Below are 461,373 nucleotides of genomic sequence, written 5' to 3'. Positions count from 1 at the left end.
TTGGCGTGGGGTTGGTCCCTGGGCGGCAGCGGCAACGTGCCGGCCACTATCCATAAGGTGAGGTCGCGGGCGGCCTGTTTCAACCATGGCAGGATCGGGCCTTCACCCAATGCTTCGGCGCGGCCAATGTCGGCCACGTCACGGCGTCCCATGGCGGCGAAGTTCTCCGGCAAAACCGCGAGTTTCGCGCCGTTTGCCGCCGCCTGCTCCAGCAGGCGGCGTGCCTGGGCGAGGTTGGCCAGCACGTCACTCTGGCTGACCATTTGGATTACTGCAAAGGACATGGGCCGACACTCCAGACAAGGCATGGGGCCATGCTACTCCACAGGCTCTCAGTTTGGCTTTTCAAATGGCTTGTCGAAGGTGATTTTCGGATCCTTCCAAGGGCCTTGCACCTTGTACTGCACACTGGCAAAGCGCGAAACCCGATCACCGATCAGCTTGTCGATCAGGAACAACGCACCACCGATGGCCGGCGCACCGACAATCAGCGCCGCGATAGGCAGGTTGTTGGTCACCGGCAACGTGACCAGCAGCTTGGCGTCGACGCGATCGGCGACCAGATCCAGGGTGCCGTTAAGCTCAAGATTGGTCGAGGGTCCGGTCATGGTGATGGGCTCACGGGTCACGAACACACCATTACTGGCGGCCAGCAAGCCCTTGACTCGGTCATAGCTCAAGCCTTTGCCAAACAGGTCGGAAAAGTCCAAACGCAAACGCCGGCCAATGGAGTTGAAGTTAAGCAGGCCAAACACCCGCAATGCCTGGGCGCCCCCTTCCACTTCAACGAACTGACCTTTACGGAATGCCGCATCCAGGCTACCGGAAAAGCGCTTGGGCCCAACCCAGGCCGGTGAGCCCGGCCAACGGCCATCCACGTCCAGATGGAAATCCTCACTGGTCACCGTAGGCGCAAAACCCCAGCCCTTGAGCACATCGGCGATATTTCTGCCATCGAGGCGGCCCTTGTACCAACTGCTGCTGGCGCCCGGCGCGCCTTCCCAGCCACCGGCGCCCTTGAGCAGCATCCCCTTGAGGCCCAGGTCCAGGTTATTGAAGGCCAGGCCCTTGGTGGTCGGACGAATCCGCAGCGACCATGCCCCTATCAGATCGGGGCCCTGGAACAGCTGGTCAATGGCGATGTCCAGTGCCGGGATGCTTTTGGGGTCGATATCGGCCAGCGGGTCCGGTGCGTTTTCGTCGGCCTGCGCTGTCGGGTCCACCGCGGGCAATTTGACGTACTTGAGGTTGATCGCAATCGGCGCGCCCTTGGCATCGGGCAGGTTCACCGTGCCCTTGGCTTGCTGGCTGTCGAGTTGCAGGCCCCAGGCAGCCGGCTTGCGATCAAGCTGCAACTTGACCTGGTCAAACCGGGTACCAAACCCGGTCAGCTTGCCTACCCTGAAGTCGGCGCTACTGAGCAGTTGCTTGGCATTGCCACCTGGGTCGTTACCCGCGTAGCGGTCCACGAGTTTTTTCCAGGGATCGATATCCAGTTCCGACAGCACGCCACGAATGCGCAAGCCCTTGGCCCCGGGCAACAGCGCGTCACCGTCGCCGAGGAACAATTCGCCACGGCCGTTATTGAAGTTGTCCGGCGGCGCCGCAAAGGTGAAATTCGCCAGCTCGCCGTAATCAAACCAGTAACGTCGCTCAGCGCCCTGCAACGTCATGCGAAAGGTGCTGTCACGTCCCTGGCTGGCCGGCATGCCGAACGGCGCCGGCAGATCCACCGCAACACCCTTGAGGTTGGAGTTGACCATCAACTGACTGTCCGCACCGTCCAGAATAACCTGCAACTGGTAAGGAATATCGCCGGATACCGGCAACGGCTGACTGACGTTCAGCCAATCCGTCAGGCGCTTGACCGCCACCTGGCCCTTGGCAGTCACGCGGGTGCTGATATTGCCCGGCTTGCCCTCGGCGAAGATCTGCGCAGTGACAGGTTGCTCGAATGCCCGGGCCGAGATGTTCTGACCGCTCAGGCCCTTGGCGCTATCGAAGCGAAAATCACCCTTGAGCTGGGTGAGGTCCAAGGGCGGCTCAGCCAATTGCAGGCGTGCCTTGTCGGTCTTGAAGTCCACCACGATCTTGGGCTCGGTGCCCTTGGCCAGGGGAACGTCGAGGTCCAGGCTACCTTGCAGGTCACCCTCGCCTTTCCAGCCGGCGAACGTGGACGCGGTACCGATGGGCGCTTCCTGAAGAATTTTCAGGCCATCACCCAAGCCACCGGAAAACCCGCCGGTGAGCAACAGATGACTGTCCTTGCCGGCCGGTGCGTGGGGAATATTGACGTACACATCCTTGACCCGGGTGTCGAGCAACTGCCCCTTGCTCGCCAGGATGCGCACGCCGCTTTCCTCGACGAACACTTCACCATTGACCTTGTTCACATGGGGCCAACCCGGCTGGAAGGCCAGTTCGGCATCATGCACCTTGAAGAACAGGCTGATATTGCGCGACGCAGGCAGGGCGTTGTGGCTCAGCGACCCCTGGTACTGGAAGAAGCCTTCATCCACTGCACCTTTGAGAATCGCCGTACGCAGCCACTCATCCAGCGCCGGGCTCAACACGGCTGGCAAGTATTTGGGGGTAAAACGGCCATCGCCATCGACCATGCCGACCCGCAGGTCCATGTAGTCTTCCTGGCTATGATCAAAATGCAGGCGAATCAGAAAGTCCGCCGCGACCTTGCCCTCTTCGCCCAGCACCTTGATGTACGGAGCGATCAGGGTGAAACCCTGTTTGTCGAGTTTCCAGGTCAGGCGTGCATTGGCCTGGATGTACTGCCAGGGCTTGGCGAAGATGGGGAACAGATGCAGGGAAAAATCCTTGCTGTCCATGCGCAGTTCGCCATGGCCCAGGTCGCCACTGATGCTGCCGGACACATTACGCGCGGCCGGCGCACCGAAATACGCGTCGAAACCGACGCGCTCAAGGTTCGCGGCAAAACTGACTTTCTGGTCGGTGGTGTCCTGAGGGCGGAAATCCACCAGCACATTACGCAACAAGCCAGTGGCCTTGAGATGCTCGACAGTCTTGGCGAAACCTTCGGGCAAGGGCGCCAAGGCATTGAGCAGCGGCGTGATCGGCGTCAGGTCAAGACGATCGGCCTGCAACTTCCACACTTCCTGTTCTTTATCGGTCGCAAGGCTTTGCTGCAATTGAATGCGCGACTCCCAGCGGGTGTCGCCAATGTTCATTGCCAGCGAATCGAACAGCACTTCAAGGCCCCTGTCACTGCGTTGCAGGTAGGCCGTCAGCGCCAGATTCTCCAGATGCACGGGCTTGCGGTCGGCGTAGCTGCCCTTCACTTGCGGCGAGTTGAGGCGAACCGCAGCGCTTTGCACGGTGCCTTTGGCCCAACTGAGCCAAAACTCACCGCCGGCCTTGAACTGCGTGAGTTTCCATTGCTGGGTCAGCCGGGCGGGAATCCATTTGGCCCAGTCGCTTTGCGGCAGGCTCAGGTAGCCGTCGATCTCTGCGTCCTTCCACTGGCTGGCGCGAATACGGCTACGCAGGCTGACAGCAAGCGGCTGGCCATCGGGCAAGGTCAGCCGTGCATCCAGACGCTGATGGCTCATGCCGGTATGCAGGCTCAGGCCTACATAGGTCACGGTCACCGGCGCCTGATCGAAGGGTTGCAAGGTAACTTGACTGTCCAGCACCGACACGCGCTTGATCATTTGCATGCGCGTCAGCAACTGTTGCGGGTCCAGCGGCTGGTCGTCCTGAACCGGCAAGCCTTGCAGCGTCCAGCGGCCGTCCTTGTCTTCCTTGACGCTCAGTTGCAGGCCGCTGACTTGAAGGTGGGCGATGCGCACTTCACGGGCCAACAGGCTGGCCCATATATCCGGCACCACTTCCACCTGGTCCAGGCGCAGGGCACTGCTGCCCTCGCCGACCATCACATCGTGGGCCAGCAATACCGGGGCAAACCCGCTCCAGCGGCCTTCAAGGCTGCCGATATGCAGCGGTGTATCCACTGCAGCCTGGGCCTTTGCTTCGATTTCGGCGCGATATTCGGCGACCAATGGGGTCAATTCACGCCCCAGGCTTACGTACACCGCCGCCAATACCAGCAGCAACGCACACAGGCCCAAGCCCCAGCGGGTCAAAGCGGCAAAAAAGCGTATCAGACGCTCCATGTCAGGCGACCCTCAAAAAACAGTTGGCGGACGGCGGATCAAGGTCCGCCGGTCTCGAATAAGGCAAGCAATTGGGGATCAGAGCAGCACCACGTCGTATTGTTCCTGGGAATACATGGTTTCGACCTGGAAGCGAATCGTGCGACCGATAAAGCTCTCCAGCTCCGCGACGTTCCCCGACTCTTCGTCCAGCAGGCGATCGACCACTTTCTGGTTGGCAAGCACTCTATAACCCTCGGCCTGATAGGCACGTGCCTCACGCAGGATTTCGCGGAAAATTTCGTAGCAAACGGTTTCCGGGGTTTTCAATTTACCCCGCCCCTGGCAACTGCTGCACGGCTCGCACAGCACCTGCTCAAGGCTTTCGCGGGTGCGCTTGCGGGTCATCTGCACCAGGCCCAGCTCGGTGATGCCGATGATGTTGGTCTTGGCGTGATCGCGCTCCAGCTGCTTTTCGAGGGTGCGCAATACCTGGCGCTGGTGCTCCTCATCTTCCATGTCGATGAAGTCGATGATGATGATGCCACCGAGGTTGCGCAGACGCAGTTGGCGAGCGATCGCCGTGGCGGCTTCCAGGTTGGTCTTGAAGATGGTCTCTTCGAGGTTGCGATGGCCCACGAATGCGCCGGTGTTGACGTCGATGGTGGTCATGGCTTCGGCCGGGTCCACCACCAGGTAGCCGCCGGATTTGAGCGGCACCTTGCGCTCCAGGGCTTTCTGGATTTCGTCTTCAACGCCATACAGGTCGAAGATCGGCCGCTCGCCGGGGTAGTGCTCCAGGCGGTCGGCAATTTCCGGCATCAGCTCGGCAACAAATTGCGTGGTGCGCTGGAAGGTTTCCCGCGAGTCGATACGGATTTTCTCAATTTTCGGGCTGACCAGGTCACGCAGCGTACGCAGCGCCAGGCCCAGGTCTTCATAGATGACGCTGGGCGCGCCAATGGTTTTGATCTGTGCGTCGATCTGGTCCCACAGGCGCCGCAGGTAGCGGATATCCATAAGGATCTCATCAGCGCCTGCGCCTTCGGCGGCGGTACGCAGGATAAACCCGCCCGCTTCCTTGATGCCCTCGGCAGCCACGCAGTCGCTGACCACCTTTTTCAGGCGTTCACGCTCGGCTTCGTCTTCGATCTTCAGGGAAATGCCGACATGGGCCGTGCGCGGCATGTACACCAGGTAGCGCGAGGGAATCGACAACTGGGTGGTCAAGCGTGCGCCCTTGGAGCCGATAGGGTCCTTGGTGACTTGCACCACCAGACTCTGCCCTTCATGCACCAGGGCGCTGATGCTTTCCACCGCAGGGCCTTCGCGCAGGGAAATTTCAGACGCATGAATGAATGCTGCACGGTCCAGACCGATGTCGACAAATGCTGCCTGCATACCTGGCAGTACGCGCACCACCTTGCCTTTATAGATATTGCCGACGATCCCACGCTTCTGGGTGCGCTCGACATGCACTTCTTGCAGAACACCGTTCTCTACCACCGCCACGCGCGATTCCATCGGCGTGATATTGATCAGAATCTCTTCACTCATGGCTGGGTCTCGTTCAGGCGTTTTCACAATAGTGACCGATCGCTCAAGGCTTGGCGCTGGAATACGGCGTTCAGCGCACGGTAAGGTTTTGCCAACAGGGTATGCCGAATTGGGCGAGCAGTTGCGCGGTTTCGCACACGGGCAGGCCAACCACCGCAGAATAACTGCCATTGAGGCCGGCAACGAACACCGAACCCAGGCCCTGGATAGCATAGCCGCCGGCCTTGTCCTGCGGTTCGCCACTGTGCCAGTAGGTTGTAGCCTCTTCGACAGAAACCTGGCGAAAACGTACAAGACTGCTTACATATCGAGTTTCGCAGCGCTGGCCGTCGGTGAGGGCAATCGCGGTGAGCACTTCATGCTCGCGGCCCGAAAGGGCCATCAGCATTGCCAGCGCGTCGGCCTGGTCCACCGGTTTGCCCAGGATCTGGCCGTCAATAATCACCGCCGTATCGGCGCCCAGGACACAGGCGCCGGAGGTTTGGCCAAGCGCAATAAAACCCGCCGTTGCCTTGCCGCGTGCAAGACGCTCAACATAGGCAACGGCAGGTTCGTGGGTAAGCGGTGTTTCATCAATCGCGGCGCTGACTAGGGTGAAAGGCACACCGATCTGGGTCAGCAGCTCACGTCGCCGCGGGGAGCCCGAGGCCAGATAAAGCGAAATCATTGCAGCCTCTCCCTGTTGGGTTCGATAACCAGGCAGAGCCTCGCAACCATTCAATTGATTTTATAGCGACGACGCAGCCCACGCAGGCCAAAACTGATCCAGGGCCACAGCAGTGCACTAACCAGGGCCGGCAAGACCAGCGCCAGCGTAGGCTGACGGTTGCCGGTCAAGGCGCTCAGCCACAGTTGTACCAGCTGCGCCAGACCGAAGATCACCAGGATCACCAGGCACTGCTGCCACATAGGGAACATGCGCAGGCGCTGTTGCAACGACAGCACAAGGAAAGTGATCAGGGTCAGGATCAACGCATTCTGGCCCAGCAAGGTGCCATAGAGCACATCCTCCGCCAAGCCCAGGCACATCGCCGTGACCATGCCCACCTTGTGCGGCAGGTTCAACGACCAGAACGCCAGCAGCAAGGCCAGCCAGAGCGGGCGCAGGATTTCCATGAATTGCGGCAGCGGCGAAACGCTGAGCAGCAAGCCAATGGCGAAAGTCAGCCAGACGATCCAGCCATTGCGCGAATGAGTACCGGCCATTATTCCTCCCTCTGCCGTGTGGTGGCCGGAGCGGTTGTCGCAGGCCTCGCAGGCGCGGTGGTCGCCGCCGGTTTAGCCGGGCGTGCACTGTGTGCAGCAGGCTTGGCTGGTGTAGCGACAGGCGCTGCGGTTGCCGGAACGGCCGGTGCGGCCGCAGGCGCAGGCGCAGGTGGCCCGACGAAAGCCGGTTTGGGCACAGTGGCAGGCACGACCGGCAGGGTACCGTTCTGCTTGTCTTCGGCTTCCTGGGCCTGGGCGGCGTCGTTGGCGCGCTCTTCCGGGGTGCGATTGTCGCTGAACACCAGCAGCAGGTAACGGCTGCGGTTAAGGGCGGCAGTCGGCACAGCCCGCACGATAGCGAATGGTTGGCCGGAATCGTGGATCACTTCCTTGACCGTCGCCACCGGGTAGCCGGCCGGGAAGCGCTGGCCCAGGCCGGAGCTGACCAGCAGGTCGCCTTCCTTGATATCCGCAGTGTCGGCAACATGGCGCAGTTCGAGGCGTTCGGGGTTGCCAGTACCGCTGGCAATCGCGCGCAAGCCGTTGCGGTTGACCTGCACCGGAATGCTGTGGGTCGTGTCCGTCAGCAGCAGGACGCGGGAGGTGTAGGGCATCAACTCCACCACCTGGCCCATCAGGCCACGGGCATCAAGCACCGGCTGGCCGAGGACCACACCGTCGCGCTCCCCCTTATTGATGATGATGCGATGAGTGAACGGGTTGGGATCCATGCCGATCAGCTCGGCCACTTCAACCTTTTCATTGACCAACGCGGAAGAATTGAGCAACTCGCGCAGCCGAACGTTCTGCTCGGTGAGGGCCGCCAGCTTTTGCATGCGCCCCTGCAACAGCAGGTTTTCAGTCTTGAGTTTTTCGTTCTCGGCGATCAGCTCGGTGCGGCTGCCAAATTGGCTGGCCACGCCCTGGTAGAGACGTTGTGGCAGGTCGGTGATCCAGTAGGTCTGCATCAACACCAGCGACATCTGGCTACGCACGGGCTTGAGCAGTGCAAAGCGGGCATCGACCACCATCAGCGCGACCGAAAGCACGGTCAGCACCAATAAGCGCACGCCCAATGAGGGGCCTTTGGCGAAAAGCGGTTTAATAAGCCGCTCCTCCCAGGCAAATGTTCTCTTTATTCATACGGCATCAAACCGGCCTGGATGCAGATTGAAGAAGATAAACGCCAACAGGCAGCACTGCAAAGTGCTGCCTGCCGACCAAGCATGAACCATCCAGGCAATCTTATTCGCTGGAGAGCAGGTCCATGGTGTGTTTATCCATCATTTCCAGCGCACGACCACCACCACGAGCAACGCAGGTCAGCGGGTCTTCGGCGACGATCACCGGCAGACCGGTTTCCTGGGCCAGCAGCTTGTCGAGGTCGCGCAGCAAGGCGCCACCACCGGTCAGCACCAGGCCACGCTCGGCGATATCGGAAGCCAGCTCCGGCGGCGACTGCTCCAGGGCACTCTTCACGGCCTGAACGATGGTGGCCAGGGACTCTTGCAGAGCTTCCAGCACTTCATTGGAATTCAGGGTGAAGGCACGTGGAACGCCTTCGGCCAGGTTGCGACCGCGAACATCGACTTCGCGAACTTCGCCGCCCGGGTAGGCGGTGCCGATTTCCTGCTTGATGCGCTCGGCGGTGGATTCGCCGATCAGGCTGCCGTAGTTGCGACGTACATAGGTGATGATCGCTTCGTCGAAACGGTCGCCACCCACACGCACGGATTCGGCATACACCACACCGTTCAGGGAAATCAGGGCGATTTCGGTAGTACCACCACCGATATCCACCACCATCGAGCCGCGGGCTTCTTCAACCGGCAGGCCGGCACCGATCGCAGCCGCCATCGGCTCTTCGATCAGGAACACTTCGCGGGCACCGGCGCCAAGGGCCGACTCACGGATGGCACGACGCTCAACCTGGGTGGACTTGCACGGAACGCAGATCAGCACACGAGGGCTGGGCTGCAGAAAACTGTTTTCGTGAACCTTGTTGATGAAGTACTGCAGCATCTTCTCGCAGACGCTGAAATCGGCGATCACGCCATCCTTCATCGGACGAATGGCAGCAATGTTGCCTGGTGTACGGCCGAGCATACGCTTGGCCTCGGTGCCAACGGCAACGACACTTTTCTGATTACCATGGGTCCGAATGGCCACAACCGATGGCTCATTCAGAACGATACCGCGCTCGCGCACGTAAATAAGGGTGTTGGCAGTGCCCAGGTCAATGGAAAGATCGCTGGAAAACATGCCACGCAGTTTCTTGAACATGGGAAAGGGACCCTAGGCAACGCGTGGGTAAAAAAGTGCGGCAAACTCTAACAACGACAGGGATTTTGGGCAAGGCGCCAATGTGCTAAATTGGCCGACTTTCTGTGCACCAACCCCCACAATCGCGGCCATATGACCGTAGAAATGCGGTAGTGTTCCGACAATCTAACACACGGACGCCTTCCGTTCTGTTTTCCACTGGAGAATCCCATGGCGCTTGAACGCTCCGACGTGGAAAAAATCGCGCATCTGGCCTCGCTTGGCCTCAATGACGCCGATCTTCCACAGACCACCGCAGCCCTGAACAGCATTCTCGGGCTGGTTGACCAAATGCAGGCTGTCGATACCGACGGCATCGAGCCCCTGGCTCACCCGCTGGAAGCCAGTCAGCGCCTGCGCGCAGACGTCGTGACCGAGCGCAATAACCGCGAGGCCTACCAGTCCATCGCGCCAGCGGTCGAAAACGGCCTGTACCTGGTTCCGAAAGTCATCGACTAAAGGGAAAGAGCCTTTCATGCATCACATGACTCTGGCCGAGATCGCCCGCGGTCTCGCCGACAAAACGTTTTCCAGCGAAGAGCTGACCAAGACCCTGCTTGCGCGTATCGCCGAGCACGATCCCAAGGTCAACAGCTTCATCAGCCTCACCCAAGAGCTGGCCCTGAGCCAGGCCAAGGCCGCCGACGCACGTCGCGCCAACGGTGAAAACAACCCTCTGCTGGGCGCCCCCATCGCCCACAAGGACCTGTTCTGCACCCAGGGCATTCGCACCAGCTGCGGCTCGAAGATGCTCGACAACTTCAAGGCGCCCTATGACGCCACCGTGGTCTCCAAGCTGGCCGCCGCCGGGGCTGTGACCCTGGGCAAGACCAACATGGACGAATTCGCCATGGGTTCGGCCAACGAGTCGAGCTACTACGGCACGGTGAAAAACCCGTGGAACCTTGAGCACGTGCCCGGTGGTTCGTCCGGTGGCTCGGCTGCGGCCGTGGCCGCACGCTTCCTGCCCGCCGCTACGGCGACCGACACCGGTGGTTCGATCCGCCAGCCGGCCGCGTTCACCAATCTCACCGGCCTGAAGCCGACCTACGGTCGCGTTTCCCGCTGGGGCATGATCGCCTACGCCTCAAGCCTGGATCAGGGCGGCCCTCTGGCACGCACCGCCGAAGACTGTGCAATATTGTTACAAGGCATGGCAGGCTTCGATAAACAGGACTCCACCAGCATCGATGAGCCCGTGCCGGACTACAGCGCCAGCCTGAATACCTCGCTCAAGGGCCTGCGCATCGGCGTGCCGAAAGAGTATTTCAGCGCCGGCCTCGACCCGCGTATCGCCGAACTGGTGCAAAACAGCATCAAAGAGCTGGAAAAGCTGGGCGCCGTGATCAAGGAAATCAGCCTGCCGAACAACCAGCACGCGATTCCCGCCTACTACGTGATCGCGCCGGCAGAGGCGTCTTCCAACCTGTCTCGCTTCGACGGCGTGCGCTTCGGCTATCGCTGCGAGAACCCGAAAGACCTCACCGACCTGTACAAACGCTCCCGTGGCGAAGGCTTCGGCAGTGAAGTCCAGCGCCGGATCATGGTCGGCGCCTATGCCCTGTCCGCCGGCTACTACGACGCGTACTACCTCAAGGCGCAGAAAATCCGTCGCCTGATCAAGAACGATTTCATGGCCGCCTTCGAAGAAGTCGACGTGATCCTCGGCCCGACCACGCCGAACCCGGCCTGGAAGATCGGCGCCAAGACCGGCGACCCGATCGCCGAGTACCTGGAAGACCTCTACACCATTACCGCCAACCTCGCGGGCCTGCCGGGCTTGTCCATGCCTGCCGGTTTCGTCGACGGCTTGCCGGTTGGCGTGCAATTGCTCGCCCCGTATTTCCAGGAAGGCCGCCTGCTCAATGTGGCGCACCAGTACCAGTTGCACACCGACTGGCACACCCGCACCCCTACCGGCTTCTGAGGAGAACACTATGCAATGGGAAGTTGTGATCGGGCTGGAGATTCATACCCAGCTCGCCACCCAATCGAAGATTTTCTCCGGTAGCGCCACCACGTTCGGCTCTGAGCCCAACACCCAGGCCAGCCTGGTCGACCTGGGCATGCCCGGCGTGCTGCCGGTGCTGAACCAGGAAGCGGTGCGCATGGCGGTGATGTTCGGCCTGGCGATTGACGCCGAAATCGGCCAGCACAACGTGTTTGCACGCAAGAACTACTTCTATCCAGACCTGCCCAAGGGCTACCAGATCAGCCAGATGGAACTGCCGATCGTCGGCAAGGGCCACCTGGACATCCCGCTGGAAGACGGCACCATCAAGCGTGTCGGCGTAACCCGTGCGCACCTGGAAGAAGACGCCGGCAAGAGCCTGCACGAAGAATTCCCCGGCGCCACCGGTATCGACCTGAACCGTGCCGGCACGCCGCTGCTGGAAATCGTCTCCGAACCGGACATGCGCAGCGCCAAGGAAGCCGTGGCCTACGTCAAGACCATCCACGCGCTGGTGCGCTACCTGGGCATCTGCGACGGCAACATGGCCGAAGGCTCGCTGCGTTGCGACTGCAACGTGTCGATCCGGCCGAAGGGCCAGGTTGAGTTCGGCACCCGCTGCGAGATCAAGAACGTCAACTCGTTCCGCTTCATCGAGAAGGCGATCAACAGCGAAGTGCGTCGCCAGATCGAATTGATCGAGGACGGCGGCAAGGTGATCCAGCAAACGCGCCTGTACGACCCGAACAAAGACGAAACCCGCGCCATGCGCAGCAAAGAGGAAGCCAACGACTACCGTTACTTCCCCGACCCGGACCTGTTGCCGGTGGTGCTGGAGGATTCGTTCCTCAACGACATCCGCGCCACCCTGCCGGAACTGCCGCAGCAAAAACGCGAGCGCTTCCAGGAGCAGTTCGGCCTGTCGGTCTACGATGCCAGCGTGCTGGCGTCCAGCCGTGAACAAGCCAACTACTTCGAAAAAGTCGTGAGCATTGCCGGCGACGCCAAGCTGGCGGCCAACTGGGTGATGGTCGAACTGGGCAGCCTGCTGAACAAACAGGGCCTGGAAATCGACGAAGCGCCTGTCACTGCCGAACAATTGGGCGGGATGCTGCTGCGCATCAAGGACAACACCATCTCCGGCAAAATCGCCAAGACGGTGTTCGAAGCGATGGCCGCGGGTGAAGGCAACGCCGACGAGATCATCGAGAAGCGTGGTCTCAAGCAAGTCACCGACAGCGGCGCGATTTCGGCCGTACTCGATGAAATGCTCGCGGCGAATGCCGAACAGGTCGAGCAATACCGCGCCGCAGACGAAGCCAAGCGCGGCAAGATGTTCGGCTTCTTTGTCGGCCAGGCCATGAAAGCCTCCAAGGGCAAAGCCAACCCGCAACAGGTGAACGAGCTGCTTAAAAGCAAGCTCGAAGGCTGATTGCGGTGAATGGTTGGAGCAGACTTCAAGGTCTGGCTCCAACCTGTGTGGGAGGGGGCTTGCTCCCTCTCCACATTTTTTATTGGGGATGTCCTGACAATGAAGCGTCTACTCGGCCTCCTGGCCTTGTCCTCCCTGCTGGCGGGTTGCGCCAGCGGCCTCATCGACCCCAACGGTTACGACGAAACCGGCACCGCCTCCTATTACGGCGCTAAACACCATGGCAAAAGAACCGCCAGTGGTGAACCCTTCAACCAGAACGCCTTGACCGCTGCGCATCGGCGCCTGCCCTTCGGTACGCGGGTCAAAGTGACCAATCTGAACAACGACCGATCGGTCGTGGTGCGTATCAATGACCGCGGCCCGCACACCCGTGGGCGCCTGATCGACGTTTCCCGCAAGGCTGCCGAGCAATTGCGTATGCTGGGCAGCGGCACCGCACGGGTTCGCGTGCAAGCCCTGAACAACTGATTGAGGCCGCCTTGAGTATTTTCGGATTGAACGCCCTTTCGCCCTGGAGCCTGCTCGAACTGGTCGGCGGCTTGCTGCTGTTGATCGTCGGCGCCGAGATCCTGGTACGCGCCGCCGTACGCCTGGCGGCCAGCCTCAAAGTGCGACCGCTGATCATCGGCTTGAGCGTTGTCGCCTTCGGCAGCAGCGCGCCGCAGATGGCCGTCAGCCTCCAGGCCACGCTGGCCGGCAATACCGATATCGCCGTGGGTAGCGTTATTGGCAGCAGCATTTTCAATATCCTCGTCACCCTGGGCCTGTCGGCGCTGATCATTCCGCTGCGGGTCTCGCGGCAACTGGTGCGTGTGGATATCCCGGTGATGATCTTCGCCGGTCTGCTGGTGTTTATCCTGGCCGCCAATGAAGTGCTGACACCGCTCGATGGTGTTTTGCTGCTGGTGGCGCTGGTGGCTTACCTTGGCGTACTGCACCACCAGACGCGTCATTCACGCCGCCCGCGCACCCTGGACACCGTGGCCAAGGCACCCTGGTTGAGCAGCGCGTTGCTGATGTTCGCCGGGCTATTGGTGCTGGTACTGGCCGGGCATTTGTTGCTGGGCGCCGCGGTGGAAGTGGCGGGCGACCTGGGCTTGTCGGAGCGCGTCATCGGCCTGACGCTCATCGGCGTGGGCACCTCGCTGCCCTGCCTTGCCACATCGCTGATCGCCGCCTTGCGCGGCGAGCGGGAAATTGCGGTGGGCAACGTGATCGGCAGCAACCTGTTCAACCTGCTGGGCGTGCTGGGCTTTACCGCGCTGGTGGCGCCGTCGCCGCTGTCGGTATCACCCAATGCCCTGGACTTCGATTTGCCGGTGATGCTCGGTGCCATCGTCCTGTGCCTGCCGGTGTTTTATACCGGCTACCGTGTGACGCGTATCGAAGGGCTGGTGCTGCTGGGGTTGTACCTGGCGTACGGGCTGCACGTAATGGCGTTCACCACCGGTATGCCCCTGGCCAACAAGCTTGAACAGTTGATGCTGTATTACGTCCTGCCGGCGTTGGTGGCTTTGCTGTTGTTCACCTCTGTGCGCGCCTGGCACCGCCAACACAAGAGGGAATCGAAATGACCGATCAGAAAAAACCCGGAGTTGAGGTACGACGCCAAGTCATGGGCGATGCATTCGTCGACCGCGCCCTGGGTAGTGCCACGGCGTTCACCCAGCCGCTGCAGGACTTCGTCAATGAACATGCGTGGGGCGCTGTCTGGAACCGCGAAGGCTTGCCGCTCAAGACCCGCAGCCTGATCACCCTCGCCGCCCTGACAGCCCCCAAATGCCCGCAGGAACTCAAGGGCCACGTGCGCGGTGCACTGAATAATGGCTGCACGGTAGACGAGATTCGCGAAGCGCTGCTGCATTGCGCGGTGTATGCCGGTGTGCCGGCGGCGATTGATGCCTTTCGGGCAGCGCAGGAAGTGATCGAAAGCTACCAGAAAGACGCCTAGATCCAGCCACCCGCCTGCAATACGAAAATCCCGATGTTGGTGGTCACCGCCGCCATCAACGTGGTGATCACGATAATCGCCGCCGCCAGCTCATGATTGCCTTGCGCCGCCCTGGCCATCACGAAGCTGGCCGCGGCTGTCGGCGCGCCGAAGTACAGGAACAGAATCCCCAGCTCCGGCCCGCGAAAGCCCAGCAACCAAGCGCCCAGGGTTGCGATCACCGGCAACCAGATCATCTTCATCAGGCTCGCACTCAACGCCATGTTGCCGCTCTTGCGCAGCGCGGCCATGGACAAGGTGCCGCCGATGCAAATCAACGCCAACGGCAGCGTGGTATCCGACAGGTACTGCAAGGACTTTTCGAACCAGCCGGGCAAGCTGATCTGAAAGTACGCGAACGGCGCCGCAACGATCACGCTGATGATCAGTGGGTTAGCCACCACACTCTTGAAAATGCTCCACGGGTCGGACTTGATCACCGGGCTGTACACCGCCAGCACAATGGTCGACAGCGTGTTGTAAAACAGGATCACCAGCGCCGCGAGGATTGCGCCCAGGGAGATCCCGTAGTCACCGTACATGCTGGCGGCGAGCGCCAGGCCGATCACCCCGTTGTTGCCGCGAAACGCACCCTGGGTGTAAATGCCCCGGTCTTCACGCTTGCAGCGAAAAATCGCCCAGCCCCAAGCCAAAGCAAAGCTCGCCAGGGTGGCGACGGCAAAATAGATCAGCAAACCCGGCTTGAGTGCCGCGTGCAGGTCGGCATGCAGGATGCCCAGGAACAACAGCGCCGGCATGGTGACGTTGAACACCAGGGACGAAGCGGTGTGGATAAAGTTGTCGTTGATCCAGTTGATGCGCTTGAGCAGCACACCAAGAAACAGCATGGCAAACACCGGCGCGGTGATGGTGAGGGTGGTAAGGAAGATTGCCAGCATGCCGGGGAGAACCTTGGTGGGCGTCGTTAGTTGGCTAATGATAAGCCATGCAGCCCGTGTCGTCTGGTCTACCGCTATCGGGAGCAAGCCCCCTCCCACATTTGAACGCATTCATTGTGTTGGAATGCGGACCAATGTGGGAGGGGGCTTGCTCCCGATGCAGGCGACTCGGTCTCAGGTAATCGGCGCCGGGTTGAACAGCGTAATATCGTTGTGCAACTTGTGATGCTCGGCCCACGTCTGCTTCCTGCCACTGGCCACGTCCAGGTAGAAGTGAAACAACTCCCAACCCAGTTCCTCGATGCTCGCGCGCCCGGTGGCAATGCGCCCGGCGTCGATATCGATCAGGTCCGGCCAGCGCTGGGCCAGCTCGGTGCGGGTCGACACCTTGACCACTGGCGCCATCGCCAGCCCGTACGGCGTGCCACGCCCGGTGGTGAATACATGCAGGTTCATCCCTGCCGCCAGTTGCAAGGTGCCACACACAAAATCACTGGCCGGGGTGGCGCAAAAAATCAGGCCCTTGCCCTTCAAGCGCTCGCCGGGGCCGAGCACGCCGTTGATCGCGCTGCTGCCGGACTTGACGATGGAGCCCAAGGACTTCTCGACAATATTCGACAGCCCGCCCTTCTTGTTGCCCGGCGTGGTATTGGCGCTGCGGTCTGCTTCACCCTTGGCCAGGTAACGGTCATACCAGTCCATTTCCCTGACCAGTTCCCGGGCAACCTCCTGGTTCTGCGCCCGGGAAGTCAGCAGGTAAATGGCATCGCGCACTTCAGTCACTTCGGAAAACATCACCGTCGCGCCGGCCCGCAGTAACAAGTCCGAGGCATACCCCAGCGCCGGGTTGGCGGTGATACCGGAAAACGCATCACTACCACCGCACTGCATACCCAGGATCAGCTCGCTAGCCGGCACGGTTTCCCGACGGCGCTGGTCGAGTTTCTTCAAGCGCACCTCGGCCAGCGCCATGATCTGCTCAATCATTTCGGTAAAGCCATGGCTGGAATCCTGCAGGCGATACAACCACGGCTCGCTCAGGTCCACCGAGCTGTCGTTATCGTGCATCACCTGGCCGGCCTGCAATTTCTCGCAGCCCAGGCTGATCACCAGGGCTTCACCGCCCAAGTTCGGGTTGCGCGCCAGGTTGCGCACGGTGCGGATCGGGATATAGGCATCCGTCGCCGTAATCGCCACGCCGCAGCCGTAGCTGTGGGTCAGCGCCACCACATCATCGACGTGGGGATACTTGGGCAGCAACTCATCCTTGATGCGCTTGACTGCGTGGTCCAGCACGCCGGTGACGCACTGCACGGTGGTGGTGATGCCGAGGATATTGCGCGTGCCCACGGTACCGTCGGCATTGCGATAGCCCTCGAAGGTGAACCCCTCCAGCGGTGCCTGGGTTTCAGGCACCTCGGTGGACAGCGGCAAGCTGTCCAGCGGTGGCGCGGTGGGCATGCGCAGCTGATCTTCCTGCACCCAACTGCCACGCGGAATCGGAGCCAAGGCGTAACCGATGGTCTGGCCGTAGCGAATAATCCGGCCGCCCTCGGGGATATCTTCCAACGTCACCTTGTGGCTCTGGGGTATGAACTCCACGGTGACCAGGCCGTCGGGAAATTCAGTGCCCGCCGGCACGCCCTGGTCGTTTACCACGATCACCACATTGTCGCGCTCGTGCAAACGGATCGAGCGCGGCGAGTCGGCATGTTCAATCAACTGCATCACACGAACCTCAGGAATGCGCTTGGGAAAGGTTGGTCAACTCAGGGCCTTTGGCGGGCGGCTCTTTGAGCACCACGCGCTTGATCGGGCCGACAATCACCAGGTAGCTGAACACTGCGACCAGCGCGTTGGCGCCGACGAACACCAGGGCCCATTTGAACGAGCCGGTAGTGCTGATGATGTAGCCAATGACAATCGGCGTGGTGATCGACGCCAGGTTACCGAAGGTGTTGAACAGGCCGCCACTGAGGCCGGCGATCTGCTTGGGCGAGGTGTCGGACACCACCGCCCAACCCAGTGCGCCAACGCCTTTGCCGAAGAACGCCAGGGCCATGAAGCCCACCACCATCCATTCGATGTCCACGTAATTGCAGGCCACGATACTGCTGGAGATCAGCAGGCCACCAATGATCGGCGCCTTGCGTGCAAAGGTCAGCGAGTGGCCTTTACGCAGCAGGTAATCAGAAATCACCCCGCCGAGCACACCGCCGATAAAGCCGCAGATCGCCGGCAAAGAGGCGATAAAACCAGCCTTGAGGATGGTCATGCCGCGATCCTGCACCAGATACACCGGGAACCAGGTCAGGAAGAAGTAGGTGATACCGTTGATGCAGTACTGGCCCAGATACACGCCGAGCATCATGCGGTTGGTCAATAACTGGCGTATGTAATCCCACTTCGGCCCGTCAGTTTTCTTACCCTTGCCCTTGTCCTGATCCATGTCGACCATCGCGCCGTTGGCAGCGATGTGGTTGAACTCGGCCTCGTTGATCATCGGATGCTGGCGCGGGCTGTGGATAACTTTCAGCCAGATCAGCGAGAACACGATGCCGATCACGCCCATCACGATAAACACATGCTGCCAGCCGAAGCGGTAGACGATCCAGCCCATCAATGGCGCAAACAACACCGTGGCGAAGTACTGCGCCGAATTGAAGATCGCCGATGCGGTGCCGCGCTCAGCCGTAGGAAACCACGCCGCAACAATACGGGCATTGCCCGGAAACGAAGGCGCCTCGGCCAGGCCCACCATGAAGCGCAGCATGAACAGCGCAACCACAGCAGTGGAGACGCCGAACTCACCGACATAGCCTTGCAGCACGGTGAACAGCGACCAGGTGAAGATGCTCAAGGCGTAGATTTTTTTCGAGCCGAAGCGGTCGAGCAGCCAGCCGCCAGGAATTTGCCCGGCCACGTAAGCCCAACCGAATGCGGAGAAGATGTAACCGAGGGTGACCGCGTCGATGCCGAGGTCTTTTTGCAGGCTGGAGCCGGCGATGGCGATAGTTGCGCGGTCGGCATAGTTGATCGTGGTCACCAGAAACAGCATGAGCAGGATCAAATAGCGGACATGGGTCGGCTTGGTCGCTTGCATGAAGAGGTACTCCCACTAATTATTTTTTTGCGGGTAATGATTTTTTGTTTTTCCTGTGGGAGCCGGGCTTGCCCGCAATGCAGACACCTCGGTGTGTCAGCAAGACCGAGGTGATGCTATCGCAGGCAAGCCAGCTCCCACATAAAGCCAGTGCCACAGGATGCTGCGTATTACGACCCGATATAGCTGGTCTTCACCACGGTGTAGAACTCTTGCGCATAGCGACCTTGCTCACGCGAACCGTAGGATGACCCCTTACGGCCACCAAATGGAACGTGGTAATCCACACCGGCGGTTGGCAGATTGACCATCACCATCCCAGCCTGGGAGTGGCGTTTGAAGTGGTTGGCGTACTTCAGCGACGTAGTGGCGATACCCGCCGACAGGCCGAATTCGGTGTCGTTGGCCATGGCCAGCGCCGCCTCGTAGTCAGCCACACGCACCACGTTGGCCACCGGGCCGAAGATTTCTTCACGGCTGATGCGCATCGCCGCTTCGCTGTCGGCAAACAAGGTCGGCGCCAGGTAATAGCCTTCGGTGTCGCAGGTCACCAGGCCGCCACCGCTGACCAGCCGCGCACCTTCGCTTTGGCCGATGTCGATGTATTTCATGTCCTGGTCCAACTGGGCCTGGGACACCACTGGCCCGATGTCGGTGCCGGTGCGCAACGCGTGGCCGACCTTGATCGACTTCATGCGCTCAGCCATTGCCGCAACAAACTGGTCGTGAATACCGGCGGTGACAATCAAACGGCTCGACGCGGTGCAACGCTGGCCGGTGGAATAGAACGCGCTCTGCACCGACAACTCCACCGCCTGCTTGAGGTCGGCGTCATCGAGGATGATCTGCGGGTTCTTGCCGCCCATTTCCAACTGCACTTTGGCCTGGCGCGACACACAATTGACGGCGATCTGACGACCCACGCCAACCGAGCCGGTAAAGCTGATGCCATCGACTTTCGGGCTGTTGACCAACACGTCGCCGACGACACGACCGCTGCCCATCACCAGGTTGAACACACCAGCAGGGAAACCAGCGCGAGAAATGATCTCCGACAGGGCCCAGGCGCAACCCGGCACCAGCTCCGCTGGCTTGATCACCACGCAGTTGCCGTAGGCCAGGGCCGGGGCGATTTTCCATGCGGGAATGGCAATCGGGAAATTCCATGGAGTAATCAGCCCCACCACGCCAAGGGCTTCGCGAGTCACTTCAACGTTGACGCCCGGACGCACCGAGGGCACGTAATCACCTGAAAGGCGCAGGCATTCACCGGCGAAGAACTTGAAAATATTACCGGCGCGGGTCACTTCGCCGATGGCTTCGGGCAGGGTCTTGCCCTCTTCCCGGGCCAGCAGGGTGCCGAGCTCTTCGCGACGGGCAAGGATTTCACTGCCGACTTTATCCAGCGCGTCGTGGCGCGCCTGGATACCGGACGTGGACCAGGCCGGGAAAGCGGCGCGGGCCGCGTCAATGGCCGCGTTGACTTGGGCTACGTCCGCTTTGGCATATTCGCCGATGACATCGGCCAAATCAGACGGGTTGATATTGGTGCAATAGTCGGCGCCGGTTACCCATTCACCGTTGATGTAGTTTTCGAAACGCTTTGCTTGGGACACAAATCTTCTCCTGACGCAAAAGGCCGCTGATTGCTCAGCGGCCTTGTGGATAATTTATTGCGCGCCTTGCTTGTCGATCAGCGCGGCCAGGGCTTCGTATTCTTCCGGCAACAGATCGGTCAGCGGCGTACGCACTGGGCCGGCGTCATACCCGACAATTTTCGCGCCGGCCTTGACGATGCTCACTGCGTACCCGGCTTTGCGATTACGGATGTCCAGGTAAGGCAGGAAGAAGTCATCGATGATCTTGTCGACGGTGACGTGATCTTCGCGGGCAATGGCGTGGTAGAAGTCCATGGCGGTTTTCGGGATGAAGTTGAACACCGCCGAGGAGTACACCGGCACTCCAAGGGCTTTGTAGGCCGCGGCGTAAACCTCTGCAGTCGGCAGGCCGCCGAGGTAGCTGAATCGGTCACCCAGGCGGCGACGGATCGACACCATCAGCTCGATATCACCCAGGCCATCCTTGTAGCCGATCAGGTTCGGGCAACGTTCGGCCAGGCGTTCCAACAGCGGCGCGGTCAGGCGGCAGACGTTGCGGTTGTACACCACCACGCCGATCTTGACCGACTTGCACACCGCTTCAACATGGGCAGCAACCCCGTCCTGGCTGGCTTCGGTAAGGTAGTGCGGCAGCAGCAGCAAGCCTTTGGCACCGAGGCGCTCCGCCTCCTGGGCGTACTCGATGGCCTGGCGGGTCGAACCGCCCACACCGGCAAGAATCGGCACGCTGGACGCGCAAGTGTCCACGGCGGTTTTTACCACTTGGGAATATTCGCTGGCAGCGAGGGAAAAAAACTCACCCGTCCCACCGGCTGCGAACAACGCGGTGGCGCCGTAAGGGGCTAGCCATTCGAGGCGCTTGATGTAGCCCGCCTGGTGGAAGTCACCCTGGGCGTTGAAATCGGTCACCGGGAAAGACAGCAGACCGTGGGAGAGGATGGACTTCAGTTCTTGTGGATTCATTATTCGAACACCCTGGGCGAAGACTTTCTGAGGAAAGCGTTGTTGTTGGTTTTGATGATGTCGTACGTCATCGTACAACTATAAAAAGATTCGTCAACTGCAATTCGTTGAGCCTCCGCTCGCACCTGACGTGTGGATTGCAATTCTTGACGTAGGAAATTTCTCACCTATAGTAACTTAAGCTGTATATACATACAGTTAAAAAGGAAGATTTCCACGACATAGCAAGGAGCTAACATGTCAGGTCTTGAACTCGCAGTACCCGAGAAACTCCCGCCAACCCTGCGTTTTGAAGGGGGTGAACACACCGCCATCGGCGATGAAACCCTGCTGCGCTTCGCCAAGGACGCTGCGGCGATTCCTGCACACCAGGTGCAATTGCATCTGCCCAACGGGCTCGCGCTGACCTACGGCCAAGTGATCGCTTTAGGTGGCGATTTCTATGGCATCCCCGGCCAAGCCATCAGCGATGGCGCCTCTGCGGCCGAGCGCGTGCAACGTTTCACTGCAGCCTTCAACTCTCTCGCCGTATTACCCGCCTCACGGGAAGAGGCGCAGAAGATCCTGGCGGTGATGCAAAAGGAAATCAACGCGGTCAAGCAGGCGATCAAGGATGGCAAACAACCCCATGAAGCCTACGACGCACTGGGTGATACGTTGTCGGAGGAGTGGAACCGCATCACGGGTGGCGGCAGCGCTGTTTCGGCCCTGATTCCCTTGGGACGCTACCTCAAGCTGGCAGCGGACAATGCCGATCACTTCGGTGAGTGGGCCTTGTCCGCGTACCTGGCCGGTCACACGACGGCGCTGCAACAAGCGGTTGTGGCCCACCAGACAGGTACCGACCAGGCCCTGGAACTGGCCTATGCGATGAACAGCTTCGCTGATCACTTCTTGACCGACCTGTTTTCCGCCGGGCACCTGCGAGTGCCACGCAAACAGTTGGCAGCCGTTGTGACACCAGGTGAATTGGGTTCGCTGATCAGCCGCTTCATGCACGACGAAGACAGCAAGTTCGGGCTCAAGGTGCGTAATGCCATGGGTGATCAGTGGCATGCCTACGGCGACAAGCGCTACTTCGACAGCATCGACGCCGATAATCGCGTGCAGGTAAAACGTGCGGTGCAGGCTTCGGCAGACGAAATCTTCGAAACCTTCATCAGCGGCGTCGCGCCCTCCCCGGCCAGCTTCAAGGCACCGCTGTATGTGCCCGACCTGAACGCCGCGCAAAACCCGGCGAACAACTTCTCGCCGTTGTTCAAGATGGAGGGGGACAAGGTGCTGCGGCGCAAGGACGTCAATGACCTGAACGACAAACACTGGACCAATGATTGGTGGGGGTGGAGTACGTATCTGTTGCTCAAAGACTACAAGCCCAATCAACCCGCCAGCTAAACAGGCCCGGTATCCAGATAATGGAGGTCAAATGTGGGAGCTGGCTTGCCTGCGATAGCTGTGTGTCAGTCATTGAGTTTGTTACTGAACCACTGCATTCGCAGGCAAGCCAGCTCCCACACGGGATATGGCAAACCTCAGACGCGCTGTGCTTCTGCCTCTTCATGGGCATGGCGCAGCCGCTCACGGCTGTTGGTCAAATGCAGACGCATGGCCGCCCGCGCCGCATCCGAATCCTGGCGGGCAATTGCCTCATAGATTTCTTCGTGTTCGCGGCTCAGGCGGCCCATGTAATGCTGCTGGTCATCATGGGCCAGGCGCGCCGAATTCAAGCGGGTCCGCGGAATGATGCTGGTACCCAGGTGGGTCATGATATCGGTGAAGTAGCGGTTACCGGTAGACAGTGCAATTTCCAGGTGAAAGGCAAAGTCTGACGCCACCGCATCGCCAGCGTGGGCCGCACTTTCATTCAGCGCATCAAGAGCCGCACGCATGGCGGCCAGTTGCGCATCACTGCGACGCAAGGCGGCAAGGCCCGCCGACTCTACTTCCAGACTGATACGCAGCTCCAGAATCGCCAGCACATCACGCAAGGTCACCACGGTGGCCGGGTCAATGCGGAAACCGCTGGGGCTGGGCGTGTCCAGCACAAAGGTGCCGATACCATGGCGGGTCTCGACCTGCCCCGCCGCCTGCAAGCGCGAGATGGCCTCGCGCACCACGGTGCGGCTGACGCCGTGGGCTTCCATGATCGCCGACTCGGTAGGCAATTTATCGCCGCGTTTGAGCTGGCCATCGCGGATCTGCTCGGACAACACCGTGACCAATTCCTGGGCAAGGCTGCGGCGCTTGCGGGGCAGACGTGGAGCGGCGCTGGCGTTTTCCATGATGAACCATCTTTCTCGGCGAACTGAAGACCGCATCATAGCCCATGGTGGTTGTACGATCACCGTTGTGGCGCGACTTTCATCCATATCCTTCACGCAAAAAAATGCCCCGACAAACATCGAGGCATTTTTCACGGGGGGCTGAAGGCAAAATCCGCCTACTTCACCACTTTCAAGCTCGGCCGACCGCTAGGACGCGGCGGCTCGCTGTCCGGTGGCGGTAGATCATCACCGCCTTCACCGTCAATCGTTTCGTCGTCCTCGAAAGGCGACTCCAGATCGAACACCATGCCTTGGCCGTTCTCCCGGGCGTAGATCCCGAGGATGGCACCAATCGGCACGAACAGCGTATGCGGTACGCCACCGAAACGCCCTTCAAAGCTCACCGCTTCGTTGTCCATGTGCAGATGGCGCACGGCACTGGGCGATACGTTCAGCACGATTTGTCCGTCGCTGGCGAAACCCTGTGGCACATCCACCTTGGGAAACTCGGAATTGACCAGCATGTGCGGTGTGCAATCGTTGTCCACAATCCACTCATAGAGCGCGCGGACCAAATAAGGTCGACTGGAGTTCATCAACGGCTCCTTAAGCCTTAGCGCATATCGCGTTCGACACCAGACAGACTCGCCTGGAAAGCCTCACGCGCAAATTGGCGCTCCATGTAATCAAGCAGCGGCTTGGCCGGCCGTGGCAGTTCAATGCCCAGGATCGGCAAGCGCCAGAGTATGGGTAATAGGCAGCAATCCACCAGGCTTTGTTCCTCACTGAGGAAAAAAGGTTTATCGGCGAACAGCGGCGAAACACCGGTCAGGCTTTCGCGTAATTCCTTGCGCGCCTGCACCCGAGCGGCTTCCTTAGAACGCGAATCCAGAATCACATCCACCAGCCCGCACCAGTCACGCTGGATCCGATGGATCAGCAGGCGGCTGTTGGCACGCGCCACCGGGTACACCGGCAGCAAAGGCGGATGCGGGTAACGCTCATCCAAGTATTCCATCACCACGGTTGACTCCCACAACGCCAGGTCACGATCGACCAGGGTGGGCAAGCTGCCGTAAGGGTTCACTTCGATCAGTTTCGGCGGATGACGGCCCGCCTCCACACTGATGATCTCGGCGCTGACACCCTTCTCTGCGAGCACGATGCGTACTCGGTGGGAATAGTGGTCGGCGGGGTCGGAGTAACAGGCCAACCGATTGGTCACGCCCATGGCGGTCCTCCTCGCTTGTTGAAATTATCGAAAGCTCAAAAACGAGCGCGCCCAGAGAGCATCTCTGTAACGTCCGGTCAAACCAGGCGTTACGTGTTCAGAGATGCCGCTGGGCGCGCAAGATTAACAGCAATTGCTTACGGTTGGATCAATGCACATCCTTCCAGTATTCGCGCTTGAGCAGATAAGCGAATACGAAGAAGAAAGCCAGGTACAGCAAGACGTACGTACCGATGCGCTGGTGCTGCAGTTTGACCGGGTTGGCCGAGTAGGCCAGGAAGGTCACCAGATTCTTGACCTTCTCGTCGAACTGCTCTTCGTTCAGCGTACCGGTCTTGGGCACGATGGTCAGTTGATCGCACGCTTCATGAGTCAGCGGCGTGCCGGTCAACGGATCATATTGCTTCTTGCCGTCTTCAACGACCTGAACCTGCTTGCATCCTACCACTTGACGACCCTGCAGGCCGACCAGAACGTTCGGCATGCCGACATTCGGGAAGACTTTGTTGTTCACGCCATAGGGGCGCGCCGGGTCTTCATAGAAGGACTTGAGGTAGCCGTAGAGCCAATCGGTACCGCGTACACGAGCCACCAGGGTCAAGTCGGGCGGTGCGGCGCCGAACCAGGTCTTGGCGTCAGCCGGTTGCATGCCGATGTTCATATGGTCGCCAATCTTGGCGCCAGTGAACACCGCGTGACTGAGCATCACCTCATGGGGAATGCCCAGGTCATCGGCCACACGCTCGTAACGCTGGAACTTGGCGCTGTGGCAGCCCATGCAGTAGTTGGTGAAGGTACGCAGCCCATCCTGCATGGCGGCCTTGTCAGACACATCGATATCGACTTTTTCCAGCTGCGCGCCATGCTCGGCGGCGAAGGACAGTAGCGGCAGAGCCGCAAGCACGAATGCAACGAATAATTTTTTCATCAGCCAGTCACCCTTTCCGGAACCGGTTTGGTCTTCTCGAGCCGGGTATAGAACGGCATCAGAATGAAGTAGGCGAAGTACAGGAAGGTGCAGACCTGCGACAGCAACGTACGCTCGGGGGTCGGCGCCAGCACGCCTAGCACACCCAGGATCACGAACGAAATGCAGAACACCCACAGCCAGATCTTGCTCAGCCAGCCTTTGTAGCGCATCGACTTGACCGGGCTCCGATCGAGCCACGGCAGCACGAACAGCACCGCGATGGCTGCGCCCATGGCGATCACGCCCATGAGTTTGTCGGGGATCGCACGCAAGATCGCGTAGAACGGCGTGAAGTACCAGACCGGGGCAATATGCTCGGGCGTCTTGAAGGCGTTGGCCTGTTCGAAGTTAGGTTTCTCCAGGAAATAACCACCCATCTCCGGGAAAAAGAACACGATCGAGCAGAACACAAACAGGAACACCACTACGCCGACAATGTCTTTCACGGTGTAGTAAGGGTGGAATGGAATGCCGTCGAGCGGGATGCCGTTCTCATCCTTGTGCTTCTTGATGTCCACACCATCAGGGTTATTGGAACCCACTTCGTGCAGTGCCAGGATGTGCAGTACCACAAGGCCCAGGATCACGATCGGCAGGGCCACCACGTGCAAGGCGAAGAAGCGGTTCAGGGTGATGCCGGAGATCAGGTAGTCGCCACGTATCCACTGGGTCAGGTCGTTGCCGATCACCGGGATTGCACCGAACAGCGAGATGATCACCTGGGCGCCCCAGTACGACATCTGGCCCCATGGCAGCAGGTAGCCCATGAAGGCTTCGGCCATCAGCGCCAGGTAGATCAACATGCCAAACACCCACACCAGCTCGCGGGGCTTCTGGTATGAACCGTAGAGCAGACCGCGGAACATGTGCAGGTAGACGACGATGAAGAACGCTGATGCGCCTGTGGAGTGCAGCAGGCGCAGGATCGAGCCGTACTCGACGTCGCGCATGATGTATTCGACGGAAGCAAAGGCCTCTTCCGCCGACGGGGTGTAGCTCATCGTCAACCACACGCCGGTGACGATCTGGTTGACCAGCACCAACAAGGCCAGGGAGCCAAAGAAGTAGAAGAAGTTGAAGTTTTTTGGCGCGTAATATTTGCTGAGATGGTCTTCCCACATTTTGGTGGCGGGGAAGCGCGCATCCACCCAATCCATGAACTTGCTCATCACGCGTTCTCCTTGTCGAGGCCAATGACTATGAGGTCGTCAGTTTCGTAGGTATGCGGAGGCACGGGCAGGTTCAATGGAGCAGGCTGGGATTTGTAGACACGGCCAGCGAGGTCGTAGTGCGAGCCGTGGCAGGGGCAGAAATAACCACCGACCCAATCCTTGCCCAGATCGACAGGGGCCACTTCCGGGCGGAAGGTAGGCGAGCAACCCAAGTGTGTACACAGACCAACCAGCAACAGGATCTCTGGCTTGATCGAACGCATTTCGTTCTTGGCGTAGGCGGGCTGATCGGAATTTTCGGATGTCGGGTCAGACAACTGGCCTTCGATCTTTTTCAGATTCCCCAGGATTTCCTCAGTACGGCGAACAATGAAAACCGGCTGGCCGCGCCATTCAGCAATCATCTGCTGACCTGGCTCGATCTTGCTGACATTCACCTTCACCGGTGCACCTGCGGCTTTCGCCTTGGCACTGGGAAACCATGACCCCACGAACGGGACCGCAGCCCCCACCGCTCCTGCAGCACCCACCACGGATGTGGCTGCTACCAAGAAGCGACGCCGGCCTGCATTCACGCCGTCATTGCTCATTCAGTCCTCTCCCATCAGCTTTTTGGCCTGTTAAATCAGGCGTCTACTAAGTGTTGAATCTTTACTTATAAAAATTTTGACGGATGGTAATGAAAAGCCCCACGTATGACAAGGGAATTGCCCGGGCCTCCGCCCTCAGGCCTTGTAGTATAGGGGGTCTACGGATGTGGCAAGTTGTCACGGCGAAAAATGTGCATAAATCGCAGGCAATAAAAAACGCCCAGCTCCGTGAGGAGGCTGGGCGTTTTCTGGAACGTAAAGCGAATTAACGCTTCGAGTACTGCGGACGCTTACGCGCTTTACGCAGACCGACTTTCTTACGTTCAACTTCACGAGCATCGCGAGTAACGAAGCCAGCTTTGCGCAGAGCGCCACGCAGGGTTTCGTCGTACTGCATCAGAGCGCGAGTGATACCGTGGCGGATTGCGCCAGCTTGACCACTTACACCGCCACCGATAACGGTGACGTAGATGTCGAACTTTTCAACGGTCTCGGTCAATTCCAGCGGTTGACGAACTACCATGCGGGCAGTTTCGCGACCGAAGAAGTTGTCCAGGGAGCGGTTGTTGATCGAGATGTTACCAGTGCCCGGACGCAGGAAAACGCGTGCGGTTGCGGTTTTGCGACGGCCAGTGCCGTAATTTTGAGTCGCCGACATAATGAACTATTCCGTTAAAACTTCAGTTCTTGGGGCTGCTGAGCAGCATGAGGGTGTACAGCGCCCGCATAGACTTTCAGCTTGCGAAACATATCGCGACCCAGTGGGCCCTTCGGCAGCATGCCTTTGACCGCGATTTCGATCGGGGCTTCAGGCTTCTTGGAGATCAGGCCTTCAAAGTTGGAAGACTTGATACCGCCTGGGAAACCGGAGTGACGGTAGTACATTTTGTCTTGCGCTTTGTTGCCGGTAACACGTACCTGCTCAGCGTTGATGATCACGATGTAGTCACCGGTATCAACGTGCGGGGTGTATTCAGGCTTGTGCTTGCCACGCAGACGGCTGGCGACTTCAGTGGCCAGACGACCCAGGGTCTGACCAGCGGCGTCGACGACAAACCAGTCGCGCTGAACTGTTTCCGGTTTTGCAGTAAAAGTTGTCATTCTTTAATAGCCTCAGGGGCCGCCCTGTAAATTAGACGGCGGATCTTACTGAATAGTGCGTACTTTGACAAGTCAAAGGCAGCCGGATACAGACGCTATCGGGGGCTCGGGTCGGCGCGTCCGTTCAACGGCAAGATTCTTCGGCAGGCGGCGCATCACTTCCACTGCAGAAAGAGGTGGGCAATTATGCAGATTGCGAAAAAAAATTCAACCTGCTTTTATGATTGTTTTCCCCTGAAGGAGTACCCGATGGATTACCGACAGCTGGGCCGCACCGATCTGAACGTCAGCGCCATTGCGTTGGGCACCATGACCTGGGGCGAGCAGAACAGCGAGGCAGAGGCTTTCGCGCAGATCGAACGGGCCAAGGGCGCGGGGATCAACTTCCTCGATACCGCAGAAATGTACCCGGTACCGCCCAAGGCCGACACCTATGCCACCACCGAACGCTACATCGGCAACTATTTCAAAAGCCGTGGCGACCGCGCCGACTGGATACTCGCCAGCAAGATCGCCGGCCCCGGCAACACGATTGACTACATCCGCGATGGCTACCTGCGTCACAACCGCAAGCACATCACCCAGGCGCTCGACGCCAGCCTCAAGCGCCTGCAGACCGACTGGATCGACCTCTACCAACTGCACTGGCCGGAACGCAGCACCAATTTCTTCGGCCAACTGAGCTACAGGCACAAGGACGAAGACGACCTCACCCCCCTGGAAGAAACCCTCGAAGCCCTGGATGAACAGGTCAAGGCCGGCAAGATCCGCCACATCGGCCTGTCCAACGAAACCCCATGGGGCACCATGAAGTTCCTCGCCCTGGCCGAAGCCCGTGGCTGGCCGCGCGCGGTGTCGATCCAGAACCCCTACAACCTGCTCAACCGCAGCTTTGAAGTGGGCCTGGCGGAAATCGCCATCCGTGAGCAGTGCGGTTTGCTGGCCTACTCACCGCTGGCGTTCGGCATGCTCAGCGGCAAGTACGAAGGCGGCGCACGGCCGGCCAAGGCGCGCCTGACCGAGTACAGCCGCTTCAGCCGCTACTTCAACCCGCAGTCGGAGGCGGCGTGCAGCCGGTATGTGGCACTGGCACGCGAACACGGCCTGGACCCGGCGCAGATGGCGCTGGCGTTTGTGACGCAGCAGCCGTTTGTGACCAGCAATATTATTGGTGCCACCAGCCTTGAGCAGTTGGACAGCAATATTGCCAGTGCTGATCTGAAACTGTCGAAAGAGGTGCTGGAAGGAATTGAGGCGATTCAAAAGGATCATCCGAATCCGGCGCCTTGATTGACCTTCAGGCCGCCATCGCAGGCAAGCCAGCTCCTACATTTTGATCTGTGAATACCGTCAAATGTGGGAGCTGGCTTGCCTGCGATGAGGCCATCAAGAGCACCAGACAATCAAAGCGCCCGCGCAATAATCTCCTTCATGATCTCATTGGTCCCCGCATAAATACGCTGCACCCGCGCATCCGCCCACGCCCGGGCAATCGGGTACTCCCACATGAAGCCGTAGCCGCCGTGCAACTGCACGCACTCATCGAGCACCTTGCATTGCAGGTCCGTGGCCCAGTACTTGGCCATCGCCGCTGTCGGCACATCCAGCTTGCCTTCCAGGTGCAGTGCCATGCATTTATCCACAAACACACGGCCGATCTGAATCTCGGTAGCCATCTCGGCCAGCTTGAATCGGGTGTTCTGGAAGTCGGCAATCGCCTTGCCGAACGCCTTGCGCTCGCGGGTGTAGTCCAGGGTCCATTGCAATGCCGCTTCGGCTGAAGACAGCGCACCTATCGCCACGGTCAAACGCTCTTGAGGCAGCTCCTGCATCAGGTATGCGAAGCCCATACCGGCCTGGCCCAGCAAGTTTTCCTTGGGCACCCGCACGTCCTGGAAAAACAACTCCGAGGTGTCCTGGGCCTTCATGCCGACTTTCTCCAGGCGCTTGCCCTTGTCGAAACCGGGCGTGCCAGCCTCCACCAGAAACAGGCTGGTGCCCTTGGCGCCGGCCTTGGGATCGGTCTTGGCGACTACGATCACCAGATCGGCCAGGTAACCGTTGGTGATAAAGGTCTTGGAGCCGTTGATGACGTACTCATCGCCGTCCAGCACTGCCGTGGTCTTGACCCCTTGCAGATCGGAACCGGCGCCCGGCTCGGTCATGGCAATTGCCGTGACCATCTCCCCGCTGATCAACTTGGGCAGGTATTTGTGCTTAAGCGCTTCACTGCCGTAATGCAGGATGTAGGGCGCGACGATATCCGAATGCAGGGAAAAACCGATGCCGGTCAACCCCAGGCGGCTGACTTCTTCGATCACTACCGCGCTGTAGAGGAAATCTGCGCCCAGGCCGCCATATTCCTCCGGCAGGTGGGAACACAACATGCCCGCCTCCCCCGCCTGGTTCCACAGGCTACGATCGATATAGCCCTGCTTTTCCCATTGCCCATGAAAGGGCGCGGCGTGTTTTTCGAGGAAGGTGCGCACGCTCTCGCGGAAGAGTTCGTGCTCCGAGCTGAACAAGGTTCTGGGGATCATGAGTCACCTGCGTGGATTGTCGGACAAGGACGAGCCCACAGAGCCTATGCCCCGATGGCGTCACGGGACACTGGACACATGCGACAAAAAATAAGACGATCCAGCCGTCTGGTGACCACTTTCCCCTATAAGAATAAATGAAATTATGTCTAACCAAATCTCCACGCCCTTGCGGCGCGTCAGCATTTTGGCCATTGATCGGGTATTCGCTTCCACCCTCATGCAAGCCAAGGACTTCTTCCATCTGGCCAGCCTGCGTTACGGTAAACAGCAGGGCCTGGGCTTGACCCCAGGGTTCGATACGCGTCTGGTCAGCCCCGACGGGCAGTCAGTGCGCAGCTTCAGCGATGTGATCATGCCGGTGGACGGCGGCCTGGAAGATGCCGATATCATCGTGCTGCCGGCCTTCTGGGACGACTTCGACGCCCTGTGCACCCGCTACCCGCAAGTGTTGCCGTGGCTGCGCGAACAACACGCCCGCGGCGCCGTGCTGTGCGGTGAAGCCACCGGGGTGTTCTGGCTGGCCGAAGCCGGGCTGCTCGATGGCAAGGAGGCGACCACCTACTGGCGGTTCTTCAATGCTTTCAGCGAGCGCTTCCCCAAGGTGCAGCTCAACCAGGACAAGCACCTGACCGATGCCGATAACTTGTATTGCGCCGGCGGCACCACCTCGGCCTGTGACCTCTACATCTACCTGATCGAACGCTTCTGCGGCGCCAACATCGCCCAGGCCGTGGCCCGTGACATCCTCTATGAGGTGCAGCGCAGCTATTCGCCGGGGCGTATCGGTTTTGGCGGCCAGAAGCTGCACCAGGACGTGATCATCCTGCAGATCCAGCACTGGCTCGAAGAACACTTTGCCGACAAGTTCCGCTTCGAAGACGTGGCCCGGGAACACGGCATGAGCATCCGCAACTTCATGCGGCGCTTCCAGACCGCCACCGGTGACAAGCCGCTGCATTACCTGCAACGGTTGCGCATCGAGACGGCAAAGGGCCTGCTCTCAGGCAGCCGCAAGAGCATCAAGACCATCAGTTATGAGGTGGGTTACGACGATGCGAGTTTCTTTGCGCGGTTGTTCAGGCAGCACACGGAGTTGTCGCCGAATCAGTACAGACAGCAATTCCAACAGGCTGCCTGACCTCAGACCAACACAAACCACTGTGGGAGCTGGCTTGCCTGCGATGGCGGTGTATCAGCCAGCCTATAGTTGACTGATACACCGCCATCGCGGGCAAGCCCGGCTCCCACATTGGATCTCCATTGAGCTGGAGATTGATTAAGGCTTGTGTCCGCGCGACAGGAACTCGTGGGACTGCATTTCAAGCAGGCGGCTCAAGGTGCGCTGGAATTCGAAGTTCAAGCGACCGCCGGTGTACAGGTCCTTGAGCTCGACTTCCGCCGAGATGATCAACTTGACGTTGCGGTCGTAGAACTCGTCGACCATGTTGATAAACCGCCGCGCAATATCGTCGGTGGTCACGCCCATCTGCTCGACGCCGCTCAAGATCACCGCGTGGAAGATCTTGCCCAGCTCAATGTAGTCGTTCTGGCTGCGCGGGCCGTCGCACAGTTGGCGGAACTCGAACCAGGCCACGTCATCGCAGGTACGCAAGGCGATGATTTCGCGGTTCTCGATCATCAGCTTGTCGTTTTCCACCGCCTGGGTGCATTCCGGCGTCAGCGCGCGGAAGCTTTTTTTCAGGCTGTCGTGCGCCGCCTGGTTCAGCGGGAAGTGGAACAGCTCGGCTTGCTCCAGGTGGCGCAGGCGGTAATCGACGCCGCTGTCGACGTTGACGATATCGGTATTCTGCTTGATCAGCGCAATGGCCGGCAGGAAGCGCGCACGCTGCAGGCCGTCCTTGTACAAACCGTCGGGCACGATGTTCGACGTGGCAACCAGGGTCACACCGTTCTTGAACAGCTCTTCCATCAGCGTGCCGAGGATCATGGCGTCGGTGATGTCGGAGACGAAGAACTCATCAAAGCAGATCACCCGCGCTTCTTGGGAGAAGCGCTTGGCGATGATGGTCAGCGGGTTTTTCTCGCCCGGCAGGGTTTTCATCTCTTCGTGCACGCGCTTCATGAAGCGGTGGAAGTGAGTACGGACCTTTTCCTTGAATGGCAGCGCTTCAAAGAAGGTGTCTACCAGATAAGTCTTGCCCCGGCCGACGCCCCCCCAAAAGTACAGGCCCTTGACCGGCGTATGGTCTTTCTTGCCAAACAGCTTGCTGAACATCCCCGGCTTGCTTTGCGAGGCCGCGACCAGATCGTCGTACAGGCGCTGCAAATGACGCACAGCATTTTCCTGGGCCGCGTCATGGAAGAATTCAGGGCGTTTCAGATCAGCTTGATATCGTTCTAGGGGCGTCATAATTTCGTTAGCAAGGCAACAAAAACGGGCCGACACTGTAACGACGGCCCTGGAGAATGGCAATCAACCCTTGGTCGGGTTAATCCTCGATTGGAGTCAACGCAGCGCGCAAGGCTTCGATGGCCGCGTCACGCGATGCTTGATCGGCGTACTCGGCACTGTCAGCCACGGCGGCGCCGTCCAGCCATACGCTGAAGCTCAGAGCCTGCGCACGCACGTCCAGCGCATCACCACTTTGCAATTGTTTGGTCACAGCGCCAGCCGCTTTGCCATCGGTAAAGTTGCGCGATAGCAGCAGTTGCTCACCATCAGCGGCCAGCAGGCGAAAGCGGAAGCTGCCATCGTCTTCACGAAAACTCACAAAACGCGCAGCCTTCGCCGCTTTTTTCTTGGTGGCAGCCGGCGCCGCAGCCTGGTTGATGAACGAACGCAGGCCCACTGCTTCACGCAGTTCGGCGAGGAATGGCGCGGCCACGGCACGGGCTTTCTTGGCTCCGACCAGCAGCAGGTCTTCCATATCGGAGGGGCGCGACATCAGTTGGTGGTAACGCTCGCGCGCTTCACCAAGTTGGCCGTCGAGCAGCTGGAACAGACGATTCTTCGCCTCGCCCCAGCCCAGGCCTTGCAGCAGCTCACCACGGAATTCTTCTTCCTGCGCCTTGGTCGCGAACGCCTGGTACAGGGTGAACAGGTGCGAATTGTCCGGGTCCTTGGCTTCGCCCGGCGCACGCGAGTCGGTCACGATCCGCGAGATCGCGTCTTTCATGTCCTTGGCGCTGGTGAACAACGGGATGGTGTTGTCGTAGCTCTTGGACATCTTGCGGCCATCCAGGCCCGGCAAGGTGGCGACGCTTTCTTCGATCAGCGCCTCGGGCATGGTGAAGAACTCTTTACCGTTGCCGAACAAGTGGTTGAAACGCTGGCCGATGTCGCGAGCCATTTCCACGTGCTGGATCTGGTCGCGACCGACTGGCACCTTGTGCGCGTTGAACATCAGGATGTCAGCGGCCATCAGCACCGGGTAGCTGTACAGGCCCATGCTGATGCCCGCATCCGGGTCTTCGCCGTTTTCCACGTTCTTGTCCACCGACGCCTTGTACGCATGGGCGCGGTTGAGCAGGCCCTTGGCGGCAACGCAGGTCAGCAGCCAGGTCAGCTCGGGAATCTCCGGGATGTCCGACTGGCGATAGAAGGTCACACGGTTCACATCCAGGCCACCGGCCAGCCAGGTCGCGGCGATTTCCATGCGCGAGCGCTGGATGCGCTGCGGGTCGTCGCACTTGATCAGCGCGTGGTAGTCGGCCAGGAAGTAGAAGGAGTCGGCATTCGCGTCTTCGCTGGCGAGGATCGCCGGGCGGATCGCACCGGCGTAGTTGCCCAGGTGCGGCGTGCCGGTGGTGGTAATGCCGGTGAGGATTCGGGTACGGGTCGTCATGGGTGATCGCTTGTCATCAATTCGAAAGGCGTGGCAGCACCAGATCCTTGAGATCGGTCAGCTTGCCATGAAAAAAGTGTCCGCATTCTGCCACTTTCAGCAACTCATGGGGGCGTTTCAGGGCGGCGGACCAGTCGTAGACCAGTTGCGGGTCGACCACTTCATCGCTTTCCGGTTGGATCAGGGTCAACGGGCAGCCTTGGGGCAACACATCTGCATCGCCAAGGCGCATCACGGCGGCAGCCACCATAAACAGGTGCGCAAGCTTTTCACCCTTGGCCTCCAGACGGCCGCCGAGACTGGCCGCGACATAGCCACCGAAGGAAAAACCCAACAAGGTGATCGGCAGTTCGGGATGTTTTGCCCGCAGCCAGGTGACGGCCGCTTCGGCATCGTCGACCTCACCACTGGCCATATCGTGTGTACCGGCGCTGGCACCGACGCCACGATAATTGAAACGCAAAGTAATCAAACCGGCATCGCGCGCAGTGCGTTGCAGGGTCGACACCACTTTATTGAGCATGGTCCCACCCTGCACCGGGTTAGGGTGGCAGATCAGCGCCAGGCCACGTGGTTCGGGGTGATCCAGGTACAAGGCTTCCAATTGGCCCACCGGGCCATCGATCAAAACGGGGGTTTCACGCATGAGCAAGGATGAACTCCGTGACCTCTCAAGGGGTCGACTCGTCTAGCTAAAAGTCTGTGCATGGCATCATTGCGAGCTTAATCGCGGTATACAGCGCAGGTTTGAGCCGTTAACGTAAAGCAAAGCCGTTTATAGAGGAAGGACTCGTGGAACACTCGCTCTTAGTTTGGTTGTTGCCGACTCTTGCCCTGGTTGCCGGTGTCGCCATTGGATTCCTGGTTGCCCGCCTGCTGCCGAATGCCGCGCCTAACCGCACGCAGCGTCAGCTGGATGACATTCAGGAACGTTTTGACAGTTATCAGAACGAGGTTGTTACCCACTTCAACAGCACCGCGACCCTGGTCAAGAAGCTCACCCAGAGCTACCAGGAAGTACAGGATCACCTCGCCGAAGGCGCTAATCGCCTGGCCCTCGACGACATCACCCGCCAGCGCCTGCTGGCTGCGCTGCATTCCGATGCACCGCAAACCCCACGGGAACGCCTGACCCCGCCACGGGAAAACCAGGAGCCACCACGGGACTACGCGCCAAAGACGCCGAACGCCCCAGGGATGCTGGATGAGCATTACGGCTTGAAGAAGTAAGTCGTCCTCAAGCAACAAAAAGCCCGGCTGATCGATGATCAGCCGGGCTTTTTTTGGGCGCCACTTCAAGAACAATGCAGATCAATGTGGGAGGGGGCTTGCTCCCGATAGCGGTGGATCAGCCAATGCATCTGTTACTGACAGGCCGCCCTCGGGAGCAAGCCCCCCCCACACTTACCGAGCGTGAGCTTAAGTAAGCTGTTGCTCCTGCAACCGCCCACCCTCGATGCGCACATGCCGCCCATGGAAACGCTTGAGGCTGCTGCGGTGGCCGACGCTGACGATGCTCAATCCCGGCAATTCATCGATCAATGCCTGGTACAAGGTTGCCTCATCTTCTTCATCCATCGCCGAGGTCGCTTCATCCATATACAGCCACTGCGGTGCGAACAACAACGCACGGGCAAAGGCCAGGCGCTGTTGCTCACCCGGCGAAAGCATGCGTTGCCAGTGGTTGGCTTCATCCAGGCGATTGACCAGGTGCGGCAGGCGGCAGGTTTGCAGGACCTGTGCATAACGTTCTGCCGGATAGACGCTGTCGTCTTGTGGATAACTCAGCACCGCCTTGAGCGTACCAATCGGCAGGTAAGGCTTCTGCGGCAGGAACAGGTAGCGCGTCGCCGGCAACCGAATGCTGCCATGACCTGCGGGCCAAAGATGGCCCATCGCCCGCAGCAAGGTGCTCTTGCCGCTACCGGAACGCCCGCTGAGCATCACGCGCTGACCAGGCTCCACGGTCATGTCGGCGTCGGTGAGCAGGTGACGGCCGTCGGCCAGGTCCATGCCCAGATCCGTGATCTCCAGGCGCTCGCCGTCAGGGCGTACATCGATGGCCGGGGCTCGCTGCTCGTTGTCGCTCATGGCTTGCTGGAAACTCAGCAGACGATCACTGGTGGCGCGCCATGTCGCCAGTTCCGAGTAGGCGTTGATAAACCAGCTGAAGTTTTCCTGCACGTTGCCAAATGCCGAGTTGATTTGCATCAGCTCGCCCAGCTCGATCTTGCCGCTGAAGTAGCGCGGCGCGGCCACGATAAACGGGAAGATGATCGCAATCTGGCTGTAGCCGGCGGTGAAAAAGGTCAGGCGCTTGGACACTTTCATGATGTCCCAGAAGTTGTGCCAGACCTTGCCGAAGCGCGTACTCAGGCGCTGCCTTTCATTCGGCTCGCCGTTGTACAGGGCAATGCTCTCTGCATTCTCACGCACCCGCACCATGGAAAAACGCAAGTCTGCCTCGAAGCGTTGCTGCTGGTTGCTCAGGCCGATCAAGCGGCGGCCGATCAGGTGCGTCAGCCAACTGCCCACGGCGGCGTACAGCAACGCGCACCAGAACATATAGCCGGGGATGGTGATGCCAAACACTTCGATGCTGCCCGATACGCCCCACAGGATGATCGAGAACGACACCAGGCTGACCACATTACGCAGTAACCCAAGGCCGAGGCTCAAGGTGCCGGAGGTGAAGTTGTTGAGGTCTTCGGAAATCCGCTGATCTGGGTTGTCGGTATAACCACCCTGTTCCAGCTGGTAGTAATTCTTGTGGGCCAGCCACCGGGTGAAGTGTTGTTCGGTGAGCCAGGCGCGCCAGCGGATCGTCAGCATCTGGGTCAGATAGAGACGGTAGACCGCGCCGAGAATCGCCACCGCCGCAATGCCGCCGAAATAACCTATCAGTTGCCAGAAGGCGGCGGTGTCCTTCTTCTCCAGGGCGTTGTAGAAATCCTTGTACCAGTGATTGATCCACACGGAAATCGCCACGCTGAACAGCGACAGGCCAATCACTGCAGCCAGCAACAGCCAGGCCCTGCCCTTCTCTTCGCTGCGCCAATAAGGCGTGATCATGGCCCAGGTTCGGCGGAAGAATTGCCCACGCACCGCATCGTTGACCGCGCAATATTCAGCGTTCTGATTCATTGTTCAGGCTCGGTAGGAAAACATCACAGGCGTTTGAACCGATCATAGGTGATCGGTTCGTGCATCCGTGCAGCCTGAAGCAGGTTGTTCAGTCGCCGTTCAGCGTCGTACCGGGCGCTTCTGCAACTTGCGCTGCAAGGTACGGCGGTGCATGCTCAAAGCACGGGCAGTGGCGGAGATATTGCCTTCGTGCTCGGTCAGCACGCGCTGGATATGCTCCCATTGCAGGCGGTCCACCGACATCGGGTTTTCCGGTACCAGGGTGTCAAGGTCGGCGTGCTCGGAAAGCAGAGCGGCCAGCACGTCGTCAGCGTCCGCCGGCTTGCAAAGGTAGTTGCAGGCGCCGCGCTTGATCGCCTCGACAGCGGTGGCGATGCTGGAGTAACCGGTGAGGATCACCACGCGCATTTCCGGGTCGAGCTCCAGCAGCTTGGGCAGCAGCACCAGGCCGGAGTCGCCGTCCATTTTCAGGTCGAGGGCGGCGTAGTCGGGCAGGTCGGCCTGGGCGATGGTCAGGCCTTCTTCGGCAGACCCTGCGGTGCTGACGCGAAAACCGCGACGGCTCATGGCGCGCGCCATCACGCGGGTAAAGGTAGCATCGTCATCTACCAGCAACAGGTGCGGCAGTTCTTCGCCTTCGACTTGGATCTCGTCACTCATCGATATCTCCTCGTGCGACACGGGGCAGGCGCAGCTCGGTGAGCGTGCCACCTTCCTCATGACTATAGAGCTTCACTGAGCCGCCCGCGCGGGTCACGCTGGCCTTGCTCAAAAACAGGCCCAGGCCGAAGCCTTTGCCCTTGGTGGTAAAGAAAGGTTTGCCGATCTGCTCGGCAATGGCCAGCGGCACGCCCGCGCCGTGGTCACGAATGCTGATGGTGATGTTTTCGGCGTCCCAGTCCAACTGTACGCCGAGCCCTTCAGGGCAGGCGTCAGCGGCGTTGTTCAGCAAGTTGAGCAGCGCCTGGGTCAGGTCCGGCGGTGGCGCCAGGCGCGGTACATTGCCTTGGCCCAGCAGGTTAAAGCGGTAACTGGCTTCGGGACGCATCAGGTGCCAACGGTTCAGGGCTTCATCGAGCCATTGGGTCACGTCCTGCATCTCAACTGCCAGGCGGCGGTTGGCTTCGGCAGCACGCACCAGTTGCTGCAGCGTCAGCTTGCATTGCTTGACCTGCTCTTGCAGCACACTCAAGTCGTCCTGCAGCGCCGGGTCGTGATGGTCCTGGGTCATTTCCTTGAGCAGCACGCTCATGGTCGCCAACGGCGTACCCAATTCATGGGCGGCACCGGCGGCCTGGGTGGCGACGGCCAGCAATTGCTGGTCGCGCAGCCCTTCTTCGCGGCGAATGGCGCGCAGCTCTTCCTGGCGGCGCAATTCTTCGGCCATGCGCGCGGCGAAGAAGGTGATCACTGCAGCAGACAGGGCAAAACTCAACCACATCCCGTAGATCTGCAGGTTTTCCCGGGCGATGGGGAAGGTCTGCAACGGGTAGAACTGAGCCAGCAACAGGGTGTACAGCGTCAGCGCGATCCCCGACAGCACCACCGAGTAGCGCCATGGCAACGTCACCGCAGCGATGGTCAGTGGCACCAGGTAATACGAAACGAATGGGTTGGTGGACCCACCGGAGAAATACAGCAACACGCTGTGGATAAACAGGTCGCAAGCCAGTTGCAGGGCATATTCCAACTCGGTGACCGGCCAGGTGGTGCGCAGCCGTATGGCGGTGAACGCACACAACACCGTGGAAAAACCCAGGGTCACAGCCAGTTGCAGCCAGGGCAGCGGCAGCAGGTCGAACCAATAGGCAAGCCCGACGGAACCGGCCTGTGCGGCCAATACCAGGGTGCGAATGAACGTCAGGCGCCAGAGGTTCTGGCGAGTGGCGGAAGTCAGTTTTACGGCGGCGAGCATGAGCTCTCCCGATGAGCGCTGCAGGCGGATCGGCACGAGTATAAACGAAGCAGACCGGCTGGCACGGCGCGTGTGGCTCTTTGACGCAGGCCGGCTAAATGACCGTTCGTCGGCGCCCGCATAACTTGTAGGTAATGTGTAAACCCGAAGAACCCGGTGCCAGCGTCTACAGTCTTACCGAGCACGACTACTTCAAGGAGCTTCCATGTCTCGTTTCATTCGCAGTGCAGCCATCATCACTCTCAGCGCCAGCGCCATTGCCAGCCTGCCGGCCATGGCCGCCGATGCACTGAACTACAACCAGATCTCCCTGCGCGCCGAAGTCAGCCAGGAAGTGGCCCGCGACAAGATGATCGTCACCCTCTATACCGAGTCGCAAAACGCCGACCCGGCCAAGCTTGCCGCTGAAATCACCACCACCATGAACACGGCCTTAGGCCAGGCCCGCGAAGTCAAAGGCGTGACCCTGCGCCAGGGCAGTCGTAACAGCTACCCGATCTACGACAACAAGAACCAGAAGATCACCGGCTGGCGTGAGCGCGCCGAACTGCGCCTGGAAAGCGCGGACTTCCCGGCGCTGTCCAAGCTCACCGGCGAGCTGTTGAACACGCTGAAAATGGAAAACATGGACTTCGCCATCGCCGATGCCACGCGCAAGGCCAGCGAAGATGCGTTGCTCAAGGACGCGGTTACTGCGTTCAAGGCCCGTGCGCAACTGGCTACCGATGCACTGGGCGGCAAGGGTTACAAGATCGTCAACCTGAACTTCAACACCAATGGTTACCCGATGCCTTTTGCTCGCGGCGGGATGATGATGAAGGCGGCCATGGCAGATTCTGCACCGACGCCAGACGTTGAAGCGGGCACCAGCCAAGTGAGCATGAGCGCCGATGGAGTGATCGAAGTTTTACCGTAAGTCTTCGCGAGAACACCACTGCGTAACCTTCACCGGTTACGCAGTGGTGTTGCCGCCCACGGAACACTCAGACCGCTACCACACACCAAGTAACTTGATACTACAGCCTTACTCCAATCTATCTAAACCTCGCCCTCACGACACCACTCGTCAAACATTGCGAATGCAGGCCTGGAACTTACGGCACTCAACTTTCCACCCAGGGTTGCCATGCACATCATCTTGAATCAGAACATCGAACAGGTTAATTGCCACACACGGACGTACTGACAACAGAATATTACACATATCGATTTCTTTGTTTCTCGATGAACGGCAGTTATTTACCCAATAATTAATGTGAGTCGATAATGAATATAACGCCGTCTCTCGCTCCCACACTCGTCGTTCCCTCTTTCCCTCCCACACATGATCGCCAGCGTCGAGCGCTTGATGATTTACCCGCAACGCAAACCCGGCAGCAGGCAGAACAAACCTCTTCAAAACATCCAAAAAAATTGCTCGACCACCCCCCGTTTCCCATGCCTACACCCGCCCATGAACTCGATACCTCCAAAAGCATCATCTATGGGTCAGTCAACGTTATTCCGCCAACCGCGGGTTATACACAGCAAGAGCGAATGCATCGTATCGATGCCTATACCGGTCGAGTCGTCGCGCACATTCAACACATCGAAAATGGCAGCGACGCAGAACGCAATATCAGCTTCCAGCAAACTCGCCCGTTTCTAGAACCCGCAGGTTACTTCAGCGGCGGGTTGCTAGCAGCCGGCTACGATCCCCATGAAAAAATCTCGGTGACCTTCCACTCCTATGTAGGAATGGGCAAGCCCAAGGAGGAAACCAACAAAGAGGTACGCACCTATTTTGCATGGGAGATTGCAGCCGGCGCTCTTGCGCACGATCAGGTGTCAAGGGGCGGCCCGTTGAACTTCCAGGACATGCACATCAACCCGCAAGATAAAAACAAGCTTCACGAACTGGATTCCTTGGGCAGCCAGCTCCAAGGCCATTGGGAAAATGAAATAGCGGCGCCCATGCGCGACGCCTCGGGGCAACTGGCGAAGCGATCGGGCAAAGCGGATGCCTATGTGTTGCGAGGAATACTACAAAGTCTGCATGACGACAATTCCAGTAACAAACACCTAACCCCCGCTGCGCGAGCCGCCATTGTCCGCACACTTGAAGAAGACGGAAACGCGGTAATCCCCAACATATATGGTTATCCCTTAGAGGGTTATGCATTTATTCCTTATATCAACTATCACGGTGATTATGACCACCGCCCGAATAAGGGACTAATGATTGACTTAAAGAATGGCTCCGCCCGTGAAATACACGGTGATGACGACTTTGCCAGTTGGGCTAAAAACAATCAGGCTCAATTAGTTAGCCGCTTCAACGCTCGTGACAGGCAAGGCGGTCATGATGCTCACTGGGTAGGGGCCGGGTATGTACTCGATGCATTGATTCAGGATAACCATTCTACGTTTCCAGGAAGAAAAGGTCCGTTCACAGATCAGGCCGTACCGGTCCGGGAGACATTCAATTACACACAATCGCGAGACAGCGATTACTACTTGAAATTTGGCGACCTTAAAAACGGTATTGCCCCCCACTACCAGGCGATAAATGCCAAGAATGCACGCTGGACCGATCAAACCGAGGTCTTTGGCGCCTCCCAACAAAGTTGGAAAGCAGCCAAAGAGTTTTGGGGTAACACGTTTGGTTACTTACCGATCGTAGGCAATGTGGGCAACATTGTCTTCGGCGTACACGATGGCCTCTACGGCAAGACGGCCGATGATCGTGTCGCAGGTAACGCCGCGGCGGTAATTTCCAGCCTGCAACTGGCGCACGAGATTGCCCCCATTGGATTGGAAGCCGGACTTGGGGAGGCGGTTTTGACACCTGGCGCTCCCAGCGCAAAACCCTACAACTGGCGATTCAGTCAGGACACTAGCGATCTTGAACTCGTGCGCACGCCAAAAGCGTTGAGCGAGAGTGATACCAACCCGGTTGCAAATCACTCGGCGCCCCAGGTGAACCCGTTGCGGCCCAGCCACGCGGGGATGATCAGCGAACATGCCATCCCTGACGGCGAGCAGTTGATTGAAAAGGCCGCGCACAACCAGAAGGGCATCTATCAGCTCAAGAACACCGCCACCGGCGAAGATCACTGGTTTATCCGCTACACCGATGGGACAGGCGTCCCTGGCGTATATGAAATAAAAAGCAACTTCAAACCTAGCAATGACTACGTGCAGATTATTGATCGCTCCGGAAAGATTGTATTGACCGTGCATTCAGCCGGTGACGGAAACTGGGTTCGCAATGCAGCCAATGGGGGGGTGAGGTGGCCGTGGCAGCGTTCACCATCGCCAACACCCAGTGAAAATCTGACCCCCCATTTTTCGGACCTGTTCGCCGACGTCGATCAACAGGCCGTGGCGCGAGCCGACAGATTCGACCAATTCATGAAAGTGGATGAGACCAAACCTTACGCCGTATCGACCCGCGGCTATGAAGAAAACGGCGTTGTTAAAAGAAAGCTGAATATTGGCTGGGAGGCCCCCAGGGAGAAGTTCGAAATGTTGCCCTCGGAGCGAGCGGCTCCTTCGCCTCTGAGCGAGACCAATTATTCAGAGCACTTTCTTACCGACCTGAATCGTAACAACTACACGGTCATCAAAAGCTCAAAAGGCGGCGATATCGAATTGCCCCTGGATGCCGTTGGAAAAACGCCAGAGGCTACGAGACTGAACCGTCTCAAACAATTCGAAAAGGCAATTCCCGATGCAGAACTGCGATCCCGTATCTCCGAGGTCGCCCATCAAGGATCAGTATTTCCCGCCCATTGGGAGTTGCTCCAAAGCATGAAAGACGGTTACGGCGTCACAGCAAGCAATGCTTCTTACTTTATTGAATACGACCCGACACGCAATGAAGCCCGAGTCAAAGTCGTCACCACGTGGTTTGTAAGCGATGTCAGCGATCACGTTCCAAAAGTGATTCCGGATTTAGAGGCAACCACCGTCAGAACCTTCACTATTGGCGAGAACAATGATGTGTCCGGCGCCCTTTACACGATTGACGATTACGCTCCAACTCACCTGGAAGTGTCGATCCCCGATGATCTCCCTCAGTAATCAAGGGCACCCTTTGATGCAGATGTCCCTACCTGAGTAACCGGAACGGCGGTAACCTCGGTGACCGCCGTTTTCGTTTAGGCAGCTTTGGTCTGCCTGCCATTTCAGGGGTCTCCATGGAAAGAATCGCCGTCAAGCCACTGCTCCTCGCCGCAAGCCTACTGGCTGTTATGCCGATGGCCCAGGCCGCAACCACCCTGGTCTACTGCTCCGAAGCCAGCCCCGCCGGCTTCGATCCCAGCCAGTACACCAGCGGCACCGATTTTGACGCGTCCGCCGAAACCGTGTTCAACCGCCTGACCCAATTCAAGCGCGGTGGCACCGAGGTAGAACCGGGTCTGGCCACGAGCTGGGATGTATCCAAGGACGGCCTGACGTATACCTTCCACCTGCGCGATGGCGTCAAGTTCCACACCACCGACTTCTTCACCCCGACCCGTGACTTCAACGCCGATGATGTGTTGTTCACCTTCAATCGCTTGCTCGATGCCGACAGCCCGTTTCGCAAGGCCTACCCCTCCGAATCGCCCTACTTCACTGACATGGGCTTGAACGCCACGATCAAGAGCGTCGACAAACTCGACGAACACACCGTGCGTTTCAACCTGAACAATGTCGATGCTTCATTCGTACAGAACCTGGCGATGAGTTTCGCCTCGGTGCAATCGGCCGAATATGCCGCCCAGCTGTTGAAAGAAGGCAAGGCCGAGCAGATCAATCAGAAGCCCATCGGCACCGGGCCGTTTGTGTTCAAGCGTTACCAGAAAGACGCGCAGATCCGGTATGTGGCCAACACACAGTACTGGAAGCCCGAGGACGTAAAGCTCGATAACCTGGTATTTGCGATCACCCCGGACGCCGCCGCGCGCCTGCAAAAACTAAAGGCCGGTGAATGCCAGGTCAGCGGTTACCCACGTCCTGCCGATATCGACGTGATGAAGCAAGATCCCAATCTGCGCGTGCTGCAACAAGCGGGTTTCAATCTGGGCTTCCTGGCCTACAACGTGACTCACCCGCCGCTGGACCAACTCAAGGTGCGCCAGGCGCTGGACATGGCGATCGACAAGCCGGCAATCATCAAGGCCGTATACCAGAGCGCCGGACAATTGGCGCAGAACGCGTTACCGCCGGCGCAGTGGTCTTATGACCCCGGCATCAAGGATGCCCCCTACGATCCGACCAAAGCCCGGTTGCTACTAAAAGAAGCAGGGGTTGCACCAGGTACCACCATCAATCTGTGGGCGATGACCGTACAACGCGCCTCCAACCCCAATGCGCGGATGTCCGCACAAATGATCCAACAGGATTGGGCCAAGGTCGGCATTAAAGCCAACATCGTCAGCTATGAGTGGGGCGAGTACATCAAACGCGCTAAAAATGGCGAACACGACGCAATGATTTACGGCTGGACCGGCGACAACGGCGACCCGGACAACTGGCTCGGCGTGCTCTACAGTTGTGCCGCAGTCAAGGGCAGCAACTATGCCAAATGGTGTAACCCGGCCTACGACAAGCTGGTGCAGCAAGCTAAGGTCAGCAATGATCGCGAGCAGCGTATCAAGTGGTATCAACAGGCGCAGAAAATCCTTAAGGAACAGGTACCTATAACGCCTATTGCAAACTCGACGGTTTTCCAGCCCCTGCGCAAGGAAGTGCGCGACTTCAAGATCAGCCCGTTTGGACTGACGCCCTTCTACGGTGTGAGTCTAGATAAGTAACATCGACGCCCCAACCGAGTGCGCTAGACGCCTCGGCTGGGCTTTTTTGGTGCGCACATTGCACCGAAAAAAACCATCAAATCGACGCTTTTATGGCAAAACTTTCATAATTGCGACATTCCTGTACGTTCGTACCACTGTTTGCCGCTCGTAACCGTTCAGCATCTTGCATTGGGTATGGCGCCTGCATAAGTATCCGCAGGCCGACTCACGAGGTCGCCCTCACCACCAAAAATGACAACAAATCATGAGGCCAACATGCTTAAACACGCAGTCCTTCCGTTATTAGTGAGCGCCGGCCTGATGGCCGCAGCCCCCGTAGCCCTGGCGGCAACTAACCTGGTGTTCTGCTCCGAAGGGAGCCCGGCCGGTTTCGACCCAGGCCAGTACACCACCGGAACAGACTTCGATGCCTCGGCCGAAACCATGTTCAACCGTCTGAGCCAGTTCGAGCGTGGCGGCACCGCTGTCGTTCCTGGCCTGGCCACCAGCTGGGACGTGTCCCCGGACGGCCTGACGTATACCTTCCACCTGCGCGAAGGCGTCAAGTTCCACACCACCCCGTACTTCAAGCCTACTCGTGAATTCTCGGCCGACGACGTACTGTTCACCTTCAACCGGATGATCAACAAAGACGATCCGTTCCGTAAGGCCTACCCCACTGAGTTCCCGTACTTCACGGACATGGGGATGGACACCAACATCAAGAACATCGAGAAAGTCGACGACCACACCGTCAAGTTCACCCTTGGCACCGTGGACGCGGCTTTCATCCAGAACCTGGCCATGAGCTTCGCGTCGATCCAGTCCGCTGAATATGCCGCGCAATTGTTGAAGGAAGGCAAACCCGCCGACATCAACCAGAAGCCGGTCGGCACTGGCCCGTTCGTGTTCAAGAGCTACCAGAAAGACTCGAACATTCGTTACACCGGCAACAAGGACTACTGGAAACCTGAAGACGTGAAGATCGACAACCTGATCTTCGCTATCACCACCGACCCGTCGGTGCGTATCCAGAAGCTCAAGAAAAACGAATGCCAGATCACTCTGTTCCCACGTCCGGCCGACCTCAAGGCGCTGGGCGAAGACAAAGACCTGAAACTGCCGCACCAGGCCGGTTTCAACCTGGGCTATGTGGCCTACAACGTGATGGACAAGGTCAAGGGCAGCGACCAGCCTAACCCGCTGGCTGACCTGCGCGTACGCCAGGCGCTGGACATGGCGGTGAACAAGCAGCAGATCATTGACTCCGTGTACCAGGGCGCCGGTCAGTTGGCCGTCAACGCCATGCCGCCGACCCAATGGTCCTACGACACCAGCATCAAGGACGCCAAGTACGACCCTGAAAAAGCCAAGGCGCTGCTCAAGGAAGCCGGCGTCAAGGAAGGTACCGAAATCGTCCTGTGGGCCATGCCGGTTCAGCGTCCGTACAACCCGAACGCCAAGCTGATGGCCGAGATGCTGCAGAACGACTGGTCCAAGATCGGTCTGAAGGTCAAGATCACCAGCTACGAATGGGGCGAGTACATCAAGCGTTCCAAAGGCGGCGAGAACCAGGCCATGATCATTGGCTGGAGCGGCGACAATGGTGACCCGGACAACTGGCTGAACGTGCTGTTCGGCTGCGACTCGCTGTCGGGCAACAACTTCTCCAAGTGGTGTGACAAGAAATTCGACGGCATCGTGAAAGAAGCCAAGGCCACATCGGATGTCGCCAAACGCACCGAGCTGTACAAGCAGGCGCAACATATCCTCAAAGATGCAGTCCCGATGACACCTATCGCGCACTCGACGGTGTATCAACCCATGCGTAATACCGTACAGGACTTCAAGATCAGCCCATTTGGCTTGAACTCCTTCTACGGCGTTAGCGTAAGCGGCAAGTAAGGATCAATAACGGCGACGTTTCACAACGTCGCCGTTATTCCATCCGCCAGGGCCGTAGGAAACAGACCACATTTGCAAGCGTTGCCGTCCTACAGCAACGAACTGCGCCTTATGTCTCCGTTACCTACAAGTCCAGTCAGAATTGGCGCATTTACTGCAAGGTCCACGTCCCATAACGTCGTAGGACAGCAGAGGCATCACTCTGGGAAATGGCACTTGCTGTGCGTGGGATCAGTGATGTCTCCCTGGCTGTGGCCAGCGGGATGGTTCGCTGTTGATAACTACAAACAAGGATCGGGATCGTCATGCGCCATACCACTGTTCTATCCGCGATGTTTGCCACCAGCCTGCTGGCCGTGGCCACGATGGGCCAGGCCGCCGAAAAGAAGAGCCTGGTGTTCTGCTCCGAAGGCAGCCCGGCAGGGTTTGACACTGCGCAATACACCACGGCCACCGACAACGATGCGGCAGAGCCTTTGTACAATCGCCTGGTTGAATTCGAAAAAGGCGCGACCGACGTAGTACCTGGGCTGGCGACCAAATGGGATATTTCGCCAGATGGCCTGACCTACACCTTCCACCTGCGTGAAGGGGTGAAGTTCCACAGCAACAAGGAGTTCAAGCCGACGCGCGACTTCAACGCCGACGACGTGCTGTTCACCTTCAACCGCATGCTTGACCCCGAGCATCCGTTCCGCAAGGCCTACCCTACCGAGTTTCCGTACTTCAACGGGATGAGCCTGAACAAGAATATCGCCAAGGTCGAAAAAACCGACCTGCATACCGTGGTGATGACCTTGAACACGGTCGACGCCGCGTTCGTGCAGAACATCGCCATGAGTTTCGCTGCGATCCTGTCCGCCGAATACGCCGAGCAGTTGCTCAAGCAAGGCAAGCCCAGCGACATCAACCAGAAGCCGATCGGCACTGGCCCATTTGTGTTCCAGCGTTACCAGAAAGACTCGCAGATCCGTTACGTGGGCAACAAACAGTATTGGGACCCGAGCCGGGTCAAACTTGACCAACTGATCTTCGCCATCAACACCGACGCCTCGGTACGGGTGCAGAAGCTCAAGGCCGGCGAATGCCAGGTCACCCTGCATCCGCGCCCCGCCGATGTAGACGCACTGAAGGCCGACCCGAACCTGCAACTGCTGACCAAGCCTGGCTTCAACCTCGGCTACATCGCCTACAACGTGCGCCACAAGCCGTTCGACCAGCTTGAAGTGCGCCAGGCGCTGGACATGGCGGTGAACAAGCAGAGCATCCTCAACGCTGTGTACCAGGGCGCCGGGCAACTGGCGGTCAACGGTATGCCACCGACGCAGTGGTCTTACGATGACAGCATCAAGGACGCCGCCTACAACCCGGAAAAAGCCAAGGAGCTGCTCAAGGCCGCCGGCGTCAAGGAAGGCACCGAGATCACCCTGTGGGCGATGCCGGTGCAGCGCCCGTACAACCCCAACGCCAAACTGATGGCCGAGATGCTGCAGAACGATTGGGCCAAGATCGGCCTGAAAGTCAAAATCGTCAGCTACGAATGGGGCGAGTACATCAAGCGCACCAAGAACGGTGAGCACGATGTCAGCCTGATTGGCTGGACTGGCGACAACGGTGATCCGGACAACTGGTTGGGCACCCTCTACAGCTGCGACGCCATCGGCGGGAACAACTACTCCATGTGGTGTGACCCGGCGTACGACAAGCTGATCAAGCAAGCCAAGGTCGTGACCGACCGCGAACAAAGGACTGTTCTATACAAACAGGCGCAGCAACTGCTCAAGCAGCAGGTGCCGATCACGCCAGTCGCCCACTCGACGGTCAACCAGCCGTTAAGCGCCAAAGTCGAAGGTTTCAAGGTGAGCCCCTTCGGCCGCAACGTGTTCTCGGGCGTCAGCATTACCCCATAAGAAAATAACCGGATTACGGGGAGCGAAGTTCGCTTCCCGGCAAACGCGCAGGCTTTTGTTGGGAAAATTCCTACGCCAAACGTTTGCACAGGCTTGAACGAGTTCCACACCCAATAGCCGGTTCACCTAAAAAGACCGGCATTAAAAAAGAGAACCAAAGGAGCTTCACCCATGAAACTGAGCAGCAAAGCGCTTCTGGCCTTGGCCATCAGCAGCATCACGGCAACCGCCTATGCTGAAACGCAAAGCCAGGACTTCGTTCCTACCACCTTGGCCGGCACCAGCGCCCAAAGCGAGGCTAAAGGCTTCGTTGAAGACTTCAGCCTTGGCGGCACCACACGTAACTGGTACTCCCATGAAAGCAAATACCGTGGGGGCACCTTCGCGTACCAGAAGCATGGCCAGACCCTGACCGACCGTAACCGTACCAACTGGGTACAGGGCACCATCCTCAACGCCAGCTCGGGTTTCACCCAGGGCACTGTCGGCGTCAAGACCGAAGTGGCGGTTTACAACGCTCTGGTACTGGACCGCAGCAAGCGTGATATCAAGGGCGGCTCCAACCGTACCCTGGCGGACTCCAATGGTGACGCCGTAGACCAGTGGAGCAAACTGGGCCTGGCCAACGTACAGTTCCGCGTGTCCAACACCACCTTGACCGCCGGTCGCCAGAACTTCAGCAGCGGCATCGTCGACACCATCGGCAACCGTGCCTTGCCTTCTAGCTTCCAGGGTGTGAGCTTCAACAGCGAAGAGTTCAGCAACCTGTCGTTCCAGGGCGGCGTGTTTGACCGCGTTTCGCCACGTAGCGAACAGAGCCTGTCGAAATTCCGTACCGAATACGGCAATGGCGCGGAAACCGATAAAGTCTATACCCTGGGCGCGAACTACCAGCCGCTCAAAAGCCTGAAAACCAGCTTCTTCGCCGCCAACGTGAAAGACTTCTGGAACCAGTACTACTTCGGCGCCACCCACGAGCTGGGCGACGCGCAGCAGTTGGGCCTGACCACCGGTTTCAACTACTACAAAACCGTCGATGAAGGCAAAAAAGAGATGGGGGAAATCGACAACGATACCTTCTCCCTTTCCCTGGGCCTGACTCACCAGGCGCATAGCCTGACCTTCGCTTACCAGCAAGTGAACGGTAACGAGTACTTCGACTACCTGCACGAGACCAACGGCATCTACCTGGCCAACTCCCTGACCTCGGACTTCAACGGCCCGAACGAGAAGTCCTTCCAGATCGCCTACGCCATCAACATGGCCGAATACGGCGTGCCGGGCCTGAAGTTCAACGCCTACTCGGCGCGCGGCTGGGATATCGACGGCACCCACTACACCGGCAACGGTGGTCGGGCCAAGTTCGCCTACGACGGCATCCAGTCCCAGGACGGCGAGAAGCACCAGGAATACGGTATCGGCGCTTCCTACGCGGTCCAGAGCGGCCCGCTCAAGGCCACCGCGATTCGTGCCACCTACGTTGAACACCGTGGCAGCGAGTTCCAATCCGACGGCAGCATCAAAGAGTTCCGTCTGGTCACCACCATCCCATTCAACATCCTTTAATTAGCGCCAGGCAGACGGCGGGCTCAGGACGAGCTCGCCGTCTACGCTTTTCTGGTTCCATCGATTGCAGAGGGCTCTGAATGAAAATGCTCCCGCTACAAGCCGCCATGGCTGCCGCGCTGTTGAGCGTGGCGATCGGCGTTTCGGCCAAACCGCTGGTGGTGTGCACCGAAGCCAGCCCGGAAGGTTTCGACCCGGTCCTGTACACCACCGCCGTGACCGCCGATGCCGCCGCTGAAACCATGTTCAACCGTCTGGTGGACTTCAAGCCCGGTACTACCGAGGTGGTCCCTGCGCTGGCTAAAGACCTGCCGGAAATCAGTGCCGATGGCCTGACCTACACCTTCCACCTGCGTGACGATATCAAGTTCCACACCACCGACTATTTCAAACCCACGCGCAACCTGAACGCCGACGACGTGCTTTGGAGCTTCCAGCGCCAGCTGGACCCGAATCACCCTTGGCATAAAAAGTCCCTCGTGGGCTACCCGTACTTCGAAAGCATGGGGTTCAAGGAACTGCTCAAGAGCGTAGAGAAGATCGACGATCATACCGTCGTCTTTACCCTGACCCGTCCTGAAGCTCCGTTCCTGGCTGACCTGGGCATGGCATTCTCTTCAATCCATTCGAAGGAATACGCCGACCAGTTGCTCAAATCCGGCAAGACCGAAGACCTCAATGCCAAGCCCATCGGCACTGGCCCGTTCATCTTCACCCGTTATCAGAAAGACGCCCAGGCACGCTTCAAGGCCAACCCCGACTACTTCCGCGGCAAGCCGGCGGTCGATCCGCTGATTCTGGCAATCACCGTCGATAACAACGTGCGCCTGCAGAAGCTCAAGGCCAACGAATGTCAGATCGCATTGTTCCCCAAGCCGGACGACATCCCAAGCATCAAGAAAGACCCGAACCTGAAAGTCGATGAACTGGCGGCGATGACCACCAGCTATACCGCATTGAACACCACCCGCAAATACATGAGCGATGCGCGGGTACGTCATGCAATCAATATCGCGTTCGACAAGACCGGCTATACCGAAGCGCTGTTCGGCAAAGGCAATGCAGTCGTGGGCACCGGCCCTTATCCACCGACATTGCTGGGTTTCAGTGAAAAGCTGAAAAACCCAGCGCGCGACCTGGACAAGGCCCGTGCCCTGCTCAAGGAAGCCGGCGTGCCGGAAGGCACCGAATTCACCCTGTTCACCCGTAACGGCGGCGGCCCGACCAACCCCAACCCGATGCTCGGCGCCCAGCGTATGCAAGCAGACCTGGCCCAGATTGGCTTGAAGATCAATATCAAGGTCATGGAATGGGGCGAGATGCTCAAGCGTGCCAAAAACGGCGAGCACGACATGGTTTCGGCGGGCTGGGTCGGTGATAACGGCGACCCGGATAACTTCCTGACGCCAAACCTGAGTTGCGATGCAGCCAAAAACGGCGAAAACTACGCCCGCTGGTGTAACAAAGAGTTTCAGGACTTGATCGACAAAGCCCGTGCAGTCGCGGAACCGGCCGAACGGGCCGCGCTCTATGAACAAGCACAGGATGTGTTCGAGAAAGACCAACCCTGGCTTCCCATGGCTTACCCGAAACTGTTCACCGCCCTGCGCAAGAACGTAGAGGGCTTCACCCAAAGCCCTCTGGGTACAAATAACTTCGCCACCACCCAGGTGAAGTAAATAAGAAAAACGCTCGGCACCGTCGACATTGACGGTGCCGAACCTGCCTAACCGGCTGATTGAGGTACACACCAAGATGTTTAGTTTTATTGCCCGCCGATTGGGGTTATTGATCCCCACGTTCTTCGGCATCACGTTGCTGACTTTTGCGTTGATTCGCATGATTCCAGGCGACCCCGTAGAAGTCATGATGGGCGAGCGGCGGGTTGACCCCGAAATGCACGCCCAGGCAATGGAGCGCCTTGGCCTTAACAAGCCGCTGTATGCGCAATACCTGGATTACGTCGGCAAGCTCGCCCAGGGCGACCTTGGCGAATCGCTGCGCACCCGCACCAGCGTGTGGACCGAGTTCACCGCCCTCTTCCCCGCGACCCTGGAACTGTCCATGGCCGCCCTGTTGTTCGCCGGTATCCTGGGCCTGTTGGCCGGGGTGATCGCGGCACTCAAACGAGGATCCCTGTTCGACCATGGGGTGATGGGCATCTCCCTGGCGGGCTATTCGATGCCGATCTTCTGGTGGGGCCTGATCCTGATCATGTTCTTCTCGGTAAGCCTGGGCTGGACCCCGGTTTCCGGGCGTATCGACCTGCTCTACGACATCGAGCCGCGCACCGGTTTCATGCTCATCGACACCCTGCTGGCCGACGAGCCGGACGCGTTCTGGGACGCCCTGCACCACCTGATCCTGCCGGCTATCGTGCTGGGTACCATCCCGCTGGCTGTGATCGCACGGATGACCCGCTCCTCGATGCTTGAAGTACTGCGCGAGGACTACATCCGCACCGCCAAGGCCAAGGGCCTGTCGCCGGCGCGCGTGGTATTCGTTCACGGCCTGCGTAACGCGCTGATCCCGGTACTGACCGTGGTCGGACTGCAAGTCGGCACGCTGCTGGCCGGTGCGGTACTGACCGAAACCATCTTCTCGTGGCCCGGCATCGGCAAATGGCTGATCGAAGCCATTGGCGCGCGGGACTACCCGGTGGTGCAAAACGGCATTCTGCTGATCGCCTGCCTGGTGATCCTGGTGAACTTCGTGGTGGATATCCTCTACGGCTTCGCCAACCCACGCATCCGTCACCAGCGCTGAGATCATGACCATGACTACCTCTACTCCAGTGTCAGCAGTCGATCAGAGCCTGCTGTACCCGTCCCCGTATAAAGAATTCTGGCAAGCCTTCTCCAAGAACAAAGGCGCGGTTGCCGGCCTGCTGTTCATGTTGCTGATCGTGTTCTGCGCGATCTTCGCTCCCTGGGTTGCCCCGCATAACCCCAGCGAGCAATACCGCGACTTCCTGCTGACCCCACCGGCGTGGCTGGAGGGCGGGCAGATGCAGTTCCTGCTCGGCACCGACGAACTGGGGCGTGACTTGCTCTCGCGCCTGATCCAGGGTTCGCGCCTGTCGTTGCTGATCGGCTTGTCATCAGTAGTGATGTCGCTGATCCCAGGCATCCTGCTGGGCCTTTTCGCCGGGTTCTTCCCGCGCTTGCTCGGCCCAACCATCATGCGCTTGATGGACATCATGCTGGCCCTGCCATCGCTGCTGCTGGCCGTGGCGATTGTCGCCATCCTCGGCCCTGGCCTGATCAACACCGTGATCGCCATCGCTATCGTGTCGTTGCCGTCCTACGTGCGTCTGACCCGCGCGGCGGTAATGGGCGAACTGAACCGCGACTACGTGACCGCCGCCCGCCTCGCGGGTGCCGGCCTGCCACGCCTGATGTTCATCACCGTGCTGCCTAACTGCATGGCACCGCTGATCGTACAAGCGACCTTGAGCTTTTCCTCGGCGATTCTCGATGCCGCGGCCCTGGGCTTCCTCGGCCTTGGCGTACAACCGCCAACCCCTGAGTGGGGCACCATGCTGGCTTCGGCCCGTGACTACATCGAACGCGCCTGGTGGGTCGTGAGCCTGCCTGGCTTGACCATTTTGCTCAGCGTGCTGGCAATCAACTTGATGGGTGACGGCCTGCGCGATGCGCTGGACCCGAAACTCAAGAACGCCGCCTGAGGAGATTCCCATGTCACTGTTAGAAATCAAGAATCTCAACGTCCGCTTCGGCGACAAGACCGCCGTACCGGTGGTCGATGGCCTAGACATTTCCGTCGACAAAGGCGAAGTACTGGCGATCGTTGGCGAGTCGGGCTCGGGTAAATCCGTGACCATGATGGCGCTGATGGGCCTGATCGAGCATCCCGGCATCGTTACCGCCGATGCGCTGAACTTCGACGGCAAGGACATGCTCAAGCTGAGCAACCGCCAGCGCCGCCAGATCGTCGGCAAAGACCTGGCGATGGTGTTCCAGGACCCGATGACCGCGCTGAACCCCAGCTACACCGTGGGTTTCCAGATCGAAGAAGTGCTGCGCCTGCATTTGAAAATGTCCGGCAAGCAAGCGCGCAAGCGTGCGATCGAGCTGCTGGAAAAAGTCGAAATCCCAGGCGCCGCCAGCCGCATGGACGCCTACCCGCACCAATTGTCTGGCGGTATGAGCCAGCGTGTTGCAATCGCCATGGCAATTGCCGGCGAGCCCAAACTGCTGATCGCCGATGAGCCGACCACTGCGCTGGACGTGACCATCCAGGCGCAGATCATGGAGCTGCTGCTGGCGCTGCAAAAAGAACAGAACATGGGCCTGGTGCTGATCACTCACGACCTCGCGGTGGTGGCTGAAACTGCCCAGCGCGTGTGCGTGATGTACGCAGGCCAAGCGGTGGAAGTCGGCCAGGTGCCGCAACTGTTCGACATCCCGGCGCACCCGTACAGCGAAGCGTTGCTCAAGGCGATTCCCGAGCACAGCCTCGGCGCCACGCGCCTGGCCACGCTGCCGGGCATCGTTCCCGGCCGCTATGACCGTCCGCAGGGCTGCTTGCTGTCACCGCGCTGCCCGTATGTGCAGGACTCCTGCCGCGCCCAGCGTCCAAGCCTTGACCCGAAAAGCAACAGCCTCGCCCGCTGCTTCTACCCGCTGAACCAGGAGGTGGCGTAATGGCCGTCGTACTTACCGCCCGCGACCTCACCCGTCACTATGAAGTGTCCCGTGGCCTGTTCAAGGGCCACGCCACCGTGCGTGCTCTCAATGGCGTGTCCTTTGAGCTGGAAGCCGGCAAGACCCTCGCGGTGGTGGGCGAGTCGGGTTGCGGCAAATCCACCCTGGCCCGTGCCCTCACGCTGATTGAAGAGCCGTCTTCGGGCTCGTTGAAAATCGCCGGCCAGGAAGTGGCCGGTGCCGACAAGGCCCAGCGCAAGCAATTGCGTAAAGACGTGCAGATGGTGTTCCAAAGCCCGTATGCGTCGTTGAACCCACGCCAGAAAGTCGGTGATCAACTGGCGGAGCCGTTGCTGATCAACACCAACCTGTCCGCCGCCGAGCGCCGCGAAAAAGTCCAGGCGATGATGAAGCAAGTGGGCCTGCGCCCTGAGCATTATCAGCGCTACCCGCACATGTTCTCCGGTGGTCAGCGCCAACGTATCGCACTGGCCAGGGCGATGATGCTGCAACCCAAAGTGTTGGTGGCGGACGAACCGACCTCGGCGCTGGACGTGTCGATCCAGGCCCAGGTGCTCAACCTGTTCATGGATTTGCAGCAGGAATTCAACACCGCCTACGTGTTCATCTCCCACAACCTGGCGGTGGTGCAACACGTTGCCGACGATGTGATGGTGATGTACCTCGGCCGCCCGGTGGAAGTAGGCCCCAAGGAAGACATCTACGCCCGCCCGCTGCACCCTTACACCCAGGCGCTGCTGTCGGCCACCCCGACCATTCACCCGGACCCGAACAAGCCGAAGATCAAGATCGTTGGCGAACTGCCCAACCCGCTGAACCCGCCACCTGGCTGCGCATTCCACAAGCGCTGCCCGTATGCGACCGAGCGATGCAGCAGCGAAGAGCCGCTGTTGCGACCATTGGATAATCGGCAGGTGGCTTGCCACTATGCGGAGCAATTCGTGGCCTGAAGCAACACTGTTCCCCTCTGTGGGAGCAGGCTTGCTCCCAATGGGCACGTGATATCGAGTTCTACCGCCCTTCCCGCCAGATTGCGCATCAGTCTGGCCGGAGGGGCTTTATTTTCGCGCAAACCCAGTGTGGCTCATCCGGGCAATTAAATACTGCTTTTTTTTAACACACTTATTTAGCGCATTATTTTTATTAGCCCATCACAAACGAAACAACGCCTTGAAAGCTTCACTCTCTTTATAGTTTCCGCCTCACTATTGAGACGCCATGACCTTAACTACGCCAACGCTCAGCACAGCACAGCACGGCACGGCACGGCACAGCAACTTAAACGCTATGTCGCACTCACCACAGAAACAGATTATGCCGACAGTCTAAGATACCCCTTTACTGTCCAACTGTTGGTTCCTTGTCTCGTAATAAAGTCAAAAGCAATCACAGCTTTTTTCCTCGAATTACTAAACATCCCACTTATCCTTCCGGAGACAGTCTCCAATGCAACCCCTCTCGAGTCAAACCCGGCAGACACCTCGGGGCTAACAGGCACGTCAAAGTCCGCAAAATCCAAGCGTTTCATAAAAATGATATGTACACCTGTTGCGTATTGACCCGTACTTGTATCGCGACCGACAAAAACAGCATACGGGTCACTCTCCGAACCAAAATACGCAAATTTATAACGAGGGTCTACGTAAGTACCATTATGACCGGTATATATGAATTCGCCTGTGGCATTACGCAAAAAACTTTCCATATCCTTAATCTCTGACATTACCTTATCTCCACCTTCCAGACGGATCAAATGCCGTCCTTGATTTGAAAGTAGGAGGCCTCTACCCAGACGTCAACTGTCAGACTCAACAGTTGACAATCGGCGCCCCCGGTGAAGTTTCACCACGTGAGTGCATTACGCATTCAACATCCTGTTAACACTGCTGTTGATCCAGACTCAGGCATGCGCATCGGTCTTGTCGGGGGGATTTTTCGTTTTTGCGCGGGACAGCGTATCTCAAGCGTATGGCTTTTTAACAAAACACACAGGGAAGAGTCCGCAGTCCTCCGCTCCTGCCCATGAGGGCCTTGAGCCAGAGCCATTTCGAAGTGTATAGATTGTAAATGCAATTTACTTTTGTTTGATAATCAATATCATTTGAGCACCAAGAGAGCGCTGGATGCTGACCCCAAACAAACGCAATTCAGACGCATCTCGTTCAATCGCCCCTCCTAAAGGACTTTGTGGATATGTCGTCTCACTTCAGGCTCAGCCATCTCTCGCTGGCGTTTATCGCTACCCTTTCGTCCCCCGCGCTGCTGGCGGAGGGTATGGAGAAAGAACGCGATAAAGTGCCAATCGAAGCGACAGACCTGCCTGTAGATGGCACGCCCCAGGCCTTGGTGCTGGGCGAGACGCGCGTGCTGGGCACCGCTGCCGAAGAACTCAAGCAAGCACCCGGCGTGTCGATCATCACCGCCGAGGACATCAAGAAACGCCCGCCCAGCAACGACCTGTCGGAGATCATCCGCCGCGAGCCAGGCGTCAATCTGACCGGCAACAGTTCCAGCGGCAGCCGCGGTAATAACCGTCAGATCGACCTGCGCGGCATGGGCCCGGAAAACACCCTGATCCTGATCGATGGCAAACCCTCCACCTCACGCAACGCCGTGCGTTATGGCTGGAGCGGTGACCGTGATACCCGTGGCGAAACCAACTGGGTGCCGGCCGAAGAAGTCGAGCGCATTGAAATCCTGCGCGGCCCGGCCGCCGCTCGTTATGGCTCCGGGGCCATGGGCGGGGTGATCAACATCATCACCAAACGCCCGACCGACCAATTGCACGGTTCGCTGACCGCCTACACCGCCTTCCCCGAAAATGACGCCGAAGGCGCAAGCAAACGTACCAACTTCAACCTCAGCGGCCCGCTGACCGACAGTCTCGCATTCCGTGTCTATGGCGGACTGAACAAGACCGACGCGGATGACGCCGACATCAACCGCGCAGCTCAAGCGACGCCTGATTCTTTGGTCGCTGGCCGCGAGGGCGTGCGCAATAAAGACGTCAATGGCTTGCTGAGCTGGCAATTCACCCCCGAGCAAACCCTCGACCTGGAAGCCAGCTATAGCCGCCAGGGCAATATTTTCGCCGGCGATACCATGCTCAACGGCGGTGGCGCATTCGTTGAAAGCCTGGTGGGCAAGGAAACCAGCGTGATTCAACGCAGCAGCTTCTCGGCCACGCACCGCGGCGAATTTGACTGGGGCTCGACCCTGGCCTCGCTGACCCACGACCTGACCCGCAATGAGCGTCTCAACGAAGGCCTGGCCGGATCCGGCGAGGGCGCGCCTTCGGCCAGCGCCGGGCGTTTCGAATCACGCCTGCGTAACACCCGGGCCACTGCCGAGGTCAACCTGCCCCTGAGCTTGGGTGCCGAACAGGTACTGACCCTGGGCAGCGAATACCTCTACGAGTCGATGAACGATCCAGGTTCGTTGCGCCCGCAAACTTATGACCCGGGCACCGGCGGCGTCCCCGCCATCCCCGGCGTCAGCCGCAACAGCACCAAGACCACCGCATCGAGCTATGCCTTGTTTGCCGAGGACAACATCGAACTGGGCAGCAAGACCATCATCACCCCTGGCCTGCGCTACGACGACCATGAAGAATTCGGCGGCAACTGGAGCCCCAGCTTCAACGCCTCGCACCAGTTGACCGATGAACTGAGCCTCAAGGGCGGTATCGCCCGCGCGTACAAGACCCCAAACTTGTATCAGTCCAACCCGAACTACCTGCTGTACAGCCGTGGCAATGGCTGCAATGCCAGCGAAGCGAATATGGGCGGTTGTTACCTGGTGGGTAATCGCGACCTGAAGCCGGAAATCAGCGTCAACAAGGAAATCGGCCTCGCCTTCGACAAGGGCACCTGGCGCACCAGCGCGACGTACTTCCGTAATGACTACAAGAACAAGATCAATGCCAGTAACGAGGCGGCGTTCCGCCTGGGCAATGGTCGCCGCGTGCTGGAGTGGGAAAACAGCGGGCCCGCCCTGGTCCAGGGGGTTGAAGGCAACCTGTTCGTAAGCCTGCGCAGCGATCTGGACTGGAACACCAACCTGACCTACATGATCGACTCCAAGGACAAGGACACCGGCGAGCCGTTGAGCATCATCCCCAAGTACACCGTCAACACCACGCTGGACTGGCAAGCCACCGACAAGCTGTCCTTCCAGGTCAGCGGCACCTACTACGGCAAGCAAGAAGCGCCGACACTCAACTCACGCAGCGCCAACAGCTATGACCGCAGCGCCCAGCAGGATGTCGACCCGTATGGGCTGATGGGACTGAGCAGTGGTTATGAGTTCAGCAAAAACTTGAGCGTGCGTGTCGGTATCAACAACCTGCTGGACAAGCGCCTGTCGCGCAAAGGCAATGCCGAGGATGCCGGTGCACAGACCTATAACGAGCCGGGCCGGGCTTACTTTGCGTCGGTAACAACGTCGTTCTGATCGCAATACGCGACCAATAAAAATGCCTTGGAGAACGTCTCCAAGGCATTGCTTGAGGCGCTTTCTTGTGAGCTGACCTAAGTCTGGCTATCGCCGTCCTCCGCGTCGTCAGTGGTGGAGTCGTCGTCGCCCTCGCTGCCGCCCTGGCCTTGATCGCCTGGTTCGGCTTCAGACTTGGCTAACTGCAAGTCCATGCTCTTACCACTCTGCTCCATCGCCGCGCTCTGCACCGGGTTATGCGCCCAGGCCGTCGACATCCCCAACGACAACAGCACCAGTACCTTCATCAACAGCACGATTCGCTGAAAAATACTCATGATCGATTCCCTCCACTCAGTAGGATCCCGCAAGGCAGCGGTCTACCGCCGCCAGTGTTTACGCTAGTCCCGACCCCACGTTTTCGCCAGGCATCAAGTTCGTCGTCGTCGAACCTGGCACTGTCGTGCCCTTTGTTATATGGGGTCTGAGCGTCCTCCTTTGGCGCCGGCTGGGCCTATGGAGCCTTACGGGAAAAACCGGTGAGTTCAGCACTTCCCGAAATGTTGACCTGCTCTCCTCCTATCCTATCCATGGCCGTCAACTGGTAGTCGAACTTTATATAAGCGCGCCCCGCCAGGGAGAACGACTTTATAACCAGCGTCCCTTCCGTCGCCGGCCAGCTGGCATGCGCTTCGCCAGGGTTGTACCACGCATAGACTTTATTGCCCTCTGCTATATCGTAGCTGCGCTCTTCGATATTGAAAAAGTCTAAATAGAAAAACACGCCGCGCCGAGCATCTTTGCTGCTCTCCCCACCGAAAGTAAAATCGGAGCCTTCAGAAAAGAAATACAACGTATCTGCGCTGAAACTTGGGCCGTCTTTAACATACGCGTTAAACGTTCCGGTGGTAGCCAACGCTGCAACAGTTCTCAGTGTTGCCGCGCCATCGAATACGAGCACTGTATCATCACCCTGAAATTGCTTCGCATTAAAGTGAAACGTAAAATCCACTCGAGGATTTTCAGGGAAAGAAATTTCTTTAATTTCCAACTCTCCGGCTTCGTCCTGCAGCGCTACCCACGAATAGCCTGCTCCGGCGTTATACCAAACTGAAATTTTACTTTGTTCAGAAATCTTATGAATGCCGGGTTTAATATTTTTATCACCAAATGAAAAATAAAGACTTCGGCCGTCCTCAGAAAATCCCGCCACTACAAAATTTTGCACATCAGATATAAATGAATACTCCACAGCTTTAAAACCATCCTGCCCACCAATACGTGCAGTTAACTCCCCTTCTATATCCGCCTTCGCTTGCCTGATCATGTCAACACCCTCTTTGCATAAAACCAATCAACGTATATGACTGAGCCTACGGTGTTTTATAGCCTGACAAGCAACATCCCACCACTGTCATTTCTGACAGTAAATCGATAAACCTCTGAAAACACATACAGGGGATGGGCCGGTTGGAGAGAGCAACTTAGGGGCGAGCCCTGGAAACTTTCAACTCATCTCATTGATTAAAAAGGGCGAAGCCATTGCAGCTTCGCCCTCTCTCAAACGCTCAGACCTTAGTGGTGCTCGCGGGTTGCGCGGAATTTCACATCCGGCCAGCGCTCTTCCATCAGCGCCAGGTTGACCCGGGTCGGGGCCAGGTAGGTCAGGTGACCGCCGCCGTCGACCGCGAGGTTTTCCACAGCCTTGTTGGAAAATTCCTCTAGCTTCTTTTTGTCGCTGCACTCGATCCAACGTGCGGAATACACCGTGATCGGCTCGTAGGAGCATTCGACCTTGTATTCCTCTTTCAAGCGGCTGGCCACCACGTCGAACTGCAGTACACCGACGGCGCCGAGGATGATGTCGTTGCTGCGCTCAGGGAAGAACACCTGGGTGGCGCCCTCTTCCGCCAATTGCTGCAAACCTTGGCGCAGTTGCTTGGACTTGAGTGGGTCGCGCAGGCGCACGCGGCGGAACAGTTCCGGGGCGAAGTGCGGGATACCGGTAAAGCCCAGCGCTTCGCCTTCGGTGAAGGTGTCACCGATCTGGATGGTGCCGTGGTTGTGCAGGCCGATGATGTCGCCGGCGTAAGCTTCTTCGAGCTGTTCACGCTCGGAGGAGAAGAACGTCAGGGCGTCGCCGATGCGCACGTCCTTACCGGTACGCACGTGGCGCATCTTCATGCCTTTTTCGTATTTGCCGGAGCAGATACGCATGAAGGCGATACGGTCGCGGTGCTTGGGGTCCATGTTCGCCTGGATCTTGAACACAAAGCCGGTGAATTTCTCTTCAACCGGTTCCACGGTGCGCTCGTTGGCGACACGCGCCAGCGGGCGCGGTGCCCAGTCCACTACCGCGTCGAGCACGTGGTCGACGCCGAAGTTGCCCAAGGCGGTACCGAAGAACACCGGGGTCAACTGGCCGTCGAGGAATTCCTGCTGGTTGAATTCGTGGCAGGCGCCCTGCACCAGTTCCAGTTGGTCGACAAAACGGTCGTACTCGTCACCCAGATGGGCGCGGGCTTCGTCCGAGTCGAGCTTTTCAATGATCTTGGTTTCGGTACGTTCGTGACCATGGCCGGCGGTGTAGACAATGATGTAGTCGTCGGCCAGGTGGTACACGCCCTTGAAGTCGCGGTAGCAACCAATCGGCCAGGTAATCGGCGCGGCCTTGATCTTCAGGACGGCTTCGATTTCATCCAGCAACTCGATCGGGTCGCGGATATCACGGTCGAGTTTGTTGATGAAGCTGACGATCGGCGTGTCACGCAGGCGGCAAACGTCCATCAGCGCAATGGTGCGTGGCTCAACGCCCTTACCGCCGTCGAGGACCATCAATGCCGAGTCCACCGCCGTCAGGGTGCGGTAGGTATCTTCGGAGAAGTCTTCGTGGCCCGGGGTGTCGAGCAGGTTGACCATGTGGTCGCGATACGGGAACTGCATGACCGACGTGGTAATGGAAATACCCCGTTGTTTTTCCATTTCCATCCAGTCGGAGGTGGCATGGCGGTCGGATTTGCGCGATTTCACCGTGCCGGCTACCGCGATCGCCTTGCCCATCAGCAACAGCTTTTCGGTGATGGTGGTTTTACCGGCATCGGGGTGGGAAATAATGGCGAAAGTGCGGCGTTTCGCGACTTCGGCGGCCTGGTGGGTCATGGGAAATCGCCTGGCAGGTGAGTCAAAAAAGGGCGGCGAGTATAGCGCAAACGCGAGGGTACAGACCACCGTTGAGCCCATTGGGGGTGGCTAAATGCGCCCAAGTGTGGAACCTTTTAAAAGGTCGAGACGTCCACTCCCCTGCTACCGCACTCGGAACAGGGGCTGAAATATCAGCAAGTTAGCCTGACGAGGCTGCGCTCATGGCTTGATCGCATACTGCATTGCCAGTATCGGCGAGCTGCTTTTCGCGAACCTATTCGCCGACAGCCAGGAATGGCATTGCCGCCGGAGAATGTGTTCGCCGACAAAAGAAAAAAAGGAGTCCGCCTGTGGCTATTCGCTATGGCAAAGGGCTGATAGGAGGCGCGGTTGTCGTCGCGCTCCTGGCCCTGCTGGTCCACTGGATCGGCATCAACACGATCGAACTGTACCGCGACGATTTGTTGTTTTACCTGCAAGCTCACCTGATTCTTGTCCTAGTCTCCATGCTGGCAGCCCTGATTGTGGGCGTCCCCGCTGGTATCCTGCTCAGCCGACCCAACATGGTCGGGCGTGCAGAACGTTTCATGCAGATCTTCAACATCGGCAACACCGTCCCTCCCCTGGCCGTACTGGCCATCGCCCTCGGCGTCCTCGGCATCGGCAGCGGCCCGGCCATCTTCGCGCTGTTTCTCGCCTCCCTCCTGCCCATCGTGCGTAACACCTACGAAGGCTTGAAAAACGTCCAGGGTTCCCTCAAGGAAGCCGCCACCGGCATCGGCATGACGCCGCGCCAGGTGCTGTTTCGCGTGGAACTGCCCAACGCCGTGCCGATCATCATCGGCGGTGTACGTGTGGCCCTGGCGATCAACGTCGGCACCGCGCCGCTGGCGTTCCTGATTGGCGCCAACAGCCTCGGCAGCCTGATCTTCCCCGGCATCGCCCTGAACAACCAGCCGCAACTGTTGCTCGGCGCCGCGTGCACCGCGCTGCTGGCATTGCTGCTTGACGGCCTGGTGACTATGGCCAGCCGCCTCTGGCTGGAACGCGGGTTGCGCCCGTCTTAACGCCAGGAAAGGAATCGACATGAAAAAACTAAGCTTGATATTAGGCTGCGTCCTGCTGTTTGCAGGTATTGCGCAAGCCGCTGAAAAACCGGTGATTCGCATTGGCGCCCGAGTGTTCACCGAGCAGACCCTGCTCGCCGAAATCACCTCCCAGTACCTGCGCACCAAGGGCTACGACGCCCGTGTGACGGGTGGCCTGGGCAGCAACCTGGCACGCAGCGCCCAGGAAAGCGGGCAACTGGATCTGATCTGGGAATACACCGGCGTATCGCTGGTGGCCTATAACCACATCGACGAGAAGCTCGACAGCGAACAGTCATACGCCCGGGTCAAGGAACTCGATGCGAAAAAAGGCCTGGTCTGGCTATCGCCATCGCGTTTCAGCAACACCTACGCACTGGCGCTGCCGGAGAAAGTTGCTGAGGAGCATCCCGAGATCAACAGCATCAGCGACCTCACCAAAGCCATGGCCGAAGACACCAAGGAACACCGCCTGGTCGCGCTGGACACCGAGTTCGCCAACCGCTCCGATGGCCTGGCGGGCATGGTCAAGCTGTACGACATGAACCTGACGCGCAAGAACACCCGGCAAATGGACGCAGGCCTGGTCTACACCGCGTTGCGCAATGGCCAAGTGTTCGCCGGCTTGGTCTACACCACTGACGGGCGCCTCAATGCCTTTAAATTGAAGCTGCTGGAAGACGACAAACATTACTTCCCCGACTACACCGCAGCCCCGGTGATCCGCCAGGAATACCTCGACAAGCACCCGCAGCTGGCCGCAGAGCTCAAGCCTTTGGCCAATCTGTTCGACGACGAAACCATGCGCCAGCTCAATGCACGGGTCGACGTCGACCATGAAAGCCCCTCCGCCGTTGCCGCCGATTTCCTGCGCCAACATCCAATCAACTAAAAAGGAGAAGACATGGAATTTTTGAACGCCTTTTCCCATCTTGATTGGGCCCAAGTCCTGCACCTGACCTGGCAGCACATCACCCTGGTCGGCATCGCCGTGATTCTCGCGATCTTTATCGGCGTGCCCCTGGGTATTCTGATGACGCGCTTCCCAACCCTCGCAGGTCCCTTGCAAGCCAGCGCCACGGTATTGCTGACCGTGCCATCCATTGCACTGTTCGGGCTGCTGTTGCCGTTCTACTCCAAGTTCGGCCAGGGCCTGGGGCCGATGCCGGCGATCACCGCCGTGTTCCTGTACTCCCTGCTGCCAATCATGCGTAACACCTACCTGGCCCTCACTGGCGTTGAACCAGGCATTCGCGAGGCCGCCAAAGGCATCGGCATGACCTTCGGCCAGCGCCTGCGCATGGTCGAACTGCCGATTGCCGTGCCGGTGATCCTCGCCGGTGTGCGCACCGCCGTGGTGATGAACATTGGTGTGATGACCATCGCCGCCACCATCGGTGCCGGTGGTCTGGGTGTACTTATTCTGGCTTCCATCAGCCGCAGCGATATGTCGATGCTGATTGTCGGCGCCGTGCTGGTCAGTCTCCTGGCCATCTTCGCCGACCTGCTTCTGCAATGGCTGCAACGCTCGCTGACTCCAAAAGGATTGCTCAAATGATCGAACTTCAAAACCTGTCCAAGACTTTTCAAAGCAACGGCAAGACTGTCACCGCCGTCAACGATGTAAGCCTGACCGTCAACGAAGGCGAAATTTGCGTATTCCTGGGGCCCTCGGGCTGCGGCAAGAGCACCACGCTGAAGATGATCAACCGCCTGATCAAGCCCTCCTCGGGCAAGATCCTGATCAACGGTGAAGACACCACTGACCTGGACGAAGTGACCCTGCGTCGCAACATCGGCTACGTGATCCAGCAGATCGGCCTGTTTCCCAACATGACCATCGAGGAAAACATCGTGGTCGTGCCCAAGCTGCTCGGTTGGGACAAGCAAAAATGCCACGATCGCGCCCGCGAACTGATGAGCATGATCAAGCTGGAACCCAAGCAGTACCTGCATCGCTACCCGCGTGAGCTGTCCGGTGGCCAGCAACAGCGTATCGGCGTGATCCGTGCGCTGGCGGCCGATGCGCCGCTGTTGCTGATGGATGAGCCGTTCGGCGCGGTCGACCCGATCAACCGCGAGATGATCCAGAACGAGTTCTTCGAGATGCAGCGCGCGCTGAACAAGACCGTGATCATGGTCAGCCACGACATCGACGAAGCCATCAAGCTGGGTGACAAGATCGCCATCTTCCGTGCCGGCAAGCTGTTGCAGATCGACCACCCGGACACGCTGCTGGCGCACCCGGCCGACGAGTTCGTGAGCAACTTCGTGGGTCAGGACAGCACGCTCAAGCGCCTGCTGCTGGTGAAGGCCGAAGACGCGGCGGACAACGCTCCGTCGGTGAGCCCGGAAACGCCGGTGGCCGATGCGCTGGAGCTGATGGACGAGCACGACCGCCGCTATGTGGTGGTCACCTGTGCCGAGAACAAGGCACTGGGGTATGTGCGCCGTCGCGATTTGCACCGTCAGACCGGTACCTGCGGCCAGTACCTGCGCGAGTTCAACGCCACGGCTGCCTACGACGAGCATTTGCGCATCCTGCTGTCGCGCATGTACGAGTTCAACCGCTCGTGGTTGCCGGTGATGGATGCCGAGCGGGTGTTCCTGGGTGAAGTGACTCAGGAGTCGATTGCCGAGTACCTGAGCTCCGGTAAGTCCCGTGGGGGCAAGACCAGTATTGTTTCGCCTGCCGAGACTGCGCTGGCCTGATCCGCCGCTATCGCAGGCAAGCCAGCTCCCACCGTTGAACTGCATTTATCTGTTGGAATGCATTCCCCTGTGGGAGCTGGCTTGCCTGCGATGAATACACCGCAAATCCATCTGATTGGCCCCATCCGGGGAACATCAATCCGTCACACCGGTCGGTTACATAAGTAGCTGGACTGGGTCCCGCGACGAACGCGTGCAAAAACGCGACATTTTTAGTTGATCCCACGCCCATCAAGCCCTAAAGTTCGCGCCGAACGTCCATGCTGGAAACGATCCATCCGGCTCAAGTACTGACGACGAGACAGCAAGGCCAAGGGAAGCTTATCCCGTGGCCTTTTTGCTTTCGGCGACATGCCTTGGGAAGTAGGCGAACCAAAGTGGGGATACGGAGGACGTTCATTTGCACCCATTGCTAATTTCAGTTTGCCCCTAGGAGTCCCCAGCATGTCGATCAACGTCGAAGATTATTTCGCGCGCGCCACCTTTGACAAAATGAAGGCGTTCGCCGACAAGCAAGAAACCCCATTCGTGGTGATCGACACCGCGATGATCAGCCAGGCCTACGATGACCTGCGCGCCGGTTTCGAATTCGCCAAAGTGTATTACGCCGTCAAGGCCAACCCGGCCGTGGAGATCATCGACCTGTTGAAAGACAAGGGTTCGAGCTTCGACATCGCCTCGATCTACGAGCTGGACAAGGTCATGGACCGCGGCGTCAGCGCCGACCGTATCAGCTACGGCAACACCATCAAGAAATCCAAGGACATCCGCTACTTCTACGAGAAGGGCGTGCGCCTGTTCTCCACCGACTCCGAAGCCGACCTGCGCAACATCGCCAAGGCCGCGCCGGGCTCGAAAGTGTATGTGCGCATCCTCACCGAAGGCTCGACCACGGCCGACTGGCCTTTGTCGCGCAAATTCGGCTGCCAGACCGACATGGCCATGGACCTGCTGATCCTCGCCCGCGACCTGGGCCTGGTGCCTTACGGCATCTCGTTCCACGTTGGCTCGCAACAGCGTGACATCAGCGTGTGGGATGCGGCCATCGCCAAGGTCAAAGTGATCTTCGAGCGCCTGAAGGAAGAAGACGGCATCGAGCTGAAGCTGATCAACATGGGCGGCGGCTTCCCGGCCAACTACATCACCCGCACCAACAGCCTGGAAACCTACGCCGAAGAAATCATCCGCTTCCTCAAGGAAGACTTCGGCGACGACCTGCCGGAAATCATCCTGGAGCCAGGCCGTTCGCTGATCGCCAACGCCGGTATCCTGGTGAGCGAAGTGGTGCTGGTGGCCCGTAAGTCGCGTACCGCCGTCGAGCGTTGGGTGTACACGGATGTGGGCAAGTTCTCCGGCCTGATCGAAACCATGGACGAAGCCATCAAGTTTCCGATCTGGACCGAGAAGAAAGGCGAGATGGAAGAAGTGGTCATCGCCGGCCCAACCTGCGACAGCGCCGACATCATGTACGAGAACTACAAGTACGGCCTGCCGCTGAACCTGGCGATTGGTGATCGTTTGTACTGGCTGTCGACCGGTGCGTACACCACCAGCTACAGCGCGATTGAGTTCAATGGGTTTCCGCCGTTGAAGTCGTTCTACGTGTAAGAACGCCGCCTATAAAAAACCCATGACAAGTCATGGGTTTTTTTGGCTTCAGGAAAAGGTCGCGGCACGCTGTTGATAGGCATTGGCCATGGCGCGAATCTGCGGCTCATTGGCCAGCGCCAACGCCTTGTGCGCCGTTCGCAGGAATTTGAGATTCCCATGCGCCAACGCCTTGCGCAGCCACTCCAGCGCAGCGTCGATTTGGCCTCTGTGCGCCAGCACCGCCGCATAACTGAACTGCCCCCGAAAATCCCCGGCTTCGGCGGAGCGCCGGTACCATTCAACGGCTGCCTCAAGATCCTTGGGGCAATACTGCCCATCTTCCAGATAACGCCCCAACAGATTCATCGACTTGGCGTGGCCCTGCTCTGCCGCCTGGCGATAAAGCGTCAGCGCCTGGGCCTGGTCTTGCACAACGCCACGGCCGGTCGCCAGCAGGTTGGCATAGTTGTACTGGCCCCAATCCAGGCCGGCCTCTGCTGCCAGCCGGTATTGCCGCGCAGCTGCCGCTTCATCGACGGCGCAACCCCAACCATGCTCCAGGCAACGCCCGGCCATATTGCGCGCCATCACGTGCCCGCCCTGCGCCGCAATCTGGAACCAGCGCAGCGCCAGCGCTTCATCGCGTGCAATACCGCGCCCTTCCAGCAGGATCTGCCCGAGCAACGCCTGGGCATCGACCACGCCTTCCTTGGCTGCGATCAGGATCGCCTGGGCAGCGCGCACCGGGGAATCATCAAGCATGGACTGCAATTGCTCGACGTTGAGCACTTCCTGGCGACGCAATAAAAAGCCCATTTCAGACCTCGACCCAACGGCGCAGCAGGTTGTGATAGGTGCCGGTGAGCTGGATCAGCGCCGGGTGCTCGGGCACGTCACGGGTCAGTTGCTGGATGGCGCCGTCCATTTCGAACAGCAAGGTGCGCTGGCTGTCTTCGCGCACCAGGCTTTGAGTCCAGAAGAATGAGGCATAGCGTGCACCGAGGGTCACGGCGTTGACCTTGTGCAGGCTGGAACCGGGGTACAGCACCATATCGCCGGCGGGGAGCTTGACCCGTTGCAGGCCGAAGGTGTCCTGGATCTCCAGTTCGCCGCCGTCGTACTCGTCGGGATCGCTGAAGAACAGCGTGGACGACAGGTCGGTGCGCACGCGCTCGTGGCTGCCTTTGGGCTGGCGCACCGCATTGTCGATATGGAAGTCAAAACTGCCACCTGCGGTATAGCAGTTGATCAGCGGCGGGAAGACTTTGTGCGGCAGCGCCGCCGACATGAACAGCGGGTTGCTCCACAACCGCTCCAGCATGGCTGCGCCGATCTCCTTGGCCAATGGGTGGCCTTCGGGCAATTGCAGGTTGTGCTTGGCTTTGGCGGACTGATGCCCGGCAGTGATTTTGCCATCGGCCCATTCGGCCTCTTCCAGGGCTTGGCGAATGCGCAGCACCTCCTCGCGAGAGAACAGGCCGGGAATGTGCAGCAACATGAGGCAATACCTGCGATCAGAGAGGCGCCAATGGTATTGATTCTTATCCGCCCTGTAAAACCCGGGGACGAACGAGAACGCAAAATCCGTAACGAAAAAGTGTAAAGAATGTAAATTCGATGCGAATAGCAATATCTCGTAATTGATACAAACTCTTGTTGGCCCTATATTCCGCGGCCTCACATCCTTGGGGAAGGGACACGTCATGTCGCGCACTACGCTAATAACAACCGCCAGTTCACCACGTATGCTGGCCTCGGCCATCGGCGTTGCCCTCAGCGCCAGCTCTGCCGCCCACCTGGCGCAGGCAGCAGAAAACACCGAGCAAAAAGGCGAGCGCAACCCTATCTCCCTCGGCGCCACCAACATTACCGGCCAGGACCAGGACAACACCTCCTATCAGGTGGAAAAAGCCTCGTCGCAGAAATACACCGCGCCGCTGGTGGACACACCGCGTTCGGTCACCGTGGTGCCGCAACAAGTACTCAAGGACACTGCCGCCACGTCGTTGCAGGACGCCTTGCGCACCGTACCGGGCATTACCTTCGGCGCCGGTGAAGGCGGCAACCCCCAAGGCGATCGCCCGTTCATTCGTGGTTTTGATGCCCAGGGCGACACTTACCTGGACGGCGTGCGCGACACCGGCGGCCAGAGCCGCGAGATCTTCGATATCGAGTCCATCGAAGTCAGCAAGGGCCCGAACTCCTCGTTCGGCGGCCGTGGTTCGGCCGGTGGTAGCCTCAACCTGGTGAGCAAAACCCCACAAGCACGGGACTTCACCAACGGCGGCTTCACCTACGGCTCCGACCAGACCCGCCGCTACGTGCTCGACGTGAACCGCCAGTTCCTCGACGACAGCGCCGCCTTCCGCCTGAACCTGATGAGCCACGAACAAAACGTGGCTGGCCGCGATGCGGTGAATTACGACCGCTGGGGTGTAGCCCCGTCGCTGACGTTTGGCCTGGGCACGCCGACCCGCGTCAACCTCAGCTATTACCATATGGAAAGCGACGACCTGCCGGATTCGGGGATTCCGTATGGCTATGGTTCCTCGACCGCCACCGCCCACGCGCACGACAAACCCAACGACGGCGGCGACAGCAACAATTTCTACGGTTTGAAAAGCCGCGACTTCCGCAAGACCCGCGCCGACATCAGCACGATCTCCATCGAGCACGACCTGAACGACAACATGACGCTGAAAAATACCCTGCGCCATGGCAGCACCGGCCAGGACTATGTGCTGACACAACCGGACGACAGCAAACTCAACGTCAACAAGTTCGGCACCGTATGGCGTCGTGCCAATAGCCGTGTTTCCACCACGACCACAACCACCAACCAGACCGACCTGTTCGGCAGCTTCCAGGCGTTGGGTTTCAAGCACAGCTACTCCACCGGCCTGGAATTCACCGGTGAAGAAACCCGTGTCAGCGGCTATACCGTCAGCCCCAACGCCAACCCGGTGTGCAACCCGGCCAAGGGCAGCCTGGGCGGCCAGTGCACCTCGCTCGGCAACCCGAACCCGGACGATGCCTGGAATGGCAGCGTTGCGCGCAACTACATGGGCACCAACACCAAGGCCACCAGCCGCGCCGCCTATGTGTTCGACACCATCGAGCTCGATCCGAAATGGCTGCTGAACGTGGGTTTGCGTTACGACACCTTCGATACCGAGGCCAACAGCAACGCCGTGGCCGGACGCTCCAAGATCAAGGACGACAGCCAGTTCTTCAACTGGCAGGCCGGCCTGGTGTGGAAGCCGCTGGAGAACGGCAGCATCTACGCGTCCTACGCGACCTCGGCCACGCCTGCCGGTGGCCTGATCGGCGAAGGCTCCGACGGCAACCCACTGTCAGCCGGTGCCGCCACCAGCGACTTGCAGCCCGAAGAAACCGTCAACTATGAACTGGGCACCAAGTGGGACCTGTTCCACGATCGCCTGTCCCTGACCGCAGCTATCTTCCGCACCGAGAAGAAAAACACCCGCATCCTGGTGGACGCTCTCACCTACCAGAACGCCGGTGAATCTCAGGTCGACGGCATCGAGTTGTCCGCCAGCGGCAAGATCACAGATCAATGGCAGTTGTTTGCGGGCTACAGCTACCTGGACAGCGAGCTGGTCAAATCCGGCCTGAACGGGCGTAACGGTGTAGTGAGTGCCGGCTCCAACAAAGGCAACCAGATGCCCAACACGCCGAAGAACTCCTTCAGCCTGTGGACCACCTACGACATCACGCCCAAGCTGACCATCGGCGGCGGTGCTTTCTATGTCGATCAGGTTTACGGCGATGTCGGCAACACCGTGTATGTACCCTCCTACACTCGCTACGACGCCATGGCCAGCTACAAGCTGACCAAGAACGTCGACCTGCAATTGAACGTGCAGAACCTGACCGACAAGACCTACTACGACAAGGCATTCTCCACGCACTTCGCCAACCAGGCGGCCGGTCGTACCGCCCTGTTGACCACCAGCTTCCACTTCTAAACGCAATCAATGCTCGACCCAAGGCCCCACGCATCGGATGCGTGGGGCTTTTGTGTGTAAAACAGAATTTTTCTCGATAACCCACGGCATAATGCGCGCCGTGACATCGATATCCAGATCAGCGAGGCGCTCTGACGTGTTGAAGAAAACCCTATTCCAGTTGCACTGGTTTTTCGGCATCACTGCCGGCCTGGTGCTGGCCTTGATGGGGATCACCGGGGCTGCGTACTCGTTCCAGGATGAAATCCTGCGGGCCCTCAACCCCACAGTATTGAACGTACAGAAACGCGAAGCCGGCGTACTGCCGCCTGCCGAGCTGGTGCGCAAGCTGGAGGCCACCGAAGGCAAGAGCGTCGCGATGCTGTGGGTAGAAAGCGACAGCGGCAATGCCGGCCGGGTGTCCTTCACCCCGCCACCGGGGGAGCGTCGTGGCCAGATGCGCTACTTCGACCCGTACACCGGCGACTACCTGGGCGACGCCGTCGGCCAGGACGTATTCGGCTTTATCCTGCAACTGCACCGCTTCCTCGCCATCGGCGACACCGGGCGCAATATCACGGGCGCCTGCACCCTGATCCTGGTGTTTTTCTGCCTCTCAGGTTTGTACCTGCGCTGGCCGCGCCAGGTAAAAAGCTGGCGCGTGTGGCTGACCCTGGACTGGCGCAAAAAGGGCCGCAGCTTCAACTGGGACCTGCACTCGGTGTTCGGCACCTGGTGCCTGCTGTTTTATCTGCTGGCGGCATTGACTGGGTTGTACTGGTCTTATGACTGGTACAACCAGGGCGTGACCAAACTGCTCTCCGATGCGCCGCAGAACGAGCGGATGCGCAAGCGCGGCCCGCCGCCCACAGGCCCTGCCCCGGTGGCCAACTACGAGGCGATCTGGAGCAGCATCTACAGCAACGCCGGCCCCGACCTGAGTGCCTACAATATCCGTATGCCGGCCGTCGCCGGGCAACCGGCCACCGTGTACTACCTGCTCAAGGATTCACCCCATGACCGTGCGCTGAACCAGATCAACCTGGACCCGGCCACCGGTGAGGTCAAATCCCATGACCGCTATGCCAGCAAGAGCCTCAAGGCTCAACTGCTGACCAGCGTCTATGCGTTGCACACTGGCAGTTATTTCGGCCTGATCGGGCGCATCGTGCTCACCGTCAGCTCGCTGCTCATGCCCCTGTTTTTCATCACTGGCTGGCTGTTGTACCTCGACCGTCGTCGCAAGAAACGCCAGGTACGCGAAGCCCGCCAAGGTTTGAGTGCCCCTCACAGCGGTGCGCCGGCCTGGCTGATCGGGTTTGCCAGCCAAAGCGGCTTTGCCGAACAGTTGGCCTGGCAGACTGCCGGGCAATTGCAGGCCGCCGGCGTTGCGGTCAAGGTGCAGCCCCTGGGCAGCGTCAGCCGCGACGACCTCAGCCAATCGCAACATGCGCTGTTTGTGGTCAGCACCTTCGGCGATGGCGAAGCCCCCGACAGCGCCCGTGGTTTCGAGCGCAGCGTGCTCGGCCAGGACCTGCCCCTCAAAGGCTTGAACTACTCGGTACTGGCCCTGGGTGATCGGCAGTACGAGCACTTCTGTGGCTTCGCCCGGCGCCTGCATTTCTGGCTGACCAACCAGGGCGGCAACCCGCTGTTTGCCCCGGTGGAAGTCGACAGCGGCGACGCAGTGGCCTTGCACACCTGGCAACAGCAACTGGGCCAGCTCACCGGTCACGCATCCGCGGCGGCCTGGCAGGCAGACCCGTACGAAAACTGGACGTTGAGCCAACGCCGCCTGCTCAACCCCGGCAGCGTTGGGGCCGATGTCTACCTGCTCGGCCTCACACCGCCCACGCCCAAGCGTTGGCTGGCTGGTGACCTGGTGGAAATTTTGCCGCGCAATTGCCCGTGGGCCGTGGAGCATTTCCTCGACGGCCTCGGCCTGGCCGGCAGTGACGGCGTGTTGATCGACGGCTTGGCACAAACGCTCGATCAAGCCCTGGCCAACCGTCAACTGCCGGACAACCGTGCACACCTGGTCGGCCTGCATGCCCAAGCCCTGGTGGACGCGCTGGTGCCACTGGGTATGCGCGAATATTCCATCGCCTCGATTGCCAGCGACGGCGTGCTGGAACTGATCGTGCGCCAGGAACGCCACCCCGACGGCAGTCTGGGCCTGGGCTCCGGCTGGCTGACCGAACACGCCGACATCGGTTCGGGTATCAGCCTGCGCCTGCGCCGCAACAGTGCCTTCCACCTGCCGGACGCTCCCGTGCCGTTGATCCTGCTGGGCAACGGCACCGGCCTTGCGGGCCTGCGCAGCCTGCTCAAGGCGCGTATTGCCGATGGCCAGCAGCGTAACTGGTTGCTGTTTGGCGAGCGCAATATCGCCCACGATTACCTGTGCCAGGACGAACTGCAAGGCTGGCTCGCCAGTGGCGACCTGGCGCTGCTGGACCTGGCGTTTTCGCGGGACCAGGAAGAGAAGATCTACGTACAGGATCGCCTGCGCGAATCGGCAGATGTGTTGCGCAAATGGCTGGCGGACGGCGCGGCGATTTATGTGTGCGGCAGTTTGCAAGGGATGGCGACCGGGGTTGATCAGGCGCTGGTGGATATCCTGGGCAGTGAGGCGGTGGAGCGCTTGATTGAACAGGGCCGCTATCGCCGGGATGTCTACTGACCCGTCAGGCAATGAAGATCAATTGTGGGAGGGGGCTTGCTCCCTCCCACAGTTTTAACTGCATTCCAATCAGGCAGGTTGCAGTTTTTGCTCAAACACCGAAACGCCATCGAGATCGCGCAAAATGACGGTCAACTCCCCTGTCTGCCCATCAATCTGCACTTCACCAAAAAACTGAAAGCCAGCAAACGGCGAGGTGTTTTGCGCAGGCGGCGCTTTCTCGAACACCACTTGCGGGCCAAAGGTTTTATCCAACGGATTCGGCCCGAAGCTGCCGGCATTCAGCGGCCCTGCCACAAACTCCCAAAACGGCTCGAAATCCTGGAACGCCGCCCGGTCCGGGTGGTAGTGGTGCGCCGCGCAGTAGTGCACATCGGCCGTCAACCACACATGGTTGCGCACCTTCTGCGCACGCAGAAAGCCAAGCAGTTCGGCAATCTCCAGCTCACGCCCTTGCGCCGGGCCGGGGTCGCCATTGGCGATGGCTTCCCAACGCGCCACGCCGGGGCTGACTTCACCGTCGGGCACGCCCAGGCCGATCGGCATGTCGGCGGCGATCACCTTCCATTGCGCCTGCGACGCCTTGAGTTCGCGCTTGAGCCAGTCCAGTTGCTGGCGACCGAGGAAGGGTTTTTCGCCGCCCAGGTTGTCATCATTCGGCCCACGATAGCTGCGCATATCCAGCACAAACACGTCCAGCAGCGGCCCGTAACTGAGCTTGCGATAAATACGCCCGCCGCCGTCGGCACTCTGGCGGCGCATCGGTGAATATTCCAGCCAGGCCTGCCGCGCACGGCCGACCAGGGTATTGATGTCGCGGGTCTGGTAACGCTCATCCAGTTGCTTGCTGGAGGACCAGTTATTGATCACCTCATGATCGTCCCACTGCCAGATCTGCGGCACCTGGGCATTGAAGCGGCGCACGTTTTCATCCAGCAGGTTGTAGCGGTAATTGCCGCGATACTCATCGAGGGTTTCCGCGACTTTGCTCTTGGCCTCGGTGGTGATGTTGCGCCAGATACGTCCGCCTTCGGTGGTCAACTGCGCGGGCACCGGGCCGTCGGCGTAGATGGTGTCGCCGCTGTGGATAAAAAAGTCTGGCAGGCGCAGGCGCATGGCTTCGTAGATACGCATACCGCCAATCTCCGGGTTGATGCCGAAGCCTTGGCCAACGGTGTCGCCGCTCCACACAAAGCGGATGTCGCGACGCTGTTGCGGCTCGCTGCGCAAGTGACCGAACCAGGGCTCGCTGGCGACGCCGGTCTGGGCGTCTTCGAAGTGAACACGGTAGAAGATCGACTGATCGACCGGCAAACCGGTGAGCTCGACACGGGCAGTAAAGTCGGTGCGGCTGTCGGCCAGGGGGGAAACCAAGCGGCGGGGATTGCTGAACACACTGCGCGTATCCCACTCCACCACCATCTTCGCGGGGCGGTCGCTGCGGCTCCAGATCATCGCACGGTCGCCGAGCAGGTCGCCCGATTGCACGCCATCCGTGAGTTGCGGCCGGTCCTTCACCGAAGCGATCACCGCAGGGGCCAGGCCCGGCAACAACAGGCCGGCGCCCACGGCTTGCATCACGCGGCGGCGGCCGAGATCGAAGTGGCTCATGCAGGTGCCCTCTTGAGTATCAAAAGGGCCACTTAAGCATGATGGGATGAAGCGAAGATGACACCGGCCTTACAAACAATGGAGATCCAAATGTGGGAGGGGGCTTGCTCCCTCCCACATTCTGAATCCCATCAGCCCCTGGCAGCAGTGACCGTCAGCTCCACGGCTTCCGGTCGCTTGAGCAGCGCATACACCAACCCCGTCAACACACTGCCCGCCACAATCGCCAGCAAGTACAACAAAGCGTGGTTCATCGCATTCGGAATCACCAGCACAAACAACCCGCCATGGGGCGCGGCCAACTTGCAGCCGAAGTACATCGACAGCGCACCGGTCAGCGCGCCACCGGCGATGCTGGCCGGGATCACGCGCAGCGGGTCTTTGGCCGCGAACGGGATCGCGCCTTCGGAGATAAAGCACAGGCCCAGGATCATCGCGGCCTTGCCGGCTTCGCGTTCAGTCTGGGCGAACTTGCGCCGAGCCAATAACGTAGCGATGCCCATGCCAATCGGCGGCACCATGCCGGCAGCCATGGTCGCGGCCATCGGTGCGCCGCTCGACGCCGCCAGCAGGCCGACAGAAAACGCATACGCCGCCTTGTTGATCGGCCCGCCCAAATCCACGCACATCATGCCGCCGAGCAAAATGCCCAACAGCACCGCGTTGGTAGTGCCCATGGTGCTGAGAAAATCGGTGAGACCCGTCAGCAAACGTGCGACCGGCGGGCCCACCAGGTAGATCATCACCAGGCCGGTGAACAGGCTGGCCAGCAACGGGATGATCAGAATCGGCTTGAGCGCCTCCAGGCTCTGGGGCAATTGCACCGCACGGCTGATCAGCTTGACGCAGTAACCCGCGACGAAACCGGCCAGGATGCCGCCGATAAACCCAGCCCCCAGCGTCCCCGCCAGCAAGCCGCCGATCATGCCCGGCGCCAGGCCAGGACGGTCGGCGATCGAGTAGGCGATGTAGCCCGCCAGCAGCGGCACCATCAGCAGGAATGCCTGGTCACCGACGCTTTTCAGCGCCGCAGCCAAAGTGCCTGGCTGCTCGAAAGCATGGATGCCGAACACAAATGACAAGGCAATCAATAAGCCCCCCGCCACCACCATCGGCAACATGTACGACACGCCAGTGAGCAGGTGCTTGTAGACCCCGGTTTTCTCCGACTTGGCCGGCGCGCCGCTGGCGGCGTTTTCCACCGCGCCTTCAGCCAGGGCTTTGTTAAGGATGGCTTCGGATTGCTTGAGGGCGATGCCGGTGCCACAGCGGTAAATTTTCTTGCCGGCAAAACGCTCGGTGGCGACTTCAATATCCGCCGCCAGCAACACCACGTCGGCCTCGGCGATGGCTTGCGGGCTCAGCGGTGTGCGGGCGCCGACCGAGCCTTGGGTCTCGACCTGCAAGTCGTAGCCCAAGCGCTTGGCGGTCTGCTGCAAGGCTTCGGCGGCCATGAAGGTGTGGGCCACCCCGGTCGGGCACGCAGTAATCGCGACGATACGCGGCGCATTCTTCGCCGATACCGGGGCGTCACTGGCGACATACACCTGGGCCTCTTCAGCGCCCCGGCGCAATACGCCTTCGACATCCGCCAGCGCTTGGGCCGGTGTGGTCTGGAACACGCGTTTGCCGACAAAACGCTGCATATCCACGGGCGTACTGCTGACCAGCAGTACCCACTCGGCATCATCGATCGTGGCTTGGGACAACTGACGTTCCGGGCGCTGCACATCAACGACCTCGACACTGGTGTGCAAGCACATGCGCTGGGCGGCGGCGTCCAACAAGCGGGCGCACAGCACACTGGTGACCATGCCGTTGGGGCAGGCGGTAACAATGGCTAACTTCATCACAAACCCTCTTATTGTTCTGTCAGCGCGCGTACATCGACGCCGCTTTCCAGGCGCGCCAACTGCGCGTCATCGCTGATGCCAAAACCGATCTGCGTGACGGCCATCGCGGCAATCGCCGTAGCACGGCGCAAGGTGCGCTCGGGGGTATCGCCGCTGAGCAAACCGTGAAGCATCCCGGCCAGCAGCGAGTCGCCAGCGCCCACGGTACTGGCCACCGTCACCTTGGGCGGCGTGGCGTGTAGCGCCGCGCCTGGGCGGTACCAGGTCACGCCTGCGGCGCCGTCGGAGACCACCACATGCTCGACGCCTTGCTGATGCAATTGGCTGATGGCATCGGTGGCGTGACCCAAGGCTTCGGCCAACTCTTCAGTATTGGGTTTGACCAACCACGGGCCCGTCTCCAACCCCAGGCGCAGCGCTTCACCACTGGTGTCCAGGGCGACTTTCAACCCGAGGTCTTTCAACGCCTCCAGCAAACCTTTAAACCACTGCGGGCTGACGCCGCGCGGCAAGCTGCCGGCCACCACCACCGCATCAAACTCCGGGCCAATCATCGCGATCATCTTGAGCAGCGCTTTTTGCGCCTGCTCATCCACCAGCGGCCCCGGTGCATTGATGTCGGTGACACGCCCATCCTGTTCGGCAATCTTGATGTTGCTCCGGGTTTCGCCGGGGACACGGATGAAGGCATCGCCAAACCCGCGGCGCTTGATCAGCGCATTGAAAGCCTGTGGGTTGGCACTGCCGAGGAACCCGCCCACGCTGACGTAATGGCCTAGGTCCGCCAGCACCTGCGCTACATTCACGCCCTTGCCCGCCGCGTGGGTGAGCATCGCTTCACTGCGATTGACCTCACCAGGCTCCAGGCGCGCCAGGCGCACCGTCAGGTCCAACGCCGGGTTCAGCGTCAGGGTCAGAATCTTCGCCATCTACACGGCCTCCACTAGGGCACGCACCTCGGCGGGCGAACCCACCGCCAGTGCTTGTTGCGCCAGGCCCTGGGCCTCGCTCAGACTGAATTCGCGCACCCGCGCCTTCACTTCAGGAATGCTGCGGGCCGACACGCTCAACTCATCCACCCCCAGGCCGACCAGCACCGGCACCGCCAGCGGGTCTGCCGCCAACTCGCCGCATACGCCGACCCATTTGCCGTGGGCATGGGCGGCGCGCACGGTGATGTCGATCAGTTGCAAGACCGCTGGGTGCAAGCCATCGGCCTGGGCCGACAGGGTCGGGTGGCCGCGGTCGATGGCCAGGGTGTACTGGGTCAAGTCGTTGGTGCCGACGCTGAAGAAGTCGACTTCCTTGGCCAGTACCGGCGCCAGCAAGGCGGCTGACGGCACTTCGATCATGATGCCCAGTTGCAAATCGGCGACCGGGATTTCCAGGCGCAAGCGCTCGGTCATGTCGCGGGCGGCACGCCATTCATCCACGCTGCCGACCATGGGGAACATGATGCGCAGCGGCCGGTTATCCGCCGAACGCAGCAGCGCCCGCAATTGCGCTTCCATGATCTGCGGGCGTTGCAAGGTCAGGCGAATGCCGCGCACGCCAAGGAAGGGGTTTTCTTCCTGGGCGATGGGCCAATAAGGCAAGGGCTTGTCGCCGCCCACATCGAGGGTGCGCACCACCAGCGGGCGGCCGCCGAGCCCATCAAGGACGCGGCGGTACTCGGCTTCCTGGGTAGCCTCGTCCGGCGCCTGAGGGTGGGCCATGAAAATCAGTTCAGTGCGCAGCAGGCCAATGCCTTCGGCGCCCTGCTCCACCGCACTCGCCACACCGGCGCTTTCACCGATATTGGCGAACACTTCCACGGCGTGACCGTCACGGGTCAGCGCCGGCTCGTGGCGTTGAGCCGAGGCAGCTTGCAAGCGTTGTTCGCGGGTGTCGCGCTCCACGGTGGCGCGTTGCAGGGTAGCGGCGTCCGGGTCGACATGCAGGCGACCGCGCTGGCCGTCGAGCAGCAGTGGCGTACCGGCGCTCAGCAGCAGCACCGCAGCACCAGCACCGACCAAGGCGGGAATCCCCAGGGCGCGCGCGACGATGGCGCTGTGAGCTGTAGCACCACCGCGGGCAGTCAGAATGCCGGCTACGCGGGCCGGGTCCAGACGCGCAACGTCCGAAGGGCCGACTTCATCCATCACCAGAATGTAGGGCTCGCTGGGCTCCTGGGCGGTTTCGACGCCGCACAACTGCGCCAGCACGCGACGGCCGATGTCACGCAGGTCAGCGGCACGCTCGGCCAGCAAGGCATCCTGCAAGGCCTCCTGCTGCTTGGCGGCGGCTTCGATCACGCTCATCCACGCAGCTTCGGCGCTTTCGCCTTGCTTGAGGCGGGTGTCGACTTCGTCGGTCAGCTCCGGGTCGTCGAGCATCTCCTGATGGGTAATGAAAATCTCGCGGATGGCCTTGGCCTGGCTGCGCTCGATCAGGCCCTGGATATCCTTACGCACATCGCCCAGGGCGGTGTGCAGGCGCTGGCGTTCAGTGGCGGCAGACTCACCGCGCAGGGGGTAATCGAACAGCTGTGGAATCTGGATATGCGCCGGACCGATGGCGATGCCCGGCGCGGCGGCGATGGCCTGGATCTGACTGCCGCTCGATGGCGCGCTGAGCACCGGCTCGATAGCCGCCGGAGCAGACTGGGCGCTCAGGGTCGGCAATGGTTCGACCTCTTCGCCAAGGCCCTCTTCGACCGCGGCCAACAATGCAGGCAGTGCATCGCCGGCAATCGTCGGCTCGGCGACAAACTCCAGCACCTGGCCGCGACGCGCACCGAGGCTGAGCAACTTGCTCAAACTTTTGACCGATACCACGCCCACCGGCCCATCAACGATGCGCACGCGGATATCGCCGTCAAAACTTTTCGCCAGTTGCGCAAGGATCTTGGCCGGGCGTGCGTGCAGGCCGTGGGCGTTGGCCAGGCTGATGCGGGCGCTGGGCCAGTCTGGCGGCAATTCTCCGCCCAGCACTTCCAGCACCGCACGGCTGCTGGTGGCACGCCCCAATTCCTGGCCGCGCCCTTCAATCAACAGGGCACACAAGCGTTCAAGCAAGGTTTGGTGGGCTTCGCCCAGGCTCGCCAGGCAGAACAGGCCGTGCAGCGGCTGGCCGAGGTAGCGCATGGGTTTGTCCGGCGTGACAAACGCCAGGCCCGGACGCTTGACTGTCTGTTCACTGTGCAACCACCACAGGCCATCGCCCAGGGGCAACGCGTCGACCTGTTGCAACACCGCGGCAAAACCATTGCTCACGCAGTCGGCCTGGCGCAGCAGGCGCGCACCGCGCCATACCAGCTCTTCAAAATCATCGGCAGACACGCCCAGGCTGATCATCTGCGCATCCAGCGCCAGTTCCTGGGGCGCACCTTGCAACAGCTTCAACAACGCTTCGGCACTGCCGGCACGGCGCAACGCCTGGCCGAGGTCGGTTTCACCGAGGGCACGGGTCAGCAGCTGCAACAAGCGCAAGTGTTCGTCGGATTTGGCGGCGATGCCAATCGCCAGGTAGACGATCTGGCCATCGCCCCAGTCCACCCCTTCGGGGAACTGCAGCAGGCGCACACCCGTGGTGAACACCTGGTCGCGGGTCTCTGGCGTACCGTGGGGAATGGCGATGCCCTGGCCGAGAAAGGTCGAACCCTGGGCTTCACGGGCTTGCAGGCCGCTCAGATACCCCTCGGCAACCAGGCCATCGGCCACCAATTTGTCAGCGAGCAGGTGCAAGGCAGCAGATTTATCCACAGCCACCTGGCCCATGGATATCTGCTCTACAGTGAGCTCAAGCATGCCGTTCTCCTAGTTAGTGCGATGTGCGCACTAGGTATTGTTTTGAATAAATCAGCGCGAGACGTTCAAAAATAACTGACTGAGTGGTCAATTGGCAGTAGTCAATCAGCGGCGAACATCGTAAAAATACGCTTGCTGAAACGTTTAATCTAGAATTTATGGCAGATTACGCGTTAATTGCGCAAGCTTGAAGCACCACTCGGCACCTGTCGCGAAACATTGGTCGCGGGCTGGAATCGGTTACGATTGGACAAAATGTCGGGGCACGCTCTAAAAAACAAGGAAATCCCGGTTTGAAACTCAGTGATATTGCACGCTTGGCCGGTGTGTCCGTGACCACCGCCAGCTATGTCATCAATGGCAAGGCCGAACAGCAGCGCATCAGCAACGCAACCGTTGAGCGTGTGCGTGCCGTGGTCCAGGCCCATGGTTTTACCCCCAACCCTCAAGCCGCAGGGCTGCGCAGCCGGCATACGCGCACCCTGGGGTTCATCCTGCCAGACCTGGAAAACCCCAGCTACGCACGCATTGCCAAGCTGCTGGAGCAAGGCGCCCGGGCACGGGGCTATCAGTTGCTGATTGCCAGCTCCGATGACGAAGCCGACAGCGAACGCCAACTGCTGCAACTGTTCCGTGCGCGGCGTTGCGATGCGTTGTTCGTCGCCAGCTGCCTGCCGGCCAGCGATGACAGCTATCGCGACTTGCAAGCCAAGGGGCTGCCGGTGATTGCCATCGACCGGGTGATGGAGCCTGACCAGTTCTGCTCAGTGGTCAGCGATGATCACCAGGCCTGTCAGCAACTCACCAGCAGCCTGCTACAACCGCTGCCCAAGCAAATCGCGCTGATCGGCGCACGTCCCGAGCTGAGCATCAGCCAGGAACGTACTGCGGGTTTTCGTGAAGCGCTGCAAGACTTCACCGGCGAAGTGATCATCGAACAGGGCGAAGCCTTCAGCCGTGACTGTGGCCGACAGCTGATGGAGCAACTGCTGCAGCGCCTGGGGCATTTGCCTGACGCGCTGGTGACTACCTCCTACGTGCTGCTGCAAGGCGTGTTCGATGCGCTGCATGACTTCCCGCTCCGGTCGCGGCCGCTGCGCCTGGGCACCTTTGGCGACACCCAACTGTTGGACTTCCTGCCGCTGCCAGTCAACGCCATGGCCCAGCAACATCAACTGATCGCCGAGACCGCCCTGCGCCTGGCCCTGGCGGCCATCGAAGAAGAGCAGTACCAACCGGGTGTGCATGCAATTGGCCGCACGTTCAAGCAGCGCATTCACGAGGCCTGAACGTGGAGCTGATCGACACCCACACCCACCTGGACTTTGCGGACTTCGATCACGACCGCCCGCAAGTCCTCGCCCATAGCCGTGAACTCGGGATACGGCGTCTGGTGGTACTGGGGGTGTATCAGAAAAACTGGCAGCAGCTGTGGGATCTGGTGCAGCAGGACGACGGTTTGTTCGCGGCCTTTGGTTTGCACCCGGTGTATCTCGATGAGCATCGCCCTGCCGACCTGCTGGAGCTGGGTGACTGGTTGACGCGCTTGCACGGCCATCGGCAACTCTGCGCCGTGGGCGAAATCGGTCTGGATTACTTCCTTGAGCACCTGGATCGCGAGCGCCAGCAAAGCCTGTTCGAAGCCCAGCTGAAACTCGCGGCGGATTTCCAACTCCCCGCCTTGCTGCATGTACGCCGCAGCCACGCCGTCGTGATTGCCACGCTCAAGCGCATCCGTCTACCGAGGGGCGGGATTATTCATGCGTTCGCCGGCAGCATTGAAGAGGCCCGCGAGTACATCAAACTGGGTTTCAAACTCGGTCTGGGCGGCGCCGCCACTTGGCCCCAGGCCCTGCGCATGCACAAGGTACTGGCGCAATTGCCTCTTGAAGCCGTGGTACTGGAAACCGATTCGCCGGACATGGCCCCGGCCATGTATCCCAACCAGCGCAATAGCCCGCAACACCTGCCGGCTATCTGCACCGCCCTGGCTGAGCGTATGGGCATCAGCCCTTTATTGCTGGGTGAGACGAGCACACGCAATGCGTGCGAGCTGTTCAATTGGTAGCGGGCTGATGACCTGCAAGTTCAAGGTCATCCTTTGCCGATAACGGGCATAGCGCACGACCAGCAGATGAATCAACACCGCGACCAGCGAAATGTTCAACTGCCCGATCACGCTGAGCAGCCCCAACCACTCTGCGAACAACGCCATCAGCAAGGTCGCGCACGTCAGCATGATCATGCCGGGCCGCACCAGCGCCCATTGGTCCAGGGCGCGAAACTGACGCAACTGCTTGTGGCAGCACAACTGCAGGCCCGAGTGGCAGTACGCGCAGTCAAACGGTACTTCCATGGCGATGGCGTTCAGTTGCCAAGGCTTGAGTTCAAACGTCATGTTGCACTGGGCACAATGCCCTTTGATGCCGATTGCAGCGGCCATCGTCGTATCCCCTCGTGACCGTGACTGATGAAACAAATTCTCACCCATTCACGTTGCGATAAAACACAGCCCGGCAAATCAGGACAAATGCCACGTGATTCATGACCCCGTCCCACAGAAAGTTCTTACACCCGAAACGCGCCAATCAATTGCTTCAACTCAATGACCTGCGCCGACAACTGCCGGCTGGCCGCTTCGGTCTGTTGGGCGCCTTGTGCTGCATGTTCACCGGCGCGGTTGATTTGGACAATATTCTGGTCGATGTCGTGAGCGACCGCCGTTTGCTGCTCCACGGCAGCGGCGATCTGCTGGTTCTGGTCAACAATCATGCCTACGGCACCGAGGATATTTTCCAGGGCGTGCTGGACCTTTTCCGACTGCCCTACCGTGCCACTCGCCATTTCATGGCTACTGCCCATCGCCTTTACCGCTGCGCCGACGCCGCTGTGCAAGCGGCTGATCATTTGTTCGATTTCTCCGGTGGAATGCTGGGTACGCCGGGCCAGGGTGCGCACCTCATCGGCCACTACGGCAAAACCGCGTCCTTGCTCACCGGCACGCGCAGCTTCGATGGCCGCGTTGAGCGCCAGCAAATTGGTTTGCTCAGCGATGCTCTTGATCACCTCCAATACGCTGCTGATGGACTGGCTATCGGCCGCCAACTGATTGATCACCCGCACCGACTCATCGATCTCCAAAGCCAGGCGTGCGATGCCGCTTTGTTGAGATTGCACCAGCGCCCGCCCGCTGACGGTTTCATCATTGACGCTCTGTGCACTGTTGACCGCCGCCGCCGCGCTGCGCGCCACCTCCTGTGCGGTGGCAGACATCTGGTTCATCGCCGTTGCCACTTGCTCGATCTGGCTGCGCTGGCCGGAAACCGCCTGGTTACTCTGTGCCGAAATCGTCTGCACCTGGCTGGCCTGCAACTCGACCTGGCTGACCGTATGCCCGACGCGCTCAATCAGGTCGTGGATCTTGGCCACGGTGCCATTGAATACCTGGCCCAGGTCTCCCAGCTCGTCGCGGCTGTGGGCGACGAAAGTGACCGTCATGTCACCGGCCGCGACTTTGTCCATCATCGCCCCCAGGCTGCGCAAGGTAGTGCGGGTGGAGACAAAGAAACCTGCATACAAGTAGAAGATCAGCGCAAATACCGCCAACAGGGCCGCGACCAGCAACACCATGTGCAGGCGGTTTTGCGCCAGACGCTGCTCCAGTTGCTGGCCGATGAACGCTAAGGTGGCGTCATCGAGTTGATAGGTCTTGGCCATCAGTTGGCTGACGCCGTCGTAAAAACCTTGCCACGGTGTATCCAGGGTCTCGGCCATTACCACCTGTTCTTCGAACAACTCACTGCCTTGCTTGAGGCTGGCCTGGCTGGCTTGCGCCAAGCTATCGAGTGCTGCGTGCGCGGCGTTGCTGGCGCCCAGCGCGTCCTGCAGCTTCAAGCCGTATTCGCCCTGGAGCTTTTCCACCTGCTGCAGTAATTCGTCAAAGCGCGTACTGGAGGAGGAATTGATAAAGCCCTGGCCCAGGGAATACGCGCCCATCGCGCGGCCCTCACCGAGTAGTTGGGTGACCTGTGGGGTGACCGCAGTGACCAGGTCGCTGAGTTGGCGCAGGTCACTCTGCACATCACGGCTCAAGCCGGCTTGGCTGGCGATAATTTGGCTAAGCATCTGGGCCTGGTTGAGTAACTTGCCGATCAACGCCGCTTTGTTGAGCAACGAGGTTTCCTGTTGCTGCGCCTTGAACGCGGCGATCAGCTCGTCGCGCTTGTTTTCAAAAACCTCGACTTGCTCGGGCTGCGTCGCCATGGCGTGCAACCCCTGCAACCGCTCCAGCACACCTTGCTCCAGGGCAGTGATCTGCGCTTCAAGATCAGCCGCCTTGCCGGACTGCCCGAGAATGACGTTGATCTGCACCTGGTTGTTGAGCGTTTCCAACTCACGACGCAATGCCAGGCTGCTGCCAAGCAGGTCGAGACTTTGCAGTTCGACACGGGTGCCCTGGAATTCGCGCCACGAGTCACGCACCAGGTAATAGTTGGTCGCCAGCATCGGCAGCAGAAACAGCACGCTGATCAGGCTGAACTTCATGCCGAAGCTCAGGCGGTTCATCAGCGCAACGGCAGGATAGAGCAAGCTCATCACAGGTGACCTCCCCTTCTTTTATTGTTATTGAGGCGCAGGGCGGCGGCAGATAGCCACTATTTGGCGCTCTGTCTGTATAGCTCAATTCGAAGGGAAGTTTTGTAACGTAAGATTAACGGCAGATCCGGAGAGCACATGTAGGAGGGCTTGCCCCCGTAACCACGATGCGAAGCGAGCCGCTCTTGATCTTGATCTGCTTTTGATCTTGATCTTAAGCGCCCCGTCAAACCACGCTGGCCGGAATTCGACAGGGATTTGGGGGGTAAACCGGCAGGGATGCCGGTTTAGCCGCCCCGCGCCATGGATGGCGCGTGGCGGCGGCCCCCCAAATCACTGGCGGATTACGGGCACACCGAGCCTAAGCGAGGTGCCGAGTGGTGGGGCAAGAGCCCTTTGGTTACTTTGGGGCTCTTTTCCAAAGTGACCCGCTGTAAAAGCGGAACCAACCGTGGCCGTTACCGCAGGAATGGATATGTACTCGGTCTGATCCAGCCCCCTGGTCGGCCCGGAGGCCGCCATCGGGAGCAAGCCCCCTCCCACAAGAGGTGTAGATCCCGGTGGTCATCGGGGACAAGCCCACCTCCCACAGTATTCAGGGCAATACAGTCCAGATGGCAAACCCGGCATACCACAACACCGCCGCACGCAGCAGCAGCTCCCACAACCGATCCAGGCTATTGATGCCGTCAGCCCCCACCACTGGAGGAGGGATTTCAGCCGCGGCCAGCCCGACCTTTTCCATCAACTGCGCCGCGCTGATGTCCCAGCTCAGCAGTTCGTGGAGCATCACCCGACTGACCCCGACAAAGTTGCCCACCAAAGCAAAGCTCGCCGCCAACAGGCGTACCGGCAACCAGTCAAACGCGTGACGCAACTGCGCGGCACGTTCGGCCACCAAGGGATTCTGGCTATGTTCGCTGGCCAGCGCCAACAGCCGGTAGGCCAAAGCCGCCACCGGGCCCAGCAGGAAATACCAGAAAATCACCGCAAAAAAGCTCTGGTACGCCTGCCACAACAGATAGCCCTGGACCCGCTCCAGCAATTGCTCGCCAGTGTCGGCGCCAAGCTTCAGGTCGCGCTCGGCCACATGCTCTGCAGCTTGCAGGTCGCCACGTCGCCAGGCATCACGGAACGGCCCCAGCCCTGCCAATAAATCACCACGGCCCAGGCTATAGATCACCACCAGCATGTGCACCGGTAACGCCAACAGGCCATAGGCCACCGGCTCCAGTACCAACAACAACAGCGCCAGCAACGCTACCGGCAGCAGCACCAGTAGCGTCAGGATCAGCCAGGGTCGCTTGCCCATGCGCGGGCTCGACTCCAGCTTGGCCAGCTCACGCAGCCATCCACCGTCGCGCTGCAACCGCAGGCGCAAGGCCGAGAACTTCTCGATCCACACCGCCAGCACCAACACCAGGAAACTCATTGTTCGTGTCCTCCATCCTGCAGGGCGCCGAGAAAGCGCGCCCAATCAAAAGCGGGGCCCGGGTCGGTCTTGCGCCCCGGAGCGATATCGCTGTGACCACAAATACGTTGGCGAGTGATCTTTGGGTAAGCCTTGAGCAACTGGCGCGTCAGCTCGGTCAGCGCCGCGTACTGGGCATCGGTGAACGGCAGTTCGTCTGTGCCTTCCAGTTCGATCCCCAGCGAGAAATCATTGCACACCTCGCGCCCCTCGAAGCTGGAAATACCGGCGTGCCAGGCCCGGTCCCGGCACGAGACAAATTGCGTCACAGTGCCGTCACGTTCAATCAGAAAATGCGCAGACACGCGTAGGTGGTCGATACCGGCAAAGTAGGGGTGCTCTGACACATCCAGACGATTCTGAAAAAACTCTTGCACCTTGCCCGTGGCAAACTGCGCTGGAGGCAAGCTGATGTTATGCACCACCAACAGCGAGATTTCGCCTTCAGGGCGCTCGTTGAAGTTGGGCGACGGGCAATGACGGATGCCCTGGCACCAACCGCTGGCGGGGTCCAACTGCATACAGGCTCCTGAAATGAGACGAGGTGTTACCAGTATGCCGCGTTCCACCCTGCGGTTGCGATCACTTGCCGCGTTTGAGTTGACGCAGGTCGCCCATCACCGCAGCCAATGCACGCTCGAACAAAGGGCCATCATCCAGCGTGCGCAGCACACCACGCTTGAACGCATGGGCTAACTGGTCGGTAGTTTTTTCCAGAACCTTGAGCCCGGTGCGGCTGACGAAAATACAGGTATTGGCAGGCGGCATGATTGCCGTCAACTTGCAGCGCAGGGTGATTTCCTGATCGTGCTGAAACGCTACCCAGGCGCCGATCTGCAACTGCCTGGCCTTGAGCAGGTCGGGGTCATCATCGGGCAGCGGCGCAACGACGGACGGCGCACCGGTGCCAAGCGTGAAGGACTCACGGACTTCGACCAGCACTTCGGCGCCGTCGCCCCCGCAACACTGAACATGCATGGTCTGCAACCGCCGGAAAAATTCACGGGTGCTGAAAGAGTCGAACGCCGCAGCGGCCAAACCGTCACGCAACGCCTTGAGCAACGCGGGTAGTTGCTCAAGCAAATGCCGGCCCGCTTCGGTGTCTTCCCGCAGGCCGACGCTCCAGATCAACTCATCCAGGGTGCGCAGCGCTGCCTGCCATTGCAGCGACTGTCCGCCATGCTTGAGCATGGCCAATAGCAACACCTGGCTCCAGGCTTGCTGGAGGAATTGCACCACAAACTGCGGCAGAACCTTGCCCGCCAGCCTTCGATCAAGCACCTGCGCCACACGTTGGCGGGCAGCCTCGGTATGCAGGCGCTCCTGCTCGGCCTCTCGGGTATGGCGCTCAAGCAACTCGCTGCGCCTGGATTCATCAGCGGTAAACGCGCTGAATTGGGTCAGTAGCTGGGAGAAAATCGCCGGGTCTTCAACAAACTCATTCAATAAACGCTGCACGACCTGCTCGACACACAGGTACAGAGTATCGCGGGAGGCGTCTTCGGGCGGGCTCCAGCCCATGACGGCGCCCGCGATGTCATTGAGCAAGCGTCGCGCCGGATGGCGCGTGCAACTGAACAGGCTCTTGTCCAGCACGGCGACTTTCAGCAAGGGGATCTGCAAACGGGCGATCAGGCCCTTGAACGCGTCCGGCACGCTGCTATCACCGAGTATGAAGGCGAACAGCATAGCGAACAGATTGATTACATCTTCGTCAGCCTCTTCCAGGACCCGCGACTTGCCACTCTTGACGCTGACTCGGGTGAGCAGCTGTTCAAGCTGGTTACGCAGGTCGAAATCGTCTTCAACCTCGGGCTCGGGGACGTACTGCTGCAAATGCGACAGCAGGCGTAGCAGATCACGGGTGGCAATGGGTTGCGGCTCGGCACTGGCTTCGAGGGTCGGCGCCACGCTGCCACGCACGGCTTGCAGTAACTTCTGCAATGCGCTGAACGCTTGCTGGCCGCTTTTATCGAGCGGCGGGTCGACGATCGGCTGGCTGGCGCGTTGGTGTTCCCGGCTGGCGCGCCCGCCGGGACGACGGGATGGCACGGCCTTGAGTTCAGGCAGTACACCAACGGCGACCAGCAGTTGATTGGCTTCGCCATACAACAGGTCCGCGTCACTGAGCACGTATTTTTCAAAGAGCTTGAGCATGATCAGTTTGACGCGGATTTCCACCCCCAGGCTGCGCCCTGCCTGCAGAAAAAACTCACAGAGCAGTGCCGGGCCCAGTGGGTTCGCCTGGTCATCCAGGCGCCGGCCCAGCAATTGGCTCATGCGCGCGCTTAACTGTCCCAGGGCCAAGCCATCACGATGCCGCACCCGACTGAGCATCGCCTCAAGGGCTACGGCTTTTTCCATGTCGTCGGCACTGGTACCGGATACCGCTTCGTAGGACACCACCGGCACCAGGTGCAGATCGCCGCTTCCGGCCTGGCCCAGATTGGCGAAGGCGACAAACAGCTGCTCCATGAACACGCGTTCGAAGTTCTTGCGCTTGAGGCGCAGGTCGCGCATTGCTTCGAAAAAAATATGATGGTCGACGGTGCTTCGGGCCTTGTCAGCCATTTCGAACAGGGTGTCGTCGGCGTTATCGAACAGTTCCTGCAAACCCTGCTGCAATTGTTGCGCGGCCTTGTCACGCACCTGCAGCAACACCACCGGCAGGCGCGCGAGCGGCGATGGCGTGGCCTGTGCCCTGTTGATAGGCACCACCTTTCCGTCATTGTGCATCCTGGCCTCCTGAAACGGCGGTGTTGAGAGGGGCAAAGAACGGGGCAGACACGGCAGTGCGCTGCATATAAACCGGCTACCACCTCGACGTCAAAGCTATGACGCCAATTGAAAGGCGCGAGATTATCTTGCAAAGGAGGGGGGTTGCGCCAGCAAACTCTGCCTTTACGCTGTAAATGAGCGGCGCGCTGGGTTCGAACGCACGCAGCCCCTATAATCCAGGCACTTTGTTTGTGGAGCCTGTTATGCCGAACCTCCGTCTTGCCGACCTCACCGCCGAAATCGAAGCCAACGTGCGCCGCGCACTGCTGGAAGACATAGGCAGTGGCGATATCACCGCGCAGTTGATCCCCGCCGAACGGCTGGCCAAGGCCACGATCATTACCCGCGAAGCGGCTGTTATTGCCGGTACGGCCTGGGTGGATACGGTATTTCGCCAACTGGACCCACGGGTCGCCGTGCATTGGCAGGTGGCCGACGGTGAACGTGTCAGCCCCAACCAGGCGCTGTTCCACCTTGAAGGCCCGGCACGCTCGCTGCTCACAGGTGAACGCAGTGCGCTGAATTTTTTACAGATGCTGTCAGGTGTAGCCACCCGAGCGCAGTTCCTGGCGGACTTTGTCGCCAGTACCCAGGTCAAGCTGCTGGACACTCGCAAGACATTACCGGGCCTGCGCCTGGCGCAAAAATACGCGGTCACCTGTGGCGGTTGCCACAATCACCGCATCGGGCTGTATGACGCGTTCCTGATCAAGGAAAACCATATTGCCGCCTGCGGTGGCATTGCCCAGGCGATTACGGCCGCCCACAAGATCGCCCCAGGCAAGCCGGTGGAAATCGAAGTGGAAAACCTGGATGAGTTGCGCGAAGCCCTGGCGGCGGGAGCCGACATCATCATGCTCGATGAACTGAGCCTGGTAGACATGCGCGAGGCCGTGCGCTTGAACGCCGGCAAGGCCAAGCTGGAAGCCAGCGGCGGGATCAATGAAAGTACCCTGCTTCCTATCGCTGAAACCGGTGTGGACTTCATCTCCATCGGCGCGATGACCAAGGATGTGAAGGCAGTGGATCTGTCGATGCGCCTGAGTATCTGAGTAGTTGCCAGCTGCAAGCTGCAAGAAGGCTGCGAGACAACTTGCCGCTTGCAGCTTGAAACTCGCGGCTGCTTTTAAACTACAAGATTATTCATCTCGCAGTACTCGTCCCATTCGACGCCCAGCACCTCGGCCGCCTCTTTATGCAAGGCCAACCGCGCAGCTTCGAATTCTTCCGGTGTCGAGGTGTACTTGAGGGTCAACTCCCAAGGCTGGAGGTTCTGGCTCTCTGCCTCGTCCTCGAATGCCCACTGAATCTGATCGCGCTGGTCGTCAGCGCTCAGGTCCTTGATCTCTTCTTTAAGCTGCGGCGACTCCTCAAGGTATTGCTTGAGTGCTTCTTCGTGACGCGCTTGCTGGGTTATCTCAGTCGTGGTCATGTCGTTCTCTTGGATCGAGGAATGGGGATGCATCTGGGTCATCAAGGTTGCGCAGATACAAAAGAGCGAGCACGAATGCCGACTCGTCTGGCCTTCAGAACCATTCTGGGATCATCTGAAAACATTGCCTTTGAAGCAGTGGTGCGCTTTTGCCCGAGACAGGAATCGAACCTGCGACCTTCGCGTTACGAGTGCGCTGCTCTACCGGCTGAGCTACACGGGCGGTGGGCTAAAGCTAGCACTGCATTGGTCATGCAGCAACTGACTCGCTCACCGCCCGGCGCCATCACGCGCCGTTGGCAGAGCAGCCCTTGGCAACGTACTGCGGATCCGCTGTGGTAGCACAGGTCCATCCGCTGGTTGCGTTGCGGGTCAAGGTGATGGTCTTGCCCAGCACGGGCGCTGGCGCATCGAGGATTTCACAGCTGATGGAGCCGGCGCCCGAGGCTACATCTCCTGTCACGTCGATCTTGCAATTGGCAGTGGGGCTGTTGCCACCGATCAACGACACAGTGGGCACAGTGCCCTGGTTGATGACGTCTTCATAACCGGCCTTCAACGCGCTGATTTCAGCCAGCCCCGCCGTAAACTTGGCCTTGGCCTGGTGCTTGGTGTACATGGGCAAACCGATGGTGGCCAAAATGCCGATGATTGCCACAACGATCAACAACTCGATCAAGGTAAAGCCTTTTTGACGCATCTCTTTCACTCTCCAGAATAAAACCATGACAAGGCGCGTCCTGCGCCCCGAAGTGTGCAACGGCGCCAGTGTACCCACCACCACGAAGCCCATCGCCTGCAAGACGCACATTCTGACACTTTATCCCATAACACCAGCCGTCCCGAATCCGCCACCTGACTACGCTATAAATTCTTCACTGCCGGGTGCGCAAACCGATATGAACGACACGTCAACGATCTATGCCTGGGAAGGTATCAACCGCAAAGGACGCAGGGTGACCGGGCAAACCGCTGGCGACAGCCTTGCGCTGATCAAGGCACAACTGCGCCAGCAAGGGATCTGCCCCGAGCGTGTGCGCAAGAGGCCTCGATCACGTTCGGCTTTCACCCCGCGAATCCTGCCAGCCGATATCGCCCTGTTTACCCGCCAGTTGGCGACCTTGCTCAAAGCCGGGATCCCGCTGCTGCAAGCCTTCGACATCATCAGTGAGGGTTTTGAAAACCAGCAGGTGCGTGAACTGGTCAAGGCGTTGAAACAACAGATCGCCAGCGGCAATAACCTGGCCGCAGCGCTACGCCTGCACCCGCGTTACTTCGATGACCTGTACTGCAACCTGGTAGCTGCCGGAGAACAGGCCGGTGCTTTGGAAACCCTGCTGGAGCGCGTGGCAATTCATCTGGAAAAAAGCCAACAGCTCAAAGCCAGGATCAAAAAAGCCATGACTTACCCTGTCGCAGTCCTGGTAGTCGCTACACTAGTCAGCACAGTGCTGTTGATACACGTCGTGCCTCAGTTCCAGCATCTGTTTGCCGGGGTCGACAGCCAACTGCCCGGGTTTACCCTGGGGGTCATTGCCCTGTCCGAGTTCTTGCAACAAGCGTGGTGGATACTCGTGCTGGGCCTGGCCGTGGGGGTGGGCGGGCTGCGCCACGCCTACCGTCGTTACCCTGGCTTTCGCCATTGTCTGCAAGGGCATTTGTTGAAAGCGCCCCTGGCAGGCAAACTGCTGCAAAAAACCGCCGTCGCCCGCTACGCCCGCACGCTTTCGACCACGTTTGCAGCGGGTGTCCCGCTGGTCCAGGCACTGGGCTCGGTAGCCGGAGCCGTCGGCAATGACCCCTTCAAACAGGCAATCGAACGTATGCGCCACGATGTATCCACAGGCATGCAGTTGAATCAATCCATGCACAGCTGCGGTTTGTTTCCCGGCATGGCGATCCAGATGACCGCCATTGGAGAGGAGTCCGGCACCCTGGACCGGATGCTGGAAAAAGTCGCGAACCACTACGAGTCGGACGTCGACACCCTGGTCGATAACCTCACCAGCCTGATGGAGCCGCTGATCATGGTTGTCCTGGGGGCCATTGTCGGCGCGCTGGTGATCGCGATGTACCTGCCGGTCTTTCAATTGGGTACGGCCTTTTGAGCCTGCTGCTGAGCGAGCAGCACTGGGCGTTTGCCTACATGGCACTGGTGCTCGGCCTGATCATCGGCAGTTTTATCAACGTGCTGGTCTGGCGCCTGCCCAAAATGCTCGAACGCGAATGGCGTGCCCAGGCGCATGAGGTCCTCGGTCTGCCAACCGAGCCCGCCGGGCCGGTGTACAACCTGATGCGCCCGAACTCCTGCTGTCCGCGCTGCAACCAGCCGATTCGGCCCTGGGAAAATATCCCGCTGCTCAGCTTCCTGATGCTCCGGGGCCGTTGCGCCCATTGCCGTGAGCCCATCAGCGTCCGCTACCCCCTGACCGAAGTGACGTGCGCGCTGATCACCGCCGCCGTTGCCTGGCATTTCGGCTTCGGCTGGCAAGCCGCTGCGGTGATGTTGCTGAGCTGGGGCTTGCTGGCCATGAGCCTGATTGACCTGGACCACCAATTGCTGCCGGATGTGCTGGTACTGCCGCTGCTCTGGCTGGGGCTGGTCCTCAACAGCGCTGACCTGCTGGCGACACTGCCCGATGCACTATGGGGCGCGGTCATTGGCTACATGAGCCTATGGAGCGTGTTCTGGCTATTCAAGCTGGCTACCGGCAAGGATGGCATGGGCCATGGCGATTTCAAGTTATTGGCATTGCTGGGGGCCTGGGGGGGCTGGCAGATCCTGCCAATGACGTTGCTGATGGCCTCGCTGATGGGCGTGTTTGCAGGGCTGATCCTGCTGCGCTTGCGCAAGGTCCAAACGTCGACGCCGATGCCCTTTGGGCCGTGCCTGGCAATTGCCGGCTGGATTGCATTGCTCTGGGGTGGTCAAATAACCGACTTCTATTTGCAGTCTGTCGGTTTCAGATGACCACTTCTGTCGCAACACCCTGGATTCTTGGCCTCACAGGCGGCATTGGCAGCGGCAAAAGCGCTGCGGCCGAGCACTTTATCGACCTGGGCATCGACCTGGTGGACGCCGATCATGCTGCCCGCTGGGTCGTCGAACCCGGGCGGCCGGCACTGGCGCGCATTGCCGAGCATTTTGGCGACGGCGTGCTGCTACCCGACGGTCAGCTGGATCGCGCCGCGCTGCGCAAACTGATCTTTGAGGTACCGCAAGAACGTCTGTGGCTGGAAGCCTTGCTGCACCCGCTGATTGCCGAGGAAATTCGCAGCCACCTGGCACGCGCCCAGTCGCCTTACGCGATCCTGGTGTCACCGCTGCTGATCGAGTCCGGCCAATACAGCATGACCCAGCGCATCCTGGTGATCGACGTGCCGCAATCGCTGCAGATTCAGCGTACCCTGCAGCGCGATGGCATCAGCGAACAACAGGTGCAGGCGATTCTCAAGGCCCAATCGAGCCGCGAAGGCCGCCTGAACCATGCCGATGACGTGCTGGTCAACGATAAGGACCTTGCCTGGCTGCACGGCGAGGTCGAGCGACTGCACCACTTTTACCTTACTTTGCGTGGAGGCCGATCATGAGCCAACCCTTGACCGTCGACTGCCCAACCTGCGGTGCACCCGTGGAATGGAAAGCGGCCAACCTCAACCGGCCGTTCTGCTCGGACCGTTGCAAACTCATTGACCTGGGTGCCTGGGCCGCAGAGGAACACAAGATCCCCGTGGCCCCGGATGCCGAAGACGAACTGTTTTCCGAAGACCTGCCGCCGCGCCACTAAGGCCGCATAAAGGCATATTCCTGCTGGTCGTCGAGGTTTTCTGCAAGGTATTGCAACTCGTCGGCCAGGTCTTCAAAACTGCGTACGCCCTTGCTTTGCTGCACCACGGCACTGAGCATGGCGCGTAAGGTCAAGCCGGGATCGAAACCGATTTCCTGCGCTGCGTCCTGGCTTCTGCGCAACTCCTGCCGTGCCCACTCGTACACACTCATGATCCGTGCTCCAGAAAAAATTTTGCAGAGCATGGACCTGCGCCGGTGCCCGGCATTTGACCTGGATCAACGCCGTGAATCGTCGTCCTTCCAGGGGGCCGAGAGATAGCGAGTTCGGTTGAAGGTCTCCAGCCATTCCGGGCAAAACACCACCAACGCGCTGACGACCATGCCGTTGATAAAGGCTTCAGGGAAGATGATCAGCCAGAGGTAACCTACAAAGTCCTCCAACCATTCCGGCATCGCAAAGCGGCCGTCGAACCACAACAGGCCCAGGCCGGCCAAAAGACACAACAATGCCGACAGCGCCGCCGCGAAAAAGCCGGAACAGAAAATATACACAAAGGGGTTTCGCGGTTGCGCCCGCTCGACCAACAGCGCGCAGCTTTCGGTGACCAGCACCGGCAACCCGACCAGAAGCAGGCCGTTGACGCCAAGGGCGGCCAGATCCTGGCGCCCCAGCAATATCAAGCCGAACTGGGCAGCAAACCCACCGACGATTGCCAGCGGCCAATCCAGCAACAAGGTCACGGCGGTCATGCCGATAAAGTGGTACGAGACCCCGGTATCGAAATCCCGGCGCACCAGCCACAGCATAAACAACGCGAACACCGTACCGAACAGCAAATGCTGGCGCCGTCGGTCGGCGAACAATTCGACCCAAGGCGAGCGCAACATCGCCCACATCACCACCGGCGCATATAACAGCCAGCCAATGCCGAGGGTCATGGGCGCCAGAACAGCTGCACTGATCACAGATGCACTACCTCTACAAAAAGCTTGCTGCCGAGTGAGCAGTCTACACCTGCGTTTTAACATTGGTCTGGGTCGAAGCGAGATTCAAATGTGGGAGGGGGCTTGCTCCCGATTGCGGTGTGCCAGTCTAAGTAATTTTGACTGACCCACTGCTATCGGGAGCAAGCCCCCTCCCACATTTGGATCTCACTGGCATAGATACCCAGCTGTTTCAGCAGCAACTCGGTGCAAGCAGGACTTCCTGTGGTCATCATTTGAACGCTAAGCTGGGAATATGGATGACTCAGATTATTTGCGCCTGCTCACCGTAGCAGCCGAACAAGCCAATGCGTTTCTGTCCAATGCCCGCAAATGGGAGCGTGAGCGTTGGGTCTGCCAGCGCCTGCTGCAGGGCTTGAATGTGCCCTACCGCGTCGAAGAGTTTCACGCTGCGGGCCAGGAGCCGCCGGATGTATTGTTTCGCGACGCCAGTTTCGAGGTATTTTTCGTGCTGGACGAGGGACGCCGCCTGAACGACGAATGGCGCGATGAATTGCTGCGCAGGCGTAGCGCGTTCTCTTTGAGCCAACTAGTGCGGCGCGAAGCCAAGCCACGACGCATTCCCGCCCATGAGTTTTTGTTGCGCCTGGCACCGACACTGCGCAAAAAAGCACATAACTACAAAGAACGCGGCATGGACCTGGGGGAGTTGGACCTTATCGCTTTCACCAGCCTCAAACGCGAAGTGCTGGACCTCAACAGCCACTTTCCGCCGCCAACTGAATACCTGCGCCAGGGCTGGCGCTCACTGTCACTGGTGGGGCCAACCTTCGCGCGCGTACTGTTCGCACACCCGGACGCGCCGGACTTCTTGCGCAACAACCTGGGCCGCAGCATAGTGTTCGATGTGGGCATCAGCCTTTGAACCCTTGGCTGTAACGTGGCGCCCTTTTGCAACGTCTACCTGACGAGGCCTTTATGACCAGCCGCCTGAACCCCGATGACCAACAGCATGTCCAAGAGTACCTGCAACTCTCCCAGCACAGAGTCGAGCGCAAGCCTTTCCGGCCATGGCTGCTCCTTTGTGTGGTGCTGGTAGTGGTGATCGGGCTCGGCGTGCTGAGCCGCCTATTGAGTTACCTGACGCTATGAGCTGCCTGGCGCTCGCGGGGGTAACTGCTCCGATTTCTTTTAGCCTTGCGAGATATCCCCATGACCCATCGTATTATTATCGTCGGCGGCGGCGCCGGCGGCCTGGAGTTGGCTACCCGCCTGGGTAAGACTCTGGGCAAGCGCGGCAAGGCCAGCATCACGCTGGTTGACGCCAACCTGACTCACATCTGGAAGCCTCTGCTGCACGAAGTGGCTGCCGGCTCGCTGAACTCTTCGGAAGACGAACTCAATTACGTCGCCCAGGCGAAATGGAACCACTTCGAGTTCCAGCTTGGGCGCATGAGTGGGCTTGACCGTGAACAGAAGAAAATCCAGCTGGCCGCCACCCTCGATGAAGAAGGCCGCGAGCTGGTGCCCGCGCGCGTACTGGGCTATGACAGCCTGGTCATTGCCGTAGGCAGCACCACCAACGACTTCGGCACCGAGGGTGCGGCGCAGCATTGCCTGTTTCTCGATACCCGCAAGCAAGCCGAGCGCTTTCACCAACAACTGCTCAACCACTACCTGCGCGCCCATGCCGGACAAACCGATGCCGTTGAACAAATCAGCGTGGCCATCGTCGGTGCCGGCGCCACCGGGGTGGAGTTGGCCGCCGAGCTGCATAACGCAGCCCATGAACTGGCCGCCTATGGCCTGGACCGCATCAAACCGGAAAACATGCACATTACCCTGATCGAAGCCGGCCCGCGGGTATTGCCTGCCCTGCCGGAGCGGATCGGCGGCCCGGTGCATAAAACCCTGGAAAAACTCGGGGTGACCGTGCTGACCAACTCGGCGGTCAGCGAAGTAACCGCAGACGCGCTGATTACCAGCAGCGGCCAAGTGATCCCCGCCAGCCTCAAGGTATGGGCAGCCGGGATCCGCGCACCAGGTTTCCTCAAAGACATCGATGGCCTGGAAACCAACCGCATCAATCAGCTTCAGGTGCTGCAAACACTGCAAACCACCCGCGATGAAAACATCTTCGCCTTTGGCGATTGCGCCGCCTGCCCGCAACCTGGCACAGACCGCAATGTGCCCCCACGGGCCCAGGCTGCGCATCAGCAGGCTTCGTTGTTGGCCAAGTCGCTGAAATTGCGCATTGAAGGCAAGGATCTGCCGACCTACAAGTACACCGACTACGGCTCGCTGATCTCGCTGTCGCGGTTCTCGGCGGTAGGCAACCTGATGGGCAACCTGACTGGCAGCGTGATGCTGGAGGGCTGGTTGGCGCGGATGTTCTACGTGTCGCTGTACCGTATGCACCAGATGGCTCTGTACGGGTTTTTCCGCACGGCGATGCTGATGCTGGGCAGCAAAATTGGCCGAGGCACCGAACCGCGCCTCAAACTCCACTAACACTGTGGGAGGGGGCTTGCCCCCTCCCACAGGGGTTATGCGGAGAATTCAGGATTCGCGCGCGCAAAAAAAATCCCCGTATCTTTCGATACGGGGATTTTTAATATGGTCGGGGTAAGGGGATTCGAACTCCTGACATCCTGCTCCCAAAGCAGGCGCGCTACCGGACTGCGCTATACCCCGGTAAAAAAAAGGCGACCTTTCAGTCGCCTTCTTCGATCAGCGCTTTTGGCCTCTGATCTTAAGATTCGATTCCAGCCTGAACTGGTCTCAAAAATGGTGGGTCGTGTGGGATTCGAACCTACGACCAATTGGTTAAAAGCCAACTGCTCTACCAACTGAGCTAACGACCCAAATATGGTCGGGGTAGGGGGATTCGAACTCCCGACATCCTGCTCCCAAAGCAGGCGCGCTACCGGACTGCGCTATACCCCGATTTGAAATTGGCTCCGTGACCAGGACTCGAACCTGGGACCCAATGATTAACAGTCATTTGCTCTACCGACTGAGCTATCACGGAACTACATATTTCAAATTTACTGCTGTGTAACCTTCTCTTCGACCCTGTCCGTATCGCTACGTTAGCATCTCTGAGGCGCGCTATTCTACAATCTTAAAAACCCCTGTCAACCCTTTAAATTGCTTTTAAGACAATGATTTGCGCTTCTTTCTGATTTCTTCTTGGGGAGAAGAAACCCGTGGGCTGACGTTGCTGCGGGGCGCACTTTACAAGCCTTTGCCTTACAGTTCAACGCCCTATCGAAAAAAAAGGCCTCGCAATGCGAGGCCTCTTGTTATTACACCGGTTGCAGGTCTCAGTGGAAGACGATTTCGTCGTCTTTCACCGTTGCCGTGACGCGAGTGCCCGGCATAAAGCTGCCCGACAGGATCAACTGTGCCAGCGGGTTCTCGATCCAGCGCTGGATCGCACGCTTCAACGGCCGTGCGCCATACACCGGGTCGTAGCCCACTGCGATCAGCTTGTCCAACGCCTCGCCGCTCAGCTCAAGGTCGAGCTCACGCTCAGCCAGGCGACTGCGCAGGCGGCCCAACTGGATTTCGGTGATACCCGCAATCTGATCCCGTGCCAGAGGCTCGAAGATCACCACTTCATCCACCCGGTTGATGAATTCCGGGCGGAAGTGGGTGGTCAAGGCGTCCATCACCGCTGCGCGCTGGGCCTCGCGATCCCCCACCAGTTCCTGGATCTGTGCAGAGCCCAGGTTGGAGGTCATCACGATCACCGTATTGCGAAAGTCCACCGTACGCCCGTGGCTGTCCGTCAAGCGACCATCTTCCAGCACCTGCAGCAAAATGTTGAACACATCCGGATGCGCCTTCTCGACCTCATCCAGCAGGATCACCGAGTAAGGCTTGCGTCGCACGGCTTCGGTCAGGTAACCGCCCTCCTCGTAGCCCACATAGCCTGGTGGTGCGCCGATCAGGCGAGCCACCGAGTGTTTCTCCATGAACTCGGACATATCAATGCGCACCATGGCCTCTTCAGTATCAAAGAGGAACTCGGCCAGGGCCTTGCACAGCTCAGTCTTACCTACGCCGGTCGGGCCGAGGAACATGAACGAGCCGCTTGGACGGTTCGGGTCGGACAAGCCGGCACGGGAGCGCCGTACCGCATTGGATACCGCCACCACAGCCTCTTCCTGACCGATGACGCGCTGGTGCAACAAACTTTCCATTTTCAGCAGTTTGTCGCGCTCGCCTTCGAGCATTTTCGAGACAGGAATGCCGGTCCACTTGGAGACCACTTCGGCGATTTCCTCCTCGGTCACCTTGCTGCGCAGCAACTGGTTCTCAGGCTTGCCGTGCTGGTCGACCATCTGCAGGCTGCGTTCCAGGTCCGGAATCACACCATATTGCAACTCAGCCATGCGGCTCAGATCGCCTTTACGACGCGCGGCTTCCAGTTCCTGACGGGACTGCTCGATTTTCTGCTGGATCTGCGCCGAACCCTGTACTTCGGCTTTTTCCGAGGTCCAGATTTCTTCGAGGTCCGAATACTCACGCTCCAGACGGACGATTTCTTCCTGAAGTTTTTCCAGGCGTTTCTTCGCTGCCTCGTCCTCTTCTTTCTTCAACGCCTGGGATTCTACTTTCAGTTGAATCAGGCGCCGATCCAGGCGGTCGAGCACTTCCGGCTTGGAGTCAATCTCCATGCGAATGCGGCTGGCCGCTTCGTCGATCAGGTCGATGGCCTTGTCCGGCAACTGACGATCGGTGATGTAGCGATGGCTCAGCTTGGCCGCCGCAATGATCGCGCCATCAGTGATCGCCACCTTATGGTGGACCTCATAGCGCTCTTTCAGGCCCCGCAGGATCGCGATGGTGTCTTCTTCGCTTGGTTCTTCCACCAGCACTTTCTGGAAACGCCGCTCAAGGGCCGCATCCTTTTCAATGTACTGACGGTATTCGTTGAGCGTGGTCGCACCGACGCAATGCAACTCGCCCCGCGCCAAGGCCGGCTTGAGCATGTTGCCAGCATCCATCGAGCCTTCGCCTTTACCGGCGCCAACCATGGTGTGCAGTTCGTCGATAAACAGAATGATCTGGCCTTCCTGCTTCGACAATTCATTAAGCAGGGATTTCAGTCGTTCTTCGAACTCGCCACGGAACTTGGCACCGGCGATCAGGGCCCCCATGTCCAGGGACAACAGGCGCTTGCCTTTCAAGCCGTCCGGCACTTCACCATTAATGATGCGCTGGGCCAGGCCCTCGGCAATCGCGGTTTTACCCACGCCAGGCTCACCGATCAGCACCGGGTTGTTCTTGGTGCGACGCTGCAAGACCTGGATGGTGCGACGAATCTCATCGTCACGACCAATCACCGGGTCGAGCTTGCCTTCTTCGGCACGCTTGGTCAGGTCGACGGTGTATTTGTCCAGGGCCTGTCGCGACTCCTCATGGTTGGGGTCGTTCACGGCCTCGCCGCCACGCAGGTTGTTGATAGCGTTTTCCAGGGCTTTCTTGCTCACGCCCTGGCCCAGCAACAATTTGCCAAGCTTACTGTTGTCGTCCATAGCGGCGAGCAGCACCAGTTCGCTGGAGATGAACTGGTCACCCTTCTGCTGGGCCAGTCGGTCCGCCTGATTGAGCAGGCGCGCCAGGTCCTGGGACATATTCACGTCGCCGGTAGGGTTTTGAATTTTCGGCAGTTGGTCGAGCTCTTTGCTCAACTCCTTGCGCAGGCTGTTGATGTCAAAGCCCACCTGCATCAACAAGGGTTTGATAGAGCCACCTTGTTGCTCCAGGAGCGCCTGCATCAAGTGTGCCGGCTCAATCGCCGGATGGTCGAGGCCGACCGCCAGGGATTGGGAGTCCGATAAGGCCAACTGCAATTTGCTGGTTAAACGATCAATACGCATTAGTCACCTTCCTTTTGAGCAGGCCGGAGCTATGAACAAACACATCCTGAATGAAGAAACCTGCCAGATACCCTTATAGATGGGGTGGATTCTGGGGGTTTCAAGCGGCGGACGGTTGATACAGGTCAGGACAGTCTAGCGTTCAAGCCAGATAAGGGAGGCGAATCGGCCCGTACGCGGGCTGCGGCGATAAGAAAAGAAGCGTGGATCGGTCACGGTGCAAAAACCACCACCATATACAGCGGTGACACCGTTTGCTGCCAGACGCAGGCGCGCCAGCTGGTAGATGTCGGCCATGAACTTGCCGGGATTGTGGCTGGGAACAAAGGCTTCAGCGGTGGCCGGCAGTTGCTGCATGAAGGCTTCACGTACTTCCGGGCCGACCTCAAAGGCTTGCGGGCCAATGGCTGGGCCGAGCCAGACCAGGACGTCTTCAGGAGCAGTATCCAGGCTTTCGAATGCAGCCTCCAGTACGCCAGCCGCCAAGCCACGCCAACCGGCATGGGCTGCGGCAACCCGGGTACCCGCCCGATTACAGAACAGCGCAGGCAGGCAATCGGCGGTCATGGATGTGCAAGCGATGCCGGGGGTGCTGGTCCAACTGCCATCTGCCTCGACAGTACGGCCTGGATCGGCCTCAACCACGTGAGTACCGTGGACCTGGCGCAACCAGGCAGGCCGGATATCGAAGGCGCCGCTCAGACGCCGGCGATTTTCAAGGACTGCCTCAAGGCTGTCCTCGACGTGATCGCCCAGGTTAAGGCTGTCGAACGGCGCCAGACTGACGCCGCCCGCACGAGTGGTGACGCAGGCTTTGACCTGAGACGGCGCGGGCCAGTCAGGAATCAGCCAGTCACTCATCCGATAAACGCCTCACGATCCTGCTTGAGCAGCGACAACAACCAGACCAGGTCGTCTGGAAGTGGCGATTCCCAGCTCATGCGCTTACCGCTCGTCGGATGATCCAGTTCCAGGAAGCGTGCGTGCAGTGCCTGGCGCGGGAAGGACTTCAGCGATTCGACCATTGTCTGGCTTGCCGCCGGCGGAATACGGAAGCGCCCACCGTAGGCAGGATCGCCGACCAACGGGAAGTTGATATGCGCCATGTGCACGCGAATCTGGTGGGTGCGCCCGGTTTCCAGCTTGACCCGCACATGGGTGTGGGAGCGGAAACGCTCCAGCACACGGTAGTGGCTAACGGCTTGCTTGCCGCCTTCCATCACCGCCATACGCTGGCGCTGCTGGCCGTGGCGACCAATCGGTGCGTTGATCTTGCCCCCGGCCACCACCACACCGATCACGATGCACTCGTAGATCCGGCTGACGCTGCGACTCTGCAACTGAGTAACAAGCTGCGTCTGCGCCTGAATGGTCTTGGCCACCACCATCAAACCGGTGGTGTCCTTGTCCAGACGGTGCACGATGCCGCAGCGCGGGACATTGATGATGTCCGGGACGTGGTGCAACAGGGCATTGAGCAAAGTGCCATCAGCGTGCCCGGCAGCCGGGTGAACCACCAGGCCAGCGGGTTTGTTGATGACCAGGATGTCGTCGTCTTCATAGACGATATCCAGCTCGATGTCCTGGGCGACCCATTCTCCCTGGGCTTCCTGCTCGGCAGTCAGCTCAAGAATCGCACCGCCATGGACTATGTCTCGCGGGCGGATAACCGCTCCATCCACAGTCAGGCGGCCGTCTTTGATCCAGGCGGAAAGGCGCGAGCGCGAGTGCTCAGCGAATAATTGTGCGGCGACTTGATCGAGGCGTTGGCCGCCCAATTCGGACGGCACCTCTGCGCGAAGTTCAATTTTATCGGACATGCTCAGACTAGGCGTGGCACAGCCTTTGGTTTCGGCTGCGCGCTTGTGGTTAAATACGGCGTCTTTTGCCCCGAGGCTTTCAACGGGGCGCTCATCATAACAGGACGGCCCCGCCCAAGACAGCGGCCGTCATAGGGACGCAAGCCGCCATGCAAGTGAAACACCTGCTGCTGATCGCCATCCTCGCCATGACTGCTGCTTGCTCGTCAACAAAGGACGTCGTCGACGAAAACCTGAGCGAAGTCGAGCTGTACCAGCAAGCTCAGACAGACCTGGACAATAATAGCTACACCAGCGCCACAGCGAAGCTGAAGGCATTGGAGTCGCGCTACCCATTCGGCCGCTATGCCGACCAGGCCCAGTTGGAGCTGATCTACGCCAACTACAAGAACGCCGAGCCGGAAGCTGCCAAGTCCGCTGCCGAGCGTTTTATCCGCCTGCACCCACAGCACCCGAACGTGGACTACGCCTACTACATGAAGGGCCTGACCTCGTTCGACCAGGACGTTGGCCTGCTGGCGCGCTTCCTGCCGCTGGACATGACCAAGCGTGACCCGGGCGCTGCACGCGACTCCTACAACGAGTTCGCCCAGCTGACCAGCCGCTACCCCAACAGCCGCTACGCGCCGGACGCCAAGCAGCGCATGATCTACCTGCGCAACCTGCTGGCCTCCTACGAAATCCACGTGGCTCACTACTACCTGACCCGTCAGGCCTACGTAGCTGCCGCCAACCGTGGCCGCTATGTTGTGGAGAACTTCCAGGAAACCCCATCCGTGGGCGACGGCCTGGCGGTGATGACCGAGGCTTACCAGCGTCTGCACCTGGACACGCTGGCGACCACCAGCCTGGAAACCCTGAAGCTCAACTACCCAGATCACCCAAGCCTGAAAGACGGCCAGTTCGTGCCTCAGGTTGCCGAAGCCGACAACCGTTCGTGGCTGAGCAAGTACACCTTGGGCCTGATCGAGTCTCGTCCGCCACTGCCGCCGGGTGAAACCCGCGCCAACCAGGACGTGATCAAGCAGTACCAGGACGCCAAGGATGCCATCCCTTCGGACCTCAAGCCTCACGACGAGAACGGCGACGTTATCGAAGAAGAGGAGCCGCAGGCCCTTGGCAACAACGAAGACCGTTCGTGGTTCAGCTACATGACCTTCGGTGTGTTCGACTGATTGTTCGACGCAACGCAAAAGGGAGCTCTGAACGAGCTCCCTTTTTTATGAGCGAGTATTTATTGCGCTGTGCGCCTGTGGCCAGCTTGGCTAAACTGGCGCATTCCTTGTCGAGAAACTGCCCATCATGCTTCGTCTACTGTTCTGGATTGCCGTCATTGCTGCCGCGGTATGGTTCTGGCGCAAATTCAAAAACCCTGCAGCCCGCCAGCAACGACCTGCCGAGCCGAACGCAGCGCTGATGGTGCGATGCGCCCACTGCGGCGTGCACCTGCCGCAGGATCGCGCACTGAGTTCGCGCCAGGAGTGGTACTGCACCCAGGCGCATCTGGAACAAGGGCCGAAGTCTATCCAGCGTTGAGGCGACCTGCCGGGGCATAAGGCGCCGGATCAATGATCGGAGCCCGCCCCAACAGCAAGTCGGCGAACAACTGGCAGGAGGCCGGTGCGAGTACCAGGCCATTGCGGTAATGCCCGCAATTGAGCCACAAGCCCTGAAAGCCGGGAACCTCTCCGATATAGGGGATACCTTCCGGCGAACCGGGCCGCAACCCCGCCCAATGCCCGACCACCTCGGCGTCCGCCAAGGCGGGGATCAGTTCCACCGCAGACGCCTTGAGGCTCGCCAACGCAGTTTCGGTCGGCGTCTTGTCGAACCCCTCATGTTCCAATGTGCTTCCAATCAGAATGTGCCCATCGCGGCGGGGGATTGCATAGCGCCCCTTGGCCAAGACCATGCTGGATAAAAAGTCGGACGCGCACTTGTACAGGATCATTTGGCCTTTGACCGGCTCCACGGGAAGGGTCATGCCCAGTGTGCTCAGCAACTGCCCGCTCCAGGCCCCGGCGGCGAGCACCACCTGATCGGCAAAAACCGGTCCCGTCGCAGTGTTCACCCCCACCACGCGATTGTTGTTCTGCACAAAACCCGACACTTCGCAGTGCTCGTGAATCGTCACATCCGGCAACGCCAGCAGCGCCGCTTTCAAGGATTTTACCAGGCGCGGGTTGCGCACATTGGCCACATCGGCCATGTAGATCGCCCGGGAGTAACCGCCTCCCAGCGCCGGCACGGCATCATGAGCCTGGGACACGTCCACCTTGCTCAATGGCCGCCCTTCACGCGCAGCCCAGGCCAGTGCATCAGCTTCATCATCCAGGTCAAGCCAGTACAAACCCGTGGTATGGACCTCGGGATCGACACCGGTCGCAGCAAACAAACGCTGTGCCAGCTGCGGATAGAAATCCTGGGACCAATGGGCCAATGCAGTCACGGCCGGGCTATAACGCCATGGATACAACGGCGAGACAATTCCGCCACCTGCCCAGGAAGACTCCTGCCCAAGCCCCGCACGCTCCAGCAGCATGACTGCCCGCCCTTCTCTGGCAAGGTTGTACGCCGTCAACAGCCCGATTACTCCGCCGCCGACAATCACCACTTGCTGTTGCTTTGCCATCATCTGATCCCGCCGATAAACAGGGAAAGGCGCGCCCGGCGCCCACTCTTCAAGCACTCTCATCACTGCCCCCAGCAGACTTTGCGCGACATTTCAGGCGCCGCTCCCGGGTTGCTTCGCATACCGGTGCTGCTCAAGCTGAAAGCTGCACACGCGTCGTCCGCCATGACTGAGTCCACAGCAGGCGTAGCGAGCAAGTCGAAATCCTGGGGGTTTAAAATCGCACTGATTCTATAGTGATCGTTGCCCGCAATGACGCCGCCCGCATCAATAAAAGTGCCATCTCTGGTATATGCGCGCTCCAGATGCTGGGCTTGCTCGCTCAACAACGCGACGATTTGCGCGCGATACACCTTTTTTACCTGGCCGATGTACCCGGGATACGCAATGCCAGCCAACAACGCAACGATCGCCACGGCGATCAATAACTCCATCAGGGTAAAGCCCTGGCTATCCATGCCCATCCCATTGCTCCTTATTGAAGTTGCCGCCATGAAATCCGTCGAAACCTGACGTTGCCGCCCTCCTCCACCCGGGCATAAACCGACTCCAACACCGTGCGCGATTGGCCTGCAAGGCCCACGGCAGTGATGCGAAAGAGCGCTGCCCGTGTACCGGGCGGCAAATGAGCCAGCCCTGCTCCTTCCCCCAGGGATTGAACGCCATAAAATCCGCCCCTCAAGGCCAACCAGGTGACCGCTGAGACAGGGTTTGCCCCGGCGCCAGTCAAGGAAAATGCTTCATTGGGCGGCGCACACGTAATAACCGAGTGGCACACAGGCATCGCAGGGCCGCCCCTCTGCACAACCGACTCCCCCCGCCGCAAACCGCTTTCAGCAGACTGAAAGGATTGATTACGCTGCCACAGGCTACTCGCGACTTTTTGCTGGGCGACCGCCCCCTGTATCGACGACAGCCCCACCTGCGATAACAACAGCAGGAATACCAGACTGATCAGCAGCACCATCCCGTTCTGCCGTACCCGAATACCGCCTAGCATCGACATCACCCCTAACCCAACCGATTTCGCAGCGCCGCGACGACACTGTAGGTCTGGTCCTTAACCCGCCCAGCTGGGTCTTGCAGAGTCAAGGAGATACGCACACTACGTACCAAAGAACTGTCAGCCGGATGGCTGTCGTAACGCACCACAACCGTTGATGCAGGTTCAGCCGCCAAGCCAAAACTGATGTCGAATGCCCGCACGTTATCAATCAGTACCGCCTTTGCCGGTGCTGCCGGAGTACTGACCTTCAACTGGCCCGATTCATAGGTGTACGTAAGCTGGCGTACGCCAAAGCGGATCAGGCCAGGTGCGGCGGCAGGCGCTGCCCCCTCATACGCATGGGCCGTCTCCTTGCAGTCGGACAACACCGTCCAGTCGGGCTTGCCAGCGCCGTCACCGACGTGCGCGGTGACCAGCGTCAGCGACCTTGAACTTCCCGACGCGTCCCAGCTTATCGGTCGGTCGAAGGCGGCCGGGGCGTTGTCGATAACGGTGGCTGCCAAACATCCCAACATGCCTGCCTGACGAATGTCCTGTGTGATCTTGCCCAGGGCAAGCCGCGCATCATCCTGCAGCACCATGGCGGCCTGCTGGCTGTCGTGAGTCAATCGTGAACTTATGAGCACCTGACTCACCCCCAACACCAGCACCAGCCCGACGGCGAGTGCGAGCAACAACTCCACCAGGCTGAAACCTCGGGCATGGCGATTCATTGCAAGGCTCCCTGCTCACTGGTGACTCGGCTGGTCAGCGTGAAGGTTTCCCGTGCTCCTGGGGTGCCTGCTGAGCGGCGATCCTCCCAACTGATGCTGATGGTGACCTCATGCCCGCTTACCGCCACGGAACCCTTGGCATCCTTGCCAGCAAAACCAATGATATTGGCCTCGAAATCGTGCAGGTCCAGGTCGCGCACACTGGCGGCCGAAGTGTTGGGCGGCCCCGACTCGTCCCTCCCCCACGTGTAATCCGCACCAGCATTGGCGCGAATTCGGTCGAGCATGTCGTAGGCGATAAAGCTGGCTTGGCTGATCATCCTGGCGCTGTCGGTGTACTTGAGCGCGTTGAGCTGAAGCATTGCAGCGCCCATCAGGCCGACAGCCAGGATCAACAGCGCTATCAGCACCTCGATCAGCGTCATGCCGGATTGGTGCCGATGCGCGGAACGCAGAAAAAATCGATTCGGGCGGGCAGGCATTACCGTCGTCATCCATGTCGAAGGCCGGAAAAAAGCAGGCAAACCCTGCTGTGCGATCCAAGACTAGCGGCGGATTTCGAGCAGCGCTGCTGCCGGAACAAAGGGAAATACTTTGGACATAAAGGCCATCACCCAGCATTCGGGGCCAGGCGCTATACCTAGGTCTGCAGCTCGAAGATTCACTCGCGTCCACGGAGGGAACGCACATGTCACAACGAGGGTTCACCCTGATTGAAATGCTGCTGGGGCTGATCGTCACCAGCTGTCTCGCGCAATTGGCCGTACCCGGTTTCAAAGGTTTGCTTGAATCGCAGCAACGACAAAACGTGGCCCAATCACTTGCCGCCGGGCTGCGTTACGCGCGCATGGAGGCCATCACACGCAATCAGGCGGTGGTCATTCATGCAAACGACAGGGACTGGAGCCTGGGGTGGCGCGTGATACTGGATGCCAGTGGACGCGGCCATCAGGACGACGACAACCCGGTGCTGCTGGAGCGCCAGGGCGATGGTCGCGTGCCAGTGGCAGGTAATGGCCCGGTCACGGACCAGGTGCGTTTCAGCGGCTTGGGAGAACCGGTTTTCGCCGGCGGAGGCTTCCGTGCCGGCACCGTGCATGTGTGCGACACGAGCCAGGCACAGAGCCTGTATCAGATCGTGCTGGCCCCCAGCGGTCGCATCAGTCTGCGCAGTGACAAGACCGAGCAGGCATTATGCCGAGCCGATGCCGGCATTGTTGGCGTCAGAGCAGCGAGCGGACCCGCAGTTCCTTCGGCATCGAAAACGTGATGTTCTCTTCACGACCTGCCAGCTCATCGGCGCCAGTAGCGCCCCAGGCCTGCAACTGCTGGATCACGCCGCGTACCAGCACTTCCGGTGCGGAGGCGCCTGCCGTGATGCCGATACGCTCGACACCATCGAACCAACTGCGCTGCATGTCTTCGGCACCGTCGATCAGGTACGCCGGCGTAGCCATGCGCTCGGCCAGTTCACGCAGGCGGTTGGAGTTGGAGCTGTTAGGGCTGCCGACCACCAGCACTACGTCACACTCATTTGCCAGTTGCTTGACCGCATCCTGGCGGTTTTGCGTGGCGTAGCAGATGTCGTCCTTGCGAGGGCCGCCAATGGCCGGGAACCGCGTGCGCAGGGCATCGATTACGCGGCTGGTGTCGTCCATGGACAAGGTGGTCTGGGTCACGAAGGCCAGGCGTTCCGGATTGTGCACCTGCAAGTTGGCGACGTCTTTCTCGTCCTCAACCAGGTAGATAGCACCGCCGTTGCTGGCGTCATATTGGCCCATGGTGCCTTCGACTTCCGGGTGACCGGCGTGGCCGATCAGGATGCACTCACGACCGTCGCGGCTGTAGCGCGCCACTTCGATATGCACCTTGGTAACCAGTGGGCAGGTGGCATCGAACACCTTGAGGCCACGGCCTGCCGCTTCGGTCCGTACAGCCTGGGAAACACCGTGGGCACTGAAGATGACGATCACGTCGTCGGGCACCTGATCGAGTTCTTCGACAAAGATCGCCCCGCGCGCGCGCAAGTCTTCGACCACAAATTTGTTATGGACGACTTCATGGCGCACATAAATCGGCGGCCCGAAGACTTCCAGGGCGCGATTGACGATTTCGATCGCCCGGTCCACGCCGGCGCAGAAGCCACGGGGGTTGGCGAGTTTGATTTGCATGCTGTGCCTCGTGTATTGCAGCCACATTGAGTCGATTTGACACTGACTCAACCGACAATGGAGATCAAAGGTGGGAGGGGGCTTGCTCCCGATACAGGTATATCAGTCTGCACATTTAGCTGATACACCGCTATCGGGAGAAAGCCCCCTCCCACATTTTAGACCGCGTACGGTCGGTTACAGCGCTTTGACGTCGATAATCTCGACGTCAAAGGTCAACGTCTTGCCGGCCAACGGGTGATTGAAGTCGATGGTCACTTGCGCGTCATCAAATGCTTTCACCACGCCAGGCAATTCAGTGTTCGCCGCATCATTGAAGATCACCAGCAAGCCTTCCGACAGGTCCATGCCTTCGAACTGCGAACGCGGGATGATCTGCACGTTTTGCGGGTTGGGCTGGCCGAAGGCGTTTTCCGGCAGGATCTGCAGGGTGCGCTTGTCACCGGCCTTGAAGCCGAACAGCGCCGCTTCAAAACCCGGCAGCAGGTTGCCGTCGCCAACCTTGAAGGTCGCCGGCGCTTTGTCGAAGGTACTGTCGACCGTGTCGCCATTCTCCAGGCGCAGTGCGAAATGCAAAGTGACTTCCGTGTTCTGGCCGATGCGTTGCTCAGCCAATACCTGATCAGTCATTGACGGTTTCTCCGGTTTTCTTGCTCTTGAACATATCCAGCGCCAGCATGATTGCGCCGACGGTGATGGCGCTGTCGGCAAAGTTGAACGCCGGGAAGTAGTGGCGGTTCTGCCAATGCACCAGGATAAAGTCGATCACATGGCCGAGGGCAATGCGGTCGTACAGGTTGCCCAGCGCACCACCCAGCACCAGGGCCAAGGCGATCGCCAGCCAGGTGTCATCACGGCCCAGGCGTTTGAGCCAGACCACGAGTACCGCACTGACCACCACGGCGATCAGGGCGAACAGCCAGCGCTGCCAGCCGCCACTGTCAGCCAGGAAGCTGAAGGCGGCGCCGGTGTTGTAGGCCAGGGTCCAGCTGAAGTAATCCGGGATCACCACAATTTGCTGGAACATTTCCAGGGAGCCCTCGAAGTGAGCCTTGCTGACCTGGTCAATGACCAGGACCAGCAGGCTCAGTACGAGCCAGCCCAGACGTCCGAAACGACTGGCTGCATTAGGCATAGTGGCGAACCTCGCCTTCACCGCTGATGTTGTCGACACAACGACCGCAGATTTCCGGGTGCTCAGGGTTCACGCCGACGTCTTCACGGCAGTGCCAGCAACGAGCGCACTTGGGGAAGGCCGACTTGACCACTTTGAGCTTAAGGCCAGGCACCTCGGTAGCCACCGCATCTGCCGGAGCCTGGGTAAACGGCGCCAGGCTCGCGGTAGAGGTGATCAGCACGAAGCGCAGCTCGTTGCTCAGCTTGGCCAGGTCGGCGGTCAGGCCGTCCTCGGCAAACAGGGTGACTTCGGCTTGCAGGTTGCCACCCACGGCCTTGGCGGCACGCTGGACTTCCAGTTCCTTGTTCACCGCAACCTTGACGGCCATCACGCCTTCCCAGTACTCGCGGCCCAGTTCGAAGTCGGCCGGCAGTTCGGTCAGGCCTTCGTACCAGGTGTTGAGCATGACGGACTCGTTACGCTCGCCCGGTAGGTACTCCCACAGTTCGTCAGCGGTGAATGCCAGGATCGGTGCGATCCAGCGCACCAGCGCTTCGCTGATGTGGTACAGCGCGGTCTGCGCCGAACGGCGCGCCTTGCTGTTGGCGCCAGTGGTGTACTGGCGGTCCTTGATGATGTCGAGGTAGAAACTGCCCAGCTCCTGCACGCAGAAGTTGTGGATCTTGGAGTAGACGTTCCAGAAGCGGTATTCGCCGTAGTGCTCCTGCAACTCGCGCTGCAGCAACAGGGTACGGTCCACAGCCCAACGGTCGAGGGCGAGCATGTCTTCGGCCGGCAGCAGGTCGGTAGCCGGGTTGAAGCCGGTCAGGTTCGACAGCATGAAGCGTGCGGTATTGCGGATACGACGGTAGGCGTCGGCGCTGCGGGCCAGGATCTGGTCCGACACGGCGATTTCACCCGAGTAATCGGTGGAAGCCACCCACAGGCGCATGATGTCGGCACCCAAGGTGTCGTTGATCTTTTTCGGCTCGATCACGTTCTTCAGCGATTTGGACATCTTGCGGCCCGTCTCGTCGACGGTGAAGCCGTGGGTCAGCAGTTCGCGGTACGGCGCATGGTTGTCGATGGCGCAACCAGTGAGCAACGACGAGTGGAACCAGCCACGGTGTTGGTCCGAACCTTCCAGGTACAGGTCGGCACGCGGGCCGGTCTCGTGGCCCATCGGGTGTGAACCACGCAGCACATGCCAGTGAGTGGTGCCCGAATCGAACCACACGTCGAGGGTGTCGCTGATCTTGTCGTACAGCGGCGCTTCGTCGCCCAGCAGCTCGGCAGCGTCCAGCTTGAACCAGGCTTCGATGCCTTCCTGCTCGACACGCTGGGCCACGACTTCCATCAGCTCGACGGTGCGCGGGTGCAGCTCACCGCTTTCCTTGTTCAGGAAGAACGGGATCGGCACGCCCCAGTTGCGCTGGCGGGAGATGCACCAGTCCGGACGATTGGCGATCATCGAGTGCAGGCGCGCCTGGCCCCAGGCCGGGACGAACCGGGTGTCTTCGATGGCCTTGAGCGAGCGTACACGCAAGGTGTCGCCGCTGGTCGGCTCTTTGTCCATGCCGATAAACCACTGCGCCGTAGCGCGGTAGATCAGCGGGGTCTTGTGACGCCAGCAATGCATGTAGCTGTGCTGGATGGCGGCGGTTTGCATCAACGCACCGACTTCACGCAGCTTTTCGATGATCGGCTGGTCAGCCTTGAAGATGAACTGACCACCGAAGAACTCGAGCGAAGGCACGTATACGCCGTTGCTCTGCACCGGGTTGATGATGTCGTCGTTGACCATGCCGTACTTCTTGCAGATCACGAAGTCGTCCACGCCATAGGCAGGCGAGCAGTGGACAATGCCGGTACCCGAACCCAGCTCGACGTAGTCAGCCAGGTACACCGGCGACAGACGGTCATAGAACGGGTGACGGAAGTTGATCAGTTCCAGCGCGGAGCCGGTGGCGGTGGCGATCACCGAGCCTTGCAACTCGTAGCGGGCAAGGCACGACTCGACCATTTCTTCGGCCAGCACCAACAGGCGATCACCGACATCCACCAGGGCGTAGGTGAATTCCGGGTGCACGTTCAGCGCCTGGTTGGCCGGGATGGTCCACGGGGTAGTGGTCCAGATCACGATGGCAGCCGGCTTGGCCAGGCTTGCCAGGCCGAACGCCTCGGCCAGCTTGGTGTCATCGGCAATCGGGAAGGCCACGTCGATGGTCGACGACTTTTTGTCTTCGTATTCGACTTCCGCTTCGGCCAGGGCCGAACCGCAGTCAAAGCACCAGTTCACGGGCTTGAGACCCTTGAACACGAAGCCGCCCTTGACGATTTCAGCCAAGGCACGGATTTCACCGGCCTCGTTCTTGAAGTTCATGGTCTTGTAGGGGTTGTCCCACTCGCCCAGCACGCCCAGGCGAATGAATTCGGACTTCTGCCCTTCGATCTGCTCGGTGGCGTAGGCACGGCAGAGTTCGCGGGTCTTGTCCGCGCCCAGGTTCTTGCCGTAGGTCACTTCGACTTTGTGCTCGATCGGCAGGCCATGGCAGTCCCAGCCCGGAACGTACGGCGCGTCAAAGCCCGACAGGGTTTTGGAGCGCAGGATCATGTCCTTGAGAATCTTGTTCAGCGCATGACCGATATGAATCGTGCCGTTGGCATAAGGAGGGCCGTCGTGCAGGACGAATTTCGGACGATCCTTGCCAATTTCGCGCAACTTTCCGTACAGGCCAATACTGTCCCAGCGCTGCAGGATCTGCGGTTCGCGCTGTGGCAGGCCGGCCTTCATTGGGAAGGCGGTGTCCGGAAGGTTTAGCGTGGCTTTATAGTCGGTCATTTAAGGCTCTTCGGTTAGCGATGGGCGCTAGGTGCGGCTAGTGCACGGGCGGCGGCGACATCCGCATTGATCGCCGTTTTCAACGCCTCCAGGGAGGCGAAACGCTGCTCTTCACGCAGCTTCTGGTGGAAAACCACCGTCAAACGCCGGTCGTATAAATCACCGGCAAAATCCAAAAGGTGAACTTCCAGGTGGGCCTTGCCATCACCTGCAACCGTGGGCCTGACGCCTATATTGGCGACTCCCGGCCACGATTGGCCGTCGATGTCGACGCTGACCAGGTAAACCCCGGTCAACGGTACACGACGGCGCTTGAGTTGCACGTTGGCAGTTGGCGTGCCCAATTGGCGCGCCAGCTTCTGGCCGTGCAGTACCCGCCCGGCAATGCGGAACGGGCGACCGAGCAAACGCTCGGCCAGGTCGAAGTCGGCGGCAGCCAGGGCGTTACGCACCTGGGTGCTGCTCACGCGCAGGCCGTCCAGTTCGACGGTTTGCGCGGCTTCGACGGTAAAACCCTGGTTGACGCCAGCATGTTGCAGGAAATCGAAGTCCCCGACCCGGTCACAACCGAAATGGAAGTCGTCGCCGACTTCCAGGTGTTGTACACCCAGGCCGTCCACCAGGATGCGGTCGACGAACTCGGCGGCGCTGAGGCTGCGCAAGCGCTGGTTGAAAGCCAGGCAGAGGACGCGGTCCACGCCCTCCTCCGCCAGCAGTTGCAGCTTGTCGCGCAAGCGCGCCAAACGGGCCGGCGCTGTTTCCGGGGTAAAGAACTCCCGCGGTTGTGGCTCGAAAATCACCACGCAGCTGGGCACGCCCAACTCGACCGCACGCTCGCGCAACCTTGCCAGGATAGCCTGGTGGCCACGGTGAACACCGTCAAAGTTGCCAATAGTGGCGACGCAGCCCCGATGCTCGGGGCGCAGGTTGTGGAGACCTCGAACCAGCTGCATAACGCGCTTCTTGCTCATAAAGTGGTCGATTATAACCACACCCGGCCCCGGACGACAGGCAACAGCGCAGGCCAAATGGGTCGAATCGATAAAACAATCGTTTTATCGCGGCAAAGTCTCTATCCCAGCGACTTGCGATTGAAATCCCGCAGGCGGAAACCCTGCAACAGCAACATCCCGAAGTACACCACCACGCCCGCCACCACCAACACGCCCAAGCGCATAAAGCGCTCCAGCATATCGCCATCGCCCCAGGCCGGCATCACGTGCATCAAGCCCACCAGCACAGCGGACATCGCAGCCACCGCCACGAGCAACTTGAGGGTAAACATCGCCCAACCCGGCTGTGGTTGATACATATGCTGTTTGCGCAGTTGATAAAACAGCAGGCCAGCATTGATACAAGCTCCGGCACTGATCGCCAGCGCCAGCCCGGCATGGGCCAAAGGACCGATAAATACCAGGTTGAGCAGTTGCGTGACAATCAGCGTGAAAATCGCGATTTTCACCGGCGTACGGATGTTTTGCTGCGCGTAGAAGCCCGGTGCCAGCACCTTGATCACAATAATGCCGAGCAGGCCGACAGAGTAGGCAACCAGCGCGTGCTGGGTCATCAAGGCGTCATGCGCATCGAATTGCCCGTATTGAAACAGCGAGACCGTCAGCGGTTCGGCCAGGATTCCCAGGGCCAAGGCGCACGGCAACACCAGCAGGAAGCACAGACGCAGGCCCCAATCGAGAATGCGCGAATACTCCTGACGATCCTTGCTGGCGTAGGTGCGTGCCAGGGTGGGCAGCAGGATCGTGCCCAATGCCACGCCAAGCACACCGGATGGCAACTCCATCAAGCGGTCGGCGTAGTACATCCACGATACCGAGCCGGATACCAGCAACGAGGCAAACGCGGTGTTGATGATCAGGGAAATCTGACTGACCGATACCCCGAGTATCGCCGGCAGCATATTGCGCATCACGCGCCAGACGCCGGTGTCCTTGAGGTTCAGGCGTGGCAGTACGAGCATGCCGATTTTTTTCAGGTGCGGGAGTTGGTACAGCAACTGCGCCAGGCCGCCGGCCAGGACCGCCCAGCCCAGGGCCATGACGGGCGGATCGAAATACGGCGTAAGGAACAGCGCAAAAATAATCATGCTGACGTTCAGCAAGGTCGGCACAAAGGCCGGTACCGAGAAACGATTCCAGGTATTGAGGATCGCCCCGGCGAGCGAAGACAGGGAAATCAGCAATATATAAGGAAAGGTCACCCGCAGCAGATCAGTGGTGAGCGCAAACTTTTCCGGCGTATTGGCAAAACCGGGCGCCGTGGCCCAGATCACCCAGGGCGCGGCGAGCATCCCGACGATGGTTACCAGCATCAGCACCAGCGTCAGCAAACCCGAGACGTAGGCGATGAACGTACGAGTCGCCTCCTCACCATGCTGGGTCTTGTATTCGGCCAGAATCGGCACGAACGCCTGGGAAAACGCGCCTTCGGCAAAGATCCGTCGCAGCAGGTTTGGGAGTTTGAAGGCAATAAAGAAGGCATCCGTGGCCATACTGGCGCCAAAGATGCGCGCCAGCAGAGTGTCACGCACAAACCCCAAAACCCGGGAGATCATCGTGATAGAGCTGACCGCAGCCAACGATTTGAGCAGATTCATTGAAAGAGTTTGCGCCTATAGATAAAGAGCAGGCGAACAAAGCGCCCACTTATGCGATACTGCGCGCCTGCAACAGCACAGAGCCAAAGCTCGCGAGTTTACAGGTCAAGCGCCGGAAATAAATCACCCGCCTCTTCAGATCGACCACTCAGCAGTTCGCATCAGCCGCCCTTGACAACCCATCAAGTCATCGGCATGATTCGCGGCCTATTTTGTTTGCTATTTCCTAAAAAGTCTTTCGAGGAGCTCGACGGTGGCCAACACACCTTCCGCCAAAAAACGTGCAAAACAGGCTGAGAAGCGTCGCAGCCACAACGCCAGCCTGCGTTCCATGGTTCGTACCTACATCAAGAATGTAGTTAAAGCCATCGACACCAAAGACGCTGAAAAAGCTCAAGCTGCTTACGTTCTGGCCGTGCCAGTTATCGACCGTATGGCCGATAAAGGCATCATCCACAAGAACAAGGCCGCTCGCCATAAGAGCCGCCTGAATGGCCACATCAAGGCTCTGAGCGTTCCTGCTGCAGCCTAAGTGGTAACAACTGCCACGTAGCCCAGGTTGCGTAACAGTTAAGAAATGCCCCGTACCGAAAGGTCCGGGGCATTTTTGTTTGCCCACGGAATCATCACAAATCCCCTTGTGGGAGCAAGCCCCCTCCCACATTAAAACGCAAAAAAAACGCCCCGAACCAGTCGGGGCGTTTTTGCTACCGATTGATCAAACCACAATCAATGGTGGTGACCGCCTTCACCGTGGACGTGGCCGTGGGCCACTTCTTCCTGGGAAGCATCGCGGATGGCAACGATTTTCACTTGGAAGTTCAGGCGCTGGCCAGCCAGAGGGTGGTTGCCGTCGACAGTCACATCATCGCCGTCCAGGTCACGGATGGTGACGATCTGCATTTGGCCGTCCGGCGCGGAAGCGTGAAACTGCATGCCCACTTCCAGCTCGTCAACGCCTTCGAACATGCTGCGGCTCAACGTGCTGACCAGCTCGGCGGAGTATTCGCCGTAGGCATCTTCAGGTTCTACGGCAACGGTCAGTTCGTCACCGACGTTCTTGCCTTCCAGGGCTTTTTCCAGGCCTGGGATGATGTTACCTGCGCCTTGCAGGTAGACCAGCGGCGCGCCGCCGGCTGAGCTGTCGATGACCTCACCAGCGTCGTTGGTCAGGGTATAGTCGATGGAGACAGCCTTGTTAGCGGCGATCGTCATGGGGCGAGACCTTTTGCATAAGAATGAAGAACGGACAAGTCTAAACAAGGATTTGTCCGAAAGCGAACAGAACCCGGACAGACGGGGCCGACCAACGGTCTCGACGATCACCGGATTCCGCCAGGACGAAGACCTGCACTGGGTTGCCGAGCTGTCCTGCGGCCACACCCAGCACCTGCGCCACCAGCCACCGTGGCAGTCGCGCGCCTGGGTCCTGGACCCCGCGCAACGCCTTGAAAAAATAGGCCAACCCTTTGCGTGCGGCTGGTGTGCGCAAGTGCGCGAATAACGATAACCTTGACGCCTGATTCGCGGTAGGCGCCCATGCATAGGGCGCCACCCAAGCCATGCACCTCCAGAGAATTCGCATGCAGACTTTTTTTATCGCGCCCACCGATTTTGGTGTGGGTCTGACCTCCATCAGCCTTGGGCTGGTGCGCACCCTGGAACGGGCCGGCCTTAAAGTCGGCTTCTTCAAACCGATTGCCCAGCCACACCCGGGCGATACCGGCCCGGAGCGCTCCACTGAGCTGGTGGCACGTACCCACGGCCTGAAGCCACCACAACCCCTGGGCCTGGCCCATGTGGAGCGAATGCTCGGCGACGGCCAACTCGATGAGCTGCTTGAAGAAATCATCACCCTGTATCAGCAGGCCGCAGTAGGCAAAGACGTGCTGATCGTCGAAGGCATGGTGCCGACCCGCAGCGCCAGCTACGCCGCGCGGGTCAACCTGCACCTGGCCAAGAGCCTGGATGCGGAAGTGATCCTGGTCTCGGCGCCGGAGAACGAAGTGCTCACCGAGCTCTCTGGCCGGGTGGAATTGCAGGCCCAACTGTTCGGCGGCCCCAAAGACCCGAAAGTATTGGGCGTGATCCTCAACAAAGTGCGCACCGACGAAAGCATGGAGGCATTCTCGGCGCGCCTTAAAGAGCACTCGCCGTTGTTGCGCAGCGGCGATTTCCGCCTGCTTGGCTGCATCCCCTACCAGCCCGAACTCAATGCCCCGCGCACCCGCGATGTCGCCGACCTGATGGGTGCGCAGGTCCTCAACGCCGGCGACTATGAAACCCGGCGCATGACCAAGATCATCATTTGCGCCCGTACCATGCGCAACACCGTAGAACTGCTCAAGCCCGGCGTCCTGGTGGTCACCCCCGGCGATCGCGACGACATCATCCTCGCCGTCAGCCTGGCCGCGATCAACGGCGTGCCACTGGCCGGGCTGCTGCTGACCAGCGACACCCTGCCCGACCCGCGCATCATGGACCTGTGCCGCGGCGCCTTTCAGGCCGGATTGCCAGTATTGTCAGTGAGCACCGGCTCGTACGATACCGCCAACCAGCTCAATAGCCTCAACAAGGAAATCCCCATCGATGACCGCGAGCGCGCGGAGATCATCACCGACTTCGTCGCCAGCCACCTCGATGCACGCTGGCTGCACCAGCGTTGCGGTACGCCACGGGAGATGCGCCTGTCGCCGGCGGTGTTCCGCTACCAGTTGATCCAACGGGCCCAGGCCGCCAACAAGCGCATCGTGTTGCCCGAGGGCAGCGAGCCGCTGACGGTGCAAGCCGCCGCCATCTGCCAGGCCCGAGGCATTGCCCGCTGCGTGCTGTTGGCCAAACCGGAGGATGTCGAAGCGGTCGCCCGTGCCCAGGGTATCGAGCTACCCGAGGGGCTGGAGATTCTTGACCCGGACCTGATTCGCCAGCGCTATGTCGAGCCGATGGTTGCCTTGCGCAAGACCAAAAGCCTCAACGCCCCCATGGCCGAGCAACAGCTGGAAGACACAGTGGTGATCGCCACCATGATGCTCGCCCTGGACGAAGTGGACGGCCTGGTCTCCGGCGTCATCCACTCCACCGCCAATACCATTCGCCCGGCCCTGCAACTGATCAAGACCGCCCCGGGCTGCACCCTGGTGTCGTCGGTGTTCTTCATGCTGTTCCCCGAGCAGGTGCTGGTATACGGCGACTGCGTGATGAACCCGCACCCGAGCGCCGCGGAACTGGCGGAAATCGCCCTGCAAAGCGCCGACTCGGCCGCCGCGTTCGGCATCACGCCACGCGTGGCGATGATCAGCTACTCCAGCGGTGATTCGGCCAGCGGCGAAGAAGTGGAAAAAGTCCGCGAAGCCACCCTGCTCGCCCACGAACAGCAAGGCTCGCTGCTGATCGACGGACCGCTGCAATACGACGCCGCCGCCAATGAAAGCGTGGCCCGGCAATTGGCGCCCAACAGCCAGGTGGCGGGCAAGGCCACGGTGTTCGTATTCCCCGACCTGAACACCGGCAACACCACTTACAAAGCCGTGCAACGCAGCGCCGATTGCGTGAGCCTGGGGCCGATGCTCCAGGGCCTGCGCAAACCGGTCAACGACCTGCCGCGCGGCGCCCAGGTAGACGACATCGTGTACACCATCGCGCTGACTGCGATCCAAGCCGCCAACCGACCTATGGATATCTAAATGCTGGATTTTCTACCTGCCGCCGTACGCGGGGTGATCGCTTCGCTGTTGCTGGCGCTGAACACGATCCTGCTGTGCTCGTTCCTGTTTATTGTCGCGCTGTTCAAGGCACTGCCCTTCGCCAAGCGCTTCAGCGAATGGCTGATGAACCACACCCACGAAGCCTGGGTGACCAACAACAAAGGCTGGATGAACCTGGTGCGCCGCACACGCTGGCACCTGAGCGGCCTTGAAGGCCTGGACTATCAGCATTCGTATCTGGTGACCAGCAACCACCAGAGCTGGGTCGATATCATGGTGCTGCAATACGTGCTTAATCGGCGCATTCGCCCGCTGAAGTTTTTCCTCAAGCAAGAGCTGATCTGGGTGCCGGTGATTGGTTTGGCGTGGTGGGCACTGGGCTTTCCGTTCATGAAGCGCTACACCAAGGCTTATCTTGAGAAGCACCCGGAAAAGAAAGGCAAAGACCTGGAAACCACCCGCAAGACCTGTGCGAAGTTTCGCGACAACCCCGTGGGGATTTTCAACTTTGCCGAAGGCACACGCTTTACGCCGGGCAAACATGCGCAGCAAAACTCCCCATTCCGCTATTTACTCAAGCCCAAGGCCGGCGGTATTGCGTTTGTGCTGGATGCCATGGGGGAGCAGCTCAAATCACTGGTGAATGTGACCATTCACTACCCTGCCGGGCGTCCCGGCTATTGGGATTTGCTGTGCGGGAATGTGAAGGAGGTGGTGGTGCAGTTTGAAGAGGTGCAGATCCCGGCTGAATTCATTGGCAAGAATTATGAGCAGGATGGGGAGTACCGGTTAGCGTTCCAGGGCTGGATCAACCGGTTGTGGGAAGACAAGGATGCGTTGCTGGAGCAGTTGCACAAAGACTTTCCAGCCAGCCGCTGATCAACATGTGGATGCAATTCAATGTGGGAGCTGGCTTGCCTGCGATAGCGGTGGATCAGCAAAGGATAAATAAACTGACAGTCCGCCATCGCAGGCAAGCCAGCTCCCACATTGACCGAGTCCACATTTGAGAATGTGTAAAAAGCCCGCCACCGATCACTCGGTGGCGGGCTTTTTTGTGCGGCAATAAAGCCTAGATCGCGCCGCGCTGACGCAACAACTCCAGCACTTGCTTGACGCTGTCTTCCAGCGACAAGGCCTGGGTATCGATCACCAGGTCGGCATTCAACGGCACGTCGTACGGGAAGGACTCGCCAGGGATGTTATCCCCACCGGCCGCGTACAAACCTTGCGGATCACGCTCGGCACATACCAGCGGCGACGCCTGCACATAGACGGTCAAGAGGCGATCACTGCCAATCAGCGCCTTGGCCTGTTCACGGCCTTCGGCATCCGGCGCGACAAAAGCCGCCAGGGTCAGCAAACCGGCTTCGTTGAACTGACGCGCCACGTGAGCCGCACGGCGCCAGTTCTCGGTGCGCCCGGCACGGTCCTGAGGCAAGCCTTTGTTCAGGTCATGCCGCAGGTTCTGGCCGTCCAGCACGAACACCGCACGCCCCATGTCGAACAGCTTGCGCTCAACCGCATAGGCCAACGTGCTCTTGCCGGCGCCCGACAAGCCGCTGAACAACACGGTGGCCGGCTGCTGGCCGAAACGCAGGGCACGTTCTTCAGTGGCCACGTGTGCCAATTTGTCGTGCTGCGCTGCACCGCCCTGGCTGGCCGGTGGCGCGATGATCATGCCCGCGGCCACGGTGCCATTGGTCAGACGGTCGATGACGATAAAGGCGCCGGTGGTGCGATTGCTGTCATAGCCATCCAACGCAATGGCGGCATCAAGGCTGACCTTGACCCGGCCAATTTCGTTGAGCTGCAGCGAACTCGCCGGGCCTTCGGCCAGGGTGTTCACGTCCACGCGATGCACGATGCTTGTGATAGAGCCCGGCACGTAGCTGGTAGCGCGCTTGATGTCGTATTTCTTGCCCGGCAGCATCGGCTCTTCAGCCATCCACACGAGCATGGCATCGAACGCATCGGTCACTTGCGGCACATTGTCGGCATGCACCAACAGGTCGCCACGAGAGATATCGATCTCGTCTTCCATGGTCAGGGTGACGGCCTGGCCTGGGCCGGCGTGCTCCAGCTCACCTTCGAAGGTGACGATGGATTTGACCCGGCTGCGTTTGCGTGACGGCAGCACCACGACTTCGTCGCCTTTGTGCACGATGCCGCTGGCAAGAGTACCGGCAAAACCACGGAAATTCAGGTTCGGGCGGTTGACGTACTGCACCGGGAAACGCAGGTCGGTGTAGTTGCGGTCGTTGGCGATCTCGACGGTCTCGAGGATCTCCATCAGCGACTGGCCGGTGTACCAGGGCGAACGCTCGCTCTTGTTCACCACGTTGTCGCCCTTGAGCGCCGACATCGGCACGAAGGCCAGGGTACTTGGCTTGAACGCGATGCCTTCGGCGAACTTCAGGTAATCGGCCTTGATCGACTCGAATACGCTTTGGTCAAAGCCGTTGATGTCCATCTTGTTGACGGCCACCACGATGTGCTTGATGCCCAGCAACGAGGCGATAAAGCTGTGGCGACGGGTCTGGGTCTGCACGCCATAGCGGGCGTCGATCAGGATGATCGCCAGGTCACAGGTGGACGCACCGGTGGCCATGTTGCGGGTGTACTGCTCATGGCCCGGGGTGTCGGCGATGATGAACTTGCGCTTGGCGGTGGAGAAGTAGCGGTAGGCAACATCGATGGTGATGCCCTGCTCACGCTCGGCCTGCAGGCCGTCGACCAGCAAGGCCAGGTCGATGTCATCGCCGGTGGTGCCGGACTTCTTCGAATCGCGGGTGATGGCTTCCAGGTGATCTTCGTAGATCATCTTGGAGTCGTGCAGCAGGCGCCCGATCAGGGTGCTCTTGCCGTCGTCGACGTTGCCGCAGGTCAGGAAGCGCAACATCTCTTTGCGCTCGTGCTGGCCCAGGTAGGCGAGGATGTCCTCGCTGATCAAATCAGATTGATGCGACATGACAGCCCCTTAGAAATAGCCTTGACGTTTTTTATCTTCCATGGAGCCGGCGCCATCGTGGTCGATGACCCGGCCCTGGCGCTCGGAAGTTCGCGTCAGGAGCATTTCCTGAATGATGTCCGTCAGCGTCTCGGCTTCGGACTCCACCGCGCCCGTCAACGGGTAGCAGCCAAGGGTACGGAAACGGACCTTCTTTTTGACGATGCGGGCTTTGTCTTCGTCGGACAGGTGTTCGAGGATGCGGTCGTCGTCGATCATGATCAACGTGCCGTTCTTCTCGATCACTTCGCGCTCGGCGGCGAAGTACAGCGGCACGATCGGGATGCCTTCCAGGTAGATGTACTGCCAGATATCCAGTTCGGTCCAGTTGGACAACGGGAACACGCGGATCGACTCGCCCTTGTTGACGTTGCCGTTGTAAACGTTCCACAGCTCCGGGCGCTGGTTCTTCGGGTCCCAGCGATGCTTGCTGTCGCGGAACGAGTACACGCGCTCTTTGGCACGGGACTTCTCTTCATCGCGACGGGCGCCGCCGAACGCTGCGTCGAAACCATGCTTGTCCAGGGCTTGCTTGAGGCCCTCGGTCTTCATGATATCGGTGTGCTTGGCGCTGCCGTGGGTGAAGGGGTTGATACCCTGCGCCACACCATCCGGGTTGACGTGAGTGATCAGGTCCAGACCAAGCTCTTCGACCATTTTGTCGCGGAACTTGTACATTTCCTGGAATTTCCAGCGCGTGTCGACGTGCATCACTGGGAACGGCAGCTTGCCCGGGAAGAAAGCCTTGCGTGCCAGGTGCAACATCACGGCGGAGTCTTTACCGATCGAGTAGAGCATCACCGGGTTGTCGAACTCGGCGGCGACCTCGCGGATGATGTGGATGCTTTCCGCCTCCAGCTGTTTCAGATGCGTCAGTTTGTCGACCATGGTTACTCACGGAAAAACGATCTTATGGACGGCCAGGCGGGCCGTGTTCGAGCGGGGCATGCTAGCACAGCACCTTCTTCTATTCAGGGCGCCATCTAGATCGAAACGGTATATGAATATACCGGCCAGTTTGGCCGCAAATAGACTCAAGTGTGGGAGGGGGCTTGCTCCCGATAGCAGTGTGTCAGTTAGTACATTTCAATGATCCATCGCCATCGGGAGCAAGCCCCCTCCCACATTCAGTCGCGCTCTAAGGCTCAGATCGGGTTCGGGCAGTCGATAAATAGATGCTCCAGGGCAAAGCGTCGCGCCAGGTAATCGCCCAACGCCTGCACCCCATAGCGCTCGGTGGCGTGATGACCGGCAGCAATGAAGCTGACGTCGTTTTCACGGGCGCTGTGGAAGGTCTGCTCGGAGGCCTCACCGCTCAGGTACAGGTCGACCCCGGCGGCAATCGCCTGGTCGATATAGCCCTGACCACCTCCGGTGCACCAGCCGACGCGGCGGATCATCTGGCTGCCTTCGATCAACAGCGGTTCGCGCCCCATCGCATCCTGCACACGGCGGGCGAAATCACGCGGTGACAAGGGTTCGGCCAGCGACCCGACCAGTCCGACCACCTTGGGGTTGCTCGGGTCCAAAGGGCCTTCGACCGTGATGTCCAGTTGTTTGGCCAGCTGCGCGTTATTGCCCACCTCAGGGTGCAGGTCCAATGGCAGGTGATAGGCCAATAGGCTGATGTCGTGCTTGAGCAGGGTTTTCAGGCGGCGCTGCTTCATGCCGGTGATACACGGGCTCTCGCCCTTCCAGAAATAACCATGATGCACAAGCACCAGATCGGCCCCGGCTTCGACGGCGGCGTCCAGCAGCGCCTGGCTTGCGGTCACACCGCTGACGATGCGCATCACCTGCGGGCGGCCCTCGACCTGCAAGCCATTGGGGCAATAATCGGCAATTTTGGCACTGCCAAGGTAGCGGTCGGCTTCCTCGACGAGGGTGGTAAGGGGGACGGCCATAAAAGACTCCTAAATATCCGGTTCGCAGGCATCGCAGCCTCGTATAATGCGCGACATTATGGGCGCTCGCCCGCCCCCTGCAACCTGTCAGGACTTACTTGATGCTCAAGGCACTGCGTTTTTTTGGATGGCCATTGTTGGCTGGCGTGCTGATCGCGATGCTGATTATTCAGCGTTATCCCCAATGGGTGGGCCTGCCTACCCTGGATGTGAACCTGCAACAAGCACCGCAAACCAACACGGTGGTGCAGGGCCCGGTCACCTATGCCGACGCGGTCACCATTGCGGCCCCTGCGGTGGTCAACCTGTACACCACCAAGGTCATCAACAAACCGGCACACCCGCTGTTCGAGGACCCGCAGTTTCGCCGCTACTTCGGTGACAACGGCCCCAAGCAGCGCCGCATGGAGTCGAGCCTGGGTTCCGGGGTAATCATGAGCCCCGAAGGCTACATCCTCACCAATAATCACGTGACTACCGGCGCCGACCAGATCGTGGTCGCCCTGCGTGATGGCCGCGAAACCCTGGCCCGTGTGGTGGGCAGCGACCCGGAAACCGACCTCGCAGTACTGAAAATCGATTTGAAGAACCTGCCATCGATCACCCTCGGTCGCTCCGACGGGTTGCGCGTGGGTGACGTAGCACTGGCTATCGGCAACCCGTTCGGCGTGGGCCAGACGGTCACCATGGGCATCATCAGCGCCACCGGGCGCAACCAGTTAGGCCTTAATAGCTACGAAGATTTCATCCAGACCGACGCAGCCATCAACCCGGGCAATTCCGGCGGTGCGCTGGTGGATGCCAATGGCAACCTGACCGGCATCAACACGGCGATTTTCTCCAAGTCCGGCGGCTCCCAAGGCATCGGTTTTGCGATCCCGGTGAAGCTGGCGATGGAAGTGATGAAGTCGATCATCGAACACGGCCAGGTCATTCGCGGCTGGCTGGGCATTGAAGTGCAACCCTTGACCAAGGAACTGGCCGAGTCGTTTGGCCTGACCGGACGCCCAGGCATCGTGGTCGCCGGAATCTTCCGTGATGGCCCGGCACAGAAAGCCGGCCTGGAGTTGGGCGATGTAATCCTCAGCATCGACGGTGCACCGGCCGGTGATGGCCGCAAGTCGATGAACCAGGTAGCGCGAATCAAACCGACCGACAAGGTGGCGATCCTGGTCATGCGTAACGGCAAGGAGATCAAGCTCTCGGCGGAAATCGGCCTGCGTCCGCCACCGGCGACCGCACCGATAAAAGAAGAGCAGTAGCCGATACGCCCAAGTGCCCGTCCGCGGGCACTTGCAAGGCCATTTTTGCGGCGACTCATTCTCATTGGGCATGTTATATTGTTTCAATATCGCTATTGGAACGCTCTATCATGCCGTCTCGAAAGTTTGTGCCCTTGGCCGGCCTGGCCTTGGGTTTGCTGCTCGACCCTGCCTACGCCGAAGAAAACACCCTGGAACTGGACACCATCAGCGTAACCTCCGAGGCGTATGAGTCCGCCACCGGCCCGGTCCAGGGCTATCGCGCCACCCGCTCTGCCAGTGCCACCAAAACGGATACCGCCCTTCGCGACATACCGCAATCGATCAGCGTGATCCCCGCCACGGTGCTCAAGGACCTGGGCAGTACCAGCGTGGAGCGCGCCCTGGAATTTGCCGGCGGCGTATCCAAGCAAAACAACTTCGGTGGCCTGACCCTCTACGAATACAGCGTGCGCGGCTTCACTACGTCTGAGTTCTACCAGGACGGTTTCAGCGCCAACCGCGGTTACCCCAGTACCCCGGACGCGGCAAATATCGAACGCATTGAAGTTCTCAAAGGCCCCGCCGCCAGCCTGTATGGGCGTGGCGATCCTGGCGGCACGGTGAACATCGTCACCAAGAAACCCCAGCCCGAAGCGTTCACCACCTTGCAAACCAGTGCTGGTAGCTGGGACCGCTACCGCACTGCGCTGGATGTGAATACGCCGCTGGACAGCGAAGGGCGCGTCTTGTCACGGGTGAACCTGGCGGTTGAAGACAAGCACAGTTTCCGCGATCACGTGGACGCTAAACGAGTGTTCGTCGCGCCGTCGCTCAGTTGGCAGTTGACCCCGGACACCCAGTTGCTGGTCGAAAGCGAATTCGTGCGCCACAGCTCCACCTTCGACCGGGGCATCGTCGCCGATACTGGCATGTCCCATTCCACCTTTCTGGGCGAGCCCAACGACGGCAATATTCGCAACCACAACAACCGCATCCAGGCCGCGTTGGAACACCACCTCAACGACGCCTGGAAGCTGCGCCTGGCCAGCCACTACAAGCAGGGCAGCCTGTGGGGCGATGCGTCGGAAAGCCGTGCGCTGAATGGGGACGGTCACACCGTCAACCGTCGCTACCGTGAACGCTCGACCGGTTGGCATGACAGCATCACCCAGCTGGAATTGCGTGGGCTGTTCGATATCGGCAGCTGGCAGCATGAACTGCTGATCGGCACCGAATACGAGGATTACCGCAAAAAGGAGCGCGTGACAGCAATCGGCGGCGACTACCCTATCGACATCTATAAACCGGTCTATGGCCAGGCCAAACCCAATGGCGCACGCTCCGGCACCGACTTCTTCGAACAGACCAAAAGCCACGCGCTGAACCTGCAAGACCAGATCATCTTCACCGACCGTCTGCGAGGCATGATCGGTGCGCGCTTCGAGCACTTCGAACAGAGCACCGACAACTTCGCCCGCAACCACGCCAAAAGCCGCCAGACCCACGACGCCCTGACCCAGCGCGCCGGCCTGCTCTATCAGCTCACACCGCAAGTCGGGGTATTTGCCAACGCATCCACCTCATTCAAGCCGAACAGCAGCCTGGATGCCGGCGGCAAATCCTTCAAGCCCGAAGAAGGCGTGGGCTATGAGGTGGGCATCAAGAGCGAGCTGTTTGACGAGCGCCTCAGCGCGACGCTCGCAGCCTTCCATATCGAAAAGGAAAACGTGCTCACCCTGGACCCGGCGACCAACACCGACCGCGCCATTGGCAAGGCCCGCAGCCAGGGATTTGACCTGCAGGTGACCGGGCAAGTGACCGACGCCATACGCGTGATCGGCGCCCTGGCCTATATCGACGCCGAAGTGACCAAGGGCGACAAAACCATCCCCACGGGCAGTCGCATTCTCGGGGTCGCCAAGCGCAGCGGCAGTCTGTTGGGCGTTTATGAATTCCAGGACGGGGCGTTGCGCGGTTCAGACCTGGGGGCGGCGTTTACTTATGTGGGTGACCGCTCCGGTGAGGCGGGCACAGGCTTCGAACTGCCGGCCTACCACACCGTGGATTTGCTGGCCCATTACAAGGCCACGAAGAATGTCACCGTGGGGCTGAACCTGAATAACCTGTTCGATGAGAAGTACTACGAGCGGTCCTATAGCCGCTATTGGACCAACCCTGGTGAACCGCGCAACCTCACCGTCAGCCTGACCCTCAATCTCTGACGGGCATAAAACTAAATGTGGGAGGGGGCTTGCTCCCGATAGCAGAGTATCAGGCAGTATATCTGTCACTGATCCATCGCCATCGGGAGCAAGCCCCCTGCCACATTTGAGTCACCGCAAGGCTTGACTACAAGGCAACGGGCGCTCGTTCGCACAGGGTATTGAGCGCCGCCGCCCATTGCGGGTCATCATTCAAGCACGGCACCAACACCAACTCCTCGCCCCCCGCCTCGCGGAACTGCTCCCGCCCGCGATCACCAATTTCTTCCAGGGTCTCGATGCAGTCGGCGACAAACGCCGGGCACATCACCAGCAGCTTCTTCACGCCCTGCTGGGCCAGCGCCTCCAGGCGGGCCTCGGTGTAGGGCTCGATCCACTTGGCCCGGCCCAGGCGCGACTGAAACGCCACCGACCACTTGCCATCGGGCAAACCGGCACGCGCGGCAAAATCCCGGGCGACGCTGAAGCATTGGGCGCGATAGCAGGTGGCGAGCACCTCTGGCGATGCGTTCTTGCAGCAGTCGGCATCCTTGAAGCAATGCCCGCCGGTAGGGTCGAGCTTTTTCAGATGGCGCTCGGGCAGACCATGGAAACTGAGCAGCAAGTGATCGAAATCCTGCTCCAGGTAAGTGCGTGCGCTGGTTACCAGAGCATCGAGGTACTCGGGCTGGTCGTAAAAAGGCTGCAGGATCGAAAACTGGATAGCGAGTTTCTTGTCGCGCACCACGCGCCTGGCTTCTTCTATCACCGTGGTCACGGTGCTGTCGGCAAATTGCGGATACAGCGGCGCCAGTGTCACCTTGCCGATACCCTGGGCGGCCAGCCGTGTCAGGGCGGTTTCCAGCGACGGCTCGCCATAACGCATTGCCAGTTCCACAGGGCCCTGGGTCCACTGCGCAGTCATCTGCTGTTGCAGACGACGGCTCAAGACCACCAACGGCGAGCCCTCATCCCACCAGATCGACGCATAAGCATGGGCAGACTGCTCCGGGCGCTTGATCAGGATCAGCGACACCAGCAAACGCCGCACCGGCCATGGCAGGTCGATCACATAAGGGTCCATCAGGAACTGATTGAGGTAGCTGCGCACATCAGCCACCGAAGTGGACTTTGGCGAACCCAGGTTGACCAGTAACAACGCGTGATCGGTCATGCAACATCCTATCTTTAGAGGCGGCTGGACAGGTCGTCCAGAGCCGCACGCAACTCAGTGAACTGGAAAGTGAAACCCGCCGCCAGCAGCCGTTCAGGCAAGGCCTTCTGCCCGCCCAGCAACAAACCAGACAATTCGCCTAACCCAACCTTCAGTGCAAACGCCGGCATCGGCATGAACGCCGGGCGGTGCAAAACCTGGCCGAGGGTCTTGGCAAACTCGCGATTACGCACCGGGTGTGGCGCGCAGGCATTATAAGGACCGCTGGCGTCAGTCTTGTGCAGAAGAAAATCAATCAGGGCGATTTGATCCTTGATATGCACCCATGGCATCCACTGCCGACCATTACCGATCGGCCCGCCCAGCGCCAGTTTGAAGGGCAGCAACAGGCGCGACAAAAAGCCGCCCTGCGCCGACAGCACCAGGCCGGTGCGCACCAGCACCACGCGAACGCCCAAGGCGTCGGCACGTTGGGCGGTTTCTTCCCAGGCAATACACAACTGGCTGGGGAAATCGTCCAGCACCGGCCCGCTGGCTTCGGTCAATTCGCGCTCGCCGCCGTCGCCATACCAGCCCACGGCGGAGCCGGAGATCAGTACCGCCGGTTTCTGCTCCAGGCTGTCGATCCAGGCCAGCAGGGTTTCGGTGAGACTGATTCGACTGCTCCACAGCAATGCCTTGCGCTTGTGGGTCCAGGGCCGGTCAGCGATGGGGGCACCCGCCAGGTTGACCACCGCGTCCACCGCGCCAATCACCTCTTGCAGGCGAGCCACCCCAAGCACCTGTGCGCCGCAGAGCCTGGCGACCGTTTCCGGTTGCCGGCTCCACACCGTCAGGCGATGCCCCTGGGCGAGCCAGTGTTGGCAAAGTTGACGACCAATCAGGCCGGTACCGCCGGTCAGCAAAATATGCATGGGACTCTCCTCATGTAACGTTCGCCGCCGCTCACTGGTCTATTTTATAAGCAGGGATCAATTTGATAATCGAGCGTGACGCGCGTTCAAGCCTGAGCTTAACCATAGGTCACGCCACACAATCAGGCACGCCAAAACTTATACCAAAAAACAATATTGTACAGCTATTGGTGTCGGCGTAGTCTGTACCCAACGGTAAAACGAGGCCTCCCATGACTGTCCCCATCGCGATCATCGGCACCGGCATAGCCGGTCTCTCCGCCGCCCGAGCGTTAAAAGACGCGGGCCACACCGTACAACTCTTCGATAAAAGCCGCGGCAGCGGTGGCCGCATGTCCAGCAAGCGCAGCGATGCCGGCGCGCTGGACATGGGCGCGCAATACTTCACCGCCCGCGACCGGCGCTTCGTCAACGAAGTGCAGCGCTGGCAAAGCAATGGCTGGGCCGAACAGTGGAAGCCCCAGCTGTACAACTTCAAGTCCGGCCAACTGACGCCTTCCCCCGATGAACAGATCCGCTGGGTCGGTACACCGCGCATGAGCGCCATCACCCGCGCCCTGCTCGATGACCTGCCGGTGGAGTTCGGTTGCCGCATCACCGAGGTGTTCCAGGGCACACAGCACTGGAACCTGCTCGACGCCGACGGTGAGAGTCACGGCCCCTTCAGCCATGTGATCATCGCCACACCGGCCCCTCAGGCCACTGCCCTGCTGGCCGCTGCCCCCAAGCTGGCAAGTGCCGCCGCCGGGGTGAAAATGGACCCGACCTGGGCCATTGCGCTGGCCTTCGACAAGCCCCTGGATACACCGATGGAGGGCTGCTTCGTGCAAGACAGCCCCCTTGACTGGTTGGCGCGCAACCGCAGCAAACCGGGGCGCGACACCACCCTCGACACCTGGGTGCTGCACGCCACCAGCGCCTGGAGCAAGGCGCACCTGGACCTGTCCAAGGAAGCGGTAATCGAGCACTTGCACGGCGCCTTCGCCGAACTGCTGCACAGCGCCATGCCCGCGCCGTCATTCAGCCTGGCGCACCGCTGGCTCTACGCTCGCCCGTCGGGCAGCCATGAGTTCGGCGTACTGGCCGATGCCGACCTGGGCCTTTTCGTCTGCGGCGACTGGTGCCTTTCGGGCCGGGTAGAAGGCGCCTGGCTCAGTGGCCAGGAAGCGGCGCGACGCTTGATCGCACACCTGCAATGAACCGCCTCAACCCCAGCAAGCTGCTGCTGTCGAAATGGACGGCAGCACAGCCACGCAACAAGGAAAAACACTTTCTGGTCACCGAATTGTTTCGTGATGACGAAGGCACGGTGCTGGAAATCGAGTTGCAAGCGGTGCTGACTCACCGTGCCGAACGCCTGCCATGGCAGACCCTGCAAAACGCCGAGTGCTGGAAAATCGGCTGGAAGTAACGCTGCAAAAAACCTATACAAACTATTTGACTTGTACAACATCGAATCTATGATGAGACGTAGTTGTACAAACTTTATAAGTTGTACAGGATTATTGCAGAGGTTTTGGGTATGTCGAGTAGTACAAAACCGAAGATCGCCATCAGCGCCTGCCTCCTTGGCGAGAACGTGCGCTTTAACGGTGGGCATAAACAGTCGCTGCTGTGCACCCAGACACTCAGCGACTACTTCGACTTCGTGCCGTTGTGCCCGGAAGTTGCCATCGGGATGGGCATCCCCCGCGAGCCAATCCGGCTGGTAGGCGACCCTGCGCAGCCGCAAGCCGTTGGCACGGTAAACCGTGAACTCAACGTCACGCAGCCACTGCACGACTACGGCCAGCAAATGGCCCAGGCACACACCGACCTGTGCGGTTATATCTTCATGCAGAAGTCGCCATCGTGCGGCCTGGAGCGGGTCAAGGTGTACCGCGCCAACGGCACGCCCGTTGACGGTGGCGGCCGCGGCATTTACGCCCAGGCGTTTTGTGCGCGCCACCCTAACCTGCCGGTAGAAGAAGACGGCCGGCTGAACGACCCTGTGTTGCGGGAAAATTTCCTGACCCGCGTATTCGTGTATGCCAGTTGGCAACAACTGCTGGCCGAGGGGCTCACCCGCCACGGCTTGCTGACGTTTCACTCGCGCTACAAGTACCTGCTGATGGCCCACAGCCCGGCGCATTACAAAAGCCTGGGCCATTTGCTCGGCAGCATGGGCAAGGACGTCGATCTCCAGGCTCTGGCCCACGGCTACTTCGGCGAGCTGATGACGGGCCTGAAGAAGTGCGCCACCCGCGGCACACACAGCAATGTGCTGCAACACATCAGCGGCTACCTCAAGCAGGTCATCAGCGCCGATGACAAACAGGAAATGCAAACCGTGATCGGCCAGTACCGTCAAGGCATCGTGCCGCTGGTAGTGCCACTCACCCTGCTCAAGCATCACTTTCGCCAACACCCGGACCGTTACATCGCGCAGCAGGCCTACCTGCAACCGCACCCGGAAAACCTCAGCCTGCGTAATGCGATATAACCCATGAAAGCTGCCCTGCTTGACGAACCCGGCGAAGACATTGCCCTGGCCCTCGAAAACGGCTGGTTGCCAATCCGCGAAGTGGCGCGCCAGACCGGCGTCAACGCCGTGACCCTGCGCGCCTGGGAACGCCGCTACGGCCTCATCGTGCCCCAGCGCACGCCCAAGGGGCACCGGCTGTTCAGTGCCGAACACGTACAACGCATTCACGCCATCCTCACCTGGCTCAATCGAGGCGTGCCGGTCAGTCAGGTCAAAGGCTTGATCGACTCAGCCCACGCCCGCCCCGAGCCCATGGAAAACGAGTGGCACGCCCTGCGCCAGCATTTGGTGGATGCCATCAGCGAACTGGCCGAACGCCGGGTCGATGACGCCTTCAACCAGGCCATGGCGCTCTACCCGCCACGCACCTTGTGCGAGCAATTGATGCTGCCGTTGCTCAAGGAGCTGGAACAAAGATGGCAGGGTCAGTTCGGCGCGCAGATGGAGCGGGTGTTTTTCCTGTCGTGGCTGCGCAGCAAGTTCGGCGCGCGGATTTATCACAACAATCGCCAACTCCACGGCGCGCCGCTGCTGCTGGTCAACCATTCCGACTTACCGCTGGAACCGCACCTGTGGCTCAGTGCCTGGCTGGCCAGCAGCGCCGACTGCCCGGTGGAAGTATTCGACTGGCCGCTGCCTGCCGGCGAACTGGCCCTGGCGGTGGAACACCTGCAACCACGCGCCGTGCTGTTGTATTCGAGCAAGACCCTCCATTTGTCGACACTGACAAAACTATTGGGCGGCGTCAGTTGCCCAATAGTGATTGCCGGCCCGACGGTGCGCATTCACAACGCCGAGTTATCCGTAATCACCCGCGACGTCCCTGAATTGTTCATGGCGCAAGACCCGTTATCGGCCCACCAATTATTGATCCAGCATGGAATCGTCTAAATGCATCTGATCTGGCTGCGCACCGACTTACGCCTGCACGACAACACGGCCCTTGCTGCTGCATGCCAGCGTGGCCCCGTCGCGGCCATTTACCTGATCACTCCCGAGCAGTGGCTGGCCCACGATGACGCGCCGTGCAAAATCGATTTCTGGCTGCGCAACCTGCAGCACTTGAGTCAGGCGCTGGGCGAACTGAACATCCCTTTATTGATCCGCTACGCCGCGACCTGGGACCAGGCGCCTGCTGCACTGAGCGAACTGTGCCGGGAATTGTCGGTGGAGTCTGTGCACGTCAACGAGGAATACGGCATCCACGAGAGCCAGCGTGATGCTGCCGTGGCACAGACGCTGCAAACGCAGGGAATCACGTTTCACAGCTACCTGGACCAACTGTTTTTCCAACCCGGTAGCGTACTGACCAAGACCGGCACCTATTTCCAGGTGTTCAGCCAGTTTCGCAAGGTTTGCTACAACCGCCTGCACAGCGCCCTGCCGCGCCAGGTGGCAACGCCGAAAACTCAGGCCAGGCTCGACGTGAAAAGCGATCCGGTGCCGACCACGGTCGACGGTTTCGAGTCGCCCAGCGAAACTTTGCGCGCCCTGTGGCCAGCCGGTGAAGACGAGGCGCGCCGCCGCCTCGACGCCTTCACCGACGAGCAGATCAGCTATTACAAGGACGAGCGCGACTTCCCGGCCAAACCCGGTACCAGCCAGCTTTCGGCCTACCTCGCCGCCGGTGTGGTTTCGCCGCGCCAGTGCTTGCACGCTGCGCTGCAAACCAATCAGGGCGAGTTCGAAAGCGGCGACATCGGCGCCATCACCTGGATCAACGAGCTGCTATGGCGCGAGTTCTATAAACACATCCTGGTCGGCTACCCACGGGTGTCCCGCCACCGCGCCTTTCGCCCGGAAACCGAAGCGCTGGCCTGGCGCAATGCCCCCGAAGACCTCGCGGCCTGGCAACAGGCGCGCACGGGTTTGCCGATCATCGACGCGGCCATGCGCCAATTGCTGGAAACCGGCTGGATGCACAACCGCCTGCGCATGGTGGTAGCGATGTTCCTGACCAAGAACCTGCTGATCGACTGGCGCGAAGGCGAGCGCTTTTTTATGCGCCACCTGATCGACGGCGACCTGGCGGCCAATAATGGCGGTTGGCAGTGGAGCTCATCGACCGGTACCGACTCGGCACCGTATTTCCGAATTTTCAGCCCCTTGAGCCAATCGGAGAAATTCGACGCCGACGGTATTTTCATCAAGCGCTGGCTGCCGGAACTGGCCACGCTGAATAAAAAAGAAGTGCATAACCCGGCAGCGGCTGGCGGTTTGTTTGGCGTGGCGGATTACCCCCGCGCCATCGTCGACCTCAAAGCCTCTCGGGAACGCGCACTGGCTGCCTTTCGCCGCCTGCCTTCACGTCAGGAGATGGCCGATCATGAATGACTTCCTGCGCCGCTTCGCCGAAGCCTTCGCTACGCTGGACAAGCACAACCTGCACCTGCTTGGCCGTTTGTACAGTGATGACATTGTATTTGCCGACCCGCTGCATGAAGTCCATGGGTTGCCCGAACTGCAGCGTTATTTCGCGCAGCTGTACAGCAACGTCAACCAACTGGATTTCGAGTTTCAGGGTTTCGACCAGACGGCCGAAGGCGAAGGCTACCTGCGCTGGACCATGATTTTTTGTCACCCGCGCCTGGCCGCAGGCAAGATGATCCGGGTACAAGGCTGTTCCCACTTGATGTGGCGCGACAAGGTCTACCAGCATCGCGATTACTTCGATGCCGGCGCACTGCTTTATGAACATGTGCCGATTCTCGGCGGCGTCATCAGTTGGCTGAAAAGGAGAATGGGATGAGCCTTGCATCGCCCCGCCGTTATTGGCTGACCGGCGCCAGCAGTGGCATCGGCGCCGCATTGGCCGTAGAACTGCTCAACAGTGGCGCCCATGTGGCCCTCAGTTCCCGCACCAAAGGCCCGCTGGAAGCACTCGCCCATCGCTATCCAGGGCAAGTGCTGGTGGTGGCCGGCGACCTGACCAACAGCCAGACTGTGCGCGAGATCGGTGAACACATCACTCAAGTCTGGGGCGCACTGGACACGGTGCTCCTCAATGCCGGCACCTGTGAATATGTCGACGCCCGGCAATTTGACGCTTCGATCATCGAACATGTGGTGCGTACCAATCTGTTGGCCAGCAGTTACTGCATCGAGGCCGCGCTGCCGCTGTTGCGCGCCGGGCGTAACCCGCACCTGGTGGGCGTGGCCAGCGCCGTGACTTACCTGCCGATGCCACGCGCCGAAGCCTATGGCGCATCCAAGGCCGGCCTGCGTTACCTGTTCGAATCCCTGCGCATCAGCCTGTCGCCGGAAAACATCGACGTCACCGTGATCAGCCCAGGCTTTGTCGACACACCGCTGACCGAACGCAATGACTTCCCGATGCCCCTGAGCTGGTCCGCCGACAAGGCGGCGCGGCACATCTTTGCAAAACTGGAAAAACGCCCGCTGGAGATTGCCTTCCCGGCCATGTTCATTGCCACCCTGTGGCCGCTGTCGAAGCTGCCCAACCGCGCGCAATTGATCATCGGCAAGCGCATGTTGCGCAGCCCGCCACCGAAAAAGGATGATCTGTGAAGATCGCCATTGTCGGCAGCGGTATCGCCGGGCTGACCAGCGCCTACCTGCTCAGCCGCCGCCACGACATCACGGTGTTCGAAGCGGGCGACCGCATCGGCGGGCACACGCACACAGTCCACGTTACCGTAGAGGGCGAACGCTATGCCGTGGACACCGGCTTTATTGTGTTCAACGACTGGACCTACCCCAACTTCATCCAATTGCTGGGCCAGATCGGCGTGACGTTCAAACCCACCGAAATGAGCTTTTCGGTGTGCGACCAAAGCAGCGGGTTCGAGTACAACGGCAACAACCTCAACAGCTTGTTTGCCCAACGCCGCAATATTCTGTCGCCCGGGTTCTGGGGCATGTTGCGCGATATCCTGCGCTTCAACCGCCAGGCGCCTTTGGACCTGCAACAGCAGCGTATCAGTGCCGAGATGACCCTCGGTGACTACCTCGCAGCCGGCGGTTACGGCCAAAGGTTTATCCGCCACTACATTGTGCCGATGGGGGCTGCGATATGGTCAATGTCCCTTTCGGACATGCTCGGTTTCCCGCTGCAATTCTTCGTGCGCTTCTTCAAGAACCACGGCTTGCTATCGATCAACAACCGGCCGCAATGGTGCGTGATCGAAGGCGGTTCAAGCGGCTACATCGAACCGCTGACCCGCAGTTTTCGCGAGCGTGTGCGCCTCGGCTGCCCTGTGCATAAAGTGCAACGCATCGACAGTGGGGTGGTTATCCACAGCCCGGACGGCAGCGAAACCTTCGACCGGGTGGTATTGGCCTGCCACAGTGATCAGGCCCTGGCCTTGCTTGAAGACCCGAGCCAGGCCGAACAAGAGATCCTCGGCGCCCTACCCTACGCCGACAACGACGTAGTGCTGCACACTGACACGCGCTTGCTGCCTGACCGCAAGCTGGCCTGGGCCAGTTGGAATTACCGGCTGACCGGCCACTCGCAGAATCAGGCCGCCGTCACCTACGACATGAACATCCTGCAGGGCATCGACAGCGACACTACCTTTTGCGTCAGCCTCAACCAGACGCAAATGATCAACCCGCTGAAGATCCTCGCGCGCTACACCTACGCCCATCCGCAGTACAGCCTGGCTGCCGTGGCCGCTCAAGCACGCTGGGAAGAATTGCACGGTACCCGCAACACCTTTTATTGCGGCGCGTACTGGGCCAACGGCTTCCACGAGGACGGCGTGGTCAGCGCCCTGCGCGTGGCCCAGGCGTTCGGGGAAAGCCTGTGAACAGCGCCCTGTACAGCGGCTGGATCGCCCATCGCCGGTTTACGCCCAGGGCCCACGCCTTTCGCTACCGCATCGGCCTGCTGTATCTGGACCTCAGCGAACAGGATGCAGTGCTCGGGCTTTCACCTCTGGCCGGCACTGGTCGCCTGGCGCCTTTCGGCTTTCGCCAGCAGGATTACCTGCGTGAACTCACGTGCCACGGCATGAGCTTGAGCGATGCGGTGCGCCATGAAGTCGGCAAAGCTCTGGGGCGTACACCCCAGGGCGCTATCTGCCTGCTGACCCAGGCCCGCAGTTGGGGCCTGGCGTTTAACCCGGTGAGTTTCTTCTACTGCTTCGAGGCCGACGGGCAGTTGGCCGCGATCCTGTGTGAAGTAACCAACACGCCATGGCGCGAGCGCTATCACTACGTGCTGCCGGCCCAGCCCCTCGACGCCGATGAGCATCAGCACTTCGCCGTGGCCAAGGCGTTCCATGTGTCGCCCTTCTTACCGCGCGACCTGGAATACCGCATGAGTTTCAGCCCGCCATCTGCCCGGCTCGGCGTGCACATGGCCGACTGGCAGGGCACGCAAAAGGTTTTCGACGCCACCTTGAGCCTGGAAAAACATTCACTCAGCCGCGCAAGCCTGCATCGCTATTTGTGGCGCTTCCCTTGGATGACCGCCAAGACCTGCCTGGCAATCTACTGGCAAGCCTTGCGCCTGCTGCTCAAGCGCACACCGATTTTTTCCCACCGGGCCGCCGATGGCGCCTCTCGCACCGCCGTCGGGTACACCAAGGATCGCCGCCATGAAATCCCCTAGCTTATCGGTCAAGGCTAACCGCCTGAACGTCAATGGCATGACCGCTGCGCTGTTGCGCAAGGCGGTGCTGCGCCAGCTCAGCCAACTGCGTCACGGCCAGTTGGTGGTGATCGAAGACGGCGAGCGACAAGTGTTCGGCGCACGGGAAGCGCACCTGTTAGGCGAAATTCAGATTCTCGACTCGGCGGTATGGGGCCTGGTGGCCGCCAATGGTTCGATCGGCGCCGGCGAGGCGTTTATCCATGGTTACTGGACCAGTCCCGACCTCACCGCCGTGGTCCGGGTGATGGTCAGCAACCTGGACGTACTCGACGCCATGGAAGGTGGCCTGGCACGCATGGCCCGCCCGTTCACCCAAGGCCTGCACTGGCTCAACCGCAATACACGCAAGGGCTCGCAGAAAAACATCGCCGCCCACTACGACCTGGGCAACGATCTGTTCGAAGAGTTTCTCGACCCGACCATGATGTACTCGGCGGGGCAGTTTTTGACACCCGATGACAGCCTGGAACAAGCGCAACTGAACAAGCTGGAGCGCATCTGCCAGAAACTGGCGCTCAAGCCCAGCGACCATCTGCTGGAAATCGGCACCGGCTGGGGCAGCATGGCGTTGTATGCGGCGCAGCATTACGGCTGCAAGGTCACCACCACGACCCTGTCCAAGGAACAATTCGCCTACACCGAAAAACGCATTCATACGCAGGGCCTGCAAGATCAAGTGACCTTGCTGCTCAGCGATTACCGCGACCTCACTGGCGAGTATGACAAGCTGGTGTCGATCGAGATGATCGAAGCGGTGGGGCATCGGTTCCTGCCGACCTATTTCAAACAATGTGCGCACTTGCTCAAGCCCAACGGCCTGATGCTGCTGCAAGCCATCACCATTCGCGAACAGCGCTTTGAACAGGCCAAGCGCAGCGTCGACTTCATCCAGCGCTACATTTTCCCCGGTGGCGCCCTGCCCTGTGTCCAGAACATGCTGCACATCGTCAGCCGCGACACCGACATGAACCTGCTGCACATGGAGGACTTCGGCCTGCACTACGCCCGTACCCTGCGCCTGTGGCATGAAAACTTCCGCCGCGCCCATGGCCGTCTCATGGAACTGGGCTACGACGAGTATTTCCTGCGTTTGTGGGAGTTCTACCTGTGCTATTGCGAAGGCGGGTTTATGGAACGCACCATCGGTACCGCACAACTGCTGCTGGCCAAACCCGCGGCGATCAACCCGCCATTGCTTGGGCGCTTCAGTGCTTAAAACCCTGGCCAATGCCGTGCTGTTCCAATGCGGCTGGTTTGCCTGCGTACTCGGCGGCGACAGCCCATGGCTGCTGGCGGGGCTGGCGGTATTGAGCGTGCACCTGCTGTGGATAAGTTCGCTGGCGGATGACGGCCTGCTCGTGCTCAACGTGACACTGGCAGGCACACTGCTGGACACGCTGTTGCGCACCCTGGGCGTTTTCCACTTCAGCGAGCCCGGGCCGTTGATTCCATTCTGGTTGATCGTACTGTGGGCGCTGCTGGCCACGACCCTGCGCCATTGCCTGGCCTGGAGTGCACGGCCCTGGTGGCTGGCCGGCCTGTTGGGCGCAGTGGGTGGGCCTTTGTCTTATTACGCCGGCAGCCAATTGGCCGGCGTGGGTTTTGGCTACGGCACGGCAGCGACTCTGATCGGCCTGGCGCTGTTATGGGCCATGCTGTTCCCCTTGCTGCACGGGCTCGCGCGCAAGCTCGAACACTGACGCTTGTCCGAGCATTCATACACGTTTAACGCACTTGCCTTACACTGCGCGGCTATGACCAACATCCCCCATATCCAAATCACTGAACCGGCCGTCACCTGCTCGACGTGCGCGGCCTGCTGCTGTCAGCTGGAAGTCATGCTGATCACCGACACCGGCGTGCCGCAGCGCTTTATCGATACCGATGAGTGGGGCGGCGAAGTGATGCTGCGCCTGGACGACGGCTGGTGCGCGGCACTGGATCGAGACACGATGATGTGCACGATCTATGCGCTTCGACCGCTGATTTGCCGGGAGTTCGAGATGGGAGCGCCGGAGTGTCTTGAAGAGCGGGAAGGCATCGCGACGGTCTACCGCTGATCCTGCGATGAGCAAAGATCTAAATGTGGGAGCAGCTCGCGAAGGCGGAGGGTCAGTCTATGCATGTGCTAGCTGATACACCGATTTCGCGAGCAAGCCCGCTCCCACAGGGGGGGCTTCGTTGTTGTTGAATTACAACGGCATGGTGTAGTGCAACGAGTAGCTCTCTACCCCGTCGTTATTGCTGCTGATGCCGGCGTTGGAATAGTGCGTGGCGCGAATGCCCACTTCATGCCCACCGGTAAACCGCAGGCCGAAACCCAGGCGGTCTTCGAACTGAAAGGCTTGGCCGATGTTGTTGTCTTCCAGCCGGGTACGGGAGAACACCGCCACGCCGATACCGGCTTCGATGTAGGGCTTGACTGACTGGCCGGCAAACTCATACACAAACACCGGCGAGAACGACAGGCTGCTGGCACCTGCACGGTCATCACCTTCCCAATACGTGTAGGCGCCGCTCCAGTAGCCGGTCAGACGGCCAACATCGCTTTGCATCCAGCTTTTATCCCAATCCGAAGTCAGGCCCAGTCGATAGGTCAACGTCGAATCACTGGTACTCCCCAACCCGAACTCCAGGCCGGCGGCCTGGGCTGAAACAGAGTGTCCCAACACAGCGGCCGCAATCGCAGCCAAACAGAACAAGCGCTTCATAAGAAACATCCTTCCGAACGAAGTTATAGAGTTTTAAACAGGCTAACTGGCTATAGAAGCTGACGTAGAGCCGGAAGTTCAGCTTTTATCAGCACCATTTCACGAAATTTTCACGAGCCAAAGCTTCGCACAACTCCGGGATGTTTCCAAAGTGTCGGTAGGATATTTCTTAGGTGAGTCAGATCGCCGCTGGTCCAGAACTGTGCAGTATCGGGATTGCCAACTGCCAGCAGGTCGCGCCCATCCAGCAAGCGCTTGAGCTGGCGCGCCACCGCGGCGCCGGTGTCGATCAGGATAATGCTGGGGGGCAGCATCTGCGCCAGGAGCGGCTTGAGGAAGGGATAGTGGGTGCAACCCAGGATGATGGTGTCGCAACCGGCGCTAAGCAGCGGCTCGATATAGCCCTGCAACAGTACATGCAAGGCCGGGCTGTTCAGGTCACCGGCTTCAATCAGCTCCACCAGGCCCGGACAGGGTTGGGTCACCACTCGTACATCAGTGGCGAAGCGGTCGAGCAAGGCCGCAAATTTGGCGCTTTGCAGCGTGCCGGTGGTGGCGAGCACACCCACCACGCCGCTGCGGGTAGCGGCAGCAGCGGGCTTGACCGCAGGCTCCATGCCGACCAAGGGCCAATCAGGGTAGTCCTGACGCAAATCGGCAACGGCGGCGACCGTTGCGGTGTTACACGCGATCACAAATGCCTTGGCGCCGCGCTCGCGGAAAAACTCGGCGACGGTTCGAGAACGCTCAAGGATGAAAGTGGGAGTTTTCTCACCATAAGGGATATGCCCGCAGTCGGCCACGTACAGCAGCGATTCATGGGGCAATAACTGCTGGATTTCTTCCAGCACCGTCAGGCCGCCGACGCCGGAGTCGAACACACCGATGGGCGCGCCCTTAACCATGCCGGGTTCCACACACGCTGCAACCCGGGTCGCGCTTGACGCGCAATTCGCGAAAACGCGTGGTCAAGGCGTCGATCAGCAACAGGCGACCCACCAGCGGCTCACCGAAACCTGCCAGCAGCTTCAAGGCTTCCAGCGCTTGCAGGCTCCCGACCAGCCCCACCAATGGTCCGACCACGCCGGCTTCGCTGCAGGTCAGTTCGGTGTCGCTGCCGTGCCCGTATAAACAGTGATAGCACGGGCTGTCGGCGCGACGCGGATCGAACACCGACAATTGCCCCTCAAGGCGAATGGCCGCGCCACTGATCAATGGCTTGCCCGCCACGACGCAGGCCGCATTCACCGCTTCGCGGGTAGAGAAGTTGTCGCTGCAATCGAGCACCACATCCACTGCGCCGATTGCAGAGACCAGCGAGTCAGCATCCAGCGCCACGCGATGGGGGGTCAGGGTGATTTCAGGGTTGATCGCGCTCAGACGAAGCATGGCCGAATCAACCTTGGTCTGCCCTACGCTGTGGGTGTCATGGATGATCTGGCGTTGCAGGTTAGTCAAATCGACCGTGTCAAAATCCGCCAGGTGCAGCTCACCTACACCGGCCGCGGCGAGGTAGAGCGCAACCGGGGCGCCCAGACCGCCGAGGCCGACGATCAACGCGCGGCTCTGTTTCAGGCGCAACTGGCCGTCGATGTCGACATGCTGCAACAGAATCTGCCGGCTATAGCGCAACAGCTCCTGATCGGTCAGCACGGTCGGTGCCCCAGGGTGATGCGTTCGTGACCGCCAAGATCGATACGACTGTGTACGCCTTCAAAGCCTTGGCTCAGCAACAAGTCACGCACAGCCAGGGCCTGGTCGTAGCCGTGCTCAAGCAACAGCCAGCCGCCAGCATTCAGATGGGCCGGTGATTCATTGATGATCAGGCGCAAATCGTCCAGCCCATCAGGCCCGGCCACCAGGGCGCTGGCCGGTTCAAACCGTACATCCCCCGCCACCAGGTGCGGATCGTTGTCAGCAATGTAGGGCGGGTTACTGATGATCAAGTCGAAGCGATCGCCTTGCAGGGCGCTGAACCAATGGCTGTTGAGCACCGTGGCGTTATTGAGGTGCAGGCGCTGGCGGTTGCGCTCGGCCAGGGCCACCGCTTCGAGCACGCGATCAACGGCGGTGACCTGCCAGGCCGGGCGCTCGCTGGCTAACGCCAAGGCAATGGCGCCACTGCCGGTGCCCAGGTCCAGGACATTGGCCGGGGTAGCAGGCAGCAGTTCCAGAGCGGCTTCCACCAGCAATTCGGTTTCCGGACGCGGGATCAGCGTGTGCGGTGCGACCTCCAGATCCAGCTTCCAGAAGCCTTGCTGGCCGAGGATATAGGCCACCGGCTCGCCGCTGCGGCGGCGCTGCAGGTAGTCGGCAAAGGTCAGGGCGTCTTCGCTGCTGACGATCTTTTCCGGCCAGGTGTGCAGGTAGCTGCGGGACTTGCCCAGGGCGGCGGCCAGCAGCAGTTCCACATCCAGGCGCGCGGTGGGCGAATCGGGCAGGTCGGCCGCACGTAGCAGGCTGGCTATGATGGTCATTTATTCACCTATCGCGGCCAGTTGATCCGCCTGATATTCGGCGAGCAACGGCTCGATTACCGCATCCACGCCACCGGCGAGAATCTCATCCAGGGAATAAAGGGTGAGATTGACACGATGGTCGGTTACCCGGCCTTGGGCAAAGTTGTAGGTTCGGATGCGCTCGGAGCGATCGCCCGAGCCCACCAGCAGCTTACGCTCGCTGGCAATCGCGTTGGCGGCGGCGCTGGTTTGCTGGTCGTTCAATTTGGCCGACAGCCAGGACATGGCCCGCGCCCGGTTCTTGTGCTGGGAACGTTCTTCCTGGCATTCCACCACGATGCCCGACGGCAAGTGGGTAATCCGAATCGCCGAGTCGGTCTTGTTGACGTGCTGGCCACCGGCGCCCGACGAGCGGTAGGTGTCGACACGCAAGTCCGCGGGGTTGATCTCGATGGCTTCCTGCTCGTCCGGCTCAGGCAACACCGCCACGGTGCACGCCGAGGTATGGATACGGCCCTGGGACTCAGTCGCAGGGACACGCTGCACACGGTGGGCGCCGGATTCGAACTTCAGCTTGCCGTAGACGTTGTCACCTTCGACCCGAGCAATGACTTCTTTATAGCCACCGTGTTCACCTTCGTTCTCGGACAGGATCTCGACCCGCCAGCCGCGTCGTTCGGCGTAGCGCGAATACATGCGGAACAGGTCGCCGGAGAAAATCGCCGCCTCGTCGCCACCGGTACCGGCGCGGATTTCGAGGAACACGTTGCGCCCGTCGTTGGGGTCCTTGGGCAGCAGCATGCGTTGCAGGTCGCCTTCCAGTTCGGCGAGTTTTTCCTTGGCCTCGCGGACTTCTTCCACGGCCATTTCACGCATGTCCGGGTCATTGTCCTTGAGCAGCGCCTGGGCGCCTTCGAGGTCAGCCTGCACTTTGCTGAGATGTTTGTAGGTGGCTACAATCGGCTCAACTTCGGCGTACTCCTTGGAATAAGCGCGAAACTTGGCCTGATCAGAAATGACCTCGCCGTCGCCGAGCAAAGCGGTCAGTTCTTCGAAACGGTCCTGGAGCACGTCCAGTTTATTGAGCAGTGACGCTTTCATTGCGGTTTTTTATCCGAAGAGCTGTCTGACGCGCCCTCACCGAGGGCAAAGAGTTCCTGAGCCATGGCCAGCGCATCGAGGCGGCCTTCGGCGGTAAGCTTTTTCAACTGAACGCTGGGTGCATGGAGCAGTTTGTTGGTCAGGCCACGGGCCAATTGCATCAGCACCTCTTCGGCGCTGCTGCCGTTGGCGAGCAGACGCTGGGCCTTGAGCAACTCTTCATCACGCAGGCGTTCGCCCTGCTGACGATACGCCTTGAGCACATCCACCGCCGCCAATTCACGCAGGCGCACCATGAAATCTTCAGCACCGGTGCTGACCATCTCCTCGGCGGCCTGGGCGGCCCCCTGGCGGCTCTTGAGGTTCTCGGCGACCACTTCATGCAAATCGTCGACGCTATAGAGGTAAACGTCGTCCAACTCGCCGACTTCGGGTTCGATATCCCGGGGAACGGCGATATCCACCATGAAGATCGGCTTGTGCTTGCGCAGTTTCAACGCGCTCTCGACCGCACCTTTGCCGAGGATCGGCAACTGACTGGCGGTGGAGCTGATAACGATATCACTGCGCACCAGTTCAGCCGGAATGTCTGACAACAGCACGGCATGAGCACCGAACTGTTCAGCGAGGATACTCGCCCGTTCGAGCGTGCGGTTGGCGACAACGATGCGCTTCACGCCTAAATCGTGCAGGTGCCGGGCTACCAGGGTAATGGTTTCACCGGCACCGATCAGCAGCGCCTGGCTGCGCTGCAAATCGCTGAAAATCTGCTTGGCCAGGCTGACAGCGGCAAAGGCCACCGACACCGGGTTTTCGCCGATAGCCGTGTCGGTACGCACCTGCTTGGCCGAATTGAAGGTGGCCTGGAACAGGCGCCCCAGCAGCGGACCGACCGTGCCGGCCTCACGCGCTACAGCATAGGCAGACTTCATCTGGCCAAGAATTTGCGGTTCGCCCAACACCAGCGAGTCGAGACCGGCCGCCACACGCATCATGTGACGAACTGCCGCATCCTCTTCATGCACATAGGCACTGGCGCGCAGGTCATCGAGGCTCAAATGGTGATAATCGGCCAGCCAGCGCAGTACCACATCCGCGCAAAGATGTTCCTGCTCTATATAGAGCTCGCTGCGATTGCAGGTCGAAAGGATCGCAGCTTCGCGGCTGTCGGTGAGCCGGCAGAGCTGCTGCAAGGCCTCAACCAACTGCTCTGGCGTAAACGCCACGCGCTCGCGCACGTCTACGGAGGCAGTCTTGTGGTTAATACCGAGTGCGAGGAAGGCCATTCAATATCGCTGATGATGTCGGGAAGCCGACAATTGTCCTACTTCGAAAGATCCAGAACAACCACCGTCGTCTATTGTCCTAATGCGTTATGCCTATAAAGGCCTCCACTGAGACTCGGTTATGTTTGGCCGAAGGCTTGTGTCATGATGATCCGACCGCAGGTTAGTCGTCCTCTTCCTATATGAATAGATCTTCCGCGTTGCTCCTTGCTTTTGTCTTTCTCAGCGGCTGCCAGGCCATGGCACCCGTGTCGCCGGAGGCTACGCCGCCGGTAGAAGACACCTCCCCCGCCCCTGAAAAGCCCAAGGTTTATTCCTCGTTCAGTGAAGAAACGATCTACAGCCTGCTGACGGCGGAACTGGCCGGCCAGCGTAATCGTTTCGATATTGCGCTGGATAATTACGTGACCCAGGCCATCAACACCCAGGATCCGGGCATTTCCGAGCGGGCGTTTCGCATCGCTGAATACCTGGGCGCCGACCAGGCTGCGCTGGATACGTCGCTGATCTGGGCAAAAAATGCCCCCGACGATCTGGAAGCCCAGCGCGCCGCCGCCGTGCAACTGGCGCGCGCGGGCCGCTATGACGACTCTATGGTCTATATGGAGAAAGTCCTGCAGGGCAAGGGCGACACGCATTTCGATTTCCTGGCGCTGTCGGCCGCCGACACCGATCAGGACACCCGCAATGGCCTGATGAAGAGCTTCGACCGCCTGCTGCAAAAGCATCCGAAGAACAGCCAGCTGATTTTCGGCAAAGCCTTGCTGTTGCAACAGGATGACGAAGCCGACGCCGCACTCAAATTGCTTGAGCAAAACCCGCCGGAAGACGGCGAGATCGCGCCAATTCTGCTGCGAGCACGCCTGCTGCAGAACCTCAACCGCGGCAAGGAAGCGATTCCTCTGCTGGAAAAAAGCATCAAGAAATACCCGGACGACAAGCGCCTGCGCCTGACTTATGCGCGAATGCTGGTTGAGCAGGACCGCATGGAAGACGCCAAAGTGCAGTTCGCCAACCTGGTCCAGCAATACCCCGACGACGACGAACTGCGCTATTCGCTGGCCCTGGTGTGCCTGGAAGCCAAAGCCTGGGATGAGGCCAAGGGCTACCTGGAACAGTTGATTGAACGTGACAGCCATGTCGACTCGGCGCACCTGAACCTGGGCCGCATTGCTGAAGAACGCAACGACCCGCAGGCCGCCCTGCTCGAGTACGCCCAGGTCGGCCCCGGCAATGACTACCTGCCCGCCCAGTTGCGCCAGGCCGACATCCTGATGAGCAATGGCCGTACCGACGAAGCGGAAAAACGCCTGGCCGCGGCCCGCGATGCCGAGCCGGACTACGCCATCCAGCTGTACTTGATCCAGGCCGAGACCTTATCGGCCAACAAGCAGGGCGAACGCGCCTGGAAGCTGCTGCAACAAGCGTTATTGCAATATCCCGACGATTTGAACCTGCTGTACACCCGCGCCATGCAGGCTGAAAAACGCAATGACCTGGCCCAACTGGAAAAGGACCTGCGCCTGATCATCAAGCGCGACCCGGATAACGCCATGGCACTCAACGCCCTGGGTTACACCTTGTCCGACCGCACCACGCGTTACGCCGAAGCCAAGGTACTGATCGAACAGGCCCATGCGCTCAACCCTGAAGACCCGGCCGTACTCGACAGCCTGGGCTGGGTGAATTACCGCCTGGGCAACCTCGACGAGGCCGAGCGCTTGCTGCGCCAGGCACTGGAGCGCTTTCCCGATCAAGAAGTTGCCGCACACCTGGGCGAAGTGCTCTGGGCCAAGGGCGAGCAACGCGAAGCACGACAAATCTGGGAAAAATTCCTCAAGGAACAACCCGAAAGCCCAATCCTGCGCGGCACCATCAAGCGCCTGACCGGATCCGAGACCCTTTAAGCTTATGTTCTTTCGCCACATTATCGTCTTCAGTTTTATCGCCCTGCTCGCCGGTTGCGCGGGCGTAGGCACCCGTGAATCCGTTGAAGGCCAGGGCAACCCGGCGCAATGGCAACAACACAAGGATCAGCTCAGCAGCATCGACGGCTGGCAGATCGAGGGCAAGGTCGGGGTTCGCGCGCCGAAAGATTCCGGCAGCGGCACCCTGTTCTGGCTGCAACGCCAGGATTATTACGACATTCGCCTCTCGGGCCCGCTGGGCCGGGGGGCGGCTCGCCTGACGGGCCGGCCGGGGCAAGTGAGCCTGGAAGTGGCCAACCAGGGCCGCTATGAAGCGACCTCCCCGGAGGAACTGCTGGAGCAGCAGATCGGCTGGAAGCTGCCTGTCTCGCATTTGGTCTGGTGGGTGCGCGGTCTTCCAGCGCCCGAGAGCAAAAGTCGCCTGAGCCTCAATGGCGACAGTCGCCTTGCCTCCCTGGAGCAGGACGGCTGGCAGGTGGAGTACCTGAGCTACGTGCAACAGAACGGCTATTGGCTGCCCGAGCGCATCAAGCTGCACGGCACCGACCTTGATGTCACGTTGGTGATCAAGGACTGGCAACCGCGCAAGTTGGGGCAATAACGTGACAGAACGCCTGACCCTGCCCTCGCCTGCGAAACTCAATCTGATGCTGCATATTCTTGGTCGCCGTGAAGATGGCTATCACGAGCTGCAGACCCTCTTTCAGTTCCTCGACTATGGCGATGAGCTGACCTTCGCCGTACGCGACGATGGCGTGATCCAGCTGCACACCGAATTCGAAGGCGTGCCCCACGACAGCAATCTGATCGTGAAGGCGGCGAAAAAACTTCAGCAACAATCCGGCTGCCGGCTCGGGATAGATATCTGGATCGACAAAATCCTGCCCATGGGCGGTGGCATCGGGGGTGGGAGTTCGAATGCTGCAACGACGTTGCTGGGGCTGAACCACTTGTGGCAACTGGGCTGGGACCACGATCGCCTGGCTGCGCTGGGCCTGGCGCTGGGCGCGGACGTCCCGGTTTTCGTGCGTGGCCACGCCGCGTTTGCTGAGGGCGTAGGGGAGAAACTTACCCCTGTAGAACCCGAAGAACCCTGGTATGTCGTGCTTGTGCCGCAAGTATCTGTAAGTACAGCAGAAATTTTTTCAGATCCGTTGTTGACACGTAACTCTTCTCCCATTAAAGTGCGCCCCGTTCCCAAGGGAAACAGTCGAAATGACTGCTTACCGGTTGTAGCAAGGCGTTATCCAGAGGTACGTAACGCTTTGAATTTGTTAGGTAAATTTACCGAAGCAAAATTAACCGGAACTGGAAGTTGTGTGTTTGGGGGCTTCCCAAGCAAAGCTGAAGCTGATAAAGTCTCGGCCCTTCTTACAGAGACCCTTACAGGGTTTGTAGCAAAGGGAAGCAACGTTTCGATGTTGCATCGCAAGCTGCAAAGTCTGCTCTAAAGGAATCGAGTGTTAGGCACTCGTTGCAACAGATACAGGGGCGTCGCCAAGCGGTAAGGCAGCAGGTTTTGATCCTGCCATGCGTTGGTTCGAATCCAGCCGCCCCTGCCATTTTCTAATACTCATCCAGGTTACCCTCAGCCTCTAGGTACTGCGCGTGTCCAAGATGATGGTCTTTACGGGGAATGCCAACCCCGATCTGGCTCGACGTGTCGTACGTCAGCTGCATATCCCTCTCGGTGACATCTCTGTCGGTAAGTTTTCCGACGGCGAAATTACAGCCGAGATCAATGAAAATGTCCGCGGTAAAGACGTCTTCATTATTCAGCCGACCTGCGCTCCGACCAACGATAACCTGATGGAACTCGTCGTGATGGCTGATGCCTTCCGCCGCTCCTCAGCGACTCGAATCACAGCTGTAATCCCTTACTTTGGTTATGCCCGTCAGGATCGCCGTCCGCGTTCCGCACGTGTGGCTATCAGCGCGAAAGTCGTTGCTGACATGCTGACCGTGGTAGGCATCGACCGTGTTCTCACGGTTGACCTGCACGCTGACCAAATCCAGGGGTTCTTCGATATTCCGGTAGATAACATCTACGGCTCCCCCGTTCTGGTGGATGACATCGAAGACCAGCGCTTTGAAAACCTGATGATCGTGTCCCCGGACATTGGTGGCGTCGTGCGTGCACGGGCCGTTGCCAAATCCCTGGGCGTGGACCTCGGGATCATCGATAAACGCCGTGAAAAAGCCAATCACTCTGAAGTGATGCATATCATCGGTGATGTCGAAGGGCGTACCTGTATTCTGGTTGATGACATGGTCGACACCGCCGGCACCCTGTGCCACGCGGCGAAAGCCCTGAAAGAGCACGGTGCTGCAAAAGTCTTCGCCTACTGCACACACCCTGTGCTGTCGGGCCGAGCGATCGAGAACATCGAGAACTCCATGCTGGACGAACTGGTGGTGACTAACACCATCCCGTTGTCCGCTGCTGCTCAAGCCTGTTCGCGTATCCGTCAACTGGATATCGCACCGGTAGTTGCCGAAGCGGTTCGCCGCATCAGCAATGAAGAATCGATCAGCGCGATGTTCCGTTAAGGGTCAAACCTTCGGAGCACCTCACTGACGAAAAGCGCCCCGCCCCAACATACTGTTGGGGCGGGGCTTTTTTGCCCATATCGCCTTTAGCGCTGGTCGCAAACGCTGGGGCGAATGTGGTTATTTTGGAGATACAACATGAACGATTTTACTCTGAATGCTGAAGTGCGTTCCGACCTGGGGAAAGGTGCGAGCCGCCGCCTGCGTCGTCTCGCAAGCCTGGTTCCAGCTGTAGTTTACGGTGGCGACAAAGCCCCTGAATCCATCAGCATGCTGGCCAAAGAAGTTGCCAAACTTCTCGAAAACGACGCTGCCTACAGCCACGTTATCGAACTGAACGTTGGCGGCAAAAAGCAGAACGTTATCATCAAGGCCCTGCAGCGCCACCCTTCCAAGGGCCACGTACTGCACGCTGACTTCGTACGCGTTGTAGCCGGTCAGAAACTGACCGCTATCGTACCTGTGCACTTTGTTGGCGAAGAAGCTCCAGTCAAGAAAGGTGGCGTTGTTTCTCACACCACTACCGAGCTGGAAGTAAGCTGCCTGCCGAAAGACCTGCCTGAGTTCATCGAAGTCGACCTGTCGGCTGCTGAAATCGGCACCATCATCCACCTGTCCGACCTCAAGGCCCCTAAAGGCGTTGAGTTCGTTGCACTGGCTCACAACGACGACAAGGCTGTTGCCAACGTCCACGCGCCACGTGTTGTAGCAGAAGATGAAGCCGGCGAAACCGCTGCCGAGTAATACACTCTGCAACGAAGGAGCTTGAGGGAACATCGCGGACCGAAACGTAGCGAGAAAGCGGGCAACAACGCGAAGTTTATCTCTGGATAAGTGAGCTCCTGTCGTCCACTTTCGCCGCACGCTGGTGTAGCGATGTTATCCACAACTCCAAAGGAAGGGCCCCTGTCGTGACTGCCATTAAACTGATCGTTGGCCTGGGAAATCCAGGCGCCGAATACGAACAGACCCGGCATAACGCGGGGGCCCTTTTTGTTGAGCGCATCGCCCACGCCCAAGGCATCAACCTTGTGGCCGATCGCAAATATTTCGGCCTGACCGGGCGCTTTTCGCACCAGGGTCAGGATATTCGTCTACTGATTCCCACCACCTACATGAACCGCAGCGGCCAGGCTGTCGCGGCGCTCGCGGGCTTCTTCCGGATCAAACCCGAAGAAATCCTGGTGGCCCATGACGAACTGGACCTGCCACCCGGCGTTGCCAAGCTCAAGCAAGGCGGCGGACACGGCGGGCACAATGGCCTGCGCGACATCATCGCGCAGCTGGGCAATCAGAATACCTTTTACCGTCTGCGGCTCGGCATTGGCCACCCAGGCGTTGCCAGTATGGTTTCAAATTTCGTCCTGGGTCGTGCGCCACGCGCCGAACAGGAAAAACTCGATGCCAGCATCGATTTTGCCCTCGGCGTGCTGCCGGATATCTTCGCCGGTGAATGGAACCGCGCGATGAAAAACCTGCACAGCCAGAAGGCCTGACTTTTACCCGAGGGGAAACACCATGGGATTCAATTGCGGCATCGTCGGCCTGCCCAACGTCGGCAAATCCACCCTGTTCAACGCCCTGACCAAGTCCGGTATTGCGGCGGAGAACTTCCCCTTCTGCACCATCGAACCCAACAGCGGCATCGTGCCGATGCCGGACCCACGCCTGGAGGCACTGGCGGCGATCGTCAACCCCAAGCGCATCCTGCCGACCACCATGGAATTCGTCGACATCGCGGGTCTGGTCGCTGGCGCATCCAAAGGTGAAGGCCTGGGCAACAAGTTCTTGGCCAACATCCGTGAAACCGATGCCATTGCCCATGTGGTCCGCTGCTTTGAAGACGAGAACGTGATCCACGTTTCCAACAGCGTCGACCCCAAGCGCGACATCGAAATCATTGACCTGGAACTGATCTTCGCCGACCTCGACAGCTGCGAAAAGCAACTGCAGAAAGTCGCGCGTAACGCCAAAGGCGGAGACAAGGACGCAGTGGTCCAGAAAGGCCTGCTGGAGCAGTTGATCGCTCACTTCACCGAAGGCAAGCCGGCACGCAGCCTGATGAAGAGCATGGGCACCGATGAGAAGGCTGTGATCAAGGGCTTCCACCTGCTGACCACCAAGCCTGTGATGTACATCGCCAACGTCGCCGAAGACGGCTTCGAGAACAACCCGCTGCTCGACGTGGTCAAGGCCATTGCCGAGGAAGAAGGCGCCATTGTTGTTCCGGTATGCAACAAGATCGAAGCTGAAATCGCCGAGCTCGATGACGGCGAAGAAAAAGATATGTTTCTTGAGGCCCTGGGCCTTGAAGAGCCTGGCCTGAACCGTGTGATCCGCGCCGGCTACGAGATGCTCAACCTGCAGACCTACTTCACCGCCGGTGTCGAAGAAGTTCGCGCCTGGACCGTCAAGGTTGGCGCTACCGCGCCACAAGCTGCCGGCGTGATCCACACCGACTTCGAAAAGGGCTTCATCCGCGCCGAAGTGATCGCCTACAACGACTTCATTCAGTACAAGGGTGAAGCCGGTACCAAGGAAGCCGGTAAATGGCGCCTGGAAGGCAAGGAATACGTCGTCAAGGATGGCGATGTAATGCACTTCCGTTTTAACGTGTAAGTACCATCCGCGGTATTGACTGCGGGACCAGAAAAAGCCGATGCATTGCATCGGCTTTTTTGTGGGCGAGCGCTTATGATAAAAGACTTATATCCAAAAAAAACAGACTCTCAGAATATTCCTACTTACCAATCGACCGATTAACTCCGCACTTATTCCTGCAACCAACAAACGTTAACTTACCATCATTTTCCTACATCACTCCTCCGCTTAAACCTCTCTACACCGAGTGACAACTTTTATAATCTACGTTCTACTGAAATGGCGCTTGCACACCGTATTTGCAACAGTGAAGTAATAGCGAACAGGGAGTATCAATTCATGTCGACCTACGTCCAGAAGGATAATAAAACAGACGTTTCACTCATCGAAGGTCCGGAAATTGAAACCACGCTTAACAACACTGCCGCGCTCAACGTTGACATTCTGTTGCTGGGAGAAACCGGCACCGGAAAAGACACTCTTGCACAGCGGATTCATCGTTTATCGGGGCGACGCGGTAATTTTGTTGCCGTGAACTGTGCGGCCATTCCAGAAAGCCTCGCGGAAAGCCAGTTGTTCGGTGTCAACAGCGGGGCTTATACCGGGGCAATACAATCAAGGGCTGGATTCGTCGAAGCTGCCCACTTGGGTACCTTGTACCTGGATGAGATCGACAGCATGCCCCTGAACCTGCAAGCCAAGCTCCTGCGCGTGCTGGAGTGCCGTGGGGTGGAACGCCTGGGCTCGACTCGGTTGATCTCCGTGGACATGCGCGTCATCGCATCAGCCCAGCAGTCGCTACAAATCATGGTCGAACAAGGCGCCTTCAGGCGTGACCTCTACTTTCGTTTGAATGTGGTCAACATCGAACTCCCCGCCCTGCGAGATCGGCGCGAACGCATCATCCCGTTGTTTCTGGAAATGGTTCAGGAAGAAGCGGAGCAGTTCAAATGCAGTGCCCCATCGGCTCCTGACAGCCTGCTGCATCAACTGCTCTGTCACTCCTGGCTGGGTAATGTGCGCGAACTACGTTCGACGGCGAAACGGTTCGTCTTGGGCCTCCCGCCGCTCTCAACTCCCGTATGCAGACAGCAACCGCCGCAGACGGACCTGAAGACACGCCTTCAACAGATTGAAAAAGCATTGATCGAAGAATCCATGTACCGCCACCACCACTGTGTAGATACCGTAGCAATTGAGTTGGGGGTCGCTAAGCGCACGCTGTATTACAGGATGAAACAATTGAATATATCACTGGCATAAGCTCAATTGTTGCTCTTACAGCTAACAAGCAGGCCATAAAAATCCTGTATTGCCAGAGATCCAATCAAACAACCGTCCGAGAAAACATTTAGTAACATCGCCACATGGAAACATCTGGAACGCATTACTTATACGGGCCACACAGTCGTTGCCAGGAGCAAATCTCTGTAACACGTAGACGTTGCCGTGATTTGACCGATGGAAAGATAAAGACCCAAAAAAACCATAGTAGGATTTTTATATGAATATTGGTGCAGGAATTGGTTCGAGCTCTGTAACGCAGACATCTTCAGGGAATATGCTTGGGGCTGGAGGCGCGACCGAGGGCTCAGCCGAAGCTATCTTCGAGAAAATGAAGGCTGATGCAATAAAAAATGGCTGGAAGAGTGCTGAAGTAAAAAATATTCAAGCATTGATCCGGTCGGGCTCAGGTCAATAATTACGAGGTGATCGATTACCTTTCAGGCTTTCCAGCCCGAAAGGTAATCATCCAACCAGCCCGACAGAGCATTTTAGTGCTCTAGAGCCGCTGTCCACCCTGAATGAGTAGACACTCCATGCAAATAGTAAACGACCGCTTTTCACAGAAAAGCAGCAATACCGAACACGACCGTACGCCACCGGAACAATCGGCAGGCGGTACGGACGTCAGTTTTTTCACGTCACTGTTCGAAGGCTCCCATCCCATAAGCACAATTTCTGCCAAGCCTGAAGTCTCACTCCTTTTGACAGAGGCATCAAAGCACCTCAGCAACTCAAGAGATGGCTTCGCAAAAATAATCCGCTCCACCAAAAAAGGAATCGATGTTGAGGCCATCGGAAATTACCCGCGCGAGTTACATAACGCACAACTGACAACACAGCTGATGGTGAAATGTCTTGCCAAGACAACGCAGTGCATTGACAAGATCAGCAACATGCAGTCTTGAGCATGAATAACTCTCTGCTTGTCGCTTTAGTTTTGAGTATGACTTTTATATTGAGCGGATGTGGTGACCGGGTAGAACTGCATCGCCAACTGTCCGAACAAGAAGCCAATGAGGTTGTAGCCGAATTGGCTGATAAACATATTCGCGCGCAAAAGGTACCGGCCAAAGACGGGGTCGTCGTAACGGTTAATACAAGCGACATCGGGCGCGCCGTACGTACCTTGGAAGCCGCCGGCCTTCCCCGGCTCGCCCGGACCACTATGGGGGATACCTTTCGCAAGGAAGGGGTAATTTCCACCCCCCTGGAAGAGCGTGCCCGCTACATCTATGCCTTGTCTCAAGAGCTTGAAACCACGTTATCCAAGATCGACGGCGTCATCGTCGCACGTGTGCATGTGGTATTGCCTGAACGCATAGCGCCGGGAGAACCGGTCCAGCCCGCATCCGCTTCCGTATTCATCAAGCATGATCCACGCCTGGACCCCGACAACATCCGCGCCCGGGTCCGCAGAATGGTGGCGAGCAGTATCCCGGGGATGACCACCGCAGTGGATAACCCGCAAAAACTCACCGTGGTGTTTGTACCAGCCTCCACTTATCAGGAACAACAACGCCTGGTGTATTTCGGCCCCTTCCTGGTGCCCGGCGACGATCTCGGATTCTGGCGAGCCAGCATCATGATCTTGCTGCTCGGTCTGGCTTCGGCCGTGGCAGCCATGATCTTCCTGCAAGCGCGGCGCAAACGTCCTCATCTGGAGCCAGCGCTTACAGGAAACTCAACGGGGCCAACGCATGGCACCTAGACCCGATCATCTGATGCGTGAGCAACTGGCCTGGGCTCAATGGTGGGCTTTTCCCTGGAAGCAGGCCCACGAAGACTGGAAAGGCGACAAGTATCGTGCGATTGAAAGGCTTTTTTATCGCGGTCGGTCAGCGCCAGAGGACCTTACGGGTTTTGTCGCCTGCTTGCCGGCTGCACCACATGCCACTGTGCTTCGGTTGGCCCTGGCCTCCACGGACCAACTCAACCTGGCGCTCGCATTGGCTAACCACACGTTCAATCCCCAGGCAGCATCACCCTTGAGTGAAGATCATCATGAGTGGTGCATGCGCCTCTCCATGGCGCTGCACCCTTCCATGCTGCCCCCACATTCCGATCCGCTGCGACTACTTCATAGCTGGGTTGAGCCCGCTACCTGGCAGCGCCTTCGATTGCGTTTCCCACGTACACGTGTGAGCGAGGCTGAAACAGCAGACGCCCCACTCGAAAGTGCGAGCAGCCGATTGAACACCCTCTGGCAGGCCGTCGTCTGGCGCGTCGCAAGCATGGCGAGCGACAACATGCCCCTGTCTCGCAAGGATGAGGAAAGCAGCGATGTTATGCCGACATACTATTGAGTTACGCAAGGACGCATCCGGCACGCGCGCCAACCTTATCCCGCGCGAAGAGCTAGCCAATTGGGAACAGGCCCACCATCTCTTGAGCCACGCCAATGCCCAGGCCGACGAATTGATACGTATGGCCGAAAAAAAATGCGAGGCCATGCTTGAACAAGCCTCACTGGAAATCTGGCAACGCGCCGACGCTCAGCTCAAGCAATGGGAACGCGACCGTCAATCGATGTGCGACAACCTTGAACACTACGCGACCGCCATCACCAACCAGGCCATTCGCTGCCTGCTCGACGAAACAACTGCCCCGCAACGGCTCGCAGCGCTGTTGAAACAATTGCTGGATAGCCAAGTTCAGGAAGTCAGTGCGACGTTGCTCTGTCATCCCCATGATCTTGAGGAGATAAGACAGGGCCTTGCCCGTCACAAGAGCAGATTCTGGAAGTTAAACGCCGACGACACGGTTCATCCTCAAACACTCGTATTGAAAACAGATGAGGGGGACTTCCGTATCAGCTGGAATGCCATGCTCGACACTTTTTTCAACCAGGGCAAAGAGTACTCGATCGAGATCTAATCCTACGAGCACAGAGACTTTATTTATATTCACCCCTTAGAACTGACTGTTTAAATTCGCCCTTCAATATAGCTATCAGAGAGAAACCATGGATTTTTTCAAAGAGCTGACTCACTCGATTGCCAGAAATAAAACATCTACATACAAGGAGTTCAAGTCCGGTTTTGAAGAAAGCCTGATGGCCGAAGACAGCGAGTTGTTTCACAACTTAGTAACGCGCAGGGAGGTTACCTTTGCGCTTTATAGTGAGCACGGTAAAACGGTCAATCAGATGCTCAAAACAACCATTGAAAGTTTTCAGTAAATGAAAGCGCTCGTGGGCGACTGGTTGAGCGGCAGGGAGGAAAAAATCGCCCTATTTGAAGGTGACGACGAAGTCACCTTGCGACGTCAGGGCGACGCCGTTTTATTGGGTGTTCAACTGACCTCAGCGGTGACAGATAACTCAGCCTTGCAAGACTGGCTGCGCCTGGGTGCGGCCAGCTTGAACCATTTCCAGGGTGCCTTGGCTCAAAAAGCTGACACAGGTGCGCTATGGCTGATTCAACGTCTGCGCACCGACCGTGGTGAAACCCACGTACTGGATTGCCTCGAGACCCTGCTGAACCAACGCGACACGTGGCGCGCCATCGTTGCGCGTCTTGTTCGTCCAGCCCAAAACCTCAAACCCACCCCGCTACGTTCACGCTCGTACTAATCAGAGAACTGTCTATGCCTAACAAGACCCATAAGGGCGGCCGCTTGTGCCTTGACTCGCCTGATGCTTCATTCAAAAGAGCCCATTGGCGGAATGTATTCCTGTTTTCCTGGCTGCTGGTTTCAACCCAAAGCGCGTTAGCGGCGATCCCCGCCGAATGGAAGAACACCGCCTACGCTTATGAAGCCGAGCATAAGCCAGTTCGGGACGTGCTCGACGACTTCGCCCAAACCTTCGGTACGCAACTGCAAATCGAGGGCCTGCTGGAGGGCACCGTCAACGGCAAGATACGCGCCAATACCCCACAATCCTTGCTCGACCGGCTGGGAGTAGAACATCGCTTCCAATGGTACCTGTACAACAACACACTCTACATCAGCACCCTGGACCAGCAGGAGTCCGCGCGCCTGGAGGTTTCTTCTGAGACCATTGCCGACCTCAAGCAGGCGCTCACTGATATTGGCCTGCTCGATAGTCGCTTCGGCTGGGGTGAGTTGCCCGAGGATGGCGTCGTGCTGGTCTCCGGACCTCGGCGCTATATCGAACAAATCAAGCAGTTCAGCAGCCAACGCCGCACCGTGGATGAAAAACAGACGGTGCTGAGCTTCCCGCTGAAGTTCGCCAACGCCGCTGATCGTCAAGTGGATTACCGCGGCCAGAAGCTGACCATTGCCGGTGTTTCCAGCATTGTGCAAGGGCTGCTGGAGCCCCGTTCAAATCCGATCTCCTCGGTGCTGAGCCAGCGCCCTTCCTCACAGCCCGCGCCTATTGCGCCGAATGTTGCCCGCTTGAGCAACCCCATGCTGGGGCAGATACTCGGTACAAACAGCAACACCATGCCATTGGATATTGGCGCCACACTCCCCCCGCGTGCACCGATACCCAGCAGCCGGATTCGCGTCGAAGCCGACATTCGCAATAACGCAGTCCTGATCTATGACCTGCCAGAGCGCCAGGCCATGTACCGCGAGTTGATCGCTCAACTCGATGTGGCGCGCAAACTGGTGGAGATCGACACGATCATTCTGGATATCGAGCGTACGCAGTTGGATGAGTTCGGCGTGAACTGGGGGTTTCAGAACAGCCGGTTCCGTGCAGGTTCGTCATCCCAACAGTTGTCGCTTGAGAATCGCGAACGTTTCTATGCCGACATACGCGCCCTGGAAGCCAAGGGGCTGGCGACTATGGTTTCCAACCCGTCCGTGCTCACCCTGGAAAACCAGCCGGCGGTGATCGACTTCAACCGCACTCAATACCTGACGCCCGGACGTGAAAACGCCACCATCTTGCCAGTCACTGTCGGTACCAGCGTCCAGGTCGTGCCCCGCGTCATCACCAGCAGGGGAAGCCATCAGATACATCTGGTCGTGGATATCGAGGACGGCACGTTCGACGAATCCAACCCCAACCGTAGCCTCAGGGACCTTGATGTTCGCCGCGGTAACGTCAGCACCCAGGCCGTCATGGCGGAAAAGCGCTCTATGGTTGTAGGTGGCTTTCACGTCACGGAAAGCACCGACAGGCAAAACAAGGTGCCGCTGCTGGGCGATATCCCGCTGCTGGGCAAAGCGCTGTTCTCTTCCAGCGAAAGGCAGAACAATCGGCGTGAACGCCTGTTTATCATCACGCCGCGCGTCATCGGCGACCAGGCCGATCCGTCTCGCTATTTGCCCCAGGCAGATCAGGCCCAACTGCAGGCGGCGCTGACACCGCTGGCCAGGCGTAACGCCCCTCACCAGCCGGTGATCAAGCGTAGCGACGTGATCAGCACCCTGGCGCACCTGGCGACTGGGCAAGTGCCCAAGGCCTTCAAGTTGGCGCCAATGCCCCTGGGGTTGAACACGCTGTGCAGTACCCGCGACCTGCTCGCACTGAGTACCGAGCGCAGCCAATGGTATGCAGGCCCTGAGTACAACGTTGCAGTCGTAGTACTACGCAACCAGTTCAACCGCAATGTGCGCATCGATGAAAAAGAATGCAGCAACTCGCAAACGCTTGCCGTCACCGTGTGGCCACACGCCTGGTTGAAACCGGGAGAGGAAGCCGAGGTATTTATTGCCATGCGTCCGGTGGTGAAGGATGAACATCTCAGCGTACCGCGCCCCACCTTGATTACGCCCTCTCAAAAGGTCCGCCCATGAAACATCAATTGTTGTGCGTCACTCTGATCGGTGCGGCGCTGCTTGTCAGCGCATGCACCCCCACGTGCCAAGGCGACTCCTGCTCACGCCCGCAATCGACCGCACAAAAGATGGTGATCTGGTGGCCATCTCACATGCGCGTCGAGCCCGGCCCTTCCGGGGAGCGAGCGGATTACCAGACGATATCGCTGGAACGATGAGCATCAAGGAAATACCCGACGAACCACGCCAGGTATTTCTGGAGAACCTGGTGAGCGGCGCTGCCACCCACCAGGTTCTCACTTGCGGCATCGAGGTGCGCGCGCTCAACGCGGGTAATCGCCCTGGGCTGGCCTTGCATGTCGCTCGCGAAGCGTTGCAGGCCGGGCAATTACAACGCGTATTGCAGCGCCGCTTTGAGCAGCCGCACGTGTTTGATGGCTGTTTTATCTATCTCGATACCCAGGGTGCCTTGGTGATCTGGCACGCACTGCCCGCCTCTCACTGCAATCCGGGCAGGCTCCTCAGCAGGATGCTCTCACTGGCCAATCTCAGCGCACTGGACCCAGGCTCCAGTCGCTGATCAGCGCTGATCAAGCTCAGGCAGTTCCAGCGTTTCGCGCTTGGCTTCGTCATCCAGCTCGCGCAAGGTGCGGTAGATCAACGCTACGGCCTGCAAGGTCTCGCGGGGAATGCTTGCACCCAGCTGCTTGGTATGGATCGTGCGGGCCAGCCACACACATTGAATCACCGGGACCTCGGCGACCTTTGCGCGCGTGCCCTTGCTGATCAGCAGGGGCAAAGGTGTCTCGCCTGGGCGGTAGTACAGCGCGACTGCAAAGTGCGTAGGGTTGACCACCAACATGTCGGCTTCTTCCAGCTTGGGCAGCTTGACCTTCGGCTCCTCTTGCGCCAATTCATGCGCCAACTGGCGGCGCTGGCCTTTCACATGGGGGTCGCCCTCCATGTCCTTGTATTCTTTGACGACCTCAACCTGTGTCATGCGCATACGCTTGGCGAAGAAGTGCTTTTGCAAAGTCAGATCGATCAGCGCCAACACCAGCAACAGCCCCAGGCAGGCATGCAGCAGGTGACGGAACAACGCGATCAGCGCCAGCAGATAACTCTGCAGGTCGCTGTTGGCAAGGTTGATCAACGCCCCCAACGCGGGCCAGACCACCACGTACACAATCAGGCCCAGCAAGAACGCCTTGGCGATGCTCATCAGCAGATTCATTAACGACTGGGCAGAGAACATCTGCTTGATCTGGCTGATAGGGTTGAGGCGATTGAAATCCATCTTCAGCGTATCCGGCGCGAACAGCAGGCCGAACTGCATCCAACTGGCAATCAGCTTCGCGGCAATCGCAAGCCCGGCCATCAACAGAGAGAACGAAAAAAACATCACCAGGCCCTCCACCAGCACTTCTTCCAGCACCCGCGCAAACGGCTGGCCCAAGCGTGAAATCGGCAACACCAGCAGTTGCTGAAAGCGCTGCAAGCTGGTTTCGGCAGTGAACAAGGCGACCTCACTGATAGCCGTCAGCGCCAGCAGCTTGCTCACATCCTGGCTCTGCGCAACCTGACCTTTCTTACGTTGGTCACGCAGTTTCTTGGCGGACGCCGGGTGCTTTTTTTCACCCGAATCACTCACGGCGCCGAGACCTTGAACAAAAGCCCCAGGTAGTGCTTAAGGTCACCCAGCTGGCTCATACGCCCGACAATAAGATCCTGTAACAGCGCGAAGTACAGCAACAAAATACCGATTCCCGCCAGGCATTTGACCGGCGGCGCCAAGGTACTCACTTGCAATTGCTGGCTGTAGACCCCCAGCAACGCGATACCGAACTCCAACAGCAACAACACGGCAATAAAGGGCGCGGCATAAAGCATCATGTGCATGAATGTGTCACTGAGCAGCCCGACAAATACGCTCATGGCATTAGCTGCTGGAAGCGGAAACCACACGGTGGGTGGCCAGATCAGGTAACTGTCCCAGATCACCTGGGTGAGTGCGCCCAACCCCAGGATGGCCATCAGCAAGTAAATCGCCAGTTGCTTGAACATGTGCCCGATCGGCGTCGCGTCCGGCCCCAGTGACGGGTTGAGTTGGCCACCGGCCAAGGCTCCACGCTGGTTGTCCAGCAGCGCTCCCACCGACTCGAACATCCAGAACGGCATCGCCAACAACACCCCCAGCAGCAACCCCAACGCTACCTCCTTGAGCATCAGCGCACCGAGCATCAATGCTGAATAGTCCTGCCCCGCCAAAGCAGCATGAATACCCGGAGCGGGCAACAACGCCATGACCATCACGATGGTGTGCCGGGGCAGGCCGCGCACATGTTGAAAACAAAACGCCGCCACCAGGATGCCACAGGGGTAGATACGCGCCATGCCGATCAACAGGCTGGGGAGATACTCAAGATAAAGCAGCACAGGCAACGCCTTAGTTCAGGGCCGAACGGCCGATCATTTCAAACGTCAGGTTGATCAGCTGGATCAACTCCACGCCAATCCAGCGGCCCGTGAGGATCAGGGTGATACCCACCGCCACTAGTTTGATACCAAAGGGTAATGTCTGGTCCTGGATCTGCATCAGCGCTTGTACCAAAGAGGTCAGCACCCCCACCACCACCGCCACGATCAGCGGCGGTGCAGACAGTACAACCACCAGCAACATGCCCTGCTTGAACAGCACGATAGGTTCCATACGCCACTCAGAGATAGGAAAGGAACAGGCTGTCGAGCAACCGCGACCAGCCAGACACCAGCACGAACAGCAGCAGCTTGAGCGGCAGGGAAATGGTCATCGGCGAGACCATCTGCATACCCAGCGCCAGCAACAGGTTGGAAACAATAAGGTCGATCACGATGAAGGGGATATAGATCAAGAACCCGATCTCGAACCCCGCCTGCAATTGCGAAAGCACAAAGGCCGGGATCAGCAGGATAAGATCCTCACGCTGTACCTCCTGAGCCATTTTCGCAGGCCACAGACGTGCGGTATTGTCCAGTAGATGGGTCAGCACATCCGCGTCCACATTACGCAGCATGAATGCACGCAAGGGGTTGATGGCCTCATTGCCGGTATGCAGAAACGTTTGCACGTTGCTCATGTCCAGAGGCGACGCCTTGATATTCTCGGCGATTTCGTACCCCACCGGCGCCATGATGAACAAGGTGGCCGCCAGAGCGATTCCGTTGATGGCCATGCTCGGAGGTACCTGCTGTACGCCGATGGCATTGCGGGTAATCATCAGCACAATCACGATTTTCAAGAAGGCTGTGCAGACCACCAACAGCATGGGCATCAACGACAGCGCGCCCAGAAATATCGCCAGGACGATCGGGTCCAGCCCTTGAAGTATCATCGACCGAACACCACTCGGGACAACTGCAACCCCAGGCGTCCGTCAACTTCCACCAACTGCCCCTGGCCGATGGGCCGATCGCCATAAAACAGACCCGCCATGCCTGGGGCAAAGCCGGTAATGCCCAGTACCGAGCCGGGCACGAGGTTACGCAACTCCCCCAGGGTCAGGTTCAGTGTTCCGCAGCGTACGCTCAGCGTCATGCTCAATTCATCGAACGGCTCGGGGCCGAATACGTCCATTACGGGTTCATCGTCTTCATGCCCCGAGTGATGAGGTACATCTAAATCTTCGTCCACAGACACGTCCTCGATAGAAGTAAGAGTGAAACGTAACCACCCGGTGTCATCGTCAATGCCGCCATGCAGGCGCTCTCTGCCGACCGACACATAACCGCTGCCCCGGGCCTGGAAAAAGGTCTGTTCAAGCAGCAGCACATCGCCGGCTCGCAGACTGCCGGCCTGTACAATCGGTAACCGCAACCGCCCAAGGGTCACGGCAATTGCCAGTTGAAACGACAACGGCAGCGGCGCAGCCGTGGCCCGCCAGGCCCCCGCCTCGTACAAAGCCAAAAAGCTTTCGCTGCTCAACCACACATAACCCTCAACCCACGATGCCCCCAGGGTCACGGTGAGGCGACAGCCAAAGCCCTTTGGTCGCCCGGTGTGTAGCAATCGCACATAACCCAACAGCGCTCGCACTTCGGGGCTCAGGTAATACTGAAACAACGTCCAGAACCAGGAATCCGGTTCGTTGTCGACCCCTGCAAGGGTCACCGGACATTCGCCCAGCAGGCTAAGCAACGGCCCCGCCTTGGCGAGCGCCAGCACACCGCACTGCGTGTCGAAGCACACCACGTCACCGCCAACAGGCGCACGCCCAGGCTCAAGCCGCAACTCACCGGCCTGACCCGCAACATGGAACGGCAGGTACAGGCCGCGACCCAGCTGGCGGCGTGCGGTAACCCCGTCACTCTGGATCGAAGGTAATGTCAGTAGCGGTACGATCATGGGTTGCCGACGCTTGGCAAAAGAAGGCTGACCGGCAGCCCCAGCGCTTGCGTAAAACGGTCCTCACACTGTTGCCGTACGCCGCTGAGCCAGCGGGCCGTGGCGTCGTGTTCCGCTTCCAGTCCAATGGCCCAGCCGCTCTGCTCTCGGCGCACGCTGGCGTTGATCCGCCCCAGGCGTGGCAAGTACAACACTGCCTGCAACGGCCACTGCGAACCGGCCAACACACGAGGCGTCAGTTGTTCGGCCAGCGCCTCGATCATGGCAATACCGGCCGCAGATTTTTTTCGCGACAAGGAGGCGCTCGTCCCGGCGCCCTCCCCATCACCCGCAAACAAACGCGCAAACAGTCGCCCTTGTTCCCACGCAACCACGCCCGCCGCTCCTGACTCACGCTCTTCGCGCTCACGCAGGGGGGGGCGTTCAGTGGGTTTATTCGCAACCTGGGTCATGTCGGCTCCTGTGCAAGCAAAAGTGATAGCTCCTGTAACTTTTCCACCTGTCGCAGGCATTCGGTGGCTTGCCTCTGGGCACTGCCAACGTGGTGTTCCTTTTCTTGCCGTTGGTTGCGCAGCGCCTCAAGCTGCCCCTCTTCGCGCTGGGTACTGGCGGATAAGGAGCGCTCCTGTGCGTTCCAGGATTTCAGGCCCGCCAAGGTCAAGAGCTGGCCCTGGTGCTGACTGAGCAACTCAGCACTTTGCCGGGCTTGCTCCTGCCGAGCGTGTTCAAGTGCATCCTGGGCCTGCTGGATATGCGCGAGCAGGGCCTGCTGCGCACGCTTGGCCTCACGCAGGGCACGTTCGGCACGATCGGCCCTGTGCCTGCGCAGGCAACGCAGCATCTGCACTTCATCGTGCAGCACATCAGAAGGGGACATAGGTCGTCAGCTCCTTGAGTTGCTCCAGCGTGACGGCCATCGGTGTCGGCTCACGCAAATCCTGGCGCAGGAAACCGTCCACCGCCTGGCGACTGTTCACGGCCAGGTCCGTCAACGCATCGCTGCCAGGCTGGTACTCGCCCAGCTTGAGCATCAACTCGATCTGCTGGTACGCCGATAACAACCGTCGCAACGCCGTGCCCGCCTGAATATCCTCTGGCGCCGCAACGTTGCTCAATATTCGTGAAAGGCTCGCCAACACATCCACCGCCGGATAGTGCCCACGCTCAGCCAATTTGCGCGACAGCACGATGTGGCCGTCGAGCAATGAACGTACTTCATCGGCCACCGGGTCGTTCATGGAGTCCTGCTCAATCAGCACTGTGTAGATCGCTGTGATCACGCCGTCACGGGTCAACCCGGCGCGCTCCACCAAGCGCGGGAGCAAGCTGTACACCGAAGGCGGCAGGCCTCCGCGCCCCAGGGGTTCGCCGGCAGCCAGGCCGATTTCACGCTGGGCCCTGGCGAAACGGGTCAGGGAATCAATCAGCAGCAACACCCGCTGGCCCTTGCGCCGAAAACCTTCAGCCAGTGCCGTGGCGGTAAAAGCGGCGCGGGCACGCTCCATGCTGGAGCGATCAGACGTGGCACACACCAGTACCGCTTTGGAGCGCAGTTGCTCATCGAGCTCATGGTCGAGAAACTCACGCAGCTCGCGCCCCCGCTCGCCGATCAAGCCGAACACGATGACATCGCATTCGACGTTACGGGCGATCTCGGCCAACAAGGTGGTTTTGCCACAACCGGCCCCGGCGAACAGACCGACACGCTGGCCTTCACCGAGCGTCATCAATCCATCGATGGACCGCACCCCGGTGGCCAGCGCACGGTTGATACGCGGCCGCTCGGTGGGCAAGGGCGCTTCACATAACACCGGGCTGGTATCCGGCAGTTCGGATTCGACAAATGCGCTGGCACCCTGGCCCGTAATCGGCCTTCCGAAACCATCCAGAACCTGGCCCAGGAGCGCCTCGCTGACTTGCACCCTATGCGACACGCCCAGGCGCTCGACCGGCGCCCCCACGCGCACGCCTTCCAGGTTCCCAAGGGCACTGAGCACCGCATCCTGCTGATCAAAACCGATGATTTCAGCGAGCATGCAGTCACCCGGACCTTTTTCCACCTGGCACAAGTCACCGATACGCGCCTGAGGCAGCCGGCACTGCAGCAGCATACCGTTGACGCGCTGGATTCGCCCGCGCATGGACACCGGCGCAAAGCTGCCAAGCGCCTGGGCCTGGCGTTGCTGCCAGGCGTCCAGACGCGCTTGCTCGGAGGTACTCACCAGTGCACCTCGTAACGCTGTGCGCCATCAAAAACCACTTTGCTGTTGTCGATCAGCACCAGGCGCAAGCCGTCCACCTGATCCCCCAAAAAGAGCCGGCTACCCTCTTCCAGAACCACATGGCCGTTAGGTCCGCCGACTATTTGCACGATCCTGAACGGCAAGGCGTCATCTCGCACACGTACACGACTGATCACCGGCACCATACTGTCGAATTGCTCACCAAAGCGGCTGAGCATCCGCGACACCAGCTCCACGTCGTCCTGGGAAACATCGCCGTTTAGCACGACTTGACCGTTGATGACTTGCAAGTCGATCCGTTGGCTCAGCTCACGCTCGCCGAGCATTTTCAACAACTGCTGACGCACATCAAACGGTGAAGCCAACTCTTGTTTGCCAATCACCGATGGCATCAGCGAAGCCTGCGCGTCATGTTCCCCGGTTGAAACCATGCCCACCACTGCGATGACTACCGCCACCACCAGCATCAGGCTGATCAACCGCTTTTGCTGCGAGGGTGAGATGGACGATAACGGCAGTGTCTGCACAGGTTGTTCCGGTGATGGCAATGCTGCAGATACCGGGGCCTCAGGTTCAGGCCCAGGCCATGGATGATCTGCCAAGGCGACGCACAATCTCACGCTGCCCACCAGAAAGGGCGCGTTCAACGCCAGGCTCGGGATCTGCGCCAAGGCCTGGCCATCAGCCCCGTACACCAGCTGCGCCTGGGCCTGCACCGACCAGTTAGCGTCGCAAAACTGCAGCAGGGCATGATGCTCGGCGACCCCAGGATCGCTCAGCACCAGGTCAGCGTCCGGCTGGGCACCGATGCTCCATCGCTCGCCGAACAACGGCAACGCAGCGCCCTGGCGCAGCCCATCAAGCACGCGTAACTCATACATCATCGAGCCCTCCTTCGTACTGTCCATGGCTGCGAAATCATGCCGCTGCGCCACGCATCAATGCTTCCTGACCGAGGTCAATGCGCCCCAACACCTTGACCTTGGATGTGCTCCCCAACTCAGCGAAAGACAGCACCGGTACATGGTTGAACTCTTCGAGCAATAAAGTCCGCAAGGGGCTGCGCAAGTCCTGCGCCACCAACATCACGCTCTTGCTCTTGGCCCTCAAGGTAAAGGCCTGATTGAGCAGGTTGATAAACGCCGCGCTGTGATCCTGGTCCAACGCAAAGAACACCCCGGTCTGGGTCTGGCGCAGGGCTTCGCGCAGGATGTTTTCGCTTTGCGCAGACAACAGCCAGGCGTGCAGGCCGTCGGCTTCGCTGTACTGGTGATAGATCTGCGCCTTGAGAGCAATGCGTGCATAGTCGGCCAGGGCTTCCGGCTCACGCTCATGCTGTCCGTACTCGATCAGCGATTCGACAATCAGCCGCACCGCCCGCAGCGGGACACCTTCACTGGCCAGGCGCTGCAACACCGCAGAAAAACGCGACAGCGGCATGATGCGCTGCAGTTCCTGCACCAGTTCCGGCTGATTATGCTCAAGCCAACTCAGGATCGACTTGCTCTCCTGAATCCCCAGGAACTGTGGCCCGCTGAGCATCATCGCCTTCCTCATACGCTCCAGGATCAGGCTCGTGGCGGTGAAGCGCTCCAGTTGCGGATCATCAAGCAGCGTATCGTCAGGGGCCAACCAGAGCCAATCCTGTTCATCGCGCTCAGCCAACCCGGCGATGGCGTGCTCTGGCTCAACCTCAAACGCCATGCGCTCAACGGCCACATGATTGACCACTGACGCCCTGACCATGGGGACTTCATGCACACAAAAGCGCATCTCATCAGGGGCCAGGGAGTCATCGAGCTCGACTTCGAACGGCGGCAATGTCAGGCCAATATTGGCGACCAGCGAATTTCGCGCCTGGCGAATCCCGTGAATCAGATTCGTCACTTCAGGCGTGCCACGCAGAACAGGGGAAAACTGCAACAGGTAAGGGCGCGACGGGTCAAAGCCGCGCAAGTCCTCTTTACCGTTCTCTTCAGGGCGAACGACTTCGGCGGCCTCGTTGGAAGGCCCTGACTGGTGTTGACGCTGGCGCACCAGGTAGTAACCCACGCTGCCGGTGATCAGCGCGATCAGGATAAATACCAGGGTAGGCATACCTGGGACCGCGGCAAACGCAAGCATTCCCACCGAGGCAATTATCCAACTCTTGGGCTCGCTGGTCATTTGCCGGGCAATTTCGACGCCCATGTTACTGACGCCTTTGCGTCCATCCGGCGCAACACGGGTGATGATCATGCCCGCAGTCAAAGAGATCAGCAGCGCCGGAATCTGTGCAATCAGGCCATCGCCGATCGTCAGTACCGAATACAACGCCATCGAATCGCCTGCGCTCAAGCCGTGCTGGAACATTCCTGTGGAGAAGCCGCCCAACAGGTTGACCACGACGATGATCAAGCCGGCGATAGCGTCGCCCTTGACGAACTTCATCGCCCCATCCATGGCCCCAAACAGCTGGCTCTCACGCGACAACTGCTCACGCTTGTCCCTCGCCTGCATGCCGTCAATCAGCCCTGCACGCAGATCGCTATCGATAGACATCTGTTTGCCCGGCATCGCATCCAGGCTGAACCGCGCCGCCACCTCGGCGACCCGCTCCGAGCCTTTGGTGATCACCAGGAAGTTGACCAGGGTCAGGATCAGAAAGATCACCATCCCTACCGCCAGGTTTCCCCCCACCACGAAATTGCCGAAGGCCTCGACGATGTCACCGGCATCCTGTTCCAGCAGGATCAAGCGCGTGGTCGCAATCGACAGCGCCAAACGAAACATGGTGGTCAGCAACAGGATCGATGGGAACGATGAGAACGCCAGAGGGCCTGGTAGATAAAGCGCCAGTACGATCAACAGGCAAGATATGCAGATATTGAGCGCAATCAGAATATCTACCAGCCAGGTCGGCAGTGGCACGATAAAGATAAAAACAATGGCCATGACCACCACGGCGCCCAGCACTTCTGCGCGCTGTGCCACTTTGAGCAGCAAGCCGTTGATGGTCGACAGCAGGGTCACGTCATAACCCCGGCCAACTCAGGAAAACGCTGGGTACCACCGTCGATCCGGTTCAGCTCGTCCATCACCGCTACAAACCTGAACAAGGTTTCCTCACGGACTCTACTGTCAGACCATAAGGCCAACGGCAACTGCCGGATAAGAGGGTAAAGCGCGTTGAGAGCGGCCAGTTGCCTGGAGGGCGAACCACTCCCCATCTCATTCCCCAACCGCAGGATTTCCTCGGCGGCAACGCCGCTGTCGGCGTATCCAAGCAGGCGCTGCAGCAGGGAAACGGCGTCCTGATCAATGCCCAGTCGCAGGTTGAACGCCAGGCAATCGGCCAATACGGTGCCCAACTGCCCACAACTTCGCAGGCCCAGCAGCAAAGAACGCAACAGTGGGGTGGGCATCGATGACACCCGGGCCGCGATATCGTCTGCCAAGGCTTTACGCATCACATTGAGCCCTTCATAGAAGCGCTCGCCGCCGTATACGCCCAGCAGGGCTTGCATCATGGTCGCCAGCGATTGGCGCGTGACCACGCTGGCATAGTAGAGCGCGCGGAGCGCCTGGCGTTCCTGCGGGTCTGCGCCGGTTGCTTGCAAAGCGACGGCAATGTTCAGGCCAGCCTGGATTTCTCCTTTGAAACGCGCCTCGAATTTGGCAATGGCTGCGCGGGCCAAGGCAGCCTCGGATTTACGCAGCTCAGTGTCCGCCTGGCTTGCCACGTGCTTGAGGACCACGAACGCACGCGCCGGGTCGCCGCCTGTGAGGTCGAGCAATTTGTCGACGCTGGCGTTTTGCAGTAACTGCATCCTGATGCGGCGAGAAACCGAGGCCATGCTCGCCTGGGCCGGATGCCCCAACTGGTCATAAAGCTGCACCAGTTGTTCCGCAGCAGGCACGCGCGGGCCCATCTGCCGCTGGGCCAGCGGAAGTTTATTGAGCTCTACTTCCTGAGTGAACAGTTGGGCCAGTTCATCAACACCCTTCGCAGGCGCAGGCACGGCAGTATTGCTGATAACAGGTTGATCCAGGCGTTGGACCGTTGGCACATCGTTGCGCGATTCGACTTTCATGGACAGGCCAGTTCAGGAAGAGTGTGTCTCTGTGTGGCAAAGCCTACCCATATGGTTCCATTGAAAATCGAGACGACGGCAGGTTTGAAAATACTTGCACGGACCTCTAATCCTCACGTGCAAAAGTCTGCGCAAAAAAGCATCAATTCAAGATATTTATATATATAAATTAAGTAGTTACGTGATTTTTTCTGTTTGGCACAAGCAGTGCAATCGGGTTCCTGTCGATACGTTTCGACTGCGTCTACCTTAAGGAAAAAATCATGAATATTCCTATTGAAGCCTTAGTTCACCTTGGTGGCAATTCGCCTCAATTCATGCTTCATCTGACAGACGATCAACAGAAAAAGCTTCGCCGCTTTATTCATAAACGCGTGCTTAACCCGGAAGATGCGGATGATCTTTTGCAATTGACCTACCTGGAAGCCTGGCGTAATCGCGACCGTTTCAGCGGCACCGCAACGCTCAGCACCTGGATGTGCGGCATCGCGCAGAACCTGATCCGCAATCACTTTCGGCGCCTGTATGCCAAACCCGCACATTGCGAATTCGATGAGTCGCTGTGGCATGGCCAGGAAGATACCCACAGTCTGGATTGGGAGTTTGAGATCAACCGGCGCCTGGAAAATACCCTGAGCGCTATCGATCACTTGCCGACCGAGATGCGCAAGACGCTGTACGCCTCATTGGAAACCGACGGTAGCTATCAGGACACCGCCGACGTACTGGACATCCCTATCGGCACCGTGCGCTCGCGCCTGTCACGGGCACGCGAACAGCTCAAGCGCGTGACCCACACCCCCCTGCATCGCTAAGCTGAATTAGCCGGGCAAGCGTTGGGCGACAGGGATATCTGCCCAACACTGTCAGACTTGGCCTGATAGACACCAATGCTCTGCATCTGCCCCCGCTACAGAGCGCATCGGCCAGCGCCCCTCCCTGCCGCCTGTCACCCAAAGCAGCGTTTTCGGTTAAACGGTTGAAAGCGTAGAAAAAAATTCAACAAAAAGACTTGACGCATTGCCGTTCCGAGCGAATAATGCGCGCCACTTGGCTACATAGCTCAGTTGGTTAGAGCATAGCATTCATAATGCTGGGGTCCGGGGTTCAAGTCCCTGTGTAGCCACCAAGTACTAAAAACGGCTTACCGAAAGGTAGGCCGTTTTTTTGTGCGCGTAAAAAACTCCCCAACTGTATTTTGACGCCCCCAACCCCCACTGTTAGTGTCCAGCCTCCCTAAAATGCGGAGTGCCCCGATGAAACTGGACATCTACCAAGTCGACGCTTTCAGCCAACACCCCTTCGGCGGCAACCCGGCGGCGGTGTGCCCGCTCACCGAATGGTTGCCCGACGAGCAACTGCAGAATATCGCGGCTGAAAACAACCTCTCGGAAACCGCGTTTTTTGTACCCCGTGGCGAGTTCTACGAGCTGCGCTGGCTCACCCCCGAAGTCGAGGTAGACCTGTGCGGCCATGCCACCTTGGCGGCGGCCTGGGTATTGATTCATATGCTGGCCGATGCGCCGCAAGTGCTGCGTTTTGCCACGCGCAGCGGCGAGTTGCGGGTGACGCGCAATGGCGATGAACTGGCGATGGATTTCCCGGCCAAACAGCCCCAACGCTGCGAGCCACCGGCCGGAATGTTGAGCGCACTGGGCATTGAAACTGCCGAGGTGTTTGGCACCGATGACTACATCGTGCTGGTGGAAAATGAAGCGCAGGTGGCGGCACTGACACCCGATTTCGCACGGCTCAAGGGCCTGCCCAAACGTGGGATTGCAGTCACCGCCAAAAGCACACAGTTTGATTTCGTCTCACGCTGGTTCGGCCCGAATGTGGGGGTCAATGAAGACCCGGTCACCGGCTCGGCGCACACTTCGCTGGCACCGTTCTGGGCCGAGCGCCTGGGCAAGTTGCAACTGACCGCCGAGCAAGGCGGCCAGCGCAAGGGCCAGTTGCGCTGTGAACTCAAGGGCGACCGCGTGATTATCTCCGGCAAGGCGGTGCTGTACATGCAAGGCACGATTTATCTGTAAAACGCAGTTCCCGAAGGACAACAGATCATTCTCAAAATGAACGGAGTTCAGCGCGTGTTTTTGACTTCCCGCCGTCAGTTGACGGTCATCGCAGCAGCCCTGGCCCTTGCGGCCTGCCACACGTCTGTCACCGAACAACCACCAGCACCGGAGCTGGGTTCGGGCTACCGCACTGACCTGAATACCCGCCACGCCGAGCGTCATATGGCCGCCGCCGCCAACCCGCTGGCTGCCGAGGCCGGACGCGAGATGTTGCGCCAAGGCGGTTCGGCCATCGACGCGGCGATTGCGATGCAAGCGGTGCTGACCCTGGTGGAGCCACAGTCTTCCGGCATTGGTGGCGGTGCGTTCATCATGCTGTGGGATGGCAAAAACGTGCAGGCCTACGATGGCCGCGAGACCGCACCGGCGGGGGCGACCGAGCGCTTGTTCCTGAGGGCCGACGGCACGCCGATGGCGTTCACCGATGCGCAAATTGGCGGGCGCTCTGTCGGTACGCCGGGTGTATTGCGCGCACTGGAAATGGCGCACAACAAGAGCGGCCATCTGCAATGGGCAAAGCTGTTCGAGCCGGCGATCCGCCTGTCGGAGCAGGGCTTTGCCATTTCACCGCGCTTGCATAGCTTGATCGCGGCGGATCGCTTTATCGCGCAATCGCCCGAGATGGCGGCGTACTTCCTGAATGCCGATGGCTCGCCCAAAGCCACCGGCACGCTGTTGAAAAACCCGGCGCTGGCCGAGGTATTCAAGCGCATCGCCAAGGAAGGGCCGGATGCGCTGTACCACGGGGCGATTGCCGATGAGATCGCACGCAAGGTGCAGGGCAATCACAATGCCGGCAGCTTGTCCGTAGCCGACCTCAAGGGCTACAGCGCCAAGGAGCGCGCCCCACTGTGCACCGACTACAAACAATGGAAAATCTGCGGGATGCCGCCGCCCTCCTCTGGCGGGATTGCCGTGGCGCAGATCCTTGGCACCTTGCAGGCGCTGCAGACCCGCGACCCGCGCCTGGCGATCGCGCCGATGACCCCGAACAAGAGTACTTCGCCGGCCGGGCTTGAACCGACACCCGAGGCCGTGCACCTGATTGCCGAAGCCGGGCGCCTGGCCTTTGCCGATCGCGCCCTGTATGTGGCCGATGCAGACTTCACCCCCGTGCCGGTTGCCGGCCTTGTTGCACCCAACTACCTGGCCCGGCGCGCCGCGCTGATCGGCGAGCGCAGCATGGAGGTCGCCAAGCCTGGCCAACCGGAGGGCGTTCAAGTGGCGTATGCACCGGATCGCTCGCCGCTGCGCATCTCCACCTCGCAAGTGGTGGCGGTGGACGACCAGGGTGGCGCGGTGTCGATGACCACCACCGTCGAAGCGGCGTTCGGCTCCCACGTGATGGTCCAGGGCTTTTTGCTCAACAACCAGATGACCGATTTCTCGTTCATCCCCGAAGAAAACGGCCAGCCTGTGGCCAACCGCGTGCAACCCGGCAAGCGCCCGCGCTCGGCCATGGCTCCGACCCTGGTGTTCGATCGCAACAGTGGTGAGTTGCTGGCCACCGTGGGCTCCCCGGGCGGTTCGCAGATCATCGAGTACGTGAGCAAATCCCTGGTGGCCATGCTCGACTGGAAGCTCGACCCGCAAGCGGCCATCAGCCTGCCGAATTTCGGCAGCCGCAATGGCGCCACTGAGTTGGAAACCGGCCTGTTCAGCCCTGCGCTCAAACAAGCGCTCAAGGACAAGGGCCATGCCCTGAGCGAGATCGATATGACCAGCGGCGTGCAGGCCATCGTGCGCACGCGGGATGCCCAGGGCAAGGTGACATTGAGCGGCGGTGCTGACCCTCGGCGTGAAGGTGAGGCGCTGGGTGACTAAGGGGTTTTGATCAACGGAGAATGCACGGTGCACACAGCCCACAACCTCGGCGCCCTACCCGGCGTCGATCACGGTTTTTGTTCGATTGATGACCCGCTGCGACCTGATGATGTGTTCATCTGCAAGCAGGTGCACAGCGCGTCGGTGATTGAATGGCAGTCGGGCCAAGTGACTAATACGGTTGAGGCGGACGGGGTGTTCACCCGGAGCCGGCAGCCAATTGCGGTCATCACGGCCGACTGTTTGCCCATCCTGATCGCAGGCGGTGATTTAGTGGCCGCCATTCATGGCGGCTGGAAGGGCCTGCAACGCGGGATTATCGGCAATGCCGTGCAGCGTTTTATCGATGAAGGCATTAGCGCGGACCAGTTGCGGGTGGCAATTGGGCCGTCGATCAAGCCTTGCTGCTATGAGGTGAGTGAAACGTTCATTGCCCAGTTCCAAGCGGATCAAGGCCACCTATGGGAGGACAGCCAGGCGCCCTGGAGCATTGAGCAAACGACACCGCTACAAGCTCCGCACATTACACCGCCCCACGCCAGGCAAGCGGGAAGTGCCTGGTTTGACTTGAGCGGGTATGGGCTGCTGTTGCTGCAAGCGGCGGAGGTCAAGCGCGAGCAGATCGAGGTGAGTGACGTGTGCACTTATTGCACATCACCGACGTTTGCCAGCTATCGCAGGAGGACGCATCACTTGGAGGAGCCGAAGACATTGATCTATTCGTGGATTGCTCGTACGACCTGACGGACATACCGTACCTTGTGGCGAGGGAGGTTGCTCCCGCTGGGCTGCGAAGCAGCCCTTGAACCGCAAGCCACCAGCAATCAGCGGCTGATCTTCAACCCCTTGCGCCCCGCATGTCGCTCCAGCGCCAACTCAATCAACCGGCTCACCAACTCGCTGTAGCTCATGCCCGCCGCTTGCCACAGCTTGGGGTACATGCTGATGCGGGTAAAACCGGGCAGTGAGTTGATCTCGTTGATCAGGACTTCGCCCTCATTCGTCAGGAACACATCCACCCGCGCCAGCCCTGCGCAACCCAGCACCTCAAAGGCTTCGATGGCCAGGCGGCGAATTCGCTCGCTGGCTTCATGGCTGATAGCCGCAGGCACCACCACTTGGGCGGCCTGATCGTCGATGTATTTACTGTCGTAGGAATAAAAGCCGTTGCTCACCACAATTTCGCCGCAACCGCTGGCGATGGGGTGATCATTACCCAATACAGCGCATTCGATTTCACGGCCCTGCACGGCGGACTCCACCAGCACTTTTTCATCAAAGCCCAGCGCCAGTTCAACCGCGGCGCGGTACTCGGCTTCGTTGCCGACTTTGCTCACGCCCACTGAGGAGCCCTGGTTGGCGGGCTTGACGAACATCGGCACGCCGAGCTTGTTCGCCGCCGCTTCAAAGGAAGTGCGCGCCGCGTTGCCACGGGTGAGGGTGATGAACGGCGTGACGGCAATACCCGCGTCACGCAGCAGGCGCTTGCTGATGTCTTTGTCCATGCACACGGCCGAGCCAAGCACGTCGGAGCCGACGAAAGGCAAGTCGGCCATACGCAGCAAACCTTGCAGGCAACCGTCTTCGCCAAGGGTGCCGTGGACAATCGGGAAGATCACATCAATATGTTCCAGCAGGCCCTGCCCGGAGGTTTCCACCACCTGCTGGCTGGCCTTGCCGGGCACCACCGCCAATTCGCGGTTGGATTGGTTGAGGGCGATCAGGGCCGGGTTTTCCTGGTTGATCAGGAAGTTCGACGTGTCGTTGAGGTGCCAGTGGCCGGCCTTGTCGATACCGATCAGGATGGGCTCGAAGCGCGAACGGTCGAGGGCATCGACGATGTTGCGCGCCGATTGCAGCGAGACCTCATGCTCAGCCGAACGGCCACCAAAAATAATACCTACCCGCACCTTGCTCATGACCTGGCCTCACTGTTGAAAGTAAGGCTTCTTACCACGGGTAGTCAGCGGTTCGCCACCAGATGCGCCCCGAACAACAGATAGCAACTGCCGGCAAAGCGGTCGAGCCACTTGCGCGAACGGCTGTAGAGGTTGGCCATGCGCTCGCTGGAAAACACCAAGGCTACGCTGGAATACCAACTGAACGACAACGTAGCCATGGTGATGACCGCCAAGGTCAGCAACGTCGGCGAGGGTGAGGGCGGCATGGTCGAGGCGAAGGCCGTGGCGACGAACAGAGCGGCCTTGGGGTTGGACAAATTGCCGAGCAAACCGAAACGCCATGCGGAAAATAATGAACGTCGCGGCTCATCGGGCAACACCGCCTGCCCCGTTGTCGGCGCCGAGCGCTTGAACAGCTTTAGCCCAAGGTAGATCAGGTAGCAACCGCCGATGATCTTGAACGCCAGGTACAACATGGGCGCGGCGGTAAACAGCGACTTGATACCCAGGCCACCTGCCAGCCCCCAAATAATCGTGCCCGTCGCTACGCCCGCCGACGCCACTACGCCGTGACGTCGCGAACAACTGGCGGCCAATTGCGCCGTATTGAAGAAGTTGGGGCCGGGGGTCACCACGGCGACCGTCCACAGCAGCGCGAGCGAGACCAGCGGCGCCACATAGGCAGGGTTGAAAACATCCATGGAGGGTTCACCAGCGTAGTAGACGAACAGCGATCATAGGCCCCGGCCGACGCCTGCACAATCGTACAAGACCCCAGGCAGACAACCGCGGCAGACTCGGTTAACGTGTTCCCACCTCCTTCTGTGACAAGTCACCATGGGCAAACCCACCCACTCCCTCGACTGGCTGCACCGCGCCCCGCACGCCAGCGGCCTGGACCGTATCGAGGCGTACTTTGCCGGTTTCGCATTCGACCCCCATCGCCATGACACCTACGCCATCGGGCGCACGTTGTTCGGCGTGCAGAGTTTTCATTATCGCGGTGGCATGACCCACAGCATGCCTGGCACCACCATGGTGATTCACCCGGACGAAACCCACGACGGCCGTGCCGGCAGCGATGAAGGCTTCAAGTACCGGATGATTTATGTGGAGCCGGCGCTGATCCAGCAGATCCTCGGCGGCAAACCCTTGCCTTTCATTCCCGGCGGCTTGTCCACCGACGCTCGGCTGCACCGTGCCAGCGAGGTATTGCTGCAAAGCCTGGATTGCCCGATTGACCGGATGCAAGAGCAGGACGCCATGTTCGACCTGGCCCAGGCCCTGAGCGAGGCATCCGGTGCCGTCGTCAGCCGTAAATCCTTCGACTACGCAGCCGCCGAACGCGCCCGTGAATTTATCCACAGCGCCCTGGGCCGCAGCATCACCCTGGATGAAATAGCCGACCATGCCGACCGCGACCGCTGGGCGTTATCGCGGGATTTTCGCTTGTTGTTCGGCACCAGCCCCTACCGCTACCTGACCATGCGCCGACTGGACCTGGTGCGCCACTTGTTGGCCCAGGGCCAATCGTTGGTGGATGCGGCCATGACCGCAGGCTTCACCGACCAAAGCCACATGACCCGGCAATTTCGCAGCACATACGGGATGCCGCCATCGCGTTGGGTAAAGATGCTCGGACGCTGAGTGCTGGGTTGGAATACGTTCAAACTGTGGGAGCTGGCTTGCCTGCGATGCAGACACCTCGGTGTATCAGGCACACCGCTATCGCAGGCAAGCCAGCTCCCACAGTTGGATGAGGTGGTGTTGCTGGCATTTGGTCATGGTTTGTAAAGGGCCAGCAAGCTGTGTCCCTTTAAATTGCAGGACGTTTCCGAGACAATCCCTGCCGCCTTGTGCCTGTTGGAATCGATGGCTAGTCTTCGGTCCGTCGCTGGATTTCAGTGATCGGGTTTAGTCGCTCGGATTTAATAGGCGCATGGTCCTCCATGAGGTTTTATGGTGGCTGTGCGCAGGGCGCCCTCGGGTGCGCCGGACTTTGCCTATTTGCCGGTCGACTAACCTGCGTACAGCCGCCACCCAACGTTTAGTCGCGACGGGTCGGCTCCTTTGAGTTAATAGGAGTTACACCATGACCAAAGCACTTCCCGATCCACCCATGGACTGCCTCGTCGTCAACGAAGACCTCAGCTTCGAAGACGCTCAACTCTATATTTCCCATCTGATCAACAGCGCCTCTGCCACCGTGTGGGACTGTTGCGATCACCTGCAACCCCATGACCGTGCCAGAATCCATGCCGCGTGGCATTTGCTGGAGATGGCCAAGACCGTGCTAAACCGCACCATCGAGTGCATGCCACGCACCTGAAAACACGACAAAACTCATGTGGGAGCTGGCTTGCCTGCGATGCAGACACCTCGGTACATCAGGTACACCGAGGTGATGCTATCGCACGCAAGCCAGCTCCCACATTTGGGTTCTGTTGTCGCCAAAATCGAGTTTGGTGTCCGAACGTGCTCTTTAGCTCGACAACTGATTGGCGAACTGCCCGACCGCACTCACCACTTTTTGCGCACCGTCCTGAATTTCCACAATCACCGTACCCGCCTCGGCCGCCAGGGCCAGGCCTTGCTCGGCTTGCAGGCGACCGTCGGCCATCAGCGCAACCGCATCGCGGGCCATGTCCTGGTTCTGGCGCACTACGCCGACGATTTCCTCGGTGGCTTTGCTGGTGCGTGAAGCCAGTTGCCGCACTTCATCGGCCACCACCGCAAAGCCACGCCCCTGCTCACCGGCACGCGCGGCTTCGATGGCGGCGTTGAGCGCCAGCAGGTTGGTCTGCTCGGCAATGCCACTGATGGTCTTGACGATGCTGCCGATTACTTGGGACTGGGCATTCAACGCCTCGATGCCTTCACCGGCCTGCTGCATGTGCTGGGCCAGATCGCGCATCACGTCCACGGCCTGGGTGACCACGGTGGTGCCGCGCTGGGCGCTGTCGTCGGTTTGCAAAGAGGTGCTGTAGGCAATATTGGCGGCCTCGGCCACTGCCTGCTCGCGGTTGACCTGGTCGGTAATGACCGTGGCAAACTTGACCACTTTGTACAGCCGCTCATTGGCGTCCACCACCGGGTTGTAGGTGGCCTCCAGCCACACCAGGCGGCCGTGGCTGTCCACCCGTTTGAAGCGCGCGGCGACGAACTCACCGGCGTTCAGGCGCTTCCAGAACTGCTGGTATTCGGCACTGTTGTATTCCTGTGGCTCACAGAACATACGGTGATGTTTGCCTTCGATCTGCGCCAGGCTGTACCCCATGGCGCCGAGGAAGCGGTCATTGGCGGTGAGCACATGCCCGTCCAGGTCGAACTCGATCAACGCGGTGGAGCGCATTAGCGCGGTGATGAGGTTTTCATGTTCACGCGAACTCTCGATGGTGCGGGTAAGGTCGCTGGAGAACATCGAAAACTGCTTGATGCGCCCCTGTGAACTGCGCACCGGCTGCAAGATTGAGCGCAACCAGGCTTCTTTGCCATTGCCACGCATAAGGCGCACGGCGCCGGCGAAGTGTTCCCCGCGGGCCAGCGCGTGCTTGAAGCGCAGTTGGAACTCGTCCTGGCGCACATGTGCCGGCACCAGGTCTTCGATCGCGCGCCCGACAATCTCGCCCAGCGAGTAAGCCAGTTCCTGCAGGAAGTTGGCATTGGCCCACTCCACACGGCCTTCAGGGTCCAGTGTCAGGCAGAGCATTTCGTTTTCCAGGCTCTCTTTCACCTGGAGCAAGCTCGACAATTCTTCGCGCAGAGCGGTCAGCTCCTGCTTCAGGCCGGTATTGAACATGGGGCACCGTTAGGCAAGTGAGGTGGGTGTTCTAACTTGCATCGGCGCTGCCGGGGTTTTCTGAAGAGTGCTTGAGCCCTGGGCCGAACTATATTTTCAACCGCCATTGTTACGGCATACGCCCATGACCTGATATTCCAGGGTATTGAGCTTGCCGCTGGAGTCTTCATAGGTCATGCGCGACGGCACGACGTTGCACGAGCGGATCGGCGGCGTCACGTTGACGACCTTGGCAATGTCCAGGTCCATGCCATAGCGGTAAGCCTGAACCTCGGGCACCGGCTTGCCTTTTTTGATCGCGTAGGCGGCCATGGCTTTCTCATTGCGCTCCATCATCAGGGCAAAGGTGCGATCCCCGCCCCCTTCGGCCAGTGCGCCAAATGACAACACAGCCGTTAATACAGCCACACCTACTTTATAAAAGTTCATTGCGGTTTCCTCGACTGAAAAGTTCAGTGTCGAGATTAACCAACCCACCCTGACGCCAGGTTCACCAGAACATTACGTATTTGTTAGATGGCCGTTAGTTTCCAGAATCGTAATCTTCACGCAATGCGCCTGTTATACGCCGTTTGCAACTATCAGCCTGGGCCAGATCAATAAGAACGCCTGCCTCTATAAGAAGCCGATAACTGCCATCACCGAGGAGCGCATCATGAATATTCGTCACTACACCCTTCCCTTTTCACTGATGGCCGCGTTGCCCCTGGCCGTGGCGGCAGGGCAGGAAAAGCCCGAGGGTTTTATCGAAGGCAGCAGCCTGAACGTACTGGCGCGCAATTTTTACTTCAATCGCGACGATCGCAAGGGCCAATCCAGCCCCACCGGTAACGGCTATTCCGAAGCCTGGGCGCAGGGGCTGATCAGCCGGTTCGAATCCGGCTTTACCCAAGGCACCGTGGGGTTTGGCCTGGACGCGTTTGCCATGCTGGGGCTCAAGCTCGACTCCGGTGCAGGCCGCAGTGGCGGCAAGGGCTCGTTCGGTGTGTTGCCAGTGGACAGCGCCAATCAGCCCGAAAACCGCTACAGCAAACTCGGCGGCGCGGCGAAACTGCGGGTATTGGATACGGTAATCAAGGCCGGCGACGTATTCCCGCTGACGCCCGTAGTGGCGTACGGCGATTCACGGGTATTGCCCCAAAGCTTTCGCGGTTTCACCGTGCAAAACACCAGCCTGGAAGGTCTGAGCCTGCAAGGCGGACGCTTGAGCGGCATGAGCCAGCCCAATGAAAGCGGGATGAACAACGGCTTTGCGACGTTCTATGCGGGCAAGGTCGACTCACCCTGGGTGGGCTATGTCGGCGGCGACTATCAATTCAATAAACACCTGAGCGTCAGCCTCTACAGCAGCCGTTTGAAAGACGCGTGGAATCAGTACTACTTCGGCAGCAACGCCACCTATGCGCTGACCGACGACGTGTCACTGTTCAGCGATTTCAACTACTACAAGGCCGTGGACGAAGGCCGCAAACGACTCGGCGAATTCGACAACAACATCTGGAGCGCCAGGCTTGGGGTCAAGGTCGGCGCCCATAGCGTGGCCGTGTCGCACCAGCGCAACAATGGGGACGATGACTTCGACTACCTGCGCCAGTCTGATTCGATCTTCCTCAACAACTCGATCCAGTACAGCGACTTCAATTCGCCCAAGGAGCGCTCATGGATGGTGCGCTACGACCTGGACATGCAGGCGTTCGGCATCCCGGGCCTGTCGTTCATGACCCGCTACGGCAAGGGCACCGGCGCCGACTACAGCAATGCCAACACCGTGTATATGCGTCGCGATGCGGCGGGTAACCCGCTGACCGATCAACGCCGTTGGGAACGGGATATCGAGGCCAAGTACGTGGTGCAAAGTGGGCGTTTCAAGGATTTTTCCCTGCGCTTGCGCCAGGCCACCGTGCGCTCAAGTGCCTTTGAGTCCGATCTGGAAGAAGTTCGCTTGATTGCCGAATATCCACTGGCCGTTTTGTGACACTTACATTCGCTCGCGATTAACTAACATCTGTTCACAAATAGCCGGTTATCAAAATTGTAATATTGGCCTCAGCTTCTCGTTAAGTTCAACTTTCTATACTCGCGCCAACTTATTTACCGAGCACGTTCATCTCTGAAGCTTTTGTGTAGCTCCTTTGGAAAGAGATGAATTTTTAACGCCCCGCTTGGGGCGTTTTTTTTGCCTGCGGCGCGGTGCGACCGACGGTCGCAGTTGACCCTAGAGTTACTTCAGCCTTCAGACTTTTCCCACTTTGATAACAGCCGCCATAAGGACATGGGCGCCTTCTCTCCATCATTCAAGAGGTAACCCCCATGCGTATCCTTGTGATTGAGGACGAGCAAAAAACCGCTGACTATTTGCGACAGGGTTTGAACGAAAGCGGCTACGTGGCCGACTGCGCCGCCAATGGCATTGATGGCCTGCACCTGGCCGAGCAGCATGCCTACGAGTTGGTGATTCTGGACGTCAACCTGCCGGGCAAGGATGGCTGGCAAGTGCTGGAACAACTGCGCCGCAATGGCAACCAGCGGGTGATGATGCTCACGGCCCGCGGCAGGCTGGCGGACAAGATCAAGGGCCTGGACATGGGCGCCGACGATTACCTGGTCAAGCCGTTCGAGTTCCCCGAGCTGCTGGCGCGGGTGCGCACCCTGTTGCGGCGCAGCGAACACATCCCCCAGCCGGAAGTGTTCCGCGTCTCGGACCTGGAACTGGACCCGCGTCGCCACCGCGCCTATCGCGGCACTCGGCGCATCGACTTGACCACCAAGGAATTCGCCCTGCTGCAGGTGCTGATGCGCCAGAGCGGTGAAGTGCTGACCCGCACGCAGATTATTTCGCTGGTGTGGGACATGAATTTCGACTGCGACACCAATGTGGTGGAAGTCTCCATCAGCCGCCTGCGCGCCAAGGTCGACGACCAGAGCGAGGTCAAGCTGATCCACACCATTCGCGGCGTCGGCTACGTGCTGGAGGCGCGCCCATGAAAACCGGCAGCCTGTCGATGCGCCTGGGTTTGACCGTCAGCCTGATGGGCGCGGGCCTGGTGTTGCTGCTGGCGACCCTCGCCTACCTGGCCCTCACCCATGAGCTTGAAAAACTGGCGCGCAAGAACCTGGAAAGCAAGATGGAACAGATCCAGCACAGCCTCGCCATGGGCCTGGACGCCCATGGTATTCGCGGCCGCCCACATTCGCTGATGGACCTGGTGATGGGCCACGACAATTTCCACCTGACAATCGTCGGTACCGCGCCCGATAACAGCGTGCTGCTGAACGTCGGCAGCAAGCCCCAGGAACCACTGCTCACCGACTTCAAGCCACGGGAAACCATTGGCTATCTCAATTGGGTCGACAGCTACGGCAACCAAATACTCAGCGCCTCCAGCCTGATGCGCCTGGCCAACGGTGAACGTGTGCGAGTATTGCTGTCCCTGGACCGCATGGACGACCAGGCATTGCTCAGTGCCTACCTGCGCGCCACGCTGATTGCGCTGCCGCTGCTGTTGATATTGATCGGCATGGGCGCCTGGTGGCTGGTGCAACGTGGCCTGGCGCCGTTGAAGCAGTTCAGCCAGGTGGCGGCGAAAGTCACGACCCAGGACCTCACCCATCGCTTGTCAGTGGACAACTTGCCCCACGAACTGGGTGAACTGGCCCAAGGCATCAACGTGATGCTCGACCGCCTGGATGCCGGGGTGCAGCAACTGTCGCAATTCTCCGATGACCTGGCTCACGAACTGCGCGCGCCCTTGACCAACCTCATGGGCAAGGCCCAGTTGACCCTCTCGCGTGAGCGCCCGCCGCAGGAATACAAGGCGGTGCTGGAATCCAACACCGAAGAGCTCGAACGCCTGGCTCGCATCGTCAGTGACATGCTGTTCCTGGCCCAGGTCAGCCATCCGGCGGCGCGGGCCTCATTCACCGAGGTGTCCCTGGCGCAGGAAGCCCAGCGCGTGATGGAGTTGTTTGCCCTGAGTGCCGAAGACAAACACGTCACCCTGAGCCTGCGCGGCGAGGCCTGGGTGACTGGGGATCGTCTGATGATCCAGCGGGCGATTTCCAATTTGCTCTCCAATGCCATTCGCCATACGCCTGAAGGTTCGAGCATCCTGCTGTTGGTGGAAACCTACGGCCAGAGCGTGTCGCTGTCGGTGGGTAACCCCGGCCGAGGCATCGACGCGCACCACCTGCCGCACCTGTTCGAACGTTTCTACCGCGCCGACAGCAGTCGTACCCGCGCCGAAGGCGGCAACGGGCTGGGGTTGGCCATAGTGAAATCGATCATGCATTTGCATCAGGGGCATGCTCATGTCACCAGCCAGCCGGGGCGTTTCACACGGTTTAGCCTGGTGTTTCCTTTGCAAACAACAGAGATCTCATGTGGGAGGGGGCTCGCCCCCGATGGCAGTGTGTCAGTCAACACATGTATCAACTGACCTGCCGCTATCGGGAGCAAGTCGAATCGTCGCACCGCCCCCCCCACATTGGTTGTGTGGTGCATTCAAGATTGTTATTCGGCCTCTTCTTCACGGCGATGGGCCCACTGGTACAACGCCGGCAGCACCAGCAATGTCAGCAAAGTCGAAGAAATAATCCCGCCAATCACCACCGTCGCCAACGGGCGCTGTACTTCGGCGCCGGTGCCGGTGGCGAGTGCCATGGGGATAAACCCGAGGGACGCTACCAGCGCGGTCATCAACACCGGGCGCAGGCGGGTCAGTGCGCCTTCGTGGATTGCCACCGATAACGAGCGGCCTTCTTCACGCAGGTTGCGGATAAAGGCGATCATCACCAGCCCGTTGAGCACCGCCACACCGGACAAGGCAATAAAGCCCACCCCTGCCGAAATCGATAGCGCAATATCCCGCAGCCACAGCGCCATGATTCCACCAGTCAGCGCGAACGGAATCCCGGTGAACACCAGCAAGCCGTCCTTGAGGTTGTTGAACATCATGAACAGCAGGCCGAACACCAGCAGCAACGCCACCGGCACCACGATACGCAGGCGCTCGGAGGCTTCTTTCAACTGCTCGAATTGCCCGCCCCAGGTGGTCCAGTAGCCGGCAGGGACTTTCACCTGGGTGGTGATGGCGGCTTCGGCTTCCTCGACAAACGAGCCGATATCACGCCCCCGCACGTTGGCGCTGACGATCACCAGACGCTTGCCGTTCTCGCGGCTGATCTGGTTGGGGCCCAGCACCAGGTCGAGGCTGGCGACCTGGGACAAGGCAATAAAGCCCAGTTGCCCCGAGGTACTACCGGCCAGCGCCGGCACCGGAATCAACAGCCGTGACAAGCCTTCGATGTCTGTGCGCAGCGCGTCGGACAAGCGCACCACCATGTCGAAACGCCGATCACCTTCGTACAACGTACCGGCCTGACGCCCACCGACGGCGACAGCGATGGTGTCCTGCACATCGCCCACATTCAGGCCAAAGCGAGCGGCCTTGTCGCGGTCGATATTGATGGTTAGTACCGGCAAGCCGGAGGTCTGTTCCACCTTCACTTCCGAGGCGCCGTTGAGCTTTTGCAGGGTCTCGGCGATTTCCCCGGCGGTGCTGTTGAGTACCGCCATGTCATCGCCAAACACCTTCACCGCCACATCGCTGCGCACCCCGGAAATCAGCTCGTTGAAGCGCAGCTGGATCGGTTGCGACAGCTCGTACGCGCTGCCCGGCACAATCGCACTGGCCCGTTGGATATCGGCAATGAGGGCCTCGCGGGACTTCTTCGGGTCCGGCCATTGGTCCTTGGGTTTAAGCATCACGTAGCTGTCGGAAATATTCGGCGGCATCGGGTCGGAGGCGATTTCCGCCGTACCGGTGCGCGCAAATACCCGCTCGATTTCCGGCACTTGGGCCAGTAAGGTTTTTTCCAGTTGCTGCTGCATCTGCACCGATTGCGTCAGGCTGGTGCCGGGTACACGCAGCGCCTGCTGGGCGAAGTCGCCCTCGCTGAGGCTGGGGATAAATTCGCTGCCCATACGGCTGGCGACCAGGCCCGATAGGACGATGGTCAGCAGCGCCAGGCCAAATACCAAGGACCGGCGCGTCATCACCCAATTGAGCACCGGGTCATACACCCGGCGTGCGCTGCGCATGACGAAGTTTTCTTCTTCCTTGACCTTGCCGGTGACGAACAACGCAATCGCCGCCGGTACGAAGGTCACCGACAGAATCATCGCGCCGAGCAAGGCAATCACCACCGTGAACGCCATCGGGTGGAACATCTTCCCGGCCACCCCGGTAAGAGCAAAGATCGGCAGGTACACCACCATGATGATCAACTGCCCGAAGATCAGCGCCCGTCGCGCCTCTTTGGCAGCAGCGAACACTTCGTGCAGGCGCTCACTGCGGGTCAGCAGGCGGCCGTGACGCTGCTGCGCATGGGCCAGGCGGCGGATGGCGTTCTCGACGATCACCACCGCGCCGTCAACGATAATGCCGAAGTCCAGCGCGCCGAGGCTCATCAGGTTGGCGCTGACTTTGTTGGTGAACATGCCGGTGAAGGTGAACAGCATCGCCAACGGAATCACCATCGCCGTGATCAGCGCCGCACGGATATTGCCCAGGAACAGGAACAACACCGCCACCACCAGCAACGCACCTTCGAAGAGGTTCTTCTTCACGGTGGCGATGGCTTTTTCCACCAGGTTGGTGCGGTCGTAGACGGTGACCGCCACCACGCCTTCGGGCAGCGAGCGGTTGATCTCCTCAAGTTTTTTCGCCACTGCCTGGGACACGCTGCGGCTGTTCTCACCGATCAACATGAACACGGTGCCCAGCACGACTTCACGGCCGTTTTCGGTGGCGGCGCCGGTGCGCAGCTCGCGGCCAATGTCGACCTGAGCCACATTGCGCACGCGGATCGGCGTGCCGTCCGAGGTGGTGATGACAATGTTGGCGATGTCATCGATAGACGCCACTTGCCCCGGCGCGCGGATCAACAACTGCTCGCCGCTGCGCTCGATATAACCGGCACCAACGTTGGCGTTGTTGCGCTCCAGCGCGGTCACCAGATCGTTGAGCGTCAGGTTATAGGCCGCCAGGCGCTTGGGGTCCGGTGCGATCTGATATTCCTTGGCGAAGCCGCCAATGGTATTGATCTCGGCCACGCCCGGCACGTTGCGCAACTGCGGTTTGATGATCCAGTCCTGGATCACCCGCAAATCGGTGGGGGTGTAAGGCGTACCGTCCTCTTTGCGCGCACCGTCCTCAGCTTCCACGGTCCACAGGAAAATTTCCCCGAGCCCGGTGGAAATCGGCCCCATCGCGGTTTCGATGCCATCGGGCAATTGTCCTCGGGCCACTTGCAGGCGCTCGTTGACCAGTTGGCGGGCAAAGAACAGGTCGGTGCCGTCCTTGAAAATCACCGTGACCTGGGACAAACCGGAACGCGACAGCGAACGCGTCTGCTGCAAGCCGGGCAGACCGGCCATGGCGGTTTCGATGGGAAAGGTGATGCGCTGCTCGGTTTCCAGCGGCGAAAAACCGGCGGCCGCCGAGTTGATCTGCACCTGCACGTTAGTGATGTCAGGTACCGCGTCGATGGGCAATTTCTGGTAGCTGGCGATGCCGACACCGGCCATCAACAGTACCGCCAGCAACACGATGATGCGCTGCTCGATGGCGAATTGGATAAGGCGCTCAAACATGGGGAGTCACTCGCAGATCAATGGGCGTGTTCGGCCGAGCCTTTGCCCAGTTCGGACTTGAGGATGAAGCTGCCAGCCGTCGCCACTTGCGCACCGGCCTCCAGGCCCTGACGCACTTCGACGTAGCCGTTTTCACTGACGCCCAGTTCAAGATGACGGGTGATAAAGCCGTCTGCGGTGCGTACGAACACCGAGGGTTTGTCCTCGACGGTCTGGATCGCAGCTTGCGGCACGGTGACCTTGGCCTGGTAGGTATCGGTGGCGACCTGCACGGCCACGAATAAACCAGGACGCCAGGCGTCGTCGGGGTTGGGCACCGTCACACGCACGGTGGCGGTGCGCGTTTGCTCGCCGAGCAAGTTGCCGACATACGCCACGGTGCCCAGCACTTCGGTGCCCATTTCCGTCGAGCTGACTTTTACGGGTTTGCCTACACGGACCTTGTTCAAGTCCTTGGGAAAGACACCGAAGGTGACCCACACTTGAGACAGGTCCGAGAGCGTGAACGCGTTGCTGGTTTCACTGACCACCTCGCCCACGCCCAAGTGTTTTTCCACCACCACCCCGGCGAACGGCGCCCGCAGTTCATAGCGATTGCCACCGGCCAGAACTGCGCTGCCGCTGAGGGCGGTCATCTTTTGCCGGGCATTGTTCAGGGCGATTTCGGCTTCTTGCAGGGTTTGCCGCGCCAGCAGGTAATCCTGCTCGGCGGAGATTTTGTCCTGCCACAACTGGCGCTCGCGCTCAAAGGTGGTACGCGCCAGTTCGACCCGGCGCTGGCTGGCCGCCAACTCACTGCGCTGGTCGGAAATCTGCTGGCTGGCGATCACCGCCAACAGCTCGCCTTTTTTTACCGACTGGCCCAGATTGACGTTCACCGCTTCCACCACACCCGCAGCACGGGGCACGATGTGGGAGGTACGGTCTTCATCAAAACGCACCTCGCCGGGCAGCGTCAGCACCGTGCTAATCGAGCGCGGCTGAGCCTGGGCCAGTTGAATACCGGCGGCCTGGATCTGCTGCTCGGTGAGTTCAAGTTTGCCTTCTTCTTCCTCGGCGTGGGCCAAGCCCGATAGCAGCAGGCCCAAGGCGACGGCGAGCGCCATGCCATGTTTTTTGTTCATCAGGGGACTCCAGGAAAAATCAAAACCGGGCGAGGTCGCCGTAAATTCGTTCGATACGCACCCAGGCATCGGTGGCCTGGGCCGTCGCCGCGAGGTACTGGGTGCGGGCCGCGATCAAGGTACGCTGGGCGTCGAGCACATCGAGAAAGTTGAACTTGCCCATCTCGAAGCCACGGGTGGCGCTGTCGACCGCGCTCTGTGCGGCAGGCAGGATCTGTTGGTTGAACGCACGCACTTCGGTGTTCGCCGTTTGCCACAGGTCCAGGGCCTGGCGGGTTTCGGTGCGCAGGCGCAGCTCGGCGGCGTTGCGCAGGTCGCGGGCCTGGTCGGCGCGTCGAGTGGCCGCGAGGATGTTGCCCTGGTTGCGGTTGAACAGCGGGATCGGCATCGACACGCCCACTAGGTTGACCCGCTCGCGCACGCTGGCGTCATACTGGCTGCCGATGGACACATCCAGGTCCGGAATGCGCTGGGCTTTTTCCAGGCCCACGCTGGCTTCGTTCTGCACAATATTGAGTTCGGCCAGGCGCAGTTCGGCGGTTTGCTCAAGACGGGCCAGCAATGGCGCGGCGGCGGGTAACGCCGGCGCGGAGGTGCTTGGCGTGGCGACGGCCTGGAAGTCGGTGGCCGCGCTGCCGGTACTGGTGGCCAGGCGGCGGTAGGCGTCAGTGAGGCCAATCTGGGCGCGGTTCAGTTCCAGGCGGATTTCCGATACCTGCACCTGGGCGCGGGTGGCTTCCACCGGTGATGACTTGCCGGCGGTGACGCGCCCGTTGGCGACCACCAGGCCGCGTTCGGCAAGCGTCATTGAGCGTTGCGCCAGGTCGAGGCGCTCCTGAGCGCGCAGAGCGCCGTAATAGCTGTCGATGACCTCGGCGCGCAACAGGTTGCGGCGCTGCTCCAGGGTCAGCGCGGCGGCATCCTGGGCGCGAGTGGCCACCTCGATGCGCGCACCGCGCTTGCCGCCCAGTTCCAGGGTCTGGCTGAGCTTGATGCTGGTAGTGCGGCTGTTGCGGCGGGTGTCTTCGGCGTCCCAGGAGGCCACCGGGTTGGGGATCAAGCCGGCCTGCTGGCGGCCGCCCTGGGCGATGTCGATTTCCCATTGTGCGGCCGCCAGGTCCGGGTTGTTGGCGAAGGCGGTTTGCAGCGCTGCATCGAGGGTGAGGGGTTGTGCCTGGGCGGCGTTTGCGGATATCCACATTGCCAATGCCGCCGCCCCCAACAGTGTTCTAACGGAAATTGCCATAACGAGAGTTCCACGCCCATGAAGTCGCTGAGGTGTCCCAGCGGAGGCAATGTAGCTGTCGGTACTTATCAGGGCCGTGGGTGAAAGATTACAAATCCGTTAGCCAGGCTCAGGCATGCACGTCGTCGTGATCGTCATGCTGAAAACCCTCGCCCTCGACCTGGATCGTGGCATGGGAAATATCGAATTGCTCGTGCAGTAACTCCGTCACTCGGCTGAGGATCTGTTGCTCAGTACCCTGGGACGCATCCGCGACCAAATGCGTACTCAGCACATTCTTGCCACTGGTGAGGGCCCAGATGTGCAGGTCGTGCACGTCCTTGACCCCAGGCACGCTGCGGATGCCCTGCTCCACCTGCTCGATATCGACGCCTTCCGGCACACCCTGAAGCAGGATGTTCATGCTCGCCTTGAGCAGGGTCCAGGTGCGCGGCAATACCCAAAAGCCGATGGCGGCCGCGACCACGGAATCGACCCAACCCCAGCCGGTGAACATGATCACCAGCGCGGCAATGATCACGCCGACGGAGCCGAGCATGTCGCTCCAGACTTCCAGATAGGCACCCTTGACGTTAAGGCTCTCGCCGCTGGCCGCGCTGAGCAGGCGCATGGAGATCAGGTTGACGACCAGCCCCAGCAGCGCAATCACCAACATGCCGGTGGACTGGATCTCGGCGGGCGCCTGCAGCCGCTGGTAAGCCTCGTACAAGATGTAGAACGCCACGGCGAACAGCAGCAATGCATTGAACGCGGCCGCCAGAATCTCGAACCGCGCATACCCGAAGGTGCGCTTGCGATCTGCCGGGCGCTTGGCGACCTGGATCGCCACCAGGGAAATCGCCAGGGCCAGGGCGTCGGTCATCATGTGCGCCGCATCGGACAACAGCGCGAGGCTGCCGGTGACAAAGGCGCCGATGACTTCGGCCAGCATGAAGCTGCCGGTCAGCCCCAGGGCGATCCATAACTTGCGTTCGTGACCGGCGCGTACTTGGGCGTGGCTGTGTCCTGCGCTCATGGGATGTCCTTGTGGGTTGGGAGGAAGCGGATCATAGAGCTATAGGCCAGATCCACGGGCATGGTTTGCAAAATTGTCATCTGAGCGCCAGAACGTCGTTAGCGTTGAGCGCACCAAAATCGTTCATGGACACGCTGGGGCAGTTCTATCAGGTATGCTTTTCAAGCCGAAACAAAAAGAAACATATTAGCCAACCTGCTCGATAAGGAGTTCCGTTTTGGAGTTATCGACTGCCGCGTGGATGGTTCACGACACCCGCCTTATGCTCTGCGTCCTGCTGGCCATCGCGAGCATCATCGTGCTGATCAGCGCGACCAAATTGCCGCCGTTCCTGTCGATTCTGATCGGTACCTTTATCGCCGGTGTGGGTGCCGGTCTGCCACCAGAGGAAGTGGCCAAAGCGTTCAGCAAGGGCGCCGGGGCGATTCTGGGTGAGGCCGGGATTATCATTGCCCTGGGCGCAATGCTCGGCGCGCTGATGGCCGAATCCGGCGCAGCCGACCGTATCGCCACTACCTTGCTTGGGCTGGGCAAAGGCAAGTCATTGCCGTGGGTGATGGCGCTGGTCGCCATGGTGATCGGCCTGCCGCTGTTCTTTGAAGTGGGCCTGGTGATGATGGTGCCGATCATCTTTGTGATGGCCAAGCGCTCGAACCAGCCGCTGCTGAAAATCGCCATCCCGGCATTGGCGGGCATGACCACTCTGCACGCCCTGATGCCGCCGCACCCGGGGCCGCTGATTGCCGTGGGCGCGTTGCACGCCGACCTGGGCCTGACCATGTTGCTGGGCTTTTGCCTGGCGGTACCGGCGGTGATCCTGGCCGGGCCGCTCTACGGCAACTGGCTGTCCAAGCGCCTGCATGTGGATGAACCCGCCGAGATCGGCGCACTGTTCAGCGCACCGCCCAAGGCCCCGCGCCAGCCGAGCTTTGGGGTGTCATTGCTGATCATTCTGTTGCCGGTGATCCTGATGCTCGGCAGCACGCTGGCCAAAGTCGCGCTGGCGCCGGAAAGCCCCCTCGGCCTGACCTTGAAATTTCTCGGTGAACCGCTGATCGCCCTCGGCCTGGCCGTCATCGCCGCAGTGATTTGCCTCGGCTGGGCCGCAGGCATGCCACGCGCCGACGTCGGCAACACCTTGCGCAAAGCCCTGGCGCCCATCGCCGTGTTGCTGCTGACCATCGGCGCCGGTGGCGGCCTCAAGCAAACCCTGCTGGACGCAGGCGTCAGCCAGACCATCAGCAAGGTCGCCGAAGGCGCGCATATGCCCTACCTGTTGCTGGCCTGGCTGATCGCCGTGGCCCTGCGCCAAGCCACCGGCTCGGCCACAGTCGCTACCACTACGACGGCGGGCATCCTCGCGCCGATGATGGTCGGGTTGGCGGCAACGCAAAGCTCATTGGTCGCCCTCGCGATTGGCGCCGGCTCGGTGTTTTTTTGTCACGTCAACGACGCCGGGTTCTGGATGGTGCGTGAGTACTTTGGCTTGCAGTTGAAGCAGACGATATGGGTGTGGTCCGTGTTGCAGACGATTGTTTCGGTGGTTGGGTTGGTGGGTACCTTGTTGCTCTGGCACTTCCTGACCTGACCCTCAGGCGGCCAAGGTGTGGCGTTTGCCAAATAACGCCACACTTCCCACCCCCACCGCCCCCATCACCACGCAATACCCCACGCAGACCCACGGGCTGGTCGGCATCAGCGCGATCAACAGCAGCGGCGTAGTACTCGCCCACAGCGCATAGGCAATGTTGTAGGTGAAGGAAATGCCCGATACCCGCACCTGCGCCGGAAACAGCCCGACCATCACCGACGGCACCGCGCCCACCACGCCGCAGCTCAAGCCTGCCACGGCGTACGCCGCGCCCAGCCACACGCCGCCGCTGATCAGGCTGGCGTACAGGATAAAAATCCCTACCGGCAGCAACAGGCTATAGACCAGCACCGCGCGCCACGCGCCGATGCGGTCCACCAGCAGGCCGGCGAGGACGCAGCCGATATTCAGGAAGACGATGCCCAACGCGCTCAGGGCGAAGGTGTGGCTGGGGCTCATGCCGAAGGTTTTCTGCATCATGGTCGGGGTGATGACCACCAGCACCACCACGGCTGAGGTGAGTACGCAGGTCAGGATCATGGCCGGCAACAGCACGGCGCGATGCTCGCGCAGCACGGTGCGTAATGGCATTTCGGCGGCGGCCTGGCGACGCGCCTGCATTTGGAGGAACACCGGGGTTTCGCTGAGCCAGCGACGCAGCCATACGCCAATCACGCCGAATACGCCGCCGAGCAGGAACGGGAAACGCCAGGCGTAGTCGAGGATTTCGGTGGGGGTGAAGACTTGCGCAAGCAAGGTCGCGGTCAATGCGCCCAGCAGGTAACCGAAGGTCAGGCCCGCTTGCAAAAAGCCCAAGGCGTAGCCGCGATGGTGGCGCGGTGCGTGCTCGGCAACGAAGGTCCAGGCGCTAGGCACTTCGCCGCCCACCGCAGCACCTTGCAGCACGCGCAGTGCCAGCAGGATCAGCGGCGCGAAATAACCGATTTGCGCGTAGGTCGGCATGATGCCGATCAGCAGGCAGGGCAAGGCCATCATCAGGATGCTCAAGCTGAATACGCGCTTGCGCCCCAGGTGGTCGGCAAAGTGCGCCATCAGGATGCCGCCCAGCGGACGGGCGAGGTAGCCGGTGACGAAGATGCCGAAGCTTTGCAACAGGCGCAGCCACTCGGGCATCTCGGGCGGGAAGAACAGTTGGCTGAGGGTCAGCGCAAAGAACACGAAGATAATGAAGTCGTAGATTTCCAGGGCTCCACCCAAGGCGGCCAGGCCCAGGGTTTTGTAGTCGGAGCGGGAAAAACGCTGCGCCCGTGGGGAAAAGGTGGCAGTCATGTGCAGGCTCGGCAGACAAACAAAATGGCGTGCAGGTTATGAGCTGAACCCATTGAAGGCAATCACGACGGATATATTTGTTTTACTCATTGATCGTTGAAGATAACTACATTCCCAAATCAATGGGGGTAGAGGAACATGCCGTAAAACTGCCAAACCCCATAATAAATACAAGAGGAAAGCTTCATGGCCGATGCTATCGAAGAAAGCCGCTACGCTCGATTTGCTCTGCGTTGTTCCAATTTTGCCGAGCGCTGGTTTCCCGACTCCTGGGTGTTTGCCGCCCTCGCGGTGATTATCGTCGCCGTGGCGACCCTGAGCATGGGCGCAGCGCCCGCCGAAGCGGCCAAGGCATTTGGCGCCGGGTTCTGGAGCCTGATCCCGTTCACCATGCAGATGGCGTTTGTGGTGATCGGCGGTTATGTAGTCGCCAGTTCGCCGCCCGCGGTGAAGTTGATCGACCGCTTGGCGCGCATTCCCAAGAACGGTCGTTCGGCGGTAGCCTGGGTGGCGTTGATTTCCATGGTGGCATCGTTGCTCAACTGGGGCTTGTCCCTGGTGTTCGGCGGTTTGCTGGTGCGGGCGTTGGCCCGTCGTACCGATTTGCGCATGGACTACCGCGCCGCCGGCGCTGCGGCATACCTGGGCCTCGGTGCCGTGTGGGCGTTGGGGCTTTCGTCGTCAGCGGCACAGTTGCAGGCCAACCCGGCCAGCTTGCCGCCGTCGATCCTGTCGATCACCGGGATGATCCCGTTCACCGAAACGATCTTCCTGTGGCAATCCGGTGTGCTGCTTCTGGCGCTGATCGTGGTGTCGCTGATCATCGCCTACGCCACCGCGCCAGGCCCCAACAGTGCCCGGGATGCCAAGGCCTGCGGCGTCGACCCGGCCTTTAACCTGACCAAGCCGCAACCGCCGACGCGTCCGGGGGAATGGCTGGAACACAGCCCGTTGCTGACAATCCTGTTGGCATTGCTGGCAGCCGGCTGGCTGTTCCATGAGTTCTCGACCAAGCCGGCGATCAGCGCCATCTCCGGGCTCAACACCTATAACTTCCTGTTCATCATGGTCGGCGCCCTGCTGCACTGGCGCCCGCGCAGCTTCCTCGATGCCGTGGCCCGTGCGGTGCCGACCACCACCGGCGTGCTGATCCAGTTCCCGCTGTACGGCTCGATTGCCGCGCTGATGACGGTGGTCAAGGGCGGTGACGGCCAGACCCTGGCGCACCATATCTCGACGTTCTTCACCTCCATCGCCTCCCACGACACCTACGCGCTGCTGATGGGCGTGTATTCGGCGGTGCTGGGTTTCTTCATCCCATCGGGTGGCGGCAAGTGGATTATCGAGGCGCCCTATGTGATGCAAGTGGCCAATGACCTGCAATACCACCTGGGCTGGGCGGTGCAGATCTACAACGCCGCCGAGGCACTGCCGAACTTGATCAACCCGTTCTATATGCTGCCGCTGCTGGGGGTGTTGGGGCTGAAGGCGCGGGACTTGATCGGGTTTTCGTTTGTGCAGTTGCTGGTGCATACGCCGCTGGTGTTGTTTTTGCTGTGGGCGCTGGGGACGACGTTGAAATATTTGCCGCCTGTGATGCCCTGAATAACGGGTGACCGCAACTGTTGGTAGAACAGCTGCGGTCAAGGATTTACAGGAAGGCGTGCCAATAGATCAGGTAATGCACTCTGTATCGTGTCCCAAACAACATCCAAGTTGATATCGAAGTAACCATGAGCGATTCGGTTGCGCATCGCTCGCATATTGCGCCAAGGAATATGTGAATGGCGTGCCGCGAAGTCCGGATGCTGATCCATGATTTTCGTCGACGCTTCACCAATGATGATCAGGCTCATGACCACAGCTTGTTGTGTTCGCCGGTCCGCCAAAAACGCTTCTTTGCTCAAGCCCTCTAAAAAGTGATAGCGTCAGTGGCAGCTTGCCTTATGTGCTCCAGATAATCCCCTAAGCGATTTTCTGTCATACAGGACGGGCCTCAGCCAACACCTTGGCGCGAAATTTCAAAGGCAAGTCGCCAGGCGTCAACAGGTCGACATTGACGCCTAACAAGTCCTCAAGCTCGACCTGCAACCCGCCAAGATCAAAAAGAGTTGTCCCCGGTGGCGCATCAACCAACAAATCAAGATCACTGCCTTCTTGGTCGGTACCCGTTAATACAGACCCAAATACTCTCGGGTTTGATATTTGGAAATGTCCTATCACTTCTCTGACAGCTGCTCGTTGTAGATCAAGTGCAGTTGAAGGTTTCACGACTCACCTCGGTGGTGTGCATTAGAAGCTCAGTCTAGCAGCGCTTACTGTGTGTAGACACGCTCCGCTCATCACATGTGTGTCTTCGTTCCGTCACATTCCATTGCTACCGTCCTGCGAAATATCTTGCAACATCTCGCCAAGGACTCCCCCCGCAATGAGTGACGAGCACAACGACCGCCCTGCCCCCAACTCTGCCCCCAACACGCCGGTCGACACCAGCCGTCGGCGCTTCCTCGGCGGTGCGGCGGTGTTGGGGGTAGGCGCGACCTTGAGTGCCTGCGGCCATACCAGCGAAGCACCGAGCACACCGGTAGCCCGGCCGCTCACACCCCAGGAGCTGGACAAGGCCTTGAGCGACCAGGTTAAAACCGTGGTGGTGATCTACGCCGAGAACCGCAGCTTCAACAACCTGTTTGCCGATTTCCCCGGGCTTGAAAAACCACTGTCAGCGTTATCTGCCACTGACACCCGGCAGCGCGACCGCGACGGTAGTGTGCTGGCCAGCCTGCCGCCCACATGGGGCGGTGTGTTGCAAGTCGGCCCGCAAACGGTGGACGGAGTGACCTACCCCAGCGGTGTGCAATTCCAGGAAAACCTGCCCAACGCACCGTTTGCCCTCAAGGGCCCGAACGCCGAAGACCTGCCATTGAGCTTGGTGACCCGCGACCTGTGGCACGTGTTCTATCAAAACCAGATGCAGATCAACGGTGGCAAGAACGACGGTTTTGTCGCCTGGGGCGATGCCGGGGGCCTGGTGATGGGCCATTACGCCCAAAGTCGTTATTCCCTGCGCCTGTGGGACGTGGCCAGGGAGTTTGTGCTCTGCGATAACTTTTTCCAGGGCGCATTTGGCGGCTCGTTTCTTAACCACCACTACCTGATCAGCGCCACGGCGCCGGTTTATCCCAATGCCGCGCAGTCGGTGGCCAAGGCGCAGATCGCCACGCTGCAAAGCGATGACCCCACCGACACGCGCCTCAAGCCGCTGGACGCGTCCCCGGCCAGCGCCATGACCGGCCCGCCGCAGTTCGGCCCCAGCGCACTGACCCCGGACGGTTACGCCGTAAACACCCTGGCCCCGCCGTATTGGCCCACCTGGATTCGTGATCCGCAAAACCCGGATTATTCAAAGCCTGACCTGCCCAACGTACTGGTGCCGCAAACCCACGAGCACATTGGCGACAAGCTCTCGAAAAAGAACGTCGACTGGGCCTGGTACGCCGGCGCGTGGCAAGCCACTTTGGAGCAGTTCAAGGACTCAGGCGGTATCCCCAAGATTCCAAACTTCCAGTACCACCACCAGCCGTTCAACTACTTCAAGCAGCAAGGTCCGCAAAACCGTGCGGAACGTGATAAACGCCTGCGCGACGGCGGCTTGGGGGATGAATCAAGCACGAACAAGTTCTTCGCCGATGCCCAGGCCGGCAAGCTGCCGGCCGTTAGTTTCTACAAACCCCAAGGCAACCTGAACATGCACGCCGGTTATGCCGATATCGCCTCGGGTGACCGCCATATCGCCCGCGCCTTGAAGGTGCTGCAAGAAAGCCCGCAGTGGAAAAACATGGTAGTGGTGGTCACCGTCGATGAAAACGGTGGCTGGTGGGACCATGTGGCGCCGCCCAAGGGTGACCGCTGGGGCCCGGGCACGCGGGTGCCGGCCCTGGTGGTGTCGCCGTTTGCGCGCAAAGGCACGGTTGACCACACGGTGTACGACACTGCATCGATCCTGCGTTTGATCACCCGGGTGTTCCAATTGGAGACTCTGGACGGCCTCAAGCAGCGTGACGACGCGATGATCGCCCGCGGCCAGAAGCCCATGGGCGACCTGACCAACGCTTTGCAATTTCACCCGTAGAGGCTTATCCAATAACGACATGCCAGGCGATTTAACACGCGATTTTCCCGGTCAGCCGCTACTGTGTGCAGGTGGGCTTTTATCCCGCGCAGACGGGCGTCGCTGACAAGGAACCAACTATGTTTAAAACGACCAGGCTGTCCTTCACCCTCGCCGCACTGCTGGTGAGTGCGGTCGTACAGGCCGACATCGAGGTGCCTCTGGGCAGTACGCAGCGCGTCACCCAGTTATTCGCATTTCCCAATAACTGCAACGTTATCTGCTTTCGGCCATGGACACTGGAGCAGACCGCTGAGCACTACTTGAACCAGAGCCTGCAGCGTGACGGCTACAGCCGCGCCAGGGTCAGTGTGAAAACTCACGATGGCCAGGTCTGGGCGAATTTCAGCGGCGTACCGGACACCTACGGCCAATCCTTGACCACCTTGCTCAATACCGCCGACCTCGCTTATCAGGGTGCCAGCCGGCTCAACAGCGATGGCAAGTGGGCTTATAACTGGTACCTGTTCCTACCGCTGGGCATGGCCCTGGAGAACCGCAAGAGCATCGAACTGCTGCACTTTCCTCCGGACTACTCGCTCACCCAGGCCCAGGACTACCTGGAGTCGGCCACCACTGACCGCTGGGCGGCCTTGCTTACCGACAACGGCATCCCGGCCAGCGAGACACCGGCTTACCAGACCATCATCGATATCGCGCCCATCGCCGCACCGTCCAATGCAGGCAAGGCTCTTGAGAACGTCTACAGCTACTTCACCGACTATCAGACCCGCATGGTCAAGGAACTGAGCCTGCACGCCAACGGCTCGCTGCCGATGGTGGCGTTCGGCGCGCCGGTGCGCAGTTGGGTCAAGCAACAATACGGTCAGAGCGTAGGCGTGCTGGAGCTGACCCAGATCAGCCCGACACCAGGCACGAGCGTGTCAGTGCTGGGCGCCAACCACCCCAGCTACATCTGGTACGCGGCGGATCCGGCAAGCTATGACGGCGATGAACAAAAGGCCGACGAGGCCGGATTGAAAGTAATGGGGCAGGATTTAAGCGCGGCCTGCTGGCAAGCGGGCATGGGCCAGAAACCCGCCAGCGATGCGAATGTGTTGCTCAAAGCCTGCTTGAATACCTGGCAGGTCACACGCAAGGAGCAGACCTGTGAGCTGTTCTTTACCTCGGTGCGCAACCTGACCCCGGAGCAGGCCAATACCAAGTGCGCCACACCAATTATCAAGGCGCAATTGAAGCAGCTGAAAAACGCCGCACCGCCCCCCACCGTTACCTCTCCCGCGCTTTAACGCGAACCCGCGGTTTCTACTGTCAGATCTGACAGTAGAAACCGGCTTCAACTTCGGCGAGTCTTGGCTTGCGCCCACTTGCTGCAAGACTGGCAGTCAGAACACCCCAGATCCATGCAGCCCAATTCAGGAGAGTGATGAAGACTCAAGCCATGGATAAGGCTAAAACGGCAGTGAATGACTGCCTCTACCCCTTTGAGACGCTGCAGGTGGAACAGGGTTACCCCTCGACCGCACAATTCAAGGTCGTGCGATACCCTAATGGCAAGCGGGGTGGCATCAAGGCTCGCATCGACTTTGACAGTCGAGTACGCATCGCTCTGGTTTCAGGCTACGCAGTCAGCGAGCGCCGGGCGCATACGCTGCAACTGTCGCCGCGTATTCACTTGTACGATAGGTGGTTCTGCGGCCTGATACGGCACTCCTGCAAGCCGAACGTGCTCCTGGACACCACGTACATGGAACTATGGACCCTGAACACCATTACCGCAGGCAGCCTGCTGACCCTGGATTACGCCATTACTGAAGACGCGCTTTACCGGCAGTTCGCTTGCCATTGCGGCGAGCTGAACTGCCGGGGCTGGATCACCGGCAGCAAAGAGCCGTTGAACGCCCAGGGCCTGGCCTGGTGGCGTGAAAACAAACGGCCCTAGGCTTCGCCCAACGGACGCAGGCGGTATTGCGGCGGCAGTTGCTCGAAGCCACTGATGGTGGTGTTCAAGCTCTTCCAGCGACCGTCCTTGATGCCGTAGATGCAGCCATGGATCGACAGGCTCTGCCCACGATGCCAGGCATTTTGCACAATGCTGGTGTGACCGACATTGGCCACCTGCTGGATCACATTGAGTTCACACATGCGGTCAACGCGTTCTTCTTCAGTTGGCAGTTGAGCCAGCAGTTCGCGGTTCTCGTAGTAGAGATCACGAATAGTGCGCAGCCAGCCGTCGATCAGGCCGAACTGGCGGTCCTGCATCGACGCACGCACGCCGCCGCAACCATAGTGCCCCGTGACGAGGATGTGTTTGACCTTGAGCACGTCCACCGCGTACTGAATCACCGACAGGCAATTAAGGTCGGTGTGCAGCACCACGTTAGCCACGTTGCGGTGCACGAACAGATCACCGGGCAACATGCCGACGATCTCATTGGCCGGCACCCGCGCGTCGGAGCAACCGATCCAAAGGTATTCCGGGGTTTGCTGGCGGGCGAGCTTGGCGAAGAATTCGGGATCTTCCTGTTTGATCGCATCCGCCCAGCGTTCGTTGTTATCAAGCAGGTCTTGTAGTTCGTTCATCAGGGAAAGCCTCAGGAATGATGCGCAGTTTTGTGACTGACAACCCCTCGTCCGGGTCACGCCGAGTGTTAATTAGCTTGAATCTTTAGGACGCAGCGCCTGTCCACACACTATAAGCCCCACAGTATGAGGATTGGCCATGACTGAATCACGACGTCCCTACGGCGCAACCCAGCCGGAACCGATCGACGACAACGAAGACCGCATGGGTTCGATGCGCGAGCTGGATTTTGACGAAGAGGACCAGACAGCGGAAATCGGCGATGAAATCCCGCGTGGCGAGCGCAAGCACCTGATGCCCGACGAACGGGTGCGAGAGGCCGGGATGACCGGGGCCTCGACCGCTGATCATGAATCAACCGATGATGATATGAGCCCGGAAACGCTGATTCACGAGGATGGCGCGCGGGATGCCAGGGAAGCAGGTGAAGATAACCCGGCGGATTTTGACCTGAGTATCGTCGACGAGGACGAAATTGGCGGCGGCAATGGCCTGGATGAGGCCGAGCTGGCCGATATTGACCCTGTAGACGGTAACCGCTGAAAAAACGCGGTTCAACATGTGGGAGGGGGCTTGCTCCCGATGGCGGTGTGTCAGGCACTTAATAAGTCACTGCCCCATCGCTTTCGGGAGCAAGCCCCCTCCCACATTGGTCTGTGTGTTCAGTCGACCAGGGTGCAGGCCATCACGACTGCATCTTCGCGGCCACCGACCGCCGGGTAATAATCCCGGCGACGGCCAATCTCATTGAAGCCATAGCGCTCATATAACCGAAACGCCCCGGTATTGCTGTCCCGCACTTCCAGGAAGCATTCCCGCGCGCTGGCCGCGTAGGCACGAGACATCAGGTGCTCCAGCAGCGCCAGACCCAATCCGCGCCCCTGGTTTTCCGGCTTGACGGTAATGTTCAGCAAATGCGCTTCATCGAGAATGATCTGCACCACCCCATGGCCCACTTGCTGCTCGCCTTCGAACATCAGCCAGATCTGGTACTTGCCCAGCCCGTCGAGAAAGATCCCTCGCGTCCAGGGATGGCTGAACGCTGCGTATTCGATTTTCAGCACCGCGTCGAGGTCGGCCTCGGTCATCGGGCGGAAGGATAAAGCCTCACTCATCAGTTGTTTTCCAGCGCGCCATCAGCCGGCGCATGGCTTGCCAGACATCAGCCTTACGCTGTGGCTCTTCCATTAATAATTCCAGACCCGGCAGGGCCCATACCGAACCCAGGCTGTCGACCTGCAGTTCGCGGTACCAGGCCTCGGCATTGGCTTCACCGGCAAACCGCACGGCAGGCAAGCCGATCAGCCACAGGCACACGCAGGGTTCGTCTTCCAGACGCGCCGAGACAAAGCCCTGGACAAAATCCCGCGCAGCTTCCGGGCCCTGATCCATGGTGCCGCGTACCAGCAGCGGCCAGCGCACCGGCTCACCGATGATTTGCGGGCTGTCGGGCAGGCCGGCGGCGCGCAGCATGTCCTTGAGCAGCAGGTAGGCCGGGTCGCGCGACTGGAAGCGCTCGCCGGTGGGCAGCTCCACCAGCAACAGGCAACGCCCGGCCCGCAGCAATTGCAGGGCAAAGCGGGGCGGCGGCACTACCGGTGCCTTGACCACCGACGCAGCCTCCTCCACCACCTTGGCAGCCTTGGTCACCGGCGCAGGGCGTGGCACTTCGATCTTTGCCCGTTCGACCGCCGGGCGTGTTTCGACTGGGGGCTTGACCACCGCCACAGGCGCGGCCGCCTCTTCCCCTGACGACTCGAACGCCTCATAGGGCTCAAGCGCCTGCAACAACTCGGCCCGAGATGGCGCGGCAAACGGCAGTTCGGTGCGGGGCAGCCAGTTGACCACCTGCATGGCGGTCAAGTAAGCGCGACGTCGGGACTCGATAAGCACAGCTCGGCCACTTGTGGATAAGTAAAGAGCGGGGATTCTACCGCTGTTCGGCAACAATCGCCCACTGCGCACTGACCGGCTGTGGATAAATCCCGCGTCTGATGCAGTACAATCGCGACTTTTAATCGCCAACCAGCCGGCCATTCCCATGATCGAACCCAAGCGCGTCCTGCGCGCCCTCGCCGAACACTGGGCCTTACTTGAGCCTCTGTGCGAACACTTCGACCAAGGCACCCTGAGCCTGAGCGAGCTGCGCGCACAATTGGCCGCCCAACAACTGGACAGCACGCCCCAGGACATTACCAGCCTGCTGGACGTGTGGATTCGCCTGGATATCCTGGTACCTGTCGCCAAGAGCCCGAACCGTTTCGAGCTCAACGCGCAGATCCACGACTTCCTCGCTTATCTTCGCAAGGAGCACCGGCTTGGCCTGTGCCTGGAAATCGAAGCCTACCTGCGCCACCTCGAGCGTCTGGCCGGTTATATCCAGGACGCCTTCGACATCCGCGACGGCCATGACCTGGCCCGGCAACTACGCTTGCTGGATATGCGCGTGCGCGACGTGCTGAAAAAGCTTGCCAACGACGAACAGGCCCTCGCCGCCGTGGCCGATCGCGCCAAGACCAGCGACCGCCAGATCCCGTTGCGCCAGCGCTACGCCGAGGTGTTGGCAACCTGGGACGAATACGTCGAGCCGATGATCCAGTTGGTGAACGCTGACGGCGCCTTCGAGCAAGGCGTGCGCAAGGTGGAAAACGTGCTGCTGCGCATGCTCACCGAGCAACAGCGTCTTGGCCACCTGGTGGACGACGACATGCTGCTGCGCACCCACGCGCGCATCCTCGAAATGCAGACCAGCGCCCAGCTGACCTTGCGCCATGCGCGCGAGCTGCTGTTGCCGCTGCGCGAAGAAGCACGCCGGCATAACGCAGTGACTCGCGGCGCTGCGCTGGCCTTGTCGGCGATTCGCCGTAAAGGCCTGGACGCGGTGCCGCAAGCGGCGATGCCGATGTTCACCCGACCGCAAAGCACCTTCCTGGGCAGCGCCAGCCAGGTCGAGGCTTATGTGTATGCCCTGGCCAATTTCGAGCCGAAACCGGCGCGATTCCCCAAGGCGCACAAATCCCACAAGGGCGAGGCCCCGCGCGCCCCGCGTACGGTCAAGGAAATGCTCGAACGTTGCGAAGACGCCCTGCCGATGCCGGACCTGATGACCTGGCTGCTGGAGCAGGAGCCGGACGGCGCCACCGACGAATTGCTGTACTGGTTCTCACGCCTGTCCCGGGAAAAACGCTTCAAGCGCGAGCGCCTGGAACGTCGCGATTACCACACCCACGAGCATCAGGTCAGCCTGCGCTCCTTCGCCCTGCTCCCGGCCGGCGTTGACGCCACCGAGAATTCTGCGAGCACCCCTTATGCATCTTGATCTATCCGAACTGTCCCAGCTGGCGCCGATTTTTCGCGAGCTGTTCAAGGGTTACCACGTCAGCCGCCGCGACCCGGAGCTGTACGCGCAGCTGTCGAACTTCCAGGACCAGTACCGCACGCTGTTCAAGGCCTTGGGCTTTGAGCTGGTATGCGATACCCGCGGTTTCTACTACTTCGTCCCGGACACCGCCGTGGCTGCCGCGCAGGTCAACAAGACCGCCCAGCGCCTGGCCTTGTTTACCTTCATTATCGTCGAGCACCTGGCCGACCAGGGCCGCGACCCGGTTGCCGTGCTCGACGGCGGCAGCCTGGGGCGCGACGAATTGCCTTCGTTGCTGGAGAAGTACCGCGACCTGTTTATCCAGGCCGAAGTGCAGACCCAGGAAGAGCTCGAAGAAAAAATCATGCGTCGCATGACCCAACTCGGTTTTGCCAGCGAAGACAACGGTATCTACCGCTTCCTGCCACCAATGCACCGTTTCCTCGACGTGTGCCTGTCGGTGCAGCAGGACCGCGACCTCGCCGCCAGCGTGCACAGCGTATTGCCGCTGCCGGTGCCAGTGATCATCGACGAAGACAGCGATGAAAAACTGCTGAAGACCGATGACCCGCTGGACCTTAGCGCCTTCGATGAGGAAAGCGAAGAAGACGCCCTGGCCCGAGCCATTGCCGAAGAACAGGAAACCGACGTATGAGTAAGGAACGTTACGGCATCCGCCGCTTCGCCCTATTGAACACCGCCGGTTACAGCCTGGGCTTGTTCCCGCTGGAAGAGCCGCTGTCGGTGTATGGCGCGAACAACCTGGGTAAATCCGCATCCATCAACGCCTTGCAGTTCCCGATCCTGGCGCGCATGTCGGACATGAGTTTCGGCAAGTACACGCTGGAACAATCGCGGCGCTTCTACTTTGCCACCGACACCAGCTACATCCTGGTAGAAGTCTCCCTGCCCCACGGCCCGCACGTCATCGGCGTGGTCGGACGCGGGCCGGGCGGTGGTTTCGGTCACCAGTTCTTTGCCTATGCGGGCAAGCTGGACCTGGCTCATTACCAGAAAAACGACACCTGCCTGCGTCAGAAAGAGCTGTTTACCAACCTTGAGCGCGAGGGCCTCAAAGCCTACGAACTCAAGCCTGATGAACTGCGGCGCTTGCTGGTGGGCGGCCATACGTCGATCCCGCTGGACCTGACCCTGATCCCGCTGCGCTCCACCAGCGAACAGAGCTTGAAGACGTTCCGTGCGTTGTTTATCAACCTGCTGCACATGCGCGAAATCACCGCGGCCAAGCTCAAGCAACTGTTCCTCGACGCGTTCGAACACAGCTTGCGTTCAGGCAGTGTCGACTACATCGCTGCGTGCGAAGAAGCCTTCCGTGATGTACGACGCATGGAGCAGGACTACAACTCCCTGGTCGCCGCCGGGCCGTTGGTTGAAGCCTTGGCCAATGGCGTAAAACAACGCGACGCCTTGCGCGGCAAACTGCACCGCCTGTCACCGCTGCTGGATTCGTTGCTGGGCACCTGGTCGGACTACGCCAGTGCACGCAAGGAAGAGCTGACCATCCAGGCCGAGCACTACCGCAACGAGCAGGACGCGCTGCAGAACGACCAGCGTGGCGGTACTCAGGAACTGATGCGTCTGGAGCGGGAGATCAGCGGTATCCAGCGTTGGCTGGGCGAGCTGTCGGTACTCAAGCATCGCTTTGCCCTGGTGGATGACGTCAAGGTGCTGGAGCAACAGTTGCTCGCCGCCAAAGACGCCCACGATGAACTGGCGGGCGCATTGGCGCAGTCGCGACAGTTCAGCGCCGAGGACCTGGACGAGCGTCTGCGCGACCTGGAAAAGCGCTTGAAGTCGGTCAGGCAGCAACTCGATCACGCCGACAACAACAGCTATGCCAAGCTGCGCGAGGAGTTCTCGCAACAGGATGTCGAACGTCTGATGCGCCTGTTCAACAGCTCGTTGTTCAGCCTGCCTCTGGGTGAGCACGGCATCACGCTGGACGAGGACGGCCAGTGGGTCAAATCCCTGGAGCAGATCCTCGATGGCTTCAAGGGCGAGCGCTTTGAAGTGCCGGGGCTGTCCATCGACATCTCGCACATCGAGCCGCCTGCGTTGCAGGCCCTGGCCGACCGCGCCGCCTTGCGCGACCAGAAGGAGCGCCTGGAAAAAGAACTCAAGCAACTCAAAACCCAGCAGGCCGTAGCGTCCGACCGCGCGGCGAGCAAGACCCAGACCGAAGCGCTGTATCAGCAGGTGCTGGATGCTCAGAAGGCATTGGAAGATTTCCGCCGCACCCAGACCCTGAGTGCAGAAGAAGGCGAGAAGCTGGAAAACCTGGCGCAAATGGAAGCCGCCCAGGATGAGCTGAAGCGCTCCAGCGATGCCTTTACCGAGCGCGTCCAGCAATTGTCGGCCAAGCTGCAACTGGTCGGCCGCCAGATCGGCGATATGGAAGCCAAGCAACGCACGCTGGATGATGCGTTGCGTCGTCGTCAGCTGTTGCCGGCGGACCTGCCGTTCGGCACGCCGTTCATGGACCCGGTCGACGACTCCATGGACAACTTGCTGCCACTGCTCAATGACTACCAGGATAGCTGGCAGGGCTTGCTGCGCGCCGACGGCCAGATCGAAGCCTTGTACGCCCAGGTGCGCCTCAAGGGTGTGGCCAAGTTCGACAGCGAAGATGACATGGAGCGTCGCCTGCAGCTGCTGATCAACGCCTATGCGCACCGCACCGACGAAGCGTTGACGCTGGGCAAGGCACGCCGAGCAGCGGTGACCGATATCGCCCGTACCCTGCGCAATATCCGTAGCGATTACGACAGCCTTGAACACCAGTTGGCGCTGTTCAACCGCGAGATCAACAAACGCCAGGTCTCCAACCTGCAGAGCTTTCGCATCGTGCTGGCGCCGAACAAGGAAGCCCTCAAGCATATCGACCAGATCATCCACAGTGCTGGCCAGTATGAAGAAGGCGAAACGCTGTCGGTGTTCGACCTCAGCCAGAGCGCCGAGCAGGACAACAAGAACGAAGAGGCCAAGGAATACCTGGCGCGCCTCGTTGCGGCCAACCATAACCAGCTGGGCCTCAAGGACTTGTTCGAACTGGCGTTCGAGATCACCAAGGTGCACGGTCAGCCGGTGATTCATACCGACATCGATGGCGCCGCGTCCAACGGCACCACCATGACCATCAAGGCGCTGACCAACATGTATCTGTTGCTGCACTTGATGGACCGCGACCAGGCCGGCCGTGTGCGTTTGCCGTATTACCTCGATGAAGCGGCAGACATCGATGAGAAGAACCAGGCTGCCTTGCTGGAAACCAGCTTGCAACTGGGCTTCGTGCCGATCCTGGCCAGCGTGAAGCCGCAGGTTTCCGCCCAGGTGGCGATCGACCTGGAAGGCGGCAGCGGGCCGAACGGAATCTACATTGATGAGGCGGACTGGAAATACATCCGTCGCCATGATGTGGTGAAGGCGACGATGAATGTGCAAGCCGATGAGCCGGAGCTGGATGAGGTCTGACGCGTTGCGCTGACATGCAAAAAGGCCGCGATCTTTTGGATCACGGCCTTTTTTTCGGCTTGGGATTTGCGGTGTGTTTGTGGGCCTCATCGCGGGCAAGCCCGGCTCCCATAGTTAGAATGCATACTTGCCGAAAATGCATATCCCTGTGGGAGCCGGGCTTGCTCGCGAAGGCCGCGCATCGGTTTATTTACCGAGTGGAATCTTGGGCGCCCAGGTCAGCCACTCATCTTCAAACTTATCGAACAACGGGAAGGTCTGCTGTGGCCGTGCCGGGTTGCCCATGCGCTCGCCATCTGGCGTGGCAAAGGCGATACCGCCGGCCACCAAAGTCTCCAGGGACTCGGTGCGCACCGTCGCGCCCTTGAACAGGCCAAAGTCGAGACCGAAGCCGCTGGTGTTCCAGAAGCGACTGCCACTGCGTACCAAGGGGGCGTACTTGGGCTCGATCAGGATATGCACCAGCACACGGTCGGCGGTCTGGCCCAGCTCATAGCCGATGACCTTGCCCACGGTGACTTCACGGTAAGTGACCGGCACGCCTCCTTTGAGCGAACCACGGCGAGCGGCGCTGAGTGTCAGGCTCAGGCCTTGCTCCTGATGGACAGCCTCCGGTGGCTGATCCAGTGCAACAAAGTTTTTTTGCGGCCCGGCATTTTTCACCGCCGGCTGCACCTCGATGTATTGCCCGGTGACCAGGGTTTCAAGATTGGAGGTCTTCATCAGGCCCAGCTCCGGCTTGACCACCCAGAACTGGCTGCCTGCGCGGGCGATACGATCAGCTACCTGAGTGATACGGGCGCGCAGCAATACAGACTGCATGTCGGCGCTGAGGTCGACGCTCTCGACCTTGCCAACATCCAGACCTTTGAAGCGTACGGCTGTACCGGGGCGCAGGCCGTCGGCACGATCGACCTTGATCGTCACCAGGGTGCCATGCTGATTCGCGGCGTCACGGTCGGCGAACAAACGGAAGCGCGGGATACGGTGCTTCAGGGGAACGTTGGGCTCCGGTGTTTCGAAGGCGATACCGCCGGCCATCAGGCTGGCCAGGGATTCGCTTTTGACCTGGATGCCACCGGTGAGCCCACCAGTGAGAGTGACACCGCTGGCGTTCCAGAAACGTGTCGAGCCGTTGACCAGGCCTTCATACTCTTTCTCGATATGAACGCCGATCACGAGTTGCTTCTTCTTGCGTGAAAACTGGTAGCTCTGCACCGAACCCACCTTGACCTGTTTGTACAGAATCGGGCTGCCGACATCCAGCGAGCCCAGGTTGTCGGTGAGCAGCACCATGTGCAGGCCGGGGGAGCGCAGGTCCAACGGCGGCGCCTTGGCGCGGGCCACATACTCACGTTGTGGCGGGGTGCCTTTGTCACCCGGGCGGATCGCGATGTAGTTACCTTTGACCAGTGCTTCCAGGCCGGTGATGCCTGCCAGGGAGATGGACGGCTTGACCACCCAGAATTGCGTGTCCTGGACCAGGTAGTCTTCGGCCAAAGGATCAAGGGTCAACTCGGCGCTGGCGCTGGACAGGTCCGGGTCGATCTTCAAGGTTTTCAGGCTACCAACCTGGATGCCTTTGTACATGACCGGGGTACGCCCGGCCTGGAGGCCTTCGAAATCGGTGAGTTTGACCTTGACCTTGATGCCGGCTGCGGCGGCATCGAAGTCCTCGTACAGGCGAAAAGGCAGGCTCGGGTCGGTGGGTGGGCTGTCTTGGCGATTCTCCGGCGTGGCGAAGGCGATACCACCGGCCACGATGCTTGAAAGCGATTCGCTGCGCACCTTCACCCCGGAGAGGTTGGCGTCGATGCTGATGCCGCTGGCGTTCCAGAAACGCGTGTGCTTGCGCACCAGGCTGGCGTAGGTCGGCTCGATATAAACCTTGATCTCGACGATGCTCTGGTCTTCGGACAACAGATAGCTTTTGACCTGGCCGACCTGAATCTGCTTGTAGAACACCGGGCTGCCACGGTTCAGCGAGCCCAGGCGGTCGGCCTTGAGCGTCAGGTGCAGGCCCGGCTTGGCGTCGGATAACGGTGGTTCTTCAGACAGCGCCTTGAACTTGCGCGTGGGCTCACCATCGCCCGGGCTGGCGGCGATGTAGTTACCCGAAACCAGGGTCTCCAGGCCCGTGATGCCGGCGAGGCTGACGCTGGGCTTGACCAACCAGAAGCGGGTGTTTGTCCTCAGATACTGCTCTACATCCTTGTTCATCTCGATGGTGGCGATCACCCCGCGATTACTGCCTTCGTCATCCAGGGCCAGGGTCTTGACCTTGCCGACGGTCATGCCTTTGTAGACGACCTCAGTCTTGTTGACTTGAATACCCTCGCCGCTCTCAAAGCGAACCTGAATCTCAAGACCTTGCTGGGAGTAGGCGCGCCACCCCAGCCAGCCACCGATGATCAGGGCAATCAGGGGCAACACCCAAATAGCCGACCAATTGGAGGCCGGGCGGGTTTTAGCTTTAGGCAAATCACTCATGGTCGTCGTCCGACTCCGTGTTATCCCAAATCAGTCGGGGATCGAAAGTTACTGCGGCAAGCATCGTCAAGATCACCACACTGGCGAACGCTGCAGCGCCGAGATTGGCCTCGACACTGGCAAGTCGCCCAAAGTTAACGACCGCCACCAGGATGGCGATCACGAAGATATCCAGCATGGACCAGCGGCCAATGAATTCGATAAAACGGTACATCACAATGCGTTGTTGCGCAGACAGCGGTTGGTGACGCTGCACCGAAAACAGCAACAGGCCGATGCCTACCAACTTGAATGTCGGCACCAGGATACTGGCGATGAACACCACGGCGGCGATAGGAAACATGCCGTGCTGCACCAGTTGGATCACACCCGCCATGATGGTACTCGGGTCACCTTGGCCGAGGGAGTTGACGGTCATGATGGGTAACAGGTTGGCGGGGATATACAAGATCGCTGCGGTGATCAGCAATGCCCAGGTACGGGTGAGGCTATTGGGGCGACGCGCATGGATCAACGCGCCGCAACGGGTACAGAGTTGCTCTTCGGTATCCGCTTCCTGCTTGTTCAATTCATGGCATTCGGTACAAATCAGAATGCCTGCATCAATCGCCCGCATGGTCATCCTCTCCTGACAGTGCTTGCCAGATCTGATGGGGCGACATGACCACCTCAAGCAGAACTTGAACCATTAATAAACTGACGAAGCAGACCAGACCCAGGCCGATCGTGATGGAGGCCATGTCGGCGAGCTTTACGATCGCCACCAATACGCCCATCAAGTAGACCTCCAGCATCCCCCAATCCTTCATATGGTGGTAGATGCGGTACAACAACAGCCCGTAACTGCGACCGATGTTCCAGCGGATGCTGAGCAACACTGCCAATTGGCAGAGCAGCTTGAGCAAGGGGATCCCCATGCTGCACAAGAACACAACGGCAGCAACGCCTTGCATACCGGTATCGAATAAGCCAACAACGCCGCTCCATACGGTGTCCTCCGAGGACTGCCCGAGTAGATTGAGCTGCATGATGGGCAAAAAGTTCGCCGGGATGTAAAGCAGCAGGGCCGCAAGTACTAAAGCAAGGCTCCGCTCGACCACATTGTGGCGGTGAGCGTACAACTCGTAGCCACAGCGTGGGCACTGGGCCTTTTCGCCAAGGGCGAGCGTTGGTTTACGCATCAGCAAGTCGCACTCATGGCATGCCACCAGCTCGTCCAGTGGTAAATCCGATACCTCAACGGCATCAACCAGATCGGGCATAGATAGGGCTCTGACTCTAAAAATAGTTAGGCGGCTATTCTAGTGCTCTGGCTCGGAAATAACTGTGCAATTTTGTCGGGCGATTGAGAGACGCCAGCGGTACGGGCAAGGGCAGACGCTTTTCGACCGCCCAAAACAAAACCCCTGTTTGCGTTAGCAAACAGGGGTTCTGGAATTTAATCTTGACGATGACCTACTCTCACATGGGGAAACCCCACACTACCATCGGCGATGCATCGTTTCACTGCTGAGTTCGGGATGGGATCAGGTGGTTCCAATGCTCTATGGTCGTCAAGAAATTCGGGTACTGAGTCGCGACCAGTTGGTCTCGCTTCAGCAAATTGGGTATGTGACAGCTTTCGGTGTTTTGTGAGCGTCGAACTTTCGGTTCATTGCGTCTTCACACACCGCAATCTGATGCTCTTTCGAGAAACAAATTGCTTGGGTGTTATATGGTCAAGCCTCACGGGCAATTAGTATTGGTTAGCTCAACGCCTCACAGCGCTTACACACCCAACCTATCAACGTCGTAGTCTTCGACGGCCCTTCAGGGAACTCAAGGTTCCAGTGAGATCTCATCTTGAGGCTAGTTTCCCGCTTAGATGCTTTCAGCGGTTATCTATTCCGAACATAGCTACCCGGCAATGCCACTGGCGTGACAACCGGAACACCAGAGGTTCGTCCACTCCGGTCCTCTCGTACTAGGAGCAGCCCCTCTCAAATCTCAAACGTCCACGGCAGATAGGGACCGAACTGTCTCACGACGTTCTAAACCCAGCTCGCGTACCACTTTAAATGGCGAACAGCCATACCCTTGGGACCGGCTTCAGCCCCAGGATGTGATGAGCCGACATCGAGGTGCCAAACACCGCCGTCGATATGAACTCTTGGGCGGTATCAGCCTGTTATCCCCGGAGTACCTTTTATCCGTTGAGCGATGGCCCTTCCATACAGAACCACCGGATCACTAAGACCTACTTTCGTACCTGCTCGACGTGTCTGTCTCGCAGTCAAGCGCGCTTTTTGCCTTTATACTCTACGACCGATTTCCGACCGGTCTGAGCGCACCTTCGTACTCCTCCGTTACTCTTTAGGAGGAGACCGCCCCAGTCAAACTACCCACCATACACTGTCCTCGATCCGGATAACGGACCTGAGTTAGAACCTCAAAGTTGCCAGGGTGGTATTTCAAGGTTGGCTCCACGCAGACTGGCGTCCACGCTTCAAAGCCTCCCACCTATCCTACACAAGCAAATTCAAAGTCCAGTGCAAAGCTATAGTAAAGGTTCACGGGGTCTTTCCGTCTAGCCGCGGATACACTGCATCTTCACAGCGATTTCAATTTCACTGAGTCTCGGGTGGAGACAGCGCCGCCATCGTTACGCCATTCGTGCAGGTCGGAACTTACCCGACAAGGAATTTCGCTACCTTAGGACCGTTATAGTTACGGCCGCCGTTTACCGGGGCTTCGATCAAGAGCTTCGCGTTAGCTAACCCCATCAATTAACCTTCCGGCACCGGGCAGGCGTCACACCCTATACGTCCACTTTCGTGTTTGCAGAGTGCTGTGTTTTTAATAAACAGTCGCAGCGGCCTGGTATCTTCGACCGGCATGAGCTTACGGAGCAAGTCCTTCACCCTCACCGGCGCACCTTCTCCCGAAGTTACGGTGCCATTTTGCCTAGTTCCTTCACCCGAGTTCTCTCAAGCGCCTTGGTATTCTCTACCCAACCACCTGTGTCGGTTTGGGGTACGGTTCCTGGTTACCTGAAGCTTAGAAGCTTTTCTTGGAAGCATGGCATCAACCACTTCGTTAACTAAAAGTTAACTCGTCATCAGCTCTCGGCCTTAGAATCCCGGATTTACCTAAGATTCCAGCCTACCACCTTAAACTTGGACAACCAACGCCAAGCTGGCCTAGCCTTCTCCGTCCCTCCATCGCAATAACCAGAAGTACAGGAATATTAACCTGTTTTCCATCGACTACGCTTTTCAGCCTCGCCTTAGGGACCGACTAACCCTGCGTCGATTAACGTTGCGCAGGAAACCTTGGTCTTTCGGCGTGGGTGTTTTTCACACCCATTGTCGTTACTCATGTCAGCATTCGCACTTCTGATACCTCCAGCAAGCTTCTCAACTCACCTTCACAGGCTTACAGAACGCTCCTCTACCGCATCACTTACGTGATACCCGTAGCTTCGGTGTATGGTTTGAGCCCCGTTACATCTTCCGCGCAGGCCGACTCGACTAGTGAGCTATTACGCTTTCTTTAAAGGGTGGCTGCTTCTAAGCCAACCTCCTAGCTGTCTAAGCCTTCCCACATCGTTTCCCACTTAACCATAACTTTGGGACCTTAGCTGACGGTCTGGGTTGTTTCCCTTTTCACGACGGACGTTAGCACCCGCCGTGTGTCTCCCATGCTCGGCACTTGTAGGTATTCGGAGTTTGCATCGGTTTGGTAAGTCGGGATGACCCCCTAGCCGAAACAGTGCTCTACCCCCTACAGTGATACATGAGGCGCTACCTAAATAGCTTTCGAGGAGAACCAGCTATCTCCGAGCTTGATTAGCCTTTCACTCCGATCCACAGGTCATCCGCTAACTTTTCAACGGTAGTCGGTTCGGTCCTCCAGTTAGTGTTACCCAACCTTCAACCTGCCCATGGATAGATCGCCCGGTTTCGGGTCTATTCCCAGCGACTAGACGCCCTATTAAGACTCGCTTTCGCTACGCCTCCCCTATTCGGTTAAGCTCGCCACTGAAAATAAGTCGCTGACCCATTATACAAAAGGTACGCAGTCACCCAACAAAGTGGGCTCCCACTGCTTGTACGCATACGGTTTCAGGATCTATTTCACTCCCCTCTCCGGGGTTCTTTTCGCCTTTCCCTCACGGTACTAGTTCACTATCGGTCAGTCAGTAGTATTTAGCCTTGGAGGATGGTCCCCCCATATTCAGACAAAGTTTCTCGTGCTCCGTCCTACTCGATTTCATGACTAAGAGATTTTCGCGTACAGGGCTATCACCCACTATGGCCGCACTTTCCAGAGCGTTCCGCTAATCTCAAAGCCACTTAAGGGCTAGTCCCCGTTCGCTCGCCACTACTAAGGGAATCTCGGTTGATTTCTTTTCCTCAGGGTACTTAGATGTTTCAGTTCCCCTGGTTCGCCTCTTGCACCTATGTATTCAGTACAAGATAACCATCTTATGATGGCTGGGTTCCCCCATTCAGACATCTCCGGATCAAAGTCTGTTTGCCGACTCCCCGAAGCTTTTCGCAGGCTACCACGTCTTTCATCGCCTCTGACTGCCAAGGCATCCACCGTATGCGCTTCTTCACTTGACCATATAACCCCAAGCAATCTGGTTATACTGTGAAGACAACATTCGCCGAAAATTCGAATTTCTCGATTAAGAGAACTCACAAATTTTACCTTAGCCTGATCCGTTACCAGTGAAAGTAACGTTCAGTCTATCTTTCTATCACATACCCAAGTTTTTAAAGAACGAACTAGTCAAAGACTAGAAATCAACATTCACCATCACAACGATGGAATGCTCATTTCTAAGCTTTATACAAACAGAAGCAGTAGTGGTGGAGCCAAACGGGATCGAACCGTTGACCTCCTGCGTGCAAGGCAGGCGCTCTCCCAGCTGAGCTATGGCCCCGTATTTCTACAGGCGTTTCCCACACAAAATTGGTGGGTCTGGGCAGATTCGAACTGCCGACCTCACCCTTATCAGGGGTGCGCTCTAACCAACTGAGCTACAGACCCAATTTCGGGCTGCTTCTTTCGTCTTCTTCAATGAATCAAGCAATTCGTGTGGGAACTTATGGAGCAGCTGATGTCGTCGATTAAGGAGGTGATCCAGCCGCAGGTTCCCCTACGGCTACCTTGTTACGACTTCACCCCAGTCATGAATCACACCGTGGTAACCGTCCTCCCGAAGGTTAGACTAGCTACTTCTGGTGCAACCCACTCCCATGGTGTGACGGGCGGTGTGTACAAGGCCCGGGAACGTATTCACCGCGACATTCTGATTCGCGATTACTAGCGATTCCGACTTCACGCAGTCGAGTTGCAGACTGCGATCCGGACTACGATCGGTTTTATGGGATTAGCTCCACCTCGCGGCTTGGCAACCCTCTGTACCGACCATTGTAGCACGTGTGTAGCCCAGGCCGTAAGGGCCATGATGACTTGACGTCATCCCCACCTTCCTCCGGTTTGTCACCGGCAGTCTCCTTAGAGTGCCCACCATGACGTGCTGGTAACTAAGGACAAGGGTTGCGCTCGTTACGGGACTTAACCCAACATCTCACGACACGAGCTGACGACAGCCATGCAGCACCTGTCTCAATGTTCCCGAAGGCACCAATCTATCTCTAGAAAGCTCATTGGATGTCAAGGCCTGGTAAGGTTCTTCGCGTTGCTTCGAATTAAACCACATGCTCCACCGCTTGTGCGGGCCCCCGTCAATTCATTTGAGTTTTAACCTTGCGGCCGTACTCCCCAGGCGGTCAACTTAATGCGTTAGCTGCGCCACTAAAAGCTCAAGGCTTCCAACGGCTAGTTGACATCGTTTACGGCGTGGACTACCAGGGTATCTAATCCTGTTTGCTCCCCACGCTTTCGCACCTCAGTGTCAGTATTAGTCCAGGTGGTCGCCTTCGCCACTGGTGTTCCTTCCTATATCTACGCATTTCACCGCTACACAGGAAATTCCACCACCCTCTACCATACTCTAGTCAGTCAGTTTTGAATGCAGTTCCCAGGTTGAGCCCGGGGATTTCACATCCAACTTAACAAACCACCTACGCGCGCTTTACGCCCAGTAATTCCGATTAACGCTTGCACCCTCTGTATTACCGCGGCTGCTGGCACAGAGTTAGCCGGTGCTTATTCTGTCGGTAACGTCAAAATTGCAGAGTATTAATCTACAACCCTTCCTCCCAACTTAAAGTGCTTTACAATCCGAAGACCTTCTTCACACACGCGGCATGGCTGGATCAGGCTTTCGCCCATTGTCCAATATTCCCCACTGCTGCCTCCCGTAGGAGTCTGGACCGTGTCTCAGTTCCAGTGTGACTGATCATCCTCTCAGACCAGTTACGGATCGTTGCCTTGGTGAGCCATTACCCCACCAACTAGCTAATCCGACCTAGGCTCATCTGATAGCGCAAGGCCCGAAGGTCCCCTGCTTTCTCCCGTAGGACGTATGCGGTATTAGCGTCCGTTTCCGAACGTTATCCCCCACTACCAGGCAGATTCCTAGGCATTACTCACCCGTCCGCCGCTCTCAAGAGAAGCAAGCTTCTCTCTACCGCTCGACTTGCATGTGTTAGGCCTGCCGCCAGCGTTCAATCTGAGCCATGATCAAACTCTTCAGTTCAAACATCTTTGGGTTTTTAAGAAACCCTAAACTTGGCTCAGCAATCGTTGGTTACATCTTTGATCTCGCGGAGTAACTTGTGATGCTGATAATCTTGTTGACTATCAGTCTGACTCCACAAGCACCCACACGAATTGCTTGATTCAGTTGTTAAAGAGCGGTTGGTTAAGATCTTTCGTCTCAACCGAGGCGCGCATTCTACAGCAGCCTCATTTGCTGTCAAGTGATTATTTTCAGAAGCTTTCGAAGATTTCTTCAACAACTTCAACCACTTGCGCTTAAGATCTCTCCGAAGCGGGAGGCGAATTCTACAGCGTTACACGCTGCTGTCAACACCTCTTTTTCAACTTCCTTTTGGCTTCGATGAACTGAAGCAACTTGCTGTCGAAAACTGCGTAACTCATTGTTTACCAAGGAGTTTTCCGTTTCGACTGCGCCGGAAGTGGGGCGAATTATAGGCTTCCAGAATCTGCCGTCAACCTTCTTTTTCACATTTCTGTCATATCGGTCGAAAATGCCTTAGAAACGCGAAAGCCGGCCTCAAGGGGGCCGGCTTTCGCTTACCGAGTCTTACAGACTAGGGAAGGCGAACTGCGACGCTTCATGACTGGCCCGTTGCGGCCAACGCTGAGTGATCGCCTTGCGACGGGTATAGAAACGCACCCCGTCCGGCCCATAGGCGTGCAAGTCGCCAAACAGAGAGCGCTTCCAGCCACCAAAGCTGTGATACGCAACCGGCACCGGCAACGGTACGTTAACCCCTACCATGCCGACCTCAATCTCATCACAGAACAGCCGCGCCGCTTCACCGTCACGCGTGAAGATGCAGGTACCGTTGCCGTATTCATGATCGTTGATCAGTTGCATCGCCGCTTCCAGGCTATCCACCCGGACCACGCACAGCACTGGCCCAAAGATCTCTTCCTTATAGATACGCATCTGGGGGGTAACACGGTCAAACAGACTGCCGCCAAGGAAAAATCCTTGTTCATGCCCGGCAATACTCAAGCCGCGACCATCAACGACCAGCTCTGCACCCGCCGAAACACCCTCTTCTATATAGCCACTGACCTTATCCCGTGCCTGCCCCGTCACCAACGGGCCCATATCCAGGCCACAGGAGGTGCCCGCCCCGATCTTCAGCGCCTTGACCTGCGGCACCAGCTTGGCGATCAACGCGTCCGCCACCTGGTCGCCCACGCACACCGCCACCGAGATCGCCATGCAACGCTCGCCGCAAGAGCCATAAGCCGCGCCCATCAAGGCACTCACGGCGTTGTCCAGGTCTGCATCCGGCATCAGCACCGCATGGTTCTTCGCCCCGCCCAACGCTTGCACACGCTTGCCGCGCTTGGTCGCTTCGCTATAGATGTATTCGGCAATCGGCGTCGAGCCTACAAAGCTCAAGGCTTTAACTTCCGGCGCTTGAATCAATGCGTCCACCGCGCCTTTGTCGCCGTGCACCACACTCAGTACGCCTTTAGGCAGCCCAGCCTCCTGCAACAGTTGCGCGATCAACAACGTAGAACTCGGATCACGCTCCGAAGGTTTGAGGATGAAACAGTTACCGCACACAATCGCCAGCGGGTACATCCACAGCGGCACCATCGCCGGGAAGTTGAACGGGGTGATACCCGCCACCACGCCCAACGGCTGGAAGTCCGACCATGCATCAATGTTCGGCCCTACGTTGCGGCTGTATTCACCCTTGAGAATCTCCGGTGCCGAGCACGCGTACTCCACGTTCTCGATCCCACGCTTGAGCTCACCCGCCGCGTCCTCCAGGGTCTTGCCATGTTCTTCGCTGATCAACTGCGAGATCCGTGCTTCGTTCTGCTCCAGCAGTTGCTTGAAACGGAACATCACCTGGGCACGCTTGGCCGGAGGCGTATTGCGCCAGGCCGGAAACGCCGCCTTGGCTGAGTCAATCGCCTGTTGAATGGTTTCACGACTGGCCAACGGCACCTGGTGAATCACCTGGCCGGTAGACGGGTTATAGACGTCGGCACTACGACCGCTGTCGTTGACCAGCTCACCATTGATCAAATGCTGGATAAGGCTCATGCAGGGCTCCTGAAAAATTGTTCTATATAGAAGGAGAAATCAGTCGATCTTGTTCAGCACTTCGCCGACCGCGTCAAACAGACGGTCCAGGTCCTGCGGCTTGCTGTTGAAGGTTGGCCCGAACTGCAGGGTGTCGCCGCCAAAACGCACATAGAAACCGGCCTTCCACAATGCCATGCCGGCCTCGAATGGACGCACGATGGCATCCCCATCACGCGGGGTAATCTGGATAGCACCGGCCAGGCCGTAGTTGCGAATGTCGATCACATTCTTGCTGCCCTTCAAACCGTGCAGCGCATTCTCAAAGTGCGGTGCGACTTCGGCTACGCTCTGCACCAGGTTTTCTTTCTGCAACAGGTCCAATGCCGCCAAGCCCGCCGCGCAAGCCACCGGGTGCGCCGAGTAGGTGTAACCATGGGGAAATTCCACCGCGTACTCCGGCGTCGCCTGGTTCATGAAGGTCTGGTAGATCTCGCTGCTGGCAATCACCGCGCCCATCGGAATAGCGCCGTTGGTGACTTGCTTGGCGATGCACATCAGGTCCGGGGTCACGCCGAAGCTGTCGGCACCGAACATTGAGCCGGTGCGGCCAAAGCCTGTGATCACTTCGTCGAACACCAAAAGGATATTGTGCTGGTCGCATATTTCGCGCAGGCGCTTGAGATAACCCTGCGGTGGCACCAATACGCCAGCTGAACCGGCCATCGGCTCGACAAACACCGCTGCGATGTTCGACGCGTCATGCAGCTCGATCAGCTTGAGCAACTCATCGGCCAAGGCAATACCGCCCTGCTCCGGCATGCCCCGGGAGAAGGCGTTGCTGGTCAGCAAGGTGTGAGGCAGGTGGTCGACATCCATCATCGCCTGGCCAAACAGCTTACGGTTACCGTTCACACCGCCCAGGCTGGTACCAGCGATGTTCACGCCGTGGTAACCACGGGCGCGACCAATCATCTTGGTCTTGGTGGCCTGACCTTTGAGGCGCCAGTAGGCCCGCACCATCTTCACCGCCGTATCGGCACATTCAGAGCCCGAATCGGTGAAGAACACATGATTCAGGTTGCCTGGGGTCAGGTCGGTGATCTTTTCCGCCAACTGAAAGGACAACGGATGACCGTATTGGAAGCCTGGGGAGTAGTCCAAGGTGCCCAATTGCTTGGCGACCGCCTCCTGGATTTCCTTGCGCGTATGCCCGGCGCCACAAGTCCACAGGCCCGACAACGAATCATAAACCTTGCGCCCCTTGTCATCGGTCAACCAACTGCCTTCAGCGGCCACGATCAGGCGCGGGTCGCGCTGGAAGTTGCGGTTGGCGGTGTAGGGCATCCAGTGCGCATCCAGCTTGAGTTGGCTGGCCAGGGTCGATGGGGCGTTTTCGGGCATGTTCATCAGCAAAACCTCGCAAGGCAAAAGGCAGCGTCGGGATTGAAAAAGCTTGGTTGCAGCTAAATTGCCACGGGGATAAAGTCGGTGAAATCCAACTCTTCTAACCTTCAGTCAGGACTTCACTAAACTATGAGCAGCCGTCGTCCCGACCCTTTGGCCCAAGTCAGCGACTTCGACATTCGCTTGCTGCGCATCTTTCGCAGCGTGGTGGAATGCGGCGGCTTCTCGGCGGCAGAGACCGTGCTCGGCATCGGCCGCTCGGCCATCAGCCAGCAGATGAGCGACCTGGAGCAGCGGCTCGGCCTCAGACTTTGCCAACGCGGCCGCGCCGGTTTTTCCCTGACGGAGGAAGGCCGCGAGGTTTATCAATCAGCCCTGCAATTGTTGAGCGCCCTGGAAAGCTTTCGCACCGAGGTCAACGGCCTGCACCAGCATTTGCGCGGCGAGTTGATCATCGGCCTCACCGATAACCTCGTCACCCTGCCGCATATGCGCATCACTCACGCACTGGCGCAATTGAAGGAACGCGGCCCGGACGTGCAGATCCAGATCCGCATGATCGCCCCCAATGAAGTGGAACAAGGTGTACTTGATGGCCGTCTGCATGTCGGCGTGGTGCCCCAGGCCAGCGCCCTGTCGGGTCTGGAATACCAACCGCTGTACAGCGAGCGCTCACTGCTTTATTGCGCGGTCGGGCACCCGCTGTTTTATGCCGACAACAAACAACTCGATGACGAGCGCATCGACAGCCAGGACGCCATCGCCCCTACCTTTCGCCTCCCCGCAGAGATCCAGGCCCACTACCAGGCGCTCAACTGCACGGCCAGCGCTTCGGACCGTGAAGGCATGGCGTTCCTGATCCTCACTGGCCGCTATATCGGCTACTTGCCCGATCACTACGCCAGCCTGTGGGTGCAACAAGGCCGACTGCGCGCGCTGAAACCGGCTACACGTTTTTACGATTTGAGCCTGGCATCGGTCACGCGCAAAGGCCGGCGCCCTCATTTGGTGCTGGAAAGTTTCCTTGAAAGCCTGGCCGCGACGCGCTAACTCGGGCCTCACGCAAAAAGCTGAGCACATGGACAGCTTTTTGCAAGGCACAGGGACCTTGAACCGTCCGCCTCGAGTCTACCCGCCATGCCACCAGAATCTGCCAGCCCCAGCGACCTGATCTACGGCCTCAACGACCGCCCCAAACCACTGCCGGCTCTATTGGCAGCACTGCAACATGTGCTGGCGGCGTTCGTCGGCATCATTACTCCGCCGCTGATCATCGGCTCCACGCTCGGCCTCACCGCCTACCTGCCCTACCTGATCAGCATGGCGCTGATGGTGTCCGGCGTAGGCACGTTCATCCAGGCACGCAGGCCGTATGGTATCGGCGCCGGTATGATCTGCCTGCAAGGCACTAGCTTTGCGTTTCTCGGCGCGGTGTTGGCGTCAGGCTTTCTAGTCAAGCAACGCGGCGGCAGCCCGGAAGACATTCTGGCGATGATCTTCGGCGTGTGCTTCTTCGGCGCGGCGGTACAGATCGTGTTGAGCCGCTTCATTGGCCAACTGCGTCGTGTCATCACCCCCCTTGTAACGGGGATCGTCATCACGTTGATCGGCATCAGCCTGATCAAAGTGGGGATTACCGACCTCGGCGGCGGTTTTAATGCGCCAGACTTCGGCGCCCCTGCGAACCTGGCACTCGGCCTGTTCGTGGTACTGACAATCATCCTGCTCAACCGCTCCAATACCCCGTGGGTACGCTTGAGCGCCATTATCATCGGCCTGGCCCTGGGGAGCCTCGCGGCGTGGTTCAGCGGTAAACTGGTGCCCCAAGCCCTGCCCGACTTGCCCTTGATCAGCCTGCCGATGCCGTTCCGATTTGGTTTCAACTTTGACTGGAGCGCTTTCCTGCCGATTGCGCTGATTTATCTGATCAGCAGCATCGAAACCGTCGGCGACCTCACGGCCAATTGCATGATCGCCCGCCAACCCATCAGCGGTGCATCTTATATAAGCCGGCTCAAGGGCGGCGTGCTGGGCGATGGCGTGAGCTGCATGATTGCCGCCACCTTCAGCGCGTTCCCCAACACCACCTTTGCCCAGAACAATGGCGTGATCCAGCTCACCGGCGTGGCCAGCCGTTACGTCGGTTTGTATATAGGTGTGCTGCTGTTCTGTCTGGGCCTGTTTCCATTGATCGGCGCCGTACTGCAGCAAATCCCCAAGCCGGTGCTGGGCGGCGCGACCCTGGTGATGTTCGGCAGCGTGGCCGCCGCCGGCGTGCGTATCCTCGCCCAGGCGCCGCTGGATCGACGCAGCATGTTGATCATTGCCACCTCGTTTGGCGTCGGCCTGGGTATCGCCGCTCAACCCAACTTGCTGCACCTGATGCCGACACTGGTACAGAACCTGTTCGACTCGGCCATCACCAGCGGCGGCCTCACCGCCATCGTATTGTGCCTGTTGCTGCCGGAAGCCAAGGCGAGTACATGCGCTACAAACCCAACAGCGCAAAGCGAAAGCCTGGAGCCGCTTTGACGGTTTTATTGCATCAGGACTTGTCTGAGGCTTGAGGGTGGGTTATCTGTGCACACGTCGCCTTTATCGATCAGCACGGAAACCTCCATGAGCCTCGAAGTTCCTGCCCACAGCAACCACGCCGGTAAACCCGCCAGCCGCATTCGGCAAAAGAACGAACAAGCTATTCTCCAGGCTGCTGAAGATGAATTCGCCCGCCATGGCTACAAAGGCACCAGCATGAACACCATCGCTGCCAGTGCCGGGCTGCCCAAGGCCAATTTGCACTACTACTTCACCAACAAGCTGGGCCTGTATATCGCGGTGCTCAGCAATATCCTCGAATTATGGGACAGCACCTTCAACGCGCTGACCGCCGAGGATGACCCGGCCGTGGCGCTTGCGCGCTACATCCGCACCAAGATGGAGTTCTCACGGCGCCAACCACAAGCCTCGCGGATCTTCGCCATGGAGATCATCAGCGGCGGCGAATGCCTCACCGAATATTTCGGTCAGGACTATCGCGCCTGGTTCAGTGGCCGAGCCGCGGTGTTCCAGGCGTGGATCGACGCCGGCAAAATGGACCCCGTCGATCCCGTGCACTTGATCTTCCTGCTGTGGGGCAGCACCCAGCACTACGCCGACTTCGCCACCCAGATCTGCCGAGTCACCGGTCGCACCAAGTTGACCAAGCAGGACATGGAAGACGCCGGCACCAACCTGATCCATATCATTCTCAAAGGCTGCGGCATCAAGCCGGCCCTATAAACGAAGCGAGTTATGTCTTTTACGCTGACAGGCTTTTGTGAGTTTCGTGAAGAAATACGCAAAAGCCGCTTTATCACCTTGGCGGCGCCGATCACCAGCCCGCCGGACGCCCAGGCGTTTTTCGAGCAGCACAGCGACCTGAACGCCACGCACAACTGCTGGGCCTGGAAGCTAGGCGATCAATACCGCAGCAACGACGACGGCGAACCCGGTGGCACCGCCGGGCGACCGATCCTCGCGGCTATCGAGGCCCAGGGGTTCGATCAGGTCGCGGTGCTGGTGATCCGCTGGTACGGCGGCATTCAATTGGGTACGGGCGGACTCGCCCGCGCCTACGGTGGTGGCGCAAACAAATGCCTGCAAAATGCCGAGCGCATCGAACTGATCAGCCGTGTGCCCCTGAGCTGCGCCTGTGGGTTCTCCGAGCTGAATCTGGTGAAGCTGCGCGTCGCCGAACTTGGCGGTTTGGTGCTGGAAGAAACCTTCACCGCCAACGGCGTAGAGCTACACCTTGCACTGGCAGAGGCACACATCGATACCTTACAAACCCAGCTCGCCGACCTGAGCCGTGGGCGCATCCTGCTGCAACGCTGAAACTGCTACTGTTATGCGCTGAACTCCCTGAACCGCGATTTCAAAGGAAGCCTTCATGTCTACGCCAAAAACCGCACTGATCATCGGCGCCTCGCGCGGGCTAGGCCTTGGCCTGGTCAAGCAACTGCTCCAGGATGGCTGGGACGTCACCGCCACCGTGCGTGATCCGCACAAGGCCGATGCCCTCAAAGCTGTGGGCCCGGTGCAGATCGAGAAATTGGATATGGACGATCAGCAAGCCGTGATCGCCCTGGCCCAACGCTTGAAAGACCGCACCTTCGACCTGCTGTTCGTCAACGCCGGCGTCAAGGGCCCGGCGAACCAGGAGCCAGGCCACGCCACCCTCGCAGAGGTCGGCCAGCTGTTTTTCACCAATGCCGTGGCGCCGATCAACCTGGCCCAGCGCTTTGTCGGGCAGATCCGCAAAGACACCGGCGTGCTGGCGTTCATGAGTTCGGTGCTGGGCAGCGTGACCATTCCCGACGGTTCGGACCTGGCGCTGTACAAGGCCAGCAAGGCTGCCCTCAACTCAATGACCAACAGCTTTATCACCCAGTTGGGCGATCACAAGCCGACGGTTCTGTCGCTGCATCCGGGCTGGGTGAAAACCGACATGGGCGGCGAGAACGCACATATCGATGTCGACACCAGCGTGCGCGGCCTGGTGGATCAGGTAAATGCCTACACCGGCAAGGGCGGCCATCACTTCGTGGACTACAAGGGCGACACCATCGCCTGGTAACCCCCACAACTGTAGGAGCGAGCTTGCTCGCTAAGAACGCCCAGGCACTGCGTAAAACCAGACTACCCGCGTCATCGTTGACGATTTTCGCGAGCAAGCTCGCTCCTACAAAGGTAAACTGCGCACCTCGCCCTCCCCGGCGACCCTGGATCAGCAGACAGGGCAACACTGAGCTGGCAAACCTGAACCCATCATTCAGAGGAGCCGGCCAATGCCTGCGACCCGTATCTGGTTAAAAAAACCCCTCGCGATTTTCACTGCCAATGGCCTCGATGCCCGTGGCGGCCTGGTGCTGCAAGACGGTGTGATCACCGAAGTGCTGGCCCAGGGCCAAGAACCGGCACACCCCTGCGCGCAGGTGTTCGATGCTCGCGAACATGTGGTCCTGCCCGGGCTGATCAACACTCACCATCATTTCTATCAAACCCTCACCCGCGCCTGGGGCCCGGTGGTCAACCAGCCGCTGTTTCCCTGGCTGAAAACGCTGTACCCGGTATGGGCGCGGCTTACCCCGGAAAAACTCGCCCTGGCCAGCAAAGTCGCCCTGGCTGAATTGCTGCTGTCAGGCTGCACCACGGCGGCCGACCACCACTACCTGTTCCCCGATGGTTTGGAAAACGCCATTGATGTGCAGGTAGCCAGCGTGCGCGAACTGGGGATGCGCGCCATGCTCACCCGCGGCTCCATGAGCCTGGGCGAAGCCGATGGCGGCCTGCCACCGCAGCAGACCGTGCAACAAGGCCAGGTCATTCTTGACGACAGCCAGCGCCTGATCCGCGAATATCACGAGCGGGGTGACGGCGCGCAGATTCAGATTGCCCTGGCTCCGTGCTCGCCGTTTTCCGTCACCCCCCAGATCATGCAAGCCAGCGCCGAATTGGCCAACCGCCTGGATGTGCGCCTGCATACCCACTTGGCGGAAACCCTCGACGAAGAAGACTTCTGCCTGCAACGCTTCGGCCTGCGTACCGTGGATTATCTCGACAGCGTCGGCTGGCTCGGCCCACGCACCTGGCTGGCCCATGGCATTCACTTCAACCCGGATGAAATCGCACGCTTGGGCGCCGCCGGTACGGGGATCTGCCATTGCCCAAGCTCCAACATGCGCCTGGCTTCCGGTATCTGCCCGACCCTGGACCTGCTTGCCGCCGGCGCGCCCATCGGGCTGGGCGTGGACGGCTCGGCGTCCAACGATGCCTCGAACATGATCCTTGAAGCGCGTCAGGCCCTGTACATTCAGCGCCTGCGTTATGGCGCAGAAAAGATCACCCCAGAAGGCGTGCTGGGCTGGGCAACCAAAGGTTCGGCACAGTTGCTGGGCCGAACGGACATCGGTGAATTAGCCGTAGGCAAACAGGCTGACCTGGCATTGTTCAAACTCGATGAACTGCGTTTCTCCGGAAGCCACGATCCGATTTCAGCGCTGCTGTTGTGCGGTGCGGATCGGGCGGATCGAGTGATGATCGGCGGCAAGTGGCGGGTGATCGACGGCCAAGTCGAAGGTCTGGACCTGAAAGGCTTGATCGCCGATCACACCCAGGCGGCTCGCCAACTCATCGCCGGCACCTGAGCCAGGCGCCGATCAAAATGTGGGAGCGGGCCTGCTCGCTCCCACATTGGGTCTACGGCGTCATCAAAAACAGTTACAGCCCCAACAGCGACAACATGATAAAAGTCGCAAACAACACGAAATGGGTCATCCCCTCGATGGCATTGGTTTCGCCATCGTTGAGGTTGATCGCGCTGACAATCAGCGTGATAAACACCATCACCGTCTGCACCGGCGTCATCGCCATCTGGAACGGCTGGCCGCTATAGAGCGCCATGGCTTCCATCACCGGCACCGTCAGGATCACCGTAGACAACGAAGCACCCAACGCGATATTCACCACCGACTGCATACGGTTGGCCAATGCAGCGCGCAATGCCGTCAGAATTTCTGGCGCGGCCGAGATAGCCGCCACCACAATCGCCGTGATCACCGGCGGCGCGCCCGTGCCTTCCAGGCCCAGATCCAGGGTTTTGGACATCACCTCGGCCAACGCGCCAATCACAATCACGCCAAACACCAACGTGCCTATCGAGAACGCGAGGTTAACGGGCGGTGTGTGTTCTTCTTCGGTTGATTTCTTGCGGCGTTTTTCCGGGTAGCTGTAGCTGAAGAAATAACTGTGTGGGCCTACCTGCATCCTCAGGAACAAGGTGTAGAGCACCACCATCGCGCCAATGGTGAAGGCCGAGTAAATTTTCCAATCGGCCTCGGGGATAAATTCCGGCACCACCATCGACACGCCCATGGCGGTGAGGATCATCACGCTGTAGGTGCGCGCCGAGTCATCGTTGTAGGACTGTTCGCCATGCTTGATGCCACCCATCAAGGCGGCCAGGCCGAGAATACCGTTGATATCCAGCATCACCGCCGAGTAAATGGTATCGCGCACCAGGGTGGGTGATGGCTCGTTGCTCATCATGATCGCCAGGATCACCACTTCCACCAACACGGCCGCGAGGGTCAGGATCATGGTGCCGTAGGGGTCGCCAACCTTTTCTGCCAACTGCTCGGCGTGGTGGGCTACGCGCATTGAGGCCATTACGATAAACGCGATCAGCGCAGCACCGGCCAGCAGGGCCACCAGTTGCCCACTGTGGAGCATCCAGTGCTCCAGCGGATAAGCCGCAATGGCGGCAATCAGCGCCAGCAGCATGAATTTTTCTTGCTTGAGGTGTGTGAGCATTACGGGCCTTTTCGTGCAGCGAATCAGTCATTGATGGGGTACAGACTGCGCCAAGCCGCTAACGTTTCGTTACACCTTAGTTCAGCTCACTCTTGCGTGAGTGACACAAATACTCTCCTGCTGGTCAGGTTTTGCCGATTATTTCAGCCATGGCCTGTAGAATGCCGCCATTGCACCTGATGAGATTTTAACTATGTACGATTGGCTCAACGCCCTGCCCAAGGCTGAACTGCACCTGCACCTGGAGGGTTCGCTGGAGCCTGAGTTGCTGTTCGCCCTGGCCGAGCGCAACAAGATTGCGCTGCCGTGGAACGACGTCGACACCCTGCGCAAGGCCTACGCCTTCAACAACCTGCAAGAGTTTCTCGACCTGTATTACAAAGGTGCCGATGTGCTACGCACGTCCCAGGATTTCTACGACCTGACCTGGGCCTACCTGCTGCGCTGCAAGGCCCAGAACGTGATCCACACCGAACCGTTCTTCGATCCGCAAACCCACACCGACCGTGGCATCCCGTTCGAAGTCGTGCTGAACGGCATCGCCGCTGCGCTTAAAGATGGCGAGCAGCAACTGGGCATCACCAGCGGCTTGATCCTCAGCTTCCTGCGCCACCTGAGCGAAGCCGAAGCCGAGAAAACTCTCGACCAGGCCCTGCCGTTCCGTGACGCGTTCGTGGCCGTGGGCCTGGACAGCTCGGAAATGGGTCACCCGCCGAGCAAGTTCCAGCGCGTGTTCGACCGTGCCCGCCACGAAGGCTTCCTCACCGTCGCCCACGCCGGCGAAGAAGGCCCGCCCGAGTACATCTGGGAAGCGCTCGACCTGCTGAAAATCCAGCGTATCGACCACGGCGTGCGTGCCATTGAAGATGAACGTTTGATGCAGCGCATCATCGACGAACAGATCCCGCTGACGGTATGCCCGCTGTCCAACACCAAACTCTGCGTGTTCGACGACATGGCCCAGCACAACATTCTCGACATGCTCGAGCGTGGCGTGAAAGTCACCGTAAACTCGGACGACCCGGCCTACTTCGGCGGTTATGTCACCGAGAACTTCCACGCGCTGCACACCTCCCTGGGCATGACCCAGGACCAGGCCAAACGCCTGGCGCAGAACAGCTTGGATGCACGTTTGGTAAAACCATAACCGAACAAGCGCTGCTCAACATGTGGGAGGGGGCTTGCCCCCGATGGCGGTGGGTCAGTCACAGATGTGTTTACTGACACGCCCTCATCGGGAGCAAGCCCCCTCCCACATAGGTTTTGCGCTGATCTTTAGATTTGGGTGAGCTCTTCCAGCGTCTTGCCCTTGGTCTCCATCCCGAACACCCACACCACCAGCGCCGCCACGGCAAAGCACAACGCGCCCAAGGCAAATACCCCGCCCTGCCCGGTTATCGGAAATACCAACCCGGTCACCAACGGCCCCAGCAACGAGCCTACGCGGCCAATCGCTGACGCAAATCCGGAACCTGTAGCTCGCGCCGAAGTGGGATATAGCTCCGGCGTGTAGGTGTACAGCACCGCCCACATGCCAAACAGGAAAAACTGCATCAACAGCCCGGAGGTGATCAGCAGGGCCACATTGCCGCCAAACACAGCACTTTGCCCATACAGAAACGCCATCACCCCGCCACCCAGCAGCGTCACCACGCACACCGGTTTACGCCCCCAGCGCTCGACCAGCCAGGCCGCCATCAAAAAGCCGGGGATCCCGCCCAGGGAAATGATCACCGTGTAATACACCGACTGGGTCACGGCGAAACCCGATTGCTGCAATAGCGCGCTCAACCACGACGTCAGCCCGTAGAACCCGAGCAAGGCAAAGAACCACACGCTCCAGATCATCATCGTGCGTTGGCGGTACTGCGCCGACCACAGCTGCTGGAACGCAGAAAAGAATGTACCCGGCGTACTCTCTACCCATGGCAGGACCATCGGCTCCGGCAAATCGGCGCGGCCCAGGGAATCGCGTACCTTCTGCTCGATACCCAGCAATACCTTGTCCGCCGCTTCGTGGCGCCCGGCCTGTTCCAGCCAACGCGGCGACTCCGGAATAAAGAAGCGGATGGCCAACACAAACACCGCCGGTACAGCCAACACCAGGAAGATGTCGCGCCAACCAATCACCGGCAGCAAAAAGTACGACAGCACCCCGGCGGCTACAAAGCCCAACGGCCAGAAACCATCCATCAACGCAATGTAACGCCCGCGCCGTTTGGCGGGAATCAACTCCGACAGCATCGACTGAGCAATAGGAAACTCCATGCCCATGCCAATGCCCAACAGGATCCGAAACAACGTCAACGCCTCCACCGTCTGCGCCGTGGAGCACAGGTAACTGGCCACGCCCCACAACACGATGCTCCACTGAAACACCGGTTTGCGCCCAAAGCGATCCGCGAGCATTCCAGAAAGAGAAGCACCCACCACCATGCCGAAAAAACTCGAACTGGCCAGCAACCCGGCCTGGGCCGTGCTCAAGCCAAACTCGGTTTTGATCGAGCCCAACAGAAAGGTCATCATCGCCAAGTCCATGGAGTCGAAGAAAAACGCCAGGGCAATGATGATGAAGATGACTCGGTGGTAGCCGCTGATGGGCAACCGTTCCAGCCGCTGCGCTGCGCTATAACCCTGCCTGACCATGCCGCATCCCCCCGTATGAAAAATCCCCTTGGCGAGTGTGCGGCATCGTTTGTCCAGGCTATTGCTGGATGCGACCTGATTGCAGCTCTGAACGACGCGCTTAACGTGCCGCCAGCCGGCTGATCTCCCTGAGCCCTGCCTCGTTGATTGACAAGGCACGCGACTCGTTGATCACGCTGATCCAGTTGGCCTGCAGAAACAGCTGCATCAACCCCGCCCCCAACGCTCCGCCCAGATGCGGTTGCTGCTGGCTCCAGTCGAAACAGTCGCACACCAGCGGCGCTGCCAGGGCCTGGATAAAAATTCCCAGGTCCGCCAAATGCTGCGCGCCCTTGACCGTAACCTCGGTACGCTGCTCATGGCGCTCGAACCATCCGGCCTCAAGCATCCGTTGATACAACTGCGCCGCCAACTCGCCGCCGAGATGGCCGTGACACCAGCGGGCACGGCGCAACAACTGCGGTGCCATCAGTACCGGCGGCAAGGCTTGCGGTGTGCTGCGCGCCGCGCTGGCCATGGTGGTGCTGGCCAGCGCATCAATGGCGGCACTCACATCCGCAGCCGCCACGCGAAACAAGCGCTTGCCACGTCGGGCCTCGATCCGCAGCAGACCGCTGCCGGTCAGCCGCGCCAAATGGGCATTGGCCGACGCCGGCGACAACCCGGCCAGCGTTGCCAGCTCTTCTGAAGACTTCGCCGAACCGTCCATCAGGGCCCAAAGCATGGCCGTGCGTTTGGGCTCGGCCAGCAAGCTGGCGATCTGACTGATGCAAGGTGCTGCTTCCATGTATTCACTCCCTGTAAGATCATTTTTCTGCTGCGGTTGACGCCAAAGTATAGGTGCGCACGCCCCAGCTTCCGCGGCCTCCGACAGCTCGGATCAGGACAGGATATGAGTGAAATTTCCGATCGTTACGCAGGCTATTGCCAAGTCGCCGTCAGCCCGGTCGTTGCGCCGTCAAGGTCGCACACCGGGACACGAGCATGTCCCGCAGCAGATTGATGGGTTTGCTCAATTGCGCACGATGGGCACATAGCAAGTTGAGCGGTGTGCGCTCGCCCTGCAGCTGCGGCAGGATCAAACGCAAGCGCCCGGCCAGCACATCGGTGCTGATATCCAGCCAGGACTTGTAAGCGATACCCATGCCCGCCACCGCCCAGCGCCGCACCACATCGGCGTCATCACTGAACCGGTCACCACTGACCGTCAGGCTCACGTGGCGCTTGCCGTCATAAAACCCCCAATGGTCATGCACCCGGCTGCCGAGCATGTAGAGCAGGCAATTGTGCTGGGCCAGTTGCTCCAGATGCTGGGGTTCGCCATGCCGGGCGAGGTAGCTCGGCGCGGCGCACAGCACACGAATATTGTCCGGGGCGATGGGCAGAGCCACCAGGCTGGAATCCTCGGGCTCACCATAGCGCAGGGCAATGTCCACTGGCTGACGGAACAGGTCGGCAATGCGATCGCCCAGCAACAGGCGCACGTTCAGTTGCGGGTGTTGCTGCTGGAACTCATCCAGCCACGGCAGCAGCTGGTTGCGACCGAAATCCGACGGCGCCGACAATTGCAGCACGCCGCTCACATGATCCTGGCCACTGGCCAATAAGCGCCGGCCATCGTCCAGCGCGCTTAGTGACGCACGCGCATATTCCAGGAAGCCCTCGCCCTCGGCGGTCAGGCGCAGGCTGCGTGTGGAGCGCGCCAGCAAACGCGTGCCCAGTTGCTGTTCGATACGCTTGAGCGCGGCGCTGGCCACTGCCGGTGACAGGTCCATCACCCGTGCCGCCGCCGACAGGCTGCCCAGGTCCGCAGCACGTACAAACAACTGCAAATCATCAAAACGCAGCATGGAATTCCGCCCATTATCAAAATTTGGTTGAAACAGACTGCTGTTTTAGCCGCTTTTATCTGCGTAGGAAATAGCCAATCATCTGCCCATCCCGTTCTTAGCTATATCACTCTGACCTTTTACCGGAGCCCTCATGAAAGCCATTGCCTACTACACGTCATTGCCGATCAATGATCCAAAATCCCTGCAAGATATAGAGCTGCCGGAGCCCGTGGCCGGCCCGCGCGACCTGCTGGTGGAAGTCAAAGCCATCTCGGTCAACCCGGTGGACACCAAGGTGCGCCACAACGTCGCCCCGGAAAATGGCGACGCCAAGGTGTTGGGCTGGGACGTGGCCGGTGTGGTCAAGGCGGTCGGCAGCGATGTGACGCTGTTCAAAGCCGGTGACAAGGTGTTCTACGCCGGCTCCCTGGTGCGCCCAGGCGGCAACAGCGAACTGCATACGGTCGATGAACGCATCGTCGGCCATATGCCCAAAAGCCTGGGGTTTGCCGAAGCGGCCGCGCTGCCGTTGACCGCCATCACAGCGTGGGAACTGCTGTTTGAACGTTTGCAAATACCCGAAGGCAAGGAAGATCACGGCCAGAGCCTGCTGATCGTCGGCGCTGCCGGCGGCGTGGGGTCGATCCTGACCCAACTGGCCAACCAACTCACGGCGCTGAAAGTCATCGGTACCGCCTCGCGCCCCGAGACTCAGGAATGGGCCAAAGCCTTGGGCGCCCACGTAGTGATCGACCACAGCCAGCCGCTGAGCGAAGCGCTGAAACAGGCAGGCCTTGGGCAAGTGACCCACGTCGCCAGCCTGACCCAAACCGAGCATCACCTGGATCAACTGGTGGAAGCGCTGCAACCCCAAGGCAAGCTGGCGTTGATCGACGACCCCAAGGCGCTGGATGTAAGCAAGCTCAAGCGCAAGAGCCTGTCGCTGCACTGGGAGTTCATGTACACCCGCTCGATGTTCGAGACGCCCGACATGATCGAGCAGCACAACCTGCTTAACCGCGTGGCCGATCTGATCGACGCCGGCACCCTGAAAACCACGGTGGGCGAGCATTTCGGTGTGATCAATGCAGCCAATGTGCGCCGTGCCCACGCGCTGCTGGAAAGCGGCAAGGCCAAGGGCAAGATCGTGCTGGAAGGGTTCTAAAAAACGCTGTCAGTGTCGTCCGTTATACGTGTAGGTAATGGACGACACCATTAGTCCGAGAGTTGATCTTCGTCATATTTGTGAGGGGATTCGGGTTTATATTGGCCGCCTTTGCCACGATTCTTTTACGTGAGGAAGTCAGCAATGAAAATCCTGATAAAAGCGTTAGCAAAATCCCCAGGCAAGCTATGGCAAGTTCGTCTCGACGGCGAAGCCATCACCTTCCGCAGTGAAGCCGAGGCCCGCGCCTTCGTTGACACCCTGCAAGCGCGGATCCAGGCCCCCCACCGTTTCCCCCTCGGCCAGCAGCGCTCTGCCGCTGGCTGACCCGTCTATCAGACCTGCGCCTGCGTGGCCCTTGCCCGTTGCAGGCGCTGGGTCGACATTGCAATCGTTACCGCCAGCACGCCGCACAAGCTGATGACCATGGCCATCGGCATCGCCGTACCATCATGCAACACGCCGACCAGCGACGCCGCACCCGCCGCCACGCCGAACTGGATACACCCGAGCAACGCCGAGGCACTGCCCGCCCGTGCGCCTTGCCCGCTCATGGCACAGGCCGAGGTGTTCGGCAAAATGCAGCCCAGGCTGGCGATGCAGATAAATAGCGGCACCAGCAACGGCCACAGCGCCTCAGTGCGCAGCGCGGCAATCCCCAGCAGCGTCAACGCCGCCGCCACGTAGACCCACACCGTACGCGACAGCAAAAACGCCGGGCCACGCTTGGCCAGCAACCGCGCATTCAACTGCGCCACCAGGATAAAGCCGGCGGCGTTGGAACCGAACAGCCAGCCGTAATGCTCGGCAGGCACGCCGTAGAGTTTGATAAATACGAAGGGGGAGCCGGCGATGTAGGCAAACATCCCGGCAATCGAGATGCCGCCGGTCAAGGCATAGCCCAGGTACACGCGGTCCGACAACAGCGAGCCGTAGCGGCGCAACGAACCAGACAGTGGCTGGCGCGGCTGATCGGCCGGGAAGGTTTCCGGCAAGCCGACTGCCACGGCGATAGCCGCCATCACGCTGAACAACGACAGTGCCAGGAAAATCGACTGCCAGCCCCACACCCCGACCATCAGCCCACCCGCCAATGGCGCAAGGATCGGCGCCAGGCCGGTGACCAGCATCAGTTGCGAATACACCTTGGCCGAGCCCACTGCGTCGCACTTGTCACTCACCACCGCCCGGGAAATCACCATGCCCGCGCAACCACCAAGGGCCTGCACGAAACGCGCACCGATCAGCCACTCCAGCGACGGCGCGTAGGCACAGGCGAAGGATGCGATGGTAAACAACGTGACGCCGCTGAGCAGCGGCACGCGCCGACCGAAACGGTCAGCCAGCGGGCCGTAGATCAATTGACCGATAGCCAGGCCGGCGAAATACACCGCCAGGGTCAGTTGGATATGTTTTTCGTCAGTGGCAAAGGCCGTGGCCATGGCCGGAAAGCCTGGCAGGTAGAAGTCGATCGCCAACGGCGCGAAGGCGCTCAAGGCGCCCAGAATCAGGATTATGCGAAGGTTCATCAGACACCCAAGTGAGTCGGCAGCTCGACAGTCTAGCCGCGCTTGGGTGCCGTGAACATTACGTTAGGTCGCTAACGATCAGAAAAAATCACGCCAGTTTGGCGGTGTAGCCCTCCTCGGTGATCAGTTGGATGACCTTATCCGAGGGCAGACTGCTTGCCACGCGCACTTCTTTAGCGCCCAAATCTACTTCGACACTCGCCGCCGCATCCTTGCTCTGTACCGCCTGGGTCACCGCTCGAACGCAATGGCCACAGGTCATTCCTTCAACACTGAATATTTGCATGACATGACTCCTTTGATGAGGTTGGGCACAGTGTCAACCTTGCCACGACGGCAAGGTCAAGTTTCAAAAAAATCGGCCGGGCTGGTATTCGCAGGCGACGTCGGCCAAGCTTCAACTTTCCTCGCTGTGAACCATGGAGCATTCGCCATGCGCTGGTCGTTTTTTGCCCTTGCCGGCCTGATGAGCTTGTCTGCCGTTGTGCCCCCGGCACTCGCCGCTGAAGATTATGCGGTGCTGATCATTTCCCGCGAACGCCTGGAAGTACCCACCAATTGCGAAATCGGCCTGTATCTTCAGGACCAACTGGCCGGACGCCTGTTCCAGGAACAAGCCACCTCGTTCAATCTGCCCGCAGGTAACGTGTCGCTGCGCCTCAAGCTATTGCCAGGCCAGTCCCCGGGCTGCCAGCCAGGGATGCTGGCGCCAGCGGCGCAGAACATTACGTTGAAAGCCGGTGATGTCCGCAAATTGCGTATTGCCCAGGGCCAGGACGGCATGTACCTCAAACCTGCCGCATTGGAATACTGAAGACGCTTGACCTTCCCCACAGGTTAAGGTTGATCCTAGTGGCAACTTCTTCTGGAGGACTGCCCCATGAATGGATCCACCACATTTGACCTGCCCATCGGCGGCATGACCTGCGCCAGCTGTGCCGGCCGCGTCGAACGCGCGCTGGGCAAGGTGCCGGGGGTGCAGCGCGTGAGCGTCAACCTGGCCAACGAACGCGCCCACATCGAAGTGCTCGGCCAGATGGACGCCAGCGTACTGCTCGCCGCAGTCGACAAGGCCGGCTACACCGCCACCCTGCCACAAAGCGAAACCGCCACCGAAGCCGACCAGGCCGGGCGCCTGCGCCGCGAGCGCTGGGCGCTGGTGGCGGGGATTGTGCTGGCGCTGCCCCTGGTGCTGCCGATGCTGGTAGAACCCTTCGGCCTGCACTGGATGCTCCCGGCCTGGATACAGTTCGCCCTGGCCACACCGGTGCAATTCATCCTCGGTGCGCGCTTCTATGTTGCCGCCTGGAAAGCCGTACGCGCCGGCGCCGGCAACATGGACCTGCTGGTGGCAATCGGCACCAGCGCCGGCTACGGCCTGAGTATCTATGAATGGCTCACCGCCGCCCCCGGCGTGACGCCGCACCTGTACTTCGAAGCTTCAGCGGTGGTCATCGCTCTGGTGCTGCTGGGCAAATACCTGGAAAGCCGCGCCAAGCGCCAGACCGCCAGCGCCATCCGCGCCCTTGAAGCCTTGCGTCCGGAACGAGCGATCCGCGTGCTGGATGGCCGCGAAGAAGACGTCGCGATCAATGCCTTGAAGCACGGTGACCTGGTGCTGGTCAAACCCGGCGAACGCTTCCCGGTGGACGGCGAGGTGGTGGAAGGCCAAAGCCATGCCGATGAAGCGCTGATCAGCGGCGAAAGCCTGCCGGTGCCGAAACAGCCCGGCGACCCGGTCACCGGTGGTGCCATCAACGGTGAAGGCCGTTTGCTGGTGCGCACCCTGGCCCTGGGCGCGGAGAGCGTGCTGGCGCGCATCATCCGCCTGGTCGAAGACGCCCAGGCCGCCAAGGCACCGATCCAGAAACTGGTGGATAAAGTCAGCCAGGTGTTCGTACCGGCCGTGTTGGTCTTGGCGCTGATCACCGTAGTGGGCTGGTGGTTGTATGGCGCATCGCTGGAAACCGCGATCATCAATGCGGTCGCCGTGCTGGTGATCGCCTGCCCTTGTGCCCTGGGCCTGGCCACGCCGACCGCGATCATGGCCGGCACCGGCGTCGCAGCACGCCACGGTATTCTGATCAAGGATGCCGAAGCCCTGGAACGCGCCCATGCCGTGAGCGCCGTGGTGTTCGACAAGACCGGCACCCTGACCTCCGGCGCGCCAAAAATTGCGCACCTGGCGGCGGTGGACGGCGATGAAGCCCTCTTATTGCAACAGGCCGGCGCCTTGCAACGCGGCAGTGAACACCCGCTGGCCAAAGCCGTGCTGGATGCCTGCCAAGAGAAAGGTCTGGACGTGGCCGATGTGAGCGCCAGCCAATCCCTGACCGGACGCGGCATTGCCGGTACGCTGGACGGTCGCCCACTGGCGCTGGGCAATCGACGCCTGCTGGAGGAAACCGGTCTGGACGCAGGCGATTTGGCTCAGCGTGCCAAGGAATGGGAAGCCGAAGGCCGCACCTTGTCCTGGCTGATCGAGCAAGGTGCGCAACCGCGTGTACTGGGCCTGTTTGCGTTTGGCGACACCCTCAAGCCCGGCGCACTTGAGGCGGTGCAACAACTCAAGGCGCAGCACATCAGCAGCCACCTGATTACCGGCGATAACCACGGCAGTGCACGGGTCGTGGCGCAGGCGTTGGGGATCGATGACGTGCACGCCGAAGTGCTGCCGGCCTACAAAGCTGCCGCCGTTGCCGAGCTGAAAAAAACCGGGGTGGTGGCCATGGTTGGCGACGGTATCAACGATGCCCCGGCGCTGGCCGCTGCCGATATCGGCATTGCCATGGGCGGCGGCACCGATGTGGCCATGCACGCCGCCGGTATCACCCTGATGCGCGGCGACCCGCGCCTGGTGCCAGCCGCGCTGGAGATCAGCCGCAAGACTTATGCAAAAATTCGACAGAATCTGTTCTGGGCCTTTGTGTATAACTTGATCGGCATTCCCCTGGCCGCCTTCGGCCTGCTCAACCCGGTACTGGCTGGGGCTGCCATGGCCTTGTCCAGCGTCAGCGTGGTGAGCAATGCACTGTTGTTGAAAACCTGGAAACCCAAGGACCTGGAGGATCAACACCCATGAACATCGGCCAAGCCGCCCGCACCAGCGGGCTGAGTGCAAAGATGATTCGCTACTACGAATCCATCGGCCTGCTGAAAACGGCCCATCGCACCGATAGCGGCTACCGTGTGTATGGCCACGACGACCTGCACACCCTGACGTTTATCAAGCGCTCGCGGGACCTGGGGTTTTCATTGGAAGAGGTCGGCAAGCTGCTGACCTTGTGGGAAGACCGGCAGCGGGCCAGCGCCGACGTAAAAGCCCTGGCGCGCCAGCACATAGACGAGTTGAACCACAAGATTCGCGAGCTGGGGCAACTGCGCGACACCTTGCAGGACCTGATGGAGCACTGCCAGGGCGATCATCGACCCGATTGCCCGATACTCAAGGAATTGGCAGCGGGCAACTGCTGCGCCTGACCGGATAAACACAAAACCCAATGTGGGAGCTGGCTTGCCTGCGATAGCATCACCTCGGTGTCACTGATACACCAAGGGGTCTGCATCGCAGGCAAGCCAGCTCCCACATTGGAACGCGCCGTTTTGAGTTACTGCATCCAAGGCGGCGGTGGCGGTTCGTCCGGCACTTTGCTCGGTGGCGCATCGTCTGCCGCGCGAATCGCCTGGCGACGCTCTTCATCCAGCCGCGCCGCTTCGATTTCGCGGATCACACCGCCTACGTCCGCCAGCTCTTCCGGTTCGTCGAACTCACCGGTCAACACACTGGCCGGATGCAAGGTGCCGGCTTCGTACAGCGCCCACATTTCCTTGGCGTACTTGGTCTTCTTCAGCTCCGGGGCAAAGCGTCCAAAGTAGGAAGCCATGTTGCCCACGTCCCGCTCCAGCATGTTGAAGGCGTGGTTGTTGCCCGCCGCATCCACTGCCTGGGGCAGGTCGATGATCACCGGGCCCGTCGGCGTAAGCAGTACGTTGAACTCGGACAGGTCACCATGCACCAGGCCGGTGCACAACATCAGCACGATCTGCGAGATCAGGAAGGCGTGGTACTCGCGCGCCTGGTCCGGCTCCAGTACCACGTCATTCAAACGCGGCGCTGCATCACCGTACTCGTCGGCCACCAGCTCCATCAACAGCACGCCCTCAAGGAAGTCGTACGGCTTGGGCACGCGAACGCCGGCACCGGCGAGACGGAACAGCGCCGCCACTTCGGCGTTCTGCCAGGCATCTTCGGTTTCTTTCTTGCCGAACTTGGAGCCCTTGGCCATGGCCCGGGCCTGGCGGCTGTTACGGACCTTTCGGCCTTCCTGGTATTCGGCCGCCTGACGAAAACTTCGTTTGTTCGCCTCCTTGTAAACCTTGGCGCAACGCAATTCGTTGCCGCAGCGCACCACATAAACAGCTGCTTCTTTACCACTCATGAGTGGGCGCAGCACTTCGTCGACCAGACCGTCTTCGATCAGGGGTTCAATGCGTTTAGGAGTCTTCATCAGCTTTTATTGTGGGTCCTGTATTACCAAACACGCGTGTGGCACTCGTTATACGGCAATCAGCTCGCCGGTGGGAGAGGCTACCGACCTCTGACCCCTTCAGAATGCATGCAATGGGCCAATTTTTTTGGCAATCAGCGTTCGATAATCGCTGTCACCCCTTGGCCGCCAGCAGCACAGATCGAAATCAACCCCCGCCCTTTGCTCGCCGCATCCAGCAACTTGGCGAGGTTGGCAACGATGCGCCCGCCGGTGGCGGCAAATGGATGGCCTGCCGCCAAAGAACTGCCCTTGACGTTGAGCCGGCTGCGATCGATAGCCCCCAACGGAGCATCCAGGCCCAGGCGCGTCTTGCAGTAATCGGCGTCTTCCCACGCCTTGAGCGTGCACAACACCTGGGCAGCAAAGGCCTCGTGGATCTCGTAGTAATCAAAATCCTGCAAGGTCAGGCCATTGCGGGCCAGCAAGCGCGGCACCGCATACACCGGCGCCATCAACAGACCCTCGGCACCGTTGACGAAATCCACCGCCGCCGCTTCGCCATCACGCAGGTACGCAAGGATCGGCAGCCCCCGCTCCTTGGCCCACGCTTCACTGCCGAGCAGCACCAGGGAGGCACCATCGGTCAGCGGCGTAGAGTTGCCGGCGGTCAGCGTGCCCTTTTCGCTACGCTCGAAGGCCGGCTTGAGGGCGGCGAGTTTTTCCAGGGTCAGGTCCGGGCGCAGGTTGTTGTCACGGGTGAGGCCGAGAAACGGCGTGAGCAAATCGTTATGCCAGCCTTCGGCGTAAGACGCGGCCATCTTTTGATGACTCTCCAGCGCCAGCTGGTCTTGGTCGGCACGCGGGATCTGCCAGGTCTGGGCCATCAGTTCGCAGTGTTGGCCCATGGACAGCCCAGTGCGCGGTTCGCCATTGCGCGGCAGCTCGGGCTTGAGGTGCTGCGGACGAAGTTGTAACAGAATTTTTAATTTGTCTGCCATGGATTTGCTGCGGTTGGCTTTGAGTAGCAGCTTGCGTAGCCCTTCATTCACGCCAATCGGTGCATCGGACGTGGTGTCCACCCCGCCGGCAATGCCACATTCGATCTGGCCCAGCGCGATTTTGTTAGCCACCAGCAACGCCGCTTCCAGACCGGTGCCACAGGCTTGCTGAATGTCGTATGCGGGGGTCTGCGGCGACAACCGCGAGCCGAGCACGCATTCGCGCGTCAGGTTGAAATCGCGGGAATGCTTGAGCACCGCGCCGGCGGCCACCTCGCCCATGCGCAGGCCATGCAGGTTGTAGCGCTCGATCAGGCCCTCCAGGGCGGCGGTGAGCATCGCCTGGTTACTCGCCGTGGCGTAAGGGCCATTGGAACGGGCGAAAGGAATGCGGTTACCGCCAATGATCGCCACTCGGCGCAATTGAGTCATGAAAAGCTCCCTCTGTCGGTTATGGGCTTGATCACTGAGCCTAGTCGAACGACTGCTACCCTGGGATGGTCAACCCTTTGAACCCCAGCCTTCGGAGAGCGTTCCATGTCTGACCGTTATATCGACTTCGCCAACTCAAGCCTCGGCCATCGCCTGGTCGCCGCCATTGGCCTGCCGTCACCGGTACGCCTGGAACGCTGGCAAGCCGGACGCCTGCGCCCGGTCGAAGGCGCACTGTTGCTGGGCGGCGGCGCATTGACGAGCAAGGTGCTGGCGTTTGCCAATCGGCTCACCGACGCCGTCTACAGCTACGGCGCAGAAGCCTCGACGGCATCCGCGTGGATTCCCGGGCACGGCCCCAAGCTCAAGGCGGTGGTGTTCGACGCCAGTGACTTGAAGCACACCGACCAACTCAAGCAACTGCGTGAGTTCTTCCAGCCATTGCTGAAAAACCTCGACCATAGCGCGCACCTGGTGATCCTCGGCCGTGCGCCGGAAAGCCTCAGCGACCCGTTTGCCGCCAGCGCCCAGCGCGCCCTGGAAGGCTTCAGCCGCTCGCTGGCCAAGGAACTGCGCAGCGGTGGCGTGTTGCAGTTGCTGTATGTGGGTGACGGGGCCGAGGACCAATTGGAAGGCGCGCTGCGGTTTTTCCTCTCGCCCAAAAGCGCTTACATTTCGGGCCAAGTCATTCGCCTGTCAGCCTGCGACACCCCGGTCGAAGACTGGACGCGCCCGCTGGCGGGGCGCAAGGCGCTGGTCACTGGCGCCGCCCGGGGCATCGGTGCGTCCATCGCCGAAACCCTGGCCCGCGACGGCGCCGAGGTGATTTTGCTCGATGTGCCCCAGGCCAAGGCCGACCTCGAAGCCCTGGCCGCACGCCTGAATGCGCGTACGGTGGTGCTGGATATCTGCGCCGAAGACGCCGCCAGCCAGTTGGTCGAACACTTGCCCGACGGGCTCGATATCCTGGTGCACAACGCCGGCATCACCCGTGACAAAACCCTGGCCAACATGACGCCCGAATACTGGGACGCGGTGCTGGCGGTGAACCTCAATGCTCCGCAAGTGCTGACCAAGGCCCTGCTCGACAGCGGCACTCTGCACGACAACGCACGGATCGTGCTGCTGGCGTCCATCAGTGGCATCGCCGGCAATCGTGGGCAAACCAACTATGCCGCGAGCAAGGCCGGTTTGATCGGCCTGGCCCAGGCATGGGCGCCCCTTTTGAAGGAACGCGGGATCAGCATCAACGCCGTGGCGCCGGGCTTTATCGAAACCCAGATGACCGCACACATCCCGTTTGCCCTGCGTGAGGCCGGGCGACGCATGAGTTCGCTTGGCCAGGGTGGCATGCCACAGGACGTGGCCGAAGCCGTGGCGTGGCTCGGCCAGCCGGGTTCCGGTGCCGTCAGCGGCCAGGCGCTGCGTGTGTGTGGGCAAAGTCTTCTGGGAGCATAAGCATGCAATGGCAAACCTTGGACAGCACACCGTCGCTACACCCGATGTACTGGCGTGCGGCACTCAAGCGCAAGATCACCGGCAGCACGTTGCCCGAACGCGGCTGGCGCTGTCGGGTCAGCGTCGATCCCAAGGCCGTCGCGGCGTACCGCAAGGTCTGCGGGTTCACCGACAGCCCGATGCTGCCAGCGACTTACCCGCACATCCTGGCGTTCGGTCTGCAACTGCAACTGCTGACCGACAAGGCGTTTCCGTTTCCGCTGTTGGGGCTGGTCCATCTGAGCAATCGCATCCGCATCCACCGGCCTCTGGGCGGCGTGGGAGAGCTGAGCATCGGTGTGTACGCGCACAACCTACAGCCTCACGCCAAGGGCGCGACCTTTGACATTGCGACCGTGGTCGAAGATGCCCTTGGGCTGCTATGGGAAGCCGAAAGCCAGATGCTCTGTCGTGGCGTAAAGCTTGAAGGCGAATCGCTGAATAACAGCGTGCACGTCCCAGGGCCGCTCAACGAACTGACACGCTGGAAAGCGCCCACCGATATCGGTCGCCGCTATGCCCGCGTGTCCGGCGATTACAACCCCATCCATCTCAGTGCGCCGACGGCCAAGCTGTTCGGTTTTCCCCAGGCCATCGCCCATGGACTGTGGAACAAGGCCCGCACGCTCGCGGCGCTGGGAGAACACCTGCCGGCCGCCAATATTGAAATCAATGTCGAGTTCAGGAAACCCGTGCGCCTGCCTGGTGAAGTGATATTGATGAGCAGCGCAGCCGGTTCCAGTGGCGAGTTGGAACTTAAAGGGCCGGGCGGCATTGAGCATATGTTCGGAAAGTGGCAGCCGATCGCCTGAAAAAACCGATTAATTGTATATATACACCCAAAGTTATAGCGGACCTTACGAGGTCCGCTTATTTATTCAACCTTTTGATTCACATCACCTAATTTTCAGTAAGCATCCTTGCCATACACCCTTTGTATTAGTCGCTAAGTTGACCGATGGCTGGGGTATATAAATTGTTAATACCAAGTTGAGCGTTGTGCGAAAGAGTGCCATGGCCTGAGATAGAACCACGGACAAATCTATTGCTGCCCCAAGAAGTAGCGAAGGTTTGAAACAACCCAGGTTGTACCAGGTGCAAGGAACTCAATCATGAAAACTCAAGTCGTGTTGTGGAAAGCAAGTACCGCGTTGGCCCTGATTCTGGCAATGAGCCTCGGCGGCTGCAGCAGTGGTGGTGGCGGGCATAAATCCAGCGTGGCGGCGTCATCGCCGGATGCTGGCGCAGGTGCTGGTGGTGGTACAGGTGGTGGTGACGGCGGCACGGGCGGTGGTACCGGTGGCGGTACTGGTGGCGGCGATGGCGGCACGGGCGGTGGTACCGGTGGCGGTACTGGTGGTGGTGACGGCGGCACGGGCGGTGGTACCGGTGGCGGTACTGGTGGTGGTGACGGCGGCACGGGCGGTGGTACCGGTGGCGGTACTGGTGGCGGTGACGGCGGCACGGGCGGTGGTACCGGTGGCGGTACTGGTGGTGGTGACGGCGGCACGGGCGGTGGTACCGGTGGCGGTACTGGTGGCGGTGACGGCGGCACGGGCGGTGGTACCGGTGGCGGTACTGGTGGCGGTGACGGCGGCACGGGCGGTGGTACCGGTGGCGGCACGGGTGGCGGCACGGGTGGCGGCACTGGCGGCGGCACTGGCGGTGGCACTGGCGGTGGCACTGGCGGCGGTACAGGTGGCGGTACAGGTGGCGGCACTGGCTCAACAACCACCCCGCTGGTTACTGGTCAGATCGCCGGTACCCTCGGCACCACTGTGGGCAATGTGGGCGTAGCAGTGGGTGATCTTGGTTCTACCTTGAACGGTGTGCCCATCGTCGGTGTTACCGCTGGCGGCCTGGTGACCTCGGCCGGCACTGCCGTCACCAGCGTCGGCACAGGGGTGACCAACGGTCTGGGCTCACTGGGCACCAATACCAACTCCCTGGGCGTTACTGTGGCAGGCGTAGGGAATGGCGTCGCCGACCTGGGCGGCGGCATCTCCACCACCGGCCAATCACTGTCGACCACCCTCGGCGGTGTACCCGTCGTCGGCGGCCTGACAGGCGGCGTAGGCACTGCAGTCGGCGGCGTAGTGGATAAAGTCGGCACTACGGTAACCATGCTCGGCGATACCCTCAGTACCGCCAGCACCACCGGTCCATTGGGCTCGCTGACCAACACCCTCGGCGGCAAAGTAGTGGTGCCTGTGGTATCGCTGGTGGAAAACACCACCGGCAACCTCGGTACGGCAACCGGCCTGGGCGCTCCAGTCAATGGCCTGCTGGATAAAGTCGGCTCGACGGTTACCAGCCTGGGGACTCAAGTCGCCAGTACTGGCGGTACCGGCAACCCTGTCACTACCGTGGTCGGCAGCGTGCTGACTGGCGTTGGCGGCACGCTCGACAAGTCTGGCGGCTATGTCGCCCCAACCGGTGGCACCGCAGCTCCCGGCATTCCAGAACTGGTCGGCGGCCTGGTCAGCAACGTCGGTACCGGCCTGAATGTCGGCAACACCAACGGCACGGTCAGTGCAGCGGGTGTAACCGGTGGCGCGCTGGGCAACACCATCGCTTCGGTAGGGACTGTGCTGGGTGGTACAGGTGTCGCCAACACAGGCGCCACGGCACCAGTCGCGGCAGTGGCAACCAATGTCGGCGCCGCGCTTAACCCGGTCACATCCGGCGTCACCGCGCTGACGCAAAACATCGGTACTACCACTGGCGTTGGCGCTCCGGTCAACGGCCTGGTGACGCAAGTGGGAGGGGCAGTCAGCAGCGTAGGCACCAACCTGACTGCCGCCAATGCCAACCCGATCACCAACGCAGTGGGCACCACCGTAACGGCTGTCGGCAACACTGTAGGTTCGGTGGGTGGCTTGGTTACCGGCGGCACTACCGGCACCAGCGGTGGCCTGCTCGGTGGCTTGAACATCGGCGCCACCACCACGACCACAGGCACTGCCACAACCACCGGCGGCACTACAGCCACAGGCGGTCTGGGCGGTTTGTTGAACGGCCTGACCGGTAAATAGAAATGCACCTGGCCGATTAGACGGCCTCCCCTACAGCGCCTACGCTTGGTTGAGACGAGAGACCCTAAATAAGTCTCTCGTCTTTTTTATGGGCGACGCCTTGTGTGATGAGCCGCCACCCTCCCGAACCGAGTCCCAGAACCCGGCGGGCCCGAAGCGCTGCTGCAGTTGACCATGGAGTGTCCTATGCGCGTATTAACGCCGTTGTTAATGCTAACCCTCAGCGCTTACGCCCAGGCCGAGCCCCTTCCCAGCTTTTTGAACAGCAATGACAGCGTGCGCACCTTGCCGGTACCCAACCTGCCCGCCGATGCCTATCGACCGGCCACGCCACAAACCCAAGTGCCTGAAGCACCGCCGACTGCCGGCCAGCCCCTGTTGATGGACACCAAGGTCACCATTCGCAAGCTGCAGATCGAAGGCGGCACCATTTACCCCCTGACCGAGACGGCCCAAGTCTACGCACCGCTGATTGGCCGCGAGACCAACCTCGCGCAATTGATCGAAGCAACCCGTGGCATCACCCGCCGCTACCAGGAGGACGGCTACCTGCTGTCCTATGCGTTCCTGCCACAGCAGAATTTCGAAAACGGCCTGGTCCGCGTTGTTTTGGTGGAGGGTTACATCAAGGACTACCAGCAAACCGGCGACATCGGCTCGGTGTCGGCCTACGTCGACAAACTGGCGAAAAAACTGTTGGCCGAACGCCCGCTGACGCGCAAGACCTTCGAGCGCTACACCACGCTGATGAGCCGCATTCCCGGCCTGACCGTACAAGCCCAGGTGCCACCGCCGGGCACCACCGATGGCGCCACGCACATGCAGATCCAGGCCAGCCGCAAACCTTTCACCACCAGCATGAGCCTGGTGCAGAAAAGCCGTGGCGGCACGCAAGCCTTGCTCAGTGCCACCAGCAATTCGCAAACGTTCATGGGCGAACAACTGACCGTCAGCGGCCTGTTCCCGCCCGGCGAGGACAAAGAGCATTACTACCGTGTGGACTACAACCAGTTCATCAATGCCGAGGGCACCCAACTGGTACTCGCTGCCGAACGTTACCGCGCCGACCCCAACAGCAGCGTGCAACTGGACGGCGGCTTCGAGCTCAAGCCGCACCAGTCGATCGATCGCTATTCCATCGGCCTGAGCCACCCGTTTATCGCCTCTCCCACCGAGTCATTGAGCCTGGGCACACGCCTGTACGTGGTGGACCAGACCACCCGTTACAAGCTGGTGGGCTACCCGCTGAGTTTCGACATCGAATCCAACCTGCGCGCCCTCGCCTTCGAGGGTGATTGGCGCAAGGCCGACGCACGCCGGTTACGTATCATCAGCGGCGGCCTGTACCAAGGCATCGACGGTTTGGGCGCCAAGGCGCGCAGTGACCTGGACGTGGCAAAACCCGACCTCGATTTCTTCCGCCTGCGCCTCTCCGGCGTGCAAAGCGACAAGTTCTTCGACAACTGGCAAGGCGTGCTCTCAGGTGCGTTGTACTGGAGCAACAACACCTTGCCCGACAGCGAACGCGCCACCTTCGGCGGGCAAAACTTCGGGCGTGGCTATCCTGATGATCAAGGCTCGGGCGACAAGGGCTGGGGCGTGGCGTACGAGGTCAACTACAGCTTCAACCGCGCCGGCAACTGGGTGAAGGTTTTGCAACCCTACGTGGTGCTCGACCGCGCCAAGACCTGGTTCAACGACCTGCCGGTCAAGGCCAGCGACATGTCTTCGGCGGCAGTGGGGTTACGCTTTGGCGATAACAAGTACTACAACATCGCCCTGGAGGCGGCCAAGCCGATGTCGGATATCGCCCTGGACAGTTTTAACCGCAGGCCACGGTATACGCTGAGTTTCAGTTATCAGCTTTGAGGAGCTTGATGCCTTGATCATTGTTGGATCAGACTCGGTGAACATGTGGGAGGGGCGGTGCGACGATTCGACTTGCTCCCGATGGCGGCCTTGTAGCCGACGGGGGTCTTGGATCAGACCGAGTACATATCCATTTCTGCGGTAACGGCTGATATTGGTTCCGCTTTTACAGCGGGTCACTTTTGAAGAGCCCAAAAGTAACCAAAAGGCTCTTGCCCCACCACTCGGCACCTCGCTTAGGCTCGGTGTGCCCGTAATCCGACAGGGATTTGGGGGGCCGCCGCCACGCGCCATCCATGGCGCGGGGCGGCTAAACCGGCATCCCTGCCGGTTTACCCCCCAAATCCCTGTCGAATTCCGGCCAGCGTGGTTTAACGGGGCGCCTGAGATCAAAAGCAGATCAAGATCAAGAGCTGCTCGCTTCGCATCGTGGTTACGGTTGGCTGCGGCTACACAAGCTGTGTCCATACCCATGCTTATCGGGGGCAAGCCCCCTCCCACATTTTGACCGAGGTGTATTAGTTCAATACCTGTCAGCTGTCAGGCAGCACTCGCATTTGATCCATCGATCAATGAGGCTTCAAGGGGGGAAACAAGTTATCCAGCGTATCGATCAACCGCACCAGATAGATCGGCTTGCGAAATAGATCCAGCACCTGCAAGCGCAGCATATCGCTGACATCATCCATCTCGGCATGACCGGACATCACGATCACAGGCAAATGCGAGCGAGAGGTGTGTTCGCGCAGGCGCTTGATCAAGGAGATGCCGCTTTCTTCGGGCATACGCAGGTCGGTGATAACCAGAGCGATATCGGGGTGAAGTGTCAGTTCTTGCAGAGCAAAAGTGACGGTGGTGGCGGTAAAACAGACGAATCCCTCGTTTTCGAGGGACTCGGCCAACTCGATCAGCGCATCCTCCTCGTCATCCACCAATAGGATTTGTTGGCGGGGTGACGAGAAGGGGGTCATGGGCAGTACCTGATAAATAAAATCACCGAAACAACAAGCAACAGCCCTGGCGCTTAAGTAGCCGCCGGCAGCGCATCGGATACTTTCTGGAAGACGCCTTTGATTTTATCGCCAAGCCCAGTGCCGAACCCAATAATAACCAACGCAACTATCGCCACAATAATCACATATTCGATAGCCGACGCCCCCTCTCTGCGGCGCAGAAATAACTGGGCATGAATGTAAAACTTCAAGAACAGGTCAAGGATCATAGGAAGATCTCCTTCATGCGCCACAAAGCGCCGTTACAGCTGGACCGCACAATGATTGCCGTGTGCCACTAGAGCATTGTCAAGAAATTTAACACTCACAACTGTAAGAACGCATTAATCACAAAGTATTAGTCGCCGCAAACACGCCGCACATCCTGTATTTACAGGACCACCCTTGAACCTCGGATAATTTTTTCGTTCGGTAATGGCATTTTGTCCTAGCTGAGCTACCTTCAAATAGCCAAATCGTTAGTTGTTCATCACAGCCAAGTTGCGAATTTAACTCGTTTGAAGTAACGGGAAAAAAGCCGTGCAACAGGATAGGGAGAGCCGTCATGAACAGTCGCATCAGCATGGTCCTGGCTGGCTTGCTGCTTGTTGGGGCTTTGATTGCAGGGTATTGGGGCCTGGTGCTTAGCCGTTCTCCAGTGCCAGTGGCGGTCCCATCACCAGAACCTGTCATTTCCGTTGAAAAAACCGTCGCCGTCGTCGAGGACCAAACCCGCCAGCCGGTGGTGGTACTGGTACACGCGGTGCCGCCTTTCGTCGCTCTCACTGCCGCCGATGTGGCGGTGGAAAAACTGCGCACCGTCCCGGCCGGGAGCCTCACTAGCCTCGACCAGGCCATCGGCCGCGCGCCTTTGCGTGCCCTGGGTGCCGGCACCTGGCTGAACGAAGAAAGCTTCACCGCCGGCGGCCCCCTGGCCCGCATGATCCGGGCGAATGAACGCGCCCTGGCCGTGGCCGTCGATGAAGTCATCGGGGCCGGTGGCCAGTTGAGCCCCGGCGATTACGTCGATGTGTTGCTGTTCCTGCGCCAGGACAATGCCAATGCCGAGCAGTCGGCACAGGTGGTTATTCCGGCGATTCGCTTGCTCAGCGTCGGCGATCAACTGGGCCTGGCCAACGACGGCCAACCCGCAGTGCCGCCACCGGCCACCGCCGAAGAACGCGCCCAGGCGGCCCAACGCCGTACCGCCGCGCGCAGCGTCGTGCTGGCAGTGCCAGAACCGTTGCTGAGCCGGCTGATGCTCGCCTCGCAGGCCGGCACGTTGCGCCTGGCCGTGCGCAGTGCCGATGAGCAACTGCTCAGCCGCTACTGGGCTGGCGAAAGCGATACCCCGGACAAAGTGCAAAGCGCCAACCGCGACCTCTACCAATTCACCCAATTGGCCCTCAGCGGACCGCCGAAGAAAATCGCCCCCACGGTTGCCGACACCGGCCAGCGTCGCGGCGTCGAAGTGATTCGCGGCGCAGCGTCAGCACCCCAAACCCCCTGATTGAACAAGGATGCCTTGAATGAGCCAACGCTACGCTCAATTGGCCTTGGCCTTGATGCTGCCGTGCTTGCCCGTGGGCATGGCGATGGCAGCACCGGGTAACTGCAACGCCCTGGGCCAATTGCCCGCTGTGGTTGAGGTGGGCGAAGGTTTGCAAACTGAACTGCACTCGCCAGTAGCGATCACGCGCCTGGCCATTGGCGACCCGAAAATCGCCGACGTGCGGGTCAATGGCGACCGCAACTTCCTGCTGACCGGCGTCGGCACCGGCGCCACCAGCCTGATGGTGTGGACGAGCTGCTCGACCGCCCCGCGCCAGAGCATGGTGTTCGTCAAGGGCAAGGCCACTTCGGCGCTGACCAGCCAATCGCTGTCGCCCTCCGAAGACCCGACACTGCCCAGCCAAGTGCAGACCGACATCCGCTTCGTCGAAGTCAGCCGTACCAAGCTCAAGGAAGCCAGCACCAAGATCCTCGGCATGGGCAAGAACTTCTTCCTCGGCAGCCCCGACCTGCTGTCTCCAGCCGAGAGCGTGTTCAAATTGCCGGTGAGCGCTGACAGCTTCAACATCGGTTTCGGTGGTGGGCGGGTCAAGGCATTGATCAACGCACTGGAGAGCAGCGGCTTTGCCTACACCCTGGCGCGCCCGAGCCTGGTGGCCATGAGCGGCCAGAGCGCGACCTTCCTGGCCGGTGGTGAAGTGCCGATCCCGGTGCCCAGTGCCGGCAGCGATACCATCACCATCGAATACAAGGAGTTCGGCATTCGCCTGACCCTCACGCCCACGGTCATCGACCACAACCGCATCGCCCTGAAAGTCGCCCCGGAAGTCAGCGAACTGGATTACAACAATGCGATCCGCATCGAGGGCATCCAGGTGCCGGCCCTGACCGTGCGACGTACCGACACCAGCGTGTCGTTGGCCGACGGCGAAAGCTTCGTGATCAGCGGCCTGATCAGCAGTACCAACCGTTCCACCATCGCCAAGCTTCCGGGCCTGGGCGATATCCCGATCCTTGGCGCGTTTTTCCGTGACTCCAATATCCAGAGCGAAGAGAAAGAGCTGCTGATGATTGTCACCCCGCACCTGGTTCGACCCTTAGCGGCCAATGCGCAATTGCCGTCCTTGCCCGGCGAAAAACTGCGCAACTATGACCCGAACTGGTTCCGCCTGTTCTTCCTGGAAAACGGCAACTTCGACCGTCGCAGTGGACTTTCCCAATGAGCGATAGCCTGAGCCAGACCTTCCTGGCAATCACCCGCAACAGCACCGACCTGGAATGGCTCCAGGGTGCGCTGGCACCGCTGGGTCAAGTGATCAGCGTGGGCGGTGGCAGCCTCGACGAACTGCTGGCGCTGGTGGACGTAACCTTCGCCAACCTGGTGTTCGTGGGCCTGGACCGCGAGCACCTGGTGGCCCAAAGCGCCTTGATCGAAGGCGCACTGGAAGCCAAGCCGATGCTGGCGGTAGTCGCGCTCGGCGATGGCATGGACAACCAGTTGGTACTCAACGCCATGCGCGCCGGCGCCAGGGACTTTGTCGCCTATGGCTCGCGCTCCAGTGAAGTGGCCGGGCTGGTGCGGCGCCTGAGCAAACGCCTGCCGCCCTCCGCGCCCAATGCCCACCTTGGCGGCCTGACCGTGCTCTACGGTGCCCAGGGCAACACCGATGGCGCCCTGCTCGCCAGCCACCTGGCGATGGTGGTGCAAAAGAGCGGCCAACAAACCCTGCTGCTCGACCTCGGCCTGCCCAAGGGCGACAGCCTCGCGCTGCTGGGCCTGGAGAGTACCTTCAATTTCGGCGACGCCTTGCGCCACCTGCGCCGCCTCGACACCACCCTGATCAACAGCGCGTTTACCAGCACCGACACAGGCTTGCGCATCCTCGCCTACGCCGGCAACGAAGAGCCCCTGGAAGTGACCAGCGCCGCCGAGCTGTACATGCTGCTCAGCGCCCTGCGCCAGCACTTCCAGCACATCGTGGTGAACCTCACCGGCCAGGCTGACAGCGAAGCATTGCGCACCTTTGTCAGCCACTGCGACAAGCTGCTGTGGTGCACCGACCAGGGCGTACTCGACTGTCGCCGCAACCTCGCGGTGCTGAACCTGTGGCGCGAAAAAGGCATGAAGCTCGACCATGCCAAGCTGCTTGTCGACCGCTATATCAAAGGCTGCGCCCCCGACACCGAAGCGCTGGAGAAAAGCTTCGGCCTTGAGTGCATCGCCGTATTGCCGCTGAGCCCAGAAGTGCGCCTGAACGCCAAGAACCAGGGGCAAAGCCTGTTCACTTTGGCACCACGCGAAGCCTTGACCCAAGCCCTGCGTCAGCTGGGTGAGCGCCTGGCGAAACGCTCCGAGGGCATTGCAAAACCCTCGACGCGCTGGTTCGAGCGCCTGTTGGGGCCAGGTCGATGAACGGCGAAAAACTCTTCGGCGCCCCAACTCGCGGCGCCGCCGCGCACAACGATCACGACGGCCTGAAACTGGTGCTGCATCGCTACATCATCGACGCCATCGAGGAGTCCGGACAGAATTTGCTGGAAGGCTCGCGCCAATCCCTGGCGCAATTTGTCATCGACAAAGTGGCCGAATACATCACGCGCATGCACCTGGCGATCTCGCGCTATGAGATGGAGCGCCTGGCCGAAGAAATCGTCGATGAGCTGACCGGCTTCGGCCCACTGGAAGTGCTGCTGCGCGATGTGTCGGTGACCGAGATTCTGGTCAACGGCCCGCACCGGGTGTTTATCGAGCGCGACGGTGTGCTGTACCAGAGCGACCTGCGCTTTATCGATGCGCACCATGTGGAACGCGTCATGCAGCGCATCCTCGCGCCACTGGGGCGGCGTCTGGATGAGTCCTCGCCAATGGTCGATGCGCGCCTGCCCGACGGTAGCCGGGTCAACGCGATCATCCCGCCGATTGCCCTGGATGGGCCCTGCCTGTCGATCCGAAAGTTTCGCAAGGACATGCTCAAGAGCAGCGACCTGGTGGCGATGCAAACCATCGACCACAGTATCTTAGAATTCTTCCAGGAGGCGGTGGGCAAGCGCTGCAATATCCTTATCAGTGGCGGTACCGGTACCGGCAAGACCACCCTGCTCAACATCCTCAGCCAATTGATCAACCCCCATGAGCGCCTGGTCACCATTGAAGATGTGGCCGAACTGCAACTGGGCCACCCCCACGTGGTGCGCCTGGAAACCCGCCCGCCCAATGCCGAAGGGCATGGCGAGGTCAAAGCCAGCGACCTGATCCGCAACGCCCTGCGGATGCGCCCCGACCGCATCATTCTTGGTGAAATTCGCGGCGTGGAAGTACTCGACGTGATGACCGCCATGAACACCGGCCACGATGGTTCCATGAGCACCGTGCACGCCAACAATGCCCAGGACGCGCTGCTGCGCCTGGAGACCCTGGTGGGTCTGACCGGGCGCGTGGTGGCGGAAAAAACCCTGCGGCAAATGATCTGTGCGGCACTCGATGTGGTGATCCAGCTGACACGCCTGCCCGATGGGCGCCGGTGCGTCAGCGAGGTGGTGGAAGTGGTGGGCGTGCGCGATGACGTGTATGTCACCAATACCCTGTTCCGCCTGGACCGCCGTACCGGTTTTGGCTTCCTGCGCGAGGCGCTCAACCCGGCCGGCGACAAGCTGCGGCGTGAATCGGCATTGCCGTTGTAGAGGGCACCATGACAGGACTTATCTTGCTGCTCATCTGCATCCTGCTGATCAGCCTGTCGGTGTGGCTGTTCCAGCGCGGGCTGCGCCAGGCCGGCACCGACCGCGTGCTGGAGCGTCTCGCCGACGGCCAGCCGTTGCCTCAGGAACTGAACGGCAGCTGGATTGCGCTGGAGCGCATGTTCCAGCGTGCCGGCCTGGGCAAACCCACCGATCGCCTGGGGCTATGGCTGAGCGGCTGGGCGGTAGCCATGTTGCTGGGCTACCTGCTGGCCGACGGGCTGGGCCTGCTCGCCATGCTGATAATGCCACCGCTGCTGCTGCGTGCGTATATCGCTTGGCGCTACCAAAGACGCGTGCAGCGCATGATCGAACAATTGCCGCAACTGCTGGACCACAGCGTGCGCAGCCTCAAGTCCGGCCGCACCCTGGCCGATGCCGTGCTGGGAGCTATCGACAGCACCGAGGCGCCACTCAAGCAGGCCATGAGCCGCATCCAGCGCAACGTGCAAATGGGCGTAAGCCTGCCGGAGTCTGTCAGCGACTTTGCCGAGCTCTATGAACGCGATGAGTTTCGCCTGTTTGCCCTGGGCTTGAAGGTCAACCACCGCTACGGCGGCAACGCCAGTGAATTGCTGGAGAACCTGATCAAGATGATTCGCGAGCGTGAACAGGGCGCACGCCAACTCAAGGCCATGACCGGTGAAACACGCATGACCGCTTATGTGTTGGCGGGTTTGCCCATCGTCATGGTGGGCTACTTCCTGATGGTCAACCCGGGCTACCTGATGAGCATGTGGAATGACGGCACCGGGCGCTATTTGTTGCTGGCCGCGGTGGCGCTCGACATCACGGGCACCTTCGTGATGTGGCGCATGTTGCGGAGTATTTGAAATGGCGATTCTGATCAGCATCCTGCTGTTGCTCGCCGCCGTCGCCTTGATCGCCGGCAACCTGCTGGAGCAACGGCGGCGCCAGCGCATGGTCAGCCAGCGCCTGCAAGGCCACCTGACCCGCGAAGACAAACTCGGCAGCCTGATGCGCCAACTGGGCGCAAGCCAGGTGGCCCAGCGCTCGGTCAGCCTGGACAACGAAACACAGACCCTGCTCAACCGTGTCGGCTGGCGCAAGGCCAACCAACGCTCGATGTTCGCCGCCTGCCAGGTCGGAGTGCCGATCGTGCTGCTGGGCCTGACCCTACTGGGCCAGCAACTGCTGTTCCCCCATGCCGGCTCGCCGTGGATCGCGCCGGCGGTGGCCCTGGGGATTGGTTACCTGCTGCCCAAGCGCGTCCTGGCCCTCAGCGCCAAATATCGCCAGGAACGCATTGCTCGGGAAATCTCCACGTTCATTCCACTGCTGCGCATCCTGTTCGAATCCGGCATGGCGGTTGAGCAATCACTGCGAGTGTTGAGTACCGAAGCCCAGCGCCTGCTCCCTGACTTGACCCATGAATTGCGCCTGATCCTGGCGCGGGTCGACTCGGGCCTGGAGCTGTCCGAGGAGCTGGGCAAGACCGCACGCCTGCTGGCGGTGGACGAGTTCACCGACACCTGCATCATTCTTCAGCAATTGATTCAGCAGGGTGGCGGCGCGATGAAGTCGCTGCTGGCGCTCAAGCAATTGCTCGATGACCGCCGCCTGACCCGCCTGCAGGAATACATCTCGAAAATGTCGGCGAAGATGTCGGTGGTGATGATGGTGTTCCTGTTTCCAGCCTTGCTGATTGTGCTCGGGGGCCCGGCCATGATCGCCATCTCCCGCGCCCTGAATAACTTCTGAGGAGTCTGTTATGAAGCCACTGATTGTCGCCATAAGCGTGCTGATGCTGGGTGGCTGCGCCAGTAATGGCCAGGCTCCGTGGGCCGGCTTGCTGGCGTCCGGCAGTTGCCCCAAACCCAGCTCGGACCAGGAGCTGTCCTTGAACCTGGCCGACGACATGGCCAACGAAGGCAAGCTGCACGCCAGCCTGGCCAACCTGCAAAACCTGCCCGCTACCCTGCCTCAGGTGCGCCAGCGCCAGGCCCGCGCTTATCGCCTGCTGGGCCGCACCGAGGCCGAGCCGTTGTACCGCAGTTTGCTCGGCACCTGCCTGGCCGCCGATGGCGAGCACGGCCTGGGGCAACTGGCGTCGGCCAAGGGCGACAACGGCCAGGCCATGGCCCATCTGCAACGTGCGGCACGCCTGGCACCCACCGACGAAAAAATCCGCAATGACTTGGGCGTGGTGTACCTCGATCAACTGCGCCTGGAAGACGCACGCTTTGAATTCATGACCGCCATCGAACTCAAGCAGAGCGATCAATTGGCGGCGGTGAACCTGGTGACCTTGTTGATTTACCAGGACAACTGGGAGCAGGCCGCAAAAGTGGTCGGCCAACTCGGGCTGAGCCCCGAGCAAGTGACGCAGGCCCAGGCACGCGCACAACGCATCAAGGGTGCGGCTGCGGCAACGGTACGTCCATCCAAAGACCAGGTAGCGGCCGTCAGCGACACGCTGCCGGCGTCTGTGAAATAGGGAGCCGACGATGAAACTCCATTACCTCGCCAGCCTCGCATTGCTGGCCCTGCCCTACGCAGCATCGGCCATCGAGGCTGGACCGTCTTCGCCGCAGCAGGCGGAAACAGAAAACTGGATGGCCCTGCAACTCAGCGGGCGCGCAGCCTCGGCCAACCCGCAAAAGACCACGCCGGCGGAACGCGAGCAGGCGCTGAAGCGCTGGCTGGACAGCAACAAGCATCCGATCCCGGAGTTCTTTGATCAGAAGGTGGGCGGGTCTGCGCAGAGCGGGAGTAAATAGGGTGACTGTGGGAGGGGGCAAGCCCCCTCCCACATTGAATATCTACCGGCTTTTGCTCTGCCGTTGACTGGGCTTTCAGTGCGCCGTCACCCGCTGGCCCATCGCCGAGTTGCTCGGTGACAACGCCAGCGCCAACTGTGTGCGATTGTGCATATGGGTCAGGCGCAGCACCTGGGATACATACAGCTTGACCGTGTTCTCGGTGATCCCCAGTTCACAGGCAATCTGGTAGTTGGTCTGCCCCTTGCCGACCAGGCGCGCCACGTCCAACTGGCGCGGAGACAACTGATTGAAGATCGCCGGGATTTCCACTGGCCCGGCTTCGTCAGCCATCGCCTCGCCGTCGCTGGCCTTGGGCGCCGGGTTGCGCCGCACCCTGTCCAGGTCCATATACAAGTCGTTGATGGAGTCGGACAGGTACTGCAACTTCTGGTTAAGCGTCCCCAGTTGCAGGTCCTTTTGCCGCTCCTCCAATGCCGCTTCCTGGCGCTTGAGGCCTTCGAGCAGTTCATCCAGGTTGATCGGTTTCTGGTAGTAATCAGCGATCCCTGCACGCAGGGCCTTGATCACATCCTGCTTGTCGGCGCGCCCGGTGAGCATGATCGCTTCAAATGCACGATGCTTGCCGGCGACGCGTTGCAACGCCTGAACCAGTTCGATGCCGTCCATGTCCGGCATATGCAGATCGCACAGCACCAGGCCGATCAGAGGGTCTTCGCTGAAACGCTCTATCGCTTGTTTGCTGGACTCGCACGGGACACAACGGTACCCACTGCTTTCAAGAAACTCACAGAGCTCCTCTACGATTAACGGTTGATCGTCGACTACGAGCACTTTTACTGCTGATGTAAGCTTGTTCACGCGCTACTCCATGCCTGGCAAGCCAAAAGGTGACCTATCCTTTCTGACGAAAAATCCCACAACCACTCATTAAACGTAGACGTACTTTCTGACTATGTACATACGACTAATCAACTCGAACGACTAGTGGATCCAAAGCCAGCAGGCCGCATAACCTGTCAGAACAAAGGGTGCAAAAGGTTGTTTTGTTGACACCTGCGCGTCCCGCTCTACATGGCTTGAGCTAAGGCCTTGATGCATAAGTGCCCAAGCCGCCATGGCGATGCCCGCGCCAATCAGCGACCCCAGCAGATACGTGGTATTGGAGGCCAGGCCCAGGGCTGCCAACAACTTCACATCCCCGGCGCCGAAGCGGCCCAACGCATAACCCGGCAGGGTCAGGGCGAGCGCCAGCACCAGGGCCAGGCCGCCATCGCTGCGGGGAGCACCGAGCCACGTCGAGCCGGTCCACAGCAGGTAGATCAACGCCAGTAATCCGACGCCCAGGGTCAGCGTATTGGCAATTTGCCGCTGACGCATATCCTGTAAAGCGCACAGCCCCAACCACAGCAATATCACTACATTCTGGATCACGTAAAAAACATCCCTTTTTGCCGAATGATTCTATGCTGATATCAGGTACTCGCCTCAGGGTAGACGCAGTCATGAAATCAGGCCTCCCGAGAAAGCAAAAAGGTGCGGCGGCGATCGAGTTTGCCTTGGTCTTCGTAATCTTCTTTGCGGTGTTCTACGGCATGCTCAGCTACAGCTTGCCGCTGTTGCTGATGCAGTCGTTCCACCAGGCGGCGGCAGAAGGCGTGCGCCGCAGTGTGTCACTGGACCCAGGCACCGCAGGCTATTCGGCTTTGGTTGTGCAGCGCGCCAAAGATGCAGCCCAGGCGCAGTTGAACTGGATCCCCGGCTCCTTGAAGTTTCTGCCCGGTTACATCACCGCCACCTACACCAATAACTTGCTGACGGTGAAAATCACTTATCCATCAGCCAACATCAAAGCGGTGCTGCCGGCCCTGGTACTGCCTGGCGTTGGCACCGTTCCGAACCTGCCCACCAACCTGACCGCTACCTCGAGCCTTCAGTTTTGACGACGGGGGATAAATTGTTCGCACGCCTGCGCGGGCGCAGCAGCGCCTTGGCCCTGGATGCCCCGGCAACGCCTGCGCCGGGCCTGCAGTTGCAACTGGACAACCTGGGCCAGGTGCTAAGCATTGCCGGTAGCCTGCGGCCTCTGCTCGACCAACACCTGGCCAACACGCCCAACCCGCCGCTGCGCACATTGCTGTGCGCGAGCAGCACGCTGAGCGTCGAAGGTGCACCGCCGCAATGGCAACGACAGGGTCTGGACCTGGACTTTCAGGGCGCCGCCGGCCTGGTTCTGCACACCCGCGGCTGGCTCGAGCCGGAGGGCGACGGCTGGGCCCTGCGCCTGCTGGATATCACCGACCTGCTGGCCGACCGGGCACGGATGCAACAGCGCGAACAGAACCATCAACTCGCTGGCCTGATGAGCGAACAACTGCGCGTGTGCAGCTTCAACCGCCTGTCACAGGTGTTCAACGAGCACCTGCGCAGCGTGACCCAGCGCTGGCGCATACCTTGCGTGGCGATGGCGCTGCTCGACGAAGACGATCAGGGTTGGCGCATCTACAGCCAATACGCCGCCCATGATGCCCCGGCCCTGTGGCAAACCGGGCAGCATCTTGGCACCAGCCTCGACAGCCTGAACGGCAACATGCCTCTGAACCTGGACATTGCCCTGGGCCGCAGCGAAAACCCGCGCCTGCACAGCATCTTCGGCAACGTCGGCGGTTTGCTGGTGCCCTACCGCGACAGCCACGGCGTGGCGGCCTGGTTGTTGTGTGGCTGCTACGACGGCCAGGTGGATCACACCCGCGAACGTGACTGGCTCACCCTGTGCGCCGCCCTCGCCGCGCCACTGTTGAGCCGCCTGCGTGAACAGCGCCACCACCAACAACTGGAACGGGTGGAAGCCTTGCAAGGCCTGCTCGGCACCGGCTGGTGGGAACTGTTGCCCGCCACCCAAGAGATCCAACTGGCGCCACAATTGCTGCGCAACCTGAGCCAGGAGGACGGCCCCACCCGCCAGGCCCTCGACACCTGGCTCGGATTGATCCACCCCGCCGACCGCCAAGCCCTCAATAGCCGCCTGAAAGATCTGCAAGCCCTGGGCAAGCCGTTGCTGACCAGCGTACGCCTGCAACGCACACAGGCCGAGCAGGCACCGCTCTGGTATCGCATACAGGGGCAAGTGCTGGGCGTGGGCAGTGAGCGGCGCTGGATCGGCTTCATGCTCGACATCAGCGACATCAAGAACCAGCAACTGCAAGCCGCCTCCGCCCATGCGCGCCTGGACAACCTGATTGCCAGCTCACCGGCGGTGATCTATGTACAGCGCTACGTCAACGGCGCGCTGCACCCGGCGTTTTTCAGCGCCAGCCTGTTACCGCTGCTGGGCTGGACCTTGGCCGAGTGCAACCACGACACCCTGGCAACGCTGATCCACCCCGACGACCGCGAACTCTACTTTGAACGCACCCGCCAACTGCTGCGCGAAGGCACCGTGCGCAGCCGCTACCGGTTGCGCGATAAACAAGGCCATTACCACTGGCTGCTCGACGAAGCCAAGCTGTTGCGCGACGACCTCGGCCTGCCGGTGGAAGCCGTGGGCCTGTGGCTGGACGTGACCGAAGCGACCCTGGCGGCTGAGCAAGTGCGCCAGAGTGAGGAGCGCTACCGCATCCTGGTGGAAGACTCACCGGCAATGATCTGCCGCTACCGCCCCGACCTGATCCTGACCTTCGGCAATACGCCGCTGGCCAACTACCTGGAATGCCAGCCCGCCCAATTGCCGGGCATCGACCTGGGCCAATGGCTGTCGGATGAACAACGCGCGTCCTTTGTGCAACGCATCGCGCGATTGACCCCCGAATTCCCGGTCAGCACCGCCGAGATCAGCCTGCAACTGCCTGGACGCGAACATGCCTGGTGGGTGTGGTCCGACCGTGGCGTATTTGATCAGCAAGGCACCCTGGTGGAAGTGCAAGCCGTGGGCCGCGACAACACTGAAGTGCGCCGCTCACAACAACAACTGACCCAAAGCGCCAAAATGGCCACCCTCGGCGAAATGGCCACCGGCCTGGCCCATGAGATCAACCAGCCGCTGAACGTAATGCATATGGCCGTCGTCAACGTGCTCAAGCGCCTGGGCAATGGCGATGTGCAAATCGACTACCTCACCGAAAAACTCCAGCGCATCGACGCCCAGGTGCAACGCGCAGCCCGGGTGGTCGACCACATGCGCGTGTTCGGCCGTCGCTCGGAAATCGAGCAGCAACCGTTCGACCCGGCGCAAGCGCTGGAAGGCACCCTGGCGTTGCTCAGCGAAGGCTTGCGTGGCAAAGGTGTGGAAGTGCGCATCACACCTGCGGACTTTGCGGTGCAGGTCAAAGGCTACGTCGATCAGTTGGAACAGGTGCTGATCAACCTGATGGTCAACGCCCGCGACGCGCTGCTCAGCCAGCACGAAAAGAATCCCGCCCTGCGCCCCTGGATTGCCCTGCACAGCGAGCATGACCGCCACCATGTACGCATCTGGGTCGAAGACAACGCCGGCGGCATCGACCCGCGCTTGCTGGAACGGATTTTCGAGCCGTTCTTTACCACCAAGCCAATCGGCGTAGGCACCGGACTGGGGCTGTCAGTAAGCTATGGGATCGTGGAAAACATGGGCGGACGCCTGAGCGTCAGCAATGGCGAGGCCGGGGCGAAATTTTGCGTTGAGTTGCCCATCGTGCAGGATCACATCACCAGATAAGCCCGGCCCATATGGCAGGTGAGGTTGGCGCCAACTTCGGCGTTGCCCAGGTTGATGCCCAAGGCACTGAGCAAGGTGTTGACGATGGGATCAAGGATCGGCGACAGCACGTTCTGGATCAGCCCCACCACCGCCGTGGTGATTGTCGCCAACAGGCCGGCCACTCCCGCCAGCGCACCACTGGACACACTGCCGCTGGGCGGCACATAAGTCACCTGCAAACCACTCAAGGTCGCTGTCAGACTCCCCACGATATTGGCGGTGCCGGGTGCGTTCTTGTAGGTCGGTGGCGCATTCATCTCAGCCACCGGTGCAAACAGGATATTACTGGTCTGCGCACCAATCGTAGAGTTGGCCTTCAACAGTAAGCCGCCCCCCACATTAGGTGTACGGGTAGGGCTGCACAGCAACGTCAGAACGACACAGTAGCGCTGGCCAAAATCGATCAGCCTGACCGGTTGCACGTTAACCGCAGCGGATGAAGAAAACGCAGCCACCGGATCGACCGTCCCAACCGCCAGGGTGGCAAGGGACGTAGTGGTCTTCACCGTCAACGACTTGGAGGCCGGCGAAGCACAGTTAAAATCAATGACGTTGCTTTGCGCGCTGCCGGCCTCTATGTAAATCGATAGCGTCTGCGTGACATCCACATCGGCCACATTGCACGCCACCAGACACAGCACACCGCCCACTACCGCCGGCAAGTTGAGGTTCAACAAGCCCTTGACCACCTGGGACACCGGCGTGCCCAGCCCGTTCAAGACCGAAGCCACGCCAGACACGACCTTGATGATCGGTGCTTGCACCGTCACCAATGTGCGCACTTGCGCAGTACGTACAAAAATCTGATCGGTCGGCGGGGTATTCAACAAGCCCTTCTTCGCCAAGGCGGGATTGCCGATGGCCGACAACTGCGGCGGTTCGATGACCTTGGTCTGGATCGACACATTGCCCACCAGCGGAATAGCGATTTGCGCCGCCGCACTCACGGCATTCTTGCTGCTGGACAACTGCGCCACCGCTTCGAGCAACTGAAACAGTTGCACATTGGTATTGAGCGCCGCCGTCGGCGTGCCGGTGGCAATGTCGATCAGGTCCCCCACGGTCAACAGCTTGGTGTTTGGTGCAATCGCCTCAATCGAAATCACATCATTGATGACTGCCGTGACCGCCGCTCCGTTTTGCTGCAAGACCTTGACCGCAGCGTCGATCAACTGGGTAGCGGAGACGGCTGTATTGAGCAATGCATCGTAGTCGCCAGCCTTCACGTTCAAGCTGATCGCCAACTGGTCCAGGTAACTGAGCAGGTTGACGTCGGTCTGCAGCAAGCCGTTCCAACCCGCCGCCGTGAGCGAAAGGTTGCCGCCGAGCAGGTTGCCGATGACCAGGTTGACCAGCGGGGATTTGCTTGAGTCGACGCTGGCCAGGCTGCTGCGGATCGACAACTGCGCTACAGGAGGCGGCGTCGCCGCGACAGCGGTGGCGCTCAGGTTGATTTGCGCGGTGATCGGCGCGCCACTAAAGAGATTCCACAGGCCATTGGCGATGCTGCTCATCACCGTGCGCGAAGCCACCACGCGGATCGCGTCGCTCTTGGTGGCATCGGCGCTAAACACCCGGGTGTTCAGGGCGTTGGTGGCCAGGGTGCCGCACGTCACGGCCAGGGTGCGGCCATTGCCCACGACAAAACCATTACGCGCAGCGTTTTGCGTGGCATAGGCGTTGGCCGTGGTGTTGGTGCCGCACTGGCCGCCCAGCCCGGCCGCTTCCAGCGCCGAAGTATCGGCGACGGACTGCAGCTTGCGCTTTTCCAGATACAGACGCCCGCTGTCGACCGCCAGCAACGTAAACACCAGGGCCAAGGCCAAGGTGCCTGCCGCCATCAAGCCAATTGCCCCACGCTGCCTGGAACCGAATCGGGGAGACATCGAAGCACTCCTGCGCTAACTCACCGGGGTTGCACTGGAGTGTAGACAAGGGACAGGCAGGTTGCTGGCAACTCGCCATATTGGCGACTGGCGGAGATGCCCTAATCCTGTAGGAGCGAGCTTGCTCGCGAAAAACTCACAGGCGCCGCGTTGATTCAGGAAGCACGCGTTATCGTTGACGTTTTTCGCGAGCAAGCTCGCTCCTACAGGGGGTAATCAGCGCGGTGGGTAGTTGGAAAGGATTTTGGTCACCGTACTGCGGATGGCCTTGCTGCGATCTTCCGGGTTTGGCGTGCTGGCCATCATTTGCTCGTCGCTGCCGCGCCACACCAGTTTGCCGTCCTTGCCGTCGAGCAGGTCGATCTGGATGGTCGCCACTTTGTAGGTGATGTTGCGCGTTTCGTTGTACATCGGCGCGCCCCAGTAGCCATTCCATGGGCCGCCCCAGGCGCCGCCGTAGTTGGTGGTGACTTGTTGCTGGCGGTCTTCGACGATCAGGTACGCCTGTACATTCAGGTCGGCCTTGGTACCAGCCGCTGCCGGGCGCAGGCCGCGTTGATCGAGTTGCTCGCCCACGGCCTGGCGGATGCGCTGTTCGGTGAGGTCACTTTTGATCCGCGGGTCATCAGGGCGGTACTGCAACGCCGGGTCTTTCCAGGACCAATTGCGGTAGGCGCCAAAGTCGCGGCTGGCGTCGAAATCGTGGTTGACCTGGTTGCTCTGGCAACCGCCCAGCAACACAACAACAGCAAGTGCAGCGATGCGACCCAACATGATGTTCTCCAGAAAACGACATGAACCTGAAATGAGAATAGCTGCTAACTGGGCGGATAGGCAGCCATTGCCTTCTGCATCGCCTTGCGCAAGCTATCGGCGCGCTCACTCAGGCTGCCCTGGCTGGTGGTTTCTGCGCTGGTGCTCCACACCGGTTGGCGGGTGCGGGCCTCGAACAGGCTGATGCGCGCCACCGCCACCGTCACTTCATAGGTGCGTACCACAGGCACGCTGTTGTACATGCCATAACCGTTGCCATAGCGGTTGTAGCCACCGTAGCCATACCCGTAATCGTCCTGGACCTGGCGCAAGCGTTTCTCCAAACGCACATCGGCACTCACCAGCAGGTCGGGTACACGGTTGTCATGCAAGGGGCGCAGGCCGCGCTGGTCGAGGGCGCCGCTGACCGCCTCGGCAATCTGTGCCGAATCGGCCCAGGCCGTACCCGCCGGCAGTTGGCCGTTGAGCCAGCCCCAACTGCGATAGGCGCCGTAGTCGCGTACTGGTGCCGGGTAGGCGCTGGCATCAAAAGTGGTGGCCGCCTGGGCCGGGGCCGGCGGCATCGGTGCCGAACTGGCGACATAAGGATTAGGGCTGGAACAGGCTCCCAGCCCCAGGGATAACAGGATTAAACCGAGACGACGCATTTCGACCTCCGCAGACTGGGCCGCTTAAACCGGACGGCAGATCCAGTGCAAATAACGCCCAAGCCCGGCAAAGCTTGGGTGACGACGATGAGCGAGCTCCATCTCCAACAAGTCCTGCAAATCGGCGCGGGCCTGGAATTCCATCGGCATGTAGTCGTGAAACACCCGCACCCCACTCTGGCTTTCGACCTGCCACAACCCTTCGAGTTGCGCCGCCAATTCCCGAGGGTCGAGCGGTTGCTGCGGCGTGAGGCTCTGCTTTTCACCGGCCATGTCATTCTTGCGCATTTTGCGAAAGTGGCCTTTGAGCAGGTTGCGGTAAATCAACGCATCGCGGTTGTAGAAAGCCAGGGACAACCAGCCGCCGGGCAGCGTCAACTGATGCAGCACCGGCAGGATGGCATGGGGTTCGGCCAACCATTCCAACACCGCGTGGCACAGCACCAGATCGTAAGGCTCGGTGAGTTGGCCGAGCAAGTCTTGCCATGGCGCATGAATAAACGTCGCACTTTGGCCGGCGCCGGCAAAACGTTGGCGCGCACCGTCGAGCATCGGCTCAGCGGGTTCAGCCAAGGTCACCTGGTGGCCGCGCTCGGCCAGCCACAGCGACATATGCCCCAGGCCCGCGCCGATATCCAGCACGCGCAACGGACGATCAGGCAACGCTTCAAGCAAGTCAGCCTGAAGCACCGCCAGGCGAATCGCGCCCTTGGCGCCGCCATAGATTTTCTCGGCAAAACGCGTGGCCAACTGGTCGAAATGACGATCACTCATGGGCAAACCGCCGCTCGCTGTCGGCCAACTTGGCACGCACCACTTCATTCATGTCCAGGCCCAGCTCACTGCACAGCAACAGCAGGTACAGCACGATGTCACCGACTTCCTGGCCCGCATGGGCGAGTTTATCGGCGGGAAGCTGGCGGGATTGGTCTTCAGTAAGCCATTGGAAGATTTCCACCAGTTCGGCCATTTCCACACTGGCGGCCATGGCCAGGTTTTTCGGGCTGTGGAACTGCTTCCAGTCGTTGGTATCGCGGATGCGGTGCAGGCGTTCGGTGAGGTGTTCGAGGTTCATTGGGGGGCTCCTGAATGGGTATAGCTTCAGGGGGATGGGGATTGAAGGCAAGTGAATAGCGGTGGTGTTCTCAAGGGCGCTATCGGGAGCAAGCCCCCTCCCACACTCTGATTTGTGAACACATTTCAAAATGTGGGAGGGGGCTTGCCCCCGATGAGGCCCTAATCAACCACGCTAAACTCGAGCCTCGCAGTTTGCCCGGCCTCATCCAACACGCTGAGCTGATAGCGCCCCAGCCGCTCAAAACTGGCATTGATGCTGTCCTGATTGGCGCTGTCCCCCAACGGTGCGCCGTTGAGAAACCACCAGCGCCGACCGCTGCCGCCCAACGCGGAGATTTTCAGGCGCAAGGCTTGTTGGCTGGCCGCGGGCAGGCGCAACTGGTCGCCCTCGCGCACGCCCACAATGGACAATGGCGAAGCCGCAGCCAGCGCCGGTGGCGGGCAATCCGGGTCAGGCGCAGGAATGCGCGCTTCACGGCGCTCAACCCTTGGCAACCAGGGCTCCAGCGGCGCGGGCCACAGGGCAATATGCCTCGGCACCGCGCCAGGGCAATGGGCATCAACCCGCAAGCCCTTGGCATTGACCCAGATGCTCTCCATCAGCCCCACGCTCAAGGGTTGATCCAATGCCTGCAAGGTAGGCGGCGTAGTGTTGTCCAGGGTCCAGGCAAACCGCTGGCGCCGGCAATTGGGGTCACTGCGGGCCATGGGCTGGCCCAGCGGCCAACAGATTGCCGCCACGCCGATATTCGCCGGCACCGGTTTGACCGGGGCACTGATGCCGCGTTGGCTGTCGCGGTTGGTCAGCACGTCATGCACCTGCAGCATCAACGGCGCCGCCGACGCCAGGCCGAACTGGCCCGGCACGGGTGTGCCATCGGGCCTGCCAATCCAGACGCCGATCAAATAACGCGGGCCCACGCCAATCGCCCAGGCATCGCGAAAGCCATAGCTGGTGCCGGTTTTCCACGCCAGCACCGGGCGTTGCACCAGCTCGGCACGCGGGTCGCGGTCGGGCCGTGCCTGGCCGCTGAGGATGCGCCGCACAATCCACGCAGCCCCCGGCGACAGCAAAGGCCGCTCCCTGAGCGCGTCCTCCGGCTGTAGTCGCAACGTCGCGCTTTTGCCATCACGGGCCAAGGCGCTGTAGCCGCTCACCAGGTCCTCCAGGCGACTGCCCGCGCCGCCGAGGATCAGCGCCAGGTTCGGCTCGGCCAGCGCCGGCAGCGCCAACGGCATGCCGCCGATGCGCATCTGTGCGGCAAAGCGCTTGGGCCCGTAGGCTTCCAACAGTTGCACCGCCGGCAGGTTCAACGAGCTGGACAGCGCCGTGCTCGCCGGCACCGCCCCGGTAAAGCCCATGGAAAAGTTGCCCGGCCGATAATCGCCGTAACGCCGGGGCACGTCCTGCAACAGGGACTCGGAGTGAATCAGGCCGTCGTCCAACGCCATGCCATACAGGAAAGGCTTCAGGGTCGAACCGGGCGAGCGCAGCGCACTGATCATGTCCACGTGGCCAAAACGCTTGGTGTCGTTGATATCCACCGAGCCCAGGTAGGCGCGCACTGCCATGCTTTCCTCTTCCACCACCAGAATCGCTGCCGAGGTGTGTTCCGGCAGGCGTGCACGCCAACCCAACAGGAGGTCTTCGAGGCGGCGTTGCAGGGTGGCGTCCAGGGTGGTGCGAATCAGCGGCGGGCTGTCGGGGCGGTTCAGACGCCGCGCCAGCAACGGCGCCAGGCTCGGTTCCAGGCGCGGGGCGAGCAGCAGCGGTTCTTCCAGGGCTTCATCAACCGCAGGCTGCGGCCACACCTGGAATTCAGCGAGGCGGCGCAGCACTTTGTCGCGGGCCTGCTGGGCACGTTGCGGATGACGGTCCGGGCGCAAGCGACTGGGCGCCTGGGGCAATACCGCGAGCAAGGCGGCTTCGGCGTGGGTCAGTTGTGAGGGCGACTTGCCCAGATACGCCCAACTCGCCGCTGCCACGCCCTGCAGCGTGCCGCCGAAGGGCGCACGATTGAGGTAAAGGTTGAGGATTTCGTCCTTGGACAGGTGCCACTCCAACTGCGCGGTACGCCACAGTTGACGCAACTTGCCATGCAGGGTGCGTGAATGCGGGTCGAGCAAACGCGCCACCTGCATCGACAAGGTACTGCCGCCGGACACCACCCGTGCACCGGTCAGGTTTTGCCAGGTCGCCCGTACCAGCGCTAGCGGGTTTACCCCGGGGTGTTGGTAAAACCAGCGGTCTTCGTAAGTGAGCAGCGCGTCGAGATAATACGGCGACACCTCGCGCGTCTGCACCGGGTAGCGCCATACGCCGTTGGCATCAGCAAATCGCCACAGCGGCGTGCCATCTTCGGCCAGGACCACCCGGGCCAGGTCGTCCTGGGGCAGGGGCAAGGGCCAGATACGATCGGCCAGCCATAGCACGGCGATTACCAACAGCAGGCTCGCCAGGGTCCAGCGGGCAACAAAACGCAAATTCAACCGGGCAAACCTCTATGCTTGTAGGGAACTAGCCTGTCGCAATAACGACCAAAGGCTCAGTTACGCCCACCTTCTTATCAGGACACGCACATGCAGGTAGAAAGCTTTTTCGAATGGTTGGGCCAGGCGCTCGGCTCCGTCATCCGCTTTATCGTCGATGGCCTGAGCGGGTTGTTCGGGGCATTGACCCACGCCGGCGGCAACTTTATCGATGGCTTGTCGCGCACCTTGGGCATGGACACCTCGATCATCAGCATCATCACCCTGATCGTCGGGTTGCTCTTCTTGTACTCGGCGGTACGCGCCTTTATGCGGGCCTCGATCATCGTGGGCATCATCTGGCTGCTGCTGGGCCTGTGGTTGCTGAGTTGGGTTGTGCACTGATTTATCTGAAAGCCCCAATCCCTTGTGGGAGGGGGTTTGCTCCCGATAGTTGAGTGTCAGCCAATGATGCTGTGACTGATTCACCGCTATCGGGAGCAAGCTCCCTCCCACAAGAGCGCCCACTTCAACTTCAGCGATCAGCGGCCCTTGATCACCATATCCCCCGGCGTCTCGCCCACCGCCTGCCAGTTCGGCCGATACATCGACTCCACTTGCGGCGGCGGCACGCGATAGGTGCCAGGCGTCACCGCGCGTGCCAGGTACAGCAAGTGCGTGGTGCCGTAGCCGTCCAGGTTCATCGCCGCCACATAGCGATCATCCCTGAACTCCTGATGCTTGAGCGATGCGTTCTGCATCGACTCGCGCCACTCCTTCACCTGGCTGCTGGCGCTCTCAAGGCTCGCCGCACTTTGTGCCAGGTTCTGGTTTTCCAGCTCCAGGCCAGCGGGCAGCAGGTCTACCACCAGGGCATCCGGCACGCGTTGCTTGGCACTGACGGCCAGGTGCACCAGAACCAGGTCGCCGCTGTCGAGGCTGCGCAGGTTCAATGGCTGGCCGTTCATGCCCAGGTATTCGCGGCGAATGCTCAGGTTCTCGCCGCCCGCTGCCGGGGGCAGTTGTGGGTAACCTGAAATAGTCAGCTGCTGGTAAACGGGAGTCTGGCCCTGATTGCTCAGGCTCAGGTCGCTGGATAGCAGCTTTTCATCCAGTTGCAGCGTGGACTGCTGGTTGTTCAGCTCCCGCGCCCCGCCACTGCCGGTCAGCGACACCTGCCAGTCAGCCTCGGGCTGGGCGAAACCGAGCCGACCGGCCAGGAACAGCGAGTTGCGCTCCTGGGTCGACAGATACGGGCTGGCCGCCAACTGGTCCGACAAGGTAAACAGGCGCTCTTCACGTTTGCCCTTGGCCAAATCGTTTTCCTCCAGCAGCGCCAGGATCATCGCCTGATCGCGCAATGGGCTACCGTAGTCGGCCAGCCATTCCTTGGCACTGCGCTGCGCCGCCAAACCGGCGAGCAAGGCTTGATCGGCACGCGGCTGGTCGCCCATTTTTTGCAAGGCGATGGCCAACTGCACCAATGGCAATCCGGAGCGCGCATCACTGCGGCGTTCGAACAGGCTGCGCAAGGCACCCAACGGCGCCTGCTGACTGCGCGCCAGCACCATGCCGGCGTAGGCCTGTACGGCAAAACGCGTGTGCTCGGCGTTGTCGCTGTAGTCGACTTCAATCAGGTTGCGTTCCTGCACATACCGCAGCAGCCGCTCGCTGGCCTTCTTCAAGGCTTCAGGCGGTACGGCAAACCCCTGGTCGCGGGCGCGCAGCAGGAAGTCGGTGACATAGGCGGTCAGCCAATATTCTTCCTCGCCGTCAGCGCCCCACAAGCCAAAGCTGCCGTTGTAGCGCTGCATCCCCAGCAGGCGTTCGATGCCCAACTCGATCTTGCGTTTGCGCTCGGCATCCGGTTCGCCCTTGATGCTCAGGCGCTTGAGCAGCGCATCGTCGGCATACAGCGACGGGTACAAGCCACTGGCGGTTTGTTCCAGGCAGCCATAGGGGTAGGCCTTGAGCGCACTGATCTGTGCACCAAGGTTCAACGGCGGCCGGCTCGACAGGCTCAACAGCGCCTCACGCCCCGAGGCATCGAACTGATCGAGCGTGCCCGCCGGCAAGCTCCACGGCTGATCCTTGAGCACAGCGCGGTAATGCTTGAGCAAGGCCGGGTACGCCGGGCGCACGCCCAGGGTCCACTCGCGGCTGAACGGCGGCAGGTTTTCCCCCGGCAGGTCCAGGCCATTGACGGTGACCTTGACCTTGCCCTGGCCGAGACCGCCCCAGGCTTTTACCGGAATACGCAGGGTGGTGCGCTGGCCTTGCTTGAGCTCAACCGATTGCGCGCCGCTGTTGACCAGTTCCAACTGCCCTTGCGCGGTCAATTGCACATCGAGTTTCTGCGCCTTGCCCGACAGGTTGGAGAGGTCCAGGGCCAAGGTGGTCTGGTCGCCTCCCGCCAGGAAGCGCGGCGCCGACAGCTCGGCAATCAGCGGTGCGGCGATGACAGTCTTGCCCTCGGCCATGCCATAGCGATCATCGCTCCAGGCCTGGGCCATCAGGCGCAGTTCGCCATTGAAATCGGGGATATTGACGCTGACTTCGCCCTCGCCTTTATCGTTCAGGGTCACCGGCGCGCTTTGCAGGGCAACGATGGTCACACTGGTGTCCGGGCGCTTGCCGCCTTTGGCCAACGCCGCGTCACCGCCAAATGCCAGGCTGGCGAGGCGCCCCTGGCCGGCTTCGATCAACTGGCCGTAGATGTCGAACTGGTCGACGCCATAGGCTTTGCGGCCGAACAGGCTGGAATACGGATCGGGCGTGGGGTATTCGGTGATATTGAGGATGCCCACATCCACCGCCGCCAGCAGCACATGCACCTGTTTGGGCACGCTGCCATCGGCGTTTTTGGCGGCGATCTTCACCGTCAGCAGTTGTTTGGGGCGCATTTTTTCCGGTGCAGTGAGGGTCAGGCCGAGTTTGCGCTGGGTACGATCCAGCGGCAGGTGCAGCAGGCCCACGGCACGTTTTGGGGTGATATTGGCTTTGCGCTCGCCGGGGCGAATCACCAGGGCGCTCACATACAGATCATGGCGCGACCATTTCGGGTCGAGCTTCACCGCAAAGCTTTTGCCTTCGGCCGGTACGTCGATCTCCTGCCACCACAGCGGGCCTTCGGCGGACTCCACCAGCAAGTAGCCTTTACCGGCAGCCGGTGGCGTAACGGTAACATTGGCGGTGTCGCCATCGCCATAGGCCGGTTTATCCAACGCCAGCTTGACCTGGTCGGGCCGCACGGCGCCGCCTTCGGTGTTGTCCTGGGCCTGGTAGCCAGCCCAGAAGCGCACGCTGCTGACCAGTCCGGTCTGCGGGTCCTCCACCTCGACACGGTACGGGCCCCACTCCACCTGGAAGCTGACCTTGGCGGTGTCGCCGGCCTTGATGTTCAGGGTCTGCTCATCGAGGTTGAGGAATTTCTCGTTGAAGTGATAGCTCCAGCCATCGTTCTCCGAGTAGTTCCAGTAGTAGTCACGGCGCTCGCGCACCAGGCGCACCTTGAGGTTTTGCGCGGCAAGCTTTTGCCCGTCCTGGTTGGCCACCAGCACTTCGAATTCCACCGGGCCATCGCCATTGGTTTCCTTGCCATCAAACAACCCGCGCAGACCCGGCAATTGCTCGGCCGGCCAGATCGGCTGCACCAGGCGTCGGGTGATGGGCCGCCCGCCGGACTCTTGCAGGCTGGCTTGCACAATCAGTTGCAACGGGGATTTGACCTCGGCCCACTTGCTTTCCAGGGTCAGCGCTTGCTCGCCATTGGCGTCGAGTACGCTTTCATCCAGTTCGAAATCCTGGCTCAGTTCTTCTTCAGTGACGGAACCGAACTGGTACCCCGGCAGAGATTTGACCGCCTCACGCAGCGGGCGCACATAGACCTGGCCGCTGACCCGATTGCCGGATGCCGGTGCGCCGTACAGATAGCGCCCGTTGACCTGAATGACCGGGTTCTCCGCCGGGCTCAGTGCGGTTTCACTGCCCTTGAGTTCCAGTGCCAGGCGTTCGGGCAGGAAGTCTTCGACGAGGAATTCATACAGTTGCGGCTTGCCGTCCCCCAGGTCAAATACCAACTGCCAGCGCCCGGTCGGTGCTTCGCCGGCCAGTTGCAACGCGTATTGATACAGGCCGGAAGCATCAGCGTCCCACACGAACTTGCGGCTCACCTGTTCATCCGGACGGCGCACCTCAACGCTCACCGGCTGCGGCTTGACCGCGTTGCCATCCTTGTCGCGCAACAGCGCATTGAGCAGCACGGTTTCGCCAGGGCGATACAGGTCACGCGGGCCGAACACAAAGAACTGCAGCGGGTGGGACGGCTGCCCGCCGATATCGAACTCGGCCAAATCCAGCGCGGCGCTGTCCAGGCGCAACAGGCTGGTTTGTTCGCCTTGCTTTGCCAGCAACACCTGGGCTTTTTTCGGCAGCGGCAGCTCGGCGTGGCCACCGTCTTCAGTCTTGCCCTGGCCGAGTACGCGGCCTTCGGCATCGAGGATTTCCAGTTCGACGCCGTTCAGTGCCTTGCCGCCTTCCAACGCCTGGGTAAACACATCCAGGCGATTGGCATAGCGGTGCACCGACAGGCCGATGTCACTCAAGGTAAACAGCGTGGCCGGTTGCGAATAGTTGTAGGTGCCCGAGGCACGCATCACCGCCAGGTACACGCCCGGCTGCTGCAATTGCTTGAGGCCGGCAATCGGCAGCAGCAGGGTTTCGCGAGTGTTGCGTGCCGGGTTCAGATCGAAACGCCCACCGTAGACCAGCTCGGCCATTGGCAGCAGTTCACGGGACTCATAGCTTTGCAGACTGGTATTGCGCCCCCACTGCGCCAGGAACGAGGGCAGGGATTCGGGCTTGATGCGGAAGAACTCAACATCGATCTTGTCGACGTTCAGCGCGATCACCGGCAAGCCCTCGGCCAGGCGCGTCGGCAGCAACGTGCCACGGCTGGCAAAGCCGACGGTGGCTTGCAGATCACGGGTTTCCAGGCGGGCGCTGTATTCGGCGGCGAGTGTATTGTCGTTGACCGCCTTTACCCCGGCGTCCACCGTCAGCACCAGCTTGCGCTGCGGCTCCAGGTGGCGCAGGCGCAACTCCATCAGGTTATCGGACAGCTCCCAGGCACCATCGACCTTGCCGGACTTGCTGTCCACCAAGTGCAGCTTGTCGGCGAACTTCTGATCCGGATCCAGAGGAATGGAGAAACTCACCGACAAGGTGCTGGCCCCGTCCAACTGCACCTCGGACACGTCCACCACGCTTAACTCGCGCCCGGCATAGCGCTGCTTCAACGCCGCCACGTCCACTGCCGCCTTGGCGGGTTTGGGCGCTACGCTTGCCGCGGCGGGCGCCGTCGGTGCAGCGGGCTTATCGGAAGAATCACAGGCGCTCAGCAGGGCCAGCGCGCAAGCGAGGAACAGTCCTTTGTTAAGCATGGGGCACTCGTAGTCAGAGGGAACCGAGGGGTGAACTATATATCAGCGCCGCGCTGGCTGCTGCGGTGCCGGTCACATTGACCGACGGAGGGAAGTTTGGTTCTGGGCAGCCTCAAGTCCCAGCCAAATCCAACAACCAACGACGAACCCTGTGGGAGCTGGCTTGCCTGCGATATCGGTCCTGCAGCCAATATCTCACTGGCTGACTCACCGCTATCGCAGGCAAGCCAGCTCCCACACTGGTTCTGTTGCGTGGCTGATGGATGGGTACAATACCGCTCCACCAAGGAACCTGTATGCCCACCTTACTCACCGACTGGCGCCACCGCCCCACCCATCGCCGCGTCTGGGCCCTGGCCGCGCCGATGATCCTGTCGAATATCTCCGTGCCGCTGGTAGCCCTGGTCGACAGCATGGTCATCGGCCACCTGCCCCACGCCCATCAACTGGGCGCCGTAGCCGTCGGCGCCAGCCTGTATACCTTCCTGGCCTGGGCCATGGGTTTCCTGCGCATGGGCTCCACCGGGTTCGCCGCCCAGGCCGCCGGGCGCAAGGATGGCGCGGCGCTGCGGCAAATCCTGTTGCAAGGCTTGCTGCTGGCGCTGGGGTTGGCGATGTTACTGGGCACGGTCGGTATTCCCCTGAGTCATCTGGCTTTGGAATGGATGCAGCCCTCCCCTGAACTGAACCAACTGACCCGCGAATTCTTCCACACCCGCCTGTTCGGCCTGCCCGCCGCCCTTGCCAGCTATGCGCTGGTCGGTTGGTTCCTCGGCACACAGAATGCGCGGGCGCCGCTGGCGATTCTGCTGACCACCAATCTGGTCAACATTGCGCTTAACCTGTGGTTTGTACTCGGCCTGGACTGGGGCGTGGTCGGCTCCGCCCGGGCCTCGGTGATCGCTGAATGGACCGGCGCGCTGCTCGGCCTGGCACTCACGCAAAAAGCCCTGCGCGCCTATCCCGGACATATCGCCTGGGCCGCGCTGAAACTATGGCAAAGCTGGAGGCCGTTGCTGGCGGTCAACCGCGACATTTTTATCCGCAGCCTGGCCCTGCAGTCGGTGTTCTTCATGATCACGGTGCAAGGTGCACGGCTGGGGGACGCCACCGTTGCAGCCAATGCGCTGCTGCTCAATGGCCTGTTGCTGACGGCACATGCCCTGGATGGCCTGGCTCACGCTGTCGAAGCCTTGTGCGGCCACGCCATCGGTGCGCGTGACCGCCAGGCGTTGCGGCGCTCATTGGTGGTGGCCTGTGGCTGGTCACTGATCGCCAGCCTCGGCTTCGCCCTGCTGTTCACCTTCGGCGGCCATCTGTTTATCGCTATGCAAACGGATATTCCCAGTGTGCGCGAAACCGCCGACATCTACCTGCCTTACCTGGCGGTACTGCCGTTGATTGCGGTGTGGAGTTATTTGCTCGATGGACTGTTTATCGGCGCAACGCGGGCGCGGGAGATGCGCAATGGGATGTTGCTGACGGTGCTGTTGGTGCTGCCGATTGCCTGGGCGTTGCAGGGGTTGGGTAACCACGGGTTGTGGGTAACCTTCCTGCTGTTCATGGCCGTGCGCAGCCTGACACTCTGGGCGATAGCCTGGCGCTTGAATCGGCAAGGGCTGTGGCTGGGAGCAAACTGAAGGAATGCAGATCCAAATGTGGGAGGGGGCTTGCTCCCGATAGCTGAGTGTCAGTCAACAGATTCATTGACTGATCCACCGCTATCGGGAGCAAGCCCCCTCCCACATAGATTACGAGGACAGGTACGAAGAACGGGTCAAGCCCAGGCGCAACGCATCCAGGAACTGGGTGCGCTCAGACGCGGAGATCTTCGCACTCGCACACTTGTCGCGGTAATGCGTCATCAACTCCTCCGGCGACAAGTGCACATAGCGCAGCATGTCTTCGATGGTGTCGTGGGTCTCGATCCCGGCGCTGTACACCGAACCGTCTTCACGCTGGTAAATGTTCACCGAGTCGGTGTCACCGAACAGGTTGTGCATGTCGCCCAGGATCTCCTGATACGCGCCGACCAGGAAGATACCCAACAGGTAGTCCTCACCTTCGTTCAAACCGTGCACCGGCAGGCTGGTCTCGATGCTCTGCTCGTCGACGTACTGCTTGATCTTGCCGTCGGAGTCGCAGGTCAGGTCTTGCAGCACGGCGCGGCGCAGCGGCTCTTCGTCGAGACGGTGCAGCGGCAGGATCGGCAGGACCTGGCCGATGGCCCAGGTGTCCGGCAGGCTCTGGAACACCGAGAAGTTGCAGATGTACTTATCAGCCAGCTTGTCGTTGAGTTCGTCCAGCACCTGGCGATGCGAACGCTGGCGGGCTTTCAACGAGTTGTGCAGGCGGCGGCAGACGGCGAAGTAGCACTGTTCGGCCAGGGCTTTTTCCGCCAGGGTCAGTTTGCCGTCGGCGTACTGGGTGGCCACGTCGCTCATGTAGTGGGTGGCGCGCCAGTAGGTTTCGGTGACCATTTCGATGTCGGTCGGACCGAGCAGGTCCACCAGCCATTGCACGGTTTCCGGCAGGCTTTCCTTGTTTTCGATGGTCGGGATTTCGTCGTTGTGCTTCTCGACGTCAGTGACTTGCACCACCAGCATGGCGTGGTGGGCGGTCAGGGAGCGACCGCTTTCAGAGAAGATGTTCGGGTGCGGCAGGCTCTGCGCATCGCAGAATTCCTTGAGCATGCCCACGACCACGCCGGCGTAGTCGTCCATGTCGTAGTTAATCGAGCTGGCGTTACGCGAGTGGGTACCATCGTAGTCCACGCCCAGGCCGCCGCCGACGTCGATGTGGTCCACCGGCAGGCCGAGGTTGCGCAGTTCGCCGTAGTAACGAATAGCTTCCTTGAACCCGTGCTGGTAGTCGGCCAGGTTGGCGATCTGCGAACCCATGTGGAAGTGCAGCAGGCGGATGCCCTGGTCCAGGCCGGCCGCGCGGAAACGCTCGACCACCGACAGCAACTGCGCCGCCGACAAGCCGAACTTGGATTTCTCGCCGCCGGTGTCTGCCCACTTGCTCGATGCCAGGGAAGACAGGCGCACACGCAGACCCACCTGAGGCTTGACCTTGAGGCTGGCGGCCTCTTCGATTACCAGTCCGACCTCGGATTCTTTCTCGATCACGATAAATACGTTGTGACCAAGCTTCTGACCCATCAACGCCAGGCGGATGAACTCGCGGTCCTTGTAACCGTTGCAGACGATCGTGCCACCCTTCGGCGCCAGGGCCAACACGGCCAGCAGCTCGGGCTTGGAGCCTGCTTCCAGGCCGATGGAGACGTTCTGGGTGGCGATGATGTTCTCGATCACCGCTTCCTGCTGGTTCACCTTGATCGGGTACAACGCGGTGTACTTGCTCTGGTACTCCAGGCGTTCGATATTCGAATCGAAGGCGCCGGTGAGTTGGCGTACACGGTCTTGCAGAATGTCGGGGAAACGCACCAGCAGCGGCAACGACAGGCCGCTTTTACGCAGTTGATCGACCTGCTCGTACAAATCGACCGGCGTGCTGTTCGGACCGTTGGGGCGGACTTCTACGCGACCGGCTTCATTGATCGCGAAATAACCGGCCCCCCAATGGCGGATCCCGTAAACACTGCGGCTGTCCGCAACTGTCCATTGGCTGCCATCGTCTTTGCGTGTGCGTCGTACGGACATCGAAGTCCCCTATAAATGAAGGCGAAGGCGCCACCTCAAGCGGAGGCTGGCGCAGTCTAAAGAATGAAAATGACGATTTGCCTGCAAGAATGTCAGACCCCACTCGCAGGACAGAGTTTAGCCACAGGTTGGGAAGAGGCTTTCAGCCGCCGGACTTCTTGGCCTTGTAACCGAGCTTGATCAACTCGGCCAACAGCAGTTCGACGTGATCACCCTGAATCTCGATGACCCCGTCTTTCAACGCACCACCGGTGCCGCAGCGCTTTTTCAGCGTGGTGGCCAGCTCCTTGAGGGCATCTTCGGCCAGAGGCACACCGGTGATGGTGGTCACCGTTTTGCCGCCACGGCCTTTGCTCTCGCGGCGTACGCGGGCAATGCCATCGCCTTCGGGGATCAGGGTCTGTTTGCAGGTACACGAATCCACGGGCTGACGACAGTCCGGGCAGTGTCGACCTGCATCGGTGGAAAATACCAGGCCACCAAGGGCGGCGAAGGATGCGGCTTTTTTGGCCACCGGCAATCCTCTTGGGAGGATGAAGACTGATCGGCGCCGCAAAGGGCGGTGACCGACCGCGAAGCCCCACTCAGGCAGGGGCAGCGCTACCGAACCGCTAATGTGGTTCGGGTGAAAAGGCGCGCAGTGTAACGGCAAAAAGCGAAGTTGCTAAGAGCCAAATGGCGCCAATTTATGCAACTTTAGCGACGTAAGGCGAGATAGCGCCGCAGACCTTCTTGAGCATCCGGGCAATAGGGCTTTTGCTCGGCCTCGGCAAGCACCGTTTCGATGGGCAGAAAGCATGCCTCCATGACCTCTTCAGGCTGCAAACACAACGGGCCGTCCCATACGGCAGAGTAGGAAGTGCACCACAGGCGGCTGTCACCATCTTCAAAGTAAAAATGATCGTGCTCGACCAACTCCACTCCACTTACGCCCAGCTCTTCGGCCAATTCCCGCTGTGCCGACAGGGCATAGCTTTCCCCCGCCGCCACCATGCCGCCAGCCGCCGTATCCCAAAACCCCGGATACAGGGCCTTGCTCAAGGTGCGCCGATGCACGCACAGCTCGCCCTTGGAATTGAACAGAAAGATAAAGGTGCAACGGCCAATCAGGCCGCGCTGGCGTAGGTCGGACCTGACCAGGTGGCCGAGCAGGTTGTCCTGCTCGTCGACCCAGCAGATCAGTTCAGCATCGGAGGCCGCACGGTGTTCGGCCTCCTTTTGAGTAGCGTCCATCATCAACCCTGGTTGAGGAGCTGACGCAAATCGATCACTGCAGCGTTTGCCCGGGAAATATAGTTGGCCATCACCAGCGAATGGTTCGCCAGTACCCCGAAGCCACTGCCGTTAAGAATCATGGGACTCCACACCGGTTCCTGCGAGGCCTCCAGCTCACGAATGATCTGGCGCACGCTGACGGTGGCGTTTTTCTTGGCCAGCACGTCGGCAAAGTCGACTTCGATAGCGCGCAGCAGATGGGACAAGGCCCATGCCTGGCCACGGGCTTCGTAGAACACGTTATCGATCTGCATCCATGGGGTTTCCACCACTTCTTCATCGACTTGCGGCACTTCGCCCGGCGCCAGCGCCTCGGTTTTGAGCGCGGTGTTCAGCTTGACGCGGCCGACGCTGGCCGACAGGCGCTGGGACAGCGAGCCCAGACGGGTCGCTACATCGCCCAGCCAGTTGTTCAGGTTGTCGGCACGCGCGTAAAACAGTGCGCCGCGCTGGTTCGGGTCAGACAGACGCGCTTCGTAGCGGCTCAGGGAGTTGATGCCTTCCTGGTATTCCGACTCGCTCGAAGGCAGCACCCAGCTCTTGTTATCGAAGTTGAACCGCGGCTCGGCCTTGGCCAAGTCCGCGTCTTCAGCCGACTGCGACTGGGAGCGAGCGAAGTCTTTGCGCAGTGCGCGGGTCAGGTCACGCACCTGCACCAGCACGCCATATTCCCAGCTCGGCATGTTGTCCATCCACAAGCCCGGCGGGAAACGGTCGTTGGAGATGTAGCCGCCAGGCTTGTTCAGCAAGGTGCCGACCACGGTCTTGAGGGTTTCGACCGTGGTGTAGCCCACGACCATCTGCTTGCCTTCCTTCTCGGCGGCAAGCTGGGCGTTCTGCTGGACCGGAAACAGCGCCGGCTCCTGGCTCCAGTACCAACCCAGGCCACCGGTGACCAGCAGGTACAGGCCGATAATGCTGAGCAAAGCCCGGCTCATCAGCAAGTTGCGAAAATAGCTGCGGTTGGCCGACTTGGGCTCAGGGGCGGGGCCTTTGGCACTGCCTTCACGGTTTTTCCAGTCCAGCATGGCGATATCCTTTCAATCACTTGAGTTCATGCACGTCAATTGTCCGGGTGCGTTCAGACACTCCGACCACAACCCTACCCCATCGTGCCCATCGTTGCGGGGCTTTTACGCGAAAGTGGCGCACAAGCAAGGTTGGACTATAAAGGATGCACGCTTTTTACGCTGCGCGACCCGCGGGTCAATAACTGAATATCCGGCACGCAGACTTAATTGACGTATGACACTCATGCAACAGAAAAGAGGTGCTAGCATAGAGCCATCAGTCGACCTCAGCATGCACCCTCACAGTAGTCAGGATATGACCGAGTCAGAAGACCCTAGCCGCGAGCGTCTCAAGCAGCATTTTGCCCAGCGGGTAATTCATCAGGCACGTCAAATTCTTGAGATCTGGCAGCGCCTGCAACGCGGCGAATGGTCGAACGCCGACTTTTCCGAACTCAGCGAAGCCAACCTGCGCCTGCAGCGCTTCGCCGAGCGTTTTGAACAACCCGAACACCGCCAACTGGCCCAGCATATTGGCCAAACTCTCCAGGCGGTGGACGAAAACCGTGGCCGTTTGAGCAGCCAACTGATCACCGAACTCAACCGCTTGATGCAGCGCCTGTCGCGCACCGGGCTGCGTCAGGGTGACCAGCTTGAGCAAACCCTGCTGCCACCGATGCGCAAGCCGATCTACGTGATGCTGGCCGACCACGACCGCGCCGAGCGCCTGGCCAAGCAGCTGGAATTCTTTGGCCTGAGTGCCCAGTCCCTGGACAGCGTCGCGGCTTTTCACACGGCCATGGCCGAACGCCTGCCGTCAGCCATCGTCATGGACGTGGACTTTTGCGGCCCCGGCCTGGGCCTCACCCTCGCCGCGCAAGCCCAGGAGGGCCTGGAGCAAAAGCTGCCGCTGTTGTTTTTCAGCCTGCACGAAACCGACACGCCGACGCGCCTGGCCGCCGTGCGCGCCGGAGGTGAGGAGTTCCTGACCGGCACCCTGGAGGCTTCGAGCCTGCTGGAAAAGATCGAAGTGCTGACCTGCGTTGCCCAGTACGAGCCGTACAAAGTGCTGATCATTGACGACTCGCGGGCCCAGGCGCTGCACACCGAGCGCCTGCTCAACAGCGCCGGGATTGTCACGCGCACCTTGATCGAACCGATCCAGGCCATGGCCGAACTGGCGGATTTCCAGCCCGACCTGATCATCCTCGACATGTATATGCCCGCCTGTACCGGCACCGAACTGGCCAAGGTGATTCGCCACAACGACCGTTACGTCAGCGTGCCGATCATCTACCTGTCGGCCGAAGACGACCTGGACAAACAGCTGGACGCGATGAGCGAAGGCGGCGATGACTTCCTGACCAAACCGATCAAGCCGCGCCACCTGATCACCACCGTGCGCAACCGCGCCGCGCGTGCGCGCAACTTGAAGGCGCGGATGGTGCGCGACAGCCTGACCGGGCTGTACAACCATACGCATATCCTGCAATTGCTCGAAGACTGCAGCTTTCGCGCCCGCCGCGAGAACAAGCCATTGAGCTTTGCGATGCTGGATATCGACCACTTCAAACGTGTCAATGACAGCCACGGCCACCCCATGGGCGACCGGGTGATCAAGAGCCTGGCGCTGTTTCTCAAGCAGCGCCTGCGCAAGACCGACTACATCGGCCGTTATGGCGGTGAAGAGTTTGCCATCGTGATGCCCGACACCGACGTGGAATCGGCCTGCAAGGTACTGGACGACATTCGGCGGCGCTTTGCAGAAATCCACTACCCCGCCCAACCGCAGGATTTGTGGTGCACCTTCAGTGCCGGCCTGGTGGAGCTGTGTGACGGGTGCGACAGCCTGACGATGGCCGCCCAGGCTGACGAAGCGCTATACCTTGCCAAGGACGCCGGACGCAACCGCGTGCAAGCCGCGCGCGCATCAAAGCAAAGTGCCATCTTTTCACCGGAATCCACCGAATCGGTCATAACTCTGTAACGCAAGCGCAATAACTTCAGGCACTTATCTTTTGCCGTCGGTTGAAACCCCGCATGCGCCTCAAGCTGCTGACCAATCTCAATACCCTTCTGCTGGTGGCCGTATGCCTGGCCCTCGGGGCGACGCTGTGGTGGTCGCAACGGGCGCTGGAGCGGCCTTATTTATTGATGGAGCGCTACCTGGGCCTGTCCCAGGGCTTTCAAAACCAGGCAGCGCGCAATATCGAAGACTACCTGGCCAGCGGCGATGCCCTGCGCCTGAGCAGCGCCAGTCAAAGCCTGGAGAGCCTGTTGCAGCAACTCGCGCAATTGCCGGCCGAGTTGGCGCAAACCCTGCACCCCAGCCTGGCGGACCTGGAAACCTTCAGCAAGACCGACCTGCTGGCTGCAGGCAAGCTGGCCGGCGACCCGCAAGCACTGTTGGTTCAGGCCGAGCGTGAACTGGGCGCAAACCTGGAGCAACTGAGCCAGTACGCCAGCGGCGTCAACTCCACAGACGCAGCACGCTACCTGCCTCCCCTGCTGACCGCCTCGCAGCATCTGGGCAAACTGTCCCTGGCCCGCGACAAGCTGGTGAGCAGCGGCCGCGCCGAGCTGGCCGACGAGGTGGAGCGCGAGATTGCCACCATGCGCACCCAGGCCGACCTGTTGGCACAGTTGCGATTGCTTGGGGTAAAGGCCAGCGCCGAATCCAACGCTGACGATTTCTCCGCGTTGATGGGCCTGGAAAACACCGAAAAAACCGCAGTCCAGGACACCGGCGTCGACCTCAAGCGCGAGCTCAACAGCCTGTTGACCCGCTACCCCGCCGAACTCCAGCGCACCCGCGAGCAGATCCAGCAGCGCGCCGACCTCGCCGCTGCCACCCACCTGAAGATCGCCAACGTGCAACAGGCCATCGCCGGCCTGGAGCCGGTAGTACGTGCACAGCACGCCAGAATCCAGGGCGAGGTGCGTGTGCTGCAAGGCGTGATGATCGGCCTGATCCTGTTGATCGCACTGCTGATCGACACGCTGCAACGGCGCCTGGCACGGGTGCTGACCAATCTGGCACCGGCCTTGTCGACCTGGGCCGAAGGTAATTTCAGCCAGCCGATAGCCCTGGGCAAGACCAACCATGAACTGCACGCTATCGAAGCCTCCCTGAACCGCCTGCGCGCCTATCTGGTGGGCCTGGTAGGCACTATTCGCGGGAATGCCGAAGCAGTGGCCGGCAGCAGCCGCACCCTCGCCGAACTGAGCAGCGGCCTGCACGACGGCGCCGAGCGTCAGGCCGGCGACACCGCGCAGATCCGTGACTCCCTGGGTGAACTGGAAGCCACCATCCAGCAAGTGGCCGGGGATGCCAGCCAGGCTGCCGGCGCCAGTCGCAGTGCAGGCTTTGCTGTGGAGCAAGGCCAGCGCGTAATCGGCCTGAGCCTGACCGGGTTGCACGCCCTGGTGGGCGAAGTGCAGCAAAATGCGCAGATGATCGAGAAACTCGCGGAAGAATCCGCCACCATCGGCGGCGTGCTGACCGTGATTCGCTCGATTGCCGAGCAGACCAACTTGCTGGCGCTCAATGCCGCTATCGAGGCGGCTCGCGCCGGTGAAGCCGGGCGCGGCTTCGCGGTGGTGGCCGATGAAGTACGTTCCCTGGCGCAGCGCACCGCTGGCGCTACTGCCGAAATCCAGGGCCTGATCGCCGGCCTGCAAACCGCCGCCCACCAATCGGTGCAAGGCATGCGCGCCCAGGTTGAGCACGCCGAAGCCACCGCCCAGCAAGCCCAGACAGCAGATGGTGCGCTGGATGAAATCGTCGGTGCGATCCAGACGATTTCCGAGACCGCGGTGCGCATCGCCGATGTGACCGCGCAGCAGAGCGGGGCCGTGAGTGAGATTCGTGATAACAGTGAGCGGATTCACCAGTTAGGTGAGGACAACCTGCTGCGTATCGGGCAGGGGCGTAGCCAGGGTGAGCACTTGCTGGTGCTGGGTGGGCAATTGACTACCGCCGTACAAGCCTTCCGCGTCTGACTCGATCTGATGCCCCATGAAGACCAAAATGTGGGAGCTGGCTTGCCTGCGATAGCGCAGGATCAGCCAACTCATCCACCACTGACACACCGTCATCGCAGGCAAGCCAGCTCCCACACTGACCAGATGCCGGCTCACAGTCACAAATTTTGCGCAATCCTCGCTAATCGTGCTGGCTACTGCATAGAACTGGACAGTCACAAAGGCTTTGCGGCATAGTCGCCGGGTTCTGCCGCACCCCTACCAATAACAAGGAACAGCCGATGGCGACCTTACTGGTTCTTCATGGACCCAACCTGAACCTGCTTGGCACCCGCGAACCGGGCGTCTACGGGGCAGTGACCCTCGACCAGATCAACCTCGACCTGGAAAGACGGGCCCGTGAAGCCGGCCACCATCTGCTCTACCTGCAAAGCAATGCCGAGTATGAATTGATTGATCGCATCCACGCCGCGCGTCACGAAGGCGTGGACTTCATCCTGATCAATCCCGCCGCTTTTACGCATACAAGTGTTGCATTACGTGACGCGCTGCTGGCGGTGAGCATCCCATTCATCGAAGTGCATTTATCGAACGTGCACAAACGCGAAGCTTTCCGCCATCACTCTTACTTCTCCGACGTAGCGGTAGGAGTGATCTGCGGCCTTGGCGCCAGCGGTTACCGACTGGCCCTGGAGGCCGCCCTGGAACACGTTGAAGAACAGGCTAAACGCCCCTGACCGACCCTTGGGAGTTGATGATTCATGGATATCCGTAAAGTTAAGAAACTGATCGAACTGCTGGAAGAATCCGGTATCGACGAGCTGGAAATCAAGGAAGGCGAAGAGTCCGTACGGATCAGCCGTCACAGCAAGACCCCGGCCCAACAGTTCTACGCACCGCAGATGCAAGCACCGGCTCCTGCCGCTGCCGCCCCTGCTGCCGCTCCAGTCGCTGCCGCAGCCCCTGCTGCCCCAGCCGCACCAGCGTTGAACGGCTTCGTGGTCAAGTCGCCAATGGTCGGTACTTTCTACCGCACCCCGGCACCGACCTCGCCAGCCTTCGTTGAAGTGGGCAAGACCGTGAAAGTGGGCGACACCATCTGCATCGTTGAAGCGATGAAGATGATGAACCACATCACCGCTGAAAAAGCCGGCGTCATTGAATCCATCCTGGTAGAAAACGGTCAGCCGGTTGAGTACGACCAGCCGCTGTTCACCATCGTTTGAACCGCGGAGCGCCTTCGATGTTGAAACCTGCGAAGAAACTGCAAAAAGTCCTGATCGCCAACCGCGGCGAGATCGCGCTGCGTATCCTGCGCGCCTGTAAGGAAGAGGGCATCAAGACCGTCGCTGTTTACTCGACGGCCGATACCGAATTGATGCACGTGAAACTGGCGGACGAAAGCATCTGCATCGGCCCGCCACTGGCCACGAACTCGTACCTGAAAGTCTCGAACATCATCGCTGCCGCAGAAGTGACCGGCGCTGATGGCATCCACCCGGGCTACGGCTTCCTCGCGGAAAACGCCGACTTCGCCGAACAGGTGGAAAAATCCGGGTTTGCCTTCATCGGCCCCAAAGCCGAAACCATTCGCCTGATGGGCGACAAGGTCTCGGCCAAGGACGCCATGATTGCAGCGGGCGTGCCGACCGTTCCAGGCTCCGACGGCCCACTGCCTGAAGACGAGGAAACCGCTCTGCGCATTGGTCGCGAAGTCGGTTACCCGGTGATCATCAAGGCCGCCGGTGGCGGTGGTGGTCGCGGTATGCGCGTGGTGCACAAGGAAGAAGACCTGATCGAAGCCGCCAAGCAGACCCGCTCCGAAGCGGGCGCCTGGTTCGGCAACCCGATGGTCTACCTGGAGAAGTACCTGACCAACCCACGTCACGTGGAAGTCCAGGTGCTGTCCGACGGCCAGGGCCACGCCATCCACCTGGGCGACCGCGACTGCTCGCTGCAACGTCGTCACCAGAAAGTGTTGGAAGAAGCCCCGGCACCGGGCCTCGATGAAAAAGCCCGCCAGGAAGTCCTGGCACGCTGCGTCAAGGCGTGCATCGACATCAACTACCGTGGCGCCGGTACCTTCGAGTTCCTCTACGAGAACGGTCGCTTCTACTTCATCGAGATGAACACTCGTGTGCAGGTAGAGCATCCGGTTTCGGAGATGGTCACCGGTATCGACATCGTCAAGGAGATGCTGAGCATCGCCGCCGGTAACGTGCTGTCCTTCACCCAGGACGACGTGAAGATGCACGGCCACTCCCTGGAGTGCCGCATCAACGCCGAAGACCCGAAAACCTTTATCCCAAGCCCTGGCCTGGTCAAGCACTTCCACGCGCCCGGCGGCAACGGCGTACGTGTGGATTCGCACCTGTACAGCGGCTACAAGGTTCCGTCCAACTACGACTCGCTGATCGGCAAGCTGATCACCTGGGGCGCGACCCGCGACGAGGCCATGGCCCGTATGCGCAACGCCCTGGACGAAATCGTGGTCGACGGCATCAAGACCAACATCCCGCTGCATCGGGACCTGGTTCGCGATGAGGGCTTCTGCGAAGGTGGTGTGAACATTCACTACCTGGAACACAAGCTGGCCAACCAGTAAGTGCTCCACCCAACAAAGCCGCCTTCGGGCGGCTTTGTTGTTTCTGCACACCTGTTTTCCAGGATGCACACAGTCCAAATGTGGGAGGGGGCTTGCTCCCGATAGCGGTGGATCAGTTACAGATACTGCGGCTGACACACTGCAATCGGGAGCAAGCCCCCTCCCACATTTGGTCCGCATTCACTCAGTAATGTCGTCTTCTGCTGCCCGCTCGCGTAAACTTGCGCGCTTTCGCGGCCTACTCGCTGCACATTCATTTTTTCAAAGGTGCCCGCCATGCCTTGGCTGCAAGTCCGTCTCGCCATCAGCCCAGAACAAGCCGAAACCTACGAAGACGCTTTCCTCGAAGTGGGCGCTGTGTCGGTGACCTTCATGGACGCCGAAGACCAGCCGATCTTCGAGCCGGAACTCAACACCACGCCGCTGTGGTCCCACACCCACCTGCTGGCCCTGTTCGAAGACGGCACCGATGCCGCCGCCGTACTGGCCCATATGGAACTGCTCACCGGCGGCCCGCTGCCCGAGCATCACAGCGAAGTCATCGAAGACCAGGACTGGGAACGCAGCTGGATGGATAACTTCCAGCCCATGCGCTTCGGCCAGCGCCTGTGGATCGTGCCAAGCTGGCACGCTGCTCCCGAGCCAGACGCCGTCAACCTGCTGCTGGACCCGGGCCTGGCGTTCGGCACCGGCACCCACCCCACCACCGCCCTGTGCCTGGAATGGCTGGACGGCCAGGACCTGACCGACAGCAACGTACTGGACTTCGGCTGCGGCTCCGGGATCCTGGCGATTGCCGCGCTGCTGCTGGGCGCCAAGGAGGCCGTGGGCACCGATATCGACGTGCAGGCCCTGGAAGCCTCCCGCGATAACGCCGGGCGCAATAACATCGCTGAAGGCAAATTCCCACTCTATCTGCCTGAAGATCTGCCCCAGGTACAGGCCGATGTGCTGGTCGCCAATATCCTCGCCGGGCCGCTGGTGTCGCTGGCACCGCAACTGTCGAGCCTGGTCAAGCCGGGTGGGCGCCTGGCGCTGTCGGGTATCCTCGCCGAGCAAGGTGAAGACGTGGCTGCGGCCTACGCCAGGGATTTCGAGCTGGACCCGATCGCCAACCGTGATGGCTGGGTACGCATCAGCGGTCGTCGGCGCTAGAATGAGCGCTTGTCTGAATCGGATGGCCGCATGACCGACAGTTTCGTCACCCAGTGCCCGCATTGCCAAGCCCGCTTCCGTGTCAACCACGCTCAGTTGAGCGTGGCCCGTGGCGTGGTGCGCTGCGGCTCGTGCCTGCAAGTGTTCAATGCCGCTCGCCAGTTGCTGGAGCAGCGCGCCCAAGTGTCGGCAGCCGAACCTGAAGTGCCCGCTGCGGTTGAGCCAACGCCTGAGCCCCCGCGAGCCATCAGCCAGAAACAGTGGACAGCCCAGGAGCTGGACCTGGACAACCTGGACCTGGACGAAGAACTGGCCAAGCTCGAGCGCCGCGAGATTCAGCACACTCAACCCCAGGGCGCGGAGCGTCGACAACCCGGCACCGACCGTCGGCACAAGGAAGACACCCTCAGCGCCAGCCGCGACACGGTCAAGGCCGAGGAAGAACAATGGGCCGCCAGCCTGTTCAGCGAGCCCGCGCAAGAGCGCGCAGACAGCGACGAAGACGAGCCTGAACCAAGCAATACCCGGCAGCGCACCGAACCGTCCATGTCGCTGCACAGCGAAACCATCGACGACGAGCCAACCCCGCTCTCTCCCCTGCATGACGACGAGCCCGACCCGCCCTTCACGCCCCTGACCCCAGCGGCAGAAGAAGCCGATGAACGCCCGCAATCACGGCGTAAACGCCCACGCACCGAGGCCAACGCTCACGACGCCGTGCTTCAGGACCTTGAAGACGACCCGCTGCACCTCTATGCACAGAAACGTCCGTCGGGCTGGGGCCGCCGCCTGATCTGGATCCTGCTGGTACTGATTGCCGCCGCCGGCCTGGCAGGCCAGTACATCGCCTACCAATTCGACGAACTGGCCCGTCAGGACGCCTACCGTCCGTGGTTCCAGCAGCTGTGCCCGAAATTGGGTTGCACCGTGCCATCGCGGGTCGATATCGCCCATATCAAGAGCAGCAACCTGGTGGTACGCAGCCATCCGGAGTTCGCCGGTGCGCTGGTGGTGGATGCAATCCTCTACAACCGCGCAACCTTTTCCCAGCCGTTCCCGCTGCTGGAACTGCGTTTTGCAGATTTGAACGGCAGCCTGATCGCCAGTCGTCGCTTCAAACCCGCCGAATATCTGAGCGGCGAGTTGGCTGGCGTCAGCGAAATGCCTTCGCAGACACCGATCCACATTTCCCTCGACATCCTTGATCCCGGCAACAAAGCCGTGAACTACAGCCTGAGCTTCCACTCGCCCGAGTGAAACGGCACACCCGAAGAGGTTTGACGGCGGATTATTGACTTGACCGACGTCAACCAAACCGGTGGCGATAAAAAAATAACTGTTCAGATTTTATCCAATTCAGCCTTTAACCCGTCATCGAGAGCGGGTATCATGCCAACCCTTTTTCGAACTCTAATGATCCGGCCCCACAACAGGGAAGTCCTATGTCGGCGGTACGCATCGGCCCATATACATTGCAGAACGGCTTGATCCTCGCCCCGATGGCGGGTGTCACCGATCAGCCCTTTCGTCAGCTGTGCAAGCGTTTGGGCGCGGGTCTAGTAGTCTCTGAAATGGTTACCAGCGACATGAGTTTGTGGAACACCCGCAAATCGCGGATGCGCATGATCCACGAAGGTGATCCCGAGCCACGCTCGGTACAGATCGCCGGGGGTGATGCGCAGATGCTGGCGGATGCGGCCCGGGCCAATGTGGAGCTGGGTGCACAGATCATTGATATCAACATGGGCTGCCCGGCCAAGAAGGTCTGCAACAAGGCCGCCGGTTCCGCCCTGTTGAAAGATGAGCAGTTGGTCGCCGAGATCCTGCAGGCCGTCGTTGGCGCAGTCGATGTGCCGGTGACCCTGAAGATTCGTACCGGTTGGGACCGGGACAACAAAAATGGCCTCACAGTGGCAAAGATCGCTGAACAGGCCGGGATTACAGCGCTGGCGGTGCATGGCCGTACCCGCGCCGACCTTTATACCGGTGAAGCCGAGTACGACACCATTGCCGCGATCAAGCAGGCCGTGTCGATGCCGGTATTTGCCAATGGCGACATCGACTGCGCCGAGAAAGCCCGGCGCGTGCTGCACGCAACCGGTGCCGATGGATTGTTGATTGGCCGGGCCGCCCAGGGGCGACCGTGGATTTTTCGCGAGATCGAGCATTTCCTGCGCACTGGTGAAGTCTTGCCGGCGCCGGAGTTGTTCGAAGTGGAACGTATTCTGCTGGAGCATCTGGCCGCCCTGCACGCCTTCTATGGGGATGTGATGGGCGTACGCATTGCTCGCAAGCATGTCGGCTGGTATCTCGCCACCTTGCCGGGCGCCAAGGAATTTCGCGCTCAGTTCAATCGTTTGGATGAAACGCAGGCACAGGTCGCCACCGTTCGTGAGTTCTTCGCCGAACGTGACAAGAGCCTGGGAACAGGGGATGGAAAAGGGGTGGCCGCATGACGATGATGACCGAGACTTTAGTGAGTGGAACAACACCCGTGAGCGACAACGTCAATTTGAAACAGCACCTCAACACGCCCAGCGAAGAAGGCCAGACCCTTCGCGGGAGTGTCGAGAAAGCGCTGCACAATTATTTCGCCCACCTTGAGGGTGCTTCCGTCACGGACGTGTACAACCTGGTGCTCTCCGAAGTCGAGGCGCCCTTGCTCGAAAGCGTGATGAACTACGTCAAGGGCAACCAGACCAAAGCCAGTGAGCTGCTGGGCCTCAACCGTGGCACCTTGCGCAAAAAGCTCAAGCAGTACGATTTGCTGTAAGCATTCAATCAAACCAGAAAGGCGCCCGCGTAAAACCGGTCGCCTTTTTTGCTGACTCCTTTGCTTTTGATGGAAATTGAAATGACCGACCAGACTACCCGCCTGCCGATCCGCCGCGCCTTGATCAGTGTTTCCGACAAGACCGGGATCCTCGAATTTGCCCGGGAGCTGGAAGCCCTGGGTGTGGAAATTCTCTCCACGGGCGGGACCTTCAAACTGCTGCAGGACAACGGCGTGGCCGCAGTAGAAGTCGCGGACTACACCGGTTTCGCAGAAATGATGGACGGTCGCGTCAAGACCCTGCACCCGAAAATCCACGGCGGCATCCTCGGCCGTCGCGGCATCGACGACGCCATCATGACCGAGCACGGCATCAAGCCGATCGACCTGGTGGCCGTTAACCTCTACCCGTTCGAAGCCACCATCAACAAGCCAGGCTGCGACCTGCCCACCGCCATCGAAAACATCGATATCGGCGGCCCGACCATGGTGCGCTCGGCGGCCAAGAACCACAAAGACGTGGCCATCGTGGTCAACGCCAGCGACTACGCCCACGTGCTGGAAAACCTGAAAGCCGGTGGCCTGACCTACGCCCAGCGTTTCGACCTGATGCTCAAGGCGTTCGAACACACCGCAGCCTATGACGGCATGATCGCCAACTACATGGGCACCGTGAACCAAGCGGCTGACACCTTGAGCACAGAAGGTCGCAGCCAGTTCCCGCGCACCTTCAACAGCCAGTTCATCAAGGCCCAGGAAATGCGCTACGGCGAGAACCCGCACCAGAGCGCGGCGTTCTACGTGGAAGCCAAGCCTGCCGAAGTGGGCATTGCCACCGCGACCCAGCTGCAAGGCAAAGAACTTTCCTACAACAACGTGGCCGATACCGACGCCGCGCTGGAATGCGTGAAGAGCTTCGTCAAACCGGCCTGCGTGATCGTCAAGCACGCCAACCCGTGCGGCGTGGCCGTGAGCCCGGACGCTGAAGGCGGTATCCGCCAAGCGTACGAACTGGCCTACGCCACCGATACCGAATCCGCGTTCGGCGGCATCATTGCCTTCAACCGCGAGCTGGATGCCGAGACCGCCAAGGCGATCGTCGAGCGCCAATTCGTCGAAGTGATCATCGCACCAAGCGTCAGCGAAGAAGCCCGCGCCATTGTCGCCGCCAAAGCCAACGTGCGCCTGCTGGCCTGCGGCGAGTGGTCGGCCGACCGCGCCGCTGCCTGGGACTACAAGCGCGTCAATGGCGGCTTGCTGGTACAGAGCCGCGACATCGGCATGATCGGCAGCCAGGACTTGAAAGTGGTGACCAAACGCGCCCCGACCGAGCAAGAGATCAACGATTTGATCTTTGCCTGGAAAGTCGCCAAGTACGTTAAATCCAACGCCATCGTCTACGCCAAGAACCGCCAGACCATCGGTGTCGGCGCCGGCCAGATGAGCCGTGTTAACTCGGCGCGTATCGCCGCGATCAAGGCAGAACACGCCGGTTTGCAGGTGGTGGGTTCGGTAATGGCTTCCGATGCATTCTTCCCGTTCCGTGATGGCCTGGATAACGCCGCGAAAGCCGGTGTTACTGCCGTGATCCAACCGGGCGGCTCGATGCGTGATGCAGAAGTGATTGCCGCTGCTGATGAAGCTGGCATTGCGATGGTCTTCACCGGTATGCGCCACTTCCGCCACTGATTGATTTGATGTCAAGCGGGCACTGGCTCCATGTGGGAGCTGGCTTGCCTGCGATAGCATCACCTCGGTGCAACTGACACACCGAGGTGCCCGCATCGCAGGCTAGCCAGCTCCCACAGGAAAACAGCCAACAGTGCCCCCACGAATTTGCTTCATCCGAGGTTTTTGAAATGAATGTTTTGATCATTGGCAGCGGTGGCCGTGAACACGCCCTGGCCTGGAAAGTTGCCCAGGACCCACGTGTCCAGAAAGTCTTCGTCGCCCCCGGCAACGCCGGTACCGCCATTGAGGCCAAGTGCGAAAACGTCGCCATCGACGTACTGGCCCTTGAGCAACTGGCAGATTTTGCCGAGAAGAATGTTTCCCTGACCATCGTCGGCCCGGAAGTGCCACTGGTTGCCGGCGTCGTCGATCTGTTCCGCAGCCGTGGCCTGGATTGCTTCGGCCCGACCGCTGGCGCCGCCCAGTTGGAAGGCTCGAAAGCCTTCACCAAGGATTTCCTGGCACGCCACAAGATCCCCACCGCCGACTACCAGAACTTCACCGAGATCGAGCCGGCCCTCGCCTACCTGCGTGAAAAAGGCGCACCGATCGTGATCAAGGCCGATGGCCTGGCTGCCGGTAAAGGCGTGATCGTCGCCATGACCCTGCAGGGAGCCGAAGACGCCGTGCGCGACATGCTCGCCGGCAATGCCTTTGGTGATGCAGGTTCGCGCGTGGTGATCGAGGAATTCCTCGACGGCGAAGAAGCCAGTTTCATCGTAATGGTCGACGGCAAGAACGTACTGCCCATGGCCACCAGCCAGGACCACAAGCGCGTCGGCAATGGCGACAGCGGCCCGAACACTGGCGGCATGGGTGCTTACTCCCCGGCGCCAGTGGTCACCAGCGATGTGCATCAGCGCGTCATGGATCTGGTGATCTGGCCGACCGTGCGCGGCATGGCCGACGAAGGCAACGTCTACACCGGTTTCCTCTACGCCGGCCTGATGATCGACAAAGCCGGTAACCCGAAAGTCATCGAGTTCAACTGCCGTTTCGGCGATCCGGAAACCCAACCGGTGATGCTGCGCCTGCAGTCGAGCCTGGTGCTGCTGGTGGAAGCAGCGCTGGCCCAAGCGCTGGATAAGGTCGAAGCACAGTGGGACCCACGCCCGAGCGTCGGCATCGTGCTGGCGGCCGGTGGTTACCCTGCCGATTACGCCAAGGGCGATGTGATTGAAGGTCTGGACGCCGCCGCTGCGCTGGAAGGCAAGGTGTTCCACGCAGGTACCGCGCTCCAGGACGGCAAAGTTGTAACCGCAGGTGGCCGTGTGTTGTGCGCTACCGCAATGGGTGCCAGTGTCGATACCGCACAACAGCAGGCATACAAGCTGGCTGCGAAAATCGACTGGAAAGGTTGCTTCTACCGCACCGACATCGGCTACCGCGCCATTGCCCGTGAACGCGGTGAAAACAGCTGAGAGCTACACTTGCAGTAGCTATCCGTTCGGTTAGGTAAGGGCCTTTGGCCCTTGCCGTACACATGTCGCCCCGCGCATAGTTAACCCGTGCATCAACCTACGAAGGGATTTCGCCGTGCGCTGGCTCAGGATCGCCATAGGTTTCACAGTCAGCTTGCTGACCCTGCTCTGCCTGCTCCCGGCCCAGGCCGCCGCGCAAGGCAGTGGTTGGGCGGTATTGCTTGATGAACAGGCCGACCTGCAACTGAGCGACATCCGTTCCGCCCGCTACACCAATCAATTCAGCCCCATCGAACTGGACCGGATCACTGCCGCGCAGCCGGACGGTGCGTTGTGGGTGCGCTTCAGGCTGCAGCCCGGCAAGCACGAGCAAGTGCTGCGGGTCTTTGCCCCGGATCTTTCCAGCCTGAGCCTGTACGTACTGGACGGCGATACCCTGGTGGAGCAACAAACCACCGGCACGCGCCAACCCCAGGCTGAACGCCCGCTGCCGAGCAGTGATTTCATGCTGCCGATGCCCCAGAGCCCACGACCTCTGGAGGTGTACCTGCGCCTGGTCTCGGAACACGAACTGCGCCCCTACATCACCCTGGAACCTGCAGTACTGGCCGCCGCCAACCAGAACCAGACGCTGATCTACGGCCTGCTGTTCGGCGTGCTGCTGATGCTGATCCTGCACAACCTCACGCGGTTCGCCTACCACCGCTCGCGCAGCAGCCTGTGGCTGGCCGCCTGCGAATTGCTGTTGATGCTCAGCCTGGCGCTGCTGCTCAACCTGGTGGGGCCATGGCTGCCGAACTGGCACGCGATCCAGACCCCTGGCGCCTACCTCGCCCTGCTGCTGACCGCACCGTGCGGGTTGATGTTCGCCTACCGCTTCTTCATGCCCCTGGGCCCGCACCCGCTGAACAAGGTGTTGATGGCCGATATCCTGCTGATCGTGCTGTGCGGCCTGCTGTTGTTGTTCGTCAATACCCTGCCACTGAACATCATCACCTATGCCCTGGTGGCGCTGGCAGGCCTGAGCATGTTGTTTGTCTCGGCCTACCACTGGCAAAAAGGCTACCGCCCGGCGCGTCTGTTCGTGGCGGCGATGGTGGTGTTCAACATTGGCACACTGATCATTCTTCCCGCGCTGCTCGGCCTCACCCTGGTGGCGCCGCAGGGCCTGATCGTCACCCTGCTGGGTTTCATCTGCCTCAGCGGCCTGTTGATGAGCCTGGCCCTGGGCGAACGCCAGCGCGCGATTGTCGAAACGCGCTTCAGCCTGAGCCGCGACCTGGCCGCCAGCAACGCCGAAATCGCCGCCAAGGCCGAGTTCCTGGCGAAGATCAGCCATGAAATCCGCACGCCCATGAACGGCGTGCTGGGCATGACCGAACTGCTACTGGGTACGCCGCTGTCGGTGAAGCAGCGCGACTACGTGCAGACCATCCACAGCGCCGGTAACGAGCTGCTCACCCTGATCAACGAGATTCTCGACATTTCCAAGCTGGAGTCCGGGCAGATCGAACTCGATGATGTGCAGTTCGACCTCAACGCGTTGATCGACGACTGCCTGAGTATCTTTCGCGCCAAGGCCGAGCAGCAGAATGTCGAGCTGATCAGCTTTATCCAGCCCCAGGTGCCACGCGTGATCAGCGGCGACCCGACGCGCCTGCGCCAGGCGCTGTTGAGCCTGCTGGAAAACGCCCTGCACAAGACCGATGAAGGCGAAGTGCTGATCGTCGTGGCCCTCGACGAGCGCAGCACCAAGCCCCGTTTGCGCATTGCCGTGCAGGACAGCGGCGTGCCGATGGAAGCCGCCGAACGCGACGCACTACTGCACAGCGAACTGCACAGCAAGAACTTCCTCTCGGCGACACGCCTGAGCGGTCACCTGGGCCTGGTCATTGCCCGCCAGTTGATCCTGCTGATGAACGGCGAATTCGGTATCAAGAGTGGCAGCCATCAGGGCAGTACCCTGTGGCTGACGCTGCCGCTGGACCCGGAGCGCCTGGAGCACCCGACGTCGGACCTCGACGGCCCGCTCAAGGACGCCCGCGTGCTGGTGGTGGACGACAACGACACCTGCCGCAAAGTACTGGTGCAGCAATGTTCGGCCTGGGGCCTGAATGTCAGCGCCGTGCCGTCCGGCAAGGAGGCCCTGGCGCTGCTGCGCACCAAGGCACACCTGCGTGATTACTTCGACGTGGTGCTGCTGGACCAGAACATGCCGGGCATGACCGGCATGCAACTGGCGGCGAAGATCAAGGAAGACCCGAGCCTGAACCACGACATCCTGCTGATCATGCTCACCGGTATCAGCAACGCACCGAGCAAGATCATCGCGCGCAACTGCGGGATCAAGCGCATCCTCGCCAAACCCGTGGCCGGTTATACGCTCAAGACGACCCTGGCCGACGAACTGGCCCAGCGCAGCAAAGGCGCTGCCATTCCACGCCCCGTCCCCAGCGCACCGGTGGCGGTGACCGTGCCGAGCGATTTCCGCATCCTGGTAGCCGAAGACAACAGCATCTCCACCAAAGTGATTCGCGGCATGCTCGGCAAACTCAACCTCAACCCGGACACCGCCAGCAACGGCGAAGAAGCCCTGCAAGCGATGAAAGCCCAGCGCTATGACCTGGTGTTGATGGATTGTGAAATGCCAGTCCTCGATGGATTCTCCGCCACCCAGCAGCTGCGCGCGTGGGAAGTCAGCCACCAACGCGTACGCACGCCGGTGGTAGCGCTCACGGCGCATATTCTTTCGGAACATAAAGAACGCGCACGCCAGGCCGGCATGGACGGGCATATGGCCAAGCCGGTGGAGCTATCACAGTTGCGCGAGCTGGTGGATTACTGGGTAGTGCAGCGCCAAAAGCTTCCTGAGCGCAGCACCATTTCCTGATTTGAAATACCATTCCCTGTGGGATCAAGCCAGCTCCCACATTTGATCTCTGTCGGATAGACTCCTCCACACTTCCCCCGCCCGCGAGCCGCCCCCATGCTCCATGTGTTATTCAGCGTTTACCTGAAGATGCTGGTGCTCTACAGCCCGTTTTTTGTGCTGTCCTGCTTTATCAGCCTGACCCGTGGCTATTCCAGCAAGGAGCGTCGGCGCCTGGCCTGGAAAGTCGCACTGGCGACCCTGGTATCGAGCGTGTTGCTCTACCTGTTCGGCAGGGTGATTTTCAGCGTGTTCGGCATTACCGTGGACGCGTTCCGTATCGGCGCCGGCAGCGTGTTGTTTATCTCAGCCCTGGGCATGGCTCAGGGCAAGTCGGCGGTGCAGACCGACAACGTGCAGCAGGACGTGACCATCGTGCCGCTGACCATCCCGCTCACTGTCGGCCCAGGCACCATCGGCGCGCTGCTGGTGATGGGCGTGAGCCAGCCCCACTGGGACGACAAGCTCACCGCCATCCTCAGCATCGCCTTGGCCAGCCTCACCGTGGGTGTGGTGCTGTACCTGTCCAACCGTATCGAACGGATTCTCGGCGACCAGGGCTTGCAGATTGTCAGCCGGTTGATGGGCCTGTTCGTATGCGCCCTGGCCGCGCAAATCATTTTTACCGGGGTTCGCGGCTACCTGGTGCCTTAGATCCGGTATTTGGCAATCGCCAGCTGCACCTTGTCACCGGCGCTTTCGCGCATCAGCTGGATGGTTTTTTCGTTGACCACCGAGGTGTTCAGCACCAGACAGGTTTGCCCGCTGAAAGCCTCGAACGATGAGCTGTCCCATTCAAGGAACGGCACTCCCACCTGTTTGTTCACGCCGTGGCTGCTGAAGGTCACCAGCACCATCATCACTTCACCATTGGATTCGGCGCAGGACGCCACGCCGAAGTCACCGCCCTCATGCACCGCGCTATTGCGCTTGAACAAATCGAAAGACGCCGGCTGCCGCTTCAATGCCTCCAGCGCATCGGCGGCCAATTTGGGCAGCGCGGTAACCAGCGGCCCCGACAGTGACATCGACGCCAGCAGCGCGCCGATAATATTCAACGCAGCCAATTGCACCGTCAGCCCCTTGCCGGAGCGTGAGACCCGCTCGAAACTGCTGCGCACCGGCAGCCAGCCAAGACTGACCATGACCTTGATAAATTCGTCGTACCACGCCTCGGTGCCCCGATGCACCTTCAATACATCGCTCACGTAACTGCTGGCCAGCAGGTAACTCTTGCGAATGTATTCGCGGTTCAGCCCAGACAGCCCCTCGGCGAAGGAAATCACCCCGTTGTTGACCACCGCCGCATTGCAGTCGTCGTCAGTGTCCAGGGGTAACGCCGCGTGCGCTCCTGGTGCCCCCGGCAACTTGTAGGCGGCAATCAGCTTGCGCCGTTTGATAGTGTTGATCCTTCTGTTACGTCGCTCCATTTTTCAGTTCTCCACAAGCACCCGACATGGGGCTTTCCTTCACACTAGTCCAGCGGGCGGAGGGCTTTCCATGCGACAAACATACCTTGGTGGCACCGGTGAAAACCCAGTGCCCAGCAATCACAAGGCACAGCCGGCATGCTTGCGGTTTTCACCGTAAAAAAAAGAAAAAGTCCCGAACAACATCAGGAGAATCCCTGGGTCATTCGGAGCTTTCCGGCGGCCAGCGGACCGTTTTCAGGAGGCGGGTTTGTCGCCGTACCAACGCGGCGTGTACACCCACGCCCCGCCACCGGCACGCGGGAACACGCAGGTGGTGGACGAGCCGATCAGCACCATGGTGCGCATGTCCACCTGCTCGGGCGTCAATTGGCCCAGGGTGGTGACGCGTAGCGTCTGGCCCGGGCGGCCGATGTCGCGGCCCAGCACCACCGGCGTATCGGGCGTGCGGTGCAGGCCGACGATCTCCAGGGCACGCCCCAGTTGCCAGGGCCGCGAACGCGAGATCGGGTTGTAGAACGCCAGGGCCAGATCGGCTTGGGAAGCCAGGTCCAGACGCTTTTCAATGATCGACCAGGGCTTGAGGTTATCCGACAGCGACATGACGCAGAAGTCATGACCCAAGGGTGCACCGGCCTGGGCGGCGGTGGCCAGGGAGGCAGAAACCCCCGGCAGGATTTCCAGGTCGACCTGATGCCAGGCCGGGTCCGTGGAGTCGTGCAGCGCCTCGATCACCGCGGCGGCCATGGCGAATACACCCGGGTCGCCGGACGACACCACCACCACCGAACGCCCCTGCGCAGCCAGCTCGAAAGCATGGCGAGCGCGCTGCATTTCTTCGCGGTTGTCGGTGCAGTGTTGCACTTGATCGTCACGGAACGGCCCGGCCATGCGCACATAGGTTTCATACCCCAGCACATCGGTGCAACGCGCCAGTTCCGCCTTGACCGCCGGCACCATCAACTCGGCCGCACCGGGACCCAGGCCGATCACTGCGAGACGGCCACGGGGGCGTCCCACCTGCGACACGTCCAAGGGCTGTTCGGCCACGGTAATGCTGATGTCCGCAACGGGCATCACCGGGGCAAAACGCAGCGGCACACCCAACGCCAGCGCAGCTTCATGCAATGAGGCGTCGGCCATCTGCAGGTCGCTGGCCAACAGGCAGGCCACGGCTTGCACCGCGATCCCCGCCTCATGCAGCGCAGTGCGCACGCGCTCGGCCAACCGCGCCCCAGGCTTGCAGATAATGCAGACGTTTTGTGGATAAATCAGCAGCTCGTTCGGTGCCGGTGGGCGCTCGGCACTGCCCACATGAATCGCCAGGCGCGCCTGTGGGTCCTGAACCAGGTTGGCTTGATCCAGCCACGGCGCCACGCCTTCGACGCGTACCGATTCACCGGCCAAAAGGTCCGAGACAAAGCGCTTGCCCAGTTCAATGTCCGCCAGTTGATAACCCGTCGGCGGGTTGAGCAGGCAGGTGCCAAAACGCAGTTCGCCACTGGTGGTGATTGCCGCGGATACGCCCAATGCCGCGGCGATGTCACGCGCCATCACATTCACCCCGCCCAGGCCACCCAGCAGCGGCACCACGGCGCTGCCGTCTTCAGCCACGGCCAGCACGGCGGGTTCCTCGCCTTTTTCCAGCAGCAGCGCCGCCAGGGTACGAATCACAATGCCGGCCGCGCACAGGGCAATCAGCGGCGTGCCTTGCTGGTAGAGCTGGCGCAGCGTCGCGCCGAACTCGCTGTAGCTCTGGTCCGCCCCTTCAACCCGAGCGGCCAGGCCGTGGATCAACGCGCCAGGGTAAACCTGCTGGATCTTGCGCGCCGTGGCCAAACTGCCTTGGCCCAGAATCACAATCGCCGGAGTCATCAACCTTGCCACCTTTCACCGGGCACGATGATCAGCGAGAAATAAGGCGACGACATCGGCTCCACCTGGTCCAGCGGCACGATCTTCTGGTTGGCCATGGTGGCGCGCTCCACGTACAGCGCACGTTCGGCCAGGCCCAGCTCTTCCAACACCTGGCGCACCTTCGGGAAGTTGCGCCCCAGCTTCATGATCACTGCGGCATCGGCATCCGCCAGGCGGCGCTTGAGGTCATCATGGGGCAATACGCCCGAGAGCACCGACAAGCTCTGGTTGCGATACACCAACGGCGCGCCGAGCACCGAAGCGCCACCGAGCATCGAACACACGCCCGGAATTACCTGGGCTTCGTAGCGCTCGGCAAGGCGGTCATGCAGGTACATGTAGGAGCCGTAGAAGAATGGATCACCTTCGCAGATCACCGCCACATCGCGGCCCGCGTCCAGGTGCGCGGCCACGTCGAGGCTGGCGTTGTCGTAGAAGTCGCTGATCACTTGTTCATAGGACAGCGGCGCCGGCAGCGCTTCAGTGGTGACCGGGTACACCAGCGGCATCAGGGTCTGCTGTGGCACCAGGTGGCCTTCGATGATGCCGAAAGCGTTGCCCTTCTTGCCCTTGGCCACGAAATACGCCACCACCGGCGATTCACGCAGCAGGCGCAGGGCCTTGAGGGTGATCAGTTCCGGGTCACCGGGGCCTACGCCCAGGCCGATCAAACGTCCGCGCACCTGCATTATTCGACCTCCGTGGCCAGGGCGTTGACGGCGGCGGCAGCCATGGCGCTACCGCCCAGGCGGCCTTGCATGATCACGAAGGGTACGCCACGGCTGTCGGCGGCAAGCATGGCCTTGGACTCGGCGGCGCCAACGAAACCGACCGGGAACCCCAGGATCAGTGCCGGTTTCGGCGCGCCGGCGTCGAGCATTTCCAACAGGTAGAACAAGGCGGTCGGCGCGTTGCCGATCACCACCACGCTGCCTTCCAGGTGCGGGCGCCACAGCTCCAGAGCGGCGGCGGAACGGGTGTTGCCCAGCTCCCGCGCCAGCTGCGGCACGCTGTCGTCGCGCAGGGTGCAGATCACTTCGTTATTGGCCGGCAGACGCGCACGGGTCACGCCTTCGGAGACCATCCGCGCATCACACAGGATCGGCGCGCCAGCAGCCAGCGCATCGCGCCCGGCCTTGCCCGCCCCTTCGGAAAATTGCAGACCGTCGATGGCCTCGACCATACCGCACGCATGAATCACCCGCACCGCGAGTTTTTCCAGATCGGCCGGGATGCGGTCCAGGTTGGCTTCCGCGCGAATAATGGCAAAGGAGTTGCGATAGATCTCCTGACCGTCGCGGATGTAATCAATCATCGGTGTTGCTCCGTGGGCGAGCGCGTAACAGGGCGCCCGCCGCTTCAATGGAAAGAGTGCGCGCGTGCAGCCGACCGAAACCTGAGTGGGCTGCATCGCGAAAATAGAGGTCGTAATGGCCGGGGCTCACCGCCAGCAACGTGACCGGCGCGGTGTGCGCGGCGGCGCATGAGCGCGGGCAGCCGGACAGGTGCGCTTCGACGCCGGGTTGCAGGGCGGCCAGTTGCACCGCGTCGGCCTTGGTATCGGCCAGGCCCTTGCCGCAACCGCTGGAACCGGTGCAGGCAATCATGCGCGCCAGGGGTTGGTCGATTGAACACACAAAGCCCAGTTGCGCCAGGCGTTCGGTCACGGCGCCAACGCGTTCAATGTTAGGCAGTAGCACGCCCTGCCAGGGCGTGAAGCGCAACGTGCCATCGCCGTATTCGCTGGCCAGTTGCGCGGCGCCCTGGAGCATCAGCGAATCCAGGCGGCCCAATGGCGCGACTGCCGCGACGTAAAACTGATTTTTTTGGGTCTGTGGATAACTGCCGATGTGCAACAACGCACCACTGGCCGGTCGCCTGAAGCCCTGCGTCGACAACAGCGGCAGCCTCAGGCGGCCCAACAAGTTATCCACAGGCAGATGACGCATACGTGTTTGCTCGGGCGTCGCCAGGTCGAGAAAGGCCTCCAGCACCGCCACCACCAGTGCATGGCCCTGATCCAGCGGCACTGCCGCCACGGGCGCATCCAGCCCCGGACAACCGGCCAGGCCGAACGCCAACAGCGTCTGACCATCGCGCACAAACGCCGACAGCCACAGGTCATGGTGATGCTCCAGCATCGCCAGGGCTTCACCGCCATCGAGTTGTATCGCGAACTTGGCCGACAGCTGGTGGAACCGCGCATGGTTTTGCAAGGTGGCAAGAATCTGCGTGGCCAGCGGGCGGGTGTCGAACAGCATCTGCGGGTCGATACCAGCAGCGGGGCTGAGCATCAGGTTGCGCACGTCGTCACCGCCAGCGTTATTGGGGCCCAGGCCGGCGGCAAGCAACCTGGCGATCAAGGCGTCCTGCTCGGCGCCAATGCCGCGGATCTGCAAGTTGGCGCGGTTGGTCGCCTCGATTATCCCGCCCGCGTACGTACGGGCCGCGTCGGCCACGGCGCTGGCCTGGGCTGCGGTGATCGAACCACCGGCCAGTTTGATCCGGCAAATGCCGCCGTCCAACGCCTGGACAATACGCAGCAACCCCGGACAAGCCGAGGGGCGCATGGTATTCACAGCGGGCGTTGGGTTCACGGGGCTACCGGTTGACGGGTAAAGGCGCGGTATTATGCCTGCTTTGTCCGGCGGCATGAAAAGCCTGCCCGTCGGATGTCGTTCAAGGAATTGATATGTCGCCCTGGCTGACGGTTGTAGGCATCGGTGAAGACGGCTTCAAGGGCCTGGGCAGGAATGCCCGGCACGCCCTGTTGCGCGCCACGCGGATTATAGGCGGCCAACGCCAGTTGGACCTTTTGCCGGTGTGTATTCGTGGCGAACGCCAGGTGTGGCCGAGCCCGTTTGCCCTGGAGCCGGTGTTCTCGCGGCGCGGGGAGCCTGTGTGCGTCTTGGCCAGTGGCGACCCGATGTTCTATGGCGTCGGCGCCAGCCTGGCCCGGCAAGTGGCAGCTGAAGAGTTGTTGATTTTGCCCGCACCATCGTCGGTGTCCCTGGCGGCAGCGCGCCTGGGCTGGCCGTTGCAGGAGGTGGTGACGTTATCGGTGGTCGCTCGTCCGTTGGCAGCACTTAATGCGCATCTGGCCGCTGGCGTGCGCTTGTTGGTCTTGAGCAATGACGGCAGCAGCCCCGCGTTGATGGCTGCGTTGTTGGCCGAGCGCGGTTTCGGCCCCAGCCGGATTACCGTGTTTGAACACTTGGGCGGCCTGGCTGAGGGGCGCATCGACGGGCACGCGCAATCGTGGGAACACGCCGAGGTTGCCGCTTTGAACCTGGTCGCCATCGACTGCCTGGCGGATGCGAACGCACCACGTCTGTCACGCCTTGCAGGTTTGCCCGACGCGGCCTTCAAGCACGATGGCCAACTGACCAAACGCGACGTGCGCGCCATGACCCTCGCCCGCCTTGCCCCCATGCCCGGCGAACTGTTGTGGGACGTGGGCGCGGGCAGCGGCTCCATCGGCATTGAATGGATGCGCACGCATCCGAGCTGCCGCGCCGTGGCAATCGAGGCCGACGCAGGCCGCCAAAGCCTGATCGAACACAACCGCGACGCCCTCGGCGTGCCCGGCCTGCAACTGATTCGCGGCAAGGCGCCGGAGGCGTTAAGCGGTCTGGAAGCACCGAACGCCATCTTCATCGGCGGCGGCGTCACCCGCGAAGGCGTGCTCGACACCTGCTGGCAACACCTGCGCCCCGGCGGGCGGTTAGTGGCCAATGCCGTGACCCTGCAAAGCGAAATGACCTTGATGAACTGGCGCGCCGAGCACGGCGGCGAACTGACCCGCATCCACGTGGCCCAGGCGCAGCCATTGGGCGAGTTCGATACCTGGCGCCAGGCATTGCCGATCACGCTATTGGAAGTGATCAAGCCCCTATGAAAAGAATTCTGTTGCTGGGCGGCGTGACGGAGGCACTGGCCATTGCCCGCACCCTGGGGCCGGAGCATATCTACAGCCTGGCGGGCGTGGGCCGTGTGCCGACCGACCTGAGCTGCCAGGTTCGAGTCGGAGGTTATGGAGGCGCTGAAGGGCTGGCGCAGTTTGTTCGTGATGAACGCATCAGCCTGATCCTCGATGCCACGCATCCGTATGCGGCGCAGATCAGCCACAACGCGGCCCAGGCGGCGCGATTGAGCGATGTGCCTTGCTGGGCGTTGCGACGTCCGGCGTGGCAGCCGCAAGTGGGGGATGACTGGCGGGAAGTGCCTGACTGGGCCGCGCTGATAGCCGCGTTGAAGCCTTTCAAGCGCCCATTGTTCACCCTGGGTCGCGAACCCTTGCAACATCTCGATGAAATCCCCGCCGACCAGTTCTGGACCTTGCGCGCACTGGACGTTTATCCGGGGAATGCGCGGTGTGAAGTGATCGGCGCGCGCGGGCCGTTTCTGATCGAGGATGAGCGGGCTTTATTCGAACGGCGCAGGATCGATGTACTGATCAGCAAGAACAGCGGCAGCACCGCCACCGAACCGAAGCTGGAAGTGGCGCGGGAGCGGGGGGTGCCGGTGTTGGTGTTGAAGCGGCCGGTATTGGCTGCGGTGGATCGAGAGTTCACCACCTTAGCGGCAACGCTACAGGCAATCACCCTTCCAGACACCCTCTAGTAAGCGTCAACTGAAATGAGACATTGCTTGATCATCCGGCCACGACGCCCGACCGCTGAGTTTGCAGCGGTGTACGTAGATTAGGGATTGAGGTCCTGGGGGCAACCTCAAAGACGTCTCGCAAAGTTCTGCGTATACGAAGAACTACGCAAATCCTAGTTGCTTATCTACCCCCTCAAAAAGCGACCCATCTTACAAATCCTTCCGAACAACCTGGCTGGTCGAGCCTAATCCTGCGCCCTAACGTCGCCTCACGCGGTTTTGCAGCATCGCCCACGATGGAGATGCACTGCTTTTGCAGTGCGTCGCGACTTGCCATCCTGTATCCCATGGAATACGCTCAAAGATGAATCACTTCAAGAAGTCAAAACCTTTTCAGGAGTGGCTTGACGCGTTACGCAGTGAACCTGCCCGGGCACGCATATTGGCAAGGTTGAAAAACGCACAATCAGGCAATTTCGGGGACTGTGAAGCAGTAGGAAATGGCGTATCGGAAATGCGCATTCATTACGGGCCTGGATACCGAGTTTATTTCATACGTAGAGACGAGGTGATTTATCTGTTGTTGATAGGAGGCGACAAATCAACGCAGAAACGAGACATCCAACGAGCAAAGCAAATTGCAGAAAGATTTGAAAAGGAATAACCGATGACTGAATTTACCGACTTCGATGTAGCGGAACACCTCAAAACCCCCGGGGACATGGCCGAATATCTTGAAGCCTGTTTCGAGGAGGATGCGGGTGATGGCTTGCTTATTCGTTCAGCTCTCAACGACATCGCCCGTGCCCAAGGCATGACCCAAGTAGCCCGTGATGCCGGCCTTGGACGTGAAAGCTTGTACAAAGCCCTCTCCAGCACGGGCAATCCCGAGTTTGGGACTATCATGAAAGTCATGAAAGCATTGGGCCTCAAGCTTCATGCCACAGCGATCTGATAGCACTGCGACACCAAACCACACCGCCCCTTTTTACTTATCCCCCCCGATCAGGCTAAATACCCCCTGATCGTTTAACCCTACGGATTATCCGCCATGGCCCGTCAACGCTTTGCAATTGCCTGGATCGCCTGCCTTGCAGTGCTGTTCAATGCGTTTGCCATGCCGTTGGCCAGTGCGATGCAGCAGACTGATGACCCGGTCAAGCGTCTGATGTGGGGTGGGTTCTGTTCGTCCAATGGTGCCAGCCTGAAGGCGATTGCCCTGGGCAAGCTGGAAATCCCGGCAGCGCCGGACGATCACTCTGCCATGCAGCATTGCTGGTGTTGCTCGGGCTCGGCGCCGTTGGTGGCGTTGCCGGGGCATGTGCCGCAGCTGTATGTGACGCGCTTCGAGGCGGTGCAGAGCCTGCCACCACGCTTATTGCGCAATCCCACCCCGCGCCAGCAATGGCCAAGCCTTAACCCTCGCGCCTCCCCAACGGTCTGATCTTCTTCGCAAGTGAACTGCGTTTAGAACCGTTCTGGAGAACTGCCATGCTTAAATCTTCCCTGCTTCTGGCTGCGTTGCTGTTGCCGGTGTTCAGTGCTGCCAATGCCGATGACTACAAGGCCGGCGACCTGTTGGTGAGCGATCCCTGGTCCCAGGAGCTGCCACCGAATGCGCCGACCGTGGCGGCCTACTTTGTGATTCATAACACCGGGGCTGCTCCGGATCGCCTGCTCAGCGTTGAAACCAGCGTCGCGGAGAAAGCCGAGCTGCACGAGCATGTGATGCAAGGCGACTTGATGAAGATGCAGCAAGTGCCCAGCGTTGCCGTACCGGCCAAGGGTGAGCTGACCTTCGCGCCGATGGCTTATCACGTGATGCTGCTGGGCCTCAAAGACCGCAGCCTGTTGGCCGATGGCAAGCAATTCCCACTGACCCTGACCTTCGAGAAAGCAGGCAAGGTTCAGGTGCAAGTGTCGGTGCAGAAGGTCCCGCCGATGGCCACGCAAGAGCATAAGCACACTCACTAGACCTACCCGATGGGCGCCCCCCGCGCCAGGTTGTCTCCGCACCGCCGTCTGATGCGCGGCAGTTGGATCAGCCTGTTCGCCATGCTGATGATCTTTATCGGTCCGCTGATTTCCCAAGCGATGCCGATGGATCATCACGCCGGTATGTCCATGGACATGCCCGCGTGCCACGGCGAGCCCAAGCCGACCAAAACCCCCGACGAACATCATGTCCTCTGGGAGAAATGCGGCTATTGCAGCCTGCTGTTCAGTTGCCCGGCCCTGCCCGGCAGCGTCTCCTACGTAACGCTCGGCACCCCGCCGCCAGCCAACGCGCTCATCCCCGCCCCCCGCCTGGGCCATGCTCGGCAGAGCATCTTCCCTGGCGCCCGCAGTCGTGCGCCGCCCATCGTGTCGTAAGCCCTTCACCGCGTTACTTCACCCCGGCCGACTTCAATTAGACAGCCGCAGGCTGCTGGCCGTGTTGTTTACGATTGATTGATGGAATTTGTCATGTCCAGGTTTTCTGCTGACACCCGTTTGGGCGCTGCCCCTGTTTTCGCCGCTCTGTGCGGCGCACTGCTTGCCCCCTACGCCCATGCGCATGAACACGAGCTGAGCCCCACGGTGATCACCGCGATCGCCCCCAGCTCGCCCCTCACCGTTGTCACCAACCCCAAGGATCCACGCCAGCCGGTGCCCGCCAGCGATGGCGGCGACTACCTCAAGACCATCCCCGGCTTCGCCCTGGTGCGCAACGGCGGCACCAACGGCGACCCGGTGCTGCGCGGCATGTTCGGCTCGCGCCTGAACATCCTTACCAACGGCGGCATGATGCTCGGCGCCTGCCCAGGCCGAATGGATGCGCCGACTTCGTATATTTCGCCGGAAACCTACGACAAGCTCACCGTGATCAAAGGCCCGCAAACCGTACTCTGGGGCCCGGGCGCGTCGGCCGGTACGATCCTGTTCGAGCGTGAGCCCGAGCAGTTCGGCGAACTGGGCACGCGGGTCAACGCCAGTGTGCTGGCAGGTTCCAACGGGCGTTTCGACAAGGTCATCGATGCCGCTGCCGGCGGCCCATTGGGCTATGTGCGGGTGATCGGCAACCAGGCCCATGCCGACGACTACAAGGACGGCAACAACGACACTGTCGCCTCGCGCTATGACAAGTGGAATGGCGATGTGGCGGTGGGTTTCACCCCCGACGCCGACACGCTGCTGGAACTCACCGCCGGCCGTGGCGACGGTGAAGCGCGCTACGCAGGACGCGGTATGGATGGCTCGCAATTCCTGCGCGAAAGCCTCGGGCTGCGCTTCGAAAAATCCAACCTCGGCGAGGTGCTGGACAAGGTCGAGGCCCAAGTCTATTACAACTACGCCGACCACGTCATGGACAACTACAGCCTGCGCGTCCCTTCGGGCACCGGCATGATGGCCGGGCCCATGGCCTCTAACGTCGACCGTCGCACCCTGGGCGGTCGCCTCAAGGCAACCTGGCGCTGGGCCGATGTGCAACTGATCGGCGGCCTGGACGCACAGACCAACGAGCACCGCGCGCGCAGCAGCATGGGCATCGACACCTACAAGGACCTGCCGCGCAACAAGGACGCCAACTTCCACAACTACGGGGTATTCGGCGAGCTGACCTGGTACGCCGCCGACAACGACCGCCTGATCACCGGCGCCCGCCTGGACCGTGCCTCAGCCAAGGATTTTCGGCAACGCACCGGCTCGGCAATGATGAGCCGCCCCAACCCCACCGCCGACGACACCCGCGCAGACACCTTGCCATCGGGCTTTGTGCGCTACGAGCACGACCTGGCGGACACGCCCACGACCGTCTATGCGGGCCTGGGTCACGCTGAACGCTTTCCGGATTACTGGGAACTGTTCTCCCCCAACACCGGCGCGGTCGGCTCGGTGAATGCCTTTGACGGCGTGAAGCCCGAGAAGACCACGCAGCTGGATTTCGGCGCGCAATACAAAACCGCCGACCTCGAAGCCTGGGCCTCGGGTTACGTCGGCCAGGTGCACGACTTCATCCTGTTCGACTACCGGCCCGGCATGATGGGCACCACTTCCCAGGCGCGCAATGTCGACGCGCGCATCATGGGCGGCGAGTTGGGTGCGGCCTACAAGCTGAGCCGCAACTGGAAAGCCGACGCCAGCCTCGCCTACGCCTGGGGCAAGAACAGCAGCGATGGCAAAGCCCTGCCGCAGATGCCGCCGCTGGATGCACGCCTGGGCCTGACCTACAGCGAAGACGACTGGAGTGCCGGCGCCTTGTGGCGCGTGGTCGCGGCGCAAAACCGCATCGACCAGAACAAGGGCAACGTGGTCGGCAAGGACTACGACAAGAGCGGCGGTTTTGGCGTGTTCTCGCTGAACGCTGCGTACCGCATCAATAAGAACTTCAAGGTCAGTACCGGAGTCGACAATCTGTTCGGCAAGGCTTATGCCGAGCATTTGAACCTGGCGGGTAACGCAGGCTTCGGCTACCCGGCCAACGACCCGCAAGCCATCAAGGAGCCGGGGCGTACGCTCTGGACCAAGGTGGACATGAGCTTCTAAAAGCATCGCAGGCAAGCCAGCTCCCACAGGTGGAATACAGTCCCATGTGGGAGCTGGCTTGCCTGCGATGACGATGTAACAGACCAAGAAAAATCAAAAGCCTCATGCGGAGCAGCCGATGACCACACAAAAGATTTCCTTCTACAACCTGGCCTGGCGCTGGCACTTCTACGCCGGTCTCTTTGTCGCCCCTTTCATGGTGCTGCTGGCCCTGACCGGCATCATCTACCTGTTCAAACCCCAGCTCGACCCGCTGATGTACGGCCACCTGCTCACCGTACCCGCCGCCGAGCACGCTCTGAGCGCCGACGAACTGCTGCAACGCGCCAAAGACGCCTACCCCCAGGCCGCGATCAGCAAATACCTGCCGCCTGCCGACGCCACCAGCAGCGCGCAGTTCGTGATGCACAACCAGGACCGCGAAATCAGCGTATTCGTCGACCCGTATCGCGGCACAGTCCTGGGTGAGCAGGACGCCAAATACAACCTGCAGGCCATTGCCCGCGCCCTGCACGGCGAGCTGATGATCGGCACCACCGGCGACCGCCTGATAGAACTCGCCGCCGGCTGGGGCGTCATGCTGGTGGTGTCCGGCGTGTACCTGTGGTGGCCGCGTGGCAAGTCATCGGCTGGCGTATTGTGGCCGCGTCTCAACAGCCGTGGCCGCTTGTTCTGGCGTGACCTGCACGCTGTCGCCGGCTTCTGGGGCGCGGCATTTCTGCTGGTGATGCTACTCAGCGGCATGACCTGGACCGGTTTCTGGGGCAAGCAATACGCCGACCTGTGGAACACCTTCCCGGCAACGATGTGGAACAACGTGCCGCAGTCCGACCAGCAGGCACGCGTGCTCAACACGGCCACCCAACAGACCGTGCCCTGGGCCATGGAAAACACGCCGATGCCGATGTCCGGCGACCACGCCGAACACATGAAGCATGGCGCCATGCACTCAGGCCCTGCCGCGCCAAGCGTGCGCCTGCAACAAGTGGTCGACCTGGCCAATGCGCGCGGCGTGGAGCCCGGCTACAGCATCGCCTTCCCCACCACCGCCACGGGGGTATTCACCGTCGCGGTGTTCGCCAACGACCCGCGCAATGACGCCACCCTGCATGTGGACCAGTACACCGGCAAGGTCCTGGCCGATGTGCGTTGGGAACATTACAACCTGGTCGCCCGCGCCACCGAGACCGGCGTGATGCTGCATGAAGGCAAGATGTTCGGCTGGGTCAACCAACTGATCGTGCTGGTGATCTGCCTGATGATCCTGCTCAGTGCGGTCAGCGGCGTGGTGATCTGGTGGAAGCGTCGCCCTGCCGGTGGCGTGGGTGTTCCGCCGTTGCGTCATGACCTGCCAAGGTGGAAAACCGCGATGGTGATCATGCTGGGCCTGGCACTTGTTTTCCCGCTGGTGGGGGCGTCGCTGATCGTGGTGTGGGTGCTGGATCGTCTGGTGCTGTCGCGCTTTTTTGGCCAAGGTGAATCCGCTTCAGGTTCCGCATGAAACAGGCGAGATGCCCAATCCAGGGGGCTTGTGTAGCCTTGCGCAGACTTTTGCCCCGCAGCCGATAAGTGTTAACTTATAACACTTTCTGCGCTATCGTTGCTCGCCGCACCCTGCGGCGAGTACCTCTCAAGAAGCGACTGATCGACCGATGAACAACTACCTTGCGAGCGGCCTGTGCCTGCTCGCCCTGCATACCAACGCCCAGGCCCTGACCCTGCCCGCCAGCCCCATTACCGCACCGGCAGTGGATAGTGAGCGCGTTGACCTCAACACCCCGACCACCGCCGGTTCTCGCCTGAATCTCACAGCGCTGCAAACCCCCGGCAGCGTTGAAAGCCAGACCGGCGCCCAGATCCGCGAACGTGGCGACGCCAGCGTGCAGGACGCCATCTCCCGCGCCACCGGCATCAGCCGCACCGGCACGCCGGGCGACGGCGGCACCTCGTTGCAGGCCCGTGGTTTTACCGGCCAAAGCTCGGTGATGCAGCTGTACGACGGCAACCGCATGTACACCGGCATGGGCACCTCGACCTTCCCGGTGGACAGCTGGGCAGTGGAGCGGGTGGACGTGCTGCGCGGCCCGGCCTCGGTGCTGTACGGCGAAGGCGCCACCGGCGCAGTGATCAACACGATCTCGAAAAAACCCTTCGCGGGCGAGATCGAAAACCATATCCGCCTTGGCTACGGCTCCTACGACCGCCAGCAGCAAGCCCTCGACAGCGGCGGCTCGCTGACCGACACCTTGAGCTACCGCTTGAACCTCAACCGCCTGCGCAGCAACGGCTTCATCGACCGTGGCGATTCCAGCAGCGATTTCGTCAGCGGCGCCCTGCGCTGGCAACCAGCCGACAACCTGAGTTTCACCCTGGCCAGCGACTACGGTGATCAGCGCCCACAAAACTACTTCGGCACACCCCTGGTCAACGGCCAGTTGCACAAGGGCCTGCGCGACAAGAACTACAACGTCAGCAACGACACCCAGCACTACAACGACCAGTGGACGCGCCTGACCAGCGAGTGGCAACTCAACGACAACGTCAGCGCCACCAATGAGCTGTACTACCTGAAAAACCAGCGTCGCTGGCAGAACGCCGAGAACTACAATTTCACCAACGGCCAGCTGACCCGCAGCGGCAACTTCGGTATCAAGCACGATCAGGAACAGGTGGGCGACCGCCAGACCTTCACCTTCAAGCACACCCTGTTCGGCCTCGATAGCCAGACCGTAGCGGGCGTGGAATACAACCGCATCCGCTTTCGCCTGGCGAGCAACACGCCGTTTAAAGACAGCTTTACCGGCGGCCAACCCATCGACCTGTATCACCCAACGCCCACGCCGTTTGCCAGTAACGACCCGTTCAAGCCGGTGTTTTCCACTACGACCAAAACCTTCGCAGGTTTTGCTGAAAACCGCTTGCAGTTGACCGACCAACTCACGCTGATCACCGGTATCCGCCGCGACTACGCGCATATCGACCGCGACGACCTGCGCACTGGCGGCCAATCCGACAAAACCCTCACCGGCAATAACTGGAAAGCCGGCCTGGTCTACGCGATCACCCCGGACACCTCGGTCTACGGCCAGTACGCCACCAGCACCGACGGCGTCGGCGGGCTGATCTCCCTGAGCCCGAGCCAGCAACAGTTCGACCTGTCTACCGCCAAGCAGACCGAGGTCGGCATCAAACAGGCGTTCTGGGATGCCCGCGGAGAATGGACCCTCGCCGCCTACCACATCGTCAAAAAGAAGCTGCTGACGGATGTGCCGGGGGAGCCGGACTTCAAGCAGCAAGTCGGCCAACAATCCTCCAACGGCCTGGAAGCCAGCCTCGACCTGCAACTGCCCCACGCCTGGCAGTTGCAAGCCAACGCCGCCATCGTGCGGGCGCAGTACGACAACTTCAAACAAGACATCGACGGCGTACAGGTCTCCCGCGACGGCAACCGCCCGGTGGACGTTCCGCGCCGCACCGCCAACCTGTGGCTGAGCAAGGCCGTGACCGACAACGTGCGTGCCGCTGCCGGTGTGCGTTACGTCGACGCGCGCTATGCCGATATGGCCAACCAGAGCGAGCTGCCGAGCTATACCGTGGTCGATGCCACGTTGTCGTGGAAAGCTATGCGCGACACCACGCTGGGCCTGCAACTCAATAACCTGTTCGATCGCACTTATGCGGTCAGCCAGTACAACGAGGGGCAGCAGTGGATTCTGGGTGTACCTCGCTCCATGTTCATTACCGCGGACTACACCTTCTAATGACCTCACTTACCCTCACCGACCTGGCTTGGACTCCACCCGGCCACAACCACTGCCATCACCAGTTCCAACTGCGTGACGCCAGCCTGCGCGTCGGTGCCGGGGAGTTTGTCGGGCTGATCGGACCTAACGGCAGTGGCAAGACCAGCCTGTTGCGCTGCGCCTATCGGTTCACCCGGCCAGAGCACGGTGATGTATCGCTTGCGCACCAGAATGTCTGGAAGCAAAGCGCAAAGTGGTGCGCGCAACGCATCGCTGTGGTGCTGCAGGAGTTTCCCGATACCTTCGGCTTACGCGTGGATGAGGTGGTCGCCATGGGGCGCACACCCCACAAGGGTTTGTTCGACAGCGACACACTGCACGACCAGCAACTGATCCTTCAAGCGCTGGAATCGGTGGGCATGCATGGCTTCGAAGACCATGCCTTCGCGACCTTGTCCGGCGGTGAAAAACAGCGCGTCATCCTTGCCCGCGCCCTGGCCCAGCAACCGCGACTGTTGATCCTCGACGAGCCGACCAACCACCTCGATCCGCGTTATCAACTCGAGTTGCTCAGACTGGTCAGGCGTTTGAACATCGGCACCCTGGCCAGCATCCACGACCTCAATCTGGCCGCCGCCTTCTGTGATCGCCTGTACGTGATCAACCACGGGCGCATCGTCGCCAGCGGCACGCCCCACGAAGTGCTGACGGCCGCGTTGCTGCGCGACGTGTTTGGCGTCGAGGCCTTGATCGACACTCACCCCTTGGACGGCTACCCCCGAATCACCTGGATAACCCAACCATGATCCTGCGCGTCCTGCTGTCTCTGCCTCTGTTGCTCGGCACGGCCCATGCTCTCGCCGAAAGCACCCGATACCCGCTGACCATCAAAAGTTGCAACCGCGACGTGACCTTCCAGCAAGCCCCACAACACGCGGTCAGCCACGACATCAACATGACCCAGATGATGCTCGCCCTGGGCCTCAAGCCACGCATGGCCGGCTACAGCGGCGTGACCGGTTGGAAGTCAGTACCGCCGCAAATGGCCGCGCTCCTCGACGGCCTGCCGGAACTGGCGAGCAAGTACCCGTCGGTGGAAACCCTGCTCAACGCCAACGTGGATTTCTTCTTCGCTGGCTGGGATTACGGTATGCGCGTGGGCGGCGACCTCACACCGCACACCCTGCAACCCTTGGGCATCAATGTGTATGAGTTGACCGAGTCGTGTGCGTTTGTGATGAAGCGCCCAGCCGCAAGCCTCGACGATACCTATAACGACCTGCGCAACCTGGGCAGGATCTTCGACGTGCAGGATCGCGCCAATACCCTTATCGCCCAGATGCAGGCGCAAGTGGCCGAGGTGCAAAAAAACCTGCCCGCCGACAAGCCACGGGTGTTCCTTTACGACAGCGGCGAAGACCGCGCCATGACCTCGGGCCGCCTGGGCATGCCCCAGGCTCTGATCGACGCCGCCGGCGGGCGCAACATCCTCGATGACATCGACGCTAGCTGGACCCGGGTCAACTGGGAAACCGTCGTTGAGCGCAACCCACAAGTCATCGTGATTGTTGACTACAGCGAGGTCACCGCCGAACAGAAGAAACAGTTCCTGCTTGACCACCCTGCACTGCAATCAGTGGACGCCATCAAGCACCAGCGCTTCATCGTGATCCCCTATATGCAAGCCACACCAAGCATCGACAACGTGCTAGCGGTTGAAACCCTGGCCAAGGGGTTTCACGGCGAATGATCACCCGTCACTACGTCCTGTTATTGAGCGCCCTGGGTGCCTTGTTGCTGGTCTCCTGCGTGATCTCCCTGGGGTTCGGTTCGGCGCGGGTGCCAGTGGACGTGGTAGGGCGAATTTTGCTGAACAAGGTGTTCGGCTTGGGTGTGGTGGACTGGAGTGTGGGCCAGGAACATATCGTCTGGCTGATCCGTGTGCCGCGTATGCTACTGGGGGCGCTGGTGGGCGCCGGGCTGGCACTGATTGGCGCAGTACTGCAGGCGGTCACACGCAACCCGCTGGCCGACCCGCATCTGCTCGGTGTGACCTCCGGTGCCACCCTCGGCGCGGTGATCGTGGTGGTGCATGTGGGTGAAATCATCGGCCTGCTGACCTTGCCCCTCGCCGCGTTTATCGGTGCGCTGCTGAGCATGTTGGTGGTGCTGGCCGTAGCCAGTCGCAACGGCCGCCTGGAAAGTGATCGCCTGTTGCTGTGTGGTGTCGCGGTGTCATTCGTGATGATGGCGGTGGCCAACCTGCTGCTGTTCATGGGTGACCACCGCGCCGCCTCGGCGGTGATGTTCTGGATGCTCGGCGGGCTGGGGCTGGCGCGCTGGGAACTGCTGGCGGTCCCTACCGCCACCATCCTGCTCGGGCTGGCCCTGCTGCTGGGCATGGCCCGTGCGCTCAATGCCCTGATGGCCGGCGAACAGACCGCCGTGACCCTGGGCCTGAACGCACGCAACGTGCGGCTCAAGGTGTTCCTGATTGCGTCGCTGATGACCGGCGTGCTGGTGTCCATCAGCGGCTCCATCGGCTTTGTCGGGCTGATGGTGCCGCACATCGCCCGGCGCCTGGTGGGTGCCGAGCACCGACGCTTGCTGCCGGTATGCGTGCTGCTGGGGAGCGTGTTCCTGGTGTGGGTCGATGTGGCCGCGCGCACCTTGATTGCTCCCGAAGACTTGCCGATTGGCGTGGCCACGGCAGCGATCGGCGGGTTATTTTTTATCGGATTGATGCGTAAGCGTTGAAGTCAGAGTTCAATCCTGTCCCGTTTATTGTTCCGTTCATACCAGAACTCGCTGATTGGCGAATCGGACGGCTCTGGCGTGCAGTTCCACTCGTTACCCACTACGCCCAAGCGTGTCCAGAAAGCGTCGACAACCAACACCGACAGGCTGCCCTGAGACCGCAATCGAAGGATCAGCGAACAGGGGTCTGGTGCATCACCTGGGCCGAGCAAGATGGTTTCAGCCGATGTGAACGTCGGTACGTACTTAAGCAGGGCGCCGCCCTGACTGGAAAAGTAGCAACTCTTGGCATCGGGCGCATTGCTCTTGATCACCGAGAGATAGTCGCGCAGGTCATCCTTGGAAAGGAAGTTGTTCAACAGTCGTTGACCCTTAGACCCACGGCTGGATGTCGAAGGCATCGCTTTGTAGAACGCCTGCACGGCAGCGATCTTGTAGGTGCTCAGTGCATTGCTGGCGGGTACATCGAACCCGGCATGATCAATCCAGAACAACAGTTCTCGCGTACTTGCCCCTGCGGTGCCCTGATCCTCCACCGGATCAATCGCAACATAGCCTTGGATTTGATCTGGCATCAGTACCGCCCCCAGATACTGCTTACCCAGGAAAGGCGCTACCAGGCCTTGGGCATAACGCGCCGCATCATCGGGATAAAGAAACAACGGCCCACAGAACGAATGAAAATGCGGGTCGTCTGCAAACGCATGGGGCGCTCTTTTCGGCACCCATTGCGCCGTCACCCGCTCTTTCCTGCCCCAGACGTCACTGGTCACACGGACATCCAATTTCCCCCTGGCAGCCAGGCGGCGCACATAGTCGCGCACTGTGAGGGTACCTTTGAGCAATTGCGTGCGTTCAACGGCCGCGGTGCTCGTCCAGTCGTACAGTGACGCCGTCCTTTGCACCAGGTATTTGAGTAGCGCACCATCAGCACACAGCAGATACAGCGCCAGAGCCTTGCCGTTGCGTGCGTAGAAGAGGAAGCTCAGCGCCTTACCGATGTATTGGGGCGCGAAAAATCTCTGCGACATTTCATCACTGGCCGGGGCAATCGCCACATTCGAAGCACACAGATACATGCCGTCGAGCACATAACCTTGGGGCAACTGGCCGTTGATAAAAACCCGCCTGAAATCGTCAAATTCCTCTCTAACAAGCGGCAGGGTCGTCATGTACAGCGATTTTTTCACCGCCTTGAATACATAACCGAACGATACAGCGGCTTGCGGCTTCGCCATGCGCTGGGCGTAGCGGACAGCATCGAGCGCCCGGGTAAAGATCGGGCCACAGGGCGAGTCGAACAATACCTGGCGAATATCCCCAGGATTGGGCGGCGTGTTAAACGCCGCAAATTCGCCTCTTATCCGCCTGGGCTGCCCCCATACCCGGTCACCTTTGACCACACTCAACTCACCGGCCTTCGCCACCACCGTAACAAATTCCAGCGGCGTGAGCGCCCCACTGCGGATTTGCTGCTCGACGCTGTTGTCACCGTAATCACCCTTGACCTGATCCAGCGCTGCCAGACGCTTCTTGAGTAGCAACTCCTCGGCAGAGCCCGACAGTTGGTAACTCAGGATTGATCCATTGAACCCGAACACATATTCACGCTTGATATGGACCTCACGGTGCAACAGTCTCGACAGTACCGCGCTCGGTATCATGCTTTGGTAGATGGCTTTCTGGGTGGTGGACAGCAACAGCGGCACCTCCTGATCCTTCAACGACCGATATCGCCCCACAATCGTGCTGTTCCCCGGATAAAGTCCCACAGCAACCGACTGATCCGGAAAAATCCAATTAAGCGCAAAACCTTGGGGCGGTATCGCCAAAGGCGCTGTCGAGGCAAACAGACCACCGGCCAGCCTGAGAATCACCCCGCCATAAGCGCGGCCGCTCCCGTGGCTGATTTGAGACGCTGCGTAGCAGGCCGCATCATCAGGGTTGGCGAAGGCGGGACTCAAACTGCGCGGCGTCAAGTTCTGGTAACCGGCCCAGGTTTTAGCCACCACGCCTTTTTCATCCCAGCACTGGCTGGTCCGTACCACATAGAAGGCGTTCGGCGCCCACGCCCTGATGAAGTCACGGGGTTGCAACTGGCCGGAGTTCAATTGCAACTCAGACTGATCCAACAGCATAGCTGCCGCACCGCCAACGGTTACGTCGAGCGGTACGGGCTCATAACGCAACAGCGCACCATCAAGGGTTGAAAAATAAATCGGCAGGCTTTTCGCGCTACCTCGATTGGCTTCATAAAGTGAGGCATATAACGTTTGAGGCGTGACAAAAAACCGGGTTAACCACTCGATCGAAGCATTCAGCCCTGCGCGCGCCCATTGTTGCGAGCGAAACAGCCCATGCTGTACAAAGCCATCGGGAAGCTGGTACTCGTTCAGGCTTATCAATTTATAAAAGTTGAAGCGATTGAACAGGTCACCGTCCCGGGCGGCACCCACCACCTCGCTCGCAACGTACTCTTCCTTGTCCTTGTGTTTGAGGATAAATGCATAGCACGCTTCCTCTGGAAAATTACGCCCATGCACCCGTCCATGAAGGTCGCGGGCCGCGTCGTCGGCACGGGTGAACACGGCACCGTGGGTGACATAATCAAGTGGGCCGGACCTTGGGGCATAGACATAATTGGCCGTCCAGTTAGCGTAGATCACCGAGCGCGGCCCCCACAATGGGTTGCCCTGGATGACGCTGAAATCACCCGCCTCGGCGAGTCGCTGTACCCATTCGGCAAGTTTGACCTGCCCGCTATCGAGGCGTCGCTGCAGGCTGTTGTCCCCGGCCTGGGGGCTGACATTGGCCAGCAGCGTCGTTTCTGCCGAAGACTTGTTTGGGGTGTATTCCAACAAACAATTCGGTGCCGCCGAGAGATAGGCCACTCGCCCGGCCGGAATAATCGAGTACATTTCAGTGCAGGAAAATACCTGCTGATTGATCAGCGCCTCGTCCCGTGTCCAGCCGCGACGCACGATCGGTACCGGGTCGGCCATGGACAGTTCGAGGTGAGAGCCGTAACGCCCGTGCAACACATAGGGTTCCGGTGGGATCAACGGGCCTCGGTGACTGGCAGGGAAAAACAGCGTGTACAAGAATGGATTGTCGTTGCTTTCTATAGGCTCGGTAATCACAAAGCGACCGTCTTCGCCTTTGAGCACGTAACCGCCATAGTAACGATCCCGTCGATTGCCGATTTGCTCATGGGCGTACACCGCCGCGTCGCGCTCCGAGAGAAACGAACGGCTAAATGTCGCCGTATAGAACGGCACCAGCAGGCGGTCATCCACTGGACCCACGTGGCGCCACAGGCCACCCGCCTGGACCACCGACAGATCGGTTGCGCTAATAACCCGACGTACATAAGTGCGCGGGCTAAGCGTGCCATCGAGCAAGCCGGCTTGCGCACCGTTATCGTGTAGCCCACCGGTGCTGGATTCCTGCACCAGCTCGGAGGTGGCCGTGGCCTCGGGCACTCTGAATGCCAGCAACGCTGAATCAGAGGCGTGCATGTACAGGCTCAAGCCACGGGCCGGGTTCTGGATGGCCAGCGTCGCCCGGGCCTGGCGGGTAGCGGCCACCACCTGCGACGGCGTAAAAAAGGCGCTGGCCAACCAGGTTTCCCGGGCCGAGATGTCGTTGGTCTCGTACCAACTGTTGAAGTAGATAGCCTCCAGCCGGTATTGAGAAGGCAGTCGCAACCCGCCATCACGGCGTTTGGGGAATATACCAATAGGCGAAAACAGCGGTTCACTCTTGGGTACCGCCAGCGTCGCTGCGTAGATATCTTCATGCGTATGTTTGAGTACAAATCCAGATTTTGCGCCACTATCGTCGGGGCCGGCGAGTACAAGTGCACGCATCACGGCATGCTCAGGTCGCGAGAAGGCTTCGGTGAAAAAGGGTTGCTGCTGCTGCGCTGTCGCGGGGGTCCTGATGCGCCAGCCTTTGGAGATACGCCCACGAACGCCACCCCAAACCGGGTTAGCAATGACCACCCACAGCTCGCCGGCCTCGGCCAGCATCCTGATGGGATGCTCGAAATCACTGCTGGTCCTACCGGGGCCACCACGCAGTTGCAGATCCAATTTTTTTTCAATTTCCGACCCACTGCTGACGTACTTGAGCAGTACATCATCCGGCCCAGACAAGTAGTGGACCTTGGCAAACGTTCTTTTTTCAAAACTGAAGAGCTGATCAGCAGTGGAATAAAAGTTGTTGAACACTTGCACCTGATCAGCCGTGAAGTGGGGAATTTGGGCCTTGATGTTTTCGGCATCAGCGGGATGGGAGTGATAGAACGCCTCGGCGACGTAATCATCAGGGGCGATGAACTTGCCCTGATCGTCCGTTGCCAACATGCGCCAGTGGTCGAATTGAACGCGTTTTCCCGCTATAGGGTGGGTGGCATAGTAGCGATAACCGCGTTTGAGAATGACACCGCCATACTCGAGGTCGCGCTGCGTACCGATAGCCTCATGTGCCCAACGGGCAGCGTCGTCGGCCGTGATGAAAGCCGGGCTCATCACCGGCTTTGGCATCTTGGCCAAGGGCCGCCACTGTAGCCCCACTTCCCCAACCGTATCCCAAATATGGCTGATCTGTACGACCGACAACGACCCTGCTGCCGCAACACGGGTAACGTATTGTCGCGGGCTTAGCGTACCGGCGAGCAATTGGGCCTGCAGGCTTTCATTGGCACCTGCCCCCTGTTTGTCCTGTTCCATGAGCAACGTTTCGGCAGGCGAGCCGGAGAATTCGTACTGCAGCAGTGCGCCATCGGGTGTACGCATATACAACACTAGACCCAATACCGATTCCGCCTCCCGTTCAAGGCCATATTGACGAACCTTGGCGATATAGCGGGACAACTCTGCTGGATGGAAAAAATTCTGGTAAAGCCAGCTCTGTATTGTGGGGACTTCTTGCGTGGCGGGCCTTCCATTAAAATAGAACCCGTGCAGATGAAACCCGGCCGGCAATGTAGGGCCTGACGGCAAGCCCGGGAACCAATAATCGGGAGGCAGTCCGTTCGCGGGTATAACCCGAGGTATCGAGGCAAGGTATTCATTGCCCTGGGTACTTTTCAGAATAAACACCAACCCTTGGCTGGTGGGTTTGCGATCGAGTCGATTTTGAGCATAGGACCAAGCGGCCTCCTCTGTCTCCAGCAGATACCCACAAACGATCTGTTCGGGGCCGCAAGCAAAAGGAACATAAGGCACCCAATCATCTGGAACCGCGCCCAACGAACCACCCCACGCCGAGCTGGTAGCAAGAAAGGTCAGTCGGCCGACCGACGCATATTTTTTGTAGAGACCCTCAATGGTGCCGTCATACGCATGAGGTGATTCCCAGGGGCCATTGGTAGCGAGCCATTGCACAAAACCACTCTCGGCGACGGAACCACTGTGCTCGTACTTGAGCAATGTGCCATTGGGGCCGGACAAATAGGCGACACCAAACACGCCGCGTTCCTGATGCAGGAAAATCATGTCCTCGACTGAGAAGAAACTTACGAAGGTTTCGACCTGTTGTGACGTCCATTTCGGGTTTTGCTTTTGCGTCGTCGCAATACGGTCGGGATGAGAATGCAGACACCCGACAATTTTGTAGCCCGGCGGGTGCAAGAAGTCTTTGGTGGAGCTGTCGCGCTCCAGCAATTTCGTCCAATTGAATACGGTATCCCTGTCTGCAATCGGCTCACTGGCGACAAAGCGCTGGTCTGCCAAACGCTGGAGAATGACACTCCCATACTCGACAGTACGCCGACTGCCGATCTGTTCGTGAACATATCGCGCTGTATCATCGGCACTGACAAATGCCGGGCTTAGAGTACCCAGTTTTAATACAAGCTCTGGAAGGGCAGCGCGCTTCTCACGCGATAGGTCGAGGGTCATGGTAACGTCCTTGAATGATCAAATCCGCCAGCGTTCTCAACGCCTATCGAGAAGCCGGACCTGACGTCATTCTGGACAGCAGGCCTGCCGCCGACGATGTAGATAGTTAGCCGTGTCGATAGCCGGCGCACAGAGGTACAGTCCCGCGACAGTAAAGCCAACAGGCACCTGCCCACGCAAAAATACCCGACTGAGCGGGAACAGCAGGCCTTCGGCATTGACCGGCATACTTGCTGCCCACTGGCCTTTCGCCGATTTGAGAAGGAAGCCGAACATCAACATCAGCTCGCTACGCTCGCCCGCCTGCTCGTGCGCATGACGTGCGGCATCATCCGCGTGATCGAACACCGGCCCCATGGCCCTGTCAGCCGCTGCATACGCGACGCTTTGCGGCGCAGTAAAGCTATTGCCGGGCAGCCAACCGCGCCGCAATGTCTGCGCGTTTCCCCATTGCGCGCTGTTCTGAATCACCGACATCGATGCGACGCTGAGGAGTTGCCACACAAATGCGCTGGGTGTTTTCTGGCCATCACGCAGTTGCAGTTCGCTGCCTTCCAGCAGAAACCCCGGCTGCGTATCCCGACGCGAACGGTAACGCGCAACAATCGTCATGCCAGGGGCAAGCTGTTCCAGAGGGACGTCTTCATCCGGAAAAATCCATTTCGGATCAAAGTTCTCGGTCGGCACCGGCAAGGGCTCGGTGGCGACGAACAAACCGTCCACCCGCCGCAGCAGCAGTCCGCCATAAATAGAGCGCCCTGAGGTACCCAACCGAGTCTGGGCATAACGCACAGCATCATCGGTATTGACGAATGCCGGGCTCAAGGCCCGACGAATGAAATCGGCATAGGGTATCCAGTCCACGCCCAGCTTGCCCTGCTCGTCCCAGCCCTCATTGGGCTCGATCACACTCAACCAACATAGCGTTGCAACTTTGACGACGAAATCCCTGGGGTTCAACAACCCGCTGGCCAGGGCCGTGTGTACATCCTCACAACTCGCCGGCTTCGGCCAACATCGGAATGTACTCTTCGAATACATCAATATACTGGCCTGTGTTTTCTACAATTAAGTTTAGAAGTTCCAGCTCCTTGGGTGAACGGCTGGTCACGTACTTGAGGAGGGAACCTTCAGGCCCGGACAAGTAATGCGCCGCTGCCACGCTACGCAGCCGGATGATGTACTCCATGTCAGTACGCGAAAAAATCCCGCGAATGATCGTGCGCTGATCAGTTGTCCAGGTTCCGACGTCGAACTTGTTATTTCCATAAGGATGGGAGTGGTAGAACGCCATGCAGGAGTAACCTGCCGGGAGGATGAGCTTGCCGTCATCCCCCACGGCGCAGACATCGGCCGGAACAAAAGATGCAGATGCACCCGGGATCGGGGTGGTCGCGAAGTAACGGTTGCCGCGCTTGAGAATCGCCCCTCCATATTCTCTGTCACGTCGCTCGCCTATTCGCTCATGCGCCCGATACGCGGCATCATCGGCACTGACAAATGCGGGGCTGAGGGGTGGAAGCGGCGGTGCAGGTGACCCCAAGGGATGTGCGTCATCCATCATTGTGAAACTCCCTGAAAACGATTGAAAGAAGCTGGAAATCTTCAACCCTCGCAAGGTCCAGCAGGCACAACATAGTTATCGCATTGACAGAAGCCAGCACCGCCGATAAACAGCCTTAGGCTCGCGGCTCAGCCGGAGGCAGCCCGACACGAGCCCCGAACCGCGTGGTTAAAACTCATCCTTCTCTCGATGAAAACCATCGTCTTGCTTCGTCTGCTCCGGGAGAGCCATGGCACGGGGAGCGCCCTCAATCAAGCCTTTTCGTGTCCAGAAACTGCCAGCACGCACCACGTTCAACGTTCTGTAAGGCGTCATCAGTTCCAGCATCTCGCGGGCCTCATACGCACCTATGTGTTCGAACTGATGGACCATCGTCTCCTCCCGCGAGTCGACGCTGAAATCCGGGGTGTACCGTAACAACCCGCCGTCGCGTGTCGACAGGTAGTAATTCTGAACGTCGAAATACCCTCTCAGGCCGCGGGTGTATCGCCAGATATAAATCCAGGAAATGAAGTTGACCCCCAGTGACTTGGAAGGGTCGTTCTTGCTCTGGGCAAAGTCGGATTTGTAAAACTGATGGGTCATGACAATACGGTGCCCGTCCGGGTACTCGGGAAGCGGCACATTGTGGTCGCTGGTCGAGATTCTGCTGGGCTTCCAGAAAAGGCGCTCCTCGGCACTGGGAACGGCGTTGGCGTCGTTGTCTACCAAAGGCTCGACGGCTACATAGGCACGCCTTAGCACATCTTCAAGAATCGCCCCCAGGTAATCGTTCCCTTTGTAGGGGCCGACCAGATGTTGCGTATAACGCGCGGCATCGTCCGAATGCAGGAAAACCGGGCTCAAGGCTAAACGAAAGTCATGGTAGGGAGACACAGGCGTCGCCTTGTACGGCACCCATTGCGCGGTGACCCAGGTGGTTTCGAACCAGAATGGGCTGCCCAGCAATACCCTTAGCTTGTTGCCTGCGGCGACCTTGCGAATGTAGTGCAGCAGCGGCACGGCTCCGCTGTGCAGTTCACCGCCGTAACGGGATGCTGCCTCCACGGTGGCCAGCTCGGCAGCCGGCCGGGTGGTGTCAAGCATCAGCAGCGCGCCATCGGCACATGAAAGATAAAGAGGCACACGGCCGTACTCAGCCGCCGCCAATCCTTTTAACAAGTCCAGTGGCCAGAAAAAATGAGCGGACGGGCTTGAATCTCCGGCCTGTGGCAGCACGCGGGCACGCAGGTAGACACCATAGACGGTGAACCCTTGAGGCAACTTCCCCTCAACAAATACATGGTTGAGCTTAAAGCCTTCGGCATCGTGCAGGGGCAACGGCAGCGTCCCCACAAAATGCGCCTGATTCGGGGACTTGAGAATAAAACCGAACGCCAAGTGATCGCGTTCCGGACTCAGGCGATGCACATAGCGTGCGACATCCAATGGCTGGGTGAACAGCGGGCTCAACCCTGCATCCGCTTGCGCCGGCACACCAGCGATCATTTCCAGCGCCTGGGAGTATGCCCTGAGGACAGTCACGGTGCGCGACGGCCCCCATAGTTCACTGCCTTGCAGTACAACCAGTTCCCCCGCATAAGCCAACCGATTGACCCACTCTTCAGGTTGCAGGGTGCAGTCACGAATCTGTTCTTCAATCGGGTTGTACCGATGCCATTGCGCTTGAGCAGAGGCCAGGTTGAGTTCGGCCGCCAACGCCAGTTGCCTCGCGCCGCCATCGAAACGATAACGCAGCAGCGCACCGTCGTTACACATCAAGTAGTCAATACGGGGGCTGGATGTTGCATCCCGGGCCCGCTCCCTGAGCACCTGCGTCACAAACGCAGTGGAGAACATATTGCGGTATACGTTCCATTGCGTATCGGTGGTCGGAAACTGCGGCTCGTATGCACTGCAGCTATGATAAAAAGCCACCACGGTACTGCCTCCCAGGAACAACCCCTTAGCCACCAACTCGTTTGAGCGAACCCACTGCACATCGAAGTTTTCGACGTGTACCACCAAGGGCTCGGTGGCGACGAACAGGCCTGCACTTGATCTGAGGATCAAGCCGCCATAGACCTTGTCCCGTCTCGCGCCCAGGCGCATCGAGGCATAACGTGCTGCATCGTCGGCACGGGAAAAGGCCGGGCTCAGACGGCGACGCAATACCCGTAAAAACGGCACCCAGTGCGCATCCACCTTGCCTGGCGTGCTCCAGCATTCACTCTCCAGGATCACGTGTAGCTGCCCGCTGCCGGCCACCCGCGAGACAAAATTGGTGGTGGATATCTCAGTGCTGTCGAGCCCGCGCTTGAGGGTCGACAGGCCCAGCTTCGTATCGGTGCCAAACACCCCATCACGGGTGCCGGCTTCATACGCCAACATAGCCCCTTCCAGCGTTGCGATATGCACCACCAGCCGCTGCGACAGCGGTAACCGTCGGACACCGACGTTATCGTAAAGGGCTGCGTGCAGATCGTCAGGCGCGATGAAATGGCGAGCCAACCAACGCCCGGAGGCCGACACATCCTCCGGCAAACGCACGGTGGATGCGTAAAAGCTGTCAACTTCAAACCCCACCTGCTGCAGCGGCTCGCCAAAACGGCAGGTATACAGCAACTGGTCGAGTAACTCGGCCGACACACTCTGCGTTACCGCGTACTGCTCCAGGGTTCGATGCCGCAGCACCACACCCAGGCCAACAGGGCTGCGCCCATAGCGATCCAGGGTGCGTTCATGCGCGTCCCGCACCGCCTCCGTTGCCGAGGCAAACACCGGGCCCAACAGGGGTGTTTCAGGCAGGCGCGACGCGTCAGTGCCCAGCGCAGGCTCCCAGTCTTCGGGCAAATCGCCTACCGGGCCCCAGAGTGGGTTGGCAAGTACCACGCGCAACCGTCCCAGGTAAGCCTGCTCACGCACAAAGGCACTGGGCACAAGCATGCCTTGCGATAGCTCTCGCGCCACGGTGCTACTACCGGCCGAAGGCGTTACCCGCTCCAGCAACTCGCGTTCGGTATACGACTCAAGCGCTTGCGATGTATAGGCCAGCAAACTGTTTACCGAACCTGAAAGGTAGGCGCGCGCAACCACCTTGTGATTTGAGAGCAGCGTATAAATATCGGTGTCCATGAACATTTGCGCTGCGACCCGAGCCTCGTTGTCACGCAGGCTCTGAGCCGCATCAGGCTGTATTCTGGCGCAGAACAGGGCGTACAGTCGGCAGCCTGCCGTCAACATGATCGGCTCGCCCTGGGCGTCCAACGGGTAGACCGCATCCAGTGCAAAACGCGGCTGGTTTGTGCTGACAGGTTCAGTGACGACAAAACGTTGATCATCGCGCTGGAGAATCAGCGCAGCGCAGTTGGACAGACGACGGTAATCCAGTTGCCCATGGGCATACCTGGCCGCATCATCAGCCGTCACAAAGGCGGGGCTCAGCGGCGGCTGCCTATTGGAGTAGGGCTTCCAGCCTGACGTCAGGATCGCCTTTTCATCCCAGACATTACTGGTACGCAGGACCTCAAGCGCTCCAATCCCGGCAACCCGCAACACATAGTCGTGCGCCGACAATACGCCAGTACGCATGTGTTCTTCGCTGCCATCGTCTTTGAATACGCCCTGAGGATCCTCGACAAACAACGTCGTCTCCTGCTGCGAACCACGAAGGGTATACCGCAACAAAGCATGGTCACTGGTTTGAAAATACAGGCTCGTCGGGTAATCGTCGTTACGCACGCCGGTATTGGCTCGAAGCTGACCAATCCCCGCCGCCAACTGCGACGCCGAAAACATCACTTTGTACAGCCACGGTTGCGGCACGGCGGGCGCAACCTCCTGAACGGCCGGCACAGTGGCGTAAGCGCCCTGCACAAAGCAATGCTCAGGCAAGCTGACCCCGCCACTGGCCTGGGCTGGAAACAACGCCTTCAGAAGAAACCAAGGTTGCGCTGCCTGCACCGGCCAGGTGGCGACATAACCTTGAGCACACTTGAGAATAAAGCCGCTGACCCCTGGCCCGGCTGCAGCCCTATCGTCCAAGGCCACCGTGGCCGCCTTTTCGGCTAGTGCATACACCCGAGTACACAACGGTAACGCTTCAACTTTTGACGTCACGGCAGTGCCAGGCGCCCAGGTCGAGGGGACCCTGCCCCGTACGCCGCCCCACTCATCAGTGGCCACCACCACCCACAGCTCACCTGCGGCGGCGCATTCAAGGATAAACGAATGCACAAACTTGTAGTGCCGAGGCGCCTGGCCATTCCATTCTTGCACCAACTGGTCGTGCAAGACCTGCTCGACGGCATTGCCGCTGGCGACATACTTGATCAAGGACCCATCCGGCCCCGACAGATAATGGACCGGCACCGACTCACCCATGGCGATGTTAAACAGCATTTCCGAAGAGGTGAACGAACCGAGGAGGAATCGCACCTGCGAGTCCGACAAGCCTGTGCTGCGCATCTGCTCATGTACGAACTGATGTGAGTGGTAAATCGCAACTACTTTGAACCCCTTGGGTGCAACGGGATGCCCAGACTTATCTGCTGATAACACCGTTTCAAAATAGAACCGAGGCATCTCGCCGTGGCGAGGTTCGGTCGCGCGGAAAAGCCCCTCTTTGTCCTGCAGTATCACCCCGCCGTACTCCCATTCCACGGTATGGCGGATACGGCGGTGCGCCCAATACGCGGCGTCGTCGGCACTGATAAAAGGTGGGCTCAGGGGAGGCAATTCAACAGGATGGCTTGGGGTGACGGCAATTGTGTCCATAAGGTACTCGCTGGCAAGAAGGTCCAAGGCACAAAAGGCGCGCCTGGTGGCCTCATCCTGGAACGCTCCTGCGTGACGCTAGCGCTGCATATCTATGCCTGCGCCCTTTTTAAGGGCTCTGCGCGCACTCGACGAGCTATACGGCGCCAAATTGGTGCGCTGCATAGCCACCTTGGCCGGGCAACCCTCATTGATATTCACACTGCACGCCGTAGGCACAGCCTTTGCAAAGTGCTGAGTATCTGCCCCATAAAAAAACTATCGGTTTACGGAGATCGCACCATGCAGCGTCGCAGCTTGATCAAGGCTTTCACTTTGTCGGCATCCATTGCAGCCATGGGTTTGACCTGGACCGTACAGGCCGCTGAGACCATCAAGGTCGGCATCCTGCACTCGTTGTCCGGGACCATGGCGATCTCCGAAACCTCGCTTAAAGACATGGCGCTGATGACCATCGACGAGATCAACGCCAAAGGCGGTGTGAACGGCAAGATGCTCGAACCGGTGGTGGTCGATCCGGCTTCCAACTGGCCGCTGTTCGCGGAAAAAGGCCGGCAGCTGCTGACCCAGGACAAGGTCGCCGTAGTGTTCGGCTGCTGGACCTCGGTATCGCGCAAATCCGTACTGCCGGTGTTCGAAGAGCTCAATGGCCTGCTGTTCTATCCGGTGCAGTACGAAGGCGAAGAGATGTCGCCCAACGTGTTCTATACCGGTGCAGCGCCGAACCAGCAGGCGATCCCGGCGGTGGAATATTTGATGAGCGAAGAAGGCGGCAGCGCCAAGCGTTTTTTCCTGCTGGGCACCGACTACGTCTACCCGCGCACCACCAACAAGATCCTGCGCTCGTTCCTGCATTCCAAAGGCGTGGCGGATAAGGATATCGAAGAGGTCTACACCCCGTTCGGCCATGCCGATTACCAGACCATCGTCGCCAACATCAAGAAATTCTCCGCCGGCGGCAAGACCGCGGTGGTCTCCACCGTCAATGGCGACTCCAACGTACCGTTCTACAAAGAGCTGGCCAACCAGGGCTTGAAAGCCACCGAAGTACCGGTGGTGGCGTTCTCGGTGGGCGAAGAAGAACTGCGCGGCATCGACACCAAACCACTGGTGGGCAACCTGGCGGCGTGGAATTACTTCCAGTCGGTGGAGAACCCGGTCAACCAGAAATTCGTCGCCGACTGGAAAGCCTACGCCAAGAAGCACAACCTGCCGGGCGCAGACAAAGCCGTGACCAACGACCCGATGGAAGCCACCTATGTGGGCATCCATATGTGGGCCCAGGCGGCAGAGAAAGCCAAGTCCACCGACGTCGACAAAGTGCGCGAAGCCCTGGGCGGGCAGACCTTCGCCGCACCGTCGGGCTTTACCCTGACCATGGACAAGACCAACCACCACCTGCACAAGCCGGTGATGATCGGCGAGATCCAGGCCGACGGGCAGTTCTCGGTGGTGTGGCAGACCGAAGCGCCGATTCGGGCACAGCCGTGGAGCCCTTACATCCCGGGCAATGACAAGAAGCCGGATTACGCCGTGAAGAGCAACTAAAGTCCCCACGACTCTAATGTAGGGCATGGTCACTGTGGGAGCTGGCTTGCCTGCGATGCAAACAACTCGGTGTGCCTGACACACCGCAGCGATGCCATCGCAGGCAAGCCAGCTCCCACAGACAACCAGCGCCCACACTGTCCCCGCATGATCAGGACATTTTTGTATGCCCACTGCCCTCCACCGCTTCATCCTCGCCGTGCTGTTGTTGATGCCTTTGGCCGCACACGCCAGCGACGCCGAAGACTTCATCAACGCCAACCCGATGCAACAAGCCAAGCTGCTCCAGGACTGGGCCGCCCAGCCTGACCCGGCGCGCATCGAACTGGTGGATGCCCTGCAACAAGGCCAGCTCAAGCTCAATGGCGAAACCAGGACCGTACGCCTGAACAACCGCCTGCGCGGCCTGATCGACAACGTTCAAGCCAGCCAGCAACTGCTCGCCGCCGACCCCAAGGTACGCCTGGCGGCAGCTCGAACCCTGCAAAAAAGCGCTGTGCCTGCGCAGTTGAAATTCCTCGACCAGCAGGTCGCCGCCGAAACCGACGAAGATGTGCACAGCGCCCTCAGCCTGGCCTTGGCCAACCTGCAACTGGTAGACACCGACCCTGCGGTGCGTCTGGCCGCCGTGCGCCTGCTCGGCAGCACCGGCGACCCGCTGGCACGCACGCGCCTCGAAGCGCTGCTCGCGCCGGGCGTGGAAACCGATGCCGCCGTGCACACCGCCGCCGAAACCAGCCTGGCCCAGGTCAAACGCAAACTGATGGTCGGCGAGATCCTCGGGCAGGCGTTCAGCGGCATGTCGCTGGGCTCGATTCTATTGCTGGCAGCACTAGGCCTGGCGATCACCTTCGGCCTGCTCGGCGTGATCAACATGGCCCATGGCGAGATGCTGATGCTCGGCGCCTACTCCACCTATGTGGTGCAGCTGATGATGCAGCGCTATGTGCCCCAGGCCATCGAGTTCTACCCGCTGATCGCACTGCCGGTGGCGTTCTTCGTCACCGCCGCCATCGGCATGGCCCTGGAACGCACGGTGATTCGTCACCTCTATGGCCGACCACTGGAAACCCTGCTCGCCACCTGGGGCATCAGCCTGATGCTGATCCAACTGGTGCGCCTGGTGTTCGGCGCGCAGAACGTCGAAGTGTCCAACCCGCAATGGCTGTCCGGCGGTATTCAAGTGCTGCCCAACCTGGTGCTGCCGTACAACCGCATCGTCATCATTGCCTTCGCGCTGTTCGTGGTGGTGCTCACCTGGTTGTTGCTGAACAAGACACGCCTGGGCCTCAACGTGCGCGCCGTCACCCAGAACCGCAACATGGCCGCCTGCTGCGGCGTGCCCACCGGGCGCGTGGACATGCTCGCCTTTGGTCTGGGCTCCGGCATCGCAGGCCTTGGTGGCGTGGCCCTGAGCCAGGTCGGCAACGTCGGCCCGGACCTGGGCCAGAGCTACATCATCGACTCGTTCCTGGTGGTGGTACTCGGTGGCGTCGGCCAGTTGGCCGGTAGCGTAATGGCAGCCTTCGGCCTGGGTATCGCCAACAAGATTCTTGAACCGCAAATCGGTGCCGTGCTCGGCAAGATCCTGATCCTCGCGCTGATCATTCTGTTTATCCAGAAACGCCCGCAAGGACTCTTCGCACTGAAAGGACGGGTGATCGACTGATGAATCAGCCATTGATGCTTACGGCCACACAAAAGGCCGGACCCAAGGTGACGATCGCCGTGGGCGCGGTGATCCTGTTCCTGCTGCTGGCGCTGCCACTGTGTTCGCTGCTGGCGACGGACAATCCACTGCATGTGTCGGCCTACACCCTGACGCTGGTGGGCAAGATCCTCTGCTATGCCATCGTAGCGTTGGCACTGGACCTGGTGTGGGGTTACGCGGGGATGTTGTCCCTGGGCCACGGTCTGTTCTTCGCCCTGGGCGGTTATGCCATGGGCATGTACCTGATGCGCCAGGCATCCGGCGACGGGTTGCCGGCGTTCATGACCTTTCTGTCCTGGACCGAATTGCCCTGGTACTGGGCGGGCACCGACAACTTTCTCTGGGCGCTGTGCCTGGTGGTGCTGGCCCCGGGATTGCTCGCGCTGGTGTTCGGCTTCTTCGCCTTCCGCTCGCGGATCAAAGGCGTGTATTTCTCGATCATGACCCAGGCCCTGACCTTTGCTGGAATGCTGTTGTTCTTTCGCAACGAGACCGGCTTTGGCGGCAATAACGGCTTTACCAATTTTCGCAGCATCCTGGGCTTTGGCATTACAGAACCTGGCACACGGGCGGTGTTGTTTGTGGCCACGGTGCTGTTGCTGGTGGCCAGCCTGTACATCGGCTGGCGCCTGGCGCAGAGCAAGTTCGGCCGCGTGCTGACCGCCCTGCGCGATGCCGAGAACCGCCTGATGTTCTGTGGTTACGACCCGCGCGGTTTCAAGTTGTTTGTGTGGGTGTTGAGCGCGGTGTTATGCGGGTTGGCGGGGGCGTTGTATGTACCGCAGGTGGGCATTATCAACCCCAGCGAAATGTCGCCGACCAACTCCATCGAGGCCGCCGTATGGGTCGCCTTGGGCGGGCGGGGCACACTGATCGGGCCATTGCTCGGCGCTGGGGTGGTCAACGGCATGAAGAGCTGGTTCACGGTGGCGTTTCCAGAGTACTGGCTGTTCTTCCTGGGGGCGCTGTTCATCATCGTCACCCTGTACCTGCCCAAGGGCGTTATCGGCCTGCTGAAGAAATGAGGAACGTCATGCTTGAACCTATTTTCGATGCGGGCAGCGGCCGCGATGCGATCGGTATCGGCCAGGCCGCAGGCAAAGGGCTCAATACCCGCCACGGCACCATCCTGACCCTGGAAGATATCAGCGTCAGCTTCGACGGTTTCAAAGCGCTGAATCACCTGAACCTGTATATCGGCGTCGGCGAATTACGCTGCATCATCGGCCCCAACGGCGCAGGCAAGACCACATTGATGGATGTGATCACCGGCAAGACCCGGCCCAGCCACGGCAGGGCCTGGTTCGGCGAAACCCTGGATCTGACCAGCATGAGCGAAGTGCAAATCGCCCAGGCCGGTATCGGCCGCAAGTTCCAGAAACCCACGGTGTTCGAAGCCCTCAGCGTGTTCGAAAACCTGGAGCTGGCGCAGAAGACCGACAAGTCGGTGTGGGCCAGCCTGCGGGCGCGCCTGAGTGGCGAGCAAAAAGACCGCATCGATGAAGTACTCGACACCATCCGCCTGACTGCCTCGGTGCATCGACCCGCGGGTTTACTGTCCCACGGCCAGAAGCAGTTCCTGGAAATCGGCATGTTGCTGATGCAAGACCCGCAACTGTTGCTGCTCGACGAACCGGTGGCCGGCATGACCGACGCCGAAACCGAATTCACCGCCGAACTGTTCAAGCGCCTGGCCGGCAAGCATTCGTTGATGGTGGTGGAGCACGACATGGGCTTTGTCGGCTCCATCGCTGATCACGTCACCGTGTTGCACCAGGGCAGCGTATTGGCCGAAGGGTCGCTGGAACAGGTGCAGGAAAATGAGCGGGTGATCGAGGTTTACCTCGGTCGCTAAGGAGAACTGAACATGCTGCAAGTCGACAAACTGCACCAGTACTACGGCGGTAGCCACATCCTGCGCGGGTTGTCCTTCGAGGTGAAAATCGGCGAAGTCACCTGCCTGCTCGGCCGCAACGGCGTGGGCAAGACCACCCTGCTCAAGTGCCTGATGGGCTTGCTGCCGGCCAAGGAGGGCGCGGTGAATTGGGAAGGCAAGGCCATCACCGGCTTCAAGCCGCACCAGCGTGTCCATGCCGGGATCGCTTACGTGCCTCAGGGCCGGGAGATTTTTGGCCGGCTGACGGTGGAAGAAAATCTGCTGATGGGCCTGTCGCGCTTCCCCGGTTCCGAAGCCAGGGAAGTGCCCGCGTTCATCTACGAGCTGTTTCCGGTGTTGCTGCAGATGAAGCATCGACGCGGCGGCGATTTGTCCGGGGGCCAGCAGCAACAGTTGGCGATTGGCCGCGCCCTGGCCAGCCGCCCGCGCCTGCTGATCCTCGATGAGCCCACCGAAGGTATCCAGCCGTCGGTGATCAAGGAGATCGGTGCGGTGATCAAGAAGCTTGCCGAGCGCGGCGACATGGCGATCCTGCTGGTGGAGCAGTTCTACGACTTCGCTGCCGAACTGGCCGACCACTACCTGGTGATGTCGCGCGGTGAAATCGTGCAGCAGGGCCGCGGTGAAAATATGGAGAGCGAAGGTGTACGCGGCCTCGTAACCATCTAATCTGTGGCGTCACGACATTAAGCCAAAAACCATGAACCTGCCCGTTTCCCCTGCCCTGTTCACCCCCAGCTGGCACGCCGCGCTGGAGCTCGGCTACGCGCGTTTCGGCGACACCACGCGCCCGGTATTGCGCCGCCACCTGGGCCCGCTGCGCGTGCAAAAGCACCTGTACGCCGAAGGCCCCCAGGTGTGCCAGCACATCATCGTGCACCCGCCCGGAGGAATTGCAGGTGGCGATCGCCTGGATATCAGCGCCCACGTCAGCGCCGGTGCCTGGGCGCAGTTGACCAGCCCCGGCGCAGCCAAGTGGTATCGCGCCAGCGGCCCGGCGTTTCAGCAAGTCGAGTTGACCGTCGAGGCCGGCGCGACGCTCGAATGGCTGCCTCAGGAAACCATCGTGTTCAGCGCCGCCCAGGCCGAACTGACCACGCGTATTGAGCTGCAAGGCGATGCGCGGTTGTTCTACTGGGATGTGGTCGCTCTGGGGCGCCCGGCCAGTGGCGAGCGGTTCGACCTCGGCCACTTTCAATCACACCTGGATATTCGCCGCGACGGCCAGTTGCTCTGGCATGAGCGCCAGCGCATTGTGGGCGCCGATGGGTTGCTGGATTCGCCCATCGGGTTGGACGGGCAGCCGGTGTTTGCCACGTTGCTGGTGACGGGTGAGGTCGACCCTGAACTGCTTGAACAATGCCGCTCGCTGCCCCACGCAGTGCGCGGCGATTTGACCCAACTGCCCGGGCTGCTGGTGGCGCGTTGCCTGGCCGAGGAAGCGCTGTTGGCGCGGGGGTGGTTGATTGATTTATGGCGATTGCTGCGCCCAGCCGTACTGGGCCGCGAAGCGGTATCACCGAGAATCTGGAGCACATGAAGAATGCATTTAAAGGACCTTGAACCATGGACCTGACCCCACGGGAAAAAGACAAACTGCTGATCTTCACCGCAGGCCTCGTCGCCGAGCGGCGCCTGGCGCGCGGTGTGAAGCTCAACTATCCGGAAACCATCGCCTATATTTCCGCCGCGTTGATGGAAGGCGCCCGCGATGGCCGCACCGTGGCCGACCTGATGCACTACGGCACCACCCTGCTCAGCCGCGAACAAGTGATGGAAGGCATCCCGGAAATGATCCCGGACATCCAGGTGGAGGCCACCTTTCCCGACGGCACCAAACTGGTGACCGTACACCAGCCCATTGCATGAGGCACCGCGATGATTCGTGATGCAACCGAACACGACCTGCCGGCGATCCGCGCTATCTACAACGACGCGGTACAGAACACCACGGCGATCTGGAACGAACAGCCGGTGGACCTGGCAAACCGCCAGACCTGGTTCAGCGCACGCCAGGCGCAGCAGTACCCGATCCTGGTCGCGGTGGAAAACGATGAAGTCATCGGCTACGCCTCATTCGGCGACTGGCGACCTTTCGAAGGCTTTCGCTATAGCGTCGAACACTCGGTGTACGTGCGCAATGACCAGCGCGGCAAAGGCCTCGGTCCACGCCTGATGCAGGCCCTGATCGAGCGCGCGCGCAGTTGCGGCAAACACGTGATGGTTGCGGCCATCGAAAGTGGCAACCAGGCGTCCATCCACCTGCATGAACGCCTGGGCTTCATCACCACCGGGCACATGCCGCAAGTGGGCATCAAGTTCGGCCGCTGGCTGGACCTGACCTTTATGCAACTGACCTTGAACCCGGGCGCCGAACCGCCCAAGGAGTGAGATCGATGAACGCTGCACAACTGCGTCGAGTCAATGCTGAAAGTTTTGCCCATTACCGCCTGGGCTTGATCGAGTTGTTGCTGGACGCGGTGCAGCATGGCGCGTCGGTGGGCTTTATGGCCGACTTCGATGAGGCCCAGGCCCGCGAGTATCTGACCGGCGTGCAAGCCGGTATCGAAGACGCCAGCCTGCTGCTGTGGGTGGTAGTACGCGACGAGCAGGTGATCGCCAGCGTGCAACTGGCGCTGTGCCAAAAAGCCAATGGCCTCAACCGCGCCGAAGTGCAAAAGTTGCTGGTGCACAGCAGCGCCCGCCGCCATGGCCTGGGCCAGCAATTGATGCACAGCCTGGAGCTCGCCGCACGCCAGCACAAGCGCGGCCTGCTGTATCTGGACACCGAGGCTGGCTCCGGCGCCGAAGCCTTCTATCAGTCGCTGCGCTACATCAAGATCGGTGAGCTGCCCGACTACTGCCAAAGCCCGGACGGGCGCTACAGCCCGACCGCCATCTACTACAAGACCCTGGGGCAACCGGCATGATTCCTGGTGAATATCAGATCCAGCCTGGCGAGATCGAACTGAATGTCGGCCGCCGCACCGTCACCTTGAGCGTGGCCAATAGCGGCGACCGGCCGATTCAGGTGGGCTCGCATTACCATTTTTTCGAGACCAATGACGCGCTGGAATTTGACCGTTCAGCGAGCCGCGGTATGCGCCTGAATATTCCGGCAGGTACGGCGGTGCGGTTTGAGCCGGGGCAGCGTCGGGAGGTGGAGTTAGTCGATTTGAGCGGCGAGCGCCGGGTGTTCGGGTTTGCCGGTCGGATTATGGGCGACCTCTAGGGCCTCATCGCAGGCAAGCCAGCTCCCACCTTTTGACAGTGTTCACAAATCAACATGTGGGGGCGGGCTTGCCCGCGATAGCGATCTCACATTCAACACAATTAATCAGGGCAACCCCATGAAAATCAGCCGCCAAGCCTACGCCGACATGTACGGCCCCACTGTCGGTGACAAGATCCGCCTGGCCGACACCGAGCTGTTTGTCGAAGTCGAACAGGACTTCACCGTCTATGGCGAAGAAGTCAAATTCGGCGGCGGCAAGGTGATCCGTGACGGCCAGGGCCAGAGTCAGTTGCTCGCCCATGAGGTAGTGGACACCCTGATCACCAACGCGCTGATCATTGATCACTGGGGCATCGTCAAGGCTGACGTTGGCTTGAAGAACGGACGCATCCACGCCATCGGCAAGGCCGGCAACCCGGATATCCAGCCCGGCGTGACCATGGCCATCGGCGCCAGCACCGAAGTGATCGCCGGTGAAGGCATGATCCTCACTGCCGGCGGCATCGACAGCCACGTGCATTTCATCTGCCCGCAGCAGATTGAAGAGGCGCTGACCAGCGGCGTCACCACCATGATCGGTGGCGGCACCGGCCCTGCCACTGGTACCAATGCCACTACTTGCACATCCGGCCCGTGGCACCTTGCGCGGATGCTGCAGGCCAGCGACTCGTTCCCGATGAACATAGGTTTTACCGGTAAGGGCAACGCCAGTTTGCCGGAGCCGTTGATCGAGCAGGTCAAGGCCGGCGCCATCGGTTTGAAGCTGCATGAAGACTGGGGCACCACACCCGCCAGCATTGATAACTGCCTGAGCGTGGCCGATCAATACGACGTACAGGTGGCGATCCACAGCGACACCCTTAACGAGTCCGGCTTCGTCGAAACCACCCTCGCCGCCCTCAAGGGCCGCACCATCCACACCTACCACACCGAAGGTGCCGGTGGCGGCCATGCGCCGGACATCATCAAGGCCTGCGGTTTCCCCAACGTGCTGCCCAGCTCCACTAACCCGACGCGGCCGTTCACACGCAATACCATCGACGAACACCTGGACATGCTGATGGTCTGCCATCACCTGGACCCGAGCATTGCCGAAGACGTGGCCTTCGCCGAGAGCCGCATCCGCCGCGAGACCATCGCCGCCGAAGACATCCTGCACGACCTCGGCGCATTCTCGATGATCAGTTCCGACAGCCAGGCCATGGGCCGTGTCGGCGAGGTGATCACACGCACCTGGCAGACCGCCGACAAGATGAAAAAGCAGCGCGGCGCCCTGCCCGGCGACGGTCCCGGCAATGACAACTTCCGCGCCAAGCGTTATATCGCCAAGTACACCATCAACCCGGCAATCACTCACGGTGTCAGCCATATCGTCGGTTCGATTGAAGTGGGCAAGTGGGCCGACCTGGTGCTGTGGCGCCCGGCGTTCTTCGGCATCAAGCCGACCCTGATCCTCAAGGGAGGCGCGATTGCCTCAAGCCTGATGGGCGATGCCAACGCCTCGATCCCCACGCCACAACCAGTGCACTATCGCCCGATGTTCGCCAGCTTCGGCAGCTCGCTGCATGCCACCAGCCTGACCTTTATCAGCCAGGCCGCCCAGGACGCCGGCCTGCCCGAGGCCCTGGGATTGAAGAAGCAGATTGCAGTGGTCAAGGGTTGCCGCGATGTGCAGAAAAGCGACCTGATCCACAACGATTACCTGCCGGATATCGAGGTTGATCCGCAGACCTATCAGGTCAGGGCCGACGGCCAGTTGCTGTGGTGCGAGCCGGCCGACGTACTGCCCATGGCCCAGCGCTACTTTTTGTTTTAGGTAACGACCTCAGCCACGTCCAGCGGATGCTCAAGCAACTCCTGACGGGTCAGTGTCTCGATCAGCACCGCCTCGCTGATTTGCAATTGCGCTTGAAGTTCTCTGGCCCGTTGATCGTAAAGAGCCTCGGTGATCGTTTTGGATTCAAACCTGCTGCGCAAGTCCTCCAACTGATCGTGAAACGGATTGCGCAGTTCGTCAAATTGCGAGGGGTATTTGCCTTTCAGGTAATCCTGCCAAAAGTCCCTGGACAGCAGCGCCTGAAGCTCTTGCGCAGAGTTATCCAGGGCTCTGATCGTGTCATAGGCAGTATCGAGCATTGACGAGGTAACGCCGCCCCAGTTGGTATGCACGACCTTCTGCGGCTGCCCCGGTAGCTGGAGCCGATCCTTGAGGCCGTAACGGTACGCCAGTCGGATCTCAACCTCTTCGTCCAGGCGTTCGGTATGGGGCAACTTGTCGTCCGCCGACACGCTGGGGTCATTGACGATGGCTTCGCTGCGCTGGATATCCGCCGACGCGATCTTGTCCACTTCGTGCAGGCGGAACAAGCCCCTGGATAACCTTGCCAATTGCAGGCCCTGGGTCTGATCGGTGGCCTGCAAACGAGCCTTGTAGGCCAGCGTGCGCACTTCCAGGTTACTGAAGGAGAAAGCCGCAAGGTCACAACACCCTGGCTCGCCGGCCAGGTCGAGGAGTTCCGTGCGCAGGGTTTCCGATTCGACGGTGTCCTGGGTGATGCTTTCGATCACTTCCCAGACGCGGCGCTGCATGTCGGCGTGGTCGGTGACAGTCGGTTCCAGACGCTCAAGGATGTCAAAAAACGGGGCGACCCTCGGTATGCGCTCCAATGCCCCCCATAGGAGTCGTTTGCTACTCGCGTCTTGCGGGGACATGCCTTGGGACCAACGCAGAAATGGATCCTGCGGGCCGTCTGCGGATGCCTCACGGTCAGGGGCAATATCAGCCGTCAACCGTAGCGTGTTCGGAAGATCCTCAGACATCAACCCGGCTTCCTCAAGGCGCCGGCTATATTCGTGGACTTGTCGCCGGGTTTGCTCGGTCAACGGGTTCTCGCTGATATCCGTCACACGAGTCACGCGCGCCGTCTGCGCCAACTGCTCATCCGACGGTGCAATGACTGAGTCCGGGATAGTGGTAATACTGTTCTCGCTCAGATCGACCCGTAGCAGGTTCGTCCGTTCAACCAATCCTGCAGGCCAGGTATCAATCCCCGCATTGCTCATCTGCAAGGTACGCAAATCGGTCATCTGGCTGAAATCCGGCGTCAGGCCGAGGAAGTTATCATCGAGTATCAAGTCACGAAGTGTCGATCGCGAGGACAGGAGAGCAACCGACTCGGCAGTCAAGCGGATGCGGTTGTTTTGCAGAGACAAACGGGTCAATTCGTTCATATTCCCCACGGCTGGCGGCAACTCGAACAAATGGTTATCCGACATGTCCAGCGAGCGCACACCGCGGCACTGCGCCAGGAAACGTTCTGGTGACGTGCGCAGGTTCAGATGGTTCAGTTTGAGTACCGTCGGACGGATGAAACTCTCGCCAAGGTCGGGCAGGCTCGGCAGGCGCAACCCACTAAGGTCCAGTTCGATATCGATGAGCGTACCGTCGCTGGCCGGAACGAGGGGGTTATCCGCTCTCCAGCAGTTCGTGATACGGCGCGTGGCGTGATAACGACCGTTGAATTCCAGCAGACGCTCATTTGGCCCGACGCGCTCATTACTCTGACGCTCGATGGAGAGGTTCCAGGCTATTAACTGACGCTTGAGCGCTTTAAATTCCTGCTCACGCTGGGCCAGCACGGCATCAGCGCGCTCGCCCAGCGCCCAGATCATCTTCCGGGATACGAGCACGCCATTGTCGGGATAAAGTTTCTGCATGACCGCAAGCCTTGGGTTACCACTGTCAAAGGCACCCTCAAGGGCTCCTTGCAGCAGTTCGGGCCGTGTTTGCGTCAGCGTCTGCCAGTAGCGATCGAACTGCTGCCAATAGTCGGTGGGAAACCTATTGCCCTCAAGGAGCAGGACGTTGTTTGTGCGAGCGATCGCTTCAACCTGTTCAGGCAGGGGTGTCAAATGTTCTGGTGGAACCGCCTGCAGGCGGTTTTCGGATAAATCGACACGTCTCAATCCAGTCAGTGCGGTTAATCCCGAGGGCCACTGCTCAATCTGCGCATTCCTCAGGTTCAACTCCGCCAGGTCTGGCATACCACTGACATCGGGGGCTACACCCAGCGGGTTACTGCGCAGATCAAGCGTCACAAGGGTGCTGAGGTTGCTCAGCATACGGCTGGTTGGGGGGGTCGACTTAAGATTATTGCCGGTCAGGTTCAACGAAGTCAGGGAGCGCATTTCACCGATAGCGCCGGGTAACTCGGTAAGCCCGCAACCGATCAGGGCCAAATGCTTGACGTGGGTGAACGATGCAAGGAAAGCATCAGACTTGCCGGTCCAACGGGTACCGTAGATCTCAAGTCCCTCAACGTGGCTGAAGTCGGCGCTGAGTAACGGTAGTTCCAGATCGCCCCTCATCATCAGCTTCAGGGGGCCTTGATTCATACGCCGCCAGTGATTCTTGATCTCTCTGGCTAAATCGGACGCGCCGGGAAAGTCGGCATCGCCAGGCGGCCCACTGGCGTAAACCCAGGTATCCAACTCCCTCGTCAACGTTTTGAGCTCAGTCTTCCAGTGTGTCAACCCACCGTCGACATCGTCGCCCAATGTGAGAACAAACGCATCGACGGCCTCCTCGTCCATCAAAGGGAACAGATCGGTGACCTGCTCGTGCACTAAATCGACATCGCTATCGCTGGACGCCTGTCGGCTGGATCCGCCGCCACCGCCAAGTAGTCTCAGTGTCGAATCAAGCGTCGGTTTGCGCACCGGATGCTCCAGCAACACCGTGCGCAGCGGCTCACGAGGCAACGGCGATTGCTGGATCGCGGCCTTCAACTGCTGTGCATCGGTGACCCCAAGGCTCTGGCGTTCGGAGGTGGACAACAAGTCCCAGATCGCTCCAAAAAAATCCCTGGGCATGGGCGCTTCGAACAACCCATTGTCCTTGAGCACCAGGGTCTTGGTGGTGGTTGAATCCGGGGAACCGATGGCATCCAGCAGCGTGCCTTGGGCCGAGTAGTGACGCAACTCCACCCGCGTTCCGCGCTGCCATCCAGGCAAGATTTCCAGGGTACGCAAGGCCAGACGCTGGCTATCAATACCTGCCAGCGTGTCCAGGTACAGGCCTTCATAGGCACGTGATACGCGAACTTCCTGCTCAAGCCACCTCGCCTGTTCAATGCTTTCCTCGGGCAGAAACCCGCTATCCCGAAAGGTCTGCAACTGCTCAGCCCTCAGCCTTCTAAGCAACTCAGTGGCCATCGACGCCGGCAGCCTGGGGTAAGTCGCCATGACCAGGCGTACATCAGGATCGTTCGTGGCATTCAAGGCCTGGTAGCGCTCTTCGACCAGCGAGCCCTTAAAGGTATCGACGACGTTGGCGATGTGTTCACGCAGCTTGCCGGCCCGCACCGCCAGCGACTCTTCGGCACTGCCGGGGATTTCCCTGAGCGCCGGTTCCACGCCTTGCAAGCTGTATAGCACCTGATTGATCAACTCACCGCCCGCCAACTGGCTTTCACTGACCTCCACTACGCGCCTGGAGGCGTCCCCGAAGGTCTCCTCCCACAACACCCTGCTGTTGCTGCCACTGACCCTGACCCGTAACGGCGCATCAGGCAACATCCCTCGTCGACGCATGATTTGCAGTTGCAGCACGGGGTCGGCTTGAGCATAGACAGCCGGGTCGCTACTTTTCATTTGCTCGACAAACGTCGTCAGTTCCTGATGAGCCTTGAAGTGCTGGATCGTGTCATCCAACAGCAAAGGCACCGGGTCATGCTCAACAAACGTCTGGCGCAAGACGTCTTCCTCGACACCGCTGGCCATACGGGCCTGTTCCAGCGTTTGGGCGTCAAGCCCACGCTGTTCCAGCCCCAGGCGCCTCATCAGGGTCGGTTTGTCCCAGGTCAGCGGCTGCTCGAACTCATGACTCCAGACGCCAGCATGGTTATGTTCCAGCACCGGCTCATACGCACCAGGGCGGTTGGGGTGCTGGATACGATACTGGCCGGTGACGGAGTTCTGCCCAACCCGGTAGTGGTCACCCTCATGGGGCAAAATCAACTGGCCGTCGTGCGAGTAAAGGCCCAAAGCGTCTGGCTTGGCACCTGCGGCCAGTTCGACAGGCACCTTATAGGGCGCAAGATCAGGCTTGCACAGGCGAGTCTTGCCGCCGGGCAACGTGACGGTTTTGAGCCGTTCAATGAACGGTGACACTGTGAAGTGGAACGCCACCGCCTGCGCCGCCAGTGTCGCCAGGTTTTCCAACACATCGGTGATGTGCGCCCAGCCTGCCTCACGGTCGCCTTCGCTGAGTTCGGTCGCGCCTTCAAAGACCTCATAAAGCAGCTGACCAGCCATCACCCCGGCCATCACCAGGCCCAAGGGTGGGACGGCCATCCCCACCAGGTTCAGGCCGAACATGCCGATACTCAGGAAATGGGCTGCGCGCCTGGAACTGGATGCCTTGTCAGCATCCTCAGTGCTCACGGCCTGGTTTTGGGCATCATTAAACAGTCGCGTGCGCAGACTGGCATGGCGATACACCCATAGGTCCGCAGCCCGCCAGAGGCCGGCGATTTCGATTGCCTGAATGTTGAATTCGGGGGCGGTTATCGGAACGCGCACAGACGGTTGCGGCTCCCCCAGCGACGAGCCGGAGGTAAAAGAGGGGGCCGTCAGTAAACGCCCCCATTCCGACCGCAGCCACTGTGAGCCGAACGGTTGGGGGGGCGCATCCACCGCCAGCTCGGTCAGCCTGCGGTAGTAGTAAGCGCGATCCTTATCGGCGACAAACCGGGCAAAAAACTCCTGGTACTGCGTCGTTTGTACACCCTTCGAACGGTCGGCCCCCTGGCTGGTGCTCGCGGTCAGGCGATCAGTCAATTCGTTGCGAAACTCATTAAACGTTTCATAACGCTTGATGGGGTGGTCGGGGTGGTCAGGGATGTAGGCGATAACCCAGCACGAATAACGCTGCTTGGCGCAGGGGTCGATGATCAGACAGTCATGCAGGTGCAGGTTCATCAGGCTCAAGCAACGGTAACCGACCGCCTGGTTATCGACCATGATGTCCTTTTCACCAGCCGCCACACGCATCAGCAACGCGTAATCGGTGGCACCGATATCCCCCTTGAGCAAGGCCAGATACGCCGCCGCCTTGAAGGCATCTTTCTGGTGGCGGGTGGAGCGATCCCGAAACTCGGCGCGGCCCCGTACATCATTAGGCCTCAACTGCGCCCTGAGATAAGCCTGGTATTGACGCCCCAAATCAAGGTCACGGCATAGCTGGGCGAACTCATGAATTTTCAAGGTCGTGGCGTGGCGTTCAAAGTGCCCAAGCGTATCCGGCTGGGTGATAAATCCCGAGACACTGTCGAAAAAATCCTTCTTAGTCTCCCGCGCCTCAAAGTTGCCCAGGGCAGCCTTGAGCAAGGAGAACGTCTTGCCCCTGACCCCCCCGGTTTTTCTGCCAAAGGCATCCTCAACCGGCACATACAGGCGCAACCAGGTTTGATTAACGTCCAGCGCATGGCCGGCAGCCTTCAATGCCGCTTCCAATAATGGCTGGGCGAATGCTTCCAGCGCCTGGACTTTGCTCAGGGATTTCTCCAGCTCATTCAGGGAGTGGCAACGGCTCTCCAACAGTGTGTTGAGCTGATCCTTCTGCGCTTGAGATGTGGCGCTGTACCACTCGGGGATAATCGCAGGTGTCTGCTTGAGGGCCGTGCGCCGCTCGGGTGAACTGCTGACCAGGCAGGACGGGATCGCCTGTTTGATTAACGCGTAGTGTTTTCCCTGCTCACCGGGCGGGAGCGTGGAGGGGGCTATAGCCTGAAGATCGGGCATGGGATGACAACCTTGTTATAAGAAAGATTGTCATCCTATGCAGCGCCGTTTTTGCGCTGGTGCCAACTATGTAGCCAGCCTGCTCAGAAGTGTTCGCGAGGATTGAACGCTGCCTTCTGTGCCAGCTCCTGCCACAGCGCCTTGACCTCCTCATCACTGCTCTTGGGCATCACGGCCTTGAGCTGCACAAACAGATAACCGCGCTGCCCGGCCTTGTTCAGCAGGCCATGGCCCTTGGCGCGCATGCGCTGGCCGTTCTGGCTACCGGCGGGCACCTTGAGGTTGATCTTGCCGGTGAGGGTCGGCACTGCCACTTCCGCGCCCAAGGCCAACTCCCACGGGGCCAGCGGCAGGTTGATGATCAGGTTTTCGCCATCCACTTCGAACTTGGGGTGCGGCGCAAACTTGATGATCAGGTACAGGTCGCCATTCGCTCCGCCACCGATGCCCGGTGCGCCCTGCCCTTTGAGGCGGATGCGCTCGCCGTCAGCCACACCGGCGGGGATCTTCACGTTCAGGCTCTTGGTGGTGTTGCTCACGTGCCGGCCCGAGGCGTCGTATTGCGGCACCTGGAAGTTGATCTGCTTGGACTCGGTAGACAGTGTCTCTTCAAGGTGCACCGTCAGCTGCATCTCGACGTCCTGGCCCTTGCGCCCGGCAGGCCGGCGCTGGCCGCCACCGAAGGCATCACCACGGCCACCGAAGATCGAGCTGAAGAAGTCCGAGAAGTCCTCGGTGCCCGCACCGCCACTGTACCCACTACGACTCTGCCAGCCCGGAGGCCCCTGAAACGGCTGGCCATGCTGGCCGTATTTGCGCAATTCGTCGTACTCGGCTCGCTTGTCGGCGCTTTTAAGCGCTTCATAGGCTTCGGACGCGTCCTTGAATTTCGCTTCGGCGTCTTTTTCCTTGCTCACATCGGGGTGATATTTGCGCGCGAGCTTGCGATAGGCAGCCTTGATTTCCTTGTCATCGGCCGTCGGCTCGACACCCAGAATCTTGTAGTAATCTTTGAAATCCATCGACGGTTCACCATCCTTTATCGAGATCGCACTGCCCGGGGCGCAACGTGCGCTGGTTTGCACCTGGTGAGGGTTGCGGCCTGGGGGTACGTCAAAGTGTTATCGGCATCAGCCGTATGTAACAGATGTGGGGGCAAATCCCGTACTTTCAAGCGCGATTTAACGGATGGTTGGCCTACGCAAGCGCTTGCGACTGGCATACACTGCGCGGCCGTTTTTCAACCGGAACCCGATAGACATGAAAAACCCATCCCCAGCCCGTGCCTGCGGCATTGACTTCGGCACGTCCAACTCCACCGTCGGCTGGATCCGCCCCGGCGAGGAGACGCTTATCGCGCTGGAGGACGACAAGATCACCTTGCCGTCGGTGGTGTTCTTCAACTTCGAGGAGCGCCGCCCGGTGTACGGTCGCCTGGCGCTGCACGAGTACCTGGAAAACTACGAAGGCCGGCTGATGCGCTCGCTCAAGAGCCTGCTGGGTTCCAAACTGATCAAGCACGACACCAGCGTATTGGGCACGGCCATGCCGTTTACCGACCTGCTGGCGCTGTTTATCGGCCAACTCAAGAGCCGCGCCGAGGCCACCGCTGGCCGTGAGTTCGAGGAAGTGGTACTGGGCCGCCCGGTGTTTTTCGTCGATGACGACCCGATGGCCGACCAGGAAGCCGAGAACACCCTGGTGGACGTGGCGCGCAAGATCGGCTTCAAGGACATCTCGTTCCAGTATGAACCGATTGCGGCGGCCTTCGACTACGAGTCCACCATTGAAAAAGAGGAGCTGGTGCTGATCGTCGACATCGGCGGTGGTACCTCCGACTTCTCCCTGGTGCGCCTGTCGCCGGACCGCCGTCACAACGACAACCGCCAGAGCGACATCCTCGCCACCGGTGGCGTGCACATCGGCGGTACCGATTTCGATAAGCAACTCTCGCTGGCCGGCATGATGCCGCTGTTCGGCTACGGCAGCCGCATGAAGAGCGGCGCCTACATGCCTACCAGCCACCACATGAACCTGGCGACCTGGCACACCATCAACTCGGTGTACTCGCAAAAGTCCCAGCTGGCCCTGGGCAGCATGCGCTACGACATCGAAGACACCGGCGGCATCGACCGCCTGTTCAAGCTGATCGAACAGCGCGCCGGGCACTGGCTGGCGATGGAAGTGGAAGAGACCAAGATCCAGCTGACCCAGGCAGACAGCCGCCATGTGCCACTGGACCGTATCGAAGCCGGCCTGAGCGTGGACCTGAGCCGGGCGCTGTTCGAGTCCTCCATCGACAACCTGCTCGAACGCGTGCGCGGCAGTGTCACGCAACTGCTCAATGACGCCTCGGTGAGCGTGGCCCAGGTAGACACGGTGTTCTTCACTGGTGGTTCCAGCGGTATTCCGGCACTGCGCCACAGCATCTCGGCGATGCTGCCGAATGCGCGGCATGTGGAAGGCAATATCTTCGGCAGTATCGGCAGCGGGTTGGCGATTGAGGCCAGCAAGCGTTATGGGTCTTAAGCGGTAAGTTTTCAGCTGCAAGCGGCAAGTAAAAGCCAAGCTGCTTCCACTTGCAGCTTGCAGCTTGTAACTCGCATCTGCGCCTAAACCATCCCACCCAACTTCAGCTCACTCTTCAGATACGCATAATAAATCGGCCCCGCCACCACCCCCGGCAAACCGAACGCGGCTTCAAACACCAGCATCGCCAGCAGTAACTCCCACGACTTGGCACTGATCTGCCCGCCGACGATGCGCGCGTTGAGGAAGTACTCGACCTTGTGGATCACGATCAAATACCCCAGCGCCGCCACCGCCACCCAGATCGACAGCGACAGCGCGACGATGGTGATCAGGGTGTTGGACATCAGGTTGCCGATCACCGGCAGCAAGCCGAGCAGGAAGGTCAGCACGATCAGGGTTTTGGTCAGCGGCAGGTGAATGCCGCACAGCGGCAGCACCACGGCGAGGAACACGGCGGTGAAAGCCGTGTTGAGCGCGGCGATTTTGATCTGGGCGAAGACGATGTTCCGAAACGCCTGAACCAGCAGATGCAAACGGTCGAACAGCGCGGCGGCCAGGGGTTTGCGTTTGGTCAGGTCGGGCACCCGTTGCAAGGCGATGATGGCGCCGAGCACCATGCCGATCAGCAAAGTGACGAACATATGGGCGGCGTCTTTGCCGACCAGTTGCAGTTCGCTCAAGTGCTTGCTCATCCAGTCGCCGATGGCCACGCGAAACTCGGCGGCGCTGGCGGGCAGGTAGGCGTCGATGAACGGCGGTAACTGGCCGCGTGCGCGGTCGACCACGCCCATGAATTTATCCAGGGAAGCCCCGGGGTTTTCCGCTTCGTGAAGCAAAAAACTGATGGCCCCGGCGAAGATCAGGGCGAGCACGCTGACGATCAGGGTGCCGAGCAAGGCCACCGCCAACCAGCGCGCACGCCGGCCTTCGATCAGCCGTTGCAGTTGGGGAGTGAGCATGTTGACCAGTTCATAGACCAACAGGCCGGCCAGCAGGCTGGGCAGCAATTTGAGCGGCAGCACCAGCAGCAACCCGCCGAAAATGATGATGTAGCTAGCCAGCAACAACACATGACGCTGAGAAAACGTTGGCATACAGCCTCAAAACGAACGGCGTTAAAGGATGGGCAGTCTGCCAGCGTTGCAGGCATCAAGCGAGGGGAGACGACTGTGAATGCGATCAAGTGTGGGAGGGGGCTTGCTCCCGATTACGGAGGATCAGCCAATGAATCGATTGACTGACACGGCGCTATCGGGAGCACGCCCCCTCCCACATTTGATCTGCAGCGTCTGCGAAATCGTGATTAACCTTTGAGGCAGGTGCTCATGAATGTTTTACGCGCATCGCCGGTCAACGCTTTGGTTTTAGCCGACGCATTGCAATCCTTCATCTTCTGCTGCTGCGGCGTCAGGGTCTTGGCATCGTTGGCGGCAGGCGCCGACAGGCAGGTCTTCATGAAGGCCTTGCGGTCATCGCCCTTGAGGGTCTTGGTGGTGGCTTCGGCATTGCAGGTGGTCATTTTGTTCTGCTGGGCAGTGGCGGCAAAACCTTGGGAACACAACAGCAGGCCCATCATCAACAACGGAATACGCAGCATCTTCATGGAGTTTTCTCCCTGTTACCGTGCCGACGGGCACGGCCTACAGCGCAGTGTAGTCAAAAGCTGTTACAACTTCACCGGCCACGAATATTCGTCCGTCGGTAGTGCTCCGGGGTGCAGCCAGCATGGCGTTGGAACATGGCGATAAATGCCGAGGCGGTGCTGTAGCCCAAGTCAAATGCCACGTGCTGCACGCTGCGGTCACTGTCCAGGGCTTCGATGGCCGCCAGGTAGCGCAGGCGCTGGCGCCATTCACCAAAACTCATACCCAGCTCGCGCACAAACTGACGCGCCAGGGTGCGTTCGCTCACATGTACCTGCTCAGCCCATTGCCCGAGCGGGCGATTGTCGGCGGGCTGCGCCTGCATACCTTCCAGCACCCCAAGCAGCCCGGGGTGGCGGGCGTAGGGCAGGAAGCCATCGTGGATCGGCGCCTGCTTGAGTTGGTCCACCAGCACTTGGGCCAGGCGGATATCCGCGTCCGATTGCGGGATATTCACGTCGCGCTGGGCGAAATCGCTGAGGATGGCCTTGAGAATATCGCTGATCGTCAGCGTGCACGGCGCTTGAGGCAGCTGCTCGCAGAGCGTCGGCGCCAAGCCCACCGAACGATAGACAATCGCCTGGGCGTTGTAGGAGCTGTGTTCGGTGTTGGGCGGGATCCACACCGCGTACTGCGGCGGCGACATAAAACGGCTGCCAGCCACCTCCATGCGCATCACGCCGTTGGCTGAATAGTCCAACGACCCCCAGCTGTGCCGATGCGGGGTGCACTCGGTATCGGGTGCGAAATCGGAATAGCGAAAGTACACAGGGCTCGGCAGGCGGGGGAAATCCGCCAGGCGTACGGTATGTCGGGGCATGTTGTCTGGATTCAGAGGTCGGTTGTCTGGATCGCAGTATAGGCTTCGATCCAGACAGGGGATAATCGCGCCTCGTCAATACACTGGGTTTCTTTCGATGCAATACGCGTATCCGCTGCTGGCCATTTTTATCTGGGCTGGCAACACCGTGGTCAACAAATTGGCCGTGGGCTCTATTTTCCCGGCTGAAATCGGCTTTTACCGCTGGCTGTTCGCAGCACTGCTGTTCACCCCGTTCATGCTCAAGCCGGTCGTTGCCAACTGGGCGCTTATCCGTCCCAACCTGGGCAAGATCTTCATCCTCGGCGTGCTGGGCATGGCGGTGTATCAAAGCCTGGCCTATTACGCCGCCACGCTGACCAGCGCCACCAACATGGGCATCATCCTCTCGCTGATGCCGCTGATGGCGTTGACCGCCGCGATTATCAGCCTGGGGCAACGCCTGACCTTCGGCGCGCTGACCGGCGCGGTACTGTCGTTCGCCGGTGTTGTGGTGGTGGTATCGTCCGGCAGCCTGGGGGCGCTGTTGCAACACGGGGTCAACCTGGGTGACGGCATGATGCTGGTGGCGACGCTGGCTTATGCGGTCTACAGCACCCTGCTGAAAAAATGGCAACTGCGCCTGCCGCCGTTGGTGCTGCTGTATTTGCAGGTGCTGGTCGCGGTGGTGGTGCTGCTGCCGCTGTACCTGTTTTCGGCCAAGGCCGGTTTGGGCTGGACGAATATTCCGCTGGTGCTGTACGCCTGCCTGCTGGCTTCAATGCTGGCGCCGTTGGCGTGGATGCACTCGGTGAAGACCCTGGGGCCAAGCCGTACCACGCTGTTTTTCAACCTGCTGCCGTTGATTACCGCACTGATCGCAGCGGTGGTGCTGAAGGAAGAGTTGGCGCTGTATCACCTGGTGGGTGGCTTGCTGACCCTGGGTGGAGTGATCCTGTCGGAGCGCTGGACCACACCGGTCAGACGTGTTCATGACACATCCTGTTAAATCCGATAAAACTTTTCGCCTGGCCCGGGACTCACAACCTATAGCGATCACGCCGGCAGAGCGTGGCGTACAACCGGATTAGCCCCAGGAGATTGAAATGACTGAAGCACACTTGACTGACATTGCGACCCTGCGCAGCCGCGCCCGCCAGAATGTCGAAAACGGTGCCGTGACCGAAGGCTACGACGCCGACCGTCAGGAAATCATCCGCCTGCTCAACGAGTCGCTGGCCACCGAGCTGGTTTGCGTGTTGCGCTACAAGCGTCACTACTTCATGGCCAACGGCCTGAAAGCCAGCGTCGCCGCCGATGAGTTCCTCGAACATGCCACCCAGGAAGCCGAACACGCCGACAAACTGGCCGAGCGCATCGTGCAACTGGGCGGCGAGCCGGAGTTCAACCCCGACCTGCTGTCGAAGAACTCCCACGCTCAATATGTGGCAGGCAACTCGCTCAAAGAGATGGTCTACGAAGACCTGGTAGCCGAGCGCATCGCGGTGGACAGCTACCGTGAAATCATCCAGTACATCGGTGATAAAGACCCGACTACCCGTCGCATCTTCGAAGACATCCTGGCCCAGGAAGAAGAGCACGCCGATGATATGGCGGATATTCTGCAAGACCTGTAATCAGCGACATAGCAATAACCATGTGGGAGGGGGCAAGCCCCCTCCCACATTTCGTTTGAGCTGTAGGTCAGTTACTTCACAGTCTTAGGCGCCTTGCCTTCCTTCATCTGCTGCAGCAACGGCGCGCATTCATTCGGCTCTCCACCGCTTGGAGCGACCAACGCGAGCAAGCCGGCGGCCGGCCCGGCGATGACGCCCAGGGCAACCATGCCTGCGCCACGTAGCGCCAGCGGAATGGCTTTTACGCCAGCATTGGGCTTGATGAACGGTCCATTGACGTACAGCGGCGAACGCAGCGAGAACAGACGAAAGCCCTTGGACTCCGGCGTAATGGTCAGGTCCAGTTGCTCGGTAGCCATATTGGCCGTGCCGTCGATGTAGATGATGGCGTTCTCGGTATCGAACACAAACAACCGCGTGGTCGCCAGGCCCGTCTTGATGCCGAAGTCCGCCGCTGCGCAGTTGATCTTCACTTCCTCGTCGCCGAACAGGCGCCCCACGACGTAGTTGCCCACGTTGAGCCCTGCGATTTCCATCAGGCTGCGGCTGATGGCGCCATCGTTGATCAGCATCTTCAGGTCGCCGTTGGAGGTTCCCAGCAGTGCCGCCACCGAGTTGCCGCGCCCGGAAATATCGGCATCGCCGTTGAGTTCGCCGAAGCTGGTTTTCATCGGCTCAAAGGTCGGGAACAGTTGTTTGAGCTTGAAGTTGCGTGCCGTCAGCTTGGCGCTGCCTTCCATCGGCGTAATGCGGCCATTCAAGCGAATCTGCGCATCGAGCTTGCCGCCGGCCACGCCGAAACGCAGGGGTTCGAGGCTCAGTTGGCCGTCGTTGAGCACCAGGTGCGTATACAGATCGGTGAAGGGCAAGTCGGCACTGTGCACGATGCGCTTGCCGGTGAATTCCACGTCGGCATCCATCTCGCGCCAGCGTTCGGTGCGGAACTCTTCAACCGGCAGCACTTTGGTCGCCGGTTGTTTGCTTTCACCGCCACGGGCTTTTTGCTCGGCGTTGGAATCTGCGCCAATCAGCGGCGCCAGGTCATCCATCAGCAATTGGTTGGACACCAGCGCGCCGCTGAGCTTGGGCCGTGGCTGGCTGGCGACATAGGCCAGGTCGCCATGGATGTCGCTGTTGCCGATCTTGCCGTTGAAGTTCTCGTAGCGGAATGAGGCGCCGCTGGCTTCATGCAGCTTGGCGATCAAATGGCCGTCGGTGGAATAGGCCGGCGAATCCGGCAATGTCACACCGGTCAACGGGTAGAGGTTGCCCAGGCTGCTGCCCGAGAGTTTGAGGCGCAGGTCAAGGGCACCGAGGTTAAGCGGGTCGGTCAAGGTGCCGGCCAGGGCGATGCTGGTGTCGGCGACTTTCACCTGGGCTTGCAGCGGGAACGGCTTGGCCGCGTCCTGCAAGGCCAGCAGACCGCCGATCTTGCCGGTGCCGGCGAGCTTCTGGCCGTGATATTGGCCTTTGACCTTGAGGCCGAACGCGTAGTCCTGAGGCGCCGAGCCTTTTTCCAGCGCCTTCTTGGCATCGGCGTCCCCGACGATTTCACCAAACGGGATGGGTTTGCCCAAGGGGTCGATGATCACATCCAACTGAGTCTTGAGGGTTTGATCGTCGAGGGTCACATGGCCCTTGTCAAAGCCGATGGCGCCGATATCCACCACCCAGTTGGAGGGCTCGGCGTCGGGGTCCTTGGGATCGAACTTGAACGTCCAGTTGGCGCGGCCGTCGGCCAGGCGCTGCAACTGGGCACTGGGCTCGGTGAGGTCAATGCGCGGGATCACCACGCGCTGCACCAGCAAGGCCAGGGGTGAAATACGCAGCTCGACCTTCTTGAGCGTGACCATCTGCGGTTGTTTCGACCAATCCGGGTTGCCCAGGGTCAGGTCTTCGGCGATCACATGGGGCCACGGCACCCAGGCACGCCAGCCGCCCTCATCGGGCTCGCGCTGCCACACCACCGCGAGGTTGCCGTTGATGGCGAACGGGCGATGCAGTTCTTCGGAGACCTTGGCGTTGAGCGGCGGCTTGATGCGGTTCCAATCGAAGAACACCAGCACAAGTACCGCAATGGCGATTAACAGAACGAAGCTGGCGCAGCTCCAAGCGACGATTTTACGAGTGCGCGTCATTGCACAGGGCTCCTGAATACGACTGGCTGGGCAACAGCCTTTGACACAGCTTATAGAACTACGACTGGCAAAGTGCCGGAGGGTTTAACCCAACGGCGGATTTAGCCGAAAAAAACGATTTTCCTGATCAAGCAGACAGATTTCATCATCGACAGCGCACCATTGTTACCCCGGTTCGTGTCGAAAATACCCACCCCGGTGCAAAACCGCGTGCTTGAGAGGCTCGATCTAGAGCCTTTGCAGGGAACAATCAATTCTGTTGATTATTACCATTGTGTTTATGAACTTTTATATCGACTTATCAAGAGTAGCATTAGCCCTGTACCCACTTTATCGCCCTCCCAAGGAGCAACCATCATGAAACGCCAATTACTCGCTACCGTCCTGTTATCTGTCCTGGCTTCCAGTGCTTTCGCCCTGCCAGCCGCTGAACAGGCCACTCCACAGAACAAAGCTCAAGCCATGCAGACTAGCCAAACCGTGGCGCGCAGCGGTTCGCAAGAAGACGAAAACCGTGACTACGCCAAAGGTGCTGTCGCTGAAAATGGCTACAATCGCCTGCAAGAGAAAGGTCTGGTAGAAGGCGGTGCTGAACAAGCCAACAAACGCGCCTACACCGAAGGCGTTGCTGAAGGTGGTGCCGACCGTCTGCAAGAACTGCATCAAGCACAGAGCTAAGCCCGTGGTGGCCCGGAAAAAAGCCCGATCAGCCGATCGGGCTTTTGCTTTTATATAGACCGCGTCACGCCTCGCCCCCGCCAAGTTCGACGCCGGCAAAGCGCTTTTGCTAGAGTGCGTCGCTGTACTCGCCGACAAAGCCCATCCGCTCATGCTGCCCCGCGCCGAACAGAAGCAACAGACACGCCTTGCCTTGATGGACGCAGCCCGCCATCTGATGGAGTGTGGCCGTGGGTTTGGCAGCCTGAGCCTGCGCGAAGTGGCCAAGACAGCGGGTATAGTGCCAACTGGTTTCTATCGCCATTTTGCCGACATGGACCAGCTTGGGCTGGTATTGGTCAGCGAAGTCGGCCAGACCTTCCGCGCCACGATCCGCCTGGTGCGCCACAACGAATTCGTGATGGGGGGCATTATCGATGCCTCTGTGCGGATCTTTCTCGACGTAGTTTCGGCCAACCGTTCGCAATTCCTGTTTTTGGCCCGCGAACAGTACGGCGGCTGCCTGGCCGTGCGCCAAGCCATCGGCGCCCTGCGCGAGGACATCACCCGCGACCTGGCCGCCGACCTGACGTTGATGCCCAAATTGCAGCATCTGGATGCAGAAGGTTTACATGTGATGGCCGACCTGATCGTCAAAAGCGTGTTTGCCACCCTGCCCGATATCATCGACCCACCGGCCCATGCCCTGCCGGCCCACCTCACGCCCCAGGCGAAAATCACCCAGCAACTGCGCTTTATCTTTATCGGCCTCAAGCACTGGCAAGGGCTGGGCAGTACCGAGTAATCCCTCAGCCAGCCTTGTGAAAACGCTTGGCCGTTGTGTAGTTCTTGCTCCAGTACTTATTGCTCAACGAATCGATACGCACATGCTTGCCGGTACGCGGTGAATGGATGAACTTGCCTTCGCCGATATACAGCCCGACGTGACTCACCTGCCCTCGCCCGTTGCCTTTGAAAAATACGGCATCGCCCGGTTTTAACGCTGTGCGCTTGATGGTTGCAGCGGTTGAACGGTGCATCGCCGCAGTGGTACGCGGCAGCTGAATGTTGGCTTCGGTCTTGAACAGATAAACCAGGAAACTGCTGCAATCAAACCCCTGCTCGGCAGACGTACCGCCCCACTTGTAGGGAGTGCCGAGCAGTTGATGGGCGCGGTCGATCACATCGTCGACCGAAGACGCCGCATGGCTTGAAGCGAAAGTCGGCGGCTGTTGAAGATTGGCCGAGGCTGACGAGATAACACACGACAGGCCGACAATGACTGAACAAATAAATGACTTGAACATGATGAACATCGCGGTGAATTAAACACGGCGCGAATCTTAAAGAACCATCACGTAAGCCCACGAAGGCCGATTCTTGGGTCTTTGTAGGATAAATCCTTAAAAACACAATGGATAATTGGATGAAAGAAGTTTCATGCAGCACCAGGCTACTTTCAGGAAAAACGCCCTTTTCCAGTGCTATAACCGCTCATGCGCACCAAACTTGAACGTTCTGTGCAACCCGTGGATGCCCCATCCACGCGCAATGACCTGCACTGACAGGAAACTCCTACGCCAATAGCGGGTTGGCAAGCCCCTTGCTCTAGCACTGCTATCGCTCATAGCTGGAAGCCTACCGATGCTGGTGATCCACCGCCGAATCGCCCCCCAAGCCCTCTGGGCCGCTGAGTTGCTGCTGAACTTCGAAGCCCGCAGCAAAAGCCGCCTGCGCTGTTTCAGTGCCGACGGTGAAGACGTCGGCCTGTTTTTGGAGCGTGGGCAGCCGCCCTTGCACGATGGCGAGTTCCTACAAGCTGAAGACGGACGTGTCGTACGCGTTTGCGCCCGCCCTGAACAACTGCTGCACGTCACTTGCCGCAACGCCTTTGAACTGACCCGCGCTGCCTATCACCTGGGTAACCGCCATGTGGCCCTGCAAGTCGGCGACGGCTGGCTGCGCCTGCTCGACGACTACGTGCTCAAGGCAATGCTGGAACAGTTGGGCGCCGACACGCAAACCATCGAGGCGCCGTTCCAGCCGGAACATGGCGCCTACGGCGGCGGCCATCATCATTCGCGCCATGGCGACGAAGACTTCAACTACCCGCCCAAGCTGCACCAGTTCGGCGTACGTCTATGAACCCAGCCTGGGCGCTGTTGCGCCTGGCCAGTCCGCAATTGCCGATTGGCGGCTACAGCTATTCCCAGGGCCTGGAAATGGCTGTGGACAACGGCCGCGTACAGGATGCCGCGAGCGCAGGGCGCTGGATCAGCGATCAGTTGCTGCTCAACCTTGCGCGCTTCGAAGCGCCGCTGTTGCTCGCCCATTGCCGCGCTGGCGCTGAACAGGACTGGCCTGGGCTGGCGCAATTGTGCGAAGAACACCGCGCCAGCCGTGAGACCCGCGAGCTGTATCAGGAGAGCCGGCAAATGGGTTATTCCCTGCAGCAACTGCTCAATGGCTTACCGGAACTGGACAGCGCCGCCCGTGAGTTCCTTGCACAACGCGGCGAACCGCACCTGGCTCTTGGCTGGGCCCTGGCCGCCCGCGCCTGGCACATCAGCCCCGACGATGCCCTCGCCGCGTGGCTGTGGAGCTGGCTGGAGAACCAATTGGCCGTGCTGATGAAAACCCTGCCACTGGGCCAGCAAGCCGCGCAACGCCTGACCAGCGAACTGCTGCCCTTGCTACAGCAAGCACAGCAGGACGCCGAGCGCATTGACCCTGCGCGGTTGGGCAGCGCCGCCTTTGGCCTGTCCCTGGCGTGCATGGCTCACGAACGCCAGTACAGCCGCCTGTTTCGTTCCTGAACGTTTTTTATTGTGGAGAAGCACATGAACACACAACCCCTGCGCGTCGGAATCGGCGGCCCGGTGGGCTCCGGCAAGACCGCCCTGACCCTGGCCCTGTGCCTGGCGCTGCGTGATCGCTATAACCTGGCGGTGGTCACCAACGACATCTATACCCGCGAAGACGCCGACTTTCTGGTACGTAATAAGGCGCTGGCGCCGGAGCGCATCATCGGCGTGGAGACCGGCGGCTGCCCGCACACGGCGATTCGCGAAGATGCTTCGATCAACCTTGAGGCCGTGGACCAGCTCAACCGCCGCTTTCCCGGCCTGGACCTGATCCTGGTGGAGTCCGGCGGCGACAACCTGTCGGCCACCTTCAGCCCGGAACTCTCAGACCTGACCATTTACGTGATCGATGTGTCCGCTGGTGACAAGCTGCCACGCAAAGGCGGGCCCGGTATTTGCAAATCCGACTTGCTGGTGATCAACAAGATCGACCTGGCCCCGCTGGTGGGCGCCTCGCTGGAGTTGATGAACAGCGACACCCAGCGGATGCGTAACGGCAAACCCTTTGTGTTCAGCAACCAGAAAACCGGAGTCGGCCTGGACGACATCGTCGCCTTCATCGAACGCCAGGGCTTGCTGACCGCCGCCTGATCAACCCATAAGGAACCTGTCCATGAGCCTCAACAAACTCTTCGCCGCTGCCGCGCTGCTGCTGGCCCCTGCCCTGGCCTTCGCGCACCCTGGCCACGGCGACAATGGCCTGGTGGCCGGCATCAGCCACCCCTTGGGCGGCCTCGATCACTTGCTGGCCATGGTTGCGGTCGGCCTGTGGGCGGCCCAACAGAAAGGCGCCGCGCGCTGGGCACTGCCATGCACCTTCGTCGGCACCATGCTGATCGGCGGGGTGTTGGGTTTTGAAGGGCTGCAATTGCCGGCGCTGGAAAGCGGGATTGCCGCTTCGGTGCTCGCCCTGGGCCTGGCCGTGGCACTGGCGGTGCGGCCGCCACTGTTCATGGCGGTGGGCGCCACGGCATTGTTTGCGTTGTTTCACGGCGTGGCCCATGGCCTTGAACTGCCGGACATGACCAGCCCTTGGGCGTATGCCATTGGGTTTGTGGGTGCGACCGCGGCGTTGCATGCCGCCGGTTATGCAGTGGTGCGCTTTTTGCCAGCTGCCGCAGCGCCGCTGGTGCGAGTGGCCGGGGCGGCTTCGGCAGCGACTGGGGTGTGGTTGTTGGCGGGCTGATCGTCAGCGACTGCAAGGACCTCATCGCAGGCAAGCCAGCTCCCACATTTGAGAGGGTTCACACTTCAAAAATGTGGGAGCGGGCTTGCCCGCGATAGTGCCAGTACAAACACCACCGATCCCAAGCCTGCTACCATGCGCGGCAAACACCCCTGCCGTGACGACGCCAGCCAATGCCCATCGCTTCCTCCTCTTCCCTGACGCCTGTGCTCACGCACTTCCATGACCTGATCGTGCCCCTCTGGCAAGGTCCGGGTTGGAATGCCGACCTGGCATTGCCCTTTGAGGCACTGGACGCCGATCACCAGCCGCTGCCCCCACAACGCTACCGCGCCATGGCGTGCGCCCGGCAGTTGTACCTGTTCGCCAGCCTGATCGGCGAACCCGGCGCGGCTTTCGCCGAAGAACGGGCGGCGGCGCTGTTCCGCTCCCTGCAACGGCACTTCCATGATGCCGAGCACGGCGGCTGGTTCTACAGCATCGACCCGGCCGGCCAACCCCTGGACAAGCGCAAGGACCTCTACACCCACGCGTTCATCATCTTTGCCTGTGCCCATTACTGGGCCAAGGTGCGTGAACCCTTGGTGGAGTCAGTGCTCAACGCCGCACTGGAAGTTGTCGCTCAACGCTTTGCCACGGGCGATGGCTTGTATGAGGCGGTACTTGAGCGCAACTGGGCCTCGCTCAAATCCGGCCCGTTGCAAAACCCGCTGATGCACTTGGCCGAGGGCTTCCTCGCCACCCTTGCGGTACGCGAGGACGCGCAGGTACAAGCGGCACTGCTGGCACTGGCGACGGCCATGCAGCAACGCTTCATCGACCGCGAGCACGGCGTGATGCTGGAGAAACCGCTGGGCGCTGTGGATAACTGGTTTGAGCCAGGGCACCAGTTCGAATGGTTCTTTTTGCTGGAATCGTCCAACGTACTGCGCGGCACGCCGCTGCATGCGTCGCTGACACGAGCGTTTGCCTATGCCGAGCAAAAGGGTGTGGATAAGTTAAGCGGTGCGGTCAGTGGCATGTTGGCACTGGATGGCACGGTGCGCGACGGCACTCAGCGCATCTGGGCCCAGGCGGAATACCTGCGAGCACTGACCTTGCGTCCCGGCAGCGAGACGGTGCTGCAACGTCAATTGCTGGCGCTGCAACAGCGTTTCCTGCATGCAAAGGGCTGGAATGAATGCCTGGATGCCGACGGTAAGGTGAGCCGGCGGGATATGCCTTCTACCACCCCTTATCATTTGGCGACTTGCTATCAGGGTCTGGTCCAGCATCTGGGCTGACCTGCAAGGCCCCATCGCAGGCAAGCCAGCTCCCACACTTTAATGTGGGAGCTGGCTTGCCTGCGATAGCCTCACCTCGGTCTAACAGACGTTATGCAATCCACTTGCGATCCCCGGTAAAACTGATCGTCAACCAACGCGCCGCATCCGGCGTGCCCAACCCTGTGGATATCTCTTCGCGCAACCTGTCGAGGGTCGCGACCTTATCCACTGGGTAATCGGCCGGCAGCACGACATGAATCTCGATAAACCGCGCCCGCCCGTGCTTCTGCACATAGGACACGTAGTCATCGAAACCATGCCTGGCCTGCGCCGCATCCATCACTTCGCGTACTTTATCGTCCAAATGATCCGGCGCGATCCCCAGCACTTCACGCAACGCCGGGCGCAGGATCTTGAACGCTGGCGCCAGCATACTCAGGGCCAACAGGATCAAAATCAGCGGGTCGACGTACACCGCCCATTCGCCATAGCCCTGGGACTTGAGCAGCAGTGCGGCAAGGAAGCTGATCAGCAAGCCCACCGACAGCATTGCGTCCACCAGCCAACTGATGTTGTCGAACTGGATCAGCGACGATTTAAGCGTGCGGTTGCGGTAGCGCACATAAAAGAAGTAGGCGAATTCCACGACGGTAAACACCGCCGCATAAATGATCACCAGCCCCAACTCGATCTCGCGCCCGCCGTTGATGATGCCGAACACACCATTGAGGAACGCGTAGATGGCGATCAGCAGCAGGAAACTGCCTTCGATCAGCAGCACCATCGGTTCCAGGTGCCAATAGCCGAACTGGAAGCGCTCGTTGCTTTTCTTGGCGATCAGCTTGGCCGTGATCAGCATCAGCACCTTGATGGCGGTGGCGATCAGCGAGAAAAAGCCGTCGAATAAAATGGATTGGGCGCCGGATATGACACCCGTGACAATCCCGGCGATCGCCACGGCGAACATCAGGATGGTCGATTGTTTGAGCAGTGCCTGCTCACCTCGGTTACTCACATTTCCTCCTGTCAAAACCTTTACACCGCACAGTGCGGAGGGTTTTCAGGAGCGGAGTGTACCTTATGCCGCATTTTGGCCGATTTGCCGCACTTAAAAGCTATCGGAAAACATTGTGGCGAGGGAGCTTGCTCCCTCGCCACAGAAGCGATCGCCTTAGCCCTTGGCCCCCCGCTCAATCGCAAACCCAGCCCAAGTCTGGCTCACCGGCATCAGCTCCAACCGGTTGATATTCACGTGCGCCGGCGTATTCATCACCCAGAAAATCGTATCGGCAATATCCTGCGGCTGAATCGGCTCGGCACCTGCGTAGGTGGCGTCATAACGCGCCTGGTCACCGCCAAAGCGCACCAGCGAGAATTCGCTCTCGCAAAGGCCTGGCTCGATGTTGGTCACACGCACGCCAGTGCCTTGCAGGTCGCAACGCAGGTTCAACGAGAACTGCTTCACGAACGCCTTGGAACCGCCATACACATGGCTGCCGGGGTACGGGTAGTTACCGGCGATGGAACCCAGGTTGATGATCCCCGCACCCCGGCCATGAGCAATCAGGCGCGGCAGCAGCAGGTTGGTAGTGGTCAGCAGGCCCTTGATATTGGTGTCGACCATGGTTTCCCAGTCGTCGAGGTCGCACTTGGGGGCCGGATCAGTGCCCACGGCCAGGCCAGCGTTGTTGATCAGGCCACGCAGTTTGGCGAACGACGGCGGCAAGTTGGCGATGGCCTCCTCCATGCCTTTGCGATCGCGCACATCCACCACCAGGCCATGCACTTCGGTCTGCTTGGAAAGCTCTTCAACCAGCGCATTCAAGCGCTCGGCACGACGACCGGTGAGCACCAGTTTCCAGCCGGCTTCGGCAAAACGACGGGCACAGGCTTCGCCGAAACCTGAAGTAGCGCCAGTAATGAATAGCGTGTCGGACATGGTGTTCTCCTTGAGTGCATCGGGGAAAAAAGTTGCCAGCAGAATGCCCTTCCGCCGCCGCTGCGGCAACCGCTACGCACGTAACTTCACACGCAACTGTGCGTTTTTTAACCACCCCAAGCAAAGCCTTGTAAACCGTGGCCTGCAGCCATATGCGCGCAGGTTATCCACAACTGCGCCCACAGTCTTTGGGGGCAAGTGCAAATCGCTCGAAGCCGCTGTGTACAAGGCTTGCAGGCGGTTTTAGAAAGTTTTTTGCTTGACCTTGGCTGGGGCGTATGTAGCCCCTGAAAAATTCGGAAAGACGCAACGATGGCTTCAGGCCAGTCATTCCGGCCCCTGCGGGCGTCTTTCCAGAGTTTAATCACAGACTTATCCACAGGCTGGATGGACATATTCCGGTCATATACCTGTGTCTTTAAACAGGTTGACAAAGCCGGTAGAGGGTTGAGAAAAAGCCGCCGATCAAAAAACAACCACAACGCTACAGGCCCCGTATTCAAAGGCTTTCAGCCAAGTACACCCACGTTACCCACAGCCGGTTCCACAGTGGATGGGGACAAGTCAAAACTGTGACAAAACAGGGATTTGCGGCGGCTATATGTCGCGCTTTGGAGGTAGGCTGGATTTGTTTTCCACAATTTGGAGAAAGACCTGATGGACCACGCAATCAGATGTGGGAGGGGGCTTGCTCCCGATAGCGATTTGTCAGTCAGCACTTCTTAAACTGACACACCGCTATCGGGAGCAAGCCCCCTCCCATAGGGTACTGAGTACTCGTTAGTGACCGCCGAGATAGGCGTTGCGCACTTCCTCGTTCACCAGCAGCTCTTTACCGGTGCCCGTCAGGCGAATCTCGCCATTGACCATCACATACGCCCGATCCGACAAGCGCAGCGCATGGTTGGCGTTCTGCTCCACCAGAAAGATGGTCATCCCGGTAGACGCCAGCTCGCGCAGGGTAGAAAAGATCTGCTTCACCACAATCGGCGCCAGTCCCAGGCTTGGCTCGTCGAGCAGCAACAGTTTGGGCCGGCTCATCAGCGCACGAGCGATGGCGAGCATTTGCTGCTCGCCGCCGGACATGGTCATGGCCCGCTGGTTACGCCGCTCTTTAAGCCTGGGGAACAGCTCGAACATGCGTTGCATATCCTCGCTGGCAAACTTGTCGCCAATGGGGATGGTGCCCATCAGCAGGTTTTCCTCGACGGTCATGTCGGGGAACACCCGCCGCCCTTCCGGCGACTGCGCAATGCCGTTGGAGGCGATGTAGTGGGACGACTTGTGGGTAATGTCGACGCCGTTGTACAGAATCTGCCCCGACTCGGCCCGAGGCTGGCCGAAGATCGACATCAACAGCGTGGACTTTCCCGCGCCGTTGGAGCCGATCAGGCTGACGGTTTCGCCTTCGTTGATGTGCAGCGAGACTTTCTTCAACGCCTGGATCGGGCCGTAGAACACGTCCAGGTCCTTCATTTCGAGGATAGGTGCGCTCATACCAACTCCTCTTCGTCCGCGCCCAGGTAGGCGGCAATCACTTTCGGGTCGTTGCGGATCGCGTCGGGGCCGCCTTCGGCGATCACGTTGCCGTGGTCCAGCACCACAATGTGGTCGGAAATACTCATCACCATGCCCATGTCGTGTTCGATCAGCACCACCGTGAGGTCGTGTTCGTCGCGCAGCAGGCGAATCATCGCGCTGAGGGCTTCGGTTTCCTGAGGGTTGAGGCCCGCTGCCGGTTCGTCCAGGCAGATGATCTGCGGCCGCGTGCACATGGCGCGGGCGATTTCCAGGCGGCGCTGCTGGCCGTAGGAGAGCTCGCCAGCCAGGCGGTTGGCGCAGTCCACCAGGTCCACAACCTCCAGCCAGTAGAACGCACAGTCCAGGGCATCACTTTCAGCCTTGCGGTAGCCCTTGGTATTGAGGATGCCCGCGAGCATGTTGCGGTTGACCCACATGTGCTGGGCCACCAGCAGGTTTTCCAGCACCGACATTTCCTTGAACAGGCGAATGTTCTGGAAGGTCCGTGCCAGGCCGGCGCGGTTTACCAGGTGGGTGCCACCGAACATCTTGTAGTACACGCGGCTGAGGAAGCTTTTGGGCGACACGAAGTCGGTGGCCTCAAAGCGCTCACCCAACAACTGGATGACGTTGGTTTGCTTGCCGCGCACGTTGAGTTCGATCTTGCCGCCGCTGGCTTTGTAAAAGCCGGTGAGGCAGTTGAACACCGTAGTCTTGCCGGCGCCGTTGGGACCGATCAGGGCGAAGATCGAGTTGCGTTCGACCTTGAGGCTGACATCGCTCAGGGCCTTGATGCCACCGAAGTGCATCATCAGGTGTTCGACAGATAGCACGACTTCCTTGCTCATGGCGCTACCCCCTTGCGTGGCGTCACACCGGTACGGCTGATCCGAATCAAGCCACGCGGTCGCCAGATCATCATCACCACCATCAGCACGCCAAACAGCAGCACGCGGTACTCGGAGAAACTGCGCAGCAGTTCAGGCGCCACGGTCAGCACGAACGCCGCAATCACCACGCCGACCGTCGAGCCCATGCCGCCCAACACCACGATGGCGAGGATCAACGCCGACTCGAAGAAGGTAAACGACGATGGGTTGACGAAGCCCTGGTAGCTGGCAAAGAACACCCCAGCCAAACCTGCGGTTGAAGCGCCGATGGTGAACGCCGAGAGCTTTACCAGCACGTGGTTCAGGCCCATGGAACGGCAGGCGATTTCATCTTCACGCAAGGCTTCCCAAGCGCGACCGACTGGCATACGCGTGAGGCGATGCTTGATGTACAGCACGGCCAGCACCACCAGAAACAGCACGATGTAGATGAACATGAACTTGATGTTGGGGTTGTAATCGATGCCGAAGAACTCGTGGAACGGGATGCCGCCATCTTTGGCACGCTTGCCGAACTCAAGGCCCAGGAACGTCGGCGAAGGCACCGGCATACCGTTGGGGCCGCCGGTGAACGACAGCCAGTTGTTGAGCACCAGGCGGATGATTTCACCAAAGCCCAGGGTCACGATGGCCAGGTAGTCACCGTGCATTCGCAGCACCGGGAAGCCGAGTATGCACCCCGCCAGTGCCGCCGCGATTGCCGCCAGCGGCAGCACCGTCCAGAACCCCAGGCCGAGGTATTGGTAACCCAGCGCCAAGCCGTAGGCACCGATGGCATAGAACGCCACGTAACCCAGGTCGAGCAGACCGGCCAGGCCCACCACGATGTTCAGGCCCAGACCAAGCAACACGTAGATCAGCCCGAGAATCACCACGGTCAGCAGGTATTTGTTGGCGAAGATCGGAAACACGATGGCGATCACGATCAGCGCCGGGATGATCCAGCGCAGCCGCGACTTGTAGTCCGGTGGCAGCACGTGTACACCCGAGCCGCTGCTTTCGAAGCCCTGCAGGATCTTCACACCCTTGGGGGTTTGCAGGAACAGGCTCAAGGCGAAGCGCCCAGCCATGACGATAGCGACCAACGTGGCAACGCGCAGCGGCTCCAGGTTGAAGCTGTAGCCGTCGAGCACTACGCCGACGATGGGCCCGAACACGATCAGCGAAATCAGCCCGGCGAGGACCGTATCGACCACACTTTTCTTGATATCAATGGATTTGGCAGCAGACATGTTTACACCTTCGCCACGAGTGGGCGACCAAGCAGGCCCTGGGGACGGAAAATCAGAATCACCACCAGCAGGGAGAAACTGAACACGTCTTTGTAGTCAGAGTTGATCAACCCCGAGAACAGCGACTCGGAGATACCGAGGATGATCCCGCCCAGCATCGCCCCAGGCAGGGAGCCGATGCCGCCGAGTACCGCCGCGGTAAACGCCTTGATGCCGATGATGAAACCGGCATAGAAGTCGAAGGTGCCGTAGTTGAGGGTGATAAGCACGCCGGCCAGGGCAGCCATGGCCGCGCCGATGACGAACACGTAGGAGATCACCCGGTCGGTGTTGATGCCCAGGATCGAGGCCATCTTGCGGTCTTGCTGGGTGGCGCGGCACATGCGACCCAGCTTGGTGTACTTGATGATGTAGGTGAGCAACGCCATGCCGGCGAATGCCGCCACGAGGATGAACACTTTGGTGTAGGTCAGTTGCACGAAGCCAGTGCCGATATCGACGCGCCAGGCCCCGGCCAGCAGGGTCGGGATGCCTTGTTGCTTGGCGCCCTGGGCGATCTGTGCGTAGTTCTGCAGGATCAGCGAGATGCCGATGGCGCTGATCAGCGGTGCCAGTCGGGTGGAGTTGCGCAGCGGTTTATAGGCGACCCGTTCAATGACCCAACCGTACACGCCGGTAACGACCACGGTGAAGATCAAGGTGCCGAGAATGAGCAGCGGGAAGGATTCGATGCCGAAGTAAGCCAGCAGTGCCAGACTGATCGCCGCGAGGTAAGCGGAAATCATATAAACCTCGCCGTGGGCGAAGTTGATCATGCCAATGATGCCATAGACCATTGTGTAGCCGATGGCGATCAGGCCATAGACCGACCCGAGGGTCAGGCCGTTGACCAGTTGCTGCAGGAAAATACCATCCATAACGCAATCTCACGCGGTGAGCACCTGCACCCCGGTGGGTGTGCGGCGCTTCTGGAGGAAAAAACAGGTTTGTTGCAATAGAGCAGGCAACCAGGCCCTCTGTGGGAGCTGGCTTGCCTGCGATAGCGGTTTCACATTCAACACAGGTGTTGGTATTGAGGCCGTCATCGCGGGCAAGCCCGGCTCCCACAGAGATCGAGGTGTTCAAGCCGTCGCGTTATTACTTCTGCTTTTCCAACTGATGGTATTTGCCGTCTTTGTCCCACTGGTAAACCACGTAGTCAGAGACTTTCAGATCGCCCTTGGCATCCCAGGCTTTTTCGCCCATGACGGTTTTAACCGGGTTAGCCTTCAACCACTTGGCCGCGTCTTCGCCCTTGTTGGACTTGGCACCGTTGAAGCCGGCGGCCAGGGCCTGGATCGAGGCGTAGGCATACAGGGTGTAGCCTTCAGGCTCGGTGCCGTTTTTGCGGAACTCTTCCACCACGGTCTTGCTGTCCGGCAACAGGCGCGGATCGGCGCCGAAGGTCATGTAGACGCCATCGACGTACTGCGCACCACCGGCGGTCGCCACCAGTTCGTCGGTCACTACGCCGTCATCGGACATGAACTTGACGTCTTTGAGGCCCGCTTCACGGATCTGGCGCACCAATGGGCCGGCTTCTGGATGCAAGCCGCCGAAGTACACGACGTCGGCGCCCAGGGAGCGGATCTTGGTGACCAGGGCGCTGAAGTCTTTCTCGCCACGGGTCAGGCCCTCTTCCAGCACCGGCTTGACGCCACGCTTGGTCAACTGCGCAGCGGTGGCGTCGGCCAGGCCTTTGCCGTAGGTGTCCTTGTCGTTGATCACCGCGACTTTCTTGCCCTTGAGCACATCGACGATGTAGTCGCCGGCGACGATGCCTTGCTGGTCGTCACGCCCGCACATACGGAACATGGCGCCCAGGCCGCGCTCGGTGACCTGTGGATTGGTGGAGCCTGGGGTGATGGCGATAATGCCGGCTTCGTCGTAGACCTCAGACGCCGGGATGGTGTTGGACGAGCAGAAGTGCCCGACCACACCGATCACCTTGTCCTGGTCCGCCAGGCGGTTAGCCACGGCCACGGCTTGCTTGGGTTCGCAGGCGTCATCGCCAGCCACCAGCTTGATCTGCTCGCCGTTGATGCCGCCGGCCTTGTTGATAACGTCGGCTGCCGCCTGGGCACCCTTCATGTACTGCTCACCGAAAGCGGCGTTGGCACCCGTCATCGGGCCCGCCACACCAATTTTCACATCAGCTTGAACAAACGTAGAAACACCCAGCGCCGCTGCAACGGCGAGGGCCAGAAAACCTTTCTTGTAAAACGTCTGGGACATGAGTGGTGCTCCGATATTTTTGATTTTTGGCACGACAACTTGCATTCAAACTTTTCACTGAAAGCTCAGAGCAAGCCGCGTGCCATTACTTTTTTATTCTTCAAAAAGACACGGTGTCATTGTTATTACAGGCGTTTCGACGCCTTTTGCCAGGACGTGCAACCGTCTAGCCCCGATAGGTGCAACCAACCAACCAAAAAAGTACAACCCCGCCAGGTCGCAGCTGCAACCAGAGGGATAAACGACAGTTCCTACACCTGTAACAACGTGCGTAACGGAACTGCACATTTACAGTGCGTGATTGCTACGCCTTGCACCAATACAGATGGGTAGCCTGCTAAGAAAACGCAGGCTTTTGAGCAGTATTTCGCTGATCAGATCACGATCCTCAGACATTGCCCGGCGTGATACAGCGAGAATCCTGCTTCATACAGGCAACTGCGCAGACCTGCACCCGCCAGTGGCTGCATCGGTGCAAAGGGGATCGGCAAGGCCTGGGGATTCTGGTGACACAGATAGTCGGCAAACGCCTTGCCGACCACACTGCCGGTGGTCACACCACGCCCGTTATAGCCGGTGACTGCGACCAGGCCAGGTGCGGGTTCGAACAGGCGCATCAGATGGTCTGGGGTAAACGCGATGCAGCCGGTCCAGGTGTATTCCCACTGCACCGATTTGAGATACGGGAAGTAGTGCTGCTGCACCCGATCGGCCCACGCCTTGAGGAACCAGGCAGGTTTCTGGTTGCCATTGCCCAGGCTGCCAAGCAACAGACGGCCATCGGCATCGCGACGGATACTGCTCAGTACCTGACGCGTATCCCACGAGCCCTGGCCACCGGGGAGGATTTGCCGGGCGGCATCATCGGTCAGCGGCGCTGACGCCACCTGATAGTAATAGCCGGGGAAAAAATTGCGCCGCAACTCGGTCCATTCGCCTTCGGTGTAGGCGTTAGAGGCGATCACCACCTGAGCGGCCTGCACCGCGCCCTCGGCGGTCTGCACCGACCAATCGGCACCTTGGCGCTCAAGCTGGGTGACCGGGGAATGGTCAAACAACTGCCCGCCCAGCGCTGCGGCGGCATTCGCCAAGCCCGTGGTGTAGGCCATGGGGTTCAGGGTGCCGGCCCGTCGATCGAGCAAGGCGGCGGAGATTTTTTGGGTGCCGGTGGCTTGCTCACACGCCTGCCCGGTGAGCAATTCGACCGGCGCGCCACGGCGCTTCCATTGCTCTTCACGACTGCGCAAATCCGCCTCGCCACGGGCGTTGTGGGCCATGTGCAAGGTGCCCTCGCGGCGCAATTGGCAATCGATCTTGTATTTGTCGATCAGGCTGAATACCAGGGCCGGCGCTGCGCCCAACATGCGGTTGAGCTGGCTGCCAACCGCCGTGCCAAATCCGGCTTCGATCTCGTCTGGCGGGATCCACATGCCGGCATTGACCAACCCGACGTTACGCCCCGAACCGCCATGGCCGGTGCGATGGGCCTCCAGCACAGCAACGCTTTTACCCTGCTCCAGCAAATGAATGGCCGCCGACAAACCGGTGATACCGGCGCCGATCACGCAGACATCCACCTTGAGCGCGCCCTTGAGCGCGGCACGATCCGGCCGGCCGGGGGTGAGGTGTTCCCATAAACATGTTTCGCGTAGTGCCATTGCCAGACTCCGATGAGACCTAACAAACAACTTTTCAGAATTGAAAATCTGATCAAATGTGGGAGGGGGCTTGCTCCCGATAGCGGTGGGTCAGCTACAGATTTGCTGACTGAAACACTGCTATCGGGAGCAAGCCCCCTCCCACATTTTGATCTCACTTCGACGCGTGGGCTCAGTCGAAGGTAATGCCTTGGGCCAGAGGCAATTCCAGCGAGTAGTTCACGGTATTGGTCTGGCGGCGCATATACCCGCGCCACGCATCCGACCCCGACTCTCTCCCGCCGCCAGTCTCTTTTTCACCGCCAAAGGCCCCCCCGATCTCCGCGCCGCTCGGGCCGATATTGACGTTGGCAATCCCGCAATCACTGCCCACCGCCGACATGAATTGCTCGGCTTCACGCACATCCGTGGTGAAGATGCATGACGACAGCCCCTGTGGCACCGAGTTGTTCAAGCGCAGGGCTTCGGCGAAGTCGGTGTAGCCGACCACGTAGAGAATCGGCGCGAAGGTTTCCGTACACACCACGTCGCTTTGCTCGGGCATTTCCACAATTGCCGGCGAGACGTAGTAAGCGTTGGGGAATGTGTCTTGCAGTTGGCGCTTGCCGCCGAACACCTTGCCGCCTTCGCTCAAGGCTTGCTCCAGGGCGTCCTGCATGTTGTCAAAACCCTGCTTGTCGATCAGCGGGCCGATCAGGTTGCCTTCCAGCGGGTGGCCGATGCGCACCTTGGAGTAGGCAGCCTTGAGGCGGGTGACGATGTCCTCCTTGACCGATTCATGGGCGATCAGCCGGCGCAAGGTGGTGCAGCGTTGGCCGGCAGTGCCGACGGCGCTGAACAGGATGGCGCGCACGGCCATGTCCAGGTCGGCGCTTGGGCCGAGGATCATCGCGTTGTTGCCACCCAGTTCAAGAATGCTACGGGCGAAGCGCGCCGCGACTTTCGGCGCCACTTCGCGGCCCATGCGCGTGCTGCCGGTGGCACTGATCAGGGCCACACGCGGATCGTCCACCAGCGCGGCGCCGGCGTCGCGGCCGCCGATGATCACCTGGCTCAGGTACTCGGGAGCATCATCAAACTTGCTCAATACACGCTCGAACAGCGCCTGGCACGCCAGGGCGGTGAGCGGGGTCTTTTCAGAGGGTTTCCAGATCACTGCGTTGCCGCACACCAATGCCAGCGCGGTGTTCCAGGCCCATACGGCCACCGGGAAGTTGAAGGCGCTGATCACCCCGACCACGCCCAGCGGGTGCCAGGTTTCACGCATATGGTGGCCTGGGCGCTCGGAGGCGATGGTCAAGCCGTACAACTGTCGGGACAGGCCCACGGCGAAGTCGCAGATGTCGATCATTTCCTGGACTTCACCCAAGCCTTCCTGAGTGATCTTGCCGGCTTCCCAGGAGACCAGCTCGCCGAGGTCGGCCTTGTATTGGCGCAGTACGTCGCCAAACTGGCGCACCAGCTCGCCACGCCGCGGCGCCGGCACTTTGCGCCAAGCCTCAAATGCATGCTCGGCACGACTGACCTGTTGCTCCACCTCGGCGGCGCCTTCCCAGTGCACACTGCCGATACGGCTGCCATCAATCGGCGAATGCACGGGCTGTTTGCCCGCCTGGTACAGCGCCGGGTTTACCCCGAGACGATCAAGCAATGCGGCAACCATGGGTCACTCCTTCAATCTGCATACAAAAATTCGCGCCGCAATACGCACGGCGATCCTGGCCCTATTTGTAGCTGGCCCAAGACTTGCCAACAAACGACGATTAGGCGAGATATCATTCCGTTTATTCATGCAAAGAATAAAAAGAGGCAAGCCGTGCTGAACAAAAGACATTTGCCGTCGATCACCGCCCTGCAGTGCTTCGAAGCCGCCACCCGCCACCTGAGCTTCACCCGCGCCGCCGAAGAGCTGAACCTCACACAAAGCGCCGTGAGCAAACAGGTGGCGCAGTTGGAAGAGTTGTTGCAGCACCTGCTGTTTCGCAGAGTGCGCCGCCGCTTGCAGATGACCCCGGCGGGCGACCTGTACCTGGTGGAAGTGCGCAAGATCCTCACACAGGTGGAGATGTCTACCCATTACCTGCGCTCCTACGGCGGCGAGACCGAGGTGCTGCGCGTGTCCACGCCCTATACCTTCGGCGCGCGCTGGCTGGTGCCGCGCCTCAAGGGTTGGCGCCTGCGTCACCCGCAGATCCACCTGGACCTGTGCAACGAACAGCAGCCGGACGAGCTGCTGCAAGGCAAGGCGGACATGGCGTTCTATTTCGGCCAGGGCGCTCGCCCGGGTACTGAGAGCCTGAAGCTGTTCAGTGAAGAGCTGGTGCCGGTATGCGCGCCGGAGAGCCTGCCGGCGCAGCCTTTCACCGACCCCACGCAACTGAGCGACCTGGTGTTGCTGCAAAACGCCTCGCGACCCCAGGGCTGGCATGACTGGTTCGCCAGCCAGGGCTTCCACACCGAACACAGCTACCACGGGCCGCGGTTCGACACTTTTTATATGTGTATTCGGGCCGCGCAGGTGGGTTGTGGCGTGGCGCTGTTGCCGCGCTTTCTGGTGGAAGAGGAATTGGCCGAGGGCAAGCTGGTGATTCCCTGGCAACATGCGATGCCGAGCCAGGATGCGTATTACCTGGCTTATCCTGAGCATTCGGCGGAGGTGCCGAAGGTGCGCGAATTTGTGAAGTGGATGATGGAGCAGGTGCTTTAGCGCCTGGAGAATCGCCATCGCAGGCAAGCCAGCTCCCACCGTTTGGAATGCATTTCAAATGTGGGAGCTGGCTTGCCTGCGATGGCGCCTCTGGCCTTACTGAAAAAATCACTGGCAAAACCCCACAGGTCTATGCGCCACTAGCCCCCTTCCTTAATTGTGCGTAAAGGCCGGCGCCCATCGCCGAGCCGTCTGGAGATTCCCGTTATGAGCGAGAGTGTGTTTGCCGATCGCATCGTGCAGAACCTGCTCGACACCGACTTCTACAAGCTGACCATGATGCAGGCGGTGCTGCACAACTACCCCAATGTGGAAGTTGAATGGGAGTTCCGTTGCCGCAACAGCGAAGACCTGCGCCCGTACCTGGCGGAGATCCGTTACCAGATCGAACGCCTCGCCGAATTGAGCCTGAGCCCCGATCAACTGGGCTTTCTGGAACGCATCAGCTTTATGAAGCCGGATTTTTTGCGCTTCCTCGGGCTGTTCCGTTTCAACCTGCGCTATGTGCAGACCGGTATCGAGAACGGCGAGTTGTTTATCCGCCTGCGCGGACCGTGGCTGCATGTGATCCTGTTTGAAGTGCCGATGCTGGCCATCGTCAGCGAAGTGCGTAACCGCTATCGCTACCAGACCGTGATCCTCGAACAGGCCCGCGAACAGCTGTATCGCAAGTTCGATTGGCTGACGGCCAATGCCGCCAGCGATGAACTCTCGGAACTGCAAGTGGCCGACTTCGGCACGCGCCGCCGCTTCTCGTACCGCGTGCAGGAAGAAGTGGTCAGCGTGCTCAAACACGACTTCCCAGGGCGCTTTGTCGGCACCAGCAACGTGCACCTGGCTCGCGAGTTCGATATGAAGCCGCTGGGCACCATGGCCCACGAATGGATCATGGCCCACCAGCAACTGGGCCCACGCCTGATCGACAGCCAGATCGCCGCCCTGGATTGCTGGGTGCGCGAATACCGTGGCCTGCTGGGCATTGCCCTGACCGATTGCATCACCACTGACGCCTTCCTCGGCGACTTCGACTTGTACTTTGCCAAGCTGTTCGACGGCCTGCGCCACGACTCCGGTGATCCGATTCAGTGGGCGGAAAAAGCCATCGCTCACTACCACAAGCTGGGCATCGAACCGATGAGCAAGACCCTGGTGTTCTCCGACAGTCTGACGCTGCCCAAGGCGTTGGAAATATTCCGCGCGTTGCGGGGTCGGATCAATGTGAGCTTTGGTATCGGCACCAACCTCACCTGCGACATTCCGGGGGTGGAACCGATGAGCATCGTGCTTAAAATGACCGCCTGCAATGGCCAGCCCGTCGCCAAGATTTCCGATGAAGCGGGCAAGACCCATTGCACCGACCCCAACTTTGTCGCCTATTTGCGTCACGTTTTCAAAGTACCTGCCCTATCCAGCAAGGAGTGAAGCATGCAAGCCGTACAGCGTGAGATTGCGCAGCAGCTCAAGGTGCAAGCGCCGTTCAAAGACCAGGCCGCACTGGAGGCAGAAGTCGCCAGGCGCGTAGCCTTTATCCAGGACTGCCTGCGCAATTCCGGGCTCAAGGCCCTGGTGCTGGGCATCAGCGGCGGCGTCGACTCCCTGACCGCAGGCCTGTTGGCCCAACGTGCCGTGCAGGAACTGCGCGCCAGCAGTGGCGATGAGGCTTATCGTTTTATCGCCGTGCGCCTGCCCTATGAAACCCAGTTCGACGAACACGAAGCCCAGGCTTCGGTGGACTTCATCGAGCCGGACGAGCGCCACACCGTCAACATCGGCCCGGCGGTCAAAGCCCTGGCCAATGAAGTCGCAGCGTTTGAAGGCAAGGCGGCGGTGTCCCGCGACTTCGTACTGGGCAACACCAAGGCGCGTATGCGCATGGTGGCGCAGTACACCATCGCCGGCGCGGCCAGTGGCCTGGTGATTGGTACCGACCATGCGGCGGAAGCGGTGATGGGCTTTTTCACCAAGTTCGGTGATGGTGCCTGCGATCTGGCGCCATTGAGCGGGCTGGTGAAAAACCAGGTGCGAGCGATTGCCCGGCATTTTGGTGCGCCCGAGTCACTGGTAGAAAAGATCCCGACGGCGGACCTGGAAGACTTGTCGCCGGGCAAGCCGGACGAAGCGTCACATGGCGTGACCTATGCAGAGATTGATGCGTTCCTGCACGGTGAGCCGGTGCGTGAGGAGGCGTTCAGGATTATCTGCGAGACGTATCGCAAGACTGAGCACAAGCGGGTGATGCCGTTTGCGCCTTGAGGTAGACCGCCATCGCAGGCAAGCCAGCTCCCACACTTGACCGAGTTCCAACATGAGAATGTGGTCGAATGTGGGAGCTGGCTTGCCTGCGATGAACGATAACGCGGTGTTACTTCAGGACCACGGCACCTTTCATCATCGAGATGTGGCCAGGGAACGAGCAGAAGAAGCTGTACTTCTCATCGGCTTTGAGCTTGGAGACGTCGAAGGTCACCGAGTCTTTCTCGCCAGCACCAATGATCTTGGTGTGGGCGATGATGCGCTCATCACCGGCTTTCAGATAATCCTTATCGATACCTGCAGCCATACCGTCAGTAGCCACAGGCTGCATGTTGGCTTCAGTGGTCAGCACCCAGTTATGCCCCATCACGTTCTTGGGCAGGTTGCCCGAGTGAGTCAGCTCAACGGTGAACTGCTTGCAGCTCTTGTCGATGGTGATTTCTTTGGTATTGAAAGACATCTGGTCGGTGGAGTCGACAGTGACCTTGCACTCTGCAGCAAGCAACTGGCCGCTAGCCAGAGTCAGCAGGGAAACAGCAACGAGTTTGGCGAACATGTGAATCTCCAGGGCAGGGTTAGAAAACGCGTATTGCGACAAGGGTGCCTCAAGCAGGCTTAGTTTCTTATGATCTGCATCAACAGATTGTATACAACTTTAGGCTATCAGGTTGATCAACACAATCAACCAGCCAAACTGCCGCACCCTGCCTATGATCGCCCCATCACTCACGGGAGTTCATGCCATGCACCTCAACCACCTGTTCAACGGCCTGCTGGCCGCCTACGCCTGCGGTAAGTGAAAGCAAAGGGCACCCTGAAGCTGCTACCATGACGACCCAAGGCAGCTACGCGCCGCCTACCCTCACCTTCGACCCTAGAGGATCGCCCATGGCCAAACCTAATTACTCCTTCGCCAAACGTCAGAGAGACTTGGCAAAGGAACAGAAGAAAGAGGAAAAGCTGCAACGCAAGAAAGCCGCTGCAGACGAAGAAGCCGGCGCGCTGAACCCGGATGCGGAAGGTGAAGCAGCAACTGACGAGACCGAAACCCCGAAAGACCCGGCTGAATAAATTTTGTTGGGGTGAGCAGGCCCTCCCTGTTCCCCCCAACCCACCGCTACTCCAGCGGCATCACCGTCACCCGCACCTCCGGGTCATGGCTCCCTCCCCCCAGAATCACCCCACGCAACGGCGACACATCGGAGAAATCCCGGCCCCAGGCCAGGGTGATGTGCTCCAGTGCCGGCTGCACATTGTTGGTCGGATCGAAATCCACCCAGCCCAACCGCGGGCAGAATACCGAGACCCACGCATGGGACGCATCGGCGCCGATCAGCCGTGGCTGGCCGGGCGGTGGCTGGGTCAGCAGGTAGCCGCTGATGTAGCGCGCCGCCAGGCCCCGTGAGCGCAGGCAGGCGAGCATCAGGTGGGCGAAGTCCTGGCACACGCCGCGACGACGCTCCAGCACCTCCACCAGCGGCGTGGCGACCTGAGTGGCTTCGGCATCAAAGGTGAATTCGCTGAAAATCTTTTGCATCAACGCCTGCACGCCGACCAACAACGGCTCGCCAGGCGGGAAGCAGCTTTCAGAGAACTCGACGAAGGTTTTTTTCAGATGCACGTACGGCGATTCGAAGCGATAGCGGCAGGCTTCAATCACCTCCATCGACAGCGCCTGGCTGCTGTAGGTAAAACTGTCACGGGTGCGGTCCCACGCCGGCGATTGCCCTAGGTCCAGCGCGGGTCGCGCCAGCACTTCCACGGTCAACCCGGCATTGACCAGCAGCTCATCATGAGGCCGCTCGAACGCCAGGCGCGTGATCGGGTTGCCAAACACGTCCAGCTCATCGCGGCGTGAAGAAGGCGGCGGGCTGATGTCCAGGGTTTGCCAGGTGCAACGCTGCCACGTACACGGCCGTGGCCACAGATGCGCCAGCTGCTGGGCCAGGGACACCGGGCTGTCGTAGTGGTAATGGGTATCGTGAAAAATCTGATAGCGCGCACTCATCACACCGACACCGTTTGCTGGCTGACATCATCCACATGGGCAAAATGGCGCAGCGCCAGGCGATCCGACACTTGCCCGCTCTCATCGGCGACCGCTTGCAGCAGGTCGGCCAGGCCATCCAGCGCGGCACGCACGCTGGGCTCGCCAAACAACGGGTTTTCAAGGCACCCCAGGTCAAAGCGCCCCAGGCGCTCCACCAACGGCGCGAGGCCGGTTTCCCTGGGCACCCCAAAATCATCATTGAGCCGACGCACGGTGCGGCTCACCAGTTTGAGCTGGAACAGCACCGCATGGGGGTTCTGCTCATCGAGCAACAACAGGTCGAGCACCGGGATCAGCTGCGGCACCGCCAGGTAGCGCGAGCGATAGGTGATGCTGCTGTTGCCCAGCTCCAGCAACCACTCCAGCCCCGCCTGATCGAACACCGCCACACCGCGCAGAAACGCTGCCAGGCTGGTACTGAGAAATTGCAGACGCTCAATGCGCCGGCCCATCATCAAAAAGCGCCAGCCTTCATCGCGGGTCATATCATCCAGGGCAAACCCGGACAGCGCCGCCAAAGACATCACCAAACGGTTGAGAAAATCCAGCAGCTCGCCGAAGTCCGGGGCTTGGCTTTCCAGCTCCATGGCTTCGCGTTGCAGCTCCACCAGGGCCTGCCAGTTTTCCCGCGACAGCTTGCCGCGCACCTGGGACGCTGCCCACTGCAAGCGCTGCAAATTGGCGCGCAGGCTTGAGGGCCAGTCATCACCGAGCAAGGCCGCGAGCAGACGCTCCGGTAGCTCGCCCTCCTCCGGCAACAGGCGCAGGCTTTCTCCAAGTTCGACCGCCGCCTGCAATGCCAACGGATCGTCGCCGTCGACATAACGCGCCAGCACAATGCGCAGCCAGCGCGCACTGTCATCGCAGCGTTCGCAATAACGGCCAAACCAGAACAGGTTTTCCACCACCCGCGACGGCAGATACGGGTCGCGGCGCACCAGATCATGGACGCCAATGGCGCGCTGGGCACGCCACTGTTCACCAGCGCTGGCGCGCTCGCCGAGCACCCATGTGTCCTTGCTCGCACCGCCGCGTTGCATCGACACCACTTCGGCATCGGCGTCGGCGGCCACACGGGTCAGGCCACCGGGCAGCACGCGATACCCCTCATCGCTGGCTACCGCGTACACACGCATCCCGATGGCGCGGTGTTGCAGATGATCTTCTTCGGTATGCCACACCGGCGCCTGGGACAACTGCGCCAGCTCCTGGGCGACATAGGCGTAAGGCCGCGCGCGCATCCGCTCGGCCAGGGCCTGGCGTTGTTGTTCATTCAAATCACGACCGAACACCGGGGCGAAACTTTGCGAAGGAAACGCCGGCTTGATCAACAGTTCCGGGAGCTTGCCCAGTGCCTCGGCCAGCACCGGTGCCTCACCGCACCACCAGGTGGCAATCGACGGCAGGATCAGCGCTTCACCGAACAGGAACTCGTTGATCTTCGGCAGGAACCCCAACAAGCCCGGCGACTCCAGCACGCCGCTGCCCAAGGCATTGGCCACCAGCACATTGCCTTGGCGCACGGCGTCAAGCAGGCCGGGCACGCCCAGGGCCGAGTCGGTACGCAGCTCCAGAGGGTCGCAGAAATCGTCATCCAGGCGGCGCATGATCGCGTGGACCCGGCGCAGACCGCTGAGGGTTTTCAGGAACACCGTGCTGTCGCGCACGGTAAGGTCGCCGCCTTCTACCAGTGGGTAGCCGAGCTGACGGGCGAGATACAGATGTTCGAAATAGCTTTCGTTGAAACGCCCCGGCGTGAGCAGCACGATCAGTGGCGGCTGGTCATCGCCGGGCGCCTGGCGGGCCAGGGTTTCCTGCAAGGTGCGAAAAAAACCGGTGAGGTGCTGCACCTGCAAATCACGGTACAGATCCGGGAAGGCGCGAGACACGATGGTGCGGTTTTCCAGGGCGTAGCCGGCGCCCGACGGGGCTTGGGTGCGGTCGGCGGTGACCCACCAGCGGCCATCCGGCGTGCGCGCCAGGTCGACCGCGTACAGATGCAGGAACGCACCGTCGGGCGGCTGGATGCCCTGGCACGGCCACAGGAAATTGTTATGCCCGAACACCAGTTCGGCCGGCAGCAAGCCTTCCTTGATCAGGCGCTGCGGGCCATACAGGTCGGCCAGCACCGCATTGAGCAGTCGCGCACGCTGGGCGATGCCGGCCGACAGTTGCTGCCACTCATCGGCGGCCAGCACATGGGGCAGCAGGTCCAGCTCCCACGGGCGATCAGCGCCCTTGGGGTCGGCGTAGACGTTATAGGTCACGCCGTTTTCCTGGATCTGCCGCGTCAGCAACGCCTGGCGCTGGGCCAGTTGTGCGGGCGTACTGCGTTGCAGATGGTCGAGCAAGCGCTGCCAATGGGCACGCACCGCGCCGCCGGCGTCCAGCAGTTCGTGATAGGTGCCCGCGGTCAACGGGTAACGGTCGAGCAAGTCGGACATGGAACGCTCGGCAGAGGCAAGGGAAGTCAGGTTAACTCAAATTCACTACGATCCAATGTGGGAGCTGACTTGCCTGCGATAGCGGTGTGTCAGTCACCAGAACTATCGACTGAACCACCGCTATCGCAGGCAAGCCAGCTCCCACACTTGGATAATGTTCATTCCTTATTTTTTGTAAAACGCCGCAAATCCAGGGTCATTGGCAATTCACCGTTCACCACTACAGTCGGCACCACAAGCTTGCCAGGGCTATGCCCCAAGCGGAAAAACCGCGCCATGCGCCGGCTTTCCGCCTCATTGGCATTCACCGGCAAGCTGTCGTAATTGCGCCCGCCCGGATGCGCCACATGGTATTGGCAGCCACCCAGCGAGCGCTGCATCCAGGTGTCGAGCAGGTCGAACACCAACGGCGCATGGACTGCAATGGTCGGTTGCAGGCAGTTGGCCGGTTGCCAGGCGCGGTAACGCACACCGGCAACAAACTCTCCCACCCGACCGGTCGGTTGCAGCGGCACGGGTATGCCGTTGCAGGTCAGCAGATAGCGCTGCGCCGGCAGGCCAGTCAACTTGACTTGCAGGCGCTCCAGAGACGAATCCACATAACGTACCGTGCCGCCTACCGCGCCCTCCTCGCCCAACACATGCCAAGGCTCCAGGGCCTGGCGCAGTTCCAGTTCGATACCGCTGACGGCGTAGTCGCCCACCTTGGGGAAGCGGAATTCCAAGTGCGGCGCGAACCATTCGGCACGCAGCGGGTAGCCGGCCGCGTTCAGCTCGACGATCACGTCAGCAAAGTCCTGCTCGATAAAGTGCGGCAACAGGAAGCGGTCGTGCAACTCAGTGCCCCAACGCGCCAGCTTCGGCGGCGCATAAGGTTCGCGCCAGAACCGTGCGACCAGCGCGCGCAGCAGCAATTGCTGAGTCAGGCTCATGCGCGCATGGGGTGGCATTTCGAAAGCGCGCAACTCCAGCAGGCCCAGGCGGCCCGTGGCGCCGTCCGGTGAGTAGAGTTTGTCGATACAGAATTCGGCGCGATGGGTATTACCCGTCACGTCGATCAGCAGGTTGCGCAACAGGCGATCCACTAACCACGGCGGGCACTCCTCGCCCGGTGCCGGCATCTGCGCGAAGGCGATTTCCAGTTCATACAGCGCATCGTTGCGCGCCTCATCCACCCTGGGCGCCTGGGAGGTGGGGCCGATAAACAGGCCGGAGAACAAATAGGACAACGACGGGTGGTTGTGCCAGTAGCTGATCAGGCTGCGCAGCAGGTCCGGCCGGCGCAGGAAGGGCGAGTCCTTGGGCGTCGCGCCGCCCAGCACGAAGTGGTTACCGCCACCGGTGCCGGTATGGCGCCCATCGATCATGAACTTCTCGGTGGTCAGGCGGGTTTGCCGGGCCTCTTCGTAGAGGAATTCGGTGCGTTCCACCAACTCGTCCCAGGTGGCGGACGGCTGTACGTTGACCTCGATGACACCAGGATCTGGCGTGACCCGGAAATTGCTCAGGCGCGTATCCGCTGGCGGCTCGTAGCCCTCCAGCAGTACCGGGCAATGCAGCTCTTGGGCGGTGGCCTCAATGGCAGTCACCAGCTCCAGGTAATCCTCGACGCGCTCCAGCGGCGGCATAAACAGGTACAGGCGCCCTTCCCGTGCTTCGGCGCACAGCGCGGTACGGGTCAGCCAGTCGGCGGACTCATCCACCTGCGGCACACGCTCGTCACTCCGGGCCGGCTCGCCAGGGCTGCGCAGTTGCTCCGCCGTGGGAAGCCCGGGCTGGTCCTGGTTCGGGTCGGTCGGGTGCACGAACGGATACTCTGCCGCCGTCACCCAGGGCTGGGAAGCCAACGGCAGCCGGTAACCCAGCGGCGAATCACCCGGCACCAGGCGGCAGTGGTTATCGCGCAGGTACCAACGCCCACTCTGCCAGCGGTCATTGGCCGCAGTCCGTGCCAGCGGCAGCACTTGGCCGATGACTTTATCCAGGCCCTGGCTGAACACTTTGCGCAGGCGCTCACGCTCCAGGTCGTCGCTCAGGCGCGGGTCTTGGGCGGTGACGTTCTGGGGCAGCGCCCCTTCGCGCCACAGGTAGTAGAAATTGTCCTCGAACGCAGGGAACACAAAGCGCGCCGGCAGTTTCAGGCGCTCGGCGACGCTGGCCAGGAAACGCCCGGCCATCACCCCATCGGCGCCGTAGTCTTCTTGCTCATCGGCGACCAGTGCACTGTTGTGCCAGATCGGCACGCCGTCGCGGCGCCAGTAGCAATTGAGCGACCAGCGCGGCAGTTGCTCGCCGGGGTACCACTTGCCTTGGCCGAAATGCACCAGGCCCTTGGGCGCATAGTGCTGGCGCAGGCGCTGGAACAGCTCGGCCGACAGGCGACGCTTGTCCGGCCCCAGGGCTGCGGTGTTCCACTCGGCGCCGTCGGGGTCGTCGATAGAAACGAAGGTCGGCTCGCCGCCCATGGTCAGGCGTACGTCGTCCTTGAGCAGATCGCCATCGATCTGCCGGCCCAGGGCCTGGATCGCCAGCCATTGTTCTTCGGTGTAGGGCTTGGTCACCCGTGGCGCTTCCCAGATGCGCTCCACCGACATCTCGTGGGTGAATTCGCATTCGCACGGTTCCACCAACCCACTGATCGGTGCAGCGGAGGATGGGTCGGGACTACAGGCCAAGGGGATATGCCCTTCACCGGCGAACAACCCGGACGTGGCATCCAGGCCAATCCAGCCAGCGCCGGGCAAATACACTTCGCACCAGGCGTGCAGGTCGGTGAAGTCCACCTCGGTACCGGAGGGGCCGTCGAGGGCTTTGACGTCAGCGGTGAGCTGAATCAGATAACCAGAGACAAATCGCGCCGCCAAGCCGAGGTTGCGCAGCAATTGCACCAACAGCCAGGCCGAGTCGCGGCAGGAGCCGGACGCGTTTTCCAGGGTGAACTCCGGGGTTTGCACGCCCGGTTCCATGCGGATCAGGTAGCCGATATCGGCGGCCAGGCGTTGGTTCAGCCCAACCAGGAAATCCACCGCGGGCAAGGGTGTGCGGTCAATACCGGCCAGGTAGGCGGCAAACCTTGGCGTCAGCGGCAAGGTTTCCAGATACGGCGCCAGCTCGCGCTGCTCATCGGCGGCGTAGCTGAACGGGATTTTTTCGGCGTAGGGCTCCAGGAAAAAATCGAACGGATTGAACACCGCCATCTCGGCGACTAAGTCGACTTCGACGCGCAACTCGTCAGTCTTTTCCGGGAATACCAGGCGCGCCAGGTAATTACCCTGAGGGTCTTGCTGCCAGTTGATGAAATGCTGCTCCGGCAGCACTTTCAGCGCGTAGGACAAAATCCGCGTACGGCTATGGGCCGCCGGGCGTAGCCGAACGATCTGTGGGCCGAGTTCAACAGCACGGTCGTAGCGGTAATGCGTAACGTGGTGCAACGCGACATGAATCGACACGGCGGCCTCCTGCGAGCCAGGGCATGAACACAAAGCGCGCAAGACTTATGCCAGAGCGGCCGTCATTGCGCTTTATCGTATGACCCGGTGCAGTACAGCACCAAAACGGCGCCAACGTACGTGCCACGGTGCAAGGGCTGCACACATTTGTGGCGCCAGTGTGAGGATGGGTGGTGAATCTACTCAATCAACGGGCTTTGCGCTTTGCGATTGCGGCTTGGCGCAGATGGCGTATCTCGGACAGTTTTTTGCGCATTTCGCGGTGGCGTTTGCTGTTGAGCAGCAGTAACCCCAACAGCGGAAAGAGTACAATCAACACCGCGCAAACAGGTCACGCCAGCCATGGAAACCACAGCTGAGCCGGAGAAGATCGCCATGAAAATCGTCCCCATGAATACGGGGAAATGACGCGCCAGGAATCTGTTTATCGAAGGCGGCTCCTTCACATGCGACTACTCGATCTGACGGTTGATTTGACAGACTGCCGAATGCGACGGATTTCCACGAGTTTCGTGCGCATCTCTCGTTGAACCTTGCTATTGAGTGTCAATAATCCGAGCAATGGGAATAACAGCGCCAACCCATAAAGAACTTTGTGAGGCCGGAATTGAACCATCGGAACGACAAACAGTAGACAGGCGACGTAGATACCGACCATTACCCACACCCAGGAGGGTCGGCCCCGCAACATCATAAAGTTGCTATGGACCGTCAACAGAATGAGCAGCGCCCCGACCAACATGATCTTGAGCCCCACTTGAGCCAGCGGCACATCACGAAAATAGGTGACGAACGTCAGCGCCACAGCCAATGCCAAAGAAAAACACGCAGCAAATACGCCGCCCATAAACGTCAGAAAGTATTGCCTGAAAAAGTCGCGTAGCGTCATTAACTCGTTCATTCGTTTATTTCCTCGTACAACCCTATCGCTATGGTATTGACGTTTCCGGAGTACGCACTCCCGCCAAACCCTATGCTTGCGCCCAGGACGTCTTTGATCTGGGTAGTGGTGCTGTGCTTGAGCTGCGTAGGGGTGAAACGCTTGGTGAGCTCACCCGACGCCTGCTTCAATTTGAGCATCTTCGCAGTCAAGCTGGGATGGTTGATGCTGAGTAGCTCTTTCGTCAGCTTGGCTCTTTCCTGGCGATTCAAACCGCGAAGCACTTCACGCAGGCTCTTGCCCGTCGATGCAGTGGCGGCCCTAACCAGCTTGACCGTCGTCAGGGCCGAGGCGCCCACGCCTGCCAGGGATACTGCGTCCAGCACAATGGAAGCATTCTGGTACCAGCCCTCACTGTCGAGCCAATCCTTTACCTCAGGCTTGGCGACCTCCAGCGCTGTCCGGGCAATGCCGTTGAAACACTGAAGCGAACTTGCGCCGGCAGCCGCATACCCCACCACAACGATGACGGAACTGGCGCCGGCACTGAAAGGCACCAGAATTGTTCCACTGGCGATCGCAGCCCAACTGATGACAGCCCCAAAGCAGGAGACTCCGGTATTCACGGCTTCGCCAATCAGTCGCGATTCTCGAGGATTGCTCACGACATGTTGAGCAAACTGCGTTGGCGCAATGTACTTCTGCGCTTCACGCAAAATGATGCGCTTGGGCTTGATGCTGCAGATGGGCTTGAATTCGCGCAGGGTAATGACGTTGAAGTCGGCGTCGATGTATACGACGCCTGCGCCAACGATACCTGGATCGGCGTCGATGGCCGCAAACAGGCGCGGCAGGTTGATCTGGCTCTCAATGCGCTGGCGCGCCATGAACTGGGAGCGGTTGGAGTCCATGCCAATGTTGAGCAAGGGGTTGCCCATAAGTGTTCTTCCTTGAAATTGATAGTGCCCAGACCGGCCTCATAGCAGGCAAGCTCCCACTGGGGAATGCATTCCAAGTGTGGGAGCTGGCTTGCCTGCGATAGCAATCTAATGGACGCCACCTTACCAAACAGGCTCCCCCTCGACCAGAAAGCAAAACGCCAGCACGAGGCTGGCGTTCTGCATATTCAAGCGATGATCAACGCGGCACTACCGGCTTGCGCGCAGGCTTGCCGCCCTTGCCCTTGGCCGCATCGGCACGCTCTTTGGCGGCCTGCTTGTTACGCGCCTGAGCAGCCGCCTTGGCTTGCTCACGCTTGTCCCACGGGTTGCTGCCGTCGCTGCCACGGGGCGGCAGGCCGGTGTGCTGGGTGAGGATCCTGGTGGTGGTTTCCTTGGCGACCTTGTGGCTGCCGGCCGGCGTCGAGTTCTTGCGACGGGCGCTCTGGTAGCTGTCGGTGGCCGGCTGGTGCAGCGGGATCAACTGGTCTTTACCCGGTCCGATCAGGTCGGCGCGGCCCATGCGCGTCAGTGCTTCACGCAACATTGGCCAGCCTTTGGGGTCGTGATAGCGCAGGAACGCCTTGTGCAGACGGCGCTGTTCTTCGCTCTTGACGATGGTCACCGCGTCGCTCTTGTAGGTGACCTTGCGCAGCGGGTTCTTGCCCGAGTGGTACATCGCGGTGGCGGTGGCCATCGGCGACGGGTAGAACGCCTGCACCTGATCGGCACGGAAGCCGTTGCCCTTGAGCCACAGGGCCAGGTTCATCATGTCTTCATCGGTGGTGCCCGGGTGGGCGGCGATGAAGTACGGGATCAGGTACTGCTCCTTGCCCGCTTCCTTGGTGTACTTCTCGAACATGCGCTTGAACTTGTCATAGCTGCCGATGCCCGGTTTCATCATTTGGTTGAGCGGGCCTTCCTCGGTGTGTTCCGGGGCGATCTTCAGGTAGCCACCCACGTGATGGGTCACCAGCTCTTTCACGTACTCAGGCGACTCGACGGCCAGGTCGTAGCGCAGGCCGGAAGCAATCAAAATCTTCTTCACCCCCGGCAATGCACGGGCGCTGCGGTACAGCTGGATCAGCGACGAGTGGTCGGTATTCAGGTTCGGGCAGATGCCAGGGAACACGCACGACGGCTTGCGGCACGCGGATTCGATTTCCGGGCTCTTGCAGGCAATGCGGTACATGTTCGCGGTCGGCCCGCCGAGGTCGGAGATCACCCCGGTAAAGCCCGGCACCTTGTCGCGGATCTCTTCGATTTCGCGAATGATCGACTCTTCGGAACGGTTCTGGATGATGCGGCCTTCGTGCTCGGTGATCGAGCAGAAGGTGCAGCCGCCGAAGCAGCCACGCATGATGTTTACCGAGAAGCGGATCATGTCGTAGGCCGGGATTTTCTCGTTGCCATACGCAGGGTGCGGTACGCGGGCATAAGGCATACCGAACACGTAGTCCATTTCTTCGGTGGTCATGGGGATGGGCGGCGGGTTGAACCAAACGTCCACGTCACCATGTTTCTGCACCAGGGCGCGGGCGTTGCCCGGGTTGGTTTCCAGGTGCAGCACGCGGTTGGCGTGGGCGTAGAGCACCGCGTCACCGCGGACTTTTTCCACCGACGGCAGGCGGATCACAGTCTTGTCGCGGGTCATGCGCGGGCTGGCCAGGATCTGCACGACCTTGGCTTCTTCCGGGTCATCCACCGGCCCTTTCTCTTGCTCGATGGCGCAGGCCTGGGTGTCCTGGGTGTTGACGTACGGGTTGATGATCTTGTCGACCTTGCCCGGGCGGTCGATACGCGTGGAGTCCACTTCGTACCAGCCCGCGGGTGTGTCACGGCGAATGAACGCGGTGCCGCGCACGTCGGTGATGTCTTCGATCTTGTGGCCCCACGACAGGCGCTGGGCGACTTCGACAATGGCGCGCTCGGCGTTGCCGTACAGCAGGATATCGGCGGTGGCGTCGATCAGGATCGAGTTGCGCACCCGGTCCTGCCAGTAGTCGTAGTGGGCGATACGGCGCAGGGAGGCTTCGATGCCGCCAAGCACGATCGGCACGTTCTTGTAGGCTTCCTTGCAGCGCTGGCTGTACACCAGGCTGGCGCGGTCCGGGCGTTTGCCGGCCATGCCGCCTGGGGTGTAGGCGTCGTCGGAGCGGATTTTCTTGTCGGCGGTGTAGCGGTTGATCATCGAGTCCATGTTGCCGGCCGCGACGCCGAAGAACAGGTTCGGTTCGCCGAGCTTCATGAAGTCGTCTTTGGACTGCCAGTTCGGCTGGGCAATGATCCCGACGCGAAAGCCCTGGGACTCCAGCAGCCGGCCGATGATCGCCATGCCGAACGATGGGTGATCCACATACGCATCTCCGGTGACGATGATGATGTCGCAGGAATCCCAGCCAAGCTGATCCATCTCCTCCCTGCTCATCGGCAGGAATGGCGCAGGACCGAAACATTCGGCCCAGTACTTGGGATAGTCAAATAACGGCTTGGCTGTTTGCATGACGGTGACCGGTGTTGAGATGAAAAATCGCGGGCGCGGAATATAGCACAAATTTTGACCAATTCCGACGGCAATGGTCGGCTTTTAGCCACGCCGAGCCCGACGGCGCTTATAGCCCGGTTTTGCTGGGGGCGAGGCCCACATAGGCGCGCTGATCACGCGTCGTCACTGGGGGTGCACTACGCAGGCGTTTTCAGCGCACAGCTTTATGCACCTCTTCTTCTGGTACTGCCCGCCCTAAGGTCGCTCAATCTTTTCAACAGAGCGCCTGCCACGCTGCTGTGCCAAGCGCTCTCTTCCCGAGCACACACCATGACCAACTCAGTCACCTTTGACGCAGAGCAACCTGCATTACTCACCAACGAAAGCTGGGCCGAACAACAGATCTTTCAACTGATACAGGAAAACGTAAATGCCTTCATGGGCAAAATGGGCGTGGACGAGCAAAAAGAATACCTGCGCCTGAGCAAGGATCTGGTGGAGCGCGAGCAAACCCTCGGCAACGCCCTCACAGATCTTTACAACGACTTGAGCCAGCAAATGGTCGACGCTCTGGAGCGAGAGCTGAAGAGCAAAACCGGCACGGCCATCAATTCGCGCACCACCTACCTGAAGACGCGGATCCGGCAGTTGCCGGTCTCCCAGGATGACCTCCCCGCCAACGATCGCCTGGGCAACAACGTGCGTATCTACAAAGAGGACCTGGGCGTACGTGAGTACGAACGCTCGATCACCTTGCTGGAGGCCGCGTATCGCAACTTCGGGTTTACTGCGTATTTCTCCACCGAAGAACAACGCGCCAGCTCTATCAGCGGCAACGTCATCAGCGTCAAAGCCTTCGTGGCCGTCGCAAGGAGCGTGGACATCGGCACGCGCATCAGCGACTACATCGAAAAAGAGTTCAAGAAGCGTCTGTCCAATCCGCTATTCGGCCTGCAAAGCACCAAGCTGCTGGTCGCATTGAGGGACGCCTATCGTACCAATGAGTCTTGGAGTATCAGCGAATGGGAATTCAATGAACTTAAAGACTGGCTGTTCGACACCAGCGTGTATTGGGACCTCTACCAACTGGACGCCGGCGGCGAAAAGATTGCCCTGCCGTTCTTTACTCGTCGCTTTGACACGCCCGACGGCTCTTGCGTCTACAGCTACTTCCCGGACCGCCCCAATGGCGCGTTACGCCGACATGCCTCCAGGCAAGAAGCCGTGGACTCGCTGCAGGACCAGATCCGCAACGACGTGGGGCTGGCACACTTCAGCTGGTTCATGAAGGCCATCTCCCTGAACAATCAGGAACAGCTGCGAACCTTTATCAAACCGCTGAAGGTCAACCGGGACGAGCTCGCCTGGCATGCCAGAATCCTGTATGACCTGTTCGCCAGCAAGACCCCAAACAGGCAAAAACTGGCGGTGGAAAAAATCGGCACGGACATCCGCTGCCTCGCCCACACCTTGCCGATCCACCAGGCGTGGCCGATACAATCGGACCTTATCCGACTGGCCCGCACCAATAAATTGGCGGACCGAGAGGCCGCCATTGCGTTGGCCACCTATCTGGTCAGCGAAACCTTGTCGATGCTGCTGATCCCCCTTCCCGGTGGCGTGACAGGTTTGGGCAAAATCATGTTGGTCGCAATGCTGGGCACCCTCGTCTATCAGAGCTGGTCTGCCATTGCGGCGCTGCGCCGAGGCCAGCAGGCCGAGCTGGTGCAAGCCGTCGGTGACATTCTTGACCTGCTGGTGGGGCTGCGCTTGCAGGGTGCAGCGGCAAAGTTATCTGCACGCCGCACCCGCCAGTTGATGAACGCGCTGGGCAACCCCAACTACGCTACTGCCAAAGACGGCAAGCCAGGGTTGTGGTTCATCAACGACTACACACAAATCGACCCGAACTACCTGACAGGGCTTGAACAAAACCCTCAAGGGCTGTTTGAAAAGGACAACCGAAGCTACATCAAACTGCAGGTCGACAACCAAACCAAATTCGCCCAGGTCACTCTCGAAAAAAGCTCCGGGCGCTATCAACTGGACATGCCGGGCTCTTCAAGCATTCACCCCTATGTCACTTACTCAGCCAAACATGACCGCTGGACACTCGACCCCATCGATACCCGTGCGCTGAACGAAGCCCAACTGCTGCAGCACATGATCTCGCCCAGCGAGTTGCCGCTGAGCCCGACAGCTTGCAAGCGCGCCCTGGATGTCGCGGCCGTCGATCGCCAGGAGCTGCTGGATATCTGGTTCGATCGCCGGCCCACCCCTGTCGCATTGACGCAGGCTATCGAGAATCAGCAACTGCGCGATGGGCTCACCCAGTTGCAAACGGCGCTCGGGCAGAACGATGGTCCGCTGCCGCCCATCGCCGATCAGGTCATGCCTGCACTAATGGCCGACCTGGGCACCTGCACGATCAAGCTGTACACCCCTGACGGCAAGACCTTGCTGTCCAGCCACGCACCCGTGCTCGGGGCCAACACACAGCCCTTGGCCACAATCGAGCTACGCAAGGACGGGCGCGATCGCTACCTGGCCCTGGCATTTGGCTCGTCGATTGCCTCACTCATGCAACAGGTCCTGCAGGAACATGAACGGCTCGTCCCGGATAGCACATTGGGTAAGACAGGTCACGGCAGTGAAGAGCAACCCCTGGCAAGCCGACTGCTTGGGCTGAGGAAAAAACTCGCAGCACACCTTCAGACACATCAAGCAGCAGTGTATGCGGCGTTACGCGATGGCCGACTGCGCGACCACCTGAATGCAAAACATCCAGCCACTCGGTTTGCACCCACGGCGCAGTTCGAGCAGACGCCCGGTGGTGAACTCGCAATCGGCCTGTTGCGGCGTCGCTTTCCGGACCTTTCACGGGCAATGGCCGCGGACTTGCTACAGCATCATCCCTCGTTGCGTGACATCGGCCTGTATTCGCGCCTGGAGGCTCCGGTGCGCGAAGCCATTCACAAAAGTATTCAACAAAGCACCATCATTGAGGCGCTCAACGCACTGTCGGACCCGAGCGGCCTCGGTCTCAACGCGCAAAGCCAAGCCCTGTTCTGCAACCTGCTGACGCTCTTGCCGGGCTGGCCGAGCGACGTCGGAGTGCAGGTTTATCAAGGCTCCACCGATCAGACCGGGCGGATCACCCAGCGAGGTTCACTGCTGGACACCTATGGGAGCGAAGACGCAGACAGCTTCGTCATGTTGGTCAAGTCCGGCACTGAATATGCCGGTTACCTACAGGACAGTGGCGACCTGAAAACGGCAGTCGCCGGGGAGAACAGCCTACTCGGCGCCACCTTGCACGCCCTCACCGAAACCCAACGCAATGAGCTGGGCCTTGAACCCCACGACATCGCCGTGCTGGCTCAGGACGTGCTTGAACAGGCGCGCGTACAGCAGGCGCACCTGCCGGAATTTCTCACACCTTCGCGGGAGGCGCCGCTGTCGAACCAAAGCATCAGTGCTTTCCGGATACCCCACAAGCAGGTGCCAGACAATGCCGACGCAGACGGCGTTCATGCCCTGGGCGGGCGTCAATACGCGAACATCGACGACGGCCCCTATCAGGTCATGCTCGACCGCGACGCCTCCTCGGCGACAGGCAAAGTCTGGCGCATCGTAAAACCGGGCGATCCGGTGGCGATGGACGCAGATAACATCTACAACGGCAGCCGCTTCGGCGAAAGCCATGCCATCCGGCGCAATGCCGCCAATGTGTGGGTCAGCGCCATCGTCGGCGCACCGGGGGGTGTACGCGGCGAGGGACATGACTGGTCGTTCTTTCGGCAATTGGCCGACCGTGCCAGCGCACTCTTGAATCAACTGCGCAGCCCGCAGCGGAGGGTGCACACACTGTTCCCGTCTTTTGACCAGGGACAGATCAACGCCTTTATCCAGTCTCTGGGCAGCGACATTGCTGGCGGGCTGGAGCGACGGGAAGCCGAGTACAGAACCCTCAGCACGGAGTTGAAGGCATGGCGGCATGCGAACGCATCCGAATCTGCAGGCTGGGCCAAGCTCGCTACCGATGAGGTCAAACAGTGCTGGCGTCGGGAGACAGGCGCACAACTGAAGTTACCCGCGAACCTCGCATCGCTGCCCGCCTTAAAAGCAGATTTCAGCCATGTGCGCGAGCTTTTCATGGAGTCCGTTGCCTGGTCAGAGAACGCCGATGTATTCCTGAGCAATTTCACGGCCCTTGAACGCCTGGACATCACCCGCTCCAAACTCGCCGCGCTGCCCCCCGCGATTGGTGACATGACTAAACTGACCACTTTGAACCTGAGGTCTAATCACATCCGCCTGGACACACAAAGCGCTCAAAAAATCAGCGCCCTCACAACGCTCAAACAAGTTGACCTGTCGGGAAACCCGCTGGGGGCAGCCCTGGACTTCAGTCAGATGCCGGGGCTTAAAACCTTGGACTTGAGCGATACTCAAATAGATCAGTGGCCAACCGGCCTGCACAACGCGAGCGCGCTAAAACTTGTCGATCTGCGCAACAACCAATTGCGCCAAGTGCCTGAGGCCAACCTGAACCCGGCGCCTGAACAACTCAACGCCATGGTCCACGTCAACGGCGTTACGCTTCTTGAGGGCAACCCATTCCCCGCTGGCTACTGGAAGACCCTTGAAGCGTATTGGCAACGCTTGGCTACCAATCACCCCGAACTGAGCACACCGGCTCAAACCGGTGCCTTCAGGATCGAGGCGGACGCGCATGAGATCCAGGTAGTACAGCGGATGTATCCCGAGAAAAACGCCCAGGCCGCCAAGGAGTATCTGATTGGCCTGGGTGACAACACAGAAACAGAAATGGCGCGTATCCAGGCCTTCGATCAGTTGGACAAGCAACTGGTATGCTATATCGCCGAGCATGACCCCAACGCCCCTCGCCCTCCGGGCACCCAAAAACCGGACTCGGCCTACGCTTCCAAATTAATCAGGGAGTGCTGGGTCAAGTCAGCGGACTCATTACGCCTGCCTTCCTTGAGGGCCCCCCTTCCGGCACTGACCGCCGATTTCAGCCACGTCAAAATACTCAGTATCGACTCGGTAACCTCGTCGGCCGGTGCAGATACGTTCCTGGCAAACTTCCCCAACCTGACCGTGCTGAGCATTGCCTACTCCAACATTGAGACGTTGCCTGCCAGCATTGGCCAGATGAAAAAACTGGTTAACCTGAGCCTGTGCCGAAACAACATGAAGCTGGATGAAACGAGTGCTTCGATCCTGAGTAAGCTGGACCAACTAGGAGTTCTCGATCTTTCGGAAAACCCACTGCAGATAACACCTGACTTCAGCACCATGACCAGCTTGAACACTGTGGTCTTATCTAACACCGGGATAAGTCAGTGGCCCACCGGGTTACTGAACCTGCCGTCTTTGGCTCACTTGGACTTGCGCTTCAACAACTTGCGTGAAGTGCCGCAGGCCAACCTCAATCCTGCCGCCGAAAACCTGCAAACAGTGGCGCGGATCAATGCCGGCACGCGGCTGGAGGGCAACCGGTTCCCCGCCCAATATTGGAAAAAGTTCGATGAATATTGGCAACGCCTGTACGACACTCATCCGGAACTGGCGGACCCCGCTGATCCTAAAGTTTTCGACGTAAAGAACTCTCCGGCACAGCGCTACCGTCAACAGCATCCGACCATGCGCATCAAGGAATGCAGGGAGCGGCTCTGGCGCATGGGGCAAGGCGTTTCATCCGGCACACTAGGCAGACAATTTGAACGATTAACAGCGCAACTCGATTATTGGGTACGCGTAGAAGGTGGCGATGTGCAGGACGCCTCGTCTTCCACACAACAAGGTGACCGCCTGCGCGCGGACTTGGAAAAGGCCAGGGAGCGAATCCTCAGTTGCTGGCAGTTAAACGCCCCCCAACAATTTGCCGCCAATGGCACGCCGATTGGCCAGGAGCTGAATCTGAGCGGACTGAAACTGCCCAACCTGCCACCCATCAACGCCGACTTCAAACATGTCGGGTCGCTTAAATTGAGCAAGATGAACCTGAAGGCTCTCCCAAAGGGCTTCCTGGGTCAATTTCGTAATATACGCTGGCTGAATCTGGCGAGAAACCATCTAACGGAGCTGCCCGAGGGCGTGGCTGAAATGAATGGCCTGACGCGTCTATTCCTACAGAATAACCAGCTGAAACTGACTGTCGAGGCTGCGCAAGTGCTTTCCGGGCGAACCACACTCAAGGCATTGTGGCTGCATAACAACCCGGGATTGGAGACACCCCCCGATTTCAGCCTGATGACCGAAATGTGCGACGTCAATCTGTCGAATACAGGTATCGACACCTGGCCGACCGGCCTGTTTACCCAGCCTGGCCTGGAGAGGATCAAGCTGAACCACAACCAAATAACCGAAATTCCGGACTACGTGGTTGAGCCAACGGCTAATTGGCTGGCGCACTCCGTCCAAGTCAACAGCATCACTGAGGTGTCACACAACCCGCTGTCCAGCGTCACTCGCGTGCAAATACAACGCTATGAGCAGCGCTTGCTGGCCGCTGGCATGATGCTCAACGCAGAACCCAACCTGATCACGACGGCGGCGGTCACAAAAGACCGCGAATCAACCCGCGAAATGTGAGTGTTTACTCATCGTCGTCGAAGTTGTAACTGCCCGGTGCCAGGTTCTCGAAGCGTGTGTACTTACCGATGAACGCCAGGCGGATAAAGCCGATCGGGCCGTTACGCTGCTTGCCGATGATGATCTCGGCGATGCCCTTGTGTTCCGTTTCGGGGTGGTACACCTCGTCGCGGTACACGAACATGATCACGTCGGCGTCCTGCTCGATTGCTCCGGATTCACGCAAGTCGGAGTTCACCGGGCGCTTGTTGGGGCGTTGCTCCAGGGAGCGGTTGAGCTGGGACAGCGCCACCACCGGGCAGTTGAATTCCTTGGCCAGGGCTTTGAGGGACCGGGAGATTTCGGAAATCTCGTTGGTACGGTTGTCGCCGCTGGAACCCGGGATCTGCATCAGTTGCAGGTAGTCGATCATGATCAGCGCGATATCACCGTGCTCGCGCACCAGTCGGCGGGTACGCGCACGCATCTCGGACGGGCTGATACCGGCCGTGTCGTCGATGAACAGCTTGCGGTCATTGAGCAGGTTGACCGCCGAGGTCAGGCGCGGCCAATCGTCGTCTTCCAACTGGCCGGAACGCACTTTGGTCTGGTCGATACGACCCAGGGACGAAAGCATACGCATGATCAGCGATTCGCCTGGCATTTCGAGGGAGTACACCAATACCGCCTTGTCGCTGCGCAGTACGGCGTTTTCCACCAGGTTCATCGCAAAGGTGGTCTTACCCATGGACGGACGGCCGGCGACGATGATCAGGTCGGACGGTTGCAGGCCGCTGGTCTTTTCGTCGAGGTCGGTGTAGCCGGTGGAAATACCGGTAATGGCCGCGTCGGTGTTGAACAAGGTATCGATACGGTCGATAGCCTTGGTCAGCAGGTCGTTGACGCTGACCGGGCCGCCGGTTTTGGGCCGTGCTTCGGCGATCTGGAAGATCTGGCGTTCGGCTTCATCAAGGATCTCGGCGGCGGTACGGCCTTCCGGGTTGAAGGCGCTGTCGGCGATTTCGGTGCTGATGCCGATCAACTGGCGCAGGGTGGCGCGCTCGCGGACGATCTGCGCATAGGCCTTGATGTTGGCGACGGACGGCGTGTTTTTCGCCAGCTCACCGAGATAGCCCAGGCCGCCGACCTGGGAGGTCTGGCCTTCCTTGTCCAGTTGTTCGGCCAGCGTCACCACGTCGATCGGTGAGTTCTGGTCGGCCAGCTTGGCGATGGCGCGGAAGATCAGGCGGTGGTCATGGCGATAGAAGTCACCGTCCGAGACTTGATCCAGCACGCGTTCCCAGGCGTTGTTGTCCAGCATCAAGCCACCGAGCACGGCCTGTTCGGCCTCGATGGAATGCGGCGGCACCTTCAGGGCAGCGGTTTGCAGATCGTATTGCTCAGGAGCGGAGATTTCGTTCATGGCCACTTGGAATTTAAGGGTGTGTAGAAAAACAAAAGGCACGACCTGTAAACAGGATCGTGCCCGATGTTAACCGGCTGACACGCGAGGTGCCAGTCAGTTAGGTGCGACTTAAGCTGCTACCACGACAACGCGTACGGTGGCTTCAACTTCGGCGTGCAGGTGCACGGCTACGTCGAATTCGCCTACGTTGCGGATGGTGCCGTTCGGCAGACGAACTTCGCTCTTCTGCACTTCAACGCCGGAGGCGGTCAGTGCATCAGCGATGTCGTGGGTGCCGATCGAACCGAACAGCTTGCCTTCGTCACCGGCGGTGGCAGTGATAGTCACTTCCAGCTCAGCCAGTTGGGCAGCGCGAGTTTCGGCCGAAGCTTTTTTGTCTGCTGCGGCTTTTTCCAGCTCAGCACGACGCTCTTCAAACGCAGCCAGGTTGGCAGCGGTTGCAGCGGTGGCTTTGCCGTATGGCAGCAGGTAGTTACGACCGTAGCCGGCCTTAACGTTCACTTTGTCGCCCAGGTTGCCCAGGTTGGCGACTTTTTCCAGAAGGATCAGTTGCATGTGAAAATCCTCTAACTTTTAACCTTCACCGTTCGCGCTATCGGCATCTTTCGACGCCAGACGTCCGCGAAAATCAATCAGGCCGTCGACAATGGCCAGAACCACGAGTAACGGATAGATCAGCTGCATGAACAGCAACAGCGTGACGTACAACCCCACCAGCCAGAACCTGGCCAGGCGCTTTCGCGCAACCAGCCCGTGAATCAGGGCCAGCCCGGCAAACACCAGCGGTACGCTGCAAATCGGCGCCAGCAAGGCCATCTGTGGACCGAAGTTCGGCCCGACAACCATGCACGCCAGCAGCAACATCGCCGGCCCCGCAGGGATTCTGATACTGCGAAACTCGCGACCAAAACCACCCGGGTTGTACAACAACGCCTGCCAATAACGCCCAAGAATCAGGCTCAGCACGCTGACGACCTGCAACAGTGCCGCAATCAGGCCGGTCAGGACCGGAGCAATCAGTGACGCAAACCGCGCTCGCTCATCTACCGACAATTGCTGGTAGAGATCCCCGAGAGCCAGTGGCAGGATCTTGACGATCTCCTGCGACAGCGCCTCGATTTGCGGGCGGAAAGCCGCGCCAAGCATCACTGAGTACACCAACCCCAATGCCACGCTGACCAGCAGCGTACGGACCCAGGACTCACTTGCGCGTAAAACCAACGCAAGGCTCGATGACCCCAGCAGTACCAGAAGTACCCGTGGATCACCCATTTGCAACCACCAGATCAAGGCCGGCAACAAACCCAGGGCAAGAACGCCAAGAGCGTCCTTCAAACCGCGCCGCAGCAGCACAAGGCAACCTGCGGCAGCACCCAACCAATAAAGCAACGGCAATGCCGCACAGCCAGCCACTACCAGAGTGGCCTGCACGCGACCGCGCATGATGAACTCAGCTAAGGCGCGCATGCATTCAATCCCTTACTACTTGTCGACTGCCCGGTCTCAGCGGCCGTGGCTGTCGGTGTAGGCCAGCAGGGCCAGGAAGCGGGCGCGCTTGATAGCGGTGGCCAGCTGACGCTGATAACGTGCTTTGGTACCGGTGATACGGCTTGGAACGATTTTGCCGGTCTCGGATACGTAAGCTTTCAGAGTGTTGAGATCTTTGTAATCGATCTCTTTCACGTCTTCAGCGGTGAAGCGGCAGAATTTACGACGACGGAAGAAACGTGCCATTTGATAGGCTCCTTAATAAGGTCCGTGGATTACTCGTCAGCGTTATCGCTGTTGTCACTGTCATCAGCGCTATCATCAGCGCCTTCTTCAGGACGGTCGCGACGCTCACGGCGCTCACTGCGGTTTTCTTCAGCCTTGAGCATCTCGGATTGGCCGGTAACGGCTTCTTCGCGACGGATGACCAGGTTACGGATCACTGCATCGTTGTAGCGGAAGTTGTCTTCCAGCTCGGCCAGGGCCTTGCCAGTGCACTCAACGTTCAGCATCACGTAGTGAGCCTTGTGAACATTGTTGATTGCGTAGGCCAGTTGACGACGGCCCCAATCTTCCAGACGGTGGATTTTGCCGCCGTCTTCTTCGATCAGCTTGGTGTAACGCTCAACCATGCCGCCGACTTGCTCGCTTTGATCCGGGTGGACCAAAAAGATGATTTCGTAATGACGCATGAATGCTCCTTACGGGTTGTAGCCTGCCGCTCAAAAACGGTCAGACAAGGAGTGAATGACACTTATGGATCTTGCCGTAGGGGAGGCACATCGGTGCCTGCCAGGAAGGCAAGGGGCGCAATTGTAGAGAAGGGGGAGAAGCGGCGCAAGGTGATTGGTGATTATTTGAACAACCTTCCAAACACCAGAAACTAATGTGGGAGGGGGCTTGCTCCCGATTGCGGTGTGTCAGCCAGCTTATTTTTAGCTGACACACTGCTATCGGGAGCAAGCCCCCTCCCACATTTTGTTTCTGTGCAGGCTCGAAATTACTTCTTGGTCTTAGCCTTGGCACCACGCTGACGCTGGGCTTCAAACAGGCACACGCCCGTCGCCACCGACACGTTCAGGCTGCTGACGCTACCGGCCATCGGCAAGTGCACCAGGTAATCGCAATGCTCACGGGTCAAACGACGCATGCCTTTGCCTTCGGCGCCCATGATCAGGATGGTCGGGCCGGTCAGGTCCTGGTCATAAATGCTGACCTCGGCCTCGCCTGCCGTACCCACGACCCACAGGCCACGCTGCTGGAGTTTCTCCAGGGTGCGCGCCAGGTTGGTCACGGCCACCAGCGGAATCACTTCCGCCGCACCACACGCTACTTTACGCACCACCGGGGTCAAGGTTGCAGACTTGTCTTTAGGCACGATCACCGCCAGCGCGCCGGCAGCATCTGCCGAACGCAGGCAGGCGCCAAGGTTGTGCGGGTCGGTCACCCCGTCCAGCACCAGCAGGAGCGGCGCACCTTCGGTACGGTCGAGCAGCTCGTCGAGCATGGCTTCGCCCCATACCTGGCTTGGGCTGACATCTGCAACCACGCCCTGGTGAACACCTTCAACCCACACGTCCATTTCACGACGCTCGGCCTGGCCGATGGCAACCTTGTTTTGAGTGGCCAGTTCGACCAGCGCCTGCACACGCGGCTCGCTGCGACCTTCTGCCAGCCAAACCTGCTTGACGCGTTTGGGGTGATGACGCAGCAGTGCTTCTACGGCATGCACGCCGTAGATTTTTTCCAGACTCATGACTTGGCCTTAGGTTTGCGCGACCCGCCGCTTTTCGCAGGGGCAGAGCCCGCTTTTGGCGGGCCTTTACGATGTTTACTTGGCTTGCTCGACGGTTTTTCCGCCCCTTGGGACTTTCCCCCAGACGCCGCTTTACCACCACTTTTGGCTTCGTTGAGCAGCTGCTGCTTCAACTCGCGGCTCTTGCGCAGCTCGGCGTTTTTCGCCGCGGCATCGCTTGGGCGGTAGGCTTCAGGAGCCTTGTCCTTGGCGGAAGAGCGACGCCCCGACTTGGCAGGTGCAGGCTCGGCAGCCGTCTTCGCGCCAGTGGTCTTGCCTTTGGAAGCCGGCGCTGCAGTTTCGCTGCCACGCTTTTTGCGGCCAGCCGGCTCAGCAGGCTTGTCAGGCATACCGAAGTCGATCTTGCGTTCGTCCAGGTCGACACGCATGACCTGCACTTCGACGGTATCGCCCAAGCGGAAGCTGCGACCGGTGCGCTCGCCCGCCAGACGGTGGTGCACAGGATCGAAGTGGTAGTAGTCACCCGGCAAGGCGGTGACATGCACCAGGCCCTCGACGTAGATGTCGGTCAGTTCCACGAACAGACCAAAGCCGGTCACGGCGGTGATCACACCCGGGAACGACTCGCCTACACGATCCTTCATGAACTCGCACTTGAGCCAGTTCACTACGTCGCGGGTGGCTTCGTCGGCGCGGCGCTCGCTCATGGAGCACTGCTCGCCCAACTGTTCCAGGGCCGCCTCGTCGTACGGATAGATCCGTGCCTTCGGAATGGTCATGGCACCAGCGCGCTTGACGTGCGGGGTGTTCTGCTTGGAGTGGATCACGCTGCGGATCGCCCGGTGCGTGAGCAAATCCGGGTAACGACGGATCGGCGACGTGAAGTGGGTGTACGCCTCGTAGTTGAGGCCAAAGTGGCCCTGGTTATCGGCGCTGTACACCGCCTGGCTCAGGGATCGCAGCATCACGGTCTGGATCACGTGGTAATCCGGACGGTCCTTGATGCTGGCCAGCAGAGCCTGGTAATCCTTGGGCGTCGGGCCATCCTTGCCTTTATGCAGGGACAGGCCAAGCTCACCAAGGAAGGCGCGCAGTTTTTCCAGGCGCTCCGGCGGCGGACCGTCGTGCACGCGGTACAACGCAGGAATTTCGTGCTTCTTCAGGAACTCGGCAGTGGCCACGTTGGCCGCCAGCATGCATTCCTCAATCAACTTGTGCGCGTCGTTACGGGTGGTCGGGGTGATCGCGGCGATCTTGCGCTCGGAACCGAAAACAATCCGGGTTTCCTGGGTTTCAAAATCGATCGCGCCACGGGTATGACGGGCGCCCAGCAGCACCTTGTACAGCGAGTACAACTGCTTGAGGTGCGGGACCACGCCAGCGTATTCGGTACGCAGGGCCTTGGCTTCGCTGGTCTTCGGCGTCTCCAGGATGGTGCTGACCTTGTTGTAGGTCAGACGCGCCTGGGAGTGGATCACCGCTTCGTAGAACTGGTAGTCGGTCATTTCGCCGGTTTTGGAGATGGTCATCTCGCACACCATGGCCAAACGGTCGACTTTCGGGTTCAGGGAGCACAGGCCGTTGGACAGCTGCTCAGGCAGCATCGGGATCACGCGCTCAGGGAAGTACACGGAGTTACCGCGCACCTGGGCTTCGTTATCCAGGGCCGAACCGATCTTCACGTAGCTGGACACGTCGGCAATCGCGACGTACAGCTTCCAGCCGCCGGAGAACAGGCGCAGCTTGCCAGGCTTGGCTTCGCAGTAGACCGCATCGTCGAAGTCGCGAGCATCTTCGCCGTCAATGGTGACGAACGGCAGATGACGCAGGTCGATGCGTTTTTCTTTGTCTTTCTCTTCGACTTCCGGCTTGAGCTTGGCGGCTTCCTTGAGCACGGCATCAGGCCAGACGTGAGGAATATCGTAGGTGCGCAGCGCAACGTCGATTTCCATGCCGGGCGCCATGTAGTTGCCGACCACTTCAACGATATCGCCCTGGGGCTGGAAGCGCGCCGTTGGCCAATGGGTGATTTTCACCTCGACGAACTGGCCGACCTTGGCGGCACCGTTGCGGCCGGGGGTGATCAGCACTTCCTGCTGGACCTTCGGGTTATCCGGCACGACAAAGCCGATGCCGCCTTCTTCGAAGTAACGGCCGACGATGGACTCGTGGGCACGGGACACCACTTCGACGATCACGCCTTCGCGACGACCGCGACGGTCCAGGCCGGAAACCCGCGCCAGGGCGCGGTCGCCATCGAACACCAGGCGCATTTGCGCCGGGCTCATGAACAGATCGTCACTGCCGTCATCCGGGATCAGGAAGCCGAAACCGTCACGATGGCCGGCAATGCGGCCCAGGATCAGGTCGAGCTTGTCTACCGGCGCGTAAGTGCCACGACGGGTGTAGATCAATTGAGCATCGCGCTCCATCGCACGCAGACGGCGGCGCAGGGCTTCGAGCTGGTCTTCGGTGGTCAGACCGAATTCTTCGACCAACTGCTCGCGGCTAGCAGGCGAACCACGATCGGCGAGGTGCGCCAGGATCAGTTCGCGGCTAGGAATAGGGTTTTCATATTTTTCCGCTTCACGAGCGGCCTCGGGATCGAGGGACTGCCAATCGGCCATTAGAGAGTTTTCACCTTGTCTATATGTGGGTTAGTTTGGCATACGCGTATTGAAACGGGAAATTTCAGGTATCAACAAGCGTTTAAAAGACCTTTACGCCCCCCGCCGCGCACCTTGCACGACCACTGGCGAAATTTTCCAGGGTTTTTTCATGGCAGGGGTTTACAGCTCAAATATCGCTCCGTATAGTGCGCGCCATCGACGACGGCAACGTTGTCAGATAATGCCCAGGTGGTGAAATTGGTAGACACGCCAGCTTCAGGTGCTGGTGATCGCAAGGTCGTGGAAGTTCGAGTCTTCTCCTGGGCACCAAATTCAGATCAAACCCGCGAAAGCGGGTTTTTTCGTTTAAGGCCTTTGATTTTTAACGGAAAAATTGATTTATATTTTTCGAATCAGGGGTTTACAGATCAAAAAGCCCGCCGTATAGTTCGCCCCATCAACAGCGGCAACGTTGTTAGATAATGCCCAGGTGGTGAAATTGGTAGACACGCCAGCTTCAGGTGCTGGTGATCGCAAGGTCGTGGAAGTTCGAGTCTTCTCCTGGGCACCAAATTCAGATCAAACCCGCGAAAGCGGGTTTTTTCGTTTCTGACGCTCGAAAAACTCCCCAGCGATTTCCCCCTCGTCCGCACTTGAGAAGTTTTATCGTTTATCCTTGCAATGATTTGTTGCATATAGCGAGGAACACTTCGGATGATGATCCGCGATAACCGTCTCAAAACATCCCTTCTGCGCGGCCTGAGCCTCACCCTGCTCAGCCTGACCCTGCTCTCGCCCGCCGCCTATTCTGCCGACAAGATCGCCCTGACCTTGTACAACGGCCAACATAAGGAAGTCGGCGATGAACTCGCCAAAGCCTTTGAAGCCAAGACCGGCATTCACGTCAACGTGCGCAAAGGCAGCAGCAATCAGTTGGCCAGCCAGGTCGTCGAAGAAGGAGACCGCTCCCCCGCCGACGTGATCTATACCGAAGAATCGCCGCCGCTGAACAAACTCGGCGAGCAAGGTTTGCTGGCGAAGATCGATACCAGCACCCTCGATGTACTACCCAAGGATTACGTTGGCCGTAACGGCGATTGGATGGGCGTGACCGCCCGCACCCGCGTCGTGGCTTTCAACCCAAAACTGATTGCTGAAAAAGACCTGCCCAAGTCGGTATTGGACTTCGCCGGCCCCGAGTGGCAAGGCAAGGTCGGCTTCGTACCCACCAGCGGCGCGTTCCAAGAACAAGCGGTGGCGATCATTAAGCTGCACGGCCGTGAAGCCGCGGAAGAATGGCTGACCGGCCTGCGCGCCTTCGGCAAGGTGTACAGCAACAATATGGTCGCCCTCAAGGCCGTTGAAAATGGCGAAGTGGCCACCGTGCTGGTGAACAACTATTACTGGTTTGCCCTGAAAAAGGAAAAAACCAACCTGGACTCCCAACTGCACTACTTCACCGATGGCGATGCTGGCGGCCTGATCACCGTATCATCCGCTGCCGCACTGAAATCCAGCAAACACCCCAAAGAAGCTCAGCAACTGCTGGCATTCATGGCCAGTGAAGAAGGCCAGCGCGTGATCACCAACACCTCGGCCGAATACCCGCTGCGCAAAGGCATGGAGTCCAACCGTGGCCTCAAGCCCTTTAGCGAGCTGCAGCCGCCGAAAGTCACCCCAGCCGACCTTGGCAACGCCGAAGAAGCCTTGGAACTGGAACGTGATGTTGGCTTGAACTGATGACCGCGTCGCTAACGGCCGGGGCATTCAGCCCACGGCGCAAACGTCCGTCGATCTGGCTGTTGCTGCCAGTACTGCTGCTCGTCGGCCTGAGCCTGCTGCCACTGGCGTATGTCGGACTCAAGGCCTGGCAGGCCGGCTGGGCAGAGGCGGTGCATCTGCTGTGGAGGCCGTATGTGTTCGGCCTGCTGCGCAACACCCTCGCACTGATGGTCGGCGTGACCGTGACCTGTGGCGTGATCGGCCTGTCCCTGGCCTGGCTGCTGGAACGCAGCAACCTGCCGGGAAGAAGGATCTGGGGCGTAATCCTGTGCCTGCCGTTTGCGGTGCCTGCGTTTGTCAGCAGCTTTACCTGGGTGTCCCTGAGCGCGAGCTTCGAAGGGCTCGGTGGCGCGATTCTGGTGATGAGTCTGTCCAAGTACCCGCTGGTGTTTCTACCGGTGGCCGCAACCTTGCGTAACCTTGACCCATCCCTGGAAGAGTCCGCGCGCACCCTGGGACTGAATCGCTGGGGCGTGTTCTTTCGCATCACCTTGCCGCTGCTGTGGCCGTCGCTATTGGCCGGGGCACTCCTGATCGCCCTGCACATGCTGGTGGAGTTCGGGGCCTTGTCGATCATCGGACTGCAGACCTTTACCACCGCGATCTACCAGCAATTCGAATTGGAATTCAGCAACGCCAATGCCGCGATGCTCTCGGCGGTGTTGCTGGTGATGTGCCTGACCTTGCTGTGGCTGGAGCTGCGCGTGCGCGGTAAAGGCCGACACGTGCGCATTGGCCAGGGCGCGGCGCGACATGCCGAGCAGGTCCGGCTGGGCAAGTGGGCACCATTGGGGCAGGTGTATTGCCTGGCGCTGGCGATCATTGGCAGCGGCATTCCGCTGGGGATGCTCGGTTATTGGTTGGCCGTCGGATCTTCCGCCGCGTTTCCACTGGCTGAAATTGGCGAGGCGTTGCTCTCCTCACTTGCCTTGTCGCTGGGAGGCGCGGCGTTGTGCCTGGTACTGGCGGTGCCCGTAGGTTTGCTGGTGGTGCGCTACAAAGGCCAGTTGGCACTGTGGGCCGAACGGCTGCCCTACCTGCTGCACGCCCTGCCCGGCCTGGTGATTGCACTGACACTGGTGTATTTCGCGCTGCATTACGTGCCCGCGCTGTACCAGACCTCGGCGTTGCTGCTGATCGCTTATGCGTTGCTGTTTTTGCCATTGGCCCAGGCGCCGATTCGTACGGCTTTGAACAAAGCAGCACCACAACTGGAAGAGGCGGCGCGCACGCTGGGCGCTTCGTCGTTCAGTGCGTTTTGCCGAGTGACGTTGCCGATTATCTTTCCGGCGCTGGGGGCTGCGTTTGCGTTGGTGTTCCTGGATGCGATGAAGGAATTGACGGCAACGTTGCTGCTCAGCCCTACGGGGTTGAATACCTTGGCGACTGCCGTGTGGGCGCATACTTCGAATGTGGAGTTTGCGGCGGCGGCACCTTATGCAGCGTTGTTGATATTGGTGTCGGGATTGCCGGTGTATTTGCTTACGACTCGGATGTATCTGAGTCGCTGAGACCGCTATCGGGGGCAAGCCCCCTCCCACATTGGAACGCATTCCAAATGTGGGAGGGGCTTGCCCCCGATGAGGCCGGCACAGGCAACACTAAGCCCGGAACTGCCCCAGACTCGCCTTCAACTGCGCCGCCAACCCATCCAGCACCTTGCCACTGGCTGTCGTCTCCACCACTGCCTGCGCCGCACGCTCGGCCTGGGCATGGATCACTTCGACCCGCCCACGCACCGCATGGGCGCCCTGAGCCTGGTGCTCAGCCGCACGCGTCGCCAGACCAATCGCGGCGTGCACCTGCTCGACCGACGCCTGCACTGTCTGCTGCAAACGCACACTGTCGCGCAACACCAGCAAGCCCTCATTGGCCTGGCGACCAGCCTTGCCGATGGTTTCCACCGCCTCACGCGCGCCCTGTTGTAACGCCACGATATGCGCCTGGATATCGCCTGTGGAGCTTTGGGTCTTGCTGGCCAGCGCACGCACTTCGTCCGCCACCACGGCAAAGCCACGTCCAGTCTCACCCGCCCGCGCCGCTTCGATAGCCGCATTCAGGGCGAGCAAATTGGTTTGCTCGGCAATGCCATGAATCACGGTAAGTACGACTTCGATCTGCTCGCTTTGCTGCGCCAGCCGCTCGATCACCTGGGAGCCAGCCTGCACCTGCCCCGCCAACGCCTCGATCAAGCTGCCGACCTCAGCCGAGGTGCGCGAGTTCTCATCCGTGGCCTGGCGAATATCCACCACCTGCTGCAAGGCCGCTTGCATGGCGTGGCTTTCGGCCTGGGCCTCGTCAGCCATCTGCGAAAGTGCGCGCAAGCTCTCTGCAACCTCGTCGCGCTGCAAGCCCGCTGCCGCGTCGGCGCCCGCGTTACGCAATGTCATGGCGCCGATTTCCACACCGGTACGCTGGGCCACATCGCCCGCCTCGCGCACGATGGGCTGCAACTTATCCACAAAGCGATTGACCGCCGAAGCCATATCACCGATTTCGTCCTTGCTGTTGATCTGCACACGCTTGGTGAGGTCGCCCTCCCCTGCCGCGAGGTCATCCATGGCGGCAATAAGCAGCTTGAGACGATTGACCACGCGCCGGCCCAACACAACAGCGAGTAACAGCAATACGCCAAGCCCCACCAATGCCAGGCCCATGCCAATACGCCAACGCAGGGTGCCCGCCGCTTCTTGTACGGCACTGGAGGTGTTTGCAGTCATTTGGGTGGCAGTTGCCTGTGCCGACTGCAGCCTGGCGCCCATGGCGCTGGCACTATCAGCCGCCGCTCCCTGCAGGCTGTCGCCCACCAGTTGATCACCGCTGGCGATCAGCGCGGCAAAGCGCTTATCCAATGCTTGCAGATCGGCCTCAACCGCAGCGGTCGACACGCCCATGCGCACCTTGCCAATTTCCACACCATTTGGGCTGATGGAGGCTTCGACGTAGTACACCGACGGGTCTGTCTTGGCCGCGTTCAACACCTTATCGAGGGCACGCTCACCCGCGCCCTTTGCCAGCAACGCCTGGTTGATCGGGTTATCACGGTTCAGATAACGCGTCAGGTGCTCACCCGCGGCGTCGTCATACACGACAAACAACACATTGGGATTGCGTTGGGCACGCCGGGCAAATTCCGAGAGTGTTGGCACATCGCTGTCCCACATGGCGCGGGGTGCGACGGAGGCCAGCAACTGCGCCATGTCATTGGCGGAGTCTTTCAGGTCTTTTTCCAGGGTCGCACGCAGTTGCTTCTGCTCTTCCTGCAGACGCGTGGAAAGCCCGGCTGTCAGGCGCTGGCGCGTGCTGGAGGACAAGCTGTCCAGGCTGGACATGACCTCCTTGCCGGCCTGGGCCAATTCGCCAGACAGTTTCTGACTATCGATGCCCAGACGATTACCCAAATCAGCTTCCAGCGCGGTCACGGTGCTCCGCGTCAGCGCGACGGCAACCAGCACTTGCACCAAAAGGGCGATACCAAGGGTAACGAACACCGGCCGCAACAGACGGCTTTGTAACAACGAGAGAACGGCAGACACTGGAAACCCCTCCACCACGGGTGCCACTAATTTGATAGCACCTCGAAAGAGGGAAACACAGCAAGGGTCGTGCCGTTTGCCAGACAGAAACGACAAAGGGCTCCCGAAGGAGCCCTTTGCTTTTTACATCAACAGTTTATTAAGCGAACGGGTGACGCAGAACGATGGTCTCGTTGCGGTCCGGGCCGGTCGAAATAATGTCGATCGGTGCACCGATCAGCTCTTCCACACGCTTGATGTAAGCGCGGGCGTTGGCTGGCAGTTCTTCCAGGGTCTTGGCGCCCACGGTCGATTCGGTCCAACCTGGCACTTCTTCGTACACAGGCTGCAGGCCCACGTAGCTGTCAGCGTCGGTCGGGGCAACGTCGTTGCCTTGTGCGTCTTTGTAGCCGACGCAGATGTTGATGGCTTCCAGGCCGTCGAGTACGTCCAGCTTGGTCAGGCAAATGCCCGAAATGCTGTTCACATCGATAGCGCGACGCAGGATAACGGCGTCGAACCAACCGCAACGACGAGCACGGCCAGTGGTGGCGCCGAATTCGTGACCTTGCTTGGCCAGGTGCGCGCCAACGTCGTCGAACAGTTCAGTCGGGAACGGACCCGAGCCTACACGGGTGGTGTAAGCCTTGGTGATGCCCAGGATGTAGTCCAGGAACATCGGACCAACGCCTGAACCTGTGGCAACGCCGCCAGCAGTGGTGTTGGAGCTGGTCACGTACGGGTAGGTACCGTGGTCGATGTCCAGCAACGAGCCCTGGGCGCCTTCGAACATGATGTCTTTGCCGGCGCGACGCAGGTCGTGCAGCTCGGCGGTCACGTCCAGCATCAGCGGCTTGAGCAGCTCTGCATATTCCTTGCACTCGGCCAGGGTCTTGTCGAACTCGATGGCAGGCTCTTTGTAGTAACCGACCAGCATGAAGTTGTGGTAATCCACCAGCTCACGCAGCTTGTCTTCAAAGCGCGGCATGTTGAGCAGGTCGCCCACACGCAGGCCACGACGTGCAACCTTGTCTTCGTAGGCTGGGCCGATACCGCGACCGGTAGTACCGATCTTCAGCTCGCCCCGCGCCTTTTCACGGGCCTGGTCCAGTGCCACGTGGAAGGACAGGATCAGCGGGCAGGACGGGCTGATGCGCAGGCGCTCGCGCACCGGTACGCCTTTCTCTTCCAGCTTGGTGATCTCGCGCAGCAGGGCGTCAGGTGCAACTACCACGCCGTTGCCGATCAGGCACTGCACGCCTTCGCGCAGTACGCCCGACGGGATCAGGTGCAAGACGGTTTTTTCGCCATCGATGACCAGGGTGTGGCCAGCGTTGTGGCCACCCTGGTAGCGCACTACGGCGGCAGCATGTTCGGTCAGCAGATCAACGATCTTGCCTTTGCCCTCATCACCCCATTGGGTGCCCAGGACTACGACATTCTTACCCATAACACTTGTCCTCATTCGCGCAAACTTGGTGCCGGCGATGGCCGGCAGGAAAACTCAAGAAGCCAGTGGCGATACTTGCCAAAGCCCGTTCTGCTGAATCAATTGCCGGTCGCAGTCCGCTTCACGGGCGGCGGCCAATGGCTGCCCAGGCAAGGCCTGGACCACACGCAGACCCTCACTGCGTAACTGGCAAACCTGCTGCCAGAGCGCCGCGTCCGTACTGTCGGGCATCCAGATGCCACCAGACGGCAGCTCGACCTCAGCACGCCCCAGGGTCACCAGGGTTTTCAAATCGGTGGAAAAACCAGTGGCCGGACGCGCGCGACCGAAGTCGGCGCCGATATCGTCGTAACGACCACCTTGGGCGATGGCCTGGCCAACACCCGGGACAAATACCGCGAACACCACACCGGTGTGGTAGTGGTAGCCGCGCAACTCGCCCAGATCAAAATACAGCGGCAACTGCGGGAACCGCGCCGACAAGCGTTCGGCAATCGCCAGCACGTCATCCAGTGCCGCCAATACCGGCGCCGGCGCATTGGCCAGGCGCTCACGCGCAGCCACCAGCACTTCACGACCACCGCACAGGTCCACCAGCGCACGTAGCATACCGGCCAGTTCAGCCGGCACACCCTCGGTCAGGGCGATTACTTCGTCGATTGCTTTGCGCTGCAGGGCATCGAACAACTGTTGCTCCACTTCACCGGACAAGCCGGCCGCACGGGCCAGGCCACGATAGATACCAACGTGGCCCAGGTCCATGTGGACATCCGGCACGTCAGCCAGTTGCAGCATGGCCAGCATCAGGCTGATCACTTCAACGTCGCTGCTCGGGCTGGCATCGCCGTACAACTCGGCACCCAACTGGATCGGGCTGCGCGAAGACGACAAGGCTCGCGGCTGGGCATGCAACACGCTGCCGGCGTAGCACAGGCGGCTCGGACCTTCGCGGCGCAGGGTGTGCGCGTCGATGCGCGCCACTTGCGGCGTGATGTCGGCACGGAACCCCATTTGCCGGCCCGATTGCGGGTCGATCACCTTGAAGGTGCGCAGATCCAGGTCCTGGCCCGCGCCAGTCAGCAGGGATTCCAGGTACTCGATATGGGGAGTCACGACAAACTCGTAACCCCAGCTCTGGAACAGATCCAACACCTGGCGACGCGCTACTTCAATGCGCGCAGCTTCTGGTGGCAGTACTTCTTCGATGCCATCTGGCAGCAGCCAGCGGTCTACCGTTGCCATTACGCCATTCCCCTTTGATCCGGGCGGCCAGCCCTCGGCCGAGCCTTGAGTGAAGCAGAAAATACCCGCCTCTTGCATAAACCACGCGCAAGAGCGACGTGACGAACGGCCTGCAAACGGCCTCGTCGGGCACTTTCCTCGAAAAACCTGTCACGCCTGCCGAATCAAACATGCAGACGCAAAAAAGCCGGGAATTTCCCGGCTGCCGCATCATACACCCGTTTTCTGAAAGGATCACCCCGCCAGGCATTTTAGCCGCCCGACGGAGTGGGCCCTACAGAATCACAGGCCTGTTACTTGGACTTTTCCAGGTAGCGGAAGAAGTCGCTGCTTGGGTCCAGCACCAGAACGTCGGTTTTGTTCGCGAAGCTTTCACGGTAGGCACGCAGGCTACGGTAGAACGCGTAGAACTCCTGGTCCTGGCCGTAAGCCTTGGCGTAGATCGCCGCCGCTTGAGCATCACCATCACCGCGGGCCTCTTCAGACTCACGATAGGCTTCTGCCAGCAGGACTCGGCGCTGACGGTCAGCATCGGCGCGGATACCTTCAGCCAGCTCGTTACCCTTGGCACGGTGCTCACGAGCTTCACGCTCACGCTCAGTGCTCATACGTTCGAACACGCTGCGGTTCACTTCCTTGGGCAGGTCAATGGCCTTGACCCGGACATCGACGACTTCGATACCCAGCTCTTTTTCCGCCATGGTGTTCAGCGAACGGGTGATATCCGCCATCAGCGCATCACGTTCACCAGAAACCACCTCATGCAGGGTGCGCTTACCAAACTGGTCACGCAGGCCCGATTCCAGACGACGGGACAAACGCTCGTCGGCAATCTGCTTGAGGCCGGAGGTCGCGGTGTAGAAGCGCTCGGCATCCTTGACGCGCCACTTGGCGTAGGCGTCAACCATCACGGCTTTCTTTTCCAGGGTCAGGAAGCGCTGTGTCGGTGCATCCAGGGTCATCAGGCGGGCGTCGAACTTGCGCACCTGGTTGACGTAGGGGACTTTCACATGCAGGCCCGGCTGGACATCCGCCTGGACCACGCGACCGAATTGCAGCAGCACCGCACGCTCGGTCTGAGCCACGATGTAGAAGCAGTTCCAGGCAGCGATGACCACGACGACGCCCACAATCAGGGCGGTCAGCGATTTATTGCTCATCAACGACTCTCCCTGGTACGTGTTTGCTGTTGCAGCAAGTCAGCGGCCGCACGGGCGCTCGCTTCGTTGGCAGCGGCATTCGAACCGGTGGACGGTGCGCTGGTGCCGCTACGACCACTTTCGATCATCTTGTCCAGCGGCAGGTACAGCAGGTTGTTCTGCCCACCCTTGTTGCCGGTCACGAGAACCTTGCTGGTGTTGCTGAAAACTTCCTGCATGGTGTCCAGGTACAGACGCTCACGCGTAACTTCCGGCGCCTTGCGGTACTCGGCAACCAGCTTGGTAAAGCGATCTGCCTCACCCTTGGCGCGCGAGACCACTTCGTCGCGATAACCGTTGGCATCTTCAAGGATGCGCTGGGCCTGACCACGGGCTTCCGGCACAACGCCGTTGGCATAGGTTTCAGCCTGGTTGCGCGAACGCTGCTCGTCTTCACGGGCGCGGATCACATCGTCAAACGCTTCCTGCACTTCACGCGGTGCCGCGGCGCTCTGTACGTTCACCTGAGTGACAGTGATACCGGTGCGGTAGGTATCGAGGAACCGTTGCAGGCGCTCCTTGATTTCACTGGCCATCAATTCACGACCTTCGGTCAGCACCTGGTCCATGGCGGTGGAACCCACCACATGGCGCAGGGCACTTTCGGTTGCGTGTTGCAGGCTGATCTCCGGCTGATCAACGTTCAGCACGAAATCCTGCAGGTTGCTGATCTTGTACTGCACGGTCAGCGGCACTTCGACGATGTTCTCGTCTTCGGTCAGCATCTGGCCCTGCTTGGTGTACGCACGCTCACGCGTGACGTTTTCCATGTACTTCTTGTCGATCGGCGGGAAATAGATGTTCAGGCCCGGCCCGACAGTCTCGTAGTACTTGCCGAAGCGCAGCACCACGGCTTGCTCCTGCTCGTCCACCACGTAGACCGCGCTGTACAGCCATACGGCCGCGAGCACGACAAGGCCCAGGCCCAGCAGGCCGTAGCCGCCGCCCTTGCTGGTGCGACCGCCGTCGTCACCACCACGTTTTTTTCCACCACCGAACAACCCATTCAGGCTTTCCTGCAGCTTTCGGAAGGCCTCGTCGAGATCCGGTGGCCCCTTGCGGTCGCCATTATTGCGGCGCTTACCACCCCAAGGATCCTGATTATTCGAGTTGCCACCCGGCTCATTCCAAGCCATAGCGCTCTCCATCTGATAAAGCAAAGACGCACCCACGGCGCGCCGACCAATGCTACAGAATGCCTGCTACTGCGGCACAACCGCTTTCTCAGGCTTTTATTGCAAAGTGTGTTGTTCGATGAACTCCGCCGGCACAACACCCTCGCGACTGACCAGTCGATTGAGCTCCGAGCGTGGCAATCGAACGGCCAGCAAGCTGACACCTTCTTCGTCGTGTTCTTCTTTCTGTACCGCACCCAGTTCGAAAAACTGTGCCCGCAGTCGAGCAAAACGCTGCGGCAAGCGCAAGGTGCCGACAAACAAATCGCTGCCCAGCAGTTCGGCAATTGCTTGCTCAAGCAGCTCCAAACCACTGCCATCACGCGCCGACAGCCAGACCCGCTGGGGCTTGCCGTTTTCGTCACGCTGGATTTGTGGCTCAACACCTTCAAGCAAATCGAGTTTGTTATAGACCTCGAGGATCGGCAAGTCCTGGGCACCAATCTCGCCCAGCACCACCATGACCTGTTCAATCTGCAACATGCGATCCGGTTCGGCCGCATCGATCACGTGCAGCAGCAGGTCGGAATTGCTCGACTCTTCGAGCGTAGACCGAAATGCCTCGACCAGCTTGTGCGGCAAGTGACGAATGAAACCCACGGTATCGGCCAGGACTATCGGCCCCAGGTCGTCTATGTCCAGACGGCGCAAGGTCGGGTCGAGGGTGGCGAACAGTTGGTCGGCCGCGTACACGTCCGATTTCGTCACGTTGTTGAACAGCGTGGACTTGCCGGCGTTGGTATAGCCCACCAGGGACACGGTAGGGATATCCGCACGGGAACGGCCACGGCGCGACTGTTCGCGCTGGCTGCGGACTTTTTCCAGGCGGCCCTTGATCTGGCGCAGGCGAACCCGCAGCAGACGCCGGTCGGTTTCCAGCTGGGTTTCACCCGGACCGCGCATACCGATGCCGCCACCTTGACGCTCAAGGTGAGTCCAGCCGCGAACCAGGCGGGTGCTCATGTGATCAAGCTGGGCCAGTTCGACCTGGAGCTTGCCCTCATGGGTACGGGCGCGCTGGGCGAAAATATCGAGAATCAGGCCGGTACGGTCGATCACGCGACACTCGAAAACACGTTCGAGGTTACGTTCCTGACTGGGCGTGAGGGTGTGATTGAAGATCACCAGATCGGCTTCTTCAGCGTGAACCAGGTCGCGCAGTTCCTCGACCTTGCCGCTGCCGATCAGGTATTTGGCGGTTGGCCGATGACGCGGCACGTTAAAAAACGCAACGGTCTCGGCGCCGGCCGAATTTGCCAACTCCTGAAACTCCTGCGGATCTTCGCGCGCCTCAGGGTCCTGTCCATCCAAGTGAACGAGGATTACTCGCTCACCACCACCGTGGCGCTCAAAGAACAAAGGAGACTCCTATCAGGCGTTACCTGGCTCAGCGTCACCCTGTTCATCACCTGCTGCGCTAGGCAGACGGATAGGACGAACTGGAACGACTGTCGAGATAGCGTGCTTGTAAACCATCTGGCTGACGGTGTTTTTCAGCAGGATCACGAACTGGTCGAACGACTCGATCGTGCCTTGCAACTTGATACCGTTGACCAGATAGATGGAAACCCCAACTTTCTCTTTACGTAAAGTATTCAAGTAAGGGTCTTGTAGCGAATGCCCTTTTGACATGTGCCGCACTCCTTTAAGGATCAATAATAAAAAATCAGAAAATAGATAGCTTATGGCCGTCACACCCCCAAGGATAGACGGCAATTGCAAGGACTCAGCTCAATATGGAGACCGTTCCCAAGTATTTCAAGGCGCGTGACAGATTGTCGCTGTCCAGGCTGTCCAACCAGTGCAAATCGCTCCAGCTGCGCAGCCAGGTGAACTGGCGCTTCGCCAATTGGCGCGTGGCGATGATGCCGCGCTCCTGCATTTCGGCTGACGTCAGCTTGCCATCCAGATGATCCCAGACTTGGCGGTAGCCTACAGCACGTATCGAAGGCAGCCCGGCATGCAGGTCACCTCTTGAACGCAGTGCTACGACCTCGTCCACAAACCCCTGTTCCAACATAATTGTGAATCTTTGTGCAATTCGTTCATGCAGCACCTGGCGATTTGCCGGAGCGATGGCCAGATTCGCCACAGTATAGGGCAATTGTGACTGTCCAGATGCGCCTGCATCAGCACTTTGCGCACTTTGTTTCAGCCTGTGTTCAGTCATGGTCCGGCCACTCACACGCCAGACTTCCAGGGCACGGGTGAGGCGCTGGGGGTCATTGGGGTGAATGCGCGCCGCGGACACCGGGTCCACCGCCGCCAATTGGTCGTGCAGGGCTTGCCAGCCGAGGCGTGCAGCCTCTTCTTCGAGTTCGCCGCGCACCTGGGCATCGGCAGGCGGCATATCGGCCAGCCCTTCCTGCAATGCCTTGTAGTAGAGCATGGTGCCACCCACCAGCAGCGGGATATTGCCGCGCGCGGTGATCTCGGCCATGGCCGCCAGGGCGTCGGTGCGAAAATCCGCAGCCGAATAGCTCTGCGCCGGGTCGATGATGTCGATCAACTTGTGCGGATATTGGGCCAATAGCGCTTTGGACGGCTTGGCCGTGCCGATATCCATGTCCCGGTAAACCAGGGCAGAGTCGACACTGATCAACTCGCAGGGCAGCACCTTGGTCAGCTCGATGGCCAGGTCGGTCTTGCCGGCGGCCGTGGGGCCCATCAGGAAGATCGCGGGGGGCAAGGCGCTCATCAACGGCCGCGCAAGAACAGTTTGTCCAGATCGTCCAGGCCCATTTGGGTCCAGGTCGGTCGGCCATGGTTGCATTGGCCGCTGCGCTCGGTGTTTTCCATGTCACGCAGCAGGCCGTTCATTTCCGGCAGGGCCAGGCGGCGATTGGCGCGGATGGCGCCGTGGCAGGCCATGGTGCCGAGCAATTCGTTGATATGCGCCTGGATACGGTCGCTGGTGCCGTATTCCATCAGGTCTGCCAGCACGTCGGCCACCAGGCGGTTGGCTTCGGCCTGCTTTAGCAGCGCGGGAATCTGACGGATCGCCAGGGTTTCCGGGCCCAGACGTTGTAGCTCAAAACCCAGCTTCTGGAACACGCTGTGGTGCTCTTCGGCGCAATCGGCCTCTCGCTGGCTGACTGCCAGGGATTCGGGCACCAGCAATGGCTGACCGCTGAGGCCTTCGCTGGCCATGGCGATCTTCAGGCGCTCGTACATGATCCGTTCGTGGGCGGCATGCATGTCCACCAGCACCAGGCCATGGGCGTTTTCCGCGAGGATGTAGATGCCCTTGAGCTGCGCCAGGGCATAGCCCAGCGGCGGGATATCACCGCCACCTTCGGGCAACGCGACAGCAGCACCCGCCTCGGCACCCGGCAGCGGCGCAAAAAACTCCCGGTACGCCGCCTGGGCCTCGGCCACCGGCACGGTCGACTGCGGACGCGGCGTGTATTGATACTGGTAGCCTGCACCGGCGCCTGCGTTCGGCGCCGTGTAGGTCGGTTGCGACTGCGGCGATTGCAGCAGGTTGGCCGCCAGGCTCATTTCACCCTGGGGGCCGAACTCTCCGGCTTCCGGACCGCTCGGGCGCACCACCGCCGTGACAATCGGCGCTGACAGTTGATCATCCGGGCGCACATCGCCCAAGGCGCGATGCAGCGTGCCATACAGGAAGTCATGCACCATGCGCCCGTCCCGGAAGCGTACTTCGTGCTTGGTCGGGTGCACGTTGACGTCGACCACCGACGGGTCGACCTCGAAGAACAGCACAAACGTGGGGTGCCGGCCGTTGAACAGTACGTCGCGATAAGCCTGGCGCACCGCATGGGCTACCAGCTTGTCGCGAACCGCACGGCCATTCACAAAGAAGTACTGCAAGTCGGCCTGGCTACGGGAGAACGTCGGCAACCCCACCCAACCCCACAACCTCAGGCCATTGCGCTCGATTTCAATCGGCAGCGCCTGCTCCAGGAAACCGCTGCCGCACACGGCTGCCACACGTCGTGCGCGGGCGGCGTCGTCGTTGGCTTCGTGCAGGCTGAGGATGGTCTTGCCGTTGTGGCGCAGGTGAAACGCCACATCGAAACGGGCCAGGGCCAAGCGCTTGATGACTTCTTGCAGGTGATCGAATTCGGTTTTCTCGGCCTTGAGGAATTTGCGCCGCGCCGGGGTGTTGAAGAACAGGTCGCGCACTTCTACCGAAGTGCCCACTGGGTGTGCAGCCGGCTGGACCCGAGGCGCCATGTCGCGGCCTTCGGTTTCCACTTGCCAGGCTTGCTCGGCGTCGCGGGTGCGGGAGGTCAGGGTCAGGCGCGCCACGGAACTGATGGAGGCCAGGGCCTCACCGCGAAAGCCCAGGCTCATGACCCGCTCAAGGTCTTCCAGGTCGCGGATCTTGCTGGTGGCGTGACGCGCCAGGGCCAGCGGCAGATCATCGGAGGAGATGCCGCTGCCGTCATCACGTACCCGCAGCAACTTGACGCCGCCCTGCTCCACGTCGACATCGATGCGCTTGGCACCGGAGTCAATGCTGTTTTCCAGCAGTTCCTTGATCACCGACGCCGGGCGCTCGACGACCTCACCCGCAGCAATCTGGTTAGCCAGGCGCGGGCTGAGCAATTCGATGCGCGAGCCGCTGTTCAACAAAGATTCGCTCATTACTGTGCCGCCAATTCAGTGCCGGGAATGGTCAATACCTGGCCAATCTTCAACTCATCGGTTTTCAGGTTATTGGCGCTGCGCAAAGCCGCAGGCGTGACCTGGAAACGTACCGCCAGCATGGCAACGGTGTCGCCGGGTTGCACACGATGGTCGCGCGGGCCCTGGGCGATTTTGCCGGAGTCGCGCAGCCAGGCGATGTAAGTGCCGGGCGGCGGGTTCTGCTGGAAGAACTGGCGCACGCCTGCGCTGATGGAGCGCGCCAGCGCTTGCTGGTGGCTGGAGCTGGCCAGCTTGGAGGCCTCGTTGGCGTTGGAGATAAACCCGGTTTCCACCAGGATCGACGGGATATCCGGCGACTTCAGCACCATGAACCCGGCTTGCTCCACACGCTGTTTGTGCAGCGATGTCACGCGGCCGATGTTACTCAGGACTTTCTGGCCAACGTTCAGGCTGGAGGTCAGCGAGGCAGTCATCGACAGGTCGAGCAGCACGCCGGCGAGCATCTTGTCCTTGTCATCGAGGGACACGTTGCCGGCCCCGCCGATCAAGTCGGAGCGGTTTTCACTGTCGGCCAGCCAGCGGGCGGTCTCGGACGTGGCACCGCGATCCGACAGGGCAAATACCGAGGCACCAAATGCAGCAGTTGAAGGCGCGGCGTCGGCGTGAATGGACACGAACAGGTCAGCGCCCTTCTTGCGCGCAATTTCGGTACGGCCACGCAACGGAATGAAGTAGTCACCGGTGCGGGTCAGCTCGGCGCGGTAGCCTTTCATGCCATTGACCTGGCGTTGCAGCTCGCGAGCAATGGCCAGTACCACGTCTTTCTCATGCTGGCCGCGTGAGCCGGAAGCCCCCGGATCTTCGCCACCGTGGCCGGCGTCGATCACCACGATAATGTCGCGCTTGCCGGCCGGCGCGGGCGGCGGTGGTGGCAACTTGACCTGGGGTTGCGACGGGTTGACCGGCACCGCAGGCACGGTAGCCACGCTTGGCGTCGGCGCAGGCGGTGGTGCCGCGTCGGCGGGGTTGTCGAACAGGTCGACCACCAGGCGGTTACCGTATTGGGCGTTGGGCGCCAGGGAGAAGCTCTTTGGCGTAACGGCCTTTTTCAGGTCGATGACCACGCGCAGGTCAGTCGGCGTACGCTGGGCCGAGCGCATGGCGGTAATGGGTGTGTTGGCGGTAGAGACCTTCAGCGGCGCGGCCAGGCTCGCACCGTTGATGTCGATCACCAGGCGATCAGGCGCCGTCAGGGTGAAGACGCTGTGCTGGACCGGGCCAGACAGGTCGAACACCAGTCGCGTGTTATCCGGCGCTCGCCACAGGCGAACACTTTTTACCTGTGAAGCAGCCAGAGCATTGACAGTCATTGCCGCAAGCAACACCCCCACGACAGCAACCAACGCGCGAAAGCGCATACCTAACCCCACCAATTTTATTTGAATTCCAATGCCAGAGCGGTGCACCACGCTTCAGCGCGCACGCTCTGGGGCAACAACTTCAGCTGACGTCCGTGCTCATGCGGCGTAATGGTAATGGTCATGTCTGGCTTTGGCAAAAAGCCTGTGCCTTTATCTGGCCATTCGATCAGGCACAGCGCATCTTCATCGAAGTAATCACGGATGCCCATGTACTCCAGTTCCTCTGGATCTGCCAGGCGATAAAGATCGAAGTGGAAAGCACGCACGTCGCCGATCTCGTAGGGCTCGACCAACGTGAAGGTCGGGCTTTTTACCGCGCCGGTATGGCCCAGGCCGCGAATAATCCCCCGGGACAATGTGGTTTTGCCTGCGCCGAGATCGCCTTCGAGAAAGATCAACCCTGCCCCTTGCGTGACCTGCGAAAGACGCTGCCCCAACGCGACCATGGCCTCTTCATCTGCCAGGAAAAGAATTACTTCAGGCACGGCGACTGCTCCTCCAGCAATTGACGAATGGCAGGGATCAGGTCGCTGGCAGCCAGCCCCCGACCAAAACTGCCCTGGCGGTCTCCAGCGGTAGCGTGCAACCACACGGCCAGGCAGCCTGCCTCGTACGCGGGCATACCCTGAGCCAATAGCGCGCCGACCAGACCAGCCAAGACATCACCGAGCCCCGCCGTCGCCATCGCCGGGTGGCCTTGATCACAACGGGCAAGCCGTCCATCCGGACTGGCAATCAAACTGCCAGCACCCTTGAGGATAGCCACTGCATTGAATTTTTGGCTCAACGCGCGCGCCACATTAAGGCGATCGGCCTGAACCTCGGCTGTCGATAGCCCCAACAAACGCGCAGCTTCGCCTGGATGAGGAGTAATCACACAGTTGGCCGGCAGCTCGACGCTGCCAGTGGCCAGTTGATTGAGCGCGTCGGCGTCCCACACCTGCGGCTGGCGGGCATTGGCCGCGACCGACAACAGGCTTTTGCCCCAAGCGGCATCGCCCAGGCCCGGGCCAATGACGATCACCGAGATTTTTTCCAGCAGGCCCATCAACTGGTTGGCCGAGCTCACGCCGACAGCCATGACTTCCGGCAGCCGGGCCAGAGCGGCTGGCACATGTTCCGGTCGAGTTGCCAGCGAGACCATACCGGCGCCGCTGCGCAGGGCACTTTCGCTGCTCAGCAGCGCCGCACCGCCAAAGCCACGGTCACCACCGATGACCAGCAGGTGGCCGAATTGGCCCTTATGGGCGTCCGGAGAACGCGCAGCCAGTTGCGGCAAATGGCCGGGCAACAACAGCTGAACGTCGGTAATTGGGTGTTTTGTCTGAGGCATGCGTCTTCAAGCTCCGATGTCTGGCAGAATTATACGCATCTAACCTGTGGTTTCCCGTGTCTCATGCCTGCTATTACCTCCGATCTGCCCGCCCTCGCCCAATCGATCAAAGACTGGGGCCGCGAGCTGGGCTTTCAACAAGTCGGCATCAGTGGCCTGGACCTGGCTGAGCATGAACAGCACCTGCAACGCTGGCTCGACGCGGGCTACCACGGCGAGATGGACTACATGGGCGCCCACGGCAGCAAACGCTCCCATCCCGATGAACTGGTACCCGGCACCTTGCGCGTGGTGTCACTGCGCATGGACTACCTGCCCGGCGACACCCAGATGGCGCAACTGCTGGGCCAGCCGGAAAAAGCCTATATCTCGCGCTACGCCCTGGGCCGCGACTATCACAAGCTGATCCGCAAGCGCGTGCAGCAGCTGGCCGACCGCATCCAGGCGCAGATCGGGCCGTTCGGCTTTCGCGCCTTTGTCGACAGCGCGCCGGTCCTGGAAAAAGCCATCGCCGAACAAGCCGGATTGGGCTGGATCGGTAAAAACACCCTTGTGCTCAACCGCAAGGCCGGCAGTTATTTCTTCTTGAGCGAACTGTTTGTCGATTTACCGTTGCCGGTGGACCCACCCCACACTACCGAACACTGCGGCCGTTGCACGGCGTGCCTGGACATCTGCCCCACCAACGCCTTCGTCGGTCCTTACGTGCTGGACGCCCGGCGCTGCATTTCCTATCTGACCATCGAGCTAAAGAGCGCCATTCCCGAGGACCTGCGCCCACTGATCGGCAACCGCGTCTTTGGCTGCGATGACTGTCAGATCGTTTGCCCATGGAATCGTTTCGCTCGACCCACTGCCGAAAGCGATTTCAAGCCCAGGCACAACCTGGATAACGCCGAGTTAGCCGAACTGTTTATGTGGGACGAGGATAAATTCCTCAGCAGCACCGAAGGCTCCCCCCTGCGCCGCGCCGGTTACGAGCGCTGGTTACGCAATCTGGCCGTGGGCCTGGGCAATGCGCCGTCAAGCATTCCGGTATTGGAAGCCTTGAAGGCGCGGCGGGACTACCCCTCAGAGCTGGTTCGCGAGCATGTGGAATGGGCGCTGAACCAGCACGCGGCCCGCTAGTGTACGTCGTCGTTGTAGACGAACTTGGGCATTTCCCAGTGAAAACGGATCGCCAGCAGGCGCAATAGAAAGCCGCTGAACAGCGTCAGCAGAATCGCCTGTTCGCTGGGCAGTTCCAGATACAGGCACAGCAAGTAGAACCAGGCAGCCAGGAACGACACGCTGGCGTACAACTCGCGGCGGAAGATCAGCGGAATGTCGTTACAGAAGATATCCCGCAGGATGCCGCCGAATACGCCGGTGATGACCCCGCTGACCGACGCCACCAACATGCCGTGGCCCATTTCCAGGGCGGTCATGCAGCCGATCAGGGTGAATGCCACCAACCCCAAGGCGTCCAGCGCCAAAAACAGCGAGCGCAGGCGGCGCATCAGCGGCGCGATAAAGATCGTCACCAGCGCCGCCACGGAGGTCAGCACCAGGTACTCCGGGTGCTTGACCCAGGTCAGCGGGTAGTGGCCGAGTAGCACATCGCGCACCGAACCACCGCCCAGGGCCGTCACGCAGGCGATCAGCACCACGCCAAACCAGTCCATGCCGCGCCGACCGGCGGACAAGGCGCCGGTCATGGCTTCGGCGGTGATGGCGATGAGGTAGAGCATCAACAGCATGATGGCGATCCTTGCAGGGAGGCCGGCAGTCTAATCATTTGCTGATGGCACCAAAAGGGGGCGTTTGGCGATAAACCGCGTCGCCTGTATCGCAGGCAAGCCAGCTCCCACACTTTGAATTTGCGAATCCATTCTAATGTGGGAGCTGGCTTGCCTGCGATGGGGCACTCACTGGCGCCGTAGAATCAAGCCTTGATGAAATGCTTGCGGTAATGCTGCAACTCGGCGATCGACTCACGAATATCATCCAGCGCCAGGTGCGTGCTGCCTTTATGGAAGCTGTCCTTGACCTCCGGGGCCCAACGCGCAGCCAGTTCCTTAAGTGTCGATACGTCCAGGTTGCGATAGTGGAAGTAGCTCTCCAGCGCCTTCATATGCGTATAAAGGAAGCGACGGTCCTGGCAGATGCTGTTGCCGCAGATCGGCGACTTGCCCTTGGGCACCCATTTTTCCAGGAATGCGATGGTTTCGGCTTCGGCTTCGGCCATGCTGATGCGGCTGTCGCGCACACGCTGGGTCAGCCCGGAGTTACCGTGGGTGCGGGTGTTCCACTCATCCATGGTGGCGAGCACGGCGTCGCTGTGGTGGATGGCGATCACCGGACCTTCGGCCAAGGTGTTGAGGTTGCTGTCGGTGACAATCGTCGCCATCTCGATGATGACGTCGCTGTCGGGGTTCAGACCGGTCATTTCCAGATCGATCCAAATCAGGTTCTGTGGGTTTTGCATGGCTTGATTCTCTTGGCACCTTGGCGTAGCTGCGCAGTTTAGCAGGCGGGGCCGTGCTAGACTCGCGACCGTTTTACCCAACTTTTGCATTATCGACACGGAACACCAATGGCCAAACGCCAGCTCAACCGTCGCCAAAACTGGCGCATCGAAAAGATTCAAGGTGAACGCGCAGCGCGTGCCGCCAAACGTGAATCCTCCGCCGTGGAAGCGCTCGAGGGCGGCGACCTGGGCCCCGAACAAACAGGCCTGGTAATCGCGCACTTTGGTGTGCAAGTCGAAGTCGAGGCGCTGGAAGGCGAACTCGCAGGCTCGGTGTCCCGTTGCCACCTGCGCGCCAACCTGCCTGCGCTGGTGACCGGCGACAAAGTCGTGTGGCGCGCCGGCAACCAGGGCATCGGCGTGATCGTCGCCCAGTTGCCACGCAGCACCGAGTTGCGTCGCCCCGACAGCCGTGGCCAGCTCAAGCCGGTGGCAGCCAACGTCGACATGATTGTGATCGTGTTCGCACCACTGCCCGAGCCCCATGCCAACCTGATCGACCGCTACCTGGTCGCGGCCGAACACGCCGGCATCCGCCCGCTGTTGCTGTTGAACAAATTCGACCTGATCGACGAGCAGAACGCCCCGGCGCTCAATGCGTTGCTGGCGGTCTATCGCACCCTGGGCTACCCGGTGCTGGAAGTGTCGGCCCATCACGGCAACGGCATGGAACAGCTGCAACAGCAGCTGGACGGGCGCATCAGCGTGTTTGTCGGCCAGTCTGGCGTGGGCAAGTCATCGCTGGTCAACAGCCTGTTGCCGGAAGTCGATACCCGCGTGGGGCCGCTGTCGGAGCTTTCCGGGCAAGGCACCCACACCACCACCACCGCGAGGCTGTTCCACTTCCCCGGCGGCGGCGAGTTGATCGACTCCCCGGGTATTCGTGAATTCGGCTTGGGCCACGTCAGCCGCAGCGATGTGGAAGCGGGCTTTATCGAGTTCAACGACCTGATCGGCACCTGCCGCTTCCGCGACTGCAAACACGACCGCGAGCCGGGCTGTGCATTGCTCAAGGCGCTGGAGGATGGACGCGTGCAACAGCAGCGGATGAACAGCTATCGGTCGATTATTGCGAGCTTGCCTGAGAGCAGTTATTGACGGTCAATTTCTTGATACACATAAACCACGGCGCTGAACGCCCTAGCCCATTGATTTAACAGGAGCGGGCATCAAGAATCCGGATCAACTGGGTGGCTCATACACACAAGCCAGCTTGTATTCAGATTTCCTGATGCCCATAATTGCTCCGTCACCAGCGAAAGCTGGCAGGAGTCTGGATCCTTTTCGGGGTTGATCCAGCGGCGCAGAAGGGGCGAAGCAAGCTCCGCTGCGTGTCGAATGAAGCCGCCTTCGGGCGGCTTTGCTTTTTGTGGGGAATTAACATTTGGCTCTCTACTATCACCCCAAACAAGGCGACGTGCTGCTGTGTGACTTCACACGAGGTTTTGTTGCACCGGAAATGCTGAAGATCCGCAAGGTTGTCGTGATATCGCCTACCGCGACCCACAATCGCAAGCTCTGCACCGTGGTGCCAATATCCTCTACTGCGCCAGAAACCCAGCACGACTGGCACCACTTGCTACGCACCAATCCACTTCAGTCCGATGGTTATAAAGAGCTTTGGGTGAAGTGCGACATGATTTATACCGTCAGCTTCGAGCGCCTCGACAAGCTGCATAGAAAGACTCGCACAAAAGGCCGAGAGTACTTTGTCCCACGCCTGTGCGCCGACGACATGCGAGGCGTAGTTAATGGTGTCAAAGCCTACCTGCCACTCTGACCGCCAATGAAAACGCCCCGAATGATTCGGGGCGTTTTGGTTTCTGCTGTAGAGAGATAAGTTACGAGGCCGGCGCAGGCACCGTAGGATCCTTCACCCCGCCATCATCAAACAGGTTCAGCTTCTGCCGCAACTCATGGGCCGGCAGTGGTTCCTGCTCAGGCGGCAGTGCGTTGGGGTCGGCCGGCACTTCGCCTGGCGCACCATCGCCCTGAGTCGGTACCGGTGGCGGTGGCTGGTCGCCTTCAATCGCACGCTGGGCTTTTTTGGTCAGCACCACGATATCGATACGTCGGTTGACCGGGTTGAACGGGTCTTTGGGATCAAATAACTGCGATGAGGCAAAGCCCACCACCCGTGCCACTTGCGGGTCCGGATAGCTGCCGGCCACCAGCGCACGGCGGGCGGCGTTGGCGCGGTTGGCCGAGAGTTCCCAGTTGCCGAAGTCGCCCTGGCCCGCGTAGGGCTTGGCGTCGGTATGGCCGCTGATGCTGATCTTGTTCGGCACCGCCTTGATGGTGTCGGCCATGGCCAAAAGGATGTCTTCAAAGTACGGCTTCAAGCGCGCACTGCCGGAGTCGAACATCGGCCGGTTGGCAGCGTCCGTGATCTGGATGCGCAGCCCTTCGGGCGTGATCTCGAACGAAATCTGATCCTTGAATTTCAGCAGTTGCGGGTTTTCCTCAACCTTGGTCTGCAACTCCTGCAGCAACAGTTCCAGGCGTTCCTGCTCGACCTGCTCGGCCATGGTCTCAACCGTATCGCGCTCAATCGGGATTTTTTCCTGGGGCGATTCGGTCTGCACTTCCGGGTTGATGGTGCGCTCAGGCGCCAACTGCGGTGAGCCGCCCAGGTCGATGACAAACGGCGTGCCGCTTTCCGAAAAGCCAATCGGGTCTTTGAAGTAACCGGCGATGGCGATCTTCTGTTCTGGCGTGGCGGTGGACATCAGCCACAGCACCAGGAAGAACGCCATCATCGCCGTGGCAAAGTCGGCGAATGCGATTTTCCAGGCACCACCATGGTGCCCCGCAGCGAAGCGCTTGACGCGCTTGATGATGATCGGCTGGTTGTTTTCCATGGCTTAGCGACCGCGAACCGCTTGTTCCAGCTCGGAGAAACTTGGGCGATGCTTGGGGTACAGCACCTTGCGCCCGAACTCCACGGCCAGCGATGGCGGCATCCCCGATGCCGAAGCCACCAGGCACGCCTTGATCGCTTCGTAGAGGTTGACCTCTTCCTTGGCATCGTGGGCCAGGGAAGTAGCGAGCGGGCCGAAGAAGCCATAGGCCGCGAGAATACCGAAGAAGGTACCCACCAGCGCCGCACCCACGTGCATGCCGATGGCCGCTTGATCGCCCTCGCCCAAGGACGCCATGGTCACCACGATACCCAGCACCGCCGCGACAATACCGAAACCGGGCATGCCATCGGCGATGCCGGTCACGGCATGGGAAGGATGCTCCAGCTCTTCCTTGAGGCTGAACAACTCCATGTCGAACAGGCCTTCCAGCTCATGGGGAGCCATGTTGCCGGAGGACATGATGCGCAGGTAGTCACAGATATACGCGGTCATGCGCTCATCTTTGAGCACGGCCGGGTACTTGGCGAAAATCGGGCTGGCGGCGGCGTCTTCGATGTCGCCTTCGATCGCCATCATGCCTTCGCGGCGGCTCTTGTTGAGGATCTCGTAGATCAGCCCCAGCACTTCCAGATAGAAGGTGTGGGAAAAACGCGAACTGAACATGCCCAGCGATTTCTTGATCACGTGCATGGTCATGTAGCCGGGGTTGGCCTGCAAGAATGCGCCAAACGCGGCGCCGCCGATGATCAGCACTTCGAAAGGTTGGATCAGTGCGGCGATTTTACCGTGGGAGAGGACGTACCCTCCGAGCACACTTGCGATGACGACAATGATGCCGATAATTTTAGCCATAGGAGATGGGTACTTGCGCCGTCGGGTTCATGGACATAGTGGGTGCAGCAGAAAACTCTTGTTCTACTTATCGGCAAAACTGCGCCAGACTATAGCCCGTTAAGGCGAAAAGCCAATTCGGCCCGTTCCGGGTGTGTTGAACACAAGTGATGATCGCGCCCCAATCATGGCAATCGAAACGACAGTCCCAACGAACCGCCCCACCACCCTCGCCGCTTGGATCAAGCGCCTTGACGACGTGCTGCTGCCCGTTCCCCAGGCCAACCATGAGCGCGTGTGCAAAGCCATCCGCGACAGCCGCAGTTCATTGCGAGACATTGCCGAGCTGATGCAAAACAGCCCGGCCCTGGTGCTGAGCGTGATGCGCGAGGCCAACAGCCAAGCCCATGGGAGCCTGGCCGAGCCCGCCGAAAACCTCGAAGTAGCGCTTAACCGCCTCGGCCTCAAACGTGCCGAGGAGTTGCTGGCACGCCTACCTTCGGTGCCGGCCGGAGACATTCCAGTCGCATTGCGCCAACTGCTGCTGGTCAGCCAGCACGCGTCCCAGCAAGCCAACGGCTTGTTCGGCAGTCGCCTGGCGCGGCTATGGCAGGACATCCACTGGGGCAGCCTGCTGTTTCTGTCGCCACTGTGGCCGATGGCTGTCGCCTACCCCAAGCTTTTGGAGGAATGGGAGCTGCGGGTGATTCACAAGGGCCAGTCGGCGCGCCAGGTCGAGCAGGAACTGTTCGGTGTGCGCTTACTGGACCTGTGCCGGGGCCTGACCGAAGCCTGGCACCTGCCGATCTGGGTTTCGCAGGGCTACAAGCTGCTGCTGACCGAGCAACGCCTGCTGGTCAAGGCGCTGCATATTGCCCGCGAAGACGACGCCTTGCGCCACCAGCAATTGCTCGACGCCGAACCCAACCTGCGCCGCTGGCTGAACCAACCAGCCAATACCGTGTTGCTGGCCAACGGCCTGGCGATGTCCGCCCAGGAATCCTGGACCTGCCCGCACACCGAACGCTGGCAATACCTCACCGCGCTATACCTGCAAGTGCCCTTGAGTGATGTGCAACAACAGGCGCACCAGCAGGCAGTCACGAGCGCCCGCACCACCTTGATGCCCGACCTCTGGCACCCGGCGCTGTCGCTGATCTGGCCGTGGCATGTGCAAAAAGTCCATCGCGGCTTGTTGCCCGCGCCGCCGCCCACGGCTGAAGCCCTGGCCGTATGGCGCACGCGTTGCACCGATTTGCTGGTGGAGCCGAGCCGCTTTGCCAACGCCATGCACCTGACCACCTGTGCCAAGGAAGCCCTGGTGGCCAGTGGCATGCAGCGGGTACTGATATTCATGGTAGATCGCGCCTTGAGCACCTTGCGCGTGCATCAGGCCGACGGCTTGCCCAGGGACGCCGCGCACCTGAGCCTGGATGTGGTCAACAGCACATTGCTGCAACGCCTGCTGGAAAAGTCCGCTCAGGTGCGTCTGACCCCCGACAACCATGCGCAGTTTTCCGCCCTGCTGCCGCCTATCCTGCGTCGCCTGTTTACGGGCGAGCACTTGCTGCTGCGTTCGCTGAGCTGCAATGGCCGCGTGGTGATGCTGGTAGTGGCGGACCAAGGCGGCGGGCCGTTCTCGGAAACCACCGTGCAGGCGTTCGGCAAAACCGCCCAATGCATCGAAAAAGCCCTGCACAGCTTTACCAACCGCAGCGCCTGATGCTTGCGCTACAATCGCCGTCTTTAATCGCCAACATTTGTGCCCAGGAGACCTCACATGCCTGACTTCTCTGGCTTGCCGCTGGTGATCGAATCCAGTGACCTGCTCGCTCAACTGGATGCCGAGCACTTGATTCTGGTGGACCTCACCAGTGCCGCCCGCTACGCCGAAGGGCATATCCCCGGCGCGCATTTTGTTGACCCCAAGCGCACCCAACTTGGCCAGCCGCCGGCACCCGGCTTGCTGCCGAGCAAGGCCGACCTGGAAAAACTGTTCGGCGAACTGGGCCACACCCCGGACGCGACCTACGTGGTCTATGACGACGAAGGCGGCGGCTGGGCCGGACGTTTTATCTGGATGCTCGACGTGATCGGTCACCAGAAATATCACTACCTCGACGGCGGCCTGCTGGCATGGCTGGAGGAAAAGTACCCACTCTCCACCGAAGTGCCTGCGCCGGCAGGCGGCCCCGTCAGCCTCACGTTGCACGATGGGCCCACGGCTACCCGTGAGTATCTGCAAAGCCGTCTCGGCGCGGCCGACCTGGGCGTCTGGGATGCCCGCGGCCCGCTGGAATATTCCGGCGAAAAAGTGCTCGCCGCCAAGGGGGGCCATATTCCCGGCGCGGTGAATTTCGAATGGACCGCCGGCATGGACAAGGCGCGCAACCTGCGCATCCGCCGCGACATGCCACAGGTTCTCGAAGAGCTCGGGCTGACCCGCGATAAAGAAATCATTACCCACTGCCAGACTCACCACCGCTCTGGCTTCACCTATCTGGTGGCCAAGGCGCTCGGTTATCCACGAGTCAAAGGCTATGCCGGTTCCTGGGGCGAATGGGGCAACCACCCCGACACCCCCGTTGAGATTTAAGGTTTAAGGACAGTTATGAAAAAGCAGTTGTTTATCCTCAGCCAGTACTTGCTGCCACACCACTTGCTCTCGCGCCTGGCCGGCTGCATTGCCGAGTGCCGCGTGCGCTGGTTCAAGAACGCCTTCACCGCCTGGTTCGCCAAGCGCTACCAGGTGGACATGTCCCAGGCCCTGGTTGAAGACCTGACCGCGTACGAGCACTTCAACGCGTTCTTTACTCGAGCCCTGAAAGACGGCGCCCGCCCGCTCGACCAGACTCCCGGTGCCGTGCTGAGCCCGGCCGATGGCGCAGTCAGCCAGCTAGGCCCGATCGAACATGGCCGTGTGTTCCAGGCCAAGGGCCACAGCTTCAGCGTGCTGGAATTGCTCGGTGGCGACGCGGCGCTGGCTGCACCGTTCATGGGCGGCGATTTTGCGACTATTTACCTGTCACCCAAAGACTACCACCGGGTGCACATGCCACTGGCCGGCACCTTGCGTGAGATGGTCTACGTGCCAGGTCGAATTTTCTCGGTCAACCAGACCACCGCCGAAAACGTGCCGGAGCTGTTTGCGCGCAACGAGCGGGTTGTATGCCTGTTTGACACCGAGCGCGGCCCGATGGCCGTGGTGTTGGTGGGTGCGATGATCGTCGCGTCGATTGAGACGGTGTGGGCCGGGTTGGTAACGCCGCCCAAGCGCGAGCTGAAAACCTTCCGCTACGACGAAGCCGCACGTGCGCCGATTCATTTGGAAAAAGGTGCGGAGCTGGGCCGTTTCAAGCTGGGCTCGACCGCCATCGTGCTGTTCGGGCCGGATCAGGTGAAGTGGGCTGAAGAACTGGCAGCGGGTACGCCAGTGCAAATGGGCCAGGGTATTGCCGCAGCTAAAGCCTGATATTGCTGGTGACATCCAATGTGGGAGCCGGGCTTGCCCGGCTCCCACATTTTTGACTGTATTTCTACAGTGAGATCGGCTTATAACTGACCGTCGCGGTCGCGCAAGCCCAGCAGATACAACACGCCATCGAGCCCCAGCGTTGAAATCGCCTGTTTGGCCGACTGTTTGACCAACGGCTTGGCGCGAAACGCCACACCCAATCCTGCAATCGCCAGCATCGGCAAGTCATTGGCGCCGTCGCCGACCGCAATGGTCTGCTCCAGACGCAAGCCTTCCTTGTGCGCCAACTCCTTGAGCAGGTCGGCCTTGCGCTGCGCATCCACAATCGGCTCGACCGCCACGCCGGTCACTTTGCCATCCACCACTTCCAGCTCGTTGGCGAACACGTAGTCAATGCCCAACTTGGCCTGCAACTGCTTGGCAAAGTAGGTGAAGCCGCCGGACAGAATGGCGGTCTTGTAGCCCAGGCGCTTGAGTTCGGCGAACAGGGTTTCGGCGCCTTCCGTCAGGCGCAGCGATGCGCCGATGGAGTCCAGCACGCTCACGTCCAGGCCCTTGAGCAACGCCAGGCGCTCCTTGAAGCTGGCACGGAAATCCAGCTCACCGGCCATCGCCCGCTCGGTAATCTCGCTGACTTGCTCGCCGACTCCCGCTGCCTTGGCCAGTTCGTCGATGACTTCGGCTTCGATCAGGGTGGAGTCCATGTCGAACACCGCCAAACGACGGTTGCGACGGAACAGCGAATCTTCCTGGAAGGCGATGTCGACATTCAACTCCTGGGCCACGCTCAGGAATTCGGCCCGCAGCGCTTGCGCGTCAGCCGGTTCACCGCGTACAGAAAACTCGATGCAGCCCTTGCCTTTGTCGGCCGGGGTGTCCAAGGGCATACGACCCGACAGACGGTCGATATGGTCGATATTCAACCCGTAGTGGGCCGTGATCGAGCTGACACGCTGCAATTGTTCAGCCGTTACCTTGCGAGTAAGCAACGTCACGATATGACGTTTTTTGCCCTGGCCTTCCACCCAGTGCTGGTAACCGGCTTCGGACACGGGGGTGAAACGCACCTGTTGATCCAGCTTATAGGCCGTAAACAGGATGTCCTTGAGTACCGACGAAGCCTGTTCGGTGCTGGGGATCTCCACCAGGATGCCGAACGACAAGGTGTCGTGGATCACCGCCTGACCGATGTCGAGGATGTTCACACCACCCTGGGCCAGGACGCCGGTAATGGCTGCGGTGAGACCCGGTCGGTCTTCACCCGTGATGTTGATCAGGACAATTTCGCGCAAAGCGCACCCCCAGGCTGGAAAAAAACCGCATTCTACCCACTTTCAGTGACCATCGGGCACAGCCAGTGCTTTGCCGGTCATGGGCCTGTCGCTATACTGCGCGTCAACTTCACGGACCAAGAGCCGAGCGCAAGTGAACCGGCCCACGCCAGTAAAAACCGATAACTTCTTCCTGCTGATCTTCCGGGCACTGCGCCACCGCCGTGTACCGATCGCATTACGCATCGCCAGCCATAACGTGATCCTGGTCGCCTTGGCCCTGGTGATCTACGCCTGCGTGATGGGTTTGCAGTTCAAGCAGGCCATGCATGAGCAAGCCGACGCCCTGGGTGCGAGCCTGACGACCCAGACAGCCACCTCGGCGACTGAGTTGCTGGTGTCCAACGACATCCTCAGCCTCAACGTGCTGCTCAACAACCTGACCAAGAACCCGCTGGTGGCTCACGCCGCCATTTATAGCGTGGACAACCGGATCATGGCCGAAGCCGGGCAGCGCCCGAAGAACGGCTTGCTGGGTGAAGCCGAGGGCCTCTACCAGAGCAACATCACCTTTCAGGATGTGAAAGCCGGCCAACTGCGTATCAGCCTCGACATGCAGCAGTTCCAGCAGCCGATGACCATCAGCCTGCAAAGCATGGGTATCTTGAGCGCGATCCTGCTGGCTCTGGCCCTGGCCTTGAGCCTGCGTCTGGGGCGGCATATCTCCACACCGCTGATGCAACTGCGTATCTGGCTGCGGGATATCGACGAACACACCCCGGCCACTGATCGCCAGGATGAAATCGGCGACCTCGCGCGCCAGCTCCATACCAGCTTCGCTCCGGAGCCGAAAGCGCCTGAAATCGAACCGGAACCCGAATACGACGATACCGACGACTACAGCGATGAGCCTGAGTTTGAAGTACGCGACCTGCGCGACCCGGGCTTTGACGAAAGCGCTCCGGTGGCCGGCCTCAAGCCTGCACCGCGCCATGTGGTCAAGGCCGAGGAAGACGAACTCGACGAGGAAGACCCCTTCGCCGACCTGCGCGATACCTCGGCCGTGGCCCCGGCCGCTGCGACAAAACCCGTTGCGGTGGTCAGGAACACCGAGCCGCAGCACAGTGCAGTACTCGCCGTGCAACTGGGCTCCCAGGAGCAGCTGCGCCGCCTGCCTCGTGCCCGGCTGACCGAACTGCTCGAACGCTACCGCGACTGTCTCGACCAGGCCGCCTCGCTGTACCAGAGCGAGCTGCACACGTTGAACGATGGCAGCACCCTGATGCTGTTCCACAGCGAAGACAGCGGCGAAGACTACCTGACCAATGCAATCTGCTGCGGCGAATTGCTGCGCGCTCTGGGCCATGCCCTGCAGATCGAAGTGGCCGACAGCGGCATTACCCTGCAATTGCAGCTTGGCTTGACCGTGGGTGATGACCTGTTTGGCATGAGCCAGATCGACCTGCTGCTCACCGAAATCGCCCAGGATGCCCTGGCCCTGTCCCAACACAGCCGCAACCTGCTGCTGGTGGAACGCAAGATCAGTGAAGACACGCTGATCCGCCAACGCGCACGTATCCGTCCGATTGCCAGCCCTGAAGGGGCCAGTTGCGTAGAGCGGTTGATGGAACCGTACCCGTCGATGCTCGAGCGCCAGCTGGCGCGGATGCATGAGACCCGCAAGCCCTGAGGCACATACACTGTACGACCCATGTGGGAGCGGGCTTGCCCGCGATTGCGGAATATCAGTCGATCCACCGATAGCTGAACCACCGCTATCGCGGGCAAGCCCGCTCCCACATTTGGATTGTGGTGCAGCTTAAATCGCAACCCAACAAAAAGGCCCGCTTACTCAGCGGGCCTTTTGTTTGTGCGCCATTCAGATCAGAACCTGAACACTTCCAAGTCCGTACGAATCGGCGTAGCCATCGGCATCTTCGGCTTTTCCGGGGCTGCCGGTTTGGCCTGGGCCGGGGCCTGTTTACGCGGCTGCACCTCGGCAATCGGCGGCTGGTTCGCCAATGGCTTGAGCGCCACCGACAACTGCTGCGCCAAGTGCTGCAACAGCACACCCTGGGCCTGGACCTGAGAAGCGGTGGTGCCGGTATGTTCTTCCTGCAGGTGCACGATGCGGTTATCCCGTACTTGCCCGCGACGGTCGATCAGGCGCCACTGTGCATCCAGAATCGCCGGTTGCGATTTGCCGGAGTCGAGCCGCGTAATCGTCAGCAGCACCTGCACATCCGGAGTGAATCCCGATGGCCCTGGTGCCAGGACCACACGCTGGCTATCCAACTGCCCTGCAACCTGACGCAACATCAGTTGATTGATATCGGACGACAAGCTGCCCGCCCAACGACCATCAGTGGAACCTTGCAGGCTGCCGTCGTTCTGACGTTGCAGCAGGGTTTCGCGTTGCAGGTAATCGGCAACGACTACCGGACCGAGCAATACCGCCATGCCAGCCGTTTGGGCTGGCTGAGCCGGGCTACCGCTGTCCAGCTGGTACAGCGACACCGGTTGGTGCGTGCTGCAACCCGCCAGCCCCAAAAGGCCAGCGAGCATCAAAAATAGAGGAAGGCGTGGAGCAGTCATCATCCCATCCAAGTGGCTGCCACAAGGCGAACCACAATGTAATACTAAAAATAACCTGAACACGCTCGGCCACGCCGGCGCTGGAAAGGCCATATCATCCGTGAATATGCGCCATGACTCCAGCGCGAAAGCGTCGATCTACGCGTTAAATCGTAGATCGAGGCCTCTAGTACAGCTTAAACCGGCGTTTCCACCAGCAAGGCGTCCACTCGCTGGAAGCCGCGAGGCAGTTTATTACCACGCCGCCCGCGTTCGCCCTTGTAGTGTTCAAGGTCGTCTGGGCGCAATGACAACGTGCGCTTGCCGGCCTGGAGCACCAGGGTAGAGCCTTCCGGGACCACGGCGATGTCGGTCACGTACTCTTCGCGACTGGCCACCCGGTCACCGGGAATCCCGATAATCTTGTTGCCCTTGCCTTTGCCCAGTTGCGGCAAATCACTGATTTTGAACACCAGCAAACGCCCTTCGGTGGTCACCGAAGCCAACCAGTTGCTTTCACGATCATCCACCGGCCTTGGCAGGATCACCTTGGCGTTGTTCGGCAGGCTCAGCAGCGCCTTGCCCGCCTTGTTCTTGGCCTGCAGGTCTTCGCCCTTGACCACGAAACCGTAACCGGCGTCGGAGGCGATGACGTACAGCGAATCATCGTCCGGCAGCAGCACGCACTCGAAATTCGCCCCAGGTGGCGGCGTGAGGCGTCCGGTCAACGGCTCGCCCTGCCCCCGTGCAGACGGCAGGGTATGGGCCGGCACCGAATAACTGCGCCCGGTCGAGTCGATAAACACCGCGAACTGATTGGAGCGCCCGGCGGCGGCGGTCTTGAAGCCATCACCGGCTTTGTACGAAAGGCCGGTGGCGTCAATATCATGCCCTTTGGCGGAACGAACCCAACCCTTTTCCGACAAAACGACGGTAATTTTCTCGTTAGGCAACAACTCGGTTTCTGTCAGAGCCTTGGCTTCAGCACGCTCGACGATCGGCGAACGACGGTCGTCGCCATAGGTTTCGGCGTCTTTGATCAGCTCGCTGCGTACCAACTTCTTGAGCTTGGCTTCGCTGCCCAGCAGCGCTTGCAGCTTGGCTTGTTCCTTGAGCAACGCGTCTTGCTCGTCACGCAGCTTCATTTCTTCCAGGCGTGCCAATTGGCGCAAGCGCGTGTCGAGGATGTAGTCAGCCTGGATTTCGCTCAGTTCGAAACGCGCGATCAACTCGGCTTTCGGGTGCTCGGCGGTACGGATGATATGGATCACTTCATCCAGGTTGAGGTAGGCAATCAGCAAGCCGTCCAACAGGTGCAGGCGGCGCTCGACCTTGTCGAGGCGAAACTGCAGGCGGCGGCGCACGGTCTGTACGCGAAATTCCAGCCACTCCACCAGCAGGTTGCGCAGGTTCTTCAACTGCGGCTTGCCATCCAGGCCGATGATGTTGACGTTGACCCGGTAGCTCGACTCCAGGTCAGTGCTGGCGAACAGATGCTGCATCAGCACTTCATGATCGACCCGGCTGTTGGTCGGGATGATCACGATACGGCACGGGTTCTCGTGGTCGGACTCGTCACGCAGGTCGGCAACCTGGGGCAGTTTCGACGGCTTGGCCTGCATCAACGCGGCAATCTGCTCCAGCACCTTGGCACCGGACACCTGGTGCGGCAGCGCGGTGACAATAATGTCGCCGTCTTCGATATGGTACACGGCGCGCATACGCACCGAGCCCTTGCCGGCTTCGTACATCTTCAGCAAGTCCGCGCGCGGCGTGATGATTTCCGCTTCGGTCGGGTAATCCGGGCCTTGAATATGTTCACACAACTGCTCGACCGTGGCCTTGGGCTCGTCCAGCAGGCGCACGCAGGCAGTGGCGACTTCGCGCAGGTTATGCGGCGGCACGTCGGTGGCCATGCCAACGGCGATACCGGTGGTGCCATTGAGCAGGATATTCGGCAAACGTGCTGGCAATACCAGGGGCTCGTCGAGGGTGCCGTCAAAGTTCGGCCCCCAGTTCGCCGTGCCCTGGCCCAGCTCGCTGAGCAGCACTTCGGAATAGCGCGACAGCCGCGCTTCGGTGTATCGCATGGCGGCGAAGGACTTGGGATCATCCGGCGCACCCCAGTTGCCCTGCCCGTCCACCAGCGTATAGCGATAGCTGAATGGCTGGGCCATCAGCACCATGGCTTCATAACACGCCGAGTCGCCGTGGGGGTGGAACTTACCGAGTACGTCACCGACGGTACGCGCCGACTTCTTGTGCTTGGAATCAGCGTCCAGGCCCAGCTCACTCATGGCGTAGATGATGCGCCGTTGCACGGGCTTGAGGCCGTCGCCGATATGCGGCAGGGCACGGTCCATGATCACGTACATGGAGTAGTTGAGGTAGGCATTTTCGGTGAAGTCAGCCAGCGACCGGCGTTCTACGCCATCTAAGCTGTCTGCGAGGATGTCACTCATGCGGGCCTCATCATTGTTGGGTAACGCGCAGCGGAACTGCCGCTGCGCCGGGTCAATTGAAAAAACGGCTGGCTCATGGCTGCGCGCTCCAGCCACCGGCAGGGGCGGCGAAACGATAGACCACGGGGCGTTTTTCACCATCGGCGCGGGGGCCGAAATTGTTGTCTATACCGATCCATGCCCCGTCAGCGTCCAACAGCAGGGCTTCGGCCAGGCCGTAAGGCTGTGGATAACGCCGCTGCGGCGTCAGGGTCTCTTCAGCAAACGACCAACACAGCTCAACCTTGGCCGTGACTGTGTCGCGTCGGCAAATCTGGAACGCATTGCGCTCCAGGGTAAACAGCTTGCCATTGAACAGCGCCAGGTCGGCAAAGTCATTGGACACTGCCTTGGCGTTGGTAAACTGCGCCGGTTGCACTTCCTGCCCGGCCTCGCTCAACAACACGCACCGGCCATCGCAATCCCACACGCTCTGCCCGAGCTTGATCGAGATCAGGCCGCGACGCTCACGCTCGGCGGCCAGCCAGATCTGGTTGCCTTCAGGGTTCACCGCCAGGCCCTCGAACAAGGCATTGAAGTGCAGCAACATGCCACTGGCCCGCGCCTCACGCACCATGCCCGGGGCGATTTTCAACCACTCGGGCGCGCCCGTCGCAGGTACCTGCAGCACTGCAGCATGGGCTTCGCTGACAATGTAGCGGTTACCTGCGGCATCACAACTGATGCCCTCGAAATCCAGGTCACCACCGCGAATGAACGACGCGGCCTTGGTGCGTGAACGCAGCCCCCAGGGCAAACCCGACTCGGGCACGGGCGGCACGTCAATCTTCAGAGCTTGCGCGCTCCAGGTCGGTGCGCGGGTATCCAGGCGGTAGATCTGATCATCATCGCGGTCGGAAACCGTCCACAGTTCTGCGCCACACAACGCCAGGCCCGACAGGTTACCGCCGCGCATGCCGTCCACCGGGTGCTCGGATACCAGTTGCAGCTCTGCCACGCCGGCGGCAACCACGTGGGGAGTTGCCAGTGCGCTCAACATCAGCATCGCCAGGGCGAAGCCTGTGCGCATCAGCCCAGAACCTCGGCCAGGTTGCCCTTGGATTCCAGCCAGGCTTTGCGATCCGGCGCACGCTTCTTCGCCAGCAGCATGTCCATCATTTCCGAGGTGCCGGCGAAGTCTTCCAGGGTCAATTGCACCAGGCGCCGGGTATTGGGGTCCATGGTGGTTTCGCGCAACTGCGGCGGGTTCATTTCACCCAGGCCCTTGAATCGCGTGACCTGTGGCTTGCCGCGTTTTTTCTCGGCCACCAGCCGATCGAGGATGCCATCGCGCTCGGCTTCGTCCAGGGCGTAGAAAATCTCCTTGCCCAAATCGATGCGGTACAGCGGCGGCATGGCGACGTAGACGTGACCGGCATCCACCAATGGGCGGAAATGCTGCACGAACAACGCGCACAACAACGTAGCAATGTGCAGGCCGTCGGAGTCGGCGTCGGCGAGGATGCAGATCTTGCCGTAGCGCAGCTGGCTCATGTCCGCCGCGCCAGGGTCGACACCGATAGCGACAGCGATATTGTGCACTTCCTGGCTGGCGAGCACTTCGCTGCCGTCGACTTCCCAGGTGTTGAGGATCTTGCCGCGCAACGGCAGGATCGCCTGGAACTCTTTGTCCCGCGCTTGTTTGGCGGAACCGCCGGCAGAGTCACCTTCCACCAGGAACAGCTCGGAACGCATCGGGTCCTGCCCGGCGCAGTCGGCCAGTTTGCCGGGCAATGCCGGGCCCTGGGTGATGCGCTTGCGCTCGACTTTCTTGCTGGCCTTCAGGCGACGACCGGCGTTGTTGATCGCCAGCTCCGCCAGGGCCAGGCCCAGTTCCGGGTGCTCGTTGAGCCACAGGCTGAAGGCATCCTTGACCACACCGGAGACAAATGCCGCCGCCTCACGGGACGACAGGCGCTCTTTGGTCTGGCCGGAGAATTGCGGCTCCTGCATCTTCATCGACAGCACGAACGCGATGCGCTCCCACACGTCTTCCGGCGCCAGCTTCACGCCGCGCGGCAACAGGCTGCGGTATTCGCAGAATTCGCGCATGGCATCCAGCAAGCCCTGGCGCAAACCGTTGACGTGGGTGCCGCCCTGGGCGGTGGGGATCAGGTTGACGTAGCTTTCCTGCACACTGTCGCCACCTTCGGGCAACCACAGCAACGCCCAGTCGACGGCTTCCTTATTACCGGCCAGGCTGCCGCAGAACGGCTCGTTGGGCAGGCGTTCGAAGTCGCTGACGGAGTCTTCCAGGTAGGAGCGCAGGCCATCTTCGTAATGCCATTCGACCTTCTCGCCGGTGCCTTTGTCTTCAAAGCTGACCAGCAGGCCGGGGCACAATACGGCCTTGGCCTTGAGCACATGCTTGAGGCGGCTGATGGAGAATTTCGGCGAATCGAAGTATTTCGGGTCCGGGGCGAAGTACACGCTGGTGCCGGTGTTGCGCTTGCCAACGGTGCCAACCACTTCCAGGTCGGTGGCTTTATAGCCATCGGCGAAGGTCATCTGGTACTCGTTGCCGTCGCGCTTGACCTTGACCCGCACTTGCGTCGACAGGGCGTTGACCACCGAAATACCCACGCCGTGCAAACCACCGGAGAACTGGTAGTTCTTGTTGGAGAACTTGCCGCCGGCGTGCAGTTTGGTGAGGATCAGCTCGACGCCCGACACGCCCTCTTCCGGGTGAATGTCCACCGGCATGCCGCGACCATCGTCGGACACTTCAAGGGAGTGATCGGCATGGAGGATGACTTGTACCGACTTCGCGTGCCCGGCCAAGGCTTCGTCGACGCTGTTGTCGATGACTTCCTGGGCAAGGTGGTTCGGCCGGCTGGTGTCGGTGTACATGCCGGGGCGTTTGCGCACCGGGTCGAGGCCCGAGAGGACTTCGATGGCGTCGGCGTTATAAGAGCTAGCGCTGGGAGTGGCCATGGGGTCTCGTCGTGAGTCGTTCGATTAAAAAGTGACCTGCGATTTTTTACAGTGACGAAAAATCGAAGGATTGATACTGATCTGCGCCAATGCCGGCAAAACTCAACAAGGCCGGCAATTGCTCGGCGAACCCTTGGTAACCATGGTCGCCACCGGCCTGGATGCGCAAGGCACAGGCTCGGTAATACGCTTGGGCGAGGCGATAATCCAGGGTTTCGTCCCCGGTCTGCAACCACACCTGATACCGCCCTGCATCCTGCGGCGCCGGTACTTCCAGCTCGGCCAGCGGTGCGACGTGATCATGGGTCAACTCCCAGGTCTCATCGGTGTAGAGGTTCTTCTGGGTGCCCAGGTAACCGTCGAACATCCGATGGGGGCTGACCGCCGGGTTGACCAGCAGCGCCTTCAGGCCATGGCGTTCGGCAAGATGGGTTGCATAGTAGCCGCCGAGTGAGCTGCCGACCAGCAGCGGCCGTCCCAGTTGGTCAATGGCCTGCTCCAATTGCAGAATCGCCTGACGCGGGTGGTGATGCAGGGCCGGCACACGCAAACGGTCGGACAGGCCAAGCTTGCCCATTACGGTGATCAACTGGCTGGCCTTGTTGGAGGCTGGCGCACTGTTGAAGCCGTGGATATACAGGATCGAAGCGGACATGCCGGGCTCTCCGTGCTTGGGCCAAAGAGGCGCAGTTTACAGGGATCGAGGCCATGTGTGAGTACACACTCTCTCTGACACCCACACAACCCTGTGGGAGGGGGCAAGCCCCCTCCCACATTCAGTAGCCGTTGCTGCCGTAGTCGACGGTAAACGCGAAGTCCCGAAGCCGCTCTACCCCCGTCTCCAACCGCCCGTCGGCATACAGGCGCAGCCAGCGATACCCCGGCGCTTGCTCGCTGACCTGGAAACCCTCGCTGCCCGGCGCGAACTGGATGCAGGTGGACGGTGAGGCCAGCAACCGCACGCCGTTGCGCTCGCGGTCGATTTCCTGATGCACATGCCCCCAGAGCAGCGCCTTGACCTGCGGGAAGCGGTCAAGCACGGCAAACAGCGCCTCGGGATTGCGCAGGCCGATCGGCTCCATCCACGCACAGCCGATGGACACTGGATGATGGTGCAAGCACACAAGGTGATGGCGGCTCGGCGCTTCACTCAGGGCCTGGGCAAGCAATTGCAGTTGCGAATCCTGCAGGTAACCGGGCACCGAACCCGGTACCGCGGAGTCCAGCAGGGTTATGCGCCAGTTGCCCACGTCCACCACGGGTTCGAGCAAGTCGCTTTGCACAGCGGCCTCGGCCATGACCTGCGGCTCGTCATGATTACCCGGGATCCAGCGCGCCGGCGCACCGATGGGCGCGGTCATGTCCCGAAATAGCTGGTACGACGCCAGTGTGCCGTCCTGGGACAAGTCGCCCGTCGCCAGCACCAGGTCAATACACGGCTGTTGCTCGTGCACCAGGTCGATTACGCGTTGCAGGCTTGCACGGGTGTTCATGCCCAGCAGCGTGCCGTCCGCTTCGGCAAACAGATGGCTGTCGGACAATTGCACCAACAACGCAGCATCAGGGTTCATGGTGGGTACGCGAGGCAAGGCGCTCTCCCTGGCAATCACAGGCATGGATAATTTGACGATTATGCTAGGGCAGGACTCAAAGAGGAAACCTGAGAAACAGGCTCAATTCACATCTAGCGCACAACTTCGAACTCATGGCCCAGGGCCAGGCAGTGGCTCAGCCATTCACCGAGGAACACATTGAGCTGTGCTTTCTCATCGGGTTGGTGCATGAACACATTCGGGTAAGGATAGATGCTGCGAAAGCGTCGCGCATGTTCGGCGCTGATCACTTCGGCCATACGCGCGTCGTGGTACACCTGCACTTCAAGTTGCGGCACCGGCAGCCAGGGCAGGCTGTGTTCCTGGCGTACGCGCAGGGTGGTGGTGTACGGGCAATTGACGATAACTTCCAGGGTCAGCACACCAAGCATCTGGTCGCCATGGGTCACGGCGATACGCCGCGCCTCAGGAGTGTGGCGCATGTCGGGAAGCAGGCGCATCAGCCGCGCATAATTGGCCTCGCAGGCGGCTTGCAGCCCGATCAGGTCAACTCGATAACGTTCCCGTGCCTTTACTGCCATAGCCCCCTCACTTCCGCGCGGTTAAGCGCAAGCCATTGCAGGGCGATGATGCTGGCTGCATTGGAAATTTTGCCGTCGCGCACCGCTTGCAGAGCGTCTTCGAATGCCCAGACGGTGACGCGGATATCTTCTGCCTCTTCTTCCAATCCATGGATGCCGCCAGCGCCCGCGCTGTCGCAACGGCCCAGGTACAAGTGGACAAATTCGGTACTGCCGCCGGGCGACGGGAAGTACTTGGTGATCGGCCACAGCGCGGAGAACGTCAACCCAGCTTCCTCCTCGGCCTCGCGGTGTGCAACCTCCTCCGGTTGCTCATCCTTGTCAATCAGGCCGGCGACCATCTCCACCAACCACGGGTTGTCGGCGCGGCCCATGGCGCCGACGCGAAACTGTTCGATCAGCACCACCTCGTCACGTTGCGGGTCGTAGGGCAGCACGCACACGGCGTCATGGCGAACGAAGACTTCGCGGCTGATCACGCGGCTCATGCCACCGTCGAATTTCTCGTGGCGCAGTTGCACGCGATCGAGCTTGTAGAAGCCCTGGTAGCTATTGTCGCGCTGAACGATCTCGATCTTGTTCGGCGTGGACTTCGCGGTGTCCGTCATGTGTTTCCTCTCTTTGACACGGAGTGTGCTTGTGCAATTGGCGCCATCCTAACGCGCCGTTGCCCGGTGATGCAGCCCCTTTCCGGTTGCCGGGACCGACGGCGGACGTCAAACTCTCCCCCCATCAGTCTAGTGGCGAACTGACTGCCTTGTTGGCAGTCCAAGCGCTACTCTTTTCGCTTTCCATCGATTTACGAAGGACACACATGTCGCTTTTAAAAATCGCCTCCATGGCCTGTATTGCCTTGACCCTGGGTGCTTGCCAGAGCCTGTTCCAACCCGGCCAGCTCAAGCCGCTGGACGTCACGACCGACAAGTCGGAACAGATCAAGCCTGGCTGTGATAGCCCGGACTGCCCACTGGTGAACATCGATACCGTGCACTTCCCCGCTGACCCGCAACTCGACAGCCTGGTGGAACAGCGCCTGCTGCAGATGACCCGCACTACGCCCGGCGCCAGTGTGCCTGCGACGCTCAATGCCTATCGAGACAAGTTCCTGCGCGAATCCGCGGACCGCCACAGCATGTATCTGCAAGCCAAGGTACGTGAGCAACATGACGCCCTGGTGATCGTTGAAGTGTCCAGCTACCTCGACACCGGCGTCGCTCATGGTGAGCCGGGCCGTGGTTTCATCAACTATTCGCGCCTGCTGCACAAGGAGTTGAGCCTGGCTGACATGTTGCTGCCGGGCCAGGAGCAGGCATTCTGGAACACTGCGAAAGTTGCGCATAACAGTTGGTTGATCAACACCAAGATGGACCGCGATCCGGAGTTCCTGAAGAACTGGCCGTTCCAGAAAACCCCGAACGTGGCCTTGACCAGTGGTGGCGTAGTACTCAAGTACAACGTTGCCACCATCGCCCCTTACGCACAGGGGCTGATCGAAATTACCATCCCCTATACGCGCCTCACGGGTGTGATCAAGCCTGAACTGATGCCTGCTCGCCACTAACGGCCCGGCCCCGAATCGCCTGCAACAGCCCTGCCAGCAGCAATGCCGGCAGGGTCGCACCGACCACGCCGAACAGCGGCGCAAACACTGAGCCGATCAGCAGCAGGAAGTTCTGGTACTGCGCCAAGGGTGCAAAACAGGCAATCAAGGTACAGACCAGGCCAATGGCCAACGCCAGGTGCTCGACCTTCATACGCAACAGCATCCCACTGGACACCGCCGCCGAGTGAATATCGGCAAAGGCGTTTTCCGACTCATCGAGCAGAATCAACAGCAGCGGAATGCCGAGCCCGGCGCCCGCCAGTGCCAGCAGCCAAATCCCCCATTTGCGCAGGATTTGCCGTACAAACGTCAGCGGGCCACTGACCGCCAGCAAGGTCGCCAGACCACCGAAGAACAGCGTCCACAGCACGGGACTCGCCAGCAGGCTGCCCTCGCTGAACGCTCGTGTGCCGAGCAGGCTGGCGGCATCAGACGCGTTTGTCAGTAGGCTCCGCGATGTCCGGGGAATAGGTGCTGGGTTGATTGCTCAAGGGTGTGATCTCTAAGGGGCACTTGTTGTTTGGGAGATCGCTATCGCGGGCAAGCCCGCTCCCACAGGGGACCGGCTGTGGACACAAAAACTGTGTACAACTCGATCAACTGTGGGAGCCGGGCTTGCCCGCGATGACGGCCGTGCAGGCACCGCCGACTCGGGATCAGACCTTCTGGTACAGCTGACTGCCTTCGCGCTTGAACCGCTCCGCCTGCTCGGCCAACCCCTTGGCCACGTCCACATCCACCGCTTCAATACGCTGGTTGGCCGCATACTCACGCACTTCGTGAGTCACCTTCATCGAACAGAATTTCGGCCCGCACATGGAGCAGAAATGCGCCACCTTGGCCGACTCCTTCGGCAGCGTTTCGTCGTGAAACGCCCGTGCGGTGTCCGGGTCCAGGCCGAGATTGAACTGGTCTTCCCAACGGAATTCGAAGCGCGCCTTGCTCAAGGCGTTATCGCGAATCTGCGCACCCGGATGGCCCTTGGCAAGGTCTGCGGCGTGTGCGGCGATCTTGTAGGTGATGATCCCGGTCTTCACATCATCCTTGTTCGGCAAACCCAGGTGTTCCTTGGGCGTGACGTAGCAGAGCATGGCGCATCCGAACCAGCCGATCATCGCCGCGCCAATACCTGAAGTGATGTGATCGTAGCCCGGCGCGATGTCGGTGGTCAGCGGGCCGAGGGTGTAGAACGGCGCCTCGTCGCAGCACTCCAGTTGCTTGTCCATGTTCTCCTTGATCAACTGCATCGGCACATGGCCGGGGCCTTCGATCATGGTTTGCACGTCGTGCTTCCAGGCGATCTTGGTCAACTCGCCCAGGGTTTCCAGCTCGCCGAATTGCGCAGCGTCGTTGGCATCGGCCACCGAACCCGGGCGCAGGCCGTCCCCCAGGGAGAAGCTGACGTCATAGGCCTTCATGATTTCGCAGATTTCTTCGAAATGCGTGTAGGCGAAGTTTTCCTTGTGGTGGGCCAGGCACCACTTGGCCATGATCGCGCCGCCACGGCTGACAATGCCGGTCACGCGGTTGGCAGTCAGCGGTACGTAACGCAGCAACACGCCGGCGTGGATGGTGAAATAGTCCACACCCTGCTCGGCTTGCTCGATCAGGGTGTCGCGGAACAACTCCCAGGTCAGGTCTTCGGCCACGCCGTCGACTTTTTCCAGGGCCTGGTAGATCGGCACGGTGCCAATTGGTACGGGCGAGTTACGGATGATCCATTCGCGGGTTTCGTGAATATGTTTGCCGGTGGACAAGTCCATGATGTTGTCCGAACCCCAGCGGATACCCCAGGTCATTTTCGCCACTTCTTCTTCAATGGACGAACCCAAGGCGCTGTTGCCGATATTGCCGTTGATCTTCACCAGGAAGTTACGGCCGATGATCATCGGTTCCAGCTCGGTGTGGTTGATGTTGGCCGGGATAATTGCGCGGCCGCGGGCGATTTCTTCGCGCACGAATTCAGGCGTGATGATTTTCGGAATGCTGGCACCAAAGCTGTGCCCGGCATGTTGTTGCTTGAGCAGGCCGGCTGCACGGGCTTCTTCGAGCTTCATGTTTTCGCGGATGGCCACGTATTCCATCTCGGGCGTAATGATGCCTTTTCGTGCGTAGTGCATCTGGCTGACGTTGGCCCCGGCCTTTGCCCGACGCGGGTTTTGCAGGTGGGCAAAGCGCAGGTAGGCCAGGTCCGGGTTATCCAGGCGTTCCTGGCCGTATTTGGAACTCAGGCAGGACAACCGCTCGGTATCGCCACGCTCTTCGATCCACGGCGAGCGCACATCAGCCAGGCCTTTGCGCACATCGATGATGACGTTGGGGTCGGTATAGGGGCCGGAGGTGTCGTAGACCACCACAGGGGCGTTGATTTCGCCGCCAAACTCGGTGGGGGTCACATCCAGGCTGATTTCCCGCATCGGTACGCGGATGTCGGGGCGCGAGCCCTGCACGTAGATTTTCTGCGAGCGGGTAAACGGCTGCACGGAGCCGGAGTCGACCTTGGCCGATTCACTCAGGTGCACAGTATTTTTTGGTTTTGTACTTTTTATCTCAGTGCTCATCACGGGCTCTCCAACTGATCCAGGCGGTGGATTTTTGTCGGAGCGAACCTGTGACGGATGGACGCACTGGAACCAGTGCTGTGCTTGGCGCACGAGGGCTGTTCGATTGTCGAACAACATCCCGGACGAAGCACAAGAGGACTCGCCGGGTGACGAGAAATCTTGTTCCCTACGCAGGCGCTAACCTGATCAGGTTCAACGGGATCCGGTATTTACCGATCTCAGCCTTCCAACAAGGCACCCCGACAAGAACGCGGCCAGTCTAGACCATGGCGTGGGCAAATTGCCAATAGCGGTGCATTCAGCGTGATGAATGGCGTGATCGTGGGATTGTTGTGCGCAGGTCCGGCAACTACACTCGGGCACTGCTTCAAGGCTTGACGCCAGGAATGGCCAGCCTTAGCCTTGAGCGCTAAATTATTGCCGTAATATTTAAATTAGGGATCGCCTCATGCTGCGCAAACTTTCACTGGCTCTTGCCGTGTCTTGTGCGACCAACGGACTGGTCTGGGCAGCTGAAGCGCCCTTGTCCACCAACACCGATCTGGTCAGCGTCTATCAGGAAGCGGCGAGCAACAACGCCGACTTGGCCGCTGCCCGCGCTCAATATGGCGCGCAAAAAGAGGTGGTGCCCCAGGCGCGCGCAGGCCTGCTGCCGAACCTGTCGGCCGGGGCCGACAGTAACAATGTGCGCACCCAGATCGACCAGCCCGCCGCCACGGCCAACCGTGACGCCCACTCCTGGCGCGCTACCCTGAGCCAGCCGCTGTTCCGCGCCGATCGCTGGTTCCAGCTGCAAGCTGCCGAAGCCGTCAACGAGCAAGCCTCGCTGCAACTGTCGGCCAGTGAGCAGAACCTGATTTTGCAGAGTGCCGAGAGCTACTTCGCCGTGCTGCGCGCCCAGGACAACCTGGCGTCGACCAAGGCCGAAGAAAATGCCTTCAAGCGTCAGCTCGACCAGTCCAATGAGCGCTTCGATGTGGGCCTGTCGGACAAGACCGACGTGCTGCAATCCCAGGCCAGCTACGACACCGCCCGAGCCAACCGCATCGTGGCCCAGCGCCAGGTAGACGACGCTTTCGAAGCGCTGATTACCCTGACCAACCGCCAATACAACTCGATCCAGGGCATCGTCCATACCCTGCCGGTGCTGCCGCCGGCGCCGAACGACGCCAAGGCCTGGGTCGAAACCGCCGGGCGTCAGAACCTCAATCTGCTAGCCAGCAATTACGCCGTGACCGCCGCCGAAGAAACCCTCAGGCAGCGCAAGGCCGGCCACCTGCCGACACTCGATGCGGTCGCGCAATACGAAAAAGGCGACAACGACGCCCTGGGGTTCAGCAACCCGAATCAGTTGCCTATCCCGTACGGCGGCGATGTGTCGCAACGCACCATCGGCCTGCGTTTGAACATCCCGATCTACAGCGGCGGCCTCACCAGTTCGCAAGTGCGCGAATCCTATTCACGCCTCGACCAATCCGAGCAACAGCGCGAGGGCCTGCGCCGCCAGGTGGTGGAAAACACCCGCAACCTGCACCGTGCAGTGAACACCGACGTGGAGCAGGTGCAGGCACGCCGCCAGTCGATCATTTCCAACCAGAGCGCGGTAGAAGCCACGGAAATCGGTTATCAGGTGGGCACGCGCAACATCGTCGATGTGCTGGACTCACAGCGCCAGTTGTATGCGTCGGTGCGTAACTACAACAACAGCCGCTACGACTACATCCTCGACAACCTGCGCTTGAAACAGGCGGCGGGCACTCTGAACCCAGGGGACCTGCAAGACCTGGCGCGCTATCTCAAGGCCGACTACAACCCGGACAAGGACTTCCTGCCGCCGGACCTGGCCAAGGCCGCTGCCGAACAGCTCAAGGCCCGCCCGGGCTATTAAGCTCACCGCATAACCAATGTGGGAGGGGGCTTGCTCCCGATAGCGCTGTGTCAGTCGCCCAATAGGTTGGCTGACCCACTGCCATCGGGAGCAAGCCCCCTCCCACATTTGATGGGCGCTGGGTCAGTGAGCGATCAATCTTTCCAAACCGTCCAAAAGGCGTTTTAACGCACCCTGGTTGGCCTGCATCACTTTCAACCCCGCCTGCGCCATCCTGTGTGCATCCTGCGGCAGCTCGAAAAGCTGCCGCACCGCTTCGGCCAAACCGTCTGCATCATCCACCTCTCGCAACGCCCCGGCGTCGCGCATCATCGTGCTGATTTCGAGGAAGTTGAACAAGTGCGGCCCCATGATCACAGGCTTACCCAAAGCCGCCGGCTCCAGCGGGTTGTGCCCGCCGGTCGGCACCAGGCTGCCACCCACAAAGGCACTGTCGGCCAGGGCGTAGAGAAACAGCAGCTCACCCATGGTATCGCCGAGCAGCACCGAGGTTTGCTCGGTGACCGGTTCACCGCTGGAGCGACGCACCGTGGCAAACCCTTGTTGCACACTCAGCTCGAACATCGGGCCGAAGCGCTCCTGGTGACGCGGCACCAGAATCAGCAACGCGTTGGGATAGCTCGCCAGCAATTGGCGATGGGCAGCCAACACCACTTCGTCTTCACCTTCATGGGTACTGGCGGCGATCCACACTGGCCGGTCGCTGGCGCCCCACTGTTCACGCAAGTCAGCGGCGCGGGCCGTCAATTGGGGGTCGATGGTCAGGTCGAATTTGATCGAGCCAGTCACCTCCACCGTTTCAGGCCGTGCGCCCAGACTGCGAAAGCGCTCCGCCTCGGTTTGCGTCTGCACGGCGAACAGGCTCATTTGCGCCAGCATCGGCGCCGTCAGCCTGGCGAACCGGGCGTAGCCCTTGGCCGAACGCGCCGACAACCTTGCATTGGCCAGCGCGACCGGGATACCGCGTTGAGCGCAGGCATGGATATGGTTGGGCCATAGCTCGGTTTCCATGATCACCGCCAGCTTGGGCTGCACTCGGTCGAGAAAACGCTTGGCGGCGCAGGGCAAGTCGTAGGGCAAGTAGCAATGCTGGATGCGCGGCTCATTGGCGAACAACGCCTGGATACGCTCGGAACCGGTAGGCGTCATGCAGGTGACAGTGATCGGCAGTTGCGGATACCGCGCCAGCAAAGCGCGAATCATCGGCGCGGCGGCAATGCTTTCGCCCACCGAAACGGCGTGCACCCAGATACCGCCGGGGCGCATCACCGGCAAGCCATAGGAAAACCGTTCGCCCACACGTTTGGCATAGGCCGGTGCCTTGCGCGCGCGCAGCCATAAACGTAAGGCCACCAACGGCAGCGCCAGGTAAAACAGACAGCTGTAGAGAGTTCTATTCATGGCGGCGGAGTTTATCGGCTTTTTCAGTCGATCGCCTGCAAGCACTCGGCAAATCGTTTAGCCAGGAAGCGAGCGGCGGGCCCCAGGTGCTCATCGCGCCGCCATACCAGTTCCACGACCAGCGCCGGCGGTGTCCATTCGCTGGCTAACTCGACCATCTGTTGTTGGTAGGTCGGGTATTGCACGATGTGCCGAGGCAGCCAGGCCCAGCCCAGGCCGCTCATCAGCCATTCGGCCAATACGTAGAAGCTGTCGGCGCGCCACACCAGAGGGCTGGCCGCTTCGCTGCCAGGGTAGACGCTGGTCTGGGTCGACATCAGCAACTGCCGATGCTGGGCCAAATGCTGGCAAGTCACGTAAGTTTCCTTGGCCAACGCATGATTCACCCCGCATACCGTGACCATTTCCACACTGCCCACTACCCGCCGCTCAAGGGCCTCCGGGATTTGGTCGTGATAGAACAACAACCCAAGGTCCGCCTGGCGCTCCACCAGCTTGCGCGCCACATCGCCCTGGGCGGCGCTGGACAACTGCACTTCCAGCAGCGGGTATTGCGCCGCCAGCGCCTCCAGGCTATCGAGCACCGGCTGAAACAACATCGCCTCATCCTGGGCCAGCCGCAGGCAGGCTTCCTCGCCACGTGTCAGGGACAGCGCCCGGCCGTTAAGCCGCTCGCATTGGCGCAGCACTTCACGTGCTTCTTCCAGCAACACGCTGCCGGCTTCGGTCAGGCGTGGCTGGCGGCCGCTACTACGTTCGAACAGGCTGACGCCCAGGTCCGCCTCCAGCAGGGCGATGCCATTGCTGACCGCCGATTGCGCCTTGCGTTGCCCGCGCGCTACGGCAGAGAACGAACGCTGCTCGGCAACGCTGACAAACAGGCGCATCTGTTCCAGATCCCACTGCACGCTCATGGTTGAACCTATCTTGAATTCGGATAGGTAATGACTTTACCGCATCTGTTGAACCTCTAGAATGCCGACCTTATCAAACCAGCTTCACCTTGAGGATTGCCCCATGAACGCCGCCTACTGCTACCTGGCCATTGCCATTTGCTCGGAAGTGATCGCCACCGTCTCCATGAAAGCGGTCAAAGGCTTGAGCACACCGATCCCGCTGCTGCTGATGATCGCGGGTTATGGCGTAGCGTTCTGGATGCTCACCCTGGTGGTGCGCACCGTGCCCGTGGGCGTGGCTTACGCGGTCTGGGCAGGGCTGGGGATTGTGATGGTCAGTGTCGCGGCGCTGTTCATCTACGGGCAGAAGCTGGATGTGCCGGCGATGCTGGGCATGGGCCTGATCGTGCTGGGCGTGGTGGTGATTCAGCTGTTCTCGAAAACCGCCGGGCACTGACCGTCACTCAACAGCCTGTATACTGCGCCTCTTGTCTTGAACACTGAGGTCGCCGATGCCATCCGTTATTTCCACCGACGTTCTGATTGTCGGCGCCGGGGTTGCCGGCCTCTGGCTCAATGCGCGCCTGCGCCGCCAGGGGTTTTCCACGGTACTGGTGGAAAGCGCCAGCCTGGGCGGCGGGCAAAGCGTGAAGTCCCAGGGGATCATTCACGGCGGGGCGAAATACGCCCTGCACGGCGCCCTCACCGGCGCCTCCGAAGCCATTGCCGACATGCCGCGGCGCTGGCGTGAAGCCCTTGCGGGTGACGGTGAGCTGGATCTGTCCGGCGTGCGCGTGTTGTCCCAAGCGCATTATTTGTGGTCCCCGGGCACCCTCGCCGGCAACCTCACCAGCTTTTTTGCCAGCAAGGCCGTGCGCGGCCGCGTTGATCAGGTCAAGGGCGAAGAACTGCCTGCTGCCCTGCAAGACCGCCGCTTCAAGGGCAAGGTCTATCGTCTGGCGGAGTTGGTAGTGGACGTACCGAGCCTGATCGAACGCCTGGCGCAACTGGCGGGTGACGGCTTGCTCGCAGGCCAGCACATCGAGCCGTTGCTGGACGGTAATACGCTGGTGGGCTTGAAGGTCGATGGCCGCGAGATCCGTGCCCAGCGCATCGTGCTGAGCGCTGGCGCCGGCACCGCTGATCTGCTCGCAGCCCTGGGCCTGAGCCAGCCGGCCATGCAAAAACGCCCGTTGCATATGATCATCGCCAAAGGCCCGGGCCTGAAGCCGCTGTATGCCCATTGCCTGGGCGGCGGCACCAAGCCACGCATCACCGTAACCACTCACCCGGCTGCCGATGGCAACTGGGTGTGGTACCTGGGCGGGGATATCGCCGAGGCCGATGGCGTGGCGCGTACGCCTGACGAACAAATTGCCACCGCCCAGAAAGAGCTGGCGCACCTGCTGCCCTGGATCGACATGAGCCAGACCCGGTGGGGAACCCTGCGGGTGGAGCGCGCCGAGCCGCTGCAATCGGGGCTGAGCCGGCCCGACAACGCCTTTCTGGCCGAAGACGGCCGCCTGCTGGTCGGTTGGCCGACCAAACTGGCCCTGGCACCGGACTTCGCCGACCGCGTCCTCCACGCTCTGGAGCGCGACGGCATTCGCCCCGGCGCCAGCACCCCACTGCCCGAACTGCCAAAACCGGCTATCGGCCAACCCGCCTGGGAGCAACTGTTGCCATGAGCCTGCCAACCCTGCACGACCTGCATCGCCCGTTGGGCAGCACCGGCCTGCTGGTGTCGCCATTGGGCCTGGGCACCGTCAAACTGGGCCGCGACCAGGGGGTCAAATACCCCAGCGGCTTTCAGATTCCCGGCGACGACGAGGCGCGAATGCTGCTGCGCCAGGCTCGCGAGCTGGGCATCAACCTGATCGACACCGCCCCCGCCTACGGCATGAGTGAGGAACGCCTGGGCCCGTTGCTGCGTGGCCAGCGCAACGACTGGGTGATTGTCAGCAAGGTCGGCGAAGAGTTTGCCGATGGCGTGTCCCGTCACGACTTCAGCGCGGCCCATACGCGAATGTCGATCGAACGCAGCCTGAAACGCCTTGAAACGGATTTTATCGATTTGGTGCTGGTGCACTCCGACGGTAACGACTTGCACATCCTCAACGACTGCGAGGTTTACCAGACCCTGGCCCAACTGAAGAAGGACGGCAAGATCGGCGGTTTCGGTTTCTCCGGAAAAACCGTCGAAGGCGGCATAAAGGCCCTGGAACAGGGCGATTGCGCGATGGTCACCTACAACCTCAATGAACAGGCCGAGAAAACCGTGATCGATTACGCGAGCACCCATGGCAAGGGCATCCTGGTAAAAAAAACCCTGGCCAGCGGTCACGTGTGCCTGGAGCCAGGAATGGATCCAATTCATGCCAGTTTCCAGCTGTTGTTTGCGCAAACGGGCGTCGCCAGTGCTATTGTCGGGACCATTAATCCGCTGCACCTGGCCCATAACGTGGCAACCGCTGCCCGAGTCATCCGTCAACTCTGATGCCGCCCACGCGGCCGACCCCGTCGCACAAAGGAGCCGACATGCCGCGTACGCTCATAAGAAAGAACCCCAGTAACTTCAAGACACTGCCGCTGCACGTAGAGGCTACCCCCGAAGGCCTGAGCTACCAGAGCGTCGGCATGCCGCTCAACTTCGCCCAGACCCTGCAACGGCGCAAGCCGGTAGAGGTGCCGGATGCCGAACGCTTCGCCCTGGAACTGGCGAACCTCGGCGTCTCGGTGCGCCTGACACTGCACTGGCAAAACAAGGATTACTGGGTGCTGGTGCGCCAGCGTCGTCAGGACCGCGGCGATGTGGTGCTCAAGCTGATCTCCGGCTACGTCCCGGCCCATGAACTGAACCTGCCGCTGCACACCGCGATCCAGGAAATTGCCGAAGAGTGCCTGCTGGAGACGCCTGAAGGCTGGCTCGGCGGGCGCTTCAATGACACCTGGCTACCGGCGCCCTACTCCGCCGCCCTGCATTACCGCGAAGCTCTGCCGTTTCGCCTGAGCCCCTTGTCCGGCGCCGCACGCCCGGTACGCTGCGCCACCACGCAACTGATCGAGCGCCCACGAGCCTATGTGCACCTGCCAACGGCATCGCTGCAATTGATTTATGACCTGCGCCTGGAAGTGCCAAAGGAAGCCAAGTCCCTGAGCTTGTTCCATGTGGATGAACGCCTGGAAGGTGACCAACTGGTGGCGCGCCTGGATCGTCAGCGTCCGGATCTGTACCTGATGCCATTGAAAGACGGCGAGCCGTTGGCCGAACTGTATACCGTCAAGAAAGATCAGCTGTACCCGGCCAGCACACGCGGTTTGTACCTGGCGGAAAGCTTTGCCCAGCAAGAGGGCTGGCTGGTGCGCGATGAGCGGATTCGCTGGAAGGATTGGCTGCGCCAGCAAGGCCTGGCAGAGCCGGAAAAGGACTCGAAACTCAAGCGCCTGACCGGCAAGGCGCGGCAGATGCTGCGCAAGATCGTACCGAAGAAAAACATCAGGAGCTGATGCGCTAACCTTTCATTGAGGCGCGAGGAGGACGGTTCTGTCCACCTCGGCTCATGCAGGTAAAACCGTCAGCTGTTCAACAGGCGCTCCAGCCCCACTTTCAACGGGGTAGGCTCGGGCGGCGTGAAACTGGCCAACAACCGTTGGTTATTCGCCCTTGAATGCCGAATATCGCCCGAGCGCGCCGCTTCATATGTCACAGCAGGCAACGAGCCCAAGGCCTCTTCCAGCGCCTGCAGAACCTGCCTGAGGGTGGTGGTGCGGCTCCAGCCGACGTTAATGGCCCCCAAGGGAGCGTCTGGCACTTCAACGGCCTGCACCAGCACATTGACTAAATCTTCCACATACATGAAATCGCGGGTCTGCTCACCATCGCCGTACACGGTGATAGGCAAGCCACGCTGGGCACGCTCGCTAAAGATGCTGATCACGCCGGAGTACGGCGATGACGGATCCTGGCGGGGTCCGAAAATATTGAAGAAACGAAAAATCACCGGCTCCAGCCCATGCTGGCGGCGGTAAAAATCAAAATAGTACTCGCCAGCCAACTTGTCCGAAGCATAGGGCGTCAATGGGGCTTTAGCTGTCTGCTCGTCAATCGAAGCACCTTCACCATTGTTGCCATACACAGCTGCGCTGGAGGCAAATACCACACGCTTCACACCGGCCTTGCGCATTCCTTCGCAGACATTCAAGGTGCCGACGAAATTGCTCTGATGGGTGCTGACGGGATCATCCACCGATGCTTGTACCGAAGCTACAGCCGCCAAGTGCACCACCGCCGTCACACCAACAAGGGCCCGCGCCACCTCTTCGGCATTGGCGACGTCACCTTCAAGCAGTTCGACTCGCTCGTTATCGAGCGGCAAATTGCTTCGCTTGCCAGTGGACAGGTTATCCAGCACGCGGACCCAATAGCCTCCAGCAAGCAGCGCATCAACCAAATGTGAGCCGATGAAGCCAGCGCCGCCAGTGATCAGAACCCACTTTTTAGTATCAATCATTATTACGGATCTTCTCGACGATAGCGGTGGTTGAGCTGTTTTCAACTAGGCCCAGCACTTTGACCTTACCGCCGTAGGCGCTGACGATATCCGCCCCCACGACCTGGTCGACGGTATAGTCACCACCCTTTACCAGCACGTCAGGCTTGACCTGGGCCAGCAGATTTTGCGGAGTATCCTCGGAGAAGCTGATCACCCAGTCCACCGCGCCCAGGCCCGCCAGCACCGCCATGCGCCGGTCAACACTGTTGATCGGACGGCCCGGCCCCTTCAGGCGGCTAACCGAAGCATCATCGTTGACCGCGACGATCAAGCGATCGCCTTGGGCACTCGCCTGCTCCAGGTAGGTCACATGCCCGGCGTGCAGGATGTCAAAGCAACCGTTGGTGAACACAATGCTTTCGTTATGGGCACGTGCATCGTCAATCGCCAGCAGCAACTGCTCCAGGCCCAGCACGCCGCGCTCCGAGCCTTCGGAGCGCTGGATCGCACGGCGCAACTCCGGTGCGCTGATGGCCGCGGTACCCAGCTTGCCCACCACAATGCCCGCCGCCAGGTTGGCCAGGGCCACGGCGTGGGGCAGTTCCTCACCGGCCGCGATAGACGCCGCCAGGGTGGAAATCACGGTGTCACCGGCACCGGTAACGTCGAACACTTCACGGGCCCGCGCCGGCAGGTGCATGGCCGGATGGTCAGGTCGCAGCAGGGTCATACCGTGCTCGCCACGGGTCACCAGCAAGGCGCCCAGATCAAGCTCGGCCATCAGCGCCGCGCCCTTGCTCACCAGTTCGTGCTCATCGGCACAACCGCCGACGATGGTTTCGAACTCACTGAGGTTAGGCGTGAGCAGGCTGGCGCCTCGATACACCGAGAAGTCCTTGCCCTTGGGATCGGCGAGTACCGGAATGTTGCGAGCCTTGGCGGCCTGGATCAGCACCTGGTGATTCTGCAAGGCGCCTTTGCCGTAGTCGGACAATACCAGCACCTTGATACCTTCGAGCAGCGCCTCGACCTGGTCGCCGAGGGCCAGGGCGTCGGTGGCGAAGGGTTCTTCAAAATCGATACGCAGCAATTGCTGGTGACGGCTCATGACCCGCAGCTTGACGATCGTCGGCTGATGGGCGATGCGCTGGAACAGTGCACGCACGCCGGCCCCCTGCAGGCTGTTGGCCAGGCTTTCGGCAGCTTCGTCGTCGCCGGTCACACCCACCAGGGAAGCCGGGGCACCGAGGGCGGCAATATTGAGAGCGACGTTGGCAGCGCCACCCGGGCGGTCTTCGATTTGCTCGACCTTGACGACCGGTACCGGAGCCTCAGGGGAAATCCGTGAGGTACCACCATGCCAGTAACGGTCGAGCATGACATCGCCGACCACCAAGACAGCGGCTTGATTGAATCGCGGCATGGACAACTTCATGGAGCAACCCACATACAAAATGAACAGGGGCGCGATATTAGCACAGGGTTTGCGGTCGCTTGCGCGCACTGCAGGCCAAATGTGGAAGGGGGCTTGCCCCCGATGGCGGTGTATCAGCTTGCACAAATGCCGGTTGATACACCGCTATCGGGGGCAAGCCCCCTCCCACATTAGCTCTGTGTCGCTGTCGAATCAGGTGATGTCAGCCGCTACCGGCGCATCCAGCCCCATGGCATGCAGGCGAGCGTAATAGCCGTTCTGCGCCAGCAACTCGCCGTGGGTGCCGCGCTCGACAATCCGCCCGTCATCCATCACCAGAATCAGGTCGGCTTTCTCGATAGTCGACAATCGGTGCGCGATCACCAAGGTCGTACGGCCTTGCATGACTTTGTCCAGTGCCGCCTGGATATGCCGCTCGGACTCGGTATCAAGGGCCGAAGTGGCCTCGTCGAGAATCAGCAGCGGCGCGTTCTTGAGCAAGGCGCGCGCAATCGCCAGGCGCTGACGCTGGCCGCCGGACAACAGCACGCCGTTCTCACCGACCTGGGTATCGAAGCCTTTGGGCAACTGGTCGATGAAGTCCTTGGCATTGGCATCCGCCGCCGCCGCTTCAACGTCGGCACGAGGTGCACCGGCCAGATCGCCGTAGGCGATGTTGTTGGTTACGGTGTCGCTGAACAGGGTCACGTGCTGGGTGACCTGAGCAATATGCTTGCGCAGGTTGAGCAGCTTGTAGTCTTCGATCTCTACGCCATCGAGCAGGATCTCACCGCTTTCATGGTGGTAGAAACGCGGGATCAGGCTGGCCAGGGTCGACTTGCCGCTGCCTGAACGGCCCACCAGAGCGATCATCTGCCCAGGCTCCGCGGTGAAGCTGATGTCCTTGAGCACATGGCGTTCGGTGCCTGGGTAGGTGAAGTTCAGATTGCGCACTTCCAGGCGGCCATTGACCTTGTCGCGCTCGATGGTGCCGTGGTCGACCTCAACGTCTTCGTCCAGCTGTTCAAAGATGCTTTCTGCGCCCGCCACACCTTTTTGGATGGTCGAGCTGACCTCCGAGAGTTGACGGATCGGCTTGGGCAACAAGCCGGCCAGGGTGATGTAGGCAACCATGTCACCCGCCGAGGCATCGCCACGCAGATACAGGACCAGGAACATCAGCACAGCCATGGCGGAGTAGATCACCAATTGCAGCGCCGGGGTGTAGATCGCCCCGGTGCGGGTCATGCGCAGTTGCTTGTTGGTGTTGCTCTGGCTGGCCTTGAGGAAGCGCTTCTCTTCGTAGACTTCGCCACCAAAGCTGCGCACTACGCGGTAGCCCTGGATGGTTTCCGAGGCCACGTGGGTCACGTCGCCCATGGCCACCTGGATCTTCTTGCTCTGCTTGCGGAATTTCTTGCTGGCGGTGCTGACCATTACCGCAATCAACGGCAGGATCGCGATCATGACCAGCGTCAGGCGCCAGTTCATGTACAGCAGGGAGGCGAACAGGAAGATCACCGTCATGCCTTCGCGAATTACCACCTTGATGGCATCGGTTGCCGCACCTGTGACCATGGTCACGTTGAAGGTGATGCGGGAAATCAGGTGCCCGGAGTTGTGGTTATCGAAGTAACGGTTGGGCAGCGTCAGCAAGTTGTTGAACAACTGCACCCGCAGGTCATGAACCAGCCCCAGGGAGACCTTGGCCAACAGATAGTTGCCCAGGAACGAACCCAGGCCCTGCCAGGCCGCGATCAGGATGATCAGCAGCGGCACCGCCTGCAGCAGTTGCAGATCGCGCAGGAAGGGTACGGTGGGGAACAACACGGCTTCCGGATTGGAAAGGCCGTCTACAAAGTACTTGAGGATGTAACCCAGCATCGGTTGGGTCGACGCGAAAATCAGAAATCCAAGGATACTCAACGCGAACAAGCCCATGTAGGGCTTAACGTAACTGAGCAGGCGGAAGTATATTTTCAAGCTCGAAGGGCTTGCGCTCGGACTGGAGTCGGTCATATCACGCGGCGTTTTGAAAAAGGAGGCTGACTTTAGCACAGCTTCTCTGTTGTACTTGCACCCGGTATACCCGCGGCCCGGTTGGATCTGACCGGCGACATTACATAGCCACTAGCTTAAGATGGTTGGCTTTCTATTTGTGGAATGGCTCTACTGTATGCACTCCAAGCGCCTTATCTATGGCTCAAATCGCGTTTTCGACTTCCTGGTCCTTTGGATTTTACCTGTTGGCTTGCTGCTGCTCCTGAGTGCACTTTTCTTCGTCGGCAATCGTAATGTCCTGCACCGGATCGTCTACATCCTGTTCAGCGTACCGACCTTGTTTTTACTGTGCATGCGCCCCCGGGAGCTCAGGGATCTGCTACGAGAGCCCCTGGCTATCGCCTTTCTAGCCTTTTCCGCCTGGGCCTTGGCCAGCCTGCTCTGGAGCCCTGAGCCCAGTTCCGATACCGACCTTTTCAAGCGGCCGCTCAATACCTTCATGCTGTTTGGCGGCTGCGGGCTCCTGCTGCATTACCGTAATGAACTGTTCAAGCCGATCTTCTTTGGTGCCGCCGTCATTGCGCTGGTGGTAAGCCTTTGCAACCTGGTGGTGTTCGTCAAATCATTCCAGCCCGGCATGCGCATGATCGGCGGCCTTGGCGCCCTCGACAACCCGTTGCTCAGCTCGCACCTTTTTGGTTTTTTCACTGTGTATTGGCTGTACGCCTGCATGACCACCCAGCGCTTGAAGGTATTGTGGTTCAGCGTACCGGCCCTGGCGATCATGGCGGCGGCGGTGCTGGCGACCGGCTCACGCACGCCGCTGGTGGCGTTGACGCTGGCGATCCTGTGGATGAGCTTTGTCAGCCGCAACCGCCGCTCGGCATTGCTTCTGGGCGGCATGGTCCTGGGTGCTGTCGCGCTCCTGGTGCTCTACCCCGAATCGATCACTGAACGAGGCAGCTCATTCCGCCTTGAACTGTGGAGCATGTCGTTGCGGCTTATCGCCGAACACCCGTGGATCGGTCACAGTTACGACTCCGAACTGTTTCTGACCCTGGCAGATGGCGACCAACTGCGCGAACCCCACAGCTTTGCGCTCGGGGTGCTCTACTACGTCGGTATCATTGGCTTTATCCCGTGGATCTTCATGCTCGGGTGGGGCCTGTACAAGGGCCTGAAGGAGCGCGCACAGCCGCTGTTCATCCTGGCATCGTCGCTGCTGGCCTATGGCATCGGCGCTGGCCTGACCGAAGGCGGCGGCATTCTGTCGCGGCCCAAGGAACATTGGTTCGTACTCTGGATTCCGTTGGCAATTATCACAGGTCTGAGCCTCGCCCAGCGCCACCGCAGCCTGCTGCGCATGCCGGTACAGAACATCAAGGCCCCGGCTTTCGAGCAGCTGTGCAGCAACGCCCATGTCATTGAAGCCGATGGCCTGGGCCCCAAAGTACTGCGCCTGCAAGACGGTAATTTCCTCAAGGTGTTCCGCCCCCGCCGCTGGTACACCTCAGGCAGTTTCAACCCCTATTCCGAGCGCTTTGCCAGCAACAGCGAGCAACTGCGTACCCTGGGGATCCCCGCTCCGCAAATCCTCGGGCTGTATCGTTTGCCCGATGCCAGCAGTGCCGTCACCTACACCCCCCTGCCCGGCCTGACTTTGCGCCAAGCGTTGCAAAGCCTGGACAGCAGCCTGCGCGAATCACTGGTGGAGCGTTTTGGCCGGTTCATGGCGCAGTTGCACGAGCGAGGGGTGTACTTTCGCTCGTTGCACCTGGGCAATGTGTTGTTGATGGACGATGGCGAGTTCGGCCTGATCGACATCGCTGACCTGCGCATCTACCCCTCTTCACTGCGTTACGCGCTGCGCCAACGTAACCTGCGTCACATGCAGCGCTACCCACAAGACCGCAACTGGCTGTTCGAAACGCATTTCGAACAACTGGTCAAAGGGTATGCCTCGGTGGCAAGCCCGGCCGCCACTGCGAAAATCCGCGAGCAGGTACAGGGCCTGTAGTAGGAGGGATGGCGCCGTTTCAGTTCCTGAGCGGCGCCAGATACAACCTCACCAACCCACGCAAGGTCTTGCGCCCCCAGAACTTCAACGGGATCTGCTTGAGAATCTCGCGCGCCAACGGGCGGTCGCGGTCGGCGGTCTTGAGGAACATTGAGTTCAGGAAGTTGTAGCGCACCTGATCATAGGCCGGGTGATCGCTGAACAATGCGTAAGTCTTGAGAATGTTCTGGATCATGTAACGGTGGTTCTTGTACGTGTTGGTAGCGTGCTGGCGATATTTGGCCATCACCACACCCAAAGCGTCGATGGTATAGCCCGCAGCCGTGATCTTCAGCTGGATCAGCAAGTCCTCCAGGGGAATCTGCGGGTCGAACCCGCCGACCTCCTCCAGTACGTCGCGACGAATCAGCATGGTCGGCGCCGGCGGAAAGGGCTTGCGGTCCAGGAACATGTCGTCGAAGTCGAGGCTGCGAAACGGCACGTCGCGACGTTGCTTCTTCTCCGGGTGCAGGTTGCCGTCACCGTCGATCAGCTCGATATTGCCGGCGCACATGCCCACCTTCGGCTTGCCTTCCATGTACGCAACCTGGATGGCGAGACGGTCCGGCAACATGATGTCATCCGAGCCGAACGGCGCGATCAGGCTACCCTTGGCACGGGCAATCGCACCGTTCAAGGTGGCGCTGAGGCCCTGGTTCTGCTGCACCTGGAAATCAAAGCCGTGCTCGGCCTGCAAGCGCTGGATACGTTCAACGCTGTCATCCTTGGAACCGTCATCCACCACCAACAGTTCGATATTGGTGTAGGTCTGCCCCAGCACGCTGAGGATGCTCTGTTCGATGTACTGGCCATGGTTATAGGAAGCGATGATCACCGAGACCAGGGGCTGTTGCTGATTCATGCTCTACCTACTTCACGCAAACCGGTTTCAATCAGGGTCAGGTACTTGTGCTTGAACTCGTCAAGGGTGTGGTTGGCCTCCAGATAGCGGAACACCTCTTCACCCTTTTCGCGCAGCTGTTCATCGCTCAACGCCAGATACGTATCCAGAGCTGCCGCCAGTTGCTCGACGTTGCCCGGATCATGGGACAGCCCACCCGCGCCCTGCACCAGGGGCAGCATCGCCGGACCGTTGGAGGCAATCACCGGCAGATGGCCGCTCATGCCTTCCAGCAGCGCCAGGCCCAAGCCCTCGAACAGCGACGGCATGGTCCAGATGTCGAAGCCGCGCACGTACTTCATGCCGTCTTCACGAAAGCCCAGCAAATGCGCGCGGCCGGTCAGGCCCAGGCGTTCGATATCGGCACGCAAATCGGCTTCGGCGCGACCGGAACCGATGATGCCCACCTGCGCCTCAGGGTATTTATCCTTGAGCGTGGCGAAGGCCTGCAGCAGATGAGTGTGGCCCTTGATCGGCACCAGACGGCCCAGAGCGCCGATCATCCGTGCTTCCATTGGCAGGCCCAGGGCCTTGCGTGCGTCCTCACGGGACAGCTGCAAGGCTTCTGCCTGGGGAATGTCGATAGCGTTGGTCACGTAGCTGGTGTTTTCGCGGGTGAACCCACAGTTGAGGTCCACCAGGTAGTCCTTCACCGCTTCCGACACGCCGACAAAACGCCAGGCCGGGCTGACCCAGCGCTGGGTCTGACGCCGACGGTAACCACGGGCATATTCGCCAAAACCGTGGGAGATACCGATGCACAGGGGGATTTTCAACCAGCGATTGAGCGACAGCATCATGTTCACCGATTTGAAGCGGTTACAGATGACCACATCGAACTTCTGCTCGCGGCAATACTTGTAGATCTGCCACATGGCGCCAAAACGAATGCCCTTGAGAGACTTCTCCGGCAGCTCGAAATAGTGGGAGTGCTCAGCCACGCTCAGGGGCTGGCCGGGCAGCGGACGACCACTGAGAAACCCGGAGGTCACCTCGAAGCGTTCAGGCGGCAGGGATTTGACGATTTGCTCACCCAGGTCGGCGAAGTCATGGGTCTTGACGTTGTAGTCCGGCTGTAACTGCAAAACCTTGAAACGCGGCTTCATAACTCTCCATGCAGCGATCTGGCTACGGGCGCACGGCCCGGTAAAATGGGCGGCAGACCCACGCTGGCCTGCCTTCGAGAGGGTTTCAGTCCTGCTTGAGGACCCACAGCAGCTCGTGACGACGCACGGCTTTGCGAAAGAATTCGTTCTCGCCGTAAGGCGATGGACTACGTCCGGCCAGCACTTGCTGCAACCACTTGCGCACCCGACGCTTGAGCGGCGCGCGCGGCTGCAAGTCGTGCATCATGCCCAGGGCCATGGCCTTGTCCTGCTGCTGGCTCAAAGTGAGTGCAAAGCTGCACGGCACCATCTCGGGCGATGAATCGAAACGTGGCGGCAGCGCCATCCCCGCACCGGAGTCACCCATGGGCCAGCGGTCATTATCATGCAGGTGGTTGGCATAACCGAGCAACGTGTCGGGCTGCCACTCCAGGCCCTGCAGAGCTTCAAGCACCGCCGCATGGGCGCAGATGTGGTCAGCGTGGGGGTCCAGCAATGGCGTGGGCAACACGATCACCTGAGGGCGCGCCTTGAGCAGCAGTGCGCGCAGGTCGGCGATCAGGTTGTGCCAGGTCGGTGCGCCATCTGCATCACCCGGCAGGGCAAAGCCGTTGAACTGGCGAAATAGCCGCGTGTCGGCCAAATCCGCTTCGCGCGACGCCTGAGGCTGGTCCGGCGCAGCCTGCATCGCCTGCAATTGCATGCAGAAGTAACCCAACTGCACGCATTGTGATTCGGGCACCCCGGCCCAACGCGGTACCGCGACGCTGTCCCAGGCACGCAAGCGGCCCTTGAGGCGGGATGCTTCAGCTTTGGGCAGGCCCATCTGTTGATAGTGCTCGGCTTCGATTTCCCCGGCAGTCAGGGTCACGATCCAGCTTTCAGCCGCTTGACTGTAAAGGCTGAACGCGGCCAGCTCGGCATCGTCGGCGTGAGGAGCGATCACCATCACACGTTGCTGGCGATAGTCCGGTTGGTGGAAACGCCACAGAATCGGCTGCCCCTTGATCCGGCAAAAGCGCCCGCGCAAGCTGATGTTGCCCGCCGCCAGTGCTTGTGCAGCGCCGGTCAGGTTGAGATAGCGACGCCCGTTGACACCACGTTCAAAGGTTTGGCGGTCCGCTGAATCCAGGCCCAACAGGTCCACCGCCGGGTCTAGGAAGCGCCCGAGCCACGAACTTTTCAACTCAACGCCAATAATCAGGGTTTCATCGTTCGCCAGCGGCGCATCCAGCAACAGCCGCCCCGACTCCAGGCGCAAACCGGGCTGCTCGCTGCCGGCCGGGAATGCGTACTCATAGTGGTCGCTGGGCGAGTAGAACAGGTGATCGGCAAACCACGCTTCATGGGCCGCCCATAGCAACACCGCCAACATCGGCGGCAACCAC

Annotated in this window: 389 protein-coding genes, 11 tRNA genes, 3 rRNA genes, 5 pseudogenes and 1 riboswitch (2 of these 409 running past the window's edge); of the genes and pseudogenes, 196 read left to right on the top strand and 212 right to left on the bottom strand. The window is 60.2% G+C overall.

The annotated features are described in order from the left end of the window. From PSEBG33_RS22430 to mreB, 7 genes are all read right to left on the bottom strand, one after another. Positions 1-284 carry the beginning of a carbon-nitrogen hydrolase family protein gene (locus tag PSEBG33_RS22430; RefSeq protein ID WP_005784812.1) on the bottom strand. Its footprint begins 565 nt before the window's first position, so only the first 284 of its 849 coding nucleotides appear in the window; the start codon lies at positions 282-284; its stop codon lies beyond the left edge, outside the window. A gap of 48 nt (positions 285-332) precedes the next feature. Beyond that, complete coding sequence (locus tag PSEBG33_RS22435) at positions 333-4,148, bottom strand: YhdP family protein (protein WP_005784811.1); 3,816 nt, start codon at positions 4,146-4,148, stop codon at positions 333-335. Between the two features lie 78 nt (positions 4,149-4,226). Next, a complete protein-coding gene (rng, locus tag PSEBG33_RS22440) occupies positions 4,227-5,684 on the bottom strand; it encodes a ribonuclease G (RefSeq protein WP_003188562.1) in 1,458 nt (485 codons plus the stop codon). Between the two features lie 70 nt (positions 5,685-5,754). Next, the gene (locus PSEBG33_RS22445) at positions 5,755-6,351 is read right to left on the bottom strand and encodes a Maf family protein (protein WP_005784808.1); all 597 of its coding nucleotides are present in this window, start codon (positions 6,349-6,351) and stop codon (positions 5,755-5,757) included. A gap of 50 nt (positions 6,352-6,401) precedes the next feature. Continuing rightward, entirely contained in the window at positions 6,402-6,890 is a 489-nt protein-coding gene (mreD, locus tag PSEBG33_RS22450; protein WP_003188558.1) for a rod shape-determining protein MreD, read from the bottom strand. Next, entirely contained in the window at positions 6,890-7,996 is a 1,107-nt protein-coding gene (gene mreC, locus PSEBG33_RS22455) for a rod shape-determining protein MreC (protein ID WP_087945222.1), read from the bottom strand. Before mreC ends, mreD begins: the two co-directional genes overlap by 1 nt. Before the next feature lie 139 nt (positions 7,997-8,135). Beyond that, positions 8,136-9,173, bottom strand: a complete 1,038-nt coding sequence (gene mreB / locus PSEBG33_RS26860; protein WP_002555108.1) for a rod shape-determining protein MreB — start codon at positions 9,171-9,173, stop codon at positions 8,136-8,138. Between the two features lie 210 nt (positions 9,174-9,383). Here mreB and gatC point away from each other — a divergent pair, with 210 nt between their 5' ends. The 6 genes from gatC (at position 9,384) to PSEBG33_RS22485 (ending at position 14,549) form a co-directional block, all read left to right on the top strand. Next, positions 9,384-9,671, top strand: coding sequence for an Asp-tRNA(Asn)/Glu-tRNA(Gln) amidotransferase subunit GatC (gene gatC / locus PSEBG33_RS22460; RefSeq protein ID WP_005784804.1), 288 nt, complete (start codon positions 9,384-9,386; stop codon positions 9,669-9,671). A gap of 16 nt (positions 9,672-9,687) precedes the next feature. Then, complete coding sequence (gene gatA / locus PSEBG33_RS22465) at positions 9,688-11,139, top strand: Asp-tRNA(Asn)/Glu-tRNA(Gln) amidotransferase subunit GatA (protein WP_005784802.1); 1,452 nt, start codon at positions 9,688-9,690, stop codon at positions 11,137-11,139. A 10-nt stretch (positions 11,140-11,149) separates the two neighbouring features. After that, the gene (gene gatB, locus PSEBG33_RS22470; RefSeq protein ID WP_005784800.1) at positions 11,150-12,595 is read left to right on the top strand and encodes an Asp-tRNA(Asn)/Glu-tRNA(Gln) amidotransferase subunit GatB; all 1,446 of its coding nucleotides are present in this window, start codon (positions 11,150-11,152) and stop codon (positions 12,593-12,595) included. A 99-nt stretch (positions 12,596-12,694) separates the two neighbouring features. Then, a complete protein-coding gene (locus PSEBG33_RS22475; RefSeq protein WP_005784798.1) occupies positions 12,695-13,066 on the top strand; it encodes a septal ring lytic transglycosylase RlpA family protein in 372 nt (123 codons plus the stop codon). 26 nt (positions 13,067-13,092) lie between these two features. Continuing rightward, positions 13,093-14,172: a calcium/sodium antiporter gene (locus PSEBG33_RS22480; RefSeq protein WP_005784796.1), complete on the top strand. Its 1,080-nt coding sequence runs from the start codon at positions 13,093-13,095 to the stop codon at positions 14,170-14,172. Further along, on the top strand, positions 14,169-14,549 hold the full coding sequence (locus tag PSEBG33_RS22485) for a carboxymuconolactone decarboxylase family protein (protein ID WP_005784794.1): 381 nt from the start codon (positions 14,169-14,171) through the stop codon (positions 14,547-14,549). Before PSEBG33_RS22480 ends, PSEBG33_RS22485 begins: the two co-directional genes overlap by 4 nt. Here the strand turns inward: PSEBG33_RS22485 and PSEBG33_RS22490 are convergent. From PSEBG33_RS22490 to kdgD, 5 genes are all read right to left on the bottom strand, one after another. Further along, positions 14,546-15,487 carry an AEC family transporter gene (locus PSEBG33_RS22490; RefSeq protein WP_005784792.1) on the bottom strand — a complete coding sequence of 314 codons (942 nt, stop codon included), beginning with the start codon at positions 15,485-15,487 and terminating at the stop codon, positions 14,546-14,548. The genes PSEBG33_RS22485 and PSEBG33_RS22490 overlap by 4 nt on opposite strands. Before the next feature lie 174 nt (positions 15,488-15,661). After that, entirely contained in the window at positions 15,662-17,215 is a 1,554-nt protein-coding gene (garD, locus tag PSEBG33_RS22495; protein WP_005784791.1) for a galactarate dehydratase, read from the bottom strand. Positions 17,216-17,225: 10 nt separating this feature from the next. Next, positions 17,226-18,590, bottom strand: coding sequence for an MFS transporter (locus PSEBG33_RS22500; protein WP_005784790.1), 1,365 nt, complete (start codon positions 18,588-18,590; stop codon positions 17,226-17,228). Positions 18,591-18,760: 170 nt separating this feature from the next. Then, a complete protein-coding gene (locus PSEBG33_RS22505) occupies positions 18,761-20,206 on the bottom strand; it encodes an aldehyde dehydrogenase family protein (RefSeq protein ID WP_005784788.1) in 1,446 nt (481 codons plus the stop codon). A 54-nt stretch (positions 20,207-20,260) separates the two neighbouring features. Then, on the bottom strand, positions 20,261-21,172 hold the full coding sequence (kdgD, locus tag PSEBG33_RS22510; RefSeq protein ID WP_005784786.1) for a 5-dehydro-4-deoxyglucarate dehydratase: 912 nt from the start codon (positions 21,170-21,172) through the stop codon (positions 20,261-20,263). Positions 21,173-21,409: 237 nt separating this feature from the next. On the opposite strand from kdgD, the gene PSEBG33_RS22515 reads away from it, so the two are divergent. Further along, positions 21,410-22,567: a hypothetical protein gene (locus tag PSEBG33_RS22515; protein ID WP_005784784.1), complete on the top strand. Its 1,158-nt coding sequence runs from the start codon at positions 21,410-21,412 to the stop codon at positions 22,565-22,567. A 137-nt stretch (positions 22,568-22,704) separates the two neighbouring features. Here the strand turns inward: PSEBG33_RS22515 and PSEBG33_RS22520 are convergent, their stop codons facing one another. The 8 genes from PSEBG33_RS22520 to rplM all read right to left on the bottom strand — a co-directional run bounded on the left by PSEBG33_RS22520 (position 22,705) and on the right by rplM (position 28,500). Then, positions 22,705-23,454, bottom strand: a complete 750-nt coding sequence (locus PSEBG33_RS22520; protein ID WP_005784782.1) for a FadR/GntR family transcriptional regulator — start codon at positions 23,452-23,454, stop codon at positions 22,705-22,707. Positions 23,455-23,612: 158 nt separating this feature from the next. Further along, a complete protein-coding gene (locus tag PSEBG33_RS22525; RefSeq protein ID WP_005784780.1) occupies positions 23,613-24,032 on the bottom strand; it encodes a ClpXP protease specificity-enhancing factor in 420 nt (139 codons plus the stop codon). 17 nt (positions 24,033-24,049) lie between these two features. Beyond that, complete coding sequence (locus tag PSEBG33_RS22530; RefSeq protein WP_005784778.1) at positions 24,050-24,667, bottom strand: glutathione S-transferase N-terminal domain-containing protein; 618 nt, start codon at positions 24,665-24,667, stop codon at positions 24,050-24,052. 148 nt (positions 24,668-24,815) lie between these two features. Then, positions 24,816-25,595: a cytochrome c1 gene (locus PSEBG33_RS22535; RefSeq protein WP_005784777.1), complete on the bottom strand. Its 780-nt coding sequence runs from the start codon at positions 25,593-25,595 to the stop codon at positions 24,816-24,818. Next, positions 25,595-26,806 (bottom strand): cytochrome b, encoded by a 1,212-nt coding sequence (locus tag PSEBG33_RS22540; protein ID WP_003188526.1) that lies wholly within the window; start codon positions 26,804-26,806, stop codon positions 25,595-25,597. The genes PSEBG33_RS22535 and PSEBG33_RS22540 overlap by 1 nt, the downstream gene beginning before the upstream one ends. Continuing rightward, entirely contained in the window at positions 26,806-27,399 is a 594-nt protein-coding gene (gene petA / locus PSEBG33_RS22545; protein WP_005784775.1) for a ubiquinol-cytochrome c reductase iron-sulfur subunit, read from the bottom strand. The genes PSEBG33_RS22540 and petA overlap by 1 nt, the downstream gene beginning before the upstream one ends. Positions 27,400-27,664: 265 nt before the next feature. Next, the gene (gene rpsI / locus PSEBG33_RS22550) at positions 27,665-28,057 is read right to left on the bottom strand and encodes a 30S ribosomal protein S9 (protein WP_002555064.1); all 393 of its coding nucleotides are present in this window, start codon (positions 28,055-28,057) and stop codon (positions 27,665-27,667) included. A 14-nt stretch (positions 28,058-28,071) separates the two neighbouring features. Beyond that, on the bottom strand, positions 28,072-28,500 hold the full coding sequence (gene rplM, locus PSEBG33_RS22555) for a 50S ribosomal protein L13 (protein WP_003171742.1): 429 nt from the start codon (positions 28,498-28,500) through the stop codon (positions 28,072-28,074). 249 nt (positions 28,501-28,749) lie between these two features. Between rplM and PSEBG33_RS22560 the strand changes: the two genes are divergently transcribed. Further along, positions 28,750-29,790, top strand: a complete 1,041-nt coding sequence (locus PSEBG33_RS22560) for an NADP(H)-dependent aldo-keto reductase (protein WP_005784773.1) — start codon at positions 28,750-28,752, stop codon at positions 29,788-29,790. A gap of 113 nt (positions 29,791-29,903) precedes the next feature. Here the strand turns inward: PSEBG33_RS22560 and PSEBG33_RS22565 are convergent, their stop codons facing one another. Then, complete coding sequence (locus PSEBG33_RS22565; RefSeq protein ID WP_005784771.1) at positions 29,904-31,040, bottom strand: acyl-CoA dehydrogenase family protein; 1,137 nt, start codon at positions 31,038-31,040, stop codon at positions 29,904-29,906. A gap of 244 nt (positions 31,041-31,284) precedes the next feature. Here PSEBG33_RS22565 and PSEBG33_RS22570 point away from each other — a divergent pair, with 244 nt between their 5' ends. After that, the gene (locus PSEBG33_RS22570; RefSeq protein WP_177327423.1) at positions 31,285-32,181 is read left to right on the top strand and encodes a GlxA family transcriptional regulator; all 897 of its coding nucleotides are present in this window, start codon (positions 31,285-31,287) and stop codon (positions 32,179-32,181) included. A gap of 138 nt (positions 32,182-32,319) precedes the next feature. Here PSEBG33_RS22570 and zapE read toward each other — a convergent pair whose 3' ends face one another. The 3 genes from zapE to PSEBG33_RS22585 form a co-directional block, all read right to left on the bottom strand. Then, positions 32,320-33,414: a cell division protein ZapE gene (gene zapE, locus PSEBG33_RS22575; RefSeq protein ID WP_005784768.1), complete on the bottom strand. Its 1,095-nt coding sequence runs from the start codon at positions 33,412-33,414 to the stop codon at positions 32,320-32,322. A gap of 79 nt (positions 33,415-33,493) precedes the next feature. Then, positions 33,494-34,849, bottom strand: a complete 1,356-nt coding sequence (locus PSEBG33_RS22580; RefSeq protein ID WP_005784766.1) for a tryptophan--tRNA ligase — start codon at positions 34,847-34,849, stop codon at positions 33,494-33,496. A 16-nt stretch (positions 34,850-34,865) separates the two neighbouring features. Continuing rightward, a complete protein-coding gene (locus tag PSEBG33_RS22585; protein WP_005784765.1) occupies positions 34,866-35,495 on the bottom strand; it encodes an alpha/beta hydrolase in 630 nt (209 codons plus the stop codon). 146 nt (positions 35,496-35,641) lie between these two features. On the opposite strand from PSEBG33_RS22585, the gene PSEBG33_RS22590 reads away from it, so the two are divergent. Then, entirely contained in the window at positions 35,642-36,079 is a 438-nt protein-coding gene (locus tag PSEBG33_RS22590; protein ID WP_005784763.1) for a YhcB family protein, read from the top strand. Positions 36,080-36,268: 189 nt separating this feature from the next. Here PSEBG33_RS22590 and PSEBG33_RS22595 read toward each other — a convergent pair whose 3' ends face one another. The 3 genes from PSEBG33_RS22595 to PSEBG33_RS22605 form a co-directional block, all read right to left on the bottom strand. Further along, a complete protein-coding gene (locus PSEBG33_RS22595; protein WP_005784761.1) occupies positions 36,269-37,993 on the bottom strand; it encodes an ABC transporter ATP-binding protein/permease in 1,725 nt (574 codons plus the stop codon). A 99-nt stretch (positions 37,994-38,092) separates the two neighbouring features. Then, entirely contained in the window at positions 38,093-38,653 is a 561-nt protein-coding gene (locus tag PSEBG33_RS22600; RefSeq protein ID WP_005784759.1) for a response regulator transcription factor, read from the bottom strand. After that, positions 38,646-39,908 carry an ATP-binding protein gene (locus PSEBG33_RS22605; protein WP_005784756.1) on the bottom strand — a complete coding sequence of 421 codons (1,263 nt, stop codon included), beginning with the start codon at positions 39,906-39,908 and terminating at the stop codon, positions 38,646-38,648. The genes PSEBG33_RS22600 and PSEBG33_RS22605 overlap by 8 nt, the downstream gene beginning before the upstream one ends. 205 nt (positions 39,909-40,113) lie before the next feature. Between PSEBG33_RS22605 and PSEBG33_RS22610 the strand changes: the two genes are divergently transcribed. From PSEBG33_RS22610 to PSEBG33_RS22660, 11 genes are all read left to right on the top strand, one after another. Further along, positions 40,114-40,824 (top strand): SIMPL domain-containing protein, encoded by a 711-nt coding sequence (locus PSEBG33_RS22610; protein WP_005784754.1) that lies wholly within the window; start codon positions 40,114-40,116, stop codon positions 40,822-40,824. A gap of 350 nt (positions 40,825-41,174) precedes the next feature. Continuing rightward, a complete protein-coding gene (locus PSEBG33_RS22615) occupies positions 41,175-43,973 on the top strand; it encodes a hypothetical protein (protein WP_005784752.1) in 2,799 nt (932 codons plus the stop codon). 116 nt (positions 43,974-44,089) lie between these two features. Then, on the top strand, positions 44,090-45,691 hold the full coding sequence (locus PSEBG33_RS22620; protein ID WP_005784751.1) for an ABC transporter substrate-binding protein: 1,602 nt from the start codon (positions 44,090-44,092) through the stop codon (positions 45,689-45,691). A 258-nt stretch (positions 45,692-45,949) separates the two neighbouring features. Beyond that, positions 45,950-47,578 carry an ABC transporter substrate-binding protein gene (locus PSEBG33_RS22625; protein ID WP_005784750.1) on the top strand — a complete coding sequence of 543 codons (1,629 nt, stop codon included), beginning with the start codon at positions 45,950-45,952 and terminating at the stop codon, positions 47,576-47,578. Positions 47,579-47,910: 332 nt separating this feature from the next. Continuing rightward, a complete protein-coding gene (locus PSEBG33_RS22630; RefSeq protein ID WP_420066311.1) occupies positions 47,911-49,488 on the top strand; it encodes an ABC transporter substrate-binding protein in 1,578 nt (525 codons plus the stop codon). Positions 49,489-49,659: 171 nt separating this feature from the next. Beyond that, on the top strand, positions 49,660-51,054 hold the full coding sequence (locus PSEBG33_RS22635; RefSeq protein WP_005784745.1) for an OprD family outer membrane porin: 1,395 nt from the start codon (positions 49,660-49,662) through the stop codon (positions 51,052-51,054). Between the two features lie 80 nt (positions 51,055-51,134). Further along, on the top strand, positions 51,135-52,733 hold the full coding sequence (locus tag PSEBG33_RS22640; protein ID WP_005784742.1) for an ABC transporter substrate-binding protein: 1,599 nt from the start codon (positions 51,135-51,137) through the stop codon (positions 52,731-52,733). A 76-nt stretch (positions 52,734-52,809) separates the two neighbouring features. Further along, the gene (locus PSEBG33_RS22645; RefSeq protein ID WP_003171721.1) at positions 52,810-53,820 is read left to right on the top strand and encodes an ABC transporter permease subunit; all 1,011 of its coding nucleotides are present in this window, start codon (positions 52,810-52,812) and stop codon (positions 53,818-53,820) included. A gap of 10 nt (positions 53,821-53,830) precedes the next feature. Then, positions 53,831-54,742 carry an ABC transporter permease subunit gene (locus PSEBG33_RS22650; RefSeq protein WP_005784738.1) on the top strand — a complete coding sequence of 304 codons (912 nt, stop codon included), beginning with the start codon at positions 53,831-53,833 and terminating at the stop codon, positions 54,740-54,742. 10 nt (positions 54,743-54,752) lie between these two features. Continuing rightward, positions 54,753-55,721 (top strand): ABC transporter ATP-binding protein, encoded by a 969-nt coding sequence (locus PSEBG33_RS22655; protein WP_005784736.1) that lies wholly within the window; start codon positions 54,753-54,755, stop codon positions 55,719-55,721. Beyond that, positions 55,721-56,692, top strand: coding sequence for a peptide ABC transporter ATP-binding protein (locus PSEBG33_RS22660; RefSeq protein ID WP_005784734.1), 972 nt, complete (start codon positions 55,721-55,723; stop codon positions 56,690-56,692). The genes PSEBG33_RS22655 and PSEBG33_RS22660 overlap by 1 nt, the downstream gene beginning before the upstream one ends. 362 nt (positions 56,693-57,054) lie before the next feature. Here PSEBG33_RS22660 and PSEBG33_RS26855 read toward each other — a convergent pair whose 3' ends face one another. Beyond that, positions 57,055-57,495, bottom strand: a complete 441-nt coding sequence (locus PSEBG33_RS26855; RefSeq protein ID WP_157264113.1) for a hypothetical protein — start codon at positions 57,493-57,495, stop codon at positions 57,055-57,057. 440 nt (positions 57,496-57,935) lie between these two features. Here PSEBG33_RS26855 and PSEBG33_RS22665 point away from each other — a divergent pair, with 440 nt between their 5' ends. After that, positions 57,936-60,194, top strand: a complete 2,259-nt coding sequence (locus PSEBG33_RS22665; RefSeq protein WP_005784732.1) for a TonB-dependent siderophore receptor — start codon at positions 57,936-57,938, stop codon at positions 60,192-60,194. Between the two features lie 77 nt (positions 60,195-60,271). Here PSEBG33_RS22665 and PSEBG33_RS22670 read toward each other — a convergent pair whose 3' ends face one another. The 3 genes from PSEBG33_RS22670 to PSEBG33_RS22680 form a co-directional block, all read right to left on the bottom strand. Beyond that, the gene (locus tag PSEBG33_RS22670) at positions 60,272-60,511 is read right to left on the bottom strand and encodes a hypothetical protein (protein WP_005784730.1); all 240 of its coding nucleotides are present in this window, start codon (positions 60,509-60,511) and stop codon (positions 60,272-60,274) included. A gap of 176 nt (positions 60,512-60,687) precedes the next feature. After that, entirely contained in the window at positions 60,688-61,500 is an 813-nt protein-coding gene (locus tag PSEBG33_RS22675) for a hypothetical protein (protein WP_005784728.1), read from the bottom strand. Positions 61,501-61,748: 248 nt separating this feature from the next. Then, the gene (locus PSEBG33_RS22680) at positions 61,749-63,332 is read right to left on the bottom strand and encodes a peptide chain release factor 3 (protein ID WP_005784726.1); all 1,584 of its coding nucleotides are present in this window, start codon (positions 63,330-63,332) and stop codon (positions 61,749-61,751) included. Positions 63,333-63,664: 332 nt separating this feature from the next. Between PSEBG33_RS22680 and PSEBG33_RS22685 the strand changes: the two genes are divergently transcribed. From PSEBG33_RS22685 to PSEBG33_RS22705, 5 genes are all read left to right on the top strand, one after another. After that, the gene (locus PSEBG33_RS22685) at positions 63,665-64,381 is read left to right on the top strand and encodes an ABC transporter permease (RefSeq protein ID WP_005784724.1); all 717 of its coding nucleotides are present in this window, start codon (positions 63,665-63,667) and stop codon (positions 64,379-64,381) included. 19 nt (positions 64,382-64,400) lie between these two features. Next, positions 64,401-65,294: a glycine betaine ABC transporter substrate-binding protein gene (locus tag PSEBG33_RS22690; RefSeq protein ID WP_005784722.1), complete on the top strand. Its 894-nt coding sequence runs from the start codon at positions 64,401-64,403 to the stop codon at positions 65,292-65,294. Between the two features lie 12 nt (positions 65,295-65,306). Further along, on the top strand, positions 65,307-65,960 hold the full coding sequence (locus PSEBG33_RS22695; protein WP_005784720.1) for an ABC transporter permease: 654 nt from the start codon (positions 65,307-65,309) through the stop codon (positions 65,958-65,960). Beyond that, a complete protein-coding gene (locus PSEBG33_RS22700; protein ID WP_005784718.1) occupies positions 65,957-67,114 on the top strand; it encodes a betaine/proline/choline family ABC transporter ATP-binding protein in 1,158 nt (385 codons plus the stop codon). The genes PSEBG33_RS22695 and PSEBG33_RS22700 overlap by 4 nt, the downstream gene beginning before the upstream one ends. A gap of 444 nt (positions 67,115-67,558) precedes the next feature. After that, on the top strand, positions 67,559-68,722 hold the full coding sequence (locus PSEBG33_RS22705; protein ID WP_005784717.1) for a type III PLP-dependent enzyme: 1,164 nt from the start codon (positions 67,559-67,561) through the stop codon (positions 68,720-68,722). Between the two features lie 48 nt (positions 68,723-68,770). Here PSEBG33_RS22705 and PSEBG33_RS22710 read toward each other — a convergent pair whose 3' ends face one another. Both PSEBG33_RS22710 and PSEBG33_RS22715 read right to left on the bottom strand, forming a co-directional pair. Next, entirely contained in the window at positions 68,771-69,520 is a 750-nt protein-coding gene (locus PSEBG33_RS22710) for a tetratricopeptide repeat protein (RefSeq protein ID WP_005784715.1), read from the bottom strand. A 1-nt stretch (position 69,521) separates the two neighbouring features. After that, positions 69,522-70,202, bottom strand: a complete 681-nt coding sequence (locus PSEBG33_RS22715) for a Fe2+-dependent dioxygenase (RefSeq protein WP_005784713.1) — start codon at positions 70,200-70,202, stop codon at positions 69,522-69,524. A 205-nt stretch (positions 70,203-70,407) separates the two neighbouring features. On the opposite strand from PSEBG33_RS22715, the gene PSEBG33_RS22720 reads away from it, so the two are divergent. Beyond that, entirely contained in the window at positions 70,408-72,693 is a 2,286-nt protein-coding gene (locus tag PSEBG33_RS22720; RefSeq protein WP_005784711.1) for a TonB-dependent receptor, read from the top strand. 136 nt (positions 72,694-72,829) lie between these two features. Continuing rightward, a complete protein-coding gene (locus PSEBG33_RS22725; RefSeq protein ID WP_005784710.1) occupies positions 72,830-75,355 on the top strand; it encodes a PepSY domain-containing protein in 2,526 nt (841 codons plus the stop codon). Between the two features lie 69 nt (positions 75,356-75,424). Here PSEBG33_RS22725 and PSEBG33_RS22730 read toward each other — a convergent pair whose 3' ends face one another. The 4 genes from PSEBG33_RS22730 to ptsP form a co-directional block, all read right to left on the bottom strand. Then, a complete protein-coding gene (locus PSEBG33_RS22730; RefSeq protein WP_005784708.1) occupies positions 75,425-76,966 on the bottom strand; it encodes an alkaline phosphatase D family protein in 1,542 nt (513 codons plus the stop codon). A gap of 131 nt (positions 76,967-77,097) precedes the next feature. Then, positions 77,098-78,816 carry a PTS fructose-like transporter subunit IIB gene (locus tag PSEBG33_RS22735; RefSeq protein WP_005784706.1) on the bottom strand — a complete coding sequence of 573 codons (1,719 nt, stop codon included), beginning with the start codon at positions 78,814-78,816 and terminating at the stop codon, positions 77,098-77,100. Between the two features lie 11 nt (positions 78,817-78,827). Beyond that, entirely contained in the window at positions 78,828-79,748 is a 921-nt protein-coding gene (pfkB, locus tag PSEBG33_RS22740) for a 1-phosphofructokinase (protein WP_005784704.1), read from the bottom strand. Further along, a complete protein-coding gene (gene ptsP / locus PSEBG33_RS22745) occupies positions 79,749-82,607 on the bottom strand; it encodes a phosphoenolpyruvate--protein phosphotransferase (protein WP_005784702.1) in 2,859 nt (952 codons plus the stop codon). A 293-nt stretch (positions 82,608-82,900) separates the two neighbouring features. Here ptsP and cra point away from each other — a divergent pair, with 293 nt between their 5' ends. Next, positions 82,901-83,896 (top strand): catabolite repressor/activator, encoded by a 996-nt coding sequence (gene cra / locus PSEBG33_RS22750; RefSeq protein ID WP_005784701.1) that lies wholly within the window; start codon positions 82,901-82,903, stop codon positions 83,894-83,896. A gap of 2 nt (positions 83,897-83,898) precedes the next feature. Beyond that, positions 83,899-84,675, top strand: a complete 777-nt coding sequence (locus PSEBG33_RS22755) for a TatD family hydrolase (RefSeq protein ID WP_005784699.1) — start codon at positions 83,899-83,901, stop codon at positions 84,673-84,675. Here PSEBG33_RS22755 and PSEBG33_RS26850 read toward each other — a convergent pair. From PSEBG33_RS26850 to PSEBG33_RS22775, 5 genes are all read right to left on the bottom strand, one after another. Next, positions 84,622-85,050 (bottom strand): hypothetical protein, encoded by a 429-nt coding sequence (locus tag PSEBG33_RS26850; protein ID WP_032803252.1) that lies wholly within the window; start codon positions 85,048-85,050, stop codon positions 84,622-84,624. The two genes, PSEBG33_RS22755 and PSEBG33_RS26850, sit on opposite strands and share 54 nt — an antisense overlap. 125 nt (positions 85,051-85,175) lie before the next feature. Continuing rightward, positions 85,176-87,206 (bottom strand): methyl-accepting chemotaxis protein, encoded by a 2,031-nt coding sequence (locus tag PSEBG33_RS22760; RefSeq protein ID WP_005784697.1) that lies wholly within the window; start codon positions 87,204-87,206, stop codon positions 85,176-85,178. Between the two features lie 592 nt (positions 87,207-87,798). Further along, complete coding sequence (ampE, locus tag PSEBG33_RS22765; RefSeq protein WP_005784695.1) at positions 87,799-88,635, bottom strand: regulatory signaling modulator protein AmpE; 837 nt, start codon at positions 88,633-88,635, stop codon at positions 87,799-87,801. After that, positions 88,632-89,195, bottom strand: a complete 564-nt coding sequence (ampD, locus tag PSEBG33_RS22770; protein WP_005784693.1) for a 1,6-anhydro-N-acetylmuramyl-L-alanine amidase AmpD — start codon at positions 89,193-89,195, stop codon at positions 88,632-88,634. Before ampD ends, ampE begins: the two co-directional genes overlap by 4 nt. Before the next feature lie 61 nt (positions 89,196-89,256). Next, positions 89,257-91,410: a DUF1631 domain-containing protein gene (locus PSEBG33_RS22775; protein ID WP_005784691.1), complete on the bottom strand. Its 2,154-nt coding sequence runs from the start codon at positions 91,408-91,410 to the stop codon at positions 89,257-89,259. Between the two features lie 245 nt (positions 91,411-91,655). Here PSEBG33_RS22775 and nadC point away from each other — a divergent pair, with 245 nt between their 5' ends. Beyond that, positions 91,656-92,504 (top strand): carboxylating nicotinate-nucleotide diphosphorylase, encoded by an 849-nt coding sequence (gene nadC, locus PSEBG33_RS22780; RefSeq protein ID WP_005784689.1) that lies wholly within the window; start codon positions 91,656-91,658, stop codon positions 92,502-92,504. A gap of 74 nt (positions 92,505-92,578) precedes the next feature. On the opposite strand, the gene PSEBG33_RS22785 is transcribed toward nadC, so the two are convergent. From PSEBG33_RS22785 to PSEBG33_RS22795, 3 genes are all read right to left on the bottom strand, one after another. Further along, complete coding sequence (locus PSEBG33_RS22785) at positions 92,579-92,884, bottom strand: DUF6388 family protein (protein WP_005784687.1); 306 nt, start codon at positions 92,882-92,884, stop codon at positions 92,579-92,581. A 150-nt stretch (positions 92,885-93,034) separates the two neighbouring features. Next, positions 93,035-93,107 (bottom strand) — tRNA-Thr (locus tag PSEBG33_RS22790). Positions 93,108-93,170: 63 nt separating this feature from the next. Continuing rightward, positions 93,171-93,584, bottom strand: coding sequence for a pilin (locus PSEBG33_RS22795; RefSeq protein WP_005784685.1), 414 nt, complete (start codon positions 93,582-93,584; stop codon positions 93,171-93,173). A gap of 199 nt (positions 93,585-93,783) precedes the next feature. On the opposite strand from PSEBG33_RS22795, the gene PSEBG33_RS22800 reads away from it, so the two are divergent. From PSEBG33_RS22800 to yacG, 4 genes are read left to right on the top strand one after another with little or no spacing between them, the layout of a single operon-like run. Further along, the gene (locus PSEBG33_RS22800) at positions 93,784-94,992 is read left to right on the top strand and encodes a type II secretion system F family protein (RefSeq protein ID WP_005784683.1); all 1,209 of its coding nucleotides are present in this window, start codon (positions 93,784-93,786) and stop codon (positions 94,990-94,992) included. Further along, a complete protein-coding gene (locus tag PSEBG33_RS22805; RefSeq protein WP_005784681.1) occupies positions 94,989-95,855 on the top strand; it encodes a prepilin peptidase in 867 nt (288 codons plus the stop codon). The genes PSEBG33_RS22800 and PSEBG33_RS22805 overlap by 4 nt, the downstream gene beginning before the upstream one ends. After that, positions 95,852-96,475 carry a dephospho-CoA kinase gene (coaE, locus tag PSEBG33_RS22810; RefSeq protein WP_005784679.1) on the top strand — a complete coding sequence of 208 codons (624 nt, stop codon included), beginning with the start codon at positions 95,852-95,854 and terminating at the stop codon, positions 96,473-96,475. The genes PSEBG33_RS22805 and coaE overlap by 4 nt, the downstream gene beginning before the upstream one ends. Then, on the top strand, positions 96,472-96,672 hold the full coding sequence (yacG, locus tag PSEBG33_RS22815) for a DNA gyrase inhibitor YacG (RefSeq protein WP_005784677.1): 201 nt from the start codon (positions 96,472-96,474) through the stop codon (positions 96,670-96,672). The genes coaE and yacG overlap by 4 nt, the downstream gene beginning before the upstream one ends. Here yacG and PSEBG33_RS22820 read toward each other — a convergent pair. Next, positions 96,669-96,884, bottom strand: coding sequence for a hypothetical protein (locus PSEBG33_RS22820; protein ID WP_003171680.1), 216 nt, complete (start codon positions 96,882-96,884; stop codon positions 96,669-96,671). The genes yacG and PSEBG33_RS22820 overlap by 4 nt on opposite strands. A 66-nt stretch (positions 96,885-96,950) precedes the next feature. Continuing rightward, a complete protein-coding gene (locus tag PSEBG33_RS22825; RefSeq protein ID WP_005784673.1) occupies positions 96,951-97,640 on the bottom strand; it encodes an energy-coupling factor ABC transporter permease in 690 nt (229 codons plus the stop codon). 274 nt (positions 97,641-97,914) lie between these two features. Here PSEBG33_RS22825 and PSEBG33_RS22830 point away from each other — a divergent pair, with 274 nt between their 5' ends. Genes PSEBG33_RS22830 through PSEBG33_RS22840 form a run of 3 tightly spaced genes read left to right on the top strand, consistent with a single transcriptional unit; the run spans position 97,915 to position 100,130 of the window. Further along, positions 97,915-98,544: a DUF1780 domain-containing protein gene (locus PSEBG33_RS22830; protein ID WP_003188431.1), complete on the top strand. Its 630-nt coding sequence runs from the start codon at positions 97,915-97,917 to the stop codon at positions 98,542-98,544. 53 nt (positions 98,545-98,597) lie between these two features. Further along, the gene (locus PSEBG33_RS22835) at positions 98,598-98,771 is read left to right on the top strand and encodes a DUF3094 family protein (RefSeq protein ID WP_005784671.1); all 174 of its coding nucleotides are present in this window, start codon (positions 98,598-98,600) and stop codon (positions 98,769-98,771) included. A gap of 60 nt (positions 98,772-98,831) precedes the next feature. Next, a complete protein-coding gene (locus PSEBG33_RS22840; protein WP_005784669.1) occupies positions 98,832-100,130 on the top strand; it encodes an NAD(P)/FAD-dependent oxidoreductase in 1,299 nt (432 codons plus the stop codon). A 106-nt stretch (positions 100,131-100,236) separates the two neighbouring features. Here PSEBG33_RS22840 and PSEBG33_RS22845 read toward each other — a convergent pair. The 7 genes from PSEBG33_RS22845 to rluD form a co-directional block, all read right to left on the bottom strand. Continuing rightward, a tRNA-Pro gene (locus tag PSEBG33_RS22845) sits at positions 100,237-100,313 on the bottom strand. 94 nt (positions 100,314-100,407) lie between these two features. Beyond that, positions 100,408-100,483: transfer RNA gene (locus PSEBG33_RS22850), tRNA-Lys, on the bottom strand. Between the two features lie 5 nt (positions 100,484-100,488). Then, positions 100,489-100,565, bottom strand: a tRNA-Pro gene (locus PSEBG33_RS22855). A gap of 9 nt (positions 100,566-100,574) precedes the next feature. Then, a tRNA-Asn gene (locus PSEBG33_RS22860) sits at positions 100,575-100,650 on the bottom strand. A 295-nt stretch (positions 100,651-100,945) separates the two neighbouring features. Continuing rightward, positions 100,946-103,510 (bottom strand): ATP-dependent chaperone ClpB, encoded by a 2,565-nt coding sequence (gene clpB, locus PSEBG33_RS22865; RefSeq protein ID WP_005784667.1) that lies wholly within the window; start codon positions 103,508-103,510, stop codon positions 100,946-100,948. A gap of 135 nt (positions 103,511-103,645) precedes the next feature. Further along, complete coding sequence (gene pgeF, locus PSEBG33_RS22870) at positions 103,646-104,371, bottom strand: peptidoglycan editing factor PgeF (protein WP_005784664.1); 726 nt, start codon at positions 104,369-104,371, stop codon at positions 103,646-103,648. Further along, the gene (gene rluD / locus PSEBG33_RS22875; RefSeq protein ID WP_005784662.1) at positions 104,368-105,330 is read right to left on the bottom strand and encodes a 23S rRNA pseudouridine(1911/1915/1917) synthase RluD; all 963 of its coding nucleotides are present in this window, start codon (positions 105,328-105,330) and stop codon (positions 104,368-104,370) included. The genes pgeF and rluD overlap by 4 nt, the downstream gene beginning before the upstream one ends. Before the next feature lie 149 nt (positions 105,331-105,479). Here rluD and PSEBG33_RS22880 point away from each other — a divergent pair, with 149 nt between their 5' ends. Then, entirely contained in the window at positions 105,480-106,505 is a 1,026-nt protein-coding gene (locus PSEBG33_RS22880) for an outer membrane protein assembly factor BamD (RefSeq protein WP_005784660.1), read from the top strand. Positions 106,506-106,632: 127 nt separating this feature from the next. After that, positions 106,633-106,866: a PP0621 family protein gene (locus PSEBG33_RS22885; protein WP_005784659.1), complete on the top strand. Its 234-nt coding sequence runs from the start codon at positions 106,633-106,635 to the stop codon at positions 106,864-106,866. Here PSEBG33_RS22885 and thiO read toward each other — a convergent pair. The 5 genes from thiO to pilV all read right to left on the bottom strand — a co-directional run bounded on the left by thiO (position 106,853) and on the right by pilV (position 110,163). Then, positions 106,853-107,962: a glycine oxidase ThiO gene (gene thiO, locus PSEBG33_RS22890; RefSeq protein ID WP_005784658.1), complete on the bottom strand. Its 1,110-nt coding sequence runs from the start codon at positions 107,960-107,962 to the stop codon at positions 106,853-106,855. The two genes, PSEBG33_RS22885 and thiO, sit on opposite strands and share 14 nt — an antisense overlap. Before the next feature lie 62 nt (positions 107,963-108,024). Continuing rightward, positions 108,025-108,426, bottom strand: coding sequence for a type IV pilin protein (locus PSEBG33_RS22895; protein ID WP_005784657.1), 402 nt, complete (start codon positions 108,424-108,426; stop codon positions 108,025-108,027). A gap of 11 nt (positions 108,427-108,437) precedes the next feature. Further along, entirely contained in the window at positions 108,438-108,968 is a 531-nt protein-coding gene (locus PSEBG33_RS26845) for a pilus assembly PilX family protein (RefSeq protein ID WP_032803250.1), read from the bottom strand. A 5-nt stretch (positions 108,969-108,973) separates the two neighbouring features. Next, entirely contained in the window at positions 108,974-109,681 is a 708-nt protein-coding gene (locus PSEBG33_RS22900) for a prepilin-type N-terminal cleavage/methylation domain-containing protein (protein WP_005784656.1), read from the bottom strand. Then, a complete protein-coding gene (gene pilV, locus PSEBG33_RS22905) occupies positions 109,678-110,163 on the bottom strand; it encodes a type IV pilus modification protein PilV (RefSeq protein WP_005784655.1) in 486 nt (161 codons plus the stop codon). Before pilV ends, PSEBG33_RS22900 begins: the two co-directional genes overlap by 4 nt. A 206-nt stretch (positions 110,164-110,369) precedes the next feature. Between pilV and PSEBG33_RS22910 the strand changes: the two genes are divergently transcribed. After that, positions 110,370-110,951: a GspH/FimT family pseudopilin gene (locus PSEBG33_RS22910; RefSeq protein ID WP_005784654.1), complete on the top strand. Its 582-nt coding sequence runs from the start codon at positions 110,370-110,372 to the stop codon at positions 110,949-110,951. On the opposite strand, the gene ispH is transcribed toward PSEBG33_RS22910, so the two are convergent. The 6 genes from ispH to murJ form a co-directional block, all read right to left on the bottom strand. After that, positions 110,905-111,852, bottom strand: coding sequence for a 4-hydroxy-3-methylbut-2-enyl diphosphate reductase (gene ispH, locus PSEBG33_RS22915; RefSeq protein WP_005784653.1), 948 nt, complete (start codon positions 111,850-111,852; stop codon positions 110,905-110,907). The genes PSEBG33_RS22910 and ispH overlap by 47 nt on opposite strands. Positions 111,853-112,029: 177 nt before the next feature. Continuing rightward, on the bottom strand, positions 112,030-112,467 hold the full coding sequence (locus PSEBG33_RS22920) for an FKBP-type peptidyl-prolyl cis-trans isomerase (RefSeq protein WP_198287284.1): 438 nt from the start codon (positions 112,465-112,467) through the stop codon (positions 112,030-112,032). A 7-nt stretch (positions 112,468-112,474) separates the two neighbouring features. Continuing rightward, the gene (gene lspA, locus PSEBG33_RS22925) at positions 112,475-112,987 is read right to left on the bottom strand and encodes a signal peptidase II (protein ID WP_005784650.1); all 513 of its coding nucleotides are present in this window, start codon (positions 112,985-112,987) and stop codon (positions 112,475-112,477) included. Then, positions 112,980-115,811: an isoleucine--tRNA ligase gene (gene ileS, locus PSEBG33_RS22930; protein WP_005784649.1), complete on the bottom strand. Its 2,832-nt coding sequence runs from the start codon at positions 115,809-115,811 to the stop codon at positions 112,980-112,982. Before ileS ends, lspA begins: the two co-directional genes overlap by 8 nt. A gap of 14 nt (positions 115,812-115,825) precedes the next feature. Beyond that, complete coding sequence (gene ribF, locus PSEBG33_RS22935) at positions 115,826-116,764, bottom strand: bifunctional riboflavin kinase/FAD synthetase (protein WP_003188404.1); 939 nt, start codon at positions 116,762-116,764, stop codon at positions 115,826-115,828. 119 nt (positions 116,765-116,883) lie between these two features. Then, positions 116,884-118,422, bottom strand: a complete 1,539-nt coding sequence (gene murJ / locus PSEBG33_RS22940) for a murein biosynthesis integral membrane protein MurJ (RefSeq protein WP_005784648.1) — start codon at positions 118,420-118,422, stop codon at positions 116,884-116,886. Between the two features lie 253 nt (positions 118,423-118,675). Here murJ and rpsT point away from each other — a divergent pair, with 253 nt between their 5' ends. Beyond that, positions 118,676-118,954: a 30S ribosomal protein S20 gene (gene rpsT / locus PSEBG33_RS22945; RefSeq protein WP_003188401.1), complete on the top strand. Its 279-nt coding sequence runs from the start codon at positions 118,676-118,678 to the stop codon at positions 118,952-118,954. A 197-nt stretch (positions 118,955-119,151) separates the two neighbouring features. Here rpsT and PSEBG33_RS22950 read toward each other — a convergent pair whose 3' ends face one another. Then, the gene (locus PSEBG33_RS22950; protein WP_003188398.1) at positions 119,152-119,637 is read right to left on the bottom strand and encodes an FKBP-type peptidyl-prolyl cis-trans isomerase; all 486 of its coding nucleotides are present in this window, start codon (positions 119,635-119,637) and stop codon (positions 119,152-119,154) included. Between PSEBG33_RS22950 and PSEBG33_RS28420 the strand changes: the two genes are divergently transcribed. The 3 genes from PSEBG33_RS28420 (at position 119,606) to PSEBG33_RS22965 (ending at position 123,005) form a co-directional block, all read left to right on the top strand. Continuing rightward, positions 119,606-119,926 (top strand): DUF3565 domain-containing protein, encoded by a 321-nt coding sequence (locus tag PSEBG33_RS28420; RefSeq protein ID WP_087945220.1) that lies wholly within the window; start codon positions 119,606-119,608, stop codon positions 119,924-119,926. The genes PSEBG33_RS22950 and PSEBG33_RS28420 overlap by 32 nt on opposite strands. Before the next feature lie 79 nt (positions 119,927-120,005). Next, positions 120,006-122,105, top strand: coding sequence for a phosphate acetyltransferase (gene pta, locus PSEBG33_RS22960; RefSeq protein ID WP_005784644.1), 2,100 nt, complete (start codon positions 120,006-120,008; stop codon positions 122,103-122,105). Then, positions 122,106-123,005 carry an acyltransferase gene (locus PSEBG33_RS22965; protein ID WP_005784643.1) on the top strand — a complete coding sequence of 300 codons (900 nt, stop codon included), beginning with the start codon at positions 122,106-122,108 and terminating at the stop codon, positions 123,003-123,005. It begins immediately after the preceding gene. A gap of 193 nt (positions 123,006-123,198) precedes the next feature. Here PSEBG33_RS22965 and cysN read toward each other — a convergent pair whose 3' ends face one another. From cysN to PSEBG33_RS22980, 3 genes are all read right to left on the bottom strand, one after another. Next, positions 123,199-125,097, bottom strand: coding sequence for a sulfate adenylyltransferase subunit CysN (gene cysN / locus PSEBG33_RS22970; protein WP_005784642.1), 1,899 nt, complete (start codon positions 125,095-125,097; stop codon positions 123,199-123,201). Positions 125,098-125,106: 9 nt separating this feature from the next. Continuing rightward, positions 125,107-126,024 carry a sulfate adenylyltransferase subunit CysD gene (gene cysD, locus PSEBG33_RS22975; protein ID WP_005784641.1) on the bottom strand — a complete coding sequence of 306 codons (918 nt, stop codon included), beginning with the start codon at positions 126,022-126,024 and terminating at the stop codon, positions 125,107-125,109. A gap of 257 nt (positions 126,025-126,281) precedes the next feature. Next, positions 126,282-127,040: a Nif3-like dinuclear metal center hexameric protein gene (locus tag PSEBG33_RS22980; RefSeq protein WP_005784640.1), complete on the bottom strand. Its 759-nt coding sequence runs from the start codon at positions 127,038-127,040 to the stop codon at positions 126,282-126,284. A 101-nt stretch (positions 127,041-127,141) separates the two neighbouring features. Between PSEBG33_RS22980 and algW the strand changes: the two genes are divergently transcribed. After that, positions 127,142-128,302, top strand: coding sequence for a Do family serine endopeptidase AlgW (gene algW, locus PSEBG33_RS22985; protein ID WP_005784639.1), 1,161 nt, complete (start codon positions 127,142-127,144; stop codon positions 128,300-128,302). A 110-nt stretch (positions 128,303-128,412) separates the two neighbouring features. Further along, positions 128,413-130,506, top strand: coding sequence for a TonB-dependent siderophore receptor (locus PSEBG33_RS22990; protein WP_005784638.1), 2,094 nt, complete (start codon positions 128,413-128,415; stop codon positions 130,504-130,506). A 127-nt stretch (positions 130,507-130,633) separates the two neighbouring features. Here PSEBG33_RS22990 and hemH read toward each other — a convergent pair whose 3' ends face one another. Then, on the bottom strand, positions 130,634-131,659 hold the full coding sequence (gene hemH, locus PSEBG33_RS22995; RefSeq protein WP_005784637.1) for a ferrochelatase: 1,026 nt from the start codon (positions 131,657-131,659) through the stop codon (positions 130,634-130,636). A gap of 14 nt (positions 131,660-131,673) precedes the next feature. Then, on the bottom strand, positions 131,674-132,573 hold the full coding sequence (locus PSEBG33_RS23000) for a TIGR01777 family oxidoreductase (RefSeq protein ID WP_005784636.1): 900 nt from the start codon (positions 132,571-132,573) through the stop codon (positions 131,674-131,676). Between the two features lie 212 nt (positions 132,574-132,785). Between PSEBG33_RS23000 and PSEBG33_RS23005 the strand changes: the two genes are divergently transcribed. The 12 genes from PSEBG33_RS23005 (at position 132,786) to PSEBG33_RS23060 (ending at position 142,777) form a co-directional block, all read left to right on the top strand. Next, a complete protein-coding gene (locus PSEBG33_RS23005; RefSeq protein ID WP_005784635.1) occupies positions 132,786-133,772 on the top strand; it encodes an NAD(P)/FAD-dependent oxidoreductase in 987 nt (328 codons plus the stop codon). After that, positions 133,769-133,984 carry a TIGR02450 family Trp-rich protein gene (locus tag PSEBG33_RS23010; RefSeq protein ID WP_005784634.1) on the top strand — a complete coding sequence of 72 codons (216 nt, stop codon included), beginning with the start codon at positions 133,769-133,771 and terminating at the stop codon, positions 133,982-133,984. The genes PSEBG33_RS23005 and PSEBG33_RS23010 overlap by 4 nt, the downstream gene beginning before the upstream one ends. A gap of 111 nt (positions 133,985-134,095) precedes the next feature. Next, positions 134,096-135,055 carry a YbgA family protein gene (locus PSEBG33_RS23015; protein ID WP_005784633.1) on the top strand — a complete coding sequence of 320 codons (960 nt, stop codon included), beginning with the start codon at positions 134,096-134,098 and terminating at the stop codon, positions 135,053-135,055. 3 nt (positions 135,056-135,058) lie between these two features. After that, positions 135,059-135,988, top strand: a complete 930-nt coding sequence (locus PSEBG33_RS23020; RefSeq protein WP_005784632.1) for a MerR family transcriptional regulator — start codon at positions 135,059-135,061, stop codon at positions 135,986-135,988. Next, positions 135,989-137,431 carry a deoxyribodipyrimidine photo-lyase gene (gene phrB, locus PSEBG33_RS23025; RefSeq protein ID WP_005784631.1) on the top strand — a complete coding sequence of 481 codons (1,443 nt, stop codon included), beginning with the start codon at positions 135,989-135,991 and terminating at the stop codon, positions 137,429-137,431. Then, complete coding sequence (locus PSEBG33_RS23030) at positions 137,424-137,846, top strand: nuclear transport factor 2 family protein (RefSeq protein WP_005784630.1); 423 nt, start codon at positions 137,424-137,426, stop codon at positions 137,844-137,846. Before phrB ends, PSEBG33_RS23030 begins: the two co-directional genes overlap by 8 nt. Further along, a complete protein-coding gene (locus tag PSEBG33_RS23035; RefSeq protein WP_005784629.1) occupies positions 137,843-138,625 on the top strand; it encodes an SDR family NAD(P)-dependent oxidoreductase in 783 nt (260 codons plus the stop codon). The genes PSEBG33_RS23030 and PSEBG33_RS23035 overlap by 4 nt, the downstream gene beginning before the upstream one ends. Then, complete coding sequence (locus PSEBG33_RS23040; RefSeq protein ID WP_005784628.1) at positions 138,622-139,869, top strand: NAD(P)/FAD-dependent oxidoreductase; 1,248 nt, start codon at positions 138,622-138,624, stop codon at positions 139,867-139,869. The genes PSEBG33_RS23035 and PSEBG33_RS23040 overlap by 4 nt, the downstream gene beginning before the upstream one ends. Then, positions 139,866-140,675, top strand: coding sequence for a DUF1365 domain-containing protein (locus PSEBG33_RS23045; protein ID WP_005784627.1), 810 nt, complete (start codon positions 139,866-139,868; stop codon positions 140,673-140,675). Before PSEBG33_RS23040 ends, PSEBG33_RS23045 begins: the two co-directional genes overlap by 4 nt. Further along, positions 140,662-141,933 (top strand): SAM-dependent methyltransferase, encoded by a 1,272-nt coding sequence (locus tag PSEBG33_RS23050; RefSeq protein ID WP_005784626.1) that lies wholly within the window; start codon positions 140,662-140,664, stop codon positions 141,931-141,933. Before PSEBG33_RS23045 ends, PSEBG33_RS23050 begins: the two co-directional genes overlap by 14 nt. Next, on the top strand, positions 141,926-142,417 hold the full coding sequence (locus PSEBG33_RS23055) for a DUF2878 domain-containing protein (RefSeq protein WP_005784625.1): 492 nt from the start codon (positions 141,926-141,928) through the stop codon (positions 142,415-142,417). Before PSEBG33_RS23050 ends, PSEBG33_RS23055 begins: the two co-directional genes overlap by 8 nt. A 54-nt stretch (positions 142,418-142,471) precedes the next feature. Next, a complete protein-coding gene (locus PSEBG33_RS23060) occupies positions 142,472-142,777 on the top strand; it encodes a YkgJ family cysteine cluster protein (RefSeq protein WP_032803249.1) in 306 nt (101 codons plus the stop codon). A 132-nt stretch (positions 142,778-142,909) separates the two neighbouring features. On the opposite strand, the gene PSEBG33_RS23065 is transcribed toward PSEBG33_RS23060, so the two are convergent. From PSEBG33_RS23065 to hemA, 6 genes are all read right to left on the bottom strand, one after another. Beyond that, positions 142,910-143,428: an acyloxyacyl hydrolase gene (locus PSEBG33_RS23065; RefSeq protein ID WP_005784623.1), complete on the bottom strand. Its 519-nt coding sequence runs from the start codon at positions 143,426-143,428 to the stop codon at positions 142,910-142,912. A gap of 110 nt (positions 143,429-143,538) precedes the next feature. Further along, a complete protein-coding gene (gene murI / locus PSEBG33_RS23070) occupies positions 143,539-144,333 on the bottom strand; it encodes a glutamate racemase (protein WP_005784621.1) in 795 nt (264 codons plus the stop codon). Next, complete coding sequence (locus PSEBG33_RS23075; protein WP_005784620.1) at positions 144,326-145,081, bottom strand: molybdopterin-synthase adenylyltransferase MoeB; 756 nt, start codon at positions 145,079-145,081, stop codon at positions 144,326-144,328. Before PSEBG33_RS23075 ends, murI begins: the two co-directional genes overlap by 8 nt. Next, a complete protein-coding gene (gene prmC, locus PSEBG33_RS23080; protein ID WP_005784618.1) occupies positions 145,075-145,905 on the bottom strand; it encodes a peptide chain release factor N(5)-glutamine methyltransferase in 831 nt (276 codons plus the stop codon). The genes PSEBG33_RS23075 and prmC overlap by 7 nt, the downstream gene beginning before the upstream one ends. Further along, a complete protein-coding gene (gene prfA, locus PSEBG33_RS23085; RefSeq protein WP_005784617.1) occupies positions 145,906-146,988 on the bottom strand; it encodes a peptide chain release factor 1 in 1,083 nt (360 codons plus the stop codon). Continuing rightward, positions 146,985-148,274, bottom strand: a complete 1,290-nt coding sequence (gene hemA, locus PSEBG33_RS23090) for a glutamyl-tRNA reductase (RefSeq protein ID WP_005784616.1) — start codon at positions 148,272-148,274, stop codon at positions 146,985-146,987. The genes prfA and hemA overlap by 4 nt, the downstream gene beginning before the upstream one ends. 182 nt (positions 148,275-148,456) lie before the next feature. On the opposite strand from hemA, the gene PSEBG33_RS23095 reads away from it, so the two are divergent. The 19 genes from PSEBG33_RS23095 (at position 148,457) to PSEBG33_RS23175 (ending at position 162,914) form a co-directional block, all read left to right on the top strand. Beyond that, entirely contained in the window at positions 148,457-150,181 is a 1,725-nt protein-coding gene (locus tag PSEBG33_RS23095) for a tetratricopeptide repeat protein (RefSeq protein ID WP_005784615.1), read from the top strand. 4 nt (positions 150,182-150,185) lie between these two features. Further along, entirely contained in the window at positions 150,186-150,803 is a 618-nt protein-coding gene (gene lolB / locus PSEBG33_RS23100) for a lipoprotein insertase outer membrane protein LolB (RefSeq protein WP_005784614.1), read from the top strand. A 1-nt stretch (position 150,804) separates the two neighbouring features. Beyond that, entirely contained in the window at positions 150,805-151,653 is an 849-nt protein-coding gene (ispE, locus tag PSEBG33_RS23105; RefSeq protein WP_005784613.1) for a 4-(cytidine 5'-diphospho)-2-C-methyl-D-erythritol kinase, read from the top strand. A gap of 36 nt (positions 151,654-151,689) precedes the next feature. After that, positions 151,690-151,764: transfer RNA gene (locus PSEBG33_RS23110), tRNA-Gln, on the top strand. Between the two features lie 46 nt (positions 151,765-151,810). Further along, positions 151,811-152,752 carry a ribose-phosphate pyrophosphokinase gene (locus tag PSEBG33_RS23115; RefSeq protein ID WP_003208392.1) on the top strand — a complete coding sequence of 314 codons (942 nt, stop codon included), beginning with the start codon at positions 151,811-151,813 and terminating at the stop codon, positions 152,750-152,752. Positions 152,753-152,890: 138 nt separating this feature from the next. Further along, on the top strand, positions 152,891-153,496 hold the full coding sequence (locus tag PSEBG33_RS23120) for a 50S ribosomal protein L25/general stress protein Ctc (protein ID WP_005784612.1): 606 nt from the start codon (positions 152,891-152,893) through the stop codon (positions 153,494-153,496). A gap of 167 nt (positions 153,497-153,663) precedes the next feature. Then, a complete protein-coding gene (gene pth, locus PSEBG33_RS23125) occupies positions 153,664-154,248 on the top strand; it encodes an aminoacyl-tRNA hydrolase (RefSeq protein WP_005784610.1) in 585 nt (194 codons plus the stop codon). 22 nt (positions 154,249-154,270) lie between these two features. Continuing rightward, a complete protein-coding gene (ychF, locus tag PSEBG33_RS23130) occupies positions 154,271-155,371 on the top strand; it encodes a redox-regulated ATPase YchF (RefSeq protein ID WP_005784608.1) in 1,101 nt (366 codons plus the stop codon). A 321-nt stretch (positions 155,372-155,692) separates the two neighbouring features. Beyond that, positions 155,693-156,616 carry a sigma-54-dependent Fis family transcriptional regulator gene (locus PSEBG33_RS23135; protein WP_005784606.1) on the top strand — a complete coding sequence of 308 codons (924 nt, stop codon included), beginning with the start codon at positions 155,693-155,695 and terminating at the stop codon, positions 156,614-156,616. A 241-nt stretch (positions 156,617-156,857) separates the two neighbouring features. Further along, a complete protein-coding gene (locus tag PSEBG33_RS28410; RefSeq protein WP_005784604.1) occupies positions 156,858-157,055 on the top strand; it encodes a hypothetical protein in 198 nt (65 codons plus the stop codon). Positions 157,056-157,173: 118 nt separating this feature from the next. Next, positions 157,174-157,545 (top strand): hypothetical protein, encoded by a 372-nt coding sequence (locus PSEBG33_RS23140; protein WP_032803245.1) that lies wholly within the window; start codon positions 157,174-157,176, stop codon positions 157,543-157,545. Positions 157,546-157,547: 2 nt separating this feature from the next. Continuing rightward, on the top strand, positions 157,548-158,348 hold the full coding sequence (gene sctJ, locus PSEBG33_RS23145; protein ID WP_005784601.1) for a type III secretion system inner membrane ring lipoprotein SctJ: 801 nt from the start codon (positions 157,548-157,550) through the stop codon (positions 158,346-158,348). Between the two features lie 13 nt (positions 158,349-158,361). Beyond that, on the top strand, positions 158,362-158,943 hold the full coding sequence (locus PSEBG33_RS23150) for a type III secretion protein (RefSeq protein ID WP_232289404.1): 582 nt from the start codon (positions 158,362-158,364) through the stop codon (positions 158,941-158,943). Beyond that, positions 158,921-159,514, top strand: a complete 594-nt coding sequence (sctL, locus tag PSEBG33_RS23155) for a type III secretion system stator protein SctL (protein WP_005784597.1) — start codon at positions 158,921-158,923, stop codon at positions 159,512-159,514. The genes PSEBG33_RS23150 and sctL overlap by 23 nt, the downstream gene beginning before the upstream one ends. Before the next feature lie 88 nt (positions 159,515-159,602). Then, entirely contained in the window at positions 159,603-159,818 is a 216-nt protein-coding gene (locus tag PSEBG33_RS23160) for a hypothetical protein (protein WP_005784596.1), read from the top strand. Further along, positions 159,819-160,211: a hypothetical protein gene (locus PSEBG33_RS23165; RefSeq protein ID WP_005784594.1), complete on the top strand. Its 393-nt coding sequence runs from the start codon at positions 159,819-159,821 to the stop codon at positions 160,209-160,211. It begins immediately after the preceding gene. A gap of 14 nt (positions 160,212-160,225) precedes the next feature. Next, a complete protein-coding gene (gene sctC / locus PSEBG33_RS23170) occupies positions 160,226-162,352 on the top strand; it encodes a type III secretion system outer membrane ring subunit SctC (RefSeq protein ID WP_005784592.1) in 2,127 nt (708 codons plus the stop codon). After that, positions 162,349-162,552, top strand: a complete 204-nt coding sequence (gene hrpT, locus PSEBG33_RS29655; RefSeq protein ID WP_005784590.1) for an HrpT family type III secretion system protein — start codon at positions 162,349-162,351, stop codon at positions 162,550-162,552. Before sctC ends, hrpT begins: the two co-directional genes overlap by 4 nt. Beyond that, positions 162,549-162,914 (top strand): hypothetical protein, encoded by a 366-nt coding sequence (locus tag PSEBG33_RS23175; protein ID WP_005784588.1) that lies wholly within the window; start codon positions 162,549-162,551, stop codon positions 162,912-162,914. The genes hrpT and PSEBG33_RS23175 overlap by 4 nt, the downstream gene beginning before the upstream one ends. Here PSEBG33_RS23175 and sctU read toward each other — a convergent pair whose 3' ends face one another. Genes sctU through PSEBG33_RS23230 form a run of 11 tightly spaced genes read right to left on the bottom strand, consistent with a single transcriptional unit; the run spans position 162,915 to position 173,031 of the window. Further along, positions 162,915-163,985 carry a type III secretion system export apparatus subunit SctU gene (sctU, locus tag PSEBG33_RS23180; RefSeq protein ID WP_005784586.1) on the bottom strand — a complete coding sequence of 357 codons (1,071 nt, stop codon included), beginning with the start codon at positions 163,983-163,985 and terminating at the stop codon, positions 162,915-162,917. It lies immediately after the preceding gene. Beyond that, complete coding sequence (gene sctT, locus PSEBG33_RS23185; RefSeq protein ID WP_005784584.1) at positions 163,982-164,770, bottom strand: type III secretion system export apparatus subunit SctT; 789 nt, start codon at positions 164,768-164,770, stop codon at positions 163,982-163,984. Before sctT ends, sctU begins: the two co-directional genes overlap by 4 nt. 10 nt (positions 164,771-164,780) lie before the next feature. Beyond that, a complete protein-coding gene (gene sctS / locus PSEBG33_RS23190) occupies positions 164,781-165,044 on the bottom strand; it encodes a type III secretion system export apparatus subunit SctS (RefSeq protein ID WP_005784582.1) in 264 nt (87 codons plus the stop codon). A gap of 7 nt (positions 165,045-165,051) precedes the next feature. Next, on the bottom strand, positions 165,052-165,705 hold the full coding sequence (sctR, locus tag PSEBG33_RS23195; protein WP_005784580.1) for a type III secretion system export apparatus subunit SctR: 654 nt from the start codon (positions 165,703-165,705) through the stop codon (positions 165,052-165,054). Continuing rightward, complete coding sequence (locus tag PSEBG33_RS23200; RefSeq protein ID WP_005784578.1) at positions 165,702-166,715, bottom strand: FliM/FliN family flagellar motor switch protein; 1,014 nt, start codon at positions 166,713-166,715, stop codon at positions 165,702-165,704. The genes sctR and PSEBG33_RS23200 overlap by 4 nt, the downstream gene beginning before the upstream one ends. Beyond that, positions 166,712-167,167, bottom strand: coding sequence for a type III secretion system HrpP C-terminal domain-containing protein (locus PSEBG33_RS23205; protein ID WP_005784576.1), 456 nt, complete (start codon positions 167,165-167,167; stop codon positions 166,712-166,714). Before PSEBG33_RS23205 ends, PSEBG33_RS23200 begins: the two co-directional genes overlap by 4 nt. Further along, positions 167,164-167,592: a type III secretion system stalk subunit SctO gene (sctO, locus tag PSEBG33_RS23210; RefSeq protein ID WP_005784574.1), complete on the bottom strand. Its 429-nt coding sequence runs from the start codon at positions 167,590-167,592 to the stop codon at positions 167,164-167,166. The genes PSEBG33_RS23205 and sctO overlap by 4 nt, the downstream gene beginning before the upstream one ends. After that, a complete protein-coding gene (locus PSEBG33_RS23215) occupies positions 167,579-168,937 on the bottom strand; it encodes a FliI/YscN family ATPase (RefSeq protein WP_005784571.1) in 1,359 nt (452 codons plus the stop codon). The genes sctO and PSEBG33_RS23215 overlap by 14 nt, the downstream gene beginning before the upstream one ends. Beyond that, the gene (locus tag PSEBG33_RS23220; RefSeq protein WP_005784569.1) at positions 168,934-169,839 is read right to left on the bottom strand and encodes an FHA domain-containing protein; all 906 of its coding nucleotides are present in this window, start codon (positions 169,837-169,839) and stop codon (positions 168,934-168,936) included. Before PSEBG33_RS23220 ends, PSEBG33_RS23215 begins: the two co-directional genes overlap by 4 nt. Before the next feature lie 37 nt (positions 169,840-169,876). Continuing rightward, positions 169,877-171,970 carry a type III secretion system export apparatus subunit SctV gene (gene sctV, locus PSEBG33_RS23225; protein ID WP_005784568.1) on the bottom strand — a complete coding sequence of 698 codons (2,094 nt, stop codon included), beginning with the start codon at positions 171,968-171,970 and terminating at the stop codon, positions 169,877-169,879. After that, complete coding sequence (locus PSEBG33_RS23230) at positions 171,967-173,031, bottom strand: TyeA family type III secretion system gatekeeper subunit (protein ID WP_005784566.1); 1,065 nt, start codon at positions 173,029-173,031, stop codon at positions 171,967-171,969. The genes sctV and PSEBG33_RS23230 overlap by 4 nt, the downstream gene beginning before the upstream one ends. Positions 173,032-173,294: 263 nt before the next feature. Between PSEBG33_RS23230 and PSEBG33_RS23235 the strand changes: the two genes are divergently transcribed. The 5 genes from PSEBG33_RS23235 to PSEBG33_RS23255 all read left to right on the top strand — a co-directional run bounded on the left by PSEBG33_RS23235 (position 173,295) and on the right by PSEBG33_RS23255 (position 177,677). After that, the gene (locus PSEBG33_RS23235; RefSeq protein ID WP_005784564.1) at positions 173,295-173,846 is read left to right on the top strand and encodes an RNA polymerase sigma factor; all 552 of its coding nucleotides are present in this window, start codon (positions 173,295-173,297) and stop codon (positions 173,844-173,846) included. Between the two features lie 237 nt (positions 173,847-174,083). Beyond that, positions 174,084-174,160: transfer RNA gene (locus tag PSEBG33_RS23240), tRNA-Met, on the top strand. Between the two features lie 127 nt (positions 174,161-174,287). Then, positions 174,288-175,067: a PhzF family phenazine biosynthesis protein gene (locus tag PSEBG33_RS23245; protein WP_005784562.1), complete on the top strand. Its 780-nt coding sequence runs from the start codon at positions 174,288-174,290 to the stop codon at positions 175,065-175,067. A 36-nt stretch (positions 175,068-175,103) separates the two neighbouring features. Then, positions 175,104-176,933, top strand: coding sequence for a gamma-glutamyltransferase (gene ggt, locus PSEBG33_RS23250; protein ID WP_050989023.1), 1,830 nt, complete (start codon positions 175,104-175,106; stop codon positions 176,931-176,933). 27 nt (positions 176,934-176,960) lie between these two features. Further along, complete coding sequence (locus tag PSEBG33_RS23255) at positions 176,961-177,677, top strand: polyphenol oxidase family protein (protein ID WP_005784559.1); 717 nt, start codon at positions 176,961-176,963, stop codon at positions 177,675-177,677. 80 nt (positions 177,678-177,757) lie between these two features. On the opposite strand, the gene ddlA is transcribed toward PSEBG33_RS23255, so the two are convergent. Then, on the bottom strand, positions 177,758-178,852 hold the full coding sequence (ddlA, locus tag PSEBG33_RS23260; protein WP_005784557.1) for a D-alanine--D-alanine ligase: 1,095 nt from the start codon (positions 178,850-178,852) through the stop codon (positions 177,758-177,760). Positions 178,853-178,896: 44 nt separating this feature from the next. Next, complete coding sequence (locus tag PSEBG33_RS23265; RefSeq protein WP_005784554.1) at positions 178,897-179,535, bottom strand: LysE family transporter; 639 nt, start codon at positions 179,533-179,535, stop codon at positions 178,897-178,899. A 136-nt stretch (positions 179,536-179,671) separates the two neighbouring features. On the opposite strand from PSEBG33_RS23265, the gene PSEBG33_RS23270 reads away from it, so the two are divergent. Then, complete coding sequence (locus PSEBG33_RS23270) at positions 179,672-180,481, top strand: AraC family transcriptional regulator (protein ID WP_005784552.1); 810 nt, start codon at positions 179,672-179,674, stop codon at positions 180,479-180,481. A gap of 445 nt (positions 180,482-180,926) precedes the next feature. After that, complete coding sequence (locus tag PSEBG33_RS23275; protein WP_005784550.1) at positions 180,927-181,163, top strand: hypothetical protein; 237 nt, start codon at positions 180,927-180,929, stop codon at positions 181,161-181,163. A gap of 153 nt (positions 181,164-181,316) precedes the next feature. Here PSEBG33_RS23275 and PSEBG33_RS30045 read toward each other — a convergent pair. The 3 genes and pseudogenes from PSEBG33_RS30045 to PSEBG33_RS23285 all read right to left on the bottom strand — a co-directional run. Continuing rightward, positions 181,317-181,748: pseudogene (locus PSEBG33_RS30045) on the bottom strand (methyl-accepting chemotaxis protein); the annotation flags it as partial. A gap of 108 nt (positions 181,749-181,856) precedes the next feature. After that, positions 181,857-182,543, bottom strand: a pseudogene (locus PSEBG33_RS30040) (PAS domain-containing protein); the annotation flags it as partial. Between the two features lie 186 nt (positions 182,544-182,729). After that, on the bottom strand, positions 182,730-183,062 hold the full coding sequence (locus PSEBG33_RS23285; RefSeq protein WP_003188305.1) for a DUF2790 domain-containing protein: 333 nt from the start codon (positions 183,060-183,062) through the stop codon (positions 182,730-182,732). A gap of 226 nt (positions 183,063-183,288) precedes the next feature. Here PSEBG33_RS23285 and PSEBG33_RS23290 point away from each other — a divergent pair, with 226 nt between their 5' ends. From PSEBG33_RS23290 to PSEBG33_RS23300, 3 genes are all read left to right on the top strand, one after another. Next, a complete protein-coding gene (locus tag PSEBG33_RS23290) occupies positions 183,289-184,608 on the top strand; it encodes an OprD family porin (protein ID WP_005784546.1) in 1,320 nt (439 codons plus the stop codon). A 335-nt stretch (positions 184,609-184,943) separates the two neighbouring features. Then, positions 184,944-185,618 (top strand): heavy metal response regulator transcription factor, encoded by a 675-nt coding sequence (locus PSEBG33_RS23295; RefSeq protein WP_005784544.1) that lies wholly within the window; start codon positions 184,944-184,946, stop codon positions 185,616-185,618. After that, entirely contained in the window at positions 185,615-187,069 is a 1,455-nt protein-coding gene (locus PSEBG33_RS23300) for a heavy metal sensor histidine kinase (protein WP_005784543.1), read from the top strand. Before PSEBG33_RS23295 ends, PSEBG33_RS23300 begins: the two co-directional genes overlap by 4 nt. A gap of 74 nt (positions 187,070-187,143) precedes the next feature. Here PSEBG33_RS23300 and PSEBG33_RS23305 read toward each other — a convergent pair whose 3' ends face one another. From PSEBG33_RS23305 to PSEBG33_RS23320, 4 genes are all read right to left on the bottom strand, one after another. After that, entirely contained in the window at positions 187,144-190,287 is a 3,144-nt protein-coding gene (locus PSEBG33_RS23305) for a CusA/CzcA family heavy metal efflux RND transporter (protein WP_005784541.1), read from the bottom strand. Positions 190,288-190,304: 17 nt separating this feature from the next. Next, positions 190,305-191,411 carry an efflux RND transporter periplasmic adaptor subunit gene (locus PSEBG33_RS23310; protein ID WP_005784540.1) on the bottom strand — a complete coding sequence of 369 codons (1,107 nt, stop codon included), beginning with the start codon at positions 191,409-191,411 and terminating at the stop codon, positions 190,305-190,307. Positions 191,412-191,430: 19 nt separating this feature from the next. After that, positions 191,431-192,657, bottom strand: a complete 1,227-nt coding sequence (locus tag PSEBG33_RS23315; RefSeq protein WP_005784537.1) for a TolC family protein — start codon at positions 192,655-192,657, stop codon at positions 191,431-191,433. A 109-nt stretch (positions 192,658-192,766) separates the two neighbouring features. Then, positions 192,767-193,672: a cation diffusion facilitator family transporter gene (locus PSEBG33_RS23320; RefSeq protein WP_005784535.1), complete on the bottom strand. Its 906-nt coding sequence runs from the start codon at positions 193,670-193,672 to the stop codon at positions 192,767-192,769. Between the two features lie 217 nt (positions 193,673-193,889). Between PSEBG33_RS23320 and PSEBG33_RS23325 the strand changes: the two genes are divergently transcribed. Beyond that, a complete protein-coding gene (locus tag PSEBG33_RS23325) occupies positions 193,890-195,260 on the top strand; it encodes a gluconate:H+ symporter (protein WP_005784533.1) in 1,371 nt (456 codons plus the stop codon). 3 nt (positions 195,261-195,263) lie between these two features. Here PSEBG33_RS23325 and PSEBG33_RS23330 read toward each other — a convergent pair whose 3' ends face one another. Then, on the bottom strand, positions 195,264-196,553 hold the full coding sequence (locus PSEBG33_RS23330) for an MFS transporter (RefSeq protein ID WP_005784531.1): 1,290 nt from the start codon (positions 196,551-196,553) through the stop codon (positions 195,264-195,266). Positions 196,554-196,739: 186 nt separating this feature from the next. On the opposite strand from PSEBG33_RS23330, the gene PSEBG33_RS23335 reads away from it, so the two are divergent. Beyond that, positions 196,740-198,158 carry a short-chain fatty acid transporter gene (locus tag PSEBG33_RS23335; protein WP_005784528.1) on the top strand — a complete coding sequence of 473 codons (1,419 nt, stop codon included), beginning with the start codon at positions 196,740-196,742 and terminating at the stop codon, positions 198,156-198,158. Between the two features lie 38 nt (positions 198,159-198,196). Here PSEBG33_RS23335 and PSEBG33_RS28395 read toward each other — a convergent pair. Together PSEBG33_RS28395 and PSEBG33_RS28390 are read right to left on the bottom strand one after the other, a co-directional pair. Continuing rightward, positions 198,197-198,537: pseudogene (locus tag PSEBG33_RS28395) on the bottom strand (DUF86 domain-containing protein). Continuing rightward, entirely contained in the window at positions 198,534-198,824 is a 291-nt protein-coding gene (locus PSEBG33_RS28390; protein ID WP_005784525.1) for a nucleotidyltransferase family protein, read from the bottom strand. Before PSEBG33_RS28390 ends, PSEBG33_RS28395 begins: the two are co-directional and overlap by 4 nt. A 157-nt stretch (positions 198,825-198,981) precedes the next feature. On the opposite strand from PSEBG33_RS28390, the gene acpA reads away from it, so the two are divergent. The 3 genes from acpA (at position 198,982) to PSEBG33_RS23350 (ending at position 202,624) form a co-directional block, all read left to right on the top strand. Then, complete coding sequence (gene acpA, locus PSEBG33_RS23340) at positions 198,982-200,682, top strand: acid phosphatase (RefSeq protein ID WP_005784523.1); 1,701 nt, start codon at positions 198,982-198,984, stop codon at positions 200,680-200,682. A gap of 119 nt (positions 200,683-200,801) precedes the next feature. Further along, entirely contained in the window at positions 200,802-201,971 is a 1,170-nt protein-coding gene (locus PSEBG33_RS23345; protein WP_005784521.1) for a hypothetical protein, read from the top strand. Positions 201,972-202,108: 137 nt separating this feature from the next. Continuing rightward, positions 202,109-202,624, top strand: coding sequence for a hypothetical protein (locus tag PSEBG33_RS23350; RefSeq protein ID WP_005784520.1), 516 nt, complete (start codon positions 202,109-202,111; stop codon positions 202,622-202,624). On the opposite strand, the gene can is transcribed toward PSEBG33_RS23350, so the two are convergent. Further along, complete coding sequence (can, locus tag PSEBG33_RS23355; RefSeq protein ID WP_005784518.1) at positions 202,621-203,265, bottom strand: carbonate dehydratase; 645 nt, start codon at positions 203,263-203,265, stop codon at positions 202,621-202,623. The two genes, PSEBG33_RS23350 and can, sit on opposite strands and share 4 nt — an antisense overlap. Before the next feature lie 139 nt (positions 203,266-203,404). On the opposite strand from can, the gene PSEBG33_RS23360 reads away from it, so the two are divergent. Then, positions 203,405-203,809 carry a hypothetical protein gene (locus tag PSEBG33_RS23360; protein ID WP_005784516.1) on the top strand — a complete coding sequence of 135 codons (405 nt, stop codon included), beginning with the start codon at positions 203,405-203,407 and terminating at the stop codon, positions 203,807-203,809. A gap of 119 nt (positions 203,810-203,928) precedes the next feature. On the opposite strand, the gene rimI is transcribed toward PSEBG33_RS23360, so the two are convergent. Further along, positions 203,929-204,381, bottom strand: a complete 453-nt coding sequence (gene rimI, locus PSEBG33_RS23365) for a ribosomal protein S18-alanine N-acetyltransferase (protein WP_005784514.1) — start codon at positions 204,379-204,381, stop codon at positions 203,929-203,931. Then, positions 204,374-205,120, bottom strand: coding sequence for a hypothetical protein (locus PSEBG33_RS23370; protein ID WP_005784509.1), 747 nt, complete (start codon positions 205,118-205,120; stop codon positions 204,374-204,376). Before PSEBG33_RS23370 ends, rimI begins: the two co-directional genes overlap by 8 nt. A 187-nt stretch (positions 205,121-205,307) precedes the next feature. Between PSEBG33_RS23370 and mksB the strand changes: the two genes are divergently transcribed. From mksB to mksF, 3 genes are read left to right on the top strand one after another with little or no spacing between them, the layout of a single operon-like run. After that, positions 205,308-206,585 (top strand): Mks condensin complex protein MksB, encoded by a 1,278-nt coding sequence (mksB, locus tag PSEBG33_RS23375; protein ID WP_005784507.1) that lies wholly within the window; start codon positions 205,308-205,310, stop codon positions 206,583-206,585. After that, positions 206,575-207,282 carry an Mks condensin complex protein MksE gene (mksE, locus tag PSEBG33_RS23380; RefSeq protein WP_005784505.1) on the top strand — a complete coding sequence of 236 codons (708 nt, stop codon included), beginning with the start codon at positions 206,575-206,577 and terminating at the stop codon, positions 207,280-207,282. The genes mksB and mksE overlap by 11 nt, the downstream gene beginning before the upstream one ends. Continuing rightward, positions 207,279-210,119: an Mks condensin complex protein MksF gene (gene mksF / locus PSEBG33_RS23385; RefSeq protein ID WP_005784503.1), complete on the top strand. Its 2,841-nt coding sequence runs from the start codon at positions 207,279-207,281 to the stop codon at positions 210,117-210,119. Before mksE ends, mksF begins: the two co-directional genes overlap by 4 nt. 186 nt (positions 210,120-210,305) lie before the next feature. Here the strand turns inward: mksF and PSEBG33_RS23390 are convergent, their stop codons facing one another. The 10 genes from PSEBG33_RS23390 to PSEBG33_RS23435 all read right to left on the bottom strand — a co-directional run bounded on the left by PSEBG33_RS23390 (position 210,306) and on the right by PSEBG33_RS23435 (position 222,717). Beyond that, on the bottom strand, positions 210,306-212,609 hold the full coding sequence (locus PSEBG33_RS23390; protein ID WP_005784500.1) for a PqiB family protein: 2,304 nt from the start codon (positions 212,607-212,609) through the stop codon (positions 210,306-210,308). Beyond that, complete coding sequence (locus tag PSEBG33_RS23395) at positions 212,602-213,225, bottom strand: paraquat-inducible protein A (RefSeq protein WP_005784498.1); 624 nt, start codon at positions 213,223-213,225, stop codon at positions 212,602-212,604. Before PSEBG33_RS23395 ends, PSEBG33_RS23390 begins: the two co-directional genes overlap by 8 nt. Beyond that, the gene (locus PSEBG33_RS23400) at positions 213,212-213,871 is read right to left on the bottom strand and encodes a paraquat-inducible protein A (protein ID WP_005784496.1); all 660 of its coding nucleotides are present in this window, start codon (positions 213,869-213,871) and stop codon (positions 213,212-213,214) included. Before PSEBG33_RS23400 ends, PSEBG33_RS23395 begins: the two co-directional genes overlap by 14 nt. Before the next feature lie 180 nt (positions 213,872-214,051). Further along, positions 214,052-214,167, bottom strand: a 5S ribosomal RNA gene (gene rrf / locus PSEBG33_RS23405). 156 nt (positions 214,168-214,323) lie between these two features. Further along, positions 214,324-217,216: ribosomal RNA gene (locus tag PSEBG33_RS23410) — 23S ribosomal RNA — on the bottom strand. A 247-nt stretch (positions 217,217-217,463) separates the two neighbouring features. Further along, positions 217,464-217,539: transfer RNA gene (locus tag PSEBG33_RS23415), tRNA-Ala, on the bottom strand. Between the two features lie 30 nt (positions 217,540-217,569). After that, positions 217,570-217,646 (bottom strand) — tRNA-Ile (locus PSEBG33_RS23420). Positions 217,647-217,727: 81 nt separating this feature from the next. Further along, positions 217,728-219,264 (bottom strand): 16S ribosomal RNA (locus PSEBG33_RS23425). Together the 16S, 23S and 5S rRNA genes with 2 tRNA genes alongside form the textbook arrangement of a ribosomal RNA operon. Before the next feature lie 570 nt (positions 219,265-219,834). Then, positions 219,835-221,328, bottom strand: a complete 1,494-nt coding sequence (locus PSEBG33_RS23430; protein ID WP_005784494.1) for a CoA-acylating methylmalonate-semialdehyde dehydrogenase — start codon at positions 221,326-221,328, stop codon at positions 219,835-219,837. A 39-nt stretch (positions 221,329-221,367) separates the two neighbouring features. Next, the gene (locus tag PSEBG33_RS23435; RefSeq protein WP_005784493.1) at positions 221,368-222,717 is read right to left on the bottom strand and encodes an aspartate aminotransferase family protein; all 1,350 of its coding nucleotides are present in this window, start codon (positions 222,715-222,717) and stop codon (positions 221,368-221,370) included. Positions 222,718-222,843: 126 nt separating this feature from the next. On the opposite strand from PSEBG33_RS23435, the gene PSEBG33_RS23440 reads away from it, so the two are divergent. From PSEBG33_RS23440 to PSEBG33_RS23465, 6 genes are all read left to right on the top strand, one after another. Continuing rightward, positions 222,844-223,764 carry a LysR family transcriptional regulator gene (locus tag PSEBG33_RS23440; RefSeq protein WP_003188270.1) on the top strand — a complete coding sequence of 307 codons (921 nt, stop codon included), beginning with the start codon at positions 222,844-222,846 and terminating at the stop codon, positions 223,762-223,764. Positions 223,765-223,851: 87 nt separating this feature from the next. Next, positions 223,852-225,246: a uracil-xanthine permease family protein gene (locus PSEBG33_RS23445; protein ID WP_005784492.1), complete on the top strand. Its 1,395-nt coding sequence runs from the start codon at positions 223,852-223,854 to the stop codon at positions 225,244-225,246. A gap of 87 nt (positions 225,247-225,333) precedes the next feature. Beyond that, positions 225,334-225,993, top strand: coding sequence for a TetR/AcrR family transcriptional regulator (locus PSEBG33_RS23450; RefSeq protein ID WP_005784489.1), 660 nt, complete (start codon positions 225,334-225,336; stop codon positions 225,991-225,993). 12 nt (positions 225,994-226,005) lie between these two features. After that, positions 226,006-226,587 (top strand): IMPACT family protein, encoded by a 582-nt coding sequence (locus tag PSEBG33_RS23455; protein ID WP_005784487.1) that lies wholly within the window; start codon positions 226,006-226,008, stop codon positions 226,585-226,587. Between the two features lie 55 nt (positions 226,588-226,642). Then, a complete protein-coding gene (locus tag PSEBG33_RS23460; RefSeq protein ID WP_005784485.1) occupies positions 226,643-227,329 on the top strand; it encodes an SDR family oxidoreductase in 687 nt (228 codons plus the stop codon). A gap of 211 nt (positions 227,330-227,540) precedes the next feature. Continuing rightward, positions 227,541-228,899: an 8-oxoguanine deaminase gene (locus PSEBG33_RS23465; protein ID WP_005784483.1), complete on the top strand. Its 1,359-nt coding sequence runs from the start codon at positions 227,541-227,543 to the stop codon at positions 228,897-228,899. A gap of 73 nt (positions 228,900-228,972) precedes the next feature. Here PSEBG33_RS23465 and PSEBG33_RS23470 read toward each other — a convergent pair whose 3' ends face one another. Continuing rightward, on the bottom strand, positions 228,973-230,064 hold the full coding sequence (locus PSEBG33_RS23470; RefSeq protein WP_005784481.1) for a calcium:proton antiporter: 1,092 nt from the start codon (positions 230,062-230,064) through the stop codon (positions 228,973-228,975). A 193-nt stretch (positions 230,065-230,257) separates the two neighbouring features. On the opposite strand from PSEBG33_RS23470, the gene PSEBG33_RS23475 reads away from it, so the two are divergent. Continuing rightward, positions 230,258-231,211 carry an adenosine deaminase gene (locus tag PSEBG33_RS23475; RefSeq protein WP_005784479.1) on the top strand — a complete coding sequence of 318 codons (954 nt, stop codon included), beginning with the start codon at positions 230,258-230,260 and terminating at the stop codon, positions 231,209-231,211. 128 nt (positions 231,212-231,339) lie between these two features. On the opposite strand, the gene PSEBG33_RS23480 is transcribed toward PSEBG33_RS23475, so the two are convergent. The 3 genes from PSEBG33_RS23480 to PSEBG33_RS23490 form a co-directional block, all read right to left on the bottom strand. After that, entirely contained in the window at positions 231,340-232,710 is a 1,371-nt protein-coding gene (locus PSEBG33_RS23480) for an MFS transporter (RefSeq protein WP_005784477.1), read from the bottom strand. A gap of 100 nt (positions 232,711-232,810) precedes the next feature. Beyond that, complete coding sequence (locus PSEBG33_RS23485; protein WP_005784475.1) at positions 232,811-233,497, bottom strand: ArsR/SmtB family transcription factor; 687 nt, start codon at positions 233,495-233,497, stop codon at positions 232,811-232,813. Between the two features lie 151 nt (positions 233,498-233,648). After that, positions 233,649-234,560 (bottom strand): LysR family transcriptional regulator, encoded by a 912-nt coding sequence (locus tag PSEBG33_RS23490; protein WP_005784473.1) that lies wholly within the window; start codon positions 234,558-234,560, stop codon positions 233,649-233,651. Positions 234,561-234,693: 133 nt separating this feature from the next. On the opposite strand from PSEBG33_RS23490, the gene PSEBG33_RS23495 reads away from it, so the two are divergent. Then, a complete protein-coding gene (locus PSEBG33_RS23495; RefSeq protein WP_005784471.1) occupies positions 234,694-235,707 on the top strand; it encodes a zinc-binding alcohol dehydrogenase family protein in 1,014 nt (337 codons plus the stop codon). Between the two features lie 144 nt (positions 235,708-235,851). Further along, a complete protein-coding gene (locus PSEBG33_RS23500) occupies positions 235,852-236,034 on the top strand; it encodes a hypothetical protein (protein ID WP_005784470.1) in 183 nt (60 codons plus the stop codon). A gap of 8 nt (positions 236,035-236,042) precedes the next feature. Here PSEBG33_RS23500 and PSEBG33_RS23505 read toward each other — a convergent pair whose 3' ends face one another. Continuing rightward, positions 236,043-237,236 (bottom strand): multidrug effflux MFS transporter, encoded by a 1,194-nt coding sequence (locus tag PSEBG33_RS23505; RefSeq protein ID WP_005784468.1) that lies wholly within the window; start codon positions 237,234-237,236, stop codon positions 236,043-236,045. 88 nt (positions 237,237-237,324) lie between these two features. Continuing rightward, positions 237,325-237,522, bottom strand: coding sequence for a heavy-metal-associated domain-containing protein (locus PSEBG33_RS23510; protein WP_005784465.1), 198 nt, complete (start codon positions 237,520-237,522; stop codon positions 237,325-237,327). Between the two features lie 147 nt (positions 237,523-237,669). Between PSEBG33_RS23510 and PSEBG33_RS23515 the strand changes: the two genes are divergently transcribed. The 3 genes from PSEBG33_RS23515 to cueR all read left to right on the top strand — a co-directional run bounded on the left by PSEBG33_RS23515 (position 237,670) and on the right by cueR (position 240,716). Then, positions 237,670-238,050 (top strand): hypothetical protein, encoded by a 381-nt coding sequence (locus PSEBG33_RS23515; protein WP_005784464.1) that lies wholly within the window; start codon positions 237,670-237,672, stop codon positions 238,048-238,050. A gap of 66 nt (positions 238,051-238,116) precedes the next feature. After that, positions 238,117-240,318 carry a heavy metal translocating P-type ATPase gene (locus PSEBG33_RS23520; RefSeq protein WP_005784462.1) on the top strand — a complete coding sequence of 734 codons (2,202 nt, stop codon included), beginning with the start codon at positions 238,117-238,119 and terminating at the stop codon, positions 240,316-240,318. Next, entirely contained in the window at positions 240,315-240,716 is a 402-nt protein-coding gene (gene cueR, locus PSEBG33_RS23525; RefSeq protein WP_003188242.1) for a Cu(I)-responsive transcriptional regulator, read from the top strand. Before PSEBG33_RS23520 ends, cueR begins: the two co-directional genes overlap by 4 nt. A 128-nt stretch (positions 240,717-240,844) precedes the next feature. Here cueR and PSEBG33_RS23530 read toward each other — a convergent pair whose 3' ends face one another. Both PSEBG33_RS23530 and PSEBG33_RS23535 read right to left on the bottom strand, forming a co-directional pair. Beyond that, positions 240,845-241,744, bottom strand: a complete 900-nt coding sequence (locus tag PSEBG33_RS23530) for a PA4780 family RIO1-like protein kinase (protein ID WP_005784460.1) — start codon at positions 241,742-241,744, stop codon at positions 240,845-240,847. A 134-nt stretch (positions 241,745-241,878) separates the two neighbouring features. Next, positions 241,879-243,156, bottom strand: a complete 1,278-nt coding sequence (locus PSEBG33_RS23535) for an acetyl-CoA C-acetyltransferase (protein WP_005784458.1) — start codon at positions 243,154-243,156, stop codon at positions 241,879-241,881. Positions 243,157-243,261: 105 nt separating this feature from the next. On the opposite strand from PSEBG33_RS23535, the gene PSEBG33_RS23540 reads away from it, so the two are divergent. The 4 genes from PSEBG33_RS23540 to PSEBG33_RS23550 all read left to right on the top strand — a co-directional run bounded on the left by PSEBG33_RS23540 (position 243,262) and on the right by PSEBG33_RS23550 (position 249,557). Continuing rightward, complete coding sequence (locus PSEBG33_RS23540) at positions 243,262-244,614, top strand: 3-oxoacyl-ACP reductase (RefSeq protein WP_005784457.1); 1,353 nt, start codon at positions 243,262-243,264, stop codon at positions 244,612-244,614. A gap of 2 nt (positions 244,615-244,616) precedes the next feature. Then, positions 244,617-245,465, top strand: coding sequence for a MaoC family dehydratase (locus PSEBG33_RS23545; protein WP_005784455.1), 849 nt, complete (start codon positions 244,617-244,619; stop codon positions 245,463-245,465). Positions 245,466-245,765: 300 nt separating this feature from the next. Beyond that, entirely contained in the window at positions 245,766-247,688 is a 1,923-nt protein-coding gene (locus PSEBG33_RS30035; protein WP_005784453.1) for a collagen-like triple helix repeat-containing protein, read from the top strand. Positions 247,689-247,874: 186 nt separating this feature from the next. Next, positions 247,875-249,557 carry a ShlB/FhaC/HecB family hemolysin secretion/activation protein gene (locus tag PSEBG33_RS23550; protein WP_005784452.1) on the top strand — a complete coding sequence of 561 codons (1,683 nt, stop codon included), beginning with the start codon at positions 247,875-247,877 and terminating at the stop codon, positions 249,555-249,557. Between the two features lie 569 nt (positions 249,558-250,126). Here PSEBG33_RS23550 and PSEBG33_RS23555 read toward each other — a convergent pair. Beyond that, entirely contained in the window at positions 250,127-250,528 is a 402-nt protein-coding gene (locus tag PSEBG33_RS23555; RefSeq protein ID WP_005784450.1) for a response regulator, read from the bottom strand. A gap of 53 nt (positions 250,529-250,581) precedes the next feature. Then, positions 250,582-250,779: a Flp family type IVb pilin gene (locus PSEBG33_RS23560; protein ID WP_005784449.1), complete on the bottom strand. Its 198-nt coding sequence runs from the start codon at positions 250,777-250,779 to the stop codon at positions 250,582-250,584. Positions 250,780-251,114: 335 nt separating this feature from the next. Between PSEBG33_RS23560 and cpaB the strand changes: the two genes are divergently transcribed. Genes cpaB through PSEBG33_RS23600 form a run of 8 tightly spaced genes read left to right on the top strand, consistent with a single transcriptional unit; the run spans position 251,115 to position 258,540 of the window. Continuing rightward, entirely contained in the window at positions 251,115-252,059 is a 945-nt protein-coding gene (gene cpaB, locus PSEBG33_RS23565; protein ID WP_005784447.1) for a Flp pilus assembly protein CpaB, read from the top strand. Between the two features lie 19 nt (positions 252,060-252,078). After that, the gene (locus PSEBG33_RS23570; RefSeq protein ID WP_005784446.1) at positions 252,079-253,284 is read left to right on the top strand and encodes a type II and III secretion system protein family protein; all 1,206 of its coding nucleotides are present in this window, start codon (positions 252,079-252,081) and stop codon (positions 253,282-253,284) included. Continuing rightward, positions 253,281-254,474, top strand: a complete 1,194-nt coding sequence (locus PSEBG33_RS23575) for an AAA family ATPase (RefSeq protein WP_005784444.1) — start codon at positions 253,281-253,283, stop codon at positions 254,472-254,474. The genes PSEBG33_RS23570 and PSEBG33_RS23575 overlap by 4 nt, the downstream gene beginning before the upstream one ends. Beyond that, positions 254,471-255,742 (top strand): CpaF family protein, encoded by a 1,272-nt coding sequence (locus PSEBG33_RS23580; protein ID WP_005784443.1) that lies wholly within the window; start codon positions 254,471-254,473, stop codon positions 255,740-255,742. Before PSEBG33_RS23575 ends, PSEBG33_RS23580 begins: the two co-directional genes overlap by 4 nt. 8 nt (positions 255,743-255,750) lie before the next feature. Continuing rightward, on the top strand, positions 255,751-256,632 hold the full coding sequence (locus PSEBG33_RS23585) for a type II secretion system F family protein (RefSeq protein WP_032803240.1): 882 nt from the start codon (positions 255,751-255,753) through the stop codon (positions 256,630-256,632). A 1-nt stretch (position 256,633) separates the two neighbouring features. Further along, complete coding sequence (locus tag PSEBG33_RS23590; RefSeq protein ID WP_005784440.1) at positions 256,634-257,521, top strand: type II secretion system F family protein; 888 nt, start codon at positions 256,634-256,636, stop codon at positions 257,519-257,521. 10 nt (positions 257,522-257,531) lie between these two features. Beyond that, positions 257,532-258,257 carry a tetratricopeptide repeat protein gene (locus PSEBG33_RS23595; protein ID WP_005784438.1) on the top strand — a complete coding sequence of 242 codons (726 nt, stop codon included), beginning with the start codon at positions 257,532-257,534 and terminating at the stop codon, positions 258,255-258,257. 10 nt (positions 258,258-258,267) lie between these two features. Further along, on the top strand, positions 258,268-258,540 hold the full coding sequence (locus PSEBG33_RS23600) for a DUF3613 domain-containing protein (protein WP_005784437.1): 273 nt from the start codon (positions 258,268-258,270) through the stop codon (positions 258,538-258,540). Positions 258,541-258,615: 75 nt separating this feature from the next. Here PSEBG33_RS23600 and PSEBG33_RS23605 read toward each other — a convergent pair whose 3' ends face one another. Together PSEBG33_RS23605 and PSEBG33_RS23610 are read right to left on the bottom strand one after the other, a co-directional pair. Beyond that, the gene (locus PSEBG33_RS23605) at positions 258,616-259,401 is read right to left on the bottom strand and encodes a response regulator transcription factor (RefSeq protein WP_005784435.1); all 786 of its coding nucleotides are present in this window, start codon (positions 259,399-259,401) and stop codon (positions 258,616-258,618) included. Positions 259,402-259,524: 123 nt separating this feature from the next. After that, positions 259,525-259,974 (bottom strand): prepilin peptidase, encoded by a 450-nt coding sequence (locus PSEBG33_RS23610; protein ID WP_005784433.1) that lies wholly within the window; start codon positions 259,972-259,974, stop codon positions 259,525-259,527. Between the two features lie 71 nt (positions 259,975-260,045). Between PSEBG33_RS23610 and PSEBG33_RS23615 the strand changes: the two genes are divergently transcribed. Together PSEBG33_RS23615 and PSEBG33_RS23620 are read left to right on the top strand one after the other, a co-directional pair. After that, positions 260,046-260,483, top strand: coding sequence for a TadE family protein (locus PSEBG33_RS23615; protein ID WP_005784432.1), 438 nt, complete (start codon positions 260,046-260,048; stop codon positions 260,481-260,483). Beyond that, a complete protein-coding gene (locus tag PSEBG33_RS23620) occupies positions 260,480-263,233 on the top strand; it encodes a PAS domain-containing sensor histidine kinase (RefSeq protein WP_005784430.1) in 2,754 nt (917 codons plus the stop codon). Before PSEBG33_RS23615 ends, PSEBG33_RS23620 begins: the two co-directional genes overlap by 4 nt. Here PSEBG33_RS23620 and PSEBG33_RS23625 read toward each other — a convergent pair. The 6 genes from PSEBG33_RS23625 to pbpC all read right to left on the bottom strand — a co-directional run bounded on the left by PSEBG33_RS23625 (position 263,218) and on the right by pbpC (position 270,149). Continuing rightward, entirely contained in the window at positions 263,218-265,161 is a 1,944-nt protein-coding gene (locus PSEBG33_RS23625; RefSeq protein WP_005784428.1) for a pilus assembly protein TadG-related protein, read from the bottom strand. The two genes, PSEBG33_RS23620 and PSEBG33_RS23625, sit on opposite strands and share 16 nt — an antisense overlap. Before the next feature lie 216 nt (positions 265,162-265,377). Further along, the gene (locus PSEBG33_RS23630; RefSeq protein ID WP_005784426.1) at positions 265,378-265,935 is read right to left on the bottom strand and encodes a DUF4136 domain-containing protein; all 558 of its coding nucleotides are present in this window, start codon (positions 265,933-265,935) and stop codon (positions 265,378-265,380) included. Between the two features lie 44 nt (positions 265,936-265,979). Further along, positions 265,980-266,582 carry a DUF4136 domain-containing protein gene (locus tag PSEBG33_RS23635; RefSeq protein WP_005784424.1) on the bottom strand — a complete coding sequence of 201 codons (603 nt, stop codon included), beginning with the start codon at positions 266,580-266,582 and terminating at the stop codon, positions 265,980-265,982. 24 nt (positions 266,583-266,606) lie between these two features. Then, a complete protein-coding gene (locus tag PSEBG33_RS23640) occupies positions 266,607-267,356 on the bottom strand; it encodes a methyltransferase (RefSeq protein WP_005784422.1) in 750 nt (249 codons plus the stop codon). After that, positions 267,349-267,657, bottom strand: coding sequence for a MazG-like family protein (locus PSEBG33_RS23645; RefSeq protein WP_003188211.1), 309 nt, complete (start codon positions 267,655-267,657; stop codon positions 267,349-267,351). Before PSEBG33_RS23645 ends, PSEBG33_RS23640 begins: the two co-directional genes overlap by 8 nt. A gap of 161 nt (positions 267,658-267,818) precedes the next feature. Continuing rightward, positions 267,819-270,149: a peptidoglycan glycosyltransferase PbpC gene (gene pbpC / locus PSEBG33_RS23650; RefSeq protein WP_050989020.1), complete on the bottom strand. Its 2,331-nt coding sequence runs from the start codon at positions 270,147-270,149 to the stop codon at positions 267,819-267,821. Between the two features lie 90 nt (positions 270,150-270,239). Between pbpC and PSEBG33_RS23655 the strand changes: the two genes are divergently transcribed. Beyond that, entirely contained in the window at positions 270,240-270,533 is a 294-nt protein-coding gene (locus PSEBG33_RS23655; protein ID WP_005784417.1) for a hypothetical protein, read from the top strand. A gap of 137 nt (positions 270,534-270,670) precedes the next feature. Here the strand turns inward: PSEBG33_RS23655 and PSEBG33_RS23660 are convergent, their stop codons facing one another. Beyond that, on the bottom strand, positions 270,671-275,569 hold the full coding sequence (locus tag PSEBG33_RS23660; protein ID WP_005784414.1) for an alpha-2-macroglobulin family protein: 4,899 nt from the start codon (positions 275,567-275,569) through the stop codon (positions 270,671-270,673). Between the two features lie 296 nt (positions 275,570-275,865). Between PSEBG33_RS23660 and PSEBG33_RS23665 the strand changes: the two genes are divergently transcribed. Then, on the top strand, positions 275,866-277,209 hold the full coding sequence (locus PSEBG33_RS23665; protein WP_005784412.1) for an MATE family efflux transporter: 1,344 nt from the start codon (positions 275,866-275,868) through the stop codon (positions 277,207-277,209). 111 nt (positions 277,210-277,320) lie between these two features. Here the strand turns inward: PSEBG33_RS23665 and speA are convergent, their stop codons facing one another. The 4 genes from speA to PSEBG33_RS23685 form a co-directional block, all read right to left on the bottom strand. Then, positions 277,321-279,234 (bottom strand): arginine decarboxylase, encoded by a 1,914-nt coding sequence (gene speA, locus PSEBG33_RS23670; RefSeq protein ID WP_005784410.1) that lies wholly within the window; start codon positions 279,232-279,234, stop codon positions 277,321-277,323. Positions 279,235-279,376: 142 nt separating this feature from the next. Continuing rightward, the gene (locus tag PSEBG33_RS23675) at positions 279,377-279,748 is read right to left on the bottom strand and encodes a translation initiation factor Sui1 (protein WP_005784408.1); all 372 of its coding nucleotides are present in this window, start codon (positions 279,746-279,748) and stop codon (positions 279,377-279,379) included. Positions 279,749-279,930: 182 nt separating this feature from the next. Next, positions 279,931-280,467 carry an NUDIX hydrolase gene (locus PSEBG33_RS23680; RefSeq protein ID WP_005784406.1) on the bottom strand — a complete coding sequence of 179 codons (537 nt, stop codon included), beginning with the start codon at positions 280,465-280,467 and terminating at the stop codon, positions 279,931-279,933. 2 nt (positions 280,468-280,469) lie between these two features. Further along, positions 280,470-281,537 (bottom strand): DUF2333 family protein, encoded by a 1,068-nt coding sequence (locus PSEBG33_RS23685; protein WP_003188197.1) that lies wholly within the window; start codon positions 281,535-281,537, stop codon positions 280,470-280,472. Positions 281,538-281,835: 298 nt separating this feature from the next. Here PSEBG33_RS23685 and PSEBG33_RS23690 point away from each other — a divergent pair, with 298 nt between their 5' ends. The 13 genes from PSEBG33_RS23690 (at position 281,836) to PSEBG33_RS23750 (ending at position 298,771) form a co-directional block, all read left to right on the top strand. After that, a complete protein-coding gene (locus PSEBG33_RS23690) occupies positions 281,836-283,506 on the top strand; it encodes a response regulator (protein WP_005784403.1) in 1,671 nt (556 codons plus the stop codon). Positions 283,507-283,559: 53 nt separating this feature from the next. Further along, positions 283,560-285,521, top strand: a complete 1,962-nt coding sequence (locus PSEBG33_RS23695; RefSeq protein ID WP_005784401.1) for a methyl-accepting chemotaxis protein — start codon at positions 283,560-283,562, stop codon at positions 285,519-285,521. Between the two features lie 263 nt (positions 285,522-285,784). Beyond that, the gene (gene aroQ, locus PSEBG33_RS23700) at positions 285,785-286,240 is read left to right on the top strand and encodes a type II 3-dehydroquinate dehydratase (RefSeq protein ID WP_005784399.1); all 456 of its coding nucleotides are present in this window, start codon (positions 285,785-285,787) and stop codon (positions 286,238-286,240) included. A gap of 24 nt (positions 286,241-286,264) precedes the next feature. Next, positions 286,265-286,729 (top strand): acetyl-CoA carboxylase biotin carboxyl carrier protein, encoded by a 465-nt coding sequence (gene accB / locus PSEBG33_RS23705; RefSeq protein WP_005784398.1) that lies wholly within the window; start codon positions 286,265-286,267, stop codon positions 286,727-286,729. Between the two features lie 17 nt (positions 286,730-286,746). Further along, positions 286,747-288,108 carry an acetyl-CoA carboxylase biotin carboxylase subunit gene (gene accC / locus PSEBG33_RS23710; protein WP_003188188.1) on the top strand — a complete coding sequence of 454 codons (1,362 nt, stop codon included), beginning with the start codon at positions 286,747-286,749 and terminating at the stop codon, positions 288,106-288,108. Positions 288,109-288,384: 276 nt separating this feature from the next. Continuing rightward, the gene (gene prmA / locus PSEBG33_RS23715; RefSeq protein ID WP_005784395.1) at positions 288,385-289,263 is read left to right on the top strand and encodes a 50S ribosomal protein L11 methyltransferase; all 879 of its coding nucleotides are present in this window, start codon (positions 288,385-288,387) and stop codon (positions 289,261-289,263) included. 30 nt (positions 289,264-289,293) lie between these two features. Next, positions 289,294-290,520, top strand: a complete 1,227-nt coding sequence (locus PSEBG33_RS23720; RefSeq protein ID WP_005784393.1) for a DUF3426 domain-containing protein — start codon at positions 289,294-289,296, stop codon at positions 290,518-290,520. Positions 290,521-290,705: 185 nt separating this feature from the next. After that, a complete protein-coding gene (gene dusB, locus PSEBG33_RS23725) occupies positions 290,706-291,719 on the top strand; it encodes a tRNA dihydrouridine synthase DusB (RefSeq protein ID WP_005784391.1) in 1,014 nt (337 codons plus the stop codon). Further along, positions 291,716-292,036, top strand: a complete 321-nt coding sequence (gene fis, locus PSEBG33_RS23730) for a DNA-binding transcriptional regulator Fis (protein WP_002555375.1) — start codon at positions 291,716-291,718, stop codon at positions 292,034-292,036. The genes dusB and fis overlap by 4 nt, the downstream gene beginning before the upstream one ends. A gap of 81 nt (positions 292,037-292,117) precedes the next feature. Then, the gene (purH, locus tag PSEBG33_RS23735) at positions 292,118-293,725 is read left to right on the top strand and encodes a bifunctional phosphoribosylaminoimidazolecarboxamide formyltransferase/IMP cyclohydrolase (RefSeq protein WP_005784388.1); all 1,608 of its coding nucleotides are present in this window, start codon (positions 292,118-292,120) and stop codon (positions 293,723-293,725) included. A 170-nt stretch (positions 293,726-293,895) separates the two neighbouring features. Then, positions 293,896-295,188, top strand: a complete 1,293-nt coding sequence (purD, locus tag PSEBG33_RS23740; RefSeq protein ID WP_005784387.1) for a phosphoribosylamine--glycine ligase — start codon at positions 293,896-293,898, stop codon at positions 295,186-295,188. 115 nt (positions 295,189-295,303) lie between these two features. Beyond that, positions 295,304-298,078 carry a hybrid sensor histidine kinase/response regulator gene (locus tag PSEBG33_RS23745; protein ID WP_005784385.1) on the top strand — a complete coding sequence of 925 codons (2,775 nt, stop codon included), beginning with the start codon at positions 295,304-295,306 and terminating at the stop codon, positions 298,076-298,078. A gap of 96 nt (positions 298,079-298,174) precedes the next feature. Continuing rightward, entirely contained in the window at positions 298,175-298,771 is a 597-nt protein-coding gene (locus PSEBG33_RS23750) for a MarC family protein (protein WP_003171467.1), read from the top strand. Here PSEBG33_RS23750 and PSEBG33_RS23755 read toward each other — a convergent pair. The 5 genes from PSEBG33_RS23755 to cobG all read right to left on the bottom strand — a co-directional run bounded on the left by PSEBG33_RS23755 (position 298,768) and on the right by cobG (position 304,118). Next, positions 298,768-299,547, bottom strand: a complete 780-nt coding sequence (locus tag PSEBG33_RS23755; RefSeq protein WP_005784382.1) for a hypothetical protein — start codon at positions 299,545-299,547, stop codon at positions 298,768-298,770. The genes PSEBG33_RS23750 and PSEBG33_RS23755 overlap by 4 nt on opposite strands. A gap of 237 nt (positions 299,548-299,784) precedes the next feature. Next, a complete protein-coding gene (cobJ, locus tag PSEBG33_RS23760) occupies positions 299,785-301,422 on the bottom strand; it encodes a precorrin-3B C(17)-methyltransferase (protein ID WP_005784380.1) in 1,638 nt (545 codons plus the stop codon). Continuing rightward, positions 301,422-302,153 carry a precorrin-2 C(20)-methyltransferase gene (locus tag PSEBG33_RS23765; RefSeq protein WP_005784378.1) on the bottom strand — a complete coding sequence of 244 codons (732 nt, stop codon included), beginning with the start codon at positions 302,151-302,153 and terminating at the stop codon, positions 301,422-301,424. Before PSEBG33_RS23765 ends, cobJ begins: the two co-directional genes overlap by 1 nt. Beyond that, positions 302,153-302,779, bottom strand: a complete 627-nt coding sequence (locus tag PSEBG33_RS23770) for a precorrin-8X methylmutase (RefSeq protein WP_005784376.1) — start codon at positions 302,777-302,779, stop codon at positions 302,153-302,155. Before PSEBG33_RS23770 ends, PSEBG33_RS23765 begins: the two co-directional genes overlap by 1 nt. Beyond that, positions 302,772-304,118, bottom strand: coding sequence for a precorrin-3B synthase (gene cobG / locus PSEBG33_RS23775; RefSeq protein ID WP_005784373.1), 1,347 nt, complete (start codon positions 304,116-304,118; stop codon positions 302,772-302,774). Before cobG ends, PSEBG33_RS23770 begins: the two co-directional genes overlap by 8 nt. 38 nt (positions 304,119-304,156) lie before the next feature. On the opposite strand from cobG, the gene PSEBG33_RS23780 reads away from it, so the two are divergent. The 13 genes from PSEBG33_RS23780 (at position 304,157) to PSEBG33_RS23840 (ending at position 317,096) form a co-directional block, all read left to right on the top strand. After that, a complete protein-coding gene (locus PSEBG33_RS23780) occupies positions 304,157-305,362 on the top strand; it encodes a bifunctional cobalt-precorrin-7 (C(5))-methyltransferase/cobalt-precorrin-6B (C(15))-methyltransferase (protein WP_005784371.1) in 1,206 nt (401 codons plus the stop codon). Continuing rightward, a complete protein-coding gene (locus tag PSEBG33_RS23785; RefSeq protein ID WP_005784369.1) occupies positions 305,359-306,087 on the top strand; it encodes a cobalt-precorrin-6A reductase in 729 nt (242 codons plus the stop codon). Before PSEBG33_RS23780 ends, PSEBG33_RS23785 begins: the two co-directional genes overlap by 4 nt. A 346-nt stretch (positions 306,088-306,433) precedes the next feature. Next, positions 306,434-306,733 (top strand): type II toxin-antitoxin system RelE/ParE family toxin, encoded by a 300-nt coding sequence (locus tag PSEBG33_RS28375; protein ID WP_005784367.1) that lies wholly within the window; start codon positions 306,434-306,436, stop codon positions 306,731-306,733. A 3-nt stretch (positions 306,734-306,736) separates the two neighbouring features. Further along, a complete protein-coding gene (locus tag PSEBG33_RS23795) occupies positions 306,737-307,024 on the top strand; it encodes an addiction module antidote protein (RefSeq protein ID WP_005784366.1) in 288 nt (95 codons plus the stop codon). Positions 307,025-307,120: 96 nt separating this feature from the next. Next, complete coding sequence (locus tag PSEBG33_RS23800; RefSeq protein ID WP_005784364.1) at positions 307,121-307,513, top strand: DUF2946 domain-containing protein; 393 nt, start codon at positions 307,121-307,123, stop codon at positions 307,511-307,513. Between the two features lie 47 nt (positions 307,514-307,560). Further along, on the top strand, positions 307,561-308,043 hold the full coding sequence (locus tag PSEBG33_RS23805) for a copper chaperone PCu(A)C (protein WP_005784362.1): 483 nt from the start codon (positions 307,561-307,563) through the stop codon (positions 308,041-308,043). 9 nt (positions 308,044-308,052) lie between these two features. Next, a complete protein-coding gene (locus tag PSEBG33_RS23810) occupies positions 308,053-308,442 on the top strand; it encodes a DUF2946 domain-containing protein (protein WP_032803236.1) in 390 nt (129 codons plus the stop codon). A 93-nt stretch (positions 308,443-308,535) separates the two neighbouring features. Beyond that, complete coding sequence (locus PSEBG33_RS23815; RefSeq protein ID WP_005784358.1) at positions 308,536-310,596, top strand: TonB-dependent copper receptor; 2,061 nt, start codon at positions 308,536-308,538, stop codon at positions 310,594-310,596. A gap of 118 nt (positions 310,597-310,714) precedes the next feature. Then, a complete protein-coding gene (locus PSEBG33_RS23820; RefSeq protein ID WP_005784356.1) occupies positions 310,715-312,097 on the top strand; it encodes a PepSY-associated TM helix domain-containing protein in 1,383 nt (460 codons plus the stop codon). A 151-nt stretch (positions 312,098-312,248) separates the two neighbouring features. Continuing rightward, positions 312,249-314,357: a TonB-dependent receptor gene (locus PSEBG33_RS23825; protein ID WP_005784353.1), complete on the top strand. Its 2,109-nt coding sequence runs from the start codon at positions 312,249-312,251 to the stop codon at positions 314,355-314,357. Then, complete coding sequence (locus tag PSEBG33_RS23830; RefSeq protein WP_005784351.1) at positions 314,357-315,145, top strand: ABC transporter ATP-binding protein; 789 nt, start codon at positions 314,357-314,359, stop codon at positions 315,143-315,145. Before PSEBG33_RS23825 ends, PSEBG33_RS23830 begins: the two co-directional genes overlap by 1 nt. Further along, on the top strand, positions 315,142-316,089 hold the full coding sequence (locus PSEBG33_RS23835; protein WP_005784349.1) for an ABC transporter substrate-binding protein: 948 nt from the start codon (positions 315,142-315,144) through the stop codon (positions 316,087-316,089). Before PSEBG33_RS23830 ends, PSEBG33_RS23835 begins: the two co-directional genes overlap by 4 nt. Then, the gene (locus PSEBG33_RS23840) at positions 316,086-317,096 is read left to right on the top strand and encodes a FecCD family ABC transporter permease (RefSeq protein ID WP_005784347.1); all 1,011 of its coding nucleotides are present in this window, start codon (positions 316,086-316,088) and stop codon (positions 317,094-317,096) included. The genes PSEBG33_RS23835 and PSEBG33_RS23840 overlap by 4 nt, the downstream gene beginning before the upstream one ends. A 2-nt stretch (positions 317,097-317,098) precedes the next feature. Here PSEBG33_RS23840 and PSEBG33_RS23845 read toward each other — a convergent pair whose 3' ends face one another. The 4 genes from PSEBG33_RS23845 to PSEBG33_RS23855 all read right to left on the bottom strand — a co-directional run bounded on the left by PSEBG33_RS23845 (position 317,099) and on the right by PSEBG33_RS23855 (position 329,321). Then, the gene (locus tag PSEBG33_RS23845) at positions 317,099-323,002 is read right to left on the bottom strand and encodes a DUF4329 domain-containing protein (RefSeq protein ID WP_005784345.1); all 5,904 of its coding nucleotides are present in this window, start codon (positions 323,000-323,002) and stop codon (positions 317,099-317,101) included. A 66-nt stretch (positions 323,003-323,068) separates the two neighbouring features. Continuing rightward, on the bottom strand, positions 323,069-323,917 hold the full coding sequence (locus PSEBG33_RS23850) for a hypothetical protein (RefSeq protein WP_032803233.1): 849 nt from the start codon (positions 323,915-323,917) through the stop codon (positions 323,069-323,071). 76 nt (positions 323,918-323,993) lie between these two features. Next, complete coding sequence (locus PSEBG33_RS26830; RefSeq protein WP_032803231.1) at positions 323,994-324,566, bottom strand: DUF4329 domain-containing protein; 573 nt, start codon at positions 324,564-324,566, stop codon at positions 323,994-323,996. 168 nt (positions 324,567-324,734) lie between these two features. Then, the gene (locus tag PSEBG33_RS23855) at positions 324,735-329,321 is read right to left on the bottom strand and encodes a DUF4329 domain-containing protein (protein ID WP_087945217.1); all 4,587 of its coding nucleotides are present in this window, start codon (positions 329,319-329,321) and stop codon (positions 324,735-324,737) included. A gap of 282 nt (positions 329,322-329,603) precedes the next feature. On the opposite strand from PSEBG33_RS23855, the gene urtA reads away from it, so the two are divergent. The 11 genes from urtA (at position 329,604) to ureC (ending at position 339,528) form a co-directional block, all read left to right on the top strand. Then, positions 329,604-330,869, top strand: a complete 1,266-nt coding sequence (urtA, locus tag PSEBG33_RS23860; RefSeq protein WP_005784337.1) for an urea ABC transporter substrate-binding protein — start codon at positions 329,604-329,606, stop codon at positions 330,867-330,869. 166 nt (positions 330,870-331,035) lie between these two features. Beyond that, complete coding sequence (urtB, locus tag PSEBG33_RS23865; protein ID WP_005784335.1) at positions 331,036-332,538, top strand: urea ABC transporter permease subunit UrtB; 1,503 nt, start codon at positions 331,036-331,038, stop codon at positions 332,536-332,538. Beyond that, positions 332,538-333,605 (top strand): urea ABC transporter permease subunit UrtC, encoded by a 1,068-nt coding sequence (gene urtC, locus PSEBG33_RS23870; RefSeq protein WP_005784333.1) that lies wholly within the window; start codon positions 332,538-332,540, stop codon positions 333,603-333,605. Before urtB ends, urtC begins: the two co-directional genes overlap by 1 nt. Further along, complete coding sequence (urtD, locus tag PSEBG33_RS23875) at positions 333,602-334,435, top strand: urea ABC transporter ATP-binding protein UrtD (protein ID WP_005784331.1); 834 nt, start codon at positions 333,602-333,604, stop codon at positions 334,433-334,435. Before urtC ends, urtD begins: the two co-directional genes overlap by 4 nt. Before the next feature lie 12 nt (positions 334,436-334,447). After that, the gene (urtE, locus tag PSEBG33_RS23880) at positions 334,448-335,146 is read left to right on the top strand and encodes an urea ABC transporter ATP-binding subunit UrtE (RefSeq protein WP_005784329.1); all 699 of its coding nucleotides are present in this window, start codon (positions 334,448-334,450) and stop codon (positions 335,144-335,146) included. 31 nt (positions 335,147-335,177) lie between these two features. Beyond that, positions 335,178-336,017 carry an urease accessory protein UreD gene (locus PSEBG33_RS23885; protein WP_005784327.1) on the top strand — a complete coding sequence of 280 codons (840 nt, stop codon included), beginning with the start codon at positions 335,178-335,180 and terminating at the stop codon, positions 336,015-336,017. Positions 336,018-336,043: 26 nt separating this feature from the next. Beyond that, entirely contained in the window at positions 336,044-336,346 is a 303-nt protein-coding gene (gene ureA, locus PSEBG33_RS23890; protein ID WP_003171437.1) for an urease subunit gamma, read from the top strand. A 9-nt stretch (positions 336,347-336,355) separates the two neighbouring features. Then, positions 336,356-336,868 carry a GNAT family N-acetyltransferase gene (locus PSEBG33_RS23895; RefSeq protein WP_005784324.1) on the top strand — a complete coding sequence of 171 codons (513 nt, stop codon included), beginning with the start codon at positions 336,356-336,358 and terminating at the stop codon, positions 336,866-336,868. Between the two features lie 5 nt (positions 336,869-336,873). Continuing rightward, entirely contained in the window at positions 336,874-337,407 is a 534-nt protein-coding gene (locus tag PSEBG33_RS23900) for a GNAT family N-acetyltransferase (RefSeq protein ID WP_005784322.1), read from the top strand. After that, on the top strand, positions 337,404-337,709 hold the full coding sequence (locus tag PSEBG33_RS23905) for an urease subunit beta (RefSeq protein WP_005784320.1): 306 nt from the start codon (positions 337,404-337,406) through the stop codon (positions 337,707-337,709). The genes PSEBG33_RS23900 and PSEBG33_RS23905 overlap by 4 nt, the downstream gene beginning before the upstream one ends. Before the next feature lie 118 nt (positions 337,710-337,827). Beyond that, complete coding sequence (ureC, locus tag PSEBG33_RS23910; protein ID WP_005784318.1) at positions 337,828-339,528, top strand: urease subunit alpha; 1,701 nt, start codon at positions 337,828-337,830, stop codon at positions 339,526-339,528. Here the strand turns inward: ureC and PSEBG33_RS23915 are convergent. Further along, complete coding sequence (locus PSEBG33_RS23915; protein ID WP_005784317.1) at positions 339,525-345,515, bottom strand: dermonecrotic toxin domain-containing protein; 5,991 nt, start codon at positions 345,513-345,515, stop codon at positions 339,525-339,527. The two genes, ureC and PSEBG33_RS23915, sit on opposite strands and share 4 nt — an antisense overlap. Positions 345,516-345,598: 83 nt before the next feature. After that, entirely contained in the window at positions 345,599-346,537 is a 939-nt protein-coding gene (locus PSEBG33_RS23920) for a DnaJ C-terminal domain-containing protein (RefSeq protein WP_005784315.1), read from the bottom strand. A gap of 238 nt (positions 346,538-346,775) precedes the next feature. Here PSEBG33_RS23920 and PSEBG33_RS23925 point away from each other — a divergent pair, with 238 nt between their 5' ends. After that, a complete protein-coding gene (locus tag PSEBG33_RS23925; protein WP_005784313.1) occupies positions 346,776-348,044 on the top strand; it encodes an Hsp70 family protein in 1,269 nt (422 codons plus the stop codon). 83 nt (positions 348,045-348,127) lie between these two features. On the opposite strand, the gene PSEBG33_RS23930 is transcribed toward PSEBG33_RS23925, so the two are convergent. From PSEBG33_RS23930 to PSEBG33_RS23940, 3 genes are all read right to left on the bottom strand, one after another. Beyond that, a complete protein-coding gene (locus PSEBG33_RS23930) occupies positions 348,128-349,141 on the bottom strand; it encodes an AI-2E family transporter (RefSeq protein ID WP_005784311.1) in 1,014 nt (337 codons plus the stop codon). 209 nt (positions 349,142-349,350) lie between these two features. Then, positions 349,351-349,650 (bottom strand): PsiF family protein, encoded by a 300-nt coding sequence (locus tag PSEBG33_RS23935; protein ID WP_005784310.1) that lies wholly within the window; start codon positions 349,648-349,650, stop codon positions 349,351-349,353. Positions 349,651-349,721: 71 nt separating this feature from the next. Next, positions 349,722-350,510 carry an AraC family transcriptional regulator gene (locus tag PSEBG33_RS23940; RefSeq protein WP_005784308.1) on the bottom strand — a complete coding sequence of 263 codons (789 nt, stop codon included), beginning with the start codon at positions 350,508-350,510 and terminating at the stop codon, positions 349,722-349,724. A 97-nt stretch (positions 350,511-350,607) separates the two neighbouring features. Between PSEBG33_RS23940 and PSEBG33_RS23945 the strand changes: the two genes are divergently transcribed. After that, complete coding sequence (locus PSEBG33_RS23945) at positions 350,608-351,498, top strand: DMT family transporter (RefSeq protein ID WP_005784306.1); 891 nt, start codon at positions 350,608-350,610, stop codon at positions 351,496-351,498. A 97-nt stretch (positions 351,499-351,595) separates the two neighbouring features. Next, on the top strand, positions 351,596-352,126 hold the full coding sequence (locus PSEBG33_RS23950) for a ferritin-like domain-containing protein (protein ID WP_005784304.1): 531 nt from the start codon (positions 351,596-351,598) through the stop codon (positions 352,124-352,126). A 71-nt stretch (positions 352,127-352,197) separates the two neighbouring features. Here the strand turns inward: PSEBG33_RS23950 and PSEBG33_RS23955 are convergent, their stop codons facing one another. After that, positions 352,198-354,264, bottom strand: coding sequence for an AsmA family protein (locus tag PSEBG33_RS23955; RefSeq protein ID WP_005784303.1), 2,067 nt, complete (start codon positions 354,262-354,264; stop codon positions 352,198-352,200). 357 nt (positions 354,265-354,621) lie between these two features. Here PSEBG33_RS23955 and PSEBG33_RS23960 point away from each other — a divergent pair, with 357 nt between their 5' ends. Both PSEBG33_RS23960 and PSEBG33_RS23965 read left to right on the top strand, forming a co-directional pair. Then, entirely contained in the window at positions 354,622-354,942 is a 321-nt protein-coding gene (locus tag PSEBG33_RS23960) for a hypothetical protein (protein WP_005784302.1), read from the top strand. 151 nt (positions 354,943-355,093) lie between these two features. Beyond that, positions 355,094-355,726 carry a TetR family transcriptional regulator gene (locus PSEBG33_RS23965; protein ID WP_005784300.1) on the top strand — a complete coding sequence of 211 codons (633 nt, stop codon included), beginning with the start codon at positions 355,094-355,096 and terminating at the stop codon, positions 355,724-355,726. Positions 355,727-355,730: 4 nt separating this feature from the next. Here the strand turns inward: PSEBG33_RS23965 and PSEBG33_RS23970 are convergent, their stop codons facing one another. Continuing rightward, a complete protein-coding gene (locus PSEBG33_RS23970) occupies positions 355,731-356,228 on the bottom strand; it encodes a C40 family peptidase (protein ID WP_005784298.1) in 498 nt (165 codons plus the stop codon). A 337-nt stretch (positions 356,229-356,565) separates the two neighbouring features. Between PSEBG33_RS23970 and ureE the strand changes: the two genes are divergently transcribed. From ureE to PSEBG33_RS23995, 5 genes are all read left to right on the top strand, one after another. After that, positions 356,566-357,066 carry an urease accessory protein UreE gene (gene ureE, locus PSEBG33_RS23975; RefSeq protein WP_005784297.1) on the top strand — a complete coding sequence of 167 codons (501 nt, stop codon included), beginning with the start codon at positions 356,566-356,568 and terminating at the stop codon, positions 357,064-357,066. After that, positions 357,063-357,737 carry an urease accessory protein UreF gene (locus tag PSEBG33_RS23980; RefSeq protein ID WP_005784296.1) on the top strand — a complete coding sequence of 225 codons (675 nt, stop codon included), beginning with the start codon at positions 357,063-357,065 and terminating at the stop codon, positions 357,735-357,737. The genes ureE and PSEBG33_RS23980 overlap by 4 nt, the downstream gene beginning before the upstream one ends. 24 nt (positions 357,738-357,761) lie before the next feature. Then, the gene (gene ureG / locus PSEBG33_RS23985) at positions 357,762-358,376 is read left to right on the top strand and encodes an urease accessory protein UreG (protein ID WP_005784294.1); all 615 of its coding nucleotides are present in this window, start codon (positions 357,762-357,764) and stop codon (positions 358,374-358,376) included. Positions 358,377-358,398: 22 nt separating this feature from the next. Further along, the gene (locus PSEBG33_RS23990) at positions 358,399-358,971 is read left to right on the top strand and encodes a HupE/UreJ family protein (protein WP_005784293.1); all 573 of its coding nucleotides are present in this window, start codon (positions 358,399-358,401) and stop codon (positions 358,969-358,971) included. A 173-nt stretch (positions 358,972-359,144) separates the two neighbouring features. Further along, entirely contained in the window at positions 359,145-360,254 is a 1,110-nt protein-coding gene (locus tag PSEBG33_RS23995) for an AGE family epimerase/isomerase (RefSeq protein WP_005784291.1), read from the top strand. Between the two features lie 91 nt (positions 360,255-360,345). Here the strand turns inward: PSEBG33_RS23995 and PSEBG33_RS24000 are convergent, their stop codons facing one another. The 9 genes from PSEBG33_RS24000 to PSEBG33_RS24040 all read right to left on the bottom strand — a co-directional run bounded on the left by PSEBG33_RS24000 (position 360,346) and on the right by PSEBG33_RS24040 (position 371,413). Beyond that, positions 360,346-361,251, bottom strand: coding sequence for a cation diffusion facilitator family transporter (locus PSEBG33_RS24000; RefSeq protein WP_005784289.1), 906 nt, complete (start codon positions 361,249-361,251; stop codon positions 360,346-360,348). Positions 361,252-361,407: 156 nt separating this feature from the next. Next, the gene (locus tag PSEBG33_RS24005; RefSeq protein ID WP_005784288.1) at positions 361,408-362,175 is read right to left on the bottom strand and encodes an SDR family oxidoreductase; all 768 of its coding nucleotides are present in this window, start codon (positions 362,173-362,175) and stop codon (positions 361,408-361,410) included. A 780-nt stretch (positions 362,176-362,955) separates the two neighbouring features. Then, entirely contained in the window at positions 362,956-363,672 is a 717-nt protein-coding gene (locus tag PSEBG33_RS24010) for an ABC transporter ATP-binding protein (RefSeq protein ID WP_005784287.1), read from the bottom strand. After that, the gene (locus tag PSEBG33_RS24015; RefSeq protein WP_005784285.1) at positions 363,669-364,544 is read right to left on the bottom strand and encodes an ABC transporter ATP-binding protein; all 876 of its coding nucleotides are present in this window, start codon (positions 364,542-364,544) and stop codon (positions 363,669-363,671) included. Before PSEBG33_RS24015 ends, PSEBG33_RS24010 begins: the two co-directional genes overlap by 4 nt. Beyond that, positions 364,541-365,818, bottom strand: coding sequence for a high-affinity branched-chain amino acid ABC transporter permease LivM (livM, locus tag PSEBG33_RS24020; protein ID WP_005784284.1), 1,278 nt, complete (start codon positions 365,816-365,818; stop codon positions 364,541-364,543). The genes PSEBG33_RS24015 and livM overlap by 4 nt, the downstream gene beginning before the upstream one ends. Positions 365,819-365,820: 2 nt before the next feature. Beyond that, positions 365,821-366,735 (bottom strand): ABC transporter permease subunit, encoded by a 915-nt coding sequence (locus PSEBG33_RS24025; protein WP_003188099.1) that lies wholly within the window; start codon positions 366,733-366,735, stop codon positions 365,821-365,823. Between the two features lie 220 nt (positions 366,736-366,955). Next, positions 366,956-368,092 (bottom strand): branched-chain amino acid ABC transporter substrate-binding protein, encoded by a 1,137-nt coding sequence (locus tag PSEBG33_RS24030; RefSeq protein WP_005784282.1) that lies wholly within the window; start codon positions 368,090-368,092, stop codon positions 366,956-366,958. 374 nt (positions 368,093-368,466) lie between these two features. Beyond that, entirely contained in the window at positions 368,467-369,750 is a 1,284-nt protein-coding gene (locus tag PSEBG33_RS24035) for an NAD(P)/FAD-dependent oxidoreductase (protein ID WP_005784280.1), read from the bottom strand. Positions 369,751-369,922: 172 nt separating this feature from the next. Next, positions 369,923-371,413, bottom strand: a complete 1,491-nt coding sequence (locus tag PSEBG33_RS24040) for an aldehyde dehydrogenase family protein (protein WP_005784279.1) — start codon at positions 371,411-371,413, stop codon at positions 369,923-369,925. Positions 371,414-371,566: 153 nt separating this feature from the next. Here PSEBG33_RS24040 and PSEBG33_RS24045 point away from each other — a divergent pair, with 153 nt between their 5' ends. From PSEBG33_RS24045 to nadE, 3 genes are all read left to right on the top strand, one after another. Further along, a complete protein-coding gene (locus PSEBG33_RS24045; RefSeq protein WP_005784277.1) occupies positions 371,567-372,457 on the top strand; it encodes a LysR family transcriptional regulator in 891 nt (296 codons plus the stop codon). A gap of 207 nt (positions 372,458-372,664) precedes the next feature. Further along, positions 372,665-373,879 (top strand): nicotinate phosphoribosyltransferase, encoded by a 1,215-nt coding sequence (pncB, locus tag PSEBG33_RS24050; protein WP_005784275.1) that lies wholly within the window; start codon positions 372,665-372,667, stop codon positions 373,877-373,879. A 3-nt stretch (positions 373,880-373,882) separates the two neighbouring features. Then, a complete protein-coding gene (nadE, locus tag PSEBG33_RS24055; RefSeq protein ID WP_005784273.1) occupies positions 373,883-374,710 on the top strand; it encodes an ammonia-dependent NAD(+) synthetase in 828 nt (275 codons plus the stop codon). 109 nt (positions 374,711-374,819) lie between these two features. Here the strand turns inward: nadE and azu are convergent, their stop codons facing one another. Continuing rightward, positions 374,820-375,266 carry an azurin gene (gene azu / locus PSEBG33_RS24060; RefSeq protein ID WP_003188091.1) on the bottom strand — a complete coding sequence of 149 codons (447 nt, stop codon included), beginning with the start codon at positions 375,264-375,266 and terminating at the stop codon, positions 374,820-374,822. A gap of 332 nt (positions 375,267-375,598) precedes the next feature. Here azu and PSEBG33_RS24065 point away from each other — a divergent pair, with 332 nt between their 5' ends. Beyond that, positions 375,599-375,781, top strand: a complete 183-nt coding sequence (locus PSEBG33_RS24065) for a hypothetical protein (protein WP_005784271.1) — start codon at positions 375,599-375,601, stop codon at positions 375,779-375,781. A 46-nt stretch (positions 375,782-375,827) separates the two neighbouring features. Here the strand turns inward: PSEBG33_RS24065 and PSEBG33_RS24070 are convergent, their stop codons facing one another. The 8 genes and pseudogenes from PSEBG33_RS24070 to PSEBG33_RS29235 form a co-directional block, all read right to left on the bottom strand. Next, positions 375,828-376,718 carry a transglutaminase family protein gene (locus PSEBG33_RS24070; protein WP_005784269.1) on the bottom strand — a complete coding sequence of 297 codons (891 nt, stop codon included), beginning with the start codon at positions 376,716-376,718 and terminating at the stop codon, positions 375,828-375,830. Next, on the bottom strand, positions 376,718-379,204 hold the full coding sequence (locus PSEBG33_RS24075; RefSeq protein WP_005784267.1) for a circularly permuted type 2 ATP-grasp protein: 2,487 nt from the start codon (positions 379,202-379,204) through the stop codon (positions 376,718-376,720). Before PSEBG33_RS24075 ends, PSEBG33_RS24070 begins: the two co-directional genes overlap by 1 nt. Before the next feature lie 158 nt (positions 379,205-379,362). Next, on the bottom strand, positions 379,363-382,653 hold the full coding sequence (locus PSEBG33_RS24080) for a DUF2126 domain-containing protein (protein WP_005784264.1): 3,291 nt from the start codon (positions 382,651-382,653) through the stop codon (positions 379,363-379,365). 187 nt (positions 382,654-382,840) lie between these two features. Beyond that, positions 382,841-383,099 (bottom strand): annotated as a pseudogene (locus PSEBG33_RS29650) (hypothetical protein). Further along, positions 383,096-383,554: a hypothetical protein gene (locus PSEBG33_RS24085; protein WP_005784261.1), complete on the bottom strand. Its 459-nt coding sequence runs from the start codon at positions 383,552-383,554 to the stop codon at positions 383,096-383,098. The pseudogene PSEBG33_RS29650 and the gene PSEBG33_RS24085 overlap by 4 nt, the downstream one beginning before the upstream one ends. Next, positions 383,551-384,471 (bottom strand): hypothetical protein, encoded by a 921-nt coding sequence (locus tag PSEBG33_RS24090; protein ID WP_005784259.1) that lies wholly within the window; start codon positions 384,469-384,471, stop codon positions 383,551-383,553. The genes PSEBG33_RS24085 and PSEBG33_RS24090 overlap by 4 nt, the downstream gene beginning before the upstream one ends. A gap of 199 nt (positions 384,472-384,670) precedes the next feature. After that, positions 384,671-386,974, bottom strand: a complete 2,304-nt coding sequence (locus PSEBG33_RS24095) for a YgiQ family radical SAM protein (protein WP_005784258.1) — start codon at positions 386,972-386,974, stop codon at positions 384,671-384,673. A gap of 351 nt (positions 386,975-387,325) precedes the next feature. Next, the gene (locus tag PSEBG33_RS29235) at positions 387,326-387,769 is read right to left on the bottom strand and encodes a hypothetical protein (RefSeq protein WP_157264109.1); all 444 of its coding nucleotides are present in this window, start codon (positions 387,767-387,769) and stop codon (positions 387,326-387,328) included. Between the two features lie 63 nt (positions 387,770-387,832). Between PSEBG33_RS29235 and PSEBG33_RS28135 the strand changes: the two genes are divergently transcribed. After that, positions 387,833-393,577 carry a leucine-rich repeat domain-containing protein gene (locus PSEBG33_RS28135; protein ID WP_157264107.1) on the top strand — a complete coding sequence of 1,915 codons (5,745 nt, stop codon included), beginning with the start codon at positions 387,833-387,835 and terminating at the stop codon, positions 393,575-393,577. 4 nt (positions 393,578-393,581) lie between these two features. Here PSEBG33_RS28135 and dnaB read toward each other — a convergent pair whose 3' ends face one another. From dnaB to rnr, 7 genes are all read right to left on the bottom strand, one after another. Further along, the gene (dnaB, locus tag PSEBG33_RS24100) at positions 393,582-394,979 is read right to left on the bottom strand and encodes a replicative DNA helicase (protein WP_003188079.1); all 1,398 of its coding nucleotides are present in this window, start codon (positions 394,977-394,979) and stop codon (positions 393,582-393,584) included. 111 nt (positions 394,980-395,090) lie between these two features. Next, positions 395,091-395,537 (bottom strand): 50S ribosomal protein L9, encoded by a 447-nt coding sequence (rplI, locus tag PSEBG33_RS24105; protein ID WP_003171376.1) that lies wholly within the window; start codon positions 395,535-395,537, stop codon positions 395,091-395,093. An 18-nt stretch (positions 395,538-395,555) separates the two neighbouring features. Further along, on the bottom strand, positions 395,556-396,449 hold the full coding sequence (locus PSEBG33_RS24110; RefSeq protein WP_005784252.1) for a hypothetical protein: 894 nt from the start codon (positions 396,447-396,449) through the stop codon (positions 395,556-395,558). A gap of 36 nt (positions 396,450-396,485) precedes the next feature. Then, a complete protein-coding gene (gene rpsR, locus PSEBG33_RS24115) occupies positions 396,486-396,716 on the bottom strand; it encodes a 30S ribosomal protein S18 (protein ID WP_002551829.1) in 231 nt (76 codons plus the stop codon). 29 nt (positions 396,717-396,745) lie between these two features. Further along, the gene (gene rpsF, locus PSEBG33_RS24120) at positions 396,746-397,162 is read right to left on the bottom strand and encodes a 30S ribosomal protein S6 (protein WP_005784250.1); all 417 of its coding nucleotides are present in this window, start codon (positions 397,160-397,162) and stop codon (positions 396,746-396,748) included. A gap of 308 nt (positions 397,163-397,470) precedes the next feature. Next, positions 397,471-398,226 (bottom strand): 23S rRNA (guanosine(2251)-2'-O)-methyltransferase RlmB, encoded by a 756-nt coding sequence (gene rlmB / locus PSEBG33_RS24125; RefSeq protein WP_005784248.1) that lies wholly within the window; start codon positions 398,224-398,226, stop codon positions 397,471-397,473. Next, positions 398,223-400,853, bottom strand: coding sequence for a ribonuclease R (gene rnr / locus PSEBG33_RS24130; protein WP_005784246.1), 2,631 nt, complete (start codon positions 400,851-400,853; stop codon positions 398,223-398,225). Before rnr ends, rlmB begins: the two co-directional genes overlap by 4 nt. Before the next feature lie 225 nt (positions 400,854-401,078). Between rnr and PSEBG33_RS24135 the strand changes: the two genes are divergently transcribed. The 4 genes from PSEBG33_RS24135 to PSEBG33_RS24150 all read left to right on the top strand — a co-directional run bounded on the left by PSEBG33_RS24135 (position 401,079) and on the right by PSEBG33_RS24150 (position 404,128). Further along, positions 401,079-401,165 (top strand) — tRNA-Leu (locus tag PSEBG33_RS24135). 154 nt (positions 401,166-401,319) lie between these two features. After that, a tRNA-Leu gene (locus tag PSEBG33_RS24140) sits at positions 401,320-401,406 on the top strand. A 143-nt stretch (positions 401,407-401,549) separates the two neighbouring features. Continuing rightward, a complete protein-coding gene (locus PSEBG33_RS24145; protein WP_005784244.1) occupies positions 401,550-402,575 on the top strand; it encodes an iron ABC transporter substrate-binding protein in 1,026 nt (341 codons plus the stop codon). Further along, entirely contained in the window at positions 402,575-404,128 is a 1,554-nt protein-coding gene (locus tag PSEBG33_RS24150; protein ID WP_005784242.1) for an ABC transporter permease, read from the top strand. Before PSEBG33_RS24145 ends, PSEBG33_RS24150 begins: the two co-directional genes overlap by 1 nt. A gap of 90 nt (positions 404,129-404,218) precedes the next feature. Here PSEBG33_RS24150 and PSEBG33_RS24155 read toward each other — a convergent pair whose 3' ends face one another. The 12 genes from PSEBG33_RS24155 to PSEBG33_RS24210 all read right to left on the bottom strand — a co-directional run bounded on the left by PSEBG33_RS24155 (position 404,219) and on the right by PSEBG33_RS24210 (position 418,569). Then, positions 404,219-406,153, bottom strand: a complete 1,935-nt coding sequence (locus tag PSEBG33_RS24155) for a methyl-accepting chemotaxis protein (RefSeq protein ID WP_005784240.1) — start codon at positions 406,151-406,153, stop codon at positions 404,219-404,221. A 139-nt stretch (positions 406,154-406,292) separates the two neighbouring features. Beyond that, complete coding sequence (locus PSEBG33_RS24160; protein WP_005784238.1) at positions 406,293-407,582, bottom strand: adenylosuccinate synthase; 1,290 nt, start codon at positions 407,580-407,582, stop codon at positions 406,293-406,295. Positions 407,583-407,636: 54 nt separating this feature from the next. Beyond that, a complete protein-coding gene (locus PSEBG33_RS24165; protein WP_005784236.1) occupies positions 407,637-408,824 on the bottom strand; it encodes an ATP phosphoribosyltransferase regulatory subunit in 1,188 nt (395 codons plus the stop codon). A 293-nt stretch (positions 408,825-409,117) separates the two neighbouring features. After that, complete coding sequence (gene hflC / locus PSEBG33_RS24170; RefSeq protein ID WP_003188064.1) at positions 409,118-409,984, bottom strand: protease modulator HflC; 867 nt, start codon at positions 409,982-409,984, stop codon at positions 409,118-409,120. Then, positions 409,984-411,159: an FtsH protease activity modulator HflK gene (gene hflK, locus PSEBG33_RS24175; protein ID WP_005784234.1), complete on the bottom strand. Its 1,176-nt coding sequence runs from the start codon at positions 411,157-411,159 to the stop codon at positions 409,984-409,986. Before hflK ends, hflC begins: the two co-directional genes overlap by 1 nt. A gap of 96 nt (positions 411,160-411,255) precedes the next feature. Then, positions 411,256-412,557, bottom strand: a complete 1,302-nt coding sequence (gene hflX, locus PSEBG33_RS24180) for a ribosome rescue GTPase HflX (protein ID WP_003188061.1) — start codon at positions 412,555-412,557, stop codon at positions 411,256-411,258. 12 nt (positions 412,558-412,569) lie between these two features. Then, positions 412,570-412,830, bottom strand: a complete 261-nt coding sequence (gene hfq / locus PSEBG33_RS24185) for an RNA chaperone Hfq (RefSeq protein ID WP_003188059.1) — start codon at positions 412,828-412,830, stop codon at positions 412,570-412,572. A 94-nt stretch (positions 412,831-412,924) separates the two neighbouring features. After that, the gene (gene miaA, locus PSEBG33_RS24190; RefSeq protein WP_005784231.1) at positions 412,925-413,896 is read right to left on the bottom strand and encodes a tRNA (adenosine(37)-N6)-dimethylallyltransferase MiaA; all 972 of its coding nucleotides are present in this window, start codon (positions 413,894-413,896) and stop codon (positions 412,925-412,927) included. Then, on the bottom strand, positions 413,896-415,812 hold the full coding sequence (gene mutL / locus PSEBG33_RS24195) for a DNA mismatch repair endonuclease MutL (RefSeq protein WP_005784229.1): 1,917 nt from the start codon (positions 415,810-415,812) through the stop codon (positions 413,896-413,898). Before mutL ends, miaA begins: the two co-directional genes overlap by 1 nt. Then, the gene (locus PSEBG33_RS24200; RefSeq protein ID WP_005784227.1) at positions 415,812-417,233 is read right to left on the bottom strand and encodes an N-acetylmuramoyl-L-alanine amidase; all 1,422 of its coding nucleotides are present in this window, start codon (positions 417,231-417,233) and stop codon (positions 415,812-415,814) included. The genes mutL and PSEBG33_RS24200 overlap by 1 nt, the downstream gene beginning before the upstream one ends. 17 nt (positions 417,234-417,250) lie before the next feature. Next, a complete protein-coding gene (tsaE, locus tag PSEBG33_RS24205) occupies positions 417,251-417,721 on the bottom strand; it encodes a tRNA (adenosine(37)-N6)-threonylcarbamoyltransferase complex ATPase subunit type 1 TsaE (protein WP_005784225.1) in 471 nt (156 codons plus the stop codon). After that, positions 417,709-418,569, bottom strand: coding sequence for an NAD(P)H-hydrate dehydratase (locus PSEBG33_RS24210; RefSeq protein ID WP_005784223.1), 861 nt, complete (start codon positions 418,567-418,569; stop codon positions 417,709-417,711). Before PSEBG33_RS24210 ends, tsaE begins: the two co-directional genes overlap by 13 nt. Positions 418,570-418,632: 63 nt before the next feature. Between PSEBG33_RS24210 and queG the strand changes: the two genes are divergently transcribed. Beyond that, positions 418,633-419,697 carry a tRNA epoxyqueuosine(34) reductase QueG gene (gene queG, locus PSEBG33_RS24215; protein ID WP_005784221.1) on the top strand — a complete coding sequence of 355 codons (1,065 nt, stop codon included), beginning with the start codon at positions 418,633-418,635 and terminating at the stop codon, positions 419,695-419,697. On the opposite strand, the gene PSEBG33_RS24220 is transcribed toward queG, so the two are convergent. Together PSEBG33_RS24220 and orn are read right to left on the bottom strand one after the other, a co-directional pair. Beyond that, positions 419,694-420,311 (bottom strand): trimeric intracellular cation channel family protein, encoded by a 618-nt coding sequence (locus tag PSEBG33_RS24220; RefSeq protein ID WP_172833454.1) that lies wholly within the window; start codon positions 420,309-420,311, stop codon positions 419,694-419,696. The genes queG and PSEBG33_RS24220 overlap by 4 nt on opposite strands. A 182-nt stretch (positions 420,312-420,493) precedes the next feature. Then, entirely contained in the window at positions 420,494-421,036 is a 543-nt protein-coding gene (gene orn, locus PSEBG33_RS24225; protein ID WP_005784217.1) for an oligoribonuclease, read from the bottom strand. Positions 421,037-421,144: 108 nt separating this feature from the next. Between orn and rsgA the strand changes: the two genes are divergently transcribed. Then, a complete protein-coding gene (rsgA, locus tag PSEBG33_RS24230; protein WP_005784215.1) occupies positions 421,145-422,176 on the top strand; it encodes a small ribosomal subunit biogenesis GTPase RsgA in 1,032 nt (343 codons plus the stop codon). A 286-nt stretch (positions 422,177-422,462) separates the two neighbouring features. Beyond that, complete coding sequence (locus tag PSEBG33_RS24235; protein ID WP_005784213.1) at positions 422,463-422,858, top strand: type II toxin-antitoxin system PemK/MazF family toxin; 396 nt, start codon at positions 422,463-422,465, stop codon at positions 422,856-422,858. Between the two features lie 61 nt (positions 422,859-422,919). Here the strand turns inward: PSEBG33_RS24235 and motB are convergent, their stop codons facing one another. After that, positions 422,920-423,939 carry a flagellar motor protein MotB gene (motB, locus tag PSEBG33_RS24240; RefSeq protein WP_005784211.1) on the bottom strand — a complete coding sequence of 340 codons (1,020 nt, stop codon included), beginning with the start codon at positions 423,937-423,939 and terminating at the stop codon, positions 422,920-422,922. 3 nt (positions 423,940-423,942) lie between these two features. Then, the gene (gene motA / locus PSEBG33_RS24245) at positions 423,943-424,794 is read right to left on the bottom strand and encodes a flagellar motor stator protein MotA (RefSeq protein WP_005784209.1); all 852 of its coding nucleotides are present in this window, start codon (positions 424,792-424,794) and stop codon (positions 423,943-423,945) included. 166 nt (positions 424,795-424,960) lie between these two features. On the opposite strand from motA, the gene PSEBG33_RS24250 reads away from it, so the two are divergent. From PSEBG33_RS24250 to asd, 3 genes are read left to right on the top strand one after another with little or no spacing between them, the layout of a single operon-like run. Beyond that, positions 424,961-426,496 (top strand): HDOD domain-containing protein, encoded by a 1,536-nt coding sequence (locus PSEBG33_RS24250; protein ID WP_005784206.1) that lies wholly within the window; start codon positions 424,961-424,963, stop codon positions 426,494-426,496. Positions 426,497-426,553: 57 nt separating this feature from the next. After that, positions 426,554-427,369, top strand: a complete 816-nt coding sequence (gene rhdA / locus PSEBG33_RS24255) for a thiosulfate sulfurtransferase (RefSeq protein WP_005784204.1) — start codon at positions 426,554-426,556, stop codon at positions 427,367-427,369. 15 nt (positions 427,370-427,384) lie between these two features. Then, a complete protein-coding gene (gene asd / locus PSEBG33_RS24260) occupies positions 427,385-428,245 on the top strand; it encodes an archaetidylserine decarboxylase (RefSeq protein WP_005784202.1) in 861 nt (286 codons plus the stop codon). An 80-nt stretch (positions 428,246-428,325) separates the two neighbouring features. Here the strand turns inward: asd and serB are convergent, their stop codons facing one another. Further along, a complete protein-coding gene (serB, locus tag PSEBG33_RS24265) occupies positions 428,326-429,540 on the bottom strand; it encodes a phosphoserine phosphatase SerB (RefSeq protein ID WP_005784200.1) in 1,215 nt (404 codons plus the stop codon). A 133-nt stretch (positions 429,541-429,673) separates the two neighbouring features. Here serB and PSEBG33_RS24270 point away from each other — a divergent pair, with 133 nt between their 5' ends. Next, positions 429,674-431,209 carry a HAMP domain-containing protein gene (locus PSEBG33_RS24270; protein WP_005784198.1) on the top strand — a complete coding sequence of 512 codons (1,536 nt, stop codon included), beginning with the start codon at positions 429,674-429,676 and terminating at the stop codon, positions 431,207-431,209. A gap of 194 nt (positions 431,210-431,403) precedes the next feature. Here the strand turns inward: PSEBG33_RS24270 and PSEBG33_RS24275 are convergent, their stop codons facing one another. The 8 genes from PSEBG33_RS24275 to PSEBG33_RS24310 form a co-directional block, all read right to left on the bottom strand. Continuing rightward, complete coding sequence (locus PSEBG33_RS24275) at positions 431,404-432,117, bottom strand: PqiC family protein (protein WP_005784196.1); 714 nt, start codon at positions 432,115-432,117, stop codon at positions 431,404-431,406. Positions 432,118-432,290: 173 nt separating this feature from the next. After that, positions 432,291-434,555, bottom strand: coding sequence for a DNA topoisomerase IV subunit A (gene parC, locus PSEBG33_RS24280; protein WP_005784194.1), 2,265 nt, complete (start codon positions 434,553-434,555; stop codon positions 432,291-432,293). 73 nt (positions 434,556-434,628) lie between these two features. Beyond that, a complete protein-coding gene (locus tag PSEBG33_RS24285; protein WP_005784192.1) occupies positions 434,629-435,624 on the bottom strand; it encodes an esterase-like activity of phytase family protein in 996 nt (331 codons plus the stop codon). After that, positions 435,624-437,528, bottom strand: coding sequence for a DNA topoisomerase IV subunit B (parE, locus tag PSEBG33_RS24290; protein ID WP_005784190.1), 1,905 nt, complete (start codon positions 437,526-437,528; stop codon positions 435,624-435,626). The genes PSEBG33_RS24285 and parE overlap by 1 nt, the downstream gene beginning before the upstream one ends. Positions 437,529-437,574: 46 nt before the next feature. Next, positions 437,575-438,183: a YqiA/YcfP family alpha/beta fold hydrolase gene (locus tag PSEBG33_RS24295; protein WP_005784188.1), complete on the bottom strand. Its 609-nt coding sequence runs from the start codon at positions 438,181-438,183 to the stop codon at positions 437,575-437,577. A gap of 121 nt (positions 438,184-438,304) precedes the next feature. Continuing rightward, positions 438,305-439,099: a 3',5'-cyclic-AMP phosphodiesterase gene (cpdA, locus tag PSEBG33_RS24300; protein WP_420066310.1), complete on the bottom strand. Its 795-nt coding sequence runs from the start codon at positions 439,097-439,099 to the stop codon at positions 438,305-438,307. Between the two features lie 113 nt (positions 439,100-439,212). Further along, complete coding sequence (locus PSEBG33_RS24305; protein WP_003209507.1) at positions 439,213-439,662, bottom strand: DUF1249 domain-containing protein; 450 nt, start codon at positions 439,660-439,662, stop codon at positions 439,213-439,215. Continuing rightward, complete coding sequence (locus tag PSEBG33_RS24310; protein WP_005784181.1) at positions 439,653-440,270, bottom strand: NUDIX domain-containing protein; 618 nt, start codon at positions 440,268-440,270, stop codon at positions 439,653-439,655. The genes PSEBG33_RS24305 and PSEBG33_RS24310 overlap by 10 nt, the downstream gene beginning before the upstream one ends. Before the next feature lie 206 nt (positions 440,271-440,476). Between PSEBG33_RS24310 and PSEBG33_RS24315 the strand changes: the two genes are divergently transcribed. Further along, positions 440,477-441,223, top strand: a complete 747-nt coding sequence (locus tag PSEBG33_RS24315) for an RsiV family protein (RefSeq protein ID WP_005784179.1) — start codon at positions 440,477-440,479, stop codon at positions 441,221-441,223. Here PSEBG33_RS24315 and PSEBG33_RS24320 read toward each other — a convergent pair. Together PSEBG33_RS24320 and thiC are read right to left on the bottom strand one after the other, a co-directional pair. Beyond that, positions 441,192-441,695, bottom strand: a pseudogene (locus tag PSEBG33_RS24320) (hypothetical protein); the annotation flags it as partial. The gene PSEBG33_RS24315 and the pseudogene PSEBG33_RS24320 sit on opposite strands and share 32 nt — an antisense overlap. Before the next feature lie 226 nt (positions 441,696-441,921). After that, positions 441,922-443,826, bottom strand: coding sequence for a phosphomethylpyrimidine synthase ThiC (gene thiC, locus PSEBG33_RS24325; RefSeq protein WP_005784175.1), 1,905 nt, complete (start codon positions 443,824-443,826; stop codon positions 441,922-441,924). 149 nt (positions 443,827-443,975) lie between these two features. After that, positions 443,976-444,081: riboswitch (TPP riboswitch) on the bottom strand. Positions 444,082-444,277: 196 nt separating this feature from the next. On the opposite strand from thiC, the gene PSEBG33_RS24330 reads away from it, so the two are divergent. Next, positions 444,278-445,717 (top strand): TolC family outer membrane protein, encoded by a 1,440-nt coding sequence (locus PSEBG33_RS24330; RefSeq protein ID WP_005784173.1) that lies wholly within the window; start codon positions 444,278-444,280, stop codon positions 445,715-445,717. Between the two features lie 123 nt (positions 445,718-445,840). Here PSEBG33_RS24330 and waaA read toward each other — a convergent pair whose 3' ends face one another. Together waaA and PSEBG33_RS24340 are read right to left on the bottom strand one after the other, a co-directional pair. Further along, positions 445,841-447,118: a lipid IV(A) 3-deoxy-D-manno-octulosonic acid transferase gene (waaA, locus tag PSEBG33_RS24335; RefSeq protein WP_005784171.1), complete on the bottom strand. Its 1,278-nt coding sequence runs from the start codon at positions 447,116-447,118 to the stop codon at positions 445,841-445,843. A gap of 23 nt (positions 447,119-447,141) precedes the next feature. Further along, positions 447,142-448,032, bottom strand: coding sequence for a LysR family transcriptional regulator (locus tag PSEBG33_RS24340; protein ID WP_005784169.1), 891 nt, complete (start codon positions 448,030-448,032; stop codon positions 447,142-447,144). 103 nt (positions 448,033-448,135) lie between these two features. On the opposite strand from PSEBG33_RS24340, the gene PSEBG33_RS24345 reads away from it, so the two are divergent. The 4 genes from PSEBG33_RS24345 to PSEBG33_RS24360 are packed head-to-tail and all read left to right on the top strand — an operon-like array spanning position 448,136 to position 451,521. Then, complete coding sequence (locus PSEBG33_RS24345; protein WP_005784167.1) at positions 448,136-448,471, top strand: DMT family transporter; 336 nt, start codon at positions 448,136-448,138, stop codon at positions 448,469-448,471. A 55-nt stretch (positions 448,472-448,526) separates the two neighbouring features. Next, positions 448,527-449,702 (top strand): NAD(P)/FAD-dependent oxidoreductase, encoded by a 1,176-nt coding sequence (locus tag PSEBG33_RS24350; RefSeq protein ID WP_005784166.1) that lies wholly within the window; start codon positions 448,527-448,529, stop codon positions 449,700-449,702. Continuing rightward, a complete protein-coding gene (locus PSEBG33_RS24355) occupies positions 449,699-450,511 on the top strand; it encodes an aldo/keto reductase (RefSeq protein ID WP_005784164.1) in 813 nt (270 codons plus the stop codon). The genes PSEBG33_RS24350 and PSEBG33_RS24355 overlap by 4 nt, the downstream gene beginning before the upstream one ends. 41 nt (positions 450,512-450,552) lie before the next feature. Further along, entirely contained in the window at positions 450,553-451,521 is a 969-nt protein-coding gene (locus tag PSEBG33_RS24360) for a hypothetical protein (RefSeq protein ID WP_005784162.1), read from the top strand. Between the two features lie 68 nt (positions 451,522-451,589). Here the strand turns inward: PSEBG33_RS24360 and PSEBG33_RS24365 are convergent, their stop codons facing one another. From PSEBG33_RS24365 to msbA, 3 genes are all read right to left on the bottom strand, one after another. Further along, positions 451,590-452,525, bottom strand: a complete 936-nt coding sequence (locus PSEBG33_RS24365) for an NAD-dependent epimerase/dehydratase family protein (RefSeq protein ID WP_005784161.1) — start codon at positions 452,523-452,525, stop codon at positions 451,590-451,592. Beyond that, positions 452,518-453,942, bottom strand: coding sequence for a bifunctional D-glycero-beta-D-manno-heptose-7-phosphate kinase/D-glycero-beta-D-manno-heptose 1-phosphate adenylyltransferase HldE (gene hldE, locus PSEBG33_RS24370; protein ID WP_005784159.1), 1,425 nt, complete (start codon positions 453,940-453,942; stop codon positions 452,518-452,520). Before hldE ends, PSEBG33_RS24365 begins: the two co-directional genes overlap by 8 nt. A 192-nt stretch (positions 453,943-454,134) precedes the next feature. Continuing rightward, positions 454,135-455,940, bottom strand: coding sequence for a lipid A export permease/ATP-binding protein MsbA (gene msbA / locus PSEBG33_RS24375; protein ID WP_005784157.1), 1,806 nt, complete (start codon positions 455,938-455,940; stop codon positions 454,135-454,137). A gap of 157 nt (positions 455,941-456,097) precedes the next feature. Between msbA and PSEBG33_RS24380 the strand changes: the two genes are divergently transcribed. Further along, a complete protein-coding gene (locus PSEBG33_RS24380; RefSeq protein WP_005784156.1) occupies positions 456,098-457,939 on the top strand; it encodes a bifunctional O-antigen ligase/aminoglycoside phosphotransferase family protein in 1,842 nt (613 codons plus the stop codon). Between the two features lie 19 nt (positions 457,940-457,958). On the opposite strand, the gene PSEBG33_RS24385 is transcribed toward PSEBG33_RS24380, so the two are convergent. From PSEBG33_RS24385 to PSEBG33_RS24395, 3 genes are all read right to left on the bottom strand, one after another. Then, positions 457,959-458,840: a glycosyltransferase gene (locus PSEBG33_RS24385; RefSeq protein ID WP_005784155.1), complete on the bottom strand. Its 882-nt coding sequence runs from the start codon at positions 458,838-458,840 to the stop codon at positions 457,959-457,961. Beyond that, entirely contained in the window at positions 458,837-459,985 is a 1,149-nt protein-coding gene (locus PSEBG33_RS24390) for a glycosyltransferase family 4 protein (protein WP_005784154.1), read from the bottom strand. Before PSEBG33_RS24390 ends, PSEBG33_RS24385 begins: the two co-directional genes overlap by 4 nt. Before the next feature lie 85 nt (positions 459,986-460,070). Further along, positions 460,071-461,373, bottom strand: the 3' portion of a protein-coding gene (locus PSEBG33_RS24395; RefSeq protein WP_005784153.1) for a PIG-L deacetylase family protein. 104 nt of this gene lie beyond the right edge of the window; only the last 1,303 of its 1,407 coding nucleotides appear in the window; its start codon lies beyond the right edge, outside the window — the gene reads right to left on this strand; the stop codon is at positions 460,071-460,073.

It is taken from the genome of Pseudomonas synxantha BG33R (assembly GCF_000263715.2).
GTDB lineage: Bacteria > Pseudomonadota > Gammaproteobacteria > Pseudomonadales > Pseudomonadaceae > Aquipseudomonas > Aquipseudomonas synxantha_A.
This window is presented reverse-complemented; position numbering and strand designations above follow the sequence as displayed.

Excerpts from the sequence above, each read along its gene's own strand:
- PSEBG33_RS22435 (WP_005784811.1), bottom strand. The coding sequence starts at position 4,148 with ATGGAGCGTCTGATACGCTTTTTTGCCGCTTTGACCCGCTGGGGCTTG.
- rng (WP_003188562.1), bottom strand. The coding sequence starts at position 5,684 with ATGAGTGAAGAGATTCTGATCAATATCACGCCGATGGAATCGCGCGTG.
- PSEBG33_RS22445 (WP_005784808.1), bottom strand. The coding sequence starts at position 6,351 with ATGATTTCGCTTTATCTGGCCTCGGGCTCCCCGCGGCGACGTGAGCTG.
- mreD (WP_003188558.1), bottom strand. The coding sequence starts at position 6,890 with ATGGCCGGTACTCATTCGCGCAATGGCTGGATCGTCTGGCTGACTTTC.
- mreB (WP_002555108.1), bottom strand. The coding sequence starts at position 9,173 with ATGTTCAAGAAACTGCGTGGCATGTTTTCCAGCGATCTTTCCATTGAC.
- gatC (WP_005784804.1), top strand. The coding sequence starts at position 9,384 with ATGGCGCTTGAACGCTCCGACGTGGAAAAAATCGCGCATCTGGCCTCG.
- gatA (WP_005784802.1), top strand. The coding sequence starts at position 9,688 with ATGCATCACATGACTCTGGCCGAGATCGCCCGCGGTCTCGCCGACAAA.
- gatB (WP_005784800.1), top strand. The coding sequence starts at position 11,150 with ATGCAATGGGAAGTTGTGATCGGGCTGGAGATTCATACCCAGCTCGCC.
- PSEBG33_RS22475 (WP_005784798.1), top strand. The coding sequence starts at position 12,695 with ATGAAGCGTCTACTCGGCCTCCTGGCCTTGTCCTCCCTGCTGGCGGGT.
- PSEBG33_RS22485 (WP_005784794.1), top strand. The coding sequence starts at position 14,169 with ATGACCGATCAGAAAAAACCCGGAGTTGAGGTACGACGCCAAGTCATG.
- PSEBG33_RS22490 (WP_005784792.1), bottom strand. The coding sequence starts at position 15,487 with ATGCTGGCAATCTTCCTTACCACCCTCACCATCACCGCGCCGGTGTTT.
- garD (WP_005784791.1), bottom strand. The coding sequence starts at position 17,215 with ATGCAGTTGATTGAACATGCCGACTCGCCGCGCTCGATCCGTTTGCAC.
- PSEBG33_RS22500 (WP_005784790.1), bottom strand. The coding sequence starts at position 18,590 with ATGCAAGCGACCAAGCCGACCCATGTCCGCTATTTGATCCTGCTCATG.
- kdgD (WP_005784786.1), bottom strand. The coding sequence starts at position 21,172 with ATGAATCCACAAGAACTGAAGTCCATCCTCTCCCACGGTCTGCTGTCT.
- PSEBG33_RS22515 (WP_005784784.1), top strand. The coding sequence starts at position 21,410 with ATGTCAGGTCTTGAACTCGCAGTACCCGAGAAACTCCCGCCAACCCTG.
- PSEBG33_RS22520 (WP_005784782.1), bottom strand. The coding sequence starts at position 23,454 with ATGGAAAACGCCAGCGCCGCTCCACGTCTGCCCCGCAAGCGCCGCAGC.
- PSEBG33_RS22525 (WP_005784780.1), bottom strand. The coding sequence starts at position 24,032 with ATGAACTCCAGTCGACCTTATTTGGTCCGCGCGCTCTATGAGTGGATT.
- PSEBG33_RS22530 (WP_005784778.1), bottom strand. The coding sequence starts at position 24,667 with ATGGGCGTGACCAATCGGTTGGCCTGTTACTCCGACCCCGCCGACCAC.
- PSEBG33_RS22535 (WP_005784777.1), bottom strand. The coding sequence starts at position 25,595 with ATGAAAAAATTATTCGTTGCATTCGTGCTTGCGGCTCTGCCGCTACTG.
- PSEBG33_RS22540 (WP_003188526.1), bottom strand. The coding sequence starts at position 26,806 with ATGAGCAAGTTCATGGATTGGGTGGATGCGCGCTTCCCCGCCACCAAA.
- petA (WP_005784775.1), bottom strand. The coding sequence starts at position 27,399 with ATGAGCAATGACGGCGTGAATGCAGGCCGGCGTCGCTTCTTGGTAGCA.
- rpsI (WP_002555064.1), bottom strand. The coding sequence starts at position 28,057 with ATGTCGGCGACTCAAAATTACGGCACTGGCCGTCGCAAAACCGCAACC.
- rplM (WP_003171742.1), bottom strand. The coding sequence starts at position 28,500 with ATGACAACTTTTACTGCAAAACCGGAAACAGTTCAGCGCGACTGGTTT.
- PSEBG33_RS22560 (WP_005784773.1), top strand. The coding sequence starts at position 28,750 with ATGGATTACCGACAGCTGGGCCGCACCGATCTGAACGTCAGCGCCATT.
- PSEBG33_RS22565 (WP_005784771.1), bottom strand. The coding sequence starts at position 31,040 with ATGATCCCCAGAACCTTGTTCAGCTCGGAGCACGAACTCTTCCGCGAG.
- zapE (WP_005784768.1), bottom strand. The coding sequence starts at position 33,414 with ATGACGCCCCTAGAACGATATCAAGCTGATCTGAAACGCCCTGAATTC.
- PSEBG33_RS22580 (WP_005784766.1), bottom strand. The coding sequence starts at position 34,849 with ATGACGACCCGTACCCGAATCCTCACCGGCATTACCACCACCGGCACG.
- PSEBG33_RS22585 (WP_005784765.1), bottom strand. The coding sequence starts at position 35,495 with ATGCGTGAAACCCCCGTTTTGATCGATGGCCCGGTGGGCCAATTGGAA.
- PSEBG33_RS22595 (WP_005784761.1), bottom strand. The coding sequence starts at position 37,993 with ATGAATCAGAACGCTGAATATTGCGCGGTCAACGATGCGGTGCGTGGG.
- PSEBG33_RS22600 (WP_005784759.1), bottom strand. The coding sequence starts at position 38,653 with ATGAGTGACGAGATCCAAGTCGAAGGCGAAGAACTGCCGCACCTGTTG.
- PSEBG33_RS22605 (WP_005784756.1), bottom strand. The coding sequence starts at position 39,908 with ATGCTCGCCGCCGTAAAACTGACTTCCGCCACTCGCCAGAACCTCTGG.
- PSEBG33_RS22610 (WP_005784754.1), top strand. The coding sequence starts at position 40,114 with ATGTCTCGTTTCATTCGCAGTGCAGCCATCATCACTCTCAGCGCCAGC.
- PSEBG33_RS22615 (WP_005784752.1), top strand. The coding sequence starts at position 41,175 with ATGAATATAACGCCGTCTCTCGCTCCCACACTCGTCGTTCCCTCTTTC.
- PSEBG33_RS22620 (WP_005784751.1), top strand. The coding sequence starts at position 44,090 with ATGGAAAGAATCGCCGTCAAGCCACTGCTCCTCGCCGCAAGCCTACTG.
- PSEBG33_RS22625 (WP_005784750.1), top strand. The coding sequence starts at position 45,950 with ATGCTTAAACACGCAGTCCTTCCGTTATTAGTGAGCGCCGGCCTGATG.
- PSEBG33_RS22630 (WP_420066311.1), top strand. The coding sequence starts at position 47,911 with ATGTTTGCCACCAGCCTGCTGGCCGTGGCCACGATGGGCCAGGCCGCC.
- PSEBG33_RS22635 (WP_005784745.1), top strand. The coding sequence starts at position 49,660 with ATGAAACTGAGCAGCAAAGCGCTTCTGGCCTTGGCCATCAGCAGCATC.
- PSEBG33_RS22640 (WP_005784742.1), top strand. The coding sequence starts at position 51,135 with ATGAAAATGCTCCCGCTACAAGCCGCCATGGCTGCCGCGCTGTTGAGC.
- PSEBG33_RS22645 (WP_003171721.1), top strand. The coding sequence starts at position 52,810 with ATGTTTAGTTTTATTGCCCGCCGATTGGGGTTATTGATCCCCACGTTC.
- PSEBG33_RS22650 (WP_005784738.1), top strand. The coding sequence starts at position 53,831 with ATGACTACCTCTACTCCAGTGTCAGCAGTCGATCAGAGCCTGCTGTAC.
- PSEBG33_RS22655 (WP_005784736.1), top strand. The coding sequence starts at position 54,753 with ATGTCACTGTTAGAAATCAAGAATCTCAACGTCCGCTTCGGCGACAAG.
- PSEBG33_RS22660 (WP_005784734.1), top strand. The coding sequence starts at position 55,721 with ATGGCCGTCGTACTTACCGCCCGCGACCTCACCCGTCACTATGAAGTG.
- PSEBG33_RS22665 (WP_005784732.1), top strand. The coding sequence starts at position 57,936 with ATGTCGTCTCACTTCAGGCTCAGCCATCTCTCGCTGGCGTTTATCGCT.
- PSEBG33_RS22670 (WP_005784730.1), bottom strand. The coding sequence starts at position 60,511 with ATGAGTATTTTTCAGCGAATCGTGCTGTTGATGAAGGTACTGGTGCTG.
- PSEBG33_RS22675 (WP_005784728.1), bottom strand. The coding sequence starts at position 61,500 with ATGATCAGGCAAGCGAAGGCGGATATAGAAGGGGAGTTAACTGCACGT.
- PSEBG33_RS22680 (WP_005784726.1), bottom strand. The coding sequence starts at position 63,332 with ATGACCCACCAGGCCGCCGAAGTCGCGAAACGCCGCACTTTCGCCATT.
- PSEBG33_RS22690 (WP_005784722.1), top strand. The coding sequence starts at position 64,401 with ATGAAAAAACTAAGCTTGATATTAGGCTGCGTCCTGCTGTTTGCAGGT.
- PSEBG33_RS22695 (WP_005784720.1), top strand. The coding sequence starts at position 65,307 with ATGGAATTTTTGAACGCCTTTTCCCATCTTGATTGGGCCCAAGTCCTG.
- PSEBG33_RS22700 (WP_005784718.1), top strand. The coding sequence starts at position 65,957 with ATGATCGAACTTCAAAACCTGTCCAAGACTTTTCAAAGCAACGGCAAG.
- PSEBG33_RS22705 (WP_005784717.1), top strand. The coding sequence starts at position 67,559 with ATGTCGATCAACGTCGAAGATTATTTCGCGCGCGCCACCTTTGACAAA.
- PSEBG33_RS22710 (WP_005784715.1), bottom strand. The coding sequence starts at position 69,520 with ATGGGCTTTTTATTGCGTCGCCAGGAAGTGCTCAACGTCGAGCAATTG.
- PSEBG33_RS22715 (WP_005784713.1), bottom strand. The coding sequence starts at position 70,202 with ATGTTGCTGCACATTCCCGGCCTGTTCTCTCGCGAGGAGGTGCTGCGC.
- PSEBG33_RS22720 (WP_005784711.1), top strand. The coding sequence starts at position 70,408 with ATGTCGCGCACTACGCTAATAACAACCGCCAGTTCACCACGTATGCTG.
- PSEBG33_RS22730 (WP_005784708.1), bottom strand. The coding sequence starts at position 76,966 with ATGAGCCACTTCGATCTCGGCCGCCGCCGCGTGATGCAAGCCGTGGGC.
- PSEBG33_RS22735 (WP_005784706.1), bottom strand. The coding sequence starts at position 78,816 with ATGAAGTTAGCCATTGTTACCGCCTGCCCCAACGGCATGGTCACCAGT.
- pfkB (WP_005784704.1), bottom strand. The coding sequence starts at position 79,748 with ATGGCGAAGATTCTGACCCTGACGCTGAACCCGGCGTTGGACCTGACG.
- ptsP (WP_005784702.1), bottom strand. The coding sequence starts at position 82,607 with ATGCTTGAGCTCACTGTAGAGCAGATATCCATGGGCCAGGTGGCTGTG.
- PSEBG33_RS26850 (WP_032803252.1), bottom strand. The coding sequence starts at position 85,050 with ATGGCCGCTGCAATCGGCATCAAAGGGCATTGTGCCCAGTGCAACATG.
- ampE (WP_005784695.1), bottom strand. The coding sequence starts at position 88,635 with ATGAGTTTCCTGGTGTTGGTGCTGGCGGTGTGGATCGAGAAGTTCTCG.
- ampD (WP_005784693.1), bottom strand. The coding sequence starts at position 89,195 with ATGCAGTTGGACCCCGCCAGCGGTTGGTGCCAGGGCATCCGTCATTGC.
- PSEBG33_RS22775 (WP_005784691.1), bottom strand. The coding sequence starts at position 91,410 with ATGCACAATGACGGAAAGGTGGTGCCTATCAACAGGGCACAGGCCACG.
- nadC (WP_005784689.1), top strand. The coding sequence starts at position 91,656 with ATGCCGAACCTCCGTCTTGCCGACCTCACCGCCGAAATCGAAGCCAAC.
- PSEBG33_RS22785 (WP_005784687.1), bottom strand. The coding sequence starts at position 92,884 with ATGACCACGACTGAGATAACCCAGCAAGCGCGTCACGAAGAAGCACTC.
- PSEBG33_RS22795 (WP_005784685.1), bottom strand. The coding sequence starts at position 93,584 with ATGCGTCAAAAAGGCTTTACCTTGATCGAGTTGTTGATCGTTGTGGCA.
- PSEBG33_RS22800 (WP_005784683.1), top strand. The coding sequence starts at position 93,784 with ATGAACGACACGTCAACGATCTATGCCTGGGAAGGTATCAACCGCAAA.
- coaE (WP_005784679.1), top strand. The coding sequence starts at position 95,852 with ATGACCACTTCTGTCGCAACACCCTGGATTCTTGGCCTCACAGGCGGC.
- yacG (WP_005784677.1), top strand. The coding sequence starts at position 96,472 with ATGAGCCAACCCTTGACCGTCGACTGCCCAACCTGCGGTGCACCCGTG.
- PSEBG33_RS22820 (WP_003171680.1), bottom strand. The coding sequence starts at position 96,884 with ATGAGTGTGTACGAGTGGGCACGGCAGGAGTTGCGCAGAAGCCAGGAC.
- PSEBG33_RS22830 (WP_003188431.1), top strand. The coding sequence starts at position 97,915 with ATGGATGACTCAGATTATTTGCGCCTGCTCACCGTAGCAGCCGAACAA.
- PSEBG33_RS22835 (WP_005784671.1), top strand. The coding sequence starts at position 98,598 with ATGACCAGCCGCCTGAACCCCGATGACCAACAGCATGTCCAAGAGTAC.
- PSEBG33_RS22840 (WP_005784669.1), top strand. The coding sequence starts at position 98,832 with ATGACCCATCGTATTATTATCGTCGGCGGCGGCGCCGGCGGCCTGGAG.
- clpB (WP_005784667.1), bottom strand. The coding sequence starts at position 103,510 with ATGCGTATTGATCGTTTAACCAGCAAATTGCAGTTGGCCTTATCGGAC.
- pgeF (WP_005784664.1), bottom strand. The coding sequence starts at position 104,371 with ATGAGTGACTGGCTGATTCCTGACTGGCCCGCGCCGTCTCAGGTCAAA.
- rluD (WP_005784662.1), bottom strand. The coding sequence starts at position 105,330 with ATGTCCGATAAAATTGAACTTCGCGCAGAGGTGCCGTCCGAATTGGGC.
- PSEBG33_RS22880 (WP_005784660.1), top strand. The coding sequence starts at position 105,480 with ATGCAAGTGAAACACCTGCTGCTGATCGCCATCCTCGCCATGACTGCT.
- PSEBG33_RS22885 (WP_005784659.1), top strand. The coding sequence starts at position 106,633 with ATGCTTCGTCTACTGTTCTGGATTGCCGTCATTGCTGCCGCGGTATGG.
- thiO (WP_005784658.1), bottom strand. The coding sequence starts at position 107,962 with ATGGCAAAGCAACAGCAAGTGGTGATTGTCGGCGGCGGAGTAATCGGG.
- PSEBG33_RS22895 (WP_005784657.1), bottom strand. The coding sequence starts at position 108,426 with ATGGGCATGGATAGCCAGGGCTTTACCCTGATGGAGTTATTGATCGCC.
- PSEBG33_RS26845 (WP_032803250.1), bottom strand. The coding sequence starts at position 108,968 with ATGTCGATGCTAGGCGGTATTCGGGTACGGCAGAACGGGATGGTGCTG.
- PSEBG33_RS22900 (WP_005784656.1), bottom strand. The coding sequence starts at position 109,681 with ATGAATCGCCATGCCCGAGGTTTCAGCCTGGTGGAGTTGTTGCTCGCA.
- pilV (WP_005784655.1), bottom strand. The coding sequence starts at position 110,163 with ATGCCTGCCCGCCCGAATCGATTTTTTCTGCGTTCCGCGCATCGGCAC.
- PSEBG33_RS22910 (WP_005784654.1), top strand. The coding sequence starts at position 110,370 with ATGTCACAACGAGGGTTCACCCTGATTGAAATGCTGCTGGGGCTGATC.
- ispH (WP_005784653.1), bottom strand. The coding sequence starts at position 111,852 with ATGCAAATCAAACTCGCCAACCCCCGTGGCTTCTGCGCCGGCGTGGAC.
- lspA (WP_005784650.1), bottom strand. The coding sequence starts at position 112,987 with ATGCCTAATGCAGCCAGTCGTTTCGGACGTCTGGGCTGGCTCGTACTG.
- ileS (WP_005784649.1), bottom strand. The coding sequence starts at position 115,811 with ATGACCGACTATAAAGCCACGCTAAACCTTCCGGACACCGCCTTCCCA.
- ribF (WP_003188404.1), bottom strand. The coding sequence starts at position 116,764 with ATGCAGCTGGTTCGAGGTCTCCACAACCTGCGCCCCGAGCATCGGGGC.
- murJ (WP_005784648.1), bottom strand. The coding sequence starts at position 118,422 with ATGAATCTGCTCAAATCGTTGGCTGCGGTCAGCTCTATCACGATGATC.
- PSEBG33_RS28420 (WP_087945220.1), top strand. The coding sequence starts at position 119,606 with ATGGAGACAGCCTTGTTAGCGGCGATCGTCATGGGGCGAGACCTTTTG.
- PSEBG33_RS22950 (WP_003188398.1), bottom strand. The coding sequence starts at position 119,637 with ATGACGATCGCCGCTAACAAGGCTGTCTCCATCGACTATACCCTGACC.
- pta (WP_005784644.1), top strand. The coding sequence starts at position 120,006 with ATGCAGACTTTTTTTATCGCGCCCACCGATTTTGGTGTGGGTCTGACC.
- PSEBG33_RS22965 (WP_005784643.1), top strand. The coding sequence starts at position 122,106 with ATGCTGGATTTTCTACCTGCCGCCGTACGCGGGGTGATCGCTTCGCTG.
- cysN (WP_005784642.1), bottom strand. The coding sequence starts at position 125,097 with ATGTCGCATCAATCTGATTTGATCAGCGAGGACATCCTCGCCTACCTG.
- cysD (WP_005784641.1), bottom strand. The coding sequence starts at position 126,024 with ATGGTCGACAAACTGACGCATCTGAAACAGCTGGAGGCGGAAAGCATC.
- PSEBG33_RS22980 (WP_005784640.1), bottom strand. The coding sequence starts at position 127,040 with ATGGCCGTCCCCCTTACCACCCTCGTCGAGGAAGCCGACCGCTACCTT.
- algW (WP_005784639.1), top strand. The coding sequence starts at position 127,142 with ATGCTCAAGGCACTGCGTTTTTTTGGATGGCCATTGTTGGCTGGCGTG.
- PSEBG33_RS22990 (WP_005784638.1), top strand. The coding sequence starts at position 128,413 with ATGCCGTCTCGAAAGTTTGTGCCCTTGGCCGGCCTGGCCTTGGGTTTG.
- hemH (WP_005784637.1), bottom strand. The coding sequence starts at position 131,659 with ATGACCGATCACGCGTTGTTACTGGTCAACCTGGGTTCGCCAAAGTCC.
- PSEBG33_RS23000 (WP_005784636.1), bottom strand. The coding sequence starts at position 132,573 with ATGCATATTTTGCTGACCGGCGGTACCGGCCTGATTGGTCGTCAACTT.
- PSEBG33_RS23005 (WP_005784635.1), top strand. The coding sequence starts at position 132,786 with ATGACTGTCCCCATCGCGATCATCGGCACCGGCATAGCCGGTCTCTCC.
- PSEBG33_RS23010 (WP_005784634.1), top strand. The coding sequence starts at position 133,769 with ATGAACCGCCTCAACCCCAGCAAGCTGCTGCTGTCGAAATGGACGGCA.
- PSEBG33_RS23015 (WP_005784633.1), top strand. The coding sequence starts at position 134,096 with ATGTCGAGTAGTACAAAACCGAAGATCGCCATCAGCGCCTGCCTCCTT.
- PSEBG33_RS23020 (WP_005784632.1), top strand. The coding sequence starts at position 135,059 with ATGAAAGCTGCCCTGCTTGACGAACCCGGCGAAGACATTGCCCTGGCC.
- phrB (WP_005784631.1), top strand. The coding sequence starts at position 135,989 with ATGCATCTGATCTGGCTGCGCACCGACTTACGCCTGCACGACAACACG.
- PSEBG33_RS23030 (WP_005784630.1), top strand. The coding sequence starts at position 137,424 with ATGAATGACTTCCTGCGCCGCTTCGCCGAAGCCTTCGCTACGCTGGAC.
- PSEBG33_RS23035 (WP_005784629.1), top strand. The coding sequence starts at position 137,843 with ATGAGCCTTGCATCGCCCCGCCGTTATTGGCTGACCGGCGCCAGCAGT.
- PSEBG33_RS23050 (WP_005784626.1), top strand. The coding sequence starts at position 140,662 with ATGAAATCCCCTAGCTTATCGGTCAAGGCTAACCGCCTGAACGTCAAT.
- PSEBG33_RS23060 (WP_032803249.1), top strand. The coding sequence starts at position 142,472 with ATGACCAACATCCCCCATATCCAAATCACTGAACCGGCCGTCACCTGC.
- PSEBG33_RS23065 (WP_005784623.1), bottom strand. The coding sequence starts at position 143,428 with ATGAAGCGCTTGTTCTGTTTGGCTGCGATTGCGGCCGCTGTGTTGGGA.
- murI (WP_005784621.1), bottom strand. The coding sequence starts at position 144,333 with ATGGTTAAGGGCGCGCCCATCGGTGTGTTCGACTCCGGCGTCGGCGGC.
- prmC (WP_005784618.1), bottom strand. The coding sequence starts at position 145,905 with ATGACCATCATAGCCAGCCTGCTACGTGCGGCCGACCTGCCCGATTCG.
- prfA (WP_005784617.1), bottom strand. The coding sequence starts at position 146,988 with ATGAAAGCGTCACTGCTCAATAAACTGGACGTGCTCCAGGACCGTTTC.
- hemA (WP_005784616.1), bottom strand. The coding sequence starts at position 148,274 with ATGGCCTTCCTCGCACTCGGTATTAACCACAAGACTGCCTCCGTAGAC.
- PSEBG33_RS23095 (WP_005784615.1), top strand. The coding sequence starts at position 148,457 with ATGAATAGATCTTCCGCGTTGCTCCTTGCTTTTGTCTTTCTCAGCGGC.
- lolB (WP_005784614.1), top strand. The coding sequence starts at position 150,186 with ATGTTCTTTCGCCACATTATCGTCTTCAGTTTTATCGCCCTGCTCGCC.
- PSEBG33_RS23120 (WP_005784612.1), top strand. The coding sequence starts at position 152,891 with ATGAACGATTTTACTCTGAATGCTGAAGTGCGTTCCGACCTGGGGAAA.
- ychF (WP_005784608.1), top strand. The coding sequence starts at position 154,271 with ATGGGATTCAATTGCGGCATCGTCGGCCTGCCCAACGTCGGCAAATCC.
- PSEBG33_RS23135 (WP_005784606.1), top strand. The coding sequence starts at position 155,693 with ATGTCGACCTACGTCCAGAAGGATAATAAAACAGACGTTTCACTCATC.
- PSEBG33_RS28410 (WP_005784604.1), top strand. The coding sequence starts at position 156,858 with ATGAATATTGGTGCAGGAATTGGTTCGAGCTCTGTAACGCAGACATCT.
- PSEBG33_RS23140 (WP_032803245.1), top strand. The coding sequence starts at position 157,174 with ATGCAAATAGTAAACGACCGCTTTTCACAGAAAAGCAGCAATACCGAA.
- sctJ (WP_005784601.1), top strand. The coding sequence starts at position 157,548 with ATGAATAACTCTCTGCTTGTCGCTTTAGTTTTGAGTATGACTTTTATA.
- PSEBG33_RS23150 (WP_232289404.1), top strand. The coding sequence starts at position 158,362 with ATGCGTGAGCAACTGGCCTGGGCTCAATGGTGGGCTTTTCCCTGGAAG.
- sctL (WP_005784597.1), top strand. The coding sequence starts at position 158,921 with ATGTTATGCCGACATACTATTGAGTTACGCAAGGACGCATCCGGCACG.
- PSEBG33_RS23160 (WP_005784596.1), top strand. The coding sequence starts at position 159,603 with ATGGATTTTTTCAAAGAGCTGACTCACTCGATTGCCAGAAATAAAACA.
- PSEBG33_RS23165 (WP_005784594.1), top strand. The coding sequence starts at position 159,819 with ATGAAAGCGCTCGTGGGCGACTGGTTGAGCGGCAGGGAGGAAAAAATC.
- sctC (WP_005784592.1), top strand. The coding sequence starts at position 160,226 with ATGCCTAACAAGACCCATAAGGGCGGCCGCTTGTGCCTTGACTCGCCT.
- hrpT (WP_005784590.1), top strand. The coding sequence starts at position 162,349 with ATGAAACATCAATTGTTGTGCGTCACTCTGATCGGTGCGGCGCTGCTT.
- PSEBG33_RS23175 (WP_005784588.1), top strand. The coding sequence starts at position 162,549 with ATGAGCATCAAGGAAATACCCGACGAACCACGCCAGGTATTTCTGGAG.
- sctS (WP_005784582.1), bottom strand. The coding sequence starts at position 165,044 with ATGGAACCTATCGTGCTGTTCAAGCAGGGCATGTTGCTGGTGGTTGTA.
- sctR (WP_005784580.1), bottom strand. The coding sequence starts at position 165,705 with ATGATACTTCAAGGGCTGGACCCGATCGTCCTGGCGATATTTCTGGGC.
- PSEBG33_RS23200 (WP_005784578.1), bottom strand. The coding sequence starts at position 166,715 with ATGATCGTACCGCTACTGACATTACCTTCGATCCAGAGTGACGGGGTT.
- PSEBG33_RS23205 (WP_005784576.1), bottom strand. The coding sequence starts at position 167,167 with ATGACCCAGGTTGCGAATAAACCCACTGAACGCCCCCCCCTGCGTGAG.
- sctO (WP_005784574.1), bottom strand. The coding sequence starts at position 167,592 with ATGTCCCCTTCTGATGTGCTGCACGATGAAGTGCAGATGCTGCGTTGC.
- PSEBG33_RS23220 (WP_005784569.1), bottom strand. The coding sequence starts at position 169,839 with ATGTATGAGTTACGCGTGCTTGATGGGCTGCGCCAGGGCGCTGCGTTG.
- PSEBG33_RS23230 (WP_005784566.1), bottom strand. The coding sequence starts at position 173,031 with ATGAAAGTCGAATCGCGCAACGATGTGCCAACGGTCCAACGCCTGGAT.
- PSEBG33_RS23235 (WP_005784564.1), top strand. The coding sequence starts at position 173,295 with ATGAATATTCCTATTGAAGCCTTAGTTCACCTTGGTGGCAATTCGCCT.
- PSEBG33_RS23245 (WP_005784562.1), top strand. The coding sequence starts at position 174,288 with ATGAAACTGGACATCTACCAAGTCGACGCTTTCAGCCAACACCCCTTC.
- ggt (WP_050989023.1), top strand. The coding sequence starts at position 175,104 with ATGAACGGAGTTCAGCGCGTGTTTTTGACTTCCCGCCGTCAGTTGACG.
- ddlA (WP_005784557.1), bottom strand. The coding sequence starts at position 178,852 with ATGAGCAAGGTGCGGGTAGGTATTATTTTTGGTGGCCGTTCGGCTGAG.
- PSEBG33_RS23265 (WP_005784554.1), bottom strand. The coding sequence starts at position 179,535 with ATGGATGTTTTCAACCCTGCCTATGTGGCGCCGCTGGTCTCGCTCGCG.
- PSEBG33_RS23270 (WP_005784552.1), top strand. The coding sequence starts at position 179,672 with ATGGGCAAACCCACCCACTCCCTCGACTGGCTGCACCGCGCCCCGCAC.
- PSEBG33_RS23275 (WP_005784550.1), top strand. The coding sequence starts at position 180,927 with ATGACCAAAGCACTTCCCGATCCACCCATGGACTGCCTCGTCGTCAAC.
- PSEBG33_RS23285 (WP_003188305.1), bottom strand. The coding sequence starts at position 183,062 with ATGAACTTTTATAAAGTAGGTGTGGCTGTATTAACGGCTGTGTTGTCA.
- PSEBG33_RS23290 (WP_005784546.1), top strand. The coding sequence starts at position 183,289 with ATGAATATTCGTCACTACACCCTTCCCTTTTCACTGATGGCCGCGTTG.
- PSEBG33_RS23295 (WP_005784544.1), top strand. The coding sequence starts at position 184,944 with ATGCGTATCCTTGTGATTGAGGACGAGCAAAAAACCGCTGACTATTTG.
- PSEBG33_RS23300 (WP_005784543.1), top strand. The coding sequence starts at position 185,615 with ATGAAAACCGGCAGCCTGTCGATGCGCCTGGGTTTGACCGTCAGCCTG.
- PSEBG33_RS23305 (WP_005784541.1), bottom strand. The coding sequence starts at position 190,287 with ATGTTTGAGCGCCTTATCCAATTCGCCATCGAGCAGCGCATCATCGTG.
- PSEBG33_RS23310 (WP_005784540.1), bottom strand. The coding sequence starts at position 191,411 with ATGAACAAAAAACATGGCATGGCGCTCGCCGTCGCCTTGGGCCTGCTG.
- PSEBG33_RS23315 (WP_005784537.1), bottom strand. The coding sequence starts at position 192,657 with ATGGCAATTTCCGTTAGAACACTGTTGGGGGCGGCGGCATTGGCAATG.
- PSEBG33_RS23320 (WP_005784535.1), bottom strand. The coding sequence starts at position 193,672 with ATGAGCGCAGGACACAGCCACGCCCAAGTACGCGCCGGTCACGAACGC.
- PSEBG33_RS23330 (WP_005784531.1), bottom strand. The coding sequence starts at position 196,553 with ATGACTGCCACCTTTTCCCCACGGGCGCAGCGTTTTTCCCGCTCCGAC.
- PSEBG33_RS23335 (WP_005784528.1), top strand. The coding sequence starts at position 196,740 with ATGGCCGATGCTATCGAAGAAAGCCGCTACGCTCGATTTGCTCTGCGT.
- acpA (WP_005784523.1), top strand. The coding sequence starts at position 198,982 with ATGAGTGACGAGCACAACGACCGCCCTGCCCCCAACTCTGCCCCCAAC.
- PSEBG33_RS23345 (WP_005784521.1), top strand. The coding sequence starts at position 200,802 with ATGTTTAAAACGACCAGGCTGTCCTTCACCCTCGCCGCACTGCTGGTG.
- PSEBG33_RS23350 (WP_005784520.1), top strand. The coding sequence starts at position 202,109 with ATGAAGACTCAAGCCATGGATAAGGCTAAAACGGCAGTGAATGACTGC.
- can (WP_005784518.1), bottom strand. The coding sequence starts at position 203,265 with ATGAACGAACTACAAGACCTGCTTGATAACAACGAACGCTGGGCGGAT.
- PSEBG33_RS23360 (WP_005784516.1), top strand. The coding sequence starts at position 203,405 with ATGACTGAATCACGACGTCCCTACGGCGCAACCCAGCCGGAACCGATC.
- rimI (WP_005784514.1), bottom strand. The coding sequence starts at position 204,381 with ATGAGTGAGGCTTTATCCTTCCGCCCGATGACCGAGGCCGACCTCGAC.
- PSEBG33_RS23370 (WP_005784509.1), bottom strand. The coding sequence starts at position 205,120 with ATGCAGGTGGTCAACTGGCTGCCCCGCACCGAACTGCCGTTTGCCGCG.
- mksB (WP_005784507.1), top strand. The coding sequence starts at position 205,308 with ATGATCGAACCCAAGCGCGTCCTGCGCGCCCTCGCCGAACACTGGGCC.
- mksE (WP_005784505.1), top strand. The coding sequence starts at position 206,575 with ATGCATCTTGATCTATCCGAACTGTCCCAGCTGGCGCCGATTTTTCGC.
- mksF (WP_005784503.1), top strand. The coding sequence starts at position 207,279 with ATGAGTAAGGAACGTTACGGCATCCGCCGCTTCGCCCTATTGAACACC.
- PSEBG33_RS23390 (WP_005784500.1), bottom strand. The coding sequence starts at position 212,609 with ATGAGTGATTTGCCTAAAGCTAAAACCCGCCCGGCCTCCAATTGGTCG.
- PSEBG33_RS23395 (WP_005784498.1), bottom strand. The coding sequence starts at position 213,225 with ATGCGGGCGATTGATGCAGGCATTCTGATTTGTACCGAATGCCATGAA.
- PSEBG33_RS23400 (WP_005784496.1), bottom strand. The coding sequence starts at position 213,871 with ATGCCCGATCTGGTTGATGCCGTTGAGGTATCGGATTTACCACTGGAC.
- PSEBG33_RS23430 (WP_005784494.1), bottom strand. The coding sequence starts at position 221,328 with ATGAGCCTTATCCAGCATTTGATCAATGGTGAGCTGGTCAACGACAGC.
- PSEBG33_RS23435 (WP_005784493.1), bottom strand. The coding sequence starts at position 222,717 with ATGAACATGCCCGAAAACGCCCCATCGACCCTGGCCAGCCAACTCAAG.
- PSEBG33_RS23440 (WP_003188270.1), top strand. The coding sequence starts at position 222,844 with ATGAGCAGCCGTCGTCCCGACCCTTTGGCCCAAGTCAGCGACTTCGAC.
- PSEBG33_RS23445 (WP_005784492.1), top strand. The coding sequence starts at position 223,852 with ATGCCACCAGAATCTGCCAGCCCCAGCGACCTGATCTACGGCCTCAAC.
- PSEBG33_RS23450 (WP_005784489.1), top strand. The coding sequence starts at position 225,334 with ATGAGCCTCGAAGTTCCTGCCCACAGCAACCACGCCGGTAAACCCGCC.
- PSEBG33_RS23455 (WP_005784487.1), top strand. The coding sequence starts at position 226,006 with ATGTCTTTTACGCTGACAGGCTTTTGTGAGTTTCGTGAAGAAATACGC.
- PSEBG33_RS23460 (WP_005784485.1), top strand. The coding sequence starts at position 226,643 with ATGTCTACGCCAAAAACCGCACTGATCATCGGCGCCTCGCGCGGGCTA.
- PSEBG33_RS23465 (WP_005784483.1), top strand. The coding sequence starts at position 227,541 with ATGCCTGCGACCCGTATCTGGTTAAAAAAACCCCTCGCGATTTTCACT.
- PSEBG33_RS23470 (WP_005784481.1), bottom strand. The coding sequence starts at position 230,064 with ATGCTCACACACCTCAAGCAAGAAAAATTCATGCTGCTGGCGCTGATT.
- PSEBG33_RS23475 (WP_005784479.1), top strand. The coding sequence starts at position 230,258 with ATGTACGATTGGCTCAACGCCCTGCCCAAGGCTGAACTGCACCTGCAC.
- PSEBG33_RS23480 (WP_005784477.1), bottom strand. The coding sequence starts at position 232,710 with ATGGTCAGGCAGGGTTATAGCGCAGCGCAGCGGCTGGAACGGTTGCCC.
- PSEBG33_RS23485 (WP_005784475.1), bottom strand. The coding sequence starts at position 233,497 with ATGGAAGCAGCACCTTGCATCAGTCAGATCGCCAGCTTGCTGGCCGAG.
- PSEBG33_RS23490 (WP_005784473.1), bottom strand. The coding sequence starts at position 234,560 with ATGCTGCGTTTTGATGATTTGCAGTTGTTTGTACGTGCTGCGGACCTG.
- PSEBG33_RS23495 (WP_005784471.1), top strand. The coding sequence starts at position 234,694 with ATGAAAGCCATTGCCTACTACACGTCATTGCCGATCAATGATCCAAAA.
- PSEBG33_RS23500 (WP_005784470.1), top strand. The coding sequence starts at position 235,852 with ATGAAAATCCTGATAAAAGCGTTAGCAAAATCCCCAGGCAAGCTATGG.
- PSEBG33_RS23505 (WP_005784468.1), bottom strand. The coding sequence starts at position 237,236 with ATGAACCTTCGCATAATCCTGATTCTGGGCGCCTTGAGCGCCTTCGCG.
- PSEBG33_RS23510 (WP_005784465.1), bottom strand. The coding sequence starts at position 237,522 with ATGCAAATATTCAGTGTTGAAGGAATGACCTGTGGCCATTGCGTTCGA.
- PSEBG33_RS23515 (WP_005784464.1), top strand. The coding sequence starts at position 237,670 with ATGCGCTGGTCGTTTTTTGCCCTTGCCGGCCTGATGAGCTTGTCTGCC.
- PSEBG33_RS23520 (WP_005784462.1), top strand. The coding sequence starts at position 238,117 with ATGAATGGATCCACCACATTTGACCTGCCCATCGGCGGCATGACCTGC.
- cueR (WP_003188242.1), top strand. The coding sequence starts at position 240,315 with ATGAACATCGGCCAAGCCGCCCGCACCAGCGGGCTGAGTGCAAAGATG.
- PSEBG33_RS23530 (WP_005784460.1), bottom strand. The coding sequence starts at position 241,744 with ATGAAGACTCCTAAACGCATTGAACCCCTGATCGAAGACGGTCTGGTC.
- PSEBG33_RS23535 (WP_005784458.1), bottom strand. The coding sequence starts at position 243,156 with ATGACTCAATTGCGCCGAGTGGCGATCATTGGCGGTAACCGCATTCCT.
- PSEBG33_RS23540 (WP_005784457.1), top strand. The coding sequence starts at position 243,262 with ATGTCTGACCGTTATATCGACTTCGCCAACTCAAGCCTCGGCCATCGC.
- PSEBG33_RS23545 (WP_005784455.1), top strand. The coding sequence starts at position 244,617 with ATGCAATGGCAAACCTTGGACAGCACACCGTCGCTACACCCGATGTAC.
- PSEBG33_RS30035 (WP_005784453.1), top strand. The coding sequence starts at position 245,766 with ATGAAAACTCAAGTCGTGTTGTGGAAAGCAAGTACCGCGTTGGCCCTG.
- PSEBG33_RS23550 (WP_005784452.1), top strand. The coding sequence starts at position 247,875 with ATGCGCGTATTAACGCCGTTGTTAATGCTAACCCTCAGCGCTTACGCC.
- PSEBG33_RS23555 (WP_005784450.1), bottom strand. The coding sequence starts at position 250,528 with ATGACCCCCTTCTCGTCACCCCGCCAACAAATCCTATTGGTGGATGAC.
- PSEBG33_RS23560 (WP_005784449.1), bottom strand. The coding sequence starts at position 250,779 with ATGATCCTTGACCTGTTCTTGAAGTTTTACATTCATGCCCAGTTATTT.
- cpaB (WP_005784447.1), top strand. The coding sequence starts at position 251,115 with ATGAACAGTCGCATCAGCATGGTCCTGGCTGGCTTGCTGCTTGTTGGG.
- PSEBG33_RS23570 (WP_005784446.1), top strand. The coding sequence starts at position 252,079 with ATGAGCCAACGCTACGCTCAATTGGCCTTGGCCTTGATGCTGCCGTGC.
- PSEBG33_RS23575 (WP_005784444.1), top strand. The coding sequence starts at position 253,281 with ATGAGCGATAGCCTGAGCCAGACCTTCCTGGCAATCACCCGCAACAGC.
- PSEBG33_RS23580 (WP_005784443.1), top strand. The coding sequence starts at position 254,471 with ATGAACGGCGAAAAACTCTTCGGCGCCCCAACTCGCGGCGCCGCCGCG.
- PSEBG33_RS23585 (WP_032803240.1), top strand. The coding sequence starts at position 255,751 with ATGACAGGACTTATCTTGCTGCTCATCTGCATCCTGCTGATCAGCCTG.
- PSEBG33_RS23590 (WP_005784440.1), top strand. The coding sequence starts at position 256,634 with ATGGCGATTCTGATCAGCATCCTGCTGTTGCTCGCCGCCGTCGCCTTG.
- PSEBG33_RS23595 (WP_005784438.1), top strand. The coding sequence starts at position 257,532 with ATGAAGCCACTGATTGTCGCCATAAGCGTGCTGATGCTGGGTGGCTGC.
- PSEBG33_RS23600 (WP_005784437.1), top strand. The coding sequence starts at position 258,268 with ATGAAACTCCATTACCTCGCCAGCCTCGCATTGCTGGCCCTGCCCTAC.
- PSEBG33_RS23615 (WP_005784432.1), top strand. The coding sequence starts at position 260,046 with ATGAAATCAGGCCTCCCGAGAAAGCAAAAAGGTGCGGCGGCGATCGAG.
- PSEBG33_RS23625 (WP_005784428.1), bottom strand. The coding sequence starts at position 265,161 with ATGTCTCCCCGATTCGGTTCCAGGCAGCGTGGGGCAATTGGCTTGATG.
- PSEBG33_RS23630 (WP_005784426.1), bottom strand. The coding sequence starts at position 265,935 with ATGTTGGGTCGCATCGCTGCACTTGCTGTTGTTGTGTTGCTGGGCGGT.
- PSEBG33_RS23635 (WP_005784424.1), bottom strand. The coding sequence starts at position 266,582 with ATGCGTCGTCTCGGTTTAATCCTGTTATCCCTGGGGCTGGGAGCCTGT.
- PSEBG33_RS23640 (WP_005784422.1), bottom strand. The coding sequence starts at position 267,356 with ATGAGTGATCGTCATTTCGACCAGTTGGCCACGCGTTTTGCCGAGAAA.
- PSEBG33_RS23645 (WP_003188211.1), bottom strand. The coding sequence starts at position 267,657 with ATGAACCTCGAACACCTCACCGAACGCCTGCACCGCATCCGCGATACC.
- PSEBG33_RS23655 (WP_005784417.1), top strand. The coding sequence starts at position 270,240 with ATGCAGGTAGAAAGCTTTTTCGAATGGTTGGGCCAGGCGCTCGGCTCC.
- PSEBG33_RS23660 (WP_005784414.1), bottom strand. The coding sequence starts at position 275,569 with ATGCTTAACAAAGGACTGTTCCTCGCTTGCGCGCTGGCCCTGCTGAGC.
- PSEBG33_RS23665 (WP_005784412.1), top strand. The coding sequence starts at position 275,866 with ATGCCCACCTTACTCACCGACTGGCGCCACCGCCCCACCCATCGCCGC.
- speA (WP_005784410.1), bottom strand. The coding sequence starts at position 279,234 with ATGTCCGTACGACGCACACGCAAAGACGATGGCAGCCAATGGACAGTT.
- PSEBG33_RS23680 (WP_005784406.1), bottom strand. The coding sequence starts at position 280,467 with ATGGACGCTACTCAAAAGGAGGCCGAACACCGTGCGGCCTCCGATGCT.
- PSEBG33_RS23685 (WP_003188197.1), bottom strand. The coding sequence starts at position 281,537 with ATGCTGGACTGGAAAAACCGTGAAGGCAGTGCCAAAGGCCCCGCCCCT.
- PSEBG33_RS23690 (WP_005784403.1), top strand. The coding sequence starts at position 281,836 with ATGACCGAGTCAGAAGACCCTAGCCGCGAGCGTCTCAAGCAGCATTTT.
- PSEBG33_RS23695 (WP_005784401.1), top strand. The coding sequence starts at position 283,560 with ATGCGCCTCAAGCTGCTGACCAATCTCAATACCCTTCTGCTGGTGGCC.
- aroQ (WP_005784399.1), top strand. The coding sequence starts at position 285,785 with ATGGCGACCTTACTGGTTCTTCATGGACCCAACCTGAACCTGCTTGGC.
- accB (WP_005784398.1), top strand. The coding sequence starts at position 286,265 with ATGGATATCCGTAAAGTTAAGAAACTGATCGAACTGCTGGAAGAATCC.
- accC (WP_003188188.1), top strand. The coding sequence starts at position 286,747 with ATGTTGAAACCTGCGAAGAAACTGCAAAAAGTCCTGATCGCCAACCGC.
- prmA (WP_005784395.1), top strand. The coding sequence starts at position 288,385 with ATGCCTTGGCTGCAAGTCCGTCTCGCCATCAGCCCAGAACAAGCCGAA.
- PSEBG33_RS23720 (WP_005784393.1), top strand. The coding sequence starts at position 289,294 with ATGACCGACAGTTTCGTCACCCAGTGCCCGCATTGCCAAGCCCGCTTC.
- dusB (WP_005784391.1), top strand. The coding sequence starts at position 290,706 with ATGTCGGCGGTACGCATCGGCCCATATACATTGCAGAACGGCTTGATC.
- fis (WP_002555375.1), top strand. The coding sequence starts at position 291,716 with ATGACGATGATGACCGAGACTTTAGTGAGTGGAACAACACCCGTGAGC.
- purH (WP_005784388.1), top strand. The coding sequence starts at position 292,118 with ATGACCGACCAGACTACCCGCCTGCCGATCCGCCGCGCCTTGATCAGT.
- purD (WP_005784387.1), top strand. The coding sequence starts at position 293,896 with ATGAATGTTTTGATCATTGGCAGCGGTGGCCGTGAACACGCCCTGGCC.
- PSEBG33_RS23750 (WP_003171467.1), top strand. The coding sequence starts at position 298,175 with ATGCTCCATGTGTTATTCAGCGTTTACCTGAAGATGCTGGTGCTCTAC.
- PSEBG33_RS23755 (WP_005784382.1), bottom strand. The coding sequence starts at position 299,547 with ATGGAGCGACGTAACAGAAGGATCAACACTATCAAACGGCGCAAGCTG.
- cobJ (WP_005784380.1), bottom strand. The coding sequence starts at position 301,422 with ATGACTCCGGCGATTGTGATTCTGGGCCAAGGCAGTTTGGCCACGGCG.
- PSEBG33_RS23765 (WP_005784378.1), bottom strand. The coding sequence starts at position 302,153 with ATGCAGGTGCGCGGACGTTTGATCGGCCTGGGCGTAGGCCCCGGTGAC.
- PSEBG33_RS23770 (WP_005784376.1), bottom strand. The coding sequence starts at position 302,779 with ATGATTGATTACATCCGCGACGGTCAGGAGATCTATCGCAACTCCTTT.
- cobG (WP_005784373.1), bottom strand. The coding sequence starts at position 304,118 with ATGCCGCCGGACAAAGCAGGCATAATACCGCGCCTTTACCCGTCAACC.
- PSEBG33_RS23780 (WP_005784371.1), top strand. The coding sequence starts at position 304,157 with ATGTCGCCCTGGCTGACGGTTGTAGGCATCGGTGAAGACGGCTTCAAG.
- PSEBG33_RS23785 (WP_005784369.1), top strand. The coding sequence starts at position 305,359 with ATGAAAAGAATTCTGTTGCTGGGCGGCGTGACGGAGGCACTGGCCATT.
- PSEBG33_RS28375 (WP_005784367.1), top strand. The coding sequence starts at position 306,434 with ATGAATCACTTCAAGAAGTCAAAACCTTTTCAGGAGTGGCTTGACGCG.
- PSEBG33_RS23795 (WP_005784366.1), top strand. The coding sequence starts at position 306,737 with ATGACTGAATTTACCGACTTCGATGTAGCGGAACACCTCAAAACCCCC.
- PSEBG33_RS23800 (WP_005784364.1), top strand. The coding sequence starts at position 307,121 with ATGGCCCGTCAACGCTTTGCAATTGCCTGGATCGCCTGCCTTGCAGTG.
- PSEBG33_RS23805 (WP_005784362.1), top strand. The coding sequence starts at position 307,561 with ATGCTTAAATCTTCCCTGCTTCTGGCTGCGTTGCTGTTGCCGGTGTTC.
- PSEBG33_RS23810 (WP_032803236.1), top strand. The coding sequence starts at position 308,053 with ATGGGCGCCCCCCGCGCCAGGTTGTCTCCGCACCGCCGTCTGATGCGC.
- PSEBG33_RS23815 (WP_005784358.1), top strand. The coding sequence starts at position 308,536 with ATGTCCAGGTTTTCTGCTGACACCCGTTTGGGCGCTGCCCCTGTTTTC.
- PSEBG33_RS23820 (WP_005784356.1), top strand. The coding sequence starts at position 310,715 with ATGACCACACAAAAGATTTCCTTCTACAACCTGGCCTGGCGCTGGCAC.
- PSEBG33_RS23825 (WP_005784353.1), top strand. The coding sequence starts at position 312,249 with ATGAACAACTACCTTGCGAGCGGCCTGTGCCTGCTCGCCCTGCATACC.
- PSEBG33_RS23830 (WP_005784351.1), top strand. The coding sequence starts at position 314,357 with ATGACCTCACTTACCCTCACCGACCTGGCTTGGACTCCACCCGGCCAC.
- PSEBG33_RS23835 (WP_005784349.1), top strand. The coding sequence starts at position 315,142 with ATGATCCTGCGCGTCCTGCTGTCTCTGCCTCTGTTGCTCGGCACGGCC.
- PSEBG33_RS23840 (WP_005784347.1), top strand. The coding sequence starts at position 316,086 with ATGATCACCCGTCACTACGTCCTGTTATTGAGCGCCCTGGGTGCCTTG.
- PSEBG33_RS23845 (WP_005784345.1), bottom strand. The coding sequence starts at position 323,002 with ATGACCCTCGACCTATCGCGTGAGAAGCGCGCTGCCCTTCCAGAGCTT.
- PSEBG33_RS26830 (WP_032803231.1), bottom strand. The coding sequence starts at position 324,566 with ATGATGGATGACGCACATCCCTTGGGGTCACCTGCACCGCCGCTTCCA.
- PSEBG33_RS23855 (WP_087945217.1), bottom strand. The coding sequence starts at position 329,321 with ATGGACACAATTGCCGTCACCCCAAGCCATCCTGTTGAATTGCCTCCC.
- urtA (WP_005784337.1), top strand. The coding sequence starts at position 329,604 with ATGCAGCGTCGCAGCTTGATCAAGGCTTTCACTTTGTCGGCATCCATT.
- urtB (WP_005784335.1), top strand. The coding sequence starts at position 331,036 with ATGCCCACTGCCCTCCACCGCTTCATCCTCGCCGTGCTGTTGTTGATG.
- urtC (WP_005784333.1), top strand. The coding sequence starts at position 332,538 with ATGAATCAGCCATTGATGCTTACGGCCACACAAAAGGCCGGACCCAAG.
- urtD (WP_005784331.1), top strand. The coding sequence starts at position 333,602 with ATGAGGAACGTCATGCTTGAACCTATTTTCGATGCGGGCAGCGGCCGC.
- urtE (WP_005784329.1), top strand. The coding sequence starts at position 334,448 with ATGCTGCAAGTCGACAAACTGCACCAGTACTACGGCGGTAGCCACATC.
- PSEBG33_RS23885 (WP_005784327.1), top strand. The coding sequence starts at position 335,178 with ATGAACCTGCCCGTTTCCCCTGCCCTGTTCACCCCCAGCTGGCACGCC.
- ureA (WP_003171437.1), top strand. The coding sequence starts at position 336,044 with ATGGACCTGACCCCACGGGAAAAAGACAAACTGCTGATCTTCACCGCA.
- PSEBG33_RS23895 (WP_005784324.1), top strand. The coding sequence starts at position 336,356 with ATGATTCGTGATGCAACCGAACACGACCTGCCGGCGATCCGCGCTATC.
- PSEBG33_RS23900 (WP_005784322.1), top strand. The coding sequence starts at position 336,874 with ATGAACGCTGCACAACTGCGTCGAGTCAATGCTGAAAGTTTTGCCCAT.
- PSEBG33_RS23905 (WP_005784320.1), top strand. The coding sequence starts at position 337,404 with ATGATTCCTGGTGAATATCAGATCCAGCCTGGCGAGATCGAACTGAAT.
- ureC (WP_005784318.1), top strand. The coding sequence starts at position 337,828 with ATGAAAATCAGCCGCCAAGCCTACGCCGACATGTACGGCCCCACTGTC.
- PSEBG33_RS23915 (WP_005784317.1), bottom strand. The coding sequence starts at position 345,515 with ATGCCCGATCTTCAGGCTATAGCCCCCTCCACGCTCCCGCCCGGTGAG.
- PSEBG33_RS23920 (WP_005784315.1), bottom strand. The coding sequence starts at position 346,537 with ATGGATTTCAAAGATTACTACAAGATTCTGGGTGTCGAGCCGACGGCC.
- PSEBG33_RS23925 (WP_005784313.1), top strand. The coding sequence starts at position 346,776 with ATGAAAAACCCATCCCCAGCCCGTGCCTGCGGCATTGACTTCGGCACG.
- PSEBG33_RS23930 (WP_005784311.1), bottom strand. The coding sequence starts at position 349,141 with ATGCCAACGTTTTCTCAGCGTCATGTGTTGTTGCTGGCTAGCTACATC.
- PSEBG33_RS23935 (WP_005784310.1), bottom strand. The coding sequence starts at position 349,650 with ATGAAGATGCTGCGTATTCCGTTGTTGATGATGGGCCTGCTGTTGTGT.
- PSEBG33_RS23940 (WP_005784308.1), bottom strand. The coding sequence starts at position 350,510 with ATGCCCCGACATACCGTACGCCTGGCGGATTTCCCCCGCCTGCCGAGC.
- PSEBG33_RS23945 (WP_005784306.1), top strand. The coding sequence starts at position 350,608 with ATGCAATACGCGTATCCGCTGCTGGCCATTTTTATCTGGGCTGGCAAC.
- PSEBG33_RS23950 (WP_005784304.1), top strand. The coding sequence starts at position 351,596 with ATGACTGAAGCACACTTGACTGACATTGCGACCCTGCGCAGCCGCGCC.
- PSEBG33_RS23955 (WP_005784303.1), bottom strand. The coding sequence starts at position 354,264 with ATGACGCGCACTCGTAAAATCGTCGCTTGGAGCTGCGCCAGCTTCGTT.
- PSEBG33_RS23960 (WP_005784302.1), top strand. The coding sequence starts at position 354,622 with ATGAAACGCCAATTACTCGCTACCGTCCTGTTATCTGTCCTGGCTTCC.
- PSEBG33_RS23965 (WP_005784300.1), top strand. The coding sequence starts at position 355,094 with ATGCTGCCCCGCGCCGAACAGAAGCAACAGACACGCCTTGCCTTGATG.
- PSEBG33_RS23970 (WP_005784298.1), bottom strand. The coding sequence starts at position 356,228 with ATGTTCAAGTCATTTATTTGTTCAGTCATTGTCGGCCTGTCGTGTGTT.
- ureE (WP_005784297.1), top strand. The coding sequence starts at position 356,566 with ATGCTGGTGATCCACCGCCGAATCGCCCCCCAAGCCCTCTGGGCCGCT.
- PSEBG33_RS23980 (WP_005784296.1), top strand. The coding sequence starts at position 357,063 with ATGAACCCAGCCTGGGCGCTGTTGCGCCTGGCCAGTCCGCAATTGCCG.
- ureG (WP_005784294.1), top strand. The coding sequence starts at position 357,762 with ATGAACACACAACCCCTGCGCGTCGGAATCGGCGGCCCGGTGGGCTCC.
- PSEBG33_RS23990 (WP_005784293.1), top strand. The coding sequence starts at position 358,399 with ATGAGCCTCAACAAACTCTTCGCCGCTGCCGCGCTGCTGCTGGCCCCT.
- PSEBG33_RS23995 (WP_005784291.1), top strand. The coding sequence starts at position 359,145 with ATGCCCATCGCTTCCTCCTCTTCCCTGACGCCTGTGCTCACGCACTTC.
- PSEBG33_RS24005 (WP_005784288.1), bottom strand. The coding sequence starts at position 362,175 with ATGTCCGACACGCTATTCATTACTGGCGCTACTTCAGGTTTCGGCGAA.
- PSEBG33_RS24010 (WP_005784287.1), bottom strand. The coding sequence starts at position 363,672 with ATGAGCGCACCTATCCTCGAAATGAAGGACCTGGACGTGTTCTACGGC.
- PSEBG33_RS24015 (WP_005784285.1), bottom strand. The coding sequence starts at position 364,544 with ATGAGCAAGGAAGTCGTGCTATCTGTCGAACACCTGATGATGCACTTC.
- livM (WP_005784284.1), bottom strand. The coding sequence starts at position 365,818 with ATGTCTGCTGCCAAATCCATTGATATCAAGAAAAGTGTGGTCGATACG.
- PSEBG33_RS24025 (WP_003188099.1), bottom strand. The coding sequence starts at position 366,735 with ATGGATGGTATTTTCCTGCAGCAACTGGTCAACGGCCTGACCCTCGGG.
- PSEBG33_RS24030 (WP_005784282.1), bottom strand. The coding sequence starts at position 368,092 with ATGTCCCAGACGTTTTACAAGAAAGGTTTTCTGGCCCTCGCCGTTGCA.
- PSEBG33_RS24035 (WP_005784280.1), bottom strand. The coding sequence starts at position 369,750 with ATGGCACTACGCGAAACATGTTTATGGGAACACCTCACCCCCGGCCGG.
- PSEBG33_RS24040 (WP_005784279.1), bottom strand. The coding sequence starts at position 371,413 with ATGGTTGCCGCATTGCTTGATCGTCTCGGGGTAAACCCGGCGCTGTAC.
- pncB (WP_005784275.1), top strand. The coding sequence starts at position 372,665 with ATGAGCGAGAGTGTGTTTGCCGATCGCATCGTGCAGAACCTGCTCGAC.
- nadE (WP_005784273.1), top strand. The coding sequence starts at position 373,883 with ATGCAAGCCGTACAGCGTGAGATTGCGCAGCAGCTCAAGGTGCAAGCG.
- azu (WP_003188091.1), bottom strand. The coding sequence starts at position 375,266 with ATGTTCGCCAAACTCGTTGCTGTTTCCCTGCTGACTCTGGCTAGCGGC.
- PSEBG33_RS24065 (WP_005784271.1), top strand. The coding sequence starts at position 375,599 with ATGGCCAAACCTAATTACTCCTTCGCCAAACGTCAGAGAGACTTGGCA.
- PSEBG33_RS24070 (WP_005784269.1), bottom strand. The coding sequence starts at position 376,718 with ATGAGTGCGCGCTATCAGATTTTTCACGATACCCATTACCACTACGAC.
- PSEBG33_RS24075 (WP_005784267.1), bottom strand. The coding sequence starts at position 379,204 with ATGTCCGACTTGCTCGACCGTTACCCGTTGACCGCGGGCACCTATCAC.
- PSEBG33_RS24085 (WP_005784261.1), bottom strand. The coding sequence starts at position 383,554 with ATGAACGAGTTAATGACGCTACGCGACTTTTTCAGGCAATACTTTCTG.
- PSEBG33_RS24090 (WP_005784259.1), bottom strand. The coding sequence starts at position 384,471 with ATGGGCAACCCCTTGCTCAACATTGGCATGGACTCCAACCGCTCCCAG.
- PSEBG33_RS24095 (WP_005784258.1), bottom strand. The coding sequence starts at position 386,974 with ATGCAAACAGCCAAGCCGTTATTTGACTATCCCAAGTACTGGGCCGAA.
- dnaB (WP_003188079.1), bottom strand. The coding sequence starts at position 394,979 with ATGAACGAAATCTCCGCTCCTGAGCAATACGATCTGCAAACCGCTGCC.
- rplI (WP_003171376.1), bottom strand. The coding sequence starts at position 395,537 with ATGCAACTGATCCTTCTGGAAAAAGTCGCCAACCTGGGCAACCTGGGC.
- PSEBG33_RS24110 (WP_005784252.1), bottom strand. The coding sequence starts at position 396,449 with ATGCGCGCCTTAGCTGAGTTCATCATGCGCGGTCGCGTGCAGGCCACT.
- rpsR (WP_002551829.1), bottom strand. The coding sequence starts at position 396,716 with ATGGCACGTTTCTTCCGTCGTCGTAAATTCTGCCGCTTCACCGCTGAA.
- rpsF (WP_005784250.1), bottom strand. The coding sequence starts at position 397,162 with ATGCGTCATTACGAAATCATCTTTTTGGTCCACCCGGATCAAAGCGAG.
- rlmB (WP_005784248.1), bottom strand. The coding sequence starts at position 398,226 with ATGAGTCTGGAAAAAATCTACGGCGTGCATGCCGTAGAAGCACTGCTG.
- rnr (WP_005784246.1), bottom strand. The coding sequence starts at position 400,853 with ATGGCCGATTGGCAGTCCCTCGATCCCGAGGCCGCTCGTGAAGCGGAA.
- PSEBG33_RS24145 (WP_005784244.1), top strand. The coding sequence starts at position 401,550 with ATGATGATCCGCGATAACCGTCTCAAAACATCCCTTCTGCGCGGCCTG.
- PSEBG33_RS24150 (WP_005784242.1), top strand. The coding sequence starts at position 402,575 with ATGACCGCGTCGCTAACGGCCGGGGCATTCAGCCCACGGCGCAAACGT.
- PSEBG33_RS24160 (WP_005784238.1), bottom strand. The coding sequence starts at position 407,582 with ATGGGTAAGAATGTCGTAGTCCTGGGCACCCAATGGGGTGATGAGGGC.
- PSEBG33_RS24165 (WP_005784236.1), bottom strand. The coding sequence starts at position 408,824 with ATGGCAACGGTAGACCGCTGGCTGCTGCCAGATGGCATCGAAGAAGTA.
- hflC (WP_003188064.1), bottom strand. The coding sequence starts at position 409,984 with ATGAGCAATAAATCGCTGACCGCCCTGATTGTGGGCGTCGTCGTGGTC.
- hflK (WP_005784234.1), bottom strand. The coding sequence starts at position 411,159 with ATGGCTTGGAATGAGCCGGGTGGCAACTCGAATAATCAGGATCCTTGG.
- hfq (WP_003188059.1), bottom strand. The coding sequence starts at position 412,830 with ATGTCAAAAGGGCATTCGCTACAAGACCCTTACTTGAATACTTTACGT.
- miaA (WP_005784231.1), bottom strand. The coding sequence starts at position 413,896 with ATGAGCGCCTTGCCCCCCGCGATCTTCCTGATGGGCCCCACGGCCGCC.
- mutL (WP_005784229.1), bottom strand. The coding sequence starts at position 415,812 with ATGAGCGAATCTTTGTTGAACAGCGGCTCGCGCATCGAATTGCTCAGC.
- PSEBG33_RS24200 (WP_005784227.1), bottom strand. The coding sequence starts at position 417,233 with ATGCGCTTTCGCGCGTTGGTTGCTGTCGTGGGGGTGTTGCTTGCGGCA.
- PSEBG33_RS24210 (WP_005784223.1), bottom strand. The coding sequence starts at position 418,569 with ATGCCTCAGACAAAACACCCAATTACCGACGTTCAGCTGTTGTTGCCC.
- queG (WP_005784221.1), top strand. The coding sequence starts at position 418,633 with ATGCCTGCTATTACCTCCGATCTGCCCGCCCTCGCCCAATCGATCAAA.
- orn (WP_005784217.1), bottom strand. The coding sequence starts at position 421,036 with ATGCAAAACCCACAGAACCTGATTTGGATCGATCTGGAAATGACCGGT.
- rsgA (WP_005784215.1), top strand. The coding sequence starts at position 421,145 with ATGGCCAAACGCCAGCTCAACCGTCGCCAAAACTGGCGCATCGAAAAG.
- motB (WP_005784211.1), bottom strand. The coding sequence starts at position 423,939 with ATGGAAAACAACCAGCCGATCATCATCAAGCGCGTCAAGCGCTTCGCT.
- motA (WP_005784209.1), bottom strand. The coding sequence starts at position 424,794 with ATGGCTAAAATTATCGGCATCATTGTCGTCATCGCAAGTGTGCTCGGA.
- PSEBG33_RS24250 (WP_005784206.1), top strand. The coding sequence starts at position 424,961 with ATGGCAATCGAAACGACAGTCCCAACGAACCGCCCCACCACCCTCGCC.
- rhdA (WP_005784204.1), top strand. The coding sequence starts at position 426,554 with ATGCCTGACTTCTCTGGCTTGCCGCTGGTGATCGAATCCAGTGACCTG.
- asd (WP_005784202.1), top strand. The coding sequence starts at position 427,385 with ATGAAAAAGCAGTTGTTTATCCTCAGCCAGTACTTGCTGCCACACCAC.
- PSEBG33_RS24275 (WP_005784196.1), bottom strand. The coding sequence starts at position 432,117 with ATGATGACTGCTCCACGCCTTCCTCTATTTTTGATGCTCGCTGGCCTT.
- parC (WP_005784194.1), bottom strand. The coding sequence starts at position 434,555 with ATGAGTGACATCCTCGCAGACAGCTTAGATGGCGTAGAACGCCGGTCG.
- PSEBG33_RS24285 (WP_005784192.1), bottom strand. The coding sequence starts at position 435,624 with ATGCGCACAGGCTTCGCCCTGGCGATGCTGATGTTGAGCGCACTGGCA.
- parE (WP_005784190.1), bottom strand. The coding sequence starts at position 437,528 with ATGGCCACTCCCAGCGCTAGCTCTTATAACGCCGACGCCATCGAAGTC.
- PSEBG33_RS24295 (WP_005784188.1), bottom strand. The coding sequence starts at position 438,183 with ATGTCCGCTTCGATCCTGTATATCCACGGCTTCAACAGTGCGCCAGCC.
- cpdA (WP_420066310.1), bottom strand. The coding sequence starts at position 439,099 with ATGAACCCTGATGCTGCGTTGTTGGTGCAATTGTCCGACAGCCATCTG.
- PSEBG33_RS24305 (WP_003209507.1), bottom strand. The coding sequence starts at position 439,662 with ATGGCAGTAAAGGCACGGGAACGTTATCGAGTTGACCTGATCGGGCTG.
- PSEBG33_RS24310 (WP_005784181.1), bottom strand. The coding sequence starts at position 440,270 with ATGACGGACACCGCGAAGTCCACGCCGAACAAGATCGAGATCGTTCAG.
- PSEBG33_RS24315 (WP_005784179.1), top strand. The coding sequence starts at position 440,477 with ATGTCGCTTTTAAAAATCGCCTCCATGGCCTGTATTGCCTTGACCCTG.
- thiC (WP_005784175.1), bottom strand. The coding sequence starts at position 443,826 with ATGAGCACTGAGATAAAAAGTACAAAACCAAAAAATACTGTGCACCTG.
- PSEBG33_RS24330 (WP_005784173.1), top strand. The coding sequence starts at position 444,278 with ATGCTGCGCAAACTTTCACTGGCTCTTGCCGTGTCTTGTGCGACCAAC.
- waaA (WP_005784171.1), bottom strand. The coding sequence starts at position 447,118 with ATGAATAGAACTCTCTACAGCTGTCTGTTTTACCTGGCGCTGCCGTTG.
- PSEBG33_RS24340 (WP_005784169.1), bottom strand. The coding sequence starts at position 448,032 with ATGAGCGTGCAGTGGGATCTGGAACAGATGCGCCTGTTTGTCAGCGTT.
- PSEBG33_RS24345 (WP_005784167.1), top strand. The coding sequence starts at position 448,136 with ATGAACGCCGCCTACTGCTACCTGGCCATTGCCATTTGCTCGGAAGTG.
- PSEBG33_RS24350 (WP_005784166.1), top strand. The coding sequence starts at position 448,527 with ATGCCATCCGTTATTTCCACCGACGTTCTGATTGTCGGCGCCGGGGTT.
- PSEBG33_RS24355 (WP_005784164.1), top strand. The coding sequence starts at position 449,699 with ATGAGCCTGCCAACCCTGCACGACCTGCATCGCCCGTTGGGCAGCACC.
- PSEBG33_RS24360 (WP_005784162.1), top strand. The coding sequence starts at position 450,553 with ATGCCGCGTACGCTCATAAGAAAGAACCCCAGTAACTTCAAGACACTG.
- PSEBG33_RS24365 (WP_005784161.1), bottom strand. The coding sequence starts at position 452,525 with ATGATTGATACTAAAAAGTGGGTTCTGATCACTGGCGGCGCTGGCTTC.
- hldE (WP_005784159.1), bottom strand. The coding sequence starts at position 453,942 with ATGAAGTTGTCCATGCCGCGATTCAATCAAGCCGCTGTCTTGGTGGTC.
- msbA (WP_005784157.1), bottom strand. The coding sequence starts at position 455,940 with ATGACCGACTCCAGTCCGAGCGCAAGCCCTTCGAGCTTGAAAATATAC.
- PSEBG33_RS24380 (WP_005784156.1), top strand. The coding sequence starts at position 456,098 with ATGCACTCCAAGCGCCTTATCTATGGCTCAAATCGCGTTTTCGACTTC.
- PSEBG33_RS24385 (WP_005784155.1), bottom strand. The coding sequence starts at position 458,840 with ATGAATCAGCAACAGCCCCTGGTCTCGGTGATCATCGCTTCCTATAAC.
- PSEBG33_RS24390 (WP_005784154.1), bottom strand. The coding sequence starts at position 459,985 with ATGAAGCCGCGTTTCAAGGTTTTGCAGTTACAGCCGGACTACAACGTC.